Origin of the sequence: Paenibacillus cymbidii, assembly GCF_004764705.1 — a bacterium.
GTDB classification, from domain to species: domain Bacteria; phylum Bacillota; class Bacilli; order Paenibacillales; family NBRC-103111; genus Paenibacillus_AN; species Paenibacillus_AN cymbidii.
Genome location: NZ_SHLX01000003.1, coordinates 57,672 through 417,812 on the forward strand (window position 1 = coordinate 57,672; position 360,141 = coordinate 417,812).

Genomic DNA, 360,141 nt, shown 5'->3' on the forward strand with positions numbered 1-360,141 from the left:
TTCGCTGCCGTTCGCGCAGAACACCTTCCATGCCACGTATCCGAGCAAATTGTGGATCAACTCGAAGTGGCTGAAAAAGCTGAACCTGCAGATGCCGACGACAACCGACGAGTTGTATAAAGTGCTGAAAGCATTCAAGGAAAACGATCCGAACGGCAACGGCAAGAAGGACGAAATCCCGTTCATGGCGGAAGCGATTACCGGCGGGTACGGATTCATCGACGTGCTCATGAACTCGTTCATCGGCTACGGCGGCGCCGAGCCGACGATGCGCCTCTTCATTAAAGACGGCAAGCTGGATGTCGCCTACAACAAACCGGAATGGAAGAAAGGCCTGGAGTTTCTCAGAAAGCTCTACAGCGAAGGGCTCCTCGATTCCACCGTCTTCTCCGCTACGAATGCGCAAGTGAAGCAATTGGCCGAGAAGGCGGACGCGGAAACGATCGGCGTCTTCGTGGCCAACTGGCCGGGCGTCTATTTCAACGCGGCCGGAACGCGCGTCAACGATTATTCGCCGGTGGCGCCGCTCAAAGGGCCGGACGGCGTGCAGTCCGCGATATGGACGCCGTATATCAGCTCGTCGGGTCAGTTCGTCCTGACGAAATACGCCAAGGATCCCGTGGCGGCGATTCGTTGGGCGGACTGGTTCTACAGCCGCGAAGGCGCACTTCAGGCGCGGATCGGACGGGAAGGGATCGAATGGAGGGCCGCGAACCCGGGCGAACTGAACGCTGCGGGCAAGCCGGCGACCTGGACGAAACTGGCGCCGATCAACACGACCCAGAACTTCTTCTGGTCGCAATGGAATACGGCGATGAATTTTCTGATTCAAGGCGAACAAACGGCGGCTGACGACATTTACAGTCCGGCCGGTCTGGAGAAACGGCTGTATCAGGCGACGTTGTTGTATGAACCGTATAAACCGAAGGAAGTGCTGCCAACACTCTATATTCCGGCGGATGAAACGAAAAAGATCGTGCAATCGAAGACGGATGTCAAAAGTTACGTGGATGAATATATCGTTCGGTTCGCCACAGGCGAAAAGGACCTCAGCAAAGACTGGGACGCCTACTTGAAAAACTTTGACAACCTGGGTCTCAAAGAGGTCATCGCCGTATATCAGAAGGCTTATGATAATTTTAAGAAAAACAGTAAATAAATCACAGGCTCAGGGAGGAAGCGGGAGTTGCGTCCGCTTCCCCTTCGCGAAAAACGAGGGCAAACGGAGGAGAAAAGTCAGATGTTAGCTTGGGAAGACTTGTTTGCGTTGAAGCGAAGCGATTATTTCCGCGCGTCCTTATCCGGCGAAACCGGGCACCATCGCAGCTATTATGCGGCCAAGCCCAGGTTGAAGGAAGGGAATGGCGACGAATGCAGCTTGTCGTTCGATATTTCCAACAACCGGATCCAGGCTTCCTTGGGGGCGGACGGGGCAATCCGAACGGTGTGCATGATCCGGTCCATTCAGCCTTGTCTGAGCGAAAAGCTGCGAGGCACCTTCGTCGAGAAAGAGCCTTATCTTTGCGGACCATGGACATTCGATCTGCGCAATGACCGGGAAGAGCGGTTGGAACGAACCGGCATTACGACCGAACTGATCGAAAATATTGTTCCGCTTACGACGTTTGCTGCCGGTTCGCTTGCCTGTGCAACGCTGGCCTTTGCGCCGCTTGCGCCGAACGGGGCGGACGCTCCTGCCGGCATCGTATACGCGCTCCATTTACACAATCGAAGTACGGCGACGACGACAGGTTCGATTGAGCTGGTTGGCAGGACTCCGAAGCGGGAATGGTCAGCGGATGAAGGTGCCGCCGCCGACGCTTGGCAATGCGAAGTCGTTGGGCTCGATCATGCGGATGCGGCATGCGAATCGGTGCCTTACTTGCTGCAGCCGGGCGAGTCGCTGCTTCTTCCGCTGGCGGTCGTATGCGGAGCGAACCGCTCCGAGACTGCAGGAACGGCGGAGCTGCTCCGCAGCAAGCCGATCTTGGCATGGCTGTCCGACACGCTGGACGATCAGCGGGGCCGACTGGGCAAGCTGACCGTAACGGGCGAGCCCTATTATGCCGATTCGTTCGTGCGCATGGAGGAATTGTGCCGGCAATCGCTTATGCGGCTTCGGGACAATACGATGGCCGGCGGTTTTCTGGGCAGCAACACCTACGAAGAGGGCGATTTCAAAAATCGATTCGTGTGGATGAAGGACACATTCTACGCATCGCTCGCGATGACCGCTTTCCGTCCGGAGCTGGGCGAGCAAGCGATTCTGTTTTATTTGCGCTGGGGGGTTTCGACGAAAACGTTCGGCCGTGGCGTCGAACGTTTTCCCGATGCCGATCCGGTTACCCATTCGTTGTCGAACAGTCTGAGCGGGCTCATTCTGGCGGCGTCCTATTACCGGGCCAACGGAAACACGCGCTTCTGGGGGGAACATCCCGAAGTGTTCGGGCAGGCGCAAGCCATACTGGAACGCGTGCTGCAATCCCGGTTGTACCCGGACATTTACTTGTTTCCAGCGATGTATATATCCGACGGGGATGCGCGGGGGGATTTTCATACCGGTTCCAATGTGCTGGTATGGTACTCGCTTCGGGGAATGGCGCGGCTTGCCCGGGACGTGTACGACAAACGGGAACTTGCCGACGAGTGGGAGGCAACAGCCGCAAGGGTGAAGCGGGATATCGAGTCTTATTGCAGAAGCAAAGGTGTGCTCGGCGAGCAATATTTCGAAGGCGCTTATGCCGACGGGAGCTTCGTGGCCTGCCATGACGGCGAAGAAACGGATGTCGCGTTGATGCCGTACTACGGCTTTACGGAGTCGGACGATCCGGCTTTGCTTCATTTCTCCCGACTGGCGCTTACGCCGCATAATCAGCTCTACACCAGAGCGGTCGACGGCGTCGCATGGCTGGACTCGGGGTATTGCTCCGCTTCCACGTTCCCGGCGTTCGTTACCGCAATCGCGGGAGCCGGCGACGAGAGTGCGCTGGCGCATGCGCTGGAGCGGATTCGGCGGTTGACGGATCTGGACGGTTCGATCTGGTGGTGGCCGCATGGCCTGGACAGCGATGCCCCCGCCAACGTCCAGCGGCAAATTGCGAAGTGCTGCTGGGCTGCATCGGTCTACGTTCTGAAACTGATGCACGATTTGTTCGGCATCCAGGTCGATGTTCCGGCGGCTACGGTTGCCTTCCGCCCCTTTGCGCCGTGGCCGCAGTTCGAATGGACCGGCTGCTCGATCGGCAGCGCCGCATTCGATTTGTATTACAACCGATCCGGTCAAACGACGACGGGTACAATCATTAACCGCTCGGACAATACTTATGAAGCGCGAATCGAATTGACGCTGCCTGACCATGTGCTTCCGCTGGCATATCGAATCAACGATATCCGGCACAGCGAGGACCGGGTCCGCTTTCGCAACCGCTATTCGCGATCCAGTTACGTTGCGCTGATGAAGCTGGCTCCCGGCGAATCGCTGACGTTCGAGGTGCAGTTTGCGGGGGGGGGGGGGGGGGGATGACCGGAAACAGTGACCGTTGACCGCGCCGCTTTGTCGCTGCCTTAACGTCATCTCCTATTTATGGTATTGTTAATGCAGATCGCACTCCTCAATATGATCAATAAAGAGCAATAGGAGCTTCCTGCAATATGACGTTGTTACCGATGATCGTCAAGCTGGCCGCCATAGCGGTAACGGCCCTTTGCGCGGCGGTGCTTGTCCGCCGCATGATGCCGGGGCCGGTCAAGCGGTTTGCGCTCGCCGCCGGCAGGGGCGAAGGAACGGAAGCGTACCGGCCGCTGGAGGCGAAGGAGCTGTGGAAGCTGGTGATCGGGCTGTTCCTGGTCACCCGGCTGCTCATCGCAGCCGCTTCATTAAGCTATGCCGCGGCAACGCTTCAGCCGGGCCAGGATCTTTGGTGGAACCTGGGCCTCTGGTGGTTCGAGTACGACTCGTATCATTACATCAACATTGCCGAACACGGCTACGCGGCGGCCGGGGAAGACGCGAAGCTGATCGTCTTTTACCCGCTGTATCCGCTGCTCGTCAAGCTTGTTTCGTTCGTGATCACGAATGTGTATGTCGCGGGTATCGTGGTATCGAATGCGTGCCTGTTGATCGCCATGTACTTCCTCGTTCGGCTGACCGAACTCGAGTGGCGGGATCGGGAGACGGCGGTTTCCGCCGCCAAATATGCGGTTCTGTTCCCGTTCTCGTTCTTCTTCACGATCATTTATACGGAATCGTTGTTTATTCTGTTATGTATCTTGTGCTTCTACTGCCTGCGCCATTCCAGATGGCTGCTTGCGGGCATGCTTGCGATGCTGGCCGCCTTGACCCGGAATCAGGGCGTGCTGCTTGCGCTGCCGATGGTGATCGAGATGGCCGCCTCGCAGATGGGGTGGCCGCTGCTTCGCGAGAAGCGGTTCCGCGAGTGGGGAAGACGCGTATGGCCGACTGTGCTGTATGCAGCCATGCCTGCGCTCGGCATCGGCCTGTATTTGCTGCTGAACCGAATCGTCACGGGCGATTGGTTCGGGTTTCTGGCTCATCAGAAGTCTTATTGGGGGCAAACGTTCGGCTTCTATGCCGATAATCTGGCCGAGCATATGAACCGCGCCCTGACGTATCGCCGGCCGCTGTTTACCACCGGCGTTTATGCGCCGCAAATGGTCATGTTTTTCATCGGCTTCGTACTGCTGATCTACATGGCCAACAAGGCCCGGCTGTCGTACCTGTTGTTTTCGTTTGCGTATTTGATTGTCTCGTACTCCGCCAGCGCCATGCTGAGCGGGGCCAGGTACGTAAGCGGCATGTTTACGCTGTACATGTTTCTGGCGTATTTGTTCGGCCGTATGAAGATGAGCAACCGGCAGTATGTCGACTGGGCGCTGTTGTTTGGGTTGCTTTTCTTCACGTGCGTGTTTGGGCTTAATTACGTGTTTTGAAATAAGCCATGTTTGATTGGCTATTGCGTCAAAAATGGCGGGCAGCTGCTGAATAGCCAGTGAAATCGCTGGTTATTTCGTTAAAATGTGCGTTTTCGGGGCAATTTCGTCAAAATAGCCAGTGTTTTCGCTGGCTATTTTTAACGTTCCGAGGGAAATCGGGAGAATAAGCCATTTTTCATGGGCTTTTTCGCTTTGGATCGACTTTCGGGATCTTTGCAGTCCGCCCGTCGCCTGTCGCCCGTCGCCCGCCGTTACATGAAAAAGCCGTTGCCGTTCGGCAATTTGGCCGACGGCTCGTCGGCTTGCGCCTGCCGATACACGGACAGGATGAACCGCATGTAGTCCGCCGCCTGGCCGATCTCGGCCTCGCGGGGAACGATGCAGCGCGTGTTGCCCGTGAGCAAGTCGATCAACTGAATGCGTTCCGGCAGTTTGCCGAAGGCCGCAAACGAGAACAGCGTCAGCTGGCGAAGAGAGGCGTGCATGAACTCGTCGCTTTCGTCGATGACGAATTTATGAATGACGTAGGACTGCTCCGTCAGCTCCGCCATGTGCACAATGGCCGACATGTCGATGCCAAGCTGGGGGACGCGGACGGACATCGGTTCGAACAGCAGGGCGGGAACCGGCGCGCCTTCATGGGACCGCGCAAATTGCTGCAGTTGGGCCGACACCTGCCGCTTCGTTTGGCGAACGTGCTCCTCGGAGCGGAAGCCTTGCGTCCTGCCCGCCCACCGGAAATCCAGCAGCCGGCTCATCCGCTCCGGGTCGCGTCGCTGCGGCGAGGAGACGCCGGCGTCCGGCAGCGTGTACCAATCGTTGATCGCATGATAGGCTGCATGCATGACGATGCCTCTCCAGCCCGGGCAGCACGGACAATGATCCGGGCTCGGAGCGAGCGAACGGAGCCACTGCTCCAGCATGTAATCGGCAAGCGGCGGGGTGGGGGAGCCCGGTTCTAAGGGCAAGCTTGCGCTCATGGCTGCAGCAGGCCGGCGAACTGTTGGCCGAAGCGGCGACACGTTTCCTTGTCGCCGGCGTCGGGCGACAGCTCCACCTTGAGGCCGTCCAGCTCGACTTCGGCGCCCAGTTCCCGCAGTTTGGCGATCAGCGTATCGACGGCGGCTCCGTATTCGGCATAGGAAGAATCGCATGAGCCAAAAGCGGCGGCCTTCTTCCCGGTCAAGTCGAGATCGTCCATCTCCTCGTAGAAATCAAGAAATTCGTCCGGCAAATCGCCGTCGCCCCACGTATAAGCCCCGAGCAAAATGCCGTCATGATTCGCAAGCTCGTGCTTATTGGCATCCAGCACATCCTTCACGACCACTTCCGCGCCGGCCAGCCGAACTCCTTCCGCAATGGCTTGCGCCATATCTTCCGTATTCCCGGTCATACTCGCATAAACAAGCAGGATGGACGTCACTTGGCTCACTCCTATTAATAATGATAATCATTATCATATACCCTGTAAATGATAATCGTTATCATTGATGACGTCAATCCATTTTTTCTGCACCGTTCCTTTCGCCGCCTGACACAGGAACCGGCATCCCCTGAGTCGAATCCTACTCCGTAACGACAACAACGCCGCATGTTGCGCGCTACCCAAAGAATTGTATCCCGCAATCGAAATTGGATGCAGGGATTCGAAGCGGGTTTTGCGTACAATTAGCATACGATAGTCCCCTGTAGGATGGAGAGGATCACCATGACCAAAAAGAGCGGCGTATTCCTTCGATTTTTCATTTCCTATTTGCTGATCCTCTGCATCCCGACCACGATTGGAGCTATCGTGTACCAGAAGACGGTGCGTGTTCTGGAAGAAGAAAGCCAGCACGCAAGCATGCTCGTGCTGGAGCACAGCAGGGCGACGCTGGACGAACAGCTGGAGCAGGCCCGCAATTTGGTCAATCGGCTGTCCGTCAATCCGAGCGTGCTGAACATGCTCGATGTCGCCCTGCCGCTGAAGGACGACGATTATTACAAGCTCAACCGGCTGATGAACGAAATCAATTCTTACGTGCTGAACAGTTCCACGGTGCTTGATTTCAATCTCATCTTCAAAAATGCCGACACGACGGTGTCGAGCAAAACGATTTTTCACGGCGAAGACGATTACGAAGTGTTCCACAAGTTCGGCAACGACTCGTATGCCGACTATATGAGACAAATGACTACCGCAGGGCGAACCTTTTTGCCGCCGACGCCGGTCAAAATAATGAAGACGGCGACGCCTGTCATTTCCTACGTCAGCCCCCTGCAGTTCGATCGCAGCGCAAGCGAGCCTTCCGGCGCCATCGTCGTGTTTCTCGATACGGCGGAAGTGTCCAAACATTTGAATGCGCTTACCAGCCATTTCCAGGGGGAGGCGATCATCGTCGACGATCAGGGTCAAATGATGGCTTCGACGAGCGAAGATTCCCGCTTCATCTACGATCTGGTGAACGATAACGGCAGCTACAACGGCTACGTGCGTGCGGCAGGCGGCAAGGAGCTTTATTTTGTCTCCTCCGTGCAGTCGGATTCGACGAAGTGGAAATTTTATTCCTTCATTCCGAAAAAAGTGCTGCTGGCCAAAGCGTTCTATATCAAACGGCTGACCATCCTCGTTTCCGCCGTTGTTTTCGCCATCGGGGCGCTTGTGGCGTGCGCGCTTGCCTATCGCCAAAGCAAGCCGATCCGCGAGCTGTTCCAGGTTATTCTGAGCGGCGAGCAACGGGGAGGGACGCGGCAGGTATGGAACGCGATCCGGCAGACGCTGCTGGAGCTGATCTCCAACAAGCAGAAGCTGCAAGCGATTGTGGAGCGGCAGACGCCGTTGTTTTACCATGTGTTTTTCGAGAAGCTGATTTCCGGCAAGTTCAAAAACGATGCCGAAATCGTCGCCTTTGCCGAACAGGCCGGCATTCGGCTCGGAGCGGACCGGTACGTCTGGATCATTATCGAATTCCACGAGTACGAGGAAGGCAAAACGAACCATCTGCTGCAGCAGCTCCATTTTGCCAAGTTCGTGCTGGGCAATCTGATGAACGATTTGCTCGGCGGAACGTACCAAACGTTTGATTTGTCCGAGTGGAAAACCGCCTGTCTGTACGCGTCCTCCCGGGCTTCCGGCGACAAGCTGGACGAGGATCTGCGGCAAGGGCTGGACCAACTGCTCGCCATCGCGATCAACAAATTTCAATTCGCCGTCAAAATCGCCGTGGGCCGCGAACACGCCGATTTGCTGGAATCGTGGAAGCATCACCAGGAAACGAAGTCCGCTCTGGAGCTGACTCCGTTCAATACGCTGCTGCACGTGGCGGAGCTCGACTTCTCGACCGAACTGTATTTTCCCGTCGAACTTGAGGTACAACTGATTCATGCTTGCAAATCGGGCGATACCGAAAGCCTGGAGCGACTCCTCGATATTTTGTACAAGGAAAATTTCGAGCAACGGGTGTTGTCGACCCAATACCGCCGCTTGCTGCTGCAGGAATTGACCGCTTCGCTCATCAAGCTGAACCCGGAAGCGAAAGTTGGCCTCGAACGCAAGGACAGGGACGAAAGCGTGAGGTTCGAGCATATCCGGCAAGCGTTGGCCGCCGTATGCGCGGAACGGGCGGAGCAGAAAAAATCGCACTATTCGGATCTGTCCCGGCGCATGATTGGCGACGTCGAAGCGCATTACGACGACCCCAACATGTCGCTCGGCTACCTCAGCGCCAAATACTCGCTGTCGGAGAGCTATATTTCGCTGTCGTTCAAAGAGTATGCAGGCGACAACTTCTCCACCTTTCTGGAGAATGTGCGCATCTCGAAGGCCAGGGAGTATCTGGAGCACTCGAATAAATCGATCCAGGAAATTGCCGCGCTTACCGGCTACAACAGCGACAAGACATTCCGCCGCGCGTTCAAGCGCGTGACCGGCGTACAGCCGACGGCTTACCGCGGCATCAATGAATAGCCGTGCGTCGACACGCAAGGAACAGATGGAAGATGACGGTACATCTTTTGCAGTTTCGATAAGGAGCGTGGCCGAAGCGATATTGGTCGTAGCTTCCGTCCCCGGCCATCCCCTACGCTTGGGTCAGCCGACATTGGGGGGTTGATACATGACGCAATCGGGAACGTCCGCTTACTGGAAGCAGCTGAAAAAAACGAAAGTGCTTACATTTATGATGCTTCCGGCGCTCGTCTATTTTATTTTGTTCCATTACGTGCCGCTTTACGGATTGTTGATTGCTTTCAAGGATTTCAAGCTGCATGCCGGCTTCAGCTATCTGGAGAACGTGTATCGCTCGCCCTGGGTCGGGCTGGAGCATTTTCGCGATTTTACGGGCGGTACGAATTTCTGGAGTCTGCTGCGCAACACGCTGCTGCTCAGCCTGTACAGTCTCGTATTCGGCTTTCCGCTGCCGATCGCGTTTGCGCTGCTGCTGAACGAACTGAAGCGGCAAGGGTACAAGAAGGCGGTGCAAACCGTCAGCTACTTGCCGCACTTCATCTCGATCGTCGCCGTCGTCGGCATGATGAAGCTGCTGCTCTCTCCGGAGAACGGGCTCGTCAACCAAGTGCTGCACGCCTTGTTCGGGAGCGAATACCATTATTATTTCGGCGACGCGGACTGGTTCCGGTTCCTGTATGTCGGCTCCGGCATCTGGCAGGGGCTCGGCTGGGGGGCGGTCGTCTACATCGCGGCGCTGTCCACCGTCGATGCGGACATGTACGAATCGGCCGTGCTGGACGGCGCCAGCCGCTGGCGGCAAATGCTGCACATTTCGCTGCCCGCGATTCGGCCGACGATCATGATCATGCTCATTCTCGAGGTCGGCAATTTCATGTCGCTCGGCACAGAGAAGATCATTCTGATGTACAGCCCTGCCACTTACGAAACGGCGGACGTCATTTCCACTTTCGTGTACAGGCGCGGTCTTGTCGATCTGCAGTTCAGCTTTGCCGCCGCCGTCGGGCTGTTCAACTCGGTCATCAATCTGATCCTGCTGCTGTCCGTAAACTACTTGTCGCGCAGAATGACGGACAACAGCTTATGGTAGGAGGACTCCCGTGGTTCGCGATCATTCCGTCTCCGCAAAAGTGCTGGACGCAGTCGTCCATCTGACGATGCTGCTGGTGCTGCTCGTTTGTCTCGTTCCGCTGCTGAACATTGTCGCCTATTCGTTAAGCACTTCCCACGCCGTGTCGGCCGGAGGCATCACCATTCTGCCGAAGGAATTTTCGCTCGCCGGCTACAAGGCCATTCTGCGCGACTCGCTCATTCCGCGGGCGTTTCTGAATTCGGTCGTCATTACGGTGCTGGGCACGCTGATCAATGTCGTGCTGACGATGCTGACCGCGTATCCGCTATCCAAAAAGCATTTGCCTTTCCGCACCTTCTACATGGTGCTGATCGTGTCGACGATGTTTTTCGGCGGCGGGCTCATCCCGACCTTTATTCTCGTCAACGCGCTGGGGTTGTCCAACAGCTTTCTGGCGCTTATATTGCCCGGAGCGATCAGCGTGTGGAATTTAATCATCATGATGAGCTTTTTTCGCGGCTTTCCGGTCGAACTGGAAGAGTCGGCGCGGCTTGACGGCGCGGGGGATATCGCCATCATCGCCAGAATCGTCATCCCGCTGTCGCTGGCGCCGATCGCCACGATTGCGCTTTTCTATGCGGTGGGCCATTGGAATTCGTATTTTCAAGCGCTCATTTACTTGCACGACACGAAAAAGTACCCTCTGCAGCTCATTTTGCGCGAAATTGTGCTCGACCAGCAGATGGCCGCCGATTTGGCGGTGCGCTCGGGAACCGACCAGTCTCCGGTCACGTCGGAAAGCGTCAAATATTCCACCTTGGTCATTTCCATCGTGCCGATGCTGATCGTGTATCCGTATATCCAGAAATATTTTGTCAAAGGCGTGATGGTCGGTTCCTTAAAAGGGTAGCGGCCGGAGGCAAAAAAACGGGAGGTTATGCAGATGGCAAATAAAAAGCAGATCGGCGCCGTTCTGATGGCGTCGGCATTGGCGGTAACGGCGGCATGCAGTTCGGGCGGGGATTCGAAGGAAGCGGCCAAGGAATCGGCCCAGGCGTCGGCGAAGCCGTCGGCAAGCCCGGCTGCCTCGGCCTCGGCCAAACCGAGCGATCGGCCGGTGGTCAAAATCAGCGCGGGCACCGAGGTGCGCAAGTCCACGTTCCCGATCCCGAGTCTCGTGCACAAGCAGATCGAAAAAAAATTCAACGTCCAGTTCGAGCCGATCGCAACGTGGATCAATGCGGATACGGAAACGAAGCTGAGCGTCCAGTTTGCCAGCGGCAATTATCCGGAGGCGCTGCTGCACATCAACAACCCCAATTTCGTCAAAAATCTCGGGCGGCAAGGGTATTTGCTGCCGATGAACAAGTATTTGGACAAGTTGCCGAACTACACGAAGCTGTTCTCGAAGGAAGAATGGGAAATGGTCATGCAGGAGGCGGCCAACGAGGACGGCAACTTGTATTATTTGCCGATCAAGAACTACCGGACGCATTCCATGGCCTGGATTTACCGCAAAGACGTGTTCGATTCCATGGGACTGGCGTTCCCGGCTACGCTCGACGAGCTGTATACCGTGCTGAAGAAGCTGAAGGAGAAGTTCCCGAACTCCGTCCCGATGTCGAACCGGGGCGGCGTCGACGGGCTGCTGAACGGCATCAACACGGCGCTTCGCGTATCCGGCGACATCTACGCCGATCCGGACAAAAACGACGAAATCGTCTACGGCCCGATGACCGACAAGTACCGCCAGGGGCTCATATTCGCCAACAAGCTGTACAAGGAGAATCTGGTGGAGAAAGAGTTCGCCACCATCACTTACGACCAGTGGCTGGAGCGCCATTATTCCGACCGGACCTACATCGAATTCAGCTACGGCACGCGGTCGCTCGATTTTAATACGGAAAGCAAGGACATCAAGGGCGTCAACTGGAACTGGTCGCCGAAGATGGTCGGGGCAAACGGCAAGCCCGGCTTGGCGGTGCGCGAGCTGCCGTTCTACACGTACGGACCGGTGCTGACGAACAAAATCAAGGGCGATGCGCTGGACCGCATGCTCGAATACTATAACTGGGCGGTGACGCCGGAAGGGACGCGGCTTCACGAATGGGGCGTGGAGGGCGAAACGTACAAGCTGGAAAACGGCAAGCCCAAATTCATGGACGTGATCGATAAAGACACGAACAAAACCGACAAAATGCTGGAATTCGGTCTGGACTACTTGCTGAATCGCGACAATGACATGATCCAGCTGTCGCCTTCGTCCAAAATCGATATGGAAGTGTCGGCAGCATTCGCTAGCGCGCCGAACGCGAAGCAGCTGTTCTTCAACTGGACCGAAGAGCTCGGCAAGCAGCGGGCCAAGCTGAAGACGAATATCGACGACCTGAAGGCGCAATATATCGTGAAATTTGTGATGGGCCAGCTCGACCCGAACAACGACGCGGACTGGAACAAGTTTATCGGCGACCTGAACAAGGCGGGAATCGTGCAGTACGTCGATCTTCACAAGCAAGCGGCGAAAAAATAACGGCTGCCGCGGCGGGTCTGTCCGCGCAAACCCGGACGGACTCCCGCAACGGGCGGAGGGAGCGGGGAGCTTGTTAAAAGGAATCAATCACTGGAGTTTTCCCAGAACGATGCCGCTGCAGGAAGTGTTCGCGCATTGCGCCAAGGCGGGCTACGACGCGCTGGAGCTGACGCTTAACAAGCCGGACCGGGTCGGCTTCACGCTGGAGTCGACGGAGCGCGACATACGCGAAGCCGGCCGGATGGCGGAAGCGTACGGCATTCGGCTGCGCAGCTTGTCGACCGGCCTGATGCTGGAGAACTCGCTGTCGTCGCCGGATGCGGCGGTGCGCGAGCGCGGCCGTGGCGTCGTGATGAAGCAGCTGGAAATCGCTTCGTTGCTCGGCATGGATACGATCTTGACCGTTCCGGCTTATTGCAACGAAGAAGTGACGTACGCACAGTGCTACGAGCGCAGCCAGGAGGAGCTGTTTCGGCTCATACCGCTCGCGGAGCAGGCGGGCGTCCGCATCGGGATCGAAAACGTGTGGAACAAATTTTTGCTGTCGCCGCTCGAGATGGCGCGGTATATCGACGAAATGGGGTCGCCGGCGCTCGGGGCTTATTTCGATATCGGCAATGTGATGCTTTACGGACACCCGGAGCAGTGGATCGACATCCTGGGGAGACGCATCTTCAAGGTGCATGCCAAGGACTTCCGCAGAGCCGCCGGGCATTACCACGGCTTCGTGCCGCTGCTGTCCGGCGATGTAAAATGGAATGCCGTCGCAAGCGCGCTGCTTTCGATCGGCTATGAAGATACTCTGACGGCCGAAATTTCGGGTTACGCCGAAATGCCGCTGCAAGCCGTATACGATACGGCGCGGCAGCTGACGGCGATCATTGGCGGCCAGCCGGGATGAAACGTGCCCGGGCGGAACGATCGACGGGGAAGGAACGGAAGCAACTGAGGCAAGCGAAGCAATCCAAGCAACCAACGGGAGGCAGTGGCACATGGTTCAAGTAGCATTCGTCGGAGCGGGCGGCATCGCCCAAACCCATTTCAAGGCGCTGGCGGGTCATCCCGACGCCCGTATGGTCGCCGTTTGCGACGTCGTGGCGGAGAACGCGGAACGCGCGGCGCTGGCTTGCGGCATGAAAGCCTACTCCGATGTGACGCAGATGCTCGATGCCGAACGGATCGACGCGCTGTTCCTTTGCGTGCCTCCTTTCGCTCATGAGCGGCTGGAGGAGACGGCGGCGGAGCGAGGCATTCATCTGCTGGTCGAGAAGCCGGTCGGACTGCGCATGGAGCAGGCGCGGCAGAAAGCGGCAGCCATTCGGCAGGCGGGCATCATCGCCGCAACCGGCTATTGCCTGCGGTATCACGACGTCGTCGACAAGGCGAAGGAATATCTCGCAGGCAAACCGATCGGCATGATCCGGGCCCATCATTTGACCGGGTTCGTGCAAACGCCTTGGTGGCGCGAGAAGGCCAAGTCGGGCGGCCAGCTCGTCGAGCAGGCGACGCACATTGTGGATATGACCCGGTATTTGTGCGGCGAGGTGAACGCCGTCTACGGGCTGATGCACTACGGGCTGCTCGATCACCAGCAGGGAGCCGACATTCCGTCGCTTGTGTCGGTGGGGCTCGAGTACGCCAGCGGCGCGATCGGCCATATCGACGCCGCCTGCATCCAGCCGGATTGGCGCAGCGGCATCGAAGTGCTCGGCCGCGACTTCCGGCTGACGCTGTCCGGCAAGACGCTGACGCTGACCGAACGCAACCGTACGGTCATTCACGAAGGGCAAACGGCCAGCGTGTTCAAGGAGCAGGACGACGCCTTCATCGAGGCGGTTCGAACCGGCGACCCCGGGAAGCTTCGTTCGACTTACGACGACGCGCTGCGCACGCTGGAAGTGTCGCTTGCCGCTTATGAATCGGCGGAGACCGGCAAGAAGATCGAGCTTGCCGGAAGCCGGGGGTGACGGTCATGGCGGAAGCGACAGTCAGGCAGCTGACGCGCGAGGATATGCCGGAAGCGGTGAAGCTGGCCAACGCGATTTTTCGCAGCGACGGCATGACGCCGATGAACGAGGCGTTCCCGCATTCGTTTTCCGGCGATTTGGGGCAGTCGTTCGGCGTGTACGTTTCCGGGGAGCTCGTTTCGTTTATGGGGCTTGTGCCGGCGGTCGTCCGCGTCGGTCCGGCTGCCATATCCACTTTTCTTCTGGGTCAAGTATGCACGCGTACGGACGCGAGAGGGAACGGCTATGCCGGGGCGGTCATGCAGGCGGTCGTCGACTATATCGAGCGGGCCGGCGGCTCGCTGATGCTCGTCTCCGGCTCGCGTTCCTTGTACGACCGATTCGGCTGCATGCCTTTCGGCGCACTGGCGAACGTGACAGTGGGCGGCGATTGGGCGCGCGCCCGGCTGGCCGTCCGGGAAGCCGGCCTCGTCGTGCGCAGCCGGGAAACCCGCGACTGGTTCGAGCTGAAGCGGCTGGCGGACGAACGCGAATGCCGCTTCGACTTCAGCATGTGGGACTTGGCCGCTCTGATCGGCGCCGAGTCGAAAGCAAGCTGCATGAAGCACGTCCACCGCGCGGCGGTTGCGGAGCGAGTCGGCGATTCCGGCAAGCTGGCGGCTTTTCTTGTATATACGATCCAAGGGGAAGGCAAGGCGTCGACCCGGGTGCCGCAAGCGATCGAATGGGCCGGCGAACCGGCCGCGGTAACGCAGCTGATGGCCCACGCCGTAGCGGCGCACCGGCTGGACCGTTTCGACATACCGGTTCCCGTACACGAGCAGCCGCTTATGCGGGAGCTGGGGGATGCGGCGCAGGAGCTTCGGCCTTACCCGGCTACGCTGCACATCGTCGATCCCGAGCGATTGTTGCGGCAGGCGGAGCCTTATTTGCGGCTGAAGTACGGCCAAGGGCCGCCGGATCGATTGCATGCGGCGAAAGAGGGGCATGCGGCGGTTCGGATCGGCGGCGGAAGCAGCGGGCAGACGCTTGGCATGCAGGCGTTCGTCGACCTGCTGTTCACTCCGGGCGCCTCGGGCGATCCTGCGGCAGCGCTCATTACCGGGGACGAGCGGGTGATGCCCTTCGTCCCGCTGCCGAGCCCGCACGGGCTGTTGTATGTGTAGCGAATCCGACCCGGCATGACAAGGCAGAAAGGAACGTTTCCGATGAACCGAAAGGAAGAAGCGGTATCCCGCTCGTTCGAATTGCGTTATGTGACCGACAATCCGGCGGCGAACGGCGAAACGGATTTTAAAGGGCCGACTGCCGTGTTCGGCACGGAAGAGCGGATGGAATATTTGCGTCAGTACGCGAAGCATGCGCGGAAGTTTTTCGGCAATGACGGCTGGGATCGTCCGGTCGTAACCGACGCGGAGGTGGAGGCGGCGCATGCGGCGATCAAACCGCAGCCGCTTCCCGATGTGCGCAGGCGCATTCCGCTCGAACACTGGAAGTGGGCGGGAGGCGACGAAGCGAAGCTTGCCGCGCGATCGGCAGCGCAGCGGCAATGGGTCGTCCCGGGCGCCACCGAGCTTGCGGGCGACACGCTCCGCTGGCTGGCGGAAGGAGCAACGGTAAGGCGAACATTCGCGCCGCAGCGCTGGCGGTTTATGGTTTACTGGACGTTCGAAGCCGGCCCGAACGCGGCGTCGCTTGCCGCCGGCATCCGGCTGCAGGAGACGCTGGAGATCGGTATCGCGCCGGACGGGCGCTGCTACTGCTTCGCCGGCGGCGACCGCATCGACTGCGGCTATGCGGTCGCGCCTGGGGAGCGCAACGAGTTCAAGCTGGAAGCCGATCTGAGCTGCTCGCGGATGAATGTGTACGTGAACGGCCGGCTGGTCGTCGATTTTGCGGAAACGGTTTTTCCTGCCGTTATCGACACGGTGGATGTATTCGGCTCGGCCGGCATACGGCTGGTATCGATCCGCGGCACCGGCTTTGCGCCGCACGAGCTGGCCGAAGACGGCATCCATGGCGGAGACGCCCCGTTTGCGATCGGGACGTTCCTGGACGAAAGCTTCGCGCCCGTCGCCGACATTCGCGGATGGACGGGAGCCGGCTGCGACGAGCGGGGCTGGTTGCCGGCCATGCTGCCGTTCGCTTACGGCGGCGAGCGTTATGCCGGAGAGGATCTGTATTTGCGCACGGAAGTGACCGTTGCCGCTTTCGAACGGGCGTATCTGCAGCTCGAATGCCTCGATCCCGGCGGAGAATTGTGGATCAACGGGAGAGTCGTTTCGGCGCGCTTCAATCGTTATCCGGAGCGGCTTGACGTTACCGCCTTCCTGCGGCCGGATGTGCCCAATGTTATCGCGGTGCGCGTATTTCCGAACACGGTGGACACGAAGATGAGGCATACGTCGAGCGACCGTCACACGGGCTGGTTCGCCGGCCGCATGACGCTCGATTTGACGGATGCGATGCATGTGGAGGACGTGTTCGTGTATACCCGCTCGATTCATGAGGATATGGCGGTGCTCCAGGCCGAAGTGACGGTGCGCAACGACCGGCGCGTCCGCACTTCCTCGGAAGCGCTGAAGTCGCTTCAGTTTCGCGGCAGCGTGGATATAGCGCTGTATGAATGGTTTCCCGGGGAGCGCGAGTCGCCTTCGGCCGTCGCCGGCTTCCCGGTTACGATCGGCATGGGGCAAAGCTTGCTGCTGTCCGAAGCGGTGCGGCTGCCGATGCCCGCCCTTTGGAGCGCGGAACGGCCGTTCCTGTACCGAATCCGCGTCGTGCTGCGCGATGCGGACGGCCTCGCGCTGGACGACTATGCGATTACAACCGGCGTTCGCACCGTCTCCCAGGAAGGCGGCGTGTTCCGCGTCAACGGCAAGGCGGACATGATGAATGGCGCGCTGCTGTTCGGCTTTCGGCATCCGATCGAAAACATCGCCCGCTGGGACCGCTGCTCGCCCGCCGAATGGATCGTCCGCGACCTGCTCATGCTGCGCAAGCTGAACGGCAATAGTGCGCGGATGAGCCAGCACAACGGCATGATCGGCGGCATCAACGATCCGCGCTACGCGGAGATCGGCGATCAGCTCGGCATCATGTTCCAGTGGGCAACCTCCGCCTGGCTTCGCGACGCGAGCCCGTGGCTGCTCGATATGAAGGGGCTGCCGCTCTACGTGCGCGAGGTGCGCAACCATCCGAGCATCGTGATGTGGCAGCCGAGCAACCATCCCTCGTTCGAAAGCTTCGATGCCGGCATGCCGTGGTACGAAGAGGTGTATCGGACGATTTACCGCGAAGACCCGAGCCGACTCATCTCGCCGACGGCCAATCTCGTCCGGCTGCAATGCCGCAACGACGCCGGCACGCTCGATCACGAAGGCAGGCGCGTCCATCCGGTTGCCGCCTGGACGGCGCCGGGCATCACCCGCGGCGGGATGGACTATACGATCGGCTACGGGGCGGAGTGGAGCGTGCTGCGCGCCTGGCCTCGCCCCCCGCAGTGGGAAGGGGAGGACAATTGGCGGCACGAAGGCTATAAGTCCGATTTTCTGGCCAGTGCGGAACGGGCGTATTTCGACTTCGAAAACGAGGAGTCGATGGCCCAGCCCAACTGGCGGCTGCTGCAGGGCAAGCCGGAGTACCGGATCAAGTCGTACGAGTGGGACTACGAACGCGGTTCGATCGGGCGGGAGCTGGAGCTGGAGGAATGGGAGCTGAGCCAGGCGTACCAGGCGTTCAGCGCCTACGAGTCGATCCGCAAGAAGCGGTGGCTCGGCTACGACGGCTTCGCCTGGTGCACGCTGCGCGGCGGCGGCAACAACGGCACCTACATGAAGCCGATCAGCGATTACTACGGCCATGGCAAAATGGCGTTCTACACGGTGGCGATGGCGTACCAGAAGCTGCTGGCGGGAAGCGGGGACGTCGATCTCGTGTACGGGCCGGGCGATGCGATCCGACCTGTCGTGATGAACACGGGAGGCAGGTTCCGGGGGAGCCTTGTCGTTTCGGTGTACGGCGCGGAGGGAGCATTGCTCGAAGCAAAGCGTTACGAAGGGCTCGACATTCCTCCGGGCAAAACGGTGCGCTCGCTGGCGCCATTCCGACCCGCTGCAGCCGGCAATGCCGCCGTCTTCGTCCACTACGAGCTGTATCGCGACGCCCGGGCGGATGGCGGCGATGGATAAGAAACAGAAGCAGCGCGTATGGGAATTCGCGTCCAATTCGGTTATGGTTGCCTGCGGTTCCGCCATATTCGCCGGCGGCGTGCAGTTCATGATTATCCCGCACGAATTCATGGAGGGCGGGGCGACGGGCGTAGCCCTGCTGCTCAAGTACGGCTTGAACTTTCCTCCCTGGCTGACGCTGCTGCTGTTCAACATCCCGCTGCTCGTCATGGCCTGGCGGTGGACGGGGGCGGCCGGCGTATCGTATACGGTCGTCGGCTCGGCTGCGTTTTCGTTGTTTCTCTGGGCGGCGGAACAGCTCGTTCGCGCGGGATGGCTGCTGTCGCTGCGGACGGAGGACGATTTGCTGCTGGCCGGACTGTATGCCGGACTGACGACGGGCATCGGACTCGGCACCGTGCTACGGTTCGGCGGCTCCACCGGCGGCACCACGCTGCTGGCTCGTCTCCTGCAGCGATTGTTCGGGTGGAAGTACGGGAATGTCATTCTGGTGACCGATGTGGCGGTCATCGGATTCGCGCTGTTCTTTTTGCCCGTTGAAAATGTGTTGTATACACTGGTCATGGTGTTCGTTTCCTCCAAGGTAATCGATTTTATGACGGAAGCGCACCACTCGACCAAAGCGGTCACCGTCATGACCAAACGTTCTCCGGAGTTGACCGAGCGGCTGCTGAAGGAAACGGAGCGCGGGCTGACGCTGTTTCCGGCCAAAGGCGGCTATTCGGGCGACGAGATGGAGGTGCTGTATTGCGTCATCTCCCGTTCGGAGCTGAATCGGTTCAAACGAATCGTGCGCTCGGTCGACCCGCAGGCATTTATGACCGTTCACAGCGTGCAGGAAGTGCTGGGCGAAGGCTTTCGGGCGCACGGCTGAAAAGTGTCAATACGAGGCGGAAAACGCGAAGCGGCGGATCAAGTCAGACGGAGGGGTACTGATGCGAGCAGATGATGGGTTGCTTGACGATTTGGAGCATTACTCCTTGCAGTATTATGATGTAAAAGACCAGCTCAAACGGGTCGTTTATGAGCGATCGAGAGCGTGCTTCCGGCAGGGAGAGGCGGAAAAAGCGAAGATCGATTCCCTGGCGCGGCTCGCCGAAAGGCAGGCCTATGTGCGCGAACGGTTCGCAGCTTGCATAGGCGGCATACCGGAGTATGCCGGCGACTTGACACAGGCGGTAACGGACACGATAGCCTGCGACGGTTTTGCGATCGAAAAGGTGGTTTTCGAGTCGCGGCCCGGCGTGCGGGTTACCTGCAACCTGTATCTGCCGGCCGGCGCGAGCGGGCCGGGGCCGGCCGTGTTGTTCCTGTGCGGCCATCACGACGACGCCAAACACCAGCCGCAATACCAGATCGTATGCCAGACGCTGGTCCGCTCGGGGCTGGTCGTGCTGGCCATGGACCCGCCCGGGCAGGGCGAGCGGCTGCAATATGTGGACCCGCTGACGGGCGGATCGGTTGTCGGCATCGGGGTTCGCGAGCACGATTACGCCGGCAGCCAGTGCCTTCCGCTCGGCGACAGCCTGGCGCGCTATTTTGTGCACGATGCCATGCGCGCCGTCGACTATTTGAGCGGGCGGCCCGAAGTGGACCCGGCGCGGATCGGCGTCACCGGCAATTCGGGCGGAGGCACGCAGACGTCGATGCTGATGCTGGCGGACCCGCGGATTGCGGCCGCCGCGCCCGGCACGTTCCTGACGAGCCGGGAGGCGTTTATGGAGGCGGGACTGCCCCAGGATGCGGAGCAAATATGGCCGGGCTATACCGCGTTCGGGCTCGACCACGACGACATCCTGCTCGCCATGGCGCCGCGGCCGGTGCTGGTGCTCGCCGCCCGTTACGATTTTTTTCCGATTGAAGGGACACGGGATTCGGTGCGCAAGGCGCGCGGCTGCTGGGAGCTGCACGGCGTCGCCGATCGCCTGGAGCTGTTCGAGGAGGACGAGACGCACCGCTATTCGCGGGAGATGGCGAAGGCGGCGGCGCGTTTTTTTGCCCGTCATTTGGGCGCGTTCCCGCCGGAAGGAAGCGCGGGCGCTGCTGCGGACATCGAGCCGCTGCCGCCCTCGCGCTTGTGGTGTACGGCTACCGGGCAGCTGCTGACGGATCCCGTTTGGCGGCAAGGCGCCATTCGCCTTCACGATGAAATCGCCGCCCGTTCGCTCGCGTTGACTGGAGAGGCGGAAGCGAAAGAGCCGGAGGCGCCGCTCGACTGGCTGCGGCGGATCGTTTTTGGCGGCCGCGACGTTTGCGAGTTGAATCCGAGGCTGTATATGCTGCGGGGTGTCGTCGGGCAGTCCATTGCTTATTACAACGCCATGTGGCGGTCGCAGCCGGGCTTGTTCAATCATGGCTTCATGATGCGCGACAGCCGCTTCGAGGGCGAACGGTTGCCGGTGACCGTCGCCGTATGGGACGGCGGCACCTCGCGACTCAAGCGGCATTGGGAATGGATCGAAGCGGCGTGCGCAAGCGGGAGGGCGGTGCTTGCGCTCGACGTGACCGGGTCGGGGGCGCTGGCCCCGCGGCCGCTCGGCGGCGGCGATATCGACGACTTCTATGAAATCAAACATAAGCTTTGCACGGATTTGTTCTGGATCGGCGACAGCCTGGCGGCCATGCGCGTGTACGACGTGCTGCGGGCGGTGCGCGTGCTGCGGCATTTGCCGGATATAACCGACGAGGGGATCATGCTGTACGCGAACGGCCGGCAAGGCATGTACGGACTGATGGCGGCGGCGCTGGACGATTCGATCGCCGGCTTCTCGTGGGAGGATGGCATGGACAGCGTGGCGGAATGGGTCCGTTCGGCGGAATACGAAGCCCGCGACATCATGAGCATCATCATGCCGGGGATGCTGCAGCATGTCGATTTGCCGGCGCTGCGCGGCGTGCTCCGGCGACAGTGAAAACAATACCATAATGCCAGCCTCCATGAAGGTCGATTGGACGATCGCAATCCGAGCTCATGGGGCTGGCTATTTGCCATTGTGTTGGGAAGACTATCTGGGTATTGTGTCCTCCATACTACCATGGTAGTATGTTGGTGACGAAACCGGCCAGATCAAGGAGGAATCACATTGCTACCCAACCATCACCCTTTGCCGATCAAGGACCGGGTGTACGAAGAACTGAAGCAGCGAATTTTGAAACTGTCATTGAAGCCGGGCCAAGCGCTGTCGGAGAAGGAGATTGCCGAGCACCTTCATGTCAGCCGGACGCCGGTCCGGGAGGCGTTCATCCGGCTCGCCGGCGATCAGCTCGTTCGCATTTTGCCGCAGCGGGGGACATACGTTTCGAAAATTTCGTTGTCCGCCGTACGCGAGTCGTGTTTCATTCGCGAAGCGCTGGAAGTGGCCGCTATGCTGCGCGCGATTGCCGTATGGAAGCAGGATGACGGAAACCAATTGCGGCTCATTGTGGAGGAGCAGGCGGCATGCATCCGTTCGCACGATTACACTTCGTTCTATATGCTGGACGAACGCTTCCATCAGACGCTGAGCGTCGTGAGCGGCTTTCCCGCGACGTGGGATGTCGTCCGTTCCGTAAAGCTGCAGATGGATCGTGGCCGTTATTTAAGCATGTCGATCGGGAATCGCCTGACGACAATCGTCGATCAGCATCAATCGATCTTCGACGCCATGCTGGCAAAGGATTCGTCGCTTGCCGAACGGCGCATGCGGGAACATATTCAGGAAACCTGCCGCTATATCGAATCGCTAGGCGCCCAGTTTCCAGAATTTTTCACAGGTTGAGGAAAGAAACAGGTCCAATTGCGCAGTCAGATCGAAATTGAACAGTAGAAAACACATTTGCTTGTTCCTTATAATGGGGGTACTCAAACATAAGGAGGCATCATTTTGAGTACATTAGCGATACGCGGCGGAACGCCGGTAAGATCAACGCCTTTTCCCACCCCCATGCTGGGGGCGGCTCTGATCGGGGATGAGGAGCTAAAGGAACTGCAGGACGTCGTAAGGGAACAAAGCCCGTTTCGGCATTACGGAATCGGAAGCCCGCAGAAGGTTAACCTTCTGGAACAAGAGGCGCGTGCAATGCTGGGGGTCAAATATGCGCTGGCCGTGTCAAGCGGAACGGCAGCTTTATCGTGTGCGCTGGCCGCCCTGGAAATCGGTCCGGGCGATGAGGTGATCGTGCCGGCATTCGGATGGTTTTCCGACTATTCGACCGTAGTTTGTACCGGGGCGCTGCCTGTATTCGCCGATATCGACGATACTTTGAATATGGATCCCGATCATTTTGCCGCCTGCATTACCCCGCGTACGAAAGCTGTCATCGTCATTCATTATCAAGGGGCACCCGCACGCATGAACGAGATTATGGCGGTTGCCGGAGCGCATAACATCAAAGTGATCGAGGATTGCGCACAAGCTTTCGGAGGCAGCTATCAAGGCCGGACGCTCGGCACCTTGGGCGATATCGCGATCGTCAGCTTCCAGGGCAATAAAGTCGTGACAAGCGGAGAAGGCGGACTGCTGTACACCAATTCGGAGCTCCTCTTTGTCAAGGCGGTCCGTTATCACGACCTTGGTTTTGTCCGGCCCGTTTTCCTCGGACAACTGGAGGACAAGTCACTTGGAAAGGCCGAAGATGCGTTCGCCGGACTGCAATTCAGAATGAGCGAACTGCAGGCGGCTTTCCTGTTGGCGCAGCTTCGCAAGCTGCCGTTCATTGTAGACAGGTGCCGTACATCGCAGAGGAGAATCAAGCAGAGATTCAAAGACAGCCGATCGATTGTTTTTCGAGATGTGGACGAGGGGGAATGCGGGATCAGTCTGTTCATGATGCTGCCGACTCCCGAAGACGCTGCTGCCTTCGCCGAAGCGCTGGCAATGGAAGGCATTCCGATCGGGCCGTCCTCCTCCTGCACCAATATGCTGGAGCGGACACCGATTACAACCAGGAAAATGTATAAGAGCAGCCTTCCGCCTTTCGGAAAAGGCCACCATGGGGAACATACCGTTTACGATAGCGTCTCCATGTGTCCTGCGGTCAAAGGAATTGTGGCCAAGTACGTCTGCGTAGCAATTGGAGTATTGTATTCCGACGAGGATATCGACGATATCATCGGCGCGATCGCCAAGGTGGAGCAGGGGTTGTTTCAATAGGAAATATGCGATCAGGAAGGTGGGCGGCATGATCCAATTTGATACGAAAGCTTATTTGCGCAATATGTCGCAACGAACGGAACGTGTGTACGATCGGAGGAACGTGGCGGCATTCGGCGGGTTCGAGCAGTGGCAGCGCAGTTTTCGCCAACGCCTGAGCGAATTGCTGGGTCTGGATAAGCTTGGCTGGATGAGCTCGATTGATTGGCCGGCTCCGCGATTGCTGGAGCGAACGGAGGAGCCCGATCATATTCGTGAGAAATGGCACATCGCCGTCGAACCGGAGGTGACCCTGCCGCTTTATTTGTTGTTGCCAAAGGCGGGGAAGCCGCCTTATCCGCTCGTCATCGCGCCCCACGGTCATGAATGCGGCAAGGAAGCGTATGTAGGTCTGTTCGAAAATGAGGAGGAGCGGCAGCGGGCGTTTGCCATCGACCAAACGATCGGCCTGCAGGCAGTCGGTCAAGGCTATGCCGTTATCGCGCCAAATGTTCGCGGATTCCGCGAAATGGCCCGAATCGAGGAATTGTCGGATGCTTACTCGTATCCGATCAGCAATCCGTACACGAGGCGCAATTCCTGTGAAGAGCTGCAGCGCCGATCGCTGTTCTATGGACGCACCTTGACCGGAGACAGGGTCCATGACATGCAGCGAGTCATTGATTTTGCCTCCACGCGCAGTGAAATCGACATGCGGAATATTATAATGACCGGCAATTCAACCGGGGGCACGGTTTCGCTGTTTACGGCAGCTGTCGACGAACGGGTGGGCATCGTCGTACCGTCCTGCAGCTTCTGCAATTTCACCGATACGGCATTGCAGATTTACCACTGTTCCTGCGGCACGATTCCCGGTATGCTGCAATGGGGCGAATATGAGGACATCGCCGGTTTGATTGCACCCCGGCCGCTGCTGATTATCAATGGGGCCAAGGATGATCTGTTCCCGTCCGAGGACGCAAGCCGGGCTTTCGCGGGCGTGCGGGAGATTTACCTCGAGGCGGGCGCGCCGGACCGCTGCGAGCATTTTATCGGCCCGGAAGGGCACCGATTCTATAAAGAAGCGGCTTGGCGTTTCATTCGTCGGCACTTGCCGGTATAAGCGAATGCGGCATAATCGTTCGCAAGAGCAGAAGCTTGTCCATCAGGCGAAGCGGCGCTTGACAAGCGAGGGGGCGAATATGAGCATCATCGGTAGGTATCGCTCGAGGAAATATTTCATCCGAATCCTGCTCTCGATTACGCTGACGGTCGTTGGCTTCTTGACCGCCATTTCCGTGGTCAACTACACCAATTCGAAGCATACGGTGATGGACCTGCAGCAGGAGTCGGCACGCAACGTACTGAATCAGGTCGATTACAATATCAACTATCTCGATCAAATGGTCGACAACTTGACAATATCCACCTTTTCCGATCGGAATATTATTGCACTCATGGAAAACCGGGAGCTGGAAATTCACGAGCTTACCAGCAAGCTGGCCAGCCTGGAGAATATCGTCGCCGCCAATCCTTATATCGATTCGATCATCATCTATAACGAGCTGAATGGGTGCTACTATTCTACATCCGACTCCAACATGGCCTCGTGCGGCAAGACGAATATCGACAACAGCTTGTCCCGATTTTTTGAGACGAGAGAGTCTGTCCCCAAGTTCAAAATGGTTCCGACCGCATACGATGCGGCTACCGGCTCGGTCCGTACCTTCTCGCAATTTATGTACAAATCGCTTGAAGCCTATCGCAAAAACGAAAGTATTCTTATGGTCAACATAAAGCCGGAGTGGTTATTCGACAACATTAGTACGATTAATGAACGCGGGGGCAATATGAACTCCCGGATATACATTGTGAATGCGGAAGGGCAATTTTTCACTTCCGGCGACCAAGGATTGCCGAACGAGGCATTTCAGGCCACGATCTTGCAGCGTATTCACGGATTGGCAGCAGATTACGGTTATTTTATCGAACATTCAGGGCAGGTCGGACAGATCGTTTCATTCAGCCGATCGCAAGCGAACGGGCTAAGCGTCATTAGTATCCAGCCTTACGATAGCGTATTCGGCAAAATTAACAAGATCAAGCAGTTTTCTATCTGGATGCTGATTTTCTTTCTGGTGTGCGCGGTAGCGGTTTCGCTTTGGTTCGCAGTCAAGCTGTACAAACCGGTGCGAAGCCTGCTGGATGCGGTACGTCCCGAAGCCAAGGCCGGCCAGACGGACCCGGTGAAGGACGAATTCCTGTTCATGTCGACCGTTTACCGGCAAACATTGGTGTCATTGAACGAATACAAGGAGAAGCAGCATCAGAGTCAGGATATGATTTATCAATACAAGCTGCGCAAATTTTTTACCGACAGCGGTTCCTTCGAGAGCAGCGATAGGGAATGGCTGTTCGGCCCGACTGACGGTGAATTCGCGGCAGGCGGCAAGCTGTTCATCTTCGTATTGAAAATTGACGACTACAAGTCATTTGTCGAGAAAAGGAAGCAGGCGGAACAAAAGCTGGTGGGGTTTGCCATCACCAATATTTGCGCTGAATTGATCAATCGGGCGCACAAGGGGCATGTCGTCGAAATGCGCAACGATCATTATGCGGCGATTCTGCAAATCGTGGCGTCACCGCGACCGCAAGCGATCGCGCAAGAGCATGAGAACGGTGTCGTTCCGATCGTACAGGAAATGCAGCGCGTTATATGGGACAATTACCGCGTTTCGTTGACGGTTGCGATCAGCGATGGTTACGACGACTGCCTTGCAACGTCAGCGATTTACAAACAAACGGAGGAGCGCGCGCTGTACCGCTTCTTGCTCGGCAAACGTGCGGTGATTACGGCCGCAGACGTCGATAGACTGCAGACGTTAGCGGGGGAGCGGCGTATTTTCCCGCAGGAGACGGAGGGCAAGCTGATCGAGGACATTCGCTCCGGCGACCTGAAGCGGATCGAATCACGGCTCCAATCCTTGTTCGCGCATCTATCGGAAGCCGATTACACATATGCCGTCAACTCGATCCTGCATCTGATGGCCGTCATCAATCAGACGATGCGCGAGATTAACGCTTATTCACATAATCGGCATCAGGCTGGGATCGATATGAAATACTACCAAAGTTTTTTCGAGAAAGATACCTTGGACGAGGTGCTTCAGCAATTTATGGTCATGTTCCGCGACATGCAGCAGCATCGCGCCTCCTTAAAAACGGTCAAGCATGATGCGCGGGTCGAAGCCATCAAGGAAATCGTCGCAGAGCACTACGAAGCCCCCGAGCTTAGTTTGCCGTTTATCGCGACCATGGTCAGAATGACGCCAACCCATACCGGACGATTATTCAAGAAAAACGAGCACGTGTCGCTCGTCGATTATATCCATGAAGTACGTTTGAAACACGCCATCGAGTTGCTGGGGAACGAGGAGCTCAGCGTTGCCGAAATTATGAAAAAGGTCGGCTACATCAACGAAAGTCACTTTTTCAAAATCTTCAAAAAGAAAACCGGCGCTACCCCGAGCGAGTACCGCAAAAGCATCACAATAAACCGCCCATTCTGACAGGTTGACGACAAGAAACGGGTCCAATTGCATAGTCAGGATCGAAATTGAACAGTAGAAAACAGACTTGCATGCTCCTTATAATGGGGGTACCCAAACAGAAGAGAGCAGGAGGCGGAGAGATGCGATGGATCGCACATGAATGGCAGCAGTGGAAACGCAACCGGGAGCTGTTTGCCTTATCGCTTCCGGTTCTTCTATTCAAATTCGTTTTTTCGTATTTGCCGCTGCTCGGTCTCGTCATCGCTTTCAAAAATTTCAACTATGCCAAAGGGTTATGGGGAAGCGACTGGGTCGGATTCAAAAATTTCCAATTTTTCTTTACTTCCAACAATGCGTTCCGGATTACCCGGAACACGATCCTGTACAATATCGGCTTCATTGTGCTTACGACTGTCATTGCTGTATGTTTTGCTATCTTGATGAACGAAATTGCCCGCAGATGGCTGAGAGTTTACCAGACGGCGCTGTTCCTGCCCTACTTCTTGTCCTGGGTTGTCGTCAGCTATGTAATCTTGGCGATTCTTGACCGCGAGCACGGTTTTTTGAATCAGCTGCTCCTTCTCTTCGGCGGAGAGTCGGTCGATTGGTACAGAGACCCGAAATATTGGCCGTTCATTATTATTCTCGTGCACTTATGGAAGGCGGTCGGCTTCTCGACCTTGATCTACTTTGCCGGGATTCTTGGCATAGACCCAAGTTATTATGAAGCAGCGAAAATCGACGGCGCTTCCAAATGGCAGATGGTGCGGAGCGTCACCGTTCCTTTGTTGACGCCATTGATCGTCATCTTGTTCATTGTTGCGGTGGGCAGCATTTTTCGCGCCGATTTTGGCTTGTTTTATTTTGTGCCGAACGACGTCAGTTTTCTGTACCCGGTTACGGATGTCATTGATACATATGTGTATCGTTCGCTTCGTGTTGTCGGCGATCTCGGTATGTCTTCCGCCGTCGGCTTGTACCAGGCCGTCGTCGGTTTCCTGTTGGTCTTCGCGACCAACTCGATCATCAAACGAGTTAATTCAGATCATTCGCTTTGGTAGGAGGGCTTGCTTGACATGAATACTGCAACGCAGAACAACAATCATCACGACAGGCTCTCGGGAGTGCTGATCAATGCCTTTTTTGTCCTATTGTCGCTTGCCGTTGTCATTCCACTGGCGCTTGTCGTCTCGATATCGATTTCCGACGAGCTGCAGCTGCAGAAACACGGGTACCAGTTGATTCCGTACCAGTTCAGCTTCTCGGCCTATTCGATGATTTTGCAAAGTCCGGCGCAATTGCTTAAGGCATACGGGATCACGATATTCGTCACGGTAGCCGGCACGGCGAGCGGATTGCTGTTGACTGCCTTGGGCGCGTATGTCATCTCTCGCAGAGACTACCGCTATGCCAGGGCCACCACCATCTATATTTTGTTTACGATGCTGTTTAACGGGGGACTCGTCCCCTTCTATATATTAGTTACCCAGATCTTGCACATGAAGGATACGATATGGGCGTTGATTGTCCCCTACCTGCTGAACCCCTTCTACATTTTGATCATGAAGGGCTTCCTCGACAAGCTGCCGGGGGAAATATACGAATCGGCAAAGATAGACGGGGCCCGCGAAACGAGGATCTTTTTCACCATCGTGCTGCCGTTGTCCAAACCTGCTCTGGCGACAGTCGGCCTGTTTATCGCCTTCATCTATTGGAACGATTGGTGGCTTGGACTGCTATTTATCGACAAACCCGATCTGGTGCCGCTGCAGCTGCTGCTATACCGGATTATGAGTGCCATTGAATTTTTGACCAATAACTTGAATAGCGTGAATATCGATTTCGACCTCGCATCGTTCCCGAGCTTGTCGGCGCGAATGGCGATGGCGGTGTTGGCTGCCGGACCGATGATGTTTGTGTTCCCTTTCTTCCAAAGGTATTATGTCTCCGGACTGACAGTCGGTTCGGTGAAAAGCTGATGGCTTCAAGAAGGCCGATGGCGTTTTGGCCGGCCTCTTCAATTAGAAGCAGTAAATTTTAGGGAGGTAGTAAACATGAAAAAAAGCGGATTTCGGAAATCGATCCTGTTGGTTTCGGCGTTGGCAATGAGCACATCGCTCGCTGCCTGCAGCAAAACGAACGGCAATTCGGCGGAGAAGGCAACCGGGGCTGCCGCTGCGACGGCGGCTGCGACGGCGGCGCCATCCAATGCGCAGGGCAAAAGCGAATTAAAAGAAGCGGAGCTCGTCTGGTATTACCCGCAGAATGAAATCCCGAAAGATTTGAAAACCGTGCAGGACGAAGTCAACAAAATCACCAAGCAAAAAATCAATGCCACCGTTAAACTGGTTCCTGTAGCATTTGGCGATTATCCGCAAAAGATGAACACCGTCGTCGCTTCCGGAGAAGTGTTCGATATTGCTTGGACGTCCACCTGGAGCTTCGACTACTTGCAGAATGTCAGCAAAGGCGCTTTCATTCCGCTTGACGACATGCTTGCCAAGACGACGCCCAAGCTGAAAAGCGTCATTCCGGATTACGCAATCAACGCTGCGAAGGTCAACGGCAAGCTTTACGGGATTCCCAGCATTCAATATGCCTATTACACCGACGGCTTCTACTTTCAAAAGAGACTGGTAGATAAATATAACATCGACCTGACCGGCATCAATAAACTGGAGGATCTGGAGCCTGTGCTCAGCAAAATCAAGCAGGGCGAGCCGGATCTCATACCGCTTCCAGCCACCCGTGCCGGGTTGCTGCAGTATTTTTACACGGCAAACAATCTTGAGCCGGTTCACCTGGCTGCGGGGATATTCATTGATTATAACGATCCCAAAAAAATTGTGAGCCTTTACTCTACAGCGCAGTACAAAAAAACGTTGGATACTTTGCGCAGCTATTACCAGAAAGGATATATAAACCAGGAAGCTCCAACGTTGAAAAGCATAACCGACATTCGCAAAGCCGGTAAAGAAGCGATTATGACCACTGACGTAATGAAGGAAGGAAAAGAGCAAGAGGTGAAACGGTCCAACGGCGACCTCGATGTCGTCAAACGCGAAGTCTCGAAACCGCGCGTCATGGCATCCGCCGTTACCGCGACGATCAATGCCATCAGCCGGACATCCAAAAATCCCGAGCGCGCACTCATGTTGCTTGAGCTGATGAATACGGATAAAAACTTGTTTAACCTGATCTCTTTCGGCGTTGAGAACAAGCATTATACGAAAATCGGGGACAATACAGTCAAGATTATTCTGGACGGCGGATACAATCCGAATACATCATGGGTTTTCGGTAATGTGTTTAACGGGTATTTGCTGGAAGGTCAGGCTCCGGACACGTGGACGAAAACGGAGAAGCTGAACAACGAGAGCGAAAAATCGCCGATCATGGACTTCAAATTCGATGCGACCTCCGTTTCCTCGGAAATAGCCAATATCGTATCCGTCATCGACGAGTATAAGCCCGGTCTTGAAACCGGGGCCGTGGATATTGATAAAGTGCTGCCGCAATTCCAAGATAAGCTGAAGAATGCCGGCTCGGACAAAGTCGTAGCCGAAGCGCAGAAGCAGCTGGACGCCTACTATAGCGCCAAAAAGTAACGGCAGGCAAAAGACGCCGGCTCGAGACGAATGTCAAGAGCCGGCGTTTTTTTGGCATATAAGAATGGATAAGTTTCGGGGTGGAGACAGGATGTTGCAGGCGTGCTGGCGCCAAGAAGCGTAATTCAGCTTTGGTGACCCGATTGAATGCTCGGCAACCAAAATACCCCATGAAAAATGGCTTATTTGCCCGAGTTGGGGTGGCGCGTCTGCGATAGCCAGTGAAAACACTGGTTATTTGCCGCAGATCGCCTTCCATAAGGCACTTCAAGCAAAATAGCCAGCGATTTTGCTGGCTATTCTGAAGAGGCTGCCCGATTTTGGCGAAATAGGCAAGAAAACATGGCCTATTTTGCAAGGTTTAGTGGGGGGACGGGGGGATGGAGCGTATAATGCAAAGTATCTGCTACATGAAAGGGCAAAAAAAGCAGCCCTTTCAGACTCCAAATCCAATAAGTTACCGCTAAAGCTGGGCCAACTTCTTCGAAGTGCTTCGACAGTAAGCTTTTCATACATTCAGAATTGGATATAATATCCTAATTAATATTTAATTTACATAAAATGTAATGCTGCAACGGCAGTGTCACTGGCTGCAATTTCCGGAACGGACGATAACCAAATGCATTTTTACAAATGTAAACATGCAAAACTGCGACATTTCAGGATTAACCATCAACGGCATCAACATCGAGACCTTAATCAAACAATACTCGCCGGAAGCTTATCAAATGTTCGACAACAAACCCGGTAACAAGCCGTCCCGCTGACGGATACGTTTCGCGAAAACGGCGGACAGCCGTTGCGGCTGCGGGGCGGATCGCCTGTCCGCCTTGCAACTTGGTCCTCTTTTGCATATAATAGCTGGTAGTTGCAACCTTATATGCGCAAAAGCCGCGACGGAGAAAAGTAAGCAGTGCCTCTGCACAGGGAGGAGACGCCGGAGATTGAGAGCGTCTGCCGCAGAACCAGGCTGCCGAAGTTCGCTCCCGAGCTGTCCCTTGAACCTTGATCTGCCTGTCGACTGTCCGGCGCGTCAAGCAAGTAGGGGGTACCGGCGACGAGCCGTTATCCGGAATGAAGCGAAGGCGTTCGATTCGTGCTGCTTATGCTGCGGCCGGACGCGTCTTAATTAGGGTGGTACCGCGGTCTTTCGTCCCTTTTTTCGGGGATGGAAGGCTTTTTTTGTTGGAAAATAACGGATTGGCGGAGGGATGGAGCATGAAGGAACGACTGATGCAACTGCAGCAGGAGGCGCTGCTGGAGCTGGAACAAGCGGCGGGGCTGGAGCAGTTGAACGAACTGCGGGTCAAATACCTCGGCAAAAAAGGGCCGATCACCGAAGTGCTGCGCGGCATGGGAGCGCTGAGCGCGGAGGAGCGGCCGGTCATCGGGCAAGTGGTCAACGACGTGCGCGCGGCGATCGAGACGGTCATCGAAGCGAAGACGGCGGCGTTCCGCCAGGCGGAAACGGACAGCAAGCTGCGGCTGGAAACGATCGACGTGACGCTGCCGGGCCGTCCGCAGGCGCACGGAGCGGTGCATCCGCTGAGCAAGGTGATCGAGGACATCGAGGACATCTTTGTCGGCATGGGCTATACGGTCGAAGAAGGGCCGGAGGTCGAACGCGACTACTACAACTTCGAAGCGCTGAATTTGCCGCAAAATCACCCGGCGCGCGACATGCAGGACTCGTTCTACATCACCGAGGAGCTGCTGATGCGCACGCATACGTCGCCGGTGCAGGTGCGGACGATGGAGCGGATGAAAGGCGCGGTTCCGGTCAAAATCATTTGTCCCGGCAAAGTGTTCCGCCGCGACGACGACGATGCGACACATTCGCACATGTTTACGCAAATCGAAGGGCTCGTCATCGACAAAGGCATTCGCATGAGCGATTTGAAAGGAACGCTGCTGCAGTTCGTGCAGGAGATGTTCGGCAAACAAACGCAAATCCGCCTGCGCCCGAGCTTCTTCCCGTTCACCGAGCCGAGCGCCGAAGTTGACGTCACCTGCTCGAATTGCGGCGGCAGCGGCTGCCGGGTGTGCAAACAAACCGGCTGGCTGGAAATTCTCGGCTCCGGCATGGTGCACCCGCGCGTGCTTGAGATGGCCGGCTACGACCCGAACGTGTACAGCGGTTTTGCGTTTGGCATGGGCGTGGAGCGCATTGCGATGCTGAAATACGATATTGACGACATTCGTCATTTTTACACGAACGATTTGCGGTTCCTGCAGCAGTTCGTGCGCGTGTAGAACGAGGAAAGCGTATGCTTCCGAAGCAAGTTTTTGCTCGCAAGATGCGATTCGGGAAGTATCGCAAAATCTTTGAGGAGGGAACAACCGATGAAAGTATCAACGGCTTGGCTGGCGGATTATGTGAATATAGACGGCAATACGGGCGGCGAATTGGCGGAAAAGCTGACGCGCAGCGGCATTGAGGTCGATGTGGTGGAGAACCGCAACAAAGGCGTCCAGGGCGTTGTCGTCGGCTACGTCAAATCGCGGGAAAAGCACCCCGATGCGGATAAATTGAGCGTATGCGTCGTGGACGCGGGGCAGGGCGAAGATCTGCAAATCGTGTGCGGCGCGCCAAACGTCGCCGCCGGCCAGAAAGTGCCGGTTGCGCTTGTCGGCGCGAAGCTGCCGGACGGGCTTGCGATCAAACGCGCGAAGCTGCGCGGCGTCGAGTCGCAAGGCATGATCTGCTCGGCGAAGGAGCTTGCGGTGAACGACAGGCTGCTGCCGAAGGAGCAGCAGGAAGGCATTCTTGTGCTGCCCGGCGACACCCCGGTCGGGGCGAGTATTCTCGACGTGCTGGCGCTGGCCGATGAAGTGCTGGAGCTCGATTTGACCCCGAATCGTTCGGACTGCCTCAGCATGCTGGGCGCCGCTTACGAAATCGGCGCAATTCTCGGCCGGGCCGTGAAGCTGCCGGGCGCAGGCGACGCTGCAGCGGCAGGCTCGTCGGAAGCCGGCGGCTTCCGCGTGGCGATTGAAGCGGCCGAGCATTGCAGCCAGTACGCGGCCTGCGTGATCGAAGGCGTCAAGGTCGGGGCGAGCCCGCAGTGGCTGCAGAACCGATTGATCGCCGCAGGCGTTCGCCCGATCAGCAATATCGTGGACGTGACCAATTATGTCATGCTGGAATACGGCCAGCCGTTGCACGCTTTTGACGCAGCGGCGCTGGAGGGCGGCATCGTCAGGGTGCGGCTCGCCGCTCCGGGCGAACGCATCGAAACGCTGGACGGCGCGGACCGCGCGCTGGAGCCGCACATGCTCGTCATCGCCGACGCCGCGAAGCCGGTGGCGCTGGCCGGCGTGATGGGCGGCGCCAACTCGGAAGTGACGGCGGGCACGACGCGCATCCTGCTCGAATCGGCGCAATTCGCCGGCAGCACCGTGCGCCGGACATCGCGGCAGCTCGGGCTGCGTTCGGAATCGTCGCTGCGCTTCGAGAAGGAAGTCGATCCGCAGCGCGTGCTGCCGGCGCTTCGCCGGGCGGCGGCGCTGATCGCCGAGCTGGCGGGCGGCCGCATCGTCGGCACGGCTCATGCGCAGGCGGCCGAAGCGGCTCCGGTTGCGATCGCCATTTCGCTGGATCGCGTGAACGGTTACCTCGGCACTCAGCTTTCGATCGACGAAGTGAAGGCGATTTTTGAGCGGCTGCATTTTGAATATGAAGCGGGCGCCGAGTCGTTGACCGTCCGTGTGCCGAGCCGGCGCGGCGACATCACGCGCGACGTCGACCTGATTGAAGAAGTCGCACGTCTGTATGGCTACGACAACATTCCGACGAGCCTGATGAGCGGGGAAACGACGGCCGGCGCCTTGACCAAACGCCAACGCGTGCGCCGCGCGCTGCGCGGACTGCTGTCGCAAAGCGGCGTGCACGAAGCGATTACGTACGCGTTCGGCCATCCGTCACGGCAGGGGCAGTTCGCCGGCTTGTATCCGGATGCGGCTCCCGTGGCGCTGGCGATGCCGATGAGCGAAGATCGCAGCGTGCTGCGCACGAGTCTCGTCCCGCATCTGATCGATGCGGCCGTGTACAACCGCAATCGCAACATCGACGATATCGCCTTGTTCGAAATCGGCAGCGTGTTCGTCACCGAAGAGAAATCGCTGACGAAACAGCCCGAGGAGCGCCTGCTGCTGTCCATGCTGCTGACCGGCAAGCGCCGCGGGGAGCATTGGTCGGGCAAATCGGAGCCGGTCGACTTTTACGATATCAAAGGTTACCTGGAGAAGGCGACGTCCTTCTTCGGCATCGCCGGCGTGACGTACAAGGCGGCGGAGCCGGCCGGTTACCACCCGGGGCGTACGGCGGCGGTTTCGCTCGAAACGGCGGAAGGCAGCGTGCCGCTCGGCTACATTGGCCAGTTGCATCCGCAGCTGCAGGCGGACCACGATTTGGCCGAAACGTATGTGCTGGAAATCGAGCTCGATACGCTGGTGAACTATGTCGACTTCGGCGTTCAGTACCGGGCGCTGCCGCGTTATCCGGCGGTCAGCCGCGACATTGCGGTCGTCGTCGACCGCGCGGTTCCGGTCGGCTCGTTGCGGGCGAAGGCAGCGGAAGCGGCAGGCGAACTGCTGGAGTCGATCGGCGTGTTCGACGTGTACACCGGCGAAAGGCTCGGCGCGGACAAGAAGAGCGTCGCGCTGTCGCTTGTGTACCGCCATGCGGAACGCACGCTGACGGACGAAGACGTAACGCAGGCTCACGGGCTCGTCGTTTCCGCGTTGGAGTCGGCTTTTGCCGCTGAATTGCGCAAATAGGAAGGAATACAGGCCGGTCTTATCGAAGTAGGTAGGCGATACGATAAGACCGGTCTTTTTTGCGCCCGTTTTACGGTTTGCGGGCGGGCCGGGCGAAGGAGGAAATCATCGTGAGCGGGGAAGAAAGAACGAGAATACTCGTCGACATCTATGGCACCCAATACCGGCTGATGTCCAAAAGCACAGTCGGCTACATGAAAATGGTCGCCGCGCACGTCAATGAACAGATGAATCAAATCGGGAAGTCGAATTCCCGTTTGGATACGCCGAAAATTGCCGTGCTGGCGGCCGTGAACATGGCGGACGAATACATGCAGCTGCGCGCCGACCTGGAGCAGCTGCGGGAGAAGGCGGACCATACCGACAAGCTGCTGGGCGAAAATCGCCGGCTGGAGGAACAGCGCGGCAAGCTGGAAGAAGCGGCGGCATTGATGGCCGAACAAAGCCGCGAGCGGCTGGAGGAAGAGCAGCGCCGTTTCCGCGAGTCTCAGGAAGCGTTGCAGTCGCTGCAAGCCGTGCGCGAAGCCGAAATGGCGGAGCTGCGCGAAACGCACAAGGCGGAGCGGGAGCTGTTGAAGGCGGAACGCGAGGCGGAGCTGGCCGAGCTTGCTGCCTCGCACGAAGCCGAGCGGGAGCGCGTTTATACGGAGCGCGAAGCCGAATTTGCGGAGCTGCGCGACGCGCACAAGGCGGAGCGGGAGCGGCTGCAAGCGGAACGCGAGGCCGAACTGACGGAGCTGATGGAGCTGCACGAGGCGGAACTGGAGCGTGTGACGGCGGAGCGCGAAAGCGAACTCGCGAAGCTGCGCGAGGCGCACGCAGCGGAGCTGGAGCGTGCCGCGGCGGAGCGCGAAGGCGCGCTGGAGAAGCTGCGCGAGGCGCACGCAGCGGAGCTGGAGCGTGCCGCGGCGGAGCGCGAAGGCGCGCTGGAGAAGCTGCGCGAGGCGCATGCAGCGGAGCTGGAGCGTGCCGCGGCTGAGCGCGAAGGCGCGCTGGCGAAGCTGCGCGAGGCGCACGCAGCGGAGCTGGAGCGTGCCGCGGCTGAGCGCGAAGGCGAGCTGGCGAAGCTGCGTGAGGCGCACGCAGCGGAGCTGGAGCGTGCCGCGGCGGAGCGCGAAGGCGAGCTGGCGAAGCTGCGTGAGGCGCACGCAGCGGAGCTGGAGCGTGCCGCGGCGGAGCGCGAAGGCGCGCTGGAGAAGCTGCGCGAGGCGCACGGAGCGGAGCTGGAGCGTGCGGCGGCTGAGCGCGAAGGCGAGCTGGCGAAGCTGCATGAGGCGCATGCAGCGGAGCTGGAGCGTGCGGCGGCGGAGCTGAAAGCGAATCAGGAGGAGCGCGAGCTGCTGCAGTTGGAGCTTGAGGAGCTTCGGGAAAAGCATGGGGCGGAGCTTAAGCGCCTGGCGGCGGAACGCGAGGGCGAACTGGCGAAGCAACATGAAGCACATGAAGCGGAGCTGCGGCGTGTGGTGGCTGAGCGCGAAGGCGAGCTGGCGAAGCTGCGCGAGGCGCACGCATCGGAACTGGAGCGTGTGTCAACGGAGCGCGAAGGCGAGTTGGCGAAGCAGCGCGAGGCGCATGAAGCGGAGCTGAAAGCGAATCAGGAGGAGCGCGAGCTGCTGCAGTTGGAGCTTGAAGAATTCCGGGAAACGCATGAGGCGGAGCTTAAGCGCCTGGCAGCGGAACGCGAGGGCGAACTGGCGAAGCAACATGAAGCACATGAAGCGGAGCTTGGGCGTTTGGCGGTGCAGCGTGGAGGCGAGCTGGCGCAATTGCAGGAAGCACACGCAGCGGAACTGAAAGCGAAGCAGGAAGATCGCGAACTGCTTCAGTTGGAGCTTGAGGAGCTGCGCGAGACACACGAAGCGGAGCTTAAGCGAGTAACGGCGGAACGCGAGAGCGAACTGGCGAAGCTGCGCGCGGCGCACGCATCGGAGTTGGAGCGTGTGGCGGCAGAGCGCGAAAGCGAGTTGGCGAAGCAGCGTGCGGCGCATGGAGCGGAGCTGAAAGCGCGTCATGAGGACCGCGAATTGCTCCAGTTGGAATTTGAAGAGCTGCGTGAGACGCACGAGGCGGCGCTGGTACGCCTGACAGCGGAGCGCGAGGACGAACTGGCGAAGCTGCTCGCGGCGCATGCATCGGAGCTGGAGCGCGTGGCGGCGGAGAGCGAAGGCGAGATGGCGAGGCAGCGTGAAGCACATGCAGCAGAGCTGAAAGCGCGTCATGAGGACCGCGAGTTGCTTCAGTTGGAGTTTGAAGAGCTGCGTGAGACGCACGAGGCGGCGCTGCTGCGCTTATCGGCGGAGCGTGAGAGCGAGTTTGCGAAACTGCAGGAAGTGCACCAAACGGAACTGGGACGCGTGACAGCGGAGTTGAGAACGAAGCTGGAGGACCGCGAGCGGCTGCAACTGGAGCTTGCGGAACTGCGTGAAACGCAAGGGGCAGAGCTTAAGCGGCTGGCGGCGGATCGTGAAGGCGAGTTGGCGAAGCTGCGCGCGGCGCACGAAGCGGAGCTGAAAGCGAAGCAGGAGGATCGCGAGCTGCTGCAGTTGGAGCTTGAGGAACTGCGGGAGGCGCGAGAGGCGGAGCTCGGTCGCTTGGCGGCGGAGCGCGAGAGCGAGCTGGCGAAGCTGCGTGAAGCGCATGAAGAGGAGCAGGCGCGCCTGGCGGCGGAGCGCGATAACGAACTGGCCAAGCTGCTGAAAGCGCATGAGGCGGAGTTGCAGGCGCGGCAAGAAGATCGCGAGTTGCTGCAATTGGAGCTTGAGGAGCTGCGCGAAGGCCTGGCCGGGCGCGAAGCGGATCGCAGGCGCGAGCAGGTGAAGCATGAGGCCGAGCTGGCCGAGCTGCGAAGCGCCCACGAAGCGGAGCGCGAACGGCTTAAGAACGAGCGCGAAACGGAAACGCGCGCGCTTGAGGAAGATCGCGAGCTGCTGCAACTGCAGCTTGAGGAGCTGGAAGAAGATACATCTGCGCTGCAATCGGCCTGGGCGACCGAACGAAGCGAATTGCAGCAGGCGACCGAACAACTGCGGCAGCATGCGGAACTGGTTGTCGCCGAGACGATTGCCGCGGCGGCGGGCCGCGAGCAGGAGCTGCGCGAAGACTTCGCGAGGATGGCCAATGCCGCATCGGTGGAAACCGTGCAACGCACGGAACGCCTGCGCGAACAATTCGAAACGGCTGCGCGGGAAGCCGCGTCCGAACGCGATCGCGAGCGGCAATCGCTGGAACGGGAGCTGACGCAAGCGCTGCAAGAGCTGAAGGAGGCGCAAGCGTTGTCCGTCGCGCAGGGACGCGAGCTCGAGGCGCAGCGGCGGGAAGTGGAAGCGCAGCAGCAACGCTGGCAGGACGAGCTCCAGCAATCGCTCGAGGAGCGCGAGGAGCAGCAGCAACGCTTGAAAGAACTGCGGCAGGCGCAGGAAGATTACGAGCGCGAACACAACCGCTTGCGGCTGGAGCGCGAACGGCTGCAGCAGCGGCTGACGGAAGAGCAGAAGCAAGCTTCCGAGTCGCAGCGCGGCTGGGCGGAGGTGCGCGAACAACTGGAATCGCGGTTGCGCGAGGAACAATCGCACGTCGAGACGTTGCAAAGCGACGGCAAGTCGGCTCGCGAAGCGCTGGAGCGCGAGATGGCGGCGCTCCGCGAGGCGGCGTCCGCACGGGCGGCGCAGCAGGAAGCCGCACATGCCGACAGGCTGGCGGCACTCCGCGAGGAAAGCGAACGCGCGCTTGCGGAGCAAGCGGCCATGCAGGAGCGGCTGCAGGAAGCGTCGCAGGAGCGTTCGCAGGCGGAGCAGGAGTCGCTGCGGACCGAGCTTGAGACGCTGCAGGCCGAACGAACGAAGCTGCGCGAAGCGCTGGCGACCGAGCAGCGGGAGCGCGCCGGCTTGGAAGCGCAAGCGACTCAGCTTCGCGAAGCGCTTGAGGCGCAGGCGGCGGCCGCGGCGGTGCCGAGCGGGGAGAGGGACAGCGCCGTCGCTGCGGAACTCGCGCAACTGAAAGAAGAGTACGAGAAGCTGAAAAAAGAATACAACGAGTGGATCGAGCTCGTCATCGAAACGGACGGCCAGTCGGCCAAGTCATGACGGGAAGCTGGAACGGCCTCGATATCGCCGTCGGCGTGATCCTGCTGATCGCCGTCGCGATCGGGTATCGGCGCGGGTTCATCAGCCAGCTTATTTCGCTGCTGGGCCTTGTGATCGCCTACATCGCGGCCTACAAGCTACATCCTTACGTATCGCCCTGGATCAAGACGATCATCCCGCTGCAAACGTTCACCGCATACGAGCATTACGAACCGCTGATTACCAAGCTTCGCCTCGACGTTTATGTCATCAACGCGCTGGCGTTTGCACTCATTTTTTTCGCAGTCAAAATCGGCTTGTCGGTTGTCGGGCGCGTGCTCAACATGATCGCCAAAGTGCCGGGGCTGAACATGACGAACCGGCTCGCAGGAGCCGGTTTGGCCTTGTTGGAGGCGGCAGTCATCGTCGCAATCGGCTTGTACGTGATGAAAATTATGCCCTCCGACGGCATCCAAACCTTGCTGGCCGGCTCCGGCACGATGCCGTTCGTACAGGAGCACGTGCCCGTATGGCTGGACAAGCTGACTCTGTTATGGAACGGCGGCGACATCAATGCCGACCCGGCGTGATCTTCGCGGCTGAAACAGAATAAGCCATCACTTATTGGCTATTTCGCCTAAAATAGCTCGGCGATTCGAAATAACCAGTGAAAACGCTGGCTATTTTGAAGAAACGAACGAATATTAGGCTGTTTGGTCCAAATAGCCGGTGAAAACACTGGCTATTTTCAATGAGATGGGCAAATTGGGACAAATAGGCCATTTTTTAGGGGCTATTTGATGAAGCGCGTTTGCTATACAACAGCCAGCCTCCGCGGCAAGCGGAAAGCTGGCTGTTGTGTTGCAAAGCGAGTCCGGAGCCGCATCCGGCTCCCGGTCCTCAGGCGCGCAAAGCGCATCTCACCCGCGCGGCGATTCGGCGCATAGCCGTTACCGCGCTCTTTCGCGATGATCGTCGCGGTCTTTGCCGGCGTCGAACGGGGTGCTGACGGGAACGAACAAGTCGATGATGCCGATGACAAGAGCCGCAAGAATGGCTCCCAGAATCGTCGAATGTACGCCGCCGACTATAAATTGCGCTACCCAGATGACGAACGCGCTGGTCAAAAACCCAACGATCCCGCGACCGAACGGAGTGATGTTCTTTCCAAATATTCCCTCGATGATCCAGGCGACGACTGCGATCACAAGCGCCAGCAGAAACGCGCTCCAATAACCGCCGATCGAAAACGCCGGTACGATCCAACTGACAAACAGCAGCACCAAAGCGGATACGGCAAATCTGATCAAGTGTCCGAGAAAATGCATGGTTTCCCTCCTTTGTCGTTCGAATGATGAGACGGTTCAGGCGATGCGCACCAAGTAGTGTCTCCACAGCGAAGGAGGGTTATCGGCGGGATTTTCCCCCAGCGCGAGCGCGAGCCCGCGCCGCTGCCGAACGGCCGCGCTACATCGTCAACTCGACGAACCGCTCGCGACCGTCATCGTAAAGCCGTACATAAGGCCCAAGCCCATTCTCCGTCCCGCCGCTCCCGCCGCCGCCAACTCGACTGTCGCCGTTCCGACTGTTTCCGCCGCCACCGCCGCCTGTGACCTGGCCGCCGTCGTCAGCCGCTTCGGCTACAACTTCGCCGTCGACCGCAAGCGTTGACCAGCCGGTCTTTTTGCCAGCCGGATTGCGCACGGCGATCCGGTACACCGTCCCGCCGAACCGGTAGCTCGCTTCGTAGCCGGGCCAATCGTGCGGGACGCACGGCGCGATGTGCAGCTTGTCGCCGCGGCGGCGCAAGCCGAGAATCGCTTCCACGCCCGCTTGATACATCCAGCCCGCGGCGCCGGTGTACCACGTCCAACCCGCACGCCCTTTGTGCGGCGAAGACGTGTACACATCCGCGGCTATCGCGTACGGCTCGCCGGCGTATTTTCGCACTTCTGTTGCCGTCAGCGCATGGGTGACCGGGTTCAGCATGTGGAACAGCTCGAACGCTTTATCCCCCTCGCCGAGCCCGCTCCAGGCGACGATGCTCCAGATGACGCCGTGCGTATACTGGGCGCCGTTCTCCCGCAGTCCGGGCGGATAGCCCTGGATATAGCCGGGATTCGGCTCCGTGCGGTTGAACGGCGGCGTCAGAATCGCGGCGACCGACAGCCCGCGGTCGACCAGCTCGCGATCGAACGACAGCATCGCCTGGCGAGCTTTGTCGATCGTGCCTGCGCGCGAAATGACCGACCACGACTGGGCGATTGCATCAACCCGGCATTCCGCGTTCGCAACCGAGCCGAGCCATTCCCCGCTATCGGTGTACGCCCGGCGGAACCACTGTCCGTCCCAGGCAGCCGTATTGGCAGCTGCGGAGACCCGGTCCCGCGTTTCCAAATAACGCTCGGCGGTCTCGCGATCTCCCTGCTGCGCGCACAAGCTCGCCATCCGCTCCAGTACGTCGCACTGGAACCACGCGAGCCATACGCTTTCGCCGCGGCCCTCGAAGCCGATTCGGCTCATGCCGTCGTTCCAGTCGCCGATGCCGATCAGCGGCAAGCCGTGTTCGCCGAACCGCAAGCTGCGTTCGATCGCGAGCAGGCAATGCTCGTAAACGGTGCCGGCGCGGCCGGAATCGACCGTTTCTTCATATCGCTCATGTTCGTCTTCCTTCAGCAGCTCACTGGTCAAATAGGGCGCTATTTCGTCCAGCAGGCTGAAGTCGCCCGTATGCTCGACATAACGACTGACACTGTAGGGCAGCCACAGCAAATCGTCGGAGAAACGGGTGCGGATGCCGCGGCTCGTTTCCTCGTGCCACCAATGCTGTACGTCGCCTTCGGTATACTGATGCGAAGCGTGCAGCACGATTTGCCGTTTCGTCAGCTCCGGCCGGCTGTGCAGCAGCGCCAGCGAATCCTGCAGTTGATCGCGGAAACCATAAGCGCCGCCGGACTGGTAGAAGGCGGAACGCGCCCACATCCGGCACGACAGTGTCTGGTACAGCAGCCATCCGTTCAGCATCACATTCATTTCGTCCGACGGCGTCGCAACAGTTACGGCGCCAAGCACCTCGCGCCAGAACGCCTGCGCCTCCGCAAGCGCCCGCTCGCAGGCGCCCTCCTCACGGTAACGGCGCACCAGACCGGCCGCCGCCTCCGGTGACGATTCGGCGCCAAGCAGCACATATACGGTGCGCTCTTCGCCCGGCTGCAGCGTCAATTGCCGCTCGATGGCGCCGCACGGGTCGAACAACGCGCCGGTAACGCCGGACAGCCGCTCCCGCGCGAGCGCCGCCGGAGCTTCGGGCGTGCCGCAGCGGCCGAGAAACTCGAGCCGGTCGCCAGTCCAACTGAGCGCTCCGGCTGCATCACCAAACGCGAGAAACGCCGTCGTATCGCGGAACGTATCCTGATAGGCGTTGCGGGCAAGCAGCACGCTGTCAATTCCGTTCCAATCCGTCAATACATAGGAGGCGTTGCCTTCGCGGCGAACGCCGATCGTCCATTCGGCGTAATACGCAAGCGAAACGCGGCGCTCCCGCGCCGAGGCGTTGCGGAGGCGGAGCCGGACGATTTTGACCGGATCGACCTTCGGCACGTAGACCGTCAATTCCCGCTCCAGCCCGTCCCGCGTCTGGCGGAAGCGCGAGTAGCCGCGGCCATGGACGGCCTGGAACGAATCGGTGTCGCGCGTGTCGGCCGTCGCGAACATGCCGGCTTCCCCGGTATCGTCGTCGCGCAAATAACACGCCTCGCCCGGCCAATCGAGCGCCGGGTCGTTCGACCACGGCGTCAGCTTGTTTTCGCGGCTGTTCTGCCACCACGTATATCCCGTAAACAGCTCGGAGACGATGCAGCCGAAGCTCGGGTTGGCGATTACGTTCACCCACGGCGCCGGCAGCGGGTTGCCGTGGCGGATCGCGATGCGGTATTCCTCGCCGTCCGCGGAGAAGCTGCCCCAACCGTTCGCGAATAACCCGTCCTCGGTTTGATTCGGCGCAGAAACGGACGCTGGTGATGCCGGAGCAACAACGGGCGCAACCGTTCCCGTCCCGGCCGCGGGCGCCGGTACAACCGGCGCCTCCGGCGCCCGCAGCCGCAGCTGCGTCCGCAGGCTGGCGCCGTCCGCCCGCAGCGCAAGCCGCGCCACGGCAAGCAGCAGCGTGCGGTCTTCCGGCGCAAGCCGCTCCGCGGGAATGACGTGCACGCTGTCTGCAAGCCAGCTGCCGCGCCCGGCGGCATGTTCAAGGCTGCGCTGCACCTCTTCAAGCACCTGCTGCTCGTAGCCTTCGACCGATTCGTTCAGCACGACCAAATCGAAGGCAAGCCCCAGCCGGGTGGCGTATTCATGCGCTTGCAGCAGCTTCGCGACGAAGGACAAGCCGCCCGCGTCTTCCACATGCACAAGCGCGATCGGGCGCTCGCCCGAAATGCCGTACGCCCATAATCCGGTTTGGCTTTTGATGTTGGCCGCAATGCGCCCGGCCCGCTCCGCTTCCAGCGGGGCGGCGTACAGCAGCCGCCCGGCAAGCTGCTGATACAGCGTCGCATCGGCCATCGTCAGCTGCAGATGCTTCATCTCGATCTGCACGTGTGTCCACGCTTGCTGGAACGCGTGCTCGACCTGATGGTCGCGGCTCAGCTCGCGGGCCATCGCCAGCGCTTCTTCCTTCGTCCCGGCAACGCCGGTGACGGCAAACAACTGCGTTCGTTCGCCGGCGGCAAGCGACAGCCGGCGGCGCATAATGAACGCCGGATCGGCTACCGCTCCCGTCGAACCGCCCAGCCGGCAGTCGATCCCTGCCGGCCTTGCCAGCGGCTGGCCGCGGCCGATGAACAACAGTCGGTCGGTTTCGAACTCGGGCGGAGCGGCCTTGCCGCCGCGCGCGGCAAGCGCGTGAAACGCCCAAACCGGCAACTCGTCGCCGCTGCGCGGCCTTCTGCGGGCAAGCAGGCATTCCGTTTCGGCATCGTATTCGGTTTCGACAAACAGCTTGCTGAACGCCTGGTGCGCATCGTCCGCCCGCGTCCCCGCCAGCACGATCTCCAGCAGCGTCGTCACTTCGAGTATGCGTGCGTCCCCGCCGTTCTCCAGCGTCAGCCGGCGCACTTCCGCTTTGGCCCCGGGGACGACGGCGATTTCCAGCGTGGTGCGAACGTCCCCGTCAATTCGGGAAAATTCCGCTTTATCCAGCGAGAAGCGTATGCGCTGCTCCGCCGATGGAACTCGGCACGGCAAATACGAAGGCGACCAGAGCGCGTCCGACGCCACATCGCGAATATACAACCAACTGCCCCAACGGTCGGCGACCGGGTCTTCGCGCCAGCGCGTCACGGCGAGGCCGTCCGTCAGGCTGTAGCCGCCGCCGCTGTCGGTAACGACGGCAGCGTAATTGCCGCCGCCGCCGAGCAGACACACTTCCGGCGTCAGCGCGCCGGGACGGTCGAACTCGCGGACCGGCGCCGTATGCGCGTCCGCCGGCAGCCCCCGCTGCGAGCGGCGGGCAACCCGCCCGGCCAGCGGCGAAAGGCGTGCCGGCGCACGTTCCGTCAGCAGCAGCTCGGCAGCCTGCACTCTTTTGTCGCGATGGAACCGGTCGATCATCGTTTGCGGCAGCAGCAGGTTGGCGATCGTGAGCAGGCTCATGCCCTGATGATGCGCCATGTAGCTGCGGATTACCATGTGCCGGCGGCCTTCGGGAAGCCGTTCGGGCGTGTAGTCGATCGCTTCGTAGAAGCCGTATTCGCCGGACGCGCCCAGTTCCTCCAGCCGCCGCAAGCTGTCGATTCCTTCGCGCGGGGCGTAAGGAAGCGCCATGACGGTGGCGTAAGGCGCCTGCACCAGATCCTGCTCCAGCCCGCGTTTGTAGCCGAGCCCCGGCACGCCGAACGCCCGGTATTGATAGTTCATCTGGTGATCGAACGCATAGTAGCCCGATTCGGAAATGCCGAACGGAATGCCGCGCTCGCGGGCGTATTCGATTTGTCGTCTGACGACGCCGCGGTAGGTGCTTTCCCAAATGGTGTTGCGATAGGTGCGCATGAGCAGCCACGGCATCAAATATTCGAACATGGTGCCGGACCAGGACACCATCGTCACGAAGTCGCCTTGTTTGGTCGCCGTGCGGCCGAGCCGGAACCAGTGGGCGACGGAAATTTGCCCGAGCGCAATCGCCACGAAGCTGGCCTGACGCGCTTCAGACGCAAGCAGGTCGTACAGAATGTCGTCGTGCCGCCCGGCGGCGGCGTTGTAGCCGAGAAAGAACAGCCGGCTCTTGTAATCGTACAGCTGACGAAAATCGGTGGCGGCGATCAACGCCTCCATCCGCGCCAGCAGCGCCTGACCGCGGTCATGCCAGCCGCCGGTTCCCGCTGCTGCCCCCGCAGGCAGGTCCGCCAGTTCGGCCGCGAATTCGGCGTCGCTCAGCGCCAGCTTGCCGAAGCCGGGAAACTGCCGGCGTTCGTCCGCGTTCAGCTCCCGCGCCAGCCATTCGGCCAGCCCTTGCTTGACCGCCATCAGGCTGGCGACAAAATTGCCGGAATCGACGGTCGACACGTAGCTCGGCGGCAGCGGTTCGAGCGTCGTCGTGTCGTACCAGTTGTACAGATGGCCGTGCCACTTGTCCATTCGTTCGATCGTGCCGATCGTTCGCTCCAGCCTTTCCGTCATGCCCGGCGTGTCGATGAAGCCGAAGTCGCGCGCCGCAAGCACCGCCGTCAACAGGAAGCCGATGTTCGTCGGCGAGGTCCGGTGGGCGACGCCTCTTGCCGGTTCGATCTGCACGTTGTCCGGCGGCAAATAATGATCGGCCGCTCCGGCGAACCGTTCATAGAACGTCCAGATGCGCCCGGCCAGCTCGCGCAGGCCGTCGGCATCGGCGGGGGAGAAGGCGGATTCCTCCCGGACGAGCGGAAGATCGAGCCATTGCACGACAAGCGGCGCCAGCGCCCAGACGATCGCGATCGCAAGTCCCGCCGCCATAATGCCGGGCGGATGGTTCCATACGGCCACAACGGCGAGAGCGGCTGTCAGCGCATAACCCCAGGCCAGGCCGAGCATGACCGGACCGTGTTGGTTTCCTTTGCGCTCGACATCGGCCGAACTGACCCACTCCAGCAGCCGGCGCTTGCTGACGAACTGACGGAACAGCGCTTTGCCGATGGCGTCCGCCAGCATGGCGCTATTAAACGGCAGCGTCACGAAAGCGATCAGCGCGTGCGAGGCGGAGCCGGCCAGCCGTTTCGGCTGGAACAGCGTACAGCGCCAGTCGTCGCATACGTGGCGCAGCACCGGCAGAAGCAGCGTAACGCCGCCCAAGATCAGCCAACGGACCGTGATGCCGGGAAGACCGGCGAAAGCGAAAAGCAGCAGCGCATAGAGCGCCGGCGGCATCAGGCTGCGCCGCAAGTTGTCGAGCATCTGCCAGCGCGTCAGCGCCGACAGGTCGACAGGCCGCACCTCGCCGTGGCGGTCGCTCGCACGCGGGAACAGCCACATCAGCAGCTGCCAGTCGCCGCGAACCCAGCGGTGCAGCCGCTTCTGGAACGAAATAAACTTCGCCGGCTGGTCGTCGACCAGCTCGATGTCCGCGAGCAGCGCCGCGCGCAGGAAACCGCCTTCGAGCAAGTCGTGGCTGAGCACGCGGTCTTCGGGAATGCGGTCGCAGAGGACGCGCGCGAATGCGTCGACGTCGAAAATGCCCTTGCCCGTAAAAATGCCTTGGCCGAACGTATCCTGATACGGGTCGGAGATCGCGAACGCATAAGGATCGATGCCCGGTTCGCCGGCCCACAGCGACGACAGGCGCGACCGGGCTGCCGCCGTATGGCTGATGCCGATGCGCGGCTGCAGCACCCCGTAGCCTTCAATTACCCGGGTGCCCGCCCGGTTCAGGCGCGGCCGGTTGTAAGGCAGATGCAGCGTGCCAACCAGACGCTGCGCACTTCCCATCGGCAGCTGGGTATCGGCATCTAGCGTGATGACGTAACGCACTCGCGCAAAAACAGACGCATCGCCGGAACGGTGAACGTAGCCGGTGTCCGGTTTGCCTCGCAGCAGCTCGACCAGCTCGACCAGTTTGCCGCGTTTGCGCTCCCAGCCGATAAACGCCGCTTCGCCTTCGTTCCACTGCCTGCCCCGCTGCAGCAGATGGAAGGTCGAGCCGCCCTCGCCGCCGTAGCGGGCGTTCAGCGCTTCAATCCGCTCCTTGGCGAAGGCGACGAGCGCTTCGTCGCCCGGCAGCTCCCGTTCCTTGGCGTCGGTAAAATCGCCCAGCAGCGCAAAATGCAAATTTGGATCGCGATTGGCCAAATAGTGCAGTTCCAGCCTGTCGACGTTGTCCCGCACTTCTTCGGCCGTCGACCAAATGACGGGAATGACGACCAGCGTTGTCGCTTCCTGCGGGATGCCTCCGGAAAAGTCATAACGCAGCAGCGGCTGCGGTACGCTTACCCGGCCGATGGCAAAATGCAGCCAAACGACGACCCACTCGCTGGCCGGCAGCAGCAAAACGAGCAGGACGGCAACAAGGCCCGGCCATGAATAACCGGCGTCATTGCCGATCCAGGCGGCGAACAACGCCAGGAACAGCGCCAGCATTCCGGCGAGCACCGCCGCATAGGCGCCGCCGGCGCGTTTGCGGATGCCCGCCCGCGGGTACAATCGGGGCTCGCAGATTCTGCTCAGCGAGCGGCGAAGTTCGCCGATGCCGCCGGGCTCGTACAAATAGTAGGCCAAAAACGTGCGGCGCGGAGCGGGCCCTTCCGGTTCGGCCGTCCGCTGCGCCTGCCATTCGTCGTGCGCCGCGGCGGCAAGCGAAACCGCATGGCGGGCGACGGCGTTTTCCGGCACGCGCAGTCGCGAGGACAACGTTTCGATGCGCCGGCGGATCGCCGCTTTGCTTGGCGCGTCGAGCAGCGGATACAAGCCGGCGCCGCCATCGTCCGCCAGCGACTGCTCCACCTGGCTGATCCGCGCGAACGCGTCCGTCCATTCCAGCCGCTCGATGCTGCGCAAACAACCGATCGCATTGCCGGCAGCCGCCTGGTACGCCGCTTGCAGCTTGTTCTCGTAGCCGACGATCCGGTTCAGATCGTCGGCGCCGCCTTCCAGCTTGCACAGCAGCCATTGGCGGACGGCGGAAGAATCGTCGGCCCATTCCCGCAAGTGGGCGATCAAATGCACGACCCACGGCCCGGACAGCGGCAAGTGCAAGCCGGCGCGCTCCATGGCTGCGTCGAGCGCCGCCGTGTCGGCCGATTGCGGCTGGAGCTGCGCCAGAAACCGGTCCACCTGCACGCATGCCTGCCTGCGCTCGCGAACGAGCCGCATCGTGGCGGCGAGCCGGCGGATCAGCAGCGCGCGCAGCAGCAGCGGCACGTTCCAGCATTCGGCCATGGTCAGCGCGGATACTTCCTGATAAGCCTGTATGTACGTTTCGAACGTCGTTTCGTCGAACGAGCCTTCCGTCGTTTCGAGATAGTCGGCGCATATCGTTTCCAGCCGCAGCTTGTTTCCGCCGCGGACGGACGGGAGCCGTTTCAGCCCGCCGGCGGCGAACTGGCGTTTGACGAAATCGGCTTGTTCGTCGATGAATTCGGCATTGTCGAGCAGCCATTCTTCGGCGGGCTGCGCGCAGCCGATGCGGCGGTCCGCCAGCTCCAGCGCAAAGGCGTCAAGTCCCGCCGCATCCGCTTCGAATTCGCGGCGCAGCCGCTTCAGCGCCGCGCCGTCTCTTTTCCCAAGCGTGACTTGAAGCGCAAGCTCCCGCGCTTTTTGCCGGAGCAGTTCGGTGTTGACAATCATGCGTCCTCCAGGATGAGCCGCTTGTACGGGCGGCAAAATGGCACAACCAAGGAAGATTATGCCCAGGCTTTCGGCATTTTATGAGAGGGAGCGAATCGTTATAGCCGTTCGCTCCCGTGGCGGCGGCCGCCGCAAGCGGCTATAATGGGAAAAGAAGATGAAGGAGAAAGAAGGTTTCACGTGAACGCGAAAGTACTCCATACGCTGGAATTCGATAAAATTACGGCGATGCTCGCCGCCCATGCCGCGACTTCCCTCGGCAAAGCGCTTGCGGGCGAAATTGCGCCGAGCGCTTCGCTCGAAGAAGTGAAACGCCGGCTGCAGGCGACGGACGAAGCGGCCGCCGTCGACAGGCTGAAAGGCACGCCGCCGTTCGGCGGCATTCACAACATTCGCGCGTCGCTTAAGCGCGCGTCGATCGGCGGCATGCTGAACCCGTCCGAGCTGCTCGATATCGGCTCGACGCTCGGCGCAAGCCGGCGGCTCAAGCGGTTCCTGCAGGCGGCGCACGAAGACCACGCGATCCGGATGATCGTCGCGCTGGCGGAAACGATGAGCGAGCACCGGCCGGTCGAGGAGCGCATCGCCGCCTGCATCGACGACAACGCCGCCATTCTCGATACGGCCAGCCCCGAGCTTGCCCGCATCCGCCAGGAGCTGCGCGGCGGCGAAGGCCGCGTGCGGGAGAAGCTGGAGCAGATGATCCGCACCCCGTCCGTGCAGAAGATGCTGCAGGACAACCTGATTACGATCCGCAATGACCGGTACGTCATTCCGGTCAAGATGGAGTATCGCGCCAACTTCGGCGGCATGATCCACGACCAGTCCGCGTCCGGGGCCACGCTGTTCATCGAGCCCGAATCGATCGTTGCGCTGAACAACAAGCTGAAGGAATGGCGGCTGAAGGAAGAGGCCGAGATCGAAAAAATATTGCGCCTGCTCACCGCGCTCGTCGCGGACATCGCCGAAGAAGCAAGCGCCAATCAGGACGTGCTGGCGGAGCTTGATTTTATATTTGCCAAGGCGGGACTGGCCCGCGAATGGAAAGCGACGCTGCCGCTGATGAACGACCGCGGCTTCCTGAAGCTGAAGAAAGGGCGGCATCCGCTCATCCCGCGCGAATCGGTCGTGCCGCTCGACGTCGAGCTCGGCAATCAATTTTCGACCATCATCGTGACGGGCCCGAACACCGGCGGCAAAACGGTGTCGCTGAAGACAGTCGGCCTGCTCAGCCTGCTGGCGATGTCGGGGCTGTTCGTGCCGGCCGAGGACGGCAGCCAGCTGTGCGTGTTCGACGCGATCTATGCCGACATCGGCGACGAGCAAAGCATCGAGCAGAACCTCAGCACGTTCTCGAGCCACATGACAAACATTATCGCGATGCTGCGCGGCATGACGCCGAAAAGCCTCGTCCTGCTCGACGAAGTCGGCGCCGGCACGGACCCGGCGGAAGGCTCGGCTCTGGCGATCGCCATTCTGGAGCACATCCACAAGAGCGGCTGCCGGATGATCGCCACGACCCACTACAGCGAGCTGAAAGCTTACGCGTACGAACGCAGCGGCGTCATCAACGCCAGCATGGAATTCGACGTCGCCACGCTCAGCCCGACGTACCGGCTGCTGGTTGGCGTTCCGGGGCGAAGCAACGCCTTTGCGATCGCCGAACGGCTCGGCCTGGCGAAGCCGATCATCGACCACGCCCGCGGCCAGGTTAGCGAAGACGACCAGCGCGTCGAAACGATGATTGCGACGCTCGAGGAGAACCGGCTGTCGGCGATTGCCGAGCGCAGCGAAGCCGAACAGCTTCGCGGCGAAGCGACGCGGCTGCGCCGGGAGCTGGATGAGCAGCGGCGCAAGTTCGAGGAGCAGCGCGGCAAGCTGATCGCCGCCGCCGAGCAGGAGGCAAGGGAGGCGGTCGCCAAGGCGCGGCGCGAAGCGGAGGCGATTATCGCCGACTTGCGCCAGCTGGCGATGGAGGAAGGCGCGTCGCTCAAGGAGCACAAGCTGATCGAAGCGCGGCGGCGGCTGGACGAGGCCGAGCCGAAGCTGAAGAAGCCGGCGGCGGTCGCCGTGCCGGGCGGCGGAGGCAAGAAGACGCGTCCCGCGCAGCCGGGCGACGAAGTGCTCGTGCGCAGCCTCGGGCAGAAGGGGCACCTGATCGAGCTGTCCGGCGACAACGATGCGATCGTGCAACTGGGCATCATGAAGATGAAGGTGGCGCGCAGCGATCTGGAGCTGTCCGGCGCATCCGCTTCCGCCGCGGGCGGGGGAGCGGGGCCGCAGAAGCAGGCGCAGCCGACCGGCGCCGGCGTCAAACGGTCGCGCGACGATAATGTGCGCACGGAGCTCGATTTGCGCGGCTCGAATCTGGAGGATTCGCTGATTGAGGTGGACCGGTTTCTTGACGAATCGTTTCTCGCGAATTTTGCCCAAATCTATATTATTCACGGCAAGGGGACGGGCGTGCTGCGCACCGGCATCCAGGAATATTTGCGCCGGCACCGGCATGTGAAGGCTTACCGGCTGGGCAATTACGGCGAAGGCGGAGCCGGGGTTACGGTCGTCGAGCTAAAATAAAGATTGCCGTCATGAAACGTTGTTTGGTATGCTTCGTATAACAGGATAGATTCGATACTACAATCACACGAACGTAATCGGAGGAGGAACCGGTAATGGGAATTTTTAAACGGCTTCGCGACATGACGATGGCTTCCATCAATGACTTGCTCGATAAAGCGGAAGACCCGGTCAAAATGTTGAACCAGTTCTTGCGCGATATGGAAGAAGACATTCTCGAAGCGGAGGCGGCAGTCGCCAAACAGATCGCGATCGAGAAGAAGTTCAAGCAGCAGTACGAAGAAGCGGAAGAGCTCGTCACCCGCCGCGAAGAGCAGGCGATGAAGGCGCTCGAGCAGGGCAACGAAGATCTCGCCCGCCGCGCGCTGCAGGACAAGAAGGAGCAGCAAGCCCGCTACGACGAGCTGAAGACGTTGTATACGACGGCCAAGGCGAATGCGGATCAACTGCGCTCACAGCTGTCCGAGATGAAAGACGAATTCGGCAAGATGAAGAACAAGAAGGACTTGCTGATCGCCCGCGCCGAAACGGCCAAAGCGCAAAAGTCGATCAACCAGGCGATGACCGGCTTCGGCGTCGACAACGCGGCCAAAGGCTTCGACCGGATGACCGAGAAGGTCATGCAGATGGAAGCCGAAGCGCAAGCGAGCAGCGAGCTGCGCGGCAGCAATCGCAGCCTGGACGACGAGCTGGCCCAGCTCGACAAGAGCGGCGGCGTCGACGACGAGCTGGCCGCGCTTAAAGCGCGCGTCGCCGCGAAGAAGCAGCAATAAGCCGGCCCAGGCTACAATCGCATAAGCCGATTCCCAGAAGCGGCAACCTCCAAGAGACTGAATGGAATTCAGTCTCTTGGGCCGTTCTGGTTCCGATTGCGTCTCCCCCGCGGAGAAGAGAGGCGGCGCACAATGAATGAAGAGGTGGATCAATTTATGGCGAACCCGTATTTGGAAACGCTCGCTTTTTTTTCGGTGGCAGTCGTTGCGCTGCTGATTTTTCTGGCCATTTTTTCGTTTATTACGCGGTACAACGATTGGGAAGAAATCAAGAACGGCAACGTTTCCGTCGCGCTGGCGACCGGCGGCAAAATTTTCGGGATCTGCAACATTTTCCGCTTCTCGATTCTGAACAACGATACGCTGCTCGATTCCGTCATCTGGAGCAGCATCGGTTTCGGGCTGCTGCTTGTCGCCTATTTTGTGTTCGAAGCGGCAACGCCTTATTTAAAAGTCGATCAGGAAATCAAAAAGGACAATCGTGCGGTGGGCGTCATTTCGTTCCTTATTTCCGTCTCTATCTCTTACGTGATTGGGGCGAGCGTGACCTAAATGAAGTACTTGTGGGGGACGCTGTTTGCGCTGGCAGTTGTGTTTTTGGCAGTGGGGATTTATTATTTTATCCGTTACGCGTAAAGGAACGGAGGGTGACGGAAGGTGAGCGGCGAACAACCGCAAGTGCAAGTATGCCCGTGGTGCGACACGGAGATCGTCTGGGATCCGGAATTCGGACCGGAAGACGAGTGCCCGAACTGTTTTAACGAATTGGGCAGCTATCGCAGCGTCAAGCTTGACGCAAGTTTGCCGGAACAGCCGGGCATCCGGACGGGCGGCGGCCCCCAGGCCGCGCGAGGAGCGGAACGGACTGCGGCGAAGCGGGGCCGGACGCCGTTCGACGACATCGAAGACGACGATGAAGCGTATGAAGAAGACGAAACAGATGAGGCGTCATTCGATTACGACGCCCGGGATGACGGAACGGAAGCATTCGAGGAGGACCGGTACGCGGAAGCGGCGATGGCGTGCATCGACGAGCAGGAGGAAGCGCCGGAATGCTCGTATTGCCACGAGTTGATGCTGCTGGTCGGCACCCGCAGCGAGGCGCCCGGTTTCGTCGCCGCGGTGCCGCGGCGGATCGGCAAGCCGCTGCTTCCGCCTCGGCCGGAGTGGAACGTTTACGTTTGTCCGTCGTGTTTCCGTTCGGATTCGTTTCTGGCGGACCGGCACCGGCTAGCGCTGATCGAAACGCTGCGCGGCTGGAAGGAATAATCGGCCGCGCACAACAAAGGACTTGCCCACGGGCAAGTCCTTTGTTGCGTCAACGTTCCACCGGAATAATCGGCAGCTCGATGCGAAAATCGAAGCGGCCGTCGTCATGAACGAGCCGAATGTCGCCGCCATGGAGCAGCGCGATGTTGCGTGCGATCGAGAGGCCAAGTCCCGCGCCGGCTCCGAAAGACGAGCCGCGCGAGCGGGAATCGTCGGCTTTGTAGAACCGTTCGAACAATCGTTGCTCCTGATCGGCGGTAATCGGGACGCCTTCGTTTTCCAGATGAATGACCGCCAGCCGCCTGTCCCCGTCCGTCTCCTCCGCGAGCGATAAGCGCACGATGCCGGGTTTGGTGGCGAATTTCAACGTGTTCGTAAACAAATTGTCGATCAACCGACGCATTTTGCCGGGGTCGAGCGCAAGCACAAGCGGCTGCGGCGGCACCGCCGATTCGATCCGCAGCCCGTATTCCTCGGCGAACGGCTGAAATTCCGTCGCGGTCTGGAGCACCAGTTCCTTCAGGTCGATCGTTTCCTTGAGCAGCCTCGCATCGTGACTCGTCAGCCGCGTGTATTCGAACAGGTCGTCAATGAGTGTCTTCAACTGCAGCGCTTTATGATGCGAGTTGACGATGAAGCGCTCATGTTCGGCATCGTCGCGATAGGCCCGGTTGCGCAGCAGCTCCATATAGCCGATGATGCTCGTGAGCGGCGTGCGCAGGTCGTGCGAAATGCCGGTGATCAGCTCCATTTTCGACTGCTCGGACCTGCGTTCCTTTTCGATTCGCTGCTCCAGTTCTGCCGCCATTCGGTTGATGTTTTCGGCGACTCTTCCGAGCTCGTCCTCCCGGGCGATCGGAATCCGGTAACGCAAGTTGCCGCCTGCGATGACGTCCAGTCCGTCGGACAGCTTCATCAAATAATTGACGGTTCTGCGGGTCAACAGGAAGAAGGAGAGAAAAAACAGCACAATAAAAAGCGGTACGAACAGCAGCGCGTTGTATACCTTCTGCGCCGGTACGTCGGGAATGCGCGGCACGATCGCCGAACCGGCGATGGAAACGAACAGGCTCGCTACAAAAGACCAGACCATATGGGCGCGGATGCTGCGGCGTGCGGACAAACGGGTCAGCGGATTACGCTTCAACTTTGTACCCCACCCCCCATACTGTTTTGATGTAGCGCGGTTCGCGGGGATTCGGCTCCAGCTTCTCGCGGATGTTGCGAATATGCACCATCACCGTATTGTCCGAATACCCGGCTTTTTCTTTCCAGACGCGTTCGTAAATGAGATCGGCATTCATCACCTGGCCGCGATGGGAAGCGAGCAGCTTAAGAATGGCGAATTCGAGCGGGGTGAGCAGCACCGGCTTGCCGCTGACTACCACCTCGTGGCGGGAGCAGTCGATGGTCATGTCCCGGATGCGAATGATGTCTTCGTCCAAGGGAGGAGCGGCCGCCGGATAGCTTTGCCTGCGCAGCTGCGCCTTCACCCGGGCGAGCAGCTCGAGCGGACTGAACGGTTTGGTGACATAATCGTCGGCCCCGGTGGACAAACCGGTAATTTTATCAATGTCTTCTTCCTTGGCGGAGAGCATGATGATCGGGATGTGGGAGTTCTCCCGTATTTTCAGGCACGTCCGAATGCCGTCCAGCACCGGCATCATCACATCGAGAATAATGAGCCGGACGGGCTCCGTTTCGATCAGCTGCAGCGCCTCCGCGCCGTTCTGCGCTTCCACCACGCGAAAGCCTTCGTTCCGCAAATAAATATGGATGATGTCGCGGATTTCCGCATCGTCGTCCGCTACCAGAATGGTCGTTTGGTTCATCGGCATGTTCGCTCCGTTCTTCTAGCACTCGATCGTTATCTATAGTATAACGGGAAACCGCCGTTTGCAAAACGGGAGTCACATCCCGCGGCCGCGGGATTTCTGCCGTCTGTTGCGCAGGATGAACCAGCAAACCGCCGTGACGGCGATCAGCCAGAACGCTTGCGTGCCAAAATCGCGAATGGCGCCGCCGATGCTTTCGGCGTGCACGCTGATGGTGCTGCCCAAGGTGAAATAGACGGTCGTCCATATAAGCGATGCGGCATAGGCGGACAAAGCGAAACGGCGGTAGGCAAACCGCTGCGCGCCGGCCAGGATGGGCACCAGGTGGCGGACAAGCGGGATAAAGTAGCTGAACAGCAGCGCGGCGTTGCCGTGCTCGCGCATCAACTGTTCGGAACGTTCGAGACCGCGGGCGACCGTGCTGCTGCGGCGGCCCAGCCGAGCGAACAGGCGGGGGCCGAATTTGCGCCCCATGGCGTACCCGAACGTAAGGCCGGACACCGTGCCCAGATAAGTGGCGAAAAATGCAGGCACCGCAGGCAGCAAGCCTGCTCCGGCAAGCGCCCCGGCTGTCGCGGCGACCGCTTCGTTCGGGATCGGCAGCCCGATCAGCCCAAGGCACAAAGAAAAGAACAGCGCCGCACAGCCGAGCTGGGCGACAAGCGGCATCCATTGTTCAATCGACATGATTCATTTCCCCCTTTTCCGGCATACGTAGACGAAAGCCGGAGGCAAATTCCGCACGACGAAGCCGATCCGTTCGATATCGAACGATTGGGCCAGCCGGCTTCTCATTTGCAGCGAATATTGAAACGCCACGAACAGGCCGTTCGGCTTCAGGGCGCTTTCGATTTGCTGCAGCAGCCTGGCGCGCAGCTCCGTGGAGAAGTTGGCAAAAGGCAGGCCGCTGACGATGCAATCGAGCGGTTCCCGGTCGTTAGCCATGGCAAGCGACGCCTTCAACCGGGCGGCATCTTCGCAACAGACGAAGGCCGGATATTGGCCGGCAAGCGTTTGCCGCATGCCGGCATCCTTTTCAAACAAATAGACGCGCGTTCCCGGACGTACCTTCCGTGCGATCGCGCGGGTTATCGCGCCGGTTCCGGCTCCAAGCTCCGCGAGGGAAGCGACTTCGTCCCATTTTATGTGCCGCAGCATCTCTTGAGCCAAATACTGCGAACTCGGCGCAATGCTGCCGACTTGCTTCGGGTATTGCATGAATTTGCGTAAAAACAGCCAGCTTTCTTCGCCGACGATGGGCATTGCGGCGACCTCCCCGTTCGTGATGTACCCCATTGTAAACGGCAAATCTAAGGACCCGCATAGGGAAAATCTAAAGAAAACATGAAGAAACATGTTTTCCCGTCCGGCTGGGCATGGTAAGAGGGATTGTCCAATCCGCCATGGAAGAAGGTGAACGGGAGCGAGATGACAGATCGCGCAAAACCGCGCTTCCCTGGCCAATGGCTGACGACCGCAACGACCCGGGGCGAGGAAGCGGAGCACGATACGGCGCGGGCGTCTGCCGCAAACCGCGGCGCCAAAGCCGCCATGTCCGGACAGGCGAAGCTGCTGCTGCTCGTCAACGGCTTGTTTGCCGTTGCCAATGCGTTGTCGGGCACCTTCGTCAACGTATATTTATGGAAAGTGAAAAGCGACTACACGATGATCGCTTCGTTTGCGATTGCCCATCAAATCACGATGGCGCTGACGTTTTGGCTTGCCGGCAAGTGGGTCAAGGAGCATAACAAAATGAACTGCCTGCGTCTTGGCGTCGCCATGGCAGCGGTGTTTTATTCGCTGGTTCTGGCGCTTGGCGCCGGATCGGCGGTTTACGTGCTGCCGCTCGGCGCGGTGCTCGGGCTGTCGTCGGGCTTCTTCTGGCTGGCGTTTAATGTCGTCTATTTCGAAGTGACGTCTCCCGACACGCGCGATCGCTTCAACGGGATGGCCGGTCTGTTCGGTTCGCTGGGAGGCATGATCGCGCCGTGGGTATCCGGTTTTCTCATTTCGCGCATGACGGGAAACACGGGGTATCGGATCATTTTTGCCCTCTCGCTTGCCGTGTTCGTCATCGGCGCTGTTGCCAGCTTCTTTCTGCATAAGCGCAAGGAGAGCGGGCATTACGAATGGTTTCACGGCTGGCGCGCGCTGCGCCGAAGCGGCGGTCCGTGGCGGATCGTATCGTTGTCGCTCGTGGCGCAAGGGGTTCGCGAAGGCGTGTTCGGCTTTGCGATTGGCCTGCTCGTTTATATCGCGACGGGCAACGAGATGAAGCTGGGCAATTTTGCGCTTATTTCATCGGGCGTTGCGCTGGTCAGCTTCTGGCTGGTCGGCAAGCTGCTGAAGCCGAAGTACCGGAGGTGGGGCATGCTGGTCGGCACGGTGCTGATGAGCGCGGCGATCGTGCCGTTCTTCTGGCAGGTGAGCTTCGCGACCTTGCTCGCTTTCGGCATTGCGACGGCGATGTTTATTCCGCTGTATACGATTCCGATCACTTCCGTCGTCTTCGATTTGATCGGGAAGGATGAGGAAAGCGCCGCGAAGCGGGTCGAATTTATCGTGCTGCGGGAAGTGGCGCTTAACGCCGGCCGCCTGCTTGGCGCGGCGGTGTTCGTCCTTGTGGTATCGCTGACCTCGTCGCCGGTCGCGCTCAACTGGCTGCTGCTTGGCATCGGCAGTTCTCCCGTCGTTTCTTGGATGCTCATTCGGCGTTTTTTGGGCGAACGGCAACGGCCGTCCCGTTTCGGGCGTGTCTGAGACCTCCGAGGGCAGCAGATTGGGCCGAATTTTCGTTCCATGCAAGGAAGTTTTGTGCAGGCTTACCGGGGGTAAGTCAAACAAAACTGACGCGGCAGGGGGCGAAAAGGCGGTGCAAGATGCCACTGAGCGGGGGCTCAGACACGCCCTAAGTTGACATTCCTTCGCCAGCCCTTACAATGAGAAGGATGGCAAGCGGAAGGAGACGACCCGCAATGAAAAACCGCAGCATCGTATCCAATGTGGCGGAACTGATCGGCGAAACGCCGGCGGTACGCATCAATCGGCTGGCCTTGGATCACGACGCCGAGCTGTATGTGAAGCTGGAATATTTTAATCCAAGCGGCAGTGTCAAGGACAGGGCTGCGTACAATATGATCGCGCAAGCGGAACGAAGCGGCGCGCTGCGGCCCGGTGCGACGATCATTGAACCGACGAGCGGCAATACCGGCATCGGCCTGGCGATGAACGCCGCGGCCAAAGGATACAAGGCGATTCTCGTTATGCCGGACAACATGTCGAAGGAGCGGATCAATCTGCTCAAGGCGTATGGCGCCGAGGTGGTGCTGACGCCGGCGGGCGAGCGCATGCCCGGGGCAATCCGCAAGGCGGAGGAGCTGGCGGCGGGCATTCCCGGCAGCTTCATTCCGCAGCAGTTCGAGAATGAGGCGAACCCGGACATTCACCGGACGACCACGGCGCTGGAAATTATCGAACAGATGGACGGCAGGCTCGATGCGTTCGTCGCTACCTCCGGCACGGGAGGGACGATTACCGGCACGGGCGAAACGCTGCGCGCCAAGCTGCCGGGCATCCGCATCTACGTTGTCGAGCCGAAAGGTTCGCCCGTACTTTCGGGCGGCCAGCCGGGGCCGCACAAGCTGGTTGGCACGAGCCCGGGCTTTGTGCCGTCGATTCTCAACACGAGCGTCTACGACGAAATCGTGCAGGTGGCCGACGACGACGCCATTGCGGTGACGCGCGATTTGGCCCGGCTGGAGGGCATTCTGGTTGGCCCGTCGGCGGGAGCGTCGGTGTGGACCGGTTTGCAGGTGGCGCGCCGGCTCGGCCCGGGCAAACGCGTGCTCTGCATCGCCCCCGACACGGGGGAGCGGTATTTGAGCATGGGGATATTCGGCGAGTAGGCGGAGCCGGAAGGGGTTGCCGGGTTGCCGGGTTGCCGGGTTGCGTTGCAACCAATATCAACTTGAAAATAGGCCATGTTTTATGGCCTATTTTGCTATAAATGAGCTTCGGTACCAAAATAGCCAGTGATTTCACTGGCTATTTGATGAGATTGCGCTATTTTGAGGCCGTTTGGTGAAAATAGCCAGTGTTTTCACTGGCTATTTTCGAAGAAGCCGGTGGAAAAGAGCGGGTAGACCATTTTTTGTGGGCTATTTTGATAACGAGGTACGTTTCAAATGCAGCGGAGGATGTGCTTGACCACAGTTGGGCGCCTGGTTGCCAGTGCACCGGGAGAGTGGCCGTTCTCGGGGCGATGCGATCGGCTTTTGATCGGTTGGCGAACCATTTTGTCTGTTTTAGACCGGCATTAGGGGAGTTGGGGCGAGCTTATTTGGCATGTCTGCGGTATGTCGGCTGCCTGTCGAATGAAGCTTCTTCTCGCGGGGGTTTGTTTTGCGGCGGAAACCTTGGTATTCTAGCTGTATCTTCAAATCTTCAGAAGTTAAGGGGAAACAGGCATGAATCATGAACTTCAACGATTTAAGGCGGAGTTTTTCAAGGCGCTGGCTCATCCGATGCGGATCCGCATCCTGGAAGTGCTGTGCGAAGGAGATCGCACCGTAAACGAACTGCAATCGATTCTTGGCAGCGAAGGCTCTGCCGTTTCGCAGCAACTCGCCGTGCTCCGCGGCAAAAATGTCGTCAGCGCGACAAAAGACGGCACCTCGGTCATTTATTCGGTTCGGGACCCGCTGATCAAAGATTTGCTTCAAGTGGCGCGCAACATTTTCGACAACCATCTGGTCGACGCCATCTCGCTGCTGGAGAACATGCGCAACGGCTAATGCCGCTCTGCTGCGCATTGTTGCCTGCGGCGAGGTTGCCTCGAGCCTCGGCAATGCCGCCGAAATATGCCTCGCCAGCGCAAACGCCAGCCTGACCAGCGATCCAAACACCAACCTTCCGATCACAACCATCCAAACATGGGCAACCCAAACACCAGCCAACCGAAACACCATATTGACAAGACAAATTCAATCATTGTATATTTCATATATTCAAATAATCAAATATATGAATAGAAGGAATGCCGCATGAGATCGTCGGGCAGATTCGCAGGATATGACGCCCAGTCGTTACGCCGCGATTTGATATCGGGCCTCATCGTTGGAATTGTCGCGATTCCGTTGGCCATGTCGTTCGCCATCGCATCGGGCGTGAAGCCGCAATATGGCATCTATACGACGATTGTGGCCGGTATCCTGATTTCGCTGTTTGGAGGCTCGAGGTTTCAGATCGGAGGGCCAACCGGCGCGTTCGTGCCGATCCTGCTTGGCGTCGTCCTGCAATACGGCTACGAAAAGCTGCTTTTGGCAGGCGCGCTTGCCGGAATTATGCTTGTGCTGATGGGAGTGTTCCGACTCGGTCTGCTCATCCAATTCATTCCGAAGCCGGTAACGATCGGATTTACCGCAGGGATCGCCGTCATTATTTTTACCGGTCAAATCGCCAATTTCCTGGGCTTGAGCGGGATCCGGAGTCATGAGCATACCCTTGCCAACTTGAAAGAGATCGCGACGCATCTGTCGACCTTGAACGTCAGCAGCGTGACAACGGCCGGTATCAGTCTGGCGGTCATCCTGCTCATGCCGAAACTGGCGCCGAAGGTGCCGGCGTCGCTTGCCGGTCTTGTTGTGGCGACGATTGTTGCCGCCGTTTTCTTCAGCGGCGAGACGGCGACGATCGGTTCGGCATACGGCGCCATCCCGAGTGCGCTGCCGACGCTGGCGATGCCTCATGTTACGCTGGACAGCATTGTGCAAATGCTGCCGTCGGCTTTCGTCATTGCCATGCTGGGCGGCATCGAGTCATTGCTTTCGGCCGTAGTCGCCGACGAAATGACGGGCAAACGGCACAACAGCAATCGCGAGCTGATCGGGCAAGGCATCGCGAACATCGTGACGCCGCTGTTCGGCGGCATTCCCGCCACAGGGGCGATCGCCCGCACGGCGACCAACATCAAGAGCGGAGCCGTCTCGCCGCTGTCGGGCGTGGTTCACGGGCTGCTCGTGCTCGCCGTGCTCTTGCTGTTCGCGCCGTTCGCATCGGACATACCGCTGGCTGCCATGGCGCCCGTGCTGATGGTTGTCGCCTGGAACATGAGCGAACGGAAGCAGTTCATTCGCGTGCTGCGAACGAAAACGAGCGATTCCGTCATCCTGGCGATCACCTTCCTGCTCACCGTTTTGACCAGTCTGACAACGGCGGTCGAAATCGGGCTGGCAGCGGCAGTCATCGTATTCGTCAAACGAATGCGGGACTCGCTCAAAGTGACGAAGGTGCTGCCCGATCCCGCCACCCGGCGGGGGAAAGTGGCGGCACATATGGTGCGCGAAGACCGCGATTGTCCGCAGATCGGTATTTTTACGATTGAGGGGCCGTTATTTTTCGGGGCGGGTCGACCGTTCGAGCGCACGATTGCGGAAGCCATACGGGCGGAGCAAAAAATCGTGCTGCTGCGCATGGCCAAAGTTCCGCTGATCGACGCTACCGGCGAAAGCCAACTGGCGGCGCTGGAGGCCGAGGTTCGTTCGGCCGGCGGGACGCTGCTCCTGTCGGGTTTGTTGCCGCAACCGAAAGAAATGCTGCAAAAGACGGGACTGTATGGCAGGATCGGAGCGGATCGGTTTTTCGAGCATACCGGGGCCGCGATTGATTGTGCGCTCCTCCTGCTCAATCCGGCGAAGTGCTTCGGTTGCAAACACAACGCGTTTCGCGAGTGTGCGGCGCTTTCGGTCGGCGCGGCGCCGGGCGGAGCCAAACGACAGCCGGCAGGAGACGCCGCGGAAGCGGTGAATTGATTCTTGTCAAGGATAGATGTGCAGCCTGCGGAGCGGGCTGCTTTTTTGTTTCCATATAAGAATTGCTAAGTTTCGGGGCGGGGACAGGATGTTGCAGGCGTGCTGGCGCAATGAAGCGCAGCCAAGCTTCACGCTTCTGCCGCTGCGCGGAAGGGCTGCCTTTCCGCTTCGCTCCTTCGTGAACGAGCGAACTCACGCGCTGCTGCAAAGAGCAGATCCTGGTGAGCCCCCCCTGAGTGGCCCTTGTTTGCTGGGCAACCCAAATAGCCCATGAAAAATGGCCTATTTGCCTCTTATCGCCCGGCTCATCGGAAATAGCCAGTGAAAACACTGGTTATTTGCCCCAAATCGCCTCACAATCGGCACTTCAAGCGAAATAGCCAGTGAAATCACTGACTATTTCGTATGGACGGCCCGTTATTGGCGAAATAGGCTAGAAAACATGGCCTATTTTGCAAGAGGTTAGTTGGCGGATGTGGGAATGGCGTGCATGAAGCAAAGTGCCTGCTCCGAGGCGGACGGCCCGACGCGGGAAAAGAATGAAAAATAGCGCATGAAACATGCGCTGGAGCACCGCGAAGAGGCCTACGCGAGGCAAATAGCGCATGTAACATGCGCTGAAGCGGTGCCGCTAGCGGCAGGTTCGTGCTTGACGCCGCCCGCGATCGCCATTATGCTGATAGGAGGGAATTAGATGTACACTACAAAATCGGAGGAATCGCCATAATGAAAGCAGCCATGACGCAACAAGGAGCCGTCCGTTTGCACGACGTGCCGAAGCCGGCCGTCGAACCGCGCCATGTCCTGGTGGAGACCGTGTATTCCGCCATCAGCACCGGCACCGAGCTGCTCGTTTTGCGAAGCATGTCGGAGCAACCGCATGCGCTCGGCTACAGCGCCGCCGGCATCGTGCGCGAGCTTGGGCCTGGCGTCGAAGGACTCGAGCCCGGCCAACTCGTCGCTTGCTACGGCGGCCCATACGTGCGGCATGCCGAATGGCTTTCGGTGCCGCGCAACCTGGTCGCTCCGGTCGGTCCGAACGCAAGCGCCGAAGCTGCGGCTTTCGGCGGACTCGGCGCAATCGCAATTCACGCCCTGCGGCAGGCGAAGCTGCAATTCGGCGAAACCGCGATCGTCGTCGGCCTGGGTATTCTCGGCCAACTGATCGCTCAAATTGCCACAGCCGCCGCATACGACGTGATCGGCTTCGACTTATCCGAGGAACGCTGCCGACTGCTGCGCGCCCGGGGAGCGGAAGCATGCGCGTCGGTTGAAGATTTGCAGAGGTTGCTCGGCTCGCGCGCCGTCAAGGCGGATGCGGTGCTCGTCTGCGCCGGCGGCAAGCAGGGAGGGTTGATCGATCAGGCGCTGGACTGGCTGCACGACCGCGGCACGGTTGTCATCGTCGGCGACGTTGCCGCGACGTGCAGCCGCGAGAAGATGTTCGCCAAAGAAGCGAACCTCGTCATTTCGCGCGCCGGCGGTCCGGGGCGATACGATGCCGGTTACGAGCGGGAAGGCGTCGATTACCCGGTTGGTTATGTCCGCTGGACGGAAGGGCGCAATTTACGCGAATTTATCCGGCTGCTGGAACGCCGCGCCATCGACGTGGCGCAGCTGATTACCGACCGGTACCGCTTCGCGTCGATTGCCGACGCTTATGCAAGCTTGCAGCAGCCGGCCGCGAAGCCGCTCGGCGTGCTGCTGGACTACACGGACACGGGTACGGCTGGCGATGCGGCGCAAGCCGGCTGATGAACCCGCCGAAGCGAAGCCTCCGATCTCGTAAAAAATCGCCCCGCTCCCGGCAATCGCAGCCGGAAGAGGGGCGATCCGCTTTAACCAGAAAATAACGGGGTTGCTGTTAGGTTATCTCCGCGACGAAACTTCGTTTCATCCCGCTTTGCAACAGTTATACGGCGATTGTCGGTTCCATCAACTCGTCTTCGTCCGGCTTCCTCTCTCCCGCATCAAGCTTGCGGCTCGGAAGGCTCTTTCGCGAGCAGCCGTTCCAATCGGCGGCACAGTTCGTCCTCTTGCAGAAGGCCGGCCCAATATTGCTTCGCTTCCAACTGGACGGCGTGAAGCTCGTCGTCCGTCAGCCCCAGTTCGGTGTACAAAGCGAACGTTGGCGCGATGTCGCGGTACAGCTCGAAACGCGCCGGCCGGTACATCGATTCCCGGCCCGTCCATTCGGCTGCGTCGCGCAGGGCGGGAATGCTCAGCGTTCGCTGCCTGACGACGAGCTGGGCCTGCTCCGACAGAAGAAAATCGGCCAGCCGCTGTGCCGCGTCCTTGTCGCCGCAGCCTTCGCGCACGGCGACGGCGATGGCCAGCAGCATCGTTTTCGCCTGGCGGAGTCGGGGGAGCGGGGCGATATCGTAATCGAAGCCCGCCGTCTTTAGCAGGTTCAGACGAAAATATGACGTGACGATCATCGACACCCGCTCCTGCACGAACAGCCGCTCGGCGTCTTCGTCGGTATCGAAGATAGGCAGGATGCGCTGGCCGCCGATCAGCTCGCGACATAGCCGCAAGCCGTCCATGGCGGCCGTGCCGCACACCGTCGTATGGCCGCTGTCGTCGCGCGCGAAGCGCGCTCCGCTTTGCAGCAGCAGGATTGGCCAGCGGTTGGCGCTTTGCGCCCGCATATAGAAGCCGCAATGTCCACTGCGGGCGGCCAGCTCGTCTGCGGCGCGTGCCAACTCGTCCCACGTCCAGTCGCCGTCCGGCTCGGCCACCCCGCATTCGGCAAAATGGCGGCGGTTGTAGCACAGCACCAGCGGCGAAAAAACGAATGGCAACGCGGCAAGCCCGCCGTTTCCTGCTGCGAACAGCTCCGTCAAATAAGGAAAGACGCCGGATGGGGCGGGCTGCGGCGCAAACAGCGAGAGCCGGTCCGCTTCCGCAAAACGACGGTACGCATTGTAGTTGACGGTGACGACATCGAGCAACCCCGCCTCGATGTAGTCGGCGATCGGCGTCGCATCGCCGATCGGCACGGGCACGACCTGTATGCCCGGATAGGCGGCGCCGAACATGTCCAGCAGCGTGTCCAGCTCGGCTTCTTCCAGCAGGCTCGTGTAATAGCCGAACCGGACGATCCGGCGCTCCGTTCCCGGCGGCTCCGCAATGACATTGCCGATCTTCGGCTTTTTGACGATCAAGCCTTCCGCAACCAGCGCGTCCAATCCTTTGCGCACGGAGCGGTTGCTCATGCCGAACATCGTGCCGAGCTCCTTCTCCGAAGGCAAATAGTGGCCCGGCAGCCGCCGGCCGGCGGCGATATCGTCGCGAATCGCGCCGACCAGCCGCTCCAGCCGGTCGCGGAACGTTTTGCGGCTTAATTTGTCGCTCATAACTTCCCTCGCTTGTTTGCCGAAGCATCATGATATTCGCCCTCAGCATATCGCATGCAGCTCTTCCCTTCAAGCTCATGCCGCTCCGCTATACGCGCACAATGCGTTCGTTCACCTGTCGCTCCTCCTCTCGCCCAAGTGCGCCCAAGCTGCGGGCGGCGTTGATTTCTCCCCCCACCATAATCAGCAGCGAGCTGTAATACAGCCACAGCAGCAGCACGACGATGCCCCCCAGGCTGCCGTATGTGTCGTCGTAATGGGCAAAATGATTCACATACAGCGAAAACAGCAGCGACAGCGCGGTCCAGCCGAGCGTGGCGAAGATCGCGCCGGGAATGGCGTCCTTCATGCGCAAATGCCGGTTCGGCGCATGAACGAACAGGAAGCTGTAGACGACGAGCATGACCGCCAGCGGAAGCACGAACTGCACGATGCCCCATAACCAGCCAAAAGCGGATGGAGCCAGCGGCAGCCGGTCGTAAACGGCTTGGGCGAGCAGGCGGCCGAACACGAGGGAGAGGAGCGACACGATAATGACAACCGCCAGCGCAAGCGTGTACAGCAGCGCAATCGCTTTAAGCTTCCACAGCGGGCGCGTTTCGGCAGCATCGTATGCTTTGTTAAGCGCCTTGATGATCGCCTCCGCGCCTTTCGATGCGGTCCACAGCGTCGTGACGGCGCCGATCGACAGCAAGGTGCCGTTTTTGTTCGTCAGCGCCTCCGTGACGATATCGCGCACCGACTTGCCGGTGTCGGCCGGCAGCATGGCAGTAAGCTCGCCGAGCCAGTCGAACCGGTTCAACGGCGGGAAGTTGACGGCCGTCAGCAGAAATACGAGAAACGGGAAAAACGCCAGGATCAAATAGTACGTCAGCTGCGCCGCGAGCGACGGCACGTCGTCGTCTTTATATCGCGCATAAACGGTTTTCAGAAACGGGATGACGGTTGTTTTCATCAATTCAGGCGGCCTCCTTCCATATGTTCGGGCCTGCAGCCGCAAGGCTTGCGGACCCGAGTCCGCTTTTCTACCATTACCCGCAAATCCGCCTTCCGCAATCATGCCGGCTCGCGCTTGAACACGGCTGATACCGACTGTTTTCCGCTTTGCAGACATGGCGCTTTCGTTGTATAGTGGAACTAATCGTTTGCCCCGGGGGATGCTGGAAGACGCCGCCGGGCCGGCGATACGGTTGCCAAGAAACTGAGGAGGTTCTACGAATGGACGGTTTGAAGCTGAAGATTCTCGAATTGCTCAAGGAAGACGCCCGCAGAAGCGCGGAGCTGATCGCTACGATGCTGGGGGTCGACCGAGCGAGCGTGGCGGCGGCGATCGCCGAGATGGAAGCGGATCATGTCATCGCGAAATATGCGACGGTCGTCAACTGGAGCAAGGTCGACGAAGACAAGGTGACGGCGCTGATCGAAGTGCAGATTACGCCGGAGCGGGGTCGCGGCTTCGACGCCATCGCGGAACGCATTTATTTATATCCGGAAGTCAAATCGGTTTATTTGATGTCGGGCGCTTACGATCTGCTCGTCGAAATCGAAGGAAAGTCGCTCAAGGATGTCGCCTCCTTCGTTTCCAACAAGCTGTCGCCGCTCGATCGCGTGCTTTCCACGAAAACGCACTTTATTCTCAAAAAATACAAGCAGGACGGGATCATTTTCGAAGACCACGAAGACGATCAGCGTCTGTTGATCTCGCCGTGAGGCAGTAAGAAGGATGATGACGTCATATGGAAAAAGTTCGCTCGATGCAGGATTACATCGCACCGCTGGTGCGCGACATACCGCCTTCGGGGATTCGCAAGTTTTTTGATTTGGTCAGCGCCAGCAAGGACATCATCACGCTTGGGGTTGGCGAGCCCGATTTCGCCACGCCGTGGCATGTGCGCGAAGCGTGCGTCTATTCGCTGGAACGCGGCAATACGAAGTACACGTCCAACGCCGGCATGCCGGAGCTTCGCGAGGCGATTGCCGATTATTTGCACAACAGCTTCAAGGTCGATTACGACCCGGCCAAAGAAATTCTCGTCACCGTCGGCGGCAGCGAAGCGATCGATCTGGCGCTGCGCACGCTGATTGCGCCCGGCGACGAAATTTTGATTCCGCAGCCGTGCTACATTTCCTATTCGCCGATTACGGCGATTGGCGGCGGCGTGCCGGTTGGCATCGAAACGTTCGCCAAAGACAACTTCAAGCTGCGCGCCGAACATTTGCGCGCCGCTCTGACGCCTCGCTCGAAGGTGCTCATCCTGTGCTATCCGAGCAATCCGACCGGCGGCATCATGACGTACGAGGACTGGCTGCCGATCGCGAAGATCGTCGAGGAGCGCGATCTGATCGTCATTTCCGACGAAATTTACGCCGAATTGACCTATGGCTCCAAGCATGTCAGCTTCGCCTCGCTGCCGGGCATGAAGGACCGAACCATTCTGGTCAGCGGCTTCTCCAAGGCGTTTGCGATGACCGGCTGGCGCATGGGCTATGCGTGCGGACATCCGGAACTGATCTCTGCCATGTTGAAGATTCACCAATATACGGTCATGTGCGCGCCGGCGATGGGCCAGGTGGCCGCGCTCGAAGCGCTCCGCCACGGCATGGAGGAGAAGGATCGCATGGTCGAATCGTATAACCAGCGGCGCCGGCTCGTCGTGCAAGGCTTCCGCGATATCGGGCTGCAGTGCCACGAGCCGCAGGGAGCGTTTTACGCCTTCCCTTCGATCGCTTCGACCGGGATGACGTCGGAGCAGTTCGCCCAGCGGCTGCTGACCGAAGCGAAGGTGGCGGCTGTGCCTGGAGACGTATTCGGCCGCGGCGGAGAAGGATTTTTGCGCTGTTCGTATGCGACTTCAGTCGTTCAATTGACAGAAGCGCTTGAAAGAATCGGCAATTTTCTGCAAAAATCGATGAAAGGATAAAATTGTATTTCTTTTTTTGTCAAATGATAGTATGCTAGAGGTAGATTTTGTATGCTGCATCACATTTGGACAGGGAGGGACGGATATGGCGATCGCGGGATGCATTTTGGATTCGATTCTATCGTATTATCAAAACAAGCATTTGCAGCACCAATCCCGATCGGAACCGGTTCGAAGCGCAAGTTCTCCCGAAGGCAACGCACTCGAGGACGAAATTGACCGATTACGTGCTTTGATGGAGCAAACGGCCGACCGAGAGCAATCCCTCACCTCAACCAAAGTGATCGAAATCAGCAGCATGCTCGACTCGAAAATCAACGAATACCAATATCGGCTGCGCAGGTCCCGTTAAGGGAACCGACTACCCGATCGATTGGCACAATGAAAACCCGGCCGACGGCCGGGTTTTTCTGCGCCCTGTTAAATGGCAGTTGCGCAGCCCCAAAGCGCGACAGGAAGCAGCGTTACGCGCTCCGGCGGCGCTTGGCTGCGAGGAAGGAAACCATCGTTTCACGCCCGGGCCGCTGCGCGGAAGGGTTGCTCCTCCGATCGCTTCTTGTTTTCGGATGCCCGGAATCAACGAGGCCAAGGTAACCATCCGAAAACAAAGACGACCGCTAGCGCTTCTCCGAAGCAACCCTTCCGCTCCGCTTTTTGCGTGAAGCCACTATCCTGCGAGCCGCTCTTGCAGCCGCGGCACAATTGCCAGGCCGGGTAGCCAGAATAGCCAATGAAAAATGGCTTATTTGCCCTTTTTCGGGTGCCTCGTCGGAAATAGCCAGTAAAAACACTGGCTATTTCGGAGCGGCTGTCCGTTTTTGGCGAAATAGGCAATAAAATAGGGCCTATTTTGCAAGATGCTTCATCGGAGCGGCACGAAAGCAAATTAGTTAGCTGGCAGAGGGGGCGGGAGCGGAGAGCGAGGGTTGGGATGGAGAAGCGGCAGCGCTCGCCTTTGTTTTTCGGATTCCTCCCTGGCCATTATCGTTCGAAGAATCCGGAAAACAAGAAGCGATCGGAATCCCAACCCTCGCGCGCAGCGGGAGCCAGCCGGTTTCGCCGGATGTTCGCCGTTTGTTCGGGAAAGCGAAGGATCAAGGAACCTACCACTCCAGGACGACTCCGAGACAAGGTACGGTTTTATCCAGTATGACCCGCCAGGCCTCTTCCGCCTGGTCTACGGGAAACCGATGGGTAACGAGCGGCCCGGTCTGAAGAAAACCATCGCGAATTCCGGCCAGTGTGGCGTCCATACGCGGTTTGTTCCAGCCGGCAGGCGTATGCAGCGTAATTTCTTTGGCGCGGAGCCGCTGAATATCGATCGTTCCCGACGATCCGTAAAATCCGGCCGATACGAAATGCGCGTCGTGCGCAAGCTGAGGGAATAACGCGTCGACCGCTTGCAAGTCTCCTACCGTATCGACAAGAATCGCGACCCCGCCCGCGCCGCCGGAAAAATCGTTTACAGCTTCCGTCGCTGCAACAAGCCGCGTATTGACGCCTGTCGCATTCTGCGGCAAATAACGCAGCCGATCGTCATGACGACCGAGCATCAGCACCTGTGCGCCGCGTTTCAACAGCGTTTGCGCCGTCCAATGACCGACCAGACCGTCGCCGAGTACAACGGCGCGGTCACCGGCCCGGACTTGCGGCCGCGAACCGCAGTTATAGCCGACCTGGGTCAGCACAAGCCCGCAATAATCAACGGCGTTCGCGCCCTCCGGCAGTTTCCATACCTGGTTTGCCGCAGTAACCGCGGGGCTTATGTGCCCTCCGCGTCGATCAAACATGCCGGTTACTTTGCTGACGGTGGCGAATACGCGGTCGCCGACCTCCAGCCCCGCTACTTCGGCCCCTTTTTGCCGGATTACGCCGACTTTCTGATACCCAGCCACAATCGGGAACGGCCACGGGGCGCCGGAATGAAACGGCGTATCCCCGGCAATCCGTTCCCCGCGCAGAAACGACGATTCCGTCCCGTTGCTGATCCAGGATACCTCTACATCGATGACAACCTCATCGCGGCGCGGTTCGGGAATATCCACCTCCTGCACGGAAACCTTCATCCGGTCGGTGAAAACGACTGCTTTTCCCCTCATCGGTTTGCCCCTTCCTGGCGGGTACACCGCCGTGTCATGTCAGCCAAAATCGCGGCCCGGATAAAAATGCACTTTGATCGCAACCTGCGCTTTCAGCAGTTCGACCGCCTCATGATAGCGTGTGAACGGAACATGATGCGTCTGGATGCATGCCGTGTTCAATCCTTTATTGGCCACGGCATCGAGCAGCAGCTCGCGGTCGCGATCGCCCAACCGGCGATACTTGTAGCTTTCCAGCTTCATACCTTTTCCCCACAGATGATCCTCATAGAGGATCGTGCCTTTCAATACGCCGAAAATAACGACATGGCGATTGACGAAACGCAGCAAATTTTGTACGGACGGGGCCGCGCCGACACAATCGTAGCCGAGATCGAAACGAAGGCTGCCCAGTTCATCGGGGTGCTTCGCCACACCGATTCCCAGCTCGTTGACATAACGAATGCGCGGTTCACTGAGATCGATGCCGACGACGTCCGACGCGCCCCAGACTCGCGCTGCCTGCATCGCCAGGATGCCGGCCGGCCCCAAGCCGGAGACGACCATCGATTTGCCGCGCAAATCGCCGAATTGGGACAACCCGATCATGACGCATTTCAGCAGCTCGAACGATACGGCCTCCTTGAATGAAATCGAGTCCGGCAGCTTGATCAGTTGGTGCTCGCGGTAACACAAATATTCGGCGTATGCGCCGCTTCCCTCCACATGCTCGAGCGCAGCGACGCGGTCGCCGACCCGAAAATCGGTCACCCCGCTGCCTACCGCCCGAACAATACCCGCGGCTTCATGGCCGGGCCACCCCGGAGGGAGCGGATAGTCGGGCGTTTTGGAGGAGTCGAACATATCCTTGCCGCCCATCATGTGGATGTCCCAACGCGGGCAAGTCGCTACCATTTCGATTTCCACCAGAACTTCGTGATCCTTGACTTGCGGCACATCGGCGCTGACGATCGTATACTCGCCCGGGCCGGTGATTTGCAGCAGCTTCATTTTCGATTTCATGGAAATGTTCCCTCCTTTAAGGTTCGGCTATGTTTCCAGCTTACTTGGAAAACCGTGCCGCTGTCTTTGCAGATTGTATATGACTTCCCGCCAATTGCGATCCGAATTTTCCGCTTTCCGGCAAGTCTTTTCAGAAACTTGTTGTACAAAATCGACTTTTTCGCTTGCCCATCGGATTCAAGACCGCCAGCGGCATGGTAAAATCAAGAGGAGACCATTATGAACGATGAGCAATGGCATCCGTTCGCGATTGAGGAGAGCTGCCATGTTGGTGCGCAAAATCGATGTTGTGGATTGGACCGGGCTATCGGACAAGGAAGTTGGGGGAGGCATTCACCCTTATCACGAAATGCTTTCTATTTCGGAGGGGGTTGTTTCGCTGCAATGGATGGGGAGAGAGTATGTCGCAGAAGCTCCGGCGTTGTTCCTGCTGCCGCCGAATACGCCGCACGTATTGGCGAAGCGGTCGGCCGTCTGCCGTTTCGGTTATATCGAACTGGACATGAACGGTTCCGCCGAATTTCCGCATGCCGCTCAAGCCCGCGTCTGGAACGCCATACAGACCGATAAGGATCCGCGGCTGCCGGAGCTGAATCCCATTTATGAGCTTGCGTCCGCCATGTGGAGGTGTTGGAATCCGCAACACCCTTACCGTTCGAAAGCGGGGGACCTGATGATGATGGACATCCGCAAACTGCTGCTTCTCGTCGCCTGCTTCCTGGAACGCCGCGAATCCCGTACGGCGCAAGCGTCTGACGCTGTCTTCCCGGATCGGACCAGCGCTTACGAGCGGATTCAAGATCTGATGCGCTACATGGAGGCCAATTACCCGAGTCCGATAACCGTTCAACATCTCGCGTCGTTGGCTCACCTGGACGTCAGCTACTTTATTCGTTTGTTTCATAAAATGTCTGGCAGAACGCCGCTTCAATACTTGCTCGATTTGCGTCTGAACGCCGCGGCGTGTTTTCTCGCGACGACAACGATGCGGATCCGCGACATTACCGAAGCGGTCGGGGTTCCGAACATTCATTACTTCAGCAGGCTGTTCAAGCAAAAATACGCTGCAAGTCCTTCGTTGTGGAGAATCCGCAATGAGTCCCGTTGGAACGGCGGCAAGGAACGGTTACCCGGGAGTTGACTGCCGATGACGGAAGGCGTTTCTTTGTTTGTGGGCGCCGAACGCATGTGCTACAATAAAGAGCGGTTTGGCAAGAGATACGGGACACGGGGGACAAGCACGACATGAGAAAATCATTCGTCTGCACGGCATTCGTTGCGCTGCTGCTCGCGGTATTGGCCGGCTGCGGCGGATCCAAGACGGATGTCCCGATATTCGTGATGCCTGGCGGCGGCATGTCGCCGGAAACGGCCAAGCGACTGGAGGCGTCGCTGCAAGGAATGGTCGGCGAAACGCCCGCGGTATCGGTGAACGCGAGCCCGATTTTCAACCTGCAGAAGCTGATCGTCGAAGTCGCCGCCGGCGGCGACGGCATCGTAATCGTTCCGAAGGAACAGTTTGATACATTCGCAAGACAAGGAAGTTTGGTTATCCTCGACGATTTGTTCGACCCGGCGGCCTATCCGGGCGGCGTTGTCACGCCGGATCCCGATCCGAAGCGGCCTGACGTCAAGCCGGTGAAGCATTTGTACGGCGTGCCGGTGCAACAGGCCAAATGGCTGCAGGACGCCGGTTACAAGGGCGAAGCGTTGTATGCGTTCGTGCATCCGCGCGCGCCCGGGGTGAATGAGGCCAAACAAGTGCTGCAAACGATGCTCGGTCTGTGAACGAAAGCTGCCCGTCGTCCTTCGGGGAGAGGATGAAGCAACCCGGAATGTTGCGTGTCGTTGCGACGCTCGGCCATTTTCGGTTTGTTCGCCCCTCTGCCGCAGGCAGGGGGGCTTGTTGTCGAGCGGACCGCTGCGCAGACTGCGGCGTTGGCACCGCCGGATCAAGGGGAGAGATGGGGATGGATAGGAGAGGCGGCGGGAAAAGATGGCGCCCGGACAACGAAGCGCGAGCGGCGAGCGGCGGCAAGCCGGTCCGTATGGCAACAGGCGGCATGTTCGTTATCCTGGCGATTGCGCTTCTTGTTGCAGGCTGCAGCAAGAAGGAAGACAATCGCAGCGGTTTCGTCGAGCCGGCCAAAGCAAAAGCGTCGGCTCAGCCGGGCAAATAACTTGCGGCGAGATAGGAGGGTTTTCCAGCTTGAACATTTATACGAGAACGGGCGATGCCGGTCAGACCGGCGTCATTGGCGGCCGCGTCAGCAAGGACGATGTGCGCGTGGAAGCGTACGGCACCGTAGACGAGTTGAACAGCCATGTCGGCGTGGCGATCGCCGAGCTGGAGGAGGCGCGTTTCGCGGATCTGCGTGCGGACTTGCAACGCATCCAGCACGAGTTGTTCGACTGCGGCCACGACTTGGCGCTTCTTCGCAAGGAGAAACGCGAGTACAAGGTCGGTTCCGGCATGACCGACTGGCTGGAAGAGCGCATCGATGCTTATGACGCGGAAACGCCCGACATCACGCGGTTTATTTTGCCCGGGGGCAGCAAGGCGTCGGCGCTTCTGCACGTATGTCGCACCGTCTGCAGGCGCGCCGAACGGCGGGTTGTGACATTGGCGAAGGACCATGAATGCAACGAAGAGGTGCGGCGTTATTTGAACCGGTTGTCCGACCTCTTGTTTACGGTTGCGCGCACGGCCAATTTTCGCGCCGGCATCTGCGACGTCGCTTACGAACGAAGCGCCGAGGTGTTCCGGTCCAAGCCATGAATTATTACGAGCCGCTTACCCACATCGTTTCCGCCGAAGAAGACGGTTTTTTGCTGAAAACGATTTTGCATTCGCGAATGAAGCTGTCGCGCAAGCTGCTGTCCCGGTTGAAACAGACCGAGCGGGGCATTACGGTGGGCGGCGAACGCTGCTACACGAACGTGCGCGTCAAGGCCGGCGACCTCGTCGAAGTGCGTATGCAGGAGGAACAATCGGACGACATTTTGCCGCAGGAGCTGCCGCTCGACATCTTGTTCGAGGATGACCATCTGCTCGTTCTGCACAAGCCGGCCGGCATCGTCGTCCATCCGACGCACGGCCATTATGTGAATACGCTCGCGAACGCGGTCGTGCACCATTGGCTCGTTACCGGTCAGACCGTACGCTTCCGTCCGGTGCACCGGCTCGACCAGGAAACGTCGGGCGTGCTCGCCATCGCCAAAAATCCGTATGTGCACCAGCACATTTCCGAACAAATGATTCGCGGCGAAGTGGACAAACGGTACCTCGCGCTCGTGCACGGCCGCATCGAACGGGCGCAAGGCACGATCGACGCGCCGATCGACCGCGACCCGATCGAACCGCACATTCGCATTGTGACGCCAAGCGGCTACCCTTCGGTGACCCATTACGAAGTGGCGGCGCGGTTCCCCGAAGCGACGCTCGTCCGGCTGCGGCTCGAAACGGGCCGCACGCATCAAATCCGCGTTCATATGAAATCGCTCGGCCATCCGCTCGTCGGCGACAAAATGTACGGACCGGCGGAACCGGGCCCGCTCCATATGGAGCGCCATGCGCTGCATGCGGAGCAGCTAAGCTTCGTGCATCCGGGAACGCAAGCGAGCATGACATTTACGGCGCCAGTGCCGGAAGATATGGCGTCGCTGCTGCGGAAGCTGGGCGCGTCGTCTATGGAAACCTGATCACGCTTCAAGGATAAGCCCCGCCTTGTTGGGTTATCTTGACACGCGAGGCGGAATGAAAGATGATTTAGGCAGACATTTACAGGCAAGGCATATCGGCAAGGCAAGTGAAAAGAAGGAGCTGCTCATCGGCATGGAACTGACGATATACGGCTATCCGAAATGCTCGACGAGCACGGACGCGCAAAAGTGGCTGCGGGCTCATGGCCACCAGACGGCCATGTACGACATGTTCGCGGAAGCGCCGCCGAAGGAAACGCTGCGGGAGCTGATCGGGCGAAGCGGGCTCGCGCTGCGCAAGTTTTACAATGTGAACGGAGACAAATACAAGGAGCTTGGCCTGAAGGACAAGCTGGGGGCCATGTCCTCGGAGGAGCAACTGGATCTGCTTGCGTCCGACGGCAGGCTGATCAAACGGCCGATCGTCACGCGAAGCGACGGCAAGGGGCCGGTTACGGTCGGCTTCAAGCCGGCTGAATACGAAACGGCATGGGTCGGCAAGTGACGGCAAGCGCCATGCGGTACGGAATGGGGAACCAGGTTGGCTGCTAACAGAAATCGCCGCCGGAAAGGCCCGCTGTGGGCGCTCGGAGCGGTAGGGGCATTCGTGCTGACGAAAGCGAAAACGATATTGTCGCTCATCAAGCTGGGCACTGTAGGCGGGGCCGTATTCAGCATGCTGGTGTCGGTCGGCGCCTACGCGCTGCTGGCGCCGCTCAAGCTGGCGATCGCGCTCGTCATTATGGTGCTCATCCATGAGCTTGGCCACGTTTTTGCCGCCCACCGCAAAGGATTGCCCACCTCCGCGCCCGTGTTCATTCCTCTATTCGGCGCGCTTGTCAATATGAAGCGGCATCCGCGCGATGCGACAACCGAAGCGTATATCGCCTTCGGCGGCCCGCTGCTCGGTACCGCCGGGGCGTTGGTGGCGTTCTGGATCGGCTGGCAGTGGGACAGCCCGTTGTTTATTGCGGCCGCTTACCTCGGCTTTTTTCTGAATATCGTCAATTTGATTCCGGTCATGCCGCTTGACGGGGCCAAAATCGTCGTCGCCGTCAGCCGCTCGCTGTGGATTGCGGGGCTTGGCATCGGCCTTTTTATGATCGTCAAGTACCGGCTCTATTTGCTGCTGCTGTTTTGGCTCTGGTTCGCCTGGGATTTGTGGCAAAAGTACCGCGCCCGCCAAGGCGTCAGGCACGGCTCGTCGACATGGGCCAGCTTCGAGGTGTTTGCGGAGCTGCTTCTGTTCGAAGGGACGCCGTTGCCGGCGCAGGAGCACCAGCGCGATGTCGATTATACGACGTACTCCGATTTGACGGGCAAACAGTTCATCGTGATGGAGTGGAGCTTTATCGGCTTTCGCGGCAAGCTGCAGTTGCCCGAACAGGCGATTATTCGGCGTGCGCGCATCGTCCGTTTCGACCGGAAGAAGAAAGACAACGGTCTTTATATGATCGTTCGCTGCCAGGTGGAATACGATCCTTATCTCAACGACGCATATTACGACGTGCCGGCCGCATCGCGCTGGAAGTTTGGCGTCGCCTACGGGCTGCTGGCGGCGCTGCTCGGCGTGATGCTGTACGTTACCGCTGGCATCGGAATCTGATCGCGGCTTAACAAGGAAGCCCGGCTCCTGCGGCAAGATTTTAGCAAGAACGAGGGAGTATCATCCATGAAAACAATCGAATCGGCGCGCATCGGCCGGCTGGGCTCGGCCATCTTCGCCGAGGTGGCGCAGTGGAAACGCGAGGCGTGCGAACGCGGGTTGGACGTAATCGATCTGGGCATCGGCAGCCCCGACAGGCCGCCGTCTCCCGCCGTGATGGCGGCGCTCGAGCAAGCGGTGCGCGATCCGCGGAACTACGGTTACCCTTCTTCCGAAGGCAGTCCGGCGTTCCGTCAGGCGGTGGCGCGCTGGTATGAGCGCCGCTTCGGCGTGGCGCTTGACGCGGAGACGGAAGTGTTGACGCTGATGGGCTCGCAGGATGGGCTGGCCCATCTGGCAATGGCGGTGGCCGACCCGGGCGATATCGCCATCGTGCCCGATCCGGGGTACCCGATTTATTCCGCTTCGCTTGAGCTCGCGGGAGTGACGCCGCATTTGCTGCCGCTGCGGGCCGAGAACGGCTTTTTGCCGCAACTGGACGCCATCCCGGCCGACGTGCTCGCGCGGGCGAAGTTTCTGCTGCTCAATTATCCGAGCAACCCGCTGTCGGCGGTGGCCGATCTTGCCTTTTTCGACCGGCTTGTGGCGTTCGCGCGCGAGCATGACCTGCTTGTCGTGCATGATTTGGCTTATTCGGAAATGGCGTTCGACGGCTTTCGGCCGCCGAGCATTCTCGAAACTCCCGGTGCCAAAGAGGTTGCGGTCGAGTTCCATTCGTTGTCCAAGAGCTTCAATATGGCCGGCTGCCGCATCGCCTTCCTGGTCGGCCGCGCCGATGCGGTGGCGGCGCTGCGCAAGCTCAAGTCGAACATCGACTACGGCGTGTTCGAAGCGGTGCAGCAGGCGGGTATCGCCGCGCTGGAGGAAGATATGGCGCGGAGCGGCGATCCCGTCGGCGCCTTGTACGAGCGGCGGCGCAACGTGTTGCTGGCCGGCTTGCGGGACGCGGGCTGGGACATTCCGGCACCGCGGGCGACGATGTTCGTATGGGCGCCGATTCCGTCCGGCTGGACGTCGCGGCAAATTTCCCGGGAAATTTGCCTTCAGGCCGGCGTTGCCGTCATTCCCGGCGACGCCTTCGGCGCCGAAGGCGAAGGCTACGTGCGCATCGCGCTCGTGCAGGAAGAAGCGCGGCTTGCCGAAGCCGCGGCGCGGATCGGACGCTTCTTGCGCCGTGGGGACAGCGCGTCCATGTAAGCAAGAGGATAGGAAATAAGTTACTTTTTGGGACGGCCTCGTCCGGGTTGGACGGTTGGGAGTGCTGTGTTATACTGGGAACAAGACGCCGATACGGAAGCACCGACGGAGTTGTGCGGCACTGTGCCGAACAAATTCTTCGAGGAGTGTGACCGTATTGGCCTATTACCGTTTAAAACCGAAAAACGATTTTGTGTTCGGCAAGTTGTTCGGGGAACAAGATTCCCGCGACAGCCTGAAAGCACTGCTCAACGCAATTCTGCGGCAGGGCGGACAGGAGCCGATTGCCGATCTTGTCGTGATCGAGAATCGCACGCTGGATCGCTGGCGGCCGGAGGATAAGCTGGGCAGCCTCGATATTTTGGCAGAGCTTGCAAGCGGCGAGCAGGTGAACGTCGAAATGCAGGTAGCGAATCCGTACAACATGATACCGCGGACGTTGTTCTACGCGACGAAGCTATTTACCCGCTCTATCAAAGCGGGCCAGGACTACGAGGCGCTGCGCAGAACGATTGCGATCAATTTGCTGGATTTCCGGCTGCTCGCATCATCGGATCGTTTTCATCATACGTTTCATTTTCGGGATGACGCGGCGCCGCATGCGTTGTTGACCGATGTCGTGGAGCTGCATTTCATCGAATTTCCGAAGTTCGAACAGACGCCGAAGGACAAGCGCAATCCGCTCCATCGGTGGCTGATGTTCATGGACGAGAAGCTGGGCGAAGATGAACGGAAGGAGCTGATGGCAATGGACAGCATGATCGAAAAGACGGAAGCGAAGCTGGAGCAACTGAGCAGCGATCCGCTGGCAAGGGAGCTGGCGGAGGCGCGGGAGCGGGCGATCCGCGATTGGAATTCTTCGATGGCAGGCAGCCGGAAGGAAGGCTGGGAAGAAGGTCGGAAAGAAGGTCGGGACGAAGGTCGGAAAGTAGGTCGAGACGAAGGCCGGGAAGCAGGCAAAGCGGAAATCGCCGTCAAAATGCTGCAGAACGGAATGAAACGAGATTTTGTGGCGGAGATGACCGGATTGACGCTGGAACAAATCGACCGTTTGGATGCGGAGCGGTAACTGCCCGGTCAAGGGGCTGAACGTCCCGCCTCAGCCAAGCGCGACAGGAGGCAGCGTTTCAGGCTCCGGTCGCGGCATCATGATGGGGCGGGCCGTTCGCTAGGACGCCAGCTTCAGCCCTACCGAGGCGCCCAGAATGAGCGCGATGAACAGGATTCGTTTCGGATGCTTCGATTCGCCGTATGCGACCATGCCGAGCGCCGCCCCGCCCGAGGCGCCGATTCCGGTCCAGATCGCATAAGCGGTGCCCATATCGATCGTCGTCATCGCGTAAGAGAGCAGCAGCAAGCTCGCTCCGAAGCCGGCCAGCAGGAGAACAACCGCGCTCCTGCCGCCGCCTTGGTTCACCCGGTGCATCATGGCAACGCCGAACATTTCGCACAATCCGGCCAATACAAGCGCCAGCCAGCTCATGAGTGTTCCCCCTCCTTGTCTTCGTTCCGAGCGGAATCGGGCGTCATCCGCTTAAGTCCGGCCACACCCGCCAGCAGAATGGCGATCAGCGCAAGCTTGACGGGCGCGAACGGCGCCCCGTACACCAGCATCTCCGCCAGCACCGTCCCGGCGGTACCGAGCCCGACGAAGACGGCGTATACGGTGCCGACCGGCAGCTGTTTGCCGGCGCTCAGCATCAGCCGGAAACTGATCAGCAAGGCGACAGCGGTGCCGACCCATGCGGCGATGCTGTCGGCATGCTTCAAGCCGCTCACCCACACCACTTCAAAAATCGCCGCCACTACGACCATCATCCATCTCGCGTTCATTCCCATGCTCCTCTCCCGAATCCAGACTCCGGAAATAAACAAAAAACCCGGGAGTCCGCCGCTGTGGCAGCACGACTCCCAGGTTTTTACCCTTCCGTGACACGGCTATTGCCGCGATGTTTTCCCTCGGACCGGACCAGCGGACGCAAATCCGCTGCGGAACCCTAGAAAACATTCATGTGTTCCTGTGTATTATACATGAATCGCGGAGAACTGCAAGTACCGGGATATGGCACGTTATGCTACAATAGGAACATCCGAATAGGCAAGGAGCGATCGCGCTATGTCCGAATTTTCCACGCCCAAAATTATGCTCGTCGACGGCATGGCGCTGCTGTTCCGCGCTTACTATGCCAGCTCGTACAGCGGCTATATCCAGAAAACGAGCGCCGGCCTGCCGACGAATGCGGTGCACGGCTTCGTCAAATATTTATGGGACGCGGTGCAAACGTTCCGTCCGAGCCATGTGGCCTGCTGCTGGGATATGGGCAGCACGACGTTCCGCACGGAGAAGTTCGACGGCTACAAGGCGAACCGCGGCGCGCCGCCGGACGAGCTGATCCCGCAGTTCGACCTGGTGAAGGAAGTCGCCGCGAGCTTCCGCATTCCGAACGTCGGCATCGCCGGCTACGAGGCGGACGATTGCATCGGCACGCTGGCGCGGCAGTTCGGCGCGGAAGGCACGGACGTGCTCGTCCTGACCGGCGACCATGACATGCTGCAACTGATCGACGAACGGGTCAGCGTGGCGATTATGAAGAAAGGCGCCTCCAACTACGCCGTGTATACGCCGGCGACGCTGCTGGAGGAGCGGCAGCTGACGCCGCAGCAGGTGGTCGACCTGAAAGGGCTCATGGGCGACACGAGCGACAACTACCCGGGCGTCAAAGGCATCGGCGAAAAGACGGCGCTCAAGCTCGTGCAGCAATATGGCTCGGTGGAAGGCATTTTGGCCAATTTGGCCGAGCTGCCCAAAGGCGTCCGCGGCAAAATCGAAGCGGAGCTCGAGATGCTTCACCTGTCGCGCGACTTGGCCCGCATCCGCTGCGACGTGCCGCTCGCTTGCGCGTTCGAGGATTGCCTGTGGGCGTACGACCGGCACGAGGTCATCAGCAAGTTCGAGGAACTGGAGTTTAAAGGGCTGAAGCAACTGATCGGCTAAAAGGTATCGTCGCGCCGGAACAGCATAAGCGGCATGCGGAACACATAAGCGACGACAACGAACACGCCGATCATCATGCCGATCACGACGAGCACGCTGCTGAGCGACAGCCCGCCGATGCCGGTGATGAGGTTGGCGATGTTGCAGCCCGGCGCGATGCGCGAAGAGACGCAGTGGCAACGTGGCGGAGGTGCTGCGCGTGCTGGATGCCGGCGAGTTGGACGCAAAACTGCAACGTATGATCGGCGGATCAATCAACCATGATAAATAAACGAGGGCGTCTTGTCACAAACAGGCGCTCTCGTTTGTCTTTATGTCGATACGAAAAAATAGCGCTCCTGTGGAGGGAAACGAACATGAAAACAAGATTCGACGCGCATGCCGCCAATCCGGAAGCTTACCAAACGATGCTCAAGCTGGAAGGGTTTATTCAGCAAAGCGGCCTTGACCGCAAGCTGTATGAGCTGATTAAAATTCGCGCCTCGCAAATCAACGGCTGCGCGTTCTGCCTGAACATGCATACGATCGACGCGCGCAAGCTGGGCGAAACGGAGCAGCGTCTTTATTTGCTTGGCGCATGGCGCGAAGCGGAGTGTTATACTGAAGCGGAGCGCGCGGTGCTGGCGCTCACCGAAGCGGTGACGCGCATCGCCGACGGCGGCGTGCCGCAAGCGATTTATGACGACGTGATGCGTCATTACGACGAAAAGACGTTTTTTACCTTGCTGATGGCAATCAATACGATCAATTGCTGGAACCGCATCGCCATTTCGACTGGGATGTTTGCGAAGGCGGAATGACGCGGTAATTTCGGAAGGAGCGGAAGGCGGATGGCGACGCTGGAGCGGCACGACATCGGGAACTATTACCGGCAATACAAATCGTTGCTGTTCGCGGTGGCGTACCGGATGCTCGGTACGGTGTCGGACGCCGAAGACGCCGTGCAGGACGCGTTTGTTGCGCTGCAGCGGCGCGGAGCGGAAAGCTTGGCGGAAGTGGAGAGCCCGAAGGCGTATTTGCTGCGCACGGTGACGAATCATTGCCTGAACACGCTGCAATCGGCGCGGCGCAAGCGAGAGATGTACGTCGGCGAGTGGCTGCCCGAGCCGCTGGCCGACACGGGACAATCCGATCCCGCGGAGGCGGTCGTGCAAGGCGAGGCGGTCGCCTACGCCTTCCTTGTGCTGCTGCAGCAGTTGAATCCGGTGGAGCGGGCCGTGTTCGTGCTGCGCGAAGCGGCGAATTACGAATACGGCGAAATCGCCGCGCTGCTCGGCAAGTCGGAGGCGAATTGCCGGCAAATTTTCAGCCGCGTCAGCCGCAAGATGCAGGCCGAACGACCGGCTCCGCCGCCTTCGGCGGAAGCCGGCGAGCAGCTGGCGCGGGCGTTCATCCGCGCGGCGCATTCCGGCGACTTCGCGGCGTTCGCCGGCGTGCTGCGCGACGATGCGCAGCTCGTCAGCGACGGCGGCGGCAAAGTGCGCGCGGCGATCAATCCGATTCGCTCCGGCGAGCGGGTCCGCGCGTTTCTGCAGGGCGTGGCGGCCAAAGGCTCGTGGCGCGGCGAGCTGCTCGTGTGCCGGGTAAACGGCGAATGGGGCGTCGTACATTCCCGCGACGGCGCCGTCATCCGCATCGTTACTTTCGCTTGGGGTGCCGGCGGCGATGTGAGATCGGTTTATTTGATGCAAAATCCCGACAAGCTGGCGTTTGTGCAGTTATTGCAGACGCAGACGGATTAGCTCGGCCGCCGGGTCCGCTTCCGACCCTGGCTCCTGTTCCGGCTGCGGCTGCGGACAGAAGCCGGGGTTGTTTGCGTTCAGTTCCGCCGCATAGGCGGGATCGAACTTGGCAACCGCCTGATAGTAGCTGGCGATGACGTGGTTCGCGCCGATTGAACCGTGGCGGAATTTCAGCGGATAACCGCCGCTGACGTGCATGTAGCGGTAGATCGCGTCGGTTTTGGGCGACTTGTAGTAAAGCGGCGGCAAATGCGGCACGATGTCGAACTCGTTGTGGTAGCGGCGGCTGTCGGCAACCGTGCGGTTGAACGCGCCCGCGAATTCGGGGTTGCCTGCCCGCGGCGCGCCGAACGTGCAGACGCGGATATCGGCTTCCGGCCGGTTGCCGGCCAGATCGGTGGCGTTCAGTGCGGCCAGCGCCCCGCCCAGGCTGTGGCCGGTCACGTATACCGGCCTGCCGGTGCCGTCGTTGCACGAGTCGACAAGCGACACGACCGCCCGGCGCATGGAGCGGTAAATGTCGGTGAATCCCGTATGGCTCCAGCCGGCGTCGCGCACGAACGGGTATTTGCACTGCCGCGCGATCATGTCGCTGATCCAGTCGACCGTCGAACCGGTGCCGCGGAAGGCGACGATAACGTCGCGCTCCGATTCCAGCACGAAGCCAAACCGTTCGATCGTGCGGTTGTACGAGGCTCCCTCGAACGTCCCTGTCGTGCGGTACGGATACGGGACGACGAACGAGCCGTCCGGATTGTTGAATTGGTTGTACGTTTGCCCGCAAACCGCCGCCAGCAAAATCGCCTGCTGCCGGCTCACCCCCGTACGACGCGCCTTGCCTTCAGGGTCGATCGTTATTCTCATTCCCATCGCTGATCCCTTCCTCGTTTTTGATATGCCCTTCGTTCCTGCGGCTTGCAACGGTTTCTTCATCATATGTGCCTGCGCGCGAACGGGGCCCATTTTCGGGGAGGGAAATATGGCGGGGGAGGGCAGGTGTGCGGAGGCAGGCGAAAAAATGATTGACAGCTTATGTTGAGAACGATTATCATTATTATAATTAAAGCCAAAGGGCACCACAGGAGGAAAACCGATGGATCGCTTGCACACCAAGCAGCTTGATATCGCTTATGAGGAACGGACAATCGTCGAAGACTTGAACATTACGATCCCGTCCGGCAAAATTACCGCGCTGGTCGGCGCGAACGGGTCCGGCAAATCGACGATTCTCAAAACAATGGCGCGTATCATGAAGCCGAAGAAGGGCGGCGTCTTTCTCGACGGTCAATCGATTCATCGGCAATCGACCAAGGAAGTGGCGAAGCAGCTGGCGATTTTGCCGCAGAACCCGACGGCGCCGGAAGGTTTGACCGTTTCCGAGCTTGTGTCGTACGGCCGTTTTCCGCATCAGAAAGGATTCGGATTGCTTTCGAAGGAAGACAAGGACATCGTCCGGTGGGCGGTTGACGTGACGGGGATGGTCGAATTCGCCGAACGGCCGGTCGACCAACTGTCCGGCGGCCAGCGGCAGCGGGCCTGGATATCCATGGCGCTTGCGCAGATGACGGACCTGCTCTTTCTCGACGAACCGACGACGTTCCTCGATATGGCGCATCAGCTCGAAGTGCTCAACTTGCTGCGCAAGCTGAACGAGCAGGAGAAACGGACGATCGTGATGGTCGTGCACGATTTGAACCATGCGACGCAGTACGCGCATCATATGGTTGCGATCAAGCAAGGCAAAGTGATCTGCGAAGGTTCGCCCGACCACGTGATGACCCAGGATATGCTGCGCCAGGTGTTCGGCATCGAGGCTGACATTCTGCCCGATCCGCGCACGGGCGTGCCGCTTTGCTTCCCGTTCGGGCTCGCCGGCGGACATGCGGCGCAATCGGTCGTCTCGTCGCTGCAGGAGCGGAGCGGGCGGAAGCTTGCCGCCGGCGAAGCTTCGCGCGAAGGAGCGCTCGCTTCATCCGCGGCGGGGCGGTAACGCGGGTTATTTTGGCAAACTGATCCCCAAATGAATCTTTTCTATGGAAATCAATGGACCCAAGGTAACCATTTGAAAACATAGGCGAACAACGAAAATAGCCCATGAAAAATGGCCTATTGGCCCCCTATCGCCCGGCCCGCCTGCAATAGTCAGTGAAAACACTGGTTATTTGCCCCAGATCGCCTTCAAATGGGCACTTCAAGCGAAATAGCCAGTGAAATCACTGGCTATTTCGCTTGGGCGGCCCGTTTTTGGCGAAATAGGCAAGAAAATAGGGCCTATTTTGCAAGAGGTTAGTTGGCGGATGGGGGAAGGTGTGCATAAACCAATATGTCTGCTCCATGACAGGCGCTCCTTCCTTACAAGGCCGGCCTTCGCTTGCATCGGCCCTGCTGCACTGGAGGCTTGGCAGTTGCCGGCCAAGCCAGATTCCAAACCCAAAAGGACCGTCAGGATGATCTTCCCTGACGGTTTTTCTTTTGGTTGGCCATTTATCGCGGAGTGGCAATAAAATATGGCGTAATTCGAACAGAAGCCGATTGGAACAAAGAATGCGGCATATTTTAACGGGAAACCCTATTGACAATCCCGTTGATAACGATTATCATTCTAACAGTCGGGTCGACATTGAGAATCATTATCGACCAAAATTTGGATGCTAGCGGCAGTGGCCGGGTTGCCTAATCCATCGAGGGGGATTTCCAAGTGAGTCGTTTTACCAAATCTGTCACCATCGTTTTATCGCTGGCCTTGCTGTTCCTGCTTGCCGCCTGCGGCTCGAAAGAGGACAACAAGTCGGCCGCATCGCCATCGCCATCGTCATCCGCGTCGGTGAAGCCGTCCGCATCGGCATCGGCCGCACCTTCGGCATCGCCGTCGGCTTCCGTCGCGCCTGCCAATCAATCGATCAAGCATGCTCTCGGCACGGCTGAAATCAAAGGCACGCCGAAGCGCATCGTCGCCCTTGAATGGGTGTACGCGGAAGATTTGCTTGCGCTGGGCATCCAGCCTGCAGGCGTCGCCGATATCGCCGGCTACAAGGCGTACGTAAACGTACAGCCTGCGCTCGCCGCCGAAGTCAAAGACGTGGGCACGCGCCAGGAGCCGAACCTGGAAGCGATCGCCGCGCTCAAGCCGGACTTGATTCTGGCGCCGGACTTCCGCATCAAGGCCCAATACGAAGCGCTGAACAAAATCGCGCCAACGATCGCGTTTTCCCCGTATCCGGCCGAAGGTCAAGGCGACCAGTACGCCGAAATGGAAACGACGTTCAAAACGATCGCCAATTTGACCGGCAAAAAAGCGGAAGCCGACAAAGTGCTTGCCGATATGAACAAAGCGTTCGAGGACGCCAAAGCGAAGCTGAAAGCGAAAAACAAGGAAAACGCGGAAATCGTCGTCGCGCAAGGTTATACCCAGCAAAATGCCGCTGTAATGCGACTGTACACGGACAACTCGATGCTGATTCAAATTTTGCAGCGCGCCGGGTTGAAGAACGTGTACAAGGCCGACAAATTTGAAGTGTACGGTTTCTCGACGACCAACGTAGAAGCGCTGCCGAAAGTGCAAACCGCCAACTTCATTCACATTACGCAGGCGAATGACAATATTTACGAGAACCAGCTGAAAGACAACGCCGTCTGGAAAGGACTTGCGTTCGTCAAGGAGAACCGCATCTACGCGCTGCCGGGCAACACCTGGACGTTCGGCGGCCCGCTTTCGGCCAAGGTGCTTGCTGACCAAGCCGTTACCGCATTGACGAAATGAGTCGGGCGATGACCATGCAAACCAGCGCATCCGTTGCCAGAACCGGATGGATCGCGATATTGACGTTCGGAGGCGGCTTGCTCGTGCTGGCCGTCCTCCTGTTCGCCAGCATGACGCAAGGCGTGGCGGACATTACCGTGCGCACGGTAATCGATGCGCTGCTGCATCCGCAGAATACCCCCGACCACCTGATGGTGCGGGGGATTCGTCTGCCCAGGGCCGTCATGGGGCTGCTCGCCGGCGCGGCGTTGGCCGTCGCCGGGGCGCTGCTGCAGACGGTAACGCGCAACCCGCTCGCTTCCGCCAGCACGCTCGGCTTGAACGCCGGCGCTCATTTTATCATTATTTTCGCGCTTGTGTTCATGCCGGCGGTGCGCACGGAAATGCCGCTGCTGCTTGCGGTGCTTGGCGCTTTCGGCGCGGCGGCGATGTCGTACCTGATGGCCGGCGGCAAACGCGCCACCCCGGTGCGGATGGCGATTGCCGGCATGATCGTGTCGCTCGTGCTGGCCGCTTTCACCAGCGCGCTGCAGCTGCTGTTCGAGCAGCAGACGAACCAGTTGCTGTCGTGGGGCGCCGGTTCGCTGCTGCAAAACGACTGGTCCGGCGTCAACTACGCCTGGCCGTGGGTCGTGTTCGGCATCTTGTTTGCGACCTTGTTCTCGCGCGCCTTCGATTTGCTTGAGCTCGGCGACGACTCCGCACGCTCGCTTGGGCAGAAGGTCGGCACCGCCCGGTTCGCCGGATTGGCGGCGTCTGTGCTGCTCGCCGGCGTCACCGTCAGCGTTGTCGGCCCGATCGGCTTCGTCGGCCTGATCGCGCCGCACCTGATGCGCCTGATCGGCATGCGCCGCCATGCGCTGCTCATCCCCGCCAGCGCGCTCTGGGGCGCCGTCATATTGACCGGCGCCGACACGGTCGCCCGCCTGTTCCGCAGCTCGCTGGGCGAACTGCCGGTTGGCGCGGTGACGGCGGTTATCGGCGCTCCCTGGCTGATCTGGCTGGCGCTGCGCAGTATGAAAGGCAAACAGGGCAATGAAGCCGGCTCGTCGATGAGCATCGGCCTTATTCGCAACAACATCCGGTACCCGCTCCTTGTGGCGGGAATGTCGATCCTGCTGCTGGCGCTCGTTACGTCCGGCTTGATGGTCGGCACGCTGAAGCTGTCGATCGCCGAAGTCTGGGCGACGATTGTCGGCGGCGGCGAAGATTTCACGCGCAATGTCGTGATGGAGCTGCGCCTGCCGCGGGTGCTCGTCGCCGCATGCGCCGGCATGGCGCTTGCCGTCGCCGGCGTCATGATGCAGGGCGCCGTGCGCAACCCGCTGGCCGATCCTTCGGTCGTCGGCGTGACGTCGGGCGCCGGCGCCGGCGCGCTGGCGCTGTTGACGCTATGGCCGCATTCGCCCGGCACGCTGCTGCCGGTGGCGGCGCTGATCGGCGGATTGCTGGCCGCCGCGTGCGTCTACGCTTTCGCCTGGCGCAAAGGGTTTAATCCCATTGTGCTCATTCTTGTCGGCATCGGCGTTTCGGCGGTCGGAACGGCCGTGATCCAATTTTTCGTTATCAAATCGGCGATCATGGCGGCGCCGGCGCTCGCCTGGCTGGCCGGCAGCACATACGCCAAAGGCTGGACCGAGCTGTGGCGGCTCGCTGTCCCTTGTGCGATACTGGTGCCGCTTGCCTGGCGGCTTGGCCGCCGTATCGACCTGCTCGCCTTCGGCGACCATGTTTCGCTTGGCCTGGGCTTGCGCCTGCAGCGCACGCGGCTGATCGCCGCGGCGGTAGGCGTTGCGCTTGCGGCGCTTGCCGCGGCAACCGTTGGCGCGATCGGCTTCATCGGTTTGCTGGCGCCGCATGCGGTCCGCCTGTTCGTCGGCCAGAACCAGCGCCGTTCCGTTGTGCTGGCGGCCATCATGGGTGCGGCGCTGCTTGTCGCCGCCGATCTGATCGGCAAAACGGTCATCGCGCCGAAGGAAATTCCGTCCGGCATCGTTGTGGCGCTGATCGGCACGCCGTACTTGTTGTTCCTGATGTATCGCAGCGTGGCGCGCCGCTGAAAATTCCGTTCGGAACATGTTCCTGTCGCAGACCTGACCCCACGCCTGTGGGGTTATTTGCCGTTTGTCCGGGGAGGGTCAAAAAAGTGTCCCAATCCGTCTTTTTATTGTATAATAAGCAAAGTTATCAATTCCCGGCTTGCCGCCGGGACGCGGGCTTACATTTTAGGCGATCGACATGGGAGGATCGGTGAACATGAGTACAGCAACTTCAACGAAAACGAAAATGCGCAGCGACATGATCAAAAAAGGCTTCGACCGCGCGCCGCACCGCAGCTTGCTGCGCGCCGCAGGCGTCAAGGAAGAAGATTTCGGCAAGCCGTTTATTGCGGTTTGCAACTCGTATATCGATATCGTGCCGGGTCACGTGCACCTGCAGGAATTCGGCAAAATCGTCAAGGAAGCGATTCGCGAAGCGGGCGGCGTGCCATTCGAGTTCAACACGATCGGCGTCGACGACGGCATCGCGATGGGCCATATCGGCATGCGCTACTCGCTGCCGAGCCGGGAAATTATCGCCGACTCGCTGGAAACCGTCGTTTCCGCACACTGGTTCGACGGCATGGTGTGCATCCCGAACTGCGACAAAATTACGCCCGGCATGATGATGGGCGCGCTCCGCGTAAACATCCCGACCGTGTTCGTAAGCGGCGGGCCGATGAAAGCGGGCAAAGACTCCAAAGGCCGCTCGATTTCGCTGACCAGCGTCTTCGAAGGCGTCGGCGCTTACCAGGTCGGCAAGCTCGACGAGAAAGGGTTGCTCGAGCTCGAGCAATACGGCTGTCCGACGTGCGGCTCGTGCTCCGGCATGTTTACGGCCAACTCGATGAACTGTTTGGCCGAAGGACTGGGGCTGGCGCTGCCGGGCAACGGCACGATTCTGGCGATCTGGGAAGAGCGCAAAGATTTCGTGCGCCAATCGGCCAAGCAACTGATGGAACTGATCAAGCTCGATCTGAAGCCGCGCGACATCGTAACGATCGACGCGATCGACAACGCGTTTGCGCTGGACATGGCGATGGGCGGCTCGACCAACACCGTGCTGCATACGCTCGCGCTGGCGCATGAAGCGGGCTTCGAATATCCGGTCGAACGGATCAACGAAGTGGCCAACCGCGTGCCGCACCTGGCGAAGATCGCTCCCGCTTCCGACTACCACATCGAAGACGTGCACATGGCGGGCGGCGTCAGCGCGATCATCAACGAAGTGCTGAAGAAGCCGGGCGCCATGAACGGCGACTGCATCACCGTAACGGGCAAAACGCTGCGCGAAAACGTCGCCGGCTGCGAAATTATCAATACCGACGTCATTCATACGCTGGACAACCCGCATAGCGAACGCGGCGGTTTGGCCGTGCTGTTCGGCAACATCGCCCCGGGCGGCAGCATCATCAAAGTTGGCGCCGTCGACAAGTCGGTTGGCGGCCGCCACGTCGGACCGGCAATTTGCTTCGATTCTCAGGACGAAGCGCTGGCCGGCATTGCGAACGGCAAAGTGAAGGAAGGCCACGTCGTTGTCATCCGTTACGAAGGGCCGAAAGGCGGACCCGGCATGCCGGAGATGCTTTCCCCGACGTCGATGATCGTCGGCATGGGGCTTGGCGCCAAGGTCGGCCTGATTACCGACGGCCGCTTCTCCGGCGCGACGCGCGGCATCAGCATCGGCCACATTTCGCCGGAAGCGGCGGAAGGCGGACCGATCGCATTCGTCGAAGACGGCGACATCATCGAGCTTGATCTGGAAGGCCGCCGAATCGAGCTGAAAATCAGCGACGAAGAGATGGCGAAGCGCAAGGCGAACTGGAAAGGTTTCGAACCGAAAGTGACGACAGGTTATCTGGCACGTTACTCCAAGCTCGTCACCAACGCCAGCACCGGCGGCGTAATGAAGGTGTAAGTGGCGGTTGAAAGACGAACAGAAAGGCAGCAGCCCGGAACTTGCGAGAAGTTCGGTCTGCTGCCTTTTTTTGACTTGGCATGCCGGGCCGTAAAACATGGCCTATTTGGCAAGAGGCTCCATCGAAGCGACACAAAAAGCGAATTTGTTAGTCGGCGGAGGGAGAATGCCGCGCTTAGGGCAACGTGTCTGCTTTGAGAGGGTTAAGCAGGAGCCGGTTTCGCCGGTTGTGACGTCACTTACGTCATAGTGGCCAAATGTTCTTTCTTCACCTCGAACAAGAGCGGCTCCCCATGAAAGAAACGATGCATCTCTTCCACCATGTACAAGCCGATTCTCCGCTTGGAGCGCGGATTCACGCCGGAAAGATGGGGGCGAATGAGCGCGTGATCGAGTTCCCGCAGCTTGCTGTCGGCCGGCAGCGGCTCCTGCTCGAACACATCCAATGCGGCGTAGAAACGTTTTCGCTCCAGCTCCCGAACCAGCGCCTGCTCGTCGATCAGGCTGCCGCGGGCCGTATTGACGAGCATCCCGCCGTCCTTGAGAAGGGCTAGTTCGGCCGAACCGATCATATGGCGGGTTTCGGCAATTTGCGGGGCATGCAGCGAAACGATGTCCGAGCGCCCGAGCAGCTCATGCAGCCCCATCGGTTCCGCACCCAACGCCCTGATGGTGTCGGCAGCCATATAGGGATCGTACGCCAACACCTCGACTCCGAACGGCCGCAGCAGCTTCATCAATTCGCGCGCCACCGAACCGAGCCCGACAAGTCCGATAGTGCGTCCTCGCAGCTCGTATGCTTCCAGATCCGTTTTGTCATTTTTCCAATGGCCGCTTCTCATCTCACGATCCACCGTCACAATCTTGTGTCCCGTTGCCAGGATCAGGGCCAGCACCGACTCGGCGACGGATACGGCAATCGCATAATTGCTGGTCAGGATCGTTACGCCTTGCTCAAAAAGCTTCATCGTGCCGATGACCGGTTTGACGGAACCGGCCATGTGCGCAATCAACCGCAAACGAGGGGCGGCCGCGAGCACTTCGTCGCCAATGGGGGTCGTTCCCCATGAAGTGACTACCGCTTCGGCATCGCGCAGTTGTTCCTTCAGCTCTTCCGTCGTCCAGGCGCGGTCGAAGGGATTCCAGACCACGGTGCCCAGATTGCCGATTTCGGCAAGAGTATGCGGATCAAAAAAAGCGGCTGTTTTGTCGCGGGGAATCTGTACCACGATTTTTCGGTTCAAATCAAGCTCCTCCTGATACTACCTGCTTGTCACATCGTTGCTGCTAGCCGTAGGGCACCAAAATTTTTCGATATATTCGGCCACGAGCCTTGTCCCCTCTTCATGGCTTACATAGGGAGGTTTGGCGGGATTATACATGCTGTCCGTTAGATCGCGAAGCAGCACGCAGTTGATGCCGAGGCGGGTCATCCGTTTGATGCCGAAGCTCCGGTTCAGCACGCACATATTTGTGTGAACCCCGCAATAAAGCAAGCGGGTAATGCTGTGATGGATTAAATAGTTGTAAATGAACGAACCTTCGTCTCCGGCAACGACGTCATTGTCCGGATCGATGTCGATGCTTGGCGTCTGGCGGGTCCAGACGATTTCCTCTTTGGTTTCCCGCGTGTCGGATCCCCCGTCGGAGCTGTCGATCGGAGAAGGCGGGTCCGGGTATTCCTTCGGCGTCGGCTGCGCCGCTACCGGCGTATCCAGCAATCTGCGGCGGGCCGGATGGCCTTCATAAAATGCCATCGTGTCGGAAGGCGCATGAACGATGTGCACGCCGATGCCGCGCATGGCGTGAAGGAAGCGATTAATCCGCGCCGCAAGCTGCACGGACCGTTCCTGAGCTCCCCGCGACCAATGGCGGTCCCACATATCGCTGATAAGGACGGCGGTATTCCGGGGTGTCAGCGCTGCTTTTTCTGTTATTTTTTCCCAAACGTTATAGCCGTTTTCGTCTTGCGTCAAGCGCTGAGTTTGCAACTGCAGCGTCACTGTCGTATGCCGGGTCAATGTGCAGCCTCCTTGTTCAGGCGAATGAGTCTGTTTTCGTTCATCGATGCGAAGACGGCGTCGATCACCTGGACGACACGACGCACTTCGCGGCCGGAGGCAAGCGGTTCGCGGCGCTCGCGGATGGCATCGGCAAACTCTTTGATTTGCCAGGCAAAGTTGGAAACGTGTTCCTCTTCGGTGTCGATTTTCACATTGTTGACGAATAGTTCCTGTTCGTCCCGCAAATGAATCAAACCGTTCGTGCCGATGATGTAGCGCTCGTAAATGCTGTTCCGGGTGGACCAGATCCGGTTGGCGGTCAGTCCGCCTTCGTCGGTCGGGCGGCAGCCGGCGTTGAAGGAGAGGAGCAGGTTGGCCATTCGTCCTCCGCTGAACCGAAGCGAAATCGCCGCTTCGTCTTCGCCGTCCCAGTTCGGGTTGTTGGACAATCCTTGCGCATAAACCGTTTCCGGCAATTCGTCGTAAGCCCAGAGAATATAATCGAGGATGTGGCTGCCCCATAGCGGAATGATGAATCCGCCGATTCTGCTTTTATCTTTCCACCACTCCACGGCCGGTTTATCCATATGCGCGAGCAGTAGGGCGTTGATATTGATCACTTCGCCGATTGTCTTCGCCCTGATTTGACGGATCGACTCCATCACGGGAGCAAAAAATCGCCGGCTTTGCCCGATCATCAGCACTTTGCCGTTCCGTTCCGCTTCTTCCGTCATTCTTGCCGCTTCCGCATCGTTCATCGCCATCGGCTTTTCGACGAGCACGTGTTTGCCGGCGCGCAGCGCCCGAATCGTATAATCCGCATGCAGATCGTGCGGCAGCAGCAGAAGCACCGCATCGATCCGCTCGTCCTGCAGCGCTTGCTCGTATGACGTATAAGTTTGCGATACATGCCAGCGCGCCGCTTTCTCCAGCAGGCGGCGTTCGTCCCGGGCGACCAACGCGGCCAGCTCGATCCGCTCGGCTAACGCCTGAATCGCGGGCAGATGGGATTCGGCGACCCGGCCTGCTCCCACCACACACAAACGCAGCTTCTCCGTCATGAAAAACCTCCGGCGTCTGCCGCGGCAAACAGGCTTTGCGCATAAGCCAAATCCCGGACGATATACGAATCGACCAAATGCTGCGCCTCGTATTCCGCCGTCAGGCAAACGACGCCTTGGTAGTTCCGCTTCTTCAGATAATCCGCAATGCGCGGCCAGGAAGCGAGGCCGTGCGGTCCTGTCGTAAAGTAACGCTTCCATTCGGCGATCCCGGCTTCAGGGCCGTTGGTCCGGTAATAATAAGCATTTTTCAAATTCACCATAGCGAGCTGCGACCATACGATATCCAGTCCGAATTCCGGCTGTTGGCCCGCCAATGCATCGTGTGCGGCATCCCAGACGGCGCCCAGGCAAGAAGGGGGGAGACCGGCCAATAGGTGCAGCAAGCCCGCCGAATCCGCAACGCAATTTCCGTAATGCTGCTGGACGCCTACCTTCACGCCATACTTCTCGCACAGCGGCAGCAAACTTTCCAGCTTGCGGCGCGTGCGTTCCACCGAAGCCATGTACCCTTCGGCAGGGTCGATATCGGTCATAATGCGAATCAAGGGGACGCCCGCGGCCGCGCAGCCGGCAAATACGCGTTCGCTCGTTTCGCTCGCTACGCTGAAGATGTTCAGCCCGTATTCTTTCAGCTGCTCCGCCAGTACCGGCAATCCCCGTTCCGCCTGTTCGGGTTCGAGCTGGTAACCGGCGCGCAAAGGAAATTCGATTCCGTCAAAACCGAAACCGCTGATCTTTGCGCCCAGCTCGCTTACCGTCAGTTCTCTCCATGGCTTCGTAAAGACCGAAAATAATTGCTTGCCTTCCATCGCATCCATTCCTCTCGTGGAATTTACCTGCGCGCTTCGTGAAAATGTCGCACCTTGGATAAACTAATCATATAGGTGATTTCGAAGTAATGTCAATATTTAAATTAAGTATTGAAAAATCCGTCGCGGTGTGGATACGAAGTTTTAGCGGAGGGTGGCAAATTCACTTGAATACTCCCGTTTCCCTGCTATAATTAGATTTGGCAAACTTCAAGGACATTCACCTTTTGTCAAAATCCTTTTCAAACCGGAGCGAAAATGAATCCATCCAATAACGTAGGGGATCAGAAGGGGACGAAAATCAGCATTATTCAAGCATTACGAATCAATGGGCCTGTCGCCAGAATCGAGTTGACCAAACTGACCGGATTGAGCCGGGCGACCGTTTCCTTGGCCATCGCGGAGTTGATCGAATCCCATCTTGTGCAGGAAACGGAAACGCGTCCCTCCACCGGCGGCAGGCCGGCGATTTTGCTGGAGTTGACGCCGCACGCCAACATCGTGATCGGAGCGGACTATAGCAACCAGAACTGGACGGTGGGCGCTTTTGACTTGCCTGGAAACGTCGTGCAGGAAATGGGCATTCCGGTAACCAGCAACTCGCCGGAGCTGGTTGTGAAAGCGTTGACCGATCGGTTGGGCGATTTTATCGCCAAGCTTCCGACCCGGCCGATGGAGCTCATCGGCTTGGGGTTGCCCGGCCTTGTCGACGTGAATCGCGGCATTATCAAGAGCGCCTCCGATCTTGGTTGGGCCGAAGTCGACATTTCCATGATCGTGCAGGAGCAATTCGGTTGGCCTTCCGCCGTCTTGAACAGGCATCGGGCGCGAGGGCTTGCGGAGTGCCGTTTCGGCGCGGGCAAGGATTTCGCGGAAGTCATTTATATCGGCGTCGGAACGGGGATTGCCGCGGGTTTGTTCAATCATCGCCAATTGTTGTTTGGCGCGGTCGGGGGAGCGGGGGAGCTCGGCCATATCACGATCGATCCGGACGGCCCTTTATGCCCGTGCGGGAATAACGGCTGTCTGCAACAGCTCGCCTCCGGTCCTGCCATGGAGCAAGCATTCCGAATGCTTCTGCGTGCCGGCGGCCGCTCGGACATCTACCCCGACAATCGGCACGATCTGCAGCTCATCAATGCGGAGATGATTTGCGCCGGGGCCAATAAAGGGGACGAGCTTTGCGTGAAGGTGGTCGATCAGGCCGCCGGATTCCTTGGCATCGCCATGGCCACGATGGTGAACATTATGAATCCGGGCGTGATCATTTTGGGAGGGGCGATTCCGTTGTCCTGCAAGCGATATGTCGCAACAGCGACCCAGGTCATGCACAGGCGCGCCATGAGTCCATTAACCGCCAATGTGACAGTAAAAACGGCAGCCTATCACGAGATCGGCGGAGCGATGGGGGCCGCCAACTTCGCCCTGGATCTGCATATGAGCTATTCTTTGTTCAAAAAATAAACAAAGCCCGCTCCGGTTTGCCGGAGGCGGGCTGAACGTTTGGCGTCGTTCGTGTGGTTATTGCGCGCAAGTCACAGCGTTTCCGCCTGCCCGCCGCTTTCGTCGTCGCCCAGCTCGAGATCGCTGCCGGGGTAGTCGCGGACTATGCCCTCGTGGAGCTCCTTGTTTTCGTAACCGAAAGGCATCGCCGTATGCTGATCTTCGCGCCAGGGCTCGCTTCGGCCCAACGTTTCCGACTGCATGTCGGATCCGTAGGGCCCTTCGGGAAATTCCTCCGCCGCGAGGTCGTTCCGCTGGGATTGCACAGTAGCGACATCGGTGTAGCGCCTGCGGCTTTCTTTTTTGAAACCGAACATGGGAACGGTCCTCCTTCGGATGCGATTTCCTCAAGCAGTCCCAGTATGCCCCCGCCGGCCAGAAGTATGTGCCCGGTTGTGTCCGGTTCCCGGACCGGCAGACGATTAACGGGAAAACCTCCCGCTATTTCACGCCAAAATCACGAATTTCCCCAAATAACAGGAAAACCTCCTGCTAATTTTCGCCTTTTCGCCGAATTTCGGCGATTAACGACAAAATAACAGGAGGTTTTCCCTCTATTATGGATTTTTTGCGAAAAAACGAAGAAATAACGGTATATTTTCCTGTTATACACTTCGGGTTACCGCCTTGCTGCTTACCGGCTAAATATCGGTGAAGTTGACCGTGCCGACCACATGCGACAAAAACTCCGTCAGCTCCTCCGCTTCCTCTTCCGTCAATTGAAACACGTACTCCAAATACCCTTCGGCGTCCAAATCGTCGGGACCGATGATCGCCGTTTTGCCAAGCTGGATGTCTGTCACCAGTTTTTTTCCGTAGAAGCGGTTGGACGAGGTGATGGCAAGGTCGAACCGTTTCATGCTGTTGCCGACGAAGCTGACGAACCGGGTCGTCGTATCCTCGCGAATGTCGTACAAATAATCGAATTCCTGCACTTGTGATCGCCTCTCCCGCAGCGGATCAAACGTCCGCCGCGCAGTTGAATTTGGCTTTATGATAGCATGCGGACGGGCCAGTTGTAAAAAGCCGGGGCAGCAACTGCCTCCCTGTAAAATAGGCCCTGTTTTCTTGCCTATTTCGCACAAAACGGGCCGTGTATACGAAATAGCCAGTGAAATCATTGGCTATTTCGGCTAACATGCCCGATTTGGGGCCTGGCGAGGCAAATAACCAGTGAAAACACTGGTTATTTCCGAAGAGCCGGGCAATAGAAGGCAAATAGGCCATTTTTCATGGGCTATTTTCGTTGCTCAGCAATCGATCGGGCCACTCAGGGGGACGGTTCGCCAGGATAGGCTTCCTGCAACATCCTTTCCCCACCCGAAACTTATCCATTCTTTACTATCAAAAAAAGACACCTCGCGGTGTCGTTCTTTATTTTATGGGTGACTTCAAATTGAGCATGCCTTTCCAAGGCTCCCTATAATCGTATTATAAACGGAGCAAGATTATAAGTCTATACTTTTTGTGGAAATCTCTGTATCTTATTCATGCATAAGAAAATGGAGAAACGGCGGTGAACCCGAATTTCGTACGTCGGTCGGTCAAACAGGATAACAACCCGTTACAAGACGTGTTTTTATGAAACCTTTTCCATCCTGTATCGCACAGATCGGCGGTCCGCAACCGTTCTGGCGGTTGCCTTGTTGGCATCCGTTCCGGTTGTGCCGGTTGAACTGCTGCTGGTCAAACAGTTGGTCGACCGAATTCAGACATGGATCGCCCCCCATCCGGTAGGACCCATTCTTGCAACGGCCGCTTGGCTCGGCGCACTCATGATCGTGAACAACATGCTGCTTGGCGTCCCCATACCGCTTGCAATGACGCGGCTGAACGAAAGAGGGACGCTCGAACAACAGCGGATGCTGGTGAGCAAAACATCGGCTCTCCCCCTTGCGGCCGTCGAATTGCCGGAAACGAAGGATCTGCGGGAACGGGCGTTCCAGGTTTCCCTTTACGACATTTACAATACGGGCATTCATGCCTTGCAGATGTCGCTTCAGATAGCGGTACTGATGGCGATCATGCTCCGATTCGGCCACTGGATTCCGGTAGTTGCCGTTATTGCCGCGGCATCGCTGTTAACCTGCGTATCCGCAAAAGCGGCAGAAAATCTGGAAGAGGTGACGCGAAAGCAAATCGCCGTGCGCAGATTGCTGCGTCATTACGCCGATCTCATGACAGAACGGAACGGAGCCAAAGAAATTCGACTATTCGGGCTAAGCCGTTTGTTGACGGAAAGATGGACCCGATTGTTTGAGCAGCAAGCCGAGGAAACGATGAAAGCCGTTCGTTCCGCCGAAATGCGCAAAATCGCTCCCGAACTGCTGATGGCGCTGATCGCCGGACTCCTTTTGGCGTTGGTTGTGCTGTTGCCCGGGGCGAATCAGTTGACATCGGGAGATTTTGCCCTGTTGTTTATGGCCCTGACCCTGTTGTTGTCGCAACTGCCGGGTCTAATCGCACAAATTGCCGCTTTGCGCAGACAATATATGAAGTGGGAAGATTTCCGGGCCTATCTGGATCTCGAAGAAGAGAGCTTTGCCCGAGCCGACGCCCCCCTCTTCGGGGAGTCCACGGCCAACATAACTTTGCAGGTTCGCGAGCTCGGCTTCCGGTACCCGGGTGACGACAGGGACACGTTAAGCGGGATCAGCCTCACCATTCCTCCGGGCTGCCGTGCCGCACTGGTCGGCGCAAACGGCTCCGGCAAATCCACCCTCATTAAACTTCTGCTGGGCCTGTACGCTCCGAATGAAGGGGAAGTCATCTGGAGCGACGGCAAGCATCGCCGGCTGGAAAAAGCGGCCACCGCCGGATACGTATCCGCGGTGTTCCAGGATTTTACCCGCCTGTATGTGACGCTCCGGGAGAACGTTGCCCTTGGCAAGCTGGCCGCCATCGGGCAGGATTGGCTTTTGCAGCAGTCGCTTCAGCTCGCGGGAAGCAAGTTCTCTCATCTGGATGCGCAGCTCGGCGCCCCATTCCGAGGCATCGAACCGTCCGGCGGCGAATGGCAAAAAATCGCTACCGCCCGCGCCATCCTGAAGGATGCGGGCTTCGTGTTTTTCGACGAGCCTACGGCTGCGCTCGATCCGCAAGCGGAGAAGGAAGCCTTCGAGCTGTTTTTGCAGGTGACGAAAGGAAGATCGGCGCTCTTGGTCACCCATAGGCTTGGAGCGGCAAAGCTGGCGGATCTGATCTTCGTGATGAAGGACGGACGGCTTGTGGAACAAGGGACGCATGATGAGTTAATGGAGAAAAGCGGGCCGTACAGTCGAATGTTCCATTTGCAGGCATCGTGGTATGTGTGAGAGGGGCGTGTGCGATTGAACGGCAATTCCCGTACGTCAAGCCGGGGAAGCGTGAGCGTCGTCCGGCTGTTTTATCGGGTGTGGCGGGGCATGCCCGTCCTGTCCGCGTTATGGCTTGGCCTTCCGCTGGCGCTGGGACTGCTGATCGTGCCGGGATTTTCGGCGCAACGGGCGCTTGTTGACTTGTTCGTGCACAGGAGTGCGGATCAGCAATGGGGCGAACTGTTGCAGCTTGCCTGGCCGCCGCTGGCCACGTTTACCGGCGTATCTTTGCTGCGTGTGGCGCTTTCCGCTTTGCACAGCGTGGCCGATGCCCGGTTTCGCGATCTGGCGACCATGCGCATCCAGGCGGAAGTGCAGCGGAAAGCGGTCAGCGTACCGCTCGAGCGGTTGGAACAAGCCGCCTACCACGATCGCCTTCAGCGGGCAAAAAGCATGGCGGGCACGGATTTGTTCGGACTTTTGCAGCAAATTGTTTCCTGTTTTCGTCTGATCTTCGAGCTGATGGGGCTTCTTGCCGTAGCCTGGTTGGCTCACCCCATGATCGGAGTTTTATTGGCCGTTGTATTTGCTTTATCTTTTGCCATCCGGTTGGAAGCCGACATTGTCGTACGCCGGTTGAACCGAGACTTGACCCGATCGGGCCGGTTGTCCGATTATTTGCAGGAAACGTTGACCAGACCGGAGACGGTGAAAGAGCTGCGAGTCTTCGGTTCGCTGGACTATCTGATTCGCAAGTGGAGCGGAATGCTGCGCGACTCGCTTGCGCTGCGCATGAACGCGCGAAGAAGGGAAATCAAACGCGGCATCCTGATATCGTCGGCGCAAATTATCGGGTTGATGGGCGCGATTGTTTGGATGGTGCTGCAGCTTCAATCCGGTACATTTACGGCGGGAACGTTCGTCGTTGTATTTCTGGCCATGCGGCAGGCATACGGGATTTCCATGCGAATGACCCATCCGGTCGGCAAAATCTACATCCAGAGCGGCAAAGTCGGCGATTTGCTCGCGTTTTTGCGGGAGCCTGCGGAGTTGCGGACAAGGGAAGAAACGCCTTCGGCCAACGACCCGGCGAATGCGGCGCCGCAAGAGCCCGGTCCCATTATCTTCGATCATGTCACTTACCAATATCCGGGCGCCGATCATCCGGCATTGCATCAGCTTCGTCTTACGCTGAATCCCGGCGAAACGGTGGCGCTCGTTGGGGAGAACGGAGCAGGCAAATCTACCCTTGCGCGGCTGCTTCTTGGCTTGTACCACCCTACTGCCGGCAGGATTACCTGGAACGGCACCGATTATAAAGAGTTGGACCCGGATTTGCTTCGCCGTTCCGCGTCCGCCGTATTCCAGGATTTCGTCCGGTTCGAAACCACCGTCCGCGATAATGTCGGCTTCGGACTGCCGGAGCGCATGCCGAACGACACCGCGATCCTTCGCGCCATGGAAGCGAGCGGGGCGGCAGCGTTGGCGCGGTTGTCCGGCGGGCTTGATGCCAAAGTGGGCCATCTGTCGGCCGGCGGCCGCGAGCTGAGCGGCGGACAATGGCAGCGGTTGGCGATTGCGAGGGCGGCTTTTCGCGACGCGCCTTTGCTCGTGCTGGACGAACCTACCGCTGCGCTCGATCCGCAGCACGAAACCGAGTTGTATCGTTCGTTTCGGGAAATCGCGCAAGGAAAGACGGTGCTGTTCATCTCGCACCGGCTCGGCTGGGCACGTTTTGCCAATCGTATTGTCGTGCTCAAGCAAGGGAGGATCGTCGAGGAGGGTAAGCACGAGAGGCTGCTGGCGCAAGACGGCGAATACGCCGCGATGTTCCGGGCGCAGGCGTTGTGGTATCGGGGGGCCGTTTATTAATACCGGATTAAAAATTGCCCGTCCGCCTTCATTTGCCGGGCGTTTCTGCCGATAACAACGGGGGGAAGACTGATGCGCGATTCGAACAAAGAGCTGGAGGATCACTATGGCAAAATGGTTTCGGGCGACAATGGCGGTTATGCTGCTTCTGACGGGAGTTTTCCAGGCAGGAGCCGCATTCGGCGCGACGGCGAGCGTTTCCAAGCTGGTGCTGTCCAAAACGGAAGCGGTGCTCGCCATCGGCGACTCGACCTCGGTATCGGCTACTGCGGTACTATCTGACGGCACTTCGTCCAACGTGACGCTGCTCACCGATTGGACAAGCGACGATACGGCGGTCGCCACCGTTTACAACGGCACGATAGCGGCCAAAGGCGAAGGCACCGCGACGATCGTCGCCAGTTATGCGGGCATTCCGCAATCGATCAGCGTCAAAGTAAGCAAAAAAGTAAAAGCGCTGACCAAGGACAAACAAAGCATCGATCTGCGCTACGGGCAGACGTCGACCATCGCCTTGACAGCCGTTTACAGCGACAATTCGACGGAGAACGTGTCCGACGTGGCGGAATGGAGCAGCGTGGACGAAAGCATCGCCTCCGTCGTCAACGGCGTCGTATCCGCGCAAGGTCCGGGCGCGACGAGCATTTCGGCCAGCTACGGACAGAAAACGGTATCGATCCCGGTGAACGTCGAAACGGTCAAGCGGCTCGAAGCCGGCAAAAAAGAGCTGTCCCTGCTGCTCGACCAGGAAGAAACGATCAAGCTGATTGCCACTTACCCGGACGGCACCAGCCGAGATGTGGCCGCGGAAGCGGAATGGTCGAGCAGCGACGAGGATGTCGCCGATGCGCTCGCCGGGGTCATTTCGGCGTATGGCGCCGGTTCGGCGACGATTTATGCCTCTTACGGCTCCAGAGAAGTGGCGATTCAAGTCAGCGTCAACGAGACGCGCCGTTTGGACGCCGATGCGCAGAGCGTGTTTCTGCGCAAAGGAGCAACCAAACAGATCAAGCTGACGGCCACTTATCCCGACGGCAGCACAGCCGATATTACGGATTCCGCCAAATGGAGCACCAATAACGGCAATGTCGCTTATGCGGCCAAAGGGCTGATCACCGCCTACGAGGCGGGCACGGCAACGATTACGGCGAGCTACGGCGACAACACGGCGACGATTGTGGTGGACGTCGACTTGCCGCGGCGGCTCGAGCTGAGCGAAACGGCGATATCGCTGCATGTCGGCGACAGCAAAACGCTCAAGCTTACCGCTACGTTCGTGGACGGCACGGTAGAGGACATTACCGCCAAAGCGAACTGGTCGTCGGGCAATGAAGACGCCGCGTACGTTTCGTCCGCAGGCGTCGTGACGGCCTATGCGATGGGCGAAGCGAAAGTCGCCGCGTCTTACGGCGGCAAGTCGGCTTCGGTGACGGTCAACGTCGACATTCCGAGCAAGCTGACCGCGGACGTCAAGAAGCTGGCGCTGCAGCCGGAAGATACGAAGCAAATTATTTTGCTGGCCACGTATACCGACGGACACGAGGAGTACATCACGGAGAAAGCCGAATGGAGCACATCGGCGGACGGCGTCGCTACGGTGAGCAAGGGGCTGGTGACGGCCGTCGCCAGCGGCACCGGATCGATTGTCGCCAAATACGGCAACCGCACTTTGACCATCAAGGCGGAGGTCGGCCAGGCCGATCTGCTCGAGCCGGACGTGTCCAAGCTCAACCTCAAGTCGGATGAAACACGGCAGCTGACGCTGATGGCGACCGACTCGCTCGGCGTCAAGCACGATGTGACCCGCGACGCCGTCTGGTCGATCGCCAACGTCAAAGTCGCGACCGTCTACAAAGGCTTCGTGTCCGCGGTCGCGGACGGCAAAACGACGATCACCGTCCAGTACGGCGGCAAAACCGCCACGATTCCGGTGGAAGTCGGCCTGTTTCAGAAGCTGGAGGCGAATAAACGGTTCCTCACGTTAAAATCCGGCGAATCGGGCACAATCGCGCTGACTGTCACGTATACAGACGGCAGCAAAAAAGACGTGACGAAAGAAGCGGAATGGAAAACGAACGCGTATAAAATCGCTGACGTAAACGGCAGCGGCGAAGTGACCGCCGTTTCCTACGGCAAAGCGACGATCACGGCCAGCTTCGGGGGCAGTACGGTGTCGATTCCGGTCGAAATCGATACGCTGAAATATTTGACGACCGATGTCGTGTCGCTCAATCTGGCAGTCGGCGACAAGGTGCAGGTGATCGCCACCGCCACTTATACGGACGAATCCGAGCAGGACGTATCCAAACCGGCTTTGTGGTCGTCCTCGCGCATCCTGACGGCGGAAGCGAAGGACGGGCTCATCAAGGCGAACGGCAAAGGAACGGCGACGATTACGGTATCGTACGGCGGCAAAAAAGCAAAAATTGTCGTCACGGTGAAATAATGTCTCATTTTGCCGGTTGCGTTCGGTTTCCGGACATGTTATACTTAAGGTAATTTCAGGGAATACGGGGAAGCACCTCGCTAATGATCGTTATTAGCGGGGTGCTTTTTTGTTTTGCCGCTGAAAGCATATTTCCCGCAGGGGGACGGAGGGACGATTGATGAACGTAATTTTTCTTAGCAGTCTGGAGAAGCCGGTGGCGGAAGACCGCGTCTTGATGGCGCAGGTGACGATCGGCGAGGAGCATGGAACGTGGCGCGTGTTTTGGAGCGAACCGGGGCCGAGCGGCAAGCCGGAGCAAACCGTATGGTTCGAAGGATCGGCCTGGAACGAGATGCTGACCGTTTTCCGGCAGCAGCTTGGCGAGAAGCTGCGCGAAGGCTACGTGCCGCTGATCGAAACGGCTTCCGAATCGACGCGCGGAGGTTCGGCTCGCCAGCGCTATACGCTGATGATGCACTATTACGGCGAACTGCGCCAGGTGCCGGAAGCGTACGAGCAATTGCGCTTGTGGCGGCGCGGCGTGGCCGAGCAGGAGAACAAGTCGGCGTATTTTGTCGCGTCGAACCGGGTGCTGCGGATGTTGGCGGCGTTCCTGCCGCACGCGCTGGAAGAGCTGCTGCAAATTCCGGGCCTCGGGGAGAATCGCGCCAGGCGCTACGAAGCCGGCTTGCTTGCCATCACAAGGGCATATGCGCGCGAGACGGCGTTTCCGCTCGACTGGGTCGAGTCGGCGGTCGATGCGGCGGCTTTCGACACCTGGCTGGGCGAGGAGCGGCAGCGCAAAGAACGGCAGGAGTCGGAGCGGCGCTCGAACAAGCGCAAGCTGCTGGAGGCGATTGGCGCGGGACAAAGTCTGGCGGAGCTGCACAAGCTGATGGCGATGAAACGGACCGAGCTGATGGATGCGGTCGAAGAACTGGCGAGGGAGGGGTACGACGTCGACACGCTGATCGAACGCGAGCTGGGCGAAGCCGATCCGGAGCTGCTGCTGCAGGCGGACGTTTTGTTCCGCGAGCTGGGCGACCGTTATTTGAAGCCGGTGCTGCGCCAGCTGTTCAGCGACGAGGAGTTGGCCGGCAAGGATGTGAACCGGCTGTACGAGTGGCTGCGGCTGTACCGGCTGCAGTACCGTCGCCGCAAAGCGGGCTAAGGCAATAGCTAAATGGAAACAGGCTCGGCCTGCTGCAAAGGCGAGCCTGTATGATTTTATTGGATTGGCCGGACCAGCATCCTGACATCCATTTGTACGGACAATCGCGAGGTCTTGATGACCCCCTCCTTCGCCAGCTCGCCCATTACGCCGCTGACCGCTTCACGGGTGACTCCGAGCATATTGGCGATCTCCTGATGCGAAAGCGGCAGGTCTATCATCGCATAACCGTCCCGGATAACGCCAAATTTGGCGCTTAACGTCGAAAGGAGGTGAACAACGCGTCCTTTAAGATCGTGAAGAACAAGCTGCTCCAACTGATCCTCCCGTTCTTTCAATTGATCGCTGATTGCCTTCAGAAATTTAAGCGCGAGCCCAGGTCGGCTGAGCATTAATCGCTCGAATTGAGATTCGGACATGGAACAAAGTAGAGACGATTCCATAGTTTCGATATAAGACATCCCGGTCCCGAATGAAAACGATTGTAATTCCCCATAAATGTTTCCTCTAGTCAGAATGCCAAGTGTGAACTGTTTTCCGCTATCGTTAAGCTTATAAATCCTCAGTTTGCCTTCTTTTACAAAAAAAAGCTCCTCGTTGGCGGATCCCGGCGTTTGGACGATCGTGTTTTTTGCAATCCAGTTAAAATGATGGATCGTATCCAATTGATCGATTTCTCTTATTTCTTCTTTGGTCATTCCTTCAAAAATGCTGATCTGCGATAGATACCATAACTTATCCACGGAAATATCGATCCCCCGATTGACGTTGAACTGGCGGTTAGCTTCAGTGCGATTCCGCATGCCTTGGCGTCTGTAATCTTCTTTACAGAAAAATAGGGTATCATGACGCATACTATTCTCATCTTGTTCAACGGAGGCTGGTTTTCTTGATGATACCAAATTTAACCGCACAACTCGAGGCTGCCGCACAAAATTTCAAGGCCCATACACCAATCGAAGCGCAGGTGAAATTCGGCCGGATGATCGAAGAGCTCCAGAAGACGGGGATTGCTTCCGGAATCAAAGTTTCCGAGAAAGCGAGCGATTTTAAATTGCCCAATGCCCGTGGGCACGATGTCGTGTTATACGATGAGCTTATGAAAGGTCCGGTTATTCTGGTCTTCTACCGCGGCGGCTGGTGTCCCTATTGCAACCTGCAATTGAAGGCGTATCAGCAAATTTTGCCGGATATCCAGGCGCTGGGTGCGCAGTTGATTGCGATCAGCCCGCAAAATCCGGATCATTCCTTATCGTTTCAGGAGAAGGAACAATTGAAATTTCAGGTTCTTAGCGACCGTGACGGACTGGTAACGGCCAAGTACAATCTGCTGTTCGACGTTCCCCAGGGAGCAAGAGAAGTGATGGAAAGCTTCGGTCTCAATTTGGCGGAGTACAACGACACCTCCAAATGGATTTTGCCGGTGCCGGCTACCTTTATGATCGATGAGCGTGCCATTGTTCGTTCGGCATATGTGAATCCGAATTTTATGCAGCGTCAAAGCCCGGAGGAAATTGTTGACGAGCTTAAAAAGCTGTAAGTGGCATTTGGTTGGCCTAATTTTATAAACGGTTGTCCTTTTTACCGATTTCCACCTTTCGCTGTTTGCGCTACGATCGTAATCGAATGGAGTTCAGCGACAGGAGGGTGCAAATGGCAAACGTTCATCTGATCGGAAACGCTCATCTCGACCCGGTGTGGCTTTGGCAGTGGCAGGAAGGTTATGCGGAAATCAAGGCGACGTTCCGCTCCGCGCTCGACCGGCTGCGGGACTTCCCCGAATTCGTGTTCACATGCGCTTGCGCGGCTTACTACCAATGGGTCGAGGAAAACGAACCTTCCATGTTCGCGGAAATCCAGTCCCGGGTTCGGGAAGGCAGGTGGGTCATCGTCGGCGGCTGGTGGATTCAGCCGGATTGCAATCTGCCGTCCGGCGAGTCGTTCGCGCGGCACAGCTTGTATGGCCAAAGGTATTTTGCCGGCAAGTTCGGGGTTACGGCGAAAGTTGGCTACAACGTCGACTCGTTCGGCCATCACGGGATGATGCCGCAGCTGCTCAAGAAAAGCGGGATGGACTATTATGTGTTCATGCGCCCGATGCAGCACGAGAAGCAGCTTCCGGCCAATCTGTTCTGGTGGGAATCGGAAGACGGCAGCCGCGTCCTGACATTCCGTCTCTCGAACGGGTATACGGTCCGCAATGCCGCCAGCCTGCCGGGACATATTTTGAATCATGCGCAAATGGCCGAAACGGAAGGCGTTCCGTATATGTCGTTCTACGGGGTCGGCAATCACGGCGGCGGACCGACGATTGCCAATTTGCTTGCCATCCGGGAAATGCAGAAGAGTCGCGACGACATCGCGCTAAGCTCGCCCAACGCTTACTTCGCGGAAGTGTCCGCACTTGATCCCGCCGTTCCCGTTATCAAGGACGAGATGCAAATGCATGCGGTAGGCTGCTACTCGACCCATTCCGAATCGAAAAAATACAATCGCAAGGCGGAACACCGGCTGCTCAGCGCCGAGAAGCTGTCGAGTATGGCCCATCTGCTGCTGGGGCTTCCTTACCCGCGGCAACAGCTGCAGGCGGCCTGGGAGAACGTAATGTTCAACCAGTTTCACGATATAATGGGCGGCTGCAGCATCAAAGAGGCGTTCGAGGATGCCCGCGAGGCTTACGGCGAATCGCTGCATCTCGGGGCGAAGGCGCTGAATGCGGCGATGCAGAAACTGTCGTGGAACATCGGAACGATGAAGCCGCAAATTGCCGCGCTGAACAAAGAGAAGGATTGGCAGCTGTGGGAGCAGGACGATCTCGGCGTCCCGTTCGTCGTGTTCAACCCGCTGTCTTGGGAAGTCGACGCGCTCGTGCATGCGAACCAGAAGCTGGCCGGCGTCACGGACGATCAGGGGACGGCTTTGCCCATCCAGTCGGTGCGCGCTTCGCGAACGAACCTGAAGGACATTTGGGACACGCTGTTCCCCGCGCGGGTGCCCGCATTCGGCTACCGGGTATTTTGGATGTACAAGGACAAGGAAGCCGATGTCATCCCGCCCGTCGGCATGCTTCGCGCGGAGGCGAACGCGCTGGAAAATGCGTTCGTACGCATCGAGTTCGACGAGCGTCACGGCTATATGACCCGCTTCTTCGACAAGCGGACGAATACGGAGATGATCGCGTCCGCTGCGGCCATTCCGATCGTGCTTGACGAAACGCACAGCGATACGTGGGGACACGGACTTGAACGATACCGCGACGAAATCGGACGTTTTGCGGACGCCACGCTGCAAACGATCGAAACAGGGCCTCTTCGGGCGATGATCCGCGTGATTAGCCGCTTCGGCTCGTCGTGCCTTCGCCAGGATTTTTCGCTGCGTCACGATTCGCCGGATGTGCAGGTCAAAGTTTCGCTCGACTGGCGCGAGAAGCACCGCATGCTGAAGCTGTCGTTTCCGGTGCGGGTAAGCGGGCCGAAGGCGGTGTGGGAAATCCCCTACGGCTATATCGAGCGGCCGGTCGACGGCAAGGAAGTTCCCGGCCAGATGTGGGTGTATATGAGCGGTCAAGCGGCCGAAGCGGAAGGATTGACGGAAAGCGGTACGATCGGTCTCGGTATTGCCAACGACGCCAAGTACGGCTATGATGTGCTTGATAACGATATCCGCATCACCGTCGTGCGCAGCCCTATCTTTGCCGATCATTACGGCGAGCGCGACGAGCTGTCGGAATATATGGATCAAGGCGTACAGGAGTTTCAGTACGCGATAGTCCCTCACGCCGGCGATTGGCGGGACAGCGGCATGATGCGCAAAGCGAACGAGCTGAACGTACCGCCCTTATCGATCTGGGAAACGTACCACGAAGGTCCGCTGCCGCAATCGTTCGAAGGCATCCGCATTTCGGCGGACCATGTCATGGCTGCGGTGCTGAAACGTGCGGAAGAGGAGGACGGCTGGATCGTTCGCTGCTGCGAAACGGCGGGGAGAAAGGCAGAGGCGCGAATCGAGCTGCCGATGCTCGGACGGGAATGGACGGCGGATTTTGGCATATGCGAAGTGAAGACCTTCTTCATCCCTGCGGACAGCAGCTTGCCGATCGAAGAGGTCAATCTGGTCGAATACAAGGCGGGGTAACCGGACATGAGCGCGCGCAACTGGCAGCAAACCGTACATGCATTGAAACGGCTGACTACTCGGCCGTTTCGTCATAACGATCTGCTCGTAACGGTTGTCGACGCGCTGTTTGCGAAGCACGGGACGGACTGGATGATGCAGCCGCATCGCCACCCGTGGTATGAATTCAATTATGTAGCCGAAGGCGCCGTTTATACGTCGATCGAAGGTGTGGAGTTCCGGATCGAGCCGGGGCAGTCGTATTTGATTCCCCCCGGGTGCTCCCACTCCCACCGCAACGCCGATGGGGCGGGAGACGATGGCTTCTGCCTGCGCTGGCAGTTCGCCGAACTCCCCGCCGCGGATGACGATATGCCGCGAATCGCGTCACAGTTGATCGGCGCCTTCCGCGAGCCCCGCCCTTATGCGCTGGACAGGCGGCTTTCCGTCCCGTTCCTGCGCATCAGCCGCGCAACAAGCGACTTCGCCGTGCAGGCGGCGTTTGTGCAGTGGCTGAGCCGTTTGTTCGATGCGTGGTGCGATGTTGGCGCTTCCGCGGCTCCGATCGCTGACGGGCAGGACGCTCTTGTTCAGCAAGTCACGCTGTTTATGGAGGAGTATTTCGCTTCCCCGTTGAAAGTGCAGGAGCTTGCCGATGCGCTGCATATCAGCTATCGCAGCTTGTCCCGCCGGTTTAAGCGGCAAACCGGCCTGTCGCTGATCGAGAAGCTGAACGACATCCGCATCTCCCGCGCCAAGAAACTGCTGCAGGAGACGGATATGACGCTGCGGGAAATCGCCGCCGCAACCGGATACGACAACGAATATTATTTGTCCAACCAATTTCACCGCTATGCGATGACGACACCGGGACAATACAGGAAACGTTCGAGGGGAGAGAGCGGGCGCTAAGCTTCGGCGGCCCGCTCGTTCGCCGCTTTACAGCCATTCTTTTTTGCGGAACAGCAGGAACATGCCAAGTCCTAGCACAAGCATGCCTGCAAGCACGATGTAATCGCCGCCCGGGAAGTCTTTGCCGGGCAACGATTCGAAGTTCATGCCGTACACGCCGGTAATGAAGGTCAGCGGCATGAAGATCGTCGTAAGCGCGGTGAAGGTGCGCATGATTTCGTTCGCGCGGTTGGCGACGGCGGACTGGTACGCTTCGCGCAAGTTCGCCATGAGGTCGCGGAACGTATCGAACGTTTCCGAAATTTTCACCGCGTTTTCGTAGATGTCGCCGAAATACTTCTGCAATTCCGGACCGATCAGGTGGAGCTCCCGCTTGTGCAGCGCGGCGAGCAGTTCCTTCTGCGGACCGAGCGCCTTCTTCAGCCACAAAATTTCGCTTCGCAGCCCGATGATTTCGTTCAGGTGCGACTTCTTCGTATGCATGAGGATGTCGACCTCAAGCTTCTCCAGCTTCGCTTCGATCCGGTCGCCGACGCTGAAATAGTTGTCGACGACGAGGTCGACGAGGTGATACATGAAATCGTCCGGGGAATTGACTTCCTCTTCCCACAGGATCGGCTTCAGCGTGCGAATTTCGTTGATTTTCTGCTTCGTGACGGTAAGGATGAAATGGGAGCCGAGAAACATATTGAGCGCGCGCAGAAAAATTTCCTCATCGTCGAATCGAATGCTGTTGATCACAATAAAATAATGGGAATCGTATAGTTGCAGCTTAGGTCGCTGTTCGTCTTCGGACAAGCAGTCTTCGACAGCCAGTTCGTCCAGATGGAAGATCGGCTGCAGCACTTCCAAATCTTCGGTTGTCGCATCGATCCAGTAAAAACCTTCTTCCGGCGCGGCGAGTGTTGCAAAAATATCGTCGACCGTCGTAAATTGTCCATTCTTGACATGACGTACCTTCATCCGTTCCTCACTCCCCTCGCGGCGCGCGCCGATTGCGGCAACGCGACCTGAATAGGCATTCGCGGGAAAGCGGTCCGGTACGCCATGAAAAGGCAAGGCGGCCTCGCGGTCCAAATGGACGGAGCCTGCCGGCCATTCGTCCGTTACGGGTGAGGAAACGCCCGATCATGTGCGGAATCGGAAGCTTTCGCGGAATGCGATTGCTGACTTGTCGCTTGCGTTTGCCGCAAGCCGTTCACAGGATGCGGAAGACTTCGCGGGTCTCCGTCCATGCAGGCCTACCTCCTTTAAATCCGCGTTATTCATTCAATACTTGTCTAGTATAACTCGCGCACAGGGGGACTTCAAGATGGTTTGCCCTGGTGCAAAACTGCCGAAAAGCAGGCGAAGCAAGCGATTGCGCTCTCTTCACCATATGGCGTTTCATTCCGCAACGTGCATGCAAACGAGGCGCTTCGCGCTGCCACTTGACGGACGCTCCATTTTCCATTACATTTAGAAATAACAATTGCATACGCGAATGGCTCTTATCAAGAGTAGGTTGAGGGACTAGCCCGATGAGACCCGGCAACCGGCAAACCTGTCGCTTCATGCGGCGGGAGCGCACGGTGCTAATTCTTGCAGAAGCTGCGGCTTCTGAGAGATGAGAGAGGACATTGCTCGGTTTGCTATGGCCTTTCTTGTCGTGAGAAAGGTTTTTTTGCGTCCCGGAAACGGGAGCCGGAAGCCTTTTTTACGGCAACATGTCGCGCAGCGGGTGGATGCCAAGAGGAGGAGTGAAGGTCATGCCGATCAAAGTACCCGATCATTTGCCGGCCAAAGAAGTGCTGTACAAGGAGAATATTTTCGTCATGGACGAGACGGTGGCTTTTCATCAGGACATCAGGCCGCTGCGCATCGCCATTCTCAACTTGATGCCGACCAAGGAAACGACGGAAACGCAAATTTTGCGCCTGCTCGGCAATACGCCGCTGCAGATCGAAATCGTCCTGCTGCATCCGAAGACTCACACATCCAAGAATACGTCGGCCGAACATCTCGCCATGTTCTACAAAACGTTCGACGACGTCAAATACGATTATTTCGACGGATTGATTATTACCGGCGCGCCGGTGGAGACGCTGGCGTTCGAGGAAGTCACTTACTGGGAAGAGCTCAAGCAAATCATGAACTGGAGCCGCACCAACGTAACGTCCACGCTGCATATTTGTTGGGCTGCGCAAGCCGGGCTCTACCATCACTTCGGCGTGCCGAAATACCCGCTCGCGGACAAAATGTTCGGCGTCTTCCCGCACAGCGTGACTCAAGGCAATGTGAAGCTGCTTCGCGGCTTCGACGAACGGTTTTTCGTGCCGCAATCGCGCCATACGGAAGTGCGCCGCGCCGACATCGAGAAGGTGGACGCGCTGGAGATCTGGTCCGAATCCGAAGAGTCCGGCGTTTATATCGCGGCGACCAAGGACGGCCGGCAAATTTTCGTCACCGGGCATTCGGAATACGATCCGTTGACGTTGAAATGGGAATACGACCGCGACGCGAACAAAGGCTTGTGCGTCGCCATACCGGTCAATTATTACCCGAACGACGACCCGTCGCGGACGCCGGTTTCCACTTGGCGGGCGCATGCCAACCTGTTGTTCTCCAATTGGCTGAACTATTATGTGTACCAGGAGACGCCGTACGAATGGAATTTGGGCATGTATATTTGAAAGGAGAACAGCAGGAAATGAAAATCGAAAGCCGTTTGGCGCAAATAGGTTCCATCTCCGAGCCGGTTACCGGCGCGGTCAGTTTTCCGATCTACCAATCGACGGCGTTCCGTCATCCGAAGCTTGGCCAAAGCACCGGCTTTGACTACTCCCGGACGAAAAGTCCTACCCGTTCGGTGCTGGAAGCGGCGATCGCCGACCTCGAAAGCGGCGACGCCGGCTTCGCCTGCAGCTCGGGCATGGCGGCGCTGCAAACGATATTTGCCCTGTTCGGGCAAGGCGATCACCTGCTCGTATCGCTTGATCTGTATGGCGGCACCTACCGCCTGCTGGAGAAAGTCATGACCCGCTTCGGCGTCACTTCCACCTACGTCGACACGAACGACCTTGACGCGCTGGAAGCAAACCGCAAGCCGAATACGAGGGCGATCGTGATCGAAACGCCGACAAATCCGCTTATGATGATTACCGATCTGGCCGAAGTTTGCGGCTGGGCGCGCAAGCACGGGATCCTGTCGATCGTCGACAATACGCTGCTGACGCCGTTCTTCCAGCGGCCGATCGAGCTTGGCGCGGATATTGTCATTCATAGCGCGACCAAATATTTGGGCGGCCACAACGACGTATTGGCCGGGCTGATCGTGACGAAGGGCGAAGAGTTGTCCAAAGAGATGGCGTTTCTGCACAATTCGATCGGCGCCGTGCTCGGGCCGCAGGATTCGTGGCTGCTCATGCGCGGCATGAAGACGCTGGCGCTGCGAATGGAGCGCCACCAATACAATGCGACGCGCATCGCCGATTGGCTGCTGTCGCATCCGCATGTGGCCGAAGTGTTTTACCCGGCGCAGCCGCACCATCCGGGGCACGACATCCAGAACCGGCAATCGTCCGGCAATACCGGCATCTTTTCGTTCAAGCTGAAGGACGCCGCTTACGTAGAGCCGATTTTGCGCCATATCAAGCTGATCGCCTTCGCCGAAAGCCTGGGCGGCGTCGAGTCGCTGATGACATACCCGGCCGTGCAAACGCACGCCGACATCCCGGAGGAAATCCGCCGACAGGTTGGCGTCGACGACCGGCTGCTGCGCTTCTCCGTTGGCGTCGAACACGTGGACGACTTGATTGCCGATCTTGGAAACGCGATCGAACAGGCGTATCGGGAAGTGGCCGGCAGCTAGAAGGCTGCGCTCCGCAGCAAGCCGATGAACGGAAGACGTTCGTCGGCTTGTTTCCGTTCTGGGACTTTACGGCTATTTATTTGCAAAAATTTTCAGAAAACAGCGAAAGATAGGATTTGTCGACTATGTTTTCCGCTTGTCCATATGCTAGAATATCGTAAGATGTCTGAAATGCCTGAACGTGCGAGTTCAAAAAGCGGGCGTTTCAGCACCGAGCCTCTAAAAGCGAGTCTGGCATGTTGGGAGGGTCATGATGATTACATACCGGAATCAATTGCATTGGCTTGACCGTCTCCGAATGCTTTCGCGCTTGCTGTTGCCGGATAAGGCATTGAAATATTTTCCTCCCGACTTTACGCTTCGCGATCCCGTCCTTTCCCGCGTCCACCGCATCAGACGCCGCGGCCTCACCTGCGCGCTGCTCATCTTCACCGTCCGTCCGGCGGCTCGCGAATGGCTCGATATGACGCCGCGGGCGGCGAACGAATGGCGCAGCCTGATTCAGCAGACGCTGATTGCTTGCGTCTCCCGTTATTATCCGGAGCACCAGATCGTAGGCATGAAACGGATCGACGATTGCGATGCGGTATTTCTTTCCTTCGAGAACGGCGAACCCGGCCAGGATGAATTGGCACTTGTGGCGCAGCGCATTGCCGGCGGCATGTCGCATCGGCTGGCCGAACGGGCGGGCGACGAACGGCTGCTGGTCGAGACCGGAACGTTTCTGCTGGAGCGGGATGCGGCCCACACGATGGCTGCGGTGCAGTCCGCTTCGCAGTTCGCAAGGGCGGTAGCGGCCAAACGGCTGCCGGTGGAATTCGCCGCGTTGCGGCAGCGGCTGCTGCGCATGCTGGAAGCGGAGGACATCTCCGTGCTGGCGCAACCGATCATGGACCTGGAGAGCGGCGATATATTCGGCTGGGAACTGCTGACCCGCGGGCCGGCGGGCGGTCCGCTCCATATGCCGGTCGATCTGTTCCCGTTCGCGGAGCAGGCCGGCGCGCTGCATCGTCTGGAGTATTTGGTCATCCACAAGGCTCTTCGCGAAATTGCCAAACGGCAAATCAAAGAACAGGTGTTTCTCAACATTACTCCCGTTACGCTGGCCGAACCGAAGCTGCTGGATCGTGTGCTTGACTGGCTGAAGCTGTACCCGGCCATCCATCCCGGCCAGATCGTGTTCGAAATTACCGAACGCCACGCCATCCGCGACTATACGCAGATGGGCGACATCATTCGCCAGTACCGGGAACACGGATTCCGTTTTGCGATCGACGATGCGGGAGCCGGGTATTCCAGCCTGCAATCGATCAGCGAACTGATTCCCGACATGATCAAAATCGACCGTTCGGTCATTCAAAATATCGATCGCCAGTCCGTCAAACAATCGCTGCTCAAGGCGCTGCTCGATTTTGCCGAGGATATCAATTGTCAAGTAATCGCCGAAGGCGTCGAGACGGAGGAAGAGGCGGGCGTGCTCGTCTCGCACCGGGTTCGTATCGGACAGGGCTTTTACTTTTCCCGGCCGGAGCCGATCTGTTCCGGATATGGACATACGCATTTTGCCGACCTGAAACAAAAAATTATGCAGCTGCGACAGACGAGCAGCGCTTAGCGAAAGAAGCCGCTTCGGCAGAGGCGGCTTTTTCTGTTGTTGGAGGCAACGAAAAATGGCCTATTTCATAAAACAGCGAAGTACCTTGTCAAACTTTGTCGTCTGCGCGCCAATCGGCGGCAGTTCCGCGGAACAGGAGCCGCTGCGACGCATGTTTTTTGCGCCCAACGCGCGGAGGGAGCGCGCGCTACTTAGCGGTTGCACAGCGGTATTAGTGAATGCGCTGTATTTTGCGAATCACCCCCTTTCGATACAATAGCTGTAAAAGAAAGGATGGTGTGAAGTGAAACATTGGAATGAAATTTACCTTTTTAAACAGAAATTTGCTATTTTGATTCTCGCCACCTTGCTCGCCTTTGGAAACATCGCTCTTGTGCTGCTTGCAAGCAAAGCGAGCGCGGATGACAGCGGGTTATTGGCGGAGTTGCGCATCAATCGCACTACAGCCGAGGGGGGACAACTGCTCCCGTTCGACCCGTCCGAACCGGCGGCGACCGACTATAGCATGAGCGTTCCGTCAGGAACGACGCAAGTCACGCTGACGGCCGAGACGGCTAATCCGACAGAAACGATCGTTGTGCGCTATAACAACGGCACTTATCCGTCCGTACTGACCGCCGGCCATTTGGAGCAAACGCTCAGCTTGGCGCCCACGGCCATTCGGCTTTTCATCGACGTTTACAACAGCGCCGGTACTGTCCAACTGAATCGATATACGGTTCGGCTCACGTTCGACATGGCGGGAGACGGTACGACAGGCAACCCCTATCAAATACATACGGCCCAGCAGCTTTCGTTGATCGGCCAATCGCCATACTCGCTTTCCAGCGCGTACAAGCTGATGAACCACATCAGCCTGAGCAATTTTATCACGGATGACGACAGCATAAGAGGCTGGAATCCGATTGGCGGGGAAGACGATTTCACCGGCAGCTTCGACGGCAGCGGCAAAACGATCAGCGGCTTGTGGAGCAACCGTGTCGCGCAACAGCAAGTCGGACTGTTCGGCTCGCTCGGCGCCGGCGCCAGCATCAGCAAGCTGGAGCTGTCGGCCGATGCGGATAAAGGCGGCATCGTCGGGGGCAATTACGCCGGCATGCTGGCCGGCAGGTCGGCAAGCGGCGGCCAACTGTCCGACATATCGGTCCAAGCGGCCGTATACGCAGGCGGCCCCACAGGGTACGCGGGCGGCATCGTCGGCTATAACGGCGCGGCGATCAGCCGCTCCTCGGTGACGGGCACCGTATACGGCATCTACGTCGTGGGCGGCCTGGCCGGCGAGTTGGTTGGCGGCGCCTCGCTTGATTCGAGCTTCTCGCAAGCGACGGTTTATTCGCTCGGCAGCGGAGCGAACGGAACCGGCGGCGCCGTCGGATACGTCATGGACGGCAGGATCAGCGATACGTTCGCAACCGGCAACGTGAGCACGGCGTACGGCCATGCCGGCGGACTCGTCGGTTACGCGAGCGCAGCCACCACGATCGAGCAATCCTATGCGGCTGCGGTGGTGTCGATTGATCCGGGGGGCGCAGGTTCGCATGGCGGTTTGATCGGCCAAAAAGCGGATTCCGGAGTGACAGTGACGGGTTCCTATTGGGATATGACCGCATCCGGACAACCGGGCAGCGCCGGCGATAGCGAAACGGGCAAAAATACGGATGAGATGCAAACTCGGGAAACTTACGCCGGCTGGGACTGGGCCGCCACGTGGCTGCAGCAGCCGGGACACTATCCGCATCTGCAGTGGACCGCGCCGGGCAGCCGGCCAACCGGGTTGACATTGACAGGGGCGGATCATATAGCGGAAAACGTGCCGATCGGAACGACCGTCGGCATGCTGGATGCGATTGATCCCGACTTGGGGGATGCGCTGACATACAGCTTCGTCTCCGCAAACATCGACTCCGGCCTGAATGCGTCGGTTGACGACGACAATGCAAGCTTCGTCATCGACGGCGAAGCGCTGAAAACGAACGCCGCCGTCGACTATGAAACGAAGAACGTCTATCACGTGCTGATCGCAGTCACGGACTCGACGTATCGTATGTTCTGGATGCCGTTCACCATCAACGTGCAAGACATGGGGGGGGTAACGCTTTCCGCCAACACCGTGGAGGAAAACGCGCCGGCCGGTACGGCCATCGGCACGGTAACCATCGTCGATCCGGATTCGTACGATTCCAGCTCGCTTGCACTGGTCACGGGAGTCGGCGACAACGATAACGCCAACTTCGAGATGGACGGCAATATTTTGCGGACAAAGGCCAGCTTCGACTACGAAACGAAAAACAGTTACCACATTCGCATCGGCATTACGGATTCCGTTTATCAAACCGTGTATGCCGCATATCCGTTCAGCGTGTTCGTGACAAATGTCAATGATGTACCGATTGTGGATTTTAACCTGTCGTACGTGCTCAAGGAAAAAACTTCTCCAGGTACAGAGATCGGCAACTTTAGCACAATCATTGTCGAGCAAGGCGATCAGTACGTTTATAGTCTGGTCGGCGGAAGCGGCGATACCGATAACGGCAGCTTCTCGATCGATGGCAACAAGCTGAAATCGGCCGCAATGTTCGACTACGAAACGAAATCGACTTATCAGATTCGGGTCAGCGTTACCGATGGTGTCTATTCGCTGCAGAAGCCGTTTACGATCCTTGTGGAGAATGTAGAGGAAGACGATTCACCGCCGCCGCCTGGCACGAATCCGCCACCGGGACCACTGCCCGGCCCGAGCCTGACGCCAACACCAACACCAACGCCGAGTCCGACACCGGAGGCCAAGCCGCTGGCAGTCGTTTCAATCAACGGCGACACGGACGAGCAGTTGGCGACAGTGGATGTTCGTGAGGATGGCGGCCGCAAGACGATTGCGGTGACGCTCGACCCGGACAAAATCGCCGCACGTCTGACCGCGGCAGGAGACAGCCCGGAGATTACGATTCCGGTATCCGCCGAAGCGGATGAAGTGATCGGAGCGATCAACGGGCAAACGGCCAAGCTGCTGGCGGAAAAACAAGCGACGTTAGTCGTTGAAACGGACGCGGCCAGCTATAAGCTGCCGGTCGGCCAGCTCGGTTTGGGCGATCTGCTGAAGCAGTGGGGCGCTTCCGTCGACCTTGCGGATGTTGTCGTACAGGTGCAAATCGGCGACAGTACGGAAAAGCAAGCGGCGTTGTTGAAGCAGGCTGCGGGCGATCAGACGTTTACCCCGGTCGTCGGACCGGTCAATTTTACCGTCACGGTCAGCTATAAAGGCAAATCAACGGAGATCAAGCTGTTCCCCGCTTATGTGGAGCGGGAAATCAAGCTTCCGGACGATGTCGATCCGGCTCAAGTAACGACAGCCATCGTGCTGCATGACGACGGCACCGTCACACCGGTACCGACTGTCGTCGAGCTCCGCAACGGCCGCTATTACGCCCGCGTCAGCAGCTTGACGAACAGCGCATATGCCGTAATCGGGTACTCGCATTCTTTTGCGGATATGAAAGGGCACTGGGCACAGTCGCAAGTGAGCGACATGGCGTCGCGCCTCATTGTCGACGGCGTCTCCGATACGGCGTTCGAACCGGAGCGCCCGATTACCCGCGCCGAGTTTGCCGCGATTCTGGTGCGTGCGCTGGGACTTCCGGCTGACGGCGGCAAACCGCCTTTCGCCGACGTTCCCGCGGGCGCCTGGTACGCCGGCGCGGCAGCCTCCGCTGCGGCATACGGCTTGATTGGCGGCTACGAAGACGGGACGTTCCGACCCGATCAGCCGATCAGCCGGCAGGAAGCGTTCACCATGCTGGGGGCGGCGCTGAAGCTGGCCGGCCAGCAAACGGATGGCGGCAACGCCGACAAGACGCTGGCTGCCTTCGCGGACCGCGCGTCGGTTGCCGATTGGGCGCTCGCCGGTACGGCAGCGCTTGTGAACGCCGGCATTATCGACGGCAGGGCGTCAGGGCTTGCACCGTTGGCGTCGATCTCCCGCGCCGAAGCGGCAGTCGCCATTCAACGTCTGCTGATCCGGACGGACTTGATCGACGCGCCAACGCCAGCGAGCAAGTAAGCAGGCACATAAGCGGTCTCCCGATGCGAGGGAGGCCGCTTTTTGCCGGTGGCGCCAAATGGCTGACGTGTTCACCGTTTCGTAATGACGCGCCGCGCTGTGCTGTGGTACGATAAGGATATCGGTTTATCGGGCAAGCTCATGATCGATTTTCTGCCCATATCAAGTCAGGAGGCCTCATCCATGCAAGCAATCGACCGTATCCTTACCAAGGCGCTCGCCGGCAGGCGGATCAATATCGAGGAATGCGTCACGCTGTTCGAATCGGACCAGATCGAGAAGATGGGCGATACCGCCAACCGGATCATGGAAAAGTGGCACCCCGAGCCGATCACAACGTTCGTCATCGGCCGCAACATCAACTATACGAACATTTGCGACGTCTATTGCCGCTTCTGCGCGTTTTATCGCAAGCCGGGCTCGTCCGAAGGCTACGTGCTGCCGGACGAAGTCATTTTTCAGAAAATCCAGGAAACGCTGAACGTCGGCGGCACGGAAATTTTGATGCAGGGCGGGACGAACCCCGATCTGCCGTTTACGTATTACACGAACCTGCTGCGCGAAATCAAGAAACGATTCGACATTACCATGCACTCGTTTTCTCCGGCGGAAATTATGAAGATGAAAGAAGTATCGAACGGACTGTCTCTGGAGGAAGTCGTCCGCCAACTGCACGAGGCCGGGCTTGACTCGCTGCCTGGCGGCGGGGCGGAAATTCTCGACGACCGCACGCGCCGCCGCATCAGCCGGCTCAAAGGCTCGTGGCGCGACTGGATGGACGTCATGCAGACGGCGCATCGCATCGGCATGCACACGACCGGCACGATGGTCATCGGCTTCGGCGAATCGCTGGAGGAGCGGGCGCTGCACCTGCTGCGCATTCGCGACGCCCAGGACGACGTGCTGGAGAAGAAGCTGTCGACGCCGGGATTCCTGGCGTTCATTCCGTGGACGTTCCAACCGGACAACACGAACCTCAAAGGGGAAAAAACGTCGCCCGAAGAGTATTTGAAGACGCTCGCCATCAGCCGAATCATGCTCGACAACATTCCTAACTTCCAATCGTCGTGGGTGACGATGGGGCCGGAAATCGGCAAACTGACGCTGCGTTATGGCTGCAACGATTTTGGCAGCACGATGATCGAGGAGAACGTCGTGTCGGCGGCGGGAACGACGCACAAGGTGAACATTTCGTCGACGCTGCGCCTCATCCGCGAGGCAGGGAAGATTCCGGCACAGCGCAACACGAAGTACGAAACGCTGCGCGTGTTCGACGACGAGAACGCAGTGGTGGAGAACGATTTTGTGATGCAAAATTAGGGTGTGTCTGAATACTCTGAGGGGAGCAGATTTTGCCGAATTTTCGTTTCATGCAAGGAAGTTTTGCGCAGGCTTACCGGGGGTAAGTCAAGCGGAACTGACGCAGCAGGGGGCGAAAAGGCGGTGAAAGATGACCTCGAGTGAGTTTTCAGACACGCCATAGTCGGTCGGATGGTGGCGCCATCAGGAGCGGAAGCGAGGAGCACAAAATGGCCGAAACGAAGCCATTGTTCGAGCCGGAAGCTTACGAAGAGCGGCTGGACCGGTTCGTGGACGAATACCGGAAGATGATCGTCGCCAGGCTGGACGAACAATACACGCACAGCGCCTCGCGCGCGGACAAAATCGCCGACAAAGTGGCGACGTTCGGCGGGAGCTGGAAGTTTATCATTTTGTTCGGTTGTTTTCTGGCCGCGTGGATGATCGTCAACGTGCTCGCCTTGACGAGGGTCATTCATTTTGATGAGCCGCCGTTTATTTTGCTGAATTTGATTTTGTCGTTTATTGCCGCCTTCCAGGCGCCGCTTATTCTGATGAGCCAGAACCGGCAAGCGCAGCGGGACAAAAACGAGGCGTTGATCGATTTTTCGATCAATTTCAAGGCGGAGCGGGAAGTGGACGATATTCAAGGCCATCTGCACCGGCTGGAAGACAACTTTGCTTCATTCCGCGACGAAATGCGCAACGAGCTGGCGGCGATCAAAACGCTGCTGACGAAGTGAAGCCGGAGCCGGCCGTGCGGCCGGTCTGCGGCAACGGTGCATGTACAAAATAGGCCATAAAAAATGGCCTATTCGCGTCTTTTTGGGCGACTCATCGAAAATAGCCAGTGAAAACACTGGCTATTATGGCCGAATCGTCCCCCAATCGAACATTTCAACGAAATAGCCAGCGATTTCGCTGGCTATTTCGTTGCTACCGGGCATTTTTCGCGGAATAGCCAATAAAACATGGCCTATTTCGAACTTACCTATTCTCAGGCCTACTTCGCCTCCCGCCGCACAACAAAACCAACCAACCCGCCGGCCATATCGTCCGCCGTCACGTGCAGCACAATCGGCTCGCCCGGCGGCGCGGCGATCGTTTCCGCATGCCGCATCCGGCCGTCTTTCGCGAGCCGGTACACCTCAATCGCGGCGCCAGAGCCGCCGGCCGCGGCAAGCTCAAGCACGCCTGCGGCGAACGGCACGCACGCCAGCTCGCGCGAGTCGGCGCAGCCGCGCCCGTCCTGCGCGATCAGCGCCCACTCGCCGCTGAAGCTCACGCCCGGCGCCGCGGAATAAGCGCGCGGCTCCTGCACGCCGCGCAGCGTCAGCGCCGTGACGGCGTCGCCGCCGGCCAGCCGCTCGATGCGGCCCCACGAGCGGGCGACGGGCTCGCGGCTTGTGACGCCGGGATCGGCGTCCAGCCAGAGCGGCCGCCAGCCGGTAGTGCGGCGGAACCAGCGCTCCAGCGCTTGCCAGCGGCCGAGCTGCACCGGCGAAAGCGCGATGCCGTCCGAGTCGTAAGCGCCCAGCGTCAGGCCGCATGCGCCGACGACGGCGGTGTCGAGCCAGATCGAATCGACGGCGTCCGTATAATAGCCCGTGGACGTATTGAGCGCCATGCCGCGGCGGGCGGCCAGCGACGCCCACATGCAGCGCTGGTTGTGGCCGATGCGCTCGTTGTCCGCGTCGTCGCCGGCATCGCCGAGATCGTCGATGTTGATCATGTCGTACAGCCCGTGCAGCAGCGGATGGACGCCGTAGTAAATGAGCGTGATGCCGGGTTTCGCCGCGCGGGCGGCGTCGCCGACGATGCGCAGCAGCTCGGCGCACAGCCGTTCGCCGCGCAGCGACGGGTCGCGCGGCGCGCCGGCGTCCGGGCCGGGCAGGCCGTAGCCGAAGTCGAGCTTCAGCGCGACCGGGTCGTACGTGCGGACGATCCGTTCCGTCCGTTCGGTCAAATAGCGGCGCGTTCGTTCCGAGCTGGGGTCCAGGCAATAATGGTAGCCGCCGCCCGCCAGCGGATCGCCGTTCCACGAATATTGCCGCGGCTTGCCGTCCGCGCCGCAAATCAGATCGTCGTCGCCAAGCCCCGCTTCCTCCGGCTTGTCAATCCAGCCGATCGATTGCCACAGCGCAAGGCCGTAGCCTTTCCCCTTTAAGTAAGCCAGCGATTCGTCGAACCCCGGGAACCGCTCGAGATTCGGCCGGCCCGAACCCATCGACGATTCCCAGGGATCGTCGATGACGACGAGCTGCGCCGGCAGCGATGCGGCGACCCGGTCGGCATATTCGCGCAAGTCGAAACGTCCGATACGGAAATCGCCCCACGTGCACAAAAACGAGCGCTGGTGCCCGGCATCTTTGGGTTCGCTGGCCGGGAAGGTGGCATACAGCCGGTCGTAGGCGTCATAAGCCGACGCTCCCCACGCCAGCCGCAGCGGTTCGTCCCAGCGGCGTCGATGCCGATCGGCCGGCTGCCACAAATCTTCCCGGTAGGCGTAAGTCAGACACGTCGTCGACCCTTGCACCTGCAGCGACAACGCCGCACCTTGGATCGCGCCGGGGCCTACGGCAAGCCAGCCGGCTTTGCCGCCGAGCGCCGCCGCGTACACCGGACGCGGGAACGCCGCCGCGTACAACGAGCCGGTGGCGCTGCCGAAGCTGCCCAGCGGGAGCGTAGCGTTGCCAAGCTCCCACACCCGCATCACGCTGCGCGTCACGCCCGCTCCCGCGCACGGCACGCACAGCAGCTCCGAGCGCCAAGCCGGCCAGAACGGCCGATCGGTGCGCGGCGCCCGGCTGCGTTCGACGTCGTCCATGACGCGTGCGCCGAAGTACAGCGCCACGATGCCGCATGCCAAAGACCATTCCGTCTCGAGGTCGGCGATCCGCAGCCCCCAAGCCTCCGTCGCCACTCGCATGTGCCCGCTGCCGAAGCGGCCGAACGCCAGCCGCAGCGTATAGGTGTTGTCCGCCGTTTGTACGGCTTCTTCGACCGTGCCCTGCACATATTCGTTGCCGCCTTCCGTATGCAGCTCGAACGACGGCAACAAGCCTCCTTGCCAAATGACGGCCGATGTCCGGCTGCCTTTGACGATCGCCCGATCGCTTCGCAATTCCCATTCCAATGTCCATGCATCCGCATTATGGGCACTGATCAACCATTCATTTGCCATAGTCGCATTCTCTCCCTCTTACGAGATCTTCCTCCATTATAGACAATCGGCACCCCCGTTGTATGCGGCCGGCCTGCTCGATTCGGTATCCAAAATTACGATTTTTTTCGCCGGATTCAGCGGCTTCCTTGCCAAATGTTTGATCGTATATCTCCTCTTCGCGAGCCATATACTTGTAAAGAAACTCAGCACGGAGAGGGTGAGGGAGCTTGGACACGTTGACCATAACCGTCATGAACCGCAGCGACGGGCCGCGAAACGGATTGTATCGCAAGCTGATTGCGGAGTTCGCTTCGCTGCCCCATTTGTATATGCAGAAAACCGCTTATCCAACCCACGAACGGATCGAATGCACCAATATCGGCAAAAAAACGTGGACACGCACGGAGCGTTTGAACGTATGCGAAAGCGTGGGGGCGGCGGTGGCGCAGTTTCTCGTCGAGGAAGAGGAGGAGCGGCTGCTGGCGGAATTGATCGCCGGGCAGTTCGCTTACGAGGACAACGACGCGTCGCATGTGCTGGCCTATTGCCGGCAAGTGCTGCAAGGGCATCCGCCGGCCGTTGCCGCCAAACCGCCCAAACGGGAGCGGCCATGGCTCGGAGAAACGGACGATGCGGCGCAAGCCCGCGAGCTGTCGCACCGGGAGCGGCTGATCGCCAAGGAAGCGAAAGATTTTTTGAAGGCGCACGACTTTCTGAACGTGGACGGGTTGCTAAAATTTCGGCTTCGCGGCTATAAGGAAGAGCTGAAGGAAACGGTGGAGTACGCCGCGGCGGAATATGCGATGGATAAGCAGTACCAGGAGTTTATTTCGCTGCTGCAGTACTTCGTTTTTATTCAGGATACGAAGGTGCCGGCGGTGCATCTGATTCATAAAGGCGGCCACGAATTCGACCTGCTCGACGAAACGATGGCGCCGATCGATACGAGCTCGCTGGACACGACGATGACGGTGGAAGTGCTGGACAAAGATTTCAATTTCGAGGACATGATCGTCAGCACGCTCATCACAGTTGCGCCGCAGCACATTCACGTGCATACGCGGGAGCCGGAGGTGCAGCTCATTCGCACGATTATGCAAATTTTCGAAGGGCGGGCGAGGCTGTGCACCTTCTGCCGGCAATGCAAGCCGGCGCTCGGCGACGGCGTTGTGCTGGAAGCGGACACGGGAACGATCGGCAACGGCCTGTAAGACGTGAGCGGACCACCACTTGACTTGGCGCGGCCAACCTTACTATAATAGTCGGTATAACACATCGCTACGACCGAAGACACGAATCGCAATTCGAACGGCTCAGAGAGAGGGGTCCCGGCTGCAAGCCCCTTGCGTCACCGATTGCGCATTTACCCCTTCGCGAGCTGCGACGTCGAACGATGCCGGCTTGGGCGCCCAGCAACAGCGCTCGCGGCGATCCAGTAGGCGACGCCGGTTCATCCCCGATAACGGATGCCTGAGGATGCCGCTCCCGCAAACGATTGCGGCGCGCATCGAACAGAGGGTGGAACCACGAGACCAAGCGCGCTCGTCCCTTGCGGACAGCGCGCTTTTTTGTATTGGGGCCCCCGCAAAGTACCTGAGTACGCTTCGATGCGATGGCCTCACTTTGTGGGGTTGTTTTGCGTCCACATTACATGTAAAAGAAGGAGTTTTGACCCGCCATGTCCATTCAAGTTACGTTTCCGGACGGCGCCGTTCGCGAATATGCCGGCGGCACCACCATCGAACAAGTCGCCGAATCGATCAGCTCCGGCCTGAAGAAAAACGCCGTCATCGGCAAAGTCGACGGGAAACCGGTCGACCTGAACACGCCGCTCGAGCAATCCGCCGCCGTTGAAATCGTCACCCTCGACTCCGACGCAGGCCTCGAGGTGTATCGGCACAGCACGGCGCATCTGATGGCGCAAGCGATCAAACGCATTTACGGGGAAAAGACCGTCAAGCTCGGTATCGGCCCGGTCATCGAGGACGGCTTCTACTACGACATCGATCTCGAGAAGCCGCTGTCCGCTGACGACCTCGGCGCCATCGAGAAGGAGATGGAACGCATCGCCGGCGAAAATTTGCCGATCACCCGCCGCGTCGTCAGCCGCGAGGAAGCGCTGCGCATTTTCGGCGAGCTGGAGGATCCGCTCAAGCTGGAGCTGATCCGCGATTTGCCGGCGGACAGCGTCATTACGATTTACGACCAAGGCGAATTTTTTGACTTGTGCCGCGGGCCGCACCTGCCTTCGACCGGGCGCATCAAAGCGTTCAAGCTGCTGAGCGTGGCGGGCGCCTACTGGCGCGGCGACTCGAAGAACAAGATGCTGCAGCGCATCTACGGCACCGCATTCCCGAAAAAGGCGCAGCTCGACGAGCATCTCCATCTGCTGGAGGAAGCGAAAAAACGCGATCACCGCAAGCTCGGCCGCGAGCTGAAAATGTTCACCTTCTCCCGCGAAGTCGGCCAAGGGCTGCCGATCTGGCTGCCGGCCGGGGCCAAGCTTCGCCGCACGCTGGAGCGCTACATCGTCGATCTCGAGGAGCGTCTCGGCTACCAGCACGTGTATACGCCGGTGCTCGCCAACGTCGAGTTGTACAAGACGTCGGGCCACTGGGACCACTACCAGGAAGACATGTTTCCGAAAATGGTTCTCGACAACGAGGAGCTTGTGCTGCGTCCGATGAACTGCCCCCACCATATGATGGTGTACAAAAGCGAGATGCGTTCGTACCGCGACCTTCCGGTGCGCGTCGCCGAGCTCGGCACGATGCACCGTTACGAAATGTCGGGCGCGCTCACCGGACTGCACCGTGTGCGGGCGATGACGTTGAACGATGCTCACATCTTCTGCCGTCCGGACCAGATCAAGGACGAGTTCGCGCGCGTTATCAACCTGATTCGCCAGGTATACGAAGACATCGGCATCAAGGAATACCGCTTCCGCCTGTCGTACCGCGATCCGAAGGATACGGAGAAATATTTTCCGAACGATGCCATGTGGGAAATGTCGCAGCGCATGCTGCGCGAAGTTGTCGAAGAGCTGGGGCTGCCGTTCTTCGAGGCGGAAGGCGAAGCCGCATTCTACGGGCCGAAGCTTGACGTGCAGATCAAGACCGCGTTGAAAAAAGAAGAAACGCTGTCGACCGCACAGCTTGACTTCCTGCTGCCGGAGCGCTTCGAGCTCGAGTACGTCGGCGACGACGGGCAGAAGCACCGCCCGGTCGTCATTCACCGCGGCATCATCAGCACGATGGAGCGCATGACCGCTTTCCTGCTGGAGAACTTTGCCGGCGCGCTGCCGGTTTGGCTGTCGCCGGAGCAGGCACGCGTCATTCCGGTGTCGCCGGCGTTCAGCGAATACGTGAAGCAAGTGACGGAGAAGCTGCAGCTGGCCGGCATCCGCGCCGAATCCGACGACCGCAACGAAAAGCTCGGCTACAAAATTCGCGAGGCGCAGCTGGACAAAATTCCGTATATGCTCGTCGTCGGCGAAAATGAAGTGAACAGCGGCTCGTTTTCGGTGCGCAAGCGCGGCGAAGGCGACATCGGCTCGCACAGCGTCGACGCGACGATTGCAATGATTGCCGAAGCGATTCGCACGAAGGCGCATTAGACCTGCCCGGTTTTCTCATATCAAATGCTTTGACCAAAGACATGATTCGTGTGTGCCAGCCCCAGAGAGAGGGACGATTGCTGAAAGTCCCTTGCGTCCGCACACGCGCGATTACCCCTTTGCAGCTGCGGCGCCAACGCGTACGACGCGCTTTCCCGCGCGCACGCCAGTAGACGCCGCCGGTTCATTCCCGGTACCGAATGACCAGAGGACGCCTTTCGCCCACCCGTGCCATGCCGGGTGCCGGGCGGCGTCGAATCAGGGTGGAACCACGAGCGTCAAGCGCACTCGTCCCTTTGCGGCGAGCTGCGCTTTTTTGTGTTTTCCGAATGTATTACGCGACTATGACGAGGAGGCATCAACGATGCAAGATCAACAGAAACACGACGAAATTCAGGCTTATTTGCAAATATACCGCCACAGCGCGGCGCATCTGCTGGCGCAGGCGCTCAAGCGCATTTACGGGGAGAAGGCAGTGAGATTGGGCATCGGTCCGGTGATCGAGGACGGTTTTTATTACGATATCGACCTGGAGCAGCCGCTGTCCGCGGACGATCTTGGCGCAATCGAGCAGGAGATGGCCCGAATCGCCGGCGAAAATTATCTGATCGTTCGGCGCGTCGTCAGCCGCGAAGAAGCGGAGCGGCTGTTCCGCGAACGCGAGGAGCCGCTCAAGCTGGAGCTGATCCGCGACTTGCCGGCGGACAGCGTCATCACGGTTTACGAGCAAGGGGAATTTGTCGACTTGTGCCGCGGTCCGCACGTGCCGGCAACGGGCGTCATCCAGGCGTTCAAGCTGCTCAGCGTGGCGGGCGCGTATTGGCGCGGCGACGCGAACAACAAGATGCTGCAGCGCATATACGGCACAGCGTTTCCGGAGAGGGAACAGTTGGAGGAACATTTACTGCTGCTGGAGGAGGCGAAAAAACGCGATCACCGCAAGCTCGGCCGCGAGCTGAAGCTGTTCATGTTCTCCGAAGAGGCGCCGGGCATGCCGTTTTATTTGCCGCATGGCCGCACGATCCGAAACGAGCTGGAGCGTTTTTCGCGCGAAACGTTTCTGACGGACGGCTACCAGGAAGTGACGACGCCGCTGATGATGAACAGCCGGCTGTGGGAGCGGTCCGGCCACTGGGATCACTACCGCGACAACATGTATTTCAGCCAGGTGGACGAAGCTTCCTTCGCGCTGAAGCCGATGAACTGCCCCGGGCACATGCTCGTTTACAAAAACGAGCGGCATTCGTATCGCGAGCTGCCGCTGCGTTACGCCGAGTTCGGCCAGGTGCACCGCCATGAATATTCGGGCGCGCTGAACGGCATGATGCGGGTGCGCACGTTTTGCCAGGACGATGCACATCTGTTCGTTCGCCCCGACCAAATCGAGGAGGAAATTGCCGACATTCTTGCGCTGATCGACCGGATGTACGGCGTCTTCGGCTTCGAATACCGCCTGGAGTTGTCGACTCGGCCGGAAAACTCGATGGGCGACGACGCCTTGTGGCAGCAGGCGGAGAACGCGCTGCGCAACGTGCTCGAAAACCGCGGCATCGCTTATGCGCTGAATCCGGGCGACGGCGCCTTCTACGGCCCGAAGATCGATTTCCATATCCGCGACGCGCTGAAACGGAGCTGGCAGTGCGCGACGATCCAGCTCGATTTTCAATTTCCCGAGAAGTTCGATCTCGAGTACATCGGCGACGACAACGGCAAACATCGGCCGGTCGTCATTCACCGCGCGGTATTCGGCTCGATCGACCGGTTTATCGGCATTCTGACGGAGCACTATGCCGGCGCCTTCCCGCTCTGGCTGGCGCCCGTGCAGGCGACGATCCTTCCGGTGTCGCCGGCGTTCGCGGAGCAGGCGAACCGGCTGAAGGCGCAATTGCTCGCCGCCGGCATCCGCGCCGAATGCGACGACCGCAGCGAGAAGCTCGGCTACAAAATCCGCGAAGCGCAGCTGCAGCAAGTGCCGTATATGCTGATTGTCGGCGAAAAGGAAATTGGCGGCGGCACGTTTGCCGTACGCAAGCGGGGCCAGGGCGATATCGGCTCGCTTGGCGTCGAAGCAACGATTGCGCTGCTTCAGGCGGACATTCGCGCCAAGGTCGGCTGATTCCGTCCGGCTGCCGGCTGCCCATTACCCGCATAAACCGGCCGCAATCTGGGCATCCTCCTGACATAAGGGGAGGATTAGCGACCATTATGGATCCTGACAGGTGGAGCGTTGCACCGAAAATCTGTTTTACGCTTCTTATCGCCGCGACGTTGACACTGGCGTTGGACTTCGGCAAGTCCGCAAGCCCTGCGCTTACCGGCCCGAAGCCGATTGACGCGGGAGACAACGGGCCGGCGCCAGCCGCTGCCGAAGCGGTACCCGCCGCCGAAACGCCCGAAGCGGAGTCGCAAACGGTGTTCGGCAGCGTCGAACAAATGAAGCAACGCTACGAAGCGGTGCGTGTCGTCGCCACCGGCTACACCGCAGGCAAGGAATCGACAGGCAAAAGCCCGAATCACCCGCAATACGGCATCACGTTTTCCGGAGTCAAGGTGCGGAAAGATACGTTCTCGACGATTGCGGCCGATCCGAACGTATTCCCGCTCGGTACGATTCTGTTCATTCCGGGCTACGGCTTCGGCGTTGTCGCCGACACGGGCAGCGCGATCAAAGGCAATAAAATCGATTTGTATTTCCCGACGAAAGACCAGGTGTTTGCGCACTGGGGCAAAAAGTCGGTGGATGTGTATATATTGAAACGCGGCGACGGCAAAGTGACCGAAGCGATGTTGGACCGGTTGAATGCGATGAAAGCTTACATGCCGGGCGACAAGCCGGCGTAATCGCGCCGCTGCCGCAAATTGAAAAATTACGGCGCCGGTGCATAAAACATACCTCCCTTTCAAACGCTACTTTTGCAGGGAGGTGATGAACCGATGGCCAAGAACAAAACCAACAAGTATACGCCGAACAGCAAAAACCAAACCGAATTTTCCGAAGAAGTCGTCTCCAAAAACGCGAAGCAGGCGGCTCAGAACGCGCCAAGCGAAGGGGCGAGCAGAAGCAAACGGCAATAGAACGGCGAATGGCCCGCGCGAGCGGTCAAGCGTCTCTTATGTATATGGCGAAGACCGAGAGAGCCGGATTCCGGCTCTCTTTGTGTATCGCCGGAGTCGCTGTGTCCCTGCGGCGGATTGCATTGCTGTGTCCGGACTACTTTGCGCGCCGACCGATTTTCGTTATAATTGGTAGAAAAGCTAACATAAATCGGAGGAGTAGCAATGCTGGAATGGAGCCATGTACGCAAAGCTTCCGCGTTACTGCTTGGCGCCGCTCTTGTCCTGCTGGCGGTTTCTTTAGCCGCGCCGGCGCTGTGGCTTTCGTTGGCCGCGTTTGTTGCGGTAGGGGCGGCAGGTTATATGCTGCTTCTCCTGGACGGCCGGTCGGGCGGCAGCGCTTCGTCGCAGTCCGGGCAAGCCGCGGCGGACGGCAAGAACGATGCTGTAGCGGGAATCGTCAATGAATCGCAGGTTGTTGCGGACCGGCTTGTCGCCGTCGTGGAGGAAGTCAATGCGACGATCGGCCGGCTGACGACGATCGCCGACGCATCGACGAGCCAGGAAGAGCAGCTTCACGCGCAAAGTCTTCAGGCGTTGAACCGGATCGAAACGACGTTCGGCTCGCTGCAGCAAGTGGCGGCGGCGGCCGAAGAAATCCGCCATTCGTCGATCGTTATGCACGATCAGAGCGAAAGCACGAAGGAAGCCGTGCTGGACGTATGCCGCTCGCTGAACAGCGCGGACCGGGTGATGCAGTCGCTGAGCGACAATCACGGCGCGATGCAGGCGAGCATCGGCGAGCTGAGCGGTCATGCAGGCAATATCGAAGACATCAACGTGTTTATCCGCGAGGTGGTCGCCCAAACGTCGCTGCTGGCGCTCAACGCGTCGATCGAGGCGGCCCGCGCCGGCGAGCATGGACGGGGCTTCGCCGTCGTCGCGCAGGAAATCAGGAAGCTGGCCGAACAAAGCCACCTTGCAGTGACGCGTTCGTCGGAAATTTTGGCCGCGATCGAAAGCGGGGTCGGCCGCGTAGTCAAGGAGGTTGAGCTGGAACGGCAGGCGGTTGGGCAAGGCGCGGACGAAATGAAGCGAATGCAGGAGCGGATCGATCTGATCTTCGCCCGCACGCTGGAAGTGAACGGCTTGGTGGCGACAACGACCGAGGCGAGCAAGCGGCAGTCGGAGCTGATGACGGGTACAACCGCGATGCTGGGCGACGTGGTCGAGCTGGTAGACCGAACGAAGGCGGCGATCGAATCGACGCTAGCGCTGATGCAAGGGCAACGGATCCAGGTCGGCAAGCTCGGGGACATCAGCGTCAATCTGGAGCGGACGTCGACCGAGCTGCAAGCTTCGATTCAGTCGATCGGCACCGATCGCGTGCATCGCGAAGCCGCGGCGCAGCTCGAGCCGATGAAGCTGGTGCTTGAGCGTTTGGCGGCGAGCCCCAATATCGTTTCGCTGGAGCCTGACGAGCATGAGCGGCTGCTTGGCGCCGCCAAGGCGCAGACGGCGGGAATCGAAGCGATCTGGTCCAACCGCGCGGACGGCAGTTTTATTTACTCCGAGCCGAGAGCCGGCCTCGTTCATGCGCGCGGGAGGGAATGGTGGAAGCGGGCCATGGCCGGCGAACGGTATGTCTCGGAAGCTTACATATCGGCGATCAGCAAAAAGCCTTGCGTGACGCTGTCCCAGCCGATTTGCGGCGAACGCGGCGAATATATCGGGGTTGTCGGAATCGATTTGGAGGTAAAATAATGGTTCTCATCCGTCTTCATCTGGTGTAGAATAGTGATATTGTAACAATACATCACATACGAAGACAGGTGAATTGTCATGATGAACGCTTTTGTGCAGCATTCGGCGGCCGGGCCAAGCGTCAAACGAAGGGCTGCCGATGTATATCCGTTTCTCGAGACGTATATCGCCCGCAAAGAACAACAAATCGCCGATATCATGCAGATCGTCGAACGATATGAGAAGCGCAGGATGGTGGAGGAACGGGCATACCAGTCGATGTCGGCGCTGCGCCGGATGTTTTCCGGCAAGAAGCCGGACCACCATGTGGCGGTCGAGTATATTCATTACGTGAAGAAGCCGATGGAGCAAGTGCGGCGGCTGCGCGCCGAAGTCGAGGCCGCCCGCGCCATTCTCACCGACTCGCAGCCGGGCGACATGATCGACCTTGACGGCGATCTGGAGCGGGAGCTGACTTGATCGTTCGTCTCATGAGGCGACCGCCGTTCGGGAGTTGTCCAGTGAAATAGGCCATCAAAAACGGCCTATTCGCCCCTTTTCCGCGCCCCATCAAAAATAGCCAGCGAAAACGCTGGCTATTGCGACCAATCTAGCTCAAAATCGAATATTTCAGCGAAATAGCCAGTGATTTCACTGGCTATTTCTTCATTGTGGTTCCTATTTTGCGCTATAGCCAATGAAACCTTGCTTATTTATTTCATTTTCGCCAACTCGATAAAATCTTGCTCCTGGCTGTACGCCGGCACGCCGTGAATGCCGACGTCGAGGCCGACGAGCTCTTCGTCGCGGCTGACGCGGACGCGGACGAGCGGGTTGATCAGCTTGAGGAACAGCCACGTCAGGGCGAAGCCCCACACGGCTATTACGACTAGGCCCAGCGCCTGGACGCCGAGCAGGCTCCAGCCGCCGCCGTATAGCAGGCCGTAGTGGCCGCGGCCAACCCCTTCGGCCGCTTCCGGCAGCGCAAGCAGGCCAACGGCCAACGTGCCGATGCTGCCGCTGACGCCGTGCACGGCGAAGGCGCCGACCGGGTCGTCGATTTGTTTGCGCTCGAGGAACTCGGTGGCGAACACCATCGCCACGCCGCTGACGGCGCCGATCACGATCGCCGCAAGGTCCGAAACGAAGGCGCAGCCCGCCGTGATGCCGACAAGTCCGGCCAATGAGCCGTTGATGACCATCGGAGGGTCGGCCTTGCGGTAGCGCAGCATCGTCAGCAGGATGCAAGCCGCTCCGCCGGCGGCGGCGGCCAGCATCGTCGTGACGGCGATATGCCCGATCGAACCGTTCGTGGCGCTGAGCGTGCTGCCGGAGTTGAAGCCGAACCAGCCGAACCACAGGATGAAAGCGCCTACCGAAGCCAGCGGCAGGTTGGACGGCGGCACGATGTTCGAGCTGCCGCCTGCGGCGAATTTGCCGATGCGCGGGCCGATGAAGATCGCCGCCGCCAGCGCCGAAAAGCCGCCGAGCGCATGGATGACCGCCGAGCCGGCAAAATCGATCATGCCAAGCTTGCCGAGCCAGCCGCCGACGCTCCATACCCAGTGCCCGGCAATCGGGTAAATGATGCCGGTCATGGCGATCGTGTACAGGATGTAGGCGCGAAAGTTGATTCGTTCGGCAACGGCGCCGGAAACGATGGAAATGACGGCGATAACGAAGGCGCATTGGAAAAACCAGAAGGTTTCATGGGAGATGGAGAGGTCGATGTGTGCGAGGTTTCCTTTCATCATAAAGCCCGACGAACCGATAAGGCCGCTTGCATCTTTGCCGTACATCAGCGCAAAGCCGAAAAAATAAAAGACGAGCGCGCCGAACGCGATATCGACGAACACCTTCATGATGATGCTGACGGCGTTCTTCTGCCGGACGAAACCCGCTTCGAGCAAGGCGAAGCCGCCTTCCATAAGCAAAATCATTGCGGCGGTGAGCACGACCCAAATCGTGTCGAGCCCGCTGGCAATGTTCGTCAACTCCATACTGGTATCCCCCTTAAAACGTACGATAACAAATTTTAGCCCTCTCATTATACGGGTTTGGTGGAAGTTATGTCAACGAATGATGTTAGTAAACATAACAATCAGATTGTACTTATTCTAAGTTGCCGCAACAGCGATGGACATGGCGGACGCGCTTCCGCAACAAAACGACACGGTTCTCGGTCCGCAGACCGAGCCGTTTTTCATGCCCTCGTCTCTTTCTTTCGCAAACAATTTGGTCTACACTTTGGCTATAACGCAACAGAAAGGCAACGGAGGTGCCGACATGAACAGCAATTTTCGCAACAAATGGTTTTTCGGCGTCACGCTGATCGCCGTCGGCGTTGTGTTTCTGCTCCATCAGAATGGCGTCATTACGTTCGATATGGGACGATTGATTTCCGACTTCTGGCCGGTCGTCATTATATGGTTCGGATTGAAGGGGATCGTGGTGCAGCGGAGGCACGAAGCGAGATGGGGAGCTTCTTTTATATGGAGCTTGTTCGTCATTATGATCGGCGTTTATTTCCTGCTTTCGAATCTGGATGTGGAAGGCTTTACGAACGGCGAGGGCTATAAATATTTGGTGCCCGTCGTGCTGATCGTCATCGGGCTGAGCATGATGTTCCGGCGGTCCAAGGCGCAAGCGGAGTGGCGGCAAACGCCAACCGATCGCCCCTTCGACTGGGAGCCCAAATCGAACAGCCAAGGCTCCTACTATGAAACAACGGGCGGCGCCGCAACGGATGCCGGATACGAAGAGCCGTCCCGCCGTACGGAATACCGCGGCGCGCATGACTGGCATCAATGGAAGCGTACGTGGAAAGAGCAGTGGAAGCAGCAGAAACAAATGCTGAAGCAGCAATGGCGCGAGCAGCGGCGGTTCATTCATCCGCATGAACGGGCGCGGCAGTTCCGCGACATGATGGACGAAGCGCGTTCCAAGTGGCGCGAGGAGGAACGTCGCCGCCGCGAAGAAGCGCGCGAGGATTGGGTACACGCTCCCGCCGCCGCGAAGCCGAAGCCGGCCGAGCCGGAGCAGCCGAAATCGTGGGAGCCGGATTGGGCGGAGCTGGAGCGCCGCGCGGCGGAGAACGACGGCGGTGTCGCGAACGAAGAAGCGCAGCGCGAGCTGAAGAGCGCGTACGAGCGGCGCATGCAGGAGCTGGAGCGCCAGTTGGCGGAGCAGGAGACCAAGACGGCTGCGGATGAAGCGCAGCAGCCGGCGGCGGGCGAAAACGCGGCGGAGACGGTGGCGAATGCGGCGGCTCGTCCGGGACAAGCGGAGACGGTCGGCGGCGAACGATTCGCCAAGGCGGGTTCTGCCGGGAAAGAACGGCGCGAACGCGATTCGCATCATCACGGCCATCACTGGCAATGGCAGCAAGGAGTGCAGCATCGCTCCTCGTTCATCGGCGACATTCATATGGGCAAGGAGTTTTGGAAGCTGGAGCCGATGAACATCTCGCATTTTATCGGCGATACGGTGATCGACCTGACGACGGCGAGCATTCCGAACGGGGAAACGCGCATCGACGTCTCCGCCTTCATCGGCGACGTGAAGCTGTTCGTGCCGAACGATATGCAGGTGGAGGTTAAAGTGAGCACATCCGCCTTCATCGGCGATATGAAGGTGTTCGACCGGCACGAGGGCGGGCTGTTCCGCAACATGCAGATGCAGACGCCCCGCTACGCCGACGCGGACAAAAAAATACGCGTCAACGTCAGCATGTTCATCGGCGACGTGACCGTCAAGCGGGTAGGGTAAAACGGACATGTTCGAACGCATACGCAATATGAAATGGCGGCTGCCGCTCTATTTCCTTTTCGCGATGGCGCTGACGTTTGCGGCGCTCGTAGCGGGAGTCTACTTTTTCTCCCAGCAGGAAATTCCCGAGCTTGCGATTGTGCTGATCGTGGCGATTGTGCTCATCGGCCCGAGCGTCGGTTATTATGTCGGCCAGAAGCTGCAGAATCGGATCGACGAGCTGCAGCTTGCGGTCAAACAAGTGGCCAAAGGCAATTTGTCTGTGCGTGTGAAGGTGTTCGGCAAGGACAGCATCGACGCGCTGTCGGCCGACTTCAACGACATGATCGAGTCGCTGGAAAGCCGGATCAAGCTGCTGCATACGCTCGGCGAAGAGAACGTGCTGCTCACCCGTCAATCGAACGAAGCCGCTGTGCTCGAAGAGCGCAAGCGGCTGGCGCGCGATTTGCACGATACGGTCAGTCAGCAGCTGTTCGCCATGCACATGTCGGCGTCATCGCTGCCGAAGCTGCTGGTGAGCCGGCCGGAGGTGGTCGGCACGGTGGTGGAGCAGCTCGTGTCGATGTCGCACCATGCGCAGAAGCAGATGCGCAGCCTGATTGCCCAACTGCGGCCGCTGGAGCTGGAAGGGCAATCGCTCGTGCCGGCGATCGAACGCTGGTTCCCCGACTACTGCCGACAGAACGGACTGCAGGGCAAGCTCGACTTCCACGTGCCGGACGAGCTGTCGGAGGCGGTGGAGCATCAATTGTTCCTGATCATTCAGGAGGGCATGGCCAATGTAGTCAAACACGCGCGGGCGCTTACGGTCTCGTTGTCCCTGGCGGACACGGGGCATCAGTATGCGCTGGCGATCGTGGACGACGGCATCGGCTTCGACATGAAGGACGAAAGCCGGCGCTCGTACGGCTTGTCGACGATGCGCGAGCGCGCGCAGCGGCTCGGCGGCGACGCCGAAGTGCTCAGTCGCAAGGGGGCGGGCACAAGCGTCAAGGTGCGCATTCCGAAATTCAAGCAAGCGGACGAATAGGTCGATAAGGAGAGGAATTCATGCCAAGCGAAATCAAGCTGATGATCGTCGACGACCACGATATGGTCAGACTCGGACTGAAAACGTATTTGCTGCTGGAGGAGGACATTCGCGTCGTGGGCGAAGCGTCGAACGGCAAGGAGGCGCTGCAGGCGCTGGCGCGATTGTCGCCGGAAACGATGCCGGACGTGATGCTGCTCGATATGATGATGCCGATCATGGACGGAGTGGAAACCGCCGCGGCCGTAACGGCGCAATTCCCGTCGGTCAAAATCGTCATGCTGACCAGCTTTCTCGAGGAGGACAAGGTGGTCAAGGCGATCGAAGCGGGGGCGGTCAGCTACGTGCTGAAGACGATTTCGTCCGACCAGCTCGTGCATGTGATCCGCAGCGCCTACAACGGGATGCCGGTGATGAATTCGGAGGTGTCGCAGGCGCTCACCCGCGGCATCCGCCAGCGTACGGCGCAAGGCGAAGAGGAAGAGTTCACGCAGCGCGAGAAGGAAGTGTTGATGCTGATCGCCGACGGCAAGTCGAACAAGGATATCGGCGAGGAACTGCACATCAGCATCAAGACGGTGAAAACCCACGTCAGCAATTTGCTGATGAAGTGCGAGCTGGAGGACCGGACGCAGCTGGCGATTTATGCCCATCGCAAAGGCTGGATGGACAAGAGCAAATAATCGGCCGCGGACTGTCTCCGCCTTGGATAGAAACGGGCGGTTTGGCGAAGCCTACGGGAAATGATGCGTAAGGAGTGTTGCCGGTGATTTCGCTGACGTCCGGATTGGAAAACAAGGAGCAGGAATTTCGCGCGCTGAACGATTATTTGGCGGCTTATGAATTTACGCTCGGCGGCAACTGGGAGTACGATCACGGCTACTTCGACCGGCACCTGGACGAAGCGCAAAAAGTATGGCTGCGCATTCCGTTCGAAGTGACGCACGGCACGATGGAAGGCGATTCCTCCGATTCCGACGCCGTCATCCGGCTCGGCCAGCCGTTCGTGCTGAAGCATATTTACAATGAAGGAGCCGATCGCGAAGCGCAAATGCGCGTGGCCGGCTCGCTTGTCGATCAGTTCCAGACGCCGCTGGATAAAGATGCTCCCGTCGAGCGGATGTGGGTCGATGCCGCCAAACGAGTGCTGGACGAAGTGGAAAACGGGCTCGTTCATTGATCGCCGACAAAACGCCTTTGCGCACGAAACCGTGCTGCGATCGGCGTTTTTCGTTTTTTGCGCCGTCTGGGCGAAAGCAGCGATCTTTTTAGCTCCATTTTACTTTGTTTTAAGGTTCGTTTAAGGTTGCGTGTGCAATATATAGGTAAGACTAGTAAGCAACCTAGCGAATCTTATATCGTGTATGGTGGAGGAGGAACCGACAATGGAAGACAACAAAAAAGGCTATGACGATTTTTTCGAGCGGTCACCGGAGAAGGATACGCGTTCGGAGCGGGACGAGGCGGATGCGGGCAAGGCGGATAAACCTTCCTACTACTATTCGTACGGTCCCTATAAATCTTCTATGCAAGACGACCGCGAGGAGCATGCGGAATCGTACGAGTCCGAACGCGAATCGCAGCCCGGCGTCGAAATGACGCCGCCGAAACCGGTGCGGCCGATGTTCGGCTATACGCCGGAGCGCGAACCGCAGCAGCCGACCTCGACCTGGACGGTGAACGAACCGCGGCGCCGCAGCGGCGTACGCACCGCTTTCACCGCTTTCGTCGCAGGGGCGCTCGTCGTCGGAAGCCTGATGTTCACCGCCGACAAGATGAATTTGTTCACCGGCGATCAGGGCGTGCTGAACAGCGGCGGATCCGGCAACGGTTCGTCGGTAACGCTGAACAATTCAGGCGGCGACGGCGCGCCGAAAACGACTTCGCTCGACGTGGTGCGGCCGAACAACATCGCCGACATTGTGGAAAACGCCAGCCCCGCGGTTGTCAAAATCGAAACATACGTCAAGCAGCAAACGCGCAGCAACAGCGGCTCGCTGTTCGACGATCCGTTCTTCCGCCAGTTTTTTGGCGATAACGGCGGCGGCAGCACAACGCCCAAGCAAAACCAGAAAAACCAAACGACCCCGAACAGCGGTCAATTGCAGGAAGCGGGCATGGGTTCCGGGTTCATTTTCGAAAAATCCGGTTACATCCTGACGAACGAGCACGTGATCGACGGCGCCGACGAAATTCGCGTCACCGTCCAGGGCTACGACAAGCCGTTTACGGCGAAGCTGCTCGGCAACAGCTACGATCTTGACCTGGCCGTGCTGAAGATCGAAGGCGACAAAGACTTCGCCATCTTGCCGATGGGCAAAGCGGATCAAGTGGCTGTCGGCGACTGGGTCGTGGCGATCGGCAACCCGTACGGCTTTGACCATACGGTAACGGTTGGCGTGCTCAGCGCCAAAGAACGTCCGATCAGCATTCCGGATGAGCAAGGCACGCGCAACTACCAGCACTTGCTGCAAACCGACGCGTCGATCAACCCGGGCAACTCCGGCGGCCCGCTGCTCAACCTGAACGGCGAAGTAATCGGCATCAACACGGCCGTCAGTTCGCAAGCGCAAGGCATCGGCTTCGCGATTCCGACGAACACGATCGACAGTGTGCTCGAGAACCTGAAGAACAACGTGGAAATTCCGAAGGAACCGGCTCCGTATATCGGCATTTCGATGCAGGATATCGACCAGTCGTATCTGAGCGACTTGCAGCTTAGCAGCACGGACGGCACGCTCGTCATGGACGTGACGCTCAGCAGCCCGGCGTTTAAAGCCGGCGTGAAGAAATACGACGTCATCACAAGCGTCAACGGCGAGGCGGTCAAAAATTCGACCGAGCTGCAAACGAAAGTCCGCGCGCTGAAGGTAGGCGACAAGGCGACGCTCGGCATCGTTCGCGACGGCAAGAAAATGGATATTACCGTCACCATAGGTGACCAGAACAAGGATACCGCCACCAAAAAATAATGTTTCGCCCTTCCGCGGCAGCGACGCGGACGGCCAACACGCGGCAGCCATGTTCCCTCGAGCGGGGTGCATGGCTTTTCGCTTGTGCGTCGATTTTGCTACAATGAAACCATACCAACCGATGCCGCGAATTGCCAGGCGGAGCGGACAAGAAAGGGGAAACGAAATGCGCGAAAAAATCGTAGTAATCGACGACGATGATAAAATAACGTCCATGCTCCGCCGCAGCCTCGTATTTGAAGGCTACACGGTGTTTGTCGCCGGCAACGGCCAGGAAGGACTGAAGCAAATATTGGAGCACGACCCGGAGGTCATCATCCTCGATGTGATGATGCCGGTGCTCGACGGCTGGGAAGTATGCAGGCGCGTGCGCGAGGCGGGGGCGGAAACGCCGATTCTGATGCTGACGGCCAAGGACGAAGTGACCGACCGGGTCAAAGGGCTTGATCTTGGCGCCGACGATTATTTGGTCAAGCCGTTTGCGCTCGAAGAGCTGCTGGCGCGCGTGCGTGTGCTGCTGCGGCGAAGAAGCGACCGCGGCGGGGCGTTGCCCGGCAACCGGATCAGCTACGAGGACGTGGTCATGGATTTTGATACGCGGGAAGTCATTCGCGGCGGCAAGCTGGTCGAGTTGACGACGAAGGAGTTCGACCTGCTGCACCTGTTCCTGCAAAATCCGAAGCGGGTGCTTTCCCGCGATCTGATTATGGAAAAAATATGGGGCTACGATTACAGCGGCGAATCCAATGTGCTCGAAGTGTACATTGCGCTGCTGCGGCAGAAAACCGAGGAGCATGGCGGCAAGCGGCTGATTCAGACGGTGCGCGGCGCGGGTTATGTGCTGCGGGGTGAGTCGTAGCATGTCGATCCGTCTGCGCATGACGCTCTGGTATACCGGCATCTTGACGGGGACTTTGCTTGTGTTCGGGATTGTGCTCTATTTTACGCTGTCTTATGTGCTGTACGAAAACGAAAAAAAACAGATGCGCGATCTTGCCGGTCAGCTGCTGTCCGAAAAAAGGATGGAGCCTTGGGTCATCGGCGGCAAAATTGTGCCGCAAATCAATCTGCCGTTGCTTGACCAGCTGAACTACCCCGGTTTCTTGATTCAAACGGTCGACATGAACGGAGACGTGATCCAAACGTCTTCCCAGTACCGATTTACCGTGCCGCAGCCAATACTCGACAAAGCGGCCAACAATATCACAACTTTTACGAAAACGACGATATATGGCCGCTCATTGCTTTTTTACAGCACGCCTATCGAATTGTCGCTTCGCGGCGGCCAGACAAACATTGTTGCCGTGCTGCAGGTAGCTTCCATCGTCGACGACATCGAAAGCATTTTGCAGACGCTGCTGTACATTCTGCTCGTCCTCGGCATCGTAACGATCGTCATCGCCGGCGCGTTCGGCTTGATCGTGACGCGGCGGGCGCTGCGGCCGATCGAAAACGTCATTGCCGCCGCTTCCCAGATCGGGAAAGGCGAAGATCTTGACAAACGCATCGCCTACAACGGGCCGCAGGACGAAATCGGCCGCCTGACCAGCACGTTCAACAGCATGATGGGCCGCATCCAGGGAGCGTACAGCGAGCTGGAGGAATCGAACCGCGTCCAGCGGCGATTCGTGTCCGACGCGTCGCACGAGCTGCGCACGCCGCTCACGACGATCCGCGGCAATGTCGAGCTGCTGGAGAAGATGTGGCAGCAGTCGTTGCGCCAGAGCGAACTGCCGGAAGGCGAACGAATGGAGATGTCGCTCGAAGCGATGCAGGACATCGCCGGGGAAGCGGCGCGCATGAGCCGGCTCGTCAACGATTTGCTGTCGCTGGCTCGCGCGGATGCGGGGCTGCGCATGGAGAAGGAGCGGCTGCCGATCCGGCCGCTGGTGGAGGATGTCGCGCGCAAAGCCCAGCTGCTGCCGAAAAAAGTGGCTTGGATCGCCGGCGACTTGTCCGCGCTGGAAGGCGTTTATGTGTACGGCAACGGCGACTATCTGCGGCAGCTGATGTTCATTTTCATTGAAAATGCGTTCAAATATACGCCCGAAGGCCAAGTCGAAATCGGCGCGCTGCGCACGCCGGAGCAAGTGGGCATCCGGATCACGGATACCGGCATCGGCATGGACAAGGATGAGGTGCCGAACATTTTCGAACGGTTTTATCGCGCCGATCCGTCCCGCGGCCAGACGTCTGGCACCGGGCTCGGGCTGTCGATCGCCAAATGGATCATCGACGAGCATGGCGGCTCGATTGAAGTCAAGACGCGCAAGGGCGCCGGCTCGACTTTCGTCATTTGGCTGCCGGTAAACTTTCATCATGCTTTGCAATGAGCTATAATATTAATAAGAGATTAGAATCTCGAATCTCAGGCTGCATATGAATGAGGCGACGCGCATGGAAGTAATCAAAATAACGCCCCGGGGCTATTGTTACGGCGTTGTCGACGCAATGGCGCTTGCGCTGCAGACGGCACGCAATTTGAATTTGCCCCGGCCGATTTATATTTTGGGGATGATTGTGCACAATTCGCATGTCACCGAATATTTTCAAGATGAGGGCATCGTGACGCTTGACGGACCGAACCGGCTCGACATTCTCGACCAGGTCGAGAGCGGCACCGTAATTTTTACGGCCCACGGCGTTTCGCCCGAGGTGCGCAAACGCGCCCGGGACAAAGGCTTGACCGTTGTCGACGCGACATGCCCGGACGTGACGAAGACGCACGATCTGATCCGGGAGAAGACGGACGAAGGCTACGAAATCATCTACATCGGCAAAAAAGGGCATCCTGAACCGGAAGGCGCCGCGGGCGTCGCTCCCGGGAAAGTTCATCTTATCGAAAATATGGCCGAAGCCGGCGACCTCCGGCTCGAAACCGAACGCATCGTCATTACGAATCAGACGACGATGAGTCAATGGGATATCCGGCACATCATGAACCGGTTGATCGAACGGTTCCCGACGGCGGAAATTCACAACGAAATTTGCCTTGCCACCCAGGTGAGGCAAGAGGCGGTTGCCGAGCAGGCGAAGGAGGCCGAGCTGGTCATAGTAGTAGGCGATCCGCGCAGCAACAATTCGAACCGGCTGGCGCAAGTGTCGGAAGAAATTGCCGGCGTACCGGCATACCGAATTGCCGATTTGTCCGAACTGGACATCGAATGGCTGAAATCGATCGACAAAGTCGCCGTCACGAGCGGCGCTTCTACCCCGACGCCGATTACGAAGGAAGTGATTGCGTTCCTGGAGCAGTTCGACAAGAACGAGCCGAAGACGTGGCCGATCGTGCGCACCATCAACATGAAGAAGCTGATCCCGGCGGCTAAAGACAAAATGTGATTGACGGATAGGATGAGCAGGAGATGGAACCGACACAAGCGAAACGAGTCATAAAGGCCAATAGGTCCCGCGTGAAAAAAACCGGCCGTTGGCTGAAATACAAATATTTGATGCTGCTGCGCGCCAAGGGCGGGCCGTCGAAAGTGGCCAAAGGATTTTCAATCGGGCTTGCGATTGAAATGTTTACGCTGCCTACGTTCGGTACCGCGGCGCTGCTGATCATTCCGCTCGTTTACATGTTGCGGGCCAGTCTGCCGGGCGCCTTGATCGGCTTTTTGCTCGGCAAGCTGGTTTATCCGCTCTTTTTTTTCCTGAACAAGAAGGTGGGCAAAGCGATTGTGCCGAAACATTTTGCCGACTACATTCATTTTCTGCCGAATTGGCTGGAGAAGTTCATTAAAGGCGCGGTCGATCTGATCGTTGGCGGCATGGTGGTCGGCACGATTCTCGGTATACTGGCGTATTTCCCGATCAAGTGGATGCTGGAGTACTACACGCACCGGCGCAAAGAGAAACGGAAACGACGCAAAGCGCAATTAATGGTTCCGCATATCCCTTGACGTAAGGGATTTTTTTTTGTATAGTTGCTTTAGTGATTAAAAGCATAAAAGCCGCAAAGCTTAAAAGCGTACAAGCGTTGAAGTGCGAAATTATTCGTTCACATTTACGATGGGAGAGATTCGTTATGATCGCCATTACATCCAACAAAATCACTGAAGACCGCCTCGCGGAAATCGTCCGCCATATCGAAAAGTTCGGCGTGCAGGCGCATGTGTCGAGAGGCGAGAACCGGACCGTTATCGGCATTATCGGCAAAGCCGAACCGATGCTTGCCGAACAGCTGCGGCAAATGTCTGGCGTTGAAGAGGTAATCAAAATTTCCAAGTCCTACAAACTGGCCAGCCGCGACTTTCATCCGGACAACACGGTCATTCGCATCAAGGGCGTGGAGATCGGCGGCGACGAACTGACGATTATGGGCGGTCCGTGCGCGGTCGAATCGCCGCAGCAAATCGACGAAATCGCCCGGCTCGTCAAACAGGCCGGCGGCCAGGTGCTGCGCGGCGGCGCGTTCAAGCCGCGGACCGGTCCGTACAGCTTCCAGGGCATCGGCGTCGAAGGGCTGGAGATCATGGCGGAAGCGGGGCGCAAGCACGGACTGTTGACGATCACCGAAGTGATGACGCCGGAATACGTCGATGTATGCGCGGCCCACGCCGACATTTTGCAAGTGGGCACGCGCAACATGCAGAACTTCGATCTGCTGCGCAAGCTCGGAACGATCCAGACGCCGGTGCTGCTCAAGCGCGGATTCAGCGCCACCTACGACGAGTTCCTGAACGCGGCGGAATATATCCTGGCTGGCGGAAATCCGAACGTTATGCTCTGCGAGCGCGGCATTCGTACGTTCGAAACGTACACGCGCAACACGCTCGACTTGGCTGCCATCCCGGTGCTGCAATCGCTCAGCCACTTGCCGGTCATTTCCGACCCGAGCCACGGCACCGGCCGGCGCGAGTTGGTCGAATCGATGTCGAAGGCGTCGGTTGCGGCGGGAGCGAACGGGCTGATCGTCGAGATGCACACCGATCCGGACAACTCGATGACGGGCGACGGCGTGCAGTCGCTGTTCCCGGACCAGTTCGCGCGGCTGCTGTCCGATCTGGAGAAGCTGGCGCCGCTGTGCGGCAAACGGTTCGACACGAAAAAGGAGCCGATTCTGGCCGGTTCCTGGACGAAGTGATGCTGGTTACCGCCTTCATCGTTCAACCGCTCCTTTAAGGGGGCGGTTTTTTGCCGTATTTTATGGGCTCTTACAGTAAAAATGGAGGGCAGCATCGAAATTATTTTGAGGGAGCGGCGCCGGATCAGGTCGGGTGAAGCTGCCTTTTGCCCATTATCCCTTTCGCTCAACACAAGTTGTGCGTGTTATGCTGGCAGAGGCGATTGAGGCGGTTAAGCTGGTTGAGTGAGTTGTGCGGGGGTGCGGGTTTATATGCTGAGCCGGTGCCCGGCCGCTTCTACTCGCCTCTACTATGTGTTGAGCCGAGGGGATATAAGCCAGAAGAGCAGGTCTTTGTGACGAAAAAATGAATTTTCCGTTCTTGTTGTAAGATTACCTGACACAGTAATAAAAAATAGCTGACATAAGTATTGACGGTCAAAAGCGATCGATTTATAATAATGGCATGAAAACAGAAAAAGTTGAACATTGCACGTCTGAATGACATTGAATGTTCGGAAACGGGAGGAATTATACATGTCAGTGCAAAATGTATTGAACCTGATTAAGGAAAAAAACATCGAGTGGGTTGATTTTCGCTTCACCGATTTGCTCGGCAAAAGCCATCACTTGTCCGTTCCGGCCTCGGAAGTGGACGAAGATACGTTCGTAAACGGCGTCGCTTTTGACGGTTCCTCCATCACCGGCTTCCGCGGCATCGAAGAATCTGACATGGTCATGATGCCTGACACGGAAACGGCATTCGAAGACGCGTTTACGGCTCACCCGACATTGATCCTTTATTGCAACATTTATACGCCGGATGGCGAACGTTACGAGCGCGACCCGCGCAGCATCGCCCACAAGGCGGAAGAGTACCTGCAAACGACAGGGGTAGGTACGGCTGCTTACTTCGCGCCGGAATCGGAATTTTTCATCTTCGACGATGTGCGTTACGAAACGAGCACGAACCGGTCGTTCTTCGAAGTCGACTCCGAAGAAGGCTTCTGGAACAGCGCCCGCAAGGAAGAAGGCGGCAACCTCGGCTTCAAGATCGGCAAGAAGGGCGGCTACTTCCCGGTTGCGCCGACGGACACGCAGCAAGACATTCGCAGCGAAATGTGCCGGTTGATGAACGAAGCCGGTTTACGCATCGAGCGTCATCACCACGAAGTGGCGACAGCCGGTCAAGGCGAAATCAACTTCCGTTTCGACACGCTGACGAAAACCGCCGACAACCTGATGAAATACAAATACATCATTCATAACGTTGCCCGCCAAAACGGCAAAGTGGCGACGTTCATGCCGAAACCGCTGTTCGGCGACAACGGCAGCGGCATGCACGTGCACCAATCGATCTTTAATGAAGGAAACCCGCTGTTCTACGAAAAAGGCGCTTACGCGAACTTGAGCGAGCTCGCCTTGTACTACATCGGCGGCATCCTGCACCACGCGCCGGCTTTGATCGCGATCACGAACCCGTCGACGAACTCGTTCAAACGTCTCGTTCCGGGTTACGAAGCGCCGGTCAATCTGGTCTTCTCCAAAGGCAATCGTTCCGCTGCCGTGCGGATTCCGATCGCTGCCGTAACGCCGAAAGGCTGCCGCATCGAGTTCCGTACGCCGGACTCGACGGCTAACCCGTACCTCGCGTTTGCGGCGATGCTGATGGCCGGCCTCGACGGCATCAAGAACAAAATCGATCCGCGCGCCCTTGGCTACGGCCCGCTCGACAAAAACATTTACGAGCTGTCCGACGCGGAAAAAGGCGAAATCCGCAGCGTGCCGGGCACGCTGGACGAAGCGATCGACGCGCTGGAAGCGGACTATGAATTCCTGCTCCAAGGCGACGTATTCACGAAGGACTTCATCGACAATTACATCGATCTGAAGCGTTCGGAAGCCAAGGCGGTAGCGATCCGCATCCATCCGCACGAATACGAGCTGTACTTCGGCTGCTAATCGCACTCATTCATCCCCCAAGCCCGGCGTGTCCGGGTGTTGGGGGATTTTTTGCATCGATTGGCCGTCAGCCAAGCGGGAATGTGCCGACCGCCTCGTACATTGGCGCACGGGCCAGATGACTTTCGTACAGGACGATCGCCCCGACTGTCCAGACGAGCTGCTCTTCCGCAGCCGCGGCGGCCGGCGCCGAGCGAGGCATGACGAACGGCGAGGTTCCCGCATATTTGCGCGCCAGCGTCAAGTGCGGGCGGAACGGCTTCGTCTCTCTGGCGAAGCCGGCTTGCGCCATGGCCGTCTCGACGGCCGCATGCAGCTGCCGGAGCGCGGCAAGCTCGCCTTTGACGCCGAGCCAGAGCACACTGGGCGCAGCCGGCGGCCCGAAGGCGCCGAACCCTTCAGCGGCCAGCCGGAACGGTTCGGCCGCTGAAGCCGCTCGCTGCAGCAAACGGCGCACTTCCGCTTCTTTCGTTTCGTCGGTGTCGCCGAGAAATTGCAATGTCACATGGTAATCGTCGCCGTGCACCCATTTGCGAAACGCCAGTCGTTCCCGCTGCGACGAAGCGAGCAAGGACATTCGCGTCTTCACCTGCGGGTCGACCGGCGCCGCAACAAACAACCGTTTGATTGCCATCGTCCACAAGCCTCCATCCGCTGCGGCAACAGCGATCCGCGCGGGATTTTGTTAAACTTCTGTAACCCCATTATGCCATAAGCCGGAGGACTTGATGCGGCTGTCGAATATTGCTATCATTACGATACGAGAGGAAGAGGAATCTTGTCTTTTGAAAAACATAAGGGTGTGGTGGAGATGAGCAAACGCGCGCACAATTTTAATCCCGGACCGGCGGCGCTGCCGCTGGAGGTGCTACGGCAAGCGCAGGAAGAATTTGTCGACTATAAGGGCATCGGCATGTCCATCATGGAAATTTCCCACCGCAGTAAGGAGTACGAAGCGCTGAACGACGAGACGCAGAAGCTCCTGCTCGAGTTGATGAATTTGCCTTCGGGCTATCAGGTGCTGTTCATGGGCGGCGGCGCCAGCACGCAATTTGCAACGATCCCGCTGAACTTTCTTGCTCCCGGACGCACGGCGCACTATGTAGTGACGGGCAGCTTCTCGGAGAAGGCGTTCCAGGAAGCGCAGACGCTGGGCGCAGCTTCGGTCATCGCCAGCACGAAGGAAGCGGGCTTTACCCGTCTGCCGGCCGCAGCCGACATCAACGTCCCGGCCGATTCGGCATATCTTCACCTTACGGCCAACAATACGATCGAAGGCTCGATGTTCGCCGAGTTCCCGAATACCGGCGACGTGCCGCTGATCGGCGACTGGACGAGCGGCATCCTGGCGAAACCGGTCGATTATTCGCCGTTCGCGATGGTATACGCCGGCGCGCAGAAGAATCTCGGACCGTCCGGCGTCACCGTTGCCGTCATCCGCGACGATCTGCTCGCCCGCGTAAACAAGAACATTCCGACCATTCTCAGCTACGCGACGCATGCGAAGAACAGCTCGCTGTACAACACGCCGCCGGTGCACACGATCTACATGGTCAACCTGATGCTGAAATGGGTCAAAGCGAACGGCGGCGTGGCAGCGCTGGAGAAAGCCAATACGGAGAAGGCGCAGCTCGTTTACGACGTCATTGACCAAAGCGGCGGCTATTACAAGGGCATCATCGACAAGGCGAACCGTTCGATCATGAACATTACGTGGCGGATGGGCAGCGAAGAGCTGGAGAAGAAGTTCGTCAAGGAATCCGAACAGAACGGCTTCGTTGGCCTGGCAGGCCACCGCAGCGTCGGCGGCTTGCGGGCATCGGCCTACAATGCCGTGCCGCGGGAAAGCTGCGAGGCGCTGGCGCAGTTCATGGCGGAGTTCCAGCGGAACAACGGCTGATCGCCGCCGCCATACGCCATTCAGTAAAAGCTCCGGTATAACCGGAGCTTTCGTTTTGTGCCCGGCCGCTGAAGCGGTCAGGCGAACGATTGTTTTTTGGCCGGTTCGGTCAGCTTGTAGCCGACGTTGCGGATCGTCGTAATATATTCCGGCGCACGGCCGTTGCCTTCGATCTTGTCGCGCAGGTGGCTGATATGCACATCGACGATACGCGTATCGCCGAGGAAATGATAGTCCCAGACACCGTGAAGCAACTGTTGCCTGCTGAGCACCTTGCCGCGGTTGCGGCACAGGAAAAGCAGCAACTCGAATTCTTTTGGCGTCAGTTCGATCGCGTTGCCGTCAATTTGCACTTCGCGCTGCGTGGGCAGCACGCGGATTTTGCCGATTTCGATCGGCGCTTCTTCGGCGCTGGCCGGCAGCGTCTTCAGCCGCCGCAGGATCGCCTGGATGCGCGAGATCAGCTCTTGCGGGCTGAACGGCTTCGTCATATAATCGTCGGCGCCGTTGTCGAGGCCGGCGATTTTGTCGGAGAGGTCCTGCATGGCCGTCAGCATGATGATCGGGACCAGGTTGTTGCGGCTGCGCAGCTTCCGGCACACTTCAATGCCGTTCATGGAAGGAAGCATCAAATCGAGCACGATCAGGTCCGGACGGAAGCTCTGGATCGCCGAAAACACTGCTTCGCCGTCGAAGACGCATTGGACTTCGTAACCGGCCAGCTTCAAATTGAACTCGAGCAGCATGGATATGGAAGGTTCGTCGTCGACGACCAGTATTTTGGTTTTCGTCATGTTGCGCCTCCAGTCTTATCGGGGATGCATTCATTTTATCGCGGGAGTATCAACATCGTATTAAGGATACGTAAAACGAGTGTAAATTCATCCTTGAACTACCTCTAAAAGGAGCTGCAGCATACGATATGGCCTTTCACATTGTACTGGTGGAGCCGGAAATTCCGGCGAATACCGGCAACATTTCGCGCACGTGCGCGGCGACTGGCACCCATCTGCATTTGGTTCGCCCGCTCGGCTTCAACACGGACGACAAAACGCTCAAGCGCGCCGGGCTCGACTATTGGCCGGCCGTCAAAATCGCCTACCATGACAGCTTCGCGGAAGTGCGCGAGATGTACCCGGAGGCGCGATTTTTTTATGCCACAACCAAAGCGGAGCATCGGTATACCGATGTCGCGTATCAGGACGGCGACTTCCTCGTATTCGGCAAGGAAACGGCAGGCCTGCCGCGGGAGTTGATCGAGGCGAACCGCGAATCGTGCCTGCGCTTGCCAATCTCGGGCGACGTGCGTTCGCTCAACTTGTCCAATGCGGCGGCGATCATGCTGTACGAAGCGCTTCGTCAGACCGGATTTGCCGGTTTGCGGTGATACGAAATGACTTGTTTGTCTCGCAATCTTGCAGGGGCTGTCATTTGTTCTGAAGGCCAATTTGCAGTATGATAGAGATGTCAGCTAAGTTCCGCTTGCGAACGGCTTGACGGCAATTCGGCGATTTTTGCCGCGCTTATGCAGGATTATCTGCCATGGGCGGCGAATGAATATGGCTAGGAATATCGGATGGGCTTGCGCCTCGCCGATTATCTCAAAATTTGTCGCACGGAATGGGGGAACTATTAATGAGACCGGCAGGAGTTGTTCGGAGGGTCGATCAGTTGGGGCGAATTGTACTCCCCAAATCGCTGCGCAAACGTTACCAAATGAATGAAGGCGACCCCGTCGAAATACTGGTTCAGGGCGATCACATCATTTTGGAACGGTACCGCCCGCGCTGCGTGTTCTGCGCATCGATGGAGCAAGTGGCCGAGTTCAAGGATAAATTCGTCTGCGCTGCCTGCCTGAACGACATGCACGCGATCGTCAATCGCTGATAGTAGCATCACTGGATTCGAGAACAACGTCCCGCTGCGGAGGGGCGTTGTTTTTTGTCATGAGCGGAGAAATAAGCCATGTTTTATTGGCTATTGTGACGGAAATGGCAGGCGTCGGCGAAATAGCCAGCGAAATCATTGGTTATTTTGCTGGAAAGTGTGAATTTGGGGCTGTTGGGGCGCAATAGCCAGTGTTTTCACTGGTTATTTTCAGCGAAGCACCAAAAATGAGGCGAATAGGCCATTTTTTTGGCTTATTTTCGAAGGAAAGGCTGGCGGGGGCCGTCAAAAGGTTATCCAACCGCGCATCCAACGAAAGCAAAACCTCTCCTGATCGCCGGAAGCCGGCGAAGGAGAGGCTCTGTACGTTGCTGCAGTTTCATCGCAACGGGCGGCCTACAGGCCGCTCGTCTTGTCCTCGTTGTAAGAAGAGGTGAGCATGGCGGTGATGAACAATGCCAGCACCAGAATGCAGATCCAGAACGTAATCGACATGGCGAAGCCTCCTATACGTTGCCCAAGGCACTCATTACAATTATTATAACCAGCGGGAAAGGAAAAGAAAACGGCCAATTTGTGAACATTGTCGGTCTACCACAATAGAATGTAAAAGTTTCCGAACGTAGCGGAAACTTTCACATTCTATTTGGCGATAAAACCTACCTCTAAACGCGGTCGCTCATCCTGAGATGCATCGATAAAGGTTTTCTCATTTGAAAAACAGAAAGTGCGTCGGCAAGCTGCGCATCCGCCCGTCGGACGGGCTGTTGATGAGCTGGCCGTCGAACACGAGCGTCGACGAGCCGCCGCCGTCCAGATTGAATGCGTTCCGAACGCCGATCGCCGCCAGCTTGTCCTGCAGCTCGGCCAACGTGGCGCCGGAGCCGCCGCGCTCGTCGTAGCCGTCGGTGACGACCACCAGCAACTGGTCGTTGACGAAGCTGCCGATGACCGTGCGCGGCGCGCGGTAAGGGGCGGTCGCCCACGGGCTCGGGATGCCCAGCTTGCTGCCGTTCTGGATCAGCGCCGGCACGAAGCTGGCGCCGAAGCTCGGCTTCAGCGCGTCCAGCTCGCTCTGGCGCGAGAAGACGCCGCCGATCAGCTTCTGGCTCTGGCTTAAGCCGACGAAGTTGAGATTGTCCTTGGACGGGAAGAAGCCGTAAATATATTTGCCGCCCTGCATCGTTGTTCCGATCGGGTAGCGGCCGGAATTGTCGTCGGCGAAACCGCCGGCGTTGATGCCGGCCGTTGCCCCGTAGCGCGAAGCCGCGGCAAGCGTCGTTTCGCTGCCGCCGAGCTTGTCTTTGCCGAGGGCCAGCTTCATGCCTTTGTCCGATTTGAGCGCCGCCTTGATCGCATAGCCTTTGTAGTTGCCCGTGCTGAACGCATACAGCTTGAGATCGGCGTTGCTGCCGCTCGATTGCCGGATAGGTTTGCCGAAGGCGGCGGCGATGCGGTTGTCGAAAATTTGCTGCGGCCGCGGCGCCTGGCTGACGGCCAGCTTCAGCATGGCGGCGGCGTCGGTGGAGCTTTGCTCGTACAGCTTGTAATATTTCTGAATCGTGTCCTGAATAAGCACGGTATCGCGGCCCGCCTGTTCAATGCTGCTGATGATCGGCCCCGACTTCGGCTCGTAAGGCGCAGCCGCCGAACGGGGCGCCCAATCGGGCAGCGTATACGGCAGCGAAACGGACAGCAGCACGATCAGCATGCCGGCGAACGGGGCGGTGGCGAGCAGCATGAGCCGATTCAAGTTTTTGATCGCGGTCATTTGAGCACGTCCAGGTTTTTCTGCAGCTCCTCCAGCTTCTTCTTCACTTCGGCGAGCTGGGTGTACAGCTGGTTGCTGTTGTCGGTTTTGCTGTTGGCGCTGTCCTTCGTGAAAGCGAGCAGTTCGTTTAGCGAATCTACCTTGGCCTGCAGCGCGGCCATTTCGCCGTTCATCGCCGTCTTCAGATCGGCAATCTGCTTGTCGTAATCCGCCTGAACGACGGTCAACTGCTGCTGCGTTTGCTGCGACAGCTCGGTCGTAATTTGGGCGCGCATATATTGCGAATACATCCAGGTTCCATAAACACCCGAGCCGATCAACAGCAACCAGGTGGCAAACAACAGCTTGTATGTATGCTTGCGCGGTTTGGCAGCTTTGGTGGTCCGGACGTTGTACAGCTGTTCGTTCATTACTTCCAGAGGAGTTCCCATCGTCGCCTCGCCTTTCATCATTTGGTCATTGTAACAGCTGACTTGCATCGATCACATAAAAATCATTATACCACAAAAAGGCAGTTGCCCGCTTGTCGTCCGCCGGCGATTCGGGTCGGTTGGGAGCGGATCGTTCCGAACAATGGGAGAGAGTCACCCATACGTTTATACCTCACATAGACTAATTCTGTTGCGGTCGTTATAATTTTCTTTACAGCGAACGATTATCCGCATATAATTCCTATGTATATAGTTGGTATTATGAGGTGGCGACCAGATGGACTGGAGCTTGCACATTGGTTTGATGGGATTGCTTGTAGGATTGCTTGTAGGGATGACCGGGGTCGGGGGCGCAGCCCTGCTTACGCCGCTGCTCGTGCTCATCGGGATTAATCCGACTGTTGCGGTCGGAACAGATTTGTTTTACAATTCGGTGACGAAATTGTTCGGCACGATTCAGCATGTCCGGCAAAAGACGGTCAACTGGAAGATGGTCCGTTATTTGGCGTACGGCAGCATTCCCGGGGCGGCTGTTTCCATCGTGCTGTTGCAGCTGTATAAAGCGGCTTACGACAATCAGGAAGCCACGATCAAAAAGGCGCTCGGCGTCGTGCTGATCGTCGTGGCAGTCGCCACGATCGTCTGGCAATTGCTGCACAACCGCGTCAAGGAAAACCGCATCCAGCAAATGGCGCTCGAACGCAAACGCGGCATGACGATAGCGATCGGCTTCGTGCTCGGCTTCATCGTCGGTTTGACGTCGATAGGTTCGGGCTCGCTGTTTGCGCTGGCGATGATTTTTCTGTACCGGCTGAAGGCGACGGAAGTCGTCGGCACCGACATCGCTCACGCCTTCCTGCTCGTGACGGCGGCTTCGGTGCTGCACGCGAACTTGAACCATATCGATTACAGCCTGGCGTTCAACTTGCTGGTCGGCTCCGTTCCCGGCGTCTTGATCGGAAGCGGACTGGCGACGAGGCTGCCGGCTCGCCCGCTGCGCACGATAATGGCGACGCTTATATTCCTCAGCGGCATCAAACTCATCTGATCGTCAGGGCGATGCGCCCGGCTGCCTTTCGGCCGGCGCATCGCCTTCTTCGTGCTCGCGCCGGTATTCGCCCGGTGTTTTCCCCTCCAGCTTCTTGAACACCTTGCTGAAATATTTTTCGTCCTTGTAGCCGACGGTGGCGGCGATTTGCGCGATGCGCAAGCTGCGGTTCAGCAGCAGCAGCTTCGCCTTGTCCATCCGGATCCGTTCGATGTAATCGGACAAGTTGACGCCGATATCCTGCTTGAACTTGCGGGAAATGTATTCCCTGCTCAGGAAGAAGCGCGCGGCGATATCCTGCAGCGCGATCTCTTCGTCGTAATGCCGCTCGATATAGGCGGCGATGTCGAACATGATGCGGCTTTCGCGGTGCTGGAAGTCCGCCACCCGCCGCGCCAGCGCAATCATGCCGGTCGCGAACCGCTCCTCCCAGGCGGCGACGGACAACGTGCCGTCGACCGCCACGGGCGGCTCGAATGCCAGTTCTGCCGCCAATGCCATAGACGGCTGCCGTTCGGTTTCGCCGCCGAACAGCTCCTGCTGCCAGCGCTCGCGCTGCAGCGCAAATTCGTACTGCCACAGCTCGAGCTGCTCCTCGCTGATCGAAGACAGGCCGCGGATGGCGGCGAACAGCCCGGAGACGGCGTGGCGGATCCGCTCTTCGTTGCCGCTGCGCACGGCGAGCCGCAAGCCGGCTTCGTATTCGCCGAGCCGCAGCGCGGGCGACGACGTCGGCGCTTCCGCTGCCGAATAGGCGAACACGCTGCCGCCGCGCGCGAGCAGATTGCGCCGCTTGAGGGCGCGCTGCGCTTCGCGCAGCGACTCGGCGACGCCGCCCGGGAACGGGCGTACCGAGCCGAGCCCGAACGCGGCGCGCCCTTGCAGCGCGGCGAACAGGCCGGCGTTGATGCGCGCAAGCAGCGCTTCCGCGTCGCCTAGCCGGCGCCAAAGCAGCAGCACGATTTCGCTGTCGCTGTTCCAGAAGCGGAACGCGTAGCCGGCGGCTGCCTCGCGCAGCAGCTCGTTGCAGATGTTGCTCAGCGTGAAGAACAGCAAATCCGGCGACGAAGCGAATTTATCGCGGATGACCCGGTCGAGCGCGGACAGGCGAAGCACGGCGACCCGGCATTCGCGCGTGTCCGCCGCCAGGCCGAACTCGCGCTGCAGGCTGCCCTGGATCGTGTCGTAATAAGACGGATCGCCGGCAAGGTTGGAAAACATTTTATCCCAGTACACCGGCTTGAGCTGGTTCACTTCAATCGAACGCTCGCGGCTCGTCTGCAGCGCAAGATCTTCGCGCTTGCGGCAATCGACCGCTTTGGCCGCCGCGGCGCGCAGCTCGTCTTCTACGATCGGCTTAAGGATGTAGTCGATGCCGCCGAACTTGACTGTATTGCGCACGAATTCGAAGTCGTCGTGGCCGCTGATCACGACCGTTTTGGTCCGCGGGTACCGCTCCGCCAGCCATTCCAGCAGCCGGATGCCGCTCGGCCCCGGCATCAGCATGTCGGTGAACACGATTTCCGGTTCCTCGCGTTCGACGCAGGCGATCGCTTCCGCCACATTGTCCGCCTCCAGCAGCGTTTCGATGCCGAATTCGTTCCAGTCGATCAACAGGCGGATGGCGTCCCGCACATGCTGTTCATCGTCGACGATGAGCGCTTTCATTATGCTTCACTCCCCCCATGTGGTTCGCGTCCCGAGCCGCCGCTAGCCGCACGCGGTCCGGCCGGCGGAATGCGCAGCGTGACGCGGAAGCCGTGCGGCTCCACGGCTGCGATATCCATCCGCGCCTCGTCGCCGTACGTCAGCTTCAGCCGCGACAGCACATTGGCCAGACCGATGCTGCTTCCGGCCGGTTCGGCGGCAGGGAAATCGTCCTGCCGCAGCCTGCGGCGCAATTGCTCCAACGCTTCCTCCGCCAGCCCCGGCCCGTTGTCGGCCGTTTCGATCACGAGCCAGCCGTCCTCCAGGCGGCAGGAGAGCGCAAGTTCCCCCTCGCGCGTTTCGCGGTAATACCCGTGCTTGAAATAGTTTTCGACCAGCGGCTGAACGATCATCTTCGGCACCGGTTCGGCCAGCGTATCCGCGGCGACGGCGAAGCCTGCCTGAAGCTGGCCGCCGAACCGCTGCTTCTGCAGCTCGATGTATGCCTTGACGTAATCGATCTCCCTCGCCAGCGGCACGATCGATTCGTTCGTGTCCATGCCGTAGCGCATCATTTTGCCCAGCGCGGCGATGAGAGAATAAATTTGACGCTGCTCGCGCTGCAGCGCCAGCGTGCCGATCGACTGCAGCGCATTGTTCAGAAAATGCGGATTGATTTGCGCCTGCAGCGCCTTCAGCTCGTTCGTCTTGTTCGCCAGCGCCAGCCGGTATTCGCGCACGACAAGCTGGTCGATCGTCTGCATCATGTCGGCGAAGCGGCGGGCGAGGATGCCGAATTCGTCCCGGCTGCGGATGTCGATCGCCACGTTCCAGCTGCCCGTCTGGATGCGGTGCATGTAGCCGATCAGCTTCTTGATCGGGTTCGTAAACCGGATCGAAATGACGACGGTGGCGGCAATGGCGATGAGCAGAAACAACGTATAAACGAGACTGTTGACCAGCGTCAATTGGCGGCCGTTCGCGGACAAGGTGGCGTTCGGGATGCGTTTGACGATCGTCCAGTCCATGTAATCGGTTTTCATCTTTTCGTAGACGAGCACGCCGGCAAACCCTTTGCCGTTCCAGCGGAAATGGCCGGCGTTCGTTTCTTCCGCCTGAAGCTCCCGCACCCAGCCGTCCGTCAGCTGCCGGCCGATCAGCCCCGGCTCGGAAGCGTAAACGGCCGTTCCCGAACGGTCGAGGATATACAGCTCCTCCTGCCCTTCGGCATACAGCTGGCGGCTGATCGCCGCGATGACATCGGGGCGGATATCGACCATCAGCAAACCGAGATCCTCTTTGGACGGCACGTCGTACAACGAGCGCTGGAATGTCAGCACAACCGTCTCCGGGATATAAGTGTCCGCATAGCTGCGCGCCGGGTGCGGCGGCAGCAGCCGGGCTTCGCCGAGCGCCAGGCCGCCGGCCGAATCGACAGCGGCGTCGCCCAGGCGGCGGAACGAGCGGTTGGCGGCGATGGCGTAAGCTAGCTTGCTTTTGGCCACGTACAGGTACATTTGCTCCGATTCGTCGACGGCGTAATAAATCGCCTGCATCGCGCGGTAAATTTCGCGGTCGCTCAAATAGTCCGAACCGCCGGTGGACAAAATATCGTACAAGCTCGTTCCCTGGCTGATGAGGTAAACCGACAGCGTCGCCTTGTTGATCGTGTTCATGTAGTTGACGATGTTCGCCGTGCCCTGCTCGAGCAGGCGGGAGCTGCTCGCCACCGTTTCGTCCGTGACGCGATTGTTCGTCATGACATAGGTAATGACGATGGACGCGGCGATCGGAATGATCGTTGCGACGAGCATAAACAGCACAAGCTTGTTGCGGATGCTGCTTCGGATCATGAATTCGTCCTCCCGCCGGCGGCGTTATTTAATCGAATGTGGCCCCATTGTACCAGCCCGGGTCAATAAATTCCACCTTACTCGTCACCAGTGTCTGTGTAAGGAGGACACATTGCGCGGCTATACTGGAAGAAACGTTTCCCATGTGAGAAAGGAAAGGGGCTGACCGAATATGAATGGGCGAAAATGGGCCGGCGGCCTGATCCGGCAAAGCGTATTCGTCGGGCCGGCGCTCGTCTGCTTCGCGCTGATCGTAGCCGTGCCGTTCCTGCTCAGCGTTTATTATTCGTTCACCGAATGGAACGGGATCAGTGCGGGCATCGAGTGGGTCGGGTTGGACAATTTTCGCCAAATCGTGCTGCACGACAGCGATTTCCGCCATGCGTTCTGGTTTACGATTCGTTTCTCCGTCGCCTCCGTAGTGCTCACGAACGCGCTCGGCTTCGCGCTGGCGCTGCTGCTGACACAGGCGCTCAAGACGCGCATGGTGCTGCGCACGGCTTTTTTCCTGCCGAACGTGATCGGAGGGCTGCTGCTCGGCTTCATCTGGCAATTCATCTTCGTCAAAGTGTTCGCCACGCTCGGCGAGCATACCGGCATCGGCTTCTTCCAGCTGCCGTGGCTCGGGGACGCGCCGACCGCCTTCTGGGGCATCGTGATCGTCAGCGTGTGGCAGGGGGCCGGCTATTTGATGGTCATCTACATCGCGGCACTGAACAACGTGCCGAAGGAGCTGACCGAAGCGGCGCGCATCGACGGAGCGGGGCGACTGACCCTGCTGCGCAGCGTGACAGTGCCGCTCATTATGCCGGCGGTGACGGTTTGTTTATTTTTGACCATATCGTGGGCGTTTAAAATGTTCGATCTTAACGTGTCGCTGACCAAGGGCGGTCCGTTCAATTCGACCGAATCGGTGGCGCTCAACATTTACCAGGAAGCGTTCCGCAATAACCGTTACGGGCTCGGCACGGCGAAAGCGTTTGTCTTCTTTATCGTCGTGGCGCTCATTACGGTGCTGCAGGTCACGTACACGAAGAAGAAGGAGGTCGAGGCGTGATGGGCACGATGCAACGTTATTCGCTGCGCACCTTCGCGCTTGAGCTGATCGCCGTCGTACTGGCGCTGCTGTTCCTGGTGCCGTTCTACTTCGTGCTGGCGAATTCGTTCAAAAGCTTCGGCGACCTGTTGGCGGATACGGCCGGTTTGCCGAAATCGCTCTCTTTCGACAATTACTCGCGCGTGTGGGACATCATTCAATTCCCGAAAGTGTTTCTGAACTCGCTGCTCATTACCGTGTTCAGCAACGCAGGACTCGTCGTGATCAGCGGCATGGCGGCGTACCGCATCGTCCGGGCGCCGAGCCGGTTCAACCGGCTGCTGTTCGGCTGCTTCGTAGCGGCGATGGTCATCCCGTTCCAGTCGATCATGATTCCGCTCGTCAAGGTTGCGTCGAACGTCGGCCTGATGGGCAGCATACCGGGGCTTGTCATTTGCTACTTCGGGTTCGGCGTGTCGCTGAACTTGTTCCTGTACCACGGCTTCATCAAAGCGATTCCGCGCGAAATCGAAGAGTCGGCCGTCGTTGACGGGTGCACGGCGTACGGCGTGTTCTGGCGTATCGTCTTCCCGCTGCTGAAGCCGATGACGGTGACGATCGTGCTGCTGAACAGCCTGTGGATCTGGAACGATTTCCTGCTGCCGCTGCTGATGCTGAACAACCCGAACATCCGCACGATTCCGCTGGCGACGTATTCTTTTTTCGGCCAATATACGAAGCAGTGGGATCTGGCGCTGGCCGCGCTCGTGCTCGGCGTCATGCCGATCGTCGTCTTCTTCCTGGCGATGCAGCGGCATATCATCGAAGGCATTACCGCGGGTTCGGTCAAAGGGTAACGGCAGCGCGACGGCGAAAAGGGAGTGCAACAAGTTCCACCTAACCGTTCAATATCGTCAGTGGGATTCCTTTTTCAGAGCGATTAGTATAGGAAGTGCAAAAGAGATCAATACCAGGGAGGTTCTTACGATGAAAAAAATGATGATCGGCGGGCTGGCGCTTGCGCTTACGGCAACCGTTGCGGCCGGCTGCGGCAACAAGGACAACGGCACGAAAAACGCAAGCAGCCCTTCGCCGTCGGCCGGTGCTTCGGCTTCCGCTTCCGCCACGCCGAAAAAAAACGTCACGATCAAAATGTTCCAGTTTAAAGTCGAAATTGCCGAGCAGTTGAACAAACTGATCGCCGAATACGAAAAGCAGACCGGGGTGAAAATCCAGGTGGAAACCGTCGGCGGCGGCGCGGACTACGGCGCGGCGCTGAAGACGAAGTTCAACTCCAACGACAAGCCGGACATTTTCAACAACGGCGGTTATTCCGACCTCGATCTGTGGGTCGACCAACTGGAGGACTTGTCCGATCAGCCATGGGTCAAGGATCTGGTGAAAGGCGCGGCCGAACCGATGACGAAAAACGGCAAGCTGTACGGCCAGCCGTTGAACCTCGAAGGATACGGCTTCATCTACAACAAGGATTTGTTCGCGCAAGCCGGCATTACCGAACTGCCGAAAACGCTGACGCAGCTGGAAGCCGCGGCGAAGAAGCTGCAGGACAAAGGCATTACGGCGTTCGAAAACGGCTACGGCGAATGGTGGGTGCTCGGCAACCACTTCGTGAACCTGCCGTTCGCGCAGCAGCCGGACCCGAACGCGTTCATTGACGGCCTGAACAAAGGCACGGCCAAAATCAGCGGCAACGCGGCGTTCGACAATTGGGTCAAGCTGTTTGACCTGACGCTGAAATACGGCAACAAGAACCCGCTGCAAACCGACTACCATACGCAGGTGACCGACTTCGCCACCGGCAAGGCGGCGATGATGCAGCAGGGCAACTGGACGCAGGTGCAAATTTCGAAGACGAACCCGAACATCAAGATCGGTTTCCTGCCGATGCCGATCAGCGACGACGCCGCGACGATGGATAAGCTGCCGGTCGGCGTGCCGAACAACTGGGTCGTAAACAAAAATTCGGCCGTCAAAGACGAAGCGAAAAAATTCCTCAACTGGATGGTCACGTCGGACGCCGGCAAAAAGACGATTACGAACGAGTTCAAGTTCATCCCGGCGTTCACGACGATTCCGGCTGACGAAAGCGTGCTTGGCCCGCTTGCGGCCGACATCATCAAGTACAGCAAGGACGGCAAGACGCTCACCTGGAACTGGTTCAAATTCCCGGTCGGCGAGTCGTCGAGCAAAAAGTTCGGCGATGCGATGCAAGGCTACGTCGGCAAAAAGTTTACGAAGGAACAAATGCTCGACGACTTCCAGAAAACGTGGGACGGGTTGAAAAAATAAGCAAGCTTCTACAAGGCTGAACCGCCTGGCGGTTCAGCCTTTCGTTTCGATTTTCGCCGAAAGAAGCGTTGCGCCAAAGAGCGGCGATCTTGTATCCGCATACATCGGCTATAGGTTGCCGGAATCGCCCGGAATTCCGTGGAAACGTCGATTTACTTCCAAGCGTCGATCGCGGTAAGATGACTTTGTTCACGCAGTCGCTGAATTTCGTTTATCGAAAACGGGGGAACCAACGGCGCCAGATCGCAGGCGCAAGGGGTGAATCGGCTTTGCCGCATGGGCATTGCCGTAGGGCTACCGCGAAAGCCCGAATCCGCCAGCTAACCTCGTAAGCGTCCACCGCGGATGTGAGACGACTTCGGCTGATTGTCCGCCGCAAGGATGCCTTGCGGTTTTTTGCTGTGCTAAAAAAAACAAATTGGGGAGATTCTAGGGGATGCATGAGCGTTTCGCGCAGTCGAGGGTAAAAGAAAACAATGGAAATCGAAACTCGCGAAGGCGGTGTCCTCATTGTTCATGAACCTCAAACGGGTATTGATCGGACGCCCGCTGAAATCGACCGAGTCGGGCGAGCAGAAGCTTAACAAAATCAAAGCTTTGGCGATTTTGTCGTCCGATGCCTTGTCGTCCGTCGCATACGGTCCGGAACAAATTTTGCTGGTGCTTGTGACGATCAGCGCGGCGGCGTTCTGGTATTCGGTTCCGATCGGCATCGGCGTGCTGGTGCTGCTTGCGGCGCTCGTCTTGTCGTACCGGCAAATCATTTTTGCATACCCGCACGGCGGCGGGGCATATGTCGTCTCCAAAGAGAACCTTGGCAAATATCCCGGGCTTGTCGCCGGCGGCTCGCTGCTCGTCGACTACATCCTGACGGTAGCGGTCAGCGTCTCGGCCGGAACCGACGCCATCACGTCCGCGTTTCCGAGTTTGCATGCGCATACGGTTGGCATTGCGGTTGTATTCGTCTGCCTGATTACGCTGCTCAATTTGCGCGGGGTTACCGAATCGGCTTCCGTGCTTGCTTATCCGGTGTATTTGTTCGTGCTGGCCTTGTTTATTCTGATCGGAGCGGGGCTTTACCGGATCGCCATCGGCGATGTTGCTCCGGAACTGCATACGCCGGTGGGAACGCCAATCGCGGGCGTCAGCCTGTTCCTGCTGCTGCGCGCTTTCGCTTCCGGCAGCTCGGCGCTGACCGGGGTGGAAGCGATCAGCAATGCGATTCCGAACTTCAAGGCGCCGGCGCCGCACAACGCGGCGAAAACGCTCGCGGCGATGGGGCTGCTGCTCGCGCTGCTGTTCTCCGGCATCGTGTTTCTCGCTTATTATTACGGGATCAGCCCCCGGGCGGAAGTCACCGTCGTTTCGCAAATCGCCGAGCAAACGTTCGGCCGCGGCTTCCTGTACTTTTTCATTCAGGGCACAACGGCGCTCATCCTTATTCTGGCCGCCAACACCGGCTATTCGGCCTTCCCGTTGCTCGCCGTCAATTTGGCCAAGGACAAGTTCATCCCGCGGATGTTTACGCTGCGCGGCGACCGGCTCGGGTACTCGAACGGCATCCTGATGCTCGGCCTGTTGTCGATCGTGCTGATCGTGGCGTTTCACGGGCAAACGGAGCACCTGATTCCGCTGTACGCCGTTGGCGTCTTCATCCCGTTCACCCTGTCTCAAACCGGGATGATTCTGAAGTGGATCCGGCAGAAGCCGCCGGGCTGGATGCCGAAGCTGCTGATCAACGCCGCCGGCGCGCTGATCAGCCTGACGGTTTCGATGATGTTTTTTCTGACCAAGTTCGAACAAGTGTGGCCGGTGCTGATTTTCCTGCCGCTTATCATTTATGCGTTCCTGCGCATCAACAAACATTACCTGGATGTAGGCGAACAACTTCGGCTGTCGACGTGCGAGCCGGTGATGCCGATCGAAGGCAACGTCGTCATTTTGCCGGTGTCGGGCATCACCCACGTCGTGGAGCATTCGATTCTTTATGCCCAGTCGCTGGCCGCCGACCAGATCATCGCGGTGCACATTCCGTTCGAGCGGGAGGAAGAAGCGATCTTCGAAGAAAAGTGGAGCAAGTGGATGCCGGACATCCGGCTCGTTTCGCTGCATTCGCCGTACCGCAGCATTCTTCATCCGCTGATGAAATTTATCGACACGATCGAACGCAAAGCGCGGGAGAACCACTACCAGGTGACCGTCATCATTCCCCAGTTCATTCCGAAGAAGGGCTGGCACAACATTTTGCACAACCAGACGAGCTTTACGATTCGCACCGCGCTGTTGTACCGCAAAGACGTGATCGTGACGACGGTTCCGTATCATTTGAAGAAATAAGCCGGGCCGCCGGTTGTTGTTTGTGAAATAAGCCATATTTGATGGCCTATTTCGCCAAAAATGGAAGTCAACACGAAAATATCCAGTAATCTCACTGGCTATTTCGCTGAAACGTTCGATTGTGGGGCGGTTTGGACGGAATAGCCAGTGTTTTTGCTGGCTATTTTTAACGAGCGGTGGGAAAACGCGTGAATAAGCCGGATTTTGTGTGCTATTTTGGAGGGAGGGGTAGTTCGCAATGTTTACAGGCGTTTCGCCGCGTCTTACGATCGGTCGATTTGACAAGTTATTCGTCCGGATTGATAAAGCCAGCGGCGGCCGCTTTTTTTACGATAGAAGAAGGAGTAATACAACCGAAACGGGGGGGGTCCGGTGTACAAAGCACTTCTGGTCGACGACGACGAAACGATTCTGGAGCGCCTGGCGGCAAAAATGCCGTGGCGGGACGCCGGCTTCGAGGTGGCGGCGCTAGCGGCCGGCGGCGAATCGGCGCTGCAGCAGGTGAAGCGGCACCGTCCGCACGTAGTGCTGACCGACATCATGATGCCGCAGATGGACGGGCTGGAGCTGGCCAAACGGATGCGGCGCGATTATCCGCAAGTGGCGATGGCCGTCATGAGCGCCTACGACGAGTTCGCTTATGCGCGGGACGCGATGAAATTCGGCGTCAAAGGTTACTTGCTGAAGCCGGTGCTGCGCGACGAGTTCGCCGAGCTGTTCGGCCGCATCGCCGCCGAGCTGGACACGGCGGCTGTGGCGCACGGCGCGGAACCGGAACGCCCGCATGTCGTGCCGGCATCGCAAAATCCGTACGTCGCGGCCGCCATGCGCTACGTGCACGAACGCTACGAAGAAGCGGTGCGGCTGGAAACGGTAGCCGGACAGCTTCACCTCAACGCCAACTATTTCAGCTCACTCTTCAAACAGGAAACCGGCTATTCGTTCATCGACTACCTGAACGAATACCGGATCGGCCGGGCCAGGCAGCTCCTGCTCCGCACGGAAGATAAAATCAGCGATATCGCGGTGATGGTCGGCTTTCCCAACTTCTCGCATTTCAATCGCATGTTCAAACGGTCGACGGGCGAAACCCCGCTTGAATACCGGCATTCGCACGCCACGGTCGCTGCTTCGGTCCGAAGCCGAAGAGGGTGAACGCCGTGAAGACGATGAAAATGCCGTTTCGGCGGTTTCTGTTGCTCGTTTCGATCGCCTCGCTTACGCTGCTTCTGCTGGTGGCCGGTTCGCTGCTGTACGCGAAGACGAAACGGTTCATCGACGGCAAAATCGACGACATCGCAGAGATGAAGCTGAACCAGGTGACGGCGGATACGAAGTCGCAGCTGGAAGATGTGCTGCAAACGCTCGAAGGCTTGCGCAACAACGACGGCTTCCGCGCCGCCGTCGACAAGCTGGAGAGCGGTCAAACCCCTTCCTACGATGCATTCGTGCAATCGAAAAACCTCGACGTGGCGTTGTTCACGATGAAAAAGGACAACGCCCTGATCGAACGCATCGCACTGTATACCAAGCGGCTGCAATACAGCTCGGACAGCCTGCTGTTCGGCTACTTGACCGGCGAGCGCCAGCGCTCGCTGTTCCGCGCGGTCGATCGCATTCGTTTCGTGCCGCCCGGAGGCACGTTTGCCGCGCTCGGCATCGATCGTGCGGCGCTGGACGACGCCAAAATCCGCTCCGGCATGGACGAATTGAATGCAAGCGCTTACTTGATCGGCCCGTTCCCCGCGCAATCGGGAGAAGAGGGCGTCGTCATCGTGCAGCTGGCTCCGGACAGCTTGCGCCAGCTCGTGCCTTACGCCGAATCGATGGCCCTGGTCGAAAGCGGCGGCGGCGTGCTGTTTCGCGGCGCGGAGCTGGAGGCTGACGGCGCGGAGGCGATAGCTCGGCTGACGGAACGCGCGTTGGCCGACGGCGGCTCCTTCCGCGGCAAGCGGTATTACCAGCGCGACATCGGTTTCTTCGGCATACAGGTGGTGTTTGCGGAGGAGAAAAGCGACTTTCACCGGCGGCAGCTGCGCGCCGTTGGCGGTTATGCGGCGGCTGCGCTGGTCGGCTGCGCGCTGCTGTCGCTCCTGTTGACCCGGCTGATCGGGCGGCAAATTATGCTGCCCCTGCACAAGCTGATCCGCTGGATGGGCAGGGAGGAGCACGCGCACGAACTGTGGCTGGGCAAACGCGAGCCGTGGAAACGTCCCGGCGCGATGGTCATGCGCGACCGGCTGTTCCTGTATTTTATCGTCACGGTCATGCTGCCGGCGCTGCTGTTCATCGTGCTGTTCTACGTGCAATCGAACCGGGTCGTCTCGCGCGAGCTGCAGCAGACGTACTACGCCGCTTTCGAGAAGGTGGCGCATCGGATCGATTTGTTCGTCAAGATGAAGCAGGCGGTTCTGGCGCGTCTGGCTTACGACTCCGAAGTGGTCGATTTCGTCAGCGAGCCGAACGACACGAACCGCAAGGCGCTGGACAGGCTGCTGTCTTCGCACAAGCCGTCCTTTCTGAGCGAAGACGTGCTTTCGATTTACGATGCCGGCAACCGGCTGCTGTATTCGAACTGGAACAAGGCGAGCGCGCCGCTGCCGCAAGCGTTCTATGACGAGATGAGCCATTCGCGCAAAAGCATCTACTACGATCCCCGTTCCGAGAACAGTCCGTTCGCCGCCAGCCTCGGCATCGCCGTATTCGATCTGAAGCTGCCGAACACGCCGCTCGGCTTCATCGCGGTGCATGTCGCCGAAATTTATTTCGCCCATTTGTACGCCGATTTGAAGGCGAACGGCAGCTTCGCGTACATGGTGGACGACAAGGGACATATCCTGTCCCATCCCGATCCCGACAAAATCGGACAGACGGACACGGCCGCTGTCGTGCCCGAACGGAGCGACGGCGGTGTGGCGAGGAGCGGGGAGGCGCTTTATTTTGTCAGTAAAATAGGGCTGTCTCCTTATTATCTGGTGTACAAATACGACGATACGGTGCTGCGGAGGCAGTCGGCCGAGCTGATCTACAGCGACATCTATTTGCTCGTGATCATTTTCCTGCTGATCGTGCTGCTCGCTTACGGCATGGCGCAATATCTCGTCAAGCCGCTCGGTTCGCTGCAAACCCGGTATTTGCACCTGCAGCTGGACAATTTCCCCGATTTTCTGACGGAAGGCTCGTACATGATCGACGAAGTCGACCAGCTGCAGAAGTCGTTCGGCCGGATGCTCGACCGCATCAAGTGGCTGGCGGACGAGAAGCTTGCGGCGGACCGCCGGCACATGCTGCTGCAGATCGACGCGCTGCAGGCGCAGGTGGACCCGCATTTTCTGCACAATACGTTCGAGCACGTCATGTACCTGATCGATAGAAGCGAGCCGGAACGGGCGGGCGACATGATCGGCCTGCTCAGCCGGATGTTCCGCTACGCGATGGGCAAGGAACATGCGATGACCCGCGTCGCGGAGGAAGTGCGTTACGCCCGGACGTACGTTCAGCTCATGGGCATCCGCTACCGGGAACGGCTGCGCTGCGACTGGCAGGTTGACGAAACGGCGCAAGACGGGGTCGCGATCAAAATGATCGTGCAGCCGCTGCTCGAAAATGCGATTCGCTACAGTTTGGCGGAGCCCGGCCGAAGCGTGGCGATTGCCGTTGTTGTTCACCGCCGGGATGACGGCACGGTCGAAGTCGTCGTTCGGGATGACGGTCCGGGCATACCGAAGCCGAAGCTGGCGGAGCTGCGGGGTTTGCTGCGTACGGGAAGCCGGGGCAGCGTCGGCTTGTACAATGTGCACAGCCGGGTGCGGCTCATTTTTGGCGAAGCGTATGGCGTGACGATCGACAGCGAGCCGGGGGCCGGCACAACGGTGCGGCTGCGGCTGCCGTTCCGCCGGGCGAACGGCGAAAGTGCTGAGAATCGTATCGAAGAAGCCTGAGAATCGGCCGGCAATTCCGTTTCCCCACCGTCTACAATGAAAAGGCAACACCACATATCGCAACAATCGGGAGGGGACAGTATGGGCAAAAGGAAAGGAGCGGCGCTGCTCGCGCTCGCCGTCGCCACGGCGCTGGCGTCGGTGGGCTGCTCGTCGTCGAAGCCGGGAAGCGGGGCGTCGGCCAGTCCGGGCGCAAGCGCGCCTGCGGCAAGCGGCGGCGATTTCGCCAAGAAGCTGGAGATCCGGTGGTCGGGCTGGCTGGCGCGCGGGAAGGCGGAAGAGACGAACAAGGTGCAGCAGAAGCTGGAGCAGAAGTTCAACGTCAAGTTGATCAACAAGAAGTTCGACAACACGAACAAGGAGCAGGTCAGCCTGCTGCTGGCATCGGGCGAATTGCCTGACGCGACGTTCCTGCCGGGGCAGGACCCGTACAAGCTGTACAACGATCAGCTGACCCGCACCATCCCGCGCAGCATGATCGAGAAGTACGCGCCGAACTACGCCGCGCTGCTGAGCGGCGCCGCCGTCGGCTGGAAAATCAACCAGGTGCCGGGCAAACCGAACGAGTATGTGGCGCTGACCGGCGTCACCGACTGGCTGCTCGACATGCTCACGCTGCAGGTGTATCGGCTCGATTGGATGGAGAAGCTGGGCATCAAGCCTAAGGGAGACATCGTGCAGATCGGCACGAAGGGCGACGCGTCCAAGCTGTATTTTACGAAGGAAGCGTTTACGCTCGCGGAGGAAGAGAAGATGTTCGACGCTTTCGTCAACGGCGACCCCGACGGCAACGGCAAAAAAGATACGTTCGCCGTCGACTTCAGCCAGGATGGCGGCAATTCGTTCCAGAACTACGCCGGCGCGTTCGGCTTCGGCTGGGGCTACAACCTCGAAGAGAACGGCAAGGTCGTGGAGTACAACATCAGCGGCAAATACAAGGAATTGTTGAAGAAGCTGGCCGACTGGTACAAAAAAGGCTACATCGACCCCGAGTTCCCGACGCTGAACCGCAACAAAGCGTGGGAGAAGTTCGCCGCCGGCGCGTACGGCGCCGCCCAATCGGCGACGGAGTCGGCGGGATCGCTACCGTTTACGTACAATCGCCCGCCGAACAACCTGCTGGCCAAAGACCCGAATACGAAATTTTTGTTTGCACCGCCGCCGATCGGGCCGAACGGCGATCAAGGCAATAATGCGTACACGCAAATCGAAGGCGACGCTTTCGGCGACAATTTTATGATTCGCAAGGATGTTTCCGATGAGAAGCTGATCCGCATTTTGCAAATGCTGGACTATATCAGCTTCGACAAGGACGCTTATATTTTCACCAACTTCGGCGAAGAAGGCGTCGATTTCACCTGGGAAGGGGAACCGAACAAGTCGGCGGTGCTGCCGAAATGGTCGGAACCGGAGCGCGACCAGCGCGGCATCGGCTACTACAATTTTGTCATCCGCCCGGGCAACACGACGTACTTGTGGAACCCGCAGGCGATGATCAAGCTGCACGACCTGTACACCGGCCTGCCGGACGTCAGAAGCAAGAAGCTGTACCGGCCGTACAAGGTCGACCGCTTCAACGAAACGAACTATTTGGCGCTGCGCACCAAAAACGGGGCGAAGCTGGATACGATTCGCGACGAGTTTTTCTATAAAGCGGTGATCGGCGAAGTCAATATCGATGCCAAATGGGACGAGTACGTGAACAACTGGCTGAACAGCGGCGGCAAGGAGCTGCTGGCCGAACTGGAGAAGGCGCCGAAGCAGTCCGATTTGAGCAAAAAATAGCGGGCCGGGCAGAAGGGAGGACGGAGGATGAAACGGATCCGTCGAATGAAGATGCTTTACCTCATGCTGCTGCTGCCCGTCGTCCATTTGGCGATCTTTCATTACGCTCCGCTGTACGGCATCGTCATTGCGTTCAAATCCTACAAGCCGGGGCTCGGCATTTGGAACAGTCCCTGGAACGGCTTGGAGCATTTCCGCAATATGCTGGGCGATTTTGCCTTCTTGCGGGCGGTGCGGAACACGTTCGCCATCAGCTTCCTGCGGCTGATCGTCGGGTTTACGCTGCCGATCGCCTTCGCCATGCTGCTGAACGAAGTGATCCATACCCGGTTCAAGCGGGCGGTGCAAAGCATTTCCTACTTTCCGCACTTCATGTCGTGGATCATCGTGGCATCGATGGTCGTGGAAATCTTTTCGCCGGAGCGCGGCGTCATCAACAACCTGATCGTGATGTTCGGCGGCGATCCGATCCTGTTTTTGTCGAGCAAAACGTACTTTGTGCCGGTGCTTATTTTGACCGATGTCTGGAAAGAAGTGGGGTGGGCGTCGATTCTGTACCTGGCATCGATCGCCTCCATTTCCCCGGAGCTGTATGAGGCCGCATCGATGGACGGCGCGAACCGGTTTCACCGGATGCGCTACATTACGTTGCCGTCGCTTGCGCCGGTCATCGTCATCCTGTTTTTGCTGCGGCTCGGCAATATCCTGAACGGCGGGTTCGATCAAATTCTGAATTTGTACAACCCGCTCGTGTACGAGGTGGGCGACATCATCGATACGTACGTGTACCGCGTCGGCCTGGAGCAGTTTCAGTTCGACTACTCGGCGGCCGTCGGACTGTTCAAAAACGTGGTCGGCCTTGCGTTCCTCATCGTCGCCAATCAATTCGTGCGCCGCCGCAGCGAATACGGGGTGTGGTGACGATGAAACGATTCGGCGCTTTCGACGCGTTTAATTACGCGCTGCTGCTTGTGTTGTCACTGCTGTTTTTGTACCCGTTCTGGCAATTGCTCGTGTTGTCGTTTTCCACCGGCAAGGAGGCGACTACGCTCGGGTATGCGTTCTGGCCGCGCCACTGGTCGACCGAAGCGTACCGGTTCGTTTTCGCTTACGACGAAGTGATGCGCCCGTTCGGCAATTCGGTGCTGCGCACGTTGACCGGCACGGCGCTGGAGATGCTGTTCACGCTGCTGGCGGCGTATCCGCTGGCCAAACGCGAGCTGCCGCTGCGCGGCGTGTTGACGACGTATTTTATTATTCCGATGTTTTTCGGCGGCGGGCTGATTCCGTATTATTTGTTGATCCGCAGCCTGGGGCTGGTCGATCATTTCCTCGTGCTGGTCATTCCGGGCGCCGTCGCCGTCTTTAGCATCGTCGTCATGCGCAACTACTTCCAATCGATCGACGCGGCGCTGGAGGAGTCGGCGCTGATGGACGGCGCCGGCTACTTGCGGCTGCTGTTCCGCATCATCGTGCCGGTATCGACGCCGGTGCTGGCGACGATCGGGCTGTGGGCGGCGGTCGGACACTGGAACGCCTGGTTCGACGCGCTGATTTTCGTGCGCGACCGCAACATCACCGTCATCCAGGTGATCATGCGGGAAATGCTGCGCGCTTCCGACGAGCAGACGCGCGATGTAGTGCTGAACCGCAGCGCGAATGCGGCGCAGCTGTCGCTGGCGAACGTGCGCTCCGCGATCGCGCTGCTGTCGATCGGCCCGATCGTGCTGGCTTATCCGTGGGTGCAGCGCTATTTTGTCAAGGGCCTCATGCTCGGTTCGTTAAAAGGGTAATGTGGGCAACAAGGAGGAGTGCCGGTGGGCGGCATCAGTTTGAATGAGGATTGCAGCCACTATTTTTTTTCGCGCTGCGGACAGCGGATCGGCGAGAAGGAGTTGTGCGATTGGGTCGACCAATACGCCGATACCCAAGTAAAAGAGCTGCTGCTGAATCCGAACGCGATGCGGACGTCTTACGCAAGCCGCGTATGGGAGCCGATCTGGCAAGGCTACGATCCGAATGGCGGGCTGCGGCAGCCGCTGTTCGCCGGCTTGCCCGGGGAGGAGCGCGAGCGGGTGCGGCAGTGGGTGCATACCGCGTGGCAGCTCGACCGGGACGGCATCGACCCGTATGCCGTCTGGGTCGACCGCTGCCGCAAACGCGGCCTGTCGCCGTGGCTGTCGATGCGCATGAATGACGTGCACAACGTCGACAACGAGCGGCATCCTTTCCACAGCCGGCTGTGGCGCGAGCGCCCCGATCTGCGGCGGGTTGCGCACCGGTTCGCGCAATGGACCGACCGCGCTTTCGATTACGGGCGCGAAGAAGTGCGGCGGCATCATCTTCGTTTGGCGCAGGAACTGCTCGAGCGTTATGACGCCGACGGGCTGGAGCTCGACTGGATGCGCTCCGCTTATCATTTTCGCCCCGGGTATGAAGCGGAAGGAGCGGAGCTGCTGACCGCCTTTGTCGACGAGGTGCGGCAGCTGCTCGACCGGTTCGCCGACAAGCGCGGCCATGCGATCCGGCTCGGCGTGCGCGTGCCGTCCCGTCCGCAAACGGCGCTCGGCCTTGGACTGGACGCCGTTCGTTGGGCGCGCGAGCTGCTCGTCGACACGGTCGTCGTCACTCCGTTCTACCCGACGATTGAAACGGACATGCCGATCGAGCTGTGGCGGCAGCTATTGGACGGCACCGGCGCCGTGCTCGCCGCCGGACTGGAGCTGATGCTGAGCCCGCATCCCGGCTATCCGGTCAAGCAAACGAATTCGCTCGAGACGGTTCGCGGCGCGGCGTCGGCCATGCTGGCGCGGGGAGCCGACCGCATCTATCTGTTCAACTATATGGACAGCGAAACGACGATCGACGACGCTCACGACTACCCACGCCTGTTGCGCGAAGTCGGCGAGTTGGAGACGATGCGGGGCAAACCGCGGCGGCACGTCGTTACTTATGCGGACACCTGGGCGCCCGGGGAGCCGGCTGCGGCTGCGCTTCCGGCCCCTTGCCGCGCCGGCGCTCATGTTCAGTTCCGCTTGCCGGTCGGTCCGGAGACACCGCCAGGCGAGCTGACGGTGATTGCCGCGTGGGAGGCGGAAGACGATTCGGCAGCGCCGTCAGCCGGCGATTGCGACGTTTGGCTGAACGGCGATTCGTGCGAAGCGCTCGGGCCGGCGAGGCCGGACAAACCGCGGCCGAACGAGCCGGCGTTCGCTTATGCCGTGCCGCATTCGTCGGGCAATAGCGACGGATATGTCGTCGTGGATGTGCGCGCCCGGCACACGCTAACGGTCAAGTGGCTGGAAATCCGAGTGGGCGGTCACGCACGTTAAGGAGGAGGAAGGCAGCATGAATGGCGGCAAAAGAGTGTTCGGCAACGAGCTGAAGTACGTGCAGGAGGTGCTGGACAGCGAATTCGCCAGCTCGCAAGGCTCGAACTTGTCGAAGCGGCTGGAGCGGCAGTTCGCCGAACGGTTCGGCGCGGCGTACGCTGTTTCGCACATTAACGGCACGGCCACGATGCACAGCCTGTTGGAGGCGATCGGCGTCGGCCCCGGCGACGAAGTGATCGTTCCGCCGCTGACGATGGCGGCGACGACGCTGGCGGTGCTGCAGGCCAATGCGACGCCGGTGTTCGCCGACGTGGACCCGCGCACGTTCCTGATCGATCCGGCTGCGATCGAACGGAACATAACGGACAAGACGAAGGCGATTATTCCGGTGTCGCTGTACGGGCTGTCGCCGGATATGGAAGCGATCATGGCGCTTGCAGCGCGACACGGACTGTACGTGATCGAGGACAACGCGCAATGTTTCCTCGGCACTTACAAAGGAAAGCTGGTCGGCTCTTGGGGCCACGCGGCCAGCTACAGCTTCCAAAGCTCGAAGCATATGACGAGCGGCGAAGGCGGCATGGTGACGACGAACGATCCGGACCTCGCCGACCGCGTGCGCAAAATCAGCTCGCTCGGCTACGCGGGCGTCGGCGCTGCCAAAGGCAAAATCAGCAAAACGGACATCCAGGATCCCGACTATTCGCGGCACGTCTCCGCCGGGTGGAATTACCGGCTGCCCGAGCTGTGCGCTGCCGTTGCGCTTGGACAGTTGGAGCAGCTCGATTGGCTCGTACAGCGCCGGATCGAAGCGGCGGCCGTCCTGGACGAAGCGGTGCAGGGGTGCGAGTGGCTGACGCCGCAATTCGTGCCGGAAGACTGCACCTCCTCCTACTGGGCGTATACGGTGAAGCTCGATCCGGCCCGGACGGATTGGCGGACGTTTCGCGATCGCTTCCTTGCGTTCGGCGGAGACGGCATTTATTCCGCCTGGAAGCTGACTTATTTGGAGCCGATGTTCGTTCAGCTCAGCCTGCTGGGACGGGAGCGCTGGATTACAGACGCGAACAAACGGAAGTACAAGATCGGGCTGTGTCCGCTCGCGGAAAGCCTGCAGCCGTTGCTGCTGCAGTTCAAAACCAACTATTGGGCGCCGGAGGAAGCGGAGGCGCAGGCCGACATTTTGCGGCGGACGATTCGTTCCTTCGGTTGAAAACCGGAAAAAATGATTGCGAGGTGACGCGGCATGACGCTGCGCAAACTGGACGATGTCATCCTGTTCAAGGACGACTGCTATTTATCGTTCCCGAACGTGATCCGCAAGCCGGACGGCGGGCTGCTTCTCGCCTTTCGCCGCGCGCCGGATTGGCAGGCAACGTTCGGCCATTATACACATGTCGATCCCGGCTCCGAAGCGGTCGTTGCGGCTTCCGCCGACGGCGGCAGCACCTGGAGCGGTTTACGGACGCTGCATGACGACTATTTGTACGGCGTGCAGGACCCTTGCCTGAACTTACTCGGCGACGGAACAATCGTGGCCACGTTCTTCAAGTGGAAGGTGTATGACGAGGGCGATGTCAGGGGCCGCCGACCGTCCGACCATCTTGTTTATGGCAAATGGGTCGGCCGTTTCGTCGGCACATTTACAAGCCGTTCGCGCGACGGCGGGCTGACGTGGGACGAACCGGCGCCGATGAGCATCGAAGGGGCGGCGGTGCGCGGGAATGCGGCGGAGCTGCCGGACGGCAGCATCGTTGTCGTCGCTTACCGAATGGATCCGGACCACCGACTGATTGTGGCGAAGTCCCGCGATCGGGGGAGGACGTGGACCCATCACGCCACGATCGCGGGATCGGGTGATTTCGATCTTGACGAAACGAACGTATACCGCACCGACGCCGGCAAACTTGTCGCCTTCATTCGTACGCTCGACCGCGACGCCGCAACGCCGAAGGAGCGGCGCTCGCCGCTGTTCGTCGCCGAATCTTTCGACGATGGCGATACCTGGAGCGCGCCGAAGCCGACCGGCCTCTACACGCCAAGCCCGTTTCATGCGCTCCGGCTGCAGAGCGGGCGGGTGCTGCTGACGTACGGGTATCGAGTTGCGCCGTACGGCTTGCGGGCCCGGCTGCTCGAGCCGGAATGCGGCAACGTCGACGAAGCGGAGGAAGTCGTGCTGCGCGACGACGGACTCGGCACCGACATCGGCTACAGCCATGCCGTGCAGCTGCCGGACGGGCGCATTTTGATCGTGTACTATTATTACGACGAGCCGAAAGGCGTCCGGTATATCGCCGGCACCTGGTGCGAAGAAGCCTCCGTTGCAGTTTTTTGAAATAGGCCATGATTTGTGGGCTATTTCGATAAAAATGGAGGCGAGCAGCAAAATAACCAGTGAAATCGTTGGTTATTTCACTGAAAAGTATCCTTTCAGGGTGATTGGGAAAAAATAACCAGTGTTTTCACTGGTTATTTTTGTCTTACAGGGGAAAAACACGAGAATAAGCCGGTTTTCATGGGCTATTTTGGAGGGAGGGGGGCGACGGGGATTCACGCACATGTTGTCCAAATGACTATCGAACATTTTCACCGTTTGAACTGAAACGGACATAATAATCAACGTTGCGAAGATGGAAATCGGCTACGAGGAGCGGTAACGATGGATTACGATTGTGTCATTGTCGGCGGAGGAATCGCCGGACTGCAGGCGGCGATCCAACTGGGCCGCTACGAGCGCCGGGTGCTGGTGGCCGACGCCGGCCGCGGGCGATCGACGCGATGCCGCTGCTACCGCAATTTGCTCGGCTGGCCGGACGGAGTTTCGGGAGAGACGCTGCGCGGGTTGGGGCGGCAGCATGCCGAACGATTCGGCGTAACGTTCGTTGCGGAAGAAATCGTGGCGGCGTCCGCCGGCGGCTGCGGTTTTCTGCTGCGCGGTTCGCGCGACGAAGCGCGTCTTTATGAGGCGCGCACTTTGCTGCTCGCCACCGGGCTGATCGACCGGACGCCGCCGATTCCCGGCCTCGAGCCTTGTTTGGGCTTAACCGTTTACGTATGCCCGGACTGCGATGGCTACGAAGTGAAAGGCAGACGCACGATCGTGCTCGGCGCGGGAACCGTCGGCGCTGAAATGGCGCTGCTGCTGTCCGCCAAGGCGAGCGAAACCGTTTATGTCAATCACGAGATGACGGAGCTGCCTCCGCAGCTGGCGAGGCGGATGGATGCGGCCGGCATTCGGTATGCGGCGGAAGCGATCGAGTCCGTCGACGCCGACGAATCGGGTCAGTTTGCCGGCGTAGTGCTGCGCACTGGAGAAAAGGTGGCGGGAGAGCGCGGCTTTGTTGCGTTCGGGGGCAACCGCGTCCGCTCCGAGCTGGCGCAGCAGCTTGGCGTCGAGCGGCTGGAAAACAGGCATATCCCGACCGATCCGCGGACAAAAATGACCAATGTGCGCCATGTTTGGGCGGCCGGCGATGTGGCGGTGCATGCGGAGCAAGTGGCGATTGCCATGGGAGAAGGGGCGCAGGCGGCGATATGGATTCACAAGGCGCTGACTGCCATGGAGCAAGGGGCGGGCGGATAAATCGGGCGGGCGCCGGGAATGCTGGAACCAAACGGCATGCGGAAGGAGGATGCGTGGCGATGTGGCATTTCAGCGACAACCGCGAACACCCTCGCAACAGCAAAGAGGCGCGGAGCAGGGAAGCCGCCGGGTCGGCCCAGGCGGCCGGGCAGGAGCGGGAAGCGGCCGTCGTGATCGATAGTGGCGTCAGTGGCGGCGAAGCGGCGGGAGTCGACGCTTCCGTACTCATTTCGGATGAAGCAAGGGTTCTGTCAAGCGATTTTCATCAGATGCTGTAGTGCGGTCCTGCCCGGAGCGGCCGGCTATTTCCAGTTTAGCTTGCGGACCAATTCCGGCAGCCCCTCGTTGCCATTTACGAAAATGCGTTTCAACTCGTAAGCGGACTGCTCGTTCGTGGACCTACCTTGCTCGATTGTAAAAGCGTAGCGGTACCGATGGCTGGCCAGCAGCTTCAGCGTTGCGGCGTTTCGTTCGCCATATGGATAACAATACACATAGGCGGCTGTGCCGTAACGCGCTTCGATCAGCCGCTTCGATTCGGCGATTTCCGCTTCTTGCTGCGCCGCATCCAGTTGCGGCAAGTGAGGGTGCGTCATGCCGTGCGGCTGAATGTCCCAGCCGGCCGCCTGCAGTTGGTCGACTTGCTCCCAGCTCAAGTAATACGGGTCGTCGACCGTACCGGGCGACATGAACAGTGTGGCCGGGAAGCCATATTGCTGCAATAAAGGCATCGCGTTCGTGTAATTGTCGGCGTACCCGTCGTCGAATGTGAGCAGAATCGGTTTGGCGGGGCCCGGCTTCGTGCCTTCCAGGACAGCGACATAGTCGGCCAGTGTCAGCGGCGTGTAGCCTGCACGGGCGAAATAGGCAAGTTGCTCTTCGAACTTGGCAACCGGCATAACGGCGGAATTGCCGGGTTCGCTGTCGGAGATGCTGTGATAGTTGAGCACGGGGATTGCGATTGGTGTTTTGATCGGCGGCGGCGGCGAGGCCGTGGCAGCAGCCGTTGATGCGGGCGAAGTGTAAGCGGCGAGTGTTGGCGAAGGCGCGAGAGCAGGCGGCGCGGACGTGAGCGGGTCTACGGTCAAGAGTGCAGATGTGGGCGTGAGCATATGTTCGGGTGAGTGCTCGTGTGCGGTCGGGAACATGGTTGAGTAAGCGTGAGCAGGCGGTGCGGCGGCGTGTTCTGTATCCGCTCTCATTTCGCGTGAGGCATTTTCACTGCCGGCATGCTCCCGGCCTTCGTTCCTGGAGCAGCCGGCTGCCATGCAACAACAAACGATCGCCGCTACAAGCGGCAATAAATAAGAAACGCCGCGGCCCGCCATCCGATCACCCGTTCCGAAGAAAGTTGCTATCGTTCTATTATATGCAGGCCAGCGGCAACATATGCTAGATTCGATTAGCTGTGATCGGCGGCGGCGCAATAAGGCCAATCAGTTTCGATTAGTGAGAAGCTGCATATTCTTCCATTTCGGAGGCAGGATCGAACTTTTCTCCGCTCATGAAGAAAGCTGCCGCAAGCGCGATGACAGCCGGGATGCTCGCCCACGCGAAGGTATGAACGAGCGAGGAGGTTAGCGCTTCGCTAATTTTCTCCAGAACGGGCACGGGGATATGATCCCGCGTCTGCGGGGTCAAAATATTGCTTGGATCGCTTAGATCAATTCCCTCCGTCTGCTGTCCGCCGCTGAACGCGGCCGTTAATCTATTCAGGAAGACATGGCTCTGAATAATGCCGAAGACCGTAATTCCCAGCGTCATTCCCAGTTCCCTGTTGAAGTTAAGCGTCGAGCTGGCGGAACCGCGCTGCCGCGCGGCGAAGCCGTGTATGGCCGCGTTGCTCAGTACCGAAAATGATGAACCGATCCCCAGACCGACCAGAATCATGAAGATCGTGACCATGAAGCGCGAAGTATCGGTCGTCAACGTGGTCAATAGCGCTATACCGATAACCAGCAGCGTTGTCGTTGGAATCATGATGGAGCGATACTTGAATTTCGCCAATAATGACCCTCCTCCTGCCGCCGTAACGACCGAGCCGAGCATCATCGGAAGCAGGACAAGCCCCGAATTCGTCGCTGATCCGCCAAGAACGCCTTGAATAAAAACCGGGATATAGATGGATGCCGTAATAAACGCCGCTCCGCTGAATATCGCCATCATATTACTCGCGAATAGAGCCGGTTCTTAAACATTCCGAAGGTGATGATCGGTTCTTCCGCTCGCCGTTCGATATAAACAAAGGCAAAAAAAAGTGCCGCGAACAACGCGAATAACCCGATGATCATTCCGGAGTCCCAAGCATATTCCTTGCCGCCAAGCTCAAGCGCGAACATGAGACTAACGATTGAAGCGACAAGCGTCATCGCGCCGAGATAGTCGATTTTTTGCTTGGAATGCTCAACGGACTCTCTGTAGAAGAACGCGATCAAGACGAAGGCAACGAGACCAATCGGCAAGTTGATGTAGAAGATCCAGGACCAGTGGATATAATCCGTCAGATACGCGCCCAGAAGCGGTCCGAAAATGCTGGAGAGACCGAATACGGCGCCAAACAGGCCGCCCATCTTGCCGCGCTTGTCCGCAGGCACCACGTCGAACATGATCGTGAAGGCGATCGGCATCAGCGCGCCGCCGCCGATCCCTTGGATTGCGCGATAAATGCTTAGCTGCACGATCGTTTCAGCCGTTCCGCATAAGGCGGATCCGATCATGAAGATAATAATGCCAAAGACGAAGAATCGCTTGCGCCCGTACATATCCGATAATTTGCCGAATATAGGCATGCCGGCCATCTCCGCAACCATATACGCCGAAGTGACCCACATTAATTTGTCGAATCCTCCCAAATCCCCGACGATCGTGCCAATTGCCGTTGCGACGATGGTATTGTCCATCGATGCCATTAGAATGGCCAAAAGCAATCCTCCAAGTATGATCCCCATCAGCAAAGTGTCGCGACCGCTCTCGGGTTATACAATAATGATTTCTTGTCCATCGATATCCTGCATGAGAAAGGACCCATCACGGCAGGCGAGCTCTCGAAGCTGACCGGGCTCACGACAGGGAGCGTTACCGCGCTAATCGATCGGTTAGAGAAGAACGGCTTTGTTCAAAGACAACCTGATCCGAAAGACCGCCGCAAGGTGATTATCGTCCCGCTATACGAGAATAAAGAGGACGTCAGCAGAATATACCTTCAGCTTCATGCGGAGATGGTGAAGCTGGCCTCTTCCTATTCGGATGAAGAACTCGCGCTCATAACGCAGTTCCTTGGCCAAGCCAGCGCCGTCCTGGAGGATCAGATCCTCCAACTTCATTCGAAAGCGCGCAACAAATCATAACGAGACAAGGGGGAAGAATAAATGGCCGTACTCATTCTATTCGCAACAAAAACCGGGGCAACGGCACAATGCGTAAACGTATTGTCGGAGCAACTGTCGAATTGCACGACATGCAACCTGGAGACGGACAAGCCTGCTTTCGGACAATTCGACCGTATCATTCTGGGGGCGGGAGTAAGAGACGGGAAAATATACAAGCCGATTCGGGACTTCATCAAAAAAAATCATGACGAGCTCCTGAAGAAAGTCACGGGATACTTTATTTGCAACGAGAAGCCCAAGGAAACGGAAGAGATTATCGAGAAGAATATTCCGGCCGACCTGAGAAGAGCGGCGCTCTGCATGGAATCGTTCGGGGGCTATAAAGCCTACAAGGCACCAAAGGAAGTCACCGATCAGTTGCAAGGGATTTTCGTCGATCGGATCAAATCTTTCGCCGAGAAGTTCGCGCAGTAACAGGAATCCCCCCCCCCCCAACCCTGTGGTGCGCCCCGGCGGCATGGGGGTCTGTAAGGCTGAAATCATTTGGAAGATCTCTATAACTTCCTTTCTGTCCGCTATCCCCTTGGCTCAATCCCCAGCATAAACCCAAAAATGCGGTTACTATTCACAGCCGCCCTCAACATGCAGGTGTGCGGCGGGGGGAGGCCAGCAGTCCGAACACGCCCGGCAATTATATATGATTTTTCATATATAATTGTCGCCAAACGTGCCAAATGCCCAATTATATGCGATTTTTCAACTTTATTCGTCCATTTCGACGCCTCGACGGGAATTGGATATGATTTTTCATATATAATTCTGTAGGGGCTGTAAATAGTAACATAATACTCCCTGCCGCACCAGTCTGAGCCGACGGGATAACCAGCATACGCAAACGGCTGCCGAATATACGCACGCTCGCCGCCGCGCCAGCTTGAATGGATGCGCACTGCGCGAAACGTTCTCAGCCGCCCGCAGGCGGAATCACGCTGCCGTATTCGGCGGCTGCGGCGCGTCCTTGCTCGGTCAATTCATAAACGCCGCGGGAAGCGCGGCGAAACCAGAAATAGTAATTGTGCTGCATAATCGCCGTCACGTTTGCAATATGCGTCAGCTCGCGCAGCTGCTTGGTGCTGAGCGGGCCGTGTTGCGCCATCAGCATCGCGCAGCGGATCGCCTTCTCGCGGTAGGCGGTAATCAGCTTGCGCCGCGTGCTGCCGCCGACGTTGTAGTCGCCGCTGCGCTCGCGGAATTCGGCGATCAGCCCGGCGACGCGTTTGGCGCTTTTGCGCGGGACGTACGGCGTCGGGTCGCACAGCACTTCGACGAACGGCGGCTTCGTTTTGTAGAAGCGCACGACGATCAGGCCAAGCCCAAGCATGCGGCACAGCCGCTGGGCGTCGCTCCACGTAACGCCGCGCGGCGAACGGCCGCTCTTGTGCTGCTCGACGGCAACGTAGACGCGGTCCGTATGCTGCAGCCGATCGATGGCCTGCACGAGCAGCGGCACCGTCAGCGTCTTCTTCAGCTCGACGATGACCGGAGCCTCGTCTCCCCGCAGCGCCACCACATCGCAATGCTTCACTTCCCCGCGCACGTCGTAGCCGAGCTGCTCAAAGTATGCTTTGACCGGCGCGTACAGTTCGGTTTCGCTTTGAATCGGCAACGCAAAAAGCTCCTCTCATGCAACTCCAAAAATGCTTGTTCCCGAAGCATGTTCCCCGGGGCAACGACAAATCCGACTCCAGTATACCACAGCGAACCGCCGATCCTGCGGTTACCTTAACGATTCCACGACGAAATAAAGCAAACAGACGGCGGAAATGGCGTACATGGGAACGGGAATTTCCTTGCTTCTTCCGGCCGTCAGTTTGATCGCGAGATACGCGATGAAGCCGATGGCAATCCCGCCCGCGATACTGAACGTCAGCGGAATGGCGATCAGCATAAGATAAGCCGGGAACCATTCTGTCATATCCGCGAACGGAATGTCCTTGATCTTCAAGGCCATCAGCCCGCCGATAATAATAAAGATCGGGGCGATCGCACAGTCGGGAATAAGTTTCAACAAGGGGACGAACAACAAGGTGGGAAGAAACAAAATCCCGGCCGTGAGTGAAGTCAGCCCCGTCCTGCCGCCGGCGGCAATGCCCGCATAGCCTTCCGCGGCGGACACGGTCGAACTGCAGCCGAGAAGCCCGGCGCCGATGATGGAGAAAGCGTTGGCTTGAAACGACCGTTGGAACTTCCGCCGGTCAGGCAACATGCCCAGTTGGGCGCCCATATTTTGGAAAACAACCAGAATACTTAAAGAAAATGCGCCTATCCAGAAGTTGGCGGAAGCAATTTGGCTAAAATCCATGGCCCCGAGCAAGCCTGGATATCCGGCGAATGAAATAGGGAAGCTGCCCAGGCTCAGATGGGAAAAATCGACGATGCCGAACAAACCTCCGATCAGCGTTCCCGCTGTCATCGCGATCAAGAAGCTGCCCGTCATTCCGCGAATATACAGCGGGAGGGCAATCAGCAAGGCGAGAATGGCGGTCAGAACGTGAGGATCGTTCAAGCTTCCCAGCGCCACGAACGTTGATTTGTCGGCGACAATCAGTCCGCCTTTCTTCAGCCCGAGGAACGTGATGAACAAGCCGATGCCGGCCGTCATAGCCGCGATCAACGACCCCGGGATTTGCCCGATCCACTGCAGGGCGCGCTTGGACAGACTGACCACGGCGAACACGATTCCCGACAGCAGCACGGCCGCCAGCCCTTGTTGCCAGGTTAGCCCAAGAGACAAGATAAGCGTATAGGCGAAGAAGCTGTTGTCGCCCATTCCGGGAATGATGATGAGAGGAGAGTCCGCCCACAGCGACATGAGCAGACATCCGAACACGGCAGCCAAGACGGTGGACAATATCGCCGCTTCATAAGGCAAACCCGCGCCGGAAAGAATCGCCCCGTTCACCACGACGATATACGAGGCTGTGATAAAAGAAGTCAGTCCTGCCGCAATTTCCTTGCGGATGGTGGTGCCGTCGCTTGACAATTGGAACATGGCAATCAATCTCCTGTGCTATAATAGTGGAATATTCAGCGATTCGAAGGCGAGGAGGGCAACCAATGATTCAGAACTTGACGGCAGTGAATCTGTTCAAAGCGATTCCCGAGGACGATTGCGTCAAGGTGATGCCCTTGTTTAAAAGCCGTTCGTTCAAAAAAAATCATACGCTGATCTTCGAGAATGAAAGGAGCAACGATGACATCTATATCATTCGCTCCGGAATCGCGAAGGTTTACCGTATCCAGCAAGACCAGGAACTGATTTTCAATTTTCATCTGCCTGGCGATGTGGTCGGAGAGGTGGAAGCCATCTGCGGCGGCGCGACCAATTATCGGCTGGCTTCCGTGGAAGCCGTGGAACCGATTGTCGCATGGGTGATTGCCGGGAGCGACTTCCGCCATATCATGGATGCGTATCCGATCGTATGGAAGAATGCTTACCTTGTGCTGGCTGAGCGTCTCAAGGTCATGAATCGCAAAATTCGCAGCTTGGCGTTTGACGATCTTCGTACCCAAACGGCGAATTTGCTTCTTGATCTTTACGATAATTGCGGTGTCAACCAAGGCAATGAACGATTGATCAATCTGAAAGTAACGCAAGGCTTGCTGGCCGATCTGCTGGGTGTGACGCGCGAGTCCGTATCCAAGATCATGAACGAATTCAAGCGCGATCGCGTCATCGAAATGCGGCAAAAGTTCATCTACATCCTGGACATGGCGCAGCTGGATCATTTATGTGTTAATTCGGATCCTGAATCCCGCAGATGGCACAGTTGATCGTATTGGTGAACATCGTACCAGATTAAGTGGAGAACTTCTGTCATGTGTCCAACAAGTTTTTTGTGAACCGCTTCACAGATGGCGAGCGAAGGAAATTACTGCCGATGAGGTTCCAGCCTGCTAAGATGAGGGTTGCCGGGTGACCGGCAAATTTGCACAGGGAAGGAAGATTGGCGAATGACCATGCATATCGAGGCGAACCAGGGCGCGGTTGCCGATAAAGTTCTGCTTCCGGGAGATCCGCTGCGTGCCAAGTATATTGCGGAAAATTTCCTCGAGGGGGCGACATGCTATAACCAGGTCAGAGGCATGTTCGGCTTTACCGGAACGTACAGGGGCGAGCGGGTATCGATTCAGGGAACCGGGATGGGGATGCCGTCTGCGAGCATTTACATTCATGAATTGATTCGGGAATATGGCGCGAAAAAGCTTGTGAGGATTGGGACATGCGGCGCGATTCGGAACGATGTGAACATTCGCGACGTGATCATCGCCCAGGCGGCTTGCACCGATTCGGCCATGTACAGCGGCATCGCCCCCGGGGTCAGGTTCTCGCCTGTCGGCGATTTCCATCTGATCAAGAAAGCTTACGAGATCGGAACAGACGACGGGCTTACGCAACATGTCGGCAACGTGTATTCGTCCGACGTCTTTTATTCCGACGGAATCGATACGCTGCAGCAGTTGGGCCGTTATGGCGTCTTGGCCGTCGAGATGGAAACGGCGGCGCTGTATTGTTTGGCCGCCAAGTACCAGGTGCAGGGGCTGTCGCTTCTGACGGTGAGCGATCATGTGTTAAGCGGCGAACAAACGACTTCGCTGGAGAGGCAAACCACGTTCAATCAGATGATTGAAGTCGCGTTGAAAACGGTCGTATCGAATCGCTCCTAGTCAGGCTGAACCGAAGCTTTTAACGAATTCCGGTACTCATTGGGCGACTGCTCGGCCATTTTCTTGAACATCGTGCAAAAATACGAGTAGTTGTTGAACCCCACCTTCTCGGAAATTTCGTAATTGCGCAGGATTCCTTCTCGCATAAGGCGTTTGGCGGCTTGTATCCGCTCTTCCATAATGAAATCGGTGATGGATGAGCCCATTTCCGCCCGGAACATTTTTCCTAGATAGTTGGGACTTAGTTGCACCTGGTTCGCAATCACGTGCAGGGACAGTTCCTCGTGGAGATGCGCTCTGATATAAGCCGCGGCTTTGGCAATCTCGGGGCGGACCTTAACTTGACTATCGGAGATCGTCCATTCCTTGAGAATCCGCTCTTTGATCGCGAACAGCGTAACGTAAATATTGTCGGATTGTTTGAAGCTCGGCCAATCGTCCAAGAGGGGCCGGGCTTCATTATGTCCGGTTTCACCCTTGCCGAATGCATGCTTGAGCGAATCGAACCAGTCCCGCAACGGGTCCGGGTCCGGTTTATGTGTCAGCGAGAGCTGCTGGACCCGATCAAGCCACTTGTCCAGTGTTACGGAATTTCGATCCGCCAGCACGCCGGCCAATTGGTCTCCCAGCTCCTGATACCGGGCCGACGGCAAGCTCTGGAAAGGCGCCGTCTTCTCCGCGATAACCAGGGATGTATCCTTCGCATAATAAAGATGATCGGCAACCGCCGTCAGTTGTTTGTACTTGGCCCGGAATTGACCGGGTGGCACGGGCTGTTCGCCAACGACTACAGACACCGTGATCTGCATCAATTTCGCAAGCGCTTGATTGCAATGTTTCAGCACCTCGGCCGCCAAGGTGTGAGCCGCTTCCGGCCCATCCGGCTGCTGCCCCTCCTGCTGCGCCGGCAACAGAATGACGCACGTGCCGAACGTATTCGACATCAATTCCGCGGTTCGCGGCGCGTATAGGGCCAACGTTTCCCGTATGATTTCCATGAACGTGAAGTCCACCAGAGGATAATCGGCTTCCGGGTATCTTTTCAGGTAAGACGACTGCCGATCGACCACGCATTTCAGCATATAGTAGGCGGAATTTCGCACGATCATGCCGAGCGAATTGGCTTTCTCCACGACGTCCTGATCGCGAATCAGCCCGTTGACAATGTTCTCAAGAAATTTTTTCCGCAGCGGGTATCGGTAATGGTCCAGAATGTATTGCTGATGCCGGATCGTCCGATGTTGGGCGGAGAGTTTGACTATTTCCTGGATCGCCCGGTCGATTACGAGCTTTGTTTCGACCGTTTCGATGGGGGACTTCAGCATATATCCGCATGCGCCCTTCTGGATCGCTTTCTGCGCGTAATCGAAATTGCGGTGAGCGGTCAAGATGATGCACTGAATGTCTGGATTTTGCGCCTTCAGCTTCTCCAGCAATTCCAACCCGTCCATCAACGGCATCGTAATGTCGATCAACATGAGGTCCGGCCGGAAATTCCGGCATAGTTCCAGCGCCTCCACCCCGTTGATCGCCTCGCCGACAATCTCGACCCCCCACTGCGACCACGGGAAATTGAGCCGGATATACTCCCTGGCCATCGGTTCGTCGTCGACAATCATCATTCGGATCACGGCTTGTCGCCTCCTTCCTGCCCGCGAACGGGGAAGGCGAGAATGACCCGTGTCCCCTGATCCGTCCGGCTTTCGATTTTCATTCGATAGGCGTCCCCGTACATGAGCTTCAGCCGGCTGTGCACGTTCCGCAGCCCGATATGGCCCCCCGGTTCGGCAGGATGTCTCTCCAGCCTGTCAAGAAGTGCGGCAAGCTGCTCTTCCGACATCCCGTTGCCGGAATCTTCGATCATAAGCTCCCATGTTTCGCCCACTCTTTCTGTCCCGATGAATAACGTTCCCTTCTTGCGAACCGGCGCAAATCCATGGAAGATGGCGTTCTCGACGATAGGCTGCAACGTAAATTTGGGCAACAGGAGCTGTTCGGTTGACGGTTCGATGTCCGTTTCCAGAGAGAAAATATGGTTGTAACGAATTTGCATCAGAAAGATATAACTCGCCAGCGCTTGCAATTCTTCCCGCAACGTGACCGGTGAAGGAGAATAATCCAGCGTGTAATGAATCGTTTCCGTGAAAGAAGAAATCAGCCGATCCACTTTCTCCGGTTGGGCTTCCCTCGCGGCCATACTGATCGAATTCAACGTATTGAAAATAAAATGGGGCCGAATTTGGGTCTGAAAAGCGAGAAAATCGGATTGTTGCTTGGCTTTCTCCGTCTGTTTCAACTCCTCGATCAAGTCACGGATTTTGGCGGTCATCCGGTTGAAATGCTGAGCGAGCAAGCCCAATTCGTCGTTGCGCGTCACGTCGATCTGCGTATCCCAATGTCCCAATCCCACTTTGTCCATCGAGCGGGCGATGACTCGAATCGGATTGCCGAAAAATCGGGACAACGTATAGGCGATGATCGAAGACAAAGCCAGGGACAACAAGGTTAACAAACCGATGTAGTCGAGTTTTTTTTGCAAGGGCTTTAACAATTCGGTCTTATCTATGACGCGCACCACTTGCCAGGACAGCAGGTTATCATTGCTCCTGACGAACAAGTACGAGTTTTGCCGGTTCGACTCCTCCTTGACCAACCAGGTTTGGCTAAAAAGGTTGCCGTCGATTCCGCGAAGTTCATATCGCTTCGCGAATGAATCGTAGCGGACAAACGTCTCCGAGCCGTATATCGGCTGGTTGCCCGAGTCAAGCAACAGCAATTTGCCGTATTTCGAAGCAGCTCCGTTCGGAATCAGCGAATCGAACAGCTTGGGCAAATCCAGGTCCAGCGTCAACAACAACGTTTTCTTTTGCGGTTCCAGCGGAATTTGCATCATGGCAGACACCGTATACCCCGAGACGGCGGAATAATACGGTTTGGACCAAAATATTTGGTTGGGCTTGGCGATTCCGGCCGTTTGCTTCTTGAATTCGTTATCTTCATCCAGCAGCCACCCCACTTGGGATGAACTGGCGACAACCGTGCCGTTCTCCATCAGATGAATGCCTTTGGAATTCGGGATGAACAGAATCAGATTGTCGTTCAACCATTGATTGAATTGCGCATAGTCTCCCGATTTCAATCGGTTGTCGCGCGCAACGGAAAGGAAGAAGCTTTGAATGTTTTTTAAGTTCAGGTTTAAATAGGCGTTGGACTTATCGGTAAACTGTTTGGCGTCTTCGATCTGATTGGTTAACAGCGTGCTTCGGGTGTCCTGGTAATACAGGAAATTCACGAGCAGAATCATGGCTAGAATGAGCGCAACAGATACGATGAACATTTTTGCAAAGATCGTCAGCTTCCACCGTGCCGCTCTCGTTCTCACAGCGAACCTTCTTTCGTTGTGTTGAATCCTGAAAGTTATTGTTTTATTTTGAATGTTCTTTCGAGAATGTGTCAAGTAGTATTAAGGGCAAGCAAGGGAGAATGAGTCAACAAGGAGATGCCGCTATGCTCAAGACGATTTACCGTTACAAATACCGGCTGCTGTTCATTTATATCGGATTGTTATATTTTGTCGTCTTCAAGTATTTGCCGATGATCGGTCTGATCATCTCCTTTCAGAATTACAAGCTGGGGGCGGGTTTCTTCGACGGGCCGTGGGTCGGCTTCAAGCACTTTGCCGATTTTCTCGGCAATCCGGATTTTCTTCAGAAATTGGTCAACACGTTGATCATCAGCTTGTATGTGCTCATCTTTACGTTCTTCCCCCCAATCATCGTCGCGATCCTGCTCAACGAAGTCACAAGGGCCAAGTTCAAGAAAACAGTCCAAACGTTGATCTATTTGCCGCACTTCCTGTCCTGGGTCATTATTTACGGCATCGCCTTCGCCTTCCTGTCCGAAAGCGGCGGTCTGGTCAATCAGCTCATCAAGGGGCTGGGGGGCGATACGATCGGTTTCATCACTTCCGAGAATTGGTTCCGCAGCGTGCTGGTCGGAACGGATATGTGGAAGGAAACCGGTTGGGGTACGATCATCTTCCTGGCGGCGATTACAGGCATCAACCCGCACCTCTATGAAGCCGCCGTGATGGACGGCGCGAACAAGTGGCGCCAAATCATCCATGTGACGCTGCCGTGCATGATGCCGGTCATCACCTTGATGCTTATCATCCGACTGGGGCATATTCTCGATGTGAGCATGGAACAAATTCTGGTGTTCTATAACCCGCTCGTCTATTCCGTAGGCGATATTATCGATACTTGGGTTTATCGAATCGGCATTATGGAAGGGAGGTTCAGCTTTGCATCGGCCGTCGGTTTGTTTAAGTCGGTCGTCGCCTTGATTTTGGTATGGGGAGCCAACAGGCTATCCAAGCGGTTTTCCGGTTCGGGAATTTGGTGAAGGGGGTGACAAAGATGAGCATGAGTATGGGCGAAAAATGGTTTCAATGGTTGAACTACTTCTTTTTGTTGCTTATCGCGATAGGCTCGGTGTTTCCGTTCCTATATATCATATCGGTATCGTTAACGCCGCTTGCCGATGTCATGAAGCACGGCGGGTTCATCCTGATTCCCAGGCACGTGACGTTCGAGGCCTATAGCCATGTTTTTACCCGTACGAACGTACCCAGATCCATGTTGAATTCGCTCTATATTACGTTCTTCGGAACGATTCTCAGCACGATGCTGACACTGGCGATGGGCTACGGCTTGGCGAAAAGGGAAGTTCCGGGAAAAAACGTTTATGTGCTGCTGGTCGTGTTCACCATCGTTTTTAGCGGCGGCATTATTCCTTCTTATTTGATTGTCAAATATTTGGGCTTGCTTAACAGTCTGTGGTCGATTATCCTGTCCTTCCTGATCAGCCCGTTCAACCTGTTGATCGCGAAGGCGTTTCTCGAACAGTTGCCGCAGGAGTTGGAAGAATCGACAGAAGTGGATGGCGCCGGGGAGTTGACGTATTTTCTGAAAATTGTCATTCCCTTGTCCAAGCCGGTCATTGCCACTTTGTCGCTGTTCAATGCCGTGTTTTTCTGGAACATGTATTTCTACGGCGCCCTGTACATTACGAAACAGGAGTTGCTGCCCCTGCAGGTGGCATTGAAGCAGCTGATCGCCAGTCCCGATCCTTCCCTGATGATGGGGCAGGAGATGCCGCTGTCGCCGGAAACGTTAATTATGGCGGGCGTGGTTGTCAGCACGCTTCCCATCGCGATCTTGTACCCGTTCCTGCAAAAATACTTTATCAAAGGGGCGACCTTGGGCGCAGTAAAAGGGTAAGCTTGAACTCCAGGTGTGGCAAAAACTGAAGGAGGTAACCAGATGAATTTCCTGAAGAAAGCAAGTCCGTGTTTCATGATCGCGGCTTTACTGCTTGCATCGGCCTGCAGCCAATCGAAGACGGACGCCGGTGCGGATGGGCAGCCGGCTGGCTCGGCAGCCTCCAAAGACAAGACGTTCGATTTTACTTACGAACGGTTCTCCGTCAGGCCGTTCCAGCCCCCGGAAAATAATCCGATCGATCAAATGCTGAAGAAAGATTTGAATGTGAATCTGAAATTAACGATCGGGGTCGGCGATTACAACAACTGGGCACAGCAATTTAGTACGCGGGTGGCGGCGGACGATTTGCCGGACTTCGTCTTCCTGAACAGACAAGACCTGATGAGATATGCGGCGAGCGGCACGATTATTCCGCTTGACGATCTGTTGAATAAAAATCCGGAGCTGAAAAATCGGCTGGATAAAAATCAATGGATGCTGTCGAACGTGAACGGAAAAATTTACGGCGTTCCCAACTTGAACCCCATCGGTCCTTACGACGCGTTGTACATCCGCAAGGATTGGCTCGACAAGCTGCACTTGGCGATGCCGAAGACGACCGACGAGTTCATGACCGTGTTGAAAGCTTTCACGTTCAACGATCCCGACGGCAACGGAAAGGATGATACGTTCGGTTTCACCACCGACGATCCGAACTTTGTCCACATGAGCGCGCTGACCAATTCCTTTGGGCTCCCGCAGTTCGCATCCGTCGAACCCGGCGTACCGATGGATTGGATTGACAGCAGCGGCAAGCTGCACTTCGGCCCGACATCGGATGAATATAAACAATACATTGTGTATATGGCTCAATTGAAAGAGGCCGGCGTTATCGACCCTGATATCGCTTCGAACACGTTTGCCGTCTTTAAGCAGAAGATGGCGCAAGGCAAGGCGGGCGTGGTGCCGCTCTTCCTGCCGCAGCAGAAGATGTTCGAAGGCAATGCCTGGCTGGCGGATATCAAGAAAGCAAATCCCGACGCGAACTGGGTCTACCTTCCGCCGCTGAAGGGACCGAAGGGATACTCGGGAAATAATGCGGATTCGCCGGACGCCTCCTACTTCGCTGCGGTAACGAAGAAGGTGCTTGAAACGCCGGGGAAAGCGGAGCGGGCGATCGATATTCTGAATTATGAGTATCGGGACGGATTAAAGGGCGGTCTTGGCGGCCAGTTTATCGATTTTGGCCAGGAAGGCGTCCATCACAAAAGTGAGAACGGGAAGATCGTCCAGTTTCTCCCGCAATACAATGCCGACCAGGACAAATATATCAATGTGTACACGATGGGCGGGTTGGTGAACAGCCATGACGTATTAAAGATTAACATTAAGGATGCGGAATTCAAAACGTTTGAACAGATGAACGCGGACCGCAGCAAGGGCAACTTGATTGCCAATTATTACTACCAGCCCTTGAGTTTTTCCTATGACGGCAGCAATTATATTCGGGAAATGTCGCTCAAATTCATCTATGGCAAAGAAAGCATGAGCAAGTGGGACGATTACGCGAAAACGCTGAACGAGCGGTATAAATACACGGATGTGCAGAAGGAAAGAACAAAACAGCTGCAGACGGCGGGATTGCTGAAGTGAGCGGAATGAGCAGGAACAAACCGAATGTCGTGTTCTTCATGTCCGACGACCAAGGGCCTTGGGCCCTTGGTTGCGCCGGCAACAAGGAGATCCTCACCCCCCATCTGGATCGTCTTGCCGCGGAAGGGATGCGGTTTGACCGGTTTTTCTGCACATCGCCGGTTTGCTCGCCTGCCAGAGCTTCCGTGCTTACGGGCAAAATCCCGTCCAGCCATGGAATTCACGATTTTGTGCGGGACGCCGATAACGACCGAATCAGCTATCTGGACGGCCACTTGGCCTATTCGGAATTGCTGGCACAGGAAGGGTACGCGTGCGGCATGTCCGGCAAGTGGGGAATGGGGAACGATTACGAGCTGCAGAAGGGCTTCGAGCATTGGTACGTAAGCGTCTATGACGGCGGACGCTATAGGAACCCGAAGATAGTATGCAATGGAGAGGTGCGGCGGGAACAAGGTTATTTGACGGAGCTGATTACCGAAGACTCGCTCGCTTTCCTGGAGCGCCATGCCGGGGGGGAGCGCCCGTTCTACCTGAACGTTCACTATACGGCGCCTCATCACCTGTGGGTGGGCGAACACCCGGAGGAATACGTCCGACTCTACGACGACTGTCCGTTCGATTCGTGTCCTCAAGAGCCGGAGCATCCCTGGTCGCTTAGCCTGACCAGCCCATCCAGCGTCCGCACCGACTCAAGAGCCAACCTCAAAGGGTATTTCGCCGCAGTGACGGCCATGGATGACGGAATCGGGAGAATTCTGGATAAATTGGATGAGCTGGGCTTGCGCGACAATACGCTGATCTGCTTCATGAGCGACAACGGATTCAGCTGCGGGCAGAAGGGCATCTGGGGCAAGGGCAACGGTACGTATCCGCAAAATATGTACGAAAATTCAGTCCTGGTGCCGGCGATTTTTCAACATCCCGGTGTCATCCCGGCGGGCGTGGTCCATTCCGGGCTGCTCAGCCAGTACGATTTTATGCCGACATTGCTTGATTACTTGGGCGTCGATCATCCGACGGCGGGGCAGTTGCCGGGGAGAAGCTTCAAGCGGGCTCTTCTGGGAGAACCGACGTCCGAGAACGAGTTCGTCGTCATATACGACGAATATGGCCCTGTGCGGATGATCCGTACCAAGACGCATAAGTACATCCATCGTTATCCGTTTGGCCCGCATGAGTGTTACGATTTGTCGAACGATCCCGGGGAACGCGTCAACCTGTACGACGATCCCGAAGCCCAGCCTTTGATTTACCGTTTGCAGACTCAAATGGAGAACTGGTTCCTGCAGTATGCGGATCCCGGCATGGACGGCGCAAAACTGCCAGTTACGGGGACCGGGCAGTCCGATTGGGTCGCTCCGGGGAAGACGGGCAAGCACACGTTTAATCAAAATGCCAGATTGTTCAAACAAAATGGCCATCTTTAGCGAATGAAGCGAAGAAGGGGAGATGGAATTGGGCAGACCGAATTTGTTATGGATCATGACCGACCAGCAGCAAAGCCGCGCGATCGGTTGCCTGGATGCGAGCTATAAAACACCGAATCTGGACGCGCTTGCTGCATGCAGCATCCGGTTCGACAAGCATATCACGACTTGCGCTCAATGCACGCCGTCTCGCGCCACGTGGATGACCGGCCGGTTTCCCCATCAAGTCGGAGTCAATCAGCTCGGGCACGCCTTGTCCGCCGATCAGCCGACCGTGGCCAAAGAGTTGCTTAAAGCCGGCTATGAAACCGCCTATTTCGGCAAATGGCATTTGCATACCCCCTTGGATGAGCACGGCTTTACGGTAACGGACGGCCCGGTTGGCGACGATCTCGATTATGGCGGGGGAAATGCGGAAGATGAACGGGCTTACAGCCATATCGATGCCGTCACCACCGCCAAAGCCATGAACTATTTACGCCGTATCGACGGGAACAAGCCGTTCTTTGCCGTCGTCTCCTGGAACTCGCCGCACCCTGGAGACGGCCCGTTCGAGCTCATCGGACGTTTCGCGAACGAGTACCCGCTGGAGTCGATGCCGGTGCCGGCGAGCTTTACATCGGACGACTTGTCCAAGAAGCCTGCGCATCAACTTGCGCGAGCCACGATTGGAGAATCGGCGCTCGACGAGCGAACGGTACGCGTAGACGCGCAAAAATATCGTACGATGATCCAACTGATGGATTGGCATCTGGGACGCATCCTCGAGCTGCTGGAACAGCGGGGCTTGCGCGAAAATACGGTTATCCTCTTTACAAGCGACCACGGCGATTTGCAGGGAGCGCATCGCTTGCGGCTGAAAGGCGTCGTTCCTTACAAGGAATTGTACGAGGTGCCGCTATTGCTGCACATTCCGGGCCGTAGCGACAACAGTGGCGTTGTACATCGGTTGACCTCCAGCGCCGCCGTTCCCGGGACGTTGCTGGATATTGCCGGTGTCAAGATTCCGTCGTCGTTCGAAGGCGGGTCGCTGCTGCCCCTGATCGATTCCGCGGAGAGTATGTCGGTACAAGAGAACGATTTTGTCTTCTTCGAGCATTATCGCGCTTATTGGGGCTTTCATCCATTCAGGGGGATCCAGACGCCCGCGTGGAAATACATCTATTACTATCACGATAATTGGGAAGAAATGTACCATCTGGCGGAGGACCCGGATGAAGTGCGGAATCAGGCCGACGATCCGCGCTGGGCGCAGATCAAGGCGCAGTTGCGCCGCCTTGTCGACGACTGGTGGGAAGAGACTGGCGCATTGTCCGTCGAGCCGATCAAGGTGCAATTGAAAGGATATTTTGAACATCTGGTTTGATCGGGGACGACTTGGATCGCCGCAAGCCGACAGGGAGGTTGTCGCAATGAATCCAATCAAAGAATTAACCATCCTTTATACGAACGATTACCATTCGCAGGAGAGGCCGGTCAAGGCAACTTGGGTTAAGGACAGCCCGATGATGGGCGGCATTGCGTATTTGGCTTCATACATCAAAAAATTCAGGGACCAAGACCCCGAGGCACTGCTTCTGGATGCGGGAGATATCATTACCGGTTCCCCCATGAGCATGCTGACGGAAGGAACCGCTCCGATCGATTTGTTTAATATGCTCGGCTACGATGCCGCCGCGCTCGGCAATCATGAATTCGATCATGGCTGGAGAAACGCGAAACGGCTGATCCATTGCGCCAATTTTCCGATATTATCGGCGAATATTTATTACGAAAACACGAATGTGCAGTTTGCCAAGCCTTATGAGATCATTGAGAAAAACGGGCTTAGGATCGGCGTTGTCGCTATTCACGGCAAGAAGGCAGGATACGAAACGATTTCCCGGCAATGCACGGAAGGCATCGAGTTTCGCAGTCAGGAAGCCATATTGCAGGAAAATGTCAACTTGCTGAGACCGCATGTCGACGTGATTGTGGCTTTGACGCACGAAGGGGTGCCCGCCGAGCAGGCTAGCGAAGACCGGGAAGTGGTCGTGGAACGGGACTTTGAGGAAGATGTGTATATCGCGAGTCATGTCCGGGGCATTGATGTGCTGATCGCCGGCCATAATCATAAAAATATCGATCCGCCGTATGTTGCCGCAACCACCGGGACGATTATCGTTTCGACACGGGCATTGGGGACGGTGCTCGGTGTTCTGAAGCTTCATGTAGACAGTGAGCGCCATAAAGTTGTCGGCCATCACGGGTATCTGCAGCCTGTGCTGACTGCAGGCATTCACCCCGATCCCCAGGTTGCCGCGAGAGTGGACTATTGGGAAGAGCAGTCGAAGACGTTAATCAATCAAGTGATCGGGTTTGCCGAGGGGAAATTTACCCGAAACTATTTCGGCGAATGCTCGCTCGGCAATCTGTTGACCGACGCTGTCCGCAGCCAGCTTGATGTCGACGTCAGCTTCTACCAGGGAGGAGGCATGCGGGCGGACCTCGCGATGGGGGACACGACGATAGGGCGATGCATTGATGTGAATCCTTTCCCGTCTCTCGCCTATATTATGGAGTTTTCCGGTGAAAATCTGATGAGAATTTTGGAAGAGAGCGCTTCGTTGAAGGCGGGGGTTCTCCAACAGTCGGGTCTCAAGATGGTCGTCGATGTCGATAGAGAAGTCGGGAACCGGGTTGTGGAAGCGACGATTCGCGGGAAGCCGATTGATTACGGGACAACGTATCGGGTTGCGGCAAGCGGGTTTTTGATGAAGGGCGGGGACGGTTTCGTGGAGTTTCTGAGAGCCGACAAGATTTGGTCAACAGGTGTTGTCGAGCGGGATTATGTGGTGGAATATATCAGGAAGACCGGGACAATTCGCCCGAAAACCGACGGACGTACGGTCGTAATCGGGAACATGGAGGCGTATACCGCCGTCCTGCAATCTTGAAGCGGGAGAGGTGCGAGCGTGAAATTCGCAAAAGTATGCGTGATCGTGCTGGATAGCGTAGGGATTGGCGAATTGCCGGATGCGAGCCGATTTGGCGATGCGGGTGCAAATACGCTTGGCCATATTGCCGAACAAGTGCCCGGGTTCTCCCTTCCAAATCTGCAAATACTGGGTTTGGGGAACATCGCGCCGCTCAGGGGCGTTGCCGCGGTGGAGCGTCCCTTGAGTTACTATGGCAAAATGGCCGAAACCTCGGTGGGCAAAGACACCATGACCGGTCACTGGGAGTTGATGGGTCTGCGCGTCGACACCGAGTACAAGACGTATCCCGCAGGTTTTCCCGAGGAACTGATCGCTCAGTTTGAATCCCGAACCGGGCGCAAGGTGATTGGAAATACACCGGCTTCCGGCACTGAGATTCTGGAACAGCTGGGCGAAGAACAACGAAAAACCGGGGCTTGGATAGTCTATACTTCATCCGACAGCGTATTCCAGATCGCGGCGCATGAGGAGGTCATTCCTCTGGAAGAGCTATATCGGGCGTGCCGGATCGCACGGGAGCTCACGCTGCAAGACGAATTCGGCGTGGGCCGAGTCATTGCCAGACCCTATGTCGGCGCGCCCGGCCGTTACGAGCGTACGGCCAACCGGCACGATTATGCCGTCAAGCCGCCCGCTCCCACCATACTGAATCGGTTGGCGACGTCGGGATTCGATGTCGTTGCCATAGGCAAAATTAACGATATTTTTTCGGGCGAAGGAATTACCCGTTCGTTTGCGACAGCAAGCAACCAAGTCGGAATGCTCAAGACGCAGCAACTGCTGCGAACGAACTTGAACGGGTTGGTGTTCACGAATCTGGTCGATTTCGATTCGAAATTTGGACACCGCAGAGATCCGGCGGGGTATGCCGACGCCTTAATGCAATTTGACAGCTGGATTCCGAATTTGTTGCGCGAGTTGTCTTACGACGATTTGCTCATTATTACCGCAGATCACGGTAATGACCCCACTTATCCGGGCACGGATCATACCCGGGAATACGTTCCGATTCTTGCGTACAGCCCGAAGTTTCGGAATTCCCGGTCGCTCGGCATTCGGAATTCTTTCTCCGACCTCGCCGCGACGCTCGCGGAAATTTTCGGGGTAGAGGGAACCGGTCAGGGCACATCGTTCCTCTCTATACTGGGATAATTCTCGGCGGAACATCCAAAAACATCAAACGAGCGGCTGCCGAGATTTTTCCAATATACAGATTAATTTCCTCAATATGTAATATGGGTAAGATCGATGTAAGCCAGCGAAGGCGGGAGGCCTTGAAGATGCCCAAGGACGAGGAAAACAAAAACGGCTGGAAAAAACCGGACCGGGTCCGGGAGCAGTCGGAGACGTACGACGTCTTCGAACGCGTGGAAAGGGGACAAGCTGGAGCATGTCATGACCTGTGTCGACTATGAGGACGACCGGATCGAATCCGGGCTGCTTGTCTGCATATCGGTCGAGCTGAAGCCGCTGTTCGCCAGGCTGAAGGTGCTCGAACAAAACGAATAAACGCATTTCCCACGGCGCCGCAGTGTCAGTTATGCTGCGGCGGCCGATCAAATTTTCGGTAAACTTATCCTCCGCGCCTGCATATCTATTTAATACGGCAGACGGAGGGAGGTACCCATGGATATTTTCAAACGGATATCGGAGCACCGGGCGGAAAAAGAAAAGCTTGCATGGTCAGGAACCTTTGCCGAATATATCGAAAAAGTCAGGCGCCAGCCTGGACTCGCCATGACGGCGCATGCCCGCGTCTATGAGATGATCGCTTCCCACGGTACGGACGACAGCGGCGGACAGGTTAAATATAAGTTTTTCGAGCAGGAAATATTCGGGCTCGACCGCACGGTCGAAAAACTGGTGGAAGAATACTTCCATTCCGCCGCCAGACGGCTGGACGTCCGCAAACGCATTTTGCTGCTGATGGGTCCGGTCAGCGGCGGCAAATCGACGATCGTGACGATGCTCAAGCGCGGCCTTGAAAAGTTCTCGCGCACGGAGCATGGCGCCGTCTTCGCGATCAAGGGCTGCCCGATGCACGAGGACCCGCTGCATCTGATTCCCCAGGAGCTGCGTCCGGAAATCGAACACGATCTCGGCATCAAAATCGAAGGAAGCTTGTGCCCCTCCTGCCAGATGCGGCTGCGCACCGAATTTAACGGGCGGATCGAACAGGTTCCCGTGGAACGGGTGCTCGTCTCCGAGGAGAACCGCATCGGCATCGGCACGTTCAGTCCGTCCGATCCGAAGTCGCAGGACATTGCCGACTTGACCGGAAGCATCGATTTTTCCACGATTACCGAATACGGGTCGGAGTCCGATCCGCGCGCCTACCGGTTCGACGGCGAGCTGAACAAGGCGAACCGCGGGCTGATGGAATTTCAGGAAATGCTCAAATGCGACGAAAAGTTTCTGTGGAACTTGCTGTCGCTGACGCAGGAAGGCAATTTCAAAGCGGGCCGGTTCGCGCTCATCAGCGCCGACGAGCTGATTGTCGCCCACACGAACGAGTCCGAGTACAAGGCGTTCATCGCCAATAAGAAAAACGAAGCGCTGCAATCGCGCATGATCGTCATGCCGATCCCTTATAATTTGAAGGTTTCCGAGGAAGAGAAAATTTACTACAAGCTGATCGAGCAAAGCGACATGCACCATATCCATATCGCCCCGCATTCGCTGCGGGCGGCGGCGATCTTCTCCATTTTGACCCGGCTCAAGGAAACGAAGAAGCAAGGCGTCGATCTGGTGAAGAAGATGCGGATGTACGACGGCGAGGAAATCGAAGGCTTCAAGGAAGCCGATCTGAAGGAAATGCAGAACGAATACATCGAAGAAGGCATGAGCGGCATCGACCCGCGGTATGTCATCAACCGCATCTCCAGCGCACTGATCCGCCAGGAGGTGCTGTGCATCAACGCGCTCGACGTGCTGCGGGCGCTGAAGGACGGCCTCGACCGCCATCCGTCGATTACCCGCGAGGAGCGGGAGCGCTACCTCAACTTCATCTCCACGGCGCGCAAAGAGTACGACGAGCTGGCGAAGAAGGAAATTCAGAAGGCGTTCGTCTACTCGTACGAGGAGTCGGCCAAAACGCTGTTCGAAAACTACCTGGACAATATCGAGGCGTACTGCAACTGGGCCAAAATCAAGGATCCGCTGACCGGCGAAACGATGGACCCGGACGAACGGCTGATGCGTTCGATCGAGGAGCAGATCGGCATTTCCGAAAATGCGAAAAAAACGTTTCGCGAAGAAATATTGATTCGCATGTCCACGTATTCGCGCAAAGGCAAGAAGTTCGACTACAGCTCGCACGACCGGCTGCGCGAAGCGATCGAAAAGAAGCTGTTCGCCGACCTGAAGGACGTCGTCAAAATTACGACGTCGACGAAAACGCCGGACGAAATGCAGCTAAAGCGGATCAACGAAGTGACGAAGCGGCTGATCGACGACAACGGCTACTGTCCGGTGTGCGCCAACGAGCTGCTGCGCTATGTGGGCAGCTTGCTGAACCGGTAGCGGCCTTGATTGCGCCCGCAGCGCGCATCAAGTATAATAGAGGCAATACAATCGCGCGTAACTGGCGGAACTGACATGGGATTACCATGGGGGAGCGCGCGAAGCAGCAAGCGCCGGACGCCTGGGCAGAGGTAAGGGGATATCACCCCTTGCCTCTTTCTGTTTTTATTCGACGATAACCGGGAGGAATGGAGCATGACGAACAACAGGCTCGTACTGGATGGAGAAGCGGTGGCAAAAGAAATAAAGGAGCAGTTGGCGGTACGTGTGCGGCGGCTCGCGGAAGCGGGCGTGACGCCGTGCCTGGCCACCGTGCTGGTCGGCGACGATCCGTCGTCGGCTACCTACGTGCGCATGAAGCGGAGCGCCTGCCGGCGGCTCGGCATCGATTCGCGGCTCGTGCAGCTCGGACGGGAGACGACGACCGCGCAGCTGGTCGCGGCGATTCGCGAGCTGAACGCGGACCCGGCGGTGCACGGCATCCTGCTGCAGCACCCGGTGCCGCATGGTATCGACGAGCGGGCCGCCTTCGAGGCGATCGGCATCGCCAAGGACGTCGACGGCGTCACGATGCTCGGCTTCGCGCAGAACGCGTTCGGCGTCGCCGCCTTTCCGTCGTGCACGCCCGCGGCCATCATGGCGCTGCTTGACTACTACCGGCTGCCTATCGCCGGCAAGCGGGCTGTCGTCGTCGGCCGCAGCCCGATTCTCGGCAAGCCGGTATCGCTGATGCTATTGAACCGCAACGCCACGGTGACGATTTGCCATTCGCAGACGGTGGATTTGCCGGCGGCGGTCGGCGCTGCCGATATCGTCGTCGCCGCCGTCGGCAAGCCGCGGTTCATTCGCGGCGAATGGATCAAGGAAGGCGCCGTCGTCATCGATGCCGGATACAATCCGGGCAATGTCGGCGACGTCGACTACGAAGCGTGCGCGGTCCGCGCCGGCGCGATTACGCCGGTTCCCGGCGGCGTCGGGCCGGTGACGATCGCGATGCTGCTGCAAGCTACGGTCGATGCGGCGGAAGCGATGGCGCGACAACGCTGACGCGATGGCGGCTCATCCGTTGCCGCGGCTGGCAACAGGCAGTCCGGCTTGCGGGCCGATCCGGCCCGTAACCCGGACGGCACCCCGTCAGCAGGCGCATATTTTTTCCCCCCGCATCGAATACTACGAGTACGAGGTGCCACATATTTCCCTTCGAGGTCGTCGTTGCCATGTTTGAAAGAATCGGCGTTATATGTCTGCTGTTCGGCATTCAAGCGGTCTGGGATCGCAGCATGTTGAAATCGATGAGCGCCAAGGAAGTCGTCGGTTACATCTTACTGATGCTTCCTGTCGCGTATTTGGCCGTTTTTTTCGCCTCGGGCCAGGATTGGCCCAACTACACGGATCTGCTGCAATTCGCATTCGGGAAGCCGGCCAACCGGATTGTCAATTCGCTCAAGCTGCCCGGCTGATATGACGGTTCGGCACCGATCGCAGCTCGCGGCTGCTATCGGGAGGCGCGCCCCGCATGCGATTCGAATGCCAAGTGAAAATGAGGAACCGCATGAGCACCCGGAATACGATATCCGCCGCCCAAATGGGCTATTTGCTGACCGCCGGAACGACAGGATCGGCCATCGTCTATATTCCCAATCCGCTTACGGAATCCGCGCGGAACGGGGCCTGGCTGTCGCTTATGATCGCGTATGGATTCGGTATGCTGCTGCTCGCCGGGATTGTATACTGGTACCGGGCCAACAACGGGCTCAGCCCCGTTGCCTACAGCAGGCTCCTGGCAGGCCGAATCGCTGCGGCAGCCGTCGCCGTCCCGCTTGCGGCGATGCTGCTGTTTGCCATTCCGGCGATCGTCGTCGGCATCAGCGACTTTTTTACCGTCACGATGATGAGAGAAACGCCGGCATACGTGTTCAACGGCGTCACGTTCCTGATCGCGGCGCTTACGGTGCGCGCCGGTATTGAAGTGATGGCGCGCATGTTTACTGTCCTGGTGCTAATCATGTTCGTTTTCTCCATCATTGTCATGCTGCTCGCATGGACCGCTTACCAGCCGGCATTCCTGCTTCCGCTGCTGCCGGAAGGCGCAAGGCAAGTCGCCCATGCCGCTTATATAACAGCCGGATTCCCGTTCGGCGAAATCGTGTTGTACGCCATGCTGCTCCCGTTCGTGCAGAAGGAGCCGAACCGCTCGTTGCCTCGTTGCCTTTTCGGCTCGCTTACGGTCACCTTCTTGATGTTGACACTGTCGACCGTTTGCACGATTATGGCGTACGGACCGTCTTCCGGCTTCTACAAATATTCGCTCTACATGCTGGCCCGGGAAATCCAGGTCCAGGACATCATCCAGCGGGTCGAATCGGTCATCGGCATGGCGCTCATTTTTGGCTCTTATATGAAAGCAGCGTTGTTCCTGTTCATTCTCGACCGGATTCTCATTGAGCTCTTTCGTCCGCGCCGCGAAACGATGTTTCTGATGCCGATCACAATGGCGGGACTGCTGCTGTCGCAAACAATGTTCGACAACCAGGCCGATTTCAACGAGCTGGTGTATGTCGTTTGGCCGTTTATCGTCCTGATCGTCAGCTGCACGCTGATCGCGCTGTTGGCGTTGTTGACGGCATTTCAGAAGAGAAGGCGTGCCGCGACGGGATTGGCGGCTGAAGGGGGGGAAACGGATGAAGCCTGAAGCAGGATTTACGGACGACTCGATATCGTTTCTCCTGGAGGACAACGAGCGCCGCTTGTCGGATACGTTTCGCGGCTGCGGGGACATCGTCATCCTTCCCTGGCAATACGGGCCCGATTTCGAATATGCCGCCTCCACCGTTTATTGCGAGTCGTTCGTCAAGAACAAGAAGTCGAACTTTTTGCGGGACACGATGCAAAATTTGACTACGCTCGAGGTGGGCGATACGTCGGCGATCACGCTCGAGCGGATCGTCCGATTTTTCGAGCATCACGGCGTAACGAACAAGTCGGCGTTCGTGACGGATAGCGTCCAAACGGCGATCGAACGGGTATTGGATGGACACGTTGTCGTTTTTTTCGACGGCTGGAATCGGGCGGTCAGCTACCCCGCGAACGATACGAAGACGCGGGAAGTGGGCGAACCCGTCAACGAGTCGGTCGTCCAGGGGCCACGCGAAGGCACGATTGAAAATATGGACGTCAATCTCGCCATGCTGCGCCAGCGCGTCAAATCGCCGCAGTTCAAAGTCGAGTTCCGGCACGCGGGGGCCGATCTGAAGACGAGAATGGCTTTCGTCTATTTGGAGCATGCCGTCAAGCCGCAGGTACTGGCCGAATTTCACAGTCGTCTGGAAGGCATTGAGCAGGTTGACGTCATGGAAACGTCCCATATCGAAGATTGGATAGAAGACGTGACGTATTCCCCGTTTCCGCAGCACCGGTATACCGAACGGACGGATACGGCGGCGGCGGCACTGCTGGACGGCAAAATATTGACGTTGGTCGACAATACACCGATGATTCTGATCACCCCTGCCACGTTCGTCGAGTTTTTCGGGACGAGCGAGGATTATTACGTCAGGACCGTATATGCCACGATGATCCGGTTTTTGCGGATTGGAGCGTTTTTTATCGCGCTGCTGTTGCCGAGCATCTATATTGCGCTGTCGACGTTTCATCCCGAATTGATTCCTACGGTGCTGCTGCTCGCCATTCTCGACACGCGGGAGGGGATTCCGTTCCCGGCGCTGTTCGAGGCGTTGATTATGGAGATCACCTTCGAATTGCTGCGGGAGGCCGGCATTCGCTTGCCGAAGCCGATCGGTTCGGCGGTCAGCATCGTCGGCGCGCTCGTTATCGGGCAAGCGGCCATACAGGCGAGAATTGCGTCGCCGATCATGGTGATCGTCGTGGCGCTCACCGGCATTGCGTCTTTCGCCATTCCCCACTACGAGATGGGTATCGCTCTGCGCGTGCTGCGTTTTCCGCTGATGCTCGTGGTCGGCGCTCTCGGTTTTTTTGGGTTGATGGCCGGGTTTTTGGTCATTTTTTTGCATTTGTGCAGCATGTACACGCTCGGCGAGCCGTATTTGCAGTCGCTTGCGCCACTGCGAGTGAAAGATTTGCGGGATGTGTTCGTCCGGGCGCCGATCAAACAGATGCTCCGCAAACCGAGAAATCCCCGTTTGCTCGGCAATCCCCGCCGCGACAATCGATAGGAAAGCAGGGAGAGCATGGTCAAAACGATATTGGCCGCGTGTCTGCTCGTTGCTGCGGGAGTCGGTACGACCGGCTGCTGGAGCAGCTTCGAGTTGATCGAAAGAGGCTTCGTGCAGGCGGCCGCCATCGATCTGACAGAAGACGGCAACGTCCGGCTGATTTCGCACGTTTACAAGCCCGGCGGCGGGACGACATCGCTCAAGAGCGATATCGGGCCTTCCTATGTCGACTTGACGACGACCGGCAGCACCGTTTTCGATGCGGTACGGAAGGTGTCGCTGCAGTTGGGGCGCAAGCTGCAGTGGAGCCACATGCGAATTTTGCTCATTGGCGAAGAGGTAGCCCGATCGGAAAATATCGGCAACGTCCTTGATTTTTTTTACCGCGACCATGAACCGAGAGGAACGATTGACGTCATTCTGACGAAAGGACAAGCCGGCGACTATTTGACGCTGCGGCCGATGATCGAAAGCACCATGGGCCAGCAGCTGTTGCGCGTGGAGGAAATCGGGACGTTGGAATCGGGCCAAACGATCAACGTTACCGTCACGAAGCTGAAAATCCGCTCAAGCGCCGAAGTGCCGGCCGAAATGCTCCCGCTCCTGGCGTTTAAGAACGGGGGAAAAAACGTCGTCGTTTCGGGATTGGCAACTGTGGATTTGGCGAAAGGGAAGTTGACCGGGACTATCCCGCTAGCCAACGTCCAAAGCGCGCTTATGCTGAGCGGCAAGTTCAAGCGCGGCATTATCGACGTACCTTGCGGGAAGGAACGGAAGCCGGCAAACTCCGGTTACGATTCCTTCGAAGTTGGACGTACGAAGGCGAAGCTGACCCCGGTCGTAGCGGGAGACGCGCTGCGGGTCGGCTTCCGTCTTGAACTGGAAGGTTCGGCTGGCGAGCTGGTTTGCTCGAAAGCCGATACGAAGGAAGAAGTGCGGCAGTTTGCGGAGCGCGTGGAGCAGACGGTCGAGCGGCAAATCCGGGACACGGTCAAGCTGCTGCAGAGCGAACGATCGGACGTGATCGGTGTCGGCATGAAGGTGTTTCGCCAGCACAGCCGGGTATGGAAAAGATGGAAGCCTGATTGGGAAAGGCGCTTTGCCGAAAGCGAGTTCGATATCAGCGTCAAGGCGATCGTCAAAAGCACCGGCACGACGATTGGCAAGCCGTTCTCCGAAGCGAAATGAAACAGCCGGCTGCAAGGGCAGCCGGCCGTCAATTCTGTTGGGATGGCGCCGTTTTACAGCTCGCTGGCGTTGGCCAGATGGCCGCCGTCGACGACGAGCGTTGCGCCGGTGACGTACGAAGCTTCGTCGGACGCGAGGAACAGGAACGCGTTCGCCACTTCGCGAATCGTGCCGAGCCGGCCCATAGGCGTACGCGCCGTGAGGTGCAGCGAGTTGTTCTCCTTCTGCTTCAGCTCGCGGTCAAGCGGTGTATCGATGAAGCCCGGCGCCACGCCGTTCACGCGAATGCCGTGCGCCGCCAGTTCGGCCGCCATCGACTGCGTCAACAGCACGACGCCGCCCTTGGATGCGTTGTAATGCGCCAGCATCGAGCTGCCGCCGAGCCCGTTCTTGGATGCCATATTGACGATGGCGCCTCCGGTCCCTTGTTCGACGAGCCGGCGGGAGACGAGTTGGCTCAGCACGAACATGCCTTTCAGGTTGATGTCGATCACGCGGTCCCAATGGTCCGCAGGAATGTTCAGGAACGGCTCGCGGTAAGCGATGCCCGCATTGTTGATGAGAATGTCGAGCCCGCCCCACACGCTCCATGCCGCCGCCGCCGCTTCCGCGATCTGCCCGGGATCGGACAGGTCGCAAACGAGCGAAGCGACGTCGAACCCGCGCTCCTTTAGCTCCGCTTCTGCCTGCTTCAGTTCTTCGAGGCGCACGTCGAGCAGCACGACGCGGGCGCCCTCCTCCGCAAACCGTTCGGCAACGCCTTTGCCGATTCCCCGAGCGCCGCCGGTAACGAGCGCCCGTTTTCCTTGTAACCGCATGATGGTCATCCTTCCTGCTTATGTTGATAATAAGTTTCGCTTAATATAATAATCGAAGATCAATATATTGAACATAGCGGTTTCTCCCGCCGGTTGTCAAGTAGGCAGCGCACAATTGACAATCGCAAGCTTTCCTATTTATAGTTAGACAAAAGGCTTGTTCAACCGATTAACAGCCAGCCGGCGAAACAAGCCGTTTGCAACGGAGGGACTCATATGGCGCAAGGGACGAAAGATTATTCGGTTCCGGCATTGGAGAAATCGATCATGATTTTGAACGCGCTCGCCGAGGCGGAGCTGTCGACAAGCGACTTGCACCTGCAGCTCAAGCTGCCGAAGTCGACGACGTTCGTCATTCTCAATACGCTCGAGCAGCACGCGATCATCCAGAAATCGCCGGAAGGCAAATACCGGCTTGGTCACGGCGTGCTGCGCTGGGGCATGAGCTATTTCAAATCGATGGATGTGGTGAGAATCGCCCGTCCGCTGCTGGAGCGGCTTGTGTCCGGCACGCCGTTTACGGCCCATCTGGCGGCGCCGGTCGACAACAAGCCGGTTTATGTCGACAAGGTGGAAGGCGGCGGATTCGTCCGTTTCGCCACGGCGATCGGGCAGACGCAGCCGCTGTTCCGCTCCGCCGTCGGCAAAGCGATGGCGTCCGACTGGACGGAGGAGCAGCTGCGCGGCTTTCTGCTCGAAGAGGGGCAAGGAGCGGCCGACCCGGGCAAAATCGAACGGGAACTCGCCAAAATGAGGGAGGATGCGCAATTTGTCCGCGAGCACGGGTTCGTCGTCGAAGACGAGGAGTTCGAGGAAGGCGTCCGCTGCGTCGGAGCGCCGATTCGCGGCGCCAATGGCGGCATTGTCGCGTCGCTCAGCATCACGGCGCTGATCAAGGATTTGCCGGTCGTCAAGTTTATCGCCGTCGGCAACGCCGTCAAGGACACCGCCGGGCAAATTTCCCGCGAGCTTGGCTACCGAGGCGGCATTTCGGACGTTTGAGGCTTATTGGCTCCGCCAGGACCCGAATCGGAGCGGCGCAAAGCAAATTTGTTGGTTGGCGGAAGGGAGAATGCTGCGCTTTGTGCAATGTATCTGCTCAGCGAGGGCGGGAGGCTGTCTACCGTTCGGGCATCAGCTTCTCTGCCGGATCCGCTCGAGCAAGCCGATCACGGTGCCCTGCTGCGGATCGAGTTCGAGTGCAAGCAAAGCGCAATGCTCCGCTTCCTCCCATTCCTCCAAATAATAATGGCACGAGCCGAGGTAGTAGTATATTTTGACATCCGGGCCGTAATGGCGCAGCGCCAGCTGCAAATACGCGATCGCTTCGCGTTCCTCGTCCAGCGCATAAAGCAGCATCCCGATATACAGGGCGAGATGCTCTTTTTCCCCGATCGGATAGTAGTTGTCCCACAGCTCGATCGTTGCGCGCCTCCAGGCGACGACGGGGAAGCTTCCTTGCTCCTGCTCGATTCTGGCGAACAGATGGGGGAAATAATCGAGGAAAGATTTGGCGTCCCACTTCGTCCACCTCGCATAAGCAAGCAACTGCTCCCCCGTAAGCTTGGCGTAGTCCGATTTGATCGCTTCCCGCAGCGTATAGTAGTCGTCCGGGCCGAATTGCGCGATCGTTTCGCCGAACGCGAACCGCGTTTGGGCGAGCGGGTCTCCCGGCCGTCCATGAAGCAAGCCGACGACGCCGATGTGCGCGTGATAGCCGCCTTCCGTATGCAGCATTTCGCCGCCGAGCAAGCCGGCAAACCGTCCGAGCGCATGGAAATTGACGTTCATCGAGATGCTGCCGTGTTTGATGATCGCGGGCAGCGCCATGCCTTCCAGCGAGCGCTTGTCGACCGCGCCCTTGTCCGCCGCCAGCAGCAGCAAACGACCGTCGCCTAGTCGAAGCAGCTTCTCGACGCACCGCATCGCCGCAATCGGCAGCGTAAACGAAAGGTTGGCAAATTGCGCCGCATACGAATGCAGCACCCGATTCGCCGCTTCGCTGTCGTAGTATTGTTCCGCAGCATCCGCAGGCAGCGGCTCCAGGTCGAACTCCGCCTCCAGCCGCGACAGCAGCGCCGGATCGCGGGGATCGGCTTCTTCCGCCTCCGACGATACGGAAACGAGGCACTCAAACAGCTGTTCGTTTTCGATCACGAACGCATCGTGCGGGATGCTGTCGAACACGTAGCCCGCGATGACGACCAGCGAATCGCCCGGCGTCCCGCCGGCGATTGCCGCGCCGCTGCCGCGAAGGACGATCGTGTCGTCATGCTGCGCGTCGAACATGGCAAAATCGAGCGTCCCGCTTGCGACGAACGGCGCCAGCTTGTCGTGGCGCTCCCAGAAGGCGACGTTGCTTTCGGCGAAATCGGTCATGACGTAAGTGTAGCGGACTTGCCGCAGCGGCGGCAACGCGCACAACCGGGCCAGCTCGCGGAGCAAGTGATAGCTGAACCTGCCCGATCCCGTGCCTAGCTCCACGATGTACAGCCGCGCTTCCGGATCGCGGTCCGGCCGCTCCAGCCAATCGCGCATGTAGCCGGCGATGACGGCGGCGAATGCACCCGCCATGAACGGATTGCTCGTGATATAATGCGGCACCGTGCCGCCCGACCAGGCGCCGGGCCCCGCAGCCGCAAAATAGCGGCGCTGCAGTTCCCACATGACCGACGCCGACAGCGGCTTGCCCGATTCCAGCCAATAGGCCAAACGAACCCCTCCTACTCATAGTTACTGTACCTTGAAACAAGTCTCGGAGCAAATCGAATTTTCACGAAAAATGTTGTTAACGCCGGGGCCAGGAATGGTATGATGGGAGAGTCAGAAATGCGAGACAACGGGGAATAGGCATATAGGAGGGATTTTGCTGGAAGGCCTGACGACAATGCCTTATGCCAACATGTGGGACTATTACGCCGAGGCCTGTACGCTGCTGGATAGGCGATTGAACGAGCTGGTCCGCGAGCACGCGGCGGATGCGGGCGAACCGGCGCCGCCCGGCGCGCTTGCCGCGCCCGACCCGGAAGCGCAAGAGGACGGGCTTGCGGCGATCATCGCGGGGCGTGCGGCGGCGAGCGCCGAAGCCGGCATTTATTTGCCGCTGCCGTACATCGCCGGATTGTTCGGCTTGACCGCCTTCGAAACGTACGTAGTCCTGTGCGCGTTTGCCGTGGAGCTGGATCGCAAGTACGAGACAGCGTACGGCTATTTGTTGGACGCGAGGCAGGCCAAAGGACCGTCCGTGGACACGGTGCTGCGCCTGTATTACGGCACGGAAGGCGCGGAAGCGGAGCGATGGGAAGCGCGCAAGGCGTTTGCCGCGGACGGCACGCTGCGGCGGTTCTTCCTGCGGGCCGAAAAGGACCGCGGCCAGAACGCGCTTTCGGCGCCGCTTCAACTGGAGGAGCGAATCGTATCGTTTCTGCTTGGCGCGGGCGGCATCGACGCGCGGATCGAGCCGTTCGCGCGGTTTCACGATCCGGCGGAGACGCTGCCCGGGCTGCTGATCGGCCGGGAGGCGCAGACGCGGCTGCAGGAGTATACGGACGCCTACTTCCTTCAGGCGGGTTCGGCGGGCGAACCGAAGCCGTATATCCTGTTTTCCGTTTGGGGACAGACCGGAGCCGGCAAACTGCTGCAAGTGAAGCACTTTGCCCGTCATTTTGACCAACGGCTGCTGATCGTCGACTTGCGGCGAATGCTTGCGGATGCGGTTCCGTTCGAAACGGCGGTGAAGCTGGCGCTGCTGGAAGCCGTCCTGCAGCGGGTGCTGCCGGTGTTTGCCCATTTCGAGGAGCTGCTGGAGGAAGGCGAAGCCGTAAAGAAGAAGCGGCTGCACCTGCTGGACGCCATCCGCCGGACGCGTTCGATCGTCTTCGTGTTGTCCGCGCGGCAATGGAAACCGGCCGAAGCGGTGCTGCCGGTATTCGTCGAGATCGAGCTGCCGGTTCCCGCCGCCCTCGAGCGGGCGATGCTGTGGGAGCATTTTGCCCGGGGCCGCAGCGTAGGCGATAAGGTCGATTGGGGCGTCATGGCCAGCAAGTTCCGGTTTACGCCGGGGCAGATCGCGCACGCGCTCGATTCGGCGGAGCAGCTCGCCGCCTGGAACCGGATGGAACGGCGGCTGCATATGGAGGAGCTTCACCAGGCGTGTTACGTGCAGACGCAGCACAAGCTGGACACGAAGGCGAAGCGGCTGACGCCGCGACATACGTGGGACCGGCTCATTCTGCCCGCGGAGCAGAAGGACGAGCTGCGCCATGCCTGCAACCAGATGAAATACCGTCACGTCGTGTATGGCAAATGGGGCTTCGACCAGCGGCTGTCCTACGGCACCGGGCTGAGCATGTTGTTCTCCGGCCCGCCGGGCACGGGCAAAACGATGGCCGCGGAAGTGATCGCCAAGGAGCTGTATCTGGAAATTTACCGGATCGACTTGTCCCAGGTAATCAGCAAATACATCGGCGAAACGGAAAAAAACTTGCAGGAAATTTTTCGCGAGGCGGCCCACAGCCATGCGATTTTGTTCTTCGACGAGGCGGACGCCTTGTTTAGCAAGCGGTCCGAAGTGAAAGACGCCAACGACAAATACGCCAACATGGAAGTCGCTTATTTGCTGCAGAAGATGGAAGAGTACGAAGGCATCTCGATCATGGCGACGAACCTGCAGCAAAATATCGACGAAGCGTTCATCCGCCGCATTTCGTACGTGATCAAATTCCCTTTCCCCGACGCGGACGATCGCGAGCGGCTGTGGCGCTCGATGATTCCGCAGGATGCGCCCCAGCGGGGGCTCGATTACCGGCTGATCGCCGAACGGATCGAGCTGGCGGGCGGCAATATCAAGAACATCGCCGTTTCCGCGGCGTTTATGGCCGCCGAGGAAGGCGGCGCGATCGGCATGCGCCACATCGCGCAGGCGGCGAAGTACGAGCTGAAAAAAACCGGCCGCATCGTCATGAAGGAATTTTGGGACGAAGCGTTCGATTGAAAAAGGGACGGAGGGAACATCATGCCATTTCATCGGCATCAGCGGCTGCGGGAAGAAGGAGAGGGCTTGGGGCACGACTCCGACGGGGGGGAACACGAAGCGCCGGCGTATGAAGCGGAGGAAGATCACGATTCCGCGAGCAGCTTCGACGAATTTATGGCCGGACCGGCGGAGAAGAAGCCCGGATTCTTCGGCAGCATCGTCAAAAAGCTGGGCGGCGACAGGGTGAAGGCCGGCGTGGAATCGGCGCGGAACACGGTCGACCACGCGAAAGGCGCGGCCAAGGACCGGGTGTTCGGCGGTTATTCGGGCGCGAAGGGCGAACGGCAGAAAAAAACGGACAACATCAGCCTTCTCGCGTCCGACGCCTTGATGAACAGTCCCGACATCGAGCATAAAGCGCAAGCGGTGGTGGACAAGCACGACGGCATGGCGGCCATGGCCAAAAACAAGGTGAAAAGCATGACCGGGGCGGCTACCGTCGAGCGCGGCATCGATTTGGCGCGCAGCGCTCATGCGGCATTTGCCGGCAGCGGACCGGAGGAAGAGAAGGCATTCCACAAGCAAAGTCTGGTGGAAGCGGGACGCGACGCCGCCGAGGCGCTCGTCGGCAAAGGGGCCGAAGCGGCCACCGGAGGCATCGTGCCGGGCGTCGGCTCCGCGGCGAAAGGGTTGTTCGGCCTGGCGACGGGCATGTCCGACAAACGGCTCGGCATCGCCCAGGACCTCGGCGAACGCAAGCACAGCGACCCGGCGGCGCACGAGCGTTTCCTCGTCTCCCGCGGCGGCAGCCAGGCCGACAAACAATACCTCGGCGCGGTCAGCGGGACGAGCATCGGCGATACGGCGGGACGCGATTTGATGAAAACCGGCAAACGCGCCGGCAATACCGTTGCCTCTGCCAAGGAAACGCTGAAAACGGCTGCTGTCATGCGCAATGACTTGCGTGAAGATTCGCGGAACTGGGAGAGCGGCGAAAGCGAAATGGAGGAAACGGCGCCGGGCTGGGTAGCGCCAAGCCTGGCCCATCTGTTTCCCGGAAGCGGCGGCAGCCCCGCCCCGGTTGCCTCGCCTGCGCCGCGGCCGGGCGGTCTTGCCCCGGCTCCGCCCGGGCAATCGCCGGCATCGGCAACCCGATCGCCGGGAGGGACTCCGGCTCCGGCTCCGGCGAAAAATCCGTTCGACGAGTTCGACGCGATGTTCGGCGGCGGCGAACAGAAGGCGGCGCCGTCCGGCGCCAAGCCGGCCGATCCGAAGCCGAAGTCGCTCGTCGACGAATACAGCTCGTTCTTCACCTGATCGCAGCGGCGGAAAGCCGCTTGCGGACGAAAGCTATGATAACCGTGGCAAACGTTAATTCCCCTCTCTTTTTTGGCTGGCGGCGTCGAGGTAACATAGACGTCAGACCAACCGAAAGACGAGGGGATTTTGTTTGAAACCGTACGCTTCTACCGCCGCGAAACGCCCATCCCCGCACCGCTTTTGGCGCGTTCCTCCAGGCAGCCGCAGCGGCGCCGGTCCTATCCGCAGGAGCGCCGCCGCGCTTCGCCGTCATTACTGGCTTTACCTCCTGCTGCTCCCTTCGCTGCTTTATTTCGTGCTGTTCCATTTCGCGCCGTATTACGGGCTGTCGATCGCATTTAAAGATTTTTCGCCCGTGCGAGGCATCGCCGCCAGCCCATGGGTCGGCTGGAAGCATTTTGCCGCCATTTTTGCCGATCCCGACTTTTTCCGCCTGCTGCGCAACACGCTGTTCATCAGCCTGTACAAGCTGCTGTTCGGCTTCCCCGTGCCGATCGTGTTTGCGCTGCTGCTGAACGAAGTGCGGCTGGCCGCGTTCAAGCGGACGATCCAGACCGTGACCTATTTCCCCCATTTTTTGTCCTGGGTCGTTTACGGCGGCATCGTCACCGCGTTTTTGACGCCTTCCGGCGTGATCAACAGTCTGCTCAAGGCGCTTGAGCTGGACGCGGTCAACTTTTTGGCCGATCATCGTTATTTCCGCCCGATCATCATCGTCACGAATATTCTCAAAGAGTTCGGCTGGAGCGCGATCATTTATTTGGCGGCGCTTGCGGGAGTCAATCCGGAGCTGTACCAGTCGGCCCGCGTGGACGGCGCGAACCGGCTGCAGCAGCTCGTTCATGTGACGCTGCCCGGCATCATGCCAACGGTGACGCTGATGTTCATTATCAGCCTGAGCCACATTCTCGACGCGGGCTTCGAGCAAATTTACGTCATGCTCAATCCGGCCGTATATGCCGTCGGCGATATTATCGATACTTATGTTTATCGTCTCGGCCTTGAGCGCGGCCAGTTCAGCATCGCCACCGCCGTCGGGCTGTTCAAGGGCGTCATCGGCTTCGTGCTGATCGTGACCGCCAATACGCTGCTGAAGAAGCTTGGCCAGCGCACCATCTGGTAGGACAAGGAGGCGGTTCCAAATGAAAATCCGCGAGCGCAGCAAGCTCGCCGACGCGCTCATATATGCCGTGCTGGCGCTGTCTGGTATACTGACGGTAGTACCTATGCTGCACGTGTTTTCCGTTTCGCTGACGGCTTCGGCCGCCGTTTACGACGCGCCGATTTTGCTGTACCCGCGCCAGCTGACGCTGCGCGCGTTCGACTACATTTTTACGACGCCGTCGCTGATCCGCGCTTTTGGCGTGACCGTACAGATTACGCTGCTCGGCACGCTGCTGAATTTGCTGTTCACGATCACCGCCGCTTATGCGCTGTCCAAGCGCTATTTGCCCGGCTTGCGGGCGTTTATGCTGCTGATCGTCGTCGTGATGACGTTTAACGCCGGCATTATTCCCACTTATTTGAATGTCAAACAGTTCGGCCTGCTCGACTCGATCTGGGCGATGATCGTCCCGGGGACGGTCAACGCGTTTTATTTGATTCTGATGCGCAACTTTTTCATGGACTTGCCGGCCGAAATCGAAGAATCCGCCCGCATGGACGGCTGCAGCGAACCGGTGCTGATCGCGCGCATCGTCGTGCCGCTGTCGATGCCGGTCATCGCCACCGTCGGATTGTTTTACGGCGTGGCGCATTGGAACGAGTTTTTCAAAGGCGTGTTCTACATTACCGACACCCGCAAATGGCCGTTGCAGGTGCTGCTGAAGACGATTCTGTTCGACAACAACTTCAACGAGCTGAAGAGCTCCGACAATATCGCCATGCGCATCGAACCGGCGAATGTGCAGGCGGCCGTTATCGTGTTCGCAACGGTGCCGATTATGCTCGTATACCCGTTTCTGCAAAAATACTTCGTCAAAGGCATCGTTATGGGAGCAGTCAAAGGGTAGGAGGGATCGCGGATGGCGAACGGAATCGAGCTGCTGCTCGTCGAGGACGAAGCGGACGTGCTGGCGGGCATGGAAGCGGCCGTGCGCGAAATGGCGCACGGCTTTACGGCGATTCACGCCGCCGGCAATGCGGAGGACGCGCTGGCGATCATCGCCAGCCGCCGGCCGCACATCGTCGTCACCGACATCGTGCTGCCGCGCATGTCCGGCCTCGAGCTGATCGAGGCGGCGATCGCCGCCGGCTGCAAGGCGAAGACGGTCGTCGTGTCGAGCTACGACAAGTTCGGCTACGTGCAGCGCAGCCTGCAGCTTGGCGCCGTCGATTACGTGCTGAAGCCGATCGACAAAGCCGAGTTTTGCGCCAAGCTGACCCGGCTGGCGGCCGTTGTGGCCGACGAGCGCGAGCGGCAGCTGCGCGTGCGCCGGCAGGAGGAGCAGGCGCTGATCGGCACGAAGCTGCTGCAGGAGCAGTTCGTGCTCGGGCTGTGTACGCAGAAGGCGCAACTTCTCGAGCATGTGGTGCACCGGCTGCAAATGTGGGGGCTGCTGTGGCTGACGACGACGCCTTACGCCGTCGCCGTCTTCCGCATCGACGGCGACGCGCCGCAGGAAACCGGCCGCGAGGGCGAACTGCGGCTGTTTTCCGTCGGCAACGTGGCGGCGGAAACGGCGAGCCGGTTCGAGCGCACCGTGCTGGTCAAAAACGCGCACAACGTCTGGATCGCCATCACCGCCGAGGAGGACGCCGAGGCGCTGTGCCGGGACATACGCGACAATGTGCGCCGGTATCAGCGAATCGAGCTCGTTTTCGGCGTCAGCAGCCGGATGTACGCGTTCCAGTCGCTGCCCGAAGCGTACGAGCAAGGCGTGCAGGCGCTTCGTTTCGCCGATGCGCGGCGGCTGCCGCTGGCGCATTATTCCGATGTAGCCCGCGAGGCCGGCGGCGATGCGGCCTGGTCCGACGACATGCTGGCCGACTTGCTGCTGGCCGGCGAAATGGGGCGGCTCGCGCCGGTTGTAGGCGACATGCTGAACCGGCTCGTTATGGAAGGGCATGTCGCCGGCCGTTCGCAGCTCGCCCAGGCGTGCCTGAACGGCATTATTCGCATCAGCGGCTGCATCAGCCGCAAGACGGGGCTGGCCGTCGAGCAAATTCCGCTGGCTTTGTGGGAGAAGCTCGAGCGCTGCGACGATCTGGAGGCGGTCAAGCGCGAGCTGATCGACTATTACGCGGCGCTGTCGGACAGCTTGTGCGCGCGGCTCGGAGGCCTCAGCAACGCGATTATCGAAAAGGCGAAGGCGATCATCGAAAGCCAGGCCGACCGTCACTTGTCGCAGCAGGTGCTGGCGGAGAAGCTGGCGATCCATCCGGTGTGGCTCAGCCGGCTGTTCAAGAAGGAAACGGGCCGCACGTTTTCCGACTACGTCACCGATGTGCGCATGGAGCGGGCCAAACAGCTGCTGCGCGATTCGAGCATGCGCATCTACGAGATCGCTTCGCTGCTCGGGTACCAGGACTTGCAGCATTTCGGCAAGGTGTTCAAGAAGCGGGCGGGCGTAACGCCGAAGGAATACCGCTACGGCAAATAACCGGGAAGGGGACCTGGCCGTTGACGCTCTATCAGAAAATCGTCCTGCCGCTCGTCTGCATCGTCGTCATTCCGACGGTGCTGCTCGGGCTGCTTGCGTTTCAGCGCTCCAGCGAGCAGATCGAGGCGATGGCGCGCACGCTGCTGCTTGACAACCTGCAGCACAACATCAAACGGCTGAACGAACGGCTGACGGCCATCGAGGCGCAATCGGAAAACGTCATCGCCTCGGAGAAGCTGCGCTTCCTGCTCGGCTCGGGGCCGCCGGCCACGCTTGTCGACGAGCTGGAGTTTATCCGCCAAATTTACGCGCTGATCGGCGAATTAAAAGGCGACTACGAGCTTACCCTGTACCCGAAGCAGCTGGACAAATACCCGAATTACAACAGCTCCTCCGTCACCCCGGACACGCCCTGGTTCCGCCAGGCGATCGACATGGGCGGCCGTCCGTTCTGGCGCGTCGAGTCGCCTTCCGGCGGTCCGGTGCCGCAGGTGCTGCACTACGTTCGTTCGGTGCGCAGCATTCCGCTGCTGGAGACGCTGGCCGTGATGGACATTCGTATTCCCGCCTTCGTGCTGACGAACGACATTACGGCGCCGGAGCATTTGCGCCATGTGCGCTTCACCGTCATTGACGGGCTAGGCGGGCTGATTATGGCCGATAAAGGCGAGATGGACGGGCTGCTGACGGCGCTGCTGGGCACAGCCGCGCCCGAGCCCGGCTCCGACCGGATTCGCACGATCGTTCTGGACGGCAAGCCGCATTACGAGGCGTCGCTGCCCGTAGGCAAAAACGACTGGCGGCTCGTCGCCACGATCCCGGTCGCCGATCTGATGGGGCCGGTGGACAACATCAAAACGTTCATGTGGTGGCTTGTTGCCGCCGGCATTGCACTGATGGTCGTGTTCGCCATGCTGCTCGTCAAGCTGTTTACGACGCCGGTCAAATCGCTTGTGCACCATATGCGCCGCATCCACCGCGGAGAACTGGCCTATTACCCGCATTACGCCAAACGCGGCGACGAAATCGGACAGCTGATGCACGGGTACAACTCGATGGTGTCGGGTTTGCTGCGGCTGATCGACAACACGAAGGGGATCGAAGAGGAGAAACGGCGGCTCGAGATGCGCACGCTGATTCACCAGATCAATCCGCATTTTCTGTACAACACGATGGATGCGATCCGCTGGCGTGCGGAGCGGGCCGGCGAATCTACGATCGCCGAGATGGTGGCCTCGCTCGTCAACCTGCTTCGTTTCAGCATCAACAACGGCGAGGAACTGACGACGGTCGAGCGGGAAATCGAGCATGTGCGCAGCTACCTGAACATCGAAACGAAGCGCGCCGGCGAAACGTTCCAGGCGTTGTTTCACATTCAGCCGCACGTGATGCAGGCGCCGTTCATGAAGCTGACGATTCAGCCATTGGTGGAGAATGCCGTCAAGCATGCGATCAAAAAAAACGGCAGGGAAGGCGGCGGCGGGAAAATCATGATTTCGCTGCTGCGCGAAGGCGATTGCCTGGTGTGCCGGGTGGAGGACAACGGGCCGGGTTCCACGATCGACCTTGCGGAGCATTTCCGCGCGCTCGACCGGCAGCACGGCAACGCCGACTCCGGCGTCGGCCTGTACAATACGAACCGCCGGCTGCAGCTGCGCTTCGGCGAAGCCTACGGCATTCGCCTGGACAACCGCGAAGGCGGAGGCTGCACGGCGACGCTCGTCCATCCTTTGCTCGAGCCCGAATCTGCTAACGGCGCACGGGAAAAAGATAAATAAGTCGTCTTATTTTCCGCCCGCAACCGCGTTACGATGAGGGGGAAGACCAACGACAACGGACGACGGGGATGGGGAGCGCACATGGAGCAACCGACTGGCAAGGTGTTTTTTGATCAACTGGATCCGAATATGAAGCTGCCGGAACGGGAGGGGACGGACGACGGCGGACTGCGGGCGTACTCGCCGCTGCAGCCGCCGTTTCACGTCGCCGGCTTCGGCTGGTTCGCGGAGGAGCGCGTCTACAACCGGCTGCCGCTGGCGCCGCGGCTGCCGGTGCGCGAGCCGGTGCGCGAGCTTGCCGCCTGCACCGCGGGCGGGCAAATCCGCTTCCGCACCGACTCGCGTCGGCTGACGATCCGCGTCAGGCTGCGCGGTGCCGCGAACATGTACCATATGCCCGCCACCGGCCAATGCGGGTTCGATTGTTACCTGGAATCGAATGGGAGCTTATACTACCACGGCACGGTGAAGTACGACCGTACGAAGACGGCGTACGAAAGCTTGCTGTTTGCGCTGGACGAACGTGAGCTGCGCGGCGTGACGCTGCATTTTCCGCTGTACCAGGCGGTGGAGGAAGTGCAGCTGCTGCTGGAGCCGGACGCCGCGGTGCTGCCGCCGGCGGCTTATGCGGGTGCAGGCAAAGTGATCGTTTACGGCACGTCGATCACGCAGGGCGGCTGCGCCTCGCGGCCGGGCATGGCGTATACGAACATCATGAGCCGCCGGCTGCCGTACGAGTTCGTCAACCTCGGCTTCTCCGGCAATGGCCGCGGCGAACCGGAGCTGGCCGAGCTGATCGCCGATATCGCGGGTTCCGCCTGCCTCGTGCTCGATTACGACGGCAATTGCCCGGACGCGGCCCATGTCGCTCGCACCTTGCCCGCGTTTATCGCGTTGTACCGCCGCCGTCATTCGTCGGTGCCGATTCTCGTCGTATCCAAGGTGCGTTATGCCAAGGAGCGCTGGGATGCGGCCAAGGAGGAGGAACGGCTGGAGCGGCGCGACATCCAGCGGGAGACGGTCGAACGGCTGCGGCGGGAGGGGGACGGCAAGGTGTTTTTTCTGGACGGCTCCGATCTGCTCGGGGACGACTACGAGGAGTGCACCGTCGACGGCTCGCATCCGACGGACCTCGGTTTCCTCCGGCTGGCGGACGGCCTGACGCCGGTTGTTGCCCGGTTGCTCGGCCATGATGATGTTAACGGCGCAAGGGGAAAAGATAAATAATTCGTCTTATTTTATTCCGGCGGACGCTGTACGATTGTTCATGAAATGACAACTGACACAGAAAAAGGAGGTTTTGTCAATGATGAGCAAGAAAGTGGCAAGCACGCTGGCTGTCATTCTGGCGACGGCCACCCTGTATGGCTGCTCCGGGGGGAACAAAAACGATTCGGCTTCCTCAGTTTCGCCGTCCGCGACAGGAACGGCCGCCGCCAAGTCGCCGTCGCCGAGCGCCAGCCAGGCGCCGGCCAAAATCGTCGTCATGAAGCCGCTGTTTTCCTCGCATGTGTACTATCCGGATTCCGAGCTTGAGAAACTGGTGGAGAAAGGGGCGGGCGTCGAGGTTACGTACGAGGTGCCGCCCGACACGGAGTACAAGTCGAAGCTGAGCGTCAAGATCGCCGGCGGCGACGTGCCGGACATCATCCAGACGTACAGCCCGAACGATCCCGAGCATAACGCATTTATCGCCCAAGGGTTGTTCCGTCCGCTCGACGACTTGCTGCCCAAGTTCCCGAAGCTGAAGGACACGTTCAGCGACACGACCTGGGACATGCTGCGCAACCCGGCCGACGGCAAAATTTACGGCGTGCCGCTAATGAAAGACCGCACCGGCCCGGGGATCGTCGTTCGGACGGACATTCTGAAGGAGCTCGGACTGGCGACGCCGAAGACGCTGGATGAACTGGTCGCCGTGCTGAAGGAAGTGAAGACCAAGAAAAAAGACCTGGTGCCGTTCGTGTTTACCGGCAACGGGATCAACGAGATCCAGACGTTTTTCCCGCTGTGGGGCGTCAATCCGGGCTGGTATCCGGAGCCGAAGGATCCGAACAAGCTGGCTTACGGCATGATCGATCCGCGCGCCAAGGAAGTCGTCAAATTCATGCGCATGCTGCGCGAGGAAGGGCTGCTCGATCCGGACTACCTCGTCGGCAAAGTGACCGGCAACGAGAAGTACGGCGCCGGCAAAGCCGCCGTCATCGACATCAACATCGGAGGCGCACGCAATTTCATGCGCGACTTCGGCGCCGAGGTGATCGATCCGATTACGAACGGCAGCAACGTCTGGTCGCTCGCTTATCCGGCGCTGCCGATCTCGCGGGTGAACCAAATATCGGCCAAATCGAAAAATCCCGAGGCGGCGCTGCGCTATCTCGAGTACGAGGTGACCGACGGTTACGATTACATTCACTGGGGCGTCGAGGGCAAAAACTACACCATCCAGAACGGTGAGAAAGTCGTGCTGCCGGACGATAAAAAAGATCCCCAATATCGCACGAATGTGGCGCTGGAGCTGTTGGCGCCGGAATGGGTATTTTCGCATACGGACAAATATTCGAGCTTTGTCGGCGAGAAGCTGGCGAAGCTGGTGATGGACCGCATCGCCGTTTATGAGCAGCATATCGTCTACGACCATCTGCGCTCGAACACGCTCATCCCGACGCTGCAGGAAAAGTCGGCCCAACTCAAGCAGGTGCTCGACGAAGGTTATTCGAAAATGATTCTCGACAGCAAGGTCGACATTGACAAGTCGTTCGACGAAATGGTCGCCAAGTGGCGCAGCCTGGGCGGCGATAAGGTGATCGAAGAGGTCAACACACTGCAGAAGGACAAGTCAACGCCCAAATATTCATACAAGAAAAAGTAACGGTTCGTGGACGTTCCGGACCGGAACGTTCCGGGCGCTGAAGGAGGATTGGCCGGCATGGCGGCACATACAGAAGCTGGAGCAACGGCGCAGCCCCAGGCGGAATGGCAGCGCAGCAACCCCGATATCATCGTTTACGTGCCCGAGGAGGATGTATATACCGGCGACAACGAGCATTTTCTCGTGTTCGAATCGCCGGGCGGCGATTTGCTGGCGGTATGGACGCAAAGCTCGAAGGAAGCGCACGGCGACAACCATCTCGTGCTGGCCCGCAGCAGCGACAACGTCACCTGGTCGAAGCCGTCGTACCTGGTCGGCACGAAGCCGGGGGAAAAGGGCGGGCAGGCGAGCTGGGGCTTTCCCGTCGTATCGGACCAGGGCAGAATCTATATTTTTTACACGAAGGACATCGGCGTGTATGACATGCACACCCAGGTCAGCGGCGCGATGGGCTGCCTGTATTCCGACGACGACGGCCGCACCTGGACGGCCGGCTGCGACATTCCGATGGGAAGAACCCGGAACGACCATCCCGACCCTTCAGTACCGCGCAACTGGATCGTCTGGCAGAAGCCGATCCGCGACAGCAAGGGCAGGTGGGTGACCGGCTATACGCAGAATACGAGCCCGGCGGTGCGCAAGCCGCGGTTCCATTGGCAGGAAACCGACACGCGTTCGTTGTTCATGCGCTTCGACAACATCGACGAAGGGCCCGATCCGGCCGACTTGCGCATTACCTGGCTGCCGGAGGAAGGCGACGGGCTGGAGGTGCCGCTGCCGCGCGATCCTTCGGTGTCCGTCGCTCAGGAGCCGAGCATCGTGCTGCTGCCCGACAACCGGCTGTTCTGCGTCATGCGCACGTTTACCGGCCATATCTGGTACGCCGTATCGGGAGACGACGGCGCCACCTGGACTAATCCGGAGCCGCTGCTGTATCGCGACGGCGGCGAGAAGGTGAAGCAGCCGATCGCTTCCTGCCCGGTTTATCCGCTGGGCGGCGAGGGTCGCTATATGTTGCTGTTTCACAACAACGACGGGCATCTCGAGGATTATACCCCGTACGATGCGAACTACAACCGGCGGCCGGCGTTCGTCAGCGTCGGCACGTTCCAGCCGGACGCGCATCAGCCGGTCTGGTTCGCGCCGCCAAAGCAGCTGATGGATACTGACGGCGTGGTCGTCGGTCCGAAGCAAACGACCGAAATCGCCACGTATCCGAGTTTGACGACGTACAAGGGCAAGCGGGTGCTGTGGTACCCGGACCGCAAATATTTCCTGCTCGGCAAATATATAACCGACGACTTGTTCGAATAGGTTAAAGGAGGGCTGTCGGCATGATGCTGTCGAATGACCTCATCGATGCATATAACCGGGATGGATACTTGCGTTATGGCCATATGATCGCTCCCGAAGAGGTGGAGACGCTGCGGGAGGCCTACATGTCGACGCTCGCCGTCATGCGCGAGGAGAACCGGCTGCACAGTGCCAGGCGCGGACTGACCATGGACGGCAAACAGACGGAAGTGTACCAGATACGCAGTCCCCATCTCCGGCATCCGGCTTTTGAACGGCTGATGCGTCACCCCGGGCTGCTGGATACGGTCGAAAGCCTGATCGGCCCGAACATTCGCGTTGTTCTGTATCAGGGGCTGTACAAACCTCCTCATACGGGGGGAATTATTAGCTGGCATCAGGACGATTTCTATTTCCAAGTCGACAAGGAGGATGCCGTTGTCAGCTGCTGGCTGGCGCTCGATGACGCGACGGTCGACAATGGCTGCATGTGGGTCGTGCCGGGGCTGCACCGGTCGATGCTGGAGCATGAGGACGACCGGGAAGCAGGCGGCAAAAAAATCGTCGCTCTGGACGATTCTGCAGCAGTGCCCGTCGAACTGAAGGCGGGGCAATGCATGTTTCATCACGGACTTGCGCCGCATCGTACACTGCCGAATACGAGCGACAGGCATCGTCGGGCGCTGGCGATCCACTACATGGACGGGCTGGCGAAGCCGCTGGACAGCGACCGGAAATTCGATCCTGACACGATGCCGGTTGTACGCGGTCAGGGGATTGATTGGTAGCTTTGCAAAAGATCGGGGCTCGGGAAGCATAGTGACGACGACTGGCAGGAAGTGTAACCGGCGCAGTGCCGGGTGATCGCGAAGCCGTTCGTTCCCGTTCGGGAGCGGGCGGCTTCCAACCGATTGGAGGGGATGTCGTGCGGAAGGCGGATTACCAGGCTTATGTCGCCCAGGCGGCCGCGCTTGGCCGCTCGGAGCTGGAGGAGAAAGTCGCGGCGTGGCGCCGCAGCTACAGTCCGGATACGTTTCTTGGCATGTATGCGGCGCCGTCCGCAGTTGTTGTGCAGGCGCAGCTCGAAGCGTTTCTGTATCGCGCTACCGGCCTGCGGGAGCATGCGGAGCAGGCGCGGCGGCATTTGCTCGGCGTGGGCGATTATCGTGCGATCGTGCCACCGGAGGTGATCGCCCGCCATCCCGAATATGCGGCGGGTATTCCCGCGCTGGAAGCATGCTTCCAATTGCCGTTTTACATCCACGGCTATTTGGCGATCCAGGGCAGCGAAGTGCTCGGGGAGGCGGACGAGGACGCCATCGCCGAGACGATTCGCGGCTCGATTGCGTGTACGCTGCATTTTCCGGAATGGGGCGCGCACAACCGCTCGATGCTGCGCGTTTGGGCGTTGGCGCTGGCCGTTCGCGCGTTGGCCGGCCGGGAAGGGGAGGAGTGGCGGCGCACGCTTAACGGGTGGGCGCACATGCGCGACGTGTTGGCGGAGGAGTCATGGGGCGGCTGGTCGATCGAGGACGCGCAGTCCTACTTGCCGTTCTGGCTCGTGTCGTGTATCGAGTACAGCGTCCACACCGGCCGCGAGCCGGCCTATTTTCGCATGCCGCAGACAAAATATTATTTCGATTTTGTCGCCGGGCTGGCGACCGGCTACGGGCAGATTCCCGATTTTGGCGATGCCAATTTCAATACGAACTGGCATATATGGCTGGCGTGTCTGGAGAAAGGCGCGGCCGTTTACAAGTGCGGCCTGATGAAGGACGCGGCGGCCCGCATCGCTGCCTTCGGCCTCGCCGATCAGCCGGTTTCGCCCAGCATTGCCGCTTATCTTGCGCTCGCTTGCGACTGGGCGGACGACACGGTGCCGCCGGAGCGTCCGCAAGGCGGCAGCGGGGAACTGCTGGAGGACCTCGTCGGCAAAAAGATCGTCTTCCGCGGCGGCGGCGAAGGCGATGGTGAGAGCGAAAGCGCAGGCAGGCGCGAGGACGAGACGTATTTGCTGTTTAATTACCGCGACGAAGGCGACTATGCGCTTGTTGCCCGCGACAACCTGCGCACGACATTGCCTGTACCGGCGGAAAAGATGCATCACGGGCACAGCGACGAGAACGCGGTGCTGTTTCTGGCGGCGAAGCGTACGATACTGCTGTATGACGGCGGTTACCGCGAGCAGGTGCCGAACGGCAAATACCGCGCCGACCTGTACCATAACCGGCTCGTGTTTCGCGACGGAGAGCGCGCGGCGCCGCTGCGGGCGGGCGCGGTGTACGACGCGCTGCACGACGACGGCCGCTATCGCCGGGTGCGCACGGAAAAACTGCACTTCCGCCGCTTCGCCCCGCTCGATTACGCCCGTACGCGGCTGTACGACGAAGGCCGGAAGCTGGTATGGGACCGGATGATCACTTATTTGAAGCAAGCAGGTGTATTTCTCGTGGTTGATACCGTATTGGCGCAGGCGGACGGCCATATGACGACGGCGAACGTCTGGCATACCGGCCGGGCGGAGGCGGCGGGGGCGGGCGGATTTGCGACCCGCGTGCCGTTCGTCCACCGCGGGATCGGCTGCAGGAATCCGTACGTTAATGCGGACGAACTGGCGTTGTTGGTCGAGTTTCCGCTGGCGGCGGGCCGCGTCATCGGCAGCGAGCACATTCGCCGCAATTACGGCGACGGCGTTATGCTGTACGAAGCGGAAACGAAACGTTTCCAGCCGGGTGATCGTTCCACCTTCGTCACTGTATTGACTCCCTATGCGCGCTCGAAGCCGGCCGAGGGGCATGTCGGCCGGGTGATCGTTACGCACGCTCCCGCCGCAGGCGACGCCCTGGCGCTGCGGTACGACGGCGCTGACGGTGCACCGCCGCTGCATTTGGCTTACAAGCTCGATCTCGGCAGTGGGATCGGCGCGCCGATTTTTGCCGGCGGGCCGCAATTCACGCGGGAGTCGGGCACGATCGTCTACGGCGATGGAGGTGGGGATAGCGGGGGCAGCAGCGGCAACGGCGGGGACGGCATCATGACGGACGCCGATTTTGCCTATGCGGCGGAGGACGGCGTCTACGGCTTCGTTAACGGAAGCGGCTTGACCTTCCGCGGCCGCGAACGATTTGCCGCCCCGCTTCGCTCGACGTTCCGGTTCGGCGCCAACGATTTTGTGCCGACGGTCAGCAAATGGCGGGCATGGGAGGAAGGCGCTGCGTCGCAGCATGAACAGGATTAAGGAACGTTTCCCAAACGCTCGATTCGTCCCGCCGCCTGCTCCGGTTGCCCTAATCAGATCGCCTTTCGCATATAAGCCATTTTTTGAGGCTGTCGATTAACTGTGGATCGATTGGCGAGAACGGATGGCTGCAGAGATTATAGATGATTTTTCGCCTATAATTTCGAAAAAGATGCTAATATCACGAATTATGTATGAAATTTCGCATATAATCGCTGGAATTGGCAGGTCCACCCTTTATTATAGATGATTTTTCGCCTATAATTTCGTGCGCCTCGCAGATTTCAGGCTTCGAAGCAGCTGTTTTCATCTGAAATAAAAGCCTCCAAAGCCGCTGTTTCGGCGGATTGGAGGCTTTTTATCGCAGGCTGCGGTACGGTTGCCCGTTCCTTACGGCAATTGCACGTTTGCGTCGACGTCGGCTTCGTAATCGACGCCTTCCAACCCGAAGCCGAACAGGCGCAGGAACTCGGCGCGGTAGCCTTCGATGTCCGACTGTGCGGCAAGCGTCTCCGTCGACAGCGATCCCCAGAGCGCCGTCACTTCGCGCTGCACGTCATCGCGCATTTCCCAGTCGTCGATGCGGATGCGGTTTTCTTCGTCGACCGGCGTGCCGCCGCTTGCGTACACGCGGTCTGCCAGCAGCCGATACATTTGTTCGATCGTGCCTTCGTGAATATTTTTTTCTTTCATGATCTTGTAAAGGATCGAAATGTACAGCGGCACGACCGGAATCGCCGAGCTCGCTTGCGTGACGAGCGCCTTGTTGACCGACACGTAAGCGCGTCCGCCGGAAACGGCAAGCTTCTTGTTCAGCTCGTGCGCCGTTGCCTCGAGGTGCTCCTTCGCTTTGCCGATCGTGCCGGAGCGGTAAATTTGTTTCGTCACTTCCGGCCCGATGTACGAGTAGGCGACCGTCGTGGCGTTGTCGGCAAGCACGCCAGCCGCGGAGAGCGCGTCGATCCACATTGCCCAGTCTTCGCCGCCCATCACTTCGATTGTGTGATTGATTTCCTCGTCCGTCGCCGGCTCGATCGCAACGGTCGTCACTTCGCCGCTCGTCGTGTTCACCGACTTGTTCGTGAACGCCGCGCCGATCGGTTTGATGACCGAATTAAACGTTTCGCCCGTCTTCGGATGAGTGCGCCGGGGCGATGCGATGCTGTAGACGACAAGGTCGACTTGACCGAGCTGCTCGCGGATGAGCGAGATCGTCTGCTCCTTGATTTCGTCGGAGAAGGCGTCGCCGTTCACATTGATGGCGATGCGGCCGGCCGCGCGCGCGGCGTCGGTGAAAGCGGCGGTGTTGTACCAGCCGGCGGTGCCGGTGCGGTCTTCTGCGGCCGGGCGCTCGAAGAAGACGCCGATCGTGTCGGCGCCCGAGCCGAAGGCGGCGGCGATGCGCGACGACAGGCCGAAGCCGGTGGAGGCGCCGATGATGAGCGCTTTGCGCGTGCCGTTCACCGCAGGCTGGCTGCGTACGTAATCGATTTGCTGCTGCACATGTTGCGCACAACCGACCGGATGGGCCGTCGTGCAAATAAAGCCCCGGATACGAGGTTTGATAATCATAAGAAAAGACCTCCAGCTTGTTCGAATGAAAGGCTCATTTCCCCATTGTACATATTCCGCCGGATCTGCACAAGATTGCGCCATCCCGTCCGCTTGCAAATATGCATTGTCCTCCGCTCGGTCCGTGCAGTACAATATTGCCAGAAGTTTGCGTTTTCAAGCCGGACGTCGGCGGAAAGGAAGCGCGATGACATTTCCCTTATTTCTCCAGATTGGAGCCTTGCGGCTTCACCCGCACCCGTTGTTCGAAGCGCTCGCCTATTTCATTGGCTTTCGGGTATACCTGTGGACACGCACCAAAGGCGCCATGCCGGTCGAAAAAGGAATCGCCGTGCTGGCCGGCGCCGCAATCGGCGCCGCGATCGGATCGAAGCTGCTATACTGGTTTGAGGATCCTGAAGCGACGCTGGCACGGTGGCACGATCTCGCTTATATGCTCGGCGGCAAAACGATCGTAGGCGGATTGCTGGGCGGGCTGATCGGCGTCGAATGGACGAAGAAGCTGGTGGGCTGGACGCGCTCGACCGGCGACGATTTTGCCCTGCCGCTCATCGTCGGCATGTCGATCGGCCGGATCGGATGCTTTTTAACCGGACTCGGCGATCACACGTACGGAACGCCGACCTCATGGCCGGTAGGCGTCGATTTTGGCGACGGCGTGCCACGTCGCCCGGCGCAGCTGTATGAAATCGTTGCCCTGTGGCTAATCGCAGCCGCGCTTTATGCGATGAAGCGGGGAGCGGTAGCGCCGCTGCGAGGCGCGCCAAGCGGAGCGCGATTCCAGCTGTTTATGATCGGCTACCTGATCTTCCGGTTTGCCATCGATTTTATGAAGCCCACCGTCCATCCCTACGCCGGCCTGAACAATGTACAGGTCGCCTGTCTGCTCGGACTGCTCTATTACGCGTGGGTCGTAGCGCGTTGGCCGCGGCGGGGCGCGGCGATTCGCCCGAACAACGAAACCGCAATCTGATCCGGCCACAAGGAGGCGATGGCGTATGCCCGGCAACCGGCCATATTTGTTTTACGAGCTGACAAACAGCGTATGCACGACATGTCTGCGCAAGGTGGAAGCCAAAATCGTCATCGAAGACGGGCGGGTATACATGTTGAAGCGCTGCTTCGCGCACGGACCCGAAAAAGTGCTGCTTTCCACCGACGTCGAATATTACAAGCGGTGTCGCGAGTTTCTGAAGCCGGCGGAAATGCCGCTGCGCTGGAACACGCCGATCAAGTACGGCTGTCCGTACGACTGCGGCCTCTGTCCCGATCACGAGCAGCACAGCTGCCTGACGCTCGTCGAGGTGACGGAGCATTGCAACCTGCAGTGCCCGATCTGCTACGCCGAATCGTCGCCGCAAAGAACGCGGCATCGAACGCTTGCTGAGATCGAACGCATGCTGGACGCGATCGTCCGCAATGAAGGCGAGCCCGACATCGTCCAGATCAGCGGAGGAGAGCCAACGACGCATCCGCAGTTTTTCGATATCCTCGATCTGGCCAAGCGCAAGCCGATCAAGCATCTGATGGTCAATACGAACGGGATCCGGGTCGCCAATGACCGCGAATTCGCGCGGCGATTGGCCGGATATATCCCCGGCTTCGAGCTGTATTTGCAGTTCGACAGCTTCGAGAAGGAAGCGCTGACGGAGCTGCGCGGCGCCGATTTGCGGTCAATCCGCGAGCGGGCGCTGGCTCATCTGAACGAGTTCAACATTTCGACGACGCTGGTCGTGACTCTGAAGAAAGGGCTGAACGACGGCGAAATCGGCCGCGTCATCCAGTACGGACTGAAGCAGCGCGCCGTGCGCGGCGTAACGTTCCAGCCGATTCAGGCGGCCGGCCGGCTGGAGCAGTTCGATCCGGCAAAAGACCGATTGACGCTCAGCGAAGTGCGCCAGGGCATTATTGACCAATCGGGCGTGTTTCGCGCCGAGGACATCATTCCCGTACCGTGTCATCCCGATTGTCTCGCCATGGGGTATGCGCTTAAACTGGGCAACGATGTCGTTCCGCTTACGGGTCTGATCGATCCGGCGGTTCTGCTTGCGGGAGGACGCAACACGATCGTGTTCGAGCGAGACGAAACGCTGAAGGATAAGCTGTTCGAGCTGTTTTCGACCGCCCATTCTCCGATTACGTCCGCGCTGTCGCTGAAGAGCCTGCTCTGCTGCCTGCCGATGATCGCCGCTCCGCCTGCCGTCAGCTATGACAATGTGTTTCGCGTCATCATCATGCAATTTCTCGACGCGCAAATTTTCGACGTCCGGTCCGTTAAAAAATCGTGCGTGCACATCGCGCACCCGGACGGCCGCATCATTCCGTTCGATACGTACAACATGTTTTATCGGGACGACAAAGAGTTGCTGCTGCGGCAGCTGCAGGAAGAAATCTCGAGATAGAAGGAGGCGGAGCGGATGGGTGCGGCGATCGGAGGTTTTTTTACGGCGATCGGCATCAATATTGCCTTGAGCGTCGTACTGGTGCTTACCGGTGTCGGCGCAGTGCTGGTTGCCGCAATCGGAGTTGTGCAGCTTGTGTACGTCGTTCCGGTGTGCATTCGGCAATGGGACAAAAAGAGGACGTTCGTATACGGACTGATGATCGGCGCGGCGGTGACGTTTTTAATTAATTCCTTGTGCTGGGGCGTATTGTTGCAAGGATTCTCCTGAAAAAAGGAGACGTTCGTCCGGGAGCATCCGCTCGCGGACGCTTTTTCGCCACTTTGTTTATTCGATAGACAAAGTGCAGGCGCCATGATAAAATGAAACCGAATCGATATCGGAGAGGAATGAGATAATGGCCTATTTTGCGAATGTTTCTGCCGTTGCATATGAAGGAAGCGCTTCCCGCAATCCGTTTGCGTTCCGCCACTACAACCCGCAGGAGGTTGTGGCCGGCAAAACGATGGAGGAGCATTTCCGCTTCGCCGTCGCCTATTGGCACACGTTCGTCGGCAACGGTTCGGACCCGTTCGGCGCGGGCACGATGCAGCGCGGCTGGGATCGCTACTCCGGCCTGGATCTCGCCAAGGCGCGGGTGGAAGCGAACTTCGAGTTTCTTGAGAAGCTGGGACTGCCGTTCTTCTGTTTCCACGATCGCGATATCGCGCCGGAAGGCGACACGCTGCAGGAAACGAACAAGAACCTCGACACCATCGTGGCGATGATTAAAGAATACATGCAATCGAGCGGCAAAAAGCTGCTGTGGAACACGGCCAACATGTTCACGAACCCGCGCTTCCTGCACGGCGCCGCCACGACATGCAGCGCCGACGTGTACGCATACGCCGCGGCGCAGGTGAAGAAAGGGCTGGAAGTCGGCAAGGAGCTCGGCGCCGAAAACTACGTGTTCTGGGGCGGCCGCGAAGGCTACGAAACGCTGCTGAACACCGACTTGTTGCGCGAACTCGACAATCTGGCGCATATGTTCCATATGGCCGTCGACTACGCCAAAGAAATCGGCTTCGACGCCCAGTTCCTGATCGAGCCGAAACCGAAGGAGCCGACGAAGCACCAGTACGATTTCGACGCGGCGACGACGATTTCGTTCCTGCAAACGTACGGCTTGAAGGATCACTTCAAGCTGAACCTCGAAGCGAACCATGCCACGCTCGCCGGGCACACGTTCGAGCACGACATGCGCGTCGCGCGCATTCAAGGCATGCTCGGCTCGCTCGACGCGAATCAGGGCGACATGCTGCTCGGCTGGGATACCGACGAGTTCCCGACCAACCTGTACGATACAACGCTGACGATGTACGAAGTGCTGCAGAACGGCGGCATCGGCCGCGGCGGCATCAACTTCGACGCCAAAGTGCGCCGCGCCTCGTTCGAGCCGGACGACTTGTTCCTGGCGCACATCGCCGGCATCGACGCTTATGCCAAGGGGTTGAAGGTAGCCGCGAAACTGATCGAAGACCGCGTTTTCGAAGATTTTATCGCGAACCGCTACCGCAGCTTTGACGAAGGCATCGGCCTGGAAATATCGAGCGGCCGCGCAACGCTGCGCAGTCTGGAGCAGTATGCGCTGCAGAACAACCCGATCAAGCTCGAATCGGGCCGCCAGGAGCGCTTGAAGGCGCTGCTCAACCAATACTTGCTCGGCGAATAAGCGGTTCTGCCGGTTGCCAAGCGCCTGCCGACCGATTGTCACATCCGTCGTTTCAGCGACTCCCGGAAAGCGGCCGGCGTCATGCCGGTCGTCTGCCGGAAGACGCCGGTGAAATGGCTTGCGCTTACGAAGCCCAGGCTGCCGGCAATATCCTTGACCGCCTTGCCTTCGAATTCGGCAAGGTCTTTTTGCGCTTGGGCGATTTTCAGCCGGGTGTAATATTCCTTCGTCGTCACGCCGAATTTGTGTCGGAACAGCCGGCACAGATGTTGGCGCGTCATGCCCATCGCTTCCGCCATCAGCGCGATGTCGGCGGGAATGTGAAGGTGCCGCTTCATCCAATCGATCGCCGCGTCCGCGGGGTCGCGTTTGTCGGCGCTGCGACCTGCGGCCGGGTTCGTCTGCAATTGCAGCAAGTAGTCGATGGCGATGCGGTAGATGATGGCCGAAAGGCGGCCAAAGGCAAACGGATCGTCCGCCTGCTCGAACACCGACATGATCTCCAGGTGCAGCGCCGGGTGCGTCCGGTCCTGGATGACCGCGTAGCCGGCACGTTCGCCGATCCCGCTGTCCGCACACAGTTTGGCGATCAAATCCCCTTCGAACGAAACCCACGACACATAACACGATTCGTCTTCCTTTGCATACCGATGCCGGCAACCCGGCTTGATCAGCAGCGTGGTGCCGGGAGACAGCCGATGAACGCCCGCATCCGTATGAAAAGCTCCGTGCCCCTGATAGCAGCAAACGAACTGGTGGAACGGCCAGCAGTTCGGCTCGTAGTCGGAGTGCGCCAGCTTCATGTAGCCGGCGTCGAGCGCGATCAGCGGGAGCGGGAACGGATGAACCTTCGGGGCAAAATTGATGTGCATGCCGCTACATTCCTTTCCGCCTATTCTTCTTCTACCAGATTAGTTGATTGGCGATAATCGGGCAAGTGGGAAAGTTCCTTTTTGACTATCAGGTTGCATATGGGGCATTTACGGCGAGGTTCGCCGGTCCGCATAATGGAGGTAAGCAAGGCAGCGAACACCATATGCGGAGGGAGAAGGACACATCATGGAATCATTGGCACAACAGTACGACAGGGACGGTTATATCGTCGTCGAATCGATGTTCAGCGAAGCGGAAATGGCGGCGTGCAAAGCCGAAATCGGGCGCATCGTCGCGCAAGAGGAGCAGGAAGGCAAAGCGGGCAGCTATGCGACGCACGGCGTGTTCGTCGGGTTGGCGAAGAAGAGCGGGCTGTTCCGGCAAATGGCCGTCGACGCGCGGCTTGCAGCGGTGCTGAAGGAGGTCATGGGGGATCGCGTGCTGTTTTTGTCGGACAAGGTCGTCGCCAAAGACGCCAAAAAAGACTTCGCTTCCCCCTGGCACCAGGATTGGATGTATTGGGAAGGAAGCCATAAAGTGTCGGTCTGGATCGCACTCGACGAAGCGACCGAGCAGAACGGCTGTCTGCGGATCATTCCCGGCTCGCATAAAACGGTCGTCAGCCATGCGAAGCATGCCGATAGCCGCGAAGGCTTCTCCAGTCGGCTGCAGCAGGAGGATATCGACGAAAGCAAGGCGGTTGCGATTCCGGCGAAAGTCGGCACGGCGGTCATCTTCCACGACTTGACGATTCACGCGTCGTATCCGAACGTGAGCGGCAAGGACCGCTGGGCGCTCATCAGCACGTACAAGGATGCGGCGCAGCCGGACCCGGATTTTGCCTGGGCGAATCCGATTCCGGTCGTGTAAGGCCGGGCGGCCGCGTTAGCTCCAGCGCAGCACCGCATAAAGCGCGGCCAGTGTCACGAGCAAGGTCGGGATCGTCAGCGCGATCCCGATTTTGAAGTAATAGCCCCAACCGATGCGCACGCCTTTCCGCGATAGCTGATGCAGCCAGAGCAAGGTGGCCAGCGAGCCGATTGGCGTCATTTTCGGCCCGAGGTCGTTGCCGATGACATTGGCGTAGACGAGCGCTTCCTTCATCGTTCCGAGCGCGTTCGTGCCGTCGATCGCAAGCGCGCCGATCATGACGGAAGGGAGGTTGTTCATGACCGAAGACAACCCGGCGGACAGGAAACCCATGCCGATCGTCGCCCACCACAACCCCTCCTGCGACAGCCGTTCGATGACGCTTCCCAGGACGTCCGTCAGCCCCGCATTGCGCAGCCCGTAAACCACGACATACATCCCGATCGAAAAGATGACGACCGTCCACGGCGCTTCGCGCAGCACGCCGCGGGCCGAAACGACGCCGGTGCGCCCGGCGGCCGCGAGAAACGCGGCGGCGGCGAGTCCGGCGACGGCGCAGATCGGCACCGACAGCTTGTCCGCGAACAGAAAGCCGAGCAGCAGCACGCCCAGAATGGCCCAGGACATCGCAAACAAGCCGCGGTGACGGATGGCCATCGCCGGGGACTTCAGCTGGGCCGTGTCGTAGGAACGCGGAATATCGCGCCGGTACAGGAGCAGCAGCATCAGCACGCTGGCCGCCACCGACGCCGCGTAAGGCAGCAGCATGCGCAGCGCATAATCGCCGAAACCGATCCCGAAATAATCGGCCGAAATGATATTGACGAGATTGCTGACGACAAGCGGCATGGAACCGGCGTCGGCAATGAAGCCGCCGGCCATGACGAAGGGCACAATCATTTTCTCCGGAAGCTTGAGCTCGCGCACTTTGGCCAGCAGAATCGGCGTCAGAATGAGCACCGCGCCGTCATTGCTGAACAGACAGGAGACGACGGCGCCGAGCAGCGTGACGTACACGAACAGCCGGGTGCCGCTGCCGCGGGCAATCCGCATCATATGCAGCGCCGCCCATTCGAAAAAACCGACCGCATCGAGCACGTACGAATAAACGATGATCGCGATCAGCGTCAGCGTCGCGTTCCAGACGATCCGTGTCACTTCCAGGGCATCGGCTACCGCCACCAAGCCCGAAACGAGCGCAAGCGCCGCTCCCGCCGCCGCCGGCCAGCCGACGGATAACCCGCGCGGCTGCCAAATGACCAGCGTCATCGTTACCGCAAACAACCCGATTGCCCAAACCACCATTTCCCATGCCCCCGCTACCCGTCCGCGATATCGTACTTCGTTATTTAAGCAGAAAAACGGCCGGACGGGAAGAGCCAATTGCTTGATCGCCGGTTGTCGACCGACGTTATGCCGGTTCCATGCCGATCACTTTATTCATCGGGATCAGCAGCCATTCATGGCCTTCCCGCTTCGGCACGTGCACCTCGATAAAATCGGCTCCGGTGCGCAGCAGCTTGGCGGAGAACGAACCGCGGTACACCGTGCGGACGAACATGCTGCTGCCCGGCAGGGCCGGCGGCGCAAAGCCGAGCAGCTCGATTTGATGCAGCGACGAGGGCACGTACCATTGATCGTTTACGCGCATAAACTGGTTTCCCGCCCGCTGCAGCAGCCCGGGCTCGCTGGAGAAACCTCTCGCGCCCACGGCTACCGTGAATCCGACGTGCTGTTTGAGCCTTTCCTTGAGCGTCATGGAAGTTTGACGCAAGCCGTTGTCCATATGCCAACACCTTCCCCGAAAAAATGACTGTTTCGCTCGTTCATCATATGTTCGGAACCGTGCGCCCGCACCAATTCGCTGCGGATTGTTGATAGGAAATAACTATAATTACAGTTGTATTTATATATTGGACGTATAGAGGGGGCAAAGGCATAATAAAGCCATCACGAGCGGAAAAGAGGGCGATTGCGATGAACAAGGAACCATTGGCGTGGAATCCCGGCCACTATGATACGAACTTTGCATTTGTATCGCAGCTGGGGCAAAATACGTTCGACCGGCTGCAGCCGGCGAAAGGGGAATGCATCCTGGATCTCGGCTGCGGCACGGGCGATTTGACGGCGCGCATTGCGGCGGAAGGGGCGGAAACGGTCGGTTACGATGCGTCGCCGGACATGATTGCCGAGGCCAGGCGGAAGTTTCCGCATCTGGCGTTCGAAGTGGCCGACGGTCATACGTTTCGGGGGCGGGGCGATTTTGACGCCGTCTTCTCGAATGCGGCGCTGCACTGGATGACCCGTCCGGAGGCGGTGGTGCGCAACGTGGCGGACGCGCTGCGCCCGGGAGGGCGGTTCGTCGCCGAGTTTGGCGGCAAAGGCAACGTCGGGAGCATCGTCTCGGCCATTCTGCAGGTGTTTCCGGATGCGAAGGAACGGTTTCCGTGGTATTTTCCGAGCATCGGCGAGTATGCGCAGCTGTTGGAGCGGACCGGCTTCCGCGTGCTGACGGCCGAACATTTCGACCGGCCGACGCCGCTCGAGGGCGGCGACCATGCGATCGCGGTGTGGATGAAGATGTTTGGCGGCGTGTTTACCGACTCGCTTTCCGAGGACGAAGCGGAGCGTGCGGCGGCAAGCATGACAGCGTTGCTTCGGCCGTATTTGTTCGATGCGTCGTCGGGCCAATGGATCGCCGACTACAAGCGCATCCGCATCGTGGCGGTGAAGGAAAGCTGACGGCGTGGCACGGCCGGCGATGACCGCGGGATCGGAGTGAACGAGTGAGAATGCGTCGTTCTTGGCGCAGGATCCCGTTCACTCGATCGAACGTCGGTGCTTCGTACCCCGCCGACCCAAACGTTTGCTGGTTATCCCCTCGGCTCAAGTATTCGTCTGCCCAGTATCCCGTTGGCTCAACAGCAATCACCGATCCTCATCGTTCGGATGCCTACGAAATAGGCCATATAGGAATAAAAGGAGGCAATCGAGGACGGTTCCTAACTTCGGAAATCTGCAGGGAGCGTAATTATATGCGAAAAATCATACAGATTGAAGGGTGCACCCGTCAAATTCAGCAATTATATGCGAAATTTCATATAGAATCCGCGATTCGAGCCTCATTTTCGAAAATATATGCGAAAAATCATCTATATTTAGGTTGATGAAAGAAAGTCCATCCTACGATCAGACTTCATGCGAACACAGAGACGGTCAATGACAGCTTGGGGTTGCTGCATCTCTACCATTCAACGATCCGATAGAATCAAACAATTCAACACCAAATCAAACAAAATGCTCGTATACTTCAAATTCCCCATGCATTACAATTTTTTACATATGATAATGGGGGATGTGTATTTTTTTGAATCAGAAGAGATGGTTACCGATCATACTACTGCTTCCATTAGTTATTGCCGCATCCGCGTGCAGAGAACAGCCCGTGAAAGAAATAGAACCTGTCAATATTCATTTATTGCTCCCAAAACCAAATAGCAACGCACCGGGTTTGTACGACACAGACGCATTGTATAAAAAATCCATTGCCGCTTTTCATGAATTAAATCCGCTCATCACGGTAACCATCGATTACATAGAGGAAACAAGGGAGACTGAAAACCCCGTCCTGGACATTATTCCAATGGATACCTTATCTGTCGAAGTTGCGAACGAGCAAGAAATGCTGTTGGATTTGCTGCCGCTGCAGCGTTCGGCCGGAACCCAAAATGATATCGACCGGAAGATTCTCGATACTGCGATGGTGGATGGGAAGCTGCTTGTATTGCCCTATGCGGCCAATCCTTTGTTGGTGTTATATAATAAAGATTTTTTTGATAAAGCGCATATTCCGGTTCCCCAAGGCGACTGGACCTGGGAGCAATTCCGTGAAATTTCGAAAAAGCTGTCTCCGGAGAGAGGTTCGGCAATTCCATATCTGCCTAATATTTTGGAGATTCTGGCGGCGACTGCCGGAAAAAGCTTATTATCGCCCGATGCGAATACATCAGTCGGGTATTTGGATAGCCCCGAGGCGGTGCGGTCCGTTCAATGGCTGAATGATTATTACCGGGACGACGCCTCCAAAATAACTCCCATGACCTTTGTAGATGCAGGTACTCAATTTAACAATTTTCTAACCGGGATGGCACTCGGCAATTTGGAGTCGTATACATTCTATAAGCAAAACTTGGGGGATAAATTGGGTGTTGCTCCTTTACCGCATTTTCAAGATGGGGCACGTGCCAATCCAACAAGCTTCTCGGGGTTTGGCATATCCAAGGATAGCAAACATCCGATGGAGGCTTGGGCTTTTATTCACTATTTGACCTTGACGAATACCGAGCTTTCAGCTGAATTCGCCAAATATTACCTCGTTACCAGCCATTCAATGGCCAAGGCGGTACATCAAGATATCGATCCAATCAAGAACGTATTTGCCGATGAGATGAAACACGCTGTAAAGCCGGTGGGCCTGGGCAGCCCGCTTATGTATGATCCGGATCTGAATACCCAATTTCAGCAGCTCTTCAAGGCCGACAACGAAAAGATTCCTTCCATGCTGCACAGCCTTGCCATGAAAGTGGATGTGCAAATAAAACAGATGGAAAACGCCAAAGAGAAGCAGGCGGAAAACGCAGCATCTTAAGACGTAATTCTCTTTGCGTATCTGTTCCCGGGCTCGACGAACGTTCTGAGCCAAAGGGATAATGAACAGACACTTGCGGCATGAGGTGCAGAGCAGCGAACCGGCTCAACTTTCACTTTGCCCCGATTGCTCCGTTCTGCTGTCGGACAAGCGATTGAGCGGCGTCAGGTAAAAGGTTTCGTCCCGCCGTTCGCGCCGGAATTCGGCCGGCGTCAGGCCGACTTGCTTCTTGAACTGGCGGCTGAAGCTGAACGCGTTCTGGTAGCCAAGCGCCGCCGCAATGCTTACCACCGGCTCGCGCTCATGAATCAGCCGGCGCATCCCTTCCTGCAGCCGCAGCAGCGTCAAATAGCCGCGCGGCGGCATCCGATACAGCTTGCGGAACAAGCGGTTGCAATGGCGTTCGCTGACGCCGACTTTACGGGCGATGCCGGCGATCAGCGCCGATTCGGGCTCTGGTGTCCGCTCGGGGGAGACATACACGGCCGACTCGATTTCCCGCGCAATGCGGCGGGCCAGCGCTTCGTTCGCCGCAGGTTCGGCCAAGCCGTCGCGCGGATGGGCGGCCAGGAAGCTTTCCAGCTCCGCCATAACGGCGTACAACGCGGCGAACACAACCGTTCGGCCGGCAGCCTCCTCCCCAAGCGCCCCGGCCAAACGGCGCAGCAGCGGAGCCAGCCGAAGGTGAAGCGCGGAGTCGGCTGGAACCAGCAGCTCGCGTGCGTTCCTCGCCGCTCGCATGAACGATTCGTCATCCGATTCCAGATGGAGGACGAAATACGACAACGAATCCGCATGGGCAAGCCGGTACTCATGCACCGCCATTGGCGGCACCAGAAGCACGTCGCCCGGCTGCTGCTCGTAGGCGGTTCCGTCGACTACGGCGGATTGGCGGCCTGCCAGTACCCAATTGATTTCAAGCATGGTCGGATGGATGTGCCGCGGGCATGACCAGGGACGGCTGACGGTGCCGTAATGCGCGCCATACAAATGGGCTTGCGCGCGCATATTCGGAAATCCGCGAGGGAAGATGTCCATATTAAACCTCCAAATGTCCGAAAATGCTGTTTCTCCGCGCCCAATCGGGCCGATTCGGTTATCGTCCGCGCGGAGCGTCTATGCCTATAATTGTAGTATGCGAAGTTGAGGAGGGGCAAATCTTTGCTGCTATCGATCATGGGAGAGCCGCACTCGGCTTGGATGGAAACGGAAACGGGCTGGCGCGAATTGGTACGCAGCGCGGGCGAAGCTTGGAGCGGCGGAGGCATTGAACTGACGCTGGCAACGCAAGCGCAAGGCGACCGGATGCCGATTCGGCTGCAAGCCGCGGCCGATGCAGAGCCGGTGCGCACGATCAAGCTGCGATGGCGTTTGCCGCTTGGCGGCGGTCTGCGGCTGCTGGGCGACCATTGGGAGCGGGCTTACGGCGATTTGGAATGGCGCGGACTCGTACCGGAGCGGGTGATGCCGTGGTATTTCCTAGCGACTGACGGGAGCCGCTGTTGGGGGGTCGGCGTCGCCACCGGCGGGGCGGCGATGTGCAGCTGGCAAGCCGACGCAAGCGGCGTCACGTTGACGCTTGACGTGCGCTGCGGCAACGCGGGCGCCATGTTGGGCGGACGGCTGCTGGAGGCGGCCGAAGTGATTGTGTCGGAAAGTGCGGAAGGGAAGTCGCCTTACGCGTTTGCCCGCACGTTCTGCGCCGCGATGTGCGAGCGGCCGAAGCTGCCCGACCACCCGGTATACGGTGGAAACAATTGGTATTATGCGTACGGCAACAGCTCGCACGACGACATCGTGAACGACGCGCGGTTCATCGCGTCGCTCGCGCCGGCAGGCGGGAACCGGCCGTACATGGTGATCGACGACGGCTGGCAGCAGCGCAGCGGCGGCGGCGCTTGCAACGGCGGGCCATGGGTCGGCAACGGGCGGTTCCCGGACATGGCCGGGCTCGCCGGCGAAATGAAAGCAAGGGGCGTGCGCCCCGGCATCTGGTACCGGCCGCTGCTGACGCAAGCGGAAGTGCCGCGCACGTGGGTGCGCTACACGGCAAACGGCGGCTATGTGCTCGACCCGAGCGTGCCGGGAGTGCTTGACGACATCGCGCAAACGGCGGGAACGCTGGCGGACTGGGGTTATGAGCTGATCAAGCACGATTTTACGACGTTCGATATGCTGGGCTTATGGGGCTTCGAAATGAAAGGCGATGTGCACGGCTTGCCTTACGGGTTCGCCGACCGCACCAAAACGACCGCGGAAATCATGCGCGGCCTGTACCGCACCATTGCCGAAGCGTCGAAAGCCGCAGTGATTATCGGCTGCAACACGGTTGGCCATCTTGCCGCCGGGCTGTTCGAAATCCAGCGCACCGGCGACGATACAAGCGGCCGCACCTGGGAACGGACGCGCCGCATGGGCATCAACACGCTGGCGTTCCGCATGGCGCAGCACGGCACGATGTTCAGCCACGATGCCGATTGCGTCGGGTTGACGCCGCACGTGCCGTGGGAGCTGAACCGCGAATGGCTGCGGCTGCTTGCCGGCAGCGGCACGCCGCTGTTCGTTTCGGCGGCGCCGGGTTCGCTGACGCCGGAGCAGGAGCAGGCGGTGCGCGACGCTTTCGCGCGTGCGGCCCGGGAACAGCTGCCGGCGGAGCCGCTCGACTGGCTCGGCAATACGTGCCCGCAGCAATGGTTGCTGGACGGAGAGCCGGCATCGTTCGACTGGCATGACGGCCGGGCCGATGCCGATGCGGCGCGCGACAACGAGTGGTGGCGGTAAGCTCCATTCCACATGGAAAAAACGAGGTCAAGGCGAATCCGCCTTGGCCTCGTTTGCAATGCGCTGCACCTCCGCAGCGGCTTCGGCTTCGATGCGCTGCTTCTCCGCCAGCCCTTCCGCATCGATGCGCAGCTTGTCCGCAGCCGCCTGGGCTTCGTCTCGCAGCTTATCGGCCGCGGCCGCCGTTTCGATGCGCGTTTTTTCGGCCAGGCTTTCCGCTTCGACCCGGCGCTGCTCCGCTTCCGCGTTCTTCTGCTCCAGCTGCAGATTGGCCTTGTCCAGCGCGAGCTGCGCGTTGATCTTCTCCTGCGCCGCCGACAGATACGACTCATTCGGCCGCAGGTCGACGAATGCGAACGAATCGATCACGATGCCGCTCGGTTCAAGCGCCGAAGCAAACCGGCTCAAGATGGCGTTTTCGGCTTCCTCGCGCTTTTCGCCATACAGCTCCGCCAGCGTAAACGCCGAAGCGCCGCCGCGCATCGCTTCCAGCAGGCGGCTGCGCAGCGGGCCGGCTTCCAATTTGCTCGTCGACTGGCCTTGGTACGCCGCGATCAACTGATCCATGTTGCCCGCGTCCACATGATACGAATACGACACATCCGCCTCAAGCTCCGCACCGTCGCTGGTCGGAAGCTTGTAAACGCGTTTGCTCGCTGGTCCGGGCAGTTCGACGGTCCGCGGCGCCGAAGGGTAAATGATCGTCTTGCGCCAAGGGGCGATCCAATGCCAGCCGGGCTCGATGGCGCCTTCCGCCGTTTTGCCGTTGACCCGATCGTACAGCGCGCCCGTGTAACCCGGGCTTACTTCTTTAACGAACGCCGCTGCAACGACGGCGGCAACGACGACCGTCAACGCCGCGCCGGCAATCCATTTTTTCGGTTCCATAGGTATGGGCCTGCTTTCTGCCTAGCCAATTGGCTGCCATGTTCTTTTCCATTATACTCGCGGAAATGCGCGCTGTCGAAACGAGGCGGAGGCTGTCGCATCTTGCGCTATGCAGACAGGCGGGAAACCGACTACAATAGGAAGTATGGAAGCGTTTCAGCAACAAGCGGAGCAGGAACCGGGGAGGGACAGCAGATGATAAAACCTGCCAAGCTGATGATTGCGCTCGGGCTGGTGCTCGTGCTGATCCTGATGGAAAATATGCTGCCGGCGCTCGGCGAAACGAATCAAACGAAACGGATCCTGCTGAGGCTCGAAGACGTGGGCCCGGGCGGGCAATACGATTCGCCCGAGCAGCTTGGCAAGCTGCGAGCGGTGTTCGACTTTTTGGCGCAGGAACAGGTGCGTTACCAGATCGGCGTCATTTCCAAATGGATCGATATCCCCGAAAACAAAGCGATGACCGTCAAACAGCTGGACGACGGCGCTCCGTTTACGCAATCGTTCGTCAAGGTGCTGAAGCAGGCGCAGGACGGCGGCGCGGTGATCGGCATGCACGGCTATACGCATCAGGTCGGCGCAACCCGGCGGGGCGACGGGCAGCACGAATCGGGCATTGGCAACGAATTCGACGTGCCGGACGTGCCGGAGTCGGCGACGGCGGCTTTCGCCGCCGAGCGGCTTGCCGCCGGGGCCGCGATTATGCAGCGTGCCGGCATCATGCCCAGGTTCTGGGAAGCGCCGCACTATCATTATGCCGCCGGACAGCAATCGACGTTTCGGTCGGCGTTCGGCCTGATCTATGAGAACCGGTACGGCAACCCGCGCCAAAGCGACGCGTCGGCGAATGCCGAACGCAACATTGCCTGGGGCGCGCCGACGCTTGGCAGCGTCAATGTGCCGACTCCGTTGTCCTACATCCCGTATAACCGCGACGAACGGCTCATTCTCGATCAATTGGGCCGCACGAACAAGCTGGCGTCGTTTTTTTACCATCCGTTCCTGGAATTCAAATGGTTGCAGCCGGTGCTGGACGCAAGCGGCGAGCCGACGCTCCGCGACGGTTTGCCGGTGTACGAATACCCGCAGCGGACGAAGACGAATTTGCAGAAGCTGGTCCTTGCGCTGCGGGATAAAGGCTACACGTTCTATTCCCTGCTCGATTACGTGCCGTTCACGCCGGCGGCAAGCGTATTCGTCGGCGCGAAGACGGGCGAAACCAGCCTGCAGCTTGGCGACGTCACCGGCGACGGCCAAAGCGATATCGTCGTCTGGAGCCCGGCGAGCGGCAATGTGACGGTGACCGCGGGGCAGTTCCGCGGCATGCGCAACGAAACGCCGGCCAAGCCGGCCGTATGGCTGAACATCCCGCGGCGCAAGGGCGATCTGTTCGCGCTCGCCGACGACAACGGCGACGGCAAGCTCGACCTGTGGGTGCGGCGGGCGGAGGGGACGATCGAGTCGTATCGCTCCAGCGGCTCCTCCTTCGTCCGCTACCGCACTTGGCCGATGAGTGGCCAGCCGGTCTGGAGCAAGCTGTACGCGCTGCGCGGCTCCTCCGGCGAAACGATTCTCGCCGGCACGGCCAGGGACGGCACGCAGTTGTACGCGTATACGTACAGAGCGGGACAACCGGACTTGCAGCCGGTACCGCCATATCAATGGAGAATGGCCGGCGACAAGCGGCTTTCCGTCGGAAGGGAAACGCCTTCGTCGGGCGACAGCCTGTGGCTGCCGCGCAGCGATACGGCAAGCTGCTTCAAGCTTGAGCTGGAGACGGGCGCAACGGGAGCGGAATGGAAGCTGACGAAAGTGCCGCTCAACATCAGCGGCGACGGCGGCGAGCTGCGCTTCGGCGACTTCAACGGCGACAGCTGGCTGGATGCGCTGCTGTGGCGCGGACAGGAGCGTTCGCTCAGCGTCTATATTCGCATCGCCAGCGGCGAATACCGCTACTTGTCGCAGCTTGGCCCCTGGGGCAAAGCGAACGCCCAATTGCTGATCGCCGACCTGGACGGCAACGGCAAAAGCGACATCGCGATCGCCGGCGGCGACGGTTATGTCGATACGGCGCTGTCGTTCCAGTCGGATCTGTGGGCAGCAGGAAAATAAGACCGGCCGCTTCCCGCATGCAACTATTCCCCGCGGGGCTCCGTCCATTTACGTGAAACGGCCTTGGCTACCATTTTTTCGCTATTTTTGGCATAATGGACAGGGGGCATTTCGGACAGTCGCAAGCTGGGCACAAACCGGGAAACGGGTGATAAAGGTTGTTGACAACACACGCATCGAATCGCAACAGGCTGACGGCGGCCGGGAGGCTGGCGATTGCGCTGGCGCTGCTGCTGACGTGGGCGGCGGCATTTGCGCTTGCTCCCGCACGCGCCGCGGAAAGCAATTTGCTCGTGAATCCGGGCTTCGAGCAAGGAGGAGGAACCGCGCCGACCGGCTGGACCGTCGATCTGTGGACGCCAGGCGGCGACGCTTCCGTCATGACGGCAACGGCGGTGCCGGGCAATGCCGGCGCACAGGCGGCATCGATTGAGAACAAACAGGCAAACGACGCCAAATGGGTGCAAAAAGTAACTGTCAAGCCGAAGACGGTGTACAAGTTGTCCGGCCTGGTCAAAGCCGAAGGAATCGGCAGCGCGGCCAAAGGGGCCAACTTGTCCGTCATGGGCGTGACGGAAACGTCGGTCGACGTCAAGGATACGAAAGGCGAGTGGGTGCCGCTCACCTTGTACGGCAAAACCGGCAGCAAGCAGAAGGAGCTCGACGTGGCGCTGCGGCTCGGCGGCTACGGCAGCCTGAATACGGGCAAAGCGTATTTCGACGAGCTGTCGCTCGAGGAACTGCCGGACGGAGCGCCGAAAGGCGCGAAGGTCATCTCCTTCGAGCCGCAGAAAGCGCAGCCGGCCGCATCGTCCGCCGGTCCCGCCGGCCCGCATCCGTCGGCATTCCCGACGCTGCTGTATGCGGCCGCTTTTTTCGTGCTGTACGCGATCGTTTACTTGTTCCTCGTGCGGCAGAACAAATTCGAGCGCATTCCGCGCTTTTACATGACCCAGTACACGCTGGCGATGCTGTTCGGCGCGCTGCTGCTGCGGATCATCATGGCGTCGCAGTCGCCGGGCCATCAGATCGACATGCCGACGTTTTCGGCGTGGGCGGTGCAGGCGGCCAAAAACGGGCTGGGCGGTTTCTACCAGGAAGGCATGTTCGCCGATTACCCGCCGGGATACGTGTATGTGCTGTACGTGCTTGGCAAGCTGTCCGCCGGCATGTCGCTGGCGCAAGGCTCCGCCGGCATGGTGCTGCTGATGAAGCTGCCGGCCATGCTGGCCGATATCGCCAGCGCGTTCCTCGTATACCGCATCGCCGCCAAACGGCTCGCGCCGGGCGCGGCGTTCGGCTTGTCCGCGCTATACGCGTTTTGCCCCGCGCTGCTTGTCAACTCCGCGCTGTGGGGGCAAATCGATTCGTTTTTTACGCTGCTGCTGCTGGCGGTCATCTTGCTCATTCTGAACAAACGCATCGAATGGGCGGCCGTGCTGTTTGCGCTGACGGTGCTGATCAAGCCGCAAGGGTTTATTTTTACGCCGGTGCTGCTGTACGCGCTGTATGCGACCCGCAGCTGGCGGCGCATAACGCTTGCCGCGCTGTACGGCGCCGCGACGTTCGTCGTGCTTGTGCTGCCGTTTGCAGTGCACAAGAAGTTGTTCTGGATCGTCGATCTGTACAAAACGACGCTAAGCTCGTACCCGTACGCGTCGCTTAACGCGTTCAACCTGTTCGCGCTTACCGGCGGCAACGGCATCGACCAAAAAATCAAGCTGCTGTTCCTGCCGTATTCCGTCTGGGGCACGATCTTCATCGTCGCTGCCGTGGCGCTGTCGGCGCTGCTTTACTTTGGCGGCAAACGCCAGGACGCGGAAGGCGAGGCAGGGCGGTATTTTATCGTGGCGGCTTCGCTGATCGCGACGGTGTTCGTGCTCGGCTCAAAGATGCACGAGCGCTACTTGTTCCCGCTGCTGCTGCTGCTGCTCTTCAGCTACATCTTTACGCGCGACCGGCGCATGCTGAAGCTGTTCGCCGGCTTCGGCATCGTGCACTTCATCAACGTCGGCTACGTGTATGCCTACGCGACGTACAAAGTGTACTGGCTGGACAAAATGAACGGCATTCTGATGGTGACCTCGCTGGCCACCGTCGTGTTGTACATCTACTTCGTGTATGCGGCGATCGATTTGCTCGTGCGCGGGCGCAGTTTGCCTGTCGTCGACGACGAGGAGGACGAATCGCCGGCTGCCGCCCGCAAAGTGCAATCCGGGCTGCCGCGGGCTGCGGCGCCGCTGCGGGCCGTTACGGAGCCGTATCCGCCGTGGACGCGCAAAGACTGGACCTTGCTCGGCATTCTCGTCGCCTTGTACACCGTTATTGCCATGTACCATCTCGGTTCGCTGAAATCGCCGGAGACGGCGTGGCAGCCGGCCAAGTCGGGCGAAAGCTTCGTCGTCGACCTTGGCGCCCCGCAAGAGCTGGAGCGGATCAACAGCTTCGGCGGCATCGGTGAAGGCAAGTTTAATCTCGAATTTTCCGCCGACAAATCGAACTGGGCCGACAAGGTAACGGTGGAGAATACGTACACGAAAGTGTTCTACTGGAACACGCAGCCGGCCGCGCTGACGGCCCGGTATGTGCGCTTCACCGTCGAGACGCAAGGCTTTACGCTGAACGAACTGAGCTTCTACGCCAAAGGCAACGACAAGCCGCTTCCGATTGCGGCAGTCGACGACGCCGGCGTATCGCCGGGGCTGAAAGGCACGGTCGCCGACCTGTTCGACGAGCAGGGGGAAAGCATTCGCAATCCCACTTACATGAACAACACGTATTTTGACGAAATATACCATGCGCGCACGGCGTTCGAGCACCTGAACAACATGAAGCCGTACGAAAATACGCATCCGCCGCTCGGCAAACTGCTGATTGCAGTCGGCATCTGGCTGTTCGGCATGGACCCGTTCGGCTGGCGCATCGTCGGCACCGTGTTCGGCATCGCGATGATTCCGGTCATCTACGCCTTCGGCCGCAGGTTGTTCGGCAAAACGGAATATGCGTTCATCGCCGCATTTTTGCTGACGTTCGATTTTATGCATTTTGCGCAGACGCGCATTTCGACCATCGACGTGTACGGCGTGTTTTTCATCATGGTGATGTACTATTACATGCTGCGCTTCTACCAGACGAGCTTCTACGACGTGCCGCTGAAGCAGGCGCTGAAGCCGCTGGCGCTTTCGGGGTTGTTTTTCGGTATCGGGGCGGCGAGCAAGTGGATCGTCATATACGGCGGCGCGGGGTTGGCGCTTATCTTTTTCCTGGCGCTTTACGAACGGTACCGCGAATACGACGGGGCCAAACGGTTCCTGGCACGCGGCGGCAAACATAAGACGAAGGAGTCGCAAACCGCCGTCGACGACAGCCGGTCGATCGTCGAGACGTTTCCGAAGCTGGCGCTCAAAACGATTGCGTGGTGCGTGCCGTTCTTCATTGTCATTCCGCTGCTTATCTATTCGGCGGCGTTCATTCCGTACCAGACGGTTCCGGGCGAGAAGAAAGGCATCGGCCAACTGATCCAGTACCAGAAGGATATGTACGATTACCACAGCAAGCTTGTCGCCACGCACTCGTTCGGGTCGCCGTGGTACGACTGGCCGGGCATGATCAAGCCGCTCTGGTTTTACGGCGGACAGTCGACCGTGCCGGCCGGCATGACGTCGACGATCGTGACGATGGGCAACCCGGCGATCTGGTGGCTCAGCTTCCTGGCGATCCCGCTGGCGATTATTATGGCGATGCGGCTCAAGCACAAAGGCATGCTGGTCGTGCTGGTCGCGTTTTTCAGCCAGTACGTGCCGTGGATGCTGGTGACGCGGCTGACGTTCATTTATCACTTTTTTGCGATGGTGCCGTTCCTGGTATTGTCGATCGTATTCCTGATGAAGGTGTTCGTCGACCGGAAACCGAGCCGCAAAAAGTGGGTATACGCCTACATGGCGCTTGTGTTCGTCCTGTTCGTCCTGTTCTACCCGGCGCTGTCCGGCATGACCGTCAGCAAAGATTACGTCGATTGGCTGCATTGGGAACCGGGCTGGTATTTCTAGCGGTAATTGAGATTGGAGCAACAGGAGGACCTGCGCATGAGCCGGCACAAACAAGCATTGCCGCTGCCCAAACCGGCTTTGTCCGCGGCAGTTCGGCAATTCGTCAAATTCAATCTTGTCGGCGTGGCCAACACGCTGGTCGACATGGCCGTTTACTTTGCGCTTCGCTGGCTGGGGCTGTTTTTTGCCCCGGCCCAGGTGATTTCGTACGGCTGCGGCATGCTCAACAGTTACGTGTGCAACCGGCTGTGGACGTTCGGTGACCGCAAGGAGCCCGTGCGCGGCCAGCTGTGGCGGTTTGCGCTGCTGAACGGCGCCATGCTGCTGCTGTCGATCGGGCTGCTGTATACGTTCAAGCACGTGCTGCTTTGGTCCGAGGTCCCGAGCAAAATTGCGGCGACCGGCTTCACGACGGTGATCAATTTCGCCGGAAGCAAGCTATGGGTATTCCGCGAACCGTAAACAGCCGAATGGATCCTGAAGCGATGCGCTTCAGGATTTTTTTCGTCCGTGGGACAGGAGTCCATAAGTTATTCGGCACAAGTACATATCATGGCGTAGTAAAGGTAGGGATCCCAGGGGAGGCAGGTGTGCGATGTCTCATGCGTTAAGGAGCGGTGTCAACGTCATCGGCTGTATGTATGAGGAATCGGGCAGGGGGGAAGCCTGCCGCGCCATGGCAAGGTCGCTTTACTCCGCCCAAATTCCCATCAGTATGGTGAATTTTGAAGAACCCTCGTTTTATCCTAAAAAAGATAATTCCTGGGCGTTTCAAGAGTCGTTTGAGGCGGCATACAAAACCAACCTTTTTCTCATGAATGCGGATGCGCTTCAGAATGCTTTGGATCAATACCCTTTCGAGCAACAGTACAATATCGGCTTTTGGAACTGGGAGTTCCCGGATTTTCCCGACGAACGTCTTTCTTCTTTTCACAACCTCGATGAGGTATGGATACCCAGCTCCTTTGCGGCTACCGGGATATCGACAAAGTCGCCGGTTCCCGTCCTGGTCGTACCTCCGGCAATTGATGCCAGATGTCCCCTTCACATGGACAAAACTTTTTTTCATCTTCCATCCGATCGCTTTTGTTTCTTGACCATGCTCAATGGCAGCGGCGACGCCAAACGCAAAAATACGGAAGCCTCGATTGAAGCGTTCAAGCTGGCTTTCTCACGGGACCATGCGAGTGCTTCGCTTTATGTCAAAGCCGCCAATTGTACGCCCGAAACGCTGGCCAGCTTGCAGGCTCGAATCGGGGATTACCCCAACATTCACCTTCTGCCGCATCATCTGGATCGGTATGAAACCTACGCCTTGCTCAGGTCCGCCGATTGTTTCGTGTCCCTTCACCGGGCTGAAAGCTTCGGCTTGGCCTTGGCGGAAGCGATGTACCACGGGACGCCGGTGATTGGCACCGGATGGTCGGGGAATACCGCATTCATGGATGAATCGAATTCGTGCTGCATCGATTATCAGTTGGTTCCCGCGGGTGACCATTCCGATCCCTATTCGGCATATCAGCTTTGGGCGGATCCGGATTTGTTGCATGCGGCGTATTTCATGAAAAAAATAATGGACGACCCGATATGGGCCAGCAAAATCGCGAACAACGGCAAAGAGGCGATCGCGACCCGATATTCCCCGCGGGCTGTCGGTGCCCACATTCAGTCCCGCTTAAGGGAGCTGAAGCTCGTTTAATCCAGCATTAATAAGGAGCAAGGAACTTATGCGAATTTTTATGATGACAACATATCCCCCCCGCAAGTGCGGTATTGGGGAATACGCTAAAAATACGGCAGCGGAACTCGCGCGAATCGAGCATACCGACGTCTGGATCGGCTCCCTGGTGAACGAGACGGTGGAGGAGGTACTGCCGGAAGTTGTGATTCAGATTCGACAGGACCGGTTCGACGATTACGAAAAAGTGAGTCGGCTGATCAATTGGACGGCGATCGACGTTGTGATCATCCAGCATGAGTTCAGTTTTTACGGCGGAAACAACGGGAACTGGGTCGTGGACCTGCTGGACAGGATCAAGAAACCCGTCATTACCGTGTTTCACTCGCTCGACTACTTCCCGCTGCCGTCCAGAGCCCCTGTCATCAGGGAAATTGTGCGCAAAAGCGCCTTTGTCGTTTCGACGACGCAGAAGGGCAAATGGATGCTGCAGCAAGATTACGGCGCGGCAGAAGCGAGAACGCTGCACATCCCGCTGGGCGCACCGGACGCCTTGCCGCAAGAACGCGCATTATTCCGCAAGCAGTTGAACGTTGCGAACCGCACCGTCGCAATGACGTTCGGACTGTTGAATCCGTATAAAGGCATTGAACTCGTGCTGGAAGCCATCCCGGAGGTGGTGGAGAAGCACCCGGATTTTATGTATTGGATCGTAGGAAGCACACACCCGGATCATGCTTACGGCGATAGCTATTACAACAAGCTGGTCGATCTCATCGATCAGTACGGCATTCATAACCATGTCCGGCTTATTTCCGGTTACCAGTCGGAACAAGATTTAATCAGGCTATTGACCGCATCCGACATTTACATTAACCCATATTGGAAAATAAACGCCGTTTTCGCCAGCGCAACGATGACTTATGCGGCCCGCATGGGCAAAACCATTATTTCCAGCCCCATCGATTATTCACTGGAGCTCTTGTCCGACGGTGCGGGAATGATTTTTCCTTATGGCGACGTAGGAGCTATCGCGCGGCAGCTGAAAATGCTGTTGGCCGATCAAAAGGAACGGGAAGCGATGGGCGCCAAATTGAAACGAAAGACGTCCGAATACGGTTGGAACGACGTGGCCGCGGCTTATTGGCGTGTGATCGAACGGGCAGACGATCAAAGCTGGCGGGAAACGGACGAAAACGAGTTTGAACGTGAACGTGAACATGAACGTGAACATGAACAACGCGGAAACGGACACGAACTAGATACGGATAACGAAACCGATCGCGTGACGCTGCCGATCCCCCCCGTGCCGGGAGATGAGAAGAAGAACAGGCCTCGCGCGCAGTTGCCCGCCTCCCTCCAAACGGCGAGAAAAAGAAAGAAGCGGAATGCCGCCAAAAAAAAGAAGAGCCCGCGCAGCCGGCAATCCAGGAAAATCCATTCGCGTTATAAGACGGCCCGATTGGATACGATCGTTACGTTCGCTGCGAAACCGGCAGGGGTCAAAGCGCCAAAACGAAAGCGGAGACGTAGGCGCGCAGCGTAGACCAACATGGTGAGGAGCAGCTTCACAAGGGGCAGGAAGGAAGCATACTGCCCCGATTTGTGCGTCTGGAAGGCTTCGACCCGCGGCTCAGACGTCAAGAATCGAGCGGAGCGTCTTGCATACATAATGAACGGTTTCCCTGGTCATGGTCAAACCGGAAGGCAAGTTGAAGGCGTAGGGTGAGATGGCGTAACTGTTCACATTGCTTTCTTGTGCCCGAACCGCTTGCGGCAAATGCCGAAAAGCGGAAAGCGAGCTTAGCGGGTGAAAGAACGGGCGGCTATGGATGTGCTTGCCGGCAAGCAACCGAATCATCGCTTCTTTGTCGATCCCGTATTTTGCATCCACAAGCGCCGTCACCATCCAGTACGAGTTCCGCACATCAGGCGAGTCCGGATTCAACGTCACGCCCGGTATGGATCCGAGTTCCTCCAGGTACCAGGCGAAGATCTCCCGTTTCATCGCCACAAGCTCCTCGATCCGTTCGAGCTGCGCCAGACCGAGAGCGGCTTGCAGGCTGCTCATTTTGTATTTATAAGCAACCTCCTCATTCCGGAACATCGTGTCTCCCGGCAAACGTCCGTGATCGCGCAATACGAGCGCGCGGCGGTAAATATCTTCGCTATTCGTGACCAGCATGCCGCCTTCTCCGGTCGTCATCGTTTTCGAGCCATGAAAACTGAACACGCCGGCATGTCCCAGGGAGCCTGATTTGCTGCCTTTGTATTCGCTGCCGATGGCTTCAGCGGCATCCTCGATTACTGCGATATCGTATGCGGCGGCTATTTGTCGAATGCGGTCCATATCGGCCATATTGCCATACAAATGAACGGGGATGACGGCCTTCGTTTTATTCGTCACATGCATGGCGAAGCTTTCCGGCGACAGGCACCAGGTTCGTTCGTCAATATCGGCAAAGACAGGGGTCGCACCAACGTAACAGATTGGCGCGGCCGTGGCGATCCAGGTAATGTCCGGGACGATTACCTCGTCTCCGGGACCGACGTTGCGCGATAGCAAGGCGAGATGAATGGCCGATGTGCAGGACGGCAGGGAGATCGCATATTTCGTCCCGATGTGCGCGGCAAACGCCGTTTCGAATCGATCGTTATAGGTGTTGGCCCGATCGTACCAAGCACATCTGACGGCGTCGCATACATAATCGATTTCTTTTTGGGTAATAGAAGGCCCGGACACGGGAATGGATCGATCCGCATTCATCTTGTTATTCCTCCACGCATTTCAAGTAGCCGTCGGGAGCTGCGGTAATCATTAATTTGCGGTTCATTTCATCGTCGATAACGAACCGCTTGTTCGTGCGCAGAAATTGATGAACGGCCGTCTTCGGATTATCGCCGGGTCCCCATGGGCGGTCCGGGAACATCGCTTTCGGCAAATGTTCCACGACCGTATCCATGACGATCAGATAGCTTCCCGGTCCGACAAGCGGCGAGTAAAGCTGCATTTCCTGCAACACATGCGCATGCGTGTGGTGAGAATCCAGAATAACGAGCGCCCGTTCCTTTCCTTTCGCCGCGTCGTAAATGCGCTGCACGACGGCTGGATCCGTGGAGGACCCCTCAAGCAGACGAATTCGCTTGAACATGGGATGCCGCTCGATCTCTGCCCGGTTGTGCTGCCGTATGTCGATGTCAATGCCAATGACTTGCCCGTCCCCGCCCATCAGTTCCAGCAAGGAGGCATGGAAAATCAATGAACCGCCGTGAGCGATCCCCGTCTCGACAATCAAATCGGGCCGGACCTTCCACACAATTTCCTGCATGGCCATCACATCCTGCGGGTACTGGATGATCGGTCTGCCCAGCCAGGAAAACCGGTACGAATATTTGCGCTTGCAGCTTTCCTGGAACCATTCGCTTGTCAGCTGATGGAACGCCCGATCGTCAGATGTCATTTGCGGTTTCCGCCACCTTTATCGTTCTTGATGGATTGCCGGCGACAACGTGATGCGGAGGCACGTTTTGCGTGACGACGGCCCCGGCTCCGACGGTTGCGCCCCGTCCGATTTGCACGCGCGGCAAAATGACGGCACCGGTATAAATCGTCGCATAATCCGCAATCTCAACGCATCCGGCGAGCGTCGCTCCCGGGCCGATATGAACCCCTTCACCGACGATGCATTCATGTTCGACGATGGCGCCTGAATTCACGATGGTTTGTTTGCCAATGCGGGTCTGAACTCCGACGATGGCGCGGACCAGAATTTGGGCGCCGGACTCGACGATCGCCGACGGAGACAAATACGAATCGGGATGAATGACCGTCAAAGGCGTAAGCCCTTTCGAAACGAGAACATCATGGATCCGGATGCGATCCCTCCCCTTGTCGCCGCCGATGGCAATCGCAAAATGCGTCGGATCGTCAGCGTCCCTTTGCCTCAGCCAGTCATCGAACGCATGGCTCGCAAACAAGGGAACGCCTGCGACCGGAGGAGTCAGCCGCTCATCGCGGTCGAACACGGCGGCAAGCGTATATCCGGCAAGGGCAAGGCATTCCCACAACACTTTGGCCTGGCCGGTGCCTCCCCATAAAATAACCTCTTTCCCGCAAGGGCGCGATCGCTTCATCAGTCGTTTACCCCTATTTCCACTATAAAGAGAATTATCTCGTAACTATTCAACAAAATATTCATCCATTTGCCGATGGTGCCTCCCGGTCGTTGATTTAGGCTTCGCCTGTCGGAAATTTATACAAGCGGACATTACCCGCTACTAGGGCGATAGAACGGTTCGCTCTATTCCCGTCGTTCATAATCTACAAGGTGATGGGAAGGAGGAGCGGTATGATCGGCGTCATGTTGACCGTGTTTAATCAATTGCAGGACACGATGCGAACGCTGGAAAGCTTCGCGCGCTGCACCCGGCTGCCTTATCGGCTTGTCATCGTCGACAACGCTTCGACGGACAAGACGGTACGCCATTTGATGCGACGCGGATACGAGCTGATCGCGAACGAGCGATCGACCCACGGTACGGTTCGCATCAATCAGGGAATGCGGCATTTGCTTGCCAATCCGGCAAATCGCTATCTCGTGTGGATTCATAACGACATGCTGTTTTTCTCCGGTTGGCTGGAGCGGTTGATCGAACATTTGGAGCTGGATCCGTCGATCGGCAAGCTTTCTCCCGTTTTTGTCAACGACCACGACCGTGGACCTGGCGATGCGGTATTTGCGGAGCAGTGGATGTGCAAGTTCAGACACAGCTTCTATCCGGGAAACGCATGCCCGTGGATTATGAAGCGGGAAGTGTTTGAAGAGGTCGGCTGGTTTGATGAGCGGTATATCGGTGTCGGCGGCTACGAAGACTGGGATTACAACAACCGAATGATTCAAAGAGGCTACGATGTCATGATTACGAAAGGAAGCATCGTTTGGCATCCGATGAACGGTACGCGATCCAAGTACGATGAATTCGAAGCGACCATGCATAACCGCACCTATTATGCCAACAAATGGGGGACCGACCGCGAAATCGTATCCCACACGCCGGAAGCCGCCGCGCTTCGCCGTTAACTCACGATGGTAGAAAATAGTCGAAAGAAGCATCACACTTGCCGGTTTCCATCCGGATATGTTCGGCATTTGATAGGATTAGGACGCCTGCTGCGAGGTTAATAGAGAGCTTGCAGCTCGTTCTCCAAAGTATTTCAGGAAGGAGGAATACTCGATGCCATTCAACGCTTATGTCACCAATGCCGGCTCCAACACGATCTCGGTTATTAATGGGAGAACCGGCTCGGTAGTTGCCACCATCCCGACAATGCCCAATCCGAACAAGTCTGCGCTTGCTCCTGACGGTACCCGCCTATACGCATCCAATGTTCAGGACGCCGTCGAAGTTTTCGACACGGCTACGAATACGCTGATCGCCACGATCCCGGTTGGTCTGAATCCTGTAGGCATGGCGATTACGCCGAACGGAGCCCGCGCGTACGTTCCTTGCTCCGGAAGCGACAATGTTTATGTCATCGACACGGCATCCAACACGGTCATTACGACGGTCAATGTGGGATCCCATCCGATGCTGCTGGCGATTACGCCCGACGGAGGACGCGTATTCGTGACGAACTACGTGTCCAACACTGTTTCGGTCATACAGACGCTGACGAATTCGGTAAGCAATACGATCCCGGTCGGCGTGAACCCGCTCGGCATTACGATTACGCCGGACGGATCCAAAGCGTATGTTGCGATCAACGGGGGATTTGTGACCCAGATCATCGATGCCGCCGCGGAAACGGTCGTCGGTTCCGTCAGCCACGGATCGATTCCGGAAGATGTAAAAGCTTCGCCGGACGGCTCACGCGTCTACGTATCGATTTATTATCAGAATCGGGTTGACGTTATTCTTACGTCCACAAATCAGCTGATCGCTTCGATTGCCGTTGAAACCAATCCGGTCGGAATCGCCTTCAACTGCGGCGGCACCCTTGCCTATGTGACGAATTACGGCTCCGGCACCGTATCGGTGATTGACGTGCTGACTAATTCGGCGGTCCAGTCAATTCCGGTAGGCCTTAATCCGGAAGGAGTTACAACCGGGTGCATTTAGCAATCCTCATGCTCCTCTGTCAGACAACGAACAGGCTCGTTCGCCGGCGAACGAGCCTGTTCGTTTGCTCCGTGCGGCGCCGCGCTTATGCCGAGGTCAAGATCGCCGCGTATCGGCTGGCGATATGCTCCCATTGATTGTCGCGCACATAATCGGCTTGCTTCGCATTGTCGCGCAACCGGCTTGCGTCCGACAGGACGCTGCGCAGCTCCTCTTCATTGCGCACCTTGATCACCACATCGCCTGGAATGTCCTTGAACCAGCTAACATCGTTCACAATGACGGGCCTGGAGGAAGCCAGCGCCACGCAAATGGCCGACGAGTGGACCGTGGCATCCGTATCCGGGTACCACAGCACGATCGCGTCGGATGCGGCAAGCCGCGAGGTGAGCTCATCCGTCGTCAGCCACTGGGTCACGCGAATCAAGTGTTCGCCGTCTACACGGCAGCTGTTTGCAGGATCGATGGCCATGAACCGATATCCGATATCGCCTGCGACCCGAGAGATCAATGAATAATCCGTCCGTCCCAATCCCAGCGTAGCGATCAGCGGCCCCGCCAATTGATAGCGCTGTTTGAGCGCCTCCTTGTCCTCTTCCACCCGTTTCGGAACGCCGAAGGGAAGGCGGTGGCAGCGATCCGATATGTTGGCGTGGCTGACGAAATGCCGGATCCATTCGAACGGAAAGTCGGGACCGATGCAGGAGTCGTGCAACGTAACCAAAACCTCGATCCGGCGATCGCTGCAGTGTGCCAGAAGGCGGCGAAGCTCGGTATCGTGAAAAATCCCGTTTTGATACTGCACGATGACGGCCTCGATTCGCCTCGCCTCCAGCTCCCGGAACAAGAGCGGAAAATCGAATGCCGAGTCGCGGCACCAGGCGCCGGCGTTGAAGCAGGGCACATATTCGATCGTATCGCGGGGGTCGATGTCGGCGAGACAGAATGTGCGATCCGGCCGAACCGTGTCTCTCCTGTTGCCGAATATCGTTACGTAATGTCCGATCCGATTCAGTGCCCTGCCAAGCTCCAGGCTGTACTCCGCAATGCCGCATTTCATCCCGTACGAGCTGAACAGTCCGATGTTCAACGAAACCTCACCCGCTTTCTTTCCGAATCGTTCATTGTATGTGATGACACTTCTTCAGGGAACGGGACAAATGGCCGAACCATGTGCGTGCCGGATTCATACATTTTATAAGACGAAGCTGCGGAAGGAGAATGAGCATGATCGGTCTTTTGATGACGACCTACAATCAATTGGCAGATACCCGGAATGCGCTGGCGAGTTTGAAGGAAACGACGGCCGAGCCGCTTGGGCTGGTGATCGTGGACAATGCCTCCACTGACGGCACGGTTCAGTACGCCAGGCAGAATGGGTATCCCGTTATCGAAAACGTGCGGCCCGTTTCGCTTTCCACGGCCATCAATCAAGGCTTGACCTATTTGTTGTCCATTCCCGATGTACGGTATATCGGCTGGATTCATAACGATATGACCTTTTATCCCCGCTGGCTGCCAAGGTTGGTGCAAGAGCTGGAGGCGGAACCGCAAATCGGAAAACTGGCGCCGGAAAGCTTTCATCCGCACGGTCCCGATCTTGCGGATGCGGCGGAACAATTTATGCGGGAACACCAATCCGAGCGCTATCCGGGCAATGCATGTCCATGGATCATGCCCAGAGCGGTGATCGAAAAAGCGGGGCTGTTCGACGAAAGATTCATTCAATGCGGAGGCTATGAGGACTGGGATTACAATAACCGGATCATCGAATTGGGCTATCGGGTGATGATTACGCGCGGAAGCGTCGTCTGGCATCCGGCCATGGGCACCCGCAAACACCAGGATGAATTGGAATCGGGCCGGCACAACGCGGGGGTTTATTACGAAAAATGGGGAACCAATTTTCCTAAGGTATAGGATGAATGAATTTGGCCAAAAGGGGGGCGGCGGATGGGAAGACAATCGGTCACTGCCATGTACATTGTAAAAAATGAGGAAACCTTTTTACCTTACTCGATTCGATCCATCTATGACGCGGTTGACGAAATCATTGTAGTGGACAACGGTTCTACGGACCATACGGCCGAAATTGCACGATCGTTCCGCAAAGCGAAAGTGATTCCTTGCGATGCCTACGGCGACTTTGCCATGCTGCGCAATGTGGCGCTCGATCATGCGCAGGGCGAATGGGTGATGAAGCTGGATGCCGACGAGGTGTTCTACCCGGATCTGGCATCGCGGATGGAAGTTTTGACGCAAGCTCCCGGCGTTGATGCGTATACGTGTTGGTTTTATCACCTGATTCCCGATTATTGGCATATGCAAAATACAAGCGACCACGATGCCCTGTACCACCGCGTCTTTTTGATCCGCAAACATAACGGCTTGCGCTGGAAAAATCCCGTTCACGAATCTCTGGAAGGCATCGGCGGCAGCATTCACGATTCCGGGCTGCACTATGTGCACTACGGGTATACCAAAGGCGTGCATCAAGTCGCCGAAAAATTCAGCTTTTACGCGCGGCTGGAAGGGATTCCGGACCCGATGGAGCACATAAGTCCCGAGGACATTTTTAATGGAAGAATCATCCATCCGTTTCGCAAACCGCATCCTCCCGTTATTCAAGCATTTGTTGACAGAGCGAAACATTAACCGTGCCGGAGGAGGATCGAAACCATGCAGTTGTCTTTGATATGCCCAATATTCGATGCCTCCGGCTATGCGGAAGCGGCGCGTACGCTCGTTCTGGGTTTTCTGGACCAGGGGCACGAAATACGCATCATTCCCAAAGATTGGAGTCAAGCGGATTCCGGCCTTCCGCCGGCTGTCGAACAACGATTGCGCGCCGTATGCGGCAACGAATTGCTGCCCGTCGGCCCGGTATTGCACTTGACAATCGCGCAAAATTTCCGCTATGTCCCCGGCAGACTGAATATCGGCATGACCATGATCGAATGCAATCGTTTGCCGCACCATTGGGTGGAGCGCTGCAATGAAATGGATCAGGTGTGGGTGCCATCCACGTTCAATCGAACGAGCTTTATCGACAGCGGGGTTCATGCGGAGAAAATAAAGGTGGTGCCGATCGGCATCGATCCGGCGAGGTTTCATCCGAATGTGGCGCCGATCGCCTTGCAGCACCAAACGAAGGGCCGATTCGTTTTCATATCCAACTTTGAATGGGTGGAGCGGAAAGGATACGACATTCTCATTCGCGCCTATTTGGAAGAATTTACGAATGACGATCCCGTCCTTCTGGTCATCAAATCATATGACGGCAGCAATTATGATCCGCATGGCGTCAAGCTGCATCAATACTATCAGGATACGATGACGCAAATCCGCAAAAGCAATCCGCCGGCTATGGAGTTCGTCACGCGGAACATCCGGTACGAAGAGATGCCTTCCTTCTATACGGCGGGCAGCTGTTACGTCATCGCAACGCGGGGGGAAGGCTGGAATCTTCCGGCACTGGAGGCGATGTCGTCGGGAATTCCGGTCATCACGACAAACTGGTCGGCGCACCTCGATTTTCTGCATGAAAGAAACAGCTATTTGATCGATATCGATAGACTGGCGCCTGTTCCCATGCTGGGAGTCCCGAATGACGAAATTTACAGGGGAGCCTGCTGGGCGGAGCCATCGCTTCCGGATACGAAAAGACGGCTTCGCCATGCCTTCCAGCATCCGCTGGAAGTATCGGCGAAAGGAAAGCGGGCGCGGTTCGACGCGCAGGCCATCTGGAATCAGAACCGCATGCTGCGCCAGGCATACCGGAATCTTACCGGCATGTCCGGTTAACAATTCCGTCCCCGGTGCTGGACAGCCGTCCCTGCAACCGATATGCTGGTGATGAAGCCTTGCCGAACCGGCTGCGGATGCACAAGGAGCGGTTGAGGCCAAATCATGAACGAATCGGAGAATATGACTCCTATGATGAAAACGATACGCTGTTGGTTGACCCACGCGTTCCAAGCGTCCGCCGTTTCCATTGCAGCTGCGCTGCTTGCGTTAACCGCCGTCGCAGCAATGCCGGCACCACACGTCGCGGCGCTGGCGTCCCCGGACGCTCCGGACAACGGGATCGTGATCTGCCTCGATCCCGGTCACCAGCGATACGGCAACAACGAGCTCGAGCCGGACGGTCCCGGTTCCGCGGTTCGCAAGCCCAAGGTTACGTCGGGTACAACCGGCGTGGCGACTCGCAAGCCGGAATACGTGCTCAATCTGGAAGTGTCGCTTCTGCTGCGGGACAAGCTCGCCGCGCGCGGCTATCAAGTCGTGATGACGCGGGATTCGCACGACGTGGACATCAGCAACAAGGAGCGCGCCGACATGGCGGGCGAAACGAAGGCGGACTTGTTCCTGCGCATTCATGCCGACGGCTCGGAATCGGCGGCGGCCCATGGCATCAGTGTGCTGTATCCGTCGGCGTCAAACGCCTATACGCGGGCGATTCAAGCGGACAGCCAGGCCGCGGCAGCCGAAGTGCTGAGCGGCATGATTGCGGCTACCGACGCGGCTTCGCGGGGGACCGTGGCACGTGACGATTTGTCCGGGTTCAACTGGGCGACGGTTCCGACGGTGCTTGTCGAGATGGGCTTCATGTCCAATCCCGACGAAGACCGCCGCATGTCCGAGCCCGCCTACCAGCTGAAGCTGGCGGAAGGGATGGCGGCCGGGATCGACGCTTATTTTGCCGATCGGGTGCCGGCGCAGGCGACAGAACCGTACGACGGCGCCATCACGCTGACCGGCGAAACCGCGCTGTTCGACCGCGCCGGCGGCGGCTTTCATCGTACGCCGTACGCGCTCGGCGCGCAAACGGTACAGGCGTTCGAGCGTTCCGGCAACTGGTACCATATTCGCACGTGGCTCGGCGACCTGTGGGTCGACGGCGTGGAAGCGCTGGCGGGCGAACCGGAGCCGGTCGACCGGCCGTTGTCGCTGACCCGCACGACTACGCTGTACAGCTCGCCGAACGGGAACGGGCGGCCCTTGGCGGCACTGGCGCCGCAGGAAGTGCGGGCGACCGCGGCGTGGAACGGCTGGTATCGCGTCGATACCTGGCTCGGCGCGCTGTGGCTGCAGGCGGAGTAGCAGCCCGCACAATCAGTCCCCACCCGAGCTGTTTTCAAAAATAAGCCATATTCCATTGCCTATTGCGATAAAATTGGCAAGCAGCAAAATGTATGGGCTATTTCCATGACATGCTGTTGTCGCTAGGTGCCAGTGGCCATGGCTTCCGCTTTTGTCTTGTGTACAGTGCCGTGAGGGTGATGGGGCGGCGCGTAAAGCACCGTTACTTTCAGCGGCGTTTGGCCGGTGTTTGTTACATTGTGCCATTTGCCGGCTGGCACCAGGATGGCATCACCTTCTTTGGCAGTGGCCTCGAAATTCAGCCGATCCCGGCTATCTCCCATTTGCACGAAGGCTTCCCCTTTCTCCACACGGATAAATTGATCCGTTTCGGGGTGAATTTCCAAGCCGATATCGTCTCCGACGGGGATGCTCATGACGGTCATCTGCAAATACGTGCCGGTCCACATCGTGGTTCGGTACGTCTCGTTTTGTTTCGCTGCTTGATGGAGATGGGCGACATACGGCTGCGGCCCATAATCGGTTGCGGCATCCGAACGCAGCGAGCGAATCCGTTGCGCATGGATCGGCGCCTCGGTTTCGGCAGCATGCCATAATATGTGCCGGACAAACGGGTGGCGAACATGGCGGAAGGAGGAACGATAGTCCCGGCAGTTGTCCCATTCCGCCGCTAGCGCCATATCCAATCCTTCGCCATAATCGCGGAAAGGGGTGTACGCTGACCGGCAGTTCGGGTATGCCCCCGTAAACGTGAAATACAAGTGGACAAATTGATTGAAATGTTGCTTTTTGTTGTCTGCGATCTGTTGCAGCTGGTTTCGATGCGTTGGATTGGGGGCTGCATCGGCCAGACGGCTGTACAGTTCGATTGCGGCGGCTTCCCGGCCGATTGCGGATAGAAGCGCATCAACCGTGCCCGGGTCCTGTTCTTCATAAATCGGAATGTGTTTCCCCATAGTCATCAATCCTCTTTGCTCGATGATAACTCATCATATGCCCAGAGGGGGGAAACGTTCGATGTCGTTCGTGTTATACTGGTTGCAAGCACTTCCAATTCCAGGCTCCTTCGGTGAGGCGATCCGATGAACCGCAAATATTCCGTCCGCTACAAAATCGTCGCCGGTTTTGTGCTCGTGCTGGTGCCGCTCGTTTTTTTCCTCTTCTACAACAACTACTATGCCATGAACATCGTGCGCGAGAAAATTTCCGGCAACTACAGCAACCTGCTGGCGCAATACGCGCGCACGACCGACGACACGCTGCGCGAATTCGAAAGTTATCTGTACCGGATGAAAACCGATTCCGACGTCATTATGCTCAACTCCTACCTGCCTGGCAGCGATGACTATGTGATCGCCCGGCAGCGGATTCTGAACCGATTTACGACCGATATCGGCAATTACAGCATCATCGACACGTTCTTTTTTTACTCGCGCACGATTGACGACCTGCCGATCATGACCCGCAACAGCACCGTCTATTATGACCGGGTGAACACGATCCGCCGCTTTCTTCTCGAACAAATCGAAGCGGACGGCGAGCGGCGCGGCTGGAGCCTGCTGCGCACGGAGAAGGAAAACCTGCTGATCCGCTTCGAATACACCGCCTCGGGCATGTACGCCGGCGCGGTGATCGATCTGCGCAAGCTGGTCGAGCCGCTGGGCTCCTGGAACGTGGGCGAAGGCGGCGGCGCCGTGATCGCCGGCGAGGACGGCGCACCGGTCGCAACCGCGGCGTTTGCGGCAGACCGGTACAAGGCGATGGCCGCCGACATCCGCCCGCCCGTTCGTTCCTACGAAACGGTCGAAGAGCGAGCGACGGGCCGCAGCTACCTCGTCGTCCGGCAAGCGGCGCAGAACGCACCGATCGCTTTTGTCCTGCTGATTGCCGAACGCAACGTGCTGCAGAACCTGCCTTACCTGCAAAAGACGATCTACCTCATCCCGCTTGCGGTCATCGTTGTGGTGATGCTGTATTTTGCGTTCCTGCAGCGGGTGTTTTTCAAGCCGATGACGCTGCTGATCAAAGGGATGCGCCGCATCAGCCAGGGCAATTTCGACGTCCGGCTGCAGGAGGAGCGATCGCTTGAATTCGCCTTCCTCGTCTCTACTTTCAACGATATGGCCGGCCAGATCGAGAAGCTCAAAATCAGCGTATACGAAGAGCAGCTCCACGCCCAGCAAGCCGAATTGAAGCAGCTGCAGGTGCAAATCAATCCGCACTTTTACATGAACAGCCTGAACATCATCTACAACCTGGCGGCGCTGAAGGAATACCGCACCGTACAGAAGATGTCCCTGCACCTGGCCGACTATTTCCGTTATATCATGCAAGCCGGCCGTCCGCTTATTACGCTCGGCGACGAGCTGCGCCATATCCGCAACTATCTCGACATTCAGACACTGCGTTATCCCGATACGCTGACGTACGCCATCGACGTGCCGGAACGGTATAGCGGTCTCCGGCTGCCGCCGCTCATTTTGCAGCCGTTCGTGGAAAATGCGGTCATTCACGGCTTCCGCAAAAGCCGCGTCGTGTTCCATATCGCCATCGAAGCAGGCATCGAAACCGAACAGGAGCCGCCGTCCGGCAGTTTGCTGGTGCGCATAAGCGACAACGGCGTCGGCTTCTCACCGGCGCAGCTGGAGCAACTCAACGATGCCGCATACGAGTCGCAGGCCGGGGCGGGCGATACGCATCTCGGCATCTGGAACGTGATGCGCCGGCTGCGCATGCAGTTCGGGGCGGACGCCGGCGTCAGCTTCGCCGGAGGTTCGGACGGCGCCGTCGTCGTCATTCGGCTGCCGATGGAAGCGGAGGAACAGAAGGAGGAAACAAGCCATGTACAATCTGCTGGTAGTTGACGACGAGAAGTACGCCGTTCACGGCGTAACCCGCGGCATCGACTGGACGGATTTGCCGATCGGCGGCATCTACGAGGCGATGGACGTGGAGGAAGCGATGGCGGCGTTCGCCGCGCAGCGAATCGACCTGCTGATCTCGGATATCGAGATGCCGGGGCTGAACGGGCTGGAGCTGCAGCGCTGGGTGCTGGAGCATTCGCCGCATACGGAAACGATTTTCCTGACCGGCCACGCCAATTTCGCCTATGCGCAGCAAGCGATTCAACTCGGCGGGTTCGACTATGTTCTGAAGCCGGTCGATCACGACCACCTGAAGGAAGTGGCGGCCAAGGCACTGCAGAAGCTGGCCAAGGGGCGCGAGCTGCTGGAGTTTCAGGAGGCGTACCGGACGTATTCGGTGCATTGGCAAAGCCAGCTGCCGATGCTCGTCGAACGGTTCTGGCAAGATTTGCTCGGCGGCCGCGTGCCGCTGGCACCGGAGCGGCTGCAGCGGTTATTCCGGCTGTACGACATGCCGCTGGCGCCGGACAGCGCCGTAGTGCCGGTGCTGATAAGCGTGGAGGAATGGCAGGAAGAGCTGAGCGCCCGCGATGAGGACATCATGGAGTACGCGCTGCGCAAGGCGGCCGCCGAGCTTGTGCTCGATGACTGGCCCGGCTGCGTCGTCAGCGAGCGCGGAGGCTACAGCCTTGCGCTCGTCTACGCGCCGGCCGGCGAAGCGGAGCTGCGCAGCCGCTGTCTGCGCTTTGTCGCCGACTGCCGGCGCTATTTCCGCTGCCGGCTGTCGTGCTACATCGGCCCGGCTGGCATGCCCGCCGGGCTCGCCGAAACCGTCGCCGACCTGCTGGCGATGGAACGCGGCAACGTCGGCCGGACGAACGAAGTGCATCTGCTGCGAGAATACGCCGCGGCGGAGGGCGACCCGCCGGCGGCGCCGGTTGCGGCCGACTGGACGCCGCTGCTCGAAGCGGGCAAAAAAGCGGAGCTGCTCGTCCGTTTAAACGCGGCGCTCGACCGGATGCAAACGACCGGCGTGCGCGCGGAAACGCTGGAGGCGTTTTATTACGCGCTGCACCATACGGCAAGCCAGCTGGCGCTGAAGAAAGGGCTGTCCGCGCGCGACATGATTCCCGCCGAGCTGCACGACTTCCCGGCGGCCACGCGTTCGCTTTCGCAGCTGCGCAGCTGGGCGTTGCGCTTCGCCGCGGCGGCGGCCGACGCAATCGGCGGCAGCGGCAAGGACGTATCCGCCGTCATCGCCCGCACGATGCAGCTGATCCGCGAGCGGCTGCACACAAACGTCAGCCGCGAGCAGATCGCGGCCGAGGTGTACCTCAATCCGGCGTATCTGTCGCGGCTGTTCAAGAAAGAAACGGGTTTGTCGCTGTCCGACTACATGCTCGTCCAGCGGATGGAGCTGGCGAAACGGTTGCTCAAGGAATCGAACCTGAAGATCAGCGGCATCGCCGAAGCGGTCGGCTACGACCACTTTTCGCATTTCGCCAAAATGTTCAAACGCGTCGCGGGCGTTTCCCCGCACGACTACCGCAAAACGTATCGCGACGTATAACCCGGCGGCCGATTGCTCCCGGCCGTTACCCGGAATCGTTTTTGCGGAACATAATCATCAGCCCGCCGGCGACGATCAGAATCATCGCCACGACCGGCTGACTGCTCGCCAGGCTGCCGAACAGCGAACCAAGCGAAAAGATGACGAAGAAGAGCAGCGACAGCACGGTCAAAATGTTGATCGGAATCAGCAGCCACTTGTTGCGGCCGCCGAACCAGTACAGCTCGAACAGGCCAACGGCGGCCGCCATCATGAAGCCCGGCCACATCGTGTCCCATGTATCGAACAGCATCGAGATTTGGCACACGACTCCCGCGGTAAAAATAACTCCCCCCGGCACGAGCACCCCGACTCCCCTGCGCTGCAGAATCGAAAAGTACAACCAATGGAAAAACACCCCTACCGGTATGACGAACAACGTCGGCCAGAAATACGTAAAGATCGTTCCCGTGTCGAACTCGATTTCCCCTTTGATGAACATAAACGCCCCGAGCAATATGAGGATCGGTCCGAGAAACGCGCTGCGATTGATGCGCACCGTGCTCACTCCTTAGCTGAATTGGATTGGTTCTAGCATAACATGCCGAATCGGCACTGTCTTCCTGCTGCGGGGAAAGCCCGCCTCGGGCTGCAGACCGATATGCAGGCAAGCCGCCGGTCCGGCAGTCGCCCGCCGCAACAGGTCACAATCGTGTTCATCCGGTCATTTCGCTGGTAGAGCCGCAGGACACGTCCGTTGTACGATAAAACCACGACATCGGCAACAAGGCCAAACCAATGGCCGGAAGGAGTGACACGAGTGGTCATCGGACGCTACCGCAAATACTGGGCGCTTTACGCCATGCTGCTGCCGGCTGCGGCGATCGTGCTGATCAACAATTATTTGCCGATGGCCGGCGTGCTGATTGCATTCAAGAACGTCAACTACGCCGTCGGCATGCTGCACAGCCCGTGGATCGGGTTCGACAACTTCAAGTATTTGTTTTCGACGGAGAAGGCGTGGATCATCACGCGCAATACGCTCGCCTACAACGCGATATTTATTGTGCTCAACCTTGTGGTTGCCGTTGCGTTTGCGATCATGTTCAACGAAATGCGCAGCAAGCTGCTGTCGAAGTTTCACCAAAGCGCGATGTTCCTGCCTTTTTTTCTGTCCATGGTTGTCGTCGGCTGCCTGGTGTACGCGTTTCTCGGCCCGGAGCACGGCTATTTCAACACGAAGCTGTTTCCCGCGCTAGGCTGGAAGCCGGTCGAATGGTATTCCGATCCGAAGTATTGGCCGGTGCTGCTGCCGATCGTCAACGTCTGGAAAAACATCGGCTACTACACGGTCATCTATATGGCGGCGATCATCGGCATCGACAACGAATACTACGAAGCCGCGCTTATCGACGGGGCGTCGAAGTTCAGACAAATCGCGCGCATTACGATCCCGCTGATCATGCCGGTGATCGTCGTGATGACGCTGCTGCAGATCGGCCGCATTTTTTATGCCGACTTCGGGCTGTTCTTCCAGGTGACGCGCAACGCCGGGGCGATTTACCCGACGACGCAGGTCATCGACACGTACGTGTACCAAACGTTTCTGGCGATGGGCGATATCGGCATGTCGTCCGCGGCGGGGCTGTACCAGGCGATCGTCGGCTTCATTCTGGTGCTCGGCTCGAATTTGCTCGTCCGCCGCGTCAGCAAGGACAATGCGCTGTTTTGACGGATTTATCGGATGCTGGAGAGGTGATGGAAGGTGCAAACGGCGATTCGCGCCGGCCGCGGCGTCAATGCGGTTAAACCCGCAACGAATGTGGTGATCAATACGTTTTTCTGGCTTTACACGGCGTCGTGCGTGCTGCCGCTGCTGCTGGTTGTGACGGTGTCGTTAACCGACGAGAAGACGGTGCTTGTGAAAGGGTATGATTTTTTTCCGACAAAATGGAGCGGATACGCCTACGAGTTTCTGTTCGCCGATTGGACGCAAATGCTGCATTCGTTTGGCGTGTCGGTGTTTACGACCGTCGTTGGCACCGCAATCAGCCTCGTCGTAATGGCGCTGTATGCGTATCCGATTTCGCGGGCCGATTTTCCGCACCGGCGGTCGTTTTCGTTCTTCATGTTTTTTACGATGCTGTTCAACGGCGGGCTGGTGCCCTGGTACCTCGTCTACACCCAGCTTTTCGACTGGAAAAATACGCTCTGGTCGCTCATGATGCCGCTGTTCGTTTCCGCGTTTTTTGTGCTGATTTTGCGCACGTTTTTTGCGAACACGATCCCGCCCGCCCTGATCGAATCGGCCAAAATCGACGGCGCCGGCGAGCTCGGCATATTCCTGCGCATCATCATGCCGCTGTCGCTGCCGGTGCTGGCGACCGTGGCGCTGTTTCAGACGCTGAATTACTGGAACGACTGGTTCCTCAGCCTCGTGTTCATCACGACCAAGGAAAACGTCAATTTGCAGTTTCTGATGTACAAGACGCTGCTCGACATCCAGTTCCTGTCCGCCAACGTCCAGGCCGCGCAAGGCATGGCGCAGGCGGGAGGCTCGCTCAACCTGCCGACGGAAACGGTGCGCATGGCGATGGCGGTGCTGGCGATCGGCCCGATCGTATTCGCCTATCCGTTTTTTCAGAAATATTTTGTCAAAGGGTTGACGGTCGGAGCGGTGAAAGGGTAGCGCCTTGACAGGCGTGCAATTGCGAATGGCTATCCCCGGCATTGCCGGTTTAGCGTTGTTGTGTAAAAATGGAAATGGGAGGGTTACAACCTATGCGTCAAGCTCGGAGCAAGTGGTCGATGGGCATTATGGTTGCCGTTGCGCTCAGTACCGTAGTGGCAGGTTGTGGAAGCAATTCGTCCAACGGGTCGCCCGCGGCGGTGTCCCCTGCGGCTTCGGCGGGGGCGAGCCCCGTCAAGGCGGCGTCCGATTTGAAGCCTTACAAGCTGAAGCTGATTTATCCGGGTACGCCGCAAGCGGACGAGGCGAAGGTGGAGGAGGCGCTGAACAAGCTGCTCGAGCCGAAAATCAACGCCACGCTCGACATCGTCGCGATCGATTGGGGGCAGTGGGATCAGAAGGTGAACCTGATGATTGCTTCCCGCGAAGCGTTCGACGTGTTGTTCACGGCGCAGTGGAACGGCCATGCGGTCAATGTTTCCAAAGGCGCGTTCCTGCCGCTGAACGACGACAAGCTGGAGAAGGTCGGCAATTTATTGAAGCAGTACGGCAAAGGCATCACCGATTCGCTCGATCCGGCCTTCCTCGAAGGCGCCAAGATCGACGGCAAAAACTACGGCGTGCCGACGAACAAGGAGCTGGCGGCGCAAGGCGGCGTCATTTACCGCACCGACATCGCCCAGGAGCTTGGCCTCGACATGAGCAAAGTGAAATCGACGAAAGACCTCGAAGCGGTGCTGAGCGTCGTCAAGCAGAAGAAGCCGGACATGACGCCGCTGTTCGTTCGCGACGGCGACAACCTGAACTCCCACTACATGGCGCAGTATGACTTTCTTGGCGACGGCACGGTGCCGGGCATCGTGCTGAAGGACGGCACGAGCACGAAGGTTGTGCCCAAGTACGAGCTCGACCGCTACAAGGATTCCGTCAAGCTGGCCCGCGACCTGATGCAGAAAGGGCTGGTCAACAAGGACGCGGCGACGACGCAGCTGTCGGTGCAGGATGCGATGAAGGCGGGCAACGTATTTATGATCCCGTCCTCGCTCAAGCCCGGCAAAGACGCGGAGATGGCCGGCGCGAACGGCCAGCAGGGCAAGCTGAAGCAGATCGAGCTGACGGAACGGACGATTTCCACCGGCGAAACGGCAGGCTCGATGCTCGGCGTGTCTTCCTCTTCCGGCGATCCGGCGCGGGCGATGATGTTCATCAACCTGCTGCATACCGACAAAGCGATCAACAACCTGATCAACTTCGGCATCGAAGGTGTGCATTACCAGAAAGTGTCGGACAACATCATCAAAAATGCCGACGCGACGAAAAATTACAGCCCCGGCGCGCAATGGATGTTCGGCAACCAGTTCCTCAACTACATTTACGATACGGAAGATCCGAAGAAATGGGATTTGTTCAAGGTGTTCAACAAGGACGCGAAAAAATCGCCGGGTCTCGGCTTCACCTTCAACGCCGAGCCGGTGAAGACGGAAGTCGCTGCGGCGACGAACATCGGCAAGGAGTACGACCCGGGCCTCGACACCGGCTCCGTCGATCCCGACAACGTGCTGCCGAAGTATATCGACCGCATCAAGTCGGCCGGCCAGGACAAAATCATCGCCGAAAAGCAAAAGCAGTTCGACGCTTTTCTTGCGGCGAAGAAGTAAGTAGCGTGAAGCCGGGCGGGAGCCCGGCTTTTGCGCGTTTGGCGGCTATGGATCAGCTTGCGGAGCGCCGGTGCTGAGTCGGAATGGTTCCATTTTCAAAAATAGGCCATAAAAAATGGCTTATTTGCTCCATTTTCCTTGGTGCAACGAGAATAGCCAGTGAAATCACTGGCTATTCTGACGAAACAGCTGCAAAATGGGCTATTTTTATGAAATAGCCAGCAAAAGCACTGGCTATTTTGTTGCAGCCGGCGCATTTGGAGGGTATAGCCAATAAAACATGGCTTATTTTCCGTGAGCCAGTGTCAGAGTGGCTGCCGACCGGCCGCAAAAGCGCGGATCGGCGCGTCATCCCACACCTGCACCTCGATGTACCGCTCCGGGCCGAAAGCGCCTGCGGGATTCCATTCCTGCGGAAACCCGAATTCCCGAACAAGCGCTTCGATCCCATCCAGCGTATACACCTTCCCGCGGTACGGTTTCCCATCTTGGTAGCGCATGGTGGGGAACAAGTCGCCGTAAGTGAAGCTGATTGTCGCCGGATCGAAAGCCGCAACGGGAACGGACAGCTGTCTGCCGTCGCCATACCACTCCAGCAGCCACGGACACGGTCCGAGCGTCATGTAGTGCGGGTGCATCCGGACCGGTTTTCCTCCCTGATGCATGAACAGCTCGCGCGCCTGACGTTCCAACTCTCTGCGTACGGACATGTAATCGGGGGCGCGTTTGCCGGCGAATCCCCGGTTGCGAAGCCGGAAGTCTGCGAGTATCCGTTCCGCCTCACCTTGTTCAAGATCCGACAAATTGCAAAACGGCCCCGTCGATTCGTCATAATAATGATGCAGATCGGGCAGCATCCGCTTCCTCCTCGTGTTCCGATCGATCGCCTGTATCCCCGCTATACAACCTTTTTCCGGACAACTACTCTTCAATGATACCGATTCCGCCGCGCTACCGCCATATTTTCGCAGATTATGCTGCCGCAAGTTTCACCGATTCGTTATAATGATTTTAGATTTTATTGATCGAAGCAGTCCATTTACCAACTACATAAGGCGGTGGGCGTATGTTTAATCATCTGCTTTTGCAAGGAAAAGTTGCCGTTGTGACGGGAGCGGCGTCCGGACTCGGATTTGCCGCGGCGCGGCGGATGGCGGAAGCGGGGGCGGCGGTCGTCATCGCCGATCGGGCGGAAGCCGGGGAGCAGGCGGCGGAGAGGCTGCGGCAGGAGGGTGGCCGTGCGTTGTTCGTCCAAGTCGACGTGACCAGCGTGGACGACACGAAAGCGATGATCGACCGGGCGGAAGAAGCATTTGGCGGTGTCGATATTCTCGTCAACAACGCCGGCGTCTACCCGCGCAGCCTGATGCGGGACACGACCGTGGAGCTGTGGGAGAAAGTGATGGCGGTGAACTTGCGCGGCGCGTTTCTGGCGTGCCAGGCGGCCGAACCCGCCCTTGTCCGCCGCGGCGGCGGCACGATCGTCAATCTCGGCTCGAGCCATACTACGATCGGGCTGCCGGAGTTGTTCGCCTATTCGGTATCGAAAGGCGGCCTACTGACGATGACGCGGAACTTGGCGGGAGCGTTGGCCCGTTACCGCATCCGCGTCAATTGCGTCAACCCGGGCTGGGTAGCGACGGAAGGGGAACTGGCGGAGCGGGCGGCCCAGGGGCAGACGGTCGAATGGTTGTCGGACAAAGGCAAGACGCTGCCGCTTGGCCGTATGCAGACGGCCGACGATACGGCGGCGCTGATCGTGTTTCTGGCCAGCGATCTGGCGACGCAAATTACCGGCCAATTCATCCAGATCGACGGCGGCAAAGAAGTCGCCTCGATGTTCGACGACCGAAGTTTGCATACGGAGTGACAGCCGATATGCACAAATGGCACTTGCATTTTATCGGCCTTTGGACTCATAATAAGGTCAGACTTGGCATGCCCGGACCACCCCTGCGCGAGCAGCGGGAGGTACCGGTCGATTTGCCGCGATTATCGCGGCGTTAGCGCCAGCGGAACAGGGGGAATCGACAGATATGACCCGGCGTTTTGTCATTGAGGCCGTCATGGTGGCCGTGTACGGTGAATTGTTGGTGCCGAAGAGGCCGGTGGAGTATGTGATTCCTTACTCGACCATACAGGAGCTGTACGACATGCGCGACAGCAGCGAGCCGGTGATGCCGGATCCCGAGGACGACGCGCATGTGAAGACGGTGATCGGCGAGCTGATCGCGTTTTTCGAAGAGCCGTTCAACAAGAAGAAAGTCGAGCGCGCCTTGACAATGCCCTGGCAGAAAAGCCCGCCGCTGCCGATCAACGACAACGTTTCGTTTACCGTCGTTTATGCGGTCGACAACGCGCAGTACGGCGAGTATTTTGACCCGATCGAAACCGAGCTGATTTTGACGTGCGCCCGCGAGAAAGCGCCGCTGCTGTCCGACCAGCCGGACATGATGGACAAGGTGATCGAGGCGGAAGTGCCGGTTGCGATGTTCGATATCGAAGATTTCGACTATGCCGTCGAAGAAGGTTTGGCGGAAGCGGATTTGAAATAGGCGAAACTTAATAACGGCCGCCCGGGAATGCTTCCGGCGGCTTTTTTGCTGCGCTGCAATCATTGGTTATTGCTTTGCCGGGAAAGACAAGCAGCAAATTTGTTGTTGAGCGATACGAGGTCTTCCACAAAAATGTTCATCAAATTCGGCCGCCGCTTGACGGCAAGCGGGTGATAAGTAAGCCCGACGGGAATCCCCTGCCACTCGTGCCAGTCCCTCCTGAGCTCTTTGACGCTGGCATTCTCCTTCCAGGGGAACAAGGCCTCCGCCACCACATTTCCGAATCCGAACAGGACAAGCGGGCGTTTCTCCAGCAGCTGCGCCTGCAGATGCGGCAAACAAGCCTCTCTGGCGGCAGGCTTGTTGTAAGCGCGAATCGGCCTGCATTTAAGCAAAAAGGTGACGTATACCAAGTTCCTGTCCAGGCCCGCCTCCCGCATGCCGCGTTGGAGCGTTTCACGGGTGCTGCACAGAAACGGGTTTCCGAGCCGGTCCTCCCGGGCTCCGGGATTATCCAAAATCATCACAAGCCGGGCGTTCGAATTTCCTTCGCCCCAGATGACGCGTGTCCGTTGCCCGGACAGCTCGCAACGATCGCATGCCTGCACGTCCAGCGGCGCCGCTTCTTCGGTAAATAAGCCAAATGAACCTTCATTCGATGTCATGTCGGTCCCCTCCGGTTGCTCCATTAAGGTCCACAAGGCTCCATTCGACTCCATTATGCCGCCTCCGCCGCCAAGCCATTCAAACAACTGTACATGATCCGCACTTGCAGCCTGCATTAGCAGCCTCGCATCCGCAGCGCCGCATTCTCTTTGCCGCTGGATGCAATCCCCATCACCCATGGGGAGGGAAACGCCCGTTCGTGTCGAATGTAACACAGGAACAATTCGCTGCGGCGGGAGGGTGATAGCATGAAGTTTTTCCATACGGCGGACTGGCACCTGGGCAAGCTGGTGCAAGGCGTCTATATGACCGACGACCAGCGGCACGCGCTGGAGCAGTTCGTGCGCGACGTCGAGCGGGAGCGGCCGGACGCCGTCGTCATCGCCGGCGACTTGTACGACCGGGCGGTGCCGCCGGCGGAGGCGGTTGCGCTGCTCGACGAGCTGCTGGCGCGCATCGTCATCGGTCTCGGGACGCCGGTGCTGGCGATTGCCGGCAACCATGACAGCCCGGACCGGCTCGACTTCGCCACGCGCATGATGGAAAGCCGCGGCCTGCATCTATCCGGCCGGCTGACGCGCGACATCCGGACGGTGGCGCTGCAGGACGAGTTCGGTCCGGTTCATTTTCACCTTGTGCCCTACGCCGATCCGGCGATCGTACGCTACATAGAAGAGAACGAGGAAATCCGCACCCACGACGACGCGATGAAAGCAACGGTCGCCGCCATCTCCGGCAGCATGGACGAAGGCGCGCGCCACGTGTTCGTCGGCCACGCGTTCGTGACGCCATACGGCGAGCCGGAGGCGAACACGAGCGACGCCGAACGGCCGCTGTCGATCGGCGGGGCGGAGTATGTGCGGGCGGATCATTTCAAGCCGTTCCATTACACGGCGCTTGGCCATTTGCACGCCGCGCACGCCGTTGTCGGCGATAATATCCGTTACTCCGGCTCGCCGCTCAAATATTCGATCGACGAGGAGCGCCATGAAAAAGGCTACTACATCGTCGAAATGAACGGCGCCGGCGAAGTGCGCGTCGACAAACGCACGCTTGCGCCGCTGCGCGACATGCGCCGGGTTGTCGGCACGATGGCCGAAATCGCCGCACACGCGCCGAGCGACGATTACGTCTTCGTAACGCTGCGCGACGAAACGCCGGTGCTTTACCCGATGGAGAAGGTGCGCTCGGTATACCCGAACGCGCTGCATGTCGACCGTTCAGTGCAGCGCGGCGAAGCGGACGAAGAAGGCGCGACGGCGGCCGGGAGCGGCGAATCGCGGCGCAAAGCGGATCCGGTATCGCTCTTCGCCGCCTTCTACCGCGAAGTGACCGGGCAGCCGATCGACGACGGCAAACTGGCGCTGTTCCGTGAAACATTTGCGGAGGCGTTGCGTCTTGAGGAGGAAGCCGGATGAGACCGCTGCAACTGACGATGCAATCGTTCGGTCCTTACAAGGACCGGGAAACGATCGATTTTACCGCGCTTGCGGACTGCCGGCTGTTCGTCATCTCCGGCAATACGGGCGCCGGCAAAACGACGATATTCGATGCCGTTTGTTTTGCCTTGTACGGCAAGGCGAGCGGCGAAGACCGCAAAGACCCGCGGATGCTGCGCAGCCATTTTGCCGACGACGAGACGCACACGTCGGTGGAGCTGGCGTTTGCCGTCGGCGGCCGGACGTACCGCATATTCCGCCAGATGCCGCACCGCAAAGCCGGCAACAAGTCGGAAACCGGCGGCCGCATCGAGCTGTACGAAACGACGGGCGGCCGCGAGGTGCCGTGCGACAGCAGGTTTACGACGGACGACGTCAACCGGCGGCTGGAGCGGATCGTCGGGCTGACGCTCGAGCAGTTCAGCCAAATTGTGATGCTGCCGCAAGGAGAATTCCGCAAGCTGCTGACGAGCGAAACCGACGACAAGGAAAAAATATTGCGCCGCATCTTCCGCACGGAGCTGTATAATCGCACGGAGGAGCTGTTCCAGGAGAAAACGCGGGAGCAGCGGGCGTTGCTGCAGCAGGAGCGCACCGCGCTCGACGTGCACGTGCAGCAGGTCGCCGTGGCGCTGCCCCGCCGCGACGACAGCGAGCTGTTCCGCACGCTCGACGCGCCCTACCGGCAGGCGCCGCAAGTCGTGGCGGCGCTGGAGGAAGAGGGCGCCTACTATGCGGCGCAGCGGGAGGAGCTGCAGCAGCGCCGCGAGCGGCTGGCGCAGCAGGCAAACGAGCGCGAAGCCGCGTACCATGCGGCGAAGGCGCTGAACGAGCGATTGGCGCTGCAGGAGCGCAAGCGCGAGGAGCAGGCGCTGCTTGCGAGCCGCAAGCCGGCGATGGAAGCGGCGGAGGCGCGGCAGCGCGAAGCGGAGCAGGCGGCGCGCATCGAGCCGTATGAGGAGCGGCGCCGGGCGGCCGCCGCGTATGCCGCGGAGAAGCGCCAGCAGCGCGAGGCGAAGCTGGCCGATACGGCGGCGGCCGCGCAGGCGGCGGAGCTGGCGGAGCGCCGCTACGACGAGGAAGCGGCGCGCGAGCCGGAGCGTGCGGCCGCGGCGCGCGAGCTCGAGCGGCTCGGCGAGCTGGCGCCGGCGGTGCGGGCGCTGGCGGCACGGGAGCGCGAGGCGGAGCGGATCGCCGGCGAGGAGCGCGAGCTGGCCGCGGGAGCGGCGGCGCTGGAGCGCGAGCTCGAAGGCGCGCTTGCGGCGAAGCGGCAGCTGGGCGAACGCATCCGCCAGGCGGAGCGGGACACCGCGGCGCTGCCGGAGCGGAAGGAGCGGCTGCTCCGGCTGCGGCAGCAGGCGAAGCTGCTCAAGGATTTGCTTGAGCTCGAGCGGCGGCTCGGCGAGGGGGCCAAGCTGGAAGCGGCCCGCTCCGACGCGGCGCTGCGGGCGAAGGAGGAGCACGACCGGCTGGAGCGGTCGTGGGTGGACAACCAGGCGGCGCAACTCGCCGCGCAGATTCACGACGGGGCGCCGTGCCCGGTTTGCGGCAGCGTCGACCATCCGCGCAAGGCGACCGCCGGCGGCGACTCAGTTTCCAGGGAAGCGCTGCAAGAGGCGAAGGAACGGCTGCTGCGTCACGAGCGCGAGTACCAGGAGGCCAAAGCGCAGGCTGCGGCGACCCGCTCCGGCTGGGAAGGCAAACGCGACGAGCTGGCCGAACTGGAGCCGGCGGCGGCGCCGGCCGAAGGAGACGTGCAGCCGGAGTACGAGCGGCTCGTGGCCGAAGGGACGCGCTTGAAGGCGACCGTCGACAAACTGGAGGAGCTGGCCGCCGAACTGCTCCGCTGGAAACGCGACGCGGAAGAGCGGGAGCGCGCGGCGGAAACGCTGGCCGCGGAGAAGGACAAGCGCACGGCACGGCTGCAGGAGGCGCGCATGCTGCTGCATACGCAGCGGGCGCTGCTCGAGCAGGAGCTGGCGCGTATTCCCGAGGCGCTGCGGGCGCCGGATCGGCTCGACGCCGCGCTGAAGGCGCAGCGTCAGTTGGCCGCGAAGCTGGCAGCGGCCTGGAGCGACGCGCAGGAGCGCCGCCAATCGGCGCGCACGAAGCTCGCCGAGGAGCGGGCGCACGCGAACCAGCTCGAAGCGCAGCTGGCCGAGGCGGAGACGCAGCTGGCGGAAGCGTCGGCGCGTTTCGCTGCGGAGCTGGCGGCAGCGGGCTTCGCGTCGGCGCAGCAGTTCGCCGCGGCGCAGCTGCCGCCGGCCGAGCGGCAGCGCCTTGCGGCGGAGCTGGCGGCGTTCCGCGAAGCGCAGGCGGCGCTGGCCGCGCAGCTGGCGGAGCTTTCGCGCGAGCTCGCGGCGGCGCAGCCTGCCGATCTTGCCGCGCTGGCGGCGGAGCTGGCGCAGCTGCGCGCCGGGCTGGACGCGGCGGCGGCCGAAGCGCAGCGCGCGGAGTCGCTGTGCCGCGATAGCGCGCGGCTGGCGGCGGGCATTGCCGCGGCGCACGAGCGCACGGCGCAGGCGGAAGCGCGGCTGTCGCTGCTGCAGGACGTGTTCCAGGCGCTGAAAGGCGACAATGCGCTTAAGCTTTCGTTCGAGCGGTACATCCTGATCGAATTTCTCGAGCAAATTTTGCAAGCGGCCAACCAGCGGCTGCGCAAGCTGTCGAACGGCCAGTTCGAGCTGCAGCGCAGCGGCAGGCTGGAGACGCGCGGCAAACAAAGCGGGCTAGGCCTCGACGTCTACGACGCCTACACCGGCATGAACCGCGACGTGAAATCGATGAGCGGCGGCGAAAAATTCAACGCCTCGCTCTGCCTTGCGCTGGGCATGTCGGACGTCATTCAGGCCTACGAAGGCGGCGTCTCGATCGAAATGATGTTCATCGACGAAGGCTTTGGCTCGCTCGACGAAGAGTCGCTGGCCAAGGCGATCGACACGCTTGTCGATCTGCAGCGCTCGGGGCGGATGATCGGGGTCATCTCCCACGTGCAGGAGCTGAAAGCCGCGCTGCCGGCCGCGATCGAAGTGACCAAGACGAAGGACGGGCACAGCCGCACGGCGGTCGTACTGAAATGACCGTTGCGTTTTGTCCGCTTTTGCGCCTACAATGGAAATACGCTTGAAACCGCGGTTTCACCCGTGAAATTTTACCGGGAATCTAAAATAATTACCCTTTTGCAAGGCTGGCCGCTCTTCTAGAATGGAAGGATGGACGATGTCCATTCAACCGAAAACGGAGGGAAACGGATGAGCAACTTATTCGACATGAGCAACAAAACGGTAGTGATCACGGGAGGCAGCGGCCTGCTCGGCACCGCGATGACCAACGGTCTCGCATCGCTTGGAGCTACCGTTGTCGTAGCGGACATAGCCGAACCGAAGCATACCGAAGCCGCGCATCATTTTATTGCGTGCGACGCTTCTTCGACCGAATCGATCCGTCACATGTTGAAGGAAGTCTACGAGCGGTTCGGCCGAATCGACGTGCTTATTAACGGCGCCACTTACGGTGCCGGTTACGGGGCGCAGGGCACCGTCGACAAGATGTCCGACGAGGACTGGTTCCGCGGCGTCGACGGCGCGCTGGGCACCACGTTCCGCTGCACCCGCGAAGTGATCCCGTATATGGAGCGGCAAGGCGGAGGCAGCATCGTCAATTTCGCTTCGATGTACGGCATCGTGTCGCCGGACCCGTCCATCTACGGCGACAGCGGTGCGAACAATCCGGCCAATTACGGCGCCGGCAAGGCGGGCGTGCTGCAATTTACGCGCTACTGCGCGGCGCACTATGCGTCCAAAGGCATTCGCGTCAACAGCGTATCGCCCGGGCCGTTCCCCACTCCGGCAGGTCAGGAGAAGAATCCGGCCTTCGTGTCCGAACTGAATCGCAAGACCATGCTGAAGCGGGTCGGCAAGGCGGAGGAAATCGTCGGCGCTGTCGCTTTGCTCGCGTCGGACGCGTCCAGCTATATGACCGGCGCCAACATTTCCGTCGACGGCGGCTGGACGGCCTGGTAAACCGAAAAAAAGGGGGGTCATTGTGCGATTGTTCCGTACAGCCTATCGTCGTTTCCATGACCTCAAGTTGTTGCGCAAGCTATGGCTGTCGTTTTTTTTCGTTTCGTTCCTGACGTTGTCCACGTTCGCCCTGCTGTCGTCAACGTACATCAAACAGATGATCACAAATCGCGAAGGCGACACGATGGTGCGCAATATCGGCTATTTTACCGGCAGCTTGAACAACTATTTTCAAAGCATCGAGAAGTCGTCGCTGGTGCTGAGCTACAGCCTGGGCATCCAGGAATGGTTCACGGGCGGCAACGTCGACAACCTGGACGGCGACGAACGCATCCGGGCCTTCAACGACATCAACAACCAGATGCACCAGATGTGGGACAACGTATACGGCATCGACGCGATCTTTTTGATCGACCGGTACAAGAACGTGTTCGACCTCAATCTGGGCGCGCAGGTCAATTCGCCTTATTTGACCAGCGACGATTTTATTAGCCAGGGCTGGTACGATCGCGCCCAGCAGTCGAGCAGCTCGTCCTACTGGTCGATCATCGAATGGTCGGAAGGGTACCGCTCGATCGTGTTGTTCAAGGCGATCTACAACCGCACCGACTTGAACCTGATCGGCAATCTTGTCGTTTCGCTGTCGCCCGACGTGTTCGATTCTTACTTGTCCGCATCGAATCTCGTCGATGGCGACAACAGCATCGTCGATGCGAACGGTTTCGTCTATTCCGCGGCCAAAGGCCGGCAGCAGCAGGCGCAGGCAATCGACCTGTCGCTGTTGCATCAGGACAAGGGCTATATGACGCAGCGGCTCGATTCGGGCCGGTACATGGTCGCGTACTCCCACAATCCGCTGACGAACTGGACATACGTGCATTCGGTCAAAGAAAGTGTCGTGCTGAAGGACCTGCAGCGCATCACATCGTTCTGGTACTGGTTCCTGTTCATCTCCCTGCTGCTGATGATGGTCGTTTCGGCGCTCATCTCCAAAACGATCTCCCTGCCGCTGCAGAAGATGGTGAAGCTGCTGCGCGAAGTGGAACGGGGCAACCTGAACGCAAGGTTCAAGTCGCTGTACAGCGACGAGCTGGGCATGATGGGGCACGCATTCAACAACATGCTGGAGAAAGTGAGCGAGGGCATCCCGCTGATTCGCGAAAAATTCATCCGTTCCTTGCTGGAGCGCAACATGAGCGCGGAAGAACTGGTGGAGTACGAACGCAAGCTTGGCTTCCGGTTCGAGCAGCCGGTGTTTCAGGTTGTGCTGATCGACATGCAGAACGATATCGACGAGCGCCAGCTTGGATCGGCGGAATTGCTCGTTCACGAGTGCGAAACGAGATGGCCGCTCATTGCCGTTCATTTGTCGAACCATCAATTTTGTCTCATTTTCAATTGTCCGGAAGCGGAAACGATCGCCTGCGCGGAAGAGCTGGTGCGGACGATGCGCACGCGGTTCGGCGCAAGGACATTTGCCTTTGTCGGCAACGCTTACGACGACGTCAACTTTATCAAAACGTCGTTCGAGGAAGCGAAAGGGCTGCTGAAATACGGCGTTGCCGAACGCGCCGAGCATACCGGCAGCGAGGCCGGCATCTTTTGCGCCGGCGATTCGTGGCAGACGCAATACCCGGAATTTTATGAGAGCCGCCTGATCTATTATATGGAAGAGGGCGATTTGGCGAACTGTACGCTCGTTATGGAGGAACTGGTCGCTTACGCCCGGTCGAACCAGATTGCGCCGCCGATCATCAACACGTTTTTCTCCGCGATGTATAACCAGTTGAACAAGCTGTCGATCAAGCTGGGCAGCCCGGACGATCTGATCGACAGCGAGCGGCTGAATGCGCTGAGCGCGCAGCTTTCGAACGAATCGCTGGAGAAAAATTGCGCCGACTTCCTGGTCTTGCTACAAGAACATCTGCAGTCGGACAACCGCGAGCGCAAGAAGATGAGCGCCAACGTCGTCAAGTCGCTGCAAATCATTCACGACGAGTTTCACAATTCCGAGCTTAGCGTCGATTTTATCGCCCGCCAGCTCAGCTTGAACACGAACTACTTCAGCCAGCTGTTCAAGAAGGAAGTCGGTGTCGGTTTTGCCGATTATGTGAGTGCCTTGCGCATGGAGCAGGCGAAGAAGCTGCTCGGCGAAACAGGGTTGAAAATCAAGGACGTCGCCGGCCGGACCGGATTTGCCGACCCGCATTATTTTGGCGTCTGGTTCAAGGACAATACCGGCTTGTCGCCGTCGCAGTTCCGCAAGCAGCTGTGGAATACAGCTTCCGGCGCTTGAACGGTTCTTGGGACAGGAAAGTCCGCCAAGTAGAAAAGTGGTTGCCGATCGCCACGGTCATGTGGTACGATCGGGTTGCAATTATACGGTCGCGAAGCACGCGCCGTCCGTTCCCTTTTTGGGGGCGGACGGCGTTTTTGTTTGCCGTCCGGTTTGTGGTGGCGTATGGTATAATCCAATCAACGGGAGGCTTCCATTTTGGCGGACGGAACAAGGGGGAATACACCCGGAGCAACAGGCGATGAGGCCGGCATTCACCAACGGCACGATACGTCGTTTCGATTTTTGCTGTCGAGCAAGCAGCTGTTTGTCGAGCTGCTTCGCTCGTTTGTCCGCAAAGGCTGGGTGAATGACGTCGATGCGGCGGGAATCGAGGAAATACCGCATTCGTTCGTGTTGTCCGACTTCAAACGCAAAGAAGCGGATCTCGTGTACCGGGTCAAGCTGAACGGACAGGAGGTCGTATTTTTCCTGCTGATGGAGTTGCAGTCGCGTGTCGATTTCCTCATGCCTTACCGGTTGCTGTTGTACATCGTGGAAATATGGCGGTATTTGCTTAAAGACGCCGACATGCGAAAGATCGGGCGGAGCCGCTACCGGCTGCCGGCGATTGTGCCGATCGTGCTTTACAACGGACGAAGACGTTGGACGGCAAGCACGAGCTTTCGGCAAATGATTGCCGGGGAGCGTCTGTTCGGCGGACAGATCGTCGATTTTAGCTATATTTTGATCGATGTGTGCCGTTATACGGAGGAAGAGCTGCTTGCGCTTGCCAATACGATCGGAGCGGTCTTTCTGCTCGATCAAACGCAAGACAGGGAGCAACTGCTGGATCGGCTGCGCAAGCTCATGGGGACAATTCGCGACATGCCGGAGCAGAAACGGCAGCCGTTTCTGGCGTGGATCGCCAGGATGATCGCCGGCAAGGTCCCCGAAAGCAAGGATATGGCGAACATCCTGCGGCATCAAGGAAATGGAGGGTCGATCATGGGGCTGGAAAAAGTGCTGAACGATATCAAGCGAGAAGGCAAGCAGGAAGGTAAGAGAGAAGGGAAACGGGAGGGCAAACGCGAAGGCAAACGCGAGGTAGCACGCAATTTGATCGGCATGGGGATGGACGATGCCATGATCGCGCGAGCGACCGGATTGGCGCCGGAACAAGTGCAGGAATTGCGACTGAGGTAATCCCTTCTCATCTTGCCGTACGGAATTCGCCGCATACATGCCGCTTCTCCCTGCATATACATGGTATGAACGTTACCGACCATGACCTTGCGGGGGGAAAGCGCATGAATCACGACGACATGGCCCAGCTTGAACGCGCCATAGCCGAAATCAACGAAATTGCCAGCGGCTTCGGGCTTGACTATTACCCGATGCGATACGAAATTTGCCCTTCGGACATCATCTACACGTTCGGGGCGTACGGCATGCCGACGCGCTTCAGTCACTGGTCGTTTGGAAAAAACTTTCACCGAATGAAGACCCAATACGACTTCGGTCTGAGCAAAATTTACGAGCTTGTCATCAACTCCAACCCGTGCTACGCCTTCCTGCTCGAAGGCAACTCGCTCATCCAGAACAAGCTGATTGTGGCGCATGTGCTGGCGCACTGCGATTTTTTCAAAAACAACGTCCGTTTCTCGCGCACGAACCGCGACATGGTCGAAAGCATGTCGGCGACAGCCGAACGCATCCGCCGCTACGAGCTCGAGCACGGCACGGAAACGATCGAAAAATTTCTCGACGCCGTGCTGGCGATCCAGGAGCATGTCGATCCGAGCCTGTTCAAGCCGTACCGGCAAGGCGGCGGCGCAGGCAAACGGGCGCGCGTCGAAGCGGACGAGGAACAAGCAACGGCGCGCAAAACCGGCTACGAAGATTTGTGGGACATCGGTGCGGAAACGGAAACGGCGGCAGACGACGACGCGGCCTCCAAACGGTTTCCGGCAAAGCCGGAGAAAGATTTGATGTACTTCATCGAGGAGTACGCGGACCACCTGGAGGAATGGCAGCGCGACATCCTGACGATGCTGCGCGAGGAGATGTTGTACTTCTGGCCGCAAATCGAAACGAAAATCATGAACGAAGGCTGGGCCTCTTACTGGCATGTGCGCATTCTGCGCGAGCTGGAGCTGACCGAAGAGGAGACGATCGAGTTTTCCAAGCTCAACTCGGCGGTTGTGCAGCCTTCGCGGCAAAGCCTCAATCCGTATTATCTCGGGCTGAAAATATTCGAGGACATCGAGAAGCGGTGGGACGGCATGGAAGGCGCAACCCACGGTGACGGCCGGGCCAAACTGTTCGAGGTGCGCGAGTTCGATTCCGATGTTTCGTTTCTGCGCAATTATTTGACTAAGAAGCTGGTCGAGGATTTGGATCTGTATGTGTTCGAGAAAAAAGGCAGCGAATGGACGATCACCGAAAAAGCGTGGGAACAGGTGCGCGATCAGCTCGTGTATTCCCGCGTTAACGGCGGCTTCCCCTACATCGTTGTGGAAGACGGCGACTTCGAGCGCAACGGGGAGCTGCTGCTGGGGCATGCGTTCGAAGGCGTCGAGCTTGACTTGAAGTACATCGAACGCACGCTGCCGTACGTACAGCAACTGTGGAACAAACCTGTCCATTTGCAAACGACGGTGGAAGACAAGACGGTAATGTTCAGCTACGACGGCAAAAAGATGAATCGCAAGTTTATGTAGTGGCGCGGGTCCAGCGTCCGGCGCCGGATTGAAATAGGCCGCGAAAAATGGCTTATTTGCCCTCTTTTCCACGCTGCATCAACAATGACCAGTGAAATCGCTGGCTATTTGGTCCAAACCGCCCCCAAATCGAACATTTTAGCGAAATAGCCAGTGATAACACTGGCTATTTCGTTGCCGCCAACCATTTTGGCGGAGATAGGCCATAATAAATGGCTTATTTCCAAGTACGTCCTTTTCCCCTAGCTTTCCGTTAGAAAAGTATGAGTGCCGCGGCGCTCAGGGCATAAACTTGTAGCCGACGCCCCACACCGTTTTGATGTGCTTCGGTTCTTTCGGGACAAGCTCGATCTTCTTGCGCAGGTTCGTCATGTGCACGCCGATTGCACGGTTTACGGTCGCGTGGAAATGCTCAAGCTGCCGGAGCGGACGAGAGCGGACGCAGTGCTCGTCAAACCGGTCAGCCGCATCGACCTGCAGCGCGCGCTGCAGGCGTTGGCGCTGCATGAGCCATCCCGGCTCGCTGTTGCGGAAGCGGAAGCCGCCGCCTTCGAGGAGCGAGTTCCCGGGCTTGCGGCCATGTTCTTGTGGCAGAAGACAACGAAATCAACCGGCTAATCATAACCGACCATTTGCAGAGGATGGGCTTTCGCATGACCCTGGCGGAAGACGGCATACACGCGCTTGAGCTGCTGCCGCAGCGCGACTGGGAGCTGATCGTGATGGATTTGCATATGCCAGCGTCCGCTACCGTCATGTGCCGATTGTGGCGTACACGGCCAACGTCGTCAAGGACGACCATAGCATTTGCTACGAAATCGGCATGAACGATATCCTGACCAAGCCGATCGACGAGGAGCAGCTTGCAGCGGTTGTGGCCAATGGGTGCCGGCGGCCCGGCGTTCGGCGCACACGCTGAAGGACGTGACGGGCAACTTGTGCGCCAAGTCGCTGTGGACGGCGGCGAGCGCGCTGGAGACGGCTTTGCTTCAGGAGGCGGCCGAGGATGAGCAAACGAAATGTCTTACGCTCGTGCTGGCGGAGATCGACCGCATTCTCGATTCGCTGCCGCGCTTGACGATTCCGGCGAACGTCCCTATGATAAACAGTGTTGAATCAACCGGTACAAGCCCAAACATTCGGGAGCGAAGGGGGGAACAAAGTGGAGCTCGGAACGAAAATCAAGAAGCTGCGCACGGACCAGAACCGCAGCTTGACCGAAATTGCCGCCGCTTGCGGCTTTACGAAAAGCTTGCTCTCCAAAATCGAAAACGGCAAAACGGTGCCCCCGATCGCCACGCTGGAAAAAATCGCCGATGCGCTTGGCACGAAGGTGGCGGCGCTGCTTAACGACCGGATGCAATCGGGCACGATTATGGTGAAGGCGGAGCAGCGGCGGGACAATCTGGTGAAAACCGACAAAGGCTACTCGTTTTTTGCTTTTGCAGTCGAGCGCAGCGAGAAGCTGATGCAGCCGTACTTGTTCGTGGCGCATAAGGACGAGCCGCAAGGGAATGCGTATACGCACGCCGGCGAGGAGTTCATTTATATTCTCGAAGGAGAAATGCGCTATAAAGTCGGCGATGTCGAATATACGCTGCGCGCCGGCGACAGCCTGTATTTCGATTCGGTTGAAGTGCACTCGCTGACGCCGGTTACGGACGAAGTCAAATATTTGGGCGTGTTCGCCAAGTAGCCCCAGGACAAGAGGACTCTTTCGCAAGCCGGCAGGCGGAGAAGAGTCTATTTCTTTGTTGAAAATTCAACATAGTTGAATTACAATTAACTATGTAAATTCCGGCCGGCTGCGCCGCAGTCGTGCGGCGCACGGAGCCGACATACCCGAAGACGGAGGGACCCAACGAACTTATGGCTACCATCGGCAATCTCAATGAGCAGAACCCGGCCAATATCCGCGAAATGGACTGGGGCAAAATCCAATGGCTGTGCGGCAAGGACATCGACCCGGATTGCGAAATGACGTTCGGCTCCGTGTACATCAATGCCGGCGTTTCGAATCCGCGCCACATTCATCCGAATTGCGAGGAGTACATTTTTGTGCTGTCGGGCGAATGCGACCATACGCTCGGCGACGAGTCGTTTCATCTGACGCCGGGCATGATGCTGCGCATTCCGCGCGGCGTGCCGCATAATGCGACGACGACCAGCTGGGAGCCGTGCCGGATGATTATCGTGTATTCGTCGCCGGACCGGCAGACGATTGGCGAATAAGCGGCATCGCATCGAGAGAGAGCGGTCGGCGGCTGCCGGATGACCGCGTGCGGACGGAGTGGGGCTTGCCACCTGAGCTTGACGTGAAGGAGCGATCGAAGTGGCGGCGAAAGCGGTATTGATCGGGGCGCTGGATACGAAAGGCGCCGAATTTCAGTTTGTCGCGGATACGATCCGGAGGATGGGCGTAGAGGTATTTACCGTCGATACCGGCGTGCTCAGCGAGCCTTTATTCGCGCCCGACGTTACGGCCGCGGAGGTCGCAGCGGCAGCGGGTACCAGCCTGGACGCGCTGCGCGCGCAGAACGATCGCGGCGGCGCGGTTGCGGCGATGACGCGCGGCGCTGCCGTTGTCGTCGAGCGGCTGCTGGCTGAAGGGTTCGTTGGCGGTTTGTTCGGTATGGGCGGCACCGCCGGCACAACGGTCGGCGCGGCGGCGATGCAGGCGGCGCCGGTCGGCATGCCGAAGGTGCTTGTGTCGACGGTGGCGTCGGGCAATACACGTCCGTACGTCGGCGTCAAGGATATTGTGATGATGTATTCGGTCGTCGACATCGCCGGCATAAACAAGCTGTCGCGCCGCATCCTGAGCAACGCCGCATATGCGCTCGGCGGCATGATCCAGGGGCGTCTCGCGGAAGCGGAAGAGGCTGACGACAAAGTGACGATCGGCATGACGATGTTCGGCGTGACGACGCCTTGCGTGACGCGCGTGCGCGAAACGCTGGAGGCGCAAGGCTACGACACGCTCGTATTCCACGCCACCGGCACGGGCGGGCAGGCGATGGAGGAACTGATTCGCGCCGGCTTCATCAAAGGCGTCGCCGATGTTACGACGACGGAGCTTGCCGACGAGCTTGTCGGCGGCATCTTCAGCGCTGGCCCGAACCGGCTCGAGGCGGCCGTCCAGGCGGGCATTCCGCAAGTCGTTTCCGTAGGCGCGCTGGACATGGTCAACTTCGGGCCGCGCGACACGGTGCCCGCCCGGTTCGCGGATCGTACGTTTTACCAGCACAACCCGACGACGACGCTGATGCGGACGACGACGGAAGAGAACGCGGCGCTTGGCCGCACGCTCGCCGGGAAGCTGAATGCGGCGACGGGGCCGCTGGTCGTCGTGTTCCCGCACGGCGGTGTGTCGCTGCTTGACCGCGCCGGGCAAGCATTCGACGGCGCAGAGCAGCGGCAGGCGCTGTACGCCGGCATTCGCAGCGTGCTGCGGGCGGACATTCCGCTGCTCGACATGGATGGCGACATCAACGATCCCGCCGTTTCGCTAACGATTGCCGAACAACTGCTGAAACTGCTGCAGAAGAAATAAGCGCGGAAAGGAACGAGACGAAGCATGAAAGCGACAAGACAGGAATTGATGGCCCGTTTGCGCGCGCAGGTGGCTGCAGGGCGCGCGCTGCTCGGCGCCGGTGCCGGCACCGGGCTTTCGGCCAAATGCGCGGAAGCCGGCGGCGTCGATTTGATCATCATTTACAACTCGGGCCGCTACCGGATGGCCGGGCGCGGATCGCTTGCGGGCCTTATGCCTTACGGCGATGCGAATCAGATCGTGGTCGACATGGGCGGCGAGGTGCTGCCGATCGTCAAATCGACGCCGGTGTTGGCCGGCGTTTGCGGCACCGACCCGTTTCGCGTAATGGAGGTGTATTTGAAGCAGCTGAAGGAAATGGGTTTCGCCGGGGTGCAGAACTTCCCGACAGTTGGCCTGTGCGACGGCGTTTTCCGCCAAAACCTCGAGGAAACCGGCATGGGCTACGACCTCGAGGTGGAGATGATCCGCAAGGCGCATGAGCTCGACTTGCTGACGACGCCTTACGTATTCAACGAAGAGGACGCGCGCAAAATGGCGGAAGCCGGAGCCGACGTGCTCGTCGCCCATGTCGGGCTGACGACGAAGGGCACGATTGGCGCATCGACGGCGCTAACGCTGGATGAGTCGGTCGACCTTGTGCAGCGCATCCATGACGCGGGCAAGGCGGTCAATCCCGACATCCTTGTCATTTGTCACGGCGGGCCGATATCGGAGCCGGAAGATGCGGCATATGTGCTGTCGCGGACGAAGGGAGTCGCCGGTTTCTTCGGCGCTTCGAGCGTGGAGCGGCTGCCGACCGAAATCGCCATCACCGAGCAAGTGCGCTGCTTCAAGCGGTTGACGCTGTAAGCGGCAAACAGCCAGGCCAGACGCGCAAGGGCCGCGCGTTTGACCTGGCTGTTTTGTTGCCCCGCGCTTTACACCGGCGCAATGGCCGCCGGTTTGAAGAATGTGCGCAGCGCTTTGTACACTTCGCTTTTTTCGCGGATGATGTAGTGCAGAAATTTCGGATTGCCAATATGGCGATAGGCCGACATCAGCGTGCTGCTGCGGTTGTATTGGTTCACTTCGCCGTAGCCGAACATATTGCAGCTGTGGATCAGCCGTTCGATCAGCTTGACGCAGCGCTCGTTGTCGGAGGTCAAATTGTCGCCGTCGGAGAAATGGAACGGGTAAATGTTATAGTCCTGCGGCGAAAACCGGTGTTCGATAATGTCCAGCGCCTTCTGGTAAGCCGAAGAGCAAATCGTGCCGCCGCTTTCGCCGCGCGTGAAGAAGTCTTCCTCCGTCACTTCCTTCGCTTCCGTGTGGTGGGCGATGAAGACGATTTCCACTTTTTCGTATTTGCTGCGCAGGAAGCGGGTCATCCAGAAAAAAAAGCTGCGCGCGACATACTTTTCGAAGCTGCCCATCGAGCCCGACGTGTCCATCATCGCCAAAATGACCGCATTCGAGTGCGGCTTTTGCACTTCCTCCCACGTTTTGAACCGCAGGTCGTCGGGCGAAATGCCGTGAATGCCCGGCGAACCGGAGCCGGCGTTGCGCCGCAAATTTTCGAGGATCGTCCGTTTTTTGTCGAGGTTGGACAAAATGCCTTTTTTGCGGATATCGTTAAATACGAGGTGGTCGGTTTCCATCAATTTTTTGTCTTTGTCCTGCAGGTTCGGCAGCTCAAGCTGCTCGAACAGCATCTCCTCCAGCTCCTCGAGCCTGACGTCCGCTTCGTAGTAGTCTTCGCCGGGCTGATTGCCCGCGCCTTCGCCCTTGCCGGGACCGGCGGAGGTGGCGGGATCGATGCCGATTACGTCGCCCACCTGGCTGTCGCCGTCGCCCTGCCCGATATGCTTCGATTTGTTGTAATTGTAGCGGAACCGGTATTCATCGAGGCTTTTGATCGGCACTTTGATGATTTGTTTGCCGTCCGACATGATGATGCTTTCGTCGGTAACGAGATCGGGCAAATTTTGTTTGATCGCTTCGCGCACCTTTTGCTGATGGCGGGTCTGGTCCTGATAGCCTTTGCGGTGCAGCGACCAGTCGTCCTTCGAAACGGTGAACAATGGCTCAGCCAAGTGAAACACCTCCGATTGAATGACATGCTGCTGGGCTTGCGACGAAGCGCCGGGCCTGGAACATGCGGAAAGAAGAAATGCGGAATCGCGGAAAAAGAAGCTTGTTACTATTTATATTCACGGCAGGGGGCAGTATGTGCGGGGAAATCGGGGAGAAAACGAGCCCGTTGTTGCCGGAACCGGACGGGCCGGACCCATAACGACGGGCTCGCTTCGATCAGACGGCGCTGGCGCCAAGGAAGCCGATGAAAACCATCAGGAGCAGCAGCAGCACAACGCCGCCGTTGAACACGGTGCCGAGGACGGCGAACACCTTGTTGCGGTTTTTCTGCGCCAGACCGATGATGCCGAGCACAAGCCCGACGATGTTGCCGACGACGGCGCCGAGCATGCCCATGCCGTAAAACACGAATGAAGTTTCGTTTTGCAGCCTCTCGATGTCCACTTGCCCGAGCTCGTCAATGGCATCGCTCGCCTTGGCGGCGAACGCGACGATAATGCCGATGAACAGCACAACCATCAGGAGCGACAGGATGAAGGAAACGATGCCTGGCCCGGAATGCTTGCGCCGGCCCGGCGTTTCCGGCTCCGATTCGGTTACCGGCGACATCGAAGGCACCGGAGGCAACGATTCGGAAGGCGGTTCTTGCCGTTGTTGTTCCATAGGAATCACCTCGGTCGATGGGGTCATTTGGATAAAATTATGACACGTAACGATCACAAAAGCAATCGGGCGGGCGCTCCGATTCGTCGCTTCGATATGGTATGATGAGCAGAAGCCATTATAAAGGAGTGGAAAGCGATGACGAACGACCATTCGCGGCCGCTGATGCGGACGTTTCTGCTGGCGGGAACCGTCAATGCGCTGCTCGCCGTGGCGCTTGGCGCTTTCGGCGCGCACGGCTTGAAGGACCGATTGGACGAAGAGATGCTTGACGTATACAAAACCGGCGTACAATACCATATGTATCATGCGCTTGGCCTGCTGGCCGTGGCGCTTGTCGCGGACAAGCTGCGTTCCGCCTCCGCCGTGAAGTGGGCGGGCCGGCTGCTGCTCGCCGGCATCGTGCTGTTCTCCGGCAGCTTGTATGTGCTGGCGTTGACCGACCTCAAGTGGCTTGGCGCGATTACGCCGCTCGGCGGAGTGGCGTTTCTTGCCGGCTGGGCGACGCTCGCCGTTGCCGCGTACAAGCTGCGCTGAAGCTATTGCTTGCCGCGCGTCGGCACCCGAAGAAGCGTTCCCTTCCGGAGCGCTTCTTCGCCGTTTGCGGCGAAGCCATGACACCGCCAGGTACAGGAGCGGCGGCGCCAGTTCGATCGCAACGGCATCATGCGGACACACGCGCTGATGAAACACGTTCATTTGCGCCGTATCGGCGGCGAAAGCGGCGCTGGCTTACCTTTTCGCCGGCGCGTTTGGTAGAATGGTGGCAGAAGGAAGGGATGCCTGATGGACAACAGCCGGCTTCGCGCGTTTGCTCCCGCTACGGCGGCCTGGTTTGCCGATGTGTTCGGCGCGCCTACCGATGTGCAAATACAAGCCTGGCGGCAGATCCAGGCCGGCAGCAGCACGCTGATCGCCGCTCCTACCGGCTCGGGCAAAACGATCGCCGCGCTGCTGCCGTGCCTCGACCGGGTGATGGTCGCCAAGCGGGCGGCCGGACCCGCCTGGACCGGCGGCGTTCGCATCTTGTACGTAACGCCGCTGAAGGCGCTGAATAACGATATCCACGGCCATCTGTTCCGCTTCGCGGCGCAAATACGCGAACGGGCGGAACGGGAAGAGGTGGAAGCAGGCGTTTGGCCGGAAATCCGCATCGCCGTGCGCACGGGCGACACGACGCAGGCGACGCGAGCCTCGATGCTGAAGTCGCCGCCCGACGTGCTGGTGACGACGCCGGAGTCGCTTTATTTGTTGCTTGGCTCGCGCAAAGGGCGCGATATGCTGCAGACGACGGAGTACGTCATCGTCGACGAAATTCACAGCCTGGCGGCGGACAAGCGCGGCGTGCATCTGTCGCTGTCGCTGGAGCGCCTGACGGAGCTGACGGGCCGGCCGCTGCAGCGCATCGGCGTATCGGCGACGCAGAAGCCGCTGGAGCGGGTCGCCCGTTACCTCGGCGGCTGGGAGCACGATGCCGGCGGCTCGCTGCGGGAGCGGCCGGTGACCATTGTCAATTCCGCGATGGACAAAACATTTGCGCTGCAGGTGACGATGCCCCGGCACGTAAAGCGTTCGGCTGCGGACAAAGAGAAGGTGTGGACGGCGCTGGTCGAGCGGCTGCTGGCACTGATGGAAGGCAGCCGGACGACGCTCGTGTTTGTCAACAACCGCCGACTGAGCGAACGGCTGACGCTGCGGCTGAACGACCACGTCGGCGGCGAAATTGCGCTGGCGCATCACGGCAGCGTCTCTCGCGAGCGCCGGCTTGAAGTCGAGCGGCGGCTGAAGGACGGCGAGCTGCGCTGCGTCGTCGCCACGGCGTCGCTGGAGCTTGGCATCGATATCGGCCACGTCGATCTCGTCATCCAGATCGACTCGCCGAAGCAGGCGGCGGCCGGCATCCAGCGCATCGGCCGCGCCGGCCATGGCGTCGGCGGCGTCAGCCGCGGCGCCATCGTCGCGCGCAGCCGCGGCGAACTCGCCGAAGCGGCGGTGCTGGCACGGCGCATCGCCGCCCGCGACATCGAGCCGATCCGCGTGCCGCACGGCAGCCTGGACGTCGTCTCCCAGCACATCGTGGCGATGGTCGCCGCGGACGATTGGGAGATCGGGCGGATGCACCGCGTGCTGACGCGCAGCGAATGTTATCGCGGCTACCCGCGGGAGAAGCTGGAGGCGGCGCTGCAGGTGCTCGCCGGCTACTACCCGTTCGTGCGGCCGCTGATCGAGTGGGACCGCGAGACGAACGTGCTGCGGCACCGCGCCAATACGTCGATGGCGGCGCTGACGGGCGTCGGCACGATCCCGCAGTCGTCGTCCTACCCGGTGCACCATGCCGAAACGCGGCAGCATATCGGCGAACTGGACGAGGAGTTCGTGCACGAAAGCGGCGTTGGCGACGTGGTGCAGCTCGGCGCCAGCTCATGGATGATTCGCGACATCAAGCCGGACCGGCTGTACGTTACTCCCGCCGCCAATACGTTCAGCGAAATCCCGTTCTGGAAGGCGGATACGCTGGGCCGTTCGGTGCAGCTCGGCGAAGAAACCGGCAAGCTGTTCGCCCGGCTGGGCGCTGCGATCGCGGGCGGAGCGGCGGAGGAGCAGGGGGCGATCGCGCTGCTGACCGGCGAATGCTTCTTCGATGCGGACGCCGCGGAGGCGCTGCTCGGCTTCGTGCGCGCGCAGGCTGCCGTATGCCCGCTGCCGACGGACAAACGCATCGTCGTCGAACGGTTCAGCGACGAAACGGGCAAACGCCACATCGTCATCCACAGCCTGTTCGGCCGCCGGCTGAACCGCACCCTGCTGCTGGCGCTGCAGACGCTGGCGGCGCGCACGACGGCGGGCCGCGTCTATGCGAACGCACGCGACAACGGGATCGAGCTGATCGTGCCGCCTGGCGACGGCCTCGGCCGCGACGTCTGGAGCGACCCGCTGCGCCTGCTGGACCGCGCCTCCGTGCGCGAGCTGCTGCTTGCGGCGCTGCCGGCGTCGGCGCAGTTCGCGGCGACATTCCGCCGTCTCGCCGAAACGTCCCTGCTGCTGGCGCGCAGCTTCAAGCGTGCGCCCGCCTGGCTGCTGCGCCATCGCGGCGAGGAGCTGATGCGGGCGGCGCTGCCGTTCGCCGAGCAGTTCCCTTATGTGCGCGAAGCGCTGGAGGAATGCTTGCGCGAGCAGCTTGATGCGGAAGGGCTTGACGCGCTGCTCGCCGCCGTGGCGGCGGGCGACATCGAAGTGGCGGAGCGCGCGACGCTGTACCCGTCGCCGTTCGCCAGCCAATTCTTCTTCGACTTCGTCAGCACGGCGCTGTATGAGGCGGACGGTTTCGCCGCCGATGTGCAGGCGCAGCTCGCCGGCGTCAGCCGCAAGCTGGCGGCGGAATGGTTCGGCGAAGCGCAGGCGCGCGAGACGATGGCGCCGGACATTGTCGCCGCCGAGCGGAAGCGGCTGGAGCAGGGTGAAGGGCGCGGCGCCGATTCGCCGGACGCGCTGCTGCGGCTGCTGAAGGAGCGCGGCGACTTGACGGAGGCGGAGCTGATCGCGCTGTGCGGCAGGCCGGAGCCCGGCTCTGGCGACGGCGCCGGTGACGAAGCAGGCGGGCAGCCGGCCGAATGGCTCGCGCGGCTCGAAGCCGCAGGCAAGGTCGACCGCCGCACGATCGGCGGCGAAACGCGCTTCATCAGCCGCGACGAGCGGGAGACTTACGATACGCTGGAGCGGCGCAGCGAATCGGCCGAATTCGTGCTGAAGCGCCATATCGATCACCGGCTGTCGTTTTCGCCGGCCGAGCTGCGCGCGCGCTACGGGTTGACTGCCGCCCAGGTGGACGGCGTGATCACCGGCTGGGCGGAACGGGCGGCGATCGAACGGGCGCCGTTTGCCGAGGCGGACGAAACGGACCTGTGGACGAGCGCGGCAGTCGCCTCCCGCATCGTCCGGCTGAGCTTGCAAAGCTTCCGCCGCCGGCTGGCGCCGGTGGAAGCGGAACGCTTCTGCGCCGAGCTGGCGCGGCTGCACCGGATCGGCGCGGCGGCCAGCGGCGAAGCCGCCGCGGACGGCGGCAGCGAAAGCGCGCTGCTGCAGGCGCTGGACCTGCTGCAGGGCGTGTTCCTGCCCCTGTCGCATTGGGAAACGCTGCTGCTGCCGGGCCGGCTGCCCCGCTATCGCAAGGAGGAGCTGGACGAGCTTGTTTCCTCCGGCGAGCTGCGCTGGCTCGGACGCAAGGAGGAGGACGAAAAGGAGGGGCGAATCGCTTTTTTCCGCACCGAGGACGATCGGCTGATCCTCCCGTATTTGCGGCAGGCGAAGCCGCCGACGCGGCATGCCGACTTGCTGGCGCTGCTTCAGGCTAAAGGCCCAAGCTTCCTGTCGGCGCTCAGCCGCGAATATGGGGCGCCGCCGTCCGTTGTGCTGGAAGCGCTGCTGACGCTTGTCTGGGAAGGCCGCGTCGCCAACGACCGGTTTGCGCCGCTGCGCGCCGCCGCCGCGCCCAAACGGCAAACGGCGGAGTTCCGCTCCGGCCTCGGCCGCTGGTACGCGGTCGAGCTGCCGCCGGCGGAAGAGGAGAGCGGCGCGCAGGAAGCGCTGGCCTGGGCGCGGCACTTGCTGCGGCAGCAAGCGGTAGTGACGAAGGAAGCGGCGGCGCTTGTCAGCCCGTATTCGTGGGATACGCTTGTCGGCGTGTACAAGCGGCTGGAGGAATGGGGCATGGCCGCCCGCGGACTGTTCGTGGAAGGCGCCGGCGGGCTGCAATTCGCTTCGTCCGACGCCGTCGCCCGGCTGCGTGCGCCTCTGCCCGCGGGAGGAGGCGACGAATTCGTCGTATTGTCCGCGGTCGACCCGGCCAATCCGTACGGCTTGTCGCTCGAATGGCCGAAGGTAAGCGGCGCGTCGTTTGCCCGCAAGCCGGGCCATTATATCGTGCTGCGGGGCGGCAAGTGGCTGCTTTGGATCGAGCAGTACGGCAAGCACATCGTAACAATGGCAGACGGAGCAGAGCCCGATTCGCTGGAGGACGGCTTGCGCGGTCTGTTCCGCGAGATGTTGCGGCAACGCGGTTTGCGCAAGTTGACGGTAGCCAAGTGGAACGGGACTCATGCCGCCGAGTCGGACGCCGCGCCGCTGCTGAAACGGATTGGGGCGGAACGAGATCGCGACGGTTATGTGCTGTGGCCGAGCAATTTACGCTAAATTTCGACATCGTTTGCGAATTTTCGGCAGGAAAATGATGGATGACTGTCGAATAATGCAGAACGGATTGACGTGTTCGCCATTTTTTGGGAGACGCGCCGGGAAAGGAAAAGGATAGGGATGACTATCGAATCCAACCGGAACCATCTGTTTCGGCGCCTGGTCGCACGCGCCCGTTCCGATCGGGCCGGCACGGCGGGTGCGGCGAGCGCGAACGTTTCACCGGAAACGATGTTTCACTCCTTGTTCGCGCACAACCCGATCGCCATCGGCATCTTGGATCGCGACGGCAGATGGCAGCGGGCCAACGAGGCGGTTCGCACGCTTCTTGGCTACGGCGAAGAGGAACTGCGCGAGCTCACCATCGCCGAACTGCTGCAAGAAGGGGAAAGGGCGGAGCGGCTGCCGGACGACGGCGCCCCGCTCGGTCTGGAGTCGCGTCGTCTGGAGCTGACGCTGCGGCACCGGATCGGCTACCGCGTCGATGTGGACGCCACCCTTGTGCCGTATCGACGCGGCGACAAGTGGGCCGGCTACTTTGCCATTTTGCAGGATATGACCAAACGCAAGCGAACGGAGCAGCATATCCGCCATATGGCGTATTATGACGATTTGACGGGTCTGCCCAACCGCCGGCTGTTCAAGGAGAAACTGTCGGATGCGCTGCAGGCGGCCCGAACGGCGGGCACCGGCGTTGCCGTGCTGTTCCTCGACATCGACCGGTTCAAGCTGGTGAACGACGGCTTCGGCTACGAGTACGGAGACATGCTGCTGATGCATATCGCGGAACGGTTCACGCACTGCATCGGCGAGCACGATTTTCTTGCCCATACGGAAGGGGACGAATTTACGTTCTTCTACGCCAATATGGCGGCTGACGACATCGCGGCTGCGGCGGAAACGATTATCGGCAGTCTGGAGGAGCCGTTCTCCATCGGCGAGCACCAGCTGCATGTCACGTCGAGCATCGGCATTGCGTACAGTTCGCCGAACGAACCGGAAGATGCCGACGGGCTGATGAAAAATGCCGACATCGCTTTGTCCAAGGCGAAGGAAAAGGGGCGCAACAACTTCCAACTGTTTTCGTCCGCGCTCAAGTCGATGTCGATCCGCCGGCTCAAGCTGGAAAGCGAACTGCGGCGCGCCTTGCAGGAAGGCCAGTTCCGGCTCTACTTTCAGCCGCAAATCGATGTGCGCAGCGGTGCGATCGTTGGCGCGGAGGCGCTTGTCCGCTGGCTGCACCCCGAACGGGGGCTTATTTCGCCGGCGGCATTCATTCCGATTGCCGAGGAGAACGGCTTCATCGTCGATATCGGCGAATGGGTGCTGCGCGAGGCGTGCGCGCTGGGCAAGTCGTGGCAGCTTGCCGGTTTCCCGGCCATTCCCGTGTCGGTCAACTTGTCGGTGCGGCAGTTTCTGCAGCTCAAGCTTCGCGACAACATCGCCCGCATTCTCGAATCGACCGGCCTCGATCCGGCTTATCTGGAGCTGGAAATTACGGAAAGCATGACGATGGACGTCGACTATGCCGCCGGCAGGCTGCAGGAGCTGAAACAACTCGGTCTCACGATCAGCGTCGACGATTTCGGCACCGGCTACAGCTCGCTGAGCTATTTGAAGAAATTCCCGATCGACAAGCTGAAGATCGACCGTTCCTTCGTGCGCGACATCATGACCGATCCGGGCGATGCCGCAATCGTGGCGGCGATTATCGCCATGGCGCACCACCTGCGGCTCGACGTCGTTGCCGAAGGAGTGGAAACCGAAGACCAGCTGCGCTATTTGCACCGCAACGGTTGCCACCTGGTGCAGGGCTACTGGTACAGCCCGCCGCTGCCGGCGGACGAGCTGGCGAAGCTGCTGGCCGCCGGCACACAGAAAAGCCCGCTTCTTCCGTAACGGAAGAGCGGGCTTTATTCGTGCGACGAGCGGGCGAAATAAACGATGTTTTATTGCCTATTTTGCCTAATAATGAGGTCAGCGCCGAAATAGCCAGTGAAAACGCTGGTTATTTTTGTTGAAATGTGAGGGTGTGCGAGAGGAACGTTCCGAATGGAGCCTCGCGCATAAAAAACGACCGCCTGATCGCGGTCGTTTATTCCGAAGAACTCGATTTGCTTGTCGGCGCCGTGTTGCTGTTCAATGGACGACGAGGTCGTCGATTTCGTTCAGTACGAACTGGTATACTTTTTTTTCGTCTACGTGGTAAATCGTCACAATCTGCTGCTTTTCGTCAAAATTGACGATCCGGCCGGGAATGCTCAGCTTGATGCCTTTGCCTTTGACGATCGAGAGGCGGATGAGCGTGTTGTTCGTTTTGTATTGCTCGATGAGATGGATGATGTCCTTTTTGCCGTCGGCCGGTTTGGTTTCCGCCCGTTTGGCCTCTGGCGCCTTTTTGTCCGGGGCGGGCTTCTTCCAATCGGCTTTCGCTTGTTCCAGGTCCGACTTGGCAAGCTCGCGCTTCTTGGTGTCCTTGTCCTGCATAATCGCGTCGATCAGGCTGCCGAGCTCCATGCCTTTCTGAATTTTGACGTCCTTCAGCTTGGGGGAGCGAAGCATCTGCAGCAGCGTCTGCAGAGCGGCCGCGTTGTCCGTATCTTCAATGAGGACGTCGACCGTAAACAGATAGCCGATTCGTGCACGGTTGTCGGTTTCCATTGTTATCACGTCCTGCAACTTTCGTCTTAAATTTTCCATCCGATTCGACATGAGTATAGCACGATATGCCCAGCAGCCGCAATAAAACCGATGCCTTTTCTGCATCTTCCGCATCTGCCCCTGTGCCCGCACATCCGTCTTCCCGCCACATATAAATGACCCTATAAGCTAGTGTTCATAAAGTTGACTTTTCAGACCCTTATCATGCAAAAAAAGGAGATGCGTGGCGATGATGCGTTTGGTACCGATCGAATTGGCGGGACGAACCGCGCTCGGGATCGAAGTCAAGCTTCCAAAAACGACGCTGCTGGCCGTGGCGACCGACATCGGCTATATTATGTGCGGGGCGCTTGACGTCAAGCTGCTCAACGACCGGTTGAAAGACCGCGGCATTGTGGCAGGGCGGGCGGTCGGGGTGCAAACGCTCGAGCAGCTGCTTGACGCGCCGCTGGAATCCGTTACTTTCGCCGCCGAGGAGCGCGGCATCCGGGTGGGCATGAAAGGCAGCGATGCCGTTTCGCTGATGTTCGCCTGAACCGCAGGCGGCAGCGCGCGGATCAGAGCAGCCGCTGCAGGTGCAGCGATTTGTATTGCCCCGGCGTCATGCCGAGCCGCTTCTTGAACACGTGATACAAATAGTTGCTGCTGGAAAAACCGTGCCGTTCGGCGATTTGTTCGATGGTGTCCTCGCTGTTGAGCAAATGCCACACCACCTGGTCGAGCCTTACTTGCTCGACGTAGTCGCCGAACGAGCCGTTCCCCGTCTCGTGAAATATGCGCTGCAGCTGGCGGCCGCTTATCGGAATCGACTCGGCGACGCTGTCGAGCGTGATCGGGCCGGCGTAGTTGTCGCGGATGAACTGCGCCGCCAGTTGGAACCGATAGGCGCTGATGTCGCGGGAAGGCACAGCGATTGGCGACGGCAGCTCGGAAGCGGCGAACGCCGCCCGCAGCAATATTTGCGTCACCGCCTGCTTGATCGTGGCGTACGAGCCCGGCTGATTTTCGACGCACGCGCGATAAGCGGACAAGAACCACGGCATGGCGTTGCGGTTGTCGGCCAGCGGCCGCAGCGGGAACTGCTCGAGCAAGCGAATGCATTGCTCGGCTTCGGCATTTTCCCAGCCGTCGCCCCAGTCGCCTTCCTCATCGGTTTGGCTGCCGGCAGCCGGCTGCCGGACGATGGGCACGATATCGACATGCAGGCACAATTCCTGCATCGGATCGCGCTCGTCCGCTTCCTGGTAGTGCACGACGCCAGGCCCGGTCAAATAAAACAGCCCGTCTTCCAGCGGATAAGGCGTGTCGTCGAGAATGACGACGCCTTTGCCGCGCGGGATGAAATGGAATTCGTAATCGGAATGTTTGTGGAACGAGATGATTTTGCCGGGCGTAAACGCCGTCAGGTGGCAGCGCAATACGCGAACGCCAAAATGTCCCCAGCGGAACTTCATGTCGAGCCGGTCCAGCGCGTCGCTTTTTTCCGCCATGGCGGCAAAGGTAAACGGCTTGCGCGGTCGTTTCGATGCGGGCGTCATGATTCATTCCTCGCTTTGTTCGCTTAAGGCGCGCTTTACGCACATCCTCTTGATCATGATACTACAAATGGCGGCGGGAGAAAAAGCCGGGCAACGCCCGTCGATTCGTGCCTCTTGCTTGAATGTCGGCAAGCGGGAGGCATTCGGCATCGTGCGACAAAACGCTTGCTTTTTCGATTGTTGCCGTTCAAAATATGAACATAAATGTCCAAAGGGAGTTGGTTTGGTTGTACGGAGCGCCTTTATCGCCGCGTGCCCGCAAAATGATGCTGCTCGGATCCGGCGAGCTCGGCAAAGAAGTCATTATCGAGGCGCAGCGTCTCGGCATCGAAACGATTGCGGTCGACCGGTATGCGAACGCACCGGCCATGCAGGTGGCGCATCGCTCGCATGTCATCGACATGCTGGATGCGGCCGCGCTGCGCGAGGTAATCGAGACGGAGCGGCCCGACTGGATCGTGCCGGAGATCGAGGCGATCGCCACGGATGAGCTCGTGAAGCTGGAGCGGGAAGGCTTCCGCGTCATTCCGACGGCGAACGCGTCGCGTCTGACGATGGATCGCGAGGGCATCCGCCGGCTGGCGGCGGAAACGCTTGGGCTGCCGACCGCGAAGTATGCGTTCGCCGACAGTTTGGACGAGCTGCGGCAGGCCATTGCCGAGGTAGGATTGCCTTGTGTGATCAAGCCGATCATGAGTTCCTCAGGCAAAGGGCAAAGCGTCTGCCGGACGGAAGCCGACATCGACGCTTGTTGGGCGTATGCGATGGAAGGAGGGCGCGCGAACAAGGGGCGGGTGATCGCCGAAGCGTTCATTTCGTTCGAGTCGGAAATTACGCTGCTGACGGTGCGATCCGTATCGGGCACGACGTTCTGCGCGCCGATCGGGCACGTGCAGAAGGACGGCGATTACATCGAGTCATGGCAGCCGCATCATATGAGCGAAGCGCAGATCGCGGAGTCGCAGCGCATCGCGCGCACGGTCACCGACGCGCTGGGCGGGTACGGCATTTACGGCGTGGAGCTGTTCCTCGGCAAGGACACGGTTTATTTCAGCGAGGTGTCGCCGCGTCCGCACGATACCGGGCTGGTGACGCTCGTCAGCCAGGACTTGTCCGAGTTTGCGCTGCATGTGCGCGCGGTGCTCGGCTTGCCGATTCCTGCGATCCGCCAGGTGTCGCCGGGCGCGACGCGGACGTTGAAGGCGTGGGAGCAGCGCAGCGATTACCGGATCGCCGGCATCCAAGAGGCGCTGGCTGTGCCGTATACGCAAGTGCGCATCTTCGGCAAGCCGGAGACGCGCCATGGGCGGCGAATGGCGGTGGCGCTCAGCACGGCGGACAGCGTCGAGCAGGCTCGCGAACAGGCGGAGCGGGCCGTTTCGGCGCTGCGCGTCGAATACGGCGAGTAGGGGGCGAGTCGCGGCGCTTACCGGACGAACGCTTCTGCGCCGGGGCTCGGAATAGGCCATGTTATATTGGCTATTCCGCTAAGAACGGCCCGTCGCAACGAAATAGCCAGTAATTTCGCTGGCTATTCGACGAAAACGTTCGATTGTGAACGGTTTGGTCTGCAATAGCCAGTGTTTTCACCGGTTATTTTTGGATCAGTGGACGGTTTGGCGGGAATAAGCCATTTTTCATGGGCTATTTCGGTTGAGGGGCACGGCCCTCTCGCAACTGGCAACAAAGCAAAGGCTCCCCCGGGAACAGTCCCGGCGGGAGCCTTTGCTTTGTGTTTGTGCCTGCGTTACGCGAACAACGCGGCCAAACTGTCGGTGTACGGCGCGCGAACGATGCCTTTTTCGGTGATGATGGCCGTGACGTATTCGTGCGGCGTCACGTCGAACGCCGGGTTGTACACTTTGACGCCGCGCGGCGCCGTCCGTTTGCCGAACCCTTGCGTCACTTCGTCCTCGTGCCGCTCCTCGATCGGAATTTCCGCGCCGGTCGGCGTGTCCAGGTCGATCGTCGACAGCGGGCACGCCACGTAGAACGGGATGCCGTGCGCCTTGGCCAGCACGGCGACGCCGTACGTGCCGATCTTGTTGGCGACGTCGCCGTTGGCGGCGACCCGGTCAGTGCCGACGATGACGGCTTGCACCCAGCCTTTGGCCATCACCATCGCCGCCATGTTGTCGCAGATGAGCGTCACGTCGACGCCGGCCTGCTGCAGCTCGAACGCGGTCAGCCGCGCGCCTTGCAGCACCGGCCGCGTTTCGTCGGCGAACACTTTCAGCGCGATGCCTTGCTCCTGCGCAACGTAGAACGGCGCCAGCGCCGTGCCGTACTTCGCTGTGGCGAGGCCGCCGGCATTGCAGTGCGTCAGCACGCCCATGCCGCTTTCGAACAGCGTCAGCGCATGTTCGCCGATCAGCCGGCACGTCGTTTCGTCCTCCGCCTGGATCAGCTTCGCTTCTTCGAGCAGCGCCAGCTTCATCGCTTCCAGATTGCCGCCGGCCGCGGCCAATTCATGCGCCCGCGCTTTCATCCGGTCGAGCGCCCAGAATAAATTGACGGCCGTCGGCCGCGACGTAGCCAAATAAGCGGCGACCCGCTCCGTTTCGGCGGCGAGTCCCGCCGGACTGGCCGCTTCCTCGCCGGCGCCGCAGCCGCGAATGCCCAAATATACGCCGAAGGCGGCGGAAATGCCGATCGCCGGCGCCCCGCGCACCTTCAGCGCGCGAATGCCGTCCCAGACGTCTTCGGCCGTCGTCAGCCGCAGGTATACGATCTCCTCCGGCAGCAGCCGCTGGTCGAGCATTTCCAGGTGGTCGCCGTTCCAGCGAACGGACTGCAGCGCTTCCTGCGGCGCGCCTATACGTGCGTCGACGCCCGTTTGCCCGCTCATACGAACACCTTCGCCGCTTCGATCGCGTCGTCGATCGAAACCGCATGGCGTCCCCGCTTGATAAGCGCTTTGCCGACGGCCAGCGCGTTCCGCTCCGCCCGGGCGCGCACGTCGGCGTCCGGAATCGTGCGGATGTCGGCGACATGAGCCAGGCCGACGATGCGGCGCACCATTTTGCAGCCGGCGAAACCGATGGAATCTTTCAGCACTTGCGCGAGATAGTGTTCCTTGTAGCCGGGTGCCGCCGCCAGCGGATCGATTGCCTTCTCGTCCCACAGCGCCGCAAACTCGCGGGCAAACGTCGTCCACACGTCGCGCACGGTGTGCAGCAAGAACTCGCGGTAGTCGCGGCGATGGCCGGCGTCTTGAATCCAGCCGTCCTGGCTGACGTAACTCAGCAGCAGGTTGGCGATGACGGCGCCGATATCGAAGCCCATCGGGCCGAAATAGGCGAATTCCGGGTCGATGACCTTGGTCGAAACCGGCGTCACGAAGATACTCCCCGTGTGCAAGTCGCCATGAAGCAGCGCCTGCGCCTGGGTAAGAAATTTCTCCCGCAGCAGCGCCACTTCCAGATGCAGCTCGCCGTCGGTCCACAGCGCTTCCGCATCGGGCCGAATCGCTTCGTCGAAATCGTTCGTATCGGCGTTGCGGTACGGATGATCGAAAATGAGGTCCTCCGTAATTTTGCACAGCTCCGGATTGAGGAAACGGCCGACGAGCAGCTTCTTCTCCTGCTGGTTCATGCCGAGGTCGGACGTGCCGAACAGCGTCTGCGCCAGAAAACGGCCGATATGGCCGGCGAACAGCGGGTATTCCGTACCGCCGATCAATCCTTTGCGCATGATGACGTGGTCGCTCAAATCTTCCATGACGGTCAGTGCGAGATCGGGGTCGTAGTTATATACGGTCGGGACCAGATCCGGGCAGAACGAAGACTGGGTGCGCAGCGCTTCGCTTTCGATGCGGGCGCGATCGAGCGTGAGCGGCCACGACTCGCCGACAACTTTGGCGTAAGGCAGCGCCTGCTTCATGATGACGCTTCGTCCGCTCGTGCGGTCCGTAATATGAAACACCAAATTGAGATTGCCGTCCCCGATTTCATGCGAGACAAGTTCCGAGCCGTCCGGAAAAAGGCCCGGCAACGCTTGCGCATAACGAATGGCCTGCTCCTCGGACAAGGGATGATAGTGAGACATGGGATACCTCCTGCATATGGGCGCTGACGTCCGGCGCCGCTTTTCGGAAATCTACCCCCTAGTATAAGCCAAAAGAACGCGGCATGGAATAGCGGCGGACGGGAGCCCGCTATTTGCGGCAAATTTACAAGAACTCCACATTCCTTTCGTTTTACGTTAACAATCGGAGGGTAAAGTGTAGGGAGAAGCAGCGAAGAGGCTGCAGTGCGAACGGAGGGGACGGACGATGGCAAATGCATGGCGGACGTGGTTCAAAGTGTTGTATGCGGCGGTTTGCATCGTGCTCGTGTTGTATGTATTCCAGGTGGTCAATCGCGGCGGCGGCGAGGGCGGAAGCAGCCTGCATCCGGCGGCCGTTCACCATCCGAACCCGATGCAAGTGAACGAGAAGCAGCTGGCCCGGTTGACTTCCGCTAACCCCTAAACGCCGTACGGCGCAGGCGCCGTCTCGAGAAACGATTCGGCGATCGGCATGCTGCCGGCCGCGAATCGGCTGAAGACGGCGCCCGTCGTATGCCGCGGCGGTCGTTAGACGTGGTCTTGCCGGTGTCCGTACCGATGCTGGTGCCGGTGCTGGGCCAAATCGATGGCGCCCAGCACGATGTGGGCGACGCCGAAGCCGATTGCGGCCGTTGCCGCCATCGGGTATTTTCCGCGGAACGCGGCTCCCGTTGCCGTAACGGCCGTGCCGAGTACGGCGGGGACTAGTCCTTCTCGCATGATTGCAATCACCTCGCTTGGAATGGTGGAGAACGATTTTAGGATGAAATGATGCTCCCCTTTATATGCAAGCCAATGTTTGCCCAGTGCCGGATCGGTTGAAAACAACCGCCTTCCGCCTCTATAATGAAGCCAGGAAACGGAGGCGGCGGAACGTGAGCAAGGAAAGCATCGCTTTGAAGGAATGGGCGGCGGCCATTCAGGCGCTGGAAACGGGAGAACAGATCCTCATCATGCGCAAAGGCGGCATCATTGAGGAAACGCGGGATTTCGAGCTGCAAAGCCACTCGTTCTTCTTGTATCCAACGTACGAGCACCAGAAGAAAGAGCTGTTCAAGGAGCCGTGGCAAGCGCTGGTGGACCGGTCGATGGCGAACTGGTCGCCGGACGGGCAGGAAGTCGACGTGACCTGCTTCGCCGAAGCGGTCTGCGATTGGGAAGTGTCGAGCCAGGAGGAACTGGAGAAGCTGCGCGATTTTCACGTCTGGAACGATACGTTCGCCAGCGAACGGCTCCGGTGGAAACGAACGAAGCCGCTTCACGTCATTTTGCTTCGGGTTTACAAGCTGGCAGAGCCGCAGCGGATCCGGATCAAGCCGGACTACGCCGGCTGCAAGTCATGGATCGGACTGCAAGGAGTCGACGAGTCGGCGCCGCGCACGCCGGTGCTGAGCGACGACCGGTTTGCCGAACGCTGCGAGCAGGTTCGCCGCGTATTGTCATCGGAATAGAGCGGAGAAGAACACGCCAATCGATCGCGTAATCGACAGCGCGCCTCGTCATGCGAGGTTTTTTTGCCGTAGCCTATAGGATTGATAAATTTCGGGGCTGGGGCAGGATGTTGCGGGCGTACTCGCGCGCTGTTGCAAGAAGCCTATCTTGGCGAGCCGCCCCCTTAGTGGCCCGATTATTGCTGGCCAACCCAAACAGCCCATGAAAAATGGCCTATTGCCCCTAACGCCCGGCCCGCCTGCAATAGCCAGTGAAAACACTGGTTATTTGCCCCAGATCGCCTTCCAATAGGTACTTCAAGCGAAATAGCCAATGATTTCACTGGTTATTTTGTATGGCAAGAAAACATGGCCTATTTTAGCAAGGAGTTAGTTGGCCGATGGGGGAATGGCGCGGATGAAGACCGTTATAAACTTTTCTTATTTCCAGCTTCGGGTTATAATAAAATATAGAATTGAGAATCATTGATAATCAGTTTATAATGATTCTTAAGAAAAACTTATTCGAACGGATCTGGAGGGCTCCCCGATGACACAAGCTTCAACATTGAAGATAGATGGTCTTAAGGCGACTATCGAAGGCAAGGAAATTTTGAAAGGCCTCGACCTGCAAATAAACGGAGGCGAAGTGCACGCAGTGATGGGGCCGAACGGCACCGGCAAAAGTACGCTCGCTTCCGCGCTGATGGGGCATCCGAAATACGTGGTGACCGAAGGCAGCGTGACCCTGAACGGCGATGACGTGCTGGAGATGGCGGTGGACGAGCGCGCCCGGGCCGGTCTGTTCCTGGCGATGCAGTATCCGAGCGAAATCAGCGGCGTCACCAACTCCGACTTCCTGCGCAGCGCCATCAACGCGCGCCGCGGCGAAGGCAACGAAATTTCGCTGATCAAATTCATCCGCCAGATGGAAGCGAAGATGAAGACGCTCGAAATGAATACCGAGTTCGCCCATCGTTATTTGAACGAAGGTTTCTCCGGCGGCGAAAAGAAGCGCAACGAAATTTTGCAAATGCTGCTGCTGGAGCCGAAATTCGTCATTCTCGACGAAATCGATTCCGGTCTTGACATCGACGCGCTGCGCATTGTCGCCGAAGGTGTCAACTCGCTGCGTTCGCCGGAACGAGGTTTCCTGATTATTACCCACTATCAGCGCCTGCTGAATTATATCAAGCCCGATTTCGTCCACGTCATGATGCAGGGCCGCATCGTCAAATCCGGCGGTCCCGAGTTGGCCGAACGCCTGGAAAGCGAAGGCTACGACTGGGTGAAGGATGAGCTGGGCATCGTCGACGAAACCGTAGGACAAGGCGCGTAGTCGTTCGAAGGCCGGGCGAACGCCGCGGCATTTCGGGCACGCGTGATAGGGGAGGATTTCCAATTGAGCACAGATACAACCTATACTGTTGATCGGCAATCGATCGCCGCCTTGTCGCAGCGCAAGCAGGAGCCGGAATGGCTTCGGGCGCAGCGCGAACGCGCGGCGGAACTGGCAGACCGGCTGGAGCTGCCGAAGCTGGAGAAAACGCGAATCGACCGCTGGCAACTGCAAGCGTTCGGCGAGTACCGGGAGACGGCAGCGCTGGCGTCGCTGGCCGAATTGAGCGAGGAAGCGCGCGCGCTGCTGAGCGTTGACAACCCGGACAACGTCATCGTCCAGCGCGACGGAGCGGTCGTATTCAATCGGGCGTCGGAGCGGCTTGCCGCGCTTGGCGTCATCTTCACCGACCTGGAAACGGCAGTTCGCGAGCATGCGCAACTGGTCAAGCCGTATTTGCACCAGGCGGTAACGGCCGACGAACATCGGCTGGCGGCGCTGCACGGCGCCTTGTGGAGCGGCGGCGTATTCCTGTACGTGCCGAAGAACGTGCGCGTGGAAGTGCCGGTGCAGGCGCTGTTCGTGACGACGGATGCGGAAGCGGCGTTTGCGCCTCACGTCCTGATCGTCGCCGAAGCGAACAGTTCGGTCAGTTACGTGGAAAATTACGTTTCCGCCGGATCGGGCGCCCCGGTGTCCAACTCCGCGGCGGAAGTATTCGTGAAACCGGGCGCACACGTCCAGTTCGCTTCGGTGCACAGCCTTGGCGAAACGACGATCGACGTCGCTTACCGCCGCGCCGTTGTCGAGAACGACGGCAAGATCGAATGGGTCGTCGGCGAAATGAACGGCGGCAACGTGCTGTCCGATACGACGTCGCTTCTCAAGGGACAAGGCTCAAACTCCGATGCCAAAGTCATTTGCGTCGGCACCGAGGAGCAGAAGCTGAATTTGAGCACACGCGCGGTGCACGTCGGCAAACATTCGTCGAGCGACATGATTACGCGTGCGGTCATGCGTGACGATGCGACGGCGATCATCAACGGCATCACCAAGATCGAGAAGGGCGCTACCGGCGCCAACGGCCAGCAAACGGAGAAAGTGCTGATGCTCAGTCCAAAAGCGCGCGGCGACGCCAATCCGATTCTGCTGATCGACGAGGACGACGTCAAGGCCGGCCATGCCGCCAGCGTCGGTCAAGTGAACGCGGATCAAATCTATTACCTGATGTCGCGCGGCATTTCGCGCGACGAGGCGACGAGGCTGATTATTTACGGCTTCCTCGCGCCGGTAGTTTCGGAAATTCCGATCGGAGCGCTGGAAGAACAATTGCAGCGCCTTGTGGAAAGGAAGTTGGGCCAATGACAACGGCAGCGATTCGCGGTCAGTTCCCGATTTTGCAGCAGGAAGTAAACGGTCACCCGCTCGTTTATTTGGACAGCGCCGCATCTTCGCAGAAGCCGGTTGCGGTCATTGAAGCCATGAAGTATTACTACGAGCACGACAACGCCAACGTGCACCGCGGCGTGCACACGCTCGGCTCGCGGGCGACGGACGCTTACGAGGGCGCGCGCGAGAAGGTCGCCAGGTTCATCAACGCACGCTCCACGGAAGAGATCGTGTTCACTCGCGGCACGACGACGGCGCTCAATCTTGTTGCATCCAGCTACGCGCGAGCGGTGTGCAAGGAAGGCGACGAAATCGTCATTACGCCGATGGAGCATCACAGCAATATGATTCCGTGGCAGATGGCCGCGCAAGCGACGGGCGCCACGCTGAAATATATCCCGCTGCAGGCCGACGGCACGATTCTTCTGGCCGATGTGGAGAAAACGATCACGGAGCGAACGAAAGTCGTTTCGGTCGTGTACGTATCGAACGTCCTCGGTGTCGTCAATCCGGTGCGCGAAATCGCTGCTATCGCCCACCGCCATGGCGCGGTGATGGTCGTCGACGGCGCTCAAAGCACGCCGCATCTGAAGGTCGACGTGCGGCAGCTCGATTGCGATTTCTACGCATTCTCCGGGCACAAGATGTGTGGACCGACCGGGATCGGGGTACTGTATGGGAAGAAGGCGCTGCTCGACAACATGGAGCCGGTCGAATTCGGCGGTGAAATGATCGATCATGTCGACCTGCAGCGCTCTACATGGAAAGAGCTGCCCTGGAAGTTCGAAGGCGGCACGCCGATTATCGCCGGCGCCATCGGGCTGGGGGCGGCGATCGATTACCTGGAAGCGATCGGCATGGACAACATCGACCGTCATGAAAAAACGATCACCAAGTATGCGATGGAGAAGCTGACGGCGATCGAAGGGCTTGTCGTTTACGGTCCGAAGGAAGATCGCGCCGGACTGGTTACGTTCAACCTAGAGGATATCCATCCCCACGATTTGGCGACGGTGCTTGATTCCGAGGGCGTCGCCATTCGCGCCGGCCACCATTGCTGCCAGCCGCTCATGCGCTGGCTGCAGGTGCCCGCTACGGCGAGAGCGAGCTTCTACTTGTACAATACCATCGACGACATCGATCGTTTGGCGGCGGCGCTACTAAAGACGAAGGAGTACTTCCGTCATGCAATTGGATGATCTTTACCGCAGAGTCATCATGGATCATTATAAAAACCCGCGAAACCGCGGCACCTTCGAAGGACAAAGCGTAACGATCGACCTGAACAACCCTTCCTGCGGCGACAAAATATCGCTGCAGATGCAAGTTGAGGACGGCGTTGTCAAAGCGGCCAAGTTCGTCGGTGAAGGATGCTCGATCAGCATGTCGTCGGCCTCGATGATGACCGACGCGGTCAAAGGCAAAACGCTTGCCGAAGCGTTGCAAATGGCCGAAGATTTCTCCGCGATGATGAAAGGCGGGTCGCCGGAGTTCGAATACGAAGACATCGAAGCGCTGTCTGGCGTCGGCAAATTCCCGGCGCGCATCAAGTGTGCGACCCTCGCCTGGAACGCGCTGCGCAAAGGCGTGGAACAGGCGGAGCAGGCAGGGAAACAGTAATTATCGATTCCATCATGCAAGTCAACCGATTGAAAGGGGGATTCACCATGGCCAAACAAATGCCGGATCTCGAAGAGTACAAGTATGGCTTTCGCGACGAGCATCAAGCCATCTTCCGCAGCGGCAAAGGGCTGACGGCGGAAATCGTGACCGAAATTTCGCGGATGAAGAACGAGCCGCAGTGGATGCTTGATTTTCGCCTGAAGTCGTTGGAGCAGTTTTTCAAAATGCCGATGCCGAAGTGGGGCGGCAATATGGACGATCTGGACTTCAATGACATCCAGTACTACGTCAAGCCGTCGGAGAAGCAAGGAAAAACGTGGGAAGAAGTACCGTCCGAAATCAAGGAGACGTTTGACAAGCTGGGCATTCCGGAGGCGGAGCAGAAGTTCCTCGCCGGCGTATCCGCCCAGTACGAGTCGGAAGTCGTTTACCACAGCATGCAGAAGGACCTCGAGGAGCAGGGCGTCATTTTTACCGATACGGATACGGCGCTGCGCGAGCATCCCGAGCTGTTCCGCGAATATTTCGGCACCGTCGTGCCGCCGAGCGACAACAAGTTCGCCGCGCTGAACAGCGCCGTCTGGTCCGGCGGCAGCTTCATCTACGTGCCGAAAGGCGTGAAGTGCGAGGTGCCGCTGCAGGCGTATTTCCGCATCAACTCGGAAAATATGGGCCAATTCGAGCGCACGCTCATCATCACCGACGAAGACAGCTTCGTGCACTACGTCGAAGGTTGTACGGCGCCGATCTACAGCACGAACTCGCTGCATAGCGCCGTCGTCGAAATCATTTGCCGCAAAAACTCGCGCGCCCGCTACACCACGATCCAGAACTGGGCGCCGAACATTTACAACCTCGTGACGAAGCGAGCCGTCGCCGAAGAGAATGCCACGATGGAGTGGGTCGACGGCAACATCGGCTCGAAGCTGACGATGAAGTATCCGGCTGTTATCTTGAAAGGCCGCGGCGCCAAAGGCATGGTGCTTTCGATCGCCGTCGCCGGCAAAGGCCAGCACCAGGACGCCGGTGCAAAGATGATCCATCTGGCGCCGGACACGACTTCGACGATCGTCTCCAAGTCGATCAGCAAGCACGGCGGCAAAGTGACTTACCGCGGGCTCGCCTCGTTCGGCCGCAATTCGCAAGGCTCGAAGGCGAACATCAAGTGCGATACGCTGATTATGGATAACCAATCGACGTCGGACACGATTCCGTACAACGAAATCATGAACGACAACATTACGCTGGAACACGAAGCGACCGTGTCGAAGGTGTCCGAGGATCAGCTGTTCTATTTGATGAGCCGCGGCTTGACGGAAGCGGAAGCGACGCAAATGATCGTCATGGGCTTTATCGAGCCGTTTACGAAGGAACTGCCGATGGAATATGCGGTCGAGATGAATCGGTTGATCAAGTTCGAAATGGAAGGATCTATTGGTTAACCCCAACATTATCCTTTGATTACAAATACGTGTCCGTGATGACTTTGGCGCTCGCATGCCCAAGTCGCCGGGACACGTATTTTTGTATTGGAATTCGATGCCAAGCCGCGCCCGAGACGACAAAGTTTGGCACCGCCGTCGTGCGCATAGGCACCGCTTCGTTTTCTCATCCTATGGAACAGGTTCGATCGTTGTTTAACGTTACCGAAACGTCCATCCATAAGGAGCGAAGTTCATCATGCCTACTGTCAAACATACCGCCGCCGGAGCCGCGCTGCTGCTGTCGGTATCGCTTTCGCTGACCGCCTGCGGCACCAAACATAATGCCGGAACCGGCGCCCAGACGCGCCAGCAATCGCTGAGCGGGACGCAGGCCGGAGCCCGGCCGAACCCGAGCGCCTCCGCAGGGCCGCGCATCCTGTCAATGACGACGGACGACAAGGTCGACTTCCGTTCCGACGGTTCGGCCGCCTTGGCCGTTACGACGCGTGACGGCAAAGATTACGTGCAAGCGAATCAATTGCTGGATACGCTCGGCTTTCAGCACAGCTGGGACGCGGCGGCGCACAAGCTGCGTTTCGGCGACAACGATGCGGCATTCGAATTGAGCATGGACGCGCGGTCCGCGCGCAAGGAAGGCCGTACGGTGCCGCTGGCCGAGGCACCGATCCTGATCGGCGACAAGCCGTACTTGCCGGTATCGGCCGTCGACGAACTGTTGAACGACGACATCACGTTTTCGGTGCGCGAGCAGCAATTCATCCTGCATCCGACGGCGAAACAAACGACGATGGATCGCGATGCGGGGAGCAGCGGCGCCGGAAGCGGCGGGACAAACGGCTTCGCCGACGATCCGGCCGATCCGGTCAAAGCGAAGCCAAACCATCAAGCCAATCAAACCGGCAGCAGCAAAAAAAACGTGTCGACGGTCATGCCGAGAGCGCTGCAGCACGCGGCCCAAAGCCCCTTCGGCAACGAAGCGCTGCCTGCCGCGGCAAGCTCCAAAACGATCGGCGACCTGATCGATTACGCCAAACGGTATTTGGGCGTCAAGTACGAATTCGGCGCTGCGCCGTATTCCGAATCGGGCGCGTTCGATTGCTCCTCGTTTACGGGCCATGTGTTTGATAAATTCGGCGTCGACCTGCCGCGAACGGCGCGCGAGCAGGCGACGAAAGGGCAAAGCGTCAGCAAGTCGAGCCTGCGGGTGGGCGATCTTGTCTTTTTCAACATTCCGGGACGGTTCCGCAACAACCATACGGTCGGTCATGTGGGGATCTATCTGGGGGACCAAAAAATGATCGACGCCGATACGAAGCCGAAGGACGGGGTGCAAATATCCGATTTGTCCAAGCCGTTCTGGATCGACAATTACTTGAGCGCCAGACGCGTGCTGTAACGAGTAGGTCAGGGCCCGCCCGTTACGGCAGTACGCTTACGATGCGCAGTTCGAGATGACGCGTCAAATCGATGAACGTTTCCTCTACCTGCAGCAGAGGGCGAAACGGATCGGTCGGGTGCATCATCACGATTTGCCCGGTTCTGCCGTTGTTCAGTTGAACCGACTTGCCGATGAAGTGCGGCAGCATCCGGGTGATGAACACCTGGGTAATTTTCGGATCGAGCTTGCTGAAGCCGAGCGCGTGAATTTCGCGCAGCACATCCAGCAAGTCGCGTTCCTTCTGGTACGCCCGCGACGACGTCATGGCGCTGTAAATATCGGCGAGCGCCACGATGCGCGACAGCGGGTGTATTTTTTTGCCGGTGAGTCCGTGCGGGTATCCGCTGCCGTCCAGCCGTTCGTGATGCTCCAGTGCGACGCGGGCCATCAACGGCTGGCGCAAATATTTCACAATCAGGGCGGAGCCGTATTCCGTATGCCGCATCACTTCTTCGTATTCGGCATCGGTCAGCTTCGTCGCTTTGTTCAGCAGTGCCATATCGAACCGGCTTTTGCCGATATCGTGCAAATACCCGGCTTTGCCGGCGAGCAGACAATCTTTCTCCGACTTGCCGAGCCATTTGGCGATAAAATAGGAAAGCATCCCGACCTGTACACTGTGCGTATACGTGTATTCGTCGTTGCTGCGCAGTCCGATCAGCAGGGAAACGACATCCTGCTCCTGGGCGAAACGGTCGACCAGCGGCTCGACGATCCGATCGATGATCGTTTCGTCGATGCCTTTTCCCGCGGAAACTTGCAGGAAAACGATCTTGATGCCTTTCACCGCCGCGGCGTAGGCCGCCTCAAGCGATTTTGGATCGTGGGGGGCGCCAACGGACGGCAAGTCCCGCTTGCGCAGTTCGATGTCGACTTCGGCGATGCGGTGCCGCTTCAGCTTGACGATGTCGATCGCTTCCACTACCGAATCCGCTGCCAAAATATTGACGCCGTTCGTCGTCATTGCATCCGTAAGAAGGCGATCGCCCACTTGCAGGTCGTCGATGGAAATTCTCATGCCGGATCGCCCTCCGCTTGTCGTCTGATTTTTGGGCATGGATCGAAACTTCGGCCAGATCTGATCCCCTCGGAGTATTCATACACGCCCTAAGCGCTTTCATTTATGATGCGGTCGATCTGCAATTGCTGGTTCGAGGCCAAGTCGTGAAACTTGCCGTCGATCGTGACGAGCGGGCGGAAGAAGTCGGTCGGGTTCGTCATCACAATGCGGCCGGTGCGGCCGTCGTTCAACAGCACCGACTTGCCGATGAAATGCGGCATCATGTGGCGAATGAATACCTGGGTGATTCCGGGATCGATTTCGTTGAAGCTGAGCCGGAACAGCTCCTTGAGCACAGTCAGCAAATCCCGCGCCTTCTGGTACACGCGCGACGACGTCATGGCGCTGTAGATGTCGGCGACGGCGACAATTTTGGAAAGCGGCAGCATCCTGTCCGCGCCGATGCCGCGCGGATACCCTTTGCCGTCGAAGCGCTCGTGATGCTCCAGCGCTACGCGAGCGAGCGTCTCGTCTCCGAGCGATTCCTGAATCAAATCGTAACCGTAGATCGTGTGGCGCTTGATCTCCATGTATTCATCGTCGCTTAATTTGCCCGGCTTGTTCAGAACGGCGTTGTCGATCTTGCATTTGCCGATATCGTGCAAATACCCCGCCTTGCCGGCGAGCAAACATTCTTCTTCCGTATAGCCGAGCCATAACGAGATGTAATAAGAAAGCATGCCTACCTGCACGCTGTGGTCGTATGTATAGTCGTCCTTGCTGTTGAGAGCCAGCAGCAGCGACACGACGTCCTTCTGCTGCCTGAAGCAGCTGACAAGCGGCACTACGCTGTTGTTGACGGCGGTTTCGTCGATGGTATCGTTGCTCGCGGCTTGTGCGAACATTGATTTGATCCCTTCCACGGCGGAACTGTAAGCGTGGTTCACTTGCTCCCAGTCGTCGGGAGCGCTTGCGGCCGGCGGTTGCTGTGCCTGGCGGAGATCGATCTGGACGTAGTCGATATTGTGCCGGAACAGCTTGCTGATATCGTCCATATCGAGAACGGTGCCTGCCGACAAGATGTGCAGGCCGTACGAGTTAAACGTGTCCTCAATAATCCGGTCGCCCACTTTCAGCTCCGTTATGCTTACTCTCAATTTCCGTTCACCTGCCGGTCGAAGGGTGTTTACCATTTTATACTAGCAAGGATTCGACTGGTTGACAACGGGAAGATGTCGAGAGAAGTCGAAAATTTCACGATCGTTTGCAAACGCTTCATCACATAAGAAAAATAAGTTTTCACGTGAAGCGGAAGAGCAAATTCCGATTGGCGATAAAACCGGTCTGTTTACGTGGTCGCTCAACAAAAACAGCACCGAGATTAGCACCCGAACCCGAACCCGAACCCGAACCCGAACCCGAACCCGAACCCGAACCCGAACCCGAACCCGAACCCGAACCCGAACCCGAACCCGAACCCGAACCCGAAGCAGAACCAGAACCAGAACCAGAACCAGAACCAGAACCAGAACCAGAACCAGAACCAGAACCAGAACCAGAACCAGAACCAGAACCAGAACCAGAACCAGAACCAGAACCACTACCTTTAAGTGCTTAAATGCATTAAAACTCGCCTCAAACGGCTGGTTTGGACAGCTTAACGGCAAAAATGCACGTACCCATTGCTATTTTCCCAACATTTGGTGCAAGTCGTCGAATCTAAGCGCACTTTAACTCTTAAACTTAACAAACGAGTCTGTATGGCAGTATTTAAGGGCATTTTTGCGTTTAAGCTACGACTGGCTCGACAAGGTGTCTGTTTTCGTATCAAAAGCAGCTCCCCACACACGCCGCGCTCGAACGAACCGTCAGGCTGAAGGTACTACTTGATTGCATGGCTGTTGCGCAGCCATGCGCGATAGGAAGCATCATTTCACGCTCCGGTCGCTGCGCGAAGAATTCCTCTTTCGATTTTCTGATGCCCGGTAGCAACGAGGCCAATAGAATCATCAGAAAACAAGGTGACCGCCGCATCAAGCCGGGCTGGTATTCAAAATAGCCAGTGAAAAATGGCTTATTTATCCGATTGCGCCGGTTTGGGCGGAAATAGCCAGTGAAAACATGGCTTATTTGCTCCGCCAGGCTCCGAATAGGGTGTTTTAGCCGAAATAGCCAGTGATTTCATTGGTTATTTCGGAGGGGGAGCCCGTTTTTAGCCAAATAGGCAATAAAACATGGCCTATTTTAAAAAGTTGGCGATTTATTATGGACTGTGGTATCCTTCCTCAAAATTCGGCTTATTTGCCCCGGCCTGGGCAACGGCAGCGATTTAAGCCGGAGTTTCCGCTTATTCACATGCCGACATACCGGCTGTACAAGCTTTTGGCGACGGCCATGTCATTCGTCCCCTGGACGATGGCGCGCCCGTCGGGAAACAGCACAAGGGTAAGCCCGCCGCCGGGTCGGAATTTGAGCAGGAACGCGTTGCGTTCGACTTGACCGAGCGATGAAAGCGCAAGCTCCTTGTCGCGCAAATCGATGTGCGCGCTGCGCAGCGGCTGAATTTGCACGGCGTCCCGGCCGCATAACGACTGGATCGATTCCGCGTCGCCGCCGGCTTCCAAATAGTCGAACCGACGCAGCGCGCAAGCGGGACAATCCGCCTTGCGCGCTTTCGACACGTCGACCGCCGCCTGGTGATTGTGCCACAGCTCGAAATGGAGCATGCGGCGGTTCAGGTTGGCGCGGTCGCCGACGAGCAGCTTGAGCGCTTCCGTCGCCTGGTACGAAGCGACAACGTGCACGATCATGCCGATGACGCCGGCGGTATCGCACGTTTCGGTTGTGCCTTGCGCCGGCGGCTGGCCGAACAGGCAGCGCAGGCACGGCGTTTCTCCCGGCACGATGGCCAGCGCAACGCCGCGCGAGCTGACGGCGCCGCCGTAAATCCACGGGATGCCGAGCTTGACGCTGACATCGTTGACAAGGAACCGAACGGCAAAATTGTCCGAGCCGTCGAGAATCAAGTCGACGCCGCCAAGCAACTGCTCGGCGTTCGTGACGTTCAAATCGACGACGTGCGGTTCGACGACAACGTCGGCGTTGATGCGCCGCAGCCGTTCCGCAGCCGCTGCTGCCTTCGGCTTGGAAGCGGCGGCATCGGCTTCGTCGTAGAGCATTTGTCGCTGCAGGTTGCTCATCTCGACAAAATCGCGGTCGATCAGCCGCACATAGCCGACCCCCGCCCGCACCATATGGTTGGCGAGCACGGTGCCGAGCGCGCCCATGCCGACGATCGCCACCCGCGAGCCGCCAAGCCTGATCTGCCCCTCGCGGCCGATCGGCGCAAACAGCGTTTGGCGCGAATAGCGGCTGATATGTTCCTGTTCGCTCATGGCGGCACCTCCCTTCTTCGATGTTGTCGGCTTGCGCAGCGGCACGATCAGTCCGCCGCATTCGCGAGCGGGTTCCAAGGCCCTTGTTGATGGCCTTGCCATTCGCTGCCGTCTTCCCATATTTCCTTTTTCCAGATGGGTACGATTTGCTTCAGCCGTTCGATCGCATAGCGGCTCGCTTCGTAGCATGCCGCGCGATGCGGCGTGGAGACGGCGATAACCACGCTGGCTTCGCCGATGGCCACGACGCCGATGCGGTGCGCAATGGCGCACAGGGCGCCGGGCCAGCGGGCGGCGATTTCGCCGCCGATTTGCCGCATCGTGGCGAGCGCCATCGGCTCGTAAGCGTCGTATTCGAGCCGCGTCGTCCGTTTGCCGTACGTCAACTCCCGCGTCGTGCCGATGAACGTCAGCGTGGCGCCGTGATCGGGGCGAAGCACGAGGGCGGCTACCGCATCGGCATCGATCGGCTCGCGCGTGATGGCCGCCATGGCCGGCGCCTCCGGCTCCTGTCCGCCCGAAACGGGCGGGATGAGCGCGATTTCGTCGGCTTCCGTAATCATCGCGTCCGCTTCCGCATAGGCTTGATTGACGGCGATGAATGTCAGCTCGAGCAACGATGCTGCAGCCGGGTAACGCAGCGCGAGCAGCGATTTTAATTGTTCGGCGGCAATGGCCGGGCCGGGCGCCTCGATGTCGATGCGAGGGCCGCCGAGCACATCCGCAAGTCCGGCGAATACGTGAACGGTTAGTTTCATGAATGGATCAGCTCCTGACTCCATACGAGTTGCATTGCTTCAGTTTATCATATCGCGTCGCCGACTGCATGGGATTAGCCAGCCGGGATCGTTTTTTGTATAATAGATAGAATGATCCCGAAATTGCTAGACCGATCCCAAGCATTCCAAGGAGGCGTCGCGGGTGGAAATCGAAATCAGCGAAGGCGGCACGACGGTGCGCTGGCCGGTATCGCAAATGGCGGCGCTCGGTCCGCTGCAGCTCGATATCGGCGATAGAGTGCCCGGCGTCGTTGGCAAAGCGTTTGACGTAACGAGCTGGTACGGCGCCTGGATAACGACGACGGGGCAAACCGAAACCGGCGAGCCGCCGACCCATCTTCAGGTGGAGGCGAGCGACGAATTTTGCGCCACCATTCCGTGGGAGGAGCTTGGCCAGGCGGCATTCCTTTACGAAGAGGACGGCAAGCCGATCCAAAAAGGATTTCCGCTGCGCCTTTACGTGCCGAACGGCAGCAGTGCCTGTCTGAATGTCAAAAGCGTGCTGAAAGTGCGTTTGCTGCACGACCTGTCGCTCGGAGACGAAGCGACGTACGGTTACAAAAACCGGCTGTCGCCGGACGATTTGCGCAAAGGGTAAGTCTCGGCTGACCCCCTGGCGCTCGTCCGACGCCCAATGTTCCCATCGCTTCGGCATAAGGAGGGACGATCTTGCCCGTTTCGCTGCAAAAGCTGGTGATTCTGCATACGAACGATATTCACAGCCATTTCGAGCAAATGCCGCGGATCGCTTCGCTCATCCGTGCGCGCCGGGCGGCTCATGCGGAAGACGCCGCAGGCGTTGTGACGGTCGATGTCGGCGATCATATGGACCGGATGTTCATGGAGACGGAAGGCACCGCCGGCAAAGCCAACATCGCCGTCATGAACGCGACCGGCTATGACGCGGCCGTGCTCGGCAACAACGAAGGGCTGACGTTTCCCGCCGGCACGCTTGCCGCCGCCTACGACGGGCAAGCCCGGTTTACGCTGCTTGGCAGCAACATTGCGGAGCGGCAATCGGGCCTGACGCCCGATTGGTTCGCGCCTTATCGCATCATGACGTGCGGGTCTGTCCGGCTAGGTCTGATCGGCATTACGGCCAGCTTCAACGACTTCTACCATCCGCTCGGCTGGGACGTCGGCGAACCGTTGGCCGCTGCGGCGCGGCTCGTCCGGCAGTTGCGCGGACAAGTCGATGCCATCGTGCTGCTGTCGCATCTCGGCTTGTCCACCGACGAGCGGATCGCCCGCGAGGTGGAAGGCATTGACGTCATCCTCGGCGGACATACGCATCATCTGCTGGAGCAGCCGCTGCGCATCGGCGATACGTACTTGTGCGCCGCAGGCAAGTTCGGGCGCTACGTCGGCGAAGTCGAACTGCTGTTCGACGGCGAGCGCGGCTGCCTGCACGAAGTTCGCGGCCGCTGTCTGGAGGCCAGCGATTATCCGGCCAGCGCCGATATCGCCGCGTTGATCGCCGATTGGCGGGCTGTCGCCGCAAGGCGGCTCGCAGATACGGTGGCGACGCTGGCCGAGCCGCTTCATAACGACTGGTCGCACGAGTCTCAGCTCGGCAACTTGCTCGCCGCCGGCTTGCGCCGCTGGACGGGAGCGGCGGCGGCGCTCGTGAACGCGGGTCAGCTGCTGGACGGCCTTGAGGCCGGACCGGTGACCCGCGAAACGCTGCTCCGGCTGTGTCCGTCGCCGATCAATCCGTGCCTGCTTACGCTGCAGGGCGGGCAGATCGCCCAGGCGCTCGAGGAAGCGCTGCTGCCGGAATTTCAGACGAAGCCGCTGATGGGCTACGGGTTTCGCGGCAAAGTGCTCGGCACGTTATGCCTCGACGGCATCGAAGTCCGCTTCGATCCGGATGCGGAGCCGTATGCGAAGCTGCGGTCGGTGCGGATCGGCGGCAGTGAGCTGCGCCCGGACGACAGTTACGAAATCGCCACGCTGGACATGTTTACCTTCGGCGTTGGTTATCCGACGCTGGGCAAAGGCGGCGGAATCCGCTATTTTTTGCCGGAATTCATTCGCGACGTGCTCGCGGCCGAGTTGCTCGACACAGGAGCGCTTGTCGATTGCGCCAGACCGCGCTGGACGGCACAGCGAAGCTGAAGCTGGGCAGCGGCGCTCCCTGCGGCAGCTTGTTGCGCCGGACAAGCGGGGGCAAAACATAATGATGGAGGAATCGAACGCGGATGGATATGTGGATTGCCGTTGTCATCGGCATTGTGGAAGGATTGACCGAATTTTTGCCTGTTTCGTCGACAGGACATATGATTTTGGCGGGACATCTGATCGGGTTTACCGGAGACAAGGCGGATACGTTCGAAATCGTCATCCAGCTCGGCGCCATTCTGGCCGTAGCGGTGCTGTATTGGCGGCGGGTGCTGCGCCTGTTCGGCATCCAGGACAAGGCGTCGCGCCTGCAGCCGGGGCCGAAGCTCAATTTGCTGCACATCCTGATCGGCATTTTGCCGGCGGGGCTCATCGGGTTCGCGCTGCATAAATACGTCAAGCTGCTGTTCATGCCGGAAACGGTGCTGATCGGCCTTGTCGTCGGCGGCTTGTTCATGATCGTGGCGGAGAAGCAGCGGGGGACGCAAACCGCCGAGAAGATGGACCAAATTACGTACCGGCAAAGCTTCTTTATCGGCGTTGCCCAGGTGCTGTCGCTGTGGCCGGGCTTCTCCCGCTCGGGCGCGACGATCGCAGGAGGCATGCTGGCGGGAACGAGCCGTGCGGCCGGCGCCGATTTTACGTTCCTGATGGCGATTCCGCTTATGGTGGCCGCTTCGGCTTACGACTTTTACAAAAGCATCGACAGCTTCAGCTCGAACGATATCGGCTTTTTCGTCACCGGCTTCATCGTTTCGTTCATCGTGGCGCTCGTTGCCGTCGCTACTTTCATCAAGCTGGTTTCCCGGCTTTCGCTCACTTATTTCTCCTATTACCGGTTCATTCTGGCAGCGGTTATGCTGGTGTTCGTTCTTGCGGGCAAATTAAGCTAGTTCCGCCGTCCTTTCCTTGCCGGGTGCCGTTGCTCTTTTGCGGCTTATCCTTTACAGTAAGGAGACAAGAGGACAAGAACCATCTGCATAAGAGCGTAAAGGGAATGGGAGAACAACATGCGTTTGCTGCCAATCAGCCTTTGCCAACCCGGTATGCGTCTCGGGAAAAAGATTTACAACGAAGAAGGGCTCGTGCTGCTCGGCGAACATGTCGAATTGACGGAGGCGCTGCTCCGCCGCCTGACGCAGCACGGCATTTGTTTTCTCTACATAGATGACCCGCGAACGGACGACATCGTCGTCAGGGAACTGCTGCGAGACGAAACGCGGGCGGTGGCGATGCAGACGATTCGCACCCATTTTCGCCGGCTGATGGAAGATTCCAACCGGAAGAAGGCCGTCAACCAGCAAATCGGCAAAGCGTTCCGCGAAGTGGTCGGCCTGCTGATCGACGATTTGAGCCGGCATTCGGACGCGATGATTATGCTGACGAGCATGCAGCTTGCGGATCACTACTTGTACCAGCATTCGCTTAATGTTTGCATTTACGCGACGATCATGGGGCTGACGCAGAAGCTGTCGCGCGAGGATTTGACCGTCTTCAGCCTGGGCGCGCTGCTGCACGACATCGGCAAAACGCAGCTGCCCCCGGCGATTTTGACCAAACCGGGCAAGCTGACGGATGACGAGTTCGAAGCGATGAAGCAGCATACCGTGTACGGCTACCGGTTGCTGAAGGACGAGCCGAACATTTCACTGCTGTCGGCGCATTGCGCGTTCCAGCACCACGAGCGGATCAACGGCAGCGGCTATCCGCGCGGCATCGCCGGCGAGCAGATCACCGAATATGCGCGCTGGATCGGCGTTGTCGATTCGTACGACGCGATGACGACGCACCGGGTATATCGGGACGCGATGCTGCCTCACCAGGCGATGGAAATTTTGTATACCGGCGCGGGAACGTTGTACGACAAGGAGAAGATCGAGAAGTTTCGCGACAAAATCGCAATCTACCCGCTTGGCGTCTCCGTGACGCTCAGCACGGGCGAAGCGGGGGTCGTGATTGATCTCAACGCGGCGATGCCGCAGCGCCCGATCGTACGCATCCTGCAAGACCCGGACGGGCACGAGCTGGAGGAGCCTTACGAAATCGATTTGTCGAAGAAGCTTTCCGTCATGATTGCCGCCGTCGGACTTCATACGCCTTTATAAATTGCGAAGCCCTTGGTTGCGCCGACGCGCAAAAGGGGCTTTTTATTTCGCGGGCAACCCGGGACAAAGAATCGCAACATCTTTTATATGTAAAATCGGACAGTCTGCAATAAAATGATGGATGAAGCACACGAATCGGGAGGATGGAATCGAAATGGCAGTTAACTGGTGGTTGGCGCTGATTATTATCGTGGTGGTGAACGGCATCATTCTATGGGAGTGGCTCATGTCGACAGAGCCCGTGAGCCGCAAAATGAGAAAGTGGTTTTTTATCGTGGGGAACGTCATCGCCGTTGGTCTTGCTGTCGCCGAACTGATCTGGCTTGATTTCGAATAAAACGGGAGGCCCGCGCATGAGCGATCCGCTGCAAAAAAGCTTCTGGAATCAATCGGTGGCGTCATTGATGAAAAGCCTGGACACGACGCTTCAAGGGTTAACGCAAGACGAGGCGGCGGCAAGACTGGAACGGTTCCGAGCGGACCTGATCAAGCCGAAGCAGCGATTCGCCATGCTTGCACTGGCCTTCAATCAAGTCAGAAGTCCGATTACGTTGATTTTGCTGATCGCCGCCGTGCTGTCGTTTTTTTTGCGCGATAATACGGATGCGGTCATTATACTGGCGATCGTCCTGATCGGCGGCATTCTCGGCTTCTTGCAGGAGCGGGGAGCCGCGAGCGCGATGAAGAAGCTGCTGGCGATCGTCCAGATCAAGTCAAGCGCGATCCGGGGCGGCGTCCCGCTTGACGTGCCCGCCGAGACGCTCGTTCCCGGCGACGTGATCATGTTGAAATCCGGCGACATCCTGCCGGGAGATTGCGTCGTGCTGGAGGCGAAATTGTTGTTCGTGAATGAAGCGGCGCTAACCGGCGAAACGTTTCCCGTCGAGAAGGTTCCCGGCGTTGTGGAAGCGGATTCGCCGCTGGCGCATCGCACCAACACGCTTTATATGGGGACCAATGTGGTCAGCGGCACGGCGCAAGCGTTGGTCGTCCGGATCGGCAACAAGACGGAGTTCGGCCAAATTTCCGAACGGTTGAAGCTGCGGCCCGCCGAGACCGAATTCGAGCGCGGGGTGCGCAAATTCGGCTACATGCTGATGGAGATTACGATCGCCCTCGTATTTGCGATCTTCATGGTCAATCTGTTTCTGGATCGGCCGGTGCTCGACTCGTTTCTGTTCTCGTTGGCTTTGGCTGTAGGGTTGACGCCGCAGCTGCTGCCGGCGATCATCAGCATCAACCTGTCGTATGGCGCCAAGATGATGGCGCGCCGCAACGTCATCGTCAAACGGCTCGCTTCGATTGAAAACTTCGGCGGCATGGACGTGCTGTGCTCCGACAAGACGGGAACGTTGACCGAAGGCACGGTGAGGATCGATTCCGTTGTCGACGCCGGAGGGGCCGCCAGCGAGGAACTGGAGCGATTCGCCTATCTCAACGCGCATTTCGAGTCTGGGTATGCGAACCCGATCGACGAAGCGATCATCGCTTACAAATCGTTCGACGTCAGCGGCTGTACCAAGCTGGATGAAATCCCTTACGACTTTACGCGGAAACGGTTAAGCGTACTCGTTGAAGAAGGGGAGCAGCGCTTCATGGTGACCAAGGGCGCGCTGCACAACGTGCTCGACATCTGCTCCTTCGTTCAGGAGGAGGACGGTACCAAAACCTCGATGGCCACCGAAAGGGAGAGGATCGTTGCGCAGTTTGAAGCGTTCAGTCAAAGAGGGCTGCGGACGCTGGGCGTCGCCGTGAAACGGGAAGATGGCCTGGAGAAGATGACCAAGGACGATGAGCGGGATATGGCGTTTCTTGGTTTTCTGCTGTTCGAAGATCCGCCAAAGCCGGGAATCGCGGAGACGGTGCAGCGGTTTAAGCAGCTTGGCATTGCACTGAAGATGATAACGGGCGACAATTGCCTCATCGCCGCCCGCATCGGCGCGCAAATCGGCTTGCTGTCCCCCAGGGTGCTGAGCGGCAAAGAGCTGGCCGCGATGAACGACGAAGCGCTGATGCATCAAGTGAACGTGTTCGATATATTCGCGGAAGTGGAGCCGAACCAGAAGGAACGCATCATTCATGCGATCAAAAAATCGGGTCATGTCGTCGGCTACATCGGAGACGGCATCAATGACGCTTCCGCCTTGCACGCGGCGGATGTCGGCATTTCCGTGGACACCGCGGTGGACGTCGCCAAGGAAGCGGCGGATATCGTGATGCTGGGCAAGGACTTGAACGTGCTGGTGCAAGGCGTCCGGGAAGGCAGGAAAACGTTCGCCAACACGATGAAATACGTTTTTATGGCCACAAGCGCGAATTTTGGCAATATGTTCAGCATGGCAGGTGCTTCTCTCGTTCTGCCGTTTCTGCCGCTGCTGCCGAAGCAAATTTTGCTTACGAACCTGCTGACGGATTTCCCGGAGATGACGATCGCTTCGGACAAGACGGACGAGGAAATGATCGATCGGCCGCGGCGCTGGGACATTGGCTTCATCCGCAAATTTATGATGACGTTCGGCATCGTCAGCTCGGTGTTTGATTTTATTACCTTCGGCGTTCTGAAATATGGGCTGCACGCAACGCAGGAGCAATTCCGCACTGGCTGGTTCATCGAATCCGTCGTGTCGGCGTCGCTGATCGTATTGGTCATTCGTACGCAGAAATCCACTTTGCGAAGCAGGCCGGGGAAGCCGCTGCTCTGCGCGACATTGGCGGTCGTTGCCGCGACGCTGGTGCTGCCGTTCACCCCGCTCGGGGGCATTTTTGGATTCACTTCGCTGCCGGGCGGCATTTTGGCGGCGGTTGGCTTGATCGTCATTGCGTATATGTTTACGGCGGAAATGGCGAAAAAAATTTTTTACCGCACATGAATGGATAAGGTCCGATTCGCGCTGGGCGGACACGTACGCGCCGGCCCGGTTTAGCCCGCTTCATTTGTAATGTGCGCCAAAAAATGGGACAATAGCGGGAGATTCGGCCAGGACGGAGGGCCTATTTTGAAAGAAACGGCAACACGCGGATGGTTTTGGTTTTGGGGCAAATGGATGTACAAGCTGCGCTTAGGCATCGCGGCAATTTGGCTGGCCGCATTCGTCGTGTTGGGGCTGTTCGCGCAGATGACGCCGGAGCTGCTCAAGGACAACGGCTTTACGCCGCGCGGCAGCGAGTCGGATCAAGGCTTCGTCAACCTGCAGCGGCAGCTCGATTTTCCCGCTTCTTCGTTATCGATCGTCTACACGAGCGACAAGCTCGATTTGACCGAAGCCGCCAACCAGGCGACGATTTACGCCAGTCTGGAAGAAGTGAAGCAGCTGGCATACGTCGTATCCGTCGAGCCGCAGGCGGCCAAACGGCTGGCAGACGGCAGCTACCTGACGGCGATAACCGTCCCGCTGAAGCTTGATACGGATACGGCGCTGGAGCAATACCCGCACATCCGCAGCCTGATCCAGCCACCCGCGGACATGAACGTATACGTGACCGGCGGAACGGCGATCTTGTACGACATGCAAGCCGCAAGCAAACATGACATCGCCCAGTCGGAAATCGTCGGCTTGCCAATTGCGCTCGTTGTGCTCGTGCTTGTGTTCGGGACGGCGCTCGGCGCGCTGCTGCCGCTCATCGTCGGCGTCATGAGCGTCACGGTGACGCTCGGACTCACCTATTTTATCGCGCAAACGCAATCGCTTTCGAATTTTTTGCCGAATATGGTGACCATGCTCGGGCTTGCCGTCGGTATCGACTACGCGCTGTTTACCGTCAGCCGGTTCCGCGAAGAGCTGAAGCGAAGCGCAAGCGTGGAGGAAGCCGTGGCGGTGACGAGCCAGACTGCGGGCAAATCGATCTTTTTCTCCGGGCTGGCGGTGTTGATCGGGTTGTTCGGCATGATGTTCGTCGATTTGTCGATCTACCGCTCGCTCTGCATCGGCGGCGTGATCGTCGTCCTGGTGTCGGTGCTGGTGGCCAATACGCTGCTGCTGTCGCTGCTCGGCTTGTTCGGCCGCCGCATCGACCGCTTGCGGCTCGTGCCGAGGCGAATGCTGGCCGGCGCGTCCGGCGGCCGCCTATGGGAGCGCATCGCGTACGGAGTAATGAAGCGCCCGGTGACGCTGATTGTTGCGGTGGCGGCGCTGCTCGTCGTTTGTATGCTGCCGCTTGGCGGCATGCGGCTCGGGCTGCCGAACGCGGAGGTGCTGCCGCCTTCGTATGAGTCGCGTTACGGTTCCGATTTGCTCGATCGCGAATTCGATCCGGCGGACAGTTTCCCGATTCAAGTTTTTGTGCAAACGAAGGAAGAGATTTGGTCCGCGGCCTCCATCCGCGAAATGGCTGCTTACACCGCGCGTATCGCCGCCGATCCCGGGGTAAAAGAAGTGAAAAGCTATTTGACCGGCCTCGGCACGGACGACCCGGAACAGGCGGCGGCGCTGCTGGCGGCGGGCGAGCGCAGGCAGCAGCTGAAGCAGCTTCATCTGGCGTCGGGGCATGCCGCTTTTATCGCCGTCACTGCCAAGTCGGGGCCGGACAGCCGCGACAGCGAACGGCTCGTGGACCGGCTGCGCACGATGGAGCGCGGCCAGCTCGAGACGCAAGTTTCCGGCGCAACCGCGTACCGGGTTGACATTTTGCAGCGTATTTCCGCCGGTATTCCTTATGTGGTCGGCTTCGTCATGCTGGTCACCTACGCGGTGCTGTTCGTGGCGTTCCGCTCCGCGCTGCTGCCGCTGAAGGCGGTGCTGATGAACATGCTCAGCCTGGGCGCCAGCCTTGGCATGGTTGTGCTCGTCTTCCAGCACGGCTGGCTGGCGGAAGCGCTGCACATCACCTCCACGGGTTACGTAAGCGCCACGCTGCCGATCATCATTTTTTGCGTCGTTTTCGGCATTTCGATGGATTACGAAGTGTTCCTCATTTCGCGGATCGCCGAGGAATACGACAAGCATGGCGACAACGAGGCGAGCACCGCTGCCGGGCTTACCCGCACGGGAAGCCTCATTACGAGCGCGGCGTTCATACTGATCGCGGTGGTCGGCTCATTCATCTTCACCGATATTGAAATCATCAAGGCGCTGGGGCTTGGCCTTGCGCTGGCGGTGCTGATCGATGCGACGCTCGTGCGGATCGTGATGGTGCCGGCGCTGATGAAGGTGCTGGGCAAAGCGAATTGGTGGGCACCGGGCTGGCTGCGCCGGCATGGTCAATAGCGGCGTTCGGTTTCATTTTGCGCGAGGTTGCGATACAATAATGGGCGAACCTGCAGGGAAGCTGCGTGAAATGGGTTGGGTGAGAGAGAATATATGATCAAAGAAGACAACTTGTTCGCCGCGGCGCGCACGCTCAGTCCCGCTTACGATCCGTGGGACCCGCTGCGCTCGCTGAAGGCTTATGGCCGGCATACGCTGACCAGCGTGGAAATGACGGTCACCAATTTGTGCAATATGCGCTGCGAGCATTGTGCCGTCGGCGATGCGTTGACGATGGCGGAAGGGGCCAGGCTGCCGCTTGCGCTCATGCTGAAGCGGCTTGACGAAGTGGAGCATCTGGAGACAATCAGCATCACCGGCGGCGAACCGTCGTACAATGAACAAACGGTGACCGGCTACATTGTCCCGCTGCTGCAATACGCCAAGTCGCGAGGCATCCGCTCGCAGCTCAATTCGAACGTGACGCTCGATTTGGCGCGTTACGAAGCGATGGCCCCGTATCTCGACGTGATGCACATTTCCTTCAACTACTTGAATGCCGACGATTTTCACCAGGTCGGATTTGCGAAGACGAACCGGCCTGTCGGCAGCGCCGCCTCGGCCAAATTGTACGAGCGAATGATGAACAACGCCCGGGAGCTCAGCCGCGCGGGTATGTTCGTGTCGGCGGAGTCGATGATTAATTACCGCACTCACGAGAAACTGCCGGGCATTCATAAGCTGATCGAAGAAATGGGCTGCCGGCGCCACGAGGTGCATCCGATGTATCCGAGCGCGTTTGCCGCCGATTTGCCGATGCTGAGCCTGGAGCAGTTCCGCGCGGCCATCCACCGGCTGCTCGACAGCCGCAACCGCGAGATGTGGATGTTGTTCGGCACGCTGCCGTTTTTTGCTTGCAGCGGCGATGCGGCCGATCGGGAGCTGATCCGCCGGCTTGCTGCCGAGCCGAACGTTACCGTGCGCAACGATCCGGACGGACGCAACCGGCTGAACGTCAACCTGTTCACCGGCGACGTATACGTGACCGACTTCGCGGCGATCCCGGCGCTTGGCAACGTGCAGCGCGACAGGCTCGACGACGTATTCGCCCGCTGGGAGCGGCACGAGCTGAGCGAGGCGGTCAACTGCCATTGTCCCGCCGCAAGCTGCTGCGGCCCGAACTTGCTGGTGAAGCATATGTATTACGAAGACATCGATTTCAAAAAGCGACGGGCGGTTCTGTGACCGCCGCCGGTCCGTTGGCAAAGGGGAGCGAACCGTGAACGCACACTTCGAATTCGGAAAAATGGCGTGGCATGCAGCGCTTGTGCTCGTTCTCGTGCTGCTGAACGGTTTGTTCGTTGCTGCCGAATTTGCGCTGGTGAAGGTGCGGTCGACGCGGCTGCAGGAGCTGGCGGACGACGGCAATGTCAAAGCGAAATACGCGCTCAAGGTGACCGGCAAGCTGGACGCGTATTTGTCCGCTACCCAGCTCGGCATTACGCTCGCTTCGCTTGGACTTGGCTGGGTCGGCGAGCCGTCGATTTCCGAGCTGATCGTCGATCCGCTGTTCGCTGCTTTCGGCTGGGAGAACGCCGTGTTCAGCCATTCGCTGTCGTTTGCGATCGCGTTCGCCGTTATCACGTTTTTGCATATTGTGCTTGGGGAATTGGCGCCGAAGTCGCTGGCCATCCAGAAGGCGGACGCCACATCGCTCTGGCTGGCGTTTCCGCTGCTTTATTTCTACAAGCTGTTCTTCCCGGTCATCTGGCTGCTCAATGGCGCGGCGAACCGGTTGCTGCGTCTGTTCGGCGTGGAACCGGCCAGCGAGCACGAAGCGGCGCATACCGAGGAAGAAATTCGCATCCTGATGAACCAGAGCGCCCGCAGCGGCCATATCGACAAAGACGAGATGCAGCTGTTCGACAACATCTTCGAGTTTTCCGACCGGCTCGCCCGCGAGGTGATGCTGCCGCGCATCGATATGGACTGTTTGTTTACGGACCTGTCGTACGAGGAGAACCTGAAGCTGGTGCACGAAACGAAACATACTCGCTACCCGGTGGCGATGAACGACAAGGACCGGATCGTTGGCTTCGTGCATATTTCGGATCTGCTTACTTGCGATCCGGGCGAGCCGCATGAGTTGAACGATTTTATTCGGCCGATTCTGACGGTGCCGGAATCGATGGAAATCAGCCACGTGCTGCGGCTGATGCAGAAGCGCCGCTCGCAGCTGGCGATCGTGATCGACGAGTATGGCGGCACGGCGGGGCTGCTGACGGCGGAGGACATTCTCGAGGAAATCGTCGGCGACATGCAGGACGAGTTCGACGACGAGCGGCCGGTGCTGGAAGTGAAGGGGCATCTGACGTCCGTTGACGGGCGGATGCTGATCGAGGAAGTGAACGACATGCTCGATCTCGGCATCGAGGACGACGAGGTCGATTCGATCGGCGGCTGGCTGTTCAAGAAGCTGGAAGGCGCGCCGGGCAAAGGCATGAAAGTGGAAGTGGGCAAGCACATGTTCGAAGTGGCCGAGGTGGACCGGCTGCGGATTGTGCGGCTTCATATTTACAAGACCGACCGCGCCGACAAGTCGCAGGGGTAGCGGAGGGCGGCGCCGGGCGCGGAGCGTTGCGTTGACTAGTTCCGCCCAAACGTTCCGCCCAAACGCTCCGCCCAAACGCTCCGCCCAGACGTTCCGCCCAGTAGCCTCCCAAATTAGCCCATAAAAAATGGCTTATTTGCCTCATTTCCCATGCTTCATCGAAAATAGCCAGTGAAATCATTGGCTATTTGCCCCAAACTATCTCCAAATCGGGTTTATCAACGAAATAACCAGTGTTTTCACTGGTTATTTCTCCAGTACCCGCTCATTTTAGCGAAATAGCCAATAAAACATGGCTTATTTCCCGCACCCACCGCGGCGCGGCCCCGCTAATCGGGCCGCCAAGCGCCAAACGCCAAACAAAAAAGGCAGGCGCTTGCATCCGCCTGTCCAACTACCGCGCCAACCGCTTCAGCGCAGCCCCAGCGGGTTCTCCCGCATGCGCCGCACTACGGCGGCGAAGGTGGTCGCGAGCAGCGCGTACAGCAGCACTGTCGATTCGCTGCGCGGGATCGGCAGCTCGATGTAGCCGGTATAGTAGTCGGCATCGTTCGCCAGAAAATCCGAATACACGCCGTACACGCCCAAGCTGAGCAGCAGCTTCATCTCCAGTTTGTTGTTGACGGCGTGCACGTACGTCATCACGCCCGCATCGTTCAGCTTGCGCACGAGGAACGGGTCGAGCAGCGCGCGATTGACCGGCATGGCGACGGTGCGAATCTGGTGCTCGCGCACGAAACGCACAACTTCGCCGCTGGTGGAATCGTTCAAATAAAGCGAATATAACTTGTCCGGAAACGGATAGATGGCCATGACGGCGTCATACATCTCCGGCGTATACAGCTCCGGGATGATCCGGTCGAGCACGGACAGATCGATCATCGCCGCCGTCCGTTTCATGTATTCAAACTGGGTGCGCACCAGGTCGACATCCGTTTCTTTCGTATCGGTCACGATGCGAATGTCGGGATAACGCAGCATCAGCCGCACGATGTCGCGAAACGACAGCGGTTTGTATTTGTCCAGAATCGGCTGCTCTTTGAATTCCGCCAGGCTGATCGAGTCGCCGATCAGATCGTCCGGCAAACCGGGCTGGACGTCCTCCGACCAGTCGTGCCTCGCGGCCAGCTTGTCGTCGTCGGTGAGCAGCAGGTCCACTTCGAACACCCGGTACCCCCGTTTGTAGCTGCGTTCGAACGCATCGAGCGAATTCGTGTACGCTTCGCCGTCGATGCCGCCCATCGCATGCGCAATCATGCGGTTGGAAGTCCAATCCGCACTGGCCGGCGCGATCGAATCGGCGAGCGCCGCAGTTCCTCCCGTGAGCAAGCTGCCGATGAGCAGTGCCGCGAGCGGCCAACGTTTCCATTTTCCGTTCATCGCAATTCCTCCCGCCCGCAACGATTAATAAAGCTTCCGGAACCTGAATAATGTCAGTATACCCGATCTTCATTAATCCACCATTAGACAGGGGGGAGGAGGCGACGAAAGCTAACCTTATCGCCGCCGGACGGCATCGCTCAGCTTCGGAAAATGAACGGCAGCCTCGGTAAAAACGCCTTCCTCGGAACGGACCGACAGCTCATGCCCGAGCTTGCGCGCCAACTGGTTGGCCAAATAAAGCCCCATGCCGGTCGATTTGGCAAACTGGCGCCCGTTCGATCCGGTAAACCCGCGGTCGAACACGCGGCCGATATCTTCCGGCTTGATGCCGACGCCGTCGTCGCGCACGAGCAGCCGCCGCTCCACGCGGTCTTCTTCGAAGCGAATGGCGATCGTCCCGCCCGCCGCCGTATATTTCAATGCGTTGACGACCAACTGGTCGACGATGTAAGCAAGCCACTTGCCGTCGCTGCGCACATGCGGATCGCCGCCGGTTTCGTCAAGCAACAGCCGGATGCGGCCGGCGATGAACAGCTTGGCGTATTTGCGCGCGCTTTCTTTGGCAATCCGGCGGAGCGGCAGCTCCGCAATCATATAATCGCTTGCAAACGAATCGATCCGCGAGTAGTAAAGCGCCTGATCGACCAGATGATCGATTTTGGCCAGTTCGTCTTCCCACTTGTCCGTCAGTTCTTCGACAGTTTTGCCGCCAATGTTGTCGATCAGCAGCCGGGAAGCGGCGATGGGCAGCTTGATTTCGTGAATCCACGACAATATGTAATCCTGCTGCTCCCGACGCTCCTGGGCCAGCCGGAACAGCTTGGCATCGTGGTCGCGGCGCAGCTTGTCCGCCAGCGCCAGCTGCAGCCGCTGGGCCGCCGTTTGCGGCGCCGGCGGATCGGCTTCGGCCGCATCGGCCGCGCCGCCGATCATCCGCTCCAGCTCGCGATAATAGCCGCTGCGATACCAATACCCGATCGCCACATACGCCGCCGCCGCTAACAACCCGCCTGCATTGGCATACAGCACATTGTCCGCGGCATGGGGAGATTCGGCGCCGGCCAGCATGACCAGCGAAACGAACGCCATCAGCGCAACATAAAAGCCGGCAAAATAACGCTTGTCCAGCAAATAGTCCCGGAATCTCATTCGACGATGTACCCCTGTCCTTTGCGCGTGGCGATAAAATCTTCCTGCCCGAGTTCGGCCAGCTTCTTGCGCAGGCGGGCGATGTTGACGGTGAGCGTGTTGTCGTCCACGAACGATTCGTCCTCCCACAAGCGCCGCATCAGGCTCGTTCGGCTGACGATGGCGCCTTTGGAGCGCATCAGTTGCTGCATAATGACGCATTCGGTTTTGGTCAACTCCGTCTTGCCCCCGCCGGCGACGACTTGCCCGCTCAGCACATGCAAAGCGACGCCGTTATGCTCGAGCACGTCCGCCTCCGTGCCCACGTAAGCGTAAGCGCGGCGCAGGAGCGCATTGATTTTGGCCAGCAGCACGTCCGTATAGAACGGCTTCTGCACGTAGTCGTCGCCGCCGCGGTTCATCGCCATGACCATGTCCATCGGCGTCGTGCGCGAAGACAGAAACATAATCGGCACGCTCGAAACTTCGCGGATCCGGTCGCACCAGTAGAAACCGTCGTAATACGGCAGGCCGATATCCATCAGCACGAGCTGCGGCCGTTCCGCCAGAAACGTGGGCAGCACGCGTTCGAAATCGGTCGCCAAAACCGTCGCGAAGCCCCACTTGCTTAGCGTTTCCGCCACCAAATCGGCAATGGTCCTGTCGTCCTCCACCAGCATGATTTTCATCCGATCCCTCCATGCTGCTATTTTAGCATACCGCCCCGGGCCCGATACGCCGCCGTGACAATATTGTAAGGTTGGAAGGCCGGCTTGTAAGCTTGCGTACGGATGAATTGAGGTACAATAGGTTCCGAAGCGAACCGGACTCGCCAGGGGCCGGGAAGGGGAGAGGAATACATGAACACAATCGTCGAAGCGAAACGGGTGAAAAAAGTATACGGCGCCAAAGGCCAAACGTACACGGCGCTGCGCGAGTTCGACCTGACGGTGGCGCAAGGGGAGTTTGTCGGCATCATGGGACCGTCGGGCGCAGGCAAAACGACGCTGCTGCAGCTGCTGGCCACGATCGATCGGCCTACTTCGGGGCACATCGTTATCGACGGCGTCGATGTCAGTGCGATGAAGGAGGCGCAGTTGTCCGATTTTCGGCGAGACAAGCTCGGTTTCCTGTTCCAGGACTATCATTTGCTCGACATGCTGACTGTCAAAGAAAATATTATGCTGCCGCTGGCGCTCGCGCGGCGTCAGGCGGACGAACTGGAACGGCGCGTCGACCAAATCGCCGATACGTTCGGGCTGCGGCCGTTTCTGAATCATTATCCGGCGCAGCTGTCCGGCGGCCAGAAGCAGCGTACGGCGGCCGCCCGCGCCATCGTCGCCAGACCCAGTCTGGTGCTGGCCGACGAACCGACCGGCGCGCTCGATTCCAAGTCGGCGACGGATTTGCTCGAAAGCCTGAAGGAGCTGCACGAGGCGGAGCGGACGACGATCGTGATGGTGACGCACGACGCGTTTGCGGCGAGCTACTGCGAGCGCATCGTATTCATTAAGGACGGCGAGGCGTTTGCGGAGCTGGTGAAGGGGCGGATGGCGCGCCAGCCGTTTTTCCGCAAAGTGCTGGATATGTTGTCCGTGTTGGGAGGCGGAGCCGGTGACATTGTTTAGCGTAGCGCGCAAAAACATCCGCGGCAACGTCGCGGGGTACGCGATTTATTTTCTGTCGATGCTGTGCGCGGTCGTCATCTACTATACGTTCGTTTCGCTGCGCTACAACCCCGACATTCTGGACATGATGGCGGCGCTGCCGAACGCAAGCGACATCTTCATGCAGGCTTCGATCATTCTGATCGTATTCGTCGCCATATTCGTTGCGTATTCCAACGCCTTTTTTATTCGCCGGAGAAAAAAGGAGCTTGCTCTGCTCGCGTTGATGGGCGTACGCAGACGGACGATCGGGCTGATGCTGGCGTACGAAAACGCCATTGTGGCGCTGCTCGTGCTGGCGGCGGGCGTGGCGCTCGGCACGTTCCTGTCCAAGCTGTTCGCGATGCTGCTGGTCAAGCTGGCCGGATCGGCCATCCCGGTGCAGCTGCGATTTTCGCCGCAAGCGCTCGCCCAAACGGCGGTCGTTTTCGTTGCCATTGCGCTGCTTACTTCGCTGCACAATGTCCGTCTGCTGTATCGGAACCGGCTCGCCGATTTGCTGCGCGCCGCCCGAACCGGCGAAATGGCGCCGCGCGCGTCGTGGCGGACGGCGGCGGTTGCCGTCCTGCTGCTTGCTTGCGGCTACGCCGCCGCACTGAAGCTGTTTCCGGGGGCGCATACGGAAACGTCGATTATGCTGACGATGCTGTTCGTGACGATAACGCTGATCGCAGGCACGTATATGCTGTTTCGCTCGGCTGCGGTGATGCTGCTCGTTCGTTTGCGCGGCAGCAAACGATGGTACGGCAGCGGCACGAATCTTGTGGCGGTTTCGCTGCTGATGTACCGCGTGCGCAGCAATGCCCGCATGCTGACGGTGATTGCCCTGCTCAGCGGCGTGACGATACTCGCCATTGCGCTGACAGGCAGCCAGTACTATACGATCGGCTGGAAAGTCGACCGGGCGATGCCGTTCAGCTACACCCACCTTTCGGTGGACGAAGCTACGGACCGGCAAATCGCCGGCATTATCGCGGACGACAAGGCGCATTCGCTCAAGGCGGAAGTAGATTTGCCCGTCGTAAGCGCGGCAGGCGACCGGAATGCGGCCAACTTGCCGGATTACCTCGCTTATTTGCTGGAGCGGTTTGCCGGGGAAAAGCCGATTTCGCTCGTCTCGGCAAGCAAATACAACGAAGCGATGCGCGCACTGGGCAAACAAGCGGACGTGCGGCTGCAGGACCATGAGACGGCGGTCGTCAAGCCGCTGTTTACAACGGAGCGGGAGAACGATTATAAAGGAAAATCGGTCTCGCTGCTGACGCCGGACGGATCCGTAACACTTACGTTTGTGGACCCGCTCGAGGATCGGATCGTCAGTTGGGTTTACCCGGACTTTTACCTCGTCGTCAGCGATCGGACATTTGCGGCGCTTGCCGCGCAAACGGAGCCGAGCGTCTACAAGCAGTATCTCGTGGAAAGGGAACGATCGGCTGCCGAAACGGCAAGCAAGCTGGCGACATGGGGTGGCGAGCCGGCCGGATTGCAATCGTATCGCGACGTCTATACCGGCGAACGGCAATCGAATGCGCTCGATCTGTTTCTGATCGGGTTTCTGGGGCTCGTTTTCCTGGCGGCGACAGGGAGCGTGTTGTATTTCAAGCAGCTGACGGAAGCGCACGAGGACCGGGAACGTTTCGAAATCTTGCGCCACATCGGCGCCAAGTCCGGAGACATCCGTCGTTCGATCGCCCTGATGGCGCTGTTCGTGTTTGCACTGCCGCTGGCCGTTGGTCTGGTGCACAGCGCCGTACTGCTGCGGTCGCTTACGTTTCTTTATTCGGGGCTGGCCGGTCTCGATTTGACGGTGCCGGTGTCCGTTTGTCTCGCGTTGTACGCGTTGATCTATTTTGTTTATTACGCTTTGACGATAGCGTCGTACGACAAAATCGTCGCAACCAAATAAGGCGGCCGCCCGGCCGCCTTACGTTCATTCCGCCATCATGCCGACCATCATCGCCGCCGCGCCGGTGACGAGCGCGTCTTCGCCGAGCGTGCCCTGGCTGAAGACGACTTGGTATACCGGGTGGTAGTACGTGTTCTGCAGCGCGACCTTGGTCGCCGTTTCGAACATGAGCGGGTGGCAGCTAATGAGCGGACCGCCCAAAATCACTTTTTCCGGATGCAGAATGTTCAACAGATTCGACAACCCGATGCCAAAATAGACGGCGGCTTGCGTAAACAGCTCGGTGACGAGCGGATCGCCTTCGTGCAGCGCCTGCACGAGATGCGGAAACGTTATTTTGTCCGGTTCGGCGAGCTGGGCCAACGTGCTGTCGCGTCCCTGGAGCAGCCGGGAGCGGGCCTGGCGCTCGAGCGCGTAGATCGAAGCGTACGTCTCCAGGCTGCCGAAGTTGCCGGCATCGCGCAGCCGCGGCCCGTCGGTCTGGATAATCATTTGCCCGATCGAACCTTCCATGTCGACGGCGCCGTAAACGACTTTGCCGCCGGACATCATCGCCGAACGCAGGCCGACCCCGGCGTGCACATACAGCAGGTGGCGGTATTCGCGGTCGCGCGACGCCCAATGTTCGCCGATGATCGCCGTGTTCGCGCCGTTGTCGAGCGCAACCGGGAAGCCGAGCCGCTCCTCCAGCATCGCCGCGATCGGCACGTTGCGCCAGCCCGCCGCCGGGAAGTGCTGCGGGTCGAGGATCGTGCCGGTGCCGCGGTCGAGCGGACCGACGGCGCCGATGCCCATGCCGATGACTTGGTCGGCGGGAATGTTCCGCTGCTGCAGCATCCCGCGAGCCGCGGCCACGATTTCGCCGACAAGCGCGTCCGGCGTCGTGCGTTCGTCCATGAGCCAGCGGCGCGAATCGAGCTTCTTCATCTGCATGTCGCACAGAATCATCATCGAGTGGAAGCGGGAAATATCGAGGCCGAACACGTAACCGTAAGCGGGATTGATGCCATACAGAATCGGCCGGCGTCCGCCAGTCGATTCGCCGAAACCGGCTTCGACGAGCAAACCCGTGCCGTGCAGCTCCTCGAGAATGCGGGTCAACGTACTGGACGGCAGCCCGCTTTGCTCCAACAGCTCGATTTTGGAAATGTGGTCCTGCCTGCGGATCAATTCGAACACATCTTTATGCTTGCGCCCGGAAATGCGGGAAGTGACGGCATTCATTGCCTGTGTAGCCTCCATCGGTCAAGTGACGATAGGTAGATTATACATGAGTTTACCCGCTCCGACTATATTTTGGCGAAAAAAAGTTTACTACTTCGATAGGAATTATTGGGGATAGATATTCCGGCCAGAAAAAGAAAGCGCAGGGAGATTTTGCGGGAGATGAGGAGGCCCGGGTTGTCGGCTCGTCCTTTTGCGGCTACACTTGGGATAGGACTGACGCGGGCCAATGTTTTGTGCCGGGCGATTCGTTGCAGGGGGAGAGAATAGCATGAAGGAAGAGGAAGAAGTCGCGGGCGGCTGTTGCGCGGCCGGCAGAGCGGATGCGGCAGTGACGGGGCCGCAGGTCATTCCGGCGGCCAATTTGCGCATGCGGGCGAACAAGCAAACGACCGCCGATCGCAGCGGTATGGTTTATATGGCCGGCGGCGAGTTTCTGATGGGAACGGACGACAACGAAGGGTTTCCGGCCGACGGCGAAGGCCCGGTGCGGGCAGTGACGCTGCGGCCGTTCTATATCGATCCGTGTGCGGTGACGAACGGCGAATTTGCCGCATTCGTCGAAGCTACCGGTTACGTGACGGAAGCGGAGGCGTTCGGCTGGTCGTTCGTGTTTCATTTGCTGCTGCCGGAATCGGCGAAGGAGCAAGTGATCGATTCGGTCAAAAACGTGCCGTGGTGGCTCGCCGTTCGCGGCGCCTGCTGGCGCTGTCCGGAGGGAGGCGACTCGGGCGTGGCGGGCCGGGAGGACCATCCCGTCGTCCACATTTCGTGGAACGATGCGGAAGCGTATTGCCGCTGGGCGGGCAAACGGCTGCCGAGCGAAGCGGAGTGGGAGTATGCGGCGCGCGGGGGGCTCGTGCAGAAGCGGTATCCGTGGGGCGATTTGCTCAAGCCGGACGGCGAACACAAGTGCAACATCTGGCAAGGCAAGTTTCCGGTAAAAAACAACGCCAGCGACGGCTTCGTCGGTACGGCGCCGGTACGGTCGTTTGCGCCGAACGGGTACGGGCTGTACAACATGTCGGGCAATGTATGGGAGTGGTGCTCCGACTGGTTCAGCCCGAACCATCATCTGACAGCGTCGCGGGACAATCCGCAAGGACCGCCGAGCGGGCAAGCGAGATCGATGCGCGGGGGCTCGTACTTGTGCCACAAGTCGTATTGCAACCGGTACCGGCTGGCGGCAAGAAGCTCGAATACGCCGGACAGCTCCACAGGCAACATGGGATTCCGCTGCGCTGCCGACGCCTGAGAGGCGGTTTAAAAGTCCGCTTGTTTACTATAATTGTTGGGTTTGGTGCGGCCGCTGCTCATTATGTATGATTTTTCGAGTATATTCGTTTGGACTGGTGCGGGTGCTGCTCTTTCTGTACTTGCCGGAAGGTTTAGCAAACAGTTTAATCGCGGGCGTACAGCGCCGCCGTGCGCCGGGCTTCATCCGCCACTCGCTCGCGCAGTGCGGGCGGCTCGATGACCTCGACGCGGCTGCCCAAGCCGAGCGCAATCGCGGCGGCCGTTTCGAGCGTCTGGAACAGCATGTCCGCCCGTAACCAATCCGGCCCGTCGGGCGCCGGTTCGCCGACAATCGCGGCATATCGCGCGGCGCGCAGCTGCTCAAGCGCATCCGCGGCGATTCGCACGACGGCGGGCAGCTTGGGCAAATTCGCGCGGAACTCCGCCGTCGACCGCTCCCAATAGTCGGCCAGTACGAAGCCCTGCGGCCGTTCCACCGGTTCGTCCGTCAGCTCGGCGTGTGCGATGCGCGACACCCGGTACGACCGAATATCGTCGCCGGATGTGCCGACCATGTACCAGGTATTGCTTTTCGCAACCAGCCCGAGCGGCCCGACCGTTCGCGCCGTCGCTTGTTCGCCGTGGCCGTAGGTCATGGCGATTTGGCGTTCCTGCCACACCGCTTCCTGCAGCAGCAGCAAGAAAGGCACCGTTTCGCCGCTGCGCCGGTGCCAGCCGGCGCCGTCGACGTGGATGCGCTCGCGGGCGAAACGGGCGTCCCGCTCGAACGCAGCCGGCAGCGCGGCCATCAACTTTAGCGCCGCGTCTTCGGCGGCCGATTGCATCGCCAGATCGCCCAGCAGGTGGGGCGACATGGACATGAGCAGCGATACGGCTTCGCGTCGGTTGAGGCCGGTCAGGCTTGTCCGGTAGCGGTCCGGCAGCCGCCAGCCGCCGCCGTTGCCGCGTTCGGCGTACACCGGGATGCCAGCGGCGCCGAGCGCTTCCATATCGCGGTGCACGGTGCGTTCGGACACTTCCAGCTTCTCCGCCAGCTCGCGGGCGGTCAGACGGCGGTGGTTTTGCAGCAGCAGCACAATCGTCAGCAGTCGGTCGGCGCGCATGAGGGACATCTCCTTTGGGCAAGGCGGGATCAAGACCAAGATTTTACCCGTTTCCCGCCGCAAAAGCAACCCTGACGACCCCGGTCCGGCCATCCGCGACAGATGACCGGATCGGGGTCGCAATCGTCAAAACACTTTTTGCGTTTCGCGGTCTGCTTTCAGTATTTCCACCGCTTCCTTGAAGCGCAGCGAGTGAACGATTTCGCGCTCGCGCAAAAACTTCAGGCTGTCCATCAAATCGACATCGTCGGTCATGTCAATCAGCCATTGATAAGTAGCGCGGGCTTTCTCCTCGGCGGCGATGTCTTCGTACAGATCGGCGATCGGATCGCCCTTGGCGGCGATATAGGAAGCCGTCCACGGCACGCCGGAAGCGTTCTGGTAGAAGAGCGCGCGATTGTGGTTGGCGTAATGGTCGCCGAGTCCGGCTTCGATCAGCTGATCAACCGATGCGTCTTTTGTCAATTTATAAACCATTGTTGCGATCATTTCCAAATGAGCGAATTCCTCCGTGCCGATGTCCGTCAGCAGTCCGATTACTTTATCCGGAATCGAATACCGCTGATTCAAGTAGCGCAGCGCCGCGGCCAGCTCGCCGTCCGCCCCGCCGTATTGCTCGATCAAAAATTTGGCCATGCGCGGATCGCACTTGCTGACGCGCACCGGGTATTGCAGCTTCTTTTCATAGACCCACATGAATGATCCTCCTCGGAGCTTGCTTAACCGTTTACACTTGCCAGGGCCACGGCGTTTGCACCCATTGCCACGGGTCGCGAGAATAGCTGAGCCCGAATTGCAGGAGCGGTCCGAATTGCTGCTCGAAGACGCCCGCCAGCTGCTGCCGCTGCTGTGCGGTTTGATTGAATTGCTGCAGCGCCGCCGAATCGGTCGGGTGCGTATCGAGGTACAGCGTCAGCTCCACCAGCACGAAGTCGAGCATCTGCAATTGCTCCAGCTGCCGATAATAGTCGTTGCCGAGCTGGGTATGCGTATGCATGGGGCTTATCTCCTTTCCTTGCGGACGGCTTTTGCCGTCGGCCGCTGGGTCGGTTCGTACGGGCTGAACAGCGCAGGCCACAACGTGCCGGCGCGGAGCGCCTCGTGCGGCGGAAATTGCGGCCAGCCGGGCGGCTGGAACGTGATGAACAAATTGGGCGGGGTGACGTATGACTTGACGCGAATCGGCGGACACGGATCGAACGGACCGACGAACGGCTCATAATAACGGACTTGATTCACTTGTCGGCATCCTCCTTATGCGCGGCATGACGCTGGGTCAATGCCTATGGGCTCGCATTCAGCATATGCCCGGCGCAAGCGAACGGTTCCTGGGTCTCCGCCTATTTTGCGCCCGGCCGGTCGTGCGCCGGATAAAATGTTTTCACAGTCGGAAGGAATTCGGGTTGCCGCGTGGAATCCATGCCATTAGACCTACACGGTCGGATCTTGAACCCTCACAAACGGAGGTTTTGGCGATGGCGGTATTTAAAGCGTTTTCACCGGCGGCGGAAGTGAATGGCAGCACCGTTTATTCGGTGCTCGACGGGATGGGGCCTTTCCGAACGCGCGGCATGATCATCTTGAGAGGGTGCGGCATCACCGATTTGCGCCCCGACGGGTGGTACCCGCAGCAAGCGTGGCTGGATGCGTTTCACCTGATCCAGGACATGATCGGTCCGAAGACGGTTTATCAGATCGGCAAAAAAATTCCCGAAAACATTCAACTGCCGCCAGGTTTCGACACAATCGAAAGCGCTTTGCCGCTGCTGGACGCCTCGTACCAGATGAATCATCGCGGAGGGGAAATCGGCCATATCGAGTATAAGCAAACGGGGGAACGATCCGGCACGATCACGTGCCCGAATCCGATGCCGTGCGATTTCGAGCGGGGCGCCTTTGAGGCGTTTACGAATAAATTCCGCAGCAGGGATTGCCAGCCGAAGGTCGAGCACGATCCCGCCGCGCCTTGCAAGAAGCACGGCGGCGAAACGTGCACGTACCATATCACCTGGTAAAGGAACGGCAAAGCTTCCTCAAGGATCCGGCGAACGGACCATTGAGGAGGCCTCTTTACACCATACGGACCTCTACACAAACTGCCTCGTGTCATTGTTGCGGCTGAAGCGGTAAATCGCGATAATCGCAAATGCGGCGGCGAATGCGAGCAAAATCGCCAGGTTGAGCGACCAACTGCCGAACGCTTCGCCCGCCTGCAGCTTGTTCACCGTATCGAGCAGCCAGTGCTGCGGCATGAATGTGGCGATGCGTTTCATCGTGTCCGGCATGATGTCCATCGGGAAGAAGCAGCCGGCCAGCAGGCAAGTCGGCGTAATAATCAGGTTTTGCAGGGCGCCGGCCGTTTTGCTCGATTTGGCGAAGGCGACAACCACAAGCGACAGCGAGATGGCGGCCAGCGCAAACAGCAGCAGCGCCGGGAGGAACCGATACGCCGGCACGGCGGTGTCGATGTGGAACACATAGGTCATGCACACGAGCACAACGGCGATTTGCAGCAGCAGGATGAAGAAATTGACCGCCACGTTGGCCAGCACGTAAGTCCGGGCAGACAGCGGCGAAGACAGCAGCCGCAGGAAGGTGCGATTTTCTTTTTCCTTAAGGATGAGATCGGTCAGGTTGACGGCGGAAAACATCATGAATGTAATCAAGTAGCCGATGGACTGGTAAATCGCATCCTTGTTGTTCGACGTATCCTTGAGCATCGATGCGGTCAGCTTGAACGACGGCTGGCGATAGCCGGCATACATGCGCTCGAAGGCGGCCGAATCGCCTTGCGACGCTTTGCCGATTGCGGCGACGTTCGCCGCGTAGTTTTGCAGCAGCGACTTGACGTAGGCTGTCGCCTGCGCGCCTTTCACCGATACGATGCGCACATGGGGCTCGCTCGAACCGCCGCGCAATGCGGCGGAGAAGCCGCTCTCGAAGATGACGCCGCTGTCCAGCTTGCCGGCAGCGATGTCATGCTTCAGCGTCGCCTCGTCGGTTTCGGTCGAATCGATGTTGTCCAGACCGGTGACGAATGCGGCTGCATCCCGGGCGATCGTTTCGCCGCCGTCGAGATTGACGATGCCCACCCGCAAGGTGCCGCTTGTTCCGTTGCCGTTAATCAGCATTGCCAGCATCACGCCGATAATCGGCAGCACGAAAAACAGAAACCAGCTCATTTTGCGGCGAAAGGTCGTTCGTACCGTTTTGCGGATCAACCAGATGAAATTGTTCATGTTACAGCGCCTCCCGTTTGCGCAGCGTCAGGATCGAAAGAAGCAGCAGCAGTGCGGCGAATCCGAGGTTGAGCAGGACAGCCGGCAGCATCGCCAGCCAGTCGTGCTCGTAAATGATGCCGGTCAAGGCCGTGTTCGCCCAGTGCAGCGGCGACAAGTTGACGAGTACGGCGAACCAGCCGCTTGCGCCCGCGATCGGGAAGTAAGCGCCACCGATGAACGAGGCGATCTGGGTGAAGATCAGCATAAAGGAGCGGGCCGATTCGCCTTTGAACAGGAAGCTGGCGCCGAGACCGAGGCTGACGGCGAGCAGCACTTCCGAGAGCAGCACGGCGACGACCGCGCCGATATGGTCGCCCCAATCCGCTTGATAGACAAACTTGCCGAACAGCATGACAACGAAGACGAAGATGGCGTTGATGATCGTACTGCCGATCACTTTCCCGGCGAAAATGCTGCCTTTGCCGACCGGAGCGGCCGCCAGACGGACGGCCGTATGGCGCGAGCGTTCGCCCTGGATCAGGAAGCTGGCCGACATACCGGCGTACAGCGCGATCATCGTCGTCATCGCCATGGCGTAATAATCGATCGAGCCCGGCTGCTTCTCGGGGTCAAGCGCGGTTTCCCGCACAAGCTGCGCGCCGTCGCCGCCGCTTGCCAGGACGGCCTGCCCGGCCGCCGGACTTTCCTTGAATGCCGCCGCGGCCAGCGCGTAACGGTCGGCGAAGACGGTCAGCATGCCCTGGAGAATGTTGCTGGCAATCGTTTCTTTGGTGCTTCCGAAATATTGGATGCCGTCGTCGGAGATTTCGGCATAAGCACCGTACTGGTTGCTTCTGACGGCTTCGCGGCCGTCTTCGTCCGGCTGCGCCTGCACCAGATTGATGCCTTGCGCCCCGATCGCCTCGGCAAAGCCGTTCCAACTGTCCGCCAGCGCCTGGTTCGTAATGGTGCCGCGGTATAACAGATCGAGATGCGCAACCGTCGCCGAGCTCGAAAACGCGTTGGTCAGCGCCGTTCCGAGAATGAGCATCAGCACAATCGGAAACGCAAGCATGAAGGCAAACGAGCGGGTATCGCGCAAACCGCCGACGATTTCTTTTTTGGCGATGCTGTAAATGTGCCAGGCTTTCATAATCGGCTTCCTCCCTTGTCGTCAGTCCCTGAGATTGCGGCCCGTCAGCGTCAGGAACACGGCTTCCAAATTGGGCGCCTGCTCTTCGACCGAGCGGATCTCCACCTGATCCTCGATCAGCTGCTGCATGATCCGGTTCAGGTTGTTCACTTCGCCGCGGGAGTTGATCTTCAGTGTCGTCTCTTCGGCGCGGACGGCGATGACTCCCGGAATTTGCCGCAGCTTCTCCAGCTTCAGCGTCGTGTCGTCCTTGATGCCGATCCAAATTTCCTTCTTGTCGGTAATGATCGTCTTGAGCTGCTCCTTGGTGCCGTCGGCAATCATTTTGCCATGGTCGACGATGGCGATTCGCGTGCAGATTTCTTCGACTTCCTCCATGTAATGGCTCGTGTAAATGATCGTGCAGCCCATCTCGTTCAGCTTCTGCACCGAACGCAGAATATAGTTGCGCGACTGCGGGTCGATGCCGACGGTCGGTTCGTCCATGATGATCAGCTTCGGCCGGTGCGCGATGGCGCAAGCGATGTTGAGCCGGCGCTTCATGCCGCCGGAGAAGTTTTTCGGGTATTGTTTGCTCTTGTCGGCCAAGCCGACGAAGTCGAGCGCTTCCTCCGCGCGCTCCTTCAGCAGGGCGCCGCGCAAGCCGTACAAGCCGGCGAAGAAGCTTACGTTTTCGTAGGCGGTCATGTTTTCGTAAATGGCAAGGTCTTGCGGCACGATGCCGACGTTCGACTTGGCGAATGCGCTGTGTTTCGCGACGCTTTTGCCAAGCAGCTCGATCTCGCCCTTGGTCGGCCGAAGCAGCTGCGCGATCATGCTGATCGTTGTGCTTTTGCCGGCGCCGTTCGCGCCAAGGAAGCCGAAAATTTCTCCTTCGCGCACAGCCAGCGACATGTTGTCGACGGCGACGAATTCGCCGAACGTTTTGGTCAGGTTGCGGATGGTCAGGACGTTGCTCATGGCGTTCACTCCTAATAAGTGTTATCTCTTGCTTCTATCCTAATAAAAAAGGATGACCTTATGTCAGTGCATAAGTTCACCCTTGGGGTATGAGAAAATTCATGTTTTGATGCGTGAGCGCATGTGAAAACACTCACGCCTTGTTTCGCGGCAGCAAGGTCGTCACGCGGAAGCCGTTCGAGCCGTCGACGATGACATTGCCGCCGGCCGCCGCCGCACGTTCCTCCATGCCGACGATGCCAAGCCCCTTGATCACTTTGTCCGCTCCTTTGCCGTCGTCCGCCACCGTTGCTTTGACGAACGTATTGAGCACGCGCAGCTCCACGCGAATATGGGCGGCACCGCTGTATTTGAGCGCGTTCGTGACGGCTTCGGTGGCATTGCTATGGATGATTTGCCACTGCACCGGCGTGATCGCTTCCAGCTCGCCGTCATAGGTCAGCGTAGCGGCGACGGCGTGTTTGGCCGCCAGCTCGTCCACGAACAGGCGCAGCCTTCCGATGCCGAGCTCTTCCTGCTGCGGTTTGATGTTTTTCAGCGTTTGGCGGATTCGTTCAAGCCCGTCGCGCGAGATGGCGACGGCGTTGCCGATCAGCGCGGCGGCTTTGGCCTTGTCCGTGTCCAGCAGCGTGCGCGCCGCCTCCAGCTGAATCAGCGCGCCGGCCATCGCGTGGCCGACGTCGTCGTGAATTTGCTGCGACAGCCGGTTGCGTTCCTCCAGCTTGAACGTGTATTCGGACTGGCGCATCAGTTCGTCGTTGTCGCGCAGCATGCGCTGCATGCGTTCCGCATCGGCCCGCAGCTTGTCGCGTTCGGCTTCGAGCTTGACCGCCTTCTCCCGGCTCGCGCGAAACCCCATATTGAGCATGAACCCGAAGATGCCAATGAGTCCATACAACGGCAGTACGGCAGCCGGGACGAAAGCGGCGGAAACGGCAATCGGAAACAGGGGCAGCCAATTGCTTGCGCCGGGAAAGGAGTCGATGCAATCGATGCAGCAAGCAGGCAGCAGCAGCCAGAACAGCGGATCGAGCGCAAGCGCGCTCGTCGTCGCAACCGCCGCGGCGCATATGGCCAGCAGACGCCTAGGCAGCGGCCGCTTCCAGACCGGATAGGCGAAGCTGAAAATAACCGTAAGCAAGTACACGAGCATGTACCAGCGCGCATCGCCGGCGGCATGCGGGTAGGTAACGACGATCAGGTAGCCGAGCAAGCTTGTTTTGAAGCCGAGCGTCCATCGCTCCATCGGTCGCTCCTACTCTTCCGGCAAATGCGTTTCGCCCGTCAAATAATAGATCGCGATTTGCGTGCGGTGCTCGAGGCCGGTTTTGTTCAGGATGGATGTGATGTAGTTGGCCGTCGTTCCTTCGGAGATGAACAGCCGTTTCGAAATTTCCTTGTTCGACAGCCCTTTGGCGATATGCGCCATGATGTCCAGCTCGCGTTCGGTGAACAGGCTGCGGTCGATGAAGCCTTCGCCAGCGTTCGGCGTCGGTTGCCGGGGAGCCGTCGTTTCCGCGGCGGCGGGCGGCTGGGGGCTGCCTGCCTGCAGCAGTTTATCCAGCGCCACGTCCTGCAGCACGCGATGGCCGCCGGCTACGCTGCGGATCGCGTCGCGGATGCGTTCCGGATCGTTGTTTTTGAGCAGATAGCCTTTCGCTCCCGCCTTAATCGCGTCGACGATGAAACGCTCGTCGTCAAACGTCGTCAGGATGAGCGACTTCACTTGCGTTCGTTCGGTCAACAGCCGCGTCGCCTCCACGCCGTTCATGTTCGGCATCTGCACGTCCAGCAGCGCGACGTCGACGGGATTCGCTTCGCAATAGGCGACGGCTTCGGCGCCGTCCGCCACAGTCGCGACGACCGTAAACTCGGCGAAGCTGGTCAGGATGATTTTCATCCCTTCGCGGATGAAGGAGTTGTCGTCGGCGATCAGCACGTTGATTTTCAAAAGAGCACCGCCTCCCGTTCTGCTTCAAGAATACCCCATTTGCTTGACGGCGCGCTACTGGAGGAGCGGAAGGCCGAAGAGGGGGAACGGAGCGTGCAACAATTTTTTTGCCAAACGGGCGGCGGGCGGAAGGGATTTGTGCGGCAATTGTCGAAATAGGGGAGAGTGCAAAATGCGACTAAAGAACTAGGTGCGATGGAGAGGGGAAACGTAACGATGCGTTTGATTACTCGTTCCGATTTTGACGGACTGGTGTGCGCGATGCTGTTTAAAAAGATGGGGATGATTGACGAAATGAAATTCGTTCATCCCAAAGATATGCAGGACGGGCTGATCGAAGTGACGGAAAACGATATTCTCGCCAATGTGCCGTTCGTGCCGGGCTGCGGCCTGTGGTTCGATCACCATTCGAGCGAGCTGGAGCGCGGCGGCGCTTCCCAGCCGTTCAAAGGCGAAGTGCGGGTCGCGCCCAGCGCAGCGCGCGTCGTGTACGACTACTACGGCGGCCGCGAGAAGTTTGGCGCGGAGCTGGACGACATCATGGCCGGCGTCGACAAGGCGGACGCCGCCCGGTTCAGCAAGGAGGATATTCTCGATCCGCACGGTTGGGACCTGCTTTCGTTCATTATGGACGCTCGCACGGGGCTTGGCCGTTATCGCGACTATTCGATCAGCAACTACCAGCTGATGGAGCAACTGGTCGACCATTGCGCAACGATGACGGTGGAAGAAATTTTGCAGCTTCCGGACGTGCAGGAGCGGGTGAAGCGCTACTACGAGCTGGACGCGCAGTATCGCGACATGCTCGGCGCTTATACGCGCACGGACGGTAATGTGATCGTTACCGATCTGCGCGGCGTGGAGACGATTTACCCGGGCAACCGGTTTATGGTGTATGCGCTGTATCCGGAGCAGAACGTGTCGATCTGGATCGTCGACGGGCGCGGCAAACAAAACTGCGTGTTTGCCTGTGGCCACTCGATCGTCAATCGCACATCGAACACCGATATCGGCGCGCTGATGCTGAAGTTTGGGGGCGGCGGCCACAAGGCGGCGGGCACCTGCCAGGTGCCGTACGACGCGGCGGACGAAACGCTGCAGTCGCTGGTCGGCAGCATGAAGCAGGACGGCTAGTTGGGGCGGGGGCGTGCGCGTGCGGGGCGGCTTGTGCGGCGGGCAGGCCAGGTGCCGAATGCGAGCAGGCGGTCCGTTCAGCGGAAATAGCCAGATGCCGATCGCGGGCATGCGGCAGCCCGTTCGGCGGAAATAGCCAGTGAAAAATGGCTTATTTGCGTCTTTTCACCCGCTTCTGCGAAAATAGCCAGTGATTTCACTTGTTATTTCATCCGAATCGCCGTCAAACGGAGCTTTTTCAACGAATAGCCAGTGATTTCACTGGCTATTTTGGCGTTCCCACATCTTTTAGAGGGAATAGGCAATAAAACATGGCTTATTTGTGCTGAGGCCACCGGATAGCGCGTTTCTAACCGAAAATTTATGTTCGGTTAAGCTATTTTTCAGTGCGGTTCGTTATAATGAAGGGGCATGAAGGCAGATGGGCCCATGTCAAAAGATGGACCGGATCTACATATCATTCCGGTTTCGGCCGGATTCCCGGGTAAGCTGAGGAGACCGACAGCAAATAGAAGCAAGGATAGCGGACGGAGGAGTTTGGGATGATGAAGCGGAAAAAAGCGGTTTACTGGGCGGGAGCGGGGCTGATGGCCGCCTTCCTGCTGGCGGGCTGCGATTCGGATCAGCAGGCGGCGTCGGGGGCGGCGCAAGGGCAAGCGACGGCAAGTCCCGGCGCCAGCGCCTCGCCCGGTCCGCAAGCGGCGCAGCAGCAGCCGAAAAACAACGAGCGCAACGTGGAGATGTCGGGGCAAATGCAGATGATGCTGACGTTTTCGTCGATGCTGCAGATGGATCGTACGGACGGGCTTGCAATCACGAAGGAACAGGCGCAGAAGCTGATTCCGATCGTCCAGGACGGCATCGCCAAAAACGAGCTGTCATCGGAAAATTTGACCGCCTTGTCGTCGGCGTTGAGCGCCGCTCAGGTCAAGTATCTTGACGACAATGCCGCCAATATGCAGCAGCGCTTCAACGGCGCCGGCGGCGCGCGGCGGCCGGACGGACAAGGCGGTCAAGGGCAAGGGCAGCAGGGACAAGGCGGTCAAGGGCAAGGCCAAGGCCAAGGAGGACAAGGGCAGGGCCAAGGCCAAGGCGGTCAAGGGCAATCGGCGCCGAGCGCCGGCCCGAACGGGGGCGGCCAGGCCGGCGCAGGCGGCAACGGTGGCCAAGGCGGCGGAAGCGGGCAGTCCGGCCAAGGTGGACCGCGGGGCCAGGGCGGCCAGTTCCAGGGCGGCCAAGCCGGCCAAAGCCAAGGCCAGGACGGCCAAGGCGGCGGAAGCGGGCAGTCCGGCCAAGGTGGACCGCGGGGCCAAGGCGGCGGCCAGTTCCAGGGCGGTCAGGGCGGCGCGAACGGGGGCTTCCCCGGCAGAGGCGGCAATATCGGCGAACAACTGCTCCAATTGCTGCAAAGCAAATAGTGCGATAACAAACAACCTCCGCACCGGTCAACCGTCGGAGGTTGTTTGTTGTCGCATCGGAAAAGCGGAGCCTGCTTGCTCGTTGGCGACAAACCTCCCTCTGCCGGGGGAGAGCGGCCGATCGTCTTCATAAAGCCCGTCGGAGGTTTTCTCACGCGAGCTGGCGCTCCTGTGCTACAATAGCGATATCGTTTGCACGGGCGCGGGAGTTGACAACGTTGAAGCGTTCATTTGCCTTGCTGATTGCCTGTATGCTTGTCATCGCGTTCGTTCAACTGGCCTATTACGGAAACATTTCTAATAAGAGCAAGACCGGCGACAACCCGCAAGCGCGGCAAGGCGTCATCGATTTAACCGGTTGGGACGAAACCTCCGGTCGGGCGCTGAACCTGGACGGCCAGTGGGAGCTGTATTGGGGCCGTTTGCTCATGCCCGGCGCCATGTCCGACCTGACCGGCTACTACAAGGTGCCGAAGCGCTGGACCGGCGAATTGAACGGCCGGCAGTTGACCGGCAAAGGCGTCGCGACCTACCGGCTCGCGCTCAAGACGAAGCCGACCGACCGCGTTTTCGCCCTGCGCATCGGGTACATCCACATGTCCAGCACGATTTACATAAACGGCGTCAGGGTGGGAGGCAGCGGCCTGCCGGGACTGACGCGCGCGGCGTACGAACCGCTCAACATCCCGTACAAAGTGTATTTCCAAATGCCGAACGGCACCGCCGACATCGTCATTCAGGTGGCCAATTTTGACAATACGTTCGGCGGCATCGGGCAGCATATTTTGTTCGGCACGGCCGAAGCCGTCGATCAAGCGGCCTCGCACATGGGAGGCATGGAGCTGGCAACGGTCGTGGCGCTGCTGATGCTCGGCATTTATCATATCGGCGCTTATATGGGCAGACGCAACGAACGCGGTTTTTTGTACTTTGGCCTCTACTGCCTGTTCGCCGGACTGGCGTTGTCCACCTTCGGCAACAAGCTTTTTATGCAGATGTTTCCCGGTCTGCCGTTTGAATTGCTGTACAAGCTGCAAGGAACGATCGTGCATGTCTCCATGCTGCTGCTGCTGCTGTTTATGCAGGAAATGTGCAGCGGCCTGCTGCCTCGCCTGTTCACACGCTCGATGTTCGCCATCTACGGCGCGTTCATCGTGTTTGTACTGCTCGTGCCGTTCCGCTATTTTAACGCCTGGTCCTATTTGATCCTTCCGCTGCAGATGGTCGCTTATGCTTTCATGATCGTGACCCTGGTGCTGGCATTCCGCCGCGGCGCTTACGGCAGCTTCAACCGGCGCGGCATGTTCATGCTTATTCTGGGGATGTACTGCCTGCTCGTTACGATGATGGACAGCGGCATGTTTCTGGTCGGCTGGGTGCCGCGCGTCGATTTGACCGTCTGGAGCACGTGGGCGTATTCGGTCCTGATTTCGCTGCTGCTGGCGTTCCGCTACTCGGAGGCTTACACGAAGGTGGAAACGATATCCCGCAAGCTGATCGACGTGGACAAGCTGAAGGACGAATTTCTTGCCAATACGTCGCACGAATTTCAAACGCCGCTGAACGGCATCATCAACATGTCGCAATTTATGCTGGAAGGCGGCGCAGGCGAGGTCGGCGAGCGGCAGCGCCACCATTTGTCGATCATGCTGGCTACCTCGCGCAAGCTGTCTTCGCTCGTTCGCGATATTCTGGATATGGAAAAAATCAAGCGCGGCGAAATCGAGCTGGCGCCTGCCGAAGTGGACGTTCGCGTGACGATTTCCGTCGTGCTGGAAGTGGTGCAGTTTCTGACGGCGGGCAAAAACGTGCGCATTGTCAGCCTGGTCGATCCCGGGCTCCCGCATGCGGTTGCCGACGAAAATCGGCTGCGGCAAATCTTGTTCAATTTGATCGGCAATGCGATCAAGTTCACCGATCGCGGCACCGTCACGGTAGCCGCCGAGGAAACGGACGAAACGGTCAAATTAATCGTCGAGGACACGGGAATCGGCATCGAGCGAAGCAAGTGGGAAGCCATATTCGAGCTGTACGGGCAAGAAAACCGGCAATTCGCCCAGGAGTTCGGGGGCACCGGCATCGGGCTGTCGATTTCGCGCCGGCTGGCGCGGCTGATGGGCGGCCGGCTCGAAGTGGAATGGTCGGAGATCGGCTTCGGCACCCGCATGTCGCTTCATGTTCCGAAAGGGACAACGCGCGGTTCGTCGCAGACGGAGCTGCTGCGCGAATGGGCCGGCGGCGACCCGGGCGACGTCGACCAGCCCGATCCGCCGGAGCGGACAGCCCGGCGCGAGTCTGCCGCCGCTTCGTACGAATCGCCGCGTATCGCGCCGTCGACGCTGCTGGCCGTTGACGACGAGCCGGCGAACCTGCTGATCCTGCGGAACATATTCGAACGGGATGGCGTTCGCGTCGTCACGGCTTCGAACGGGGAAGATGCGGTCGCACTGCTGCAGAAGCGCAGCGATATCGACCTGGTACTGCTCGATGTGATGATGCCGCGGCTGTCGGGTTACGAAGCGTGCCGGCGCATTCGCCGCCAGTACTCGCTGTTCGAGTTGCCTGTGGTGATGCTGACGGTGCGCAGCTCGTCCGAGGAGCTGGCGGCCGGCTTCCAGGCCGGAGCCAACGACTTTATCGTCAAGCCGTTCGACGCGAGGGAAGTGCGCGCCCGCGTCGCGACGCTGCTCAGGCTGAAGGCGTCCGTCAAACATGCGCTGCAGGCGGAGCTGGCGTTTTTGCAGTCGCAAATCAAACCGCATTTTTTGTACAACGCGCTGAACGCGATTTTATCGTTCTGTCTGGTCGACGGCGCCCGGGCGGCCGAGCTGATTACCCACCTCAGCAGCTTTCTGCGCCGCAGCTTCGACGTGTTTCAGACACAAGCGAACGTCAGCCTGACTGCCGAGCTGGAGCTGGTGAAAGCTTATGCGGCGATCGAGCAGGCGCGGTTCGAGGAAAGACTGACGATCGTCTACGACATCGACGAGTCGCTCCTGCACGCCAATTTGCCGCCGGTCACTATTCAGCCGCTCGTCGAAAATGCGATCCGGCACGGCATCATGCAGCGGGAAGAAGGCGGCACCGTCACATTGACGATCCGCCGGGCCGGCGCGGACATGCTGGTGCAGGTGGAGGACAACGGCGTCGGCATGCCGGAGTACAAGCGCCGCTCGCTGCTTCGCGAGGAAGCGCTGCAAGAAGCGCTGCAGGAAGGCAGGCGAAGAAGCATCGGCCTGGCCAACATCCACCGCAGGCTGCGCCATTTGTACGGCGACGGGCTTCGCATCGAAAGCGTCGAACGGAGCGGCACTACCGTATCGTTCCTCATTTCGGAACTTAAAGCGAAATCAAGCGAAGGAGTGACGAAACAACGATGACCCGTGTCATGCTGGTTGACGATGAGAAGCCGGCGCTGCGCGTGCTGGCGGGGCTGATTGCCGCGCATACCGATTTTCAGGTGGCCGGCATGTTCACTAAGCCGACGGAAGCGCTGCAAGCGGCCGGCGAGCTGAAGCCGGACGTCGTATTTCTCGATATCGAAATGCCCGGCATGAGCGGGATGGAGCTGGCCAATCATCTGAAGGATCGCCACCCCGAAACGGAGATCGTGTTCGTCACCGCCTTCAGCAGCTATGCGGTGCAGGCGTTTCGCGTCAATGCGATCGATTATTTGCTGAAGCCGATCACCCCGGAGGAACTGGCGCGCTGCGCGGACAAGCTGCGCCGCCGGGCGCCGGGCGCAATCGCCGCCGCGCCGCGCGAGCCTTCCCGGCTTTTGTGCCTGGGCGGAATGGAGCTGTTCGGCGCAGGCAGCGCCGTGTCGTTGCGGTTTCCGACTTCCAAGTCGGAGGAGCTGCTCGCTTTCCTGAGCATGAACCGCGACTCTTATATTCCGAAGTGGACGATCAGCGACCGGTTGTGGCCGGATACCGATCCCGACAAAGCGGAGCAAAATTTGCACACGACCGTATACCGGCTCAAAAAAACGCTGGTCGAACACAATGTCGACATTCAGATGGAGTCGCAGCGCGGCAGCTATCGGATCACGGGCGGGTTTCTCAGCGATTACGGCGAGTTTAACCGCTGTTTGGCGGAAACCGGCGAAGGCGGCGGAGGGGGTGAGCCGGAAGCGGATGCGTGCATCCGGGCGATTGCACTGTATCGCGGGGCATTATTCGGCGACAAGGACTACAACTGGTGCATCGCCGAGCGGGAACGGCTGGAGCGCCATTTCACCGCCATCTGCAAGAAGGCGGCCCGCGTTTATGCGGCTGGCGGTCGTCACCGGCTGGCGGCGGATACGCTTCATGCTCTGCTGGACCAGGTGCCGTACGACGAAGAAGGGCATGAACTGCTGCTGCAAGCGTACGCGGAACTACAGGATAGGGTGTCGTTCCTGAAGCATTACGAACAGATGAAAACGATGCTGAGAGAGGAGCTCGATTTGCAGCCGAATGCGGTCATGACGCGGCTTTACGAACGGATGACCGGGGCGTGACGATCCAAGTCGCACCGGCGTTGTCAATAATTACCGCCGGCCAAAGGCTTGAAACGGATTTCCTTCCTATGGTAGCCTGAGGAATGAAGAAATGCTGAAATGAAAATAATGCCGAATCCGGCAGCGCAAAGCTGCCGGTACGGGGGAACCGAAACGCCCTGGTGCAACAGGGCGTTTCGGGAAACGGTCCCGCTCCTTGCAGGGGGCGGACCGTTTCCGATTTATGGGGTGAATGGCCGGTGCTTTAACCGGCTTAGGGAGCAACCTCTTCCCGAACCCGACAACTAACCTCGGAGGCAAATAGGAGGAAAAGGATCTGCGTCTTGTTGTCCGTTTGTTTTGTGCTGCTTTCTTGTTGTTGTCGCTAGGGTTCATGCTGCATCAGAAAAACGCGGCGGCCGCCGCATCGAACGTGTTGGTGCAAGTCAACGACGAACTTGTTTCGTTTCCGGACGCCCAGCCGTTCATCGATTCGGACGGTATTTCGCAAGTGCCGGTCCGGATCGTATCGGAAAAATTGGGCTACAAGGTCGAGGCGGCCGTCGAAGGCCCACAAGTTACTGTAACCATCGCCAAAGCAAATGAAACGGTAACGCTGCTGGCCACGCGCGACGGCAGCGCCGCGCAGCAGCCGGTCAAGGATGCGGTTGTTGCGGCGTCGGCCAAAGCCGCCGCTCCGTTGCCGCAAGCCAAGTTCGTCGACGGCCGCGTCTTTGTGCCGATCCGCTTCGTATCGGAAACGTTCGGCTTGAATGTGCAATGGGACGGGGACAATCGGATCGCGATCATCGATGCCGACGGCAAGTACCACGCCCCGGCCTGGTACGCGCCGAAAACGCCGCCGCTTTCCCAGCTCATCGTGCAGGAAGCGAAACAATTTCTCGGCGTTCGTTATGTATGGGGCGGCGAGTCGCCAACCGGCTTCGACTGCTCCGGTCTGGTAGGCTACGTGTTCGGCGAAAGCGGCATCGATTTGCCGCGTACGTCGGTCGGCATGTACGATACGGCCGGCAAACGCGTCACCGATTTGCAGGCGGGAGACCTTGTCTTTTTCGCAAAAGGAATCGTCAACCACGTCGGCATCTATATCGGCGACAACCAGTTCATTTCGGCGACCACTTCGGGCGGCGTCCGGGTGGACAGCCTGGCCAGCAGTTATTGGGGGCCGCGCTACGTTGGAGCCAAACGCGTGCTGTAACGCGCGCGTTAACGAAATCGAATCAGCCAGCGACAAGAAGCCGCGTTTGGAGCGGCCCGTCGCTGGCTGATTCATTTTTCGCCGCTGCCCGGCTTCGGCTTGGCAATGCCGGCAATGATCGGCACCGCCTGGCGCCTCGATCTTCTGCCGCTCTTCGCGCCGCCGAACTTGCCGCGATGCAGCCAAAGCGCATATTCGAGCGGCCGCGAGATGGCGGTGCGGTACGTTTCCGACTCGCCGATCCGCCGAAACACCTCGCGCGCGGGTTTCGGGTTCACTTCCAGCAGCCACACCCCGCCTTGCGGATCGATGGCGATATCGAGCGCAAGCTCGCACAACTGGCCGTAATGCTGTTCGAGCCGGCGGGCGACATTATGGCTCAGTTTGCCGAGCGTCGATTCGATATCGGCAATTTTCGTTTCCGAGCCGAAGCGCTGCCGCATCAGTCTGCGCATCGGCACCGCAGCCCCCCCGCCATGAAGGTTGGAGGTAATGCTGCCCGCCGGTCCGACCCGGCCTGCGCAGCCGGTCACTTGCCATTCGCCCTTGCCGTTCTTCTGGATCAGCAGCCGGTAATCGTGCACGCGGCCGTCTTTGAGCGCGATCGAGATGCCCTGCTGAATCAAGTAGCGGTCTTTCATCTCCCAGCTGCGCAGCCGCGCGGCGATCTGTTCCTGCTTCAGCTTATGCGGTCCGACGATCCGGCGGCTGCGGTCGCGTCCCTGCAGCACGAAGAGGCCGTCCTCCAAACGCCGGATGCGGATAATGCCGCGTCCGCCCGTGCCGTCCTCCGGCTTCAAATAAACGAGCGGGAACTCTTTCAAGTAGCGGAGCAAGTCCGCTTCGCTGCGGTATTTTTCCGTACGCGGCAAATGCGGCTTCACCGCATCGTCGCCGGCCAGCGTCTGATACACCCCCCACTTGTGGGCGATCGGCCGGTTCAAATAGGTCAACTGCGGGTACTTGGCGCGAAATTGCCGCAGCTGCGCAAAGCGCGGCGTCCGCTGGAAGCGGCAGCGGTCGTAGACAAGCGCCGGAAACGGCATGTGCCGGCGAATCCAGCGGTTCTCCTTGCCGTCATAAAGATGCGCGCGTATGTGCCGGCCGTCCTGGCTCACGTCTTCCGGCGTAAACACCATCACATCCAGCCCGAGCCGGTTGCCTTGCTCGCTCAAGCGGCGAAAATAATCTTTTTCCTCCAGCAAATTCCCATTCAAATAAAGCGCCATCACGCCGAGCAATGGATGGGGCATGCGCTTCACCTGCTTCGCGTTTTCGTTCGGGCAAGGTATTGGCTGAACTGGATGATGCGCTCCAGCGAGCGCTTGCGGATATCGGGTTCGTCAAATTTCATCGGACGGGAATTCGCTTCGAAAAACCAGATGCGCCGCGCGTTGTCAATGCCAAGGTCCATCGACATTTCGCCGAGCGTTTGCCCCGATGCCCGCTCGATTTGGCGAGCGATCATATGGGCGGCCTGATGCACGCGCTGCAGCGTCAGCTTCGCCGCTTCCTGTCCGTAAGCGAGCGACAGCAGCTTCTCGGGCTCGTCGATGCTGCCCCCGCGCGGCACGTGCGTCGTAATGCTGGAGCGTCCGGCGACCCGCGCCCCGATGCCGCTGATCGTCCATTCGCCATATTGGTTTTTTTGCACCAGCACGCGCAGATCGAACGGCCGTTTGTTGTAGCTGGTCAGCGCAATCGCCTGCTGCATCAAATAGTCTTCGCCGTCGATCTGCTGTTTGAACGTGCTCCACAACCGGGCGATCGTCCCGTGATGGGAATGATGGCTTTTGCGCGCATTCTGGATCGACAGCCGGTACGGCAGCCGCTGGCCGGGCAGCGCCTGCACCTTCATGATCCCTTTTCCCGCTTTCCCGCGCACGGGCTTCAAATAAATGTCGTGATGCAGTGCGAGGAACGATTCCAGATCGTCCGGGGACGTTAGCCGCTTGGTGGCGGGAATGAATTTTTTGGTCGCTTTCGACTTGTTAAGCCATTCGAACAGCGTCCATTTGTTGAAGAACGCCGGATTGAACACCCGCACGCTATCCTGCTTCAGGCAGAAGCGAATTTTTCGCTGCACCTCCGGCAGCATTTCGTCCTTGCGCGTCGGGATGCGATTGTACATGACGTGGGGCAACGGCAGTAGCTGCCGCGTCCACGATTTCGTTTCGGCGTTGTATACGTACCCGTTCCATTTGTGTGCTCGCCGCTTGATATCTTTCGCCGTCAGCACGTAGACGAACGCGCCCAGTTCCCGCCCTTTTTTGATCAGATCGATGAAATTGAAGTGGTTGCCGCGGAATGGGCGATGCTCGTCGTGCATCGTCAGGATGGCGAGGTTCGTGCGTTCGTCGTCGTCGTGGAGCGATTGGTTCATCCTAACTGTCCCTCCTTGCGCGGAACCGGCTGACGTATAAGATGTGGTCGAGCAAATGGGTAAAGGTAGCCTTGCCCTGCGCCTTCAGCGACGGGTGCTTGAAGATCGAGCGGCCCGGCTTCGCGTTCGCTTCGAACATCCAGACGCGCTCGTTCTGGTCGATCCCGAGATCGAAGCCGAGCTCGACGAGCGAATGGGGATAGTTTTTTTCGATCGCTTCCGCAAGTTTCACGGACACGTCTTTGGCGTTTTGCAGCAATTGGTCGGCTTTGCCGCCGAAGGCGCGCCCGAGCACGTATTCCGGCGTCATCAACTGACCTCCCGTCCGCACATGCGTCGTGACGGAGCCGCGCCCCGCCTTTTTGGCGCCAATGCCGACCGGCACCCACTGGTTGTTGCCGTTCTTCATCATATGGAACCGGAAATCGATCGGACAATTGTCGATTTCAATCAGCCGGATCCCCTGCTGCACGACGTAATTGACCAGCCTTACATTATGGCGCTGCAGCAGGGAAACGAGCCCCTCGAAGCGGGGGAAACGAAGCAGCATATTCGTTCCGCCTCGGTGGAAGCGGGCAAAATAGCCGCGTCCGGGGTTGTACGTCAGCCGGTAAATGCCGATGCCGAGGCTGCCGGCGGTTGGCTTCAAGTAGACGAACCGGTGCTTTTCCAGCATGCGCTGGATGTCTTCCGTCTTCGGACTGTTGATCGAGTCGGGAACGTGCCGATTGATTTCTTCGCCTTGTAGAAGCCGGTACACATCCCACTTGTCAAAAAAGCTCCAGTTGAAAAACGGAATTTTGCGACGGACGAAGCGGTTTTTGAACTGGTCCATCGACATCGATTTTTCCGCCGTGCGGCTCGTCAGCCGGTTGTAGACGACATCGGGCAGCGGCGTCGTTTTGCGAACCCAGCGCCCGCCTTCCCCCGGAACATAACCGACCACCACTTCTTCCTCCCAGTCCACCTGACCGGGCGAAAAGCCGATGTAAAACGCTTTGCCGTGGCAGGTGTGCATAAATTCGCGGACAAAGCCGCTGCGGGAGCCGAACGGATTGGCCGAACCCGGAAGCGTATTGGTCAAAATGCCGATCAGCGGGCCGATTTGCAGCTCGCGGTTGCCGACGTTGCGAATCATGCATTTGCCTCTCCAGGGCAAACGAAGCGAAGCGGCGACGGGAGCGCTCATCGTACAGATCAAGCCGGCGCGGTTAACGAGCTTCAGCGGCACGTTTACGGATTTCGAGCCGATCCGGAGCAGAATCGTTCTTCCGCCGGACAGCTGCAGCGCCTTGCTGAGCGCGCGCGTCATCGTCACCGCGCGACCTTCCTGCTGCGAAACCGCAACCGTGCATATGGTCGAACTCATGAGGTAACCTCCTGAACGTTTTGCGCCCGCGAACCGGGCACGATTGGCAAGTGCAAAACTGGCTTCGGTAGCTTGAGACGGAGCAAATGATTCGCATACCGCATCGGGTTCGTTGTTGCGGCGGCGTAGGCGGCTTCGTCGCCCAGCATTCGCAGCACGGTGCGGCCCGGCTTCGGATTCGCCTCCACGATCCAGAGGCGGCCCGATTCCTCGACGCCGAAGTCGAGGCCGAGCTCGGCGAGCCGGCCGCAGCTCGCTTCCAGCGCCGGCGGAATGCGCTGCGCCAGCCCGCGCAGCCGCCTGACGATGCGTTCGGCCCGGTCGTCGCCGAAAGCCCCGCGCAGAAATTCTCGCAGCGGAGCGGCCGTTCCGCCGCCGTGCACATTGGCGGTTACGCTGCCCGCCGCGCCGATGCGCACGGCTTCTCCGACGAGCCGCCAGCGGCCGCCGCCGTCCTTCTGCACGAGCGCGCGGACGTCGAAGGCGCCGATGCCGGGCAGCGCGAGCGGCAAATACGGCTGCAGCACGTAGCGCCGTCCGGCGGTGAAGCGCCGGAGCCAGCGCCACAGCGCGGGAAAGTCGTGAAAGATGAGGCGGAACGGGCGGTTGCCCGCATCGCGGCCTTCGGCGCGCCAGGAGCCGCCGGAGGCCGCGACGCGCAGCGCGCCGCAGCCTTGCATGCCCGCATCGGGCTTGAGGAACGCGCTTCCGCGTTCCTCAAGCAGGCGCAGCAGCGGTCGGGCGCTTTCCAGCGGGGCGGCTGGCGGCACGTACGGCGCCAGCGCAGGGTCGGCGGCGAGCGCGCGGCGCATCGCGAGCTTGCCGCCGACGCCGCGGCTGAGCGGAACGGCGCCGCGCTCCGACAAGAGCGCGAGCGCCTCCCGCTGGCGCCGGCGTTCTTCGCCGCTCCGGCAGAAGGAGCGGTCGTAGATGACGCGCGGCGGCGGGAAATCGCCTTGCCGCCACGCTCCCGGCTTGCCGGGCGCGGCGGCGAAGCCGCGGACCGAACGGCCGTCCGGCGCGACGCCTGCCGGAGCGAAGAAGTACACGAGCAGGCCCAGTTCGCCGCCGCAGGCCGCAAGCGTTGCGAACCACGCTTGCTTGGGGCCTTGCGCCAAGTCGCGGTCGCAGGTCATGATGCCGACGGAGCGGGTTCCGTAATCGTCGAGCGGCAATAGGCTCACCTCAAAATTTCGCCAAATAGTGCGCGTACTTCACGATCATTCGGACGGATGGACGAAGTTTGTTGTCCTCGGTAGGCGTGTTGTGATCTTTGGACGGCTTCGAATTGACCTCCAGCAGCCATACTTTCCCGCTTTCGTCGACGGCAAGGTCGATGCCGAGCTCGGCGAAGTGGCCCTGGATTTGCGCTTCGACGCCGGCCGCGATCGTCAGCGCGGCCTTGCGCAGGCGCGGCACGACGGAAGCGCGCTGCTGCGAGCTTACGTTGGAGCGGGAAACGGCTTCGGCGGCGGTGCAAATCGTGCCGCCGCGCGCCAGATTGGAGACGAACGTGTTGCTGCCGGCAATGCGCGCCATCATCGACGTAATCGTCCATTCGCCTTCGCCGCTTTTTTGCACGAGCGCGCGAAAGTCGACCGGCCTGCCGTTTACTTCGATGAGCCTCAGGCCCTGCTGGATCTGATAGCGGGCCGAGCGCATCTTGCCGGCAATGCTGGCGAACAAGGCGGACAGGCTGTCAAAGGAGGAGCGGCGCACGCCGTTCAGGTGGGTAGCGTGACAGACGTACGATGCGCCCGACTGCCGGGAAATACGGATGATGCCTTTGCCGAGACTGCCGGTGATCGGCTTCAGGAACACGATGCCATGCCGGGCGCACATCGATTTGAGCATGGCGTAATTTTTGAACAGATGCGATTCCGGCAAATAGCCGCGCAGCGCCGCGTCCTGTTCGAGCGCCGCGAACACTTCCGTTTTGTTCAAATACTTCTCGTTGAACAACACCGAGCCGTAGCGCGATTTGGCTTCCTGAAAAAATCGCTGCACGCCGGACTTGTTCTCCAGCTTCCTTGTCGTCAACCGGTTGTAGATGATGTCGCCGACGGGCATTTTGCGCTTCACCCAGCGTCCGGCGTAGCACCAGCCTTCTACCGATTGGGCCGGAGAAACCATTTGGCCCGGCGAAAAAAAGTAAACAAACGCTCCCAGCTTGCTGCAAGCGTCGGTCAATTCCCGGCAAAACGGGGTCATAGTTCCGAACGGGCGATCCGGTGCGGCGTTGATCCGGCTGACCAGCACGGAAATGACCGGCCCGAGCCGAAGCAATCGCGAGCTCGGCCGGTAAACGGCGGCGAGCGTGATGCCGTGATGAATGCCGAGCCGCTCGGCCAGTGACTGCTGGAGACGCAACGCATTCAGATTGGCGACGGGAACGACTTTTACTTCGAAGCGAAAGGAACCGAACTGCAGCGCTATGGGTTGATTGGCGGGAATTTTCCAACGTTTGAGGAGCGATTCACCGAGCATGATCACATGATCGTCCCAATGCATGCTGCCGTGGTGAACATGAATCGGCACTTTAACTGTTGCCATCCGCAATCTCCTTTCCGTGCAGCGGCTGAACAGTTCATCATATGAGGACATATATCCCTTGGTGCTTGACAGATGCCCAACTTGCAGGCGTTCCCGGTGTCCGGATCGGGTCTTCGGCGGATATCTTGGCCCGGCGGTTGCGAGGGCGAAGGACGCGCCCGGCAAGCCGAAATTCGTCATACGCTCCTGCCGGCGCGAATAAACTTGTCTTAACCGACCGAGTCGGGGGAAGGAGAGATGACGATGAATGTATTGAAAAATGCCGCTATGCTCGGCTTGTCTTTGGGGATGCTTGCTTACGCGGTGCCGCGGCTTCATGCGGGCGAGGGGCTTACCGCAGGGTCCGTTTTTGCCGTTGTTTGGATTTGTTTGGCGCTGGTGATCGTTTCGGCGCATCTGCATACGGCGCTGGGCGTCGGCGAGCGGACGAAGGAGCGGCTGCGGCAGGTGAAGCGGATGCGGAGCTGGCAGCGGGAGCGCGACTGGCAGCGGCGCACGCGGGCGTATGGCACGCGCAAGTAGGGGGGAGAGGTTGTCGGCAGGTTAAGCGATTGCCGCTCAACATGCTGGTTGACCGACACTCCGGGGCGGCGGCTCAATCGGCAACGTTCCATGTTATTTCGAGCTACCATTTGCGTCACTGCTACATCGAACCTCATTAAGAAATAGGCCAAAAGAAGGTTACTGCTTAGGTCTCCCTCTTTAAGGGGAGATTTTTTTTGCAGCCTGTAAAGTTTGTGACCTTAATTGTGGACGTTCGATCTTCTCACGAGCTGGTTTCCATGGCTAGATGCTCGACGGAACTCACCGCTCTTATTTAGGAGATTGCGACCTTATTTTTGAGGGACGGAACACAGCGCTCTTATTTTCGCATGTTTCGTCTCATGGGATGTTTTTTCATCCGATAGCGGCTGTCAGTTCCGTTAACTTCGATAAAAGTGGCTCCAGGAGACAAATAAGGGCTGTAGATTCCGTCCCTCGTATTTAAGGGTATTTCTCACGAATGCTCAGCCATTCGCAGGATTTCATCGATTTTAATGTCAGATACAGCGGTGGAATGGTAGGACGCTGGGCCGTCGGTGGCGCGTTCGGGCATGCGGGAACAGAAGGTACGCCATTGCGTACTTCGCCTGAATGCTCAACGGCACGCT

General features: G+C 58.9%; 286 protein-coding genes, 2 pseudogenes and 5 riboswitches (1 of these 293 cut by a window edge). Of the genes and pseudogenes, 203 read left to right on the plus strand and 85 right to left on the minus strand.

Annotated features, from left to right (window positions below; genetic code table 11):
• The 3 genes from EXY20_RS05665 to EXY20_RS05675 form a co-directional block, all read left to right on the plus strand.
• Nucleotides 1-1,159, plus strand: partial view of a type 2 periplasmic-binding domain-containing protein gene (locus EXY20_RS05665; RefSeq protein WP_135548571.1) — the 3' portion only. It extends 506 nt beyond the left edge of the window; 1,159 of the gene's 1,665 nt are visible here — the last part of the coding sequence; its start codon lies off the left edge, out of view; it ends in the stop codon at nucleotides 1,157-1,159.
• 81 nt (nucleotides 1,160-1,240) lie between these two features.
• Complete coding sequence (locus EXY20_RS05670) at nucleotides 1,241-3,523, plus strand: glucosidase family protein (RefSeq protein ID WP_135548573.1); 2,283 nt, start codon at nucleotides 1,241-1,243, stop codon at nucleotides 3,521-3,523.
• 128 nt (nucleotides 3,524-3,651) lie between these two features.
• Nucleotides 3,652-4,950 (plus strand): mannosyltransferase family protein, encoded by a 1,299-nt coding sequence (locus EXY20_RS05675; RefSeq protein ID WP_135548575.1) that lies wholly within the window; start codon nucleotides 3,652-3,654, stop codon nucleotides 4,948-4,950.
• Nucleotides 4,951-5,204: 254 nt separating this feature from the next.
• Here EXY20_RS05675 and EXY20_RS05680 read toward each other — a convergent pair whose 3' ends face one another.
• On the minus strand, nucleotides 5,205-5,798 hold the full coding sequence (locus EXY20_RS05680) for a hypothetical protein (RefSeq protein WP_135548577.1): 594 nt from the start codon (nucleotides 5,796-5,798) through the stop codon (nucleotides 5,205-5,207).
• A gap of 131 nt (nucleotides 5,799-5,929) precedes the next feature.
• On the minus strand, nucleotides 5,930-6,376 hold the full coding sequence (locus EXY20_RS05685) for a flavodoxin (protein WP_135548579.1): 447 nt from the start codon (nucleotides 6,374-6,376) through the stop codon (nucleotides 5,930-5,932).
• A 285-nt stretch (nucleotides 6,377-6,661) separates the two neighbouring features.
• Between EXY20_RS05685 and EXY20_RS05690 the strand changes: the two genes are divergently transcribed.
• From EXY20_RS05690 to EXY20_RS05790, 21 genes are all read left to right on the plus strand, one after another.
• Nucleotides 6,662-8,899, plus strand: a complete 2,238-nt coding sequence (locus EXY20_RS05690) for an AraC family transcriptional regulator (RefSeq protein WP_167859012.1) — start codon at nucleotides 6,662-6,664, stop codon at nucleotides 8,897-8,899.
• A 148-nt stretch (nucleotides 8,900-9,047) separates the two neighbouring features.
• The gene (locus EXY20_RS05695; protein ID WP_135548583.1) at nucleotides 9,048-9,989 is read left to right on the plus strand and encodes an ABC transporter permease; all 942 of its coding nucleotides are present in this window, start codon (nucleotides 9,048-9,050) and stop codon (nucleotides 9,987-9,989) included.
• Nucleotides 9,990-9,999: 10 nt separating this feature from the next.
• Nucleotides 10,000-10,881, plus strand: coding sequence for a carbohydrate ABC transporter permease (locus EXY20_RS05700; RefSeq protein WP_135548585.1), 882 nt, complete (start codon nucleotides 10,000-10,002; stop codon nucleotides 10,879-10,881).
• Nucleotides 10,882-10,914: 33 nt separating this feature from the next.
• Nucleotides 10,915-12,501, plus strand: a complete 1,587-nt coding sequence (locus tag EXY20_RS05705; RefSeq protein WP_135548587.1) for an extracellular solute-binding protein — start codon at nucleotides 10,915-10,917, stop codon at nucleotides 12,499-12,501.
• Between the two features lie 70 nt (nucleotides 12,502-12,571).
• Nucleotides 12,572-13,402 carry a sugar phosphate isomerase/epimerase family protein gene (locus EXY20_RS05710; protein WP_135548589.1) on the plus strand — a complete coding sequence of 277 codons (831 nt, stop codon included), beginning with the start codon at nucleotides 12,572-12,574 and terminating at the stop codon, nucleotides 13,400-13,402.
• Nucleotides 13,403-13,493: 91 nt separating this feature from the next.
• Nucleotides 13,494-14,468 (plus strand): Gfo/Idh/MocA family protein, encoded by a 975-nt coding sequence (locus EXY20_RS05715; RefSeq protein WP_135548591.1) that lies wholly within the window; start codon nucleotides 13,494-13,496, stop codon nucleotides 14,466-14,468.
• A gap of 5 nt (nucleotides 14,469-14,473) precedes the next feature.
• Complete coding sequence (locus EXY20_RS05720) at nucleotides 14,474-15,634, plus strand: GNAT family N-acetyltransferase (protein WP_135548593.1); 1,161 nt, start codon at nucleotides 14,474-14,476, stop codon at nucleotides 15,632-15,634.
• A 42-nt stretch (nucleotides 15,635-15,676) separates the two neighbouring features.
• Complete coding sequence (locus EXY20_RS05725) at nucleotides 15,677-18,658, plus strand: glycoside hydrolase family 2 protein (protein WP_167859013.1); 2,982 nt, start codon at nucleotides 15,677-15,679, stop codon at nucleotides 18,656-18,658.
• Entirely contained in the window at nucleotides 18,651-19,532 is an 882-nt protein-coding gene (locus EXY20_RS05730; protein ID WP_167859014.1) for a YitT family protein, read from the plus strand. The genes EXY20_RS05725 and EXY20_RS05730 overlap by 8 nt, the downstream gene beginning before the upstream one ends.
• A gap of 61 nt (nucleotides 19,533-19,593) precedes the next feature.
• Nucleotides 19,594-21,570 (plus strand): alpha/beta hydrolase, encoded by a 1,977-nt coding sequence (locus EXY20_RS05735; RefSeq protein WP_135548599.1) that lies wholly within the window; start codon nucleotides 19,594-19,596, stop codon nucleotides 21,568-21,570.
• A 171-nt stretch (nucleotides 21,571-21,741) separates the two neighbouring features.
• Nucleotides 21,742-22,416 (plus strand): GntR family transcriptional regulator, encoded by a 675-nt coding sequence (locus EXY20_RS05740; RefSeq protein ID WP_135548601.1) that lies wholly within the window; start codon nucleotides 21,742-21,744, stop codon nucleotides 22,414-22,416.
• 165 nt (nucleotides 22,417-22,581) lie between these two features.
• On the plus strand, nucleotides 22,582-23,790 hold the full coding sequence (locus EXY20_RS05745) for a DegT/DnrJ/EryC1/StrS family aminotransferase (protein ID WP_268966022.1): 1,209 nt from the start codon (nucleotides 22,582-22,584) through the stop codon (nucleotides 23,788-23,790).
• Between the two features lie 28 nt (nucleotides 23,791-23,818).
• Nucleotides 23,819-24,892, plus strand: a complete 1,074-nt coding sequence (locus tag EXY20_RS05750) for an alpha/beta hydrolase family protein (protein WP_135548605.1) — start codon at nucleotides 23,819-23,821, stop codon at nucleotides 24,890-24,892.
• A gap of 79 nt (nucleotides 24,893-24,971) precedes the next feature.
• Nucleotides 24,972-27,338, plus strand: coding sequence for an AraC family transcriptional regulator (locus tag EXY20_RS05755; RefSeq protein WP_167859015.1), 2,367 nt, complete (start codon nucleotides 24,972-24,974; stop codon nucleotides 27,336-27,338).
• A gap of 122 nt (nucleotides 27,339-27,460) precedes the next feature.
• Complete coding sequence (locus tag EXY20_RS05760; protein WP_135548609.1) at nucleotides 27,461-28,381, plus strand: ABC transporter permease; 921 nt, start codon at nucleotides 27,461-27,463, stop codon at nucleotides 28,379-28,381.
• A gap of 15 nt (nucleotides 28,382-28,396) precedes the next feature.
• Nucleotides 28,397-29,299 (plus strand): carbohydrate ABC transporter permease, encoded by a 903-nt coding sequence (locus EXY20_RS05765; RefSeq protein WP_135548611.1) that lies wholly within the window; start codon nucleotides 28,397-28,399, stop codon nucleotides 29,297-29,299.
• A 75-nt stretch (nucleotides 29,300-29,374) separates the two neighbouring features.
• Nucleotides 29,375-30,928, plus strand: coding sequence for an ABC transporter substrate-binding protein (locus EXY20_RS05770; protein ID WP_135548613.1), 1,554 nt, complete (start codon nucleotides 29,375-29,377; stop codon nucleotides 30,926-30,928).
• Between the two features lie 1,218 nt (nucleotides 30,929-32,146).
• Nucleotides 32,147-33,181 (plus strand): phenylalanine--tRNA ligase subunit alpha, encoded by a 1,035-nt coding sequence (gene pheS / locus EXY20_RS05775; protein WP_135548615.1) that lies wholly within the window; start codon nucleotides 32,147-32,149, stop codon nucleotides 33,179-33,181.
• A gap of 90 nt (nucleotides 33,182-33,271) precedes the next feature.
• Nucleotides 33,272-35,707: a phenylalanine--tRNA ligase subunit beta gene (gene pheT / locus EXY20_RS05780; protein ID WP_135548617.1), complete on the plus strand. Its 2,436-nt coding sequence runs from the start codon at nucleotides 33,272-33,274 to the stop codon at nucleotides 35,705-35,707.
• A gap of 110 nt (nucleotides 35,708-35,817) precedes the next feature.
• The gene (locus EXY20_RS05785; RefSeq protein WP_135548619.1) at nucleotides 35,818-39,789 is read left to right on the plus strand and encodes a hypothetical protein; all 3,972 of its coding nucleotides are present in this window, start codon (nucleotides 35,818-35,820) and stop codon (nucleotides 39,787-39,789) included.
• On the plus strand, nucleotides 39,786-40,358 hold the full coding sequence (locus EXY20_RS05790; protein ID WP_135548621.1) for a CvpA family protein: 573 nt from the start codon (nucleotides 39,786-39,788) through the stop codon (nucleotides 40,356-40,358). The genes EXY20_RS05785 and EXY20_RS05790 overlap by 4 nt, the downstream gene beginning before the upstream one ends.
• A 360-nt stretch (nucleotides 40,359-40,718) precedes the next feature.
• Here the strand turns inward: EXY20_RS05790 and EXY20_RS05795 are convergent, their stop codons facing one another.
• On the minus strand, nucleotides 40,719-41,096 hold the full coding sequence (locus EXY20_RS05795) for a phage holin family protein (RefSeq protein WP_135548623.1): 378 nt from the start codon (nucleotides 41,094-41,096) through the stop codon (nucleotides 40,719-40,721).
• A 139-nt stretch (nucleotides 41,097-41,235) separates the two neighbouring features.
• Entirely contained in the window at nucleotides 41,236-49,575 is an 8,340-nt protein-coding gene (locus tag EXY20_RS39715; protein WP_235885376.1) for a GH36-type glycosyl hydrolase domain-containing protein, read from the minus strand.
• A gap of 180 nt (nucleotides 49,576-49,755) precedes the next feature.
• Between EXY20_RS39715 and EXY20_RS05805 the strand changes: the two genes are divergently transcribed.
• The 4 genes from EXY20_RS05805 to EXY20_RS05820 all read left to right on the plus strand — a co-directional run bounded on the left by EXY20_RS05805 (nucleotide 49,756) and on the right by EXY20_RS05820 (nucleotide 54,194).
• The gene (locus EXY20_RS05805) at nucleotides 49,756-52,152 is read left to right on the plus strand and encodes an endonuclease MutS2 (RefSeq protein WP_235885377.1); all 2,397 of its coding nucleotides are present in this window, start codon (nucleotides 49,756-49,758) and stop codon (nucleotides 52,150-52,152) included.
• Between the two features lie 95 nt (nucleotides 52,153-52,247).
• Nucleotides 52,248-52,925 (plus strand): PspA/IM30 family protein, encoded by a 678-nt coding sequence (locus EXY20_RS05810; RefSeq protein WP_135548629.1) that lies wholly within the window; start codon nucleotides 52,248-52,250, stop codon nucleotides 52,923-52,925.
• A gap of 132 nt (nucleotides 52,926-53,057) precedes the next feature.
• Entirely contained in the window at nucleotides 53,058-53,477 is a 420-nt protein-coding gene (locus EXY20_RS05815; RefSeq protein WP_135548631.1) for a DUF350 domain-containing protein, read from the plus strand.
• 105 nt (nucleotides 53,478-53,582) lie between these two features.
• The gene (locus EXY20_RS05820) at nucleotides 53,583-54,194 is read left to right on the plus strand and encodes a hypothetical protein (protein ID WP_207671225.1); all 612 of its coding nucleotides are present in this window, start codon (nucleotides 53,583-53,585) and stop codon (nucleotides 54,192-54,194) included.
• Nucleotides 54,195-54,243: 49 nt separating this feature from the next.
• On the opposite strand, the gene EXY20_RS05825 is transcribed toward EXY20_RS05820, so the two are convergent.
• The 4 genes from EXY20_RS05825 to EXY20_RS05840 all read right to left on the minus strand — a co-directional run bounded on the left by EXY20_RS05825 (nucleotide 54,244) and on the right by EXY20_RS05840 (nucleotide 57,292).
• Entirely contained in the window at nucleotides 54,244-55,341 is a 1,098-nt protein-coding gene (locus EXY20_RS05825; RefSeq protein ID WP_235885378.1) for a HAMP domain-containing sensor histidine kinase, read from the minus strand.
• The gene (locus EXY20_RS05830) at nucleotides 55,331-56,026 is read right to left on the minus strand and encodes a response regulator transcription factor (protein ID WP_135548633.1); all 696 of its coding nucleotides are present in this window, start codon (nucleotides 56,024-56,026) and stop codon (nucleotides 55,331-55,333) included. Before EXY20_RS05830 ends, EXY20_RS05825 begins: the two co-directional genes overlap by 11 nt.
• A 78-nt stretch (nucleotides 56,027-56,104) precedes the next feature.
• Nucleotides 56,105-56,716 (minus strand): DedA family protein, encoded by a 612-nt coding sequence (locus tag EXY20_RS05835; RefSeq protein ID WP_135548635.1) that lies wholly within the window; start codon nucleotides 56,714-56,716, stop codon nucleotides 56,105-56,107.
• A 3-nt stretch (nucleotides 56,717-56,719) separates the two neighbouring features.
• Nucleotides 56,720-57,292, minus strand: coding sequence for a class I SAM-dependent methyltransferase (locus EXY20_RS05840; protein WP_135548637.1), 573 nt, complete (start codon nucleotides 57,290-57,292; stop codon nucleotides 56,720-56,722).
• Between the two features lie 165 nt (nucleotides 57,293-57,457).
• Between EXY20_RS05840 and EXY20_RS05845 the strand changes: the two genes are divergently transcribed.
• The 5 genes from EXY20_RS05845 to EXY20_RS05865 all read left to right on the plus strand — a co-directional run bounded on the left by EXY20_RS05845 (nucleotide 57,458) and on the right by EXY20_RS05865 (nucleotide 64,593).
• Nucleotides 57,458-58,789: an MFS transporter gene (locus tag EXY20_RS05845; RefSeq protein ID WP_135548639.1), complete on the plus strand. Its 1,332-nt coding sequence runs from the start codon at nucleotides 57,458-57,460 to the stop codon at nucleotides 58,787-58,789.
• Nucleotides 58,790-59,004: 215 nt separating this feature from the next.
• Nucleotides 59,005-59,934, plus strand: a complete 930-nt coding sequence (gene cysK, locus EXY20_RS05850; protein ID WP_135548641.1) for a cysteine synthase A — start codon at nucleotides 59,005-59,007, stop codon at nucleotides 59,932-59,934.
• Between the two features lie 561 nt (nucleotides 59,935-60,495).
• Complete coding sequence (locus tag EXY20_RS05855; protein ID WP_135548643.1) at nucleotides 60,496-60,822, plus strand: ArsR/SmtB family transcription factor; 327 nt, start codon at nucleotides 60,496-60,498, stop codon at nucleotides 60,820-60,822.
• 249 nt (nucleotides 60,823-61,071) lie between these two features.
• Nucleotides 61,072-62,838, plus strand: coding sequence for a SulP family inorganic anion transporter (locus tag EXY20_RS05860; protein WP_135548644.1), 1,767 nt, complete (start codon nucleotides 61,072-61,074; stop codon nucleotides 62,836-62,838).
• A gap of 726 nt (nucleotides 62,839-63,564) precedes the next feature.
• Nucleotides 63,565-64,593, plus strand: coding sequence for a zinc-dependent alcohol dehydrogenase (locus EXY20_RS05865; RefSeq protein WP_135548646.1), 1,029 nt, complete (start codon nucleotides 63,565-63,567; stop codon nucleotides 64,591-64,593).
• A gap of 215 nt (nucleotides 64,594-64,808) precedes the next feature.
• Here the strand turns inward: EXY20_RS05865 and EXY20_RS05870 are convergent, their stop codons facing one another.
• Together EXY20_RS05870 and EXY20_RS05875 are read right to left on the minus strand one after the other, a co-directional pair.
• Nucleotides 64,809-66,197, minus strand: a complete 1,389-nt coding sequence (locus EXY20_RS05870) for an extracellular solute-binding protein (protein ID WP_135548648.1) — start codon at nucleotides 66,195-66,197, stop codon at nucleotides 64,809-64,811.
• Between the two features lie 88 nt (nucleotides 66,198-66,285).
• Nucleotides 66,286-67,152 carry a YihY/virulence factor BrkB family protein gene (locus EXY20_RS05875; RefSeq protein WP_235885396.1) on the minus strand — a complete coding sequence of 289 codons (867 nt, stop codon included), beginning with the start codon at nucleotides 67,150-67,152 and terminating at the stop codon, nucleotides 66,286-66,288.
• Between the two features lie 263 nt (nucleotides 67,153-67,415).
• On the opposite strand from EXY20_RS05875, the gene EXY20_RS05880 reads away from it, so the two are divergent.
• The 3 genes from EXY20_RS05880 to EXY20_RS05890 all read left to right on the plus strand — a co-directional run bounded on the left by EXY20_RS05880 (nucleotide 67,416) and on the right by EXY20_RS05890 (nucleotide 69,470).
• Nucleotides 67,416-67,907: an Lrp/AsnC family transcriptional regulator gene (locus EXY20_RS05880; protein ID WP_135548652.1), complete on the plus strand. Its 492-nt coding sequence runs from the start codon at nucleotides 67,416-67,418 to the stop codon at nucleotides 67,905-67,907.
• Nucleotides 67,908-67,933: 26 nt separating this feature from the next.
• Entirely contained in the window at nucleotides 67,934-69,118 is a 1,185-nt protein-coding gene (locus EXY20_RS05885; RefSeq protein WP_135548654.1) for an aminotransferase class I/II-fold pyridoxal phosphate-dependent enzyme, read from the plus strand.
• A gap of 85 nt (nucleotides 69,119-69,203) precedes the next feature.
• Nucleotides 69,204-69,470 (plus strand): aspartyl-phosphate phosphatase Spo0E family protein, encoded by a 267-nt coding sequence (locus tag EXY20_RS05890; RefSeq protein WP_135548656.1) that lies wholly within the window; start codon nucleotides 69,204-69,206, stop codon nucleotides 69,468-69,470.
• A 751-nt stretch (nucleotides 69,471-70,221) separates the two neighbouring features.
• Here the strand turns inward: EXY20_RS05890 and EXY20_RS05895 are convergent.
• Together EXY20_RS05895 and EXY20_RS05900 are read right to left on the minus strand one after the other, a co-directional pair.
• Nucleotides 70,222-71,217 carry an alcohol dehydrogenase catalytic domain-containing protein gene (locus EXY20_RS05895; protein WP_135548658.1) on the minus strand — a complete coding sequence of 332 codons (996 nt, stop codon included), beginning with the start codon at nucleotides 71,215-71,217 and terminating at the stop codon, nucleotides 70,222-70,224.
• A gap of 39 nt (nucleotides 71,218-71,256) precedes the next feature.
• A complete protein-coding gene (locus EXY20_RS05900) occupies nucleotides 71,257-72,219 on the minus strand; it encodes a zinc-dependent alcohol dehydrogenase (protein ID WP_135548660.1) in 963 nt (320 codons plus the stop codon).
• Nucleotides 72,220-72,484: 265 nt separating this feature from the next.
• Between EXY20_RS05900 and EXY20_RS05905 the strand changes: the two genes are divergently transcribed.
• From EXY20_RS05905 to EXY20_RS05945, 9 genes are all read left to right on the plus strand, one after another.
• Nucleotides 72,485-73,360 carry a helix-turn-helix domain-containing protein gene (locus EXY20_RS05905; protein WP_167859017.1) on the plus strand — a complete coding sequence of 292 codons (876 nt, stop codon included), beginning with the start codon at nucleotides 72,485-72,487 and terminating at the stop codon, nucleotides 73,358-73,360.
• 104 nt (nucleotides 73,361-73,464) lie between these two features.
• Entirely contained in the window at nucleotides 73,465-74,007 is a 543-nt protein-coding gene (locus tag EXY20_RS05910; RefSeq protein ID WP_135548665.1) for a hypothetical protein, read from the plus strand.
• Nucleotides 74,008-74,189: 182 nt separating this feature from the next.
• Nucleotides 74,190-74,399 (plus strand): hypothetical protein, encoded by a 210-nt coding sequence (locus EXY20_RS05915; protein ID WP_135548667.1) that lies wholly within the window; start codon nucleotides 74,190-74,192, stop codon nucleotides 74,397-74,399.
• Nucleotides 74,400-74,428: 29 nt separating this feature from the next.
• A complete protein-coding gene (locus tag EXY20_RS05920; RefSeq protein ID WP_135548669.1) occupies nucleotides 74,429-74,998 on the plus strand; it encodes a cob(I)yrinic acid a,c-diamide adenosyltransferase in 570 nt (189 codons plus the stop codon).
• A complete protein-coding gene (locus EXY20_RS05925; RefSeq protein ID WP_135548671.1) occupies nucleotides 74,995-75,921 on the plus strand; it encodes an RluA family pseudouridine synthase in 927 nt (308 codons plus the stop codon). Before EXY20_RS05920 ends, EXY20_RS05925 begins: the two co-directional genes overlap by 4 nt.
• Nucleotides 75,922-76,054: 133 nt before the next feature.
• The gene (locus EXY20_RS05930) at nucleotides 76,055-76,426 is read left to right on the plus strand and encodes a Spx/MgsR family RNA polymerase-binding regulatory protein (protein ID WP_135549117.1); all 372 of its coding nucleotides are present in this window, start codon (nucleotides 76,055-76,057) and stop codon (nucleotides 76,424-76,426) included.
• Between the two features lie 36 nt (nucleotides 76,427-76,462).
• Nucleotides 76,463-77,527 (plus strand): site-2 protease family protein, encoded by a 1,065-nt coding sequence (locus EXY20_RS05935; protein WP_135548673.1) that lies wholly within the window; start codon nucleotides 76,463-76,465, stop codon nucleotides 77,525-77,527.
• Nucleotides 77,528-77,593: 66 nt separating this feature from the next.
• Nucleotides 77,594-78,784, plus strand: a complete 1,191-nt coding sequence (locus EXY20_RS05940; protein WP_135548675.1) for an aminotransferase class I/II-fold pyridoxal phosphate-dependent enzyme — start codon at nucleotides 77,594-77,596, stop codon at nucleotides 78,782-78,784.
• 157 nt (nucleotides 78,785-78,941) lie between these two features.
• Complete coding sequence (locus EXY20_RS05945; protein ID WP_167859018.1) at nucleotides 78,942-79,853, plus strand: Rpn family recombination-promoting nuclease/putative transposase; 912 nt, start codon at nucleotides 78,942-78,944, stop codon at nucleotides 79,851-79,853.
• Between the two features lie 99 nt (nucleotides 79,854-79,952).
• On the opposite strand, the gene EXY20_RS05950 is transcribed toward EXY20_RS05945, so the two are convergent.
• Together EXY20_RS05950 and EXY20_RS05955 are read right to left on the minus strand one after the other, a co-directional pair.
• A complete protein-coding gene (locus tag EXY20_RS05950) occupies nucleotides 79,953-80,267 on the minus strand; it encodes a DMT family transporter (RefSeq protein ID WP_135548679.1) in 315 nt (104 codons plus the stop codon).
• Nucleotides 80,264-80,617 carry a DMT family transporter gene (locus EXY20_RS05955; RefSeq protein ID WP_135548681.1) on the minus strand — a complete coding sequence of 118 codons (354 nt, stop codon included), beginning with the start codon at nucleotides 80,615-80,617 and terminating at the stop codon, nucleotides 80,264-80,266. Before EXY20_RS05955 ends, EXY20_RS05950 begins: the two co-directional genes overlap by 4 nt.
• Nucleotides 80,618-80,690: 73 nt before the next feature.
• A riboswitch (guanidine-I (ykkC/yxkD leader) is annotated at nucleotides 80,691-80,796 on the minus strand.
• A 104-nt stretch (nucleotides 80,797-80,900) separates the two neighbouring features.
• On the opposite strand from EXY20_RS05955, the gene EXY20_RS05960 reads away from it, so the two are divergent.
• Nucleotides 80,901-81,779, plus strand: a complete 879-nt coding sequence (locus tag EXY20_RS05960; RefSeq protein WP_135548683.1) for a 5'-3' exonuclease — start codon at nucleotides 80,901-80,903, stop codon at nucleotides 81,777-81,779.
• On the opposite strand, the gene EXY20_RS05965 is transcribed toward EXY20_RS05960, so the two are convergent.
• Entirely contained in the window at nucleotides 81,776-82,006 is a 231-nt protein-coding gene (locus EXY20_RS05965) for a YeeE/YedE thiosulfate transporter family protein (protein ID WP_167859019.1), read from the minus strand. The genes EXY20_RS05960 and EXY20_RS05965 overlap by 4 nt on opposite strands.
• A 129-nt stretch (nucleotides 82,007-82,135) precedes the next feature.
• Between EXY20_RS05965 and EXY20_RS05970 the strand changes: the two genes are divergently transcribed.
• Nucleotides 82,136-82,579 (plus strand): carboxymuconolactone decarboxylase family protein, encoded by a 444-nt coding sequence (locus EXY20_RS05970; protein ID WP_135548686.1) that lies wholly within the window; start codon nucleotides 82,136-82,138, stop codon nucleotides 82,577-82,579.
• Between the two features lie 30 nt (nucleotides 82,580-82,609).
• Complete coding sequence (locus EXY20_RS05975; protein ID WP_135548688.1) at nucleotides 82,610-83,521, plus strand: RNA polymerase sigma-70 factor; 912 nt, start codon at nucleotides 82,610-82,612, stop codon at nucleotides 83,519-83,521.
• On the opposite strand, the gene EXY20_RS05980 is transcribed toward EXY20_RS05975, so the two are convergent.
• A complete protein-coding gene (locus tag EXY20_RS05980) occupies nucleotides 83,498-84,391 on the minus strand; it encodes a lipase family protein (RefSeq protein ID WP_235885379.1) in 894 nt (297 codons plus the stop codon). The two genes, EXY20_RS05975 and EXY20_RS05980, sit on opposite strands and share 24 nt — an antisense overlap.
• A gap of 223 nt (nucleotides 84,392-84,614) precedes the next feature.
• Between EXY20_RS05980 and EXY20_RS05985 the strand changes: the two genes are divergently transcribed.
• From EXY20_RS05985 to ilvD, 4 genes are all read left to right on the plus strand, one after another.
• A complete protein-coding gene (locus EXY20_RS05985) occupies nucleotides 84,615-85,511 on the plus strand; it encodes an ABC transporter ATP-binding protein (RefSeq protein WP_135548690.1) in 897 nt (298 codons plus the stop codon).
• Between the two features lie 708 nt (nucleotides 85,512-86,219).
• The gene (locus EXY20_RS05990; protein ID WP_135548692.1) at nucleotides 86,220-87,281 is read left to right on the plus strand and encodes an ABC transporter substrate-binding protein; all 1,062 of its coding nucleotides are present in this window, start codon (nucleotides 86,220-86,222) and stop codon (nucleotides 87,279-87,281) included.
• Nucleotides 87,282-87,289: 8 nt separating this feature from the next.
• Nucleotides 87,290-89,341 (plus strand): iron ABC transporter permease, encoded by a 2,052-nt coding sequence (locus tag EXY20_RS05995; RefSeq protein WP_328592492.1) that lies wholly within the window; start codon nucleotides 87,290-87,292, stop codon nucleotides 89,339-89,341.
• Nucleotides 89,342-89,567: 226 nt separating this feature from the next.
• The gene (gene ilvD, locus EXY20_RS06000; RefSeq protein WP_135549121.1) at nucleotides 89,568-91,238 is read left to right on the plus strand and encodes a dihydroxy-acid dehydratase; all 1,671 of its coding nucleotides are present in this window, start codon (nucleotides 89,568-89,570) and stop codon (nucleotides 91,236-91,238) included.
• A gap of 239 nt (nucleotides 91,239-91,477) precedes the next feature.
• Here ilvD and EXY20_RS06005 read toward each other — a convergent pair whose 3' ends face one another.
• Genes EXY20_RS06005 through EXY20_RS06020 form a run of 4 tightly spaced genes read right to left on the minus strand, consistent with a single transcriptional unit; the run spans nucleotide 91,478 to nucleotide 95,114 of the window.
• Nucleotides 91,478-92,482, minus strand: coding sequence for a hydroxyacid dehydrogenase (locus EXY20_RS06005; RefSeq protein ID WP_135548696.1), 1,005 nt, complete (start codon nucleotides 92,480-92,482; stop codon nucleotides 91,478-91,480).
• 18 nt (nucleotides 92,483-92,500) lie between these two features.
• On the minus strand, nucleotides 92,501-93,259 hold the full coding sequence (locus EXY20_RS06010) for a cysteine hydrolase family protein (RefSeq protein WP_135548698.1): 759 nt from the start codon (nucleotides 93,257-93,259) through the stop codon (nucleotides 92,501-92,503).
• The gene (locus EXY20_RS06015; RefSeq protein ID WP_167859020.1) at nucleotides 93,256-94,302 is read right to left on the minus strand and encodes a Gfo/Idh/MocA family protein; all 1,047 of its coding nucleotides are present in this window, start codon (nucleotides 94,300-94,302) and stop codon (nucleotides 93,256-93,258) included. Before EXY20_RS06015 ends, EXY20_RS06010 begins: the two co-directional genes overlap by 4 nt.
• Nucleotides 94,299-95,114 (minus strand): sugar phosphate isomerase/epimerase family protein, encoded by an 816-nt coding sequence (locus EXY20_RS06020; RefSeq protein WP_167859021.1) that lies wholly within the window; start codon nucleotides 95,112-95,114, stop codon nucleotides 94,299-94,301. Before EXY20_RS06020 ends, EXY20_RS06015 begins: the two co-directional genes overlap by 4 nt.
• A gap of 258 nt (nucleotides 95,115-95,372) precedes the next feature.
• Here EXY20_RS06020 and EXY20_RS06025 point away from each other — a divergent pair, with 258 nt between their 5' ends.
• Nucleotides 95,373-96,578: an ROK family transcriptional regulator gene (locus EXY20_RS06025; RefSeq protein WP_135548704.1), complete on the plus strand. Its 1,206-nt coding sequence runs from the start codon at nucleotides 95,373-95,375 to the stop codon at nucleotides 96,576-96,578.
• Nucleotides 96,579-96,649: 71 nt separating this feature from the next.
• Here the strand turns inward: EXY20_RS06025 and EXY20_RS06030 are convergent, their stop codons facing one another.
• Complete coding sequence (locus tag EXY20_RS06030; protein WP_135548706.1) at nucleotides 96,650-96,934, minus strand: hypothetical protein; 285 nt, start codon at nucleotides 96,932-96,934, stop codon at nucleotides 96,650-96,652.
• 324 nt (nucleotides 96,935-97,258) lie between these two features.
• Nucleotides 97,259-97,552, minus strand: coding sequence for a DUF3055 domain-containing protein (locus tag EXY20_RS39720; protein ID WP_135548708.1), 294 nt, complete (start codon nucleotides 97,550-97,552; stop codon nucleotides 97,259-97,261).
• Nucleotides 97,553-98,263: 711 nt separating this feature from the next.
• On the opposite strand from EXY20_RS39720, the gene EXY20_RS06040 reads away from it, so the two are divergent.
• From EXY20_RS06040 to EXY20_RS06055, 4 genes are all read left to right on the plus strand, one after another.
• Nucleotides 98,264-99,931 (plus strand): ATP-binding cassette domain-containing protein, encoded by a 1,668-nt coding sequence (locus tag EXY20_RS06040; protein ID WP_235885380.1) that lies wholly within the window; start codon nucleotides 98,264-98,266, stop codon nucleotides 99,929-99,931.
• A gap of 15 nt (nucleotides 99,932-99,946) precedes the next feature.
• A complete protein-coding gene (locus tag EXY20_RS06045) occupies nucleotides 99,947-101,785 on the plus strand; it encodes an ABC transporter ATP-binding protein (RefSeq protein WP_135548712.1) in 1,839 nt (612 codons plus the stop codon).
• Nucleotides 101,786-101,891: 106 nt separating this feature from the next.
• Nucleotides 101,892-104,231, plus strand: coding sequence for an Ig-like domain-containing protein (locus EXY20_RS06050; protein WP_135548714.1), 2,340 nt, complete (start codon nucleotides 101,892-101,894; stop codon nucleotides 104,229-104,231).
• A gap of 160 nt (nucleotides 104,232-104,391) precedes the next feature.
• A complete protein-coding gene (locus EXY20_RS06055; RefSeq protein ID WP_135548716.1) occupies nucleotides 104,392-105,384 on the plus strand; it encodes an HRDC domain-containing protein in 993 nt (330 codons plus the stop codon).
• A gap of 56 nt (nucleotides 105,385-105,440) precedes the next feature.
• Here EXY20_RS06055 and EXY20_RS06060 read toward each other — a convergent pair whose 3' ends face one another.
• The gene (locus EXY20_RS06060) at nucleotides 105,441-106,238 is read right to left on the minus strand and encodes a Crp/Fnr family transcriptional regulator (RefSeq protein WP_135548718.1); all 798 of its coding nucleotides are present in this window, start codon (nucleotides 106,236-106,238) and stop codon (nucleotides 105,441-105,443) included.
• A 38-nt stretch (nucleotides 106,239-106,276) separates the two neighbouring features.
• Here EXY20_RS06060 and EXY20_RS06065 point away from each other — a divergent pair, with 38 nt between their 5' ends.
• The 3 genes from EXY20_RS06065 (at nucleotide 106,277) to EXY20_RS06075 (ending at nucleotide 110,409) form a co-directional block, all read left to right on the plus strand.
• Entirely contained in the window at nucleotides 106,277-106,924 is a 648-nt protein-coding gene (locus tag EXY20_RS06065; protein WP_135548720.1) for a peroxiredoxin-like family protein, read from the plus strand.
• A gap of 113 nt (nucleotides 106,925-107,037) precedes the next feature.
• The gene (locus EXY20_RS06070) at nucleotides 107,038-109,518 is read left to right on the plus strand and encodes an alpha-mannosidase (RefSeq protein WP_167859022.1); all 2,481 of its coding nucleotides are present in this window, start codon (nucleotides 107,038-107,040) and stop codon (nucleotides 109,516-109,518) included.
• A gap of 6 nt (nucleotides 109,519-109,524) precedes the next feature.
• Nucleotides 109,525-110,409, plus strand: a complete 885-nt coding sequence (locus EXY20_RS06075) for an AraC family transcriptional regulator (RefSeq protein ID WP_135548725.1) — start codon at nucleotides 109,525-109,527, stop codon at nucleotides 110,407-110,409.
• A 27-nt stretch (nucleotides 110,410-110,436) separates the two neighbouring features.
• Here the strand turns inward: EXY20_RS06075 and corA are convergent, their stop codons facing one another.
• A complete protein-coding gene (gene corA / locus EXY20_RS06080) occupies nucleotides 110,437-111,372 on the minus strand; it encodes a magnesium/cobalt transporter CorA (RefSeq protein WP_135548727.1) in 936 nt (311 codons plus the stop codon).
• A 524-nt stretch (nucleotides 111,373-111,896) separates the two neighbouring features.
• Nucleotides 111,897-112,022, plus strand: a riboswitch (SAM riboswitch).
• A 135-nt stretch (nucleotides 112,023-112,157) separates the two neighbouring features.
• Here corA and metA point away from each other — a divergent pair.
• The 6 genes from metA (at nucleotide 112,158) to EXY20_RS06110 (ending at nucleotide 121,973) form a co-directional block, all read left to right on the plus strand.
• A complete protein-coding gene (gene metA, locus EXY20_RS06085) occupies nucleotides 112,158-113,081 on the plus strand; it encodes a homoserine O-acetyltransferase MetA (RefSeq protein ID WP_135548729.1) in 924 nt (307 codons plus the stop codon).
• Nucleotides 113,082-113,098: 17 nt separating this feature from the next.
• Complete coding sequence (locus EXY20_RS06090; protein WP_135548731.1) at nucleotides 113,099-114,259, plus strand: PLP-dependent transferase; 1,161 nt, start codon at nucleotides 113,099-113,101, stop codon at nucleotides 114,257-114,259.
• Between the two features lie 253 nt (nucleotides 114,260-114,512).
• Entirely contained in the window at nucleotides 114,513-115,874 is a 1,362-nt protein-coding gene (locus tag EXY20_RS06095) for an EAL domain-containing protein (protein ID WP_167859023.1), read from the plus strand.
• Between the two features lie 283 nt (nucleotides 115,875-116,157).
• Nucleotides 116,158-119,931, plus strand: a complete 3,774-nt coding sequence (locus EXY20_RS06100; protein WP_135548735.1) for an S-layer homology domain-containing protein — start codon at nucleotides 116,158-116,160, stop codon at nucleotides 119,929-119,931.
• Between the two features lie 183 nt (nucleotides 119,932-120,114).
• Nucleotides 120,115-121,251, plus strand: coding sequence for a cyclic dehypoxanthinyl futalosine synthase (mqnC, locus tag EXY20_RS06105; protein ID WP_135548737.1), 1,137 nt, complete (start codon nucleotides 120,115-120,117; stop codon nucleotides 121,249-121,251).
• A 209-nt stretch (nucleotides 121,252-121,460) separates the two neighbouring features.
• Nucleotides 121,461-121,973 carry a DUF1003 domain-containing protein gene (locus EXY20_RS06110; RefSeq protein WP_135548739.1) on the plus strand — a complete coding sequence of 171 codons (513 nt, stop codon included), beginning with the start codon at nucleotides 121,461-121,463 and terminating at the stop codon, nucleotides 121,971-121,973.
• 260 nt (nucleotides 121,974-122,233) lie between these two features.
• Here the strand turns inward: EXY20_RS06110 and EXY20_RS06115 are convergent, their stop codons facing one another.
• Nucleotides 122,234-124,414: an alpha-amylase family protein gene (locus EXY20_RS06115; protein ID WP_135548741.1), complete on the minus strand. Its 2,181-nt coding sequence runs from the start codon at nucleotides 124,412-124,414 to the stop codon at nucleotides 122,234-122,236.
• A gap of 218 nt (nucleotides 124,415-124,632) precedes the next feature.
• On the opposite strand from EXY20_RS06115, the gene EXY20_RS06120 reads away from it, so the two are divergent.
• From EXY20_RS06120 to EXY20_RS06145, 7 genes are all read left to right on the plus strand, one after another.
• Entirely contained in the window at nucleotides 124,633-125,607 is a 975-nt protein-coding gene (locus tag EXY20_RS06120) for a putative sporulation protein YtxC (RefSeq protein ID WP_135548743.1), read from the plus strand.
• Between the two features lie 467 nt (nucleotides 125,608-126,074).
• Nucleotides 126,075-128,012 carry a threonine--tRNA ligase gene (gene thrS / locus EXY20_RS06125; protein ID WP_135548745.1) on the plus strand — a complete coding sequence of 646 codons (1,938 nt, stop codon included), beginning with the start codon at nucleotides 126,075-126,077 and terminating at the stop codon, nucleotides 128,010-128,012.
• A gap of 364 nt (nucleotides 128,013-128,376) precedes the next feature.
• Nucleotides 128,377-130,128, plus strand: a complete 1,752-nt coding sequence (gene thrS, locus EXY20_RS06130; RefSeq protein WP_135548747.1) for a threonine--tRNA ligase — start codon at nucleotides 128,377-128,379, stop codon at nucleotides 130,126-130,128.
• An 89-nt stretch (nucleotides 130,129-130,217) separates the two neighbouring features.
• Nucleotides 130,218-130,853: a 3D domain-containing protein gene (locus EXY20_RS40395; RefSeq protein ID WP_135548749.1), complete on the plus strand. Its 636-nt coding sequence runs from the start codon at nucleotides 130,218-130,220 to the stop codon at nucleotides 130,851-130,853.
• Between the two features lie 93 nt (nucleotides 130,854-130,946).
• On the plus strand, nucleotides 130,947-131,087 hold the full coding sequence (locus tag EXY20_RS38800; protein WP_167859024.1) for a hypothetical protein: 141 nt from the start codon (nucleotides 130,947-130,949) through the stop codon (nucleotides 131,085-131,087).
• Between the two features lie 204 nt (nucleotides 131,088-131,291).
• A complete protein-coding gene (locus tag EXY20_RS06140; protein WP_135548751.1) occupies nucleotides 131,292-132,830 on the plus strand; it encodes a methyl-accepting chemotaxis protein in 1,539 nt (512 codons plus the stop codon).
• 78 nt (nucleotides 132,831-132,908) lie between these two features.
• Nucleotides 132,909-133,289 (plus strand): hypothetical protein, encoded by a 381-nt coding sequence (locus EXY20_RS06145; protein WP_135548753.1) that lies wholly within the window; start codon nucleotides 132,909-132,911, stop codon nucleotides 133,287-133,289.
• 233 nt (nucleotides 133,290-133,522) lie between these two features.
• On the opposite strand, the gene EXY20_RS06150 is transcribed toward EXY20_RS06145, so the two are convergent.
• Nucleotides 133,523-134,809, minus strand: a complete 1,287-nt coding sequence (locus EXY20_RS06150; RefSeq protein WP_135548755.1) for an ammonium transporter — start codon at nucleotides 134,807-134,809, stop codon at nucleotides 133,523-133,525.
• A 286-nt stretch (nucleotides 134,810-135,095) separates the two neighbouring features.
• Here EXY20_RS06150 and liaF point away from each other — a divergent pair, with 286 nt between their 5' ends.
• The 11 genes from liaF (at nucleotide 135,096) to glnA (ending at nucleotide 147,606) form a co-directional block, all read left to right on the plus strand.
• Nucleotides 135,096-136,577: a cell wall-active antibiotics response protein LiaF gene (gene liaF / locus EXY20_RS39730; protein ID WP_235885381.1), complete on the plus strand. Its 1,482-nt coding sequence runs from the start codon at nucleotides 135,096-135,098 to the stop codon at nucleotides 136,575-136,577.
• 7 nt (nucleotides 136,578-136,584) lie between these two features.
• Nucleotides 136,585-137,607, plus strand: coding sequence for a sensor histidine kinase (locus tag EXY20_RS06160; protein WP_135548757.1), 1,023 nt, complete (start codon nucleotides 136,585-136,587; stop codon nucleotides 137,605-137,607).
• A 20-nt stretch (nucleotides 137,608-137,627) separates the two neighbouring features.
• Nucleotides 137,628-138,290, plus strand: coding sequence for a response regulator (locus EXY20_RS06165; protein ID WP_135548759.1), 663 nt, complete (start codon nucleotides 137,628-137,630; stop codon nucleotides 138,288-138,290).
• A gap of 83 nt (nucleotides 138,291-138,373) precedes the next feature.
• A complete protein-coding gene (locus tag EXY20_RS06170) occupies nucleotides 138,374-138,787 on the plus strand; it encodes a YugN family protein (RefSeq protein ID WP_135548761.1) in 414 nt (137 codons plus the stop codon).
• Between the two features lie 205 nt (nucleotides 138,788-138,992).
• Nucleotides 138,993-140,579: a trypsin-like peptidase domain-containing protein gene (locus tag EXY20_RS06175; protein WP_135548763.1), complete on the plus strand. Its 1,587-nt coding sequence runs from the start codon at nucleotides 138,993-138,995 to the stop codon at nucleotides 140,577-140,579.
• A gap of 166 nt (nucleotides 140,580-140,745) precedes the next feature.
• Nucleotides 140,746-141,438, plus strand: a complete 693-nt coding sequence (locus EXY20_RS06180; protein ID WP_135548765.1) for a response regulator transcription factor — start codon at nucleotides 140,746-140,748, stop codon at nucleotides 141,436-141,438.
• Nucleotide 141,439: 1 nt separating this feature from the next.
• A complete protein-coding gene (locus EXY20_RS06185; RefSeq protein ID WP_135548767.1) occupies nucleotides 141,440-142,912 on the plus strand; it encodes a sensor histidine kinase in 1,473 nt (490 codons plus the stop codon).
• A 64-nt stretch (nucleotides 142,913-142,976) separates the two neighbouring features.
• Nucleotides 142,977-143,921, plus strand: a complete 945-nt coding sequence (locus EXY20_RS06190; protein ID WP_135548769.1) for a 4-hydroxy-3-methylbut-2-enyl diphosphate reductase — start codon at nucleotides 142,977-142,979, stop codon at nucleotides 143,919-143,921.
• A 23-nt stretch (nucleotides 143,922-143,944) separates the two neighbouring features.
• A complete protein-coding gene (locus tag EXY20_RS06195) occupies nucleotides 143,945-144,481 on the plus strand; it encodes a DUF2062 domain-containing protein (protein WP_135548771.1) in 537 nt (178 codons plus the stop codon).
• A gap of 125 nt (nucleotides 144,482-144,606) precedes the next feature.
• Nucleotides 144,607-145,665 carry a 3-deoxy-7-phosphoheptulonate synthase gene (gene aroF, locus EXY20_RS06200; RefSeq protein ID WP_135548773.1) on the plus strand — a complete coding sequence of 353 codons (1,059 nt, stop codon included), beginning with the start codon at nucleotides 144,607-144,609 and terminating at the stop codon, nucleotides 145,663-145,665.
• A 516-nt stretch (nucleotides 145,666-146,181) separates the two neighbouring features.
• Nucleotides 146,182-147,606 carry a type I glutamate--ammonia ligase gene (gene glnA / locus EXY20_RS06205; RefSeq protein ID WP_135548775.1) on the plus strand — a complete coding sequence of 475 codons (1,425 nt, stop codon included), beginning with the start codon at nucleotides 146,182-146,184 and terminating at the stop codon, nucleotides 147,604-147,606.
• 67 nt (nucleotides 147,607-147,673) lie between these two features.
• Here the strand turns inward: glnA and thpR are convergent, their stop codons facing one another.
• Nucleotides 147,674-148,240, minus strand: coding sequence for an RNA 2',3'-cyclic phosphodiesterase (gene thpR, locus EXY20_RS06210; protein ID WP_135548777.1), 567 nt, complete (start codon nucleotides 148,238-148,240; stop codon nucleotides 147,674-147,676).
• Nucleotides 148,241-148,417: 177 nt separating this feature from the next.
• On the opposite strand from thpR, the gene serC reads away from it, so the two are divergent.
• Nucleotides 148,418-149,506, plus strand: coding sequence for a 3-phosphoserine/phosphohydroxythreonine transaminase (gene serC / locus EXY20_RS06215; protein ID WP_135548779.1), 1,089 nt, complete (start codon nucleotides 148,418-148,420; stop codon nucleotides 149,504-149,506).
• 77 nt (nucleotides 149,507-149,583) lie between these two features.
• Here serC and EXY20_RS06220 read toward each other — a convergent pair whose 3' ends face one another.
• Nucleotides 149,584-150,300 (minus strand): response regulator transcription factor, encoded by a 717-nt coding sequence (locus EXY20_RS06220; RefSeq protein ID WP_135548781.1) that lies wholly within the window; start codon nucleotides 150,298-150,300, stop codon nucleotides 149,584-149,586.
• 128 nt (nucleotides 150,301-150,428) lie between these two features.
• Between EXY20_RS06220 and trmL the strand changes: the two genes are divergently transcribed.
• The 3 genes from trmL (at nucleotide 150,429) to EXY20_RS38805 (ending at nucleotide 151,581) form a co-directional block, all read left to right on the plus strand.
• A complete protein-coding gene (gene trmL, locus EXY20_RS06225; protein ID WP_135548783.1) occupies nucleotides 150,429-150,893 on the plus strand; it encodes a tRNA (uridine(34)/cytosine(34)/5-carboxymethylaminomethyluridine(34)-2'-O)-methyltransferase TrmL in 465 nt (154 codons plus the stop codon).
• A 248-nt stretch (nucleotides 150,894-151,141) separates the two neighbouring features.
• Nucleotides 151,142-151,393, plus strand: a complete 252-nt coding sequence (locus EXY20_RS06230; RefSeq protein ID WP_135548785.1) for an AbrB/MazE/SpoVT family DNA-binding domain-containing protein — start codon at nucleotides 151,142-151,144, stop codon at nucleotides 151,391-151,393.
• 47 nt (nucleotides 151,394-151,440) lie between these two features.
• Nucleotides 151,441-151,581 (plus strand): hypothetical protein, encoded by a 141-nt coding sequence (locus tag EXY20_RS38805; RefSeq protein ID WP_167859025.1) that lies wholly within the window; start codon nucleotides 151,441-151,443, stop codon nucleotides 151,579-151,581.
• A gap of 521 nt (nucleotides 151,582-152,102) precedes the next feature.
• On the opposite strand, the gene EXY20_RS06235 is transcribed toward EXY20_RS38805, so the two are convergent.
• Both EXY20_RS06235 and EXY20_RS06240 read right to left on the minus strand, forming a co-directional pair.
• Nucleotides 152,103-153,164, minus strand: coding sequence for a phosphodiester glycosidase family protein (locus EXY20_RS06235; RefSeq protein ID WP_135548787.1), 1,062 nt, complete (start codon nucleotides 153,162-153,164; stop codon nucleotides 152,103-152,105).
• A complete protein-coding gene (locus EXY20_RS06240) occupies nucleotides 153,161-153,595 on the minus strand; it encodes a hypothetical protein (protein ID WP_235885382.1) in 435 nt (144 codons plus the stop codon). The genes EXY20_RS06235 and EXY20_RS06240 overlap by 4 nt, the downstream gene beginning before the upstream one ends.
• A gap of 277 nt (nucleotides 153,596-153,872) precedes the next feature.
• Between EXY20_RS06240 and EXY20_RS06245 the strand changes: the two genes are divergently transcribed.
• Entirely contained in the window at nucleotides 153,873-154,643 is a 771-nt protein-coding gene (locus tag EXY20_RS06245) for a sulfite exporter TauE/SafE family protein (protein WP_235885383.1), read from the plus strand.
• Nucleotides 154,644-154,646: 3 nt separating this feature from the next.
• Here EXY20_RS06245 and EXY20_RS06250 read toward each other — a convergent pair whose 3' ends face one another.
• A complete protein-coding gene (locus EXY20_RS06250; RefSeq protein ID WP_135548789.1) occupies nucleotides 154,647-156,311 on the minus strand; it encodes a helix-turn-helix domain-containing protein in 1,665 nt (554 codons plus the stop codon).
• Nucleotides 156,311-158,143 carry a sensor histidine kinase gene (locus EXY20_RS06255; protein ID WP_135548791.1) on the minus strand — a complete coding sequence of 611 codons (1,833 nt, stop codon included), beginning with the start codon at nucleotides 158,141-158,143 and terminating at the stop codon, nucleotides 156,311-156,313. The genes EXY20_RS06250 and EXY20_RS06255 overlap by 1 nt, the downstream gene beginning before the upstream one ends.
• Before the next feature lie 172 nt (nucleotides 158,144-158,315).
• Here EXY20_RS06255 and EXY20_RS06260 point away from each other — a divergent pair, with 172 nt between their 5' ends.
• The 14 genes from EXY20_RS06260 (at nucleotide 158,316) to EXY20_RS06325 (ending at nucleotide 176,745) form a co-directional block, all read left to right on the plus strand.
• Nucleotides 158,316-159,200 carry a carbohydrate ABC transporter permease gene (locus EXY20_RS06260; protein WP_135548793.1) on the plus strand — a complete coding sequence of 295 codons (885 nt, stop codon included), beginning with the start codon at nucleotides 158,316-158,318 and terminating at the stop codon, nucleotides 159,198-159,200.
• Nucleotides 159,200-160,036 carry a carbohydrate ABC transporter permease gene (locus EXY20_RS06265; RefSeq protein ID WP_135548795.1) on the plus strand — a complete coding sequence of 279 codons (837 nt, stop codon included), beginning with the start codon at nucleotides 159,200-159,202 and terminating at the stop codon, nucleotides 160,034-160,036. The genes EXY20_RS06260 and EXY20_RS06265 overlap by 1 nt, the downstream gene beginning before the upstream one ends.
• A gap of 130 nt (nucleotides 160,037-160,166) precedes the next feature.
• On the plus strand, nucleotides 160,167-161,489 hold the full coding sequence (locus tag EXY20_RS06270) for an ABC transporter substrate-binding protein (RefSeq protein ID WP_135548797.1): 1,323 nt from the start codon (nucleotides 160,167-160,169) through the stop codon (nucleotides 161,487-161,489).
• A 188-nt stretch (nucleotides 161,490-161,677) separates the two neighbouring features.
• Nucleotides 161,678-161,838: riboswitch (cyclic di-AMP (ydaO/yuaA leader) on the plus strand.
• Nucleotides 161,839-162,005: 167 nt separating this feature from the next.
• The gene (locus EXY20_RS06275; RefSeq protein WP_407944894.1) at nucleotides 162,006-163,826 is read left to right on the plus strand and encodes an APC family permease; all 1,821 of its coding nucleotides are present in this window, start codon (nucleotides 162,006-162,008) and stop codon (nucleotides 163,824-163,826) included.
• Between the two features lie 372 nt (nucleotides 163,827-164,198).
• A complete protein-coding gene (locus EXY20_RS06280) occupies nucleotides 164,199-164,981 on the plus strand; it encodes a response regulator transcription factor (protein WP_135548801.1) in 783 nt (260 codons plus the stop codon).
• A 14-nt stretch (nucleotides 164,982-164,995) separates the two neighbouring features.
• Nucleotides 164,996-167,767: a cache domain-containing sensor histidine kinase gene (locus EXY20_RS06285; protein ID WP_235885398.1), complete on the plus strand. Its 2,772-nt coding sequence runs from the start codon at nucleotides 164,996-164,998 to the stop codon at nucleotides 167,765-167,767.
• Between the two features lie 81 nt (nucleotides 167,768-167,848).
• Complete coding sequence (locus EXY20_RS06290; RefSeq protein ID WP_135548805.1) at nucleotides 167,849-169,552, plus strand: type 2 periplasmic-binding domain-containing protein; 1,704 nt, start codon at nucleotides 167,849-167,851, stop codon at nucleotides 169,550-169,552.
• 27 nt (nucleotides 169,553-169,579) lie between these two features.
• The gene (locus tag EXY20_RS06295) at nucleotides 169,580-170,473 is read left to right on the plus strand and encodes an ABC transporter permease (protein ID WP_135548807.1); all 894 of its coding nucleotides are present in this window, start codon (nucleotides 169,580-169,582) and stop codon (nucleotides 170,471-170,473) included.
• A 2-nt stretch (nucleotides 170,474-170,475) separates the two neighbouring features.
• The gene (locus EXY20_RS06300; RefSeq protein ID WP_135548811.1) at nucleotides 170,476-171,345 is read left to right on the plus strand and encodes a carbohydrate ABC transporter permease; all 870 of its coding nucleotides are present in this window, start codon (nucleotides 170,476-170,478) and stop codon (nucleotides 171,343-171,345) included.
• 24 nt (nucleotides 171,346-171,369) lie between these two features.
• A complete protein-coding gene (locus EXY20_RS06305; protein WP_135548813.1) occupies nucleotides 171,370-172,884 on the plus strand; it encodes a glycoside hydrolase family 10 protein in 1,515 nt (504 codons plus the stop codon).
• A 16-nt stretch (nucleotides 172,885-172,900) separates the two neighbouring features.
• The gene (locus EXY20_RS06310; protein WP_135548815.1) at nucleotides 172,901-174,097 is read left to right on the plus strand and encodes a DegT/DnrJ/EryC1/StrS family aminotransferase; all 1,197 of its coding nucleotides are present in this window, start codon (nucleotides 172,901-172,903) and stop codon (nucleotides 174,095-174,097) included.
• Nucleotides 174,098-174,130: 33 nt separating this feature from the next.
• Nucleotides 174,131-175,219 (plus strand): sialidase family protein, encoded by a 1,089-nt coding sequence (locus tag EXY20_RS06315; protein ID WP_135548817.1) that lies wholly within the window; start codon nucleotides 174,131-174,133, stop codon nucleotides 175,217-175,219.
• A 324-nt stretch (nucleotides 175,220-175,543) separates the two neighbouring features.
• Nucleotides 175,544-176,467, plus strand: a complete 924-nt coding sequence (locus tag EXY20_RS06320; RefSeq protein ID WP_135548819.1) for an NAD(P)/FAD-dependent oxidoreductase — start codon at nucleotides 175,544-175,546, stop codon at nucleotides 176,465-176,467.
• Between the two features lie 59 nt (nucleotides 176,468-176,526).
• Entirely contained in the window at nucleotides 176,527-176,745 is a 219-nt protein-coding gene (locus EXY20_RS06325; protein WP_135548821.1) for a hypothetical protein, read from the plus strand.
• 24 nt (nucleotides 176,746-176,769) lie between these two features.
• Here the strand turns inward: EXY20_RS06325 and EXY20_RS06330 are convergent, their stop codons facing one another.
• The gene (locus EXY20_RS06330; protein ID WP_135548823.1) at nucleotides 176,770-177,579 is read right to left on the minus strand and encodes a polysaccharide deacetylase family protein; all 810 of its coding nucleotides are present in this window, start codon (nucleotides 177,577-177,579) and stop codon (nucleotides 176,770-176,772) included.
• 334 nt (nucleotides 177,580-177,913) lie between these two features.
• Nucleotides 177,914-179,415: pseudogene (locus EXY20_RS06335) on the minus strand (MDR family MFS transporter).
• Between the two features lie 45 nt (nucleotides 179,416-179,460).
• On the opposite strand from EXY20_RS06335, the gene EXY20_RS06340 reads away from it, so the two are divergent.
• Together EXY20_RS06340 and EXY20_RS06345 are read left to right on the plus strand one after the other, a co-directional pair.
• A complete protein-coding gene (locus EXY20_RS06340) occupies nucleotides 179,461-179,814 on the plus strand; it encodes a MarR family transcriptional regulator (RefSeq protein ID WP_135548826.1) in 354 nt (117 codons plus the stop codon).
• A 21-nt stretch (nucleotides 179,815-179,835) separates the two neighbouring features.
• The gene (locus tag EXY20_RS06345; RefSeq protein WP_135548829.1) at nucleotides 179,836-180,270 is read left to right on the plus strand and encodes a flavodoxin domain-containing protein; all 435 of its coding nucleotides are present in this window, start codon (nucleotides 179,836-179,838) and stop codon (nucleotides 180,268-180,270) included.
• Between the two features lie 490 nt (nucleotides 180,271-180,760).
• Here the strand turns inward: EXY20_RS06345 and EXY20_RS06350 are convergent, their stop codons facing one another.
• Both EXY20_RS06350 and EXY20_RS06355 read right to left on the minus strand, forming a co-directional pair.
• The gene (locus tag EXY20_RS06350; protein ID WP_135548831.1) at nucleotides 180,761-181,462 is read right to left on the minus strand and encodes a DUF2161 domain-containing phosphodiesterase; all 702 of its coding nucleotides are present in this window, start codon (nucleotides 181,460-181,462) and stop codon (nucleotides 180,761-180,763) included.
• Between the two features lie 111 nt (nucleotides 181,463-181,573).
• Nucleotides 181,574-182,848, minus strand: coding sequence for an NCS2 family permease (locus EXY20_RS06355; protein WP_135548833.1), 1,275 nt, complete (start codon nucleotides 182,846-182,848; stop codon nucleotides 181,574-181,576).
• Nucleotides 182,849-182,913: 65 nt separating this feature from the next.
• On the opposite strand from EXY20_RS06355, the gene EXY20_RS06360 reads away from it, so the two are divergent.
• The gene (locus tag EXY20_RS06360; RefSeq protein ID WP_135548835.1) at nucleotides 182,914-183,630 is read left to right on the plus strand and encodes a Crp/Fnr family transcriptional regulator; all 717 of its coding nucleotides are present in this window, start codon (nucleotides 182,914-182,916) and stop codon (nucleotides 183,628-183,630) included.
• A 180-nt stretch (nucleotides 183,631-183,810) separates the two neighbouring features.
• The gene (gene deoD, locus EXY20_RS06365) at nucleotides 183,811-184,524 is read left to right on the plus strand and encodes a purine-nucleoside phosphorylase (protein ID WP_135548837.1); all 714 of its coding nucleotides are present in this window, start codon (nucleotides 183,811-183,813) and stop codon (nucleotides 184,522-184,524) included.
• On the opposite strand, the gene EXY20_RS06370 is transcribed toward deoD, so the two are convergent.
• Both EXY20_RS06370 and EXY20_RS06375 read right to left on the minus strand, forming a co-directional pair.
• Nucleotides 184,521-186,146: a response regulator transcription factor gene (locus EXY20_RS06370; RefSeq protein ID WP_235885399.1), complete on the minus strand. Its 1,626-nt coding sequence runs from the start codon at nucleotides 186,144-186,146 to the stop codon at nucleotides 184,521-184,523. The genes deoD and EXY20_RS06370 overlap by 4 nt on opposite strands.
• 5 nt (nucleotides 186,147-186,151) lie before the next feature.
• The gene (locus tag EXY20_RS06375; RefSeq protein ID WP_135548842.1) at nucleotides 186,152-187,906 is read right to left on the minus strand and encodes a sensor histidine kinase; all 1,755 of its coding nucleotides are present in this window, start codon (nucleotides 187,904-187,906) and stop codon (nucleotides 186,152-186,154) included.
• Between the two features lie 125 nt (nucleotides 187,907-188,031).
• Here EXY20_RS06375 and EXY20_RS06380 point away from each other — a divergent pair, with 125 nt between their 5' ends.
• The 13 genes from EXY20_RS06380 (at nucleotide 188,032) to EXY20_RS06440 (ending at nucleotide 204,752) form a co-directional block, all read left to right on the plus strand.
• A complete protein-coding gene (locus EXY20_RS06380; RefSeq protein ID WP_135548844.1) occupies nucleotides 188,032-188,928 on the plus strand; it encodes an ABC transporter permease in 897 nt (298 codons plus the stop codon).
• Between the two features lie 14 nt (nucleotides 188,929-188,942).
• A complete protein-coding gene (locus EXY20_RS06385; protein WP_167859026.1) occupies nucleotides 188,943-189,806 on the plus strand; it encodes a carbohydrate ABC transporter permease in 864 nt (287 codons plus the stop codon).
• A 42-nt stretch (nucleotides 189,807-189,848) separates the two neighbouring features.
• Nucleotides 189,849-191,441 carry a type 2 periplasmic-binding domain-containing protein gene (locus EXY20_RS06390; RefSeq protein WP_135548848.1) on the plus strand — a complete coding sequence of 531 codons (1,593 nt, stop codon included), beginning with the start codon at nucleotides 189,849-189,851 and terminating at the stop codon, nucleotides 191,439-191,441.
• Between the two features lie 5 nt (nucleotides 191,442-191,446).
• Complete coding sequence (locus EXY20_RS06395; RefSeq protein WP_135548850.1) at nucleotides 191,447-192,871, plus strand: sulfatase-like hydrolase/transferase; 1,425 nt, start codon at nucleotides 191,447-191,449, stop codon at nucleotides 192,869-192,871.
• A gap of 28 nt (nucleotides 192,872-192,899) precedes the next feature.
• On the plus strand, nucleotides 192,900-194,237 hold the full coding sequence (locus EXY20_RS06400; RefSeq protein ID WP_167859027.1) for a sulfatase family protein: 1,338 nt from the start codon (nucleotides 192,900-192,902) through the stop codon (nucleotides 194,235-194,237).
• A 46-nt stretch (nucleotides 194,238-194,283) separates the two neighbouring features.
• Nucleotides 194,284-195,807 (plus strand): bifunctional metallophosphatase/5'-nucleotidase, encoded by a 1,524-nt coding sequence (locus EXY20_RS06405; RefSeq protein WP_135548854.1) that lies wholly within the window; start codon nucleotides 194,284-194,286, stop codon nucleotides 195,805-195,807.
• Nucleotides 195,808-195,825: 18 nt separating this feature from the next.
• Nucleotides 195,826-197,001 carry a phosphopentomutase gene (locus EXY20_RS06410; protein ID WP_135548856.1) on the plus strand — a complete coding sequence of 392 codons (1,176 nt, stop codon included), beginning with the start codon at nucleotides 195,826-195,828 and terminating at the stop codon, nucleotides 196,999-197,001.
• A 474-nt stretch (nucleotides 197,002-197,475) separates the two neighbouring features.
• A complete protein-coding gene (locus EXY20_RS06415; protein ID WP_135548858.1) occupies nucleotides 197,476-199,371 on the plus strand; it encodes a PrkA family serine protein kinase in 1,896 nt (631 codons plus the stop codon).
• Between the two features lie 47 nt (nucleotides 199,372-199,418).
• A riboswitch (ZMP/ZTP riboswitch) is annotated at nucleotides 199,419-199,505 on the plus strand.
• 61 nt (nucleotides 199,506-199,566) lie between these two features.
• A complete protein-coding gene (locus EXY20_RS06420) occupies nucleotides 199,567-200,418 on the plus strand; it encodes a bifunctional 5,10-methylenetetrahydrofolate dehydrogenase/5,10-methenyltetrahydrofolate cyclohydrolase (protein ID WP_135548860.1) in 852 nt (283 codons plus the stop codon).
• A gap of 170 nt (nucleotides 200,419-200,588) precedes the next feature.
• Nucleotides 200,589-200,831: a hypothetical protein gene (locus EXY20_RS06425; RefSeq protein WP_135548862.1), complete on the plus strand. Its 243-nt coding sequence runs from the start codon at nucleotides 200,589-200,591 to the stop codon at nucleotides 200,829-200,831.
• A gap of 92 nt (nucleotides 200,832-200,923) precedes the next feature.
• On the plus strand, nucleotides 200,924-202,063 hold the full coding sequence (locus EXY20_RS06430) for a GerAB/ArcD/ProY family transporter (protein WP_167859028.1): 1,140 nt from the start codon (nucleotides 200,924-200,926) through the stop codon (nucleotides 202,061-202,063).
• The gene (locus EXY20_RS06435) at nucleotides 202,053-203,564 is read left to right on the plus strand and encodes a spore germination protein (RefSeq protein WP_135548866.1); all 1,512 of its coding nucleotides are present in this window, start codon (nucleotides 202,053-202,055) and stop codon (nucleotides 203,562-203,564) included. The genes EXY20_RS06430 and EXY20_RS06435 overlap by 11 nt, the downstream gene beginning before the upstream one ends.
• Before the next feature lie 15 nt (nucleotides 203,565-203,579).
• A complete protein-coding gene (locus EXY20_RS06440; protein WP_135548868.1) occupies nucleotides 203,580-204,752 on the plus strand; it encodes a Ger(x)C family spore germination protein in 1,173 nt (390 codons plus the stop codon).
• 53 nt (nucleotides 204,753-204,805) lie between these two features.
• Here the strand turns inward: EXY20_RS06440 and EXY20_RS06445 are convergent, their stop codons facing one another.
• Nucleotides 204,806-205,570 (minus strand): SDR family NAD(P)-dependent oxidoreductase, encoded by a 765-nt coding sequence (locus tag EXY20_RS06445; protein ID WP_167859029.1) that lies wholly within the window; start codon nucleotides 205,568-205,570, stop codon nucleotides 204,806-204,808.
• Nucleotides 205,571-205,786: 216 nt separating this feature from the next.
• Here EXY20_RS06445 and EXY20_RS06450 point away from each other — a divergent pair, with 216 nt between their 5' ends.
• A complete protein-coding gene (locus EXY20_RS06450) occupies nucleotides 205,787-206,572 on the plus strand; it encodes an IclR family transcriptional regulator (protein ID WP_135548872.1) in 786 nt (261 codons plus the stop codon).
• 132 nt (nucleotides 206,573-206,704) lie between these two features.
• Here the strand turns inward: EXY20_RS06450 and EXY20_RS06455 are convergent, their stop codons facing one another.
• On the minus strand, nucleotides 206,705-208,282 hold the full coding sequence (locus tag EXY20_RS06455) for an SAM-dependent methyltransferase (protein ID WP_135548874.1): 1,578 nt from the start codon (nucleotides 208,280-208,282) through the stop codon (nucleotides 206,705-206,707).
• 154 nt (nucleotides 208,283-208,436) lie between these two features.
• Here EXY20_RS06455 and EXY20_RS06460 point away from each other — a divergent pair, with 154 nt between their 5' ends.
• The 11 genes from EXY20_RS06460 to EXY20_RS06510 all read left to right on the plus strand — a co-directional run bounded on the left by EXY20_RS06460 (nucleotide 208,437) and on the right by EXY20_RS06510 (nucleotide 224,648).
• On the plus strand, nucleotides 208,437-210,563 hold the full coding sequence (locus EXY20_RS06460; protein ID WP_135548876.1) for an ATP-binding protein: 2,127 nt from the start codon (nucleotides 208,437-208,439) through the stop codon (nucleotides 210,561-210,563).
• 21 nt (nucleotides 210,564-210,584) lie between these two features.
• On the plus strand, nucleotides 210,585-211,862 hold the full coding sequence (locus tag EXY20_RS06465; RefSeq protein WP_135548878.1) for a hypothetical protein: 1,278 nt from the start codon (nucleotides 210,585-210,587) through the stop codon (nucleotides 211,860-211,862).
• Nucleotides 211,863-211,995: 133 nt separating this feature from the next.
• A complete protein-coding gene (locus tag EXY20_RS06470; RefSeq protein WP_135548880.1) occupies nucleotides 211,996-212,988 on the plus strand; it encodes an ABC transporter permease in 993 nt (330 codons plus the stop codon).
• A gap of 19 nt (nucleotides 212,989-213,007) precedes the next feature.
• Complete coding sequence (locus EXY20_RS06475) at nucleotides 213,008-213,877, plus strand: carbohydrate ABC transporter permease (RefSeq protein WP_135548882.1); 870 nt, start codon at nucleotides 213,008-213,010, stop codon at nucleotides 213,875-213,877.
• A 12-nt stretch (nucleotides 213,878-213,889) separates the two neighbouring features.
• Nucleotides 213,890-215,467, plus strand: a complete 1,578-nt coding sequence (locus tag EXY20_RS06480) for a helix-turn-helix domain-containing protein (RefSeq protein WP_135548885.1) — start codon at nucleotides 213,890-213,892, stop codon at nucleotides 215,465-215,467.
• Nucleotides 215,468-215,487: 20 nt separating this feature from the next.
• Nucleotides 215,488-217,245, plus strand: a complete 1,758-nt coding sequence (locus EXY20_RS06485; protein WP_135548887.1) for a cache domain-containing sensor histidine kinase — start codon at nucleotides 215,488-215,490, stop codon at nucleotides 217,243-217,245.
• 81 nt (nucleotides 217,246-217,326) lie between these two features.
• A complete protein-coding gene (locus EXY20_RS06490) occupies nucleotides 217,327-218,472 on the plus strand; it encodes an SGNH/GDSL hydrolase family protein (protein ID WP_135548889.1) in 1,146 nt (381 codons plus the stop codon).
• Between the two features lie 82 nt (nucleotides 218,473-218,554).
• Nucleotides 218,555-220,117 (plus strand): extracellular solute-binding protein, encoded by a 1,563-nt coding sequence (locus tag EXY20_RS06495; RefSeq protein ID WP_167859030.1) that lies wholly within the window; start codon nucleotides 218,555-218,557, stop codon nucleotides 220,115-220,117.
• Nucleotides 220,118-220,174: 57 nt separating this feature from the next.
• Nucleotides 220,175-221,431, plus strand: coding sequence for a sialidase family protein (locus tag EXY20_RS06500; protein WP_135548893.1), 1,257 nt, complete (start codon nucleotides 220,175-220,177; stop codon nucleotides 221,429-221,431).
• 20 nt (nucleotides 221,432-221,451) lie between these two features.
• Entirely contained in the window at nucleotides 221,452-222,198 is a 747-nt protein-coding gene (locus tag EXY20_RS06505) for a phytanoyl-CoA dioxygenase family protein (protein WP_135548895.1), read from the plus strand.
• Nucleotides 222,199-222,335: 137 nt separating this feature from the next.
• The gene (locus EXY20_RS06510; protein ID WP_135548897.1) at nucleotides 222,336-224,648 is read left to right on the plus strand and encodes a hypothetical protein; all 2,313 of its coding nucleotides are present in this window, start codon (nucleotides 222,336-222,338) and stop codon (nucleotides 224,646-224,648) included.
• A gap of 390 nt (nucleotides 224,649-225,038) precedes the next feature.
• On the opposite strand, the gene fabV is transcribed toward EXY20_RS06510, so the two are convergent.
• Nucleotides 225,039-226,220, minus strand: coding sequence for an enoyl-ACP reductase FabV (gene fabV / locus EXY20_RS06515; protein ID WP_135548900.1), 1,182 nt, complete (start codon nucleotides 226,218-226,220; stop codon nucleotides 225,039-225,041).
• Between the two features lie 187 nt (nucleotides 226,221-226,407).
• Here fabV and EXY20_RS06520 point away from each other — a divergent pair, with 187 nt between their 5' ends.
• The 4 genes from EXY20_RS06520 (at nucleotide 226,408) to xylA (ending at nucleotide 230,333) form a co-directional block, all read left to right on the plus strand.
• Entirely contained in the window at nucleotides 226,408-227,193 is a 786-nt protein-coding gene (locus EXY20_RS06520; protein WP_135548902.1) for a prolipoprotein diacylglyceryl transferase, read from the plus strand.
• A 25-nt stretch (nucleotides 227,194-227,218) separates the two neighbouring features.
• A complete protein-coding gene (locus EXY20_RS06525) occupies nucleotides 227,219-228,622 on the plus strand; it encodes a radical SAM protein (protein ID WP_135548904.1) in 1,404 nt (467 codons plus the stop codon).
• Nucleotides 228,623-228,637: 15 nt separating this feature from the next.
• Nucleotides 228,638-228,892 (plus strand): hypothetical protein, encoded by a 255-nt coding sequence (locus EXY20_RS06530; protein WP_135548906.1) that lies wholly within the window; start codon nucleotides 228,638-228,640, stop codon nucleotides 228,890-228,892.
• Nucleotides 228,893-229,019: 127 nt separating this feature from the next.
• Nucleotides 229,020-230,333 carry a xylose isomerase gene (xylA, locus tag EXY20_RS06535; protein WP_135548908.1) on the plus strand — a complete coding sequence of 438 codons (1,314 nt, stop codon included), beginning with the start codon at nucleotides 229,020-229,022 and terminating at the stop codon, nucleotides 230,331-230,333.
• A 38-nt stretch (nucleotides 230,334-230,371) separates the two neighbouring features.
• On the opposite strand, the gene EXY20_RS06540 is transcribed toward xylA, so the two are convergent.
• Nucleotides 230,372-231,205, minus strand: a complete 834-nt coding sequence (locus tag EXY20_RS06540) for an AraC family transcriptional regulator (protein WP_135548910.1) — start codon at nucleotides 231,203-231,205, stop codon at nucleotides 230,372-230,374.
• Between the two features lie 187 nt (nucleotides 231,206-231,392).
• On the opposite strand from EXY20_RS06540, the gene EXY20_RS06545 reads away from it, so the two are divergent.
• On the plus strand, nucleotides 231,393-232,076 hold the full coding sequence (locus EXY20_RS06545) for a phytanoyl-CoA dioxygenase family protein (protein WP_135548912.1): 684 nt from the start codon (nucleotides 231,393-231,395) through the stop codon (nucleotides 232,074-232,076).
• A gap of 15 nt (nucleotides 232,077-232,091) precedes the next feature.
• Here EXY20_RS06545 and EXY20_RS06550 read toward each other — a convergent pair whose 3' ends face one another.
• Both EXY20_RS06550 and EXY20_RS06555 read right to left on the minus strand, forming a co-directional pair.
• Complete coding sequence (locus EXY20_RS06550) at nucleotides 232,092-233,381, minus strand: arsenic transporter (RefSeq protein WP_135548914.1); 1,290 nt, start codon at nucleotides 233,379-233,381, stop codon at nucleotides 232,092-232,094.
• Nucleotides 233,382-233,487: 106 nt separating this feature from the next.
• Nucleotides 233,488-233,862, minus strand: coding sequence for a hypothetical protein (locus EXY20_RS06555; protein ID WP_235885384.1), 375 nt, complete (start codon nucleotides 233,860-233,862; stop codon nucleotides 233,488-233,490).
• Nucleotides 233,863-234,053: 191 nt separating this feature from the next.
• On the opposite strand from EXY20_RS06555, the gene EXY20_RS06560 reads away from it, so the two are divergent.
• Together EXY20_RS06560 and EXY20_RS06565 are read left to right on the plus strand one after the other, a co-directional pair.
• Entirely contained in the window at nucleotides 234,054-234,818 is a 765-nt protein-coding gene (locus tag EXY20_RS06560; protein ID WP_135548916.1) for a methyltransferase domain-containing protein, read from the plus strand.
• Between the two features lie 703 nt (nucleotides 234,819-235,521).
• Complete coding sequence (locus EXY20_RS06565) at nucleotides 235,522-236,724, plus strand: extracellular solute-binding protein (protein ID WP_167859031.1); 1,203 nt, start codon at nucleotides 235,522-235,524, stop codon at nucleotides 236,722-236,724.
• 105 nt (nucleotides 236,725-236,829) lie between these two features.
• Here EXY20_RS06565 and EXY20_RS06570 read toward each other — a convergent pair whose 3' ends face one another.
• Entirely contained in the window at nucleotides 236,830-237,762 is a 933-nt protein-coding gene (locus EXY20_RS06570) for a helix-turn-helix domain-containing protein (RefSeq protein ID WP_135548920.1), read from the minus strand.
• 123 nt (nucleotides 237,763-237,885) lie between these two features.
• Between EXY20_RS06570 and EXY20_RS06575 the strand changes: the two genes are divergently transcribed.
• Nucleotides 237,886-239,505 (plus strand): alpha-amylase family protein, encoded by a 1,620-nt coding sequence (locus EXY20_RS06575; RefSeq protein ID WP_235885385.1) that lies wholly within the window; start codon nucleotides 237,886-237,888, stop codon nucleotides 239,503-239,505.
• Nucleotides 239,506-239,532: 27 nt separating this feature from the next.
• On the opposite strand, the gene EXY20_RS06580 is transcribed toward EXY20_RS06575, so the two are convergent.
• Complete coding sequence (locus EXY20_RS06580) at nucleotides 239,533-240,393, minus strand: SPFH domain-containing protein (RefSeq protein WP_135548922.1); 861 nt, start codon at nucleotides 240,391-240,393, stop codon at nucleotides 239,533-239,535.
• A 195-nt stretch (nucleotides 240,394-240,588) separates the two neighbouring features.
• Between EXY20_RS06580 and EXY20_RS06585 the strand changes: the two genes are divergently transcribed.
• From EXY20_RS06585 to EXY20_RS06600, 4 genes are all read left to right on the plus strand, one after another.
• A complete protein-coding gene (locus EXY20_RS06585) occupies nucleotides 240,589-242,505 on the plus strand; it encodes a DUF2334 domain-containing protein (protein ID WP_167859032.1) in 1,917 nt (638 codons plus the stop codon).
• Between the two features lie 161 nt (nucleotides 242,506-242,666).
• Nucleotides 242,667-246,554, plus strand: a complete 3,888-nt coding sequence (locus tag EXY20_RS06590; RefSeq protein ID WP_135548926.1) for a glycosyltransferase family 39 protein — start codon at nucleotides 242,667-242,669, stop codon at nucleotides 246,552-246,554.
• 36 nt (nucleotides 246,555-246,590) lie between these two features.
• Nucleotides 246,591-247,016: a GtrA family protein gene (locus tag EXY20_RS06595; protein WP_135548928.1), complete on the plus strand. Its 426-nt coding sequence runs from the start codon at nucleotides 246,591-246,593 to the stop codon at nucleotides 247,014-247,016.
• Between the two features lie 133 nt (nucleotides 247,017-247,149).
• Nucleotides 247,150-248,253, plus strand: coding sequence for a glycosyltransferase family 4 protein (locus tag EXY20_RS06600; RefSeq protein ID WP_135548930.1), 1,104 nt, complete (start codon nucleotides 247,150-247,152; stop codon nucleotides 248,251-248,253).
• A gap of 7 nt (nucleotides 248,254-248,260) precedes the next feature.
• Here EXY20_RS06600 and EXY20_RS38810 read toward each other — a convergent pair whose 3' ends face one another.
• Nucleotides 248,261-248,617: a hypothetical protein gene (locus tag EXY20_RS38810; protein ID WP_167859033.1), complete on the minus strand. Its 357-nt coding sequence runs from the start codon at nucleotides 248,615-248,617 to the stop codon at nucleotides 248,261-248,263.
• 99 nt (nucleotides 248,618-248,716) lie between these two features.
• Here EXY20_RS38810 and EXY20_RS06605 point away from each other — a divergent pair, with 99 nt between their 5' ends.
• Nucleotides 248,717-249,778 carry a glycosyltransferase gene (locus EXY20_RS06605; protein WP_167859034.1) on the plus strand — a complete coding sequence of 354 codons (1,062 nt, stop codon included), beginning with the start codon at nucleotides 248,717-248,719 and terminating at the stop codon, nucleotides 249,776-249,778.
• A gap of 87 nt (nucleotides 249,779-249,865) precedes the next feature.
• Here EXY20_RS06605 and EXY20_RS06610 read toward each other — a convergent pair whose 3' ends face one another.
• Genes EXY20_RS06610 through EXY20_RS06620 form a run of 3 tightly spaced genes read right to left on the minus strand, consistent with a single transcriptional unit; the run spans nucleotide 249,866 to nucleotide 252,366 of the window.
• Nucleotides 249,866-250,999 carry a DegT/DnrJ/EryC1/StrS family aminotransferase gene (locus EXY20_RS06610; RefSeq protein ID WP_135548934.1) on the minus strand — a complete coding sequence of 378 codons (1,134 nt, stop codon included), beginning with the start codon at nucleotides 250,997-250,999 and terminating at the stop codon, nucleotides 249,866-249,868.
• A 4-nt stretch (nucleotides 251,000-251,003) separates the two neighbouring features.
• A complete protein-coding gene (locus EXY20_RS06615) occupies nucleotides 251,004-251,693 on the minus strand; it encodes a cephalosporin hydroxylase family protein (protein WP_135548936.1) in 690 nt (229 codons plus the stop codon).
• Nucleotides 251,683-252,366 (minus strand): NeuD/PglB/VioB family sugar acetyltransferase, encoded by a 684-nt coding sequence (locus tag EXY20_RS06620; RefSeq protein ID WP_135548938.1) that lies wholly within the window; start codon nucleotides 252,364-252,366, stop codon nucleotides 251,683-251,685. The genes EXY20_RS06615 and EXY20_RS06620 overlap by 11 nt, the downstream gene beginning before the upstream one ends.
• A gap of 215 nt (nucleotides 252,367-252,581) precedes the next feature.
• Here EXY20_RS06620 and EXY20_RS06625 point away from each other — a divergent pair, with 215 nt between their 5' ends.
• Nucleotides 252,582-253,313 (plus strand): glycosyltransferase family 2 protein, encoded by a 732-nt coding sequence (locus tag EXY20_RS06625; protein WP_167859035.1) that lies wholly within the window; start codon nucleotides 252,582-252,584, stop codon nucleotides 253,311-253,313.
• A 154-nt stretch (nucleotides 253,314-253,467) separates the two neighbouring features.
• The gene (locus EXY20_RS06630; protein ID WP_135548942.1) at nucleotides 253,468-254,352 is read left to right on the plus strand and encodes a beta-propeller fold lactonase family protein; all 885 of its coding nucleotides are present in this window, start codon (nucleotides 253,468-253,470) and stop codon (nucleotides 254,350-254,352) included.
• 85 nt (nucleotides 254,353-254,437) lie between these two features.
• Here EXY20_RS06630 and EXY20_RS06635 read toward each other — a convergent pair whose 3' ends face one another.
• Complete coding sequence (locus EXY20_RS06635; protein WP_135548944.1) at nucleotides 254,438-255,442, minus strand: glycosyltransferase family protein; 1,005 nt, start codon at nucleotides 255,440-255,442, stop codon at nucleotides 254,438-254,440.
• Nucleotides 255,443-255,579: 137 nt separating this feature from the next.
• Between EXY20_RS06635 and EXY20_RS06640 the strand changes: the two genes are divergently transcribed.
• The 4 genes from EXY20_RS06640 to EXY20_RS06655 all read left to right on the plus strand — a co-directional run bounded on the left by EXY20_RS06640 (nucleotide 255,580) and on the right by EXY20_RS06655 (nucleotide 259,455).
• Nucleotides 255,580-256,272 (plus strand): glycosyltransferase family 2 protein, encoded by a 693-nt coding sequence (locus EXY20_RS06640; protein ID WP_167859036.1) that lies wholly within the window; start codon nucleotides 255,580-255,582, stop codon nucleotides 256,270-256,272.
• 33 nt (nucleotides 256,273-256,305) lie between these two features.
• Nucleotides 256,306-257,007 (plus strand): glycosyltransferase family 2 protein, encoded by a 702-nt coding sequence (locus EXY20_RS06645; RefSeq protein WP_135548948.1) that lies wholly within the window; start codon nucleotides 256,306-256,308, stop codon nucleotides 257,005-257,007.
• Between the two features lie 24 nt (nucleotides 257,008-257,031).
• On the plus strand, nucleotides 257,032-258,156 hold the full coding sequence (locus EXY20_RS06650; RefSeq protein WP_135548951.1) for a glycosyltransferase: 1,125 nt from the start codon (nucleotides 257,032-257,034) through the stop codon (nucleotides 258,154-258,156).
• A gap of 132 nt (nucleotides 258,157-258,288) precedes the next feature.
• Nucleotides 258,289-259,455 carry an N-acetylmuramoyl-L-alanine amidase family protein gene (locus EXY20_RS06655; protein WP_167859037.1) on the plus strand — a complete coding sequence of 389 codons (1,167 nt, stop codon included), beginning with the start codon at nucleotides 258,289-258,291 and terminating at the stop codon, nucleotides 259,453-259,455.
• Nucleotides 259,456-259,577: 122 nt separating this feature from the next.
• On the opposite strand, the gene EXY20_RS06660 is transcribed toward EXY20_RS06655, so the two are convergent.
• Nucleotides 259,578-260,411, minus strand: a complete 834-nt coding sequence (locus EXY20_RS06660; RefSeq protein WP_167859038.1) for a cupin domain-containing protein — start codon at nucleotides 260,409-260,411, stop codon at nucleotides 259,578-259,580.
• 126 nt (nucleotides 260,412-260,537) lie between these two features.
• On the opposite strand from EXY20_RS06660, the gene EXY20_RS06665 reads away from it, so the two are divergent.
• Together EXY20_RS06665 and EXY20_RS06670 are read left to right on the plus strand one after the other, a co-directional pair.
• Nucleotides 260,538-262,319, plus strand: a complete 1,782-nt coding sequence (locus EXY20_RS06665; protein WP_135548957.1) for a sensor histidine kinase — start codon at nucleotides 260,538-260,540, stop codon at nucleotides 262,317-262,319.
• Nucleotides 262,297-263,889, plus strand: a complete 1,593-nt coding sequence (locus EXY20_RS06670) for a helix-turn-helix domain-containing protein (RefSeq protein WP_135548959.1) — start codon at nucleotides 262,297-262,299, stop codon at nucleotides 263,887-263,889. The genes EXY20_RS06665 and EXY20_RS06670 overlap by 23 nt, the downstream gene beginning before the upstream one ends.
• 25 nt (nucleotides 263,890-263,914) lie before the next feature.
• Here the strand turns inward: EXY20_RS06670 and EXY20_RS06675 are convergent, their stop codons facing one another.
• Nucleotides 263,915-264,421 (minus strand): hypothetical protein, encoded by a 507-nt coding sequence (locus EXY20_RS06675; RefSeq protein WP_407944895.1) that lies wholly within the window; start codon nucleotides 264,419-264,421, stop codon nucleotides 263,915-263,917.
• 267 nt (nucleotides 264,422-264,688) lie between these two features.
• Here EXY20_RS06675 and EXY20_RS06680 point away from each other — a divergent pair, with 267 nt between their 5' ends.
• From EXY20_RS06680 to EXY20_RS06690, 3 genes are all read left to right on the plus strand, one after another.
• Nucleotides 264,689-265,600 carry an ABC transporter permease gene (locus EXY20_RS06680; protein ID WP_328592497.1) on the plus strand — a complete coding sequence of 304 codons (912 nt, stop codon included), beginning with the start codon at nucleotides 264,689-264,691 and terminating at the stop codon, nucleotides 265,598-265,600.
• A gap of 33 nt (nucleotides 265,601-265,633) precedes the next feature.
• Nucleotides 265,634-266,557, plus strand: coding sequence for a carbohydrate ABC transporter permease (locus EXY20_RS06685; protein WP_135548961.1), 924 nt, complete (start codon nucleotides 265,634-265,636; stop codon nucleotides 266,555-266,557).
• A gap of 92 nt (nucleotides 266,558-266,649) precedes the next feature.
• Complete coding sequence (locus EXY20_RS06690) at nucleotides 266,650-268,215, plus strand: ABC transporter substrate-binding protein (RefSeq protein ID WP_135548963.1); 1,566 nt, start codon at nucleotides 266,650-266,652, stop codon at nucleotides 268,213-268,215.
• Nucleotides 268,216-268,520: 305 nt separating this feature from the next.
• On the opposite strand, the gene EXY20_RS06695 is transcribed toward EXY20_RS06690, so the two are convergent.
• A complete protein-coding gene (locus EXY20_RS06695) occupies nucleotides 268,521-269,072 on the minus strand; it encodes a hypothetical protein (RefSeq protein ID WP_135548965.1) in 552 nt (183 codons plus the stop codon).
• A 209-nt stretch (nucleotides 269,073-269,281) separates the two neighbouring features.
• Between EXY20_RS06695 and EXY20_RS06700 the strand changes: the two genes are divergently transcribed.
• Both EXY20_RS06700 and EXY20_RS06705 read left to right on the plus strand, forming a co-directional pair.
• Nucleotides 269,282-270,085, plus strand: a complete 804-nt coding sequence (locus tag EXY20_RS06700; protein WP_135548967.1) for an SDR family NAD(P)-dependent oxidoreductase — start codon at nucleotides 269,282-269,284, stop codon at nucleotides 270,083-270,085.
• A 166-nt stretch (nucleotides 270,086-270,251) separates the two neighbouring features.
• Nucleotides 270,252-270,770: an ADP-heptose synthase gene (locus EXY20_RS06705; protein WP_135548970.1), complete on the plus strand. Its 519-nt coding sequence runs from the start codon at nucleotides 270,252-270,254 to the stop codon at nucleotides 270,768-270,770.
• A 59-nt stretch (nucleotides 270,771-270,829) separates the two neighbouring features.
• On the opposite strand, the gene EXY20_RS06710 is transcribed toward EXY20_RS06705, so the two are convergent.
• Nucleotides 270,830-271,435, minus strand: a complete 606-nt coding sequence (locus tag EXY20_RS06710; RefSeq protein ID WP_135548972.1) for a uracil-DNA glycosylase — start codon at nucleotides 271,433-271,435, stop codon at nucleotides 270,830-270,832.
• 249 nt (nucleotides 271,436-271,684) lie between these two features.
• On the opposite strand from EXY20_RS06710, the gene EXY20_RS06715 reads away from it, so the two are divergent.
• The 6 genes from EXY20_RS06715 to EXY20_RS06740 all read left to right on the plus strand — a co-directional run bounded on the left by EXY20_RS06715 (nucleotide 271,685) and on the right by EXY20_RS06740 (nucleotide 281,895).
• Nucleotides 271,685-272,854, plus strand: coding sequence for an exonuclease SbcCD subunit D (locus EXY20_RS06715; RefSeq protein ID WP_135548974.1), 1,170 nt, complete (start codon nucleotides 271,685-271,687; stop codon nucleotides 272,852-272,854).
• Complete coding sequence (locus EXY20_RS06720; RefSeq protein ID WP_135548976.1) at nucleotides 272,851-275,955, plus strand: AAA family ATPase; 3,105 nt, start codon at nucleotides 272,851-272,853, stop codon at nucleotides 275,953-275,955. Before EXY20_RS06715 ends, EXY20_RS06720 begins: the two co-directional genes overlap by 4 nt.
• A gap of 171 nt (nucleotides 275,956-276,126) precedes the next feature.
• A complete protein-coding gene (locus tag EXY20_RS06725; protein WP_135548978.1) occupies nucleotides 276,127-276,897 on the plus strand; it encodes an SDR family oxidoreductase in 771 nt (256 codons plus the stop codon).
• A gap of 22 nt (nucleotides 276,898-276,919) precedes the next feature.
• Nucleotides 276,920-279,193 carry a helix-turn-helix domain-containing protein gene (locus tag EXY20_RS06730; protein WP_135548980.1) on the plus strand — a complete coding sequence of 758 codons (2,274 nt, stop codon included), beginning with the start codon at nucleotides 276,920-276,922 and terminating at the stop codon, nucleotides 279,191-279,193.
• 198 nt (nucleotides 279,194-279,391) lie between these two features.
• Complete coding sequence (locus tag EXY20_RS06735) at nucleotides 279,392-280,378, plus strand: Rpn family recombination-promoting nuclease/putative transposase (protein ID WP_235885387.1); 987 nt, start codon at nucleotides 279,392-279,394, stop codon at nucleotides 280,376-280,378.
• A gap of 104 nt (nucleotides 280,379-280,482) precedes the next feature.
• On the plus strand, nucleotides 280,483-281,895 hold the full coding sequence (locus tag EXY20_RS06740) for a SpoVR family protein (protein ID WP_135548982.1): 1,413 nt from the start codon (nucleotides 280,483-280,485) through the stop codon (nucleotides 281,893-281,895).
• A 279-nt stretch (nucleotides 281,896-282,174) separates the two neighbouring features.
• Here the strand turns inward: EXY20_RS06740 and EXY20_RS39735 are convergent.
• A pseudogene (locus EXY20_RS39735) lies at nucleotides 282,175-282,285 on the minus strand (winged helix-turn-helix domain-containing protein); the annotation flags it as partial.
• Here EXY20_RS39735 and EXY20_RS39740 point away from each other — a divergent pair.
• The 7 genes from EXY20_RS39740 to EXY20_RS06775 all read left to right on the plus strand — a co-directional run bounded on the left by EXY20_RS39740 (nucleotide 282,268) and on the right by EXY20_RS06775 (nucleotide 286,300).
• Nucleotides 282,268-282,513 carry a hypothetical protein gene (locus EXY20_RS39740; protein WP_235885401.1) on the plus strand — a complete coding sequence of 82 codons (246 nt, stop codon included), beginning with the start codon at nucleotides 282,268-282,270 and terminating at the stop codon, nucleotides 282,511-282,513. The pseudogene EXY20_RS39735 and the gene EXY20_RS39740 sit on opposite strands and share 18 nt — an antisense overlap.
• Before the next feature lie 23 nt (nucleotides 282,514-282,536).
• Nucleotides 282,537-282,722, plus strand: a complete 186-nt coding sequence (locus tag EXY20_RS40575; protein ID WP_407944896.1) for a hypothetical protein — start codon at nucleotides 282,537-282,539, stop codon at nucleotides 282,720-282,722.
• On the plus strand, nucleotides 282,662-282,814 hold the full coding sequence (locus EXY20_RS06755; protein WP_167859006.1) for a response regulator: 153 nt from the start codon (nucleotides 282,662-282,664) through the stop codon (nucleotides 282,812-282,814). The genes EXY20_RS40575 and EXY20_RS06755 overlap by 61 nt, the downstream gene beginning before the upstream one ends.
• A gap of 243 nt (nucleotides 282,815-283,057) precedes the next feature.
• Nucleotides 283,058-283,591 (plus strand): helix-turn-helix domain-containing protein, encoded by a 534-nt coding sequence (locus tag EXY20_RS06760; RefSeq protein ID WP_135548988.1) that lies wholly within the window; start codon nucleotides 283,058-283,060, stop codon nucleotides 283,589-283,591.
• Between the two features lie 173 nt (nucleotides 283,592-283,764).
• Nucleotides 283,765-284,127, plus strand: a complete 363-nt coding sequence (locus EXY20_RS06765; RefSeq protein WP_135548990.1) for a cupin domain-containing protein — start codon at nucleotides 283,765-283,767, stop codon at nucleotides 284,125-284,127.
• Between the two features lie 100 nt (nucleotides 284,128-284,227).
• Entirely contained in the window at nucleotides 284,228-285,448 is a 1,221-nt protein-coding gene (locus EXY20_RS06770; RefSeq protein WP_135548992.1) for a Tm-1-like ATP-binding domain-containing protein, read from the plus strand.
• Between the two features lie 24 nt (nucleotides 285,449-285,472).
• Nucleotides 285,473-286,300, plus strand: coding sequence for a phosphoenolpyruvate hydrolase family protein (locus EXY20_RS06775; protein WP_135548994.1), 828 nt, complete (start codon nucleotides 285,473-285,475; stop codon nucleotides 286,298-286,300).
• Nucleotides 286,301-286,368: 68 nt separating this feature from the next.
• Here the strand turns inward: EXY20_RS06775 and yhbH are convergent, their stop codons facing one another.
• Both yhbH and EXY20_RS06785 read right to left on the minus strand, forming a co-directional pair.
• Nucleotides 286,369-287,523: a sporulation protein YhbH gene (gene yhbH, locus EXY20_RS06780; protein WP_135548996.1), complete on the minus strand. Its 1,155-nt coding sequence runs from the start codon at nucleotides 287,521-287,523 to the stop codon at nucleotides 286,369-286,371.
• A 217-nt stretch (nucleotides 287,524-287,740) separates the two neighbouring features.
• Nucleotides 287,741-288,187, minus strand: a complete 447-nt coding sequence (locus EXY20_RS06785; RefSeq protein WP_135548998.1) for a hypothetical protein — start codon at nucleotides 288,185-288,187, stop codon at nucleotides 287,741-287,743.
• A 165-nt stretch (nucleotides 288,188-288,352) separates the two neighbouring features.
• Between EXY20_RS06785 and EXY20_RS06790 the strand changes: the two genes are divergently transcribed.
• The 3 genes from EXY20_RS06790 to EXY20_RS06800 all read left to right on the plus strand — a co-directional run bounded on the left by EXY20_RS06790 (nucleotide 288,353) and on the right by EXY20_RS06800 (nucleotide 295,276).
• Nucleotides 288,353-288,724, plus strand: a complete 372-nt coding sequence (locus EXY20_RS06790; RefSeq protein WP_135549141.1) for a DUF423 domain-containing protein — start codon at nucleotides 288,353-288,355, stop codon at nucleotides 288,722-288,724.
• 249 nt (nucleotides 288,725-288,973) lie between these two features.
• Nucleotides 288,974-293,377 carry a DEAD/DEAH box helicase gene (locus EXY20_RS06795; protein ID WP_135549000.1) on the plus strand — a complete coding sequence of 1,468 codons (4,404 nt, stop codon included), beginning with the start codon at nucleotides 288,974-288,976 and terminating at the stop codon, nucleotides 293,375-293,377.
• Between the two features lie 120 nt (nucleotides 293,378-293,497).
• Nucleotides 293,498-295,276 (plus strand): putative bifunctional diguanylate cyclase/phosphodiesterase, encoded by a 1,779-nt coding sequence (locus tag EXY20_RS06800; RefSeq protein ID WP_135549002.1) that lies wholly within the window; start codon nucleotides 293,498-293,500, stop codon nucleotides 295,274-295,276.
• Between the two features lie 240 nt (nucleotides 295,277-295,516).
• On the opposite strand, the gene EXY20_RS06805 is transcribed toward EXY20_RS06800, so the two are convergent.
• The gene (locus EXY20_RS06805) at nucleotides 295,517-296,038 is read right to left on the minus strand and encodes a hypothetical protein (protein WP_135549003.1); all 522 of its coding nucleotides are present in this window, start codon (nucleotides 296,036-296,038) and stop codon (nucleotides 295,517-295,519) included.
• Nucleotides 296,039-296,267: 229 nt separating this feature from the next.
• Between EXY20_RS06805 and EXY20_RS06810 the strand changes: the two genes are divergently transcribed.
• Nucleotides 296,268-296,573 (plus strand): YunC family protein, encoded by a 306-nt coding sequence (locus tag EXY20_RS06810; RefSeq protein WP_135549005.1) that lies wholly within the window; start codon nucleotides 296,268-296,270, stop codon nucleotides 296,571-296,573.
• A 22-nt stretch (nucleotides 296,574-296,595) separates the two neighbouring features.
• On the opposite strand, the gene EXY20_RS06815 is transcribed toward EXY20_RS06810, so the two are convergent.
• A complete protein-coding gene (locus EXY20_RS06815) occupies nucleotides 296,596-297,576 on the minus strand; it encodes an AraC family transcriptional regulator (protein ID WP_135549007.1) in 981 nt (326 codons plus the stop codon).
• A gap of 227 nt (nucleotides 297,577-297,803) precedes the next feature.
• On the opposite strand from EXY20_RS06815, the gene purT reads away from it, so the two are divergent.
• On the plus strand, nucleotides 297,804-298,985 hold the full coding sequence (gene purT / locus EXY20_RS06820) for a formate-dependent phosphoribosylglycinamide formyltransferase (RefSeq protein ID WP_135549009.1): 1,182 nt from the start codon (nucleotides 297,804-297,806) through the stop codon (nucleotides 298,983-298,985).
• Between the two features lie 338 nt (nucleotides 298,986-299,323).
• Here purT and mtnA read toward each other — a convergent pair whose 3' ends face one another.
• Complete coding sequence (gene mtnA, locus EXY20_RS06825) at nucleotides 299,324-300,424, minus strand: S-methyl-5-thioribose-1-phosphate isomerase (RefSeq protein WP_135549011.1); 1,101 nt, start codon at nucleotides 300,422-300,424, stop codon at nucleotides 299,324-299,326.
• Nucleotides 300,421-301,623 (minus strand): S-methyl-5-thioribose kinase, encoded by a 1,203-nt coding sequence (gene mtnK, locus EXY20_RS06830; protein ID WP_135549013.1) that lies wholly within the window; start codon nucleotides 301,621-301,623, stop codon nucleotides 300,421-300,423. The genes mtnA and mtnK overlap by 4 nt, the downstream gene beginning before the upstream one ends.
• 226 nt (nucleotides 301,624-301,849) lie before the next feature.
• On the opposite strand from mtnK, the gene EXY20_RS06835 reads away from it, so the two are divergent.
• Nucleotides 301,850-302,047 (plus strand): hypothetical protein, encoded by a 198-nt coding sequence (locus tag EXY20_RS06835; RefSeq protein WP_135549015.1) that lies wholly within the window; start codon nucleotides 301,850-301,852, stop codon nucleotides 302,045-302,047.
• A gap of 104 nt (nucleotides 302,048-302,151) precedes the next feature.
• Here EXY20_RS06835 and EXY20_RS06840 read toward each other — a convergent pair whose 3' ends face one another.
• Complete coding sequence (locus tag EXY20_RS06840) at nucleotides 302,152-302,343, minus strand: asparagine synthase (protein ID WP_135549017.1); 192 nt, start codon at nucleotides 302,341-302,343, stop codon at nucleotides 302,152-302,154.
• 155 nt (nucleotides 302,344-302,498) lie between these two features.
• Here EXY20_RS06840 and EXY20_RS06845 point away from each other — a divergent pair, with 155 nt between their 5' ends.
• The 7 genes from EXY20_RS06845 to EXY20_RS06875 all read left to right on the plus strand — a co-directional run bounded on the left by EXY20_RS06845 (nucleotide 302,499) and on the right by EXY20_RS06875 (nucleotide 310,245).
• Nucleotides 302,499-303,074: a DUF1802 family protein gene (locus tag EXY20_RS06845; protein WP_235885388.1), complete on the plus strand. Its 576-nt coding sequence runs from the start codon at nucleotides 302,499-302,501 to the stop codon at nucleotides 303,072-303,074.
• 529 nt (nucleotides 303,075-303,603) lie between these two features.
• Entirely contained in the window at nucleotides 303,604-304,392 is a 789-nt protein-coding gene (gene sufC / locus EXY20_RS06850; protein WP_135549021.1) for a Fe-S cluster assembly ATPase SufC, read from the plus strand.
• A 63-nt stretch (nucleotides 304,393-304,455) separates the two neighbouring features.
• The gene (gene sufD, locus EXY20_RS06855) at nucleotides 304,456-305,757 is read left to right on the plus strand and encodes a Fe-S cluster assembly protein SufD (RefSeq protein ID WP_135549023.1); all 1,302 of its coding nucleotides are present in this window, start codon (nucleotides 304,456-304,458) and stop codon (nucleotides 305,755-305,757) included.
• A complete protein-coding gene (locus EXY20_RS06860; RefSeq protein ID WP_135549025.1) occupies nucleotides 305,754-306,980 on the plus strand; it encodes a cysteine desulfurase in 1,227 nt (408 codons plus the stop codon). The genes sufD and EXY20_RS06860 overlap by 4 nt, the downstream gene beginning before the upstream one ends.
• Nucleotides 306,967-307,401: a Fe-S cluster assembly sulfur transfer protein SufU gene (sufU, locus tag EXY20_RS06865; protein ID WP_135549027.1), complete on the plus strand. Its 435-nt coding sequence runs from the start codon at nucleotides 306,967-306,969 to the stop codon at nucleotides 307,399-307,401. The genes EXY20_RS06860 and sufU overlap by 14 nt, the downstream gene beginning before the upstream one ends.
• Nucleotides 307,402-307,448: 47 nt before the next feature.
• Nucleotides 307,449-308,846 carry a Fe-S cluster assembly protein SufB gene (sufB, locus tag EXY20_RS06870; RefSeq protein WP_135549030.1) on the plus strand — a complete coding sequence of 466 codons (1,398 nt, stop codon included), beginning with the start codon at nucleotides 307,449-307,451 and terminating at the stop codon, nucleotides 308,844-308,846.
• Nucleotides 308,847-309,084: 238 nt separating this feature from the next.
• Nucleotides 309,085-310,245: a C40 family peptidase gene (locus EXY20_RS06875; protein ID WP_135549031.1), complete on the plus strand. Its 1,161-nt coding sequence runs from the start codon at nucleotides 309,085-309,087 to the stop codon at nucleotides 310,243-310,245.
• A gap of 22 nt (nucleotides 310,246-310,267) precedes the next feature.
• Here EXY20_RS06875 and EXY20_RS06880 read toward each other — a convergent pair whose 3' ends face one another.
• The 4 genes from EXY20_RS06880 to EXY20_RS06900 all read right to left on the minus strand — a co-directional run bounded on the left by EXY20_RS06880 (nucleotide 310,268) and on the right by EXY20_RS06900 (nucleotide 315,440).
• Complete coding sequence (locus tag EXY20_RS06880; protein ID WP_135549032.1) at nucleotides 310,268-311,305, minus strand: HD-GYP domain-containing protein; 1,038 nt, start codon at nucleotides 311,303-311,305, stop codon at nucleotides 310,268-310,270.
• Nucleotides 311,306-311,394: 89 nt separating this feature from the next.
• Nucleotides 311,395-312,444: an HD-GYP domain-containing protein gene (locus EXY20_RS06885; RefSeq protein WP_135549033.1), complete on the minus strand. Its 1,050-nt coding sequence runs from the start codon at nucleotides 312,442-312,444 to the stop codon at nucleotides 311,395-311,397.
• Nucleotides 312,445-313,638: 1,194 nt separating this feature from the next.
• A complete protein-coding gene (locus EXY20_RS06895; protein WP_135549034.1) occupies nucleotides 313,639-314,682 on the minus strand; it encodes a ThiF family adenylyltransferase in 1,044 nt (347 codons plus the stop codon).
• A gap of 47 nt (nucleotides 314,683-314,729) precedes the next feature.
• Nucleotides 314,730-315,440: a molybdenum cofactor biosynthesis protein gene (locus tag EXY20_RS06900; protein ID WP_135549035.1), complete on the minus strand. Its 711-nt coding sequence runs from the start codon at nucleotides 315,438-315,440 to the stop codon at nucleotides 314,730-314,732.
• Nucleotides 315,441-315,603: 163 nt separating this feature from the next.
• On the opposite strand from EXY20_RS06900, the gene EXY20_RS06905 reads away from it, so the two are divergent.
• The 9 genes from EXY20_RS06905 to EXY20_RS06945 all read left to right on the plus strand — a co-directional run bounded on the left by EXY20_RS06905 (nucleotide 315,604) and on the right by EXY20_RS06945 (nucleotide 327,481).
• Complete coding sequence (locus tag EXY20_RS06905) at nucleotides 315,604-316,059, plus strand: molybdopterin-binding protein (protein WP_235885389.1); 456 nt, start codon at nucleotides 315,604-315,606, stop codon at nucleotides 316,057-316,059.
• A gap of 71 nt (nucleotides 316,060-316,130) precedes the next feature.
• Nucleotides 316,131-317,579 carry a bifunctional metallophosphatase/5'-nucleotidase gene (locus EXY20_RS06910; protein ID WP_235885390.1) on the plus strand — a complete coding sequence of 483 codons (1,449 nt, stop codon included), beginning with the start codon at nucleotides 316,131-316,133 and terminating at the stop codon, nucleotides 317,577-317,579.
• A gap of 83 nt (nucleotides 317,580-317,662) precedes the next feature.
• Entirely contained in the window at nucleotides 317,663-318,475 is an 813-nt protein-coding gene (locus tag EXY20_RS06915; RefSeq protein WP_135549036.1) for an undecaprenyl-diphosphate phosphatase, read from the plus strand.
• A 117-nt stretch (nucleotides 318,476-318,592) separates the two neighbouring features.
• Nucleotides 318,593-319,687, plus strand: coding sequence for an HD-GYP domain-containing protein (locus tag EXY20_RS06920; protein ID WP_135549037.1), 1,095 nt, complete (start codon nucleotides 318,593-318,595; stop codon nucleotides 319,685-319,687).
• A gap of 154 nt (nucleotides 319,688-319,841) precedes the next feature.
• On the plus strand, nucleotides 319,842-320,024 hold the full coding sequence (locus tag EXY20_RS06925) for a hypothetical protein (RefSeq protein WP_135549038.1): 183 nt from the start codon (nucleotides 319,842-319,844) through the stop codon (nucleotides 320,022-320,024).
• A 16-nt stretch (nucleotides 320,025-320,040) separates the two neighbouring features.
• On the plus strand, nucleotides 320,041-322,557 hold the full coding sequence (gene mgtA / locus EXY20_RS06930) for a magnesium-translocating P-type ATPase (RefSeq protein ID WP_135549040.1): 2,517 nt from the start codon (nucleotides 320,041-320,043) through the stop codon (nucleotides 322,555-322,557).
• 126 nt (nucleotides 322,558-322,683) lie between these two features.
• On the plus strand, nucleotides 322,684-324,891 hold the full coding sequence (locus tag EXY20_RS06935; protein ID WP_235885391.1) for an MMPL family transporter: 2,208 nt from the start codon (nucleotides 322,684-322,686) through the stop codon (nucleotides 324,889-324,891).
• Between the two features lie 93 nt (nucleotides 324,892-324,984).
• A complete protein-coding gene (gene yfkAB, locus EXY20_RS06940; RefSeq protein ID WP_135549044.1) occupies nucleotides 324,985-326,115 on the plus strand; it encodes a radical SAM/CxCxxxxC motif protein YfkAB in 1,131 nt (376 codons plus the stop codon).
• A gap of 61 nt (nucleotides 326,116-326,176) precedes the next feature.
• Nucleotides 326,177-327,481, plus strand: a complete 1,305-nt coding sequence (locus EXY20_RS06945) for a hemolysin family protein (protein WP_135549147.1) — start codon at nucleotides 326,177-326,179, stop codon at nucleotides 327,479-327,481.
• Nucleotides 327,482-327,892: 411 nt separating this feature from the next.
• Here the strand turns inward: EXY20_RS06945 and EXY20_RS06950 are convergent, their stop codons facing one another.
• The 3 genes from EXY20_RS06950 to EXY20_RS06960 form a co-directional block, all read right to left on the minus strand.
• Nucleotides 327,893-328,861 (minus strand): phosphatidylinositol-specific phospholipase C/glycerophosphodiester phosphodiesterase family protein, encoded by a 969-nt coding sequence (locus EXY20_RS06950; protein WP_135549046.1) that lies wholly within the window; start codon nucleotides 328,859-328,861, stop codon nucleotides 327,893-327,895.
• A gap of 117 nt (nucleotides 328,862-328,978) precedes the next feature.
• Entirely contained in the window at nucleotides 328,979-330,013 is a 1,035-nt protein-coding gene (locus EXY20_RS06955) for a sensor histidine kinase (RefSeq protein WP_135549048.1), read from the minus strand.
• Complete coding sequence (locus EXY20_RS06960) at nucleotides 330,010-330,681, minus strand: response regulator transcription factor (RefSeq protein ID WP_135549050.1); 672 nt, start codon at nucleotides 330,679-330,681, stop codon at nucleotides 330,010-330,012. The genes EXY20_RS06955 and EXY20_RS06960 overlap by 4 nt, the downstream gene beginning before the upstream one ends.
• 171 nt (nucleotides 330,682-330,852) lie before the next feature.
• Between EXY20_RS06960 and EXY20_RS06965 the strand changes: the two genes are divergently transcribed.
• Nucleotides 330,853-331,620: an ABC transporter ATP-binding protein gene (locus tag EXY20_RS06965; RefSeq protein ID WP_135549052.1), complete on the plus strand. Its 768-nt coding sequence runs from the start codon at nucleotides 330,853-330,855 to the stop codon at nucleotides 331,618-331,620.
• Entirely contained in the window at nucleotides 331,607-333,565 is a 1,959-nt protein-coding gene (locus tag EXY20_RS06970) for an ABC transporter permease (RefSeq protein WP_135549054.1), read from the plus strand. The genes EXY20_RS06965 and EXY20_RS06970 overlap by 14 nt, the downstream gene beginning before the upstream one ends.
• 24 nt (nucleotides 333,566-333,589) lie before the next feature.
• Here EXY20_RS06970 and EXY20_RS06975 read toward each other — a convergent pair whose 3' ends face one another.
• A complete protein-coding gene (locus EXY20_RS06975; RefSeq protein WP_235885392.1) occupies nucleotides 333,590-334,789 on the minus strand; it encodes an ROK family protein in 1,200 nt (399 codons plus the stop codon).
• Between the two features lie 271 nt (nucleotides 334,790-335,060).
• Here EXY20_RS06975 and EXY20_RS06980 point away from each other — a divergent pair, with 271 nt between their 5' ends.
• Nucleotides 335,061-336,044: a formylglycine-generating enzyme family protein gene (locus EXY20_RS06980; protein ID WP_328592499.1), complete on the plus strand. Its 984-nt coding sequence runs from the start codon at nucleotides 335,061-335,063 to the stop codon at nucleotides 336,042-336,044.
• A gap of 145 nt (nucleotides 336,045-336,189) precedes the next feature.
• On the opposite strand, the gene EXY20_RS06985 is transcribed toward EXY20_RS06980, so the two are convergent.
• The 4 genes from EXY20_RS06985 to EXY20_RS07000 all read right to left on the minus strand — a co-directional run bounded on the left by EXY20_RS06985 (nucleotide 336,190) and on the right by EXY20_RS07000 (nucleotide 338,388).
• A complete protein-coding gene (locus EXY20_RS06985; protein ID WP_135549058.1) occupies nucleotides 336,190-337,149 on the minus strand; it encodes a helix-turn-helix transcriptional regulator in 960 nt (319 codons plus the stop codon).
• A gap of 126 nt (nucleotides 337,150-337,275) precedes the next feature.
• The gene (locus EXY20_RS06990; RefSeq protein ID WP_135549060.1) at nucleotides 337,276-337,845 is read right to left on the minus strand and encodes a manganese catalase family protein; all 570 of its coding nucleotides are present in this window, start codon (nucleotides 337,843-337,845) and stop codon (nucleotides 337,276-337,278) included.
• Between the two features lie 31 nt (nucleotides 337,846-337,876).
• Complete coding sequence (locus tag EXY20_RS06995) at nucleotides 337,877-338,146, minus strand: spore coat protein CotJB (RefSeq protein ID WP_135549062.1); 270 nt, start codon at nucleotides 338,144-338,146, stop codon at nucleotides 337,877-337,879.
• A 5-nt stretch (nucleotides 338,147-338,151) separates the two neighbouring features.
• Nucleotides 338,152-338,388 carry a spore coat associated protein CotJA gene (locus EXY20_RS07000; protein ID WP_135549064.1) on the minus strand — a complete coding sequence of 79 codons (237 nt, stop codon included), beginning with the start codon at nucleotides 338,386-338,388 and terminating at the stop codon, nucleotides 338,152-338,154.
• 236 nt (nucleotides 338,389-338,624) lie between these two features.
• Here EXY20_RS07000 and EXY20_RS07005 point away from each other — a divergent pair, with 236 nt between their 5' ends.
• Entirely contained in the window at nucleotides 338,625-339,164 is a 540-nt protein-coding gene (locus tag EXY20_RS07005; RefSeq protein WP_135549066.1) for a hypothetical protein, read from the plus strand.
• A gap of 72 nt (nucleotides 339,165-339,236) precedes the next feature.
• Here EXY20_RS07005 and EXY20_RS07010 read toward each other — a convergent pair whose 3' ends face one another.
• From EXY20_RS07010 to EXY20_RS07030, 5 genes are all read right to left on the minus strand, one after another.
• Nucleotides 339,237-340,388 (minus strand): ABC transporter permease, encoded by a 1,152-nt coding sequence (locus tag EXY20_RS07010; RefSeq protein WP_135549068.1) that lies wholly within the window; start codon nucleotides 340,386-340,388, stop codon nucleotides 339,237-339,239.
• Nucleotide 340,389: 1 nt separating this feature from the next.
• The gene (locus tag EXY20_RS07015; protein WP_135549070.1) at nucleotides 340,390-341,523 is read right to left on the minus strand and encodes an ABC transporter permease; all 1,134 of its coding nucleotides are present in this window, start codon (nucleotides 341,521-341,523) and stop codon (nucleotides 340,390-340,392) included.
• Between the two features lie 21 nt (nucleotides 341,524-341,544).
• Nucleotides 341,545-342,483 carry an ABC transporter ATP-binding protein gene (locus tag EXY20_RS07020; protein WP_135549072.1) on the minus strand — a complete coding sequence of 313 codons (939 nt, stop codon included), beginning with the start codon at nucleotides 342,481-342,483 and terminating at the stop codon, nucleotides 341,545-341,547.
• A gap of 133 nt (nucleotides 342,484-342,616) precedes the next feature.
• Nucleotides 342,617-343,729, minus strand: coding sequence for a sensor histidine kinase (locus tag EXY20_RS07025; RefSeq protein ID WP_135549074.1), 1,113 nt, complete (start codon nucleotides 343,727-343,729; stop codon nucleotides 342,617-342,619).
• A gap of 9 nt (nucleotides 343,730-343,738) precedes the next feature.
• Entirely contained in the window at nucleotides 343,739-344,434 is a 696-nt protein-coding gene (locus tag EXY20_RS07030) for a response regulator transcription factor (RefSeq protein ID WP_135549076.1), read from the minus strand.
• Between the two features lie 216 nt (nucleotides 344,435-344,650).
• On the opposite strand from EXY20_RS07030, the gene EXY20_RS07035 reads away from it, so the two are divergent.
• From EXY20_RS07035 to EXY20_RS07055, 5 genes are all read left to right on the plus strand, one after another.
• Nucleotides 344,651-345,568: a DHH family phosphoesterase gene (locus tag EXY20_RS07035; RefSeq protein ID WP_135549078.1), complete on the plus strand. Its 918-nt coding sequence runs from the start codon at nucleotides 344,651-344,653 to the stop codon at nucleotides 345,566-345,568.
• A gap of 545 nt (nucleotides 345,569-346,113) precedes the next feature.
• Complete coding sequence (locus tag EXY20_RS07040; protein WP_167859007.1) at nucleotides 346,114-346,986, plus strand: hypothetical protein; 873 nt, start codon at nucleotides 346,114-346,116, stop codon at nucleotides 346,984-346,986.
• Nucleotides 346,987-347,204: 218 nt separating this feature from the next.
• Complete coding sequence (locus EXY20_RS07045; protein WP_135549082.1) at nucleotides 347,205-350,366, plus strand: hybrid sensor histidine kinase/response regulator; 3,162 nt, start codon at nucleotides 347,205-347,207, stop codon at nucleotides 350,364-350,366.
• Nucleotides 350,363-351,487 carry a response regulator gene (locus EXY20_RS07050; RefSeq protein WP_135549084.1) on the plus strand — a complete coding sequence of 375 codons (1,125 nt, stop codon included), beginning with the start codon at nucleotides 350,363-350,365 and terminating at the stop codon, nucleotides 351,485-351,487. Before EXY20_RS07045 ends, EXY20_RS07050 begins: the two co-directional genes overlap by 4 nt.
• 99 nt (nucleotides 351,488-351,586) lie before the next feature.
• Nucleotides 351,587-351,801: riboswitch (cyclic di-AMP (ydaO/yuaA leader) on the plus strand.
• Nucleotides 351,802-351,860: 59 nt separating this feature from the next.
• The gene (locus EXY20_RS07055) at nucleotides 351,861-352,685 is read left to right on the plus strand and encodes a C40 family peptidase (RefSeq protein WP_135549086.1); all 825 of its coding nucleotides are present in this window, start codon (nucleotides 351,861-351,863) and stop codon (nucleotides 352,683-352,685) included.
• A 71-nt stretch (nucleotides 352,686-352,756) separates the two neighbouring features.
• Here the strand turns inward: EXY20_RS07055 and EXY20_RS07060 are convergent, their stop codons facing one another.
• Genes EXY20_RS07060 through EXY20_RS07080 form a run of 5 tightly spaced genes read right to left on the minus strand, consistent with a single transcriptional unit; the run spans nucleotide 352,757 to nucleotide 358,990 of the window.
• Nucleotides 352,757-353,938 (minus strand): YheC/YheD family endospore coat-associated protein, encoded by a 1,182-nt coding sequence (locus EXY20_RS07060; protein ID WP_135549088.1) that lies wholly within the window; start codon nucleotides 353,936-353,938, stop codon nucleotides 352,757-352,759.
• Nucleotides 353,939-353,943: 5 nt separating this feature from the next.
• Complete coding sequence (locus EXY20_RS07065; RefSeq protein ID WP_135549090.1) at nucleotides 353,944-355,068, minus strand: YheC/YheD family endospore coat-associated protein; 1,125 nt, start codon at nucleotides 355,066-355,068, stop codon at nucleotides 353,944-353,946.
• A gap of 1 nt (nucleotide 355,069) precedes the next feature.
• On the minus strand, nucleotides 355,070-356,437 hold the full coding sequence (locus tag EXY20_RS07070; RefSeq protein ID WP_135549092.1) for a YheC/YheD family endospore coat-associated protein: 1,368 nt from the start codon (nucleotides 356,435-356,437) through the stop codon (nucleotides 355,070-355,072).
• Entirely contained in the window at nucleotides 356,434-357,621 is a 1,188-nt protein-coding gene (locus EXY20_RS07075; RefSeq protein ID WP_135549094.1) for a YheC/YheD family endospore coat-associated protein, read from the minus strand. The genes EXY20_RS07070 and EXY20_RS07075 overlap by 4 nt, the downstream gene beginning before the upstream one ends.
• A 1-nt stretch (nucleotide 357,622) precedes the next feature.
• Nucleotides 357,623-358,990, minus strand: a complete 1,368-nt coding sequence (locus EXY20_RS07080; protein WP_135549096.1) for a YheC/YheD family endospore coat-associated protein — start codon at nucleotides 358,988-358,990, stop codon at nucleotides 357,623-357,625.
• A 243-nt stretch (nucleotides 358,991-359,233) separates the two neighbouring features.
• Here EXY20_RS07080 and EXY20_RS07085 point away from each other — a divergent pair, with 243 nt between their 5' ends.
• Nucleotides 359,234-359,512, plus strand: coding sequence for a hypothetical protein (locus EXY20_RS07085; RefSeq protein WP_135549098.1), 279 nt, complete (start codon nucleotides 359,234-359,236; stop codon nucleotides 359,510-359,512).
• The last annotated feature ends 629 nt before the right edge of the window (nucleotides 359,513-360,141 follow it).

What these genes read in the sequence shown, in the direction of transcription:
- EXY20_RS05670 (WP_135548573.1), top strand. Translation starts at nt 1,241, where the DNA reads ATGTTAGCTTGGGAAGACTTGTTTGCGTTGAAGCGAAGCGATTATTTC.
- EXY20_RS05675 (WP_135548575.1), top strand. Translation starts at nt 3,652, where the DNA reads ATGACGTTGTTACCGATGATCGTCAAGCTGGCCGCCATAGCGGTAACG.
- EXY20_RS05680 (WP_135548577.1), bottom strand. Translation starts at nt 5,798, where the DNA reads ATGCATGCAGCCTATCATGCGATCAACGATTGGTACACGCTGCCGGAC.
- EXY20_RS05690 (WP_167859012.1), top strand. Translation starts at nt 6,662, where the DNA reads ATGACCAAAAAGAGCGGCGTATTCCTTCGATTTTTCATTTCCTATTTG.
- EXY20_RS05695 (WP_135548583.1), top strand. Translation starts at nt 9,048, where the DNA reads ATGACGCAATCGGGAACGTCCGCTTACTGGAAGCAGCTGAAAAAAACG.
- EXY20_RS05705 (WP_135548587.1), top strand. Translation starts at nt 10,915, where the DNA reads ATGGCAAATAAAAAGCAGATCGGCGCCGTTCTGATGGCGTCGGCATTG.
- EXY20_RS05715 (WP_135548591.1), top strand. Translation starts at nt 13,494, where the DNA reads ATGGTTCAAGTAGCATTCGTCGGAGCGGGCGGCATCGCCCAAACCCAT.
- EXY20_RS05720 (WP_135548593.1), top strand. Translation starts at nt 14,474, where the DNA reads ATGGCGGAAGCGACAGTCAGGCAGCTGACGCGCGAGGATATGCCGGAA.
- EXY20_RS05725 (WP_167859013.1), top strand. Translation starts at nt 15,677, where the DNA reads ATGAACCGAAAGGAAGAAGCGGTATCCCGCTCGTTCGAATTGCGTTAT.
- EXY20_RS05730 (WP_167859014.1), top strand. Translation starts at nt 18,651, where the DNA reads ATGGATAAGAAACAGAAGCAGCGCGTATGGGAATTCGCGTCCAATTCG.
- EXY20_RS05735 (WP_135548599.1), top strand. Translation starts at nt 19,594, where the DNA reads ATGCGAGCAGATGATGGGTTGCTTGACGATTTGGAGCATTACTCCTTG.
- EXY20_RS05745 (WP_268966022.1), top strand. Translation starts at nt 22,582, where the DNA reads ATGCTGGGGGCGGCTCTGATCGGGGATGAGGAGCTAAAGGAACTGCAG.
- EXY20_RS05750 (WP_135548605.1), top strand. Translation starts at nt 23,819, where the DNA reads ATGATCCAATTTGATACGAAAGCTTATTTGCGCAATATGTCGCAACGA.
- EXY20_RS05755 (WP_167859015.1), top strand. Translation starts at nt 24,972, where the DNA reads ATGAGCATCATCGGTAGGTATCGCTCGAGGAAATATTTCATCCGAATC.
- EXY20_RS05760 (WP_135548609.1), top strand. Translation starts at nt 27,461, where the DNA reads ATGCGATGGATCGCACATGAATGGCAGCAGTGGAAACGCAACCGGGAG.
- EXY20_RS05765 (WP_135548611.1), top strand. Translation starts at nt 28,397, where the DNA reads ATGAATACTGCAACGCAGAACAACAATCATCACGACAGGCTCTCGGGA.
- EXY20_RS05770 (WP_135548613.1), top strand. Translation starts at nt 29,375, where the DNA reads ATGAAAAAAAGCGGATTTCGGAAATCGATCCTGTTGGTTTCGGCGTTG.
- pheS (WP_135548615.1), top strand. Translation starts at nt 32,147, where the DNA reads ATGAAGGAACGACTGATGCAACTGCAGCAGGAGGCGCTGCTGGAGCTG.
- pheT (WP_135548617.1), top strand. Translation starts at nt 33,272, where the DNA reads ATGAAAGTATCAACGGCTTGGCTGGCGGATTATGTGAATATAGACGGC.
- EXY20_RS05790 (WP_135548621.1), top strand. Translation starts at nt 39,786, where the DNA reads ATGACGGGAAGCTGGAACGGCCTCGATATCGCCGTCGGCGTGATCCTG.
- EXY20_RS05795 (WP_135548623.1), bottom strand. Translation starts at nt 41,096, where the DNA reads ATGCATTTTCTCGGACACTTGATCAGATTTGCCGTATCCGCTTTGGTG.
- EXY20_RS39715 (WP_235885376.1), bottom strand. Translation starts at nt 49,575, where the DNA reads ATGATTGTCAACACCGAACTGCTCCGGCAAAAAGCGCGGGAGCTTGCG.
- EXY20_RS05810 (WP_135548629.1), top strand. Translation starts at nt 52,248, where the DNA reads ATGGGAATTTTTAAACGGCTTCGCGACATGACGATGGCTTCCATCAAT.
- EXY20_RS05815 (WP_135548631.1), top strand. Translation starts at nt 53,058, where the DNA reads ATGAATGAAGAGGTGGATCAATTTATGGCGAACCCGTATTTGGAAACG.
- EXY20_RS05830 (WP_135548633.1), bottom strand. Translation starts at nt 56,026, where the DNA reads ATGAACCAAACGACCATTCTGGTAGCGGACGACGATGCGGAAATCCGC.
- EXY20_RS05835 (WP_135548635.1), bottom strand. Translation starts at nt 56,716, where the DNA reads ATGTCGATTGAACAATGGATGCCGCTTGTCGCCCAGCTCGGCTGTGCG.
- EXY20_RS05840 (WP_135548637.1), bottom strand. Translation starts at nt 57,292, where the DNA reads ATGCCCATCGTCGGCGAAGAAAGCTGGCTGTTTTTACGCAAATTCATG.
- EXY20_RS05845 (WP_135548639.1), top strand. Translation starts at nt 57,458, where the DNA reads ATGACAGATCGCGCAAAACCGCGCTTCCCTGGCCAATGGCTGACGACC.
- cysK (WP_135548641.1), top strand. Translation starts at nt 59,005, where the DNA reads ATGAAAAACCGCAGCATCGTATCCAATGTGGCGGAACTGATCGGCGAA.
- EXY20_RS05855 (WP_135548643.1), top strand. Translation starts at nt 60,496, where the DNA reads ATGAATCATGAACTTCAACGATTTAAGGCGGAGTTTTTCAAGGCGCTG.
- EXY20_RS05860 (WP_135548644.1), top strand. Translation starts at nt 61,072, where the DNA reads ATGAGATCGTCGGGCAGATTCGCAGGATATGACGCCCAGTCGTTACGC.
- EXY20_RS05865 (WP_135548646.1), top strand. Translation starts at nt 63,565, where the DNA reads ATGAAAGCAGCCATGACGCAACAAGGAGCCGTCCGTTTGCACGACGTG.
- EXY20_RS05870 (WP_135548648.1), bottom strand. Translation starts at nt 66,197, where the DNA reads ATGAGCGACAAATTAAGCCGCAAAACGTTCCGCGACCGGCTGGAGCGG.
- EXY20_RS05875 (WP_235885396.1), bottom strand. Translation starts at nt 67,152, where the DNA reads ATGAAAACAACCGTCATCCCGTTTCTGAAAACCGTTTATGCGCGATAT.
- EXY20_RS05880 (WP_135548652.1), top strand. Translation starts at nt 67,416, where the DNA reads ATGGACGGTTTGAAGCTGAAGATTCTCGAATTGCTCAAGGAAGACGCC.
- EXY20_RS05885 (WP_135548654.1), top strand. Translation starts at nt 67,934, where the DNA reads ATGGAAAAAGTTCGCTCGATGCAGGATTACATCGCACCGCTGGTGCGC.
- EXY20_RS05890 (WP_135548656.1), top strand. Translation starts at nt 69,204, where the DNA reads ATGGCGATCGCGGGATGCATTTTGGATTCGATTCTATCGTATTATCAA.
- EXY20_RS05895 (WP_135548658.1), bottom strand. Translation starts at nt 71,217, where the DNA reads ATGAGGGGAAAAGCAGTCGTTTTCACCGACCGGATGAAGGTTTCCGTG.
- EXY20_RS05900 (WP_135548660.1), bottom strand. Translation starts at nt 72,219, where the DNA reads ATGAAATCGAAAATGAAGCTGCTGCAAATCACCGGCCCGGGCGAGTAT.
- EXY20_RS05905 (WP_167859017.1), top strand. Translation starts at nt 72,485, where the DNA reads ATGTTGGTGCGCAAAATCGATGTTGTGGATTGGACCGGGCTATCGGAC.
- EXY20_RS05910 (WP_135548665.1), top strand. Translation starts at nt 73,465, where the DNA reads ATGAGAAAATCATTCGTCTGCACGGCATTCGTTGCGCTGCTGCTCGCG.
- EXY20_RS05915 (WP_135548667.1), top strand. Translation starts at nt 74,190, where the DNA reads ATGGATAGGAGAGGCGGCGGGAAAAGATGGCGCCCGGACAACGAAGCG.
- EXY20_RS05925 (WP_135548671.1), top strand. Translation starts at nt 74,995, where the DNA reads ATGAATTATTACGAGCCGCTTACCCACATCGTTTCCGCCGAAGAAGAC.
- EXY20_RS05930 (WP_135549117.1), top strand. Translation starts at nt 76,055, where the DNA reads ATGGAACTGACGATATACGGCTATCCGAAATGCTCGACGAGCACGGAC.
- EXY20_RS05940 (WP_135548675.1), top strand. Translation starts at nt 77,594, where the DNA reads ATGAAAACAATCGAATCGGCGCGCATCGGCCGGCTGGGCTCGGCCATC.
- EXY20_RS05950 (WP_135548679.1), bottom strand. Translation starts at nt 80,267, where the DNA reads ATGAGCTGGCTGGCGCTTGTATTGGCCGGATTGTGCGAAATGTTCGGC.
- EXY20_RS05955 (WP_135548681.1), bottom strand. Translation starts at nt 80,617, where the DNA reads ATGAACGCGAGATGGATGATGGTCGTAGTGGCGGCGATTTTTGAAGTG.
- EXY20_RS05960 (WP_135548683.1), top strand. Translation starts at nt 80,901, where the DNA reads ATGTCCGAATTTTCCACGCCCAAAATTATGCTCGTCGACGGCATGGCG.
- EXY20_RS05970 (WP_135548686.1), top strand. Translation starts at nt 82,136, where the DNA reads ATGAAAACAAGATTCGACGCGCATGCCGCCAATCCGGAAGCTTACCAA.
- EXY20_RS05975 (WP_135548688.1), top strand. Translation starts at nt 82,610, where the DNA reads ATGGCGACGCTGGAGCGGCACGACATCGGGAACTATTACCGGCAATAC.
- EXY20_RS05980 (WP_235885379.1), bottom strand. Translation starts at nt 84,391, where the DNA reads ATGGGAATGAGAATAACGATCGACCCTGAAGGCAAGGCGCGTCGTACG.
- EXY20_RS05985 (WP_135548690.1), top strand. Translation starts at nt 84,615, where the DNA reads ATGGATCGCTTGCACACCAAGCAGCTTGATATCGCTTATGAGGAACGG.
- EXY20_RS05995 (WP_328592492.1), top strand. Translation starts at nt 87,290, where the DNA reads ATGACCATGCAAACCAGCGCATCCGTTGCCAGAACCGGATGGATCGCG.
- ilvD (WP_135549121.1), top strand. Translation starts at nt 89,568, where the DNA reads ATGCGCAGCGACATGATCAAAAAAGGCTTCGACCGCGCGCCGCACCGC.
- EXY20_RS06015 (WP_167859020.1), bottom strand. Translation starts at nt 94,302, where the DNA reads ATGACGGAGAAGCTGCGTTTGTGTGTGGTGGGAGCAGGCCGGGTCGCC.
- EXY20_RS06020 (WP_167859021.1), bottom strand. Translation starts at nt 95,114, where the DNA reads ATGGAAGGCAAGCAATTATTTTCGGTCTTTACGAAGCCATGGAGAGAA.
- EXY20_RS06025 (WP_135548704.1), top strand. Translation starts at nt 95,373, where the DNA reads ATGAATCCATCCAATAACGTAGGGGATCAGAAGGGGACGAAAATCAGC.
- EXY20_RS06030 (WP_135548706.1), bottom strand. Translation starts at nt 96,934, where the DNA reads ATGTTCGGTTTCAAAAAAGAAAGCCGCAGGCGCTACACCGATGTCGCT.
- EXY20_RS06050 (WP_135548714.1), top strand. Translation starts at nt 101,892, where the DNA reads ATGGCAAAATGGTTTCGGGCGACAATGGCGGTTATGCTGCTTCTGACG.
- EXY20_RS06055 (WP_135548716.1), top strand. Translation starts at nt 104,392, where the DNA reads ATGAACGTAATTTTTCTTAGCAGTCTGGAGAAGCCGGTGGCGGAAGAC.
- EXY20_RS06060 (WP_135548718.1), bottom strand. Translation starts at nt 106,238, where the DNA reads ATGCGTCATGATACCCTATTTTTCTGTAAAGAAGATTACAGACGCCAA.
- EXY20_RS06065 (WP_135548720.1), top strand. Translation starts at nt 106,277, where the DNA reads ATGATACCAAATTTAACCGCACAACTCGAGGCTGCCGCACAAAATTTC.
- EXY20_RS06070 (WP_167859022.1), top strand. Translation starts at nt 107,038, where the DNA reads ATGGCAAACGTTCATCTGATCGGAAACGCTCATCTCGACCCGGTGTGG.
- EXY20_RS06075 (WP_135548725.1), top strand. Translation starts at nt 109,525, where the DNA reads ATGAGCGCGCGCAACTGGCAGCAAACCGTACATGCATTGAAACGGCTG.
- corA (WP_135548727.1), bottom strand. Translation starts at nt 111,372, where the DNA reads ATGAAGGTACGTCATGTCAAGAATGGACAATTTACGACGGTCGACGAT.
- metA (WP_135548729.1), top strand. Translation starts at nt 112,158, where the DNA reads ATGCCGATCAAAGTACCCGATCATTTGCCGGCCAAAGAAGTGCTGTAC.
- EXY20_RS06090 (WP_135548731.1), top strand. Translation starts at nt 113,099, where the DNA reads ATGAAAATCGAAAGCCGTTTGGCGCAAATAGGTTCCATCTCCGAGCCG.
- EXY20_RS06095 (WP_167859023.1), top strand. Translation starts at nt 114,513, where the DNA reads ATGATTACATACCGGAATCAATTGCATTGGCTTGACCGTCTCCGAATG.
- mqnC (WP_135548737.1), top strand. Translation starts at nt 120,115, where the DNA reads ATGCAAGCAATCGACCGTATCCTTACCAAGGCGCTCGCCGGCAGGCGG.
- EXY20_RS06110 (WP_135548739.1), top strand. Translation starts at nt 121,461, where the DNA reads ATGGCCGAAACGAAGCCATTGTTCGAGCCGGAAGCTTACGAAGAGCGG.
- EXY20_RS06115 (WP_135548741.1), bottom strand. Translation starts at nt 124,414, where the DNA reads ATGGCAAATGAATGGTTGATCAGTGCCCATAATGCGGATGCATGGACA.
- thrS (WP_135548745.1), top strand. Translation starts at nt 126,075, where the DNA reads ATGTCCATTCAAGTTACGTTTCCGGACGGCGCCGTTCGCGAATATGCC.
- thrS (WP_135548747.1), top strand. Translation starts at nt 128,377, where the DNA reads ATGCAAGATCAACAGAAACACGACGAAATTCAGGCTTATTTGCAAATA.
- EXY20_RS40395 (WP_135548749.1), top strand. Translation starts at nt 130,218, where the DNA reads ATGGATCCTGACAGGTGGAGCGTTGCACCGAAAATCTGTTTTACGCTT.
- EXY20_RS38800 (WP_167859024.1), top strand. Translation starts at nt 130,947, where the DNA reads ATGGCCAAGAACAAAACCAACAAGTATACGCCGAACAGCAAAAACCAA.
- EXY20_RS06140 (WP_135548751.1), top strand. Translation starts at nt 131,292, where the DNA reads ATGCTGGAATGGAGCCATGTACGCAAAGCTTCCGCGTTACTGCTTGGC.
- EXY20_RS06145 (WP_135548753.1), top strand. Translation starts at nt 132,909, where the DNA reads ATGATGAACGCTTTTGTGCAGCATTCGGCGGCCGGGCCAAGCGTCAAA.
- EXY20_RS06150 (WP_135548755.1), bottom strand. Translation starts at nt 134,809, where the DNA reads ATGGAGTTGACGAACATTGCCAGCGGGCTCGACACGATTTGGGTCGTG.
- liaF (WP_235885381.1), top strand. Translation starts at nt 135,096, where the DNA reads ATGAACAGCAATTTTCGCAACAAATGGTTTTTCGGCGTCACGCTGATC.
- EXY20_RS06160 (WP_135548757.1), top strand. Translation starts at nt 136,585, where the DNA reads ATGTTCGAACGCATACGCAATATGAAATGGCGGCTGCCGCTCTATTTC.
- EXY20_RS06165 (WP_135548759.1), top strand. Translation starts at nt 137,628, where the DNA reads ATGCCAAGCGAAATCAAGCTGATGATCGTCGACGACCACGATATGGTC.
- EXY20_RS06175 (WP_135548763.1), top strand. Translation starts at nt 138,993, where the DNA reads ATGGAAGACAACAAAAAAGGCTATGACGATTTTTTCGAGCGGTCACCG.
- EXY20_RS06180 (WP_135548765.1), top strand. Translation starts at nt 140,746, where the DNA reads ATGCGCGAAAAAATCGTAGTAATCGACGACGATGATAAAATAACGTCC.
- EXY20_RS06185 (WP_135548767.1), top strand. Translation starts at nt 141,440, where the DNA reads ATGTCGATCCGTCTGCGCATGACGCTCTGGTATACCGGCATCTTGACG.
- EXY20_RS06190 (WP_135548769.1), top strand. Translation starts at nt 142,977, where the DNA reads ATGGAAGTAATCAAAATAACGCCCCGGGGCTATTGTTACGGCGTTGTC.
- EXY20_RS06195 (WP_135548771.1), top strand. Translation starts at nt 143,945, where the DNA reads ATGGAACCGACACAAGCGAAACGAGTCATAAAGGCCAATAGGTCCCGC.
- aroF (WP_135548773.1), top strand. Translation starts at nt 144,607, where the DNA reads ATGATCGCCATTACATCCAACAAAATCACTGAAGACCGCCTCGCGGAA.
- glnA (WP_135548775.1), top strand. Translation starts at nt 146,182, where the DNA reads ATGTCAGTGCAAAATGTATTGAACCTGATTAAGGAAAAAAACATCGAG.
- thpR (WP_135548777.1), bottom strand. Translation starts at nt 148,240, where the DNA reads ATGGCAATCAAACGGTTGTTTGTTGCGGCGCCGGTCGACCCGCAGGTG.
- serC (WP_135548779.1), top strand. Translation starts at nt 148,418, where the DNA reads ATGAGCAAACGCGCGCACAATTTTAATCCCGGACCGGCGGCGCTGCCG.
- EXY20_RS06220 (WP_135548781.1), bottom strand. Translation starts at nt 150,300, where the DNA reads ATGACGAAAACCAAAATACTGGTCGTCGACGACGAACCTTCCATATCC.
- trmL (WP_135548783.1), top strand. Translation starts at nt 150,429, where the DNA reads ATGGCCTTTCACATTGTACTGGTGGAGCCGGAAATTCCGGCGAATACC.
- EXY20_RS06230 (WP_135548785.1), top strand. Translation starts at nt 151,142, where the DNA reads ATGAGACCGGCAGGAGTTGTTCGGAGGGTCGATCAGTTGGGGCGAATT.
- EXY20_RS06235 (WP_135548787.1), bottom strand. Translation starts at nt 153,164, where the DNA reads ATGACCGCGATCAAAAACTTGAATCGGCTCATGCTGCTCGCCACCGCC.
- EXY20_RS06240 (WP_235885382.1), bottom strand. Translation starts at nt 153,595, where the DNA reads ATGGGAACTCCTCTGGAAGTAATGAACGAACAGCTGTACAACGTCCGG.
- EXY20_RS06245 (WP_235885383.1), top strand. Translation starts at nt 153,873, where the DNA reads ATGGACTGGAGCTTGCACATTGGTTTGATGGGATTGCTTGTAGGATTG.
- EXY20_RS06250 (WP_135548789.1), bottom strand. Translation starts at nt 156,311, where the DNA reads ATGAAAGCGCTCATCGTCGACGATGAACAGCATGTGCGGGACGCCATC.
- EXY20_RS06255 (WP_135548791.1), bottom strand. Translation starts at nt 158,143, where the DNA reads ATGATCCGAAGCAGCATCCGCAACAAGCTTGTGCTGTTTATGCTCGTC.
- EXY20_RS06260 (WP_135548793.1), top strand. Translation starts at nt 158,316, where the DNA reads ATGAATGGGCGAAAATGGGCCGGCGGCCTGATCCGGCAAAGCGTATTC.
- EXY20_RS06265 (WP_135548795.1), top strand. Translation starts at nt 159,200, where the DNA reads ATGGGCACGATGCAACGTTATTCGCTGCGCACCTTCGCGCTTGAGCTG.
- EXY20_RS06270 (WP_135548797.1), top strand. Translation starts at nt 160,167, where the DNA reads ATGAAAAAAATGATGATCGGCGGGCTGGCGCTTGCGCTTACGGCAACC.
- EXY20_RS06275 (WP_407944894.1), top strand. Translation starts at nt 162,006, where the DNA reads ATGAACCTCAAACGGGTATTGATCGGACGCCCGCTGAAATCGACCGAG.
- EXY20_RS06285 (WP_235885398.1), top strand. Translation starts at nt 164,996, where the DNA reads ATGAAAATGCCGTTTCGGCGGTTTCTGTTGCTCGTTTCGATCGCCTCG.
- EXY20_RS06290 (WP_135548805.1), top strand. Translation starts at nt 167,849, where the DNA reads ATGGGCAAAAGGAAAGGAGCGGCGCTGCTCGCGCTCGCCGTCGCCACG.
- EXY20_RS06295 (WP_135548807.1), top strand. Translation starts at nt 169,580, where the DNA reads ATGAAACGGATCCGTCGAATGAAGATGCTTTACCTCATGCTGCTGCTG.
- EXY20_RS06300 (WP_135548811.1), top strand. Translation starts at nt 170,476, where the DNA reads ATGAAACGATTCGGCGCTTTCGACGCGTTTAATTACGCGCTGCTGCTT.
- EXY20_RS06310 (WP_135548815.1), top strand. Translation starts at nt 172,901, where the DNA reads ATGAATGGCGGCAAAAGAGTGTTCGGCAACGAGCTGAAGTACGTGCAG.
- EXY20_RS06315 (WP_135548817.1), top strand. Translation starts at nt 174,131, where the DNA reads ATGACGCTGCGCAAACTGGACGATGTCATCCTGTTCAAGGACGACTGC.
- EXY20_RS06320 (WP_135548819.1), top strand. Translation starts at nt 175,544, where the DNA reads ATGGATTACGATTGTGTCATTGTCGGCGGAGGAATCGCCGGACTGCAG.
- EXY20_RS06325 (WP_135548821.1), top strand. Translation starts at nt 176,527, where the DNA reads ATGTGGCATTTCAGCGACAACCGCGAACACCCTCGCAACAGCAAAGAG.
- EXY20_RS06330 (WP_135548823.1), bottom strand. Translation starts at nt 177,579, where the DNA reads ATGCTCACGCCCACATCTGCACTCTTGACCGTAGACCCGCTCACGTCC.
- EXY20_RS06345 (WP_135548829.1), top strand. Translation starts at nt 179,836, where the DNA reads ATGGCCGTACTCATTCTATTCGCAACAAAAACCGGGGCAACGGCACAA.
- EXY20_RS06355 (WP_135548833.1), bottom strand. Translation starts at nt 182,848, where the DNA reads ATGTTCCAATTGTCAAGCGACGGCACCACCATCCGCAAGGAAATTGCG.
- EXY20_RS06360 (WP_135548835.1), top strand. Translation starts at nt 182,914, where the DNA reads ATGATTCAGAACTTGACGGCAGTGAATCTGTTCAAAGCGATTCCCGAG.
- deoD (WP_135548837.1), top strand. Translation starts at nt 183,811, where the DNA reads ATGACCATGCATATCGAGGCGAACCAGGGCGCGGTTGCCGATAAAGTT.
- EXY20_RS06370 (WP_235885399.1), bottom strand. Translation starts at nt 186,146, where the DNA reads ATGATGATTGTCGACGACGAACCGATGGCCAGGGAGTATATCCGGCTC.
- EXY20_RS06380 (WP_135548844.1), top strand. Translation starts at nt 188,032, where the DNA reads ATGCTCAAGACGATTTACCGTTACAAATACCGGCTGCTGTTCATTTAT.
- EXY20_RS06385 (WP_167859026.1), top strand. Translation starts at nt 188,943, where the DNA reads ATGAGCATGAGTATGGGCGAAAAATGGTTTCAATGGTTGAACTACTTC.
- EXY20_RS06390 (WP_135548848.1), top strand. Translation starts at nt 189,849, where the DNA reads ATGAATTTCCTGAAGAAAGCAAGTCCGTGTTTCATGATCGCGGCTTTA.
- EXY20_RS06395 (WP_135548850.1), top strand. Translation starts at nt 191,447, where the DNA reads ATGAGCAGGAACAAACCGAATGTCGTGTTCTTCATGTCCGACGACCAA.
- EXY20_RS06405 (WP_135548854.1), top strand. Translation starts at nt 194,284, where the DNA reads ATGAATCCAATCAAAGAATTAACCATCCTTTATACGAACGATTACCAT.
- EXY20_RS06415 (WP_135548858.1), top strand. Translation starts at nt 197,476, where the DNA reads ATGGATATTTTCAAACGGATATCGGAGCACCGGGCGGAAAAAGAAAAG.
- EXY20_RS06420 (WP_135548860.1), top strand. Translation starts at nt 199,567, where the DNA reads ATGACGAACAACAGGCTCGTACTGGATGGAGAAGCGGTGGCAAAAGAA.
- EXY20_RS06425 (WP_135548862.1), top strand. Translation starts at nt 200,589, where the DNA reads ATGTTTGAAAGAATCGGCGTTATATGTCTGCTGTTCGGCATTCAAGCG.
- EXY20_RS06430 (WP_167859028.1), top strand. Translation starts at nt 200,924, where the DNA reads ATGAGCACCCGGAATACGATATCCGCCGCCCAAATGGGCTATTTGCTG.
- EXY20_RS06435 (WP_135548866.1), top strand. Translation starts at nt 202,053, where the DNA reads ATGAAGCCTGAAGCAGGATTTACGGACGACTCGATATCGTTTCTCCTG.
- EXY20_RS06440 (WP_135548868.1), top strand. Translation starts at nt 203,580, where the DNA reads ATGGTCAAAACGATATTGGCCGCGTGTCTGCTCGTTGCTGCGGGAGTC.
- EXY20_RS06445 (WP_167859029.1), bottom strand. Translation starts at nt 205,570, where the DNA reads ATGCGGTTACAAGGAAAACGGGCGCTCGTTACCGGCGGCGCTCGGGGA.
- EXY20_RS06450 (WP_135548872.1), top strand. Translation starts at nt 205,787, where the DNA reads ATGGCGCAAGGGACGAAAGATTATTCGGTTCCGGCATTGGAGAAATCG.
- EXY20_RS06465 (WP_135548878.1), top strand. Translation starts at nt 210,585, where the DNA reads ATGCCATTTCATCGGCATCAGCGGCTGCGGGAAGAAGGAGAGGGCTTG.
- EXY20_RS06475 (WP_135548882.1), top strand. Translation starts at nt 213,008, where the DNA reads ATGAAAATCCGCGAGCGCAGCAAGCTCGCCGACGCGCTCATATATGCC.
- EXY20_RS06480 (WP_135548885.1), top strand. Translation starts at nt 213,890, where the DNA reads ATGGCGAACGGAATCGAGCTGCTGCTCGTCGAGGACGAAGCGGACGTG.
- EXY20_RS06490 (WP_135548889.1), top strand. Translation starts at nt 217,327, where the DNA reads ATGGAGCAACCGACTGGCAAGGTGTTTTTTGATCAACTGGATCCGAAT.
- EXY20_RS06495 (WP_167859030.1), top strand. Translation starts at nt 218,555, where the DNA reads ATGAGCAAGAAAGTGGCAAGCACGCTGGCTGTCATTCTGGCGACGGCC.
- EXY20_RS06500 (WP_135548893.1), top strand. Translation starts at nt 220,175, where the DNA reads ATGGCGGCACATACAGAAGCTGGAGCAACGGCGCAGCCCCAGGCGGAA.
- EXY20_RS06505 (WP_135548895.1), top strand. Translation starts at nt 221,452, where the DNA reads ATGATGCTGTCGAATGACCTCATCGATGCATATAACCGGGATGGATAC.
- fabV (WP_135548900.1), bottom strand. Translation starts at nt 226,220, where the DNA reads ATGATTATCAAACCTCGTATCCGGGGCTTTATTTGCACGACGGCCCAT.
- EXY20_RS06520 (WP_135548902.1), top strand. Translation starts at nt 226,408, where the DNA reads ATGACATTTCCCTTATTTCTCCAGATTGGAGCCTTGCGGCTTCACCCG.
- EXY20_RS06525 (WP_135548904.1), top strand. Translation starts at nt 227,219, where the DNA reads ATGCCCGGCAACCGGCCATATTTGTTTTACGAGCTGACAAACAGCGTA.
- EXY20_RS06530 (WP_135548906.1), top strand. Translation starts at nt 228,638, where the DNA reads ATGGGTGCGGCGATCGGAGGTTTTTTTACGGCGATCGGCATCAATATT.
- xylA (WP_135548908.1), top strand. Translation starts at nt 229,020, where the DNA reads ATGGCCTATTTTGCGAATGTTTCTGCCGTTGCATATGAAGGAAGCGCT.
- EXY20_RS06540 (WP_135548910.1), bottom strand. Translation starts at nt 231,205, where the DNA reads ATGCACATCAATTTTGCCCCGAAGGTTCATCCGTTCCCGCTCCCGCTG.
- EXY20_RS06545 (WP_135548912.1), top strand. Translation starts at nt 231,393, where the DNA reads ATGGAATCATTGGCACAACAGTACGACAGGGACGGTTATATCGTCGTC.
- EXY20_RS06550 (WP_135548914.1), bottom strand. Translation starts at nt 233,381, where the DNA reads ATGGTGGTTTGGGCAATCGGGTTGTTTGCGGTAACGATGACGCTGGTC.
- EXY20_RS06555 (WP_235885384.1), bottom strand. Translation starts at nt 233,862, where the DNA reads ATGGACAACGGCTTGCGTCAAACTTCCATGACGCTCAAGGAAAGGCTC.
- EXY20_RS06560 (WP_135548916.1), top strand. Translation starts at nt 234,054, where the DNA reads ATGAACAAGGAACCATTGGCGTGGAATCCCGGCCACTATGATACGAAC.
- EXY20_RS06570 (WP_135548920.1), bottom strand. Translation starts at nt 237,762, where the DNA reads ATGGACATCTTCCCTCGCGGATTTCCGAATATGCGCGCGCAAGCCCAT.
- EXY20_RS06580 (WP_135548922.1), bottom strand. Translation starts at nt 240,393, where the DNA reads ATGGAACCGAAAAAATGGATTGCCGGCGCGGCGTTGACGGTCGTCGTT.
- EXY20_RS06585 (WP_167859032.1), top strand. Translation starts at nt 240,589, where the DNA reads ATGATAAAACCTGCCAAGCTGATGATTGCGCTCGGGCTGGTGCTCGTG.
- EXY20_RS06595 (WP_135548928.1), top strand. Translation starts at nt 246,591, where the DNA reads ATGAGCCGGCACAAACAAGCATTGCCGCTGCCCAAACCGGCTTTGTCC.
- EXY20_RS06600 (WP_135548930.1), top strand. Translation starts at nt 247,150, where the DNA reads ATGTCTCATGCGTTAAGGAGCGGTGTCAACGTCATCGGCTGTATGTAT.
- EXY20_RS06605 (WP_167859034.1), top strand. Translation starts at nt 248,717, where the DNA reads ATGCTGCAGCAAGATTACGGCGCGGCAGAAGCGAGAACGCTGCACATC.
- EXY20_RS06610 (WP_135548934.1), bottom strand. Translation starts at nt 250,999, where the DNA reads ATGAATGCGGATCGATCCATTCCCGTGTCCGGGCCTTCTATTACCCAA.
- EXY20_RS06615 (WP_135548936.1), bottom strand. Translation starts at nt 251,693, where the DNA reads ATGACATCTGACGATCGGGCGTTCCATCAGCTGACAAGCGAATGGTTC.
- EXY20_RS06620 (WP_135548938.1), bottom strand. Translation starts at nt 252,366, where the DNA reads ATGAAGCGATCGCGCCCTTGCGGGAAAGAGGTTATTTTATGGGGAGGC.
- EXY20_RS06625 (WP_167859035.1), top strand. Translation starts at nt 252,582, where the DNA reads ATGATCGGCGTCATGTTGACCGTGTTTAATCAATTGCAGGACACGATG.
- EXY20_RS06630 (WP_135548942.1), top strand. Translation starts at nt 253,468, where the DNA reads ATGCCATTCAACGCTTATGTCACCAATGCCGGCTCCAACACGATCTCG.
- EXY20_RS06640 (WP_167859036.1), top strand. Translation starts at nt 255,580, where the DNA reads ATGATCGGTCTTTTGATGACGACCTACAATCAATTGGCAGATACCCGG.
- EXY20_RS06645 (WP_135548948.1), top strand. Translation starts at nt 256,306, where the DNA reads ATGGGAAGACAATCGGTCACTGCCATGTACATTGTAAAAAATGAGGAA.
- EXY20_RS06650 (WP_135548951.1), top strand. Translation starts at nt 257,032, where the DNA reads ATGCAGTTGTCTTTGATATGCCCAATATTCGATGCCTCCGGCTATGCG.
- EXY20_RS06655 (WP_167859037.1), top strand. Translation starts at nt 258,289, where the DNA reads ATGATGAAAACGATACGCTGTTGGTTGACCCACGCGTTCCAAGCGTCC.
- EXY20_RS06660 (WP_167859038.1), bottom strand. Translation starts at nt 260,411, where the DNA reads ATGGGGAAACACATTCCGATTTATGAAGAACAGGACCCGGGCACGGTT.
- EXY20_RS06665 (WP_135548957.1), top strand. Translation starts at nt 260,538, where the DNA reads ATGAACCGCAAATATTCCGTCCGCTACAAAATCGTCGCCGGTTTTGTG.
- EXY20_RS06670 (WP_135548959.1), top strand. Translation starts at nt 262,297, where the DNA reads ATGTACAATCTGCTGGTAGTTGACGACGAGAAGTACGCCGTTCACGGC.
- EXY20_RS06690 (WP_135548963.1), top strand. Translation starts at nt 266,650, where the DNA reads ATGCGTCAAGCTCGGAGCAAGTGGTCGATGGGCATTATGGTTGCCGTT.
- EXY20_RS06695 (WP_135548965.1), bottom strand. Translation starts at nt 269,072, where the DNA reads ATGCTGCCCGATCTGCATCATTATTATGACGAATCGACGGGGCCGTTT.
- EXY20_RS06700 (WP_135548967.1), top strand. Translation starts at nt 269,282, where the DNA reads ATGTTTAATCATCTGCTTTTGCAAGGAAAAGTTGCCGTTGTGACGGGA.
- EXY20_RS06705 (WP_135548970.1), top strand. Translation starts at nt 270,252, where the DNA reads ATGACCCGGCGTTTTGTCATTGAGGCCGTCATGGTGGCCGTGTACGGT.
- EXY20_RS06710 (WP_135548972.1), bottom strand. Translation starts at nt 271,435, where the DNA reads ATGACATCGAATGAAGGTTCATTTGGCTTATTTACCGAAGAAGCGGCG.
- EXY20_RS06715 (WP_135548974.1), top strand. Translation starts at nt 271,685, where the DNA reads ATGAAGTTTTTCCATACGGCGGACTGGCACCTGGGCAAGCTGGTGCAA.
- EXY20_RS06720 (WP_135548976.1), top strand. Translation starts at nt 272,851, where the DNA reads ATGAGACCGCTGCAACTGACGATGCAATCGTTCGGTCCTTACAAGGAC.
- EXY20_RS06725 (WP_135548978.1), top strand. Translation starts at nt 276,127, where the DNA reads ATGAGCAACTTATTCGACATGAGCAACAAAACGGTAGTGATCACGGGA.
- EXY20_RS06740 (WP_135548982.1), top strand. Translation starts at nt 280,483, where the DNA reads ATGAATCACGACGACATGGCCCAGCTTGAACGCGCCATAGCCGAAATC.
- EXY20_RS40575 (WP_407944896.1), top strand. Translation starts at nt 282,537, where the DNA reads ATGGGCTTTCGCATGACCCTGGCGGAAGACGGCATACACGCGCTTGAG.
- EXY20_RS06765 (WP_135548990.1), top strand. Translation starts at nt 283,765, where the DNA reads ATGGCTACCATCGGCAATCTCAATGAGCAGAACCCGGCCAATATCCGC.
- EXY20_RS06775 (WP_135548994.1), top strand. Translation starts at nt 285,473, where the DNA reads ATGAAAGCGACAAGACAGGAATTGATGGCCCGTTTGCGCGCGCAGGTG.
- EXY20_RS06785 (WP_135548998.1), bottom strand. Translation starts at nt 288,187, where the DNA reads ATGGAACAACAACGGCAAGAACCGCCTTCCGAATCGTTGCCTCCGGTG.
- EXY20_RS06790 (WP_135549141.1), top strand. Translation starts at nt 288,353, where the DNA reads ATGCGGACGTTTCTGCTGGCGGGAACCGTCAATGCGCTGCTCGCCGTG.
- EXY20_RS06795 (WP_135549000.1), top strand. Translation starts at nt 288,974, where the DNA reads ATGGACAACAGCCGGCTTCGCGCGTTTGCTCCCGCTACGGCGGCCTGG.
- EXY20_RS06800 (WP_135549002.1), top strand. Translation starts at nt 293,498, where the DNA reads ATGACTATCGAATCCAACCGGAACCATCTGTTTCGGCGCCTGGTCGCA.
- EXY20_RS06805 (WP_135549003.1), bottom strand. Translation starts at nt 296,038, where the DNA reads ATGGAAACCGACAACCGTGCACGAATCGGCTATCTGTTTACGGTCGAC.
- EXY20_RS06810 (WP_135549005.1), top strand. Translation starts at nt 296,268, where the DNA reads ATGATGCGTTTGGTACCGATCGAATTGGCGGGACGAACCGCGCTCGGG.
- EXY20_RS06815 (WP_135549007.1), bottom strand. Translation starts at nt 297,576, where the DNA reads ATGACGCCCGCATCGAAACGACCGCGCAAGCCGTTTACCTTTGCCGCC.
- mtnA (WP_135549011.1), bottom strand. Translation starts at nt 300,424, where the DNA reads ATGAGCGGGCAAACGGGCGTCGACGCACGTATAGGCGCGCCGCAGGAA.
- mtnK (WP_135549013.1), bottom strand. Translation starts at nt 301,623, where the DNA reads ATGTCTCACTATCATCCCTTGTCCGAGGAGCAGGCCATTCGTTATGCG.
- EXY20_RS06835 (WP_135549015.1), top strand. Translation starts at nt 301,850, where the DNA reads ATGGCAAATGCATGGCGGACGTGGTTCAAAGTGTTGTATGCGGCGGTT.
- EXY20_RS06840 (WP_135549017.1), bottom strand. Translation starts at nt 302,343, where the DNA reads ATGCGAGAAGGACTAGTCCCCGCCGTACTCGGCACGGCCGTTACGGCA.
- sufC (WP_135549021.1), top strand. Translation starts at nt 303,604, where the DNA reads ATGACACAAGCTTCAACATTGAAGATAGATGGTCTTAAGGCGACTATC.
- EXY20_RS06860 (WP_135549025.1), top strand. Translation starts at nt 305,754, where the DNA reads ATGACAACGGCAGCGATTCGCGGTCAGTTCCCGATTTTGCAGCAGGAA.
- sufU (WP_135549027.1), top strand. Translation starts at nt 306,967, where the DNA reads ATGCAATTGGATGATCTTTACCGCAGAGTCATCATGGATCATTATAAA.
- sufB (WP_135549030.1), top strand. Translation starts at nt 307,449, where the DNA reads ATGGCCAAACAAATGCCGGATCTCGAAGAGTACAAGTATGGCTTTCGC.
- EXY20_RS06875 (WP_135549031.1), top strand. Translation starts at nt 309,085, where the DNA reads ATGCCTACTGTCAAACATACCGCCGCCGGAGCCGCGCTGCTGCTGTCG.
- EXY20_RS06880 (WP_135549032.1), bottom strand. Translation starts at nt 311,305, where the DNA reads ATGAGAATTTCCATCGACGACCTGCAAGTGGGCGATCGCCTTCTTACG.
- EXY20_RS06895 (WP_135549034.1), bottom strand. Translation starts at nt 314,682, where the DNA reads ATGAGCGAACAGGAACATATCAGCCGCTATTCGCGCCAAACGCTGTTT.
- EXY20_RS06900 (WP_135549035.1), bottom strand. Translation starts at nt 315,440, where the DNA reads ATGAAACTAACCGTTCACGTATTCGCCGGACTTGCGGATGTGCTCGGC.
- EXY20_RS06915 (WP_135549036.1), top strand. Translation starts at nt 317,663, where the DNA reads ATGGATATGTGGATTGCCGTTGTCATCGGCATTGTGGAAGGATTGACC.
- EXY20_RS06920 (WP_135549037.1), top strand. Translation starts at nt 318,593, where the DNA reads ATGCGTTTGCTGCCAATCAGCCTTTGCCAACCCGGTATGCGTCTCGGG.
- EXY20_RS06925 (WP_135549038.1), top strand. Translation starts at nt 319,842, where the DNA reads ATGGCAGTTAACTGGTGGTTGGCGCTGATTATTATCGTGGTGGTGAAC.
- mgtA (WP_135549040.1), top strand. Translation starts at nt 320,041, where the DNA reads ATGAGCGATCCGCTGCAAAAAAGCTTCTGGAATCAATCGGTGGCGTCA.
- yfkAB (WP_135549044.1), top strand. Translation starts at nt 324,985, where the DNA reads ATGATCAAAGAAGACAACTTGTTCGCCGCGGCGCGCACGCTCAGTCCC.
- EXY20_RS06945 (WP_135549147.1), top strand. Translation starts at nt 326,177, where the DNA reads ATGGCGTGGCATGCAGCGCTTGTGCTCGTTCTCGTGCTGCTGAACGGT.
- EXY20_RS06950 (WP_135549046.1), bottom strand. Translation starts at nt 328,861, where the DNA reads ATGAACGGAAAATGGAAACGTTGGCCGCTCGCGGCACTGCTCATCGGC.
- EXY20_RS06955 (WP_135549048.1), bottom strand. Translation starts at nt 330,013, where the DNA reads ATGAGATTCCGGGACTATTTGCTGGACAAGCGTTATTTTGCCGGCTTT.
- EXY20_RS06960 (WP_135549050.1), bottom strand. Translation starts at nt 330,681, where the DNA reads ATGAAAATCATGCTGGTGGAGGACGACAGGACCATTGCCGATTTGGTG.
- EXY20_RS06965 (WP_135549052.1), top strand. Translation starts at nt 330,853, where the DNA reads ATGAACACAATCGTCGAAGCGAAACGGGTGAAAAAAGTATACGGCGCC.
- EXY20_RS06975 (WP_235885392.1), bottom strand. Translation starts at nt 334,789, where the DNA reads ATGAATGCCGTCACTTCCCGCATTTCCGGGCGCAAGCATAAAGATGTG.
- EXY20_RS06980 (WP_328592499.1), top strand. Translation starts at nt 335,061, where the DNA reads ATGAAGGAAGAGGAAGAAGTCGCGGGCGGCTGTTGCGCGGCCGGCAGA.
- EXY20_RS06985 (WP_135549058.1), bottom strand. Translation starts at nt 337,149, where the DNA reads ATGCGCGCCGACCGACTGCTGACGATTGTGCTGCTGCTGCAAAACCAC.
- EXY20_RS06990 (WP_135549060.1), bottom strand. Translation starts at nt 337,845, where the DNA reads ATGTGGGTCTATGAAAAGAAGCTGCAATACCCGGTGCGCGTCAGCAAG.
- EXY20_RS06995 (WP_135549062.1), bottom strand. Translation starts at nt 338,146, where the DNA reads ATGCATACGCATACCCAGCTCGGCAACGACTATTATCGGCAGCTGGAG.
- EXY20_RS07005 (WP_135549066.1), top strand. Translation starts at nt 338,625, where the DNA reads ATGGCGGTATTTAAAGCGTTTTCACCGGCGGCGGAAGTGAATGGCAGC.
- EXY20_RS07010 (WP_135549068.1), bottom strand. Translation starts at nt 340,388, where the DNA reads ATGAACAATTTCATCTGGTTGATCCGCAAAACGGTACGAACGACCTTT.
- EXY20_RS07015 (WP_135549070.1), bottom strand. Translation starts at nt 341,523, where the DNA reads ATGAAAGCCTGGCACATTTACAGCATCGCCAAAAAAGAAATCGTCGGC.
- EXY20_RS07020 (WP_135549072.1), bottom strand. Translation starts at nt 342,483, where the DNA reads ATGAGCAACGTCCTGACCATCCGCAACCTGACCAAAACGTTCGGCGAA.
- EXY20_RS07025 (WP_135549074.1), bottom strand. Translation starts at nt 343,729, where the DNA reads ATGGAGCGATGGACGCTCGGCTTCAAAACAAGCTTGCTCGGCTACCTG.
- EXY20_RS07035 (WP_135549078.1), top strand. Translation starts at nt 344,651, where the DNA reads ATGCGTTTGATTACTCGTTCCGATTTTGACGGACTGGTGTGCGCGATG.
- EXY20_RS07040 (WP_167859007.1), top strand. Translation starts at nt 346,114, where the DNA reads ATGAAGCGGAAAAAAGCGGTTTACTGGGCGGGAGCGGGGCTGATGGCC.
- EXY20_RS07050 (WP_135549084.1), top strand. Translation starts at nt 350,363, where the DNA reads ATGACCCGTGTCATGCTGGTTGACGATGAGAAGCCGGCGCTGCGCGTG.
- EXY20_RS07055 (WP_135549086.1), top strand. Translation starts at nt 351,861, where the DNA reads ATGCTGCATCAGAAAAACGCGGCGGCCGCCGCATCGAACGTGTTGGTG.
- EXY20_RS07060 (WP_135549088.1), bottom strand. Translation starts at nt 353,938, where the DNA reads ATGCCCCATCCATTGCTCGGCGTGATGGCGCTTTATTTGAATGGGAAT.
- EXY20_RS07065 (WP_135549090.1), bottom strand. Translation starts at nt 355,068, where the DNA reads ATGAACCAATCGCTCCACGACGACGACGAACGCACGAACCTCGCCATC.
- EXY20_RS07070 (WP_135549092.1), bottom strand. Translation starts at nt 356,437, where the DNA reads ATGAGTTCGACCATATGCACGGTTGCGGTTTCGCAGCAGGAAGGTCGC.
- EXY20_RS07080 (WP_135549096.1), bottom strand. Translation starts at nt 358,990, where the DNA reads ATGGCAACAGTTAAAGTGCCGATTCATGTTCACCACGGCAGCATGCAT.
- EXY20_RS07085 (WP_135549098.1), top strand. Translation starts at nt 359,234, where the DNA reads ATGAATGTATTGAAAAATGCCGCTATGCTCGGCTTGTCTTTGGGGATG.